At 60.1% G+C, this 461,373-nt stretch carries 396 protein-coding genes, 6 tRNA genes and 11 pseudogenes (2 of these 413 running past the window's edge); 209 read left to right on the forward strand and 204 right to left on the reverse strand.

The features are described from left to right. Positions 1 to 115 carry the beginning of a class I SAM-dependent methyltransferase gene (locus HZ99_RS04220; RefSeq protein WP_038441538.1) on the reverse strand. Its footprint begins 644 nt before the window's first position, so 115 of the gene's 759 nt are visible here — the first part of the coding sequence; the start codon lies at positions 113 to 115; the stop codon falls past the left edge of the window. A gap of 65 nt (positions 116 to 180) precedes the next feature. On the opposite strand from HZ99_RS04220, the gene gloB reads away from it, so the two are divergent. The 8 genes from gloB to HZ99_RS04260 all read left to right on the forward strand — a co-directional run bounded on the left by gloB (position 181) and on the right by HZ99_RS04260 (position 11,004). Next, positions 181 to 948: a hydroxyacylglutathione hydrolase gene (gloB, locus tag HZ99_RS04225; protein ID WP_038441539.1), complete on the forward strand. Its 768-nt coding sequence runs from the start codon at positions 181 to 183 to the stop codon at positions 946 to 948. Between the two features lie 98 nt (positions 949 to 1,046). After that, entirely contained in the window at positions 1,047 to 2,459 is a 1,413-nt protein-coding gene (locus HZ99_RS04230; RefSeq protein ID WP_038441540.1) for a lytic transglycosylase domain-containing protein, read from the forward strand. A 176-nt stretch (positions 2,460 to 2,635) separates the two neighbouring features. After that, positions 2,636 to 4,465, forward strand: a complete 1,830-nt coding sequence (locus HZ99_RS04235; protein WP_038441541.1) for an extracellular solute-binding protein — start codon at positions 2,636 to 2,638, stop codon at positions 4,463 to 4,465. Next, on the forward strand, positions 4,462 to 6,300 hold the full coding sequence (locus HZ99_RS04240) for an extracellular solute-binding protein (RefSeq protein ID WP_038441542.1): 1,839 nt from the start codon (positions 4,462 to 4,464) through the stop codon (positions 6,298 to 6,300). Before HZ99_RS04235 ends, HZ99_RS04240 begins: the two co-directional genes overlap by 4 nt. Position 6,301: 1 nt before the next feature. Beyond that, positions 6,302 to 7,375, forward strand: a complete 1,074-nt coding sequence (locus tag HZ99_RS04245; RefSeq protein ID WP_038441543.1) for a microcin C ABC transporter permease YejB — start codon at positions 6,302 to 6,304, stop codon at positions 7,373 to 7,375. Between the two features lies 1 nt (position 7,376). Further along, entirely contained in the window at positions 7,377 to 8,396 is a 1,020-nt protein-coding gene (locus tag HZ99_RS04250) for an ABC transporter permease (RefSeq protein WP_038441544.1), read from the forward strand. 1 nt (position 8,397) lies between these two features. After that, positions 8,398 to 10,008: an ABC transporter ATP-binding protein gene (locus HZ99_RS04255; RefSeq protein ID WP_038441545.1), complete on the forward strand. Its 1,611-nt coding sequence runs from the start codon at positions 8,398 to 8,400 to the stop codon at positions 10,006 to 10,008. A gap of 174 nt (positions 10,009 to 10,182) precedes the next feature. Continuing rightward, positions 10,183 to 11,004 carry an AraC family transcriptional regulator gene (locus HZ99_RS04260; protein ID WP_038441546.1) on the forward strand — a complete coding sequence of 274 codons (822 nt, stop codon included), beginning with the start codon at positions 10,183 to 10,185 and terminating at the stop codon, positions 11,002 to 11,004. Position 11,005: 1 nt separating this feature from the next. Here HZ99_RS04260 and HZ99_RS04265 read toward each other — a convergent pair whose 3' ends face one another. Both HZ99_RS04265 and HZ99_RS04270 read right to left on the reverse strand, forming a co-directional pair. Then, positions 11,006 to 11,593 carry a LysE family translocator gene (locus tag HZ99_RS04265; protein WP_038441547.1) on the reverse strand — a complete coding sequence of 196 codons (588 nt, stop codon included), beginning with the start codon at positions 11,591 to 11,593 and terminating at the stop codon, positions 11,006 to 11,008. Between the two features lie 81 nt (positions 11,594 to 11,674). Next, entirely contained in the window at positions 11,675 to 12,271 is a 597-nt protein-coding gene (locus HZ99_RS04270; RefSeq protein ID WP_038441548.1) for an NUDIX domain-containing protein, read from the reverse strand. A gap of 182 nt (positions 12,272 to 12,453) precedes the next feature. Between HZ99_RS04270 and HZ99_RS04275 the strand changes: the two genes are divergently transcribed. Then, positions 12,454 to 13,638 (forward strand): GGDEF domain-containing protein, encoded by a 1,185-nt coding sequence (locus tag HZ99_RS04275; RefSeq protein ID WP_038441549.1) that lies wholly within the window; start codon positions 12,454 to 12,456, stop codon positions 13,636 to 13,638. Between the two features lie 59 nt (positions 13,639 to 13,697). Next, positions 13,698 to 14,576 carry an alpha/beta hydrolase gene (locus HZ99_RS04280; RefSeq protein ID WP_038447862.1) on the forward strand — a complete coding sequence of 293 codons (879 nt, stop codon included), beginning with the start codon at positions 13,698 to 13,700 and terminating at the stop codon, positions 14,574 to 14,576. A gap of 317 nt (positions 14,577 to 14,893) precedes the next feature. On the opposite strand, the gene HZ99_RS04285 is transcribed toward HZ99_RS04280, so the two are convergent. The 12 genes from HZ99_RS04285 to HZ99_RS04340 all read right to left on the reverse strand — a co-directional run bounded on the left by HZ99_RS04285 (position 14,894) and on the right by HZ99_RS04340 (position 31,135). Continuing rightward, on the reverse strand, positions 14,894 to 16,513 hold the full coding sequence (locus HZ99_RS04285; RefSeq protein WP_038441550.1) for a methyl-accepting chemotaxis protein: 1,620 nt from the start codon (positions 16,511 to 16,513) through the stop codon (positions 14,894 to 14,896). A 98-nt stretch (positions 16,514 to 16,611) separates the two neighbouring features. After that, positions 16,612 to 17,307, reverse strand: a complete 696-nt coding sequence (locus HZ99_RS04290; protein WP_038441551.1) for an anaerobic ribonucleoside-triphosphate reductase activating protein — start codon at positions 17,305 to 17,307, stop codon at positions 16,612 to 16,614. Further along, complete coding sequence (nrdD, locus tag HZ99_RS04295; RefSeq protein WP_038441552.1) at positions 17,304 to 17,459, reverse strand: anaerobic ribonucleoside-triphosphate reductase; 156 nt, start codon at positions 17,457 to 17,459, stop codon at positions 17,304 to 17,306. Before nrdD ends, HZ99_RS04290 begins: the two co-directional genes overlap by 4 nt. Before the next feature lie 116 nt (positions 17,460 to 17,575). Continuing rightward, entirely contained in the window at positions 17,576 to 19,576 is a 2,001-nt protein-coding gene (locus tag HZ99_RS04300) for a ribonucleoside triphosphate reductase (protein WP_038441553.1), read from the reverse strand. A gap of 188 nt (positions 19,577 to 19,764) precedes the next feature. Then, complete coding sequence (moaA, locus tag HZ99_RS04305; protein WP_038441554.1) at positions 19,765 to 20,751, reverse strand: GTP 3',8-cyclase MoaA; 987 nt, start codon at positions 20,749 to 20,751, stop codon at positions 19,765 to 19,767. Between the two features lies 1 nt (position 20,752). Further along, on the reverse strand, positions 20,753 to 21,649 hold the full coding sequence (locus HZ99_RS04310; protein WP_038441555.1) for a peptidylprolyl isomerase: 897 nt from the start codon (positions 21,647 to 21,649) through the stop codon (positions 20,753 to 20,755). Positions 21,650 to 21,659: 10 nt separating this feature from the next. After that, positions 21,660 to 22,337, reverse strand: coding sequence for a respiratory nitrate reductase subunit gamma (narI, locus tag HZ99_RS04315; protein WP_038441556.1), 678 nt, complete (start codon positions 22,335 to 22,337; stop codon positions 21,660 to 21,662). Next, the gene (gene narJ / locus HZ99_RS04320; protein WP_038441557.1) at positions 22,330 to 23,085 is read right to left on the reverse strand and encodes a nitrate reductase molybdenum cofactor assembly chaperone; all 756 of its coding nucleotides are present in this window, start codon (positions 23,083 to 23,085) and stop codon (positions 22,330 to 22,332) included. Before narJ ends, narI begins: the two co-directional genes overlap by 8 nt. Positions 23,086 to 23,088: 3 nt before the next feature. After that, entirely contained in the window at positions 23,089 to 24,627 is a 1,539-nt protein-coding gene (gene narH, locus HZ99_RS04325) for a nitrate reductase subunit beta (RefSeq protein WP_038441558.1), read from the reverse strand. Position 24,628: 1 nt separating this feature from the next. Further along, positions 24,629 to 28,402: a nitrate reductase subunit alpha gene (locus HZ99_RS04330; RefSeq protein WP_038441559.1), complete on the reverse strand. Its 3,774-nt coding sequence runs from the start codon at positions 28,400 to 28,402 to the stop codon at positions 24,629 to 24,631. 70 nt (positions 28,403 to 28,472) lie between these two features. Next, positions 28,473 to 29,870, reverse strand: a complete 1,398-nt coding sequence (locus HZ99_RS04335) for a NarK family nitrate/nitrite MFS transporter (protein ID WP_038441560.1) — start codon at positions 29,868 to 29,870, stop codon at positions 28,473 to 28,475. Then, on the reverse strand, positions 29,867 to 31,135 hold the full coding sequence (locus HZ99_RS04340) for an MFS transporter (RefSeq protein ID WP_080727659.1): 1,269 nt from the start codon (positions 31,133 to 31,135) through the stop codon (positions 29,867 to 29,869). Before HZ99_RS04340 ends, HZ99_RS04335 begins: the two co-directional genes overlap by 4 nt. A 311-nt stretch (positions 31,136 to 31,446) precedes the next feature. On the opposite strand from HZ99_RS04340, the gene HZ99_RS04345 reads away from it, so the two are divergent. The 3 genes from HZ99_RS04345 to HZ99_RS04355 all read left to right on the forward strand — a co-directional run bounded on the left by HZ99_RS04345 (position 31,447) and on the right by HZ99_RS04355 (position 35,174). After that, positions 31,447 to 33,252: a HAMP domain-containing protein gene (locus HZ99_RS04345; RefSeq protein WP_038441562.1), complete on the forward strand. Its 1,806-nt coding sequence runs from the start codon at positions 31,447 to 31,449 to the stop codon at positions 33,250 to 33,252. After that, entirely contained in the window at positions 33,249 to 33,896 is a 648-nt protein-coding gene (narL, locus tag HZ99_RS04350; RefSeq protein WP_038441563.1) for a two-component system response regulator NarL, read from the forward strand. Before HZ99_RS04345 ends, narL begins: the two co-directional genes overlap by 4 nt. Positions 33,897 to 34,025: 129 nt before the next feature. Further along, on the forward strand, positions 34,026 to 35,174 hold the full coding sequence (locus HZ99_RS04355; RefSeq protein ID WP_038441564.1) for a MalY/PatB family protein: 1,149 nt from the start codon (positions 34,026 to 34,028) through the stop codon (positions 35,172 to 35,174). A gap of 91 nt (positions 35,175 to 35,265) precedes the next feature. On the opposite strand, the gene HZ99_RS04360 is transcribed toward HZ99_RS04355, so the two are convergent. Next, positions 35,266 to 35,481 (reverse strand): TOBE domain-containing protein, encoded by a 216-nt coding sequence (locus tag HZ99_RS04360; protein ID WP_003173733.1) that lies wholly within the window; start codon positions 35,479 to 35,481, stop codon positions 35,266 to 35,268. A 267-nt stretch (positions 35,482 to 35,748) separates the two neighbouring features. Continuing rightward, complete coding sequence (locus HZ99_RS04365; protein WP_038441565.1) at positions 35,749 to 36,693, reverse strand: LysR family transcriptional regulator; 945 nt, start codon at positions 36,691 to 36,693, stop codon at positions 35,749 to 35,751. Positions 36,694 to 36,815: 122 nt separating this feature from the next. Between HZ99_RS04365 and HZ99_RS04370 the strand changes: the two genes are divergently transcribed. From HZ99_RS04370 to HZ99_RS04405, 8 genes are all read left to right on the forward strand, one after another. Next, positions 36,816 to 38,111 (forward strand): MFS transporter, encoded by a 1,296-nt coding sequence (locus tag HZ99_RS04370; RefSeq protein ID WP_038441566.1) that lies wholly within the window; start codon positions 36,816 to 36,818, stop codon positions 38,109 to 38,111. A 16-nt stretch (positions 38,112 to 38,127) separates the two neighbouring features. After that, the gene (gene rhmD, locus HZ99_RS04375) at positions 38,128 to 39,312 is read left to right on the forward strand and encodes an L-rhamnonate dehydratase (protein ID WP_038441567.1); all 1,185 of its coding nucleotides are present in this window, start codon (positions 38,128 to 38,130) and stop codon (positions 39,310 to 39,312) included. Between the two features lie 11 nt (positions 39,313 to 39,323). Next, positions 39,324 to 40,124, forward strand: coding sequence for an aldolase/citrate lyase family protein (locus tag HZ99_RS04380; RefSeq protein ID WP_038441568.1), 801 nt, complete (start codon positions 39,324 to 39,326; stop codon positions 40,122 to 40,124). 10 nt (positions 40,125 to 40,134) lie between these two features. After that, on the forward strand, positions 40,135 to 41,568 hold the full coding sequence (aldA, locus tag HZ99_RS04385) for an aldehyde dehydrogenase (protein WP_038441569.1): 1,434 nt from the start codon (positions 40,135 to 40,137) through the stop codon (positions 41,566 to 41,568). Between the two features lie 68 nt (positions 41,569 to 41,636). Next, a complete protein-coding gene (locus HZ99_RS04390; RefSeq protein ID WP_038441570.1) occupies positions 41,637 to 42,521 on the forward strand; it encodes an amidohydrolase family protein in 885 nt (294 codons plus the stop codon). After that, positions 42,521 to 42,835, forward strand: coding sequence for an L-rhamnose mutarotase (locus tag HZ99_RS04395; RefSeq protein WP_181883212.1), 315 nt, complete (start codon positions 42,521 to 42,523; stop codon positions 42,833 to 42,835). The genes HZ99_RS04390 and HZ99_RS04395 overlap by 1 nt, the downstream gene beginning before the upstream one ends. A 41-nt stretch (positions 42,836 to 42,876) precedes the next feature. Next, complete coding sequence (rhaT, locus tag HZ99_RS04400) at positions 42,877 to 43,935, forward strand: L-rhamnose/proton symporter RhaT (protein WP_038441571.1); 1,059 nt, start codon at positions 42,877 to 42,879, stop codon at positions 43,933 to 43,935. Between the two features lie 29 nt (positions 43,936 to 43,964). Beyond that, positions 43,965 to 44,735 carry an SDR family NAD(P)-dependent oxidoreductase gene (locus tag HZ99_RS04405; protein WP_038441572.1) on the forward strand — a complete coding sequence of 257 codons (771 nt, stop codon included), beginning with the start codon at positions 43,965 to 43,967 and terminating at the stop codon, positions 44,733 to 44,735. 146 nt (positions 44,736 to 44,881) lie between these two features. Here HZ99_RS04405 and HZ99_RS04410 read toward each other — a convergent pair whose 3' ends face one another. After that, complete coding sequence (locus HZ99_RS04410) at positions 44,882 to 45,901, reverse strand: sigma-54 interaction domain-containing protein (protein ID WP_235205562.1); 1,020 nt, start codon at positions 45,899 to 45,901, stop codon at positions 44,882 to 44,884. 341 nt (positions 45,902 to 46,242) lie between these two features. Here HZ99_RS04410 and HZ99_RS04415 point away from each other — a divergent pair, with 341 nt between their 5' ends. Together HZ99_RS04415 and HZ99_RS04420 are read left to right on the forward strand one after the other, a co-directional pair. Continuing rightward, positions 46,243 to 46,455, forward strand: a complete 213-nt coding sequence (locus HZ99_RS04415; RefSeq protein WP_235205563.1) for a hypothetical protein — start codon at positions 46,243 to 46,245, stop codon at positions 46,453 to 46,455. Positions 46,456 to 46,487: 32 nt separating this feature from the next. Continuing rightward, positions 46,488 to 46,826 carry a DUF6388 family protein gene (locus tag HZ99_RS04420; RefSeq protein WP_038441574.1) on the forward strand — a complete coding sequence of 113 codons (339 nt, stop codon included), beginning with the start codon at positions 46,488 to 46,490 and terminating at the stop codon, positions 46,824 to 46,826. A 19-nt stretch (positions 46,827 to 46,845) separates the two neighbouring features. Here the strand turns inward: HZ99_RS04420 and HZ99_RS04425 are convergent. Both HZ99_RS04425 and HZ99_RS04430 read right to left on the reverse strand, forming a co-directional pair. Beyond that, positions 46,846 to 47,418, reverse strand: a pseudogene (locus HZ99_RS04425) (helix-turn-helix domain-containing protein); the annotation flags it as partial. Positions 47,419 to 47,633: 215 nt separating this feature from the next. Beyond that, entirely contained in the window at positions 47,634 to 48,467 is an 834-nt protein-coding gene (locus HZ99_RS04430; protein ID WP_038441575.1) for an arylamine N-acetyltransferase family protein, read from the reverse strand. Between the two features lie 160 nt (positions 48,468 to 48,627). Here HZ99_RS04430 and HZ99_RS04435 point away from each other — a divergent pair, with 160 nt between their 5' ends. Then, entirely contained in the window at positions 48,628 to 48,870 is a 243-nt protein-coding gene (locus tag HZ99_RS04435; protein WP_038441576.1) for a DUF6555 family protein, read from the forward strand. 262 nt (positions 48,871 to 49,132) lie between these two features. Next, positions 49,133 to 49,654 carry a DUF3087 domain-containing protein gene (locus HZ99_RS04440; protein ID WP_038441577.1) on the forward strand — a complete coding sequence of 174 codons (522 nt, stop codon included), beginning with the start codon at positions 49,133 to 49,135 and terminating at the stop codon, positions 49,652 to 49,654. 73 nt (positions 49,655 to 49,727) lie between these two features. On the opposite strand, the gene HZ99_RS04445 is transcribed toward HZ99_RS04440, so the two are convergent. After that, complete coding sequence (locus tag HZ99_RS04445; protein ID WP_038441578.1) at positions 49,728 to 50,594, reverse strand: Dyp-type peroxidase; 867 nt, start codon at positions 50,592 to 50,594, stop codon at positions 49,728 to 49,730. A 140-nt stretch (positions 50,595 to 50,734) separates the two neighbouring features. On the opposite strand from HZ99_RS04445, the gene HZ99_RS04450 reads away from it, so the two are divergent. After that, on the forward strand, positions 50,735 to 52,360 hold the full coding sequence (locus HZ99_RS04450; RefSeq protein ID WP_038441579.1) for an NADP-dependent glyceraldehyde-3-phosphate dehydrogenase: 1,626 nt from the start codon (positions 50,735 to 50,737) through the stop codon (positions 52,358 to 52,360). Between the two features lie 122 nt (positions 52,361 to 52,482). Then, positions 52,483 to 53,535, forward strand: a complete 1,053-nt coding sequence (locus HZ99_RS04455) for an FUSC family protein (RefSeq protein WP_038447874.1) — start codon at positions 52,483 to 52,485, stop codon at positions 53,533 to 53,535. 71 nt (positions 53,536 to 53,606) lie between these two features. Here HZ99_RS04455 and HZ99_RS04460 read toward each other — a convergent pair whose 3' ends face one another. Further along, entirely contained in the window at positions 53,607 to 57,452 is a 3,846-nt protein-coding gene (locus HZ99_RS04460) for an Ig-like domain-containing protein (RefSeq protein WP_235205564.1), read from the reverse strand. Between the two features lie 382 nt (positions 57,453 to 57,834). Then, positions 57,835 to 58,590: a TetR/AcrR family transcriptional regulator gene (locus tag HZ99_RS04465; RefSeq protein WP_038441580.1), complete on the reverse strand. Its 756-nt coding sequence runs from the start codon at positions 58,588 to 58,590 to the stop codon at positions 57,835 to 57,837. A 354-nt stretch (positions 58,591 to 58,944) separates the two neighbouring features. Between HZ99_RS04465 and HZ99_RS04470 the strand changes: the two genes are divergently transcribed. From HZ99_RS04470 to HZ99_RS04510, 9 genes are all read left to right on the forward strand, one after another. Further along, positions 58,945 to 59,652: an ABC transporter ATP-binding protein gene (locus HZ99_RS04470; RefSeq protein WP_038441581.1), complete on the forward strand. Its 708-nt coding sequence runs from the start codon at positions 58,945 to 58,947 to the stop codon at positions 59,650 to 59,652. Continuing rightward, complete coding sequence (locus HZ99_RS04475) at positions 59,649 to 60,848, forward strand: ABC transporter permease (RefSeq protein WP_038441582.1); 1,200 nt, start codon at positions 59,649 to 59,651, stop codon at positions 60,846 to 60,848. Before HZ99_RS04470 ends, HZ99_RS04475 begins: the two co-directional genes overlap by 4 nt. After that, entirely contained in the window at positions 60,841 to 62,322 is a 1,482-nt protein-coding gene (locus tag HZ99_RS04480) for a TolC family protein (RefSeq protein ID WP_038441583.1), read from the forward strand. The genes HZ99_RS04475 and HZ99_RS04480 overlap by 8 nt, the downstream gene beginning before the upstream one ends. After that, on the forward strand, positions 62,312 to 63,571 hold the full coding sequence (locus HZ99_RS04485) for an efflux RND transporter periplasmic adaptor subunit (protein WP_038441584.1): 1,260 nt from the start codon (positions 62,312 to 62,314) through the stop codon (positions 63,569 to 63,571). The genes HZ99_RS04480 and HZ99_RS04485 overlap by 11 nt, the downstream gene beginning before the upstream one ends. A gap of 143 nt (positions 63,572 to 63,714) precedes the next feature. Continuing rightward, positions 63,715 to 64,899: an aminotransferase class I/II-fold pyridoxal phosphate-dependent enzyme gene (locus HZ99_RS04490; RefSeq protein ID WP_038441585.1), complete on the forward strand. Its 1,185-nt coding sequence runs from the start codon at positions 63,715 to 63,717 to the stop codon at positions 64,897 to 64,899. Positions 64,900 to 64,943: 44 nt separating this feature from the next. Next, positions 64,944 to 66,110: an MFS transporter gene (locus tag HZ99_RS04495; RefSeq protein WP_038441586.1), complete on the forward strand. Its 1,167-nt coding sequence runs from the start codon at positions 64,944 to 64,946 to the stop codon at positions 66,108 to 66,110. A gap of 1 nt (position 66,111) precedes the next feature. Continuing rightward, positions 66,112 to 66,975, forward strand: a complete 864-nt coding sequence (locus HZ99_RS04500) for an HpcH/HpaI aldolase/citrate lyase family protein (protein WP_051903039.1) — start codon at positions 66,112 to 66,114, stop codon at positions 66,973 to 66,975. After that, complete coding sequence (locus HZ99_RS04505; protein ID WP_038441587.1) at positions 66,972 to 67,508, forward strand: MaoC family dehydratase; 537 nt, start codon at positions 66,972 to 66,974, stop codon at positions 67,506 to 67,508. The genes HZ99_RS04500 and HZ99_RS04505 overlap by 4 nt, the downstream gene beginning before the upstream one ends. Before the next feature lie 7 nt (positions 67,509 to 67,515). Beyond that, positions 67,516 to 68,445, forward strand: a complete 930-nt coding sequence (locus HZ99_RS04510; RefSeq protein ID WP_038441588.1) for an ornithine cyclodeaminase family protein — start codon at positions 67,516 to 67,518, stop codon at positions 68,443 to 68,445. 5 nt (positions 68,446 to 68,450) lie between these two features. On the opposite strand, the gene HZ99_RS04515 is transcribed toward HZ99_RS04510, so the two are convergent. Continuing rightward, complete coding sequence (locus HZ99_RS04515) at positions 68,451 to 69,872, reverse strand: FAD/NAD(P)-binding protein (protein WP_038441589.1); 1,422 nt, start codon at positions 69,870 to 69,872, stop codon at positions 68,451 to 68,453. A gap of 92 nt (positions 69,873 to 69,964) precedes the next feature. Beyond that, positions 69,965 to 70,918 (reverse strand): AMP-binding protein, encoded by a 954-nt coding sequence (locus HZ99_RS04520; protein WP_038441590.1) that lies wholly within the window; start codon positions 70,916 to 70,918, stop codon positions 69,965 to 69,967. A 294-nt stretch (positions 70,919 to 71,212) separates the two neighbouring features. On the opposite strand from HZ99_RS04520, the gene HZ99_RS04525 reads away from it, so the two are divergent. Further along, a complete protein-coding gene (locus tag HZ99_RS04525; protein WP_080727660.1) occupies positions 71,213 to 72,085 on the forward strand; it encodes a glycine betaine ABC transporter substrate-binding protein in 873 nt (290 codons plus the stop codon). 108 nt (positions 72,086 to 72,193) lie between these two features. Here HZ99_RS04525 and HZ99_RS04530 read toward each other — a convergent pair whose 3' ends face one another. From HZ99_RS04530 to HZ99_RS04540, 3 genes are all read right to left on the reverse strand, one after another. Continuing rightward, the gene (locus tag HZ99_RS04530) at positions 72,194 to 73,138 is read right to left on the reverse strand and encodes a p-hydroxyphenylacetate 3-hydroxylase reductase component (protein ID WP_038441591.1); all 945 of its coding nucleotides are present in this window, start codon (positions 73,136 to 73,138) and stop codon (positions 72,194 to 72,196) included. A gap of 63 nt (positions 73,139 to 73,201) precedes the next feature. Next, on the reverse strand, positions 73,202 to 74,371 hold the full coding sequence (locus HZ99_RS04535; RefSeq protein WP_038441592.1) for a p-hydroxyphenylacetate 3-hydroxylase oxygenase component: 1,170 nt from the start codon (positions 74,369 to 74,371) through the stop codon (positions 73,202 to 73,204). Between the two features lie 301 nt (positions 74,372 to 74,672). Continuing rightward, the gene (locus HZ99_RS04540) at positions 74,673 to 75,764 is read right to left on the reverse strand and encodes an NADH:flavin oxidoreductase/NADH oxidase (RefSeq protein ID WP_038441593.1); all 1,092 of its coding nucleotides are present in this window, start codon (positions 75,762 to 75,764) and stop codon (positions 74,673 to 74,675) included. 94 nt (positions 75,765 to 75,858) lie between these two features. Here HZ99_RS04540 and HZ99_RS04545 point away from each other — a divergent pair, with 94 nt between their 5' ends. Then, on the forward strand, positions 75,859 to 76,158 hold the full coding sequence (locus HZ99_RS04545) for an ArsR/SmtB family transcription factor (RefSeq protein WP_038441594.1): 300 nt from the start codon (positions 75,859 to 75,861) through the stop codon (positions 76,156 to 76,158). A 27-nt stretch (positions 76,159 to 76,185) separates the two neighbouring features. Here HZ99_RS04545 and HZ99_RS04550 read toward each other — a convergent pair whose 3' ends face one another. From HZ99_RS04550 to HZ99_RS04595, 10 genes are all read right to left on the reverse strand, one after another. Then, on the reverse strand, positions 76,186 to 77,031 hold the full coding sequence (locus tag HZ99_RS04550) for a transporter (protein WP_038441595.1): 846 nt from the start codon (positions 77,029 to 77,031) through the stop codon (positions 76,186 to 76,188). A gap of 84 nt (positions 77,032 to 77,115) precedes the next feature. Then, positions 77,116 to 79,215 carry a PQQ-dependent dehydrogenase, methanol/ethanol family gene (locus tag HZ99_RS04555; RefSeq protein WP_038441596.1) on the reverse strand — a complete coding sequence of 700 codons (2,100 nt, stop codon included), beginning with the start codon at positions 79,213 to 79,215 and terminating at the stop codon, positions 77,116 to 77,118. Between the two features lie 113 nt (positions 79,216 to 79,328). Continuing rightward, entirely contained in the window at positions 79,329 to 80,270 is a 942-nt protein-coding gene (feaR, locus tag HZ99_RS04560) for a transcriptional regulator FeaR (RefSeq protein ID WP_038441597.1), read from the reverse strand. A 68-nt stretch (positions 80,271 to 80,338) separates the two neighbouring features. Then, on the reverse strand, positions 80,339 to 82,903 hold the full coding sequence (locus HZ99_RS04565) for an EAL domain-containing protein (protein ID WP_038441598.1): 2,565 nt from the start codon (positions 82,901 to 82,903) through the stop codon (positions 80,339 to 80,341). A gap of 125 nt (positions 82,904 to 83,028) precedes the next feature. Continuing rightward, positions 83,029 to 84,930: an acyl-CoA synthetase gene (locus HZ99_RS04570; protein ID WP_038441599.1), complete on the reverse strand. Its 1,902-nt coding sequence runs from the start codon at positions 84,928 to 84,930 to the stop codon at positions 83,029 to 83,031. Positions 84,931 to 84,948: 18 nt separating this feature from the next. After that, the gene (locus HZ99_RS04575; RefSeq protein WP_038441600.1) at positions 84,949 to 86,367 is read right to left on the reverse strand and encodes an amidase; all 1,419 of its coding nucleotides are present in this window, start codon (positions 86,365 to 86,367) and stop codon (positions 84,949 to 84,951) included. 43 nt (positions 86,368 to 86,410) lie between these two features. After that, the gene (locus tag HZ99_RS04580) at positions 86,411 to 87,589 is read right to left on the reverse strand and encodes an amidohydrolase (protein WP_038441601.1); all 1,179 of its coding nucleotides are present in this window, start codon (positions 87,587 to 87,589) and stop codon (positions 86,411 to 86,413) included. Between the two features lie 36 nt (positions 87,590 to 87,625). After that, positions 87,626 to 88,930 carry an MFS transporter gene (locus HZ99_RS04585; protein ID WP_038441602.1) on the reverse strand — a complete coding sequence of 435 codons (1,305 nt, stop codon included), beginning with the start codon at positions 88,928 to 88,930 and terminating at the stop codon, positions 87,626 to 87,628. Positions 88,931 to 88,933: 3 nt separating this feature from the next. Further along, positions 88,934 to 90,295, reverse strand: a complete 1,362-nt coding sequence (locus tag HZ99_RS04590) for a DUF1329 domain-containing protein (protein WP_038441603.1) — start codon at positions 90,293 to 90,295, stop codon at positions 88,934 to 88,936. A 35-nt stretch (positions 90,296 to 90,330) separates the two neighbouring features. Beyond that, a complete protein-coding gene (locus tag HZ99_RS04595) occupies positions 90,331 to 92,055 on the reverse strand; it encodes a DUF1302 domain-containing protein (protein ID WP_235205592.1) in 1,725 nt (574 codons plus the stop codon). A gap of 153 nt (positions 92,056 to 92,208) precedes the next feature. Here HZ99_RS04595 and HZ99_RS04600 point away from each other — a divergent pair, with 153 nt between their 5' ends. After that, the gene (locus HZ99_RS04600) at positions 92,209 to 93,135 is read left to right on the forward strand and encodes a LysR family transcriptional regulator (protein ID WP_038447882.1); all 927 of its coding nucleotides are present in this window, start codon (positions 92,209 to 92,211) and stop codon (positions 93,133 to 93,135) included. Between the two features lie 31 nt (positions 93,136 to 93,166). Here HZ99_RS04600 and gspN read toward each other — a convergent pair whose 3' ends face one another. Genes gspN through HZ99_RS04660 form a run of 12 tightly spaced genes read right to left on the reverse strand, consistent with a single transcriptional unit; the run spans position 93,167 to position 103,954 of the window. Continuing rightward, positions 93,167 to 93,826 carry a type II secretion system protein N gene (gene gspN, locus HZ99_RS04605; protein WP_038441605.1) on the reverse strand — a complete coding sequence of 220 codons (660 nt, stop codon included), beginning with the start codon at positions 93,824 to 93,826 and terminating at the stop codon, positions 93,167 to 93,169. Continuing rightward, entirely contained in the window at positions 93,823 to 94,254 is a 432-nt protein-coding gene (gene gspM, locus HZ99_RS04610) for a type II secretion system protein GspM (RefSeq protein WP_080727661.1), read from the reverse strand. The genes gspN and gspM overlap by 4 nt, the downstream gene beginning before the upstream one ends. Continuing rightward, the gene (locus HZ99_RS04615) at positions 94,251 to 95,360 is read right to left on the reverse strand and encodes a GspL/Epsl periplasmic domain-containing protein (protein ID WP_051903045.1); all 1,110 of its coding nucleotides are present in this window, start codon (positions 95,358 to 95,360) and stop codon (positions 94,251 to 94,253) included. Before HZ99_RS04615 ends, gspM begins: the two co-directional genes overlap by 4 nt. 14 nt (positions 95,361 to 95,374) lie before the next feature. Continuing rightward, positions 95,375 to 95,965: a PulJ/GspJ family protein gene (locus HZ99_RS04620; RefSeq protein ID WP_038441606.1), complete on the reverse strand. Its 591-nt coding sequence runs from the start codon at positions 95,963 to 95,965 to the stop codon at positions 95,375 to 95,377. Further along, a complete protein-coding gene (locus HZ99_RS04625) occupies positions 95,962 to 96,327 on the reverse strand; it encodes a type II secretion system protein (RefSeq protein ID WP_038441607.1) in 366 nt (121 codons plus the stop codon). Before HZ99_RS04625 ends, HZ99_RS04620 begins: the two co-directional genes overlap by 4 nt. Further along, positions 96,324 to 96,773, reverse strand: a complete 450-nt coding sequence (gene gspH, locus HZ99_RS04630) for a type II secretion system minor pseudopilin GspH (protein WP_038441608.1) — start codon at positions 96,771 to 96,773, stop codon at positions 96,324 to 96,326. Before gspH ends, HZ99_RS04625 begins: the two co-directional genes overlap by 4 nt. A gap of 2 nt (positions 96,774 to 96,775) precedes the next feature. After that, positions 96,776 to 97,234 carry a type II secretion system major pseudopilin GspG gene (gspG, locus tag HZ99_RS04635; protein WP_404942426.1) on the reverse strand — a complete coding sequence of 153 codons (459 nt, stop codon included), beginning with the start codon at positions 97,232 to 97,234 and terminating at the stop codon, positions 96,776 to 96,778. 29 nt (positions 97,235 to 97,263) lie between these two features. Then, the gene (gene gspF, locus HZ99_RS04640; RefSeq protein WP_038441609.1) at positions 97,264 to 98,466 is read right to left on the reverse strand and encodes a type II secretion system inner membrane protein GspF; all 1,203 of its coding nucleotides are present in this window, start codon (positions 98,464 to 98,466) and stop codon (positions 97,264 to 97,266) included. Next, on the reverse strand, positions 98,466 to 99,914 hold the full coding sequence (locus HZ99_RS04645; protein WP_080727769.1) for a GspE/PulE family protein: 1,449 nt from the start codon (positions 99,912 to 99,914) through the stop codon (positions 98,466 to 98,468). The genes gspF and HZ99_RS04645 overlap by 1 nt, the downstream gene beginning before the upstream one ends. 5 nt (positions 99,915 to 99,919) lie before the next feature. Further along, entirely contained in the window at positions 99,920 to 101,869 is a 1,950-nt protein-coding gene (gene gspD / locus HZ99_RS04650; RefSeq protein ID WP_115284177.1) for a type II secretion system secretin GspD, read from the reverse strand. A gap of 7 nt (positions 101,870 to 101,876) precedes the next feature. Further along, a complete protein-coding gene (locus HZ99_RS04655) occupies positions 101,877 to 102,305 on the reverse strand; it encodes a pilus assembly protein PilZ (RefSeq protein ID WP_038441610.1) in 429 nt (142 codons plus the stop codon). After that, positions 102,302 to 103,954: a lipoprotein UxpA gene (locus HZ99_RS04660; protein WP_038441611.1), complete on the reverse strand. Its 1,653-nt coding sequence runs from the start codon at positions 103,952 to 103,954 to the stop codon at positions 102,302 to 102,304. Before HZ99_RS04660 ends, HZ99_RS04655 begins: the two co-directional genes overlap by 4 nt. A 232-nt stretch (positions 103,955 to 104,186) precedes the next feature. Between HZ99_RS04660 and HZ99_RS04665 the strand changes: the two genes are divergently transcribed. Next, positions 104,187 to 106,217: a PhoX family protein gene (locus tag HZ99_RS04665; protein ID WP_038441612.1), complete on the forward strand. Its 2,031-nt coding sequence runs from the start codon at positions 104,187 to 104,189 to the stop codon at positions 106,215 to 106,217. A 193-nt stretch (positions 106,218 to 106,410) separates the two neighbouring features. Here the strand turns inward: HZ99_RS04665 and gspK are convergent, their stop codons facing one another. Then, the gene (gspK, locus tag HZ99_RS04670; RefSeq protein WP_038441613.1) at positions 106,411 to 107,376 is read right to left on the reverse strand and encodes a type II secretion system minor pseudopilin GspK; all 966 of its coding nucleotides are present in this window, start codon (positions 107,374 to 107,376) and stop codon (positions 106,411 to 106,413) included. A 160-nt stretch (positions 107,377 to 107,536) separates the two neighbouring features. Here gspK and tatA point away from each other — a divergent pair, with 160 nt between their 5' ends. The 12 genes from tatA to HZ99_RS04730 all read left to right on the forward strand — a co-directional run bounded on the left by tatA (position 107,537) and on the right by HZ99_RS04730 (position 119,029). Further along, the gene (gene tatA, locus HZ99_RS04675) at positions 107,537 to 107,752 is read left to right on the forward strand and encodes a twin-arginine translocase TatA/TatE family subunit (protein WP_038441614.1); all 216 of its coding nucleotides are present in this window, start codon (positions 107,537 to 107,539) and stop codon (positions 107,750 to 107,752) included. Further along, on the forward strand, positions 107,752 to 108,048 hold the full coding sequence (tatB, locus tag HZ99_RS04680) for a Sec-independent protein translocase protein TatB (RefSeq protein WP_038441615.1): 297 nt from the start codon (positions 107,752 to 107,754) through the stop codon (positions 108,046 to 108,048). The genes tatA and tatB overlap by 1 nt, the downstream gene beginning before the upstream one ends. After that, entirely contained in the window at positions 108,045 to 108,815 is a 771-nt protein-coding gene (gene tatC / locus HZ99_RS04685; RefSeq protein WP_038441616.1) for a twin-arginine translocase subunit TatC, read from the forward strand. Before tatB ends, tatC begins: the two co-directional genes overlap by 4 nt. 185 nt (positions 108,816 to 109,000) lie before the next feature. Continuing rightward, a complete protein-coding gene (locus tag HZ99_RS04690) occupies positions 109,001 to 109,513 on the forward strand; it encodes a MarR family winged helix-turn-helix transcriptional regulator (RefSeq protein ID WP_038441617.1) in 513 nt (170 codons plus the stop codon). 50 nt (positions 109,514 to 109,563) lie between these two features. Then, on the forward strand, positions 109,564 to 110,493 hold the full coding sequence (locus HZ99_RS04695; RefSeq protein WP_038441618.1) for a GNAT family N-acetyltransferase: 930 nt from the start codon (positions 109,564 to 109,566) through the stop codon (positions 110,491 to 110,493). A 34-nt stretch (positions 110,494 to 110,527) separates the two neighbouring features. Then, complete coding sequence (locus HZ99_RS04700) at positions 110,528 to 111,394, forward strand: class I SAM-dependent methyltransferase (protein WP_038441619.1); 867 nt, start codon at positions 110,528 to 110,530, stop codon at positions 111,392 to 111,394. Next, positions 111,384 to 113,021: an FAD-binding oxidoreductase gene (locus HZ99_RS04705; protein WP_051903050.1), complete on the forward strand. Its 1,638-nt coding sequence runs from the start codon at positions 111,384 to 111,386 to the stop codon at positions 113,019 to 113,021. The genes HZ99_RS04700 and HZ99_RS04705 overlap by 11 nt, the downstream gene beginning before the upstream one ends. Next, on the forward strand, positions 113,018 to 113,782 hold the full coding sequence (locus HZ99_RS04710; protein WP_038441620.1) for a hypothetical protein: 765 nt from the start codon (positions 113,018 to 113,020) through the stop codon (positions 113,780 to 113,782). The genes HZ99_RS04705 and HZ99_RS04710 overlap by 4 nt, the downstream gene beginning before the upstream one ends. Before the next feature lie 19 nt (positions 113,783 to 113,801). Beyond that, positions 113,802 to 114,443: a peroxiredoxin-like family protein gene (locus HZ99_RS04715; protein WP_038441621.1), complete on the forward strand. Its 642-nt coding sequence runs from the start codon at positions 113,802 to 113,804 to the stop codon at positions 114,441 to 114,443. Between the two features lie 64 nt (positions 114,444 to 114,507). Continuing rightward, positions 114,508 to 116,178 carry an NAD(P)/FAD-dependent oxidoreductase gene (locus HZ99_RS04720; RefSeq protein ID WP_038441622.1) on the forward strand — a complete coding sequence of 557 codons (1,671 nt, stop codon included), beginning with the start codon at positions 114,508 to 114,510 and terminating at the stop codon, positions 116,176 to 116,178. Between the two features lie 5 nt (positions 116,179 to 116,183). Continuing rightward, the gene (locus HZ99_RS04725) at positions 116,184 to 117,668 is read left to right on the forward strand and encodes an amidase (RefSeq protein ID WP_038447903.1); all 1,485 of its coding nucleotides are present in this window, start codon (positions 116,184 to 116,186) and stop codon (positions 117,666 to 117,668) included. Between the two features lie 23 nt (positions 117,669 to 117,691). Continuing rightward, complete coding sequence (locus HZ99_RS04730; RefSeq protein WP_051903052.1) at positions 117,692 to 119,029, forward strand: cation:proton antiporter; 1,338 nt, start codon at positions 117,692 to 117,694, stop codon at positions 119,027 to 119,029. 60 nt (positions 119,030 to 119,089) lie between these two features. On the opposite strand, the gene HZ99_RS04735 is transcribed toward HZ99_RS04730, so the two are convergent. The 6 genes from HZ99_RS04735 to HZ99_RS04760 form a co-directional block, all read right to left on the reverse strand. Further along, positions 119,090 to 120,511 (reverse strand): OprD family outer membrane porin, encoded by a 1,422-nt coding sequence (locus tag HZ99_RS04735; RefSeq protein ID WP_038441623.1) that lies wholly within the window; start codon positions 120,509 to 120,511, stop codon positions 119,090 to 119,092. Further along, positions 120,511 to 121,473 (reverse strand): HlyD family secretion protein, encoded by a 963-nt coding sequence (locus HZ99_RS04740; protein ID WP_404942427.1) that lies wholly within the window; start codon positions 121,471 to 121,473, stop codon positions 120,511 to 120,513. Before HZ99_RS04740 ends, HZ99_RS04735 begins: the two co-directional genes overlap by 1 nt. Further along, entirely contained in the window at positions 121,470 to 121,673 is a 204-nt protein-coding gene (locus HZ99_RS04745; RefSeq protein ID WP_038441624.1) for a DUF1656 domain-containing protein, read from the reverse strand. The genes HZ99_RS04740 and HZ99_RS04745 overlap by 4 nt, the downstream gene beginning before the upstream one ends. Continuing rightward, positions 121,663 to 123,810 (reverse strand): FUSC family protein, encoded by a 2,148-nt coding sequence (locus tag HZ99_RS04750; RefSeq protein ID WP_038441625.1) that lies wholly within the window; start codon positions 123,808 to 123,810, stop codon positions 121,663 to 121,665. Before HZ99_RS04750 ends, HZ99_RS04745 begins: the two co-directional genes overlap by 11 nt. Before the next feature lie 62 nt (positions 123,811 to 123,872). After that, positions 123,873 to 124,499, reverse strand: a complete 627-nt coding sequence (ycaC, locus tag HZ99_RS04755) for an isochorismate family cysteine hydrolase YcaC (protein WP_038441626.1) — start codon at positions 124,497 to 124,499, stop codon at positions 123,873 to 123,875. Positions 124,500 to 124,562: 63 nt separating this feature from the next. Next, a complete protein-coding gene (locus HZ99_RS04760) occupies positions 124,563 to 125,252 on the reverse strand; it encodes an isochorismatase family protein (RefSeq protein ID WP_038447913.1) in 690 nt (229 codons plus the stop codon). A 340-nt stretch (positions 125,253 to 125,592) separates the two neighbouring features. On the opposite strand from HZ99_RS04760, the gene HZ99_RS04765 reads away from it, so the two are divergent. Beyond that, a complete protein-coding gene (locus HZ99_RS04765) occupies positions 125,593 to 126,528 on the forward strand; it encodes a LysR substrate-binding domain-containing protein (RefSeq protein WP_051903054.1) in 936 nt (311 codons plus the stop codon). 236 nt (positions 126,529 to 126,764) lie between these two features. Next, positions 126,765 to 127,997, forward strand: a complete 1,233-nt coding sequence (locus HZ99_RS04770; protein ID WP_038441627.1) for an MFS transporter — start codon at positions 126,765 to 126,767, stop codon at positions 127,995 to 127,997. A gap of 37 nt (positions 127,998 to 128,034) precedes the next feature. On the opposite strand, the gene HZ99_RS04775 is transcribed toward HZ99_RS04770, so the two are convergent. From HZ99_RS04775 to HZ99_RS04810, 8 genes are all read right to left on the reverse strand, one after another. After that, positions 128,035 to 129,072, reverse strand: a complete 1,038-nt coding sequence (locus HZ99_RS04775; protein WP_158484049.1) for a DUF2931 family protein — start codon at positions 129,070 to 129,072, stop codon at positions 128,035 to 128,037. Between the two features lie 14 nt (positions 129,073 to 129,086). Further along, positions 129,087 to 131,501 (reverse strand): DUF3772 domain-containing protein, encoded by a 2,415-nt coding sequence (locus HZ99_RS04780; RefSeq protein ID WP_051903056.1) that lies wholly within the window; start codon positions 131,499 to 131,501, stop codon positions 129,087 to 129,089. A 138-nt stretch (positions 131,502 to 131,639) separates the two neighbouring features. Then, entirely contained in the window at positions 131,640 to 133,358 is a 1,719-nt protein-coding gene (locus tag HZ99_RS04785) for a hydrogenase maturation protein (protein ID WP_038441629.1), read from the reverse strand. A 200-nt stretch (positions 133,359 to 133,558) separates the two neighbouring features. Continuing rightward, entirely contained in the window at positions 133,559 to 133,930 is a 372-nt protein-coding gene (locus tag HZ99_RS04790; protein WP_038441630.1) for a copper-binding protein, read from the reverse strand. Beyond that, on the reverse strand, positions 133,927 to 137,082 hold the full coding sequence (locus tag HZ99_RS04795; protein ID WP_038441631.1) for an efflux RND transporter permease subunit: 3,156 nt from the start codon (positions 137,080 to 137,082) through the stop codon (positions 133,927 to 133,929). Before HZ99_RS04795 ends, HZ99_RS04790 begins: the two co-directional genes overlap by 4 nt. Continuing rightward, positions 137,079 to 138,560, reverse strand: a complete 1,482-nt coding sequence (locus tag HZ99_RS04800) for an efflux RND transporter periplasmic adaptor subunit (RefSeq protein WP_038441632.1) — start codon at positions 138,558 to 138,560, stop codon at positions 137,079 to 137,081. Before HZ99_RS04800 ends, HZ99_RS04795 begins: the two co-directional genes overlap by 4 nt. Further along, the gene (locus HZ99_RS04805) at positions 138,557 to 139,813 is read right to left on the reverse strand and encodes a TolC family protein (RefSeq protein ID WP_038441633.1); all 1,257 of its coding nucleotides are present in this window, start codon (positions 139,811 to 139,813) and stop codon (positions 138,557 to 138,559) included. The genes HZ99_RS04800 and HZ99_RS04805 overlap by 4 nt, the downstream gene beginning before the upstream one ends. Positions 139,814 to 139,911: 98 nt before the next feature. Then, a complete protein-coding gene (locus HZ99_RS04810) occupies positions 139,912 to 140,253 on the reverse strand; it encodes a hypothetical protein (RefSeq protein WP_038441634.1) in 342 nt (113 codons plus the stop codon). A 380-nt stretch (positions 140,254 to 140,633) separates the two neighbouring features. On the opposite strand from HZ99_RS04810, the gene HZ99_RS04815 reads away from it, so the two are divergent. After that, a complete protein-coding gene (locus HZ99_RS04815; protein WP_235205593.1) occupies positions 140,634 to 140,879 on the forward strand; it encodes a DUF2790 domain-containing protein in 246 nt (81 codons plus the stop codon). 146 nt (positions 140,880 to 141,025) lie between these two features. On the opposite strand, the gene HZ99_RS04820 is transcribed toward HZ99_RS04815, so the two are convergent. Continuing rightward, a complete protein-coding gene (locus HZ99_RS04820) occupies positions 141,026 to 141,949 on the reverse strand; it encodes an NADP-dependent oxidoreductase (RefSeq protein WP_038441636.1) in 924 nt (307 codons plus the stop codon). Positions 141,950 to 142,180: 231 nt separating this feature from the next. Between HZ99_RS04820 and HZ99_RS04825 the strand changes: the two genes are divergently transcribed. Next, positions 142,181 to 142,600 carry a winged helix-turn-helix transcriptional regulator gene (locus tag HZ99_RS04825; protein ID WP_051903058.1) on the forward strand — a complete coding sequence of 140 codons (420 nt, stop codon included), beginning with the start codon at positions 142,181 to 142,183 and terminating at the stop codon, positions 142,598 to 142,600. 335 nt (positions 142,601 to 142,935) lie between these two features. Beyond that, positions 142,936 to 143,853, forward strand: coding sequence for a DMT family transporter (locus HZ99_RS04830; protein ID WP_038441637.1), 918 nt, complete (start codon positions 142,936 to 142,938; stop codon positions 143,851 to 143,853). 284 nt (positions 143,854 to 144,137) lie between these two features. Here HZ99_RS04830 and tssM read toward each other — a convergent pair whose 3' ends face one another. The 7 genes from tssM to vasI all read right to left on the reverse strand — a co-directional run bounded on the left by tssM (position 144,138) and on the right by vasI (position 156,736). Then, a complete protein-coding gene (gene tssM / locus HZ99_RS04835; protein WP_038441638.1) occupies positions 144,138 to 147,776 on the reverse strand; it encodes a type VI secretion system membrane subunit TssM in 3,639 nt (1,212 codons plus the stop codon). Between the two features lie 88 nt (positions 147,777 to 147,864). Continuing rightward, positions 147,865 to 149,097, reverse strand: coding sequence for a T6SS immunity protein Tli4 family protein (locus HZ99_RS04840; RefSeq protein ID WP_038441639.1), 1,233 nt, complete (start codon positions 149,095 to 149,097; stop codon positions 147,865 to 147,867). Positions 149,098 to 149,114: 17 nt separating this feature from the next. After that, positions 149,115 to 150,350 carry a T6SS immunity protein Tli4 family protein gene (locus tag HZ99_RS04845; RefSeq protein WP_080727663.1) on the reverse strand — a complete coding sequence of 412 codons (1,236 nt, stop codon included), beginning with the start codon at positions 150,348 to 150,350 and terminating at the stop codon, positions 149,115 to 149,117. Continuing rightward, positions 150,338 to 152,134, reverse strand: a complete 1,797-nt coding sequence (locus HZ99_RS04850) for an esterase/lipase family protein (RefSeq protein WP_038441640.1) — start codon at positions 152,132 to 152,134, stop codon at positions 150,338 to 150,340. The genes HZ99_RS04845 and HZ99_RS04850 overlap by 13 nt, the downstream gene beginning before the upstream one ends. Beyond that, positions 152,134 to 154,653: a type VI secretion system Vgr family protein gene (locus tag HZ99_RS04855; protein WP_038441641.1), complete on the reverse strand. Its 2,520-nt coding sequence runs from the start codon at positions 154,651 to 154,653 to the stop codon at positions 152,134 to 152,136. The genes HZ99_RS04850 and HZ99_RS04855 overlap by 1 nt, the downstream gene beginning before the upstream one ends. 5 nt (positions 154,654 to 154,658) lie before the next feature. After that, the gene (gene tssA, locus HZ99_RS04860; RefSeq protein ID WP_038441642.1) at positions 154,659 to 156,077 is read right to left on the reverse strand and encodes a type VI secretion system protein TssA; all 1,419 of its coding nucleotides are present in this window, start codon (positions 156,075 to 156,077) and stop codon (positions 154,659 to 154,661) included. After that, positions 156,065 to 156,736, reverse strand: coding sequence for a type VI secretion system-associated protein VasI (gene vasI, locus HZ99_RS04865; protein WP_235205565.1), 672 nt, complete (start codon positions 156,734 to 156,736; stop codon positions 156,065 to 156,067). Before vasI ends, tssA begins: the two co-directional genes overlap by 13 nt. A gap of 320 nt (positions 156,737 to 157,056) precedes the next feature. Here vasI and tssB point away from each other — a divergent pair, with 320 nt between their 5' ends. The 10 genes from tssB (at position 157,057) to HZ99_RS04915 (ending at position 167,889) form a co-directional block, all read left to right on the forward strand. Next, on the forward strand, positions 157,057 to 157,560 hold the full coding sequence (gene tssB / locus HZ99_RS04870) for a type VI secretion system contractile sheath small subunit (RefSeq protein WP_038441643.1): 504 nt from the start codon (positions 157,057 to 157,059) through the stop codon (positions 157,558 to 157,560). A gap of 37 nt (positions 157,561 to 157,597) precedes the next feature. Then, positions 157,598 to 159,070 (forward strand): type VI secretion system contractile sheath large subunit, encoded by a 1,473-nt coding sequence (gene tssC, locus HZ99_RS04875; protein ID WP_038441644.1) that lies wholly within the window; start codon positions 157,598 to 157,600, stop codon positions 159,068 to 159,070. Beyond that, positions 159,071 to 159,481, forward strand: a complete 411-nt coding sequence (gene tssE / locus HZ99_RS04880) for a type VI secretion system baseplate subunit TssE (protein ID WP_038441645.1) — start codon at positions 159,071 to 159,073, stop codon at positions 159,479 to 159,481. 7 nt (positions 159,482 to 159,488) lie between these two features. After that, a complete protein-coding gene (gene tssF / locus HZ99_RS04885) occupies positions 159,489 to 161,255 on the forward strand; it encodes a type VI secretion system baseplate subunit TssF (protein ID WP_038441646.1) in 1,767 nt (588 codons plus the stop codon). After that, positions 161,219 to 162,241 (forward strand): type VI secretion system baseplate subunit TssG, encoded by a 1,023-nt coding sequence (gene tssG / locus HZ99_RS04890; protein ID WP_038441647.1) that lies wholly within the window; start codon positions 161,219 to 161,221, stop codon positions 162,239 to 162,241. The genes tssF and tssG overlap by 37 nt, the downstream gene beginning before the upstream one ends. Then, positions 162,238 to 163,593: a type VI secretion system lipoprotein TssJ gene (gene tssJ, locus HZ99_RS27365; RefSeq protein ID WP_051903059.1), complete on the forward strand. Its 1,356-nt coding sequence runs from the start codon at positions 162,238 to 162,240 to the stop codon at positions 163,591 to 163,593. The genes tssG and tssJ overlap by 4 nt, the downstream gene beginning before the upstream one ends. A 37-nt stretch (positions 163,594 to 163,630) precedes the next feature. Continuing rightward, on the forward strand, positions 163,631 to 164,977 hold the full coding sequence (gene tssK, locus HZ99_RS04900; RefSeq protein ID WP_038441648.1) for a type VI secretion system baseplate subunit TssK: 1,347 nt from the start codon (positions 163,631 to 163,633) through the stop codon (positions 164,975 to 164,977). Beyond that, positions 164,970 to 165,767 (forward strand): type IVB secretion system protein IcmH/DotU, encoded by a 798-nt coding sequence (gene icmH / locus HZ99_RS04905; protein ID WP_404942428.1) that lies wholly within the window; start codon positions 164,970 to 164,972, stop codon positions 165,765 to 165,767. Before tssK ends, icmH begins: the two co-directional genes overlap by 8 nt. 105 nt (positions 165,768 to 165,872) lie before the next feature. After that, positions 165,873 to 166,385 carry an Hcp family type VI secretion system effector gene (locus HZ99_RS04910; RefSeq protein WP_038441649.1) on the forward strand — a complete coding sequence of 171 codons (513 nt, stop codon included), beginning with the start codon at positions 165,873 to 165,875 and terminating at the stop codon, positions 166,383 to 166,385. 595 nt (positions 166,386 to 166,980) lie between these two features. Further along, complete coding sequence (locus HZ99_RS04915; RefSeq protein WP_038441650.1) at positions 166,981 to 167,889, forward strand: LysR family transcriptional regulator; 909 nt, start codon at positions 166,981 to 166,983, stop codon at positions 167,887 to 167,889. A gap of 21 nt (positions 167,890 to 167,910) precedes the next feature. Here the strand turns inward: HZ99_RS04915 and HZ99_RS04920 are convergent, their stop codons facing one another. The 14 genes and pseudogenes from HZ99_RS04920 to HZ99_RS04985 form a co-directional block, all read right to left on the reverse strand. Then, on the reverse strand, positions 167,911 to 168,951 hold the full coding sequence (locus HZ99_RS04920; RefSeq protein WP_038441651.1) for an ABC transporter substrate-binding protein: 1,041 nt from the start codon (positions 168,949 to 168,951) through the stop codon (positions 167,911 to 167,913). Between the two features lie 53 nt (positions 168,952 to 169,004). Next, positions 169,005 to 170,387 carry an aspartate aminotransferase family protein gene (locus HZ99_RS04925; RefSeq protein ID WP_038441652.1) on the reverse strand — a complete coding sequence of 461 codons (1,383 nt, stop codon included), beginning with the start codon at positions 170,385 to 170,387 and terminating at the stop codon, positions 169,005 to 169,007. 11 nt (positions 170,388 to 170,398) lie between these two features. After that, the gene (locus HZ99_RS04930; RefSeq protein ID WP_038441653.1) at positions 170,399 to 171,823 is read right to left on the reverse strand and encodes an APC family permease; all 1,425 of its coding nucleotides are present in this window, start codon (positions 171,821 to 171,823) and stop codon (positions 170,399 to 170,401) included. Positions 171,824 to 171,952: 129 nt separating this feature from the next. After that, complete coding sequence (locus tag HZ99_RS04935; protein ID WP_051903062.1) at positions 171,953 to 173,446, reverse strand: aldehyde dehydrogenase; 1,494 nt, start codon at positions 173,444 to 173,446, stop codon at positions 171,953 to 171,955. Between the two features lie 19 nt (positions 173,447 to 173,465). Then, entirely contained in the window at positions 173,466 to 174,626 is a 1,161-nt protein-coding gene (gene argE, locus HZ99_RS04940) for an acetylornithine deacetylase (protein WP_038441654.1), read from the reverse strand. Continuing rightward, positions 174,619 to 175,293: a DUF1028 domain-containing protein gene (locus HZ99_RS04945; RefSeq protein ID WP_038441655.1), complete on the reverse strand. Its 675-nt coding sequence runs from the start codon at positions 175,291 to 175,293 to the stop codon at positions 174,619 to 174,621. Before HZ99_RS04945 ends, argE begins: the two co-directional genes overlap by 8 nt. A 10-nt stretch (positions 175,294 to 175,303) precedes the next feature. Continuing rightward, positions 175,304 to 175,714, reverse strand: coding sequence for a RidA family protein (locus tag HZ99_RS04950; protein ID WP_038441656.1), 411 nt, complete (start codon positions 175,712 to 175,714; stop codon positions 175,304 to 175,306). Next, entirely contained in the window at positions 175,714 to 177,033 is a 1,320-nt protein-coding gene (locus HZ99_RS04955; RefSeq protein WP_038441657.1) for a flavin-containing monooxygenase, read from the reverse strand. The genes HZ99_RS04950 and HZ99_RS04955 overlap by 1 nt, the downstream gene beginning before the upstream one ends. Before the next feature lie 208 nt (positions 177,034 to 177,241). After that, positions 177,242 to 177,845: pseudogene (locus HZ99_RS27580) on the reverse strand (tyrosine-type recombinase/integrase); the annotation flags it as partial. Between the two features lie 223 nt (positions 177,846 to 178,068). Next, positions 178,069 to 178,144, reverse strand: a tRNA-Gly gene (locus HZ99_RS04965). Between the two features lie 63 nt (positions 178,145 to 178,207). After that, positions 178,208 to 178,768: a CDP-diacylglycerol--glycerol-3-phosphate 3-phosphatidyltransferase gene (pgsA, locus tag HZ99_RS04970; RefSeq protein ID WP_029293776.1), complete on the reverse strand. Its 561-nt coding sequence runs from the start codon at positions 178,766 to 178,768 to the stop codon at positions 178,208 to 178,210. 32 nt (positions 178,769 to 178,800) lie between these two features. Next, entirely contained in the window at positions 178,801 to 180,624 is a 1,824-nt protein-coding gene (gene uvrC / locus HZ99_RS04975; RefSeq protein ID WP_038447929.1) for an excinuclease ABC subunit UvrC, read from the reverse strand. Positions 180,625 to 180,640: 16 nt separating this feature from the next. After that, positions 180,641 to 181,282: a UvrY/SirA/GacA family response regulator transcription factor gene (uvrY, locus tag HZ99_RS04980; protein ID WP_029293774.1), complete on the reverse strand. Its 642-nt coding sequence runs from the start codon at positions 181,280 to 181,282 to the stop codon at positions 180,641 to 180,643. Between the two features lie 151 nt (positions 181,283 to 181,433). After that, the gene (locus HZ99_RS04985) at positions 181,434 to 181,799 is read right to left on the reverse strand and encodes a helix-turn-helix domain-containing protein (protein WP_038441658.1); all 366 of its coding nucleotides are present in this window, start codon (positions 181,797 to 181,799) and stop codon (positions 181,434 to 181,436) included. 81 nt (positions 181,800 to 181,880) lie between these two features. Between HZ99_RS04985 and HZ99_RS04990 the strand changes: the two genes are divergently transcribed. After that, positions 181,881 to 182,120 carry a DNA-binding protein gene (locus tag HZ99_RS04990; RefSeq protein ID WP_038441659.1) on the forward strand — a complete coding sequence of 80 codons (240 nt, stop codon included), beginning with the start codon at positions 181,881 to 181,883 and terminating at the stop codon, positions 182,118 to 182,120. A gap of 34 nt (positions 182,121 to 182,154) precedes the next feature. Here the strand turns inward: HZ99_RS04990 and HZ99_RS04995 are convergent, their stop codons facing one another. Continuing rightward, on the reverse strand, positions 182,155 to 182,604 hold the full coding sequence (locus tag HZ99_RS04995) for a GNAT family N-acetyltransferase (RefSeq protein ID WP_038441660.1): 450 nt from the start codon (positions 182,602 to 182,604) through the stop codon (positions 182,155 to 182,157). A 218-nt stretch (positions 182,605 to 182,822) separates the two neighbouring features. Here HZ99_RS04995 and HZ99_RS29370 point away from each other — a divergent pair, with 218 nt between their 5' ends. The 13 genes from HZ99_RS29370 (at position 182,823) to HZ99_RS05055 (ending at position 199,604) form a co-directional block, all read left to right on the forward strand. Continuing rightward, positions 182,823 to 182,957, forward strand: a complete 135-nt coding sequence (locus HZ99_RS29370; RefSeq protein WP_268745965.1) for a hypothetical protein — start codon at positions 182,823 to 182,825, stop codon at positions 182,955 to 182,957. 339 nt (positions 182,958 to 183,296) lie between these two features. After that, positions 183,297 to 184,367 (forward strand): 3-deoxy-7-phosphoheptulonate synthase, encoded by a 1,071-nt coding sequence (locus HZ99_RS05000; protein ID WP_038441661.1) that lies wholly within the window; start codon positions 183,297 to 183,299, stop codon positions 184,365 to 184,367. 184 nt (positions 184,368 to 184,551) lie between these two features. Next, the gene (locus HZ99_RS05005; RefSeq protein WP_032861429.1) at positions 184,552 to 184,833 is read left to right on the forward strand and encodes a peptidylprolyl isomerase; all 282 of its coding nucleotides are present in this window, start codon (positions 184,552 to 184,554) and stop codon (positions 184,831 to 184,833) included. Positions 184,834 to 184,968: 135 nt separating this feature from the next. Then, complete coding sequence (locus HZ99_RS05010) at positions 184,969 to 186,828, forward strand: extracellular solute-binding protein (protein WP_038441662.1); 1,860 nt, start codon at positions 184,969 to 184,971, stop codon at positions 186,826 to 186,828. Further along, the gene (locus HZ99_RS05015; protein WP_038441663.1) at positions 186,828 to 187,889 is read left to right on the forward strand and encodes a microcin C ABC transporter permease YejB; all 1,062 of its coding nucleotides are present in this window, start codon (positions 186,828 to 186,830) and stop codon (positions 187,887 to 187,889) included. The genes HZ99_RS05010 and HZ99_RS05015 overlap by 1 nt, the downstream gene beginning before the upstream one ends. Then, positions 187,889 to 188,911 (forward strand): ABC transporter permease, encoded by a 1,023-nt coding sequence (locus HZ99_RS05020; RefSeq protein ID WP_038441664.1) that lies wholly within the window; start codon positions 187,889 to 187,891, stop codon positions 188,909 to 188,911. The genes HZ99_RS05015 and HZ99_RS05020 overlap by 1 nt, the downstream gene beginning before the upstream one ends. A gap of 14 nt (positions 188,912 to 188,925) precedes the next feature. Continuing rightward, on the forward strand, positions 188,926 to 190,503 hold the full coding sequence (locus tag HZ99_RS05025; RefSeq protein ID WP_038441665.1) for an ABC transporter ATP-binding protein: 1,578 nt from the start codon (positions 188,926 to 188,928) through the stop codon (positions 190,501 to 190,503). Between the two features lie 101 nt (positions 190,504 to 190,604). Then, on the forward strand, positions 190,605 to 192,011 hold the full coding sequence (locus HZ99_RS05030; RefSeq protein WP_038441666.1) for a sigma-54 interaction domain-containing protein: 1,407 nt from the start codon (positions 190,605 to 190,607) through the stop codon (positions 192,009 to 192,011). 287 nt (positions 192,012 to 192,298) lie between these two features. After that, positions 192,299 to 193,690 carry a GntP family permease gene (locus tag HZ99_RS05035; protein WP_038441667.1) on the forward strand — a complete coding sequence of 464 codons (1,392 nt, stop codon included), beginning with the start codon at positions 192,299 to 192,301 and terminating at the stop codon, positions 193,688 to 193,690. 7 nt (positions 193,691 to 193,697) lie between these two features. Beyond that, positions 193,698 to 194,471 (forward strand): 3-hydroxybutyrate dehydrogenase, encoded by a 774-nt coding sequence (locus HZ99_RS05040; protein WP_038441668.1) that lies wholly within the window; start codon positions 193,698 to 193,700, stop codon positions 194,469 to 194,471. A 169-nt stretch (positions 194,472 to 194,640) separates the two neighbouring features. After that, positions 194,641 to 196,593 carry an acetoacetate--CoA ligase gene (locus HZ99_RS05045; protein ID WP_038441669.1) on the forward strand — a complete coding sequence of 651 codons (1,953 nt, stop codon included), beginning with the start codon at positions 194,641 to 194,643 and terminating at the stop codon, positions 196,591 to 196,593. 144 nt (positions 196,594 to 196,737) lie between these two features. After that, the gene (locus HZ99_RS05050; protein WP_038441670.1) at positions 196,738 to 199,287 is read left to right on the forward strand and encodes a hybrid sensor histidine kinase/response regulator; all 2,550 of its coding nucleotides are present in this window, start codon (positions 196,738 to 196,740) and stop codon (positions 199,285 to 199,287) included. A 41-nt stretch (positions 199,288 to 199,328) separates the two neighbouring features. Beyond that, the gene (locus HZ99_RS05055) at positions 199,329 to 199,604 is read left to right on the forward strand and encodes a peptidylprolyl isomerase (RefSeq protein ID WP_029293742.1); all 276 of its coding nucleotides are present in this window, start codon (positions 199,329 to 199,331) and stop codon (positions 199,602 to 199,604) included. An 83-nt stretch (positions 199,605 to 199,687) separates the two neighbouring features. Here HZ99_RS05055 and HZ99_RS05060 read toward each other — a convergent pair whose 3' ends face one another. From HZ99_RS05060 to HZ99_RS05075, 4 genes are all read right to left on the reverse strand, one after another. Continuing rightward, a complete protein-coding gene (locus HZ99_RS05060; RefSeq protein WP_038441671.1) occupies positions 199,688 to 200,596 on the reverse strand; it encodes a sugar kinase in 909 nt (302 codons plus the stop codon). A 47-nt stretch (positions 200,597 to 200,643) separates the two neighbouring features. After that, complete coding sequence (locus HZ99_RS05065; protein ID WP_038441672.1) at positions 200,644 to 201,852, reverse strand: amino acid deaminase; 1,209 nt, start codon at positions 201,850 to 201,852, stop codon at positions 200,644 to 200,646. Positions 201,853 to 201,869: 17 nt separating this feature from the next. Then, positions 201,870 to 202,634, reverse strand: coding sequence for an IclR family transcriptional regulator (locus HZ99_RS05070; protein WP_038447931.1), 765 nt, complete (start codon positions 202,632 to 202,634; stop codon positions 201,870 to 201,872). A gap of 181 nt (positions 202,635 to 202,815) precedes the next feature. After that, positions 202,816 to 203,205: a RidA family protein gene (locus HZ99_RS05075; RefSeq protein WP_038441673.1), complete on the reverse strand. Its 390-nt coding sequence runs from the start codon at positions 203,203 to 203,205 to the stop codon at positions 202,816 to 202,818. A 323-nt stretch (positions 203,206 to 203,528) separates the two neighbouring features. Here HZ99_RS05075 and HZ99_RS05080 point away from each other — a divergent pair, with 323 nt between their 5' ends. Continuing rightward, positions 203,529 to 203,891, forward strand: coding sequence for a thioredoxin family protein (locus tag HZ99_RS05080; protein ID WP_038441674.1), 363 nt, complete (start codon positions 203,529 to 203,531; stop codon positions 203,889 to 203,891). Here HZ99_RS05080 and HZ99_RS05085 read toward each other — a convergent pair. From HZ99_RS05085 to rpiB, 3 genes are all read right to left on the reverse strand, one after another. Continuing rightward, positions 203,888 to 205,450 (reverse strand): TerC family protein, encoded by a 1,563-nt coding sequence (locus HZ99_RS05085; RefSeq protein WP_038441675.1) that lies wholly within the window; start codon positions 205,448 to 205,450, stop codon positions 203,888 to 203,890. The two genes, HZ99_RS05080 and HZ99_RS05085, sit on opposite strands and share 4 nt — an antisense overlap. A 378-nt stretch (positions 205,451 to 205,828) precedes the next feature. Then, a complete protein-coding gene (locus tag HZ99_RS05090; RefSeq protein ID WP_038441676.1) occupies positions 205,829 to 206,809 on the reverse strand; it encodes a sugar-binding transcriptional regulator in 981 nt (326 codons plus the stop codon). 63 nt (positions 206,810 to 206,872) lie between these two features. After that, on the reverse strand, positions 206,873 to 207,334 hold the full coding sequence (gene rpiB, locus HZ99_RS05095; RefSeq protein ID WP_038441677.1) for a ribose 5-phosphate isomerase B: 462 nt from the start codon (positions 207,332 to 207,334) through the stop codon (positions 206,873 to 206,875). A 283-nt stretch (positions 207,335 to 207,617) separates the two neighbouring features. Here rpiB and HZ99_RS05100 point away from each other — a divergent pair, with 283 nt between their 5' ends. The 7 genes from HZ99_RS05100 to dhaL all read left to right on the forward strand — a co-directional run bounded on the left by HZ99_RS05100 (position 207,618) and on the right by dhaL (position 215,001). After that, positions 207,618 to 209,105: a sugar ABC transporter ATP-binding protein gene (locus HZ99_RS05100; protein ID WP_038441678.1), complete on the forward strand. Its 1,488-nt coding sequence runs from the start codon at positions 207,618 to 207,620 to the stop codon at positions 209,103 to 209,105. Continuing rightward, positions 209,102 to 210,079, forward strand: coding sequence for an ABC transporter permease (locus tag HZ99_RS05105; protein WP_038441679.1), 978 nt, complete (start codon positions 209,102 to 209,104; stop codon positions 210,077 to 210,079). Before HZ99_RS05100 ends, HZ99_RS05105 begins: the two co-directional genes overlap by 4 nt. Positions 210,080 to 210,133: 54 nt before the next feature. Next, the gene (locus HZ99_RS05110; RefSeq protein WP_038441680.1) at positions 210,134 to 211,141 is read left to right on the forward strand and encodes a substrate-binding domain-containing protein; all 1,008 of its coding nucleotides are present in this window, start codon (positions 210,134 to 210,136) and stop codon (positions 211,139 to 211,141) included. Between the two features lie 156 nt (positions 211,142 to 211,297). Then, a complete protein-coding gene (locus HZ99_RS05115; RefSeq protein WP_038441681.1) occupies positions 211,298 to 212,053 on the forward strand; it encodes an SDR family oxidoreductase in 756 nt (251 codons plus the stop codon). Between the two features lie 26 nt (positions 212,054 to 212,079). Further along, a complete protein-coding gene (locus HZ99_RS05120) occupies positions 212,080 to 213,195 on the forward strand; it encodes an MDR/zinc-dependent alcohol dehydrogenase-like family protein (RefSeq protein ID WP_029293713.1) in 1,116 nt (371 codons plus the stop codon). Between the two features lie 153 nt (positions 213,196 to 213,348). Continuing rightward, the gene (locus HZ99_RS05125) at positions 213,349 to 214,350 is read left to right on the forward strand and encodes a dihydroxyacetone kinase subunit DhaK (protein WP_038441682.1); all 1,002 of its coding nucleotides are present in this window, start codon (positions 213,349 to 213,351) and stop codon (positions 214,348 to 214,350) included. A gap of 3 nt (positions 214,351 to 214,353) precedes the next feature. Next, the gene (gene dhaL / locus HZ99_RS05130) at positions 214,354 to 215,001 is read left to right on the forward strand and encodes a dihydroxyacetone kinase subunit DhaL (RefSeq protein WP_038441683.1); all 648 of its coding nucleotides are present in this window, start codon (positions 214,354 to 214,356) and stop codon (positions 214,999 to 215,001) included. Positions 215,002 to 215,091: 90 nt separating this feature from the next. Here the strand turns inward: dhaL and sohB are convergent, their stop codons facing one another. Beyond that, positions 215,092 to 216,114, reverse strand: coding sequence for a protease SohB (sohB, locus tag HZ99_RS05135; RefSeq protein ID WP_038441684.1), 1,023 nt, complete (start codon positions 216,112 to 216,114; stop codon positions 215,092 to 215,094). 193 nt (positions 216,115 to 216,307) lie between these two features. Here sohB and HZ99_RS05140 point away from each other — a divergent pair, with 193 nt between their 5' ends. From HZ99_RS05140 to HZ99_RS05150, 3 genes are all read left to right on the forward strand, one after another. Next, positions 216,308 to 217,018, forward strand: a complete 711-nt coding sequence (locus HZ99_RS05140) for a histidine phosphatase family protein (RefSeq protein ID WP_038441685.1) — start codon at positions 216,308 to 216,310, stop codon at positions 217,016 to 217,018. Positions 217,019 to 217,074: 56 nt separating this feature from the next. Further along, complete coding sequence (locus HZ99_RS05145; protein WP_029293699.1) at positions 217,075 to 217,389, forward strand: SCP2 sterol-binding domain-containing protein; 315 nt, start codon at positions 217,075 to 217,077, stop codon at positions 217,387 to 217,389. Positions 217,390 to 217,600: 211 nt separating this feature from the next. Then, positions 217,601 to 218,971 carry a VOC family protein gene (locus tag HZ99_RS05150; RefSeq protein WP_038441686.1) on the forward strand — a complete coding sequence of 457 codons (1,371 nt, stop codon included), beginning with the start codon at positions 217,601 to 217,603 and terminating at the stop codon, positions 218,969 to 218,971. Positions 218,972 to 219,115: 144 nt separating this feature from the next. On the opposite strand, the gene HZ99_RS05155 is transcribed toward HZ99_RS05150, so the two are convergent. From HZ99_RS05155 to HZ99_RS05185, 8 genes and pseudogenes are all read right to left on the reverse strand, one after another. Further along, positions 219,116 to 219,355, reverse strand: a complete 240-nt coding sequence (locus HZ99_RS05155; protein WP_038441687.1) for a DUF465 domain-containing protein — start codon at positions 219,353 to 219,355, stop codon at positions 219,116 to 219,118. A 152-nt stretch (positions 219,356 to 219,507) separates the two neighbouring features. Beyond that, a complete protein-coding gene (locus HZ99_RS05160) occupies positions 219,508 to 221,634 on the reverse strand; it encodes a hybrid sensor histidine kinase/response regulator (RefSeq protein WP_038441688.1) in 2,127 nt (708 codons plus the stop codon). A gap of 191 nt (positions 221,635 to 221,825) precedes the next feature. Further along, the gene (locus tag HZ99_RS05165; protein ID WP_200876630.1) at positions 221,826 to 224,924 is read right to left on the reverse strand and encodes an error-prone DNA polymerase; all 3,099 of its coding nucleotides are present in this window, start codon (positions 224,922 to 224,924) and stop codon (positions 221,826 to 221,828) included. Next, the gene (locus HZ99_RS05170; RefSeq protein WP_038441690.1) at positions 224,900 to 226,315 is read right to left on the reverse strand and encodes a Y-family DNA polymerase; all 1,416 of its coding nucleotides are present in this window, start codon (positions 226,313 to 226,315) and stop codon (positions 224,900 to 224,902) included. Before HZ99_RS05170 ends, HZ99_RS05165 begins: the two co-directional genes overlap by 25 nt. 7 nt (positions 226,316 to 226,322) lie before the next feature. Next, positions 226,323 to 226,934, reverse strand: coding sequence for a translesion DNA synthesis-associated protein ImuA (gene imuA / locus HZ99_RS05175; RefSeq protein WP_038441691.1), 612 nt, complete (start codon positions 226,932 to 226,934; stop codon positions 226,323 to 226,325). Beyond that, on the reverse strand, positions 226,934 to 227,551 hold the full coding sequence (gene lexA, locus HZ99_RS05180) for a transcriptional repressor LexA (protein WP_038441692.1): 618 nt from the start codon (positions 227,549 to 227,551) through the stop codon (positions 226,934 to 226,936). The genes imuA and lexA overlap by 1 nt, the downstream gene beginning before the upstream one ends. A gap of 135 nt (positions 227,552 to 227,686) precedes the next feature. After that, positions 227,687 to 227,874 (reverse strand): annotated as a pseudogene (locus HZ99_RS29140) (ribonuclease); the annotation flags it as partial. A gap of 107 nt (positions 227,875 to 227,981) precedes the next feature. Beyond that, complete coding sequence (locus HZ99_RS05185; protein WP_038441693.1) at positions 227,982 to 228,950, reverse strand: Gfo/Idh/MocA family protein; 969 nt, start codon at positions 228,948 to 228,950, stop codon at positions 227,982 to 227,984. A gap of 141 nt (positions 228,951 to 229,091) precedes the next feature. Between HZ99_RS05185 and HZ99_RS05190 the strand changes: the two genes are divergently transcribed. Continuing rightward, complete coding sequence (locus HZ99_RS05190; RefSeq protein WP_038441694.1) at positions 229,092 to 229,454, forward strand: NUDIX hydrolase; 363 nt, start codon at positions 229,092 to 229,094, stop codon at positions 229,452 to 229,454. 3 nt (positions 229,455 to 229,457) lie between these two features. Here HZ99_RS05190 and HZ99_RS05195 read toward each other — a convergent pair whose 3' ends face one another. Both HZ99_RS05195 and HZ99_RS05200 read right to left on the reverse strand, forming a co-directional pair. After that, on the reverse strand, positions 229,458 to 229,706 hold the full coding sequence (locus HZ99_RS05195) for a DUF1652 domain-containing protein (RefSeq protein ID WP_038441695.1): 249 nt from the start codon (positions 229,704 to 229,706) through the stop codon (positions 229,458 to 229,460). Positions 229,707 to 230,283: 577 nt separating this feature from the next. Continuing rightward, on the reverse strand, positions 230,284 to 230,613 hold the full coding sequence (locus HZ99_RS05200; protein ID WP_038447932.1) for a hypothetical protein: 330 nt from the start codon (positions 230,611 to 230,613) through the stop codon (positions 230,284 to 230,286). Positions 230,614 to 230,782: 169 nt separating this feature from the next. Between HZ99_RS05200 and HZ99_RS05205 the strand changes: the two genes are divergently transcribed. Further along, the gene (locus HZ99_RS05205; protein WP_038441696.1) at positions 230,783 to 231,328 is read left to right on the forward strand and encodes a hypothetical protein; all 546 of its coding nucleotides are present in this window, start codon (positions 230,783 to 230,785) and stop codon (positions 231,326 to 231,328) included. A gap of 57 nt (positions 231,329 to 231,385) precedes the next feature. Here HZ99_RS05205 and HZ99_RS05210 read toward each other — a convergent pair whose 3' ends face one another. Together HZ99_RS05210 and HZ99_RS05215 are read right to left on the reverse strand one after the other, a co-directional pair. Then, complete coding sequence (locus HZ99_RS05210; RefSeq protein WP_038441697.1) at positions 231,386 to 232,024, reverse strand: hypothetical protein; 639 nt, start codon at positions 232,022 to 232,024, stop codon at positions 231,386 to 231,388. A gap of 214 nt (positions 232,025 to 232,238) precedes the next feature. Beyond that, positions 232,239 to 234,386 (reverse strand): TonB-dependent receptor family protein, encoded by a 2,148-nt coding sequence (locus HZ99_RS05215; protein ID WP_038441698.1) that lies wholly within the window; start codon positions 234,384 to 234,386, stop codon positions 232,239 to 232,241. Between the two features lie 127 nt (positions 234,387 to 234,513). Between HZ99_RS05215 and HZ99_RS05220 the strand changes: the two genes are divergently transcribed. Further along, a complete protein-coding gene (locus HZ99_RS05220; protein ID WP_038441699.1) occupies positions 234,514 to 235,350 on the forward strand; it encodes a 5'-nucleotidase, lipoprotein e(P4) family in 837 nt (278 codons plus the stop codon). 72 nt (positions 235,351 to 235,422) lie between these two features. On the opposite strand, the gene HZ99_RS05225 is transcribed toward HZ99_RS05220, so the two are convergent. Beyond that, the gene (locus HZ99_RS05225; protein WP_181883220.1) at positions 235,423 to 236,187 is read right to left on the reverse strand and encodes an AraC family transcriptional regulator; all 765 of its coding nucleotides are present in this window, start codon (positions 236,185 to 236,187) and stop codon (positions 235,423 to 235,425) included. Between the two features lie 200 nt (positions 236,188 to 236,387). Here HZ99_RS05225 and HZ99_RS05230 point away from each other — a divergent pair, with 200 nt between their 5' ends. From HZ99_RS05230 to HZ99_RS05260, 7 genes are all read left to right on the forward strand, one after another. Then, a complete protein-coding gene (locus HZ99_RS05230; RefSeq protein ID WP_038441700.1) occupies positions 236,388 to 238,004 on the forward strand; it encodes an APC family permease in 1,617 nt (538 codons plus the stop codon). Between the two features lie 26 nt (positions 238,005 to 238,030). Continuing rightward, positions 238,031 to 238,957, forward strand: coding sequence for a 4-hydroxyproline epimerase (locus HZ99_RS05235; RefSeq protein WP_038441701.1), 927 nt, complete (start codon positions 238,031 to 238,033; stop codon positions 238,955 to 238,957). A 44-nt stretch (positions 238,958 to 239,001) separates the two neighbouring features. After that, complete coding sequence (locus HZ99_RS05240; RefSeq protein ID WP_038441702.1) at positions 239,002 to 239,949, forward strand: dihydrodipicolinate synthase family protein; 948 nt, start codon at positions 239,002 to 239,004, stop codon at positions 239,947 to 239,949. A gap of 55 nt (positions 239,950 to 240,004) precedes the next feature. Further along, positions 240,005 to 241,576, forward strand: coding sequence for an aldehyde dehydrogenase (NADP(+)) (locus HZ99_RS05245; RefSeq protein WP_038441703.1), 1,572 nt, complete (start codon positions 240,005 to 240,007; stop codon positions 241,574 to 241,576). A gap of 2 nt (positions 241,577 to 241,578) precedes the next feature. Further along, positions 241,579 to 242,853: an NAD(P)/FAD-dependent oxidoreductase gene (locus HZ99_RS05250; protein ID WP_038441704.1), complete on the forward strand. Its 1,275-nt coding sequence runs from the start codon at positions 241,579 to 241,581 to the stop codon at positions 242,851 to 242,853. Between the two features lie 140 nt (positions 242,854 to 242,993). After that, complete coding sequence (locus tag HZ99_RS05255) at positions 242,994 to 243,425, forward strand: HIT family protein (protein WP_038441705.1); 432 nt, start codon at positions 242,994 to 242,996, stop codon at positions 243,423 to 243,425. 94 nt (positions 243,426 to 243,519) lie between these two features. After that, positions 243,520 to 243,846 carry a DUF2388 domain-containing protein gene (locus HZ99_RS05260; protein WP_038441706.1) on the forward strand — a complete coding sequence of 109 codons (327 nt, stop codon included), beginning with the start codon at positions 243,520 to 243,522 and terminating at the stop codon, positions 243,844 to 243,846. Positions 243,847 to 243,911: 65 nt separating this feature from the next. On the opposite strand, the gene HZ99_RS05265 is transcribed toward HZ99_RS05260, so the two are convergent. From HZ99_RS05265 to HZ99_RS05295, 7 genes are all read right to left on the reverse strand, one after another. Further along, positions 243,912 to 245,183, reverse strand: coding sequence for an OprO/OprP family phosphate-selective porin (locus HZ99_RS05265; protein WP_080727664.1), 1,272 nt, complete (start codon positions 245,181 to 245,183; stop codon positions 243,912 to 243,914). Positions 245,184 to 245,461: 278 nt separating this feature from the next. After that, the gene (locus HZ99_RS05270; protein ID WP_038441708.1) at positions 245,462 to 246,385 is read right to left on the reverse strand and encodes a LysR family transcriptional regulator; all 924 of its coding nucleotides are present in this window, start codon (positions 246,383 to 246,385) and stop codon (positions 245,462 to 245,464) included. Positions 246,386 to 246,396: 11 nt separating this feature from the next. Then, on the reverse strand, positions 246,397 to 246,729 hold the full coding sequence (locus tag HZ99_RS05275; RefSeq protein WP_038447934.1) for a DUF2790 domain-containing protein: 333 nt from the start codon (positions 246,727 to 246,729) through the stop codon (positions 246,397 to 246,399). Between the two features lie 133 nt (positions 246,730 to 246,862). Further along, positions 246,863 to 247,654 carry an aminoglycoside phosphotransferase family protein gene (locus HZ99_RS05280; protein WP_080727665.1) on the reverse strand — a complete coding sequence of 264 codons (792 nt, stop codon included), beginning with the start codon at positions 247,652 to 247,654 and terminating at the stop codon, positions 246,863 to 246,865. A 298-nt stretch (positions 247,655 to 247,952) separates the two neighbouring features. Next, positions 247,953 to 248,846 carry a LysR family transcriptional regulator gene (locus HZ99_RS05285; RefSeq protein WP_038441709.1) on the reverse strand — a complete coding sequence of 298 codons (894 nt, stop codon included), beginning with the start codon at positions 248,844 to 248,846 and terminating at the stop codon, positions 247,953 to 247,955. A 134-nt stretch (positions 248,847 to 248,980) separates the two neighbouring features. Next, positions 248,981 to 250,213, reverse strand: coding sequence for an NADH:flavin oxidoreductase/NADH oxidase family protein (locus HZ99_RS05290; protein ID WP_038441710.1), 1,233 nt, complete (start codon positions 250,211 to 250,213; stop codon positions 248,981 to 248,983). A gap of 128 nt (positions 250,214 to 250,341) precedes the next feature. Beyond that, on the reverse strand, positions 250,342 to 250,827 hold the full coding sequence (locus HZ99_RS05295; protein WP_038441711.1) for a MerR family transcriptional regulator: 486 nt from the start codon (positions 250,825 to 250,827) through the stop codon (positions 250,342 to 250,344). A 224-nt stretch (positions 250,828 to 251,051) separates the two neighbouring features. On the opposite strand from HZ99_RS05295, the gene HZ99_RS05300 reads away from it, so the two are divergent. Beyond that, positions 251,052 to 251,882 carry an alpha/beta fold hydrolase gene (locus HZ99_RS05300; RefSeq protein ID WP_038441712.1) on the forward strand — a complete coding sequence of 277 codons (831 nt, stop codon included), beginning with the start codon at positions 251,052 to 251,054 and terminating at the stop codon, positions 251,880 to 251,882. Between the two features lie 137 nt (positions 251,883 to 252,019). Here the strand turns inward: HZ99_RS05300 and HZ99_RS05305 are convergent, their stop codons facing one another. After that, positions 252,020 to 252,718 carry an alpha/beta hydrolase gene (locus tag HZ99_RS05305; protein ID WP_038441713.1) on the reverse strand — a complete coding sequence of 233 codons (699 nt, stop codon included), beginning with the start codon at positions 252,716 to 252,718 and terminating at the stop codon, positions 252,020 to 252,022. Positions 252,719 to 252,900: 182 nt separating this feature from the next. Here HZ99_RS05305 and HZ99_RS05310 point away from each other — a divergent pair, with 182 nt between their 5' ends. Further along, entirely contained in the window at positions 252,901 to 253,869 is a 969-nt protein-coding gene (locus HZ99_RS05310; RefSeq protein WP_038447938.1) for an AraC family transcriptional regulator, read from the forward strand. 348 nt (positions 253,870 to 254,217) lie between these two features. On the opposite strand, the gene hchA is transcribed toward HZ99_RS05310, so the two are convergent. Together hchA and HZ99_RS05320 are read right to left on the reverse strand one after the other, a co-directional pair. Further along, positions 254,218 to 255,099 (reverse strand): glyoxalase III HchA, encoded by an 882-nt coding sequence (gene hchA, locus HZ99_RS05315; protein ID WP_038441714.1) that lies wholly within the window; start codon positions 255,097 to 255,099, stop codon positions 254,218 to 254,220. Positions 255,100 to 255,329: 230 nt separating this feature from the next. Further along, entirely contained in the window at positions 255,330 to 255,785 is a 456-nt protein-coding gene (locus tag HZ99_RS05320; protein ID WP_051903068.1) for an ester cyclase, read from the reverse strand. 368 nt (positions 255,786 to 256,153) lie between these two features. On the opposite strand from HZ99_RS05320, the gene HZ99_RS29145 reads away from it, so the two are divergent. From HZ99_RS29145 to tnpC, 9 genes are all read left to right on the forward strand, one after another. Further along, complete coding sequence (locus HZ99_RS29145; RefSeq protein WP_051903070.1) at positions 256,154 to 256,372, forward strand: hypothetical protein; 219 nt, start codon at positions 256,154 to 256,156, stop codon at positions 256,370 to 256,372. Positions 256,373 to 256,734: 362 nt separating this feature from the next. Then, the gene (locus HZ99_RS05330; RefSeq protein ID WP_038447943.1) at positions 256,735 to 257,454 is read left to right on the forward strand and encodes a response regulator; all 720 of its coding nucleotides are present in this window, start codon (positions 256,735 to 256,737) and stop codon (positions 257,452 to 257,454) included. Further along, positions 257,454 to 258,854 (forward strand): ATP-binding protein, encoded by a 1,401-nt coding sequence (locus tag HZ99_RS05335; RefSeq protein ID WP_051903073.1) that lies wholly within the window; start codon positions 257,454 to 257,456, stop codon positions 258,852 to 258,854. The genes HZ99_RS05330 and HZ99_RS05335 overlap by 1 nt, the downstream gene beginning before the upstream one ends. A gap of 164 nt (positions 258,855 to 259,018) precedes the next feature. Continuing rightward, entirely contained in the window at positions 259,019 to 259,279 is a 261-nt protein-coding gene (locus HZ99_RS29490; protein WP_038441716.1) for a DUF2790 domain-containing protein, read from the forward strand. Between the two features lie 161 nt (positions 259,280 to 259,440). Further along, positions 259,441 to 260,616 carry an efflux RND transporter periplasmic adaptor subunit gene (locus HZ99_RS05345; protein ID WP_235205566.1) on the forward strand — a complete coding sequence of 392 codons (1,176 nt, stop codon included), beginning with the start codon at positions 259,441 to 259,443 and terminating at the stop codon, positions 260,614 to 260,616. Continuing rightward, on the forward strand, positions 260,616 to 263,711 hold the full coding sequence (locus HZ99_RS05350) for an efflux RND transporter permease subunit (protein WP_200876637.1): 3,096 nt from the start codon (positions 260,616 to 260,618) through the stop codon (positions 263,709 to 263,711). Before HZ99_RS05345 ends, HZ99_RS05350 begins: the two co-directional genes overlap by 1 nt. A gap of 544 nt (positions 263,712 to 264,255) precedes the next feature. Continuing rightward, a complete protein-coding gene (gene tnpA / locus HZ99_RS28370; protein WP_038441717.1) occupies positions 264,256 to 264,588 on the forward strand; it encodes an IS66-like element accessory protein TnpA in 333 nt (110 codons plus the stop codon). After that, positions 264,585 to 264,920: an IS66 family insertion sequence element accessory protein TnpB gene (gene tnpB, locus HZ99_RS28375; RefSeq protein ID WP_038441718.1), complete on the forward strand. Its 336-nt coding sequence runs from the start codon at positions 264,585 to 264,587 to the stop codon at positions 264,918 to 264,920. The genes tnpA and tnpB overlap by 4 nt, the downstream gene beginning before the upstream one ends. An 81-nt stretch (positions 264,921 to 265,001) precedes the next feature. Then, positions 265,002 to 266,570: an IS66 family transposase gene (tnpC, locus tag HZ99_RS29150; protein ID WP_038441719.1), complete on the forward strand. Its 1,569-nt coding sequence runs from the start codon at positions 265,002 to 265,004 to the stop codon at positions 266,568 to 266,570. 15 nt (positions 266,571 to 266,585) lie between these two features. On the opposite strand, the pseudogene HZ99_RS29495 reads toward tnpC, so the two are convergent. Then, positions 266,586 to 267,374: pseudogene (locus HZ99_RS29495) on the reverse strand (LysR family transcriptional regulator); the annotation flags it as partial. A gap of 73 nt (positions 267,375 to 267,447) precedes the next feature. On the opposite strand from HZ99_RS29495, the gene choX reads away from it, so the two are divergent. Further along, complete coding sequence (gene choX / locus HZ99_RS05370; protein WP_051903077.1) at positions 267,448 to 268,392, forward strand: choline ABC transporter substrate-binding protein; 945 nt, start codon at positions 267,448 to 267,450, stop codon at positions 268,390 to 268,392. 214 nt (positions 268,393 to 268,606) lie between these two features. On the opposite strand, the gene HZ99_RS05375 is transcribed toward choX, so the two are convergent. Continuing rightward, on the reverse strand, positions 268,607 to 269,584 hold the full coding sequence (locus tag HZ99_RS05375; protein WP_033902000.1) for an IS5 family transposase: 978 nt from the start codon (positions 269,582 to 269,584) through the stop codon (positions 268,607 to 268,609). Positions 269,585 to 269,695: 111 nt separating this feature from the next. On the opposite strand from HZ99_RS05375, the gene HZ99_RS05380 reads away from it, so the two are divergent. Next, on the forward strand, positions 269,696 to 270,823 hold the full coding sequence (locus tag HZ99_RS05380) for a TauD/TfdA family dioxygenase (protein WP_038441720.1): 1,128 nt from the start codon (positions 269,696 to 269,698) through the stop codon (positions 270,821 to 270,823). A 1-nt stretch (position 270,824) separates the two neighbouring features. After that, the gene (locus HZ99_RS05385; RefSeq protein WP_038441721.1) at positions 270,825 to 271,409 is read left to right on the forward strand and encodes an HD domain-containing protein; all 585 of its coding nucleotides are present in this window, start codon (positions 270,825 to 270,827) and stop codon (positions 271,407 to 271,409) included. 193 nt (positions 271,410 to 271,602) lie between these two features. On the opposite strand, the pseudogene HZ99_RS27605 reads toward HZ99_RS05385, so the two are convergent. From HZ99_RS27605 to HZ99_RS27610, 3 genes and pseudogenes are all read right to left on the reverse strand, one after another. Next, positions 271,603 to 271,773 (reverse strand): annotated as a pseudogene (locus tag HZ99_RS27605) (transposase domain-containing protein); the annotation flags it as partial. Positions 271,774 to 272,041: 268 nt separating this feature from the next. Beyond that, a complete protein-coding gene (locus HZ99_RS05390) occupies positions 272,042 to 273,751 on the reverse strand; it encodes a polyurethanase (protein WP_038441722.1) in 1,710 nt (569 codons plus the stop codon). A gap of 484 nt (positions 273,752 to 274,235) precedes the next feature. After that, the gene (locus tag HZ99_RS27610) at positions 274,236 to 275,036 is read right to left on the reverse strand and encodes an alpha/beta fold hydrolase (protein ID WP_158484051.1); all 801 of its coding nucleotides are present in this window, start codon (positions 275,034 to 275,036) and stop codon (positions 274,236 to 274,238) included. A gap of 205 nt (positions 275,037 to 275,241) precedes the next feature. On the opposite strand from HZ99_RS27610, the pseudogene HZ99_RS28380 reads away from it, so the two are divergent. The 3 genes and pseudogenes from HZ99_RS28380 to HZ99_RS05405 form a co-directional block, all read left to right on the forward strand. Further along, positions 275,242 to 275,470 (forward strand): annotated as a pseudogene (locus HZ99_RS28380) (IS3 family transposase); the annotation flags it as partial. 823 nt (positions 275,471 to 276,293) lie between these two features. Then, entirely contained in the window at positions 276,294 to 277,544 is a 1,251-nt protein-coding gene (locus HZ99_RS27615; RefSeq protein ID WP_080727668.1) for a DUF4765 family protein, read from the forward strand. A 665-nt stretch (positions 277,545 to 278,209) separates the two neighbouring features. Further along, positions 278,210 to 278,500, forward strand: a pseudogene (locus HZ99_RS05405) (DNA cytosine methyltransferase); the annotation flags it as partial. Between the two features lie 136 nt (positions 278,501 to 278,636). Here HZ99_RS05405 and HZ99_RS29375 read toward each other — a convergent pair. Further along, entirely contained in the window at positions 278,637 to 279,110 is a 474-nt protein-coding gene (locus HZ99_RS29375) for a TonB family protein (RefSeq protein WP_327157065.1), read from the reverse strand. Between the two features lie 152 nt (positions 279,111 to 279,262). Between HZ99_RS29375 and HZ99_RS05415 the strand changes: the two genes are divergently transcribed. Together HZ99_RS05415 and HZ99_RS29160 are read left to right on the forward strand one after the other, a co-directional pair. Beyond that, entirely contained in the window at positions 279,263 to 279,454 is a 192-nt protein-coding gene (locus HZ99_RS05415) for a hypothetical protein (protein WP_038441724.1), read from the forward strand. A 26-nt stretch (positions 279,455 to 279,480) separates the two neighbouring features. Next, complete coding sequence (locus HZ99_RS29160) at positions 279,481 to 279,708, forward strand: hypothetical protein (protein ID WP_080727670.1); 228 nt, start codon at positions 279,481 to 279,483, stop codon at positions 279,706 to 279,708. 230 nt (positions 279,709 to 279,938) lie between these two features. Here the strand turns inward: HZ99_RS29160 and HZ99_RS05420 are convergent. Further along, positions 279,939 to 280,029, reverse strand: a tRNA-Ser gene (locus HZ99_RS05420). 152 nt (positions 280,030 to 280,181) lie between these two features. Between HZ99_RS05420 and HZ99_RS05425 the strand changes: the two genes are divergently transcribed. The 7 genes from HZ99_RS05425 (at position 280,182) to HZ99_RS05455 (ending at position 284,392) form a co-directional block, all read left to right on the forward strand. Beyond that, entirely contained in the window at positions 280,182 to 280,853 is a 672-nt protein-coding gene (locus tag HZ99_RS05425; protein ID WP_038441725.1) for a Bax inhibitor-1/YccA family protein, read from the forward strand. 87 nt (positions 280,854 to 280,940) lie between these two features. Beyond that, the gene (gene tusD / locus HZ99_RS05430; RefSeq protein ID WP_038441726.1) at positions 280,941 to 281,333 is read left to right on the forward strand and encodes a sulfurtransferase complex subunit TusD; all 393 of its coding nucleotides are present in this window, start codon (positions 280,941 to 280,943) and stop codon (positions 281,331 to 281,333) included. Between the two features lies 1 nt (position 281,334). After that, on the forward strand, positions 281,335 to 281,685 hold the full coding sequence (tusC, locus tag HZ99_RS05435; RefSeq protein ID WP_038441727.1) for a sulfurtransferase complex subunit TusC: 351 nt from the start codon (positions 281,335 to 281,337) through the stop codon (positions 281,683 to 281,685). Further along, positions 281,685 to 281,978, forward strand: coding sequence for a sulfurtransferase complex subunit TusB (gene tusB / locus HZ99_RS05440; protein ID WP_038441728.1), 294 nt, complete (start codon positions 281,685 to 281,687; stop codon positions 281,976 to 281,978). Before tusC ends, tusB begins: the two co-directional genes overlap by 1 nt. Further along, positions 281,975 to 282,310: a TusE/DsrC/DsvC family sulfur relay protein gene (locus tag HZ99_RS05445; RefSeq protein ID WP_038441729.1), complete on the forward strand. Its 336-nt coding sequence runs from the start codon at positions 281,975 to 281,977 to the stop codon at positions 282,308 to 282,310. The genes tusB and HZ99_RS05445 overlap by 4 nt, the downstream gene beginning before the upstream one ends. Then, positions 282,307 to 283,308, forward strand: a complete 1,002-nt coding sequence (locus HZ99_RS05450) for a glycosyl transferase family protein (protein ID WP_038441730.1) — start codon at positions 282,307 to 282,309, stop codon at positions 283,306 to 283,308. The genes HZ99_RS05445 and HZ99_RS05450 overlap by 4 nt, the downstream gene beginning before the upstream one ends. An 88-nt stretch (positions 283,309 to 283,396) precedes the next feature. Further along, positions 283,397 to 284,392, forward strand: a complete 996-nt coding sequence (locus tag HZ99_RS05455; RefSeq protein ID WP_038441731.1) for a glutathione S-transferase family protein — start codon at positions 283,397 to 283,399, stop codon at positions 284,390 to 284,392. Positions 284,393 to 284,476: 84 nt separating this feature from the next. Here the strand turns inward: HZ99_RS05455 and cysG are convergent, their stop codons facing one another. Genes cysG through HZ99_RS05485 form a run of 6 tightly spaced genes read right to left on the reverse strand, consistent with a single transcriptional unit; the run spans position 284,477 to position 291,965 of the window. Next, positions 284,477 to 285,871 carry a siroheme synthase CysG gene (gene cysG / locus HZ99_RS05460; protein WP_029293572.1) on the reverse strand — a complete coding sequence of 465 codons (1,395 nt, stop codon included), beginning with the start codon at positions 285,869 to 285,871 and terminating at the stop codon, positions 284,477 to 284,479. Continuing rightward, positions 285,872 to 287,152, reverse strand: a complete 1,281-nt coding sequence (serS, locus tag HZ99_RS05465; protein ID WP_038441732.1) for a serine--tRNA ligase — start codon at positions 287,150 to 287,152, stop codon at positions 285,872 to 285,874. Positions 287,153 to 287,168: 16 nt separating this feature from the next. After that, entirely contained in the window at positions 287,169 to 287,543 is a 375-nt protein-coding gene (gene crcB / locus HZ99_RS05470) for a fluoride efflux transporter CrcB (protein ID WP_038441733.1), read from the reverse strand. Further along, positions 287,540 to 288,865: a replication-associated recombination protein A gene (locus tag HZ99_RS05475; RefSeq protein WP_038441734.1), complete on the reverse strand. Its 1,326-nt coding sequence runs from the start codon at positions 288,863 to 288,865 to the stop codon at positions 287,540 to 287,542. Before HZ99_RS05475 ends, crcB begins: the two co-directional genes overlap by 4 nt. Before the next feature lie 10 nt (positions 288,866 to 288,875). Further along, entirely contained in the window at positions 288,876 to 289,499 is a 624-nt protein-coding gene (gene lolA, locus HZ99_RS05480) for an outer membrane lipoprotein chaperone LolA (RefSeq protein WP_038441735.1), read from the reverse strand. A 57-nt stretch (positions 289,500 to 289,556) separates the two neighbouring features. Beyond that, a complete protein-coding gene (locus HZ99_RS05485; RefSeq protein ID WP_038441736.1) occupies positions 289,557 to 291,965 on the reverse strand; it encodes a DNA translocase FtsK in 2,409 nt (802 codons plus the stop codon). 522 nt (positions 291,966 to 292,487) lie between these two features. On the opposite strand from HZ99_RS05485, the gene aat reads away from it, so the two are divergent. From aat to infA, 3 genes are all read left to right on the forward strand, one after another. Further along, positions 292,488 to 293,168 (forward strand): leucyl/phenylalanyl-tRNA--protein transferase, encoded by a 681-nt coding sequence (gene aat / locus HZ99_RS05490; protein WP_038441737.1) that lies wholly within the window; start codon positions 292,488 to 292,490, stop codon positions 293,166 to 293,168. Positions 293,169 to 293,223: 55 nt separating this feature from the next. Further along, the gene (locus HZ99_RS05495; protein ID WP_038441738.1) at positions 293,224 to 293,931 is read left to right on the forward strand and encodes an arginyltransferase; all 708 of its coding nucleotides are present in this window, start codon (positions 293,224 to 293,226) and stop codon (positions 293,929 to 293,931) included. Positions 293,932 to 294,031: 100 nt separating this feature from the next. After that, positions 294,032 to 294,250 carry a translation initiation factor IF-1 gene (gene infA, locus HZ99_RS05500; RefSeq protein WP_002553999.1) on the forward strand — a complete coding sequence of 73 codons (219 nt, stop codon included), beginning with the start codon at positions 294,032 to 294,034 and terminating at the stop codon, positions 294,248 to 294,250. 228 nt (positions 294,251 to 294,478) lie between these two features. Here infA and clpA read toward each other — a convergent pair whose 3' ends face one another. Both clpA and clpS read right to left on the reverse strand, forming a co-directional pair. After that, positions 294,479 to 296,749, reverse strand: coding sequence for an ATP-dependent Clp protease ATP-binding subunit ClpA (clpA, locus tag HZ99_RS05505; protein ID WP_038441739.1), 2,271 nt, complete (start codon positions 296,747 to 296,749; stop codon positions 294,479 to 294,481). Between the two features lie 29 nt (positions 296,750 to 296,778). Beyond that, positions 296,779 to 297,147: an ATP-dependent Clp protease adapter ClpS gene (clpS, locus tag HZ99_RS05510; RefSeq protein ID WP_029293391.1), complete on the reverse strand. Its 369-nt coding sequence runs from the start codon at positions 297,145 to 297,147 to the stop codon at positions 296,779 to 296,781. 224 nt (positions 297,148 to 297,371) lie between these two features. Between clpS and cspD the strand changes: the two genes are divergently transcribed. After that, entirely contained in the window at positions 297,372 to 297,671 is a 300-nt protein-coding gene (gene cspD, locus HZ99_RS05515; protein WP_038447950.1) for a cold shock domain-containing protein CspD, read from the forward strand. A gap of 80 nt (positions 297,672 to 297,751) precedes the next feature. On the opposite strand, the gene icd is transcribed toward cspD, so the two are convergent. Next, complete coding sequence (gene icd, locus HZ99_RS05520) at positions 297,752 to 299,008, reverse strand: NADP-dependent isocitrate dehydrogenase (RefSeq protein WP_038447951.1); 1,257 nt, start codon at positions 299,006 to 299,008, stop codon at positions 297,752 to 297,754. Positions 299,009 to 299,503: 495 nt separating this feature from the next. Between icd and HZ99_RS05525 the strand changes: the two genes are divergently transcribed. Further along, positions 299,504 to 301,729, forward strand: coding sequence for an NADP-dependent isocitrate dehydrogenase (locus tag HZ99_RS05525; protein WP_038441740.1), 2,226 nt, complete (start codon positions 299,504 to 299,506; stop codon positions 301,727 to 301,729). Positions 301,730 to 301,796: 67 nt separating this feature from the next. Here HZ99_RS05525 and HZ99_RS05530 read toward each other — a convergent pair whose 3' ends face one another. Together HZ99_RS05530 and HZ99_RS05535 are read right to left on the reverse strand one after the other, a co-directional pair. Beyond that, complete coding sequence (locus tag HZ99_RS05530; protein WP_038441741.1) at positions 301,797 to 302,675, reverse strand: LysR family transcriptional regulator; 879 nt, start codon at positions 302,673 to 302,675, stop codon at positions 301,797 to 301,799. A 138-nt stretch (positions 302,676 to 302,813) separates the two neighbouring features. Continuing rightward, complete coding sequence (locus tag HZ99_RS05535) at positions 302,814 to 303,566, reverse strand: hypothetical protein (RefSeq protein WP_144243153.1); 753 nt, start codon at positions 303,564 to 303,566, stop codon at positions 302,814 to 302,816. A gap of 99 nt (positions 303,567 to 303,665) precedes the next feature. Between HZ99_RS05535 and HZ99_RS05540 the strand changes: the two genes are divergently transcribed. After that, positions 303,666 to 304,643, forward strand: coding sequence for an IS5 family transposase (locus HZ99_RS05540; protein ID WP_033902000.1), 978 nt, complete (start codon positions 303,666 to 303,668; stop codon positions 304,641 to 304,643). A gap of 128 nt (positions 304,644 to 304,771) precedes the next feature. Here HZ99_RS05540 and HZ99_RS27630 read toward each other — a convergent pair whose 3' ends face one another. The 4 genes from HZ99_RS27630 to HZ99_RS05550 all read right to left on the reverse strand — a co-directional run bounded on the left by HZ99_RS27630 (position 304,772) and on the right by HZ99_RS05550 (position 308,517). Next, positions 304,772 to 305,566, reverse strand: coding sequence for an FAD/NAD(P)-binding protein (locus HZ99_RS27630; RefSeq protein WP_080727671.1), 795 nt, complete (start codon positions 305,564 to 305,566; stop codon positions 304,772 to 304,774). A gap of 70 nt (positions 305,567 to 305,636) precedes the next feature. After that, entirely contained in the window at positions 305,637 to 307,160 is a 1,524-nt protein-coding gene (locus tag HZ99_RS05545; protein ID WP_038441743.1) for an acyl CoA:acetate/3-ketoacid CoA transferase, read from the reverse strand. Continuing rightward, on the reverse strand, positions 307,157 to 307,582 hold the full coding sequence (locus tag HZ99_RS27635; RefSeq protein ID WP_080727673.1) for a cupin domain-containing protein: 426 nt from the start codon (positions 307,580 to 307,582) through the stop codon (positions 307,157 to 307,159). The genes HZ99_RS05545 and HZ99_RS27635 overlap by 4 nt, the downstream gene beginning before the upstream one ends. A gap of 38 nt (positions 307,583 to 307,620) precedes the next feature. Beyond that, entirely contained in the window at positions 307,621 to 308,517 is an 897-nt protein-coding gene (locus HZ99_RS05550; RefSeq protein ID WP_051903083.1) for a DMT family transporter, read from the reverse strand. A gap of 251 nt (positions 308,518 to 308,768) precedes the next feature. Between HZ99_RS05550 and HZ99_RS05555 the strand changes: the two genes are divergently transcribed. The 22 genes from HZ99_RS05555 (at position 308,769) to nuoN (ending at position 332,550) form a co-directional block, all read left to right on the forward strand. Continuing rightward, positions 308,769 to 309,215, forward strand: a complete 447-nt coding sequence (locus HZ99_RS05555) for an NUDIX hydrolase (RefSeq protein WP_038441744.1) — start codon at positions 308,769 to 308,771, stop codon at positions 309,213 to 309,215. Positions 309,216 to 309,274: 59 nt separating this feature from the next. Further along, positions 309,275 to 310,399, forward strand: a complete 1,125-nt coding sequence (mnmA, locus tag HZ99_RS05560) for a tRNA 2-thiouridine(34) synthase MnmA (protein ID WP_038441745.1) — start codon at positions 309,275 to 309,277, stop codon at positions 310,397 to 310,399. Then, entirely contained in the window at positions 310,396 to 311,019 is a 624-nt protein-coding gene (gene hflD / locus HZ99_RS05565; protein ID WP_005789104.1) for a high frequency lysogenization protein HflD, read from the forward strand. Before mnmA ends, hflD begins: the two co-directional genes overlap by 4 nt. Before the next feature lie 125 nt (positions 311,020 to 311,144). Beyond that, positions 311,145 to 312,515: an adenylosuccinate lyase gene (purB, locus tag HZ99_RS05570; protein WP_038441746.1), complete on the forward strand. Its 1,371-nt coding sequence runs from the start codon at positions 311,145 to 311,147 to the stop codon at positions 312,513 to 312,515. An 84-nt stretch (positions 312,516 to 312,599) separates the two neighbouring features. Then, a complete protein-coding gene (locus HZ99_RS05575; RefSeq protein ID WP_038441747.1) occupies positions 312,600 to 313,769 on the forward strand; it encodes a cupin domain-containing protein in 1,170 nt (389 codons plus the stop codon). Continuing rightward, the gene (locus HZ99_RS05580) at positions 313,762 to 314,184 is read left to right on the forward strand and encodes a GNAT family N-acetyltransferase (RefSeq protein WP_029293368.1); all 423 of its coding nucleotides are present in this window, start codon (positions 313,762 to 313,764) and stop codon (positions 314,182 to 314,184) included. The genes HZ99_RS05575 and HZ99_RS05580 overlap by 8 nt, the downstream gene beginning before the upstream one ends. Positions 314,185 to 314,406: 222 nt before the next feature. Next, the gene (locus tag HZ99_RS05585; RefSeq protein WP_038441748.1) at positions 314,407 to 315,132 is read left to right on the forward strand and encodes a secretin N-terminal domain-containing protein; all 726 of its coding nucleotides are present in this window, start codon (positions 314,407 to 314,409) and stop codon (positions 315,130 to 315,132) included. 496 nt (positions 315,133 to 315,628) lie between these two features. Next, positions 315,629 to 316,954 carry an isocitrate lyase gene (aceA, locus tag HZ99_RS05590; protein ID WP_038441749.1) on the forward strand — a complete coding sequence of 442 codons (1,326 nt, stop codon included), beginning with the start codon at positions 315,629 to 315,631 and terminating at the stop codon, positions 316,952 to 316,954. Positions 316,955 to 317,001: 47 nt separating this feature from the next. Next, positions 317,002 to 317,250 carry a hypothetical protein gene (locus HZ99_RS28390; protein WP_144243155.1) on the forward strand — a complete coding sequence of 83 codons (249 nt, stop codon included), beginning with the start codon at positions 317,002 to 317,004 and terminating at the stop codon, positions 317,248 to 317,250. Positions 317,251 to 317,611: 361 nt separating this feature from the next. After that, positions 317,612 to 318,025, forward strand: coding sequence for an NADH-quinone oxidoreductase subunit A (locus tag HZ99_RS05595; protein ID WP_003219575.1), 414 nt, complete (start codon positions 317,612 to 317,614; stop codon positions 318,023 to 318,025). A gap of 10 nt (positions 318,026 to 318,035) precedes the next feature. Beyond that, positions 318,036 to 318,710 (forward strand): NuoB/complex I 20 kDa subunit family protein, encoded by a 675-nt coding sequence (locus HZ99_RS05600; RefSeq protein ID WP_038441750.1) that lies wholly within the window; start codon positions 318,036 to 318,038, stop codon positions 318,708 to 318,710. A gap of 72 nt (positions 318,711 to 318,782) precedes the next feature. After that, positions 318,783 to 320,567: an NADH-quinone oxidoreductase subunit C/D gene (nuoC, locus tag HZ99_RS05605; protein ID WP_038441751.1), complete on the forward strand. Its 1,785-nt coding sequence runs from the start codon at positions 318,783 to 318,785 to the stop codon at positions 320,565 to 320,567. Between the two features lie 2 nt (positions 320,568 to 320,569). Beyond that, positions 320,570 to 321,067: an NADH-quinone oxidoreductase subunit NuoE gene (gene nuoE / locus HZ99_RS05610; protein ID WP_038441752.1), complete on the forward strand. Its 498-nt coding sequence runs from the start codon at positions 320,570 to 320,572 to the stop codon at positions 321,065 to 321,067. Beyond that, entirely contained in the window at positions 321,064 to 322,419 is a 1,356-nt protein-coding gene (gene nuoF, locus HZ99_RS05615) for an NADH-quinone oxidoreductase subunit NuoF (protein WP_038441753.1), read from the forward strand. Before nuoE ends, nuoF begins: the two co-directional genes overlap by 4 nt. Before the next feature lie 135 nt (positions 322,420 to 322,554). After that, positions 322,555 to 325,269 carry an NADH-quinone oxidoreductase subunit NuoG gene (gene nuoG / locus HZ99_RS05620; protein ID WP_038441754.1) on the forward strand — a complete coding sequence of 905 codons (2,715 nt, stop codon included), beginning with the start codon at positions 322,555 to 322,557 and terminating at the stop codon, positions 325,267 to 325,269. Next, positions 325,266 to 326,273: an NADH-quinone oxidoreductase subunit NuoH gene (gene nuoH / locus HZ99_RS05625; protein WP_038441755.1), complete on the forward strand. Its 1,008-nt coding sequence runs from the start codon at positions 325,266 to 325,268 to the stop codon at positions 326,271 to 326,273. Before nuoG ends, nuoH begins: the two co-directional genes overlap by 4 nt. Positions 326,274 to 326,284: 11 nt before the next feature. Further along, positions 326,285 to 326,833: an NADH-quinone oxidoreductase subunit NuoI gene (nuoI, locus tag HZ99_RS05630; protein WP_003174725.1), complete on the forward strand. Its 549-nt coding sequence runs from the start codon at positions 326,285 to 326,287 to the stop codon at positions 326,831 to 326,833. Positions 326,834 to 326,842: 9 nt separating this feature from the next. After that, entirely contained in the window at positions 326,843 to 327,346 is a 504-nt protein-coding gene (gene nuoJ, locus HZ99_RS05635; protein ID WP_038441756.1) for an NADH-quinone oxidoreductase subunit J, read from the forward strand. A gap of 2 nt (positions 327,347 to 327,348) precedes the next feature. Further along, positions 327,349 to 327,657 carry an NADH-quinone oxidoreductase subunit NuoK gene (nuoK, locus tag HZ99_RS05640; protein WP_003174727.1) on the forward strand — a complete coding sequence of 103 codons (309 nt, stop codon included), beginning with the start codon at positions 327,349 to 327,351 and terminating at the stop codon, positions 327,655 to 327,657. Continuing rightward, entirely contained in the window at positions 327,654 to 329,507 is a 1,854-nt protein-coding gene (gene nuoL / locus HZ99_RS05645) for an NADH-quinone oxidoreductase subunit L (protein WP_038441757.1), read from the forward strand. Before nuoK ends, nuoL begins: the two co-directional genes overlap by 4 nt. A gap of 39 nt (positions 329,508 to 329,546) precedes the next feature. Then, the gene (gene nuoM, locus HZ99_RS05650; protein ID WP_029293337.1) at positions 329,547 to 331,079 is read left to right on the forward strand and encodes an NADH-quinone oxidoreductase subunit M; all 1,533 of its coding nucleotides are present in this window, start codon (positions 329,547 to 329,549) and stop codon (positions 331,077 to 331,079) included. A 7-nt stretch (positions 331,080 to 331,086) separates the two neighbouring features. Then, positions 331,087 to 332,550: an NADH-quinone oxidoreductase subunit NuoN gene (nuoN, locus tag HZ99_RS05655; RefSeq protein ID WP_038441758.1), complete on the forward strand. Its 1,464-nt coding sequence runs from the start codon at positions 331,087 to 331,089 to the stop codon at positions 332,548 to 332,550. A gap of 235 nt (positions 332,551 to 332,785) precedes the next feature. Here nuoN and HZ99_RS05660 read toward each other — a convergent pair whose 3' ends face one another. From HZ99_RS05660 to HZ99_RS05685, 6 genes are all read right to left on the reverse strand, one after another. Beyond that, a complete protein-coding gene (locus tag HZ99_RS05660) occupies positions 332,786 to 334,528 on the reverse strand; it encodes an extracellular solute-binding protein (protein ID WP_038441759.1) in 1,743 nt (580 codons plus the stop codon). Positions 334,529 to 334,598: 70 nt separating this feature from the next. Then, complete coding sequence (locus tag HZ99_RS05665) at positions 334,599 to 334,871, reverse strand: DUF2160 domain-containing protein (RefSeq protein ID WP_038441760.1); 273 nt, start codon at positions 334,869 to 334,871, stop codon at positions 334,599 to 334,601. 10 nt (positions 334,872 to 334,881) lie between these two features. Beyond that, entirely contained in the window at positions 334,882 to 335,682 is an 801-nt protein-coding gene (locus tag HZ99_RS05670) for a carbohydrate ABC transporter permease (protein WP_017735079.1), read from the reverse strand. A 10-nt stretch (positions 335,683 to 335,692) separates the two neighbouring features. Continuing rightward, positions 335,693 to 336,559, reverse strand: a complete 867-nt coding sequence (locus HZ99_RS05675) for a carbohydrate ABC transporter permease (RefSeq protein ID WP_038441761.1) — start codon at positions 336,557 to 336,559, stop codon at positions 335,693 to 335,695. Then, a complete protein-coding gene (locus HZ99_RS05680; protein WP_038441762.1) occupies positions 336,556 to 337,653 on the reverse strand; it encodes an ABC transporter ATP-binding protein in 1,098 nt (365 codons plus the stop codon). The genes HZ99_RS05675 and HZ99_RS05680 overlap by 4 nt, the downstream gene beginning before the upstream one ends. After that, a complete protein-coding gene (locus HZ99_RS05685) occupies positions 337,653 to 338,747 on the reverse strand; it encodes an ABC transporter ATP-binding protein (protein ID WP_038441764.1) in 1,095 nt (364 codons plus the stop codon). The genes HZ99_RS05680 and HZ99_RS05685 overlap by 1 nt, the downstream gene beginning before the upstream one ends. A gap of 309 nt (positions 338,748 to 339,056) precedes the next feature. Here HZ99_RS05685 and HZ99_RS05690 point away from each other — a divergent pair, with 309 nt between their 5' ends. The 3 genes and pseudogenes from HZ99_RS05690 to HZ99_RS05700 all read left to right on the forward strand — a co-directional run bounded on the left by HZ99_RS05690 (position 339,057) and on the right by HZ99_RS05700 (position 342,346). Continuing rightward, positions 339,057 to 340,877, forward strand: coding sequence for a sigma-54-dependent Fis family transcriptional regulator (locus tag HZ99_RS05690; RefSeq protein WP_038441765.1), 1,821 nt, complete (start codon positions 339,057 to 339,059; stop codon positions 340,875 to 340,877). Positions 340,878 to 341,143: 266 nt separating this feature from the next. Continuing rightward, positions 341,144 to 341,629: an Hcp family type VI secretion system effector gene (locus HZ99_RS05695; protein ID WP_038441766.1), complete on the forward strand. Its 486-nt coding sequence runs from the start codon at positions 341,144 to 341,146 to the stop codon at positions 341,627 to 341,629. Continuing rightward, positions 341,626 to 342,346, forward strand: a pseudogene (locus HZ99_RS05700) (DUF4225 domain-containing protein). The gene HZ99_RS05695 and the pseudogene HZ99_RS05700 overlap by 4 nt, the downstream one beginning before the upstream one ends. Before the next feature lie 429 nt (positions 342,347 to 342,775). Here the strand turns inward: HZ99_RS05700 and cysS are convergent. Together cysS and HZ99_RS05715 are read right to left on the reverse strand one after the other, a co-directional pair. After that, positions 342,776 to 344,164: a cysteine--tRNA ligase gene (gene cysS, locus HZ99_RS05710; protein ID WP_038441769.1), complete on the reverse strand. Its 1,389-nt coding sequence runs from the start codon at positions 344,162 to 344,164 to the stop codon at positions 342,776 to 342,778. A gap of 19 nt (positions 344,165 to 344,183) precedes the next feature. Next, positions 344,184 to 345,884 (reverse strand): glutamine--tRNA ligase/YqeY domain fusion protein, encoded by a 1,701-nt coding sequence (locus HZ99_RS05715; RefSeq protein WP_038441770.1) that lies wholly within the window; start codon positions 345,882 to 345,884, stop codon positions 344,184 to 344,186. Between the two features lie 247 nt (positions 345,885 to 346,131). On the opposite strand from HZ99_RS05715, the gene HZ99_RS05720 reads away from it, so the two are divergent. Beyond that, positions 346,132 to 346,635 carry a peptidylprolyl isomerase gene (locus HZ99_RS05720; RefSeq protein ID WP_038441771.1) on the forward strand — a complete coding sequence of 168 codons (504 nt, stop codon included), beginning with the start codon at positions 346,132 to 346,134 and terminating at the stop codon, positions 346,633 to 346,635. Beyond that, on the forward strand, positions 346,632 to 347,381 hold the full coding sequence (lpxH, locus tag HZ99_RS05725) for a UDP-2,3-diacylglucosamine diphosphatase (protein ID WP_038441773.1): 750 nt from the start codon (positions 346,632 to 346,634) through the stop codon (positions 347,379 to 347,381). Before HZ99_RS05720 ends, lpxH begins: the two co-directional genes overlap by 4 nt. Positions 347,382 to 347,517: 136 nt before the next feature. Here the strand turns inward: lpxH and HZ99_RS05730 are convergent, their stop codons facing one another. The 6 genes from HZ99_RS05730 to HZ99_RS05755 all read right to left on the reverse strand — a co-directional run bounded on the left by HZ99_RS05730 (position 347,518) and on the right by HZ99_RS05755 (position 357,113). Next, on the reverse strand, positions 347,518 to 349,047 hold the full coding sequence (locus tag HZ99_RS05730) for a DHA2 family efflux MFS transporter permease subunit (protein ID WP_038441774.1): 1,530 nt from the start codon (positions 349,045 to 349,047) through the stop codon (positions 347,518 to 347,520). After that, positions 349,047 to 350,249: an efflux RND transporter periplasmic adaptor subunit gene (locus HZ99_RS05735; protein ID WP_038441776.1), complete on the reverse strand. Its 1,203-nt coding sequence runs from the start codon at positions 350,247 to 350,249 to the stop codon at positions 349,047 to 349,049. Before HZ99_RS05735 ends, HZ99_RS05730 begins: the two co-directional genes overlap by 1 nt. A gap of 15 nt (positions 350,250 to 350,264) precedes the next feature. Beyond that, complete coding sequence (locus HZ99_RS05740) at positions 350,265 to 350,741, reverse strand: MarR family winged helix-turn-helix transcriptional regulator (RefSeq protein ID WP_038441777.1); 477 nt, start codon at positions 350,739 to 350,741, stop codon at positions 350,265 to 350,267. A gap of 258 nt (positions 350,742 to 350,999) precedes the next feature. Further along, complete coding sequence (locus HZ99_RS05745) at positions 351,000 to 354,674, reverse strand: translocation/assembly module TamB domain-containing protein (RefSeq protein ID WP_038441779.1); 3,675 nt, start codon at positions 354,672 to 354,674, stop codon at positions 351,000 to 351,002. Beyond that, positions 354,671 to 356,398, reverse strand: a complete 1,728-nt coding sequence (locus HZ99_RS05750; RefSeq protein WP_038441780.1) for an autotransporter assembly complex protein TamA — start codon at positions 356,396 to 356,398, stop codon at positions 354,671 to 354,673. The genes HZ99_RS05745 and HZ99_RS05750 overlap by 4 nt, the downstream gene beginning before the upstream one ends. Before the next feature lie 64 nt (positions 356,399 to 356,462). After that, positions 356,463 to 357,113 carry a GNAT family N-acetyltransferase gene (locus tag HZ99_RS05755; RefSeq protein WP_038441781.1) on the reverse strand — a complete coding sequence of 217 codons (651 nt, stop codon included), beginning with the start codon at positions 357,111 to 357,113 and terminating at the stop codon, positions 356,463 to 356,465. Positions 357,114 to 357,301: 188 nt separating this feature from the next. Between HZ99_RS05755 and xthA the strand changes: the two genes are divergently transcribed. Both xthA and HZ99_RS05765 read left to right on the forward strand, forming a co-directional pair. Beyond that, positions 357,302 to 358,114, forward strand: coding sequence for an exodeoxyribonuclease III (xthA, locus tag HZ99_RS05760; protein ID WP_038441783.1), 813 nt, complete (start codon positions 357,302 to 357,304; stop codon positions 358,112 to 358,114). A 143-nt stretch (positions 358,115 to 358,257) separates the two neighbouring features. After that, positions 358,258 to 359,598 (forward strand): substrate-binding domain-containing protein, encoded by a 1,341-nt coding sequence (locus HZ99_RS05765; protein ID WP_038441784.1) that lies wholly within the window; start codon positions 358,258 to 358,260, stop codon positions 359,596 to 359,598. 80 nt (positions 359,599 to 359,678) lie between these two features. On the opposite strand, the gene HZ99_RS05770 is transcribed toward HZ99_RS05765, so the two are convergent. Beyond that, complete coding sequence (locus HZ99_RS05770; RefSeq protein ID WP_038441785.1) at positions 359,679 to 360,908, reverse strand: acyl-CoA dehydrogenase; 1,230 nt, start codon at positions 360,906 to 360,908, stop codon at positions 359,679 to 359,681. A gap of 151 nt (positions 360,909 to 361,059) precedes the next feature. Here HZ99_RS05770 and HZ99_RS05775 point away from each other — a divergent pair, with 151 nt between their 5' ends. The 3 genes from HZ99_RS05775 to HZ99_RS05785 all read left to right on the forward strand — a co-directional run bounded on the left by HZ99_RS05775 (position 361,060) and on the right by HZ99_RS05785 (position 363,452). Next, positions 361,060 to 361,995 carry a LysR family transcriptional regulator gene (locus HZ99_RS05775; protein WP_038441786.1) on the forward strand — a complete coding sequence of 312 codons (936 nt, stop codon included), beginning with the start codon at positions 361,060 to 361,062 and terminating at the stop codon, positions 361,993 to 361,995. Between the two features lie 143 nt (positions 361,996 to 362,138). Further along, positions 362,139 to 362,540 (forward strand): MerR family transcriptional regulator, encoded by a 402-nt coding sequence (locus HZ99_RS05780; RefSeq protein WP_038441787.1) that lies wholly within the window; start codon positions 362,139 to 362,141, stop codon positions 362,538 to 362,540. Positions 362,541 to 362,552: 12 nt separating this feature from the next. Next, the gene (locus HZ99_RS05785) at positions 362,553 to 363,452 is read left to right on the forward strand and encodes a hydroxymethylglutaryl-CoA lyase (RefSeq protein WP_038441788.1); all 900 of its coding nucleotides are present in this window, start codon (positions 362,553 to 362,555) and stop codon (positions 363,450 to 363,452) included. Between the two features lie 699 nt (positions 363,453 to 364,151). Here the strand turns inward: HZ99_RS05785 and HZ99_RS05790 are convergent. Continuing rightward, positions 364,152 to 365,834 carry an AMP-binding protein gene (locus HZ99_RS05790; RefSeq protein WP_038441789.1) on the reverse strand — a complete coding sequence of 561 codons (1,683 nt, stop codon included), beginning with the start codon at positions 365,832 to 365,834 and terminating at the stop codon, positions 364,152 to 364,154. Between the two features lie 171 nt (positions 365,835 to 366,005). Here HZ99_RS05790 and HZ99_RS05795 point away from each other — a divergent pair, with 171 nt between their 5' ends. The 4 genes from HZ99_RS05795 to HZ99_RS05810 are packed head-to-tail and all read left to right on the forward strand — an operon-like array spanning position 366,006 to position 371,558. Next, positions 366,006 to 367,169, forward strand: coding sequence for an isovaleryl-CoA dehydrogenase (locus tag HZ99_RS05795; protein ID WP_038441790.1), 1,164 nt, complete (start codon positions 366,006 to 366,008; stop codon positions 367,167 to 367,169). Between the two features lie 11 nt (positions 367,170 to 367,180). Further along, positions 367,181 to 368,788, forward strand: coding sequence for a carboxyl transferase domain-containing protein (locus HZ99_RS05800; RefSeq protein WP_038441792.1), 1,608 nt, complete (start codon positions 367,181 to 367,183; stop codon positions 368,786 to 368,788). Between the two features lie 14 nt (positions 368,789 to 368,802). Further along, the gene (locus HZ99_RS05805; protein WP_038441793.1) at positions 368,803 to 369,609 is read left to right on the forward strand and encodes a gamma-carboxygeranoyl-CoA hydratase; all 807 of its coding nucleotides are present in this window, start codon (positions 368,803 to 368,805) and stop codon (positions 369,607 to 369,609) included. Further along, complete coding sequence (locus HZ99_RS05810; RefSeq protein WP_038441794.1) at positions 369,606 to 371,558, forward strand: acetyl/propionyl/methylcrotonyl-CoA carboxylase subunit alpha; 1,953 nt, start codon at positions 369,606 to 369,608, stop codon at positions 371,556 to 371,558. Before HZ99_RS05805 ends, HZ99_RS05810 begins: the two co-directional genes overlap by 4 nt. Here HZ99_RS05810 and HZ99_RS05815 read toward each other — a convergent pair. Continuing rightward, positions 371,555 to 372,202, reverse strand: coding sequence for a LexA family protein (locus HZ99_RS05815; RefSeq protein ID WP_038441795.1), 648 nt, complete (start codon positions 372,200 to 372,202; stop codon positions 371,555 to 371,557). The two genes, HZ99_RS05810 and HZ99_RS05815, sit on opposite strands and share 4 nt — an antisense overlap. A 129-nt stretch (positions 372,203 to 372,331) precedes the next feature. Between HZ99_RS05815 and HZ99_RS05820 the strand changes: the two genes are divergently transcribed. Beyond that, the gene (locus HZ99_RS05820) at positions 372,332 to 372,679 is read left to right on the forward strand and encodes a DUF6124 family protein (protein WP_038441797.1); all 348 of its coding nucleotides are present in this window, start codon (positions 372,332 to 372,334) and stop codon (positions 372,677 to 372,679) included. A 166-nt stretch (positions 372,680 to 372,845) separates the two neighbouring features. On the opposite strand, the gene HZ99_RS27640 is transcribed toward HZ99_RS05820, so the two are convergent. Beyond that, a complete protein-coding gene (locus tag HZ99_RS27640) occupies positions 372,846 to 373,058 on the reverse strand; it encodes a hypothetical protein (protein WP_144243156.1) in 213 nt (70 codons plus the stop codon). A 100-nt stretch (positions 373,059 to 373,158) separates the two neighbouring features. Here HZ99_RS27640 and HZ99_RS05825 point away from each other — a divergent pair, with 100 nt between their 5' ends. Continuing rightward, a complete protein-coding gene (locus HZ99_RS05825) occupies positions 373,159 to 374,310 on the forward strand; it encodes a M14 family metallopeptidase (protein WP_038441798.1) in 1,152 nt (383 codons plus the stop codon). A 118-nt stretch (positions 374,311 to 374,428) separates the two neighbouring features. Here the strand turns inward: HZ99_RS05825 and HZ99_RS05830 are convergent. Then, positions 374,429 to 374,599, reverse strand: a pseudogene (locus HZ99_RS05830) (cytochrome b/b6 domain-containing protein); the annotation flags it as partial. On the opposite strand from HZ99_RS05830, the pseudogene HZ99_RS05835 reads away from it, so the two are divergent. The 3 genes and pseudogenes from HZ99_RS05835 to HZ99_RS05845 all read left to right on the forward strand — a co-directional run. Next, positions 374,580 to 374,843 (forward strand): annotated as a pseudogene (locus HZ99_RS05835) (anti-sigma factor family protein); the annotation flags it as partial. The pseudogenes HZ99_RS05830 and HZ99_RS05835 sit on opposite strands and share 20 nt — an antisense overlap. A 12-nt stretch (positions 374,844 to 374,855) precedes the next feature. Beyond that, entirely contained in the window at positions 374,856 to 375,959 is a 1,104-nt protein-coding gene (zapE, locus tag HZ99_RS05840) for a cell division protein ZapE (RefSeq protein WP_038441801.1), read from the forward strand. 35 nt (positions 375,960 to 375,994) lie between these two features. Then, positions 375,995 to 377,299, forward strand: coding sequence for a leucine-rich repeat-containing protein kinase family protein (locus HZ99_RS05845; RefSeq protein ID WP_038441802.1), 1,305 nt, complete (start codon positions 375,995 to 375,997; stop codon positions 377,297 to 377,299). A gap of 114 nt (positions 377,300 to 377,413) precedes the next feature. Here HZ99_RS05845 and HZ99_RS05850 read toward each other — a convergent pair whose 3' ends face one another. Both HZ99_RS05850 and HZ99_RS05855 read right to left on the reverse strand, forming a co-directional pair. Then, complete coding sequence (locus tag HZ99_RS05850) at positions 377,414 to 378,121, reverse strand: YebC/PmpR family DNA-binding transcriptional regulator (RefSeq protein WP_038441803.1); 708 nt, start codon at positions 378,119 to 378,121, stop codon at positions 377,414 to 377,416. Between the two features lie 118 nt (positions 378,122 to 378,239). After that, positions 378,240 to 379,565, reverse strand: coding sequence for an MFS transporter (locus HZ99_RS05855; RefSeq protein WP_038441804.1), 1,326 nt, complete (start codon positions 379,563 to 379,565; stop codon positions 378,240 to 378,242). 258 nt (positions 379,566 to 379,823) lie between these two features. On the opposite strand from HZ99_RS05855, the gene HZ99_RS05860 reads away from it, so the two are divergent. Continuing rightward, entirely contained in the window at positions 379,824 to 380,729 is a 906-nt protein-coding gene (locus HZ99_RS05860) for a LysR substrate-binding domain-containing protein (RefSeq protein WP_038441805.1), read from the forward strand. Here the strand turns inward: HZ99_RS05860 and HZ99_RS05865 are convergent. Next, a complete protein-coding gene (locus tag HZ99_RS05865; protein ID WP_038441806.1) occupies positions 380,699 to 381,559 on the reverse strand; it encodes a LysR substrate-binding domain-containing protein in 861 nt (286 codons plus the stop codon). The genes HZ99_RS05860 and HZ99_RS05865 overlap by 31 nt on opposite strands. Before the next feature lie 112 nt (positions 381,560 to 381,671). Here HZ99_RS05865 and HZ99_RS05870 point away from each other — a divergent pair, with 112 nt between their 5' ends. The 3 genes from HZ99_RS05870 to HZ99_RS05880 all read left to right on the forward strand — a co-directional run bounded on the left by HZ99_RS05870 (position 381,672) and on the right by HZ99_RS05880 (position 384,346). After that, the gene (locus HZ99_RS05870; RefSeq protein WP_038441807.1) at positions 381,672 to 382,781 is read left to right on the forward strand and encodes a 2-aminoethylphosphonate--pyruvate transaminase; all 1,110 of its coding nucleotides are present in this window, start codon (positions 381,672 to 381,674) and stop codon (positions 382,779 to 382,781) included. Positions 382,782 to 382,858: 77 nt separating this feature from the next. Further along, positions 382,859 to 383,686 (forward strand): phosphonoacetaldehyde hydrolase, encoded by an 828-nt coding sequence (gene phnX, locus HZ99_RS05875; RefSeq protein ID WP_038441808.1) that lies wholly within the window; start codon positions 382,859 to 382,861, stop codon positions 383,684 to 383,686. Between the two features lie 114 nt (positions 383,687 to 383,800). Further along, positions 383,801 to 384,346, forward strand: coding sequence for a cytochrome b (locus HZ99_RS05880; protein WP_038441809.1), 546 nt, complete (start codon positions 383,801 to 383,803; stop codon positions 384,344 to 384,346). On the opposite strand, the gene HZ99_RS05885 is transcribed toward HZ99_RS05880, so the two are convergent. Together HZ99_RS05885 and HZ99_RS05890 are read right to left on the reverse strand one after the other, a co-directional pair. Next, complete coding sequence (locus tag HZ99_RS05885) at positions 384,343 to 385,233, reverse strand: 1-aminocyclopropane-1-carboxylate deaminase/D-cysteine desulfhydrase (protein WP_038441810.1); 891 nt, start codon at positions 385,231 to 385,233, stop codon at positions 384,343 to 384,345. The two genes, HZ99_RS05880 and HZ99_RS05885, sit on opposite strands and share 4 nt — an antisense overlap. 57 nt (positions 385,234 to 385,290) lie before the next feature. Next, positions 385,291 to 387,330 carry an NADPH-dependent 2,4-dienoyl-CoA reductase gene (locus tag HZ99_RS05890; protein ID WP_038441811.1) on the reverse strand — a complete coding sequence of 680 codons (2,040 nt, stop codon included), beginning with the start codon at positions 387,328 to 387,330 and terminating at the stop codon, positions 385,291 to 385,293. Positions 387,331 to 387,541: 211 nt separating this feature from the next. Between HZ99_RS05890 and HZ99_RS05895 the strand changes: the two genes are divergently transcribed. The 3 genes from HZ99_RS05895 (at position 387,542) to HZ99_RS05905 (ending at position 391,069) form a co-directional block, all read left to right on the forward strand. Next, positions 387,542 to 388,672, forward strand: coding sequence for a carbon-nitrogen hydrolase family protein (locus HZ99_RS05895; protein WP_038441812.1), 1,131 nt, complete (start codon positions 387,542 to 387,544; stop codon positions 388,670 to 388,672). 4 nt (positions 388,673 to 388,676) lie between these two features. After that, entirely contained in the window at positions 388,677 to 389,717 is a 1,041-nt protein-coding gene (locus HZ99_RS05900; RefSeq protein WP_038441813.1) for an AraC family transcriptional regulator, read from the forward strand. Between the two features lie 299 nt (positions 389,718 to 390,016). Beyond that, positions 390,017 to 391,069, forward strand: a complete 1,053-nt coding sequence (locus HZ99_RS05905) for a transketolase-like TK C-terminal-containing protein (protein ID WP_038441814.1) — start codon at positions 390,017 to 390,019, stop codon at positions 391,067 to 391,069. A gap of 18 nt (positions 391,070 to 391,087) precedes the next feature. Here HZ99_RS05905 and HZ99_RS05910 read toward each other — a convergent pair whose 3' ends face one another. Continuing rightward, positions 391,088 to 391,567 carry a MarR family winged helix-turn-helix transcriptional regulator gene (locus HZ99_RS05910; RefSeq protein ID WP_038441815.1) on the reverse strand — a complete coding sequence of 160 codons (480 nt, stop codon included), beginning with the start codon at positions 391,565 to 391,567 and terminating at the stop codon, positions 391,088 to 391,090. 156 nt (positions 391,568 to 391,723) lie between these two features. On the opposite strand from HZ99_RS05910, the gene aceE reads away from it, so the two are divergent. Then, a complete protein-coding gene (gene aceE, locus HZ99_RS05915; RefSeq protein ID WP_038441816.1) occupies positions 391,724 to 394,384 on the forward strand; it encodes a pyruvate dehydrogenase (acetyl-transferring), homodimeric type in 2,661 nt (886 codons plus the stop codon). Here the strand turns inward: aceE and HZ99_RS05920 are convergent, their stop codons facing one another. From HZ99_RS05920 to HZ99_RS05980, 13 genes and pseudogenes are all read right to left on the reverse strand, one after another. Further along, positions 394,385 to 395,176 carry a DUF2242 domain-containing protein gene (locus HZ99_RS05920; RefSeq protein WP_038441817.1) on the reverse strand — a complete coding sequence of 264 codons (792 nt, stop codon included), beginning with the start codon at positions 395,174 to 395,176 and terminating at the stop codon, positions 394,385 to 394,387. A 272-nt stretch (positions 395,177 to 395,448) separates the two neighbouring features. Then, positions 395,449 to 395,544: pseudogene (locus tag HZ99_RS29500) on the reverse strand (LysR family transcriptional regulator); the annotation flags it as partial. 102 nt (positions 395,545 to 395,646) lie between these two features. After that, positions 395,647 to 397,518, reverse strand: a complete 1,872-nt coding sequence (locus HZ99_RS05930; RefSeq protein ID WP_038441819.1) for a SurA N-terminal domain-containing protein — start codon at positions 397,516 to 397,518, stop codon at positions 395,647 to 395,649. 229 nt (positions 397,519 to 397,747) lie between these two features. Then, a complete protein-coding gene (locus tag HZ99_RS05935) occupies positions 397,748 to 398,020 on the reverse strand; it encodes an HU family DNA-binding protein (RefSeq protein ID WP_003174819.1) in 273 nt (90 codons plus the stop codon). A 146-nt stretch (positions 398,021 to 398,166) separates the two neighbouring features. Further along, positions 398,167 to 400,563, reverse strand: coding sequence for an endopeptidase La (gene lon, locus HZ99_RS05940; protein ID WP_038441820.1), 2,397 nt, complete (start codon positions 400,561 to 400,563; stop codon positions 398,167 to 398,169). Between the two features lie 160 nt (positions 400,564 to 400,723). Then, the gene (gene clpX / locus HZ99_RS05945; protein WP_038441821.1) at positions 400,724 to 402,007 is read right to left on the reverse strand and encodes an ATP-dependent Clp protease ATP-binding subunit ClpX; all 1,284 of its coding nucleotides are present in this window, start codon (positions 402,005 to 402,007) and stop codon (positions 400,724 to 400,726) included. Between the two features lie 112 nt (positions 402,008 to 402,119). After that, positions 402,120 to 402,755: an ATP-dependent Clp endopeptidase proteolytic subunit ClpP gene (gene clpP / locus HZ99_RS05950; protein ID WP_016974096.1), complete on the reverse strand. Its 636-nt coding sequence runs from the start codon at positions 402,753 to 402,755 to the stop codon at positions 402,120 to 402,122. Positions 402,756 to 402,847: 92 nt separating this feature from the next. Next, on the reverse strand, positions 402,848 to 404,158 hold the full coding sequence (gene tig, locus HZ99_RS05955) for a trigger factor (RefSeq protein ID WP_029298423.1): 1,311 nt from the start codon (positions 404,156 to 404,158) through the stop codon (positions 402,848 to 402,850). Between the two features lie 129 nt (positions 404,159 to 404,287). Further along, positions 404,288 to 405,991 carry a group II intron reverse transcriptase/maturase gene (gene ltrA, locus HZ99_RS05960; protein ID WP_023093520.1) on the reverse strand — a complete coding sequence of 568 codons (1,704 nt, stop codon included), beginning with the start codon at positions 405,989 to 405,991 and terminating at the stop codon, positions 404,288 to 404,290. A 1,424-nt stretch (positions 405,992 to 407,415) separates the two neighbouring features. Further along, positions 407,416 to 407,491 (reverse strand) — tRNA-His (locus HZ99_RS05965). 76 nt (positions 407,492 to 407,567) lie between these two features. Further along, positions 407,568 to 407,652, reverse strand: a tRNA-Leu gene (locus HZ99_RS05970). A 60-nt stretch (positions 407,653 to 407,712) separates the two neighbouring features. Continuing rightward, positions 407,713 to 407,788, reverse strand: a tRNA-His gene (locus tag HZ99_RS05975). Positions 407,789 to 407,820: 32 nt separating this feature from the next. Beyond that, positions 407,821 to 407,897 (reverse strand) — tRNA-Arg (locus HZ99_RS05980). 280 nt (positions 407,898 to 408,177) lie between these two features. Here HZ99_RS05980 and folD point away from each other — a divergent pair. Continuing rightward, positions 408,178 to 409,032 carry a bifunctional methylenetetrahydrofolate dehydrogenase/methenyltetrahydrofolate cyclohydrolase FolD gene (gene folD, locus HZ99_RS05985; protein WP_038441822.1) on the forward strand — a complete coding sequence of 285 codons (855 nt, stop codon included), beginning with the start codon at positions 408,178 to 408,180 and terminating at the stop codon, positions 409,030 to 409,032. Positions 409,033 to 409,282: 250 nt separating this feature from the next. Here folD and HZ99_RS05990 read toward each other — a convergent pair whose 3' ends face one another. Beyond that, on the reverse strand, positions 409,283 to 410,497 hold the full coding sequence (locus tag HZ99_RS05990) for an HD-GYP domain-containing protein (RefSeq protein WP_038441823.1): 1,215 nt from the start codon (positions 410,495 to 410,497) through the stop codon (positions 409,283 to 409,285). 95 nt (positions 410,498 to 410,592) lie between these two features. Then, positions 410,593 to 412,215 (reverse strand): methyl-accepting chemotaxis protein, encoded by a 1,623-nt coding sequence (locus tag HZ99_RS05995; protein ID WP_038441824.1) that lies wholly within the window; start codon positions 412,213 to 412,215, stop codon positions 410,593 to 410,595. Positions 412,216 to 412,675: 460 nt separating this feature from the next. Here HZ99_RS05995 and wrbA point away from each other — a divergent pair, with 460 nt between their 5' ends. After that, a complete protein-coding gene (wrbA, locus tag HZ99_RS06000; protein WP_038441825.1) occupies positions 412,676 to 413,275 on the forward strand; it encodes an NAD(P)H:quinone oxidoreductase in 600 nt (199 codons plus the stop codon). Positions 413,276 to 413,309: 34 nt separating this feature from the next. On the opposite strand, the gene HZ99_RS27645 is transcribed toward wrbA, so the two are convergent. Together HZ99_RS27645 and HZ99_RS27650 are read right to left on the reverse strand one after the other, a co-directional pair. Then, positions 413,310 to 413,576 carry a hypothetical protein gene (locus HZ99_RS27645; protein ID WP_080727676.1) on the reverse strand — a complete coding sequence of 89 codons (267 nt, stop codon included), beginning with the start codon at positions 413,574 to 413,576 and terminating at the stop codon, positions 413,310 to 413,312. Continuing rightward, the gene (locus tag HZ99_RS27650; RefSeq protein ID WP_080727677.1) at positions 413,569 to 413,829 is read right to left on the reverse strand and encodes a double zinc ribbon domain-containing protein; all 261 of its coding nucleotides are present in this window, start codon (positions 413,827 to 413,829) and stop codon (positions 413,569 to 413,571) included. The genes HZ99_RS27645 and HZ99_RS27650 overlap by 8 nt, the downstream gene beginning before the upstream one ends. Positions 413,830 to 414,205: 376 nt before the next feature. Between HZ99_RS27650 and pbpG the strand changes: the two genes are divergently transcribed. Beyond that, positions 414,206 to 415,129 (forward strand): D-alanyl-D-alanine endopeptidase, encoded by a 924-nt coding sequence (gene pbpG, locus HZ99_RS06010; RefSeq protein ID WP_038441827.1) that lies wholly within the window; start codon positions 414,206 to 414,208, stop codon positions 415,127 to 415,129. 48 nt (positions 415,130 to 415,177) lie between these two features. Here pbpG and HZ99_RS06015 read toward each other — a convergent pair whose 3' ends face one another. Next, the gene (locus HZ99_RS06015) at positions 415,178 to 415,864 is read right to left on the reverse strand and encodes a peptidase C39 family protein (RefSeq protein ID WP_038447953.1); all 687 of its coding nucleotides are present in this window, start codon (positions 415,862 to 415,864) and stop codon (positions 415,178 to 415,180) included. Positions 415,865 to 416,076: 212 nt separating this feature from the next. Between HZ99_RS06015 and HZ99_RS28970 the strand changes: the two genes are divergently transcribed. Then, positions 416,077 to 416,238 carry a hypothetical protein gene (locus HZ99_RS28970; RefSeq protein WP_181883221.1) on the forward strand — a complete coding sequence of 54 codons (162 nt, stop codon included), beginning with the start codon at positions 416,077 to 416,079 and terminating at the stop codon, positions 416,236 to 416,238. Positions 416,239 to 416,331: 93 nt separating this feature from the next. Here HZ99_RS28970 and HZ99_RS06020 read toward each other — a convergent pair whose 3' ends face one another. Both HZ99_RS06020 and HZ99_RS06025 read right to left on the reverse strand, forming a co-directional pair. Further along, on the reverse strand, positions 416,332 to 417,591 hold the full coding sequence (locus HZ99_RS06020; protein ID WP_038441828.1) for a Zn-dependent hydrolase: 1,260 nt from the start codon (positions 417,589 to 417,591) through the stop codon (positions 416,332 to 416,334). Positions 417,592 to 417,736: 145 nt separating this feature from the next. Continuing rightward, positions 417,737 to 419,224 (reverse strand): NCS1 family nucleobase:cation symporter-1, encoded by a 1,488-nt coding sequence (locus HZ99_RS06025; protein ID WP_038447955.1) that lies wholly within the window; start codon positions 419,222 to 419,224, stop codon positions 417,737 to 417,739. A gap of 599 nt (positions 419,225 to 419,823) precedes the next feature. Between HZ99_RS06025 and hydA the strand changes: the two genes are divergently transcribed. The 3 genes from hydA (at position 419,824) to preA (ending at position 424,050) form a co-directional block, all read left to right on the forward strand. Next, positions 419,824 to 421,263 carry a dihydropyrimidinase gene (hydA, locus tag HZ99_RS06030; protein ID WP_038441829.1) on the forward strand — a complete coding sequence of 480 codons (1,440 nt, stop codon included), beginning with the start codon at positions 419,824 to 419,826 and terminating at the stop codon, positions 421,261 to 421,263. Between the two features lie 144 nt (positions 421,264 to 421,407). Then, positions 421,408 to 422,775: an NAD(P)-dependent oxidoreductase gene (locus HZ99_RS06035; protein ID WP_038441830.1), complete on the forward strand. Its 1,368-nt coding sequence runs from the start codon at positions 421,408 to 421,410 to the stop codon at positions 422,773 to 422,775. Continuing rightward, positions 422,776 to 424,050, forward strand: coding sequence for an NAD-dependent dihydropyrimidine dehydrogenase subunit PreA (preA, locus tag HZ99_RS06040; protein ID WP_038441831.1), 1,275 nt, complete (start codon positions 422,776 to 422,778; stop codon positions 424,048 to 424,050). A 111-nt stretch (positions 424,051 to 424,161) separates the two neighbouring features. Here preA and HZ99_RS06045 read toward each other — a convergent pair whose 3' ends face one another. Next, the gene (locus tag HZ99_RS06045) at positions 424,162 to 424,782 is read right to left on the reverse strand and encodes a TetR/AcrR family transcriptional regulator (protein ID WP_038441832.1); all 621 of its coding nucleotides are present in this window, start codon (positions 424,780 to 424,782) and stop codon (positions 424,162 to 424,164) included. 115 nt (positions 424,783 to 424,897) lie between these two features. Here HZ99_RS06045 and copC point away from each other — a divergent pair, with 115 nt between their 5' ends. Further along, the gene (copC, locus tag HZ99_RS06050; RefSeq protein WP_038441833.1) at positions 424,898 to 425,263 is read left to right on the forward strand and encodes a copper homeostasis periplasmic binding protein CopC; all 366 of its coding nucleotides are present in this window, start codon (positions 424,898 to 424,900) and stop codon (positions 425,261 to 425,263) included. A 3-nt stretch (positions 425,264 to 425,266) separates the two neighbouring features. After that, entirely contained in the window at positions 425,267 to 426,124 is an 858-nt protein-coding gene (gene copD / locus HZ99_RS06055; RefSeq protein ID WP_038441834.1) for a copper homeostasis membrane protein CopD, read from the forward strand. A 71-nt stretch (positions 426,125 to 426,195) separates the two neighbouring features. Here the strand turns inward: copD and HZ99_RS06060 are convergent, their stop codons facing one another. From HZ99_RS06060 to HZ99_RS06100, 9 genes are all read right to left on the reverse strand, one after another. Beyond that, on the reverse strand, positions 426,196 to 427,347 hold the full coding sequence (locus HZ99_RS06060) for an HlyD family secretion protein (RefSeq protein ID WP_038441835.1): 1,152 nt from the start codon (positions 427,345 to 427,347) through the stop codon (positions 426,196 to 426,198). Further along, positions 427,344 to 429,005 (reverse strand): MFS transporter, encoded by a 1,662-nt coding sequence (locus HZ99_RS06065; protein ID WP_038441836.1) that lies wholly within the window; start codon positions 429,003 to 429,005, stop codon positions 427,344 to 427,346. The genes HZ99_RS06060 and HZ99_RS06065 overlap by 4 nt, the downstream gene beginning before the upstream one ends. A gap of 181 nt (positions 429,006 to 429,186) precedes the next feature. Continuing rightward, positions 429,187 to 430,665 carry a DASS family sodium-coupled anion symporter gene (locus tag HZ99_RS06070; RefSeq protein ID WP_038441837.1) on the reverse strand — a complete coding sequence of 493 codons (1,479 nt, stop codon included), beginning with the start codon at positions 430,663 to 430,665 and terminating at the stop codon, positions 429,187 to 429,189. Between the two features lie 73 nt (positions 430,666 to 430,738). After that, entirely contained in the window at positions 430,739 to 431,917 is a 1,179-nt protein-coding gene (locus HZ99_RS06075) for a T6SS immunity protein Tli4 family protein (RefSeq protein WP_051903085.1), read from the reverse strand. Then, positions 431,905 to 433,572, reverse strand: a complete 1,668-nt coding sequence (locus tag HZ99_RS06080) for an esterase/lipase family protein (RefSeq protein WP_235205567.1) — start codon at positions 433,570 to 433,572, stop codon at positions 431,905 to 431,907. The genes HZ99_RS06075 and HZ99_RS06080 overlap by 13 nt, the downstream gene beginning before the upstream one ends. 133 nt (positions 433,573 to 433,705) lie before the next feature. Next, complete coding sequence (locus tag HZ99_RS28890) at positions 433,706 to 433,861, reverse strand: hypothetical protein (RefSeq protein ID WP_158484053.1); 156 nt, start codon at positions 433,859 to 433,861, stop codon at positions 433,706 to 433,708. Positions 433,862 to 434,135: 274 nt separating this feature from the next. After that, positions 434,136 to 434,948, reverse strand: coding sequence for a sulfite exporter TauE/SafE family protein (locus tag HZ99_RS06090; protein WP_038441840.1), 813 nt, complete (start codon positions 434,946 to 434,948; stop codon positions 434,136 to 434,138). 9 nt (positions 434,949 to 434,957) lie between these two features. Next, entirely contained in the window at positions 434,958 to 436,202 is a 1,245-nt protein-coding gene (locus HZ99_RS06095) for an NAD(P)/FAD-dependent oxidoreductase (protein ID WP_038441841.1), read from the reverse strand. 54 nt (positions 436,203 to 436,256) lie between these two features. Beyond that, complete coding sequence (locus tag HZ99_RS06100) at positions 436,257 to 436,592, reverse strand: ArsR/SmtB family transcription factor (RefSeq protein WP_038441842.1); 336 nt, start codon at positions 436,590 to 436,592, stop codon at positions 436,257 to 436,259. Between the two features lie 94 nt (positions 436,593 to 436,686). Here HZ99_RS06100 and HZ99_RS06105 point away from each other — a divergent pair, with 94 nt between their 5' ends. Next, complete coding sequence (locus HZ99_RS06105) at positions 436,687 to 437,550, forward strand: MBL fold metallo-hydrolase (protein WP_038441843.1); 864 nt, start codon at positions 436,687 to 436,689, stop codon at positions 437,548 to 437,550. Between the two features lie 23 nt (positions 437,551 to 437,573). Here HZ99_RS06105 and bkdR read toward each other — a convergent pair whose 3' ends face one another. Further along, positions 437,574 to 438,059: a Bkd operon transcriptional regulator BkdR gene (bkdR, locus tag HZ99_RS06110; RefSeq protein WP_032860173.1), complete on the reverse strand. Its 486-nt coding sequence runs from the start codon at positions 438,057 to 438,059 to the stop codon at positions 437,574 to 437,576. Between the two features lie 196 nt (positions 438,060 to 438,255). Here bkdR and HZ99_RS06115 point away from each other — a divergent pair, with 196 nt between their 5' ends. The 5 genes from HZ99_RS06115 to HZ99_RS06135 all read left to right on the forward strand — a co-directional run bounded on the left by HZ99_RS06115 (position 438,256) and on the right by HZ99_RS06135 (position 444,414). Then, positions 438,256 to 439,491 (forward strand): 3-methyl-2-oxobutanoate dehydrogenase (2-methylpropanoyl-transferring) subunit alpha, encoded by a 1,236-nt coding sequence (locus HZ99_RS06115; protein WP_038441844.1) that lies wholly within the window; start codon positions 438,256 to 438,258, stop codon positions 439,489 to 439,491. A 1-nt stretch (position 439,492) separates the two neighbouring features. After that, positions 439,493 to 440,551, forward strand: a complete 1,059-nt coding sequence (locus HZ99_RS06120) for an alpha-ketoacid dehydrogenase subunit beta (protein WP_038441845.1) — start codon at positions 439,493 to 439,495, stop codon at positions 440,549 to 440,551. Next, on the forward strand, positions 440,552 to 441,814 hold the full coding sequence (locus HZ99_RS06125; protein WP_038441846.1) for a dihydrolipoamide acetyltransferase family protein: 1,263 nt from the start codon (positions 440,552 to 440,554) through the stop codon (positions 441,812 to 441,814). It abuts the gene before it with no gap. 4 nt (positions 441,815 to 441,818) lie between these two features. Then, positions 441,819 to 443,198 (forward strand): dihydrolipoyl dehydrogenase, encoded by a 1,380-nt coding sequence (gene lpdA, locus HZ99_RS06130; RefSeq protein ID WP_038441847.1) that lies wholly within the window; start codon positions 441,819 to 441,821, stop codon positions 443,196 to 443,198. Positions 443,199 to 443,394: 196 nt separating this feature from the next. Continuing rightward, positions 443,395 to 444,414: a branched-chain amino acid aminotransferase gene (locus tag HZ99_RS06135; RefSeq protein ID WP_038441848.1), complete on the forward strand. Its 1,020-nt coding sequence runs from the start codon at positions 443,395 to 443,397 to the stop codon at positions 444,412 to 444,414. 134 nt (positions 444,415 to 444,548) lie between these two features. Here HZ99_RS06135 and HZ99_RS27655 read toward each other — a convergent pair whose 3' ends face one another. After that, positions 444,549 to 445,439, reverse strand: a complete 891-nt coding sequence (locus tag HZ99_RS27655; RefSeq protein ID WP_080727678.1) for a GNAT family acetyltransferase — start codon at positions 445,437 to 445,439, stop codon at positions 444,549 to 444,551. A gap of 312 nt (positions 445,440 to 445,751) precedes the next feature. On the opposite strand from HZ99_RS27655, the gene ctlX reads away from it, so the two are divergent. From ctlX to HZ99_RS06180, 7 genes are all read left to right on the forward strand, one after another. After that, entirely contained in the window at positions 445,752 to 446,678 is a 927-nt protein-coding gene (gene ctlX, locus HZ99_RS06150) for a citrulline utilization hydrolase CtlX (protein WP_038441849.1), read from the forward strand. A gap of 11 nt (positions 446,679 to 446,689) precedes the next feature. Then, positions 446,690 to 447,736 carry an ornithine cyclodeaminase gene (locus HZ99_RS06155; RefSeq protein WP_038441850.1) on the forward strand — a complete coding sequence of 349 codons (1,047 nt, stop codon included), beginning with the start codon at positions 446,690 to 446,692 and terminating at the stop codon, positions 447,734 to 447,736. A gap of 257 nt (positions 447,737 to 447,993) precedes the next feature. After that, positions 447,994 to 448,773 carry an ABC transporter substrate-binding protein gene (locus HZ99_RS06160; protein ID WP_038441851.1) on the forward strand — a complete coding sequence of 260 codons (780 nt, stop codon included), beginning with the start codon at positions 447,994 to 447,996 and terminating at the stop codon, positions 448,771 to 448,773. Positions 448,774 to 448,875: 102 nt separating this feature from the next. After that, on the forward strand, positions 448,876 to 449,577 hold the full coding sequence (locus HZ99_RS06165) for an ABC transporter permease (protein ID WP_038441852.1): 702 nt from the start codon (positions 448,876 to 448,878) through the stop codon (positions 449,575 to 449,577). Then, on the forward strand, positions 449,574 to 450,287 hold the full coding sequence (locus HZ99_RS06170; protein ID WP_038441853.1) for an ABC transporter permease: 714 nt from the start codon (positions 449,574 to 449,576) through the stop codon (positions 450,285 to 450,287). The genes HZ99_RS06165 and HZ99_RS06170 overlap by 4 nt, the downstream gene beginning before the upstream one ends. Before the next feature lie 3 nt (positions 450,288 to 450,290). Next, entirely contained in the window at positions 450,291 to 451,133 is an 843-nt protein-coding gene (locus HZ99_RS06175) for an ABC transporter ATP-binding protein (RefSeq protein ID WP_038441854.1), read from the forward strand. 14 nt (positions 451,134 to 451,147) lie between these two features. After that, positions 451,148 to 451,645, forward strand: coding sequence for an Lrp/AsnC family transcriptional regulator (locus HZ99_RS06180; protein ID WP_038441855.1), 498 nt, complete (start codon positions 451,148 to 451,150; stop codon positions 451,643 to 451,645). Between the two features lie 120 nt (positions 451,646 to 451,765). Here HZ99_RS06180 and HZ99_RS06185 read toward each other — a convergent pair whose 3' ends face one another. The 5 genes from HZ99_RS06185 to HZ99_RS06205 all read right to left on the reverse strand — a co-directional run bounded on the left by HZ99_RS06185 (position 451,766) and on the right by HZ99_RS06205 (position 456,102). After that, on the reverse strand, positions 451,766 to 452,599 hold the full coding sequence (locus HZ99_RS06185; RefSeq protein ID WP_038441856.1) for a TIGR03915 family putative DNA repair protein: 834 nt from the start codon (positions 452,597 to 452,599) through the stop codon (positions 451,766 to 451,768). Beyond that, positions 452,596 to 453,816, reverse strand: a complete 1,221-nt coding sequence (locus tag HZ99_RS06190) for a putative DNA modification/repair radical SAM protein (protein ID WP_038441857.1) — start codon at positions 453,814 to 453,816, stop codon at positions 452,596 to 452,598. Before HZ99_RS06190 ends, HZ99_RS06185 begins: the two co-directional genes overlap by 4 nt. Before the next feature lie 186 nt (positions 453,817 to 454,002). Further along, positions 454,003 to 454,347 (reverse strand): FKBP-type peptidyl-prolyl cis-trans isomerase, encoded by a 345-nt coding sequence (locus tag HZ99_RS06195; RefSeq protein WP_038441858.1) that lies wholly within the window; start codon positions 454,345 to 454,347, stop codon positions 454,003 to 454,005. A 79-nt stretch (positions 454,348 to 454,426) separates the two neighbouring features. Then, a complete protein-coding gene (locus tag HZ99_RS06200) occupies positions 454,427 to 455,047 on the reverse strand; it encodes a lipoprotein (RefSeq protein ID WP_038441859.1) in 621 nt (206 codons plus the stop codon). An 86-nt stretch (positions 455,048 to 455,133) separates the two neighbouring features. Then, positions 455,134 to 456,102, reverse strand: a complete 969-nt coding sequence (locus HZ99_RS06205; protein ID WP_038441860.1) for a hypothetical protein — start codon at positions 456,100 to 456,102, stop codon at positions 455,134 to 455,136. Positions 456,103 to 456,295: 193 nt separating this feature from the next. Between HZ99_RS06205 and HZ99_RS06210 the strand changes: the two genes are divergently transcribed. The 3 genes from HZ99_RS06210 (at position 456,296) to HZ99_RS06220 (ending at position 458,437) form a co-directional block, all read left to right on the forward strand. Beyond that, positions 456,296 to 457,789 carry a PAS domain S-box protein gene (locus HZ99_RS06210; RefSeq protein WP_038441861.1) on the forward strand — a complete coding sequence of 498 codons (1,494 nt, stop codon included), beginning with the start codon at positions 456,296 to 456,298 and terminating at the stop codon, positions 457,787 to 457,789. 136 nt (positions 457,790 to 457,925) lie between these two features. Beyond that, positions 457,926 to 458,177 (forward strand): CsbD family protein, encoded by a 252-nt coding sequence (locus HZ99_RS06215; protein WP_038441862.1) that lies wholly within the window; start codon positions 457,926 to 457,928, stop codon positions 458,175 to 458,177. 11 nt (positions 458,178 to 458,188) lie between these two features. Continuing rightward, positions 458,189 to 458,437, forward strand: a complete 249-nt coding sequence (locus HZ99_RS06220) for a DUF1652 domain-containing protein (protein ID WP_038441863.1) — start codon at positions 458,189 to 458,191, stop codon at positions 458,435 to 458,437. A gap of 69 nt (positions 458,438 to 458,506) precedes the next feature. Here the strand turns inward: HZ99_RS06220 and HZ99_RS06225 are convergent, their stop codons facing one another. Then, a complete protein-coding gene (locus HZ99_RS06225; RefSeq protein WP_038441864.1) occupies positions 458,507 to 459,712 on the reverse strand; it encodes an MFS transporter in 1,206 nt (401 codons plus the stop codon). 244 nt (positions 459,713 to 459,956) lie between these two features. Here HZ99_RS06225 and HZ99_RS06230 point away from each other — a divergent pair, with 244 nt between their 5' ends. Continuing rightward, positions 459,957 to 461,373 carry the 5' portion of a WG repeat-containing protein gene (locus tag HZ99_RS06230; protein ID WP_038441865.1) on the forward strand. Its footprint extends 746 nt past the window's final position, so only the first 1,417 of its 2,163 coding nucleotides appear in the window; the start codon lies at positions 459,957 to 459,959; the stop codon falls past the right edge of the window.

Here is a 461,373-nt window from a genome sequence, read left to right on the forward strand (position 1 = left end):
TAAGTCGCTCCTGTTCCAGCAGGAATTGCCCGATCGGCCCGGACAGCCATTCACGGGCCGCGCTGATCAAGGCCAGCCACTCGGGATCGGCCTGGGCGAACGCTTTATCAGTCATTGCATTCTCCAACTCGCCAAGACGTTCTAAGATGCACCAATGTGTTCAGCTTGGCGAATAGAAGAATGATACAGATCAGTGCCCTGCCCGCCTTCACCGATAACTACATCTGGTTGTTACAGGACCATCGCGAGCATCGTTGCGCCGTGGTCGACCCCGGTGATGCCGCGCCGGTTCTGGCCTGGCTCGATCATCATCCGGGCTGGATCCTCAGTGACATCCTGGTGACCCACCATCACCCCGACCACGTGGGCGGCGTAGAGCAGCTCAAGCAGGTATCGGGCGCTACGGTCTATGGCCCGGCCAACGAAAAAATCCCGGCTCGTGACGTCGCGCTCAAGGATAACGACCGTATTGAGGTACTGGGCTGGGAGTTCGAGGTGCTGGCCGTGCCGGGGCATACCCTGGGGCATATGGCCTTTTACCACCACGGCTTGCTGTTCTGCGGCGATACCCTGTTCGCTGCCGGTTGCGGACGTTTGTTCGAAGGCACGCCCGAACAGATGTACCACTCACTGGAGCGCCTGGCTGCCCTGCCGGTCGACACCCTGGTCTACTGCACCCACGAATACACACAAAGTAACCTGCGCTTTGCCCAGGCCGTGGAACCGGATAACGCCGATATCGCCGAGCGGGTGGCAAAAGTCAGCGAACTCAGGGCAGGCGGCAAGATGACATTACCGTCGACCCTGGCCCTGGAAAAACTCACCAACCCTTTTCTGCGTACCGCTGAAACATCCGTTAAACAAAAAGCGGACGAGCGGAATGGCCGTGATAACCGCTCTGGGAGCGAGGTGTTTGCTAGCTTGCGTGCTTGGAAAGATACGTTCTAAGCAGAAGGGTTCTGATACGCAATTTCTGAATGGTTGACCGGAACCAAAGCGCTTTCTAGAATCGCCCGACATTTTTGCCCGGAACTAACTTCCAGCCAATGTCGTCATCTATTCGTAAATCCAACCATTCAGACGCATTGACCCGCCTGGCTCAAGCCATTGCGGTGGCCGTTTCCGCAACTCTGGCGGGCTGCCAAACCACCCATTACCCTGCACAATCCACCGTGCAACCCAAACCTGTATTTACTGCCAAGATCAAGCAAAAACCCCTTTGGCTCTCAGAGACGCCAAGCCCACAGGTGCCCCAGGATGTCTGGGAACGCATGCGCCAGGGGTTCCAATTGCAGGACGGGGCCGGCGTCAACCCACGTATCGAACAGCAACGCCTGTGGTTCGCCAGCAACCCCTCATTCCTGGAGAACGCCGGCGAACGCGGCAGTCTCTATATTCACTACATCGTCGAACGCCTTGAAGAACGCAACATGCCCCTGGAGCTGGCCCTGCTGCCAGTCATTGAAAGTGCCTACAACCCAATGGCCTATTCGCGCAGCGATGCCGTCGGCCTGTGGCAGTTCATTCCCTCCACCGGGCGCTACTTCAACCTGCGCCAGACCCGCGCCTACGATGGCCGCCGCGACATCACCGCCTCCACCACCGCGGCCCTGGACTACTTGACACGTCTGCATGACATGTTCAATGGCGACTGGCTGCTCGCCCTGGCGGCCTATAACGCCGGCGAAGGTACGGTCAGCCGGGCCATCGAGCGCAACGAAAAGCTCGGCCTGCCAACCGACTACTGGAACCTGCCGCTACCCCAGGAAACCAAGGACTACGTGCCCAAGTTCCTGGCGCTGTCCCAAGTGGTGCTGGCCCCCGAGGCCTATGGCGTCAACCTGAACCCGATTGCCAACACGCCCTACTTCGAAGTGGTTGAAGTCAAGCAAAGCATGGACCTGTCCCGGGTCGCAGCGCTGGCCGAGATCGACGAAGACGAACTGTTCCAGCTCAACCCAGCCTTCAAGCAACGCACTACCCTGGACGGCCCCCAGCACCTGCTGGTGCCCACCTCCAAGGCGCAATTGCTGGCCAGCAGCCTGTCCTCGATGAATCCCGAGGAGTTGTTGAGCCTGCGCCCGAAAAAGCCGGTGTTTGACGAAGTCGAACACAAGGCCGTGGCCGGGCGCTCACGTAGCTACAAGGTCAAGAGTGGCGACAACCTGACGCTGATTGCCAAGGCCAACAAGGTCGATGTGCATGACCTGCAGCGCTGGAACAAGCTCAATGGGCAAGCCTTGAAAGTCGGCCAGACTCTGGTGATGCAGGACACCCGCAAAGTCGTGGCCAAGGCGGGTGGCAAGAAGCCGGTGCAGTACAAGGTCAAGAAAGGTGACTCGCTGTACATGGTTGCCAAGCGCTTCAACGTCGAGATGCAACATCTCAAGCGTTGGAACCCGCGCACGGGCCAAGCGCTGAAACCAGGCCAGATGCTGGTCGTTTCCGGGCCAAGATAAACCGAGTGCAATCAGGCTTGTTTGGGAGCTGGCTTGCCAGCTCCCACATTTGATTCGGGCACCACTCAAGATCCCACTGGGCCTGAAAGTGGCCTTTTCAACAGTCTTTTTCCAAATGGAACAAGCTGTTACTGTACCGATCATAAAGCCCAAGCCGCCTGGATCGGATCTCTGACTTGAAGCGTCCCCTCCTTCTACTAATAAGTCTGGCCTTGAGCTTTTCCACGAACGCGAGCATTACCGAGAGCCACGGTTATGCGCAGTTCGGTACGCTCAAATACCCGGCCAAATTCACCCACTTCGATTGGGTAAACCCCGCAGCGCCCAAGGGCGGCACCTTGCGGGTCATGGCCTTTGGCACGTTTGACACCCTCAACCCCTATACCTTCAAGGGCTCCAGCCCCGTCTCCACCGCCAACTTCCTGCAATACGGGGTCAATGAGCTCAACGAGCCGCTGATGGTCGGTACCGGCCAATACGCACCTTCCGGCGATGAACCCACCTCCAGCTATGGCCTGATTGCCCAATCGGTGGAGTACAGCGAAGACCGCAGCTGGGTGGTATTCAACCTGCGCCCGCAAGCGCGGTTCCATGATGGCAAGCCCATCACCGCCGACGATGTGGCGTTTTCCTATCGCACGCTGCTGACCGAAGGCCACCCGCAATACCGCACCAACCTGCAGGAAGTGGCCCGGGTGGATGTGCTCACCCCCCAGCGCATCCGCTTTGTATTCAAACGCGCTGGCAACCCGCTGCTGATCTTGCGCCTGGGTGAGTTACCGGTGTTACCCCAACATTACTGGAAGAACCGCGACTTCAAGGCCACCACCTTCGAGCCACCCCTGGGCAGTGGGCCCTATCGGATCAGCCAGGTCCAGCCGGGCCGGCAATTGGTGTTCGAGCGGGTCAAGGACTATTGGGGCAAGAACCTGCCGGTTAATCGCGGGTTCTACAACTACGACAAGGTCGAGGTAGAGTTCTACCGAGACAGCGACGTGGCCTTTGAAGCGTTCAAGGCCGGCGAGTTTGACATCTATATCGAACACCAGGCCAAGAACTGGGCCAATGGCTACAACTTCCCGGCAGTCAATCGTGGCGAGGTGATCAAGGCGCAGATCGCCCATCAGATCCCGACCCAGAGCCAGGGCCTGTTCATGAACAGCCGCCGTGCCACCTTCAGCCAGGCCAAGGTCCGTGAAGCGCTGGGGCTGATGTTCGATTTTGAATGGACCAACCGCACCCTGTTCAGTGGCGCCTATAAACGCACCCTGAGCTACTACCCCAACAGCGAATTCTCCGCCAGCGGCCTGCCGGTGGGGCATGAATGGCTGATGCTCTCGCCCTATCGCGAGCAACTGCCCGCCAATCTGTTTACCCAGGCCTTCAGCCTGCCGCAGACCGACGGACGCGGCATCCCCCGGGAAACCCTGCGTCGCGCCCTTGGCCTGCTGGCCGAAGGTGGCTGGAAACTCTCCGGCCAGCGCCTACTCAATAGTGATGGGCAGCCGCTGCGTTTTGAAATCCTGCTGGTCAATCCGAACCTGGAGCGGATCCTGCAACCCTATGTGGAAAACCTGCGCAGTATCGGCATCGATGCACGCTTGCGCACCGTGGACCGCGCGCAGTACAAGCAGCGCCTCGACCAATTCGACTTCGACATGATCCTGATGACCCTCAACCAGACCCTCAGCCCCGGCCTTGAGCAGTGGCAGTACTTTCACTCCAGCCAGGCCGCGGTCAAGGGCAGCAAGAACTACGCGGGCATCGCCAACCCGGTGGTCGACCACCTGCTGGAACAGTTGCTCGCCGCGCAAACCCGCGACCAGCAAATCGCCGCCGGCCGGGCCCTGGACCGGGTCCTGCTATGGCAGCACTACAGTATTCCCAATTGGTATCTCAACTATCATCGCCTGGCGTACCGCAATCGGTTCGCCTTCGTGACCACGCCGCCCTATAGCCTGGGCCTGAGCGCGTGGTGGCTGAAAGCTTCGGAGAAACCCCAATGATGGCTTTGCGTACTGCGATTTTTAGTGGCCTGTTGTTGTGCACCCAAGCCATGGCCGGCCCCCAACATGCCTTGACCCTGTATGACGAGCCGCCCAAGTACCCGGCCAATTTCAAGCACGTCGACTACGTCAATCCGGACGCGCCCAAGGGCGGTACCTTCCGTGAGGCGGCCATGGGCAGCTTCGACAGCCTCAACCCGTTTATCAGCAAGGGCGTGCCCGCCGACAATATCGGCCTGGTCTATGACACCCTGGCCCAGCAAGGCCTGGACGAACCCATCACCGAGTACGGCCTGGTCGCCGGCAAGATCGAAAAAGCCCCGGACAACAGTTGGGTACGCTTTTACCTGCGCCCGGAAGCGCGCTTCCATGATGGCCATCCGGTACACGCCGAAGACGTGGTGTTCAGCTTTGAGACCCTGATCAAACAGGGCAGCCCTATCTACCGCACCTACTATGCCGACGTCGCCGAGGTAGTGGCCGAGGATCCGCTGCGGGTCTTGTTCAAGTTCAAACACACCAGCAACCGCGAACTGCCGCTGATCCTCGGCCAGTTGCCGGTGCTGCCCAAACATTGGTGGGCCGGGCGCGACTTTGCCAAGAGCAGCCTGGAAATCCCCCTGGGCAGCGGCCCTTACAAGGTGGCCGAGGTCAAGCCGGGGCGTTCGATCCGCTACGAGCGGGTCAAGGATTACTGGGCCAAGGACCTGCCGCTCAACAAGGGCCTGTACAACTTCGATTACCGCATCAGCGATTACTACCGTGACAGCACGGTGGCCCTGGAAGCGCTCAAGGCCGGGCAGTTCGACTATTGGCAGGAAACCACGGCAAAGAACTGGGCCAATGCCTACAACGTGCCGGCCGTGGCCGAGGGGCGCTTGATCAAGGAAGAGCTGCCCAACGGCAATCCCACCGGGATGCAGGGCTTTGTGTTCAATATCCGCAAGCCGATGTTCCAGGACGTGCGGGTGCGCAAGGCCATCAGCCTGCTGCTGGACTTTGAATGGAGCAACAAGCAACTGTTCAACGGTGCCTATACCCGTACCCGCAGTTATTTCGAAAACTCGGACATGGCCGCCACCGGCCTGCCCGGCCCCGCCGAGCTGGCGATTCTTGAACCATTGCGCGGCCGAATCCCACCGCAAGCGTTCACCGAAGCCTTCGCCCCGCCGAAAACCGACGCCAGCGGCATGATCCGCACCCAGCAGCGCGAAGCCTACCAGCTGTTGCAGGAAGCCGGCTGGCGCATCGTTGACGACAAGATGGTCGACACCACAGGCAAGCCGGTAAGCATCGAGTTCATGCTGTTCCAGACCGATTTCGAGCGCATCCTGCTGCCCTTCAAGCGCAACCTGGCAGACCTGGGCATCGAGCTGGTGATCCGTCGGGTCGATGTCTCGCAGTACGTCAATCGCGTGCGCTCGCGGGATTTCGACATGATGGTCGGCAGCTTCCCGCAATCCTCCTCACCGGGTAACGAGCAGCGTGAATTCTGGCAATCGAGCAGTGCCGACAACCCCGGCAGCCGCAACTACATCGGCCTCAAGGACCCGGCCATCGACGAATTGGTGGAACAGTTGATCAACGCCGACTCACGCAGCAGCCTGGTGGCCCACGCCAAGGCCCTGGACCGGGTCCTGCAGTTTGGCTACTACGTGATCCCCAACTGGCACATCAAGACCTACCGCGTGGCCTATTGGAATCACCTCGGCCATCCCAACGTCCCGCCGCGCTATGACGTGGGCATCAACACCTGGTGGATCAAACCCGACACACCGCCGGCAATGAAGCCGCCCACAGACACCAGCGCCGGCCCGGCAAGCGGAGGCGACTGACATGCTGGCTTATATTGTTCGCAGGCTGCTGCTGATCATCCCGACGCTGTTCGGCATTTTGCTGATCAACTTTGTCATCATCCAGGCCGCACCCGGTGGCCCGGTGGAGCAAATGATCGCCAAGCTCGAAGGCTTTGAAGGCGCCACCAGCCGCATCGCCGGCGGCGGCGCCGAAGTCTCGGTGGCAGGTTCCAGCTACCGCGGTGCCCAAGGCCTGGACCCGGCGCTGATCAAGGAAATCGAGAAGATGTACGGCTTCGACAAGTCGGCGCCGGAACGCTTGTGGATCATGGTCAAGAACTACGCCCAACTGGATTTTGGCGACAGTTTCTTCCGCGATGCCAAGGTCATCGACCTGATCAAGGAGAAAATGCCGGTGTCCATCTCCCTCGGGTTATGGAGCACCCTGATCATGTACCTGGTCTCGATCCCCCTGGGGATCGCCAAGGCTACCCGCCACGGCAGCCACTTTGACGTGTGGACCAGCTCGGCCATCATCGTCGGCTATGCGATCCCGGCGTTCCTGTTTGCCATCCTGTTGATCGTGGTGTTCGCCGGCGGCAGTTATTTCGACTGGTTTCCGCTGCGCGGGCTGACCTCCAACAACTTCGACGAGTTGAGTTGGGGCGGCAAGCTCCTTGACTACTTCTGGCACCTGGCGTTGCCGGTCACGGCCCTGGTGATCGGTAACTTCGCCACCATGACCCTGCTGACCAAGAACAGCTTTCTCGACGAGATCAACAAACAATACGTCGTCACCGCCAAAGCCAAGGGCCTGACCAATCACCGCGTGCTCTACGACCATGTGTTTCGCAACGCCATGCTCCTGGTGATCGCCGGGTTCCCGTCGGCCTTTATCGGCATTTTCTTTACCGGCTCGTTGCTGGTGGAAGTGATCTTCTCCCTCGACGGCCTGGGCCTGATGAGCTTTGAAGCGGCAATCAACCGCGATTACCCGGTGGTGTTCGGCACCCTGTTTATCTTCACGCTGCTGGGCCTGGTGGTGAAACTGATTGGTGATTTGACCTACACCCTGGTCGACCCCCGTATCGACTTCGAAAGCCGGGAGCATTGAGATGAACCTATCCCCCCTCAATCGCCGCCGCTTTGAACGTTTCAAGGCCAACAAGCGCGGCTGGTGGTCGCTGTGGCTGTTCCTGATCCTGTTTGGCCTGAGCCTGGGCGCCGAGTTGATCGCTAACGACAAGCCGCTGGCCGTGCATTACGACGGCGACTGGTACTTCCCGGCACTCAAGCGCTACCCGGAAACCACCTTCGGCGGCGAATTCCCCCTGGAAGCCAACTACAAAAGCCCCTATATCCGCGAGCTGCTCAAGGCCAAGGATGCCTGGACACTCTGGGCGCCGATCCCCTTCAGCTACCAGAGCATCAACTATGACCTGAAAGTCCCGGCCCCGGCGCCGCCGTCGGCCGATAACCTGCTGGGCACCGACGACCAGGGCCGCGACGTGCTGGCGCGGGTGATCTACGGCTTTCGGGTGTCGGTGCTGTTTGCCCTGACCCTCACCGTATTGAGCTCGATCATCGGCGTCGCAGCCGGCGCACTGCAGGGTTTCTATGGTGGCTGGGTCGACCTGGCCGGTCAGCGCTTCCTGGAGATCTGGTCGGGGTTGCCGGTGCTGTACTTGTTGATCATTCTCGCCAGCTTCGTGCAGCCCAACTTCTGGTGGCTGCTGGGGATCATGCTGTTGTTTTCCTGGATGAGCCTGGTGGACGTCGTGCGCGCCGAGTTCCTGCGCGGGCGCAACCTGGAATACGTGCGCGCCGCGCGGGCCCTGGGGATGCAGAACGGCGCGATCATGTTCCGCCATATCCTGCCCAACGCCATGGTTTCGACCATGACCTTCATGCCGTTCATTTTGACCGGTGCGATCGGCACCCTGACCGCCCTGGACTTCCTGGGCTTCGGCCTGCCCGCCGGCTCGCCGTCCCTGGGCGAACTGGTGGCCCAGGGCAAATCCAACCTGCAGGCGCCGTGGCTGGGCATCAGTGCCTTTGCGGTGCTGGCGATCATGTTGAGTTTGCTGGTGTTTATCGGCGAGTCCGCTCGCGATGCCTTCGACCCGAGGAAATGAGATGAATCAGGACAATCTGATCGAAGTCCGCGACCTCAGTGTCGAGTTCGTCACCGGCGCCCAGCAGCAGCGCGTGGTGGAAAACATCAGTTTCGATATCCGTCGCGGCGAAACCCTGGCCCTGGTCGGTGAAAGCGGTTCCGGCAAATCGGTGACCGCCCACTCGATCCTGCGCCTTTTGCCTTACCCCCTGGCGCGGCATCCATCCGGCACTATCCAGTATGCTGGCCAGGACTTGCTGACCCTGGCCGAAAAACCCTTGCGCCAGATCCGCGGCAACCGTATTGCGATGATCTTCCAGGAGCCGATGACCTCGCTGAACCCGCTGCACTCCATCGAAAAGCAGATCAACGAGGTGCTGGGCCTGCACAAGGGCCTGACCGGGAAGGCCGCGACCCTGCGCACCCTGGAGTTGCTGGACCTGGTGGGCATCCCCGAGCCGCACAAGCGCCTCAAGGCCCTGCCCCACGAATTGTCCGGCGGCCAGCGCCAGCGGGTGATGATCGCCATGGCCCTGGCCAACGAGCCAGAGCTGCTGATCGCCGATGAGCCAACCACGGCCCTGGACGTGACCGTGCAGTTGAAGATCCTCGAACTGCTCAAGGAGTTGCAGGCCCGCCTGGGCATGGCGTTGCTGCTGATCAGCCATGACTTGAACCTGGTGCGGCGCATTGCCCACCGCGTGTGTGTGATGCAGCGCGGTTGCATTGTCGAACAGGCGTCCTGCGAGGATCTGTTCCGCGCGCCCCAGCACCCGTATACCCAGGAGCTGTTGGCGGCCGAGCCCAGCGGCGGGCCGGCCACCAACGCGATTGGCCCGCCGCTGCTGGAAGTCGACGACCTGAAAGTCTGGTTCCCGATCAAGAAAGGCTTTTTGCGTAACACCGTCGATTATGTCAAGGCTGTGGACGGCATCCACTTCAGCCTGCCCCAGGGCCAGACCCTGGGCATCGTCGGCGAAAGCGGCTCCGGCAAATCCACCCTCGGCCTGGCGATCCTGCGGTTGATCGCCAGCAAGGGCGGGATCCGTTTTGAAGGCCAGCAACTGGACCAACTGACCCAGCAACAGGTACGGCCGTTACGCAGGGAAATGCAGGTGGTGTTCCAGGACCCGTTCGGCAGCCTGAGCCCGCGCATGTGCGTCAGCGAGATCGTTGGCGAAGGTTTGCGCATCCACAAGATCGGCACAGCACCCGAGCAGGAAGCGGCGATTATCGCTGCACTCAAGGAGGTAGGGCTGGACCCACAGGCCCGCCACCGCTACCCCCATGAGTTCTCCGGTGGCCAGCGCCAACGCATCGCCATCGCCCGTGCCCTGGTGCTCAAGCCACGCCTGATCCTGCTGGATGAACCGACCTCGGCCCTGGACCGCACAGTACAGCGCCAGGTGGTGGAACTGCTGCGCAACCTGCAAGCCAAGTACAACCTGACCTACCTGTTCATCAGCCACGACCTGGCGGTGGTCAAGGCCTTGAGCCACCAGTTGATGGTGGTCAAGCAGGGCCAGGTGGTGGAACAGGGCGATGCCAAGACCATTTTCGCCGCTCCCCAGCATGCCTATACCCAGCAATTGCTGGAGGCTGCGTTCCTGGTGCCGACTGCCCGTATCTGATCTATAGCCCCTGTAGGAGCCGGCTTGCCGGCGAAAAACCCAAAAGCAACCCGGGGCTCCAGTCCGTCTGCGTTATCGTTGACGATTTTCGCCGGCAAGCTGGCGCCTACAGAGGTCGGCGGCGTGTTTATGTGCAATCATCGGGATCCTACAAGGCCCGCTGGAGATTGCATCATGTCGCTGCCCGACCTGGCCGCCCCGCGCTTCTGGCGTGATGCCAGCCTGCCGTTTATCGAGGCGCGCACCATCGATGACGGGCGCAAGGTCTGCTACACGCGGCATGCCCACGACCATTTCTCGATTGGCGCGATCACTGCCGGGCAGAGCCTGTATATCCATGGCCCGGACACCTTCCATATCCATACCGGTACCGTGGTGCTGATGAATCCCGGCGACGTGCACGCTTGCAACCCCATCGACGACCAGCCCTGGTCGTATCACATGCTCTACATCGACACCCCCTGGCTGACCGACCTGCAACACCAGTTGGGATTTGCCGACGAGCTGGATTTTCGCCGTTTCAACACCCCCCATACCGATGATCCGCACCTGTTTGCCGGCCTGCTTGAACTGTACGCCGTGCTGATCGACGAACAGGCCGAACACCTGCACAAGCACAGCGCCGTGGTGAGTTTTTTCACTGAAGTGCAAATGCGCCTGAACCCTGCGACAACGGTAGTACGGGAGGTCAATCACAAGCTCGAACGCGCCGCCGAATACATCCGCGAACATTGCACCGACGCGCTGAAACTGGAAGATATCTGCCTGGCTGCACAGCTGTCGCCGTCCTACCTGATCCGTGCGTTCAAACAGTATTACGGGATGACGCCCCACGCATTCCTGGTCAACCAGCGGATCCAGTTTGCCCGCAAGCAACTGCGCAGCGGCCAATTGATTGCCGACGTAGCACTGGCTGCAGGCTTTGCCGACCAGGCGCACTTCCAGCGCACGTTCAAGCAACACCTGGCCGCGACGCCAGGGCAATATCGCGGTTGAATCAGGCCAGTAACAGGTACGCCACACTGATCACCAGCAACAGCGCCATGGCCCGGTTGAACAGGCGCATGCCCCGCGCGTTGCTCAAAAAACGCCGGAAGAATGTGCCCACATACGACCAACACGCCACCGACAGATAGCAAATCACCAGGTACACCGCCGCCAGTTGCCAGACACGCGCGGCCTCACCGTCGGCGGCAAACAGGCCCATACCGGCGACACACGCCAGCCAGGCCTTGGGGTTGAGCCATTGCATGACGGCGCCATACAGCATCGACGGCGCAACAGCCGCCTCTTGTGCATCCAGCCGACCGTCATCGATCGCCAGCTTGTAGGCCATGTACAACAGAAATACCACCCCGCCCCATTGGATGGCCTGGGTCAGGATCGGCCAGCGCACCAGCACTTCATGCAGGCCCAGGCCGATCAACACCAGCAACAGCGTGAACCCCAGCGCCGCGCCAGCCACATGTTTCTGGCTGGCGACAAAACCAAAGCGCGCGCCCGAGCCGAGGGCGACGACATTGACTGGGCCGGGTGTGATGGAGGTCGCCAGGGCGAAGGCGGCCATGGACATGATCAAACTCATTGCACTTCCTTTTGGTAATGACAGGTGGACAAGGCCTGTACGCTACGTTCCTGTAGCCCATGGGTATTGAAGAAAATGCGCCTACACAAGCGCCAGGGCCGCCTTGAGTAATCGCAGCTCCAGGTATTGCAGGAGCATGATGGTCTTGCCATCGACAATTTCACCGCGTGCAACCATGGCAATCGCCTCGTCGAACCCCAACTCCAGCACGTCGATATCCTCGCCCTCCTCCGCAAGCCCCCCGCCCTCGCTCACGCGGTCGCCGGGTTGGTACTCACCGATAAAGAAATGAATGCGCTCGGTCACCGAACCCGGGCTCATGAACGCCGAGTAGATTTTTTCGACATGGCCGATGCGGTAGCCGGTCTCTTCCTCGGCTTCCAGGCGGATGCGCTCCTCGGGGCTGGCGTTGTCCAGCAGACCGGCGGCGGTCTCGATCAAGTAACCGTCATGGCCATTGACGAAGGTCGGCATACGGAACTGGCGAATCAGCAACACCGTGCGCTGCAAGGTGTTGTACAGCAGGATGGTCGCGCCGTTGCCACGGTCGTACACCTCCCGGGTCTGGGCTTGCCAACTGCCGTCGCGGCGGCGCAGGTCGAAGCTGTATTTTTTCAACAGGTACCAGTTGTCCGAGAGCAACTCTTCGCAGGTGATACGTACGGGGCTGTTGTCCATGGCAGGTCCTTTGGGTCGCAGGAGGCGCAGCATGTCGGTGGCGCCCTGCTAGCGTCAAGCTGTCCATAGGCCAGCATTCCTGCGCGTTATCCGGCTACAATTGCGCCCTTTCTGCACCGGATGACCGCATTGGCGTGTGTCTGCCGGATCATCTCGACAGTGCATCTTGCGGGGTCAAGGACATGATGCTGCACATACCGACGCTCTTGATGGTCGCGGTCTTCGTTTTTTGCCTGATGGGCCTGCTCACCGTCCATGCCTGGCACCGTGTGCGTGAGCCGACCCTGGGCTACCTGGGAGTGATGTTGCTGCTGGCCTCCCTCGGCACGGCATTGATCGTGGTGCGCGGCGTGGGCGTGGATTTTGTCGCGCTGGTCCTGGGCAATGTGGTGCTGCTGTTGAGCGCGGCAATGAACTGGACCGCCATGCGCCTGTTCGTCCACGGCAAGCCACACCTGCCGGGCATTCTCGCCGGCCCGCTGATATGGCTGCTGATGTGCCTGATACCACAGTTCTACGGCTCGATGTCCAGCCGGGTTTCGCTGTATTCCCTGCTGGCTGCCAGCTACGGAGTGCTATCGGCGCTGGAGTTGTGGCGCCATCGCCAGCACCTGGAAGTGGCCTATCTGCCAGCAATGGGGCTGATGCTGTTTCATACGACATTTTACTGCGTTCGCGCGGTGATCGATCCCGGCTTGCCGCTCAAAAATGCAAATGTGCTGATGGGTGAAGGCGTGCCGTTTTTCTCGTTCATGCTGTTTGAGTCCATGCTGTACGCCATTGGCATTGCCTACGTCACCTTGGCGATGGTCAAGGAGCGCGCCGAACTCAACTTCAAGGCCGCCGCTTTCAGCGATGTACTGACGGGCATTGGCAATCGCCGGGCCTTCATGCTCCATGGCGAGCAACTGCTGGCCGACAGCAAGCAACGCGGGCGCTCGGTGGCGCTGCTGTTGTGTGACCTCGATTACTTCAAGCGCCTTAACGACAGCTTCGGCCACCCAATGGGCGACCAGGCGCTGATTGCCTTCAGCCAAGTGACCTCCTCGGTGTTGCGCAAGCACGACCTGTTTGCGCGTATCGGTGGTGAAGAGTTCGCCTGCCTGCTGGCCGATACCGATGAACAAGGCGCCGTGCAGGTGGCCGAACGTATTCGCCAACGGTTCGCCGAGCTGGACCTGCTGGAACCGGGCTTCCTCAGTGTGAGCATTGGCGTCGTGACCACCACACCAGCCTGTCACGATCTGTCACGCCTGTTGTCCCAGGCAGACCAGGCGCTTTATCGCGCCAAGGAACAGGGGCGCAACCGCGTGCAGACAGCCTGCAACACTTTGCAAGCAATCGCCCCCTTACGGTGGTCTGAATAATCCCTTCGCTGGCAAGGCATCTGGTAAAAAACCTGCTTCGCTCCTGTCCTGGAACCTCCATGTCCTCACGTTTTCTCTCGCGCCTGCGCTGGTTTCCCCTGCTGTGCATGGCGTTGCTGGTCCTCGGCCTGCCGGTGGGCTGCAATGTGCTGCAACACAAGGAACGGGAACTGGTGTTTCGTATCGAGCCCGGGACTGCCAGTTGGTATCGCGGCCTGCCAAACGATGTGCAAGAGTTCGAGCTCAAGCCGGCCAGCTTCAAGTCCGGGCAGAGCCTGCACGGTTGGTGGTGGCCGGCGCAGAAAAAGGATGCCCCGGCGATCCTGTACCTGCACGGCGTGCGCTGGAACCTCACCGGCCAACTGTTTCGCATCGAACAGCTGCATGCCCAGGGTTACTCGGTGCTGGCCATCGACTATCGGGGATTTGGCCAGAGCCAGGGCGACCTGCCATCAGAAACCAGTGTCTACGAAGACGCGCGAATCGCCTGGGAGCGCTTCCAGGTGCTGCAACCCGACCCGGGCAAACGCCTGATCTACGGCCACTCCCTGGGCGGTGCCGTCGCCATCGACCTGGCGGCCGAACTGGGTCAGCAGGCAGCCGCTAAAGAGCTGCCGCCCCCGGTGCGTGGGCTGGTGATCGAATCCACCTTTACCTCCCTGGCCGATGTCGCGGCGGCAGTGGCCAACACCTCACTGCCGGTACGCTGGTTGCTGTCGCAGAAGTTCGACTCCATCGACAAGATCGCCAATATCCACATGCCTTTGCTGGTGGTGCATGGCCTCGATGACCGCTACGTGCCGCCGCGTTTCAGCCAGCAATTGTTTGATGCCGCGCAAGAACCCAAGCACTTGCTGCTGATACCGGGGGCCAGTCACAACAACAGCCTGAGCCTGGGTGGCCGCAACTATCGCCAGGCACTGCAGGGTTTGCTGTAAACAACGAATCCGGCCCCGACTTCAGCTGCGCGTGTCAAGCGCAAGCCTTGCGCCAAAAGGCTTGCAAACGTTCCTGATCAAATATTGACCGCAGGTCGAATCGCCAGTGCTGCCGGGGCCACGCAGGGTTATCCACAGAGATACCCACGGTTTTCGTGGACAACTCTTTTTGCATTTAAACGATTTTTATCCGCCATCACCGGTGTACCCGGCAGCCCAGCCAAACATCGCCCCCCGTAGGAGCCGGCTTGCCGGCGATGGCGGTCTGTCTGACCCACCACTATCGCCGGCAAGCCGGCTCCTATACAGATAATGCGTCAGGTGCGGAACCTGGCGACCGTCAGGTGCAACTCTCCAGCCATCTGCGCCAGTTCGTGCCCTGCCGTATCGGTATGTTGCGCGCCCAGCAAGACTTGCTCGGACAGGTTGCGAATCCCCACCAGATTGCGATCCACCTCCCTCGCCACCAAGGCCTGTTCTTCAGTGGCGCTGGCGATCATCAGGTTGCGTTCGTTGATCTGCGAGATCGACTGGGTAATTGCCTCCAGCGCCTGGCCCGAACGCTGGGCCACGCTCAAGGTGGTGCGCACCAGGTCGCTGCTGCCCTGCATCGCGGTGACGGCCTGTTCGGTGTCCAGGCGGATATTGCCGATCATCTCCTCGATTTCCTGGGTCGAGGCCTGGGTGCGATGGGCCAGGGCCCGCACTTCATCAGCCACCACCGCAAACCCGCGTCCGGCATCCCCGGCCCGCGCCGCTTCAATGGCCGCGTTGAGCGCCAGCAGGTTGGTCTGGTCGGCGATGCTGCGGATCACTTCCAGTACGCCGCTGATGTCCTGTACGCGCCCGGCCAGTTGCTGGATCCGCACCGAAGTGCCACTGACGCCGTCTGCCAGGGTGTTGATCGAGGCAACCGTTTCCTGCACCTGATCACGCCCCTGTTGGGCCGTCAGCGCCGACAACCGCGAGGCTTCACTGGTGCTCACGGCATTACGCGCCACTTCGTCCACGGCTGCCGTCATCTCGTTGACCGCCGTGGCGGCCTGTTCGATCTCCATGCCTTGCAACTGCAAACTGCTGCTGGTCTGGCTGCTGACCGCGCTCAACTCCTCGGAAGAGCTGGCCACGCGATCCACCGAGGTGGCGATCTGGCGCACCATTTCGTTGAGGTTGTGTTGCATCTGCTGCATGTTTTTCATCACGCTGCCATCGGCGCTGCCCGCCGTCGGCACCACGGTGGTCAAGTCGCCCTGGGCGATCTGGCTCAGCACCCGTGCCGCCTCGTCGGGCTCACCGCCCAGGGGCCGGGTCACGCTGCGGGTGACAATCACCGCTGCCGTCACCACCAGGGCCACGCACAGCAGGGACAACCCCAGCATATTGCGCCGCGCGTCGCTGTACAGGGCCTGCGCCACCTGTTCGCGCTCGGCAAAGATCTGCCCCTGCAGCGCCATGATCGCCTCCAGGCTCCTGAACATAGCCTGCTCGGCGGGCTGCACCTGCTGCTTGAGCTGAGCCACGCCCTGGGCCTGGTCGCCCTGGCCGATCAGCGCCTGTACTTGGGTGAAGGCGCTTACATAGGCTTCGCGGTGTGTCTTCAGTTCAGCAAAGGCCGCTTGGCCGGCGGGCGTATCGAACAGCGGCTCCAGTTGGGTGAAGGCCTCGGTGATACGTTGTCGGGTACTGCCAATGGCCTGTTGCGCGGCCTGGTTGTCCTGATCGATCAGCAAGTCACGGGTGTTGCGACCGTTGTCGCGCACACCCGTGGCGATCACCATGATCGGGGCGATTTTCGGCCAGTCCTGCTGCACGATCAGTTCCGACTGTTGCTTGAGGGTGCCCAGGTCGTGCAAGGCGTAGAGCGCCATGCCGGCCAGCGCCAGGGGTGCGATGGCAAAGCCGATCGCGATGCGGCGGGCGGTGGTTAATCGAGTCATGTCATAAGCTCCCTGATGAATACCTGCCCACAGGGGCAGCATCTTTGATAATCCGGTGGGAGTTCAATCGCCACGCTTGAAAGGGGTCCGCAAAGGGATCAACCCCGTAAAACAAATGCCGGGAACAGTGCCCGCATTTTTTCCCACAACTCAGGCAGCAAGGCTTGTGCCGAAACGCTCGGCAGTTGCTCATCGAGCATGCGTGCGGTGCGTACCAACTGCACGGCGAAACGCTTGACCCCTCGCTCTCGCAAACGCTGGGCCAGCAGCAACAGGCGCTGCGGGTCGATCAGGTGCCAATGCACCGTGGTGCGGCACTCATAGTCCACACCGCTGCGCAGCAACAGGTCGAGGCTGCGCCAATTGGCGGCGCCGCTGCCCTTGACCTGGGTGATCAACTGGCAGTCCTCGGCCAGGGCCTTGACGTCGAAGCCGACCCAATCGGCATGGCCCAGGGCATGGGCAAACGCCGCGGGCTTGATCCCGGCGCTGTGCAGGCCGATGCGAAAGCCCATCTCGCGCACCTCGTCCATGGCGGCGGGCAGGCCATCCTGCAAGGTTGGTTCGCCGCCGCTGAACACTACGGCGTCCAACAGGTCCTGGCGGCGTTGCAGAAACAGCAAAACCCGGCGCCAATCCACCTCATCGCAACCACGAGGAGGAATCAGGTCCGGGTTATGGCAATACCGACAACGCCAGGCACAGCCCTGGCAAAACAGCACGCAGGCGAGCATGCCGGGGTAGTCGAGGGTGGTCAGGGGCACAAGGCCCCCGACCCGTAGCGCTCGACTCATTGGCGCCCGGCCGCGGCGGCACTTTCGGTAAAGTGTGCGCGCTCACGGTGCTCCGATTGCTTGCCGGGATTGAACGCCGAAACCGGTCGGTGGTAGCCCATGACACGGGTCCAGACTTCACAGCGTTGGCGTTGGGGCTGGGAGGTTTGCATGGTGAATCTCCTTGGGGTTGGAAAACGGTTGGCTCTGCGTAGAAGCCGGTTTGCCGTCGATGGCAGCCTCTGGATCATTGCAGGGCTCAAGGGCCCCATCGCCGGCAAGCCGGCTCCTACAGGGTTGTGTCGAGGGCCAGGGCTTCGTCGCACTTGGGGCAGAATTCATGTTCGCCCGCCAGGTAGCCGTGCACCGGGCAGATGGAGAATGTCGGCGTCACCGTCAGGTACGGCAGGCGGAAGCGCCCCAGGGCCTTGCGCACCAATTGCTTGCAGGCCTGGGCCGAGGAAATCTGCTCGGCCATATACAGGTGCAGCACGGTGCCGCCGGTGTATTTGCATTGCAGCGCGTCCTGCAGTTCCAGCGCTTCGAACGGGTCTTCGGTGTAGCCCACCGGCAATTGCGAAGAGTTGGTGTAATACGGCGCGTCACGGCTGCCGGACTGGAGGATCGTGGGGAAGCGCTTGAGGTCTTCCTTGGCAAATCGGTAGGTGGTGCCTTCGGCCGGCGTGGCTTCCAGGTTGTACAAATGGCCGGTGTCTTCCTGAAAACGCAACAAGGTGGCACGCACATGGTCCAGCACCTGCAACGCAAACTCGCGCCCATGGGCAGTGTGCGTGCCCTCTTCGTCTCCCGTGAAGTTGCGCAGCATCTCGTGCATGCCATTGAGGCCGATGGTGGAGAAGTGATTGCGCAAGGTGCCCAGGTAGCGCTTGGTGTAAGGGTACAAACCGGCGTCCATGTGGTGCTGGATCACCTTGCGCTTGACCTCCAGGCTTTCCATCGCCAGTTCCATCAAGTGGTCCAGGCGTTGCAACAGGCCGCAGGTGTCACCCTTGAACAGGTAACCCAGGCGTGCGCAGTTGATCGTCACCACGCCCAATGAACCGGTCTGCTCTGCCGAGCCGAACAATCCGCCGCCGCGCTTGAGCAACTCGCGCACATCCAACTGCAAGCGGCAGCACATCGAGCGCACCTGGTTGGGCTGCATATCGGAATTGAGGAAATTCTGGAAGTACGGCAGGCCGTAGCGGGCGGTCATCTCGAACAGGCGGTCGGCGTTTTCGCTGTCCCACGGGAAGTCATGGGTGATGTTGTAGGTGGGGATCGGGAAGGTAAACACCCGGCCCTTGGCGTCGCCGGCCTGCATCACTTCGATATAGGCGCGGTTGATCAGCTCCATTTCCGCTTGCAAGTCACCGTAGGCAAACGGCATTTCTTCGCCGCCGATAATCGGGATCTGCTCACGCAGGTCTTCGGGGCAGACCCAGTCGAACGTCAGGTTGGTAAAGGGCGTCTGGGTGCCCCAGCGCGACGGCACGTTGAGGTTGTAGATGAACTCCTGCACCGCCTGGCGGATCTCGGGGAATGTCAGCCGGTCCTTGCGCACAAAGGGCGCCAGGTAGGTATCGAACGAACTGAAGGCCTGGGCGCCGGCCCATTCGTTCTGCAAGGTGCCCAGGAAATTGACCATCTGCCCCAGGGCACTCCCCAGGTGCTTGGGCGGCCCGGCCTCGACACGGCCAGGCACGCCATTGAGCCCTTCGTGCAGCAATGTACGCAAGGACCAGCCAGCGCAATAGCCGGCGAGCATGTCCAGGTCATGGATATGCAAGTCCGCCTCGCGATGGGCCTGGCCGATCTCCTGGCTGTAGACCTCGTCCAGCCAGTAGTTGGCAGTGACCTTGCCCGCCACATTCAGCACCAGCCCGCCCAGGGAATAGCCCTGGTTGGCATTGGCTTGCACGCGCCAGTCCTCACGGTCGAGGTACTCGTTCATCGAAGTGGCGACCTCCACCAGGGTCTTGCGGTCCCGGCGCAGGCGCCCGTGCTGCTCGCGGTAGACGATATAGGCGCGCATCGCCATAAAGTACCCGGCGTCCATCAGCACCCGCTCGACACTGTCCTGGATCTGCTCCACATCCAGGCGAACGATCCCACGCAACCGGGCGAGCACTGCGCCCAGCAACAGATCGACCTCGGCGTCCTGATACTCGCCGGTGGCGTCACCCGCGGCGATCATCGCCTGGCGGATTTTCTCGGCGTCAAAGGCTGCGAGCGTGCCATCGCGCTTGTGTAGGCGGGTACTGACCAGCGGGCTTGAGGTGATCTGCATGGGGGCTCCAAAACACTACATATAGTTTCAATAAATTGAATCAGCACAAGATGCAGTGATGGTACGCAGTGAAAGATGGGTTGCAATTGACCAGGGTCAAGTTTGCGCAGAGGTATCGCCACAGGCCAGCGGAATGCCCTTGATACAAAACAACGGGAACTATTGTTCTACAGGGTTGCATCACCTCTTCAGCCCCCACTCATATTCATAAACCGCACCACCTGCACCTCGCTCTCCCCGGTAAAGTCATGGCGCAGCGGTTTACCCCGCAACGCCTTGCGCAGCGCCTCCACCAACGGCCGGTCATCCAACGGATAGCGGCGCAGCAACGCACGGAAATCCAGCGCATTGTCCTGGCCCAGGCACAGCAGCAACTGCCCTTCCACCGTCATCCGTACCCGGTTGCAGCTGGCACAGAAGTTGTGAGAGTTGGGCGAGATAAAGCCGATGCGTGTCTGCGCGTGCCTGGCCATGCGCACGTAACGCGCCGGGCCGCCGCTGTTTTCGGGGCTGTCGAGCAAAGCGTGGTGCTCGCTGATCAATGCACGCACCTGCTCGCTGGAACAGAAGGATTCGCCCCGCGAGCGCCCCACATCCCCCAGGGGCATCTCTTCGATAAAGCTGATATCGAGGCCCTGGTCGATGGCGTACTGCACCAGCGCCGGGACTTCATCGAAGTTACGGCCCTTCATCACCACACAGTTGAGTTTGACCCGTTCGAACCCGGCATCCCGCGCCGCTTCGATGCCGCCCAGCACCTGGCGCAGGTCCCCGTTGCGGGTGATCGCGCGAAAGCGTTCGGGGTCGAGGCTGTCGAGGCTGATGTTCATGCGCCTGACCCCGGCCTCCACCAGTGGCCGCGCCAGGCGGCCCAGTTGCGAACCGTTGCTGGTCATCACCAGTTCACGCAGGCCAGGCAACGCGGCGATATGCCGGCACAGCTCGACAATGCCCGGGCGGATCAGCGGCTCGCCTCCGGTCAGGCGGATCTTGCGTACACCCTGGCTGACAAAGACCGTCGCCAGCCGTTGCAACTCCTCCAGGGTCAGCACCTGCTGGCGCGGCAGGAAGGTCATGTTTTTCGCCATGCAGTACACACAGCGAAAATCACAACGGTCCGTCACCGACAGCCGCAGGTAGTCAATGGAGCGGCCCACACCATCCACCAGGCTCATGTCACTGCACCAACGGCGAGTCGGCACCCGGCAACACAATGCCGCGCACATCAGCCGTGCCGATCAGGGTTTGCAGGTAGTGCACCAGTGCCTTCTGCCACACCCCTTGCTGCAACTGGGTGCAGATCGCCGTGGCCACGGCCTCGTAGGGCAACGGCTGGCCTTCGATACGCTGATCGACGCAGATCACATGCCAGCCGTAACGGCTTTCCAGGGGTCTGTCGGCCAGGCCTGGGGCCAGGGTAAACAATTGGCGCTCCAGCTCCGGCACGGTCTGGCCCTTGCTCACCTGCCCGAGGGAGCCGCCCTGGGCCTTGGAGGGGCACGCCGAATACTTCATTGCCAACTCGGCAAAGGCTGCAGGCGACTCTTCCAGGGTCAGCAACAGCACCTCCGCCTGGGACAGCGCTTGATGGCGCGCCTGGGCATCGTCCGGCGCGCACTCCAGCAAGATGTGCCGCACCGCCAGCAACGGCGCGCTGTGAAAGCGCCCGCGATTGCTGTCGAAATAGCGCACACAGGTAGCCTCGTCACACTCCGGCACCTTGACCTCGCGCTCCAGCAACAGCCGGGTCGCCGCCTCTTCTTCGTTCTCGCCGGCGCCGACGTCCAACAACACGCCCAACTCACGAATCCGCTGCTGCAACAACTCACGGATCACCAAGGCGCGAGCGGCGAGGAACACCGCCTCCTCACGGCTTTGCGCCGGGTGATATTGCAGCTCCTGGGCCATCGCCTCGGGGGCGATCGGCACCCCGTTGACGCTGACTATCGGCCATTGCTGTTCGCTGCTGGCGATCAGTTGCGGCTCGACCGCCACCGCCAGTTCCGGCTCTTTGACCGCAGAACTGCAACCGCCAGCGCCGCTGCCACCACCACATCCGCATCCTGTCGTCATGACGCTCTCCTCACTTTTGCCGCACGATTTGATAACGACGGCCCAGGTACCAGATCGGCGCGCTGACCATATGCACCAGCCGGGTAAACGGGAACAACACAAACAGGGTCAGGCCCAGCGCCACGTGCAACTTGTAGATCAGGCTCACCGGAGCAATCGCCGCAGCGGCTTGCGTCGGTCGCAGCAACACCACGTTCTGCGCCCAGTCTGCAAGCATCACCATCACCGAACCGTCCATATGCCCGGTCGATGCGACGATAGTCAGCAAGCCCAGTACCAACTGCGCCAGCAACACCAGCAGGATCAGGATGTCCGACGGGCTCGACGTGGCCCGTACCCGTGGGTCGGTGAGGCGGCGCTTGACCAGCATCAGCAGGCCCACCAGGCACAACAGGCCGAAGAACCCACCGGAGACCATCGCCAGCAGTTGCTTGTGCTCGGTGCTGATCACAAGGTGATAGACCGACGCCGGGGTCAGCAGGCCGACAAAATGCCCGGCCAGCACGAACAGCACGCCGATATGGAAAAAGTTGCTTGCCACGCGCATGCCACGGTTGTTGAGCATCTGGCTGGAGCCGGCCTTCCAGGTGTACTGGGACAGGTCAAACCGCGCCCAGCTCCCCAACAGGCAAATAGCCAGGGCGACATACGGATACACGCCAAACACCAGCAAATTCCACTTAGACATTACCCACCTCCTTGGCTGGCGCAGCGGCCAGCCCTTCGTGCTGAAAATCCACCCAGTGCAAGGGCACCGCGCTTTCTTCGCGGGCCTTGCCCGGTGCGCTGGGCATGGCACTGCAACGGTCCTGCTGCTCGGCCTGCATAAAGTCCACGGCCTCCTCTTCCCAGACCTTGTCCAGGGCTTCGAGGGAGTCGTCCCGCACTTCGGCGGCGACCTGGGCACGCAACTCGGCAATCGCCTGGTGCGGCTCGGCGCCGCTGATCTGCAACAGCGCACGCAAGCAACTGGCGTAGGCGCTTTCACGCTCGTCCAGGCGCGCCGCCAACAGGGCCAGCAGGTGCGCCACATCCGCCAGGCCCTCGCGGGCCTCGATGTCTTCGCGGGTGGACAGAAACTCCAGGTACAGCGGGATGTAATCCGGCAACTCCTTGACGCCGATGGCGAACCCCGCCGCCTGGTACTGGGCCATCATGTCGACCATGGCCTGGCCGCGATCCCGCGACTCGCCATGCACGTGTTCAAACAACAGCAGCGACAGCGATCGACCGCGGCCAAACAGCGCGCCGTAATGCTCCTGGCCATCCATCAGGTCATTGCTGCAGATAAGCTCCAGTAACTCGAACAACGCGCCACGCTGCCTGGGGCTGATTTCCCGCGACTCGATAATCGCCTGCTCCAATTCGTCGCGGCCGTTCACCAGGGATTCGGTGGGATAGTCCAGCAGCAACGAGATCACTTTAAGAATGCGCATGGCTCAGTCCTCCCAGATCTGTACGGTTTTCAGCACGTCGCGGCGGTTGGCCTTTTTCGCCCCGAACATATTGGTGTCAGAACTGCCACTGCAGCCGCTGCCGAAGCTGAAACCACAGCCGGAGCGCTCGGCGAACGCATCGCTCATCGCATCTTCACGGTGGGCGCTGGGCACCACGAACCGGTCTTCGTAGTTGGCAATCGCCAGGTAGCGGTACATTTCTTCAACCTGGGTTACGCTCAGGTCCACGTCGGCCAGCACTTGCAGGTCTTCGATACCGTCCACTTGCTGCGAGCGTTTGAAGGCGCGCATGGCCAACAGGCGTTTAAGGGCGCGCTTGACCGGTTTTTCATCACCGGCAGTCAACATATTGGCCAGGTAACGCAATGGAATACGCAGGCTGTCGACATCCGGGATCACCCCGTTCATGCCCACGGTGCCCGCAGCGGCGGCGTTCTGGATCGGCGAGAGGGGCGGCACGTACCAGACCATCGGCAAGGTGCGGTACTCCGGGTGCAGTGGCAGTGCGAGTTTCCAGTCGACGGCCATTTTGTACACCGGCGAACGCTGGGCCGAATCGATCACCGACTGCGGTACACCGTCGGCCAGGGCCTGGCGGATCACCGCCGGGTCATTCGGGTCGAGGAAGATGTCCAACTGCTGCTCGTACAGGTCGTGTTCATTGGCCGTGCCGGCCACTTCGCTGATACGGTCGGCGTCATACAGCAGCACGCCGAGATAGCGGATCCGGCCTACGCAGGTTTCCGCGCAGACGGTCGGCATGCCGGCCTCGATCCGTGGGTAGCAGAAGATGCACTTCTCGGACTTGCCGCTTTTCCAGTTGAAGTAGATTTTCTTGTACGGGCAGCCGCTGATGCACATGCGCCAGCCGCGGCATTTTTCCTGGTCGATCAGGACGATGCCGTCCTCTTCACGCTTGTAGATCGCACCGCTGGGGCACGATGCCGCGCACGCCGGGTTCAGGCAGTGCTCGCACAGGCGCGGCAGGTACATCATGAAGGTGTTTTCGTACTCGCCATAAATGTCGGCCTGGATCTGGTCGAAGTTCTTGTCCTTGCGGCGCTTGGCGAACTCGGTGCCGAGGATTTCCTCCCAGTTGGGGCCCCACTCGATCTTTTCCATGCGCTTGCCGGACACCACCGAACGCGGGCGTGCAGTGGGCTGGTGCTCGCCCAGGGGCGCGGTGTGCAGGTGCTGGTAGTCGAAGTCGAACGGCTCGTAGTAGTCATCCAGGCTCGGCAGATCGGGGTTGGCGAAGATGTTCGCCAACACGCGGAACTTGCCGCCGATGCGTGGGTTGATCGAGCCATTGGCATTGCGGATCCAGCCGCCCTTCCACTTGTCCTGGTTTTCCCACTCCTTGGGGTAGCCGATGCCAGGCTTGGATTCCACGTTATTGAACCAGGCGTATTCCATGCCTTCACGGCTGGTCCACACGTTTTTGCAGGTGATGGAACAGGTGTGGCAGCCGATGCACTTGTCCAGGTTCAGGACCATGCCGATTTGTGAGCGAATTTTCATCTCAGTTCTCCTCGATATCGGTCGGCAGTGGACGCGGCAGATCATCACCGCTGGAACCCTCGAGCCAATCGACCTTGGCCATCTTGCGCACCACTACGAACTCATCGCGGTTGCAGCCGACCGTCCCGTAGTAGTTGAAACCGTAGGCCTGCTGGGCATAGCCGCCGATCATATGGGTCGGCTTGAGCACCACGCGGGTCACCGAGTTGTGGTGGCCGCCACGGGTCTTGGTGGTCTCGGAACCCGGCACGTTCACGATGCGTTCCTGGGCGTGGTACATCATCACCATGCCTTCCTTGACCCGTTGGCTAACCACCGCACGGGCCGTCAGGGCACCGTTGACGTTGAAGCATTCGATCCAGTCGTTGTCCTCGATCCCGGCGCGCTTGGCGTCGATTTCCGAGAGCCACACAATCGGGCCGCCTCGGCTTAAGGTGAGCATCAGCAGGTTGTCGCTGTAGGTGCTGTGAATCCCCCACTTCTGGTGCGGGGTGATCCAGTTCAGGACGATTTCGGTCTCGCCGTTGCTGCGTTTGTCCTTCACGCCTTCGATGGTGCGGGTGTTGACCGGAGGCCGGTAGCTCATCAACTGCTCGCCGAACGCCTGCATCCACGGATGGTCCTGGTAGAACTGCTGGCGGCCGGTGATGGTGCGCCATGGGATGTTTTCATGGACGTTGGTGTAGCCGGCGTTGTAGCTCACGTGCTCGTCTTCGAGGCCCGACCAGGTGGGGCTGGAGATAATCTTGCGCGGCTGTGCCTGGATATCGCGGAAGCGGATCGCTTCGTGGGCCTTGGAAATCGCCAGGTGACTGTGGTCGATACCGGTGAACTCCGACAGCGCGGCCCAGGCTTTCAAGGCGACCTTGCCGTTGGTTTCCGGGGCCAGGGACAGGATCACCTCGGCGGCGTCGATAGCTGTGTCGATCTTTGGCCGGCCATGGCTGATACCCGCATCACCTTCATGGTGGTTGAGTTCACCGAGGAACTCGACCTCTTCATCGGTGTTCCAGTTGATGCCCTTGCCGCCGTTGCCGAGTTTTTCCAGCAGCGGGCCGAGGGACGAGAACTTTTTGTAGATGTTCGGGTAGTCCCGTTCCACCACCGCCATGTTTGGCGCGTTCTTGCCCGGCACCGGCGCCACGCCGGCGCTTTTCCAGTCGGTGCCGCCAAACGGCTGGGCCAGTTCGCCGACGCTGTCATGCATCAACGGTACGGTGACCAGGTCTTGCTCCACGCCCAGGTGGCCGACCGACATGGCCGAGAATGCCTTGGCGATGCCTTTGTAGATTTCCCAGTCCGAACGCGACTCCCACGCCGGATCAATCGCCGCCGACAGCGGGTGAATGAAGGGGTGCATGTCCGAGGTGTTCATGTCGTCTTTTTCGTACCAGGTGGCGGTCGGCAAGACGATGTCGGAATACACGCAGGTCGAGGACATACGAAAGTCCAGGGTGGTCACCAGGTCGAGCTTGCCGATGGCGCCGTCTTCGACCCATTCGGCCTCGGTCGGCTTGCATTCGGTGCTGTGGCCGATGTCTTCGTTCATCACTCCGTTCTTGGTACCGAGCAGGTACTTGAGCATGTACTCATGGCCCTTGCCCGATGAGCCGAGCAGGTTGGAGCGCCAGATAAACAGGTTGCGCGGGAAGTTCACCGGGCTGTCCGGCTGCTCACAGGCAAAGCGCAAAGTGCCGTCCTGCCAGGACTTGACCACGTAGTCTTGCGGGGCCATGCCGGCAGCCGCCGCGTCGCGGCAGATATGCAACGGGTTGGTATTGAGCTGGGGCGCACTGGGCAACCAGCCGGCGCGTTCGGCGCGGATGTTGTAGTCCAGCGCGTGTTCGGGGAACTGCGACTTGTCGGCCAGCGGCGAGAGGATGTCGTGCATGCTCATCTTCTCGTGGCGCCATTGCGAGCTGTGGCCGTAGAAGAAGCTGGTGCCGTTCATCTGCCGCGGTGGGCGGTTCCAGTCCAGGCCGAACGCCAGGGGTAGCCAGCCGCATTGCGGGCGCAGTTTTTCCTGGCCCACGTAGTGCGCCCAACCGCCGCCGGTCTGGCCGACGCAACCGCAAAGCATGAGCATATTGATCAGCCCGCGGTAGTTCATATCCATGTGGTACCAGTGGTTCATCGCCGCACCGACGATGATCATCGAACGGCCACGGGTCTTGTCGGCGTTGTCGGCAAACTCGCGGGCAATCTGGATCGCCTTCTCGCGGCTGACCCCGGTGATCGCCTCCTGCCAGGCCGGCGTACCCGGTACGCTGGCATCGTTGTAGTCCTTGGCCACGTTGCTGCCGCCCAGGCCACGGTCGATCGCCAGGTTGGCCGCGGACAGGTCAAACACCGTCGCCACTTTGGCCACCGTGCCATCGGCCAGGGTCACGCTGTGCACCGGCACCCGCCGGAACTGCACGGCATCCCCGGCCACGTGCTGGAAGTAATCGTGGGCTTCGCCGGCAAAGTACGGGAACGCCACTTCGGCAACGCCATCGCCGATCAGGCTCAGCTTCAGGTCGATCTCGCGGCCTTCACCGCCTTCTTTGGCCAGGATGTTCCACTTGCCCTTCTCACCCCAGCGGTAGCCGATGGCGCCTTGTGGCGACACCAGTTCGCCGCTCTCGTCGAGGGCGATGGTTTTCCATTGCGGGTTGTTGTCCTGGCCCAGGTTGTCGACCAGGTCCGAAGCGCGCAGGAAACGGTCTGGCTGGAATCCGGCGCCGGGGGCAAAACCGGTCATGGGCTTGAGCATCACCAGCACCGGCAAGTCGGTGTAGCGCTTGGCGTATTCAGTGAAGTACGCGCTGGGCTTGTCCAAGTGAAATTCTTTGAAGATCACATGGTTGAAGGCCTGGGCCAACGCCGCGTCGGTGCCCTGCTTGGGGTTGAGCCACAGGTCGGTGAGCTTGGCCACTTCCGAATAGTCGGGAGTGATGGCCACGGTCTTGGTGCCCTTGTAGCGCACCTCGGTAAAGAAGTGCGCGTCCGGGGTGCGGGTCTGCGGGACGTTGGAGCCCCAGGCAATGATGTAATTGGAGTTGTACCAGTCGGCCGACTCCGGCACATCGGTCTGCTCGCCCCAGACCATCGGCGAGGCCGGCGGCAGGTCGCAGTACCAGTCATAGAAGCTCAGGCACACACCACCGATCAGCGACAGGTAACGGGAACCTGCGGCATAACTGACCATGGACATGGCCGGGATCGGCGAGAAGCCGACGATGCGGTCCGGGCCATATTGCTTGATGGTGTAGACGTTGGACGCGGCGATGATTTCGTTGACTTCATCCCAGTTGGAACGGATGAAACCGCCCATGCCGCGTTTGCTTTTGTACGAATCAGCCTTGGCCTTGTCTTCCACGATGCTGGCCCAGGCCTCCACCGGCGACAGGGTCAGGCGCGCTTCGCGCCACAGCTTGAGCAGTGGCTTGCGGATCTTCGGGTACTTCAGGCGGTTGGCGCTGTAGATGTACCAGCTGTAGCTGGCGCCCCGCGGGCAGCCGCGCGGCTCGTGGTTGGGCAGGTCGTTGCGGGTGCGCGGGTAGTCGGTCTGCTGGGTTTCCCAGGTGATCAGGCCGTTCTTCACGTAGATCTTCCACGAGCACGAGCCGGTGCAGTTCACCCCGTGGGTGGAGCGCACGATCTTGTCGTACTGCCAGCGCGAACGGTAGACGTTCTCCCAATCGCGGGACTCCTTGCGGGTCTCGCCGTGACCTTCGGAAAATTCATCTTGCTTGCGATTGAAGAACCGCAGTTGATCGAGTAAATGGCTCATGGTGCTTTCCTCAGAGGCTTGCTGCGGGGTTCTGCGCCCCGCCCACGCAAGGTTTGAATTCGGGGTCGACTCAGCAGGGGGTCTCGGCGCCTTTGCGCGCATACCACCACCAGGTCACGACGATGCAGCTCAGGTAGAAACCGACGAACATGTAGAAGGCCAGCGCCGGGCTGGCGGTGTAGGCCATGGACGAGCCAAAGGTCTTGGGAATGAAGAACGCACCGAAGGCGCCCATGGCCGAGCTGAAGCCCAGTACGGCTGCCGATTCCTTGCTGGCATCCTTGAGGGCCTGCTCACGCACGGCGGCAGGTTGGCCGGCACTGGCTTTTTCGTGCTGGGTGCGGAAGATCACCGGGATCATGCGAAAGGTGGAGCCATTGCCGATGCCAGTGGTGATAAACAGCAGCATGAACAGGCCGAGGAAGCCGTAGAAGCTGCCGCCCTCGCCGTTCAATGGCAAAAAGTGCAGGACGCCAAACACCATCACGATCATCAGCACGAAGTTCCACAAGGTCACGCGCGCACCGCCCAGCTTGTCTGCCAGCCAACCGCCCAATGGGCGCACCAGGGCACCTACCAGCGGGCCGAGAAAGGCGAATTTCAAGGCGTTGACGTCAGGGAACGAGGTCTTGATCAGCATCGGGAAGGCGGCCGAGAAGCCAATGAACGAACCGAAGGTGGCCAGGTACAACCAGCACATCAGCCAGTTGTGCTTGCGCTTGAAAATCACCGCCTGTTCGCTGAACGAAGCACGGGCGCTGGACAAATCGTTCATGCCGAACCAGGCAAACACGGTTACCGTGATGATGAACGGCACCCAGATGAACCCGGCGTTCTGCAGCCACAACTGGCTGCCGTCTTCCAGGGTCTGCGGCTGGCCACCGAGCAGGCCGAACACACCGAAGGTAATCACCAGCGGCACGCAGAACTGCATCACCGACACCCCGAGGTTACCCAGGCCGGCGTTCAGGCCCAGGGCCGTGCCTTGCTGGGACTTGGGGTAGAAGAAACTGATATTGGACATGCTGGAGGCAAAATTGCCGCCGCCCAAACCGCAGAGCAGCGCGATCAGCACAAACACGCTGTAGGAGGTGCCCGGGTCTTGCACCGCAAAGCCCATCCACAGTGAGGGGATCAACAGCGACGCGGTGCTCAGGGCCGTCCAGCGGCGGCCGCCGAAGATCGGCACCATGAACGAATAGAACACGCGCAAGGTGGCGCCGGACAGGCCCGGCAAGGCGGCCAGCCAGAACAACTGGTCAGTGGTGAAACTGAAGCCGATGGCGTTCAGGCGCACGATCACCGTGCTCCACACCATCCAGACGGCGAAGGCCAACAGCAGCGCCGGGATGGAGATCCACAGGTTGCGGGTGGCGGTCTGTTTGCCGCTGGCGCCCCAGAACACGGGGTCTTCGGGGCGCCAGTCGTGGATCACCGGGCCCGAGTCGGGCTTTTGCGCGATAGTCATACTGATTCTCCCTGGAGCGGCTGGGCCGCCGGGGCTTTGCCCAGCAGCGGCTGTTTGCGGATTTCGCTGAAGTACATCCAGGTCAAGGACACCCAGACCACGCCGTACATCAACATGAAGCAGGAGGAGCGCACGCCGGTGAGGTCCACCAGGGCGCCGAACATGATCGGCAGTACGAAGCCACCCAGGCCCCCGGCCAGGCCGACGATGCCGGACACCGCGCCCATGTTCTGCGGGTAGTCATTGGCGATGTACTTGAACACCGAGGCCTTGCCGAAGGCGAAGGCGATGCCCATCACAAACAACAGGATGGTGAATACAGTGGCGTTAAGGCCGATGTGCAAATCCAGCGGGCCGTTGACGGTTTGCACCTGCAACTGGGTCTGCGGATAGCTGAGCAGGAACAGGCAGATCCAGCTGACCCACAGCACCCACCAGGTCACGCTCTGCGCACCCCAGCGGTCAGACATCCAACCGCCCACGGCACGCAGCACCCCGCCCGGCAGGGAAAAACACGCGGCCAGCAGCGCCGCGCTTTGCAGGCTGAAGCCATATTCCTGCACGTAGTACTTGGTCGCCCACAGCGCCAGCGCCACGTAGCCACCGAACACAATCGAGTAGTACTGGCAGTAGCGCCACACGGCCGGGTCCTTCAGGCACCGCAATTGCTCGCGCAAGGTGGCGCCCCCGGCACTGCGGTGGGCCTTGTTTTCGCGGGTGAGGAACCAGAACAGCAGCGCGGTGATAAACAGGATCGCGCTGAACACCTTCGGCACCAGGTGCCAGGTGCCCAGGGCGATCAGGGCCGGTGCGAGGAACTTGGTCACTGCCGCCCCGGCATTGCCGGCGCCGAACACGCCCATGGCAAAGCCCTGGTTGTCCTGGTCGAACCACTTGGCGACATAGGCGATGCCCACCGAGAACGAGCCCCCGGCCAGGCCGACAAACAGCCCCAGCACCAGGAACTGCCAGAAGGCGGTGGCGTAGGTGATCAGGTACAGCGGCAGCACGCAGGTGAGCATCAATACAAAGAACACGATGCGCCCGCCGAAGCGGTCCGTCAGCAGGCCCAGGGGCAGGCGCACCAGAGAGCCGGTCAGAACCGGGGTGGCGGCCAGCAGGCCGAACTGGGTTTCGTTGAGTTGCAGCAGCTCTTTGATCGGCACGCCAAGGACGGCGAACATCATCCAGACCATAAAGCACACGGTGAAGGCCAGCGTACTCATGCCCAGCACCAGGCCCTGTGTTACACGGGGTTGAGTCACGGTTTGCGCTCCCAGAAGTGATTCCATGGGCGCATGGTTAGGGGCGACGTCCTCCCGGAACTTGACCCAGATCAACGTCCATCTGGGGGGTATTGGCCTATGCTGGCGCCATCTACCTCTAAGGAGGTAGGTCAAATAACAAGATAAAGTCTTTATTTATCAATGGATTGATCTCTTTTGCCGGCTTTTTCCCATGGGAGGGTGCGCCGGCAACTCTTTAGAGGTAGTGCGCCAGGGAATGCAGAATTCAATACTGTTTCCTATGCCAGGTGCCGCCATGCTGTTGTCCTTCCCCCTTCGATTACGCCGCGATGTTTAACTGGCTGCGCAGCTCCCTGCCCGCGCGGGCCGGGGTCGCGGTGATCCTGATTGCGATCCTCGCCCTGGCCAGTTCCCTGAGTGCCGGGCTGATCGCCTGGTTCAGCCAGGGCGACGGAGCGGCCATCAACACCGCAGGCTCGGTGCGCATGGAGACTTATCACCTGAGCTGGAAACTTGCCGACCATGCCCCCGCCGACGAGATCCAGACCATCACCCAAAGCCTGCAACGGCGCCTCGATAGCCAGTCCCTCAAGGCTGTGCTGGAAGACGGCCCCCACAGTGCGTTGCAGCAGAGTTACCGGCAGATCCAGCAACACTGGAACCTGGCACTGCGCCCGGCCATCGAGCGCGGCGACGGCGCCTTTTTCCGCGAGCACGCACCGGCCTTTGTCGAGCAACTGAACCAGTTCGTGAGCCTGCTGGCGCAGCAGAGCGAGCACAAACAGGGCTGGCAGCAACTGATCCAGGGCCTGGCGCTGTTCAGTACGCTGATCATCCTGTTGCTGGGGCTCTATGAGTTGCAGTACGGCGTGGTCACGCCGTTGAAAGAACTGGTGGACGCCACCCGGCGTTTTCGCGAGGGCGACTACACCGTGCGCGTCAATCACCGTTCCCAGGACGAACTGGGGCAGTTGGCCCTGAGCTTCAACACCCTGGCCGACACCCTCGAGCAATCCCATCGCACCCTGGAAAGCCAGGTGCAACACAAAACCCACAACCTGCAACAGGCCAATGCCGCCCTGGAGCTGCTCTACGAGAGCAGCCGGAGCCTGGCCACGCGCCTGGCCAATGCCGAAGGCCTCGACGAGTTGATCCGGCGCTTCCAGAACCGCCTGCCGGGCCTGCGCCTGTCGCTGTGCCTGCAAGGGCACTTCCTCGCCCCGGCGCAGCAGATGCTCGCGCTGCACGGTGAAAACAGCCGCAACGTCTGCGCCGTCGGTGATTGCGCCACGTGCGAGCGGCATCACGTGGCGCCGCCCCAGGTCTTCAGCATCAGCAACCAGGGCGCGGAACTGGGCGAACTCAAGGCGCATTTCGTCGACGGGCATGCGCCCCAGGACTGGGAGAAACAACTGATCCAGGCCCTGGCCAACCTGATTGGCACTTCGTTGTCCCTCAAGCGCCAACGCGAGCAGGACCACCGCCTGTTGTTGCTGGACGAACGCACCATCATCGCCCGTGAACTGCACGACTCCCTGGCCCAGGCCCTGTCTTATATGAAGCTGCAAGTCAGCCGCATGCAGACCCTGTTGCGCCGCGACGAACCCAAGGCCACCCTGGAAACCGTCACCGGCGAACTGCGCGAGGGCCTGAATAATGCCTACCGGCAACTGCGTGAGCTGCTCACCACCTTTCGCCTGCAAATCCACGATGCCGGGCTGGTCCAGGAGCTCAAAGACACCGCCGGGGAATTCTCGCGCCGTGGCGAATTCCAGGTACACCTGCATGTCGATGCACTGGCCTTCCAGCTGTCGGCCAGTGAGCAGATCCACCTGCTGCAGGTGACCCGCGAAGCCCTGTCCAACTGCCTGCGCCACGCCCATGCCGAAAATGCCTGGCTGCAACTGCGCCAGAACGGCGAAACCGTGAGCCTGAGCATTGAAGACGATGGGCGCGGCTTCTGTGAACCGGTGGACCAGCGCGAACACCACGGCCTGACCATCATGGACGAACGCGCCCGCAGCCTGCACGGCCAACTGGACATCTCTTCCCGCGCGCCCCAGGGCACCCGGGTGCATTTGCTGTTTCGCCCGGAATTCCTCCGGCGTTCTTCACCTGAAGGTAGCTTGTCATGAACACCTCACTGCGCCACGGCATCCTGCTCGTCGATGACCACCCGATGATGCGCCACGGCATGCGCCAGATGCTCGAACTGGAAGATGACCTGCACGTGGTGGGCGAAGCCGGCAATGGCGAGGAAGCCCTGGGCCTGATCGAGTCGCTGCAACCGGACCTGGTGCTGCTGGACAACAACATGCCGCAGATGAACGGCCTGGAGACCCTGCGCCGCCTGCGGGCGATGGCCTATGGCGGCAAGGTCTTGCTGTTTACCGTGTCCGATGCCGAAGACGACATCCGCGACGCCCTGCGCCTGGATGCCAACGGTTATCTGCTCAAGGACATGGAGCCGGAGCTGCTGATCCAGTACATCCGCGATGCCCTGCACGGCGCCCTGGTGATCAGCCCCGGCCTGACCCGCGTACTGGCCCAGGCCTTGCGCTCGCCCCAGCCCCATGCGGCGGTTGAACTGACCGAGCGCGAGCGGCAGGTGCTCAAGACCATCGCCGGGGGCTACAGCAACAAGGTGATCGGGCACAAGCTGGGGATTACCGAAGGCACGGTGAAAGTGCATGTAAAGAACCTGCTGCACAAGCTGGGGCTGCGCTCGCGGGTGGAAGCCGCGGTGTGGGCAATGGAACATTTACGCCAGGCTGGCTAGTACACCGCGGGCAAGCCCCCGAACAGGCGGCTACCTCCAACGAGGCAGAGGAGCAATTGATGACCTATCAGGCCGGCTGACTTAGAATCGAGGCCATTCTTCGCCCGCCTTCCTGACACGAGCGCCCCCATGAGCTTTGATTTCGACACGATCCACCCTCGCCTCGGCACCGGCAGCACCAAGTGGAGCCGCTACCCCGCAGACGTCTTGCCCATGTGGATTGCCGACATGGACATCGCCGCCCCACCGGCGATTCTCAAGGCCCTGCATGCGCGCCTGGACCAGCAGATGCTCGGCTACAGCGTCGCCCGCCCGCAAGTGCGCGAGGCGATCGTCAGCGACCTGTGGGACAAGTACGCCTGGCGCGTGCAGCCTGATGAATTGCTGTTCCTGCCGGGTGTCGAGCCAGGTTTCAACATGGCCCTGCACGCCTTTGTCCAACCCGGCCAGTCGGTGGTCTTGCAGACCCCCAACTACGCGCCGCTGCGCCATGCGGCGGGCAACTGGAACCTGCCGAAGATCGAAGTGCCGTTTGAATTGAGCGACCAGGGCGAATACCTCACCCCCCTGCCCGCTTTGCGCCAGGCCTTGAAAGGCGCCGGCGCATTGCTGTTGAGCAACCCCCACAACCCGCTGGGCAAGGTGTTTGCCCGTGAAGAGTTGCTGACCGTGGCCAACGCCTGCCTGGAACAGGGCACGCTGATCATCTCCGATGAAATCCATGCCGAGCTGTGCTTTGACGGGCGCCGGCATATCCCCACCGCGTCCTTGAGCGCAGAAATCGCCCGACGCACCATTACCCTGATGTCGGCCAGCAAGGCCTACAACGTCGCCGGCCTGAAGACCTGCTTTGCCATCGTCCAGGACCCGGTGATCCGCGAGCGCTTCAACAAGGCACGCTGCGGCATGGTCGATAGCGTCAGCCCGCTGGGCCTGGAAGCCACCTGGGCGGCCTACAGCCAATGCGCGCAATGGTTGAAGGCGCTGGTGACGTACCTGCAAGGCAACCGCGACTACCTGATGGATGCGCTGCAAAAACGCCTGCCGGGCGTGGTCATGCATGCCCCGCAAGGCACCTACCTGGCCTGGCTCGATTGCAGCGCCCTGGGCCTTGAGGATCCACAGCGGTTTTTCCTGGAACACGCCAAGGTCGGCTTGAGTGCCGGTATCGAATTTGGCGATGACAGCCAGCAGTTCGTGCGCCTGAACTTCGGCTGCCCACGGGCGTTGCTCGAAGAAGGTATTGCCCGCCTGGAGCGCAGCCTGCAAAACCTGTAGGAGCCGGCTTGCCGGCGAAAACCGTCAACGGTGACGCGGGTTATCTGATACCCCGCAAAGTCCACGCGTTTTTCGCCGGCAAGGGATGGGGTCAGAGTTTGGCGATGGACACTTCGGTGGATTTGACGAAGGCAATCACTTCGCTGCCCACCTTCAGTTCCAGGTCCCGCACCGAACGGGTGGTGATCACCGAGGTGACGATCCCCGAGGCGGTTTGCACGTCGATCTCGGACACCACTTCGCCGAGCAGGATTTCCTTGATCACGCCTTTGAACTGGTTGCGCACGTTGATCGCTTTGATGGTCATGTCGGTTTTCCTTTCACTGTTGGGTCAATCCGCACGAATGCGCAGGCCCTCAAAATGCGCCATTCGTTACAACAACAAAAGGAATAAATAACTATTTATTTATTCCATAAAGAAATATAAAGCCCTATAGGAGCCGGCTTGCCGGCGATAAGCCCCTTGAGTCATGCGCCGCGTTCAAGGACGCCATCGCCGGCAAGCCGGCTCCTACAATGGGGCGGTCAAGAACCTACTGTCACCGATACCAGCCAGCCCTTTAGCCACCCGCCGTTAATCAAGCGCCCTTGCCTTTTGCCGCAGCAAATCAATAAACAGCCCCAACTCCCGGCTCACCGGCTCCCCCTTGCGCAGCAAGATGCCAAACGGCGCCAGCGTCACCTCCAGCTCCACTGGCAATTCCACCACCAGGCCCATCTTCAAGTAATCGCGCAGCGCGCTTTCTGAAAGCACCATGATCGCGTCGGTCAGTTGAATCAGTTGCTGCATGGAATACACGGAGCTGCACTCAATGATGTCCGCCGGCAGTGGCAACGCCAGGCGCTGCAATGCCTCGTCAAAACCGATGCGTGCCGGGCTGCTTTGCGGTTGCAGGATCCACGGCCAGTCGCTGACCAACTCGGCCAAGGGCAGGCTCGCACGCTGCGCCAGCGGGTGCCCGGCATGTACCACCACCAGCAAGCGCTCGTTGCCCAGCGGCTCGAAGCCGTAGTGCTCGCTGTCGGTGGCGGCGTTGCGTCGGGCAATGGCCAGGTCGATGCGCCCTTGCTCCAGCAACTGGATCACCTGGTCGCTGGTGTCGCCCATGATGCGGATGCGCAGTTGCGGGTTGAGGGATTTGATTTGCGCAATCGAGTCCATCACCAGGTCCGGCGCGGCGCCCATGATGGTGCCGATTGCCAGGTAGCCATAACCGCCCTGCTGGCGCGCCATCAGGTCTTCGGCGCAGCGGTCCAGGCCGCTGAGGGCCGACTCGGCAAAACGGATCAGCTCCTTGCCCAGCGCCGTGGGGCGCATGCCACGGGGCAAGCGTTCGAACAGATCACAGGCAAACATATCCTCGATCTCGCGCAGCATGCGAGTGGCCGCCGGTTGCGACATGTTCAGGGCCTGGGAGGCGCGGTGCAGGTTCTGGCTGGAACTCAAGGCCACCAGCATATGCAAATGCTTATAGCGCAGGCGGTTGAACAAGCTGCGGGAGATCAACGGACTACTCATTTTTATCCTTGTTATCGATACCCTGAGGTTATCGCTTGTAAGCGAGATTCGATTTGTAGCGCATTGCTTGGCCGCCGTACAGTTCGGCCCATAAGAACAAAGCCTGACAAAAGGATTTCGAAATGATCACCCTGCCCGCGCCCCTGCTTGCAAAGATTTCCTGGCGGCTGCTGCCCTTCCTCCTGCTGATGTACATCATGGCTTTTCTCGACCGCGCCAATGTCGGGTTCGCCAAACAAGCCTTCCAGGCGGACACCGGTCTGAGCGACGCGGCCTTCGCCTTGGGTGCCGGGGTGTTTTTTGTCGGCTACGCCTTGCTCGAAGTGCCGAGCAACCTGATCCTGCATCGCGTCGGCGCCCGCCTGTGGATGTGTCGGATTATGGTCAGTTGGGGGCTGGTCTCGGCTGCCATGGTGTTTGCCCATAACGAAACCAGCTTCTACATCCTGCGTTTTCTGCTGGGCGTGGCCGAAGCCGGGTTTTTCCCCGGCGTGATCCTCTACCTCACCTATTGGTTTCCCCAAGCCGCACGTGGCAAGGCCATGGGCTTTTTCTACTTTGGCGCGCCATTGGCCTTCATCTTTGGCAGCCCCCTGTCGGGCCTGCTCCTGGAAATGGACGGCTTCGCCGGCCTGCACGGCTGGCAATGGCTGTTTGCTGTGGAAGGCCTGATGGCATCGGCGGTGGGCATCTGGGCCTATGGGTACCTGGACAATCGCCCCGCCGACGCCAAGTGGCTGAGCCTGGAAGAGCGCCGCCAGATCCAGGACCTGCTGGATGCAGAAGACCGGCACAAAGGCTCCCATGGCCGCAGCCTGCTTGGTGTGCTGTGCCAGCCGTCAGTGCTGTACCTGTGCGTGGTCTACCTGCTGATCCAGGCCAGTGTCTACGGCGTGGTGTTTTACTTGCCGACCCAGGTCGGCGGCCTGCTCGGCACCAAGGTCGGCCTGATGGTCGGGCTGGTCTCGGCGATTCCCTGGGTCTGCGCGCTGTTCGCCGCGTGGTGGATTCCCGGTTACGCCGAGCGCAACGGCCAGCGCCGGCGTACCGCGTCCCTGACTCTGTTGATGGCTGCCGCCGGCATCGCCTGCTCCGTCACCTTCGCCAACCCCTTGCTGGGCATGCTCGCCCTGTGCTTTGCCGCCTCCGGATTTATCGCGGTGCAGCCGGTGTTCTGGACCTTCCCCTCCAGCTACCTGGCGGGTAGCGCGGCGGCGGCGGGCATTGCCTTGATCAACTCCTTTGGCGCACTGGGCGGGTTTATCGCACCGGTCCTGAAAAACTGGGCCGAAAGCGCCTTTCACTCCCCGGCCGCCGGCCTCTACCTGCTGTCCGCCACCACGGTACTGGCTGCATTGCTGGTGCCGGGTATCTATTCCCCCGGCCGAAAAGCGTCGAACACGCCGGCCACCGTATAACTCCAGGAGTCACACCATGGGCAACATCACCATCAAACACGTGCGCGCTTTTGTCTTGCGAGGCGGCGGCGCGGATTATCACGACCAGGCCGACGGCCACTGGATCGACGACCACATTTGCACACCCATGAGCAAATACCCCGAATACCGCCAGAGCCGTCGCAGCTTCGGAATCAATGTACTGGGCACCCTGGTGGTCGAGATTGAAGCCAGCGACGGCACCGTCGGGTTTGCCGTGACCACCGGTGGCGAGCCCGCGGCCTATATCGTCGAGAAACACCTGGCGCGCTTCCTTGAAGGTGCCCGCGTGACCGATATCGAAAAAATCTGGGACCAGATGTACCAGTCCACCCTGTATTACGGGCGCAAGGGTCTGGTGATCAACACCATCTCCGGGGTCGACCTGGCGCTGTGGGACCTGCTCGGCAAGATCCGCCAGGAACCGGTGCATCAATTGCTCGGCGGTGCGGTACGCGATGAATTGCAGTTCTACGCCACCGGCGCGCGCCCGGACCTGGCGCAGAAGATGGGTTTTATCGGCGGCAAGATGCCCCTGCACCATGGCCCGGCCGAAGGTGAGGAAGGCCTGCGCAAAAACCTCGAAGCGTTGGCGACCATGCGTGAACGGGTCGGCCCGGACTTCTGGCTGATGCTCGATTGCTGGATGAGCCTGGACCTCAACTACGCCACCAGACTGGCGATTGGCGCCCATGAACACGGCTTGAAATGGATTGAAGAAGCGCTGTCCCCCGACGATTACTGGGGCTACGCGGCCCTGCGCAATAACGTGCCCAAGGGCATGCTGGTCACCACCGGCGAACACGAAGCCACCCGCTGGGGCTTTCGCATGCTCCTGGAAATGGGCTGCTGCGACATTATCCAGCCGGATGTGGGCTGGTGCGGCGGCCTGACCGAACTGGTGAAAATCTCCGCCCTGGCCGACGCGCACAACGCCATGGTGGTGCCACATGGTTCGTCGGTCTACAGCTACCACTTCGTCGCCACCCGCCAGAACAGCCCGTTCGCCGAGTTCCTGATGATGGCACCCAACGCCGATGACGTCGTGCCGATGTTCCACCCGCAACTGCTGGGTGAACCGGTACCGGTCAATGGCCGCATGCGTTTATCGGTGCTCGACAAGCCGGGCTTCGGCGTGGACCTGAACCCCGATTGCCAGCTGCATCGTCCGTACAACCGCTAAGGAACCTCGCCATGAAAATGCCTCATAACGCGTTCAAGGCCGGCCTGCACCAGGACGCCTGTCAATATGGGATCTGGGCCGGATTTGCCACTGGCTACGGCGCGGAAATCGTCGCCAGCACCGGTTACGACTGGATGCTGATCGACGGCGAGCATGCGCCCAATAGCGTGCCCAGTGTGCTCAACCAATTGCAGGCGGTGGCGCCCTATAACACCGCGCCCGTGGTGCGCGCAGTCAGCGGCGATGCCAACCTGATCAAGCAACTGCTGGATATCGGCGCACAGACCCTGATGATTCCCATGGTCGAAACCGCCGAGCAGGCCCAGGCCCTGGTGCGCGCCATGCGCTATCCGCCCCACGGTATCCGTGGCGTGGGTGGCGGCCTGACCCGCGCCACGCGCTGGGATGGCGTGGACAACTACCTCACCACCGCCCACCAGCAACTGTGCCTGATCGTGCAGGTGGAATCGCGCCTGGGCGTGGAAAACGTCGAGGCCATTGCCGCCGTCGAAGGGGTGGATGCCGTGTTTATCGGCCCCGCCGACCTGTCCATCGGCCTCGGCCATGCGGGCAACCCCGGCCACCCCGACGTGCAGGCGCGCATCCAGCACGCGGTCAACGCCACCCTGGCGGCGGGCAAGGCCTGCGGCATCCTCGCGCCCAATGAGCAAGACGCACGCCGTTACCAGGCCTGGGGCTGCCACTTCATTGCAGTGGCGATCGATATCAGCCTGCTGCGCCAGAGCGCCCTGAGCACCCTCGCCCGCTACCGCCCTGCCGCCGACGCAAAAGCGCCGTCGCACACCTACTGAGGTACCTGCCATGCCGTCCGTTCCCGTCTACCAGAACTTTATCAACGGTCGCTTTACCGCCAGCAGCGCCCACCTCGACGTATTCAACCCGGCCACCGGCGCGCTGCTGTCCAAGGTACCGGCCGCCACCGCCGAGGATGTCGATCAGGCCCTGGCCGCCGCCCGTACCGCGCAACCGGGCTGGGCACGCAAACCGGCGATCGAACGCGCCGGGCACTTGCGCCGGATTGCCGCCAAGCTGCGGGAAAACGTCGCCCACCTGGCCCGCACCATCACCCTGGAACAGGGCAAGATCAGTAGCCTGGCCGAGGTCGAAGTCAACTTCACCGCCGACTACCTCGACTACATGGCCGAATGGGCACGCCGTATCGAAGGCGAGATCATCACCAGCGACCGGCCCGACGAAAACATCTTCCTGTTCCGCAAGCCCCTGGGCGTGGTGGCGGGGATCCTGCCGTGGAACTTCCCGTTCTTCCTCATCGCTCGCAAAATGGCCCCTGCGCTGTTGACCGGCAATACCCTCGTGATCAAGCCCAGCGAAGAAACCCCGAACAACTGCTTTGAATTCGCGCGGCTGGTGGCCGAGACGGACCTGCCGGCGGGGGTGTTCAACGTGGTTTGTGGCGACGGCCAGGTCGGCGGCGCCCTCACGGCCCACAAGGGCGTGGACATGATCAGCTTCACCGGCAGCGTCGCCACCGGTGCGCGGATCATGACGGCGGCGGCACCGAACATCACCAAGCTCAACCTGGAGCTGGGCGGCAAGGCGCCGGCAATTGTCCTGGCCGATGCCGACCTGGATCTGGCGGTCAAGGCCATCCGTGATTCGCGGATCATCAACAGCGGCCAAGTGTGCAACTGCGTCGAACGGGTGTATGTGCAACGCAGCATTGCCGACCCGTTTATCGAGCGCATCAGCGCGGCGATGGCTGCCACCCGTTACGGCGACCCGCTGGCGCAGGCCGATGTGGAAATGGGCCCGCTGATCAACCGCCAGGGTCTGGACAGCGTCAACCGCAAGGTCCGCACCGCCCTCGCCCAAGGTGCAACCCTGGTCACTGGCGGGCAGATCGCTGACCTCGGCGCCGGTTTTCACTTCCAGCCCACGGTACTGGCTGGTGGCCGCGCCGACATGGCTATCATGCGCGAGGAAATCTTCGGCCCGGTCCTCCCGATCCAGATAGTCGACGACCTCGACGAAGCCATCGCCCTGGCCAATGACTGCGACTATGGCCTGACCTCATCGATCTACACCCGCGACCTGGGCAAGGCCATGCAGGCGGTACGCGCGCTCGACTTTGGCGAGACCTACGTCAACCGCGAGAACTTCGAGGCGATGCAGGGCTTCCATGCCGGCGTGCGCAAGTCCGGGATCGGCGGCGCCGATGGCAAGCACGGCCTGTACGAGTACACCCATACCCATGTGGTGTATCTGCAAAGTTGAGGTGATCCAACGGGCGCCGGCACACCAGTACCGGCCCGCACAACAACCCTTCCAACAAGGATTGCGCAATGAGCCTTGCCAACCTCTACAACGGCCCGATCATCGACAGCCACTTGCACCTGTTCGACCCACGTCGCCCCCAGGGCATCCCGTGGCCCGAGCCAGGCAACCGCCTATATGCCGCGCACTTGCCCGAGGATTACTGGGCGCTGGCGACCGAGCACCAAGTGATCGGTGCAATTGCCGTGGAAGCCAGCCCGTGGCGCGACGACAACCGTTGGTTGCTGCAGACCCTGGGCAGCGATCCACGGATGCTTGGCTTTGTCGGCAATCTCGACCCGCTGCACCCGCAGTTTGCCCTCGACCTTGCAGCACTCGCCTACGAACCGCTGTTCCTTGGCTTGCGCTACGGCAACCTGTGGGAGCGTGATTTGCTGGTGGACCAAACGCGTCCCGGGTTTATCGACAGCCTGCGCCAACTCCTCGATTGCGGCCGTTGCCTGGACAGCGCCAATCCCGACCCGCGGCTGGTCAAGGGCCTTCTGCACCTGAGCGATGCCCTGCCGGAGCTGCGCATCATCGTCGATCACCTGCCCAACGCCCACGTCCCTGCGGGCCAGGAAGCGGCCTATCACGCCGACCTGTTGCGCTTGGCTGAACGGCCCAACGTGTTTGCCAAACTAGCGGAGATCCCACAGCACGGCCCCAACGGCCTGATCATCGACACAGCGTTCTACAACGATCGCCTGGCGGTGCTGTGGGAGGCCTTTGGTGAAGACCGCTGCTTCTTTGGCAGCGACTGGCCCAACAGCGATCACCTCGCCGATTTCGCCGGCACCCTGGGCCTGGTCAAACGCTGCCTGGCGGATCGGCCACAGGCCGTCCAGGAAAAATTCTTCCTGCACAACGCCGTGCGCATCTACAGCCCGACCCTGCCCCCCGGAGGCCTGTGATGCAGACCCGTGCCTTTCGTATGAACCTCAACCCTGGCATGGCCGCCGAATACCGCCTGCGCCATGAGCAGATCTGGCCGGAACTGGCCCTTCGCGATGCTGGCGTGGTGGACTACCGGATTTTCCTCGACGAGCCCACCCACGCGCTGTTCGCCGTACTGACCCATCACGACGAGCACGGCCTGGATGCCCTGCCCGGTACCCCATTGATGCAACGCTGGTGGCACTACATGCACGACATCATGCCCAGCCATGCGGACCATTCGCCGGTCAGCGTGAACCTTGAGCCGATGTTCTGCCTCGCGCCTGGCTGAGCCATTGCCCCTCATCACAACAATAAAAAGGATTCGGACACGTGGAAATCATTCTCCTCGGTGTGATTCTGCATTTCATCGGCGGCTTCGCCTCCGGCAGTTTTTACATCCCCTACAAAAAAGTCAGTGGCTGGGCCTGGGAAAGCTACTGGATCGTCGGCGGCCTGGTGTCGTGGCTGATCGTGCCGCTGATTGCCGCGCAATTGACCGTGCCCGGCTGGGTCGAGATCCTGCGCAACGCCGACACCGGCACCCTGCTGTGGACCTACCTGTTCGGCGTGCTGTGGGGCATTGGCGGTCTGACGTTCGGCCTGACCATGCGTTACCTGGGGCTGTCTTTGGGCATGTCGCTGATCATGGGCCTGACCTCGGCCCTGGGCGCCTTGATGCCAGCCGTGTACCGCGACCTGTTCACCCACGAGACAGAGGGCACCCTGACCTCGATGCTGGCATCACAGGGCGGGCATTGGGTGCTGTGGGGCGTCGCGGTGTCGCTGATCGGCATCGCGGTGTGCGGCAAGGCCGGGTTGATCAAGGAGCGGGAAGTCTCCCAGGCGGTGAAGTTCGCCAGCGTGAGCGAGTTCGCCTTGGGCAAGGGCATGTTGGTGGCGCTGATTTCCGGAGTATTGAGCGCCTGCTTCAGCTACGGCATTTCCGCTGGGCGCCCACTGGCCGCCGCCGCGGTGGAACATGGCGCCAACAGTCTGTTCCAGAACAACGTGACGTTCATGGTGATCATGTGGGGTGGCCTGACCACCAATGGCATCTGGTGCCTGTGGCTGAACTGGCGCAACCGCACGTTCCACAACTACACCGACCGCAGCACCCCGCTCTTGCGCAACTACCTACTGGTGGCGTGCGCCGGGACGCTGTGGTTCCTGCAATTCTTTTTCTACGGCATGGGCGAAAGCCGCCTGCAGAACGACGCCAGTTCGTGGGTGTTGCATATGTCCTTCATCATTATTGTGTCCAATTGCTGGGGCCTGTATTTGCGCGAATGGCACGGTACCAGCGTGGCGAACAAGGGCGTGCTGGTGGCCGGGATCGCGGTGATCCTCAGCGCCATTGCCATGGTTGGCTACGGTAATTACCTCGGCTGAGGCCGGTTATTTTCTCCAGGAGATTCCCCATGTTGCTAGCAGACAAAACCGTGATCATCACCGGCGCCTCCCGTGGTATCGGCCGCGCCGCCGCCCGCGAATGCGCGCGCCAGGGTGCCCGTGTGGTGATCGGCCATAGTGGCAGCGCACAAGGCACACAGGCTGCGCTGTCGTTGATCGAGGACATCAAGGCATTCGGCGGCCAGGCCGTTGAAGTGGGCGGCGATGCCGCCGACCCGGATACCGGCGACAAGCTGGTGGCCGGCGCAGTCGAGGCTTTCGGCAGTGTTGATGTATTCGTCAACAACGCCGGCATCTGCCCTTTCCATTCGTTCCTCGACATGCCGCGCGAGGTGTACCTGAAGACAGTCAATACCAACCTCAACGGCGCCTACTTCGCCGTACAGGCAGCGGCCAACCAGATGAAGAACCAGGGCCGCGGCGGCGCGATCATTGCCGTCAGTTCCATCAGCGCCCTGGTGGGCGGCGGCATGCAGACCCACTACACCCCGACCAAGGCCGGTCTGCATTCGTTGATGCAATCCTGCGCCATCGCCCTGGGGCCGTATGGCATCCGCTGCAACTCGGTACTGCCGGGCACCATCGCCACCGACATCAACAAGGAAGACCTGGCTGACGAGGAAAAACTCGCCTACATGACCTCGCGCACACCCCTGGGCCGCCTGGGCGAACCGGACGACGTCGCCGGGCCGATCGTATTTCTTGCCTCAGACATGGCGCGCTATGTGACCGGCGCGTCGTTGCTGGTGGATGGCGGGTTGTTCGTCAACTTGCAGTAGCCCTCCCCCCGACACCACATACCCAATGCAGGAGCCGCAACGCGAAGCGGCATGCCCCTGTAGGAGCTGGCTTGCCAGCGATGACGCCAGCAAGCACGCCTCTGAGTGTTGTCATCGCTAACGACCATCGCCTGCAAGGGCTTGCCTCACTGCCCCTCAAGCAACACCGGCTTGCCCAGCTCTCCGATTTTCTCCAGCCGCGCCCGGACAATGTTGCGGCTGATGTTGAGCAGGCGCCCAGTCTGTAACTGGTTGCCGTGGCAATAGCGGTACGCCGCGCGGAACACGGTTTCTTCAATGTGTTCATAAAGGTCCGGGATGTTCTGCTCGAACAACGCATTGAGCGCCGCTTCCAGGCCCACCGGACCGCTGGGGGCTGGCAGGGCATGGTTGGTCTCGTCCTGGCGGATACCCGAGGAACGCATATCCACCAGGTGCAGGTCGGCCGGTTGTACCCGCTGGTGCCGGCACACCAGCAAGGCATGGTGGATGGCGTTTTCCAGTTCGCGGATATTGCCTGGCCAGCTGTGCTCAAGCATTTTGCGCTCGGCCTCCGGGCTCAGGCTCGCGCGGTTGTAGCCCAGGCGCTGGCAATGCTCTTCAAGGAAAAACTCCGCCAGGGGCAATATATCCCCGGGGCGTTCGCGCAATGGCGGCAGGCGGATGGTCGCGACGTGCAGGCGGTAGAACAAATCCTCGCGAAAATGCCCGGCGACCACCGCGTCAGCCAGGTTGACGTTGGTGGCCGCCACCAGGCGCACATTGATCGGGATTGGCGTGCGCGATCCCAGGCGCACCACTTCGCGCTCCTGCAAGACCCGCAATAACTTGACCTGCATGTTCAGCGGCAAATCACCGATTTCGTCGAGGAACAACGTGCCGCCGTTGGCCGCTTCGAACCAGCCGGCCTTGTGGGTGGTGGCGCCGGTGAACGCGCCTTTTTCATGGCCGAACAGTTCGCTCTCCACCAGGGTTTCGGCAAAGGCCCCGCAGTTCACCGCCACAAACGGTTCACGGCCGCGCCGGCTCAGGTTATGGATATGCCGCGCCACCAGCTCCTTGCCAGTGCCGGTTTCGCCAATGATCAAGGTATTGGCCTCGCTGGGGGCCAGGCGCTCGATCCGCGCCAACAGTTCCTGGGAGCGTGGGTCCTTGAATACCAGCACTTTGCCATCACTTTGCCCCACCTGGCCTTGATAAATCGTCCCTGGGTACCCACAGGAACGCTGGCGAGGGTGTAATTTCCTACGCTTTTTGAAACAATAGCGCCCTTGAGGGCAGCATTGCCCATTAGCGTGTCAGGTGTTTTCGGAACCACTGGCGGCCCATGAAGGTCATGAGCTGAACGGGTCTGGCGACCCACAGGGCGGTATCGAATGACTCGATCCGCGGACCACATTTACACCCGCGGATGCCGGTATGCCGGCTGCCCCAGGTTTCTCAGGGAGATAAATTCAACATGCAAGGCAGGCTTTCAAATCGCGCACGACCTCTGGTGCTCACAGTCATGTTCTGGTTGTGTGGAGTCGCCGTACTGTTTTTGATCAAGGCCGCCGTCGAAGCCGTGGAAGGGCCTATCAGCAAGACCTGGATCGATTTGACCCTGGTGCTCGCTGCCTACCTGTTTTTTTTCCTGCTTGATCCACTGCAACAGTGGACGGCCAATCGGCTGCGTAAACGCGCCCGGCGCAAAAGCCGTTATCAACAAACCTCATCCTGAGGCCGCGCCACCTGTCCTCCTGGAGTAGCCCCTTGTCTGAACCTGGCGAAAACTATCGGCTGGCCCTGGATATCTTCTTGAACCAGCATCCCGAGGTGCGCGCCGAACTGGACACGCTGAACCCTCTGGCCGCCCAGGCCAGGCGCGAAACCATGGCGCAATACCGCGCAGAGCGCCTGCACGAAGCCTTCGAGGCGCAAGCACAGGCCCAGAACCTGTTTGCCTGGGAGCTGACACTGCAACTGATCAGCCAGTCGCCGCAGGCGTTCGAGGCCAAGCGCCTGGACGTGCACAAGGAAGTGGCGCAGATGGCCGGCCTGGAATGGGATGAGTACTGTCAGCTCCATGGCCTGGCTGACAGCGCCCCTTAACGGGCACGGGCAGCGGGGTTCAATGCAAATCCGTGGCCATGCCCCGAAACGCGCTGGGACTGAGCCCCGTCCAGCGTTTGAACGCCCGGCGAAAGCTGCGTACGTCACTGTAGCCCACCTCTTGGGTAATACGTTCAATGGACAGGCCAGGGTTGCCCAGCAAGCCCATGCAGCGGGCGCGACGTACCTGTTCCAGCAAGGCCTCGAACGTCAGCCCATGGTCCGTCAGGCGCCGGCGCAGTGTGCGCCCACTCACGTTCAGGTCACTGGCGACTTTTCCCAGTTGGCTGCCCTGCAAGTCGCGGGAAATGGCGCGTTCCACCGCCTGGATCAGGTCCATTTTGCGGTGCAGTCGGGCACTTTCCATCTCCAGCAGGCCCAAGGCCAGGGCATGGTGGTTAGGCAACGGCACGTCCAGCCACCGCGTCTCCAGGACCATACGGTTGTGCAGGCGGCCAAAGCGTACATCGTCACCGAACAAGCGCGGGTACTCGGCGGCAAACACCTGGACCTCGGCATAGGGCAACCGGCATTCGACATCAACCATGACCTCCTGCGCGCTTTCATGGGCGCGTGAGTTCGCGATGCCGCCGCAGGCCCAGCAGGACCAGTAGCAAACCGATGTGACGGGGGGGTCGTAGACCACATAGCCACCTTCTTTTTTTATGTATGAACAGCTGGGCTCACACTAAGTCAGTGGCGGTGCGGTGTTGAGGCTATTGGGGGACACAAAGGGGGGCTTGGGCGGACAGGGTCGGGCAACCGGCGCTGCAAAGGTTCTGGATCAAGCCTCCTGGAACGGGCCCTTCAGGTATCGGTCAATAACTGCGAAAGTCTCGGGCGTAGCTGCGGGTGCTCGGGCAGACGCAGACCGAATACCTCTTGCAACAGTGCCAACAGTTCATCGACATCGCAGATCTTGCGTTTCTCACTGTCCCGGCCCAGGTGATGGACGGCGTAGTTCGCATTGTGCAAGGTGCGGCGCAGTCCTGGTCCGATCAGTGCCACTTTCAATTGCCCCAGAAACGGCGAAGCGGGATGAGTCGAGACATACCAGTTGCCCATTTCGTAGTCGAAGTGCGACTGCAGCTGCAGGTCAAACACATACAGCCCGCGCCATTCCCCGCCCACCTGGGCCCACAAGGTGTAGCTGCCCTCGTTCAAGGTCAGGCGATAGGGTTCATGGGTCGTGGCCTGGGGCGCGTGGTCATCCAGGCGCAAAGGGCTGGTCGGCACCATGCCACCAAAGCCGACGTCGGTGATGTAGCGCTCACCTTGCAGGGTTACCAGGCTCAGGCGATGAGCGCGAGCGGTCAGCGCATCGGGTGGCCCACCCATGACTACGCGGCCAGTGATGCCCCGTGCGGTGAAGCCCAGTTCTTGCAACAGCGCCAGGAACAGTTGGTTGAGTTCGTAGCAATAGCCACCTCGCCCGTCCAGCAGGACTTTTTGCTCGACGCTGGCCAGATCGATGGGGACCGGCACCTGCAGCAGGGTCGACAGGCTTTCGAAGGCAAAGGTACTGACATGACGCAATTGCAACTGCATCAAGGTCTCCAATGTTGGGGCTGGCGGTGTGTCGTACCCCAGGCGTTGCAGGTACAGACGGCTGTGAGTCAGGCTCGGTGAATCCTGGGACATGGGGCGATCCTTGGACAGGGGGCGAAGGTTTTACTAATACCTGCAACCGATGCCGCTGCCAATACTGATCGGGAGCTACAGGTCAGCCGGTTGCAGCACAAACTTTCTGAACCTTTCTAAACCTGATTGCATCAACTCCATATCAAAACAGGGAGGCAATATGGGTACGGCAACGATCTACACCATCCATTACAGGCTGCACGGCGAACCCAAGTCCTTTGTGGTGCGGGCGGAGGCGATGAACAACGCCGAGGCATGGCATTGGGCCAGCTGTGATGCAGGGGTGGCCCACGTCGGGCGCATTGGTCGTCCTGGCCATGAGCGCACCAAGAAGACCACCCGCCCCTGGGCGGAAAAATACGGCATCACCGAAGTGACCTGGGTTGCACCCAAGCGTTTGTAGAAGGGCTTGCCGGCGATGAGCCTTTGGGCTGATGCGTCGGACTCGAAGCCCTATCGCTGGCAAGCCAGCTCCTACGGGCGGTTCCAGGGCTATTGGGGGTTGAGATTGCCTGATGGATCATAAGCCGGCTGCTTGCCGGCTTTGTGCTTCTTGTCCATTACAGAAAGCGCCAGCGTACAACTTTCTCACACTGCCCCATAAACCATGAGAAGATGCCGCGCCGCGCAATACCCCTACTTAGCTCATGGAGACTGCATCCCGCATGTTTGAGATCAAACCTGTCGATCCGCAAACCTATCGCCAGCAAACCCGTCGCAGCACGTTGATTGTCGCGGTGATTTTCGTCGCCCTGGCCATGCTGCTGTCGAGCCTGGCCGTGATGCTGTTTGGCGAGCCCGGCGGCGACAACTTTCGCTTCAACATCGGTGGTGTGGTGGCTGGCGTCGTGCTGACCATTGCCTTGGTACGCGGCCCGCTCTGGTCACAGCCTTGGCTGGCACCGGCGGTCTATGGCTGGCAGCTCAAGCGCAACCTGATGCGTGTGACCAACGTGATGCACAAGGTGACCGAGCGGGTACAGGCCAACGATCCGGCGGCGCTGAAACTGCTGCGGTTCTATCACCTGGGGCTGACCCAGATGCACGAACTGGACGCCAATTCCAGTGCACAAGCGCAACTGGTCGGGGAGATCGAACAACACAAGGCGCAGATGAAGGCCCTGGGGCTCAAGGCTGAGCAAACACGCCTGGACCCGGCCTGGTTGAAGGCGATGAAGGACAACTGACGGTGTAGGAACCCACTTGCGGGCGATGGCGATACTCAAACCGCTATCGCCCGCAAGCGGGTTCCTACAAGGGTCAGGCAGGGAAGATCGTGCTTAGGTCCAGATGCCCGTCCTTGAGCGGCGGGCACCAGTAGTAGCCACCGGTCAACGGCGTGCTGATGCGGTACAGGCCATCGACAATCCCGTCCTCCAGACCACTCATGCGACGCAGCTGGGCCTCAAAGGCCTCGAAGGAATGGCCGAACGCGAGGAACATCAACCCCGCCTGGCCATTTTCGGCCCAGGGCATGGAGCGGCGCACGACGAAGGCTTCGGGGGTGAAACTCTCCTGGGCAGTGCGCTTGACATGGGCGGACTCGGGGGCATCGTCCAGTTCTTCGTTATCGCCATGGCGACGACCGATGATGTGGTCGCGCTCCTGGGCCGGCAGGGCCGCGAAGCCGTCCAGGTCGTGTTGCCATTGCTGGATCGCGGCAAAGCTCGCGCCACTGCCGGCGATTGCGGCCTGGACGGCGGCATCGTCATGGGGGTTTTCGGTGCCGTCTTCGTAGTCGGTCAGGTCAAAGCCGGTCTTGTAGCGGAACCCTTCCGTCATCTGTACCAGGCGAAACGCCGGTGCCAGGTTTTTTTCAAAGGCTCGGCTGCGCAGCAGCAATTCACCACGGTCTTCGCCATGCAGCCAACACCATAAGGCCTGTTGGGTGGACGGGTTGTTGGCGCCAGGCCCCGCCATGTGCGGGAAGCTGCGCAGCCCTTCGATGTGGGCACCGAGTGCATTGACCAGCGGCTCACCCAACCCCACCACCACTGCCGAGTCGGCCAACTGCACCAGCGCATCGAGCGCAGCCGGCACGGCGTCAATGGACTCGATGGCAAAAAACAGATGGCGTGCCTGCAACGGCACCGGTGCGGCAAGAATGCCCGGCTGGTACTGACTCATATGAACTCCTTCAAGAAAGCCGCGTAGTTTACCCGGCACAGCCCCACAGTGCGTAGGGAAATACGCGTAAGCCTTGCAACAGAGCCCTCGGATGGGGGAATCTCTGGGTCAAGTTCTGCAACCACTCCAGGGGTAGCGACATGACCACCGATCACCTGCTTGCCAATCTGTTTCCCAGCGCCCATGACATTCCCGAGCAATTTCGCCTCGCCGCCCCCATCGAACAGCGCGACTACCTGGTAGACGGCCAATTGCGCACGTGGGACGGTCCCCTGGCCCAAGTCCGCAGCCCGGTCCAATTGGCGGGCGCTGACGGCGACACGCCAGTGATCATTGGCAGTACGCCCCTACTGGACGCCGAGACCGCCCTGCTCGCCCTCGATGCCGCAGTGCGTGCCTATGATCGTGGCCAGGGCCAATGGCCCACCCTGCGCGTGGTCGAGCGTATCCAGCACGTCGAGGCGTTTTTTCGGCGCATGCGCGAACAGCGCGATGCCGTGGTGAAACTGCTGATGTGGGAAATCGGCAAGAACCTCAAGGACTCCCAGAAAGAATTCGACCGCACCTGCGACTACATCACCGACACCATCAATGCCCTCAAGGAACTGGACCGCCGCTCCAGCCGCTTCGAGCTGGAACAGGACACCCTGGGGCAGATCCGTCGCGTGCCCATGGGCGTGGCATTGTGCATGGGCCCCTACAACTACCCGCTCAATGAGACCTTCACCACGCTGATCCCGGCGCTGATCATGGGCAACACCGTGGTGTTCAAGCCAGCCAAGCTCGGCGTGCTGCTGATCCGTCCCTTGCTGGAAGCCTTCCGCGACAGCTTCCCGGCCGGGGTCATCAATGTGATCTATGGCAGCGGCCGTGAAACGGTCAGTGCGCTGATGGCCAGCGGCAAGGTGGATATCTTTGCGTTTATCGGCACCAACAAGGCGGCCAGTGATTTGAAGAAACTGCACCCGCGCCCCCATCGCCTGCGCGCGGCCCTGGGGTTGGATGCGAAAAACCCCGGTATCGTGCTGCCCGAGGTCGATCTGGATAATGCGGTCAACGAAGCCGTCACCGGCGCGCTGTCCTTCAACGGCCAGCGCTGCACCGCGTTGAAAATCCTGTTTGTGCATGAAGCCGTGGTCGAGCGGTTCATCGAGAAGTTCAACCAGAAACTCGCCACCCTCAAACCGGGCATGCCCTGGGAGGACGGTGTGGCGCTGACACCGCTGCCGGAAGTGGGCAAGGTGGACTACCTCAACGGCCTGGTGGCCGATGCCGCGCAACACGGGGCCAAAGTGGTGAACGCCAATGGCGGTGCCAGCCGTGGCTCGTTCTTCTATCCTGCGGTGCTGTACCCGGTGAACCCGCAGATGCGTGTGTATCACGAGGAGCAGTTCGGCCCGGTGGTGCCCATCGTGCCCTACCGCGACCTGGACACGGTGATCGACTACGTCCTGGAGTCGGATTTCGGTCAACAGCTGAGTATCTTCGGCACCGATCCGGCACAAGTCGGGCGCCTGGTGGACACCTTCGCCAACCAGGTGGGCCGGATCAATATCAACGCCCAATGCCAGCGCGGCCCCGATACGTTCCCGTTCAATGGTCGCAAGAACTCGGCCGAGGGCACGCTGTCGGTGCATGACGCGCTGCGGGTGTTCTCGATCCGCACTCTGGTGGCAACCAAGTTCCAGGACAGCAACAAGGCCCTGATCAGCGATATCATTCGTGACCGGGCGTCGAGCTTCCTGACCACCGACTACATTTTCTGACCCACACACACTTGTAGGAGCCCGCTTGCGGGCGATGGCGACTTCAAGATCGCTATCGCCCGCAAGCGGGCTCCTACAAGGGATTTGAGGCGCCTTTGTAAGCCATGAAGTTCTTTTCGACCCTGCACCTGCCGCCCCTCGCCCGCCGCCTGTTGCGGCCCCTGCTCGATCCCTATCGCCGTTATCGCCACGCCAAGTTGATCCATGCCGTACGCGTGTCCATCGGTCTGCTGGCCACCATCCTGCTCACTACCGGTCTCAACCTGCCCCATGGCGAATGGGCCTCAGTGACCATGCTGGTGGTGATTGGCGGTTTGCAACACCACGGCAACATCGGCAAGAAAGCGGTGGAGCGGGCCTATGGCACGCTGATCGGTGCCAGCGTCGGCCTGTTGCTGGTGGTGCAAGAAGCGTATGTAGGCCAGCCGCTGCTCACCTATCTGCTGATGTCGGTGGTGTGTGGGTTCTTTTCCTATCACGCCATCGGCAAGGGTGGATACACCGCGCTGCTATCAGCGATTACCGTGTTTATCGTTGCTGGCCATGGGGCTAACCCGTTGTCCGATGGTTTGTGGCGCACCGTCGACATCCTGATCGGCATCGCCCTGGCCCTGGCGTTTTCCTTCGCCCTGCCGCTGTATGCGGTGTATTCCTGGCGCTACAACCTGGCCAGCGCCCTGCGTGATTGCGCCACCCTCTACAGCCGGATCATCAGTGGCCAGTCGGTCACCGATGATGAGCATCTCAAGCTGCTCAACCGCTTGAATGCGGCCATGCTGCAACTGCGCTCGCTGATGCCGTCGGTGTCCAAGGAAGTGCGGATTTCCATGACCGAACTGGATGCGATCCAGCGGCATCTACGCATGTGCATCAGCACCCTGGAAATTCTCGGTAACACTCGACCTGATCCACGGGATAAACAGGCGCTGGCGCGTATGCAACTGACGCTCAAGGCTGAGCATCGGCAGATTCGCGTGCAGTTGGTCGGGATGGCGCGGGCGTTGAAATCCGGGGCGACAGAACGCCTGGAGCGAGAAAGCCACATTGCTGACGGCGAACCTACGCCGGTGTACAGCGCACTGGATGGATATCGGCTATTGACGCTGCAATTGATGGCGAATGTAAAAGCGATGCGCGAGCGGTTGGCCAAGAGCGCGGGACGCTGGGGGATTTGAGGAAACCCCCATCGGGAGATGGAGAAGTGGGACGGACTTATTCTATGAATAAATCCGTCCCGATGATTGCACTACCTGACCCCAACACCCAGGTATCGACTACGAACCCATTGCTTGATTATTGCTTCGCCTCCGGTGTTTATGTTCCTCCCGTAGTAGTAGCTGAAGAAGAAGAAGCTATGTGAGAAGGTACTTGACCAGTACAAGGCGTTCCCCATCGGCCAGCGATTGCCATACGCATTGCTCAGGTCGCGCAGTTCATGGATATTGGCCAGACGTACCCCCCGCCGGCTGGCCGCATTGAGGATGTCGGTGTAAGTTCCGGCCCCCAGGCCGTAGCACTGGACAACGCCCCCAACCGATACCGTGTAACTCCTGGTTTGTGGCGGCACCGAGTTATCGCGGACACTGATCGTTGTCGAGCCATTGCCCCGCACACTCACGAACCCTGCCTGTGTCACGACGGCAACCCCGGTGTTGCTCGACGAATAGACGTATCCGGGCGTACCCCCCGAGGCGGTGCGGGTGATTGAGTTACCCGCGTTAAACGCCGGCAATACATCGGGATTTCCGGGAATCAGATAGGTACGTCCCGTCAAACTGACCGGTGTTTCCGGGAAGACAAGCGGCGCGGTATGTACGATGGTGTACTGAGTTGTGGGGAATACAACGGCTGCGGATTTATCAGAACTGCCGTCAAAGGTCACAAACACCGACACCACGACCGCTGCATTGTTCTGCAGACTCAGCAGCCAACTGCGCAACACGGGTTTGTTCACAAGCCCGTTGGCCATTTCAATGGAGGTGATCGGGTAGGCCACCAAGACCTGCAGTGGAGCAACACCCGAACTGCTCAGGGTTACCCAGACACGCTGCCCGGTACGACTCAAGCGCCATTTAGCCAAGCCCAGCGAGGCATTACCGCTCATGCTGGAAGGTCTCAGTGCTCCTCCGTGGGCAACACCATTGATCAACGCGCGTGGTAATTGACCGGGCTGGATAGTGGCGACCGTGACCTTTTGTTCATCGGACTCACCCGTGCCGCCGCGCCCAAGCTCTGTTGTGTATTGCAGAGAGAAAACGCTCTTTACGCTTTGGGCAAGCACATCATTGGAGATGTTAAAGGTAACAGTCCCGCCAGCCAGGCCGTCCTGTGTCCCGATTTCAATAACGACGCCACTGGCCAGGATCCAGTACAGGGTAATGCGGTCCGTTCCGCCAACGTTCATGTTGTCGTAACTCACCAGCACCTGGCACTTGTTTTCGACGACCACCGGATCAATCGTCACCTCTGGCCCATCAGCCGGTACAGAGTCTTTGATTCGAGGATGGGGAAACGTGTTGGCCACAAGCTGGACCATGTGATGTCGGACTTCGAACAACACGGCATTGGCCAAGTCTCCACTATGGTCGAAGGTGACCCAGAAACGGATCGTCAACTCTGACCAATCCTGCAAGTTACGCAAAGCCAGTACCGGGGTTTCGCTGGTGATGCCATTGATGACCTCCGTCCCATCGACATCTCGCCCCCGATAAACTTCGTTGACATAGGTATTCCCGTTATTGCGAATACCGTCATAGCGCAACCACATGCGCTGCCCCTGGTTTGCATAGATCCAGGGCGCGACACGGGTTTCGTCAAAGTCCTGGAGCAATGGCACTTCCAGCACGGCGTTGTGGCCAATGCTGTCGATCAATGGCCCCGCCGGGTGAACCAGCGGCAAGAGGTGCAACATCAGAACGGGTGAAGACGTTTCGAAGCCGTTGCGCAGGACCTTGAAAAATACCTGGATGGTGCGGCCACTGGGGTGGATGTTGAAACCGATAGGGGCGGTCGGAATCCTGAAATCAATAAAGGTGCCACTCTGGTTTTCCACCAGCTCAAAGTGACTCCCAAGCCCAGGAAGACCTTGCCAGCACACCTGAACCTTGTCGGTGGTTTTGATGAACTCATAACGCACCCGCACCGTTGCGCCATCTGGCCAGACCAACGCCGGGTCTAGTTCGTCAGATCCGGTTGTTGCTTGCAGCACCTCAGGCAGGAACAACTCTCCAAGGGCGGTGCCTATCGTGACCACCACCTCCTCAGAGTATTGAATGACGTCGAATCGCTGCCGCAAGTAGCTGACGGTAAGCGTGCCGTCGAGATTATCGATAAACAACCGCCGGGCGATATCAGCAATAAATGGGTTGCTTGCCACGCCCACGATGTACTCAACGGTTTCCCTGCCCGTCAGCGAGCCGATGAATTCAACAATGACGACGTCCCCGGATCTGAACTCATCCTGCAATTCAAGGGTGCCGACACTGCCAAGATGCGCAGGGTCGATGTTGCCATTGATAGCCTCCTGAATGATTGGGGCGCGCAAGTCTCTTGGAGGGCGGCCAATCTGCACCCATAAGCGATCCGATTCACGGCTTCCCGCAGCATCAGAGACAACATAGTGAATATTGGTATCACGCAGCCCTTCGAAAATGGAGTACACCGGATTAAGGAAATCCCGCAGCCGTGGATGAGCACCTGCTACACGTGAGCTTGACCGACGCTCGACACTGCCGTCCGGATGATGGGCAGAGATCTCAACTTTCAGTTCGTCCCCGGCGTTGCCTGGAGGTTGGTAATCAGGCATCCGCGTGGTGATAAAGGATAAATCCGCCGGGATTGACGGGCCGTGTGCCTGGTCAACCGAAGGCTTGGGCAACTCAAAACGAACCCCGGCCACCGTATAAGTTGATGTTCTGGAGGATAAGTCTTCCACCCCTGCTCTTTCCCGAACATACGACACGGATAGGGTGCTCTGGATCAACGATCTGACAAATTCGTTATGTATCGGGAACTCAAGGAATACATTCAGGCGAAGGACTTCCTGTCGCATTGTCAGGTTGACGTACTCGCCGTCAACCGTCGTGCCCTGGACCATCAGCACAATAAAGTCACCCACAATGAAAGGCCCATTGCGCAAAACCGCGACTTCGGCGGTCGCCGGTGCTCTGCCAAGCGCGTCGGCATCCAGTACCATCGTTGACTCATCGGCTTCGATGATGATGGGCTCGTCCAGCAATGTAAGGTCCAGGTCCACTACCACTGGCACCGGTTTGCACCATGGCTGTAACTCGCCAGAGCGGTTCAGCACCTCATCGTACAAATAGAACTGCACGACAAAATGCCCTGAGTCGGCAAAGTGCAAAAAGTCTCGATCAATATGAAAAACCAGATCCTGTCCAACCTGGCCCTCCGTGATCGGCGGAACATCAAACCTGTGTGCCCCCCAGTAGAACATGACCAGGTCATTGACCCGCATGTTCTCCCAATGCTTGATCGTGGCGGTAACGCCGCGGGCTGCCACAACGGAGTCAATAAGGGTATCCGACAGCGTCAGCAGCAATTTGGAGTGCCAACTCTCATGGGGCCGTTCATCGGCACCACCTGGCCGGGTCTCCTTGGTAAACACGCGCTGGGGCGCTGATGTGCTGATCCGTCCGCTACCAACTCTTTCGACTTCTCCAAATACATCCGATACAAAGCCCAGCGGCACATGTTCCCTGAGGACGGTCAAGAAAAACCGGCGGTCGCTGAAGCTCTCTGACGTCACCTCTTCCTGCTTAAGGAGTATTCCTTCCATATAGATTCGATAGACGTCCCCCACATTGATTTGGTCCCAACGCTCGAAGGCATAGGTCAAGCCTTCCTCCAGGTGACGGATTCCCACACCATAGGCGGCCCCTTCAACGGGGACGACCGCTGCGGGCGAGGTGTAGGGCGGCTCAAGATCCTCCACCACTCGAGGCAGTTCATCTGAAGAGGGTGACGGATCATTGTCAGAGCCTTCGGATATTGGAAGGGATATCTCTTGGGCTAGCTCAGGAATTTCCTGTGTTTCCAAGCTCTGATGGGGAGCGGCTCGTTTTTTAGGCATGATTTCTCTCCAGGTGTAGGGCGTGTAACGAACACGTCACTGGAGAAATCAAACGCTCGCGGTCCTCTAACGTCTAGCTGTCAAAGTTGACAGTAACGACGAGTGGTCAGAGCCTAATTGCAGAAAAATCTTACCTGGATTTTTTCTTACATTTTTTTCACGTTTTATTCACACTCACAAACGTAATGTGAAGCCTCATCCGTTACAAATGTTGCATATCAAGCCCGCCGCCCCAGCGGGCTTTTTTTGTGCGCAGTTTGATCTGAACGACACCGCCAACCCTGCGCGAGTAACTCCCGAACACCGGAGGGCTGCGCCAGGATCGACAGTCACCTGCCTCGCCAAAGCTCGACAACCTCCACATTTGATCAGTGTGACGGAGTCAGTGAACAACTTTGCTGACAGCCGGCAACGCGGACTGTTCGCGAATCGCGCGCTGGGTATCGAGTACCCGCGCCAGTGCCGTTTCGGCTTGCGGGCTTTGCTGCGGCACGCGGATGGCCGCCGAGACCAGCGTGATCAACTTGGCCATGACTTCAGCATCCGTTGCCGGGCGCCCCAAACTCATTGAGTTCATCAGCAGGCGCAGTTCGGTACCCGCCATCACCCCGGAAATCGCCTTCAGGGCAAATTGCAGGCGCACCCCCAGCTCATTGCGCGGCAGGTCGGGCAGCGCCAGGGCGAACGCCTCGAAGAAACGCTGGAACACCGGCTGGTAATGGACCTTGAGGTATTCCTGGATAAACGGCGAGGTATCGCTGTAGACCCGGCCCAGGAAGCGGATGAACGAACGCCCTTCGCCGCTGGCCGGGTCACTGCGCTCCAGGCCCATGGCCGGGGCAAACAACACGCCGAGCAAGGTATCGCAATCGAGCGGGCCGTCAGACTCTGCCTCGCAGCGGGCGAGCAATTCCAGGCGTTGCTCGTTGAGCGGTTCCAGGCGTTGCATGAGCAAGGTTTTCATCAGGGAGTCCTTGTCCCCGAAGTGATAGTTGACAGCGGCGAGGTTGACCTGAGCCTTCTCGGTGATTTGCCGCAATAACACGGCGTCGTAGCCGTACTTGATGAAAAGAGCCTCTGTCGCATCCAGCAGTCGAGTCTTGGTTACATTTGGAGCGCTGAGTTTCTTCGCGACCATATAAGTTCCACGGGGGAAATATGTTTTAAAAAAAAATTTGATTTTTTATACCGGGGCAGGTGCGCGAAAGCAAGTAGTGACACTGCGCCATACTATCCAAACGCCGTGCCGATCGCCCTGTAAACGGTTTTCCAGGGGCTGGCGCCGGTGCTTTTTAACCCCAGGCATCCGCTCTGCCACACCAAAAACCGCTCTATCTCTGTAGCTGGCGAAGCCGCTGGATCACAGTTACTATTCAAACAATGTTTTTAAAACAAGAATAAAAACCAGCTGTTGGCTGCCGCGCCACAGACCCTGAACATGTTACAAATATTTTCAGGATCAAACCGGGTTGCCACAGCGCAAGGCGTAGTCATGATGACAGACACCCCAACGCTCCCAGGCTTTATTTCTCTGCAAGGCATCGGCAAAAGCTATCAACTGGCCGGGCAGCACCTGAGCATTCTCAACGATGTCAGCCTGTCCATCGCCCGCGGAGAAAGCTGCGGCATCCTTGGCGCTTCCGGCTCCGGCAAAAGCACCCTGCTCAACATCCTCGGCCTGCTGGACCTGCCCGACTGCGGCGCCTATCACTTCGCCGGCCACGACATATTCGACGCCACAGCGGATCAACTGGCCGCGATTCGCAACCAGCAGATCGGCTTTGTGTTCCAGAGCTTCAACCTGCTGCCGCGCCTCAGCGCCTTGGACAACGTAGCCCTGCCCCTGGCTTATCGCGGGGTGTCGCGCCAGGAATCGGTGGCGCGGGCCCTGCATATGTTGGAGCAGGTCGGCCTGGCCGAACGGGCCCACCACCGCCCCGCCGACCTCTCCGGCGGCCAGCGCCAGCGGGTGGCCATTGCCCGGGCGCTGGTGGGCGCGCCAGGGGTGATCCTGGCTGACGAGCCCACCGGCAACCTCGACAGCCACACCGCCCGCGACATCATGGATCTGCTGCTGGCCCTGAACCACGAGCAGGGCGTCACGTTGATCATCGTCACCCACGACGCGCATATCGCCGAACGCCTGAACCGTCAGGTATTGGTACGCAACGGCGTGGTCCATGAGGCTGAGTGCGTATGAGCCTGGGGGTCGCACAGAGCCTGAGCCAATTGCTCCACGAAGCGTTTGTCAGCCTGCGAACCCTGGGCAAGCGCTCCATCCTGGCCTTGCTGGGAATCGTCATCGGCAGTTCGTCGGTGGTCGCGCTGATCAATATCGGGCATAACGCCGCCGAAGATGCGGCCATGATTTTCAAGGACATGGGCACCGACACCCTGGTGGCGCAGTTCCCGCCCAAGGCCGGCAGTGTGGCGCGCATGCCCAACAGCCTCAATCTGCAAGCCGTACACCAGGCGGTGCCCGGCATTGCCCATATCGGCGCGATTTCCTCGTTCAGCGGCCCCGTCATCTTTCATGGCCGCACCACCAACGCCGGCTTGATTGGCAGCACCCCTGGCCTCAAGGACGCCATGCGCCTGGTACTGCGCGAAGGTCGCTTCCTGTCCGAGTTCGACAGCGGCGAAACCTTCGCGGTGATCGGCGACCAGATCGCCCAGGCGTTAAGCGCGCCCGGCGACCCATTGCGCCTGGGCGATCGGGTGCGGGTCAACGACTATCTGTTCCTGATCATCGGCATCCTGCAGAACCAGCCGCGGTCGATGCTGATCCCGGTGCAAATCAACGAATCACTGTTCATCCCTGCCGCCGGCATGCGCCGCATCTATTCCTCACCCCAGGTCGGCAGCGTAGTCCTGCGCGCAGCGGCCGGCCAGGACATGGAGCGCATCGCCGCCGACGCCACCAAGGCCTTGAGCGCGCAACTCCCTGAGCACACCGTCGAGATCCAGATCCCCCAGCAAATGATCGACGGCATGACCCGGCAAAGTCGCACATTCGCCTATCTGCTGCTGGCCCTGGGTGCCATCTCCCTGGTCGGCGGCGGGGTCGGCGTGATGAATGTGATGCTGATGAACGTTTCGCAGCGCCGCCGGGAAATCGGCATCCGCATGGCCCTGGGCGCCCGCCAGCGGGATATCCGCAACCTGTTCCTGCTCGAAGCCGTCACCCTCACGGCGGTCGGCGCGCTGTGCGGCGCGGTACTGGGCATGAGCGCCGCCTATCTCTACGCATGGCTGTCGGGCTGGCAGTTTTCCCTCGCCGTGTCGGCCCTGCCCCTGGGGGTGGGCAGTACGTTGTTGGTGGGATTGTTTTTCGGTATCTACCCGGCCGTCTCGGCGTCACACTTGCAGCCAGTGGAGGCCCTGCGCGATGAATAAATCCCTGCTGTTGCTGATCACCCTGGCAAGCCTGCCCTGTGTGGCCGCCGATATCGTGATCCGGCCCTCGGCGCCGACCACCACGCGCAGTGGCTATGAACGCAGTGTCTCGCTCAATGCCCAGCTCACCACCCTGACCCTGGGCGATGCAGTGTACCTGGGCTTGCGCAACAACCCGGCGATTCGCAGCGCGTACCTGCAACGGGTGGCACAGAAGTTCGACCTGCGGGTGGCCGAAGATACCTTCACCCCCAAGCTGGTACTCAACAGTGCCTACCGCACCACCCAAGGCAGCGACGACCGTACCCGAAATGCCAACCTGGCCCCCACCACCAGCTTGCTTGGCGAATACGGTACCCGGTTGAGCATGGGCTGGACCCAACAACTGAACAACGCTAACCGCGCCGGGCGTTACCGCAGCGACGGCCTGGACCTGGCCGTCATCCAGCCATTGATGCGCGGTGCGGGCTGGGACGCCACCACCGCCCCCCTGCGGTTGTCGCGTCTTTCCGAGCAGGCCAACCGCTTGAACCTCAAGGCCAACGTCGCGCAGACCATCAGCCAGATCATCTCCACCTACCGCGAATTGTTGCGTGCCCAGGAACAACTGAATATCGCCCAGGACGCGCTCAAGCGCTCCAATACCCTGTTGGATGTGAACAAGGCGCTGATCAGTGCCGGGCGCATGGCCGAATTCGAGATCGTCCAGACCGAAGCCGACATCGCCTCCCAGCAATTGAGCGTCGAGGAATCCCAGAATCAGCTGGATATGAGTCGCCTGTCGTTGCTGCGCCTGTTGGCCCTGGACCTGGCGACCCCGATCCGCGCCACCGAAGCCCTGGAAGCGTCGCGCATGGACATCGACAAACGCGAGGCCTTCAACCTGGCGCAGAACCAGCAGCCCGAGTACCTGGCGGCCCTGCTGGGCAGCCAACAGGCCGACCTCAACCTGGTATTGGCCAAGGACTCCGGGCGCTGGCAGGTCGATCTGGTAGGCGGCGCCAACCAGATCCGTGCCAATACCGATAACGACGCGGGCAGCACCAGCAATCGGCGCTGGGACAGCTATGCCGGCGTGCAGGTGCGCATTCCCATCGGCGATATCAGTACCCGCCAGGCCGAAGTCCGCGCCCGGGTGGATGTGGAGAACCAGGCGATCCTGATCACCGACGCGCGCCAGGAACTGGAGCGCAGCGTCAATAACGTGGTACGCGACCTTGGCACCCGCTGGCGCCAGTATGAAATTGCCCAGCGGGCCGTGGAACTGTCCCGGCGCAAGATCGATATCGAACGGGACAAACTCGCCGCCGGGCGCTCCACCAACTTCCAGGTACTGAGTTTCGAGGCTGATTTGCGCAACGCCGAAAATGCTCGCCTGAACGCACTGATTGCTTATCTGAATGCCCAGACCCAGCTCGATCTGACGCTGGGCATGACCCTGGAAAGCTGGGAAATCGCCCTCAATGACTACTAAAAAAGCCCTCCTGGGCGCTGGATTGCTGATATTGCTGGGCGCTGCCGGATTTGCGCTGCTCAGTCGCCCAACGCCTGCCGCCGACCAGAGCGCCGCAGCCGAGCAATGGCTGGAGGTAAAGAATGACTCCCTGGTACACCAGATCGGCCTGGTAGGCAGGATCGAACCAGACACCACGATGACCCTCACCGCACCCTTCGACGGCAACGTGCAAGCCAACCTGGTGGAACAGGGCCAACGGGTCGAAGCCGGCCAGGTCCTGTTGCGCATGGACCCTGCCACCCTTGAAGTACAACTGCGCGAAGCGCTCTCCACACAGCTCAAGGCCCGGCGTACCGTGCAGGAAATGCAGGACTGGGACGCCGGCCCAACCGTCAGCCGTGCCCGACGCAGCCTGCGTATCTCGCAAATGAGCGCCGACAACACCCAGCGCAAACTGGTGGAAAGCGAGAACCTGTTCAAGCGCGGCATCATCCCGCGCAACGAACTGGACGACCTCAAGCAACAGGCCCAGCAGCAACAGCTGGACCTGGCCGCCGCCCACAGTGAACTGCAGCAGGCCCTGGGCCAGGGCAGAGGCGAATACCGGCAGATTGCAGACATGGAACTGACCAACGCCACCGTCAAGTACGAGGCCCTGCGCAAGTTGCTCGATGGCCAGGAGGTCAAGGCACCGTTTTCCGGTATTGTCGTGCCCCCACCGGGCAGCAGCAGCCCCCAGGGCGGCAGCAACAACACTGCACCGGTGCAGGCGGGCAGCAAGGTCGGCCAAGGGCAGGTGCTATTCGGGCTGGCCAATATCGAACGCCTGAAAATCGTTGCCAAAGTCTCGGAACTGGACATCAACCAGCTGCATCAGGGCCAGTCGGTGGAGGTAATGGGCGACGGTTTTGATGGCGAGCGCCTGAGTGGCTCGGTCAGCGTGGTCAGCAGCCTGGCGATCGCCAATGACAGCCAGGGCAGCGCGCAATTCCCAGTGACGTTGTCCATACCCAAATTGACTGAGCAACAACTACAAAGGGTCCGCCTGGGCATGAGCGCGCGCCTGACCATCGTCACCTACAACAACGACCAGGCGATCATCGTACCGGCCCAGGCGATCAGCCATGGGGAAGATGGGCTTTCGGTGGAATATCGCGCAGCCATGAACAAGCCGATGGAGCGGGTGAAAATCACCACGGGACAATCGACTGCCCAAGGGGTGGAAGTGTTTGGTCTCAAGCCTGGGTTTATCAAAACGGGCTTGTGAAGCCCTTTGCATCGTGCCTGAAAAAAATTTGAGGAATTTACCTACAGGAATGCAGGAAACTTACCACCTCATAACATATTGTAAAAAAACACCCTTTAGAAAAATATTGTCATCCGATTTGCCTAGGGCAACAGGTGCGCAATATGAATCGTTATTCAAACATCAAAAAAATGGTGGCCGGCGGAGATTTATTTTGGAGCCGAACACAAGATGCCCGAATGAGCGGAATTGTCGCCGACAATCTCGGTGACGGCTTCATGCAAGTCGGTGACGAAAAATTCATAAACATGTGCTCTTACTCCTACCTTGGCCTGGACTCCAATATCGAAATTTTGAAGGGCGCAATAACTGCACTGGACTCGTCGCGAACCTTAAATTCATCCACATCCCGTGTTCGAATTTGTTTACCGCTATTGGAAGAAGCAGAACTTGCATTGTCAGATCTGTTTTCCGTCGACGTGCTGACTACGGTTTCATGCGCTTCAGCCGCCGCCGCAATGCTTCCATTACTCGCCGCCGGTGTCTTGACGCAAAATGCCCCGCCGCTAATGGTTTTTGACCAGTCCGCGCACTTTTGCTTGAGTTTGATGAAAGCCGTTTGCGCAGACGAATCCGAAGTGATGACAGCACCGCATAATGACTTAAACTTTCTGGAAGACTGCTGCAAGCAAAGACAACGGGTCGCTTACATCGCGGACGGCGTCTATAGCACGGGAGGATGCGCCAATATACCAGAACTGATGACTCTACAGGACAAGTACGGTTTATTTGTCCTATATGACGAGGCTCATGGCCTGTCGGCACAGGGTGTAAATGGCTGCGGATTAGTTCTCAGCACAATGGGCACACTAAATAACAACACCCTGATAATCACATCATTGAACAAAGGTTTTGGTGCATCCGGCGGGGCGATCCTCTTTGATTCGTCGATTAGCAAACCAGATTTATTGAGATTTGGCGGCCCTCTCTCTTGGTCCCAGCGAATTAACACAGCAGGTTTGGGCGCAATTATCGCGTCTGCAAAAATACATAAATCCACAGAGCTGCAACACCTGCAAAATAAATTGACGACCAACATCCAACTATTCGATACGCACATCAAGACCACCTTGGCAGGAGATGGATTACCTATCAGGTTGATTCCCATGAGTGATGAACAACATGCAATCACCACTGCAACACAACTCATGAAGCTTGGATTTTATACATCGCCGTTATTTTACCCTGTCGTCCCCAAATCAACTCCAGGCCTACGCGTCATGCTCAGAGCAAATCTGGCCTCAGCCGACTTAAAACAGTTTTGCACAGCGGCAAACTCAATGCTTTAGATGCAAACCACAAACCTTAGGACGTCGTGACAAAAGGAACTTATATGTCATCATCCCTCCAGCGGGTACTCCTTCTCGCGTGTTGCACGACCATAATCGCCCAGCTTGGTATTACACTGTACATACCTGCAACAACCCAAATTTCCTTAAAGCTAAACATAGGAGAGGCAGAGGGCTCTAAGGTTCTACTATTTTACTTGGGCGGCGCTGTACTACCGATAGTATTTATGTCACGTCTTATTCGCAGTTCCGGGCGTTACACCGCAATTCTCGTTTGCTATGCAACTTTATTCGTAGGCAGCATACTGTCTTTATTCAGTTTAGGCCCCGAGGCGTTCTTTTTCTCCCGGCTCATGCAAGGCATAGGTGCTGGCGGAGGGGCTCTGATCGGCAGAGCGCTGTTAACGGATATTTCATCAGGGGCGGTCCTTGCGAAAAACCTGTCTGTATTATCCTATTCATTTATTCTTGCACTTATCGTCGGGCAAGTAGCAGGCGGCCTTCTGGTATCAAGTCTTAACTGGATCGCTCTGCCATATCTAATGTTCATCGGATCGGTACTTACCTGCGCACTAGCTTTTAAAATACGCTCCCGCCTTTACAAACTAGACACAACAGAAAAAGAGTCCACATTGGCGCCAAACTACTACTCCACTGCAACCAAGCCCAGCTTTTATCTGCCGGTCATTTTAGGAGGATGCGGCTATGGTATTTTTATTGTCTATCAAGGTATCGGAGCGTACGTATTTCACTCCAATTTCCGTTGGAATAGCGCTGATTACGGCACATTCGGCTTGTGGCTGGGCCTGGCTTATTACTTAGGTGCATTTACTGTAAGGCGAGCCTTGACTGTTGTCAGTGTTTGCCAATTATCAATTTTTGGCGCATGCCTATTATTCGCCTCGAGCAGTGTGTTGTTTCTGACTGCCTGGCAAAACATGTCAATCCACTTAGTTATTGGGACCTATTTGGTTATTTGGTACGCCCAAGCAACACTTTACCCATGTACAGCAGCCATGGCAGTAAACAGAATACCCGGCGCGAACCCAATGATGCTATTTAGTTTCCTGCAACAGTTGGTAGCGTTAATATTTGGTGCTCTTGCGACTCTTTTTATCCCTCACGGCATTCAAACTGTGGCATTGCTCACGGTGTGCCTGGGTGGACTTGCTGTAGTCACCGCACTTCTCATTCTGAAAAGAGAGGCTTGATATGGAAGTATTGACTAGAAGTTGGCTATGCATGCCCGCCAGCCAAAAGCATATAGAACGGAAAATTATTGAGTCAAGCGCCGACATTGTATTGTTGGACTTGGAAGACTCAGTCCCAATGTGCAAAAAACAATTTGCACGCGAACAACTGATGGCATTGGAGCAATCCATCCACAACCGGCTCAATCTAGCGATAAGAATTAACACACTCACCAAATCAGAAGGTATCAGAGACTTGGTTTTCCTGTTGGATAACAACATAATCCCCAAATATTTAATCATCCCCAAAGTAGAGTCAGCCGGTGAACTGAGAGTCCTTGATGAACTTACATGCGCTACTGGCCAACGAGTAAAAACCTTTGCAATCATCGAAACTTTAAAAGGATTGCGTCGCATCGACTCCATCATCAATGAAAGAACAAGCCTGCGCGGCTTGATTTTAGGTAGCGCTGACCTCTCCTCAGAGATCAACTTCAAAATCGCAGAGCGCGCACTTACCCATATAAAATTCGATATAGCCATCGCCGCCCTCAGCATGGGACTAATGGTTATTGATTCGCCCTGTTTCAAACTAAACAACGAAAAAGTTCTTAGAACAGAAATTGAAACGGCGAAAGAATTTGGTTATTCCGGAAAAATTGCCATTCATCCAGCTCAAGTAGAACTTATAAACAAATTATTTACCCCGACAGCAATCGAACTGAACAAAGCACGAGCAATTATCAAATGCCTCGAAGCAGCCGAACCAACAACAGCAATATCCACCTTAGATGGGGAAATGCTAGGTCCTCCTTTCGAAATCATGGCCCGCAGGCTTTTGAAAATTAACGAATCGCTCTCAAGAACCAATAGGAAGCCAGCATGAGCATCAATCAATCGCTCCCCGGCAGCAAGGCATTAAGCAAACTAACCAAAGTGGAGCCCGGACGCTATCGTGAGGATCATGGGCTTGGTTTCGACGACTTTATTATTGGTGACATATTTGAACATCGTCCAGGCCGTACGGTGACAGAGGCGGATAACGTCTGGATGTCGTTAATCTGCATGAATAACCATCCTGCCCACATCAATGCGGAATATGCAAAGCAAACCGAATTTGGACAAGTACTGGTATCAAGCCTGGTGACCTTTTCGATAGTCGGTGGGATGAGCCTGGCGAGCACGAGCGCAAAAGCAATTGCTAATTTAGGCTGGGATAATGTTCGTCTGGTAGCCCCTGTATTTGTCGGCGATACATTGTATGCAGAAAGCGAAGTCATCCACAAACGTCCCTCTGCCAGCCGTCCCGGACAAGGCGTAGTAACGGTGCGAACAAAAGGGCTCAAGGCAAATGGGCAAATATGTTTATCCTACGAGCGCAGCTTTCTGATCACTCTCGACCAAGTACCCTTGGCGTGAGTAGCCTATGAAAATCTTAGATGAGGCTTTGATAAAAAACGTTATCAACATGGAAGAGGCGATTGACGTACTTCGTGAAAACTATCATCAATACAACAGCTCAAACGGCAATAACCCTGCACGAACTATCGTGAGAGTCCATGAAAAAAATGCAACGTTTGGGGTAATGCCCTACTACTCTCACTTTCACAATCTATTTATGGTCAAGATTGTTTCTCATCACTTGCTCAACAAAGTCTATGGAAGAACATCTATAAGTGGAGTGATTGTTATACAGGATGGCGCGACAGGGCAGATAAAAGCCCAAATGGATGCAGCAGCCATTACCGCTCTACGCACAGGCGCCACAGCAGGATTGGCGACTGATTTGCTGGCAATGGCTCGCTCCAAAAAAGTTGCTGTCATCGGCGCAGGTGCTCAGGCAATAGCCGTACTTGAGGCTGTGTTAAGTGTCAGAAAGATAAACCAAGTGGCCGTATGTTCTACAAACAGGGCAAGCACAGAGCATTTTATAGCTGACGCAAAAAACCGGTTCGCCCGTGAGATTGAATACGTCAGCCATCATAGTGCCCGCCAGGCGGTCTCAGGCGCCGACATCATCTGCACCGCGACCACCTGCGCCTCCCCCTTGTTCTCTGCCTGCGACGTAGTAAAGGGTGCCCATATAAACGCGGTAGGCAAGCACACTCTGGTGTCGCGTGAGTTCCCGCTGGAGCTTCTGCATCGGGCTATCTTAATGGTGGAGGATAGAAAAGCTGCAATTGAGGAGGCTGGGGATTATCACCAAAATTCAATATCTATTGCTGACATGCTGAACAGCCACTATGCAGTTCACCAAGACGAAACCACGATTTTTTCTTCAGTAGGGACGGCTTTTCAGGATGCGTGCATCTGCATCGCAATCCTGAAGAAGCTAAAGGTGATAAGCGAAATTTGAAGATATTACGAAGCTCCTAATCGGCATGCCAATGCCTTGGCCTGGATTGCCACATCCGTCACCGCCGTGCTCTCCCACCACATCCCGCGCAGCGGTGGGCCCATGGCGAAGAGTCGCTCACTGGCCACCCCCTGCTCGTCCAGCACCGCCCCCGAGGCATCCGCCGCTATCCCCAACGCCAATGGCCCGGGCTTGATCAAGCCGCGTGCCAGCAGTTGCCGGGGCAGAGGCCGGGCCACGCGGCGCCAGTCATATTCGATCCCGCTGGAGTTGATCAATGCCGCGCCACTGGCGTAAGTGGTGTGCTGTTCGCCACGACGACGCAAACGCAGGGTCACTTCGCCGTTTACCGTGGGCTCCAGGCCCTGGAACGATGCCGCCTGGATCCGCAGGCGCCCTTCCTTGTGCAACCGCGCTACCAACTCGGCGCTCAGCGGTGGCGAGCGATGGTGATGGCTCTCCCACCAGGGCCGTACATGGCGCACGAACTGACGCTTCTGGCGTTCGCTGGCCTGGCTCCACAAACGGCCGATATGGGCACGCACGGTATCTAATGGCGCTTGCCAGTCGATACCCTGGGCCAAGGCACTCTGGCATTGGCGGCGCACTGCCCGCAGTAGCTGCAACGGGCTGCGCAGGCTGTGATCTTCAGCGAGGAAGTCCGCCCAGGCCGGTGGTTGCCGGCGCACATGGGGCAGCAGGCCATGGCGCGAAAAAATCTCGATCGGCCCACGATGGCCGGCCTGCTCCAGTGACACCACCGCATCGACCATGGTCAAGCCTGAGCCGATGATCAGCACCGTGGAGTGGGGGTCCAGTTGCGTCATGGCACGCACATCCCACGGGTCAACCGCCGCCGCATTCAAACCACTGGACCGGGTTTGTGGCGTGCGTGCCGCCGGGAACATACCAGTGGCCAGTACCGCCTGGGCACCGTGCAGGTGTTGGCCGTCATCCAGGGTCAGGCGCACAGTGCCCGGTGCTATCTGCACGTCAACGACCTCGGCGCGAATATGCTCCACCGTCGACGCCGATCCCACCCGGGCCTGCGCCAGACGCTGTTGCGCGTACAGGCCAAAGATTCCCCGGGGTGGAAACAGCTCGCTGACAGGCACATGCTGCTGGTCCGACTCAGGCCAACCGCCGGAAGCGATGTACTCGGTCAACCAGTGGGTCAAGTCATCGGCATTGTCCGGATCCACACTCATGCGCGCTGCATTGCCATTGAGGGTATGCCCCAGCTCCACCGCACTATAGGCTTCCCCCCGCCCAAGCTCTGGGCGGGGCTCGATCACCAGAATCCGCCGCATGCCAGGCAAACGCAGCAACTGTACAGCTAGCAAGGTGCCGCTCAGGCCCCCACCGATGATCAGCACATCGGCGTTGCGGATGGCCTTTGTCACCTGCCCGCGTTCGGTTTCACTCATGAAAATGCGCCCTTACTGTTTGCCCGGATAAAGATCATGTCCACCGCGTTGCGCCCAGTCCCCGCCACAGGGCGGTGTGACGCATTGCCCGATCATGCACTATCGCGTTTGAGTTCATCCAGCCACTGGACGCCTTGGCGCACACTGGAGGCCTGCCAGATAAACTGCAACCGCTGCAAGCCCAGGCGCCGCCGCAGCTGATTTTTGATCATCTGGTGCAGGCCGCTCTGCGGATGGGCAAGGGCCCAGTCATGCAGGCGCCGGCGCCACGTGCTATGGGGGGCAAGGCCACTTTGAATCTCGTCAGCCAGGTGCTGCAACCTGGCCGGCGACAATAACAAACCGGTGGGAGCCACCTCGCTGCGGTCACGCCGGGCCGAGCCAGGACTTTGCGCAAAGGCCAGGCCCTGGCCGCTGTTAAGCCAGTGCTCCAGCAACACCGCCAGGCCACCTTGCCAGTGCGTACCCTCCTCGCTCCACAACACGGTTTCGCCGCTGGGCTGCCACCAACGATTCAGGCGTTGCAGCGGCTCCACCAGGCCGAGCAACCGAGCGAAGGCAACTACCTCGCTGCCGGGCACTGGCTGATCGCTGATCAACACCTGCGGGGCTGCGCTGCTGCCAACGACCGTGAGCCAATGGTGCAACTGCTGGCGGTCCTGGACATAGACATGGGTCGGGCGCACCCGCCAGATTTGCCCGTGCAGCGCACTCGGTTCGAGGGTATCAGCCAGCGTCAGTACTTGCCCGCCAATGGCCTGGGCCGCCAGGGCCAGCAGCAACAGGTTGGGTTCAAAGATCCCGCTGAGCACCAATCGCGAGTATTCGCCAAACCCTTGTTGACGCAAGCCGTCGGCCAGGCGTTCGACATCACGCAAGGCATCGATCCAGCGCCAGGCATACCACTGGCCATGGCGCTTGTGGCGCAACGCGCAGTGCAATGGGCGGACCTGGGCCCAGTGGTGCAATTGCTCCATGGCCCTGGGCAAGCCCGTGACCCACTCGGCGGGCCAATGCACATCCTGCTTGAGTTGATGCACGCTCATAAGGAGCTGTTCCTATCGTTGGAATGGGCGTGCGGTACTCCGTTGCAGGAGTTACGCCAAGATTGAAAAGCCCAGCGGATCCTTGCGCTGAGGTGCCCCTGTGCACCTTGCGCATCTCCCTAAACCAGCAAACTGTTGGTTGACTGTTGGCTGGCGAACAGCGGCGAATCAAGGCGCACACGCCCTGCACTTTCTCGATTGCGATGAAACTGTTAGCGCCATTAGTGGGTTTTTCCATGTGCCAGGGACGCACACCATGGGCCGTAACCAGCCGCATCTCTTGAAGGAAGCACCATGCGTAGAACCCCACCCCGGCGCCCGGCGAAAACGCTGGCCGTGACCCACCAGGACTTTTCCCAGACCAATATCGCCAACGGCTCGCATGTGGTGCGGCTGGGCGTGACCGACCTGTCCTTCCATCGCGCCACCGCCGCAGTGGTGGCGCTGGTCTTGCAGCGCATGGGCCTGACGGTGGAGCGGCAATATGCCCTGCACGAAGTGAATTTCGAGCGTCTGCGCGAAGGTTCGATCGACATGTTGGCCTCGGCCTGGCTGCCGTGCAGCCATGGGGTGTACCGGCAGGCCGTGACGGCCCGTGAACTTGGCCTGCATTACCAGCCCTACGCCATGTGGGGCGTACCCGACTATGTGAGCGAGGACGACGTGGCATCCATCGCCGACCTGCTCAAGCCCGAGGTTCGCGCGCGCATGCACCCGCTGATCCAGGGGATCGGGCTGGGCGCAGGGATTACCCGGTTTTCCTTGAGAATCATGGACGAGTACGGGTTGAACGACGCCGGCTATCAGTTTCGCACCGGCAGCCAGGACGATTGCGTTGAAGCCTTTGAAGCCCTCTATCGCCAAGGGCACTGGGGCATCGTGCCGTTGTGGCATCCGCAGTTCCTGCACCACCGTTATCGCATCCGCGAACTGAAGGACCCCAAGGGCCTGCTCGGCAGTGTGGATCGGGCAGTGCTGCTGGCACGGGAGGATCGCCTGGCGTTGCTGACCGGCGCGCAGGTTCAGGTGCTGGATAACATCCGCCTGTCGAACCTGATCGTGGCCGAGCTGGATGATGCCTTCAATCGCGGTGAGCAGTCGGCGGATGAGGCGGCCAGGGAGTGGCTGGCGCGGCATCCGCACCTCTTGCGAACCTGGGGCTTGTAAGCCGGACAAGGCCCACTGTAGGAGCCGGCAAGCCGGCGCCTACAGCGCTTCGGCGCGTTGAGGATCGGTGCGAATCACAAGCGATTGGCAGCGCATTGACGGTCATGCTCAGTGCTGGATTACCGCTTTCAACACCGTCTTGAAGATCTCCAACTGTTCATCGCTGAATTGGCTGAAGACCTTGTCCTGTTGTTCACGGGCGATGGTCCACAGCGACTCCGTCTCATCGATACCCTTGGTGGTGAGTTTCACCCGGTCCTGATCATCGCGTACCAACGCCTTGCGCTTGAGGTTGTTCACCGCCTCGTCAATCTCGCGCGCCGGCATTGCCACTTCGCGCTGCAACTCGGCCAGGCTCAGGCCGGCGTCGTTTTCCAGCACCATCAGCATCCGCGCTTCACTGGTGCGCAGGCCGGTGCACAGTTGGCGCGGTTGGTAACTGGCCTGATAGGCCCGCAGCGCCTGCGTCATCAGGTAGTAGAGGTTATGGCTCAGGCGCCCCTGGAAATGGCTGCTGGGGGGTTGGCCTTCCTCGCGCCGGGTCATGCGAGTGTGCGGCAATACCATGGAGTAAGCGCCCTGGTGATACAGCAAAGGCGAACGGCCGCAGTCCTCGAAAGCAACCACTTTGCCAATCATGATCCAGTGATCCCCCCCATCCAGTTGCTGGTACTTCTCACACTCAAAGCGGGCCGAACAGTCAGCCAGCACCGGAGCCCCGCCCTCGCCGGCCTGGTACTCGACATCGGCAAACCGGTCCTCCCTGGGCCGGGCAAAGTTGTTGGACAGGTCGATCTGGTCAGCGGCCAGCACGTTCACCGCAAAGTGGCTGGCCGCCTCGAAGACTTCGTGGCTGGTCGAGCGCTTGTCGAGGCTCCACAGGATCAGCGGCGGATCCAGGGACACCGAGTTGAAGCTGTTGGCGGTCACGCCGACCTTGCGCCCCGCGGCATCAGCCGCCGTAACCACAGTGACCCCGGTGGCGAAATTGCCCAGGGCGCGGCGAAACGCGCGGGTATCGATTCCAGCAGCAGTTGTGTTTTCAGTAGACATGCAAGGCTCCCGGGCAGGCCAAGGGCCCTGCCCTGATTGTTCTTATAGGTACACAGTGGTGGGTCAGACCATCGCCGGGTCCGGCTCCAGGCCCATCAGTTCACGCCCCAGGATCTGTGCGCAAACGTCGTAGTCGGTATAGGCATGCGCCCCGGTGAGATGGGCGTCGCGGAACAGCCGTTGCAGCTCGTTGGTTTCAAACCAGGCGCCACCGCCCGCCGCCTCCATCAACCGATCCACCGCCTGGATACACATTTTGGTGGCGTAGCCCTGGTTGGTGCGCCAGAACGCCAGGGTGCCGCGGCTGGGGTATTCATGGCGCTCGCTGTGCTCGGCGATCTCGTCCCAGCTCTTTTCCAGCAAAGCCCGTGCTGCGGCCACCTGGTGGGTAGACTCGGCCAGGCGCATCAGCGCCGGCGTCGCCGCACCGACTGCCGCCCCGGTATAGGCCCGCACGCGGTTTTGGGTTTTTTCGCGGAACACATCCAGCATGCGCTCGGCGATCCCCAGGCTGACGGTGGAGAAGCCGCTGGCAAAATACGGACGGTACGGGGCGAAGAAAATCCTGCTGTCGGGGTACAGGCCAAAGCCTGCCGACTTGCCTTCCATCATGTCCTTGGCCTTCTGGATGCGGTGCTCGGGCACGAAAGCCTGGTCGACGATCAAGGTCTTGCTGCCACTGCCGCGCATGCCCACGGCAAACCAGTCGTCACGGATCGCATAGTCGCTGCGCGGCAGCACGGCGAAGCAATAATCCTGGGTGCCTTGGGCGTTGTTGCGGCGAAAGCCCATGATCGCCCACTCGGCATGATCACAGCCCGAACTCCAGCCCATCTCGCCGCTGAAGGTCACGCCACCCGGCACTTCTTGGATGCGCCCGAATGGCGCGATGCTGCTGCTGGCGGTTGCATCGGGGTCCGTTCCCCAGACCTCGTCCTGCAGTTTTGCCGGGAACATAGCCATTTGATGGCTATGGGTGCACAGCAGGCTCATGGCCCATGCAGTGCTGGCACAGGAGCCGGCCAACAACGCGATGCACTGGGCAAACTGCGGCAGGGAAATTTCCATGCCGCCGTATTTTTTTGGCAAAAACGCGCGGTGCATGCCGATACCCTTGAGCAACGCGATGTTCTCGGCAGGCACACTACGATCTTGCTCGGCAGCGAAGGCATTGGCAGCAATGACGGGCAAGACAGACTTGAGGTCTTCCAGCAGCGGATTTGGCTTTTTCATGGGTAGTCTCTTTATTATTGGATATCCCCATTCCTGGCCTGCCTGCGCCCTGCTCACTCGACAGCAGGCTTAAAACAACCGGGAACGTTCGTAACGACGCGACCAGTATGTGGCGCTTGGTCGCAGCGCAAAATGCACGTTCCAGATGGAAGATTGTACTTTTCATGGCCTGTAAAAAAGCCGCCGCAGAAACTGCGACGGCTCAGTAGAGACACAGCCCTGTGTAGGAGCTGGCTTGCCAGCGAAAAACCCTCAGGCACCGTATTCATCCAGGTACCCAGCGTTATCGTTTCCTACAGGGTTAGCGATAGCGCTCAAGCCAATGCGCGTAAGGCGCCGGCAAGGTCCAGGAGGCTTTGTCCACCCCCAGTTCCTTGGCCGCAAAATACGCCCAGTGTGGGTCGGCCAGGTGTGCACGGCCCACCGACACCAGGTCCAGATGACCCGCCTGCAATGCCTCTTCGGCCAATTGCGGCGTGCCGAAACCCCAGGCCGAAGTGACCGGCAGACCCGCCTCGCGACGTACACGCTCGGCAATCGGCCCCATGAACGCCGGGCCCCACGGAATGTTGGTATCAGGAATAGTGAAGCCGACACTGACGCTCAACAAATCCAGGCCACCCTCCTTGAAGCGGCGAGCCAGTTCGATGGACTCTTGCAGGGTCTGTTCGTCGCGCCCGTCATATTCGATAACGCCAAAACGCGCGGTCAACGGCAGGTTTTGCGGCCAGACCTCACGCACGGCAGCGAGGGTTTCCAGCATGAAACGGCTGCGGTTGTCGAAACTACCGCCGTAGGCATCAGTGCGCTGGTTGGCGTGCTCGGAGAAAAAGCTCTGGCCCAGATAACCGTGGGCAAAATGCAGCTCGATCCACTCAAAGCCAGCGTCGCGGGCACGGCGCGCGGCATCGACGAAGTCCTGCTGAACCCGGGCGATATCTTCCAGGGTCATGGCCTGGGGCACTTTCGGCAGGTTCGCGCCAAACGCGATCGCCGAGGGTGCGAGGGTTTGCCAGCCACGGGCGTCGCCCGCGGGGATATGGTCGTCACCTTCCCAAGGACGGTTGGCGCTGGCCTTGCGCCCGGCGTGGGCGATCTGGATGCCGGGCACCGAGCCTGCTGCCTTGATCGCTTGCACCATGGGCACGAAGGCTTGCGCATGGGCATCGCTCCAGATGCCGGTGCAACCTGGGGTGATGCGGCCTTCAGGGGCCACGGCGGTCGCCTCGACCACCACCAGGCCGGCGCCACCGCGGGCCAGGCCGGCAAGGTGAACGTGATGCCAGTCGTTGACCATGCCGTCTTCGGCCATGTATTGGCACATCGGCGGAACGGCGATGCGATTGCGCAACGTAACGTCTTTGAGTGTGAAGGGTTCGAACAATGCAGCCATGGGAATGCTCCTGAAACGAGGGGAACGTATGATTCGATAGTTCGATCTTAATCGAACTATGGTAATAAAAGCCAGCCCTGTTATCATTCGACTCATGCGAGCCTTTAAACACCCCTCCTCTGAAGAATTGACCCTCGAACGTTTGCTCTATGCATTGAGCGACCCTGTGCGCCTGGACATCGTGCGCTGCCTGGCCGAGGTGGAAGAAGCCAGTTGTGGCGAGCTCGATGGCGGACGCCCCAAGTCCAGCATGTCCCACCACTTCCGGGTTTTGCGTGATGCCGGGCTGGTGCATACGCGCAGCGTTGGCACCACCCATATGAACTCGTTGCGGGCCGATGTGTTGGAGTCACGGTTCCCTGGGTTGCTTGCGAGCATTCTTGCCCAACAATGAGCCCCTACATTTGACTGAAGGGTCGCGTCAGTAGAAATACGCCAGGCGAAACTGCAGCGAGTTATCGATCTTCACCCCTTCGCGCACCGACGTATCACGCATCAGCTGCCCCAGCACCTGCACCTGCTTGCCCAGCATCGTGGCCACGGTAAAGCCCAGGGTGCCATTGCTGCGGCGGGTGGCCAGGGTTTCATGGTCCAGCGTCTCGCGTGCGCCCCAGTTGTGGCGATAGGAGAGCGCCGCATACGTCTGGGGGGTGAAGTTGTAGCGCAGGTGGTTGTGCAATTGCAGCAGCGGGTCTTTTTTGGCGTCGGTGGCGCGCTGTTGGCCGTAGAACTCAGTCTCGGCAATCACATCCCAGGTGATTTTGTCGGTCAACCCCTTGATGTAGCCCACCTGGAAATCCAGGGCCCAGCGATTGTTGCTCAGGGCAAACCCCTGGTTCTTGTCATGGCCGGTGGGCGCGGTGACAAACATTGACCAGCCCAGATGCTCGTTGTTGGCCAGATCCGCGAGGGTCCACACAGTGCCACCAAACGTAATGTCACCCAGCCCCGAGTGTTTGCTGTCGCTGGCGCCGGTCTTCTGGTAGCCGAAGGGTATGACGATCTGCGGGTCCCAAGTCAGGCCGGTATTGAGGAACTCGGTGAAGTGGATCAGGCGCAACACCCCAACGCTCATGTCCAGGTCCAGGTTGTCGGCGACTTTCTTGCCGCCGGAGTAAACCTTGTCGCCCCGCGGATTCTGCTGGTACAGCACCACTACATCGGTGCCCTGGGGCAAGGCCGTGTAGTCGCCGGGGTCCGGCTTGACGTCGGCCCGGGCCAACGCAATCAAGCTGAGCAAAAGGGCCAGGATGCTAAGTGTCTTCATGGCAGGTACCGTTATTGTTATGGGAGGCAACACTTGGCCATGACGGCGCTGAAAAGCGTCGCCCGGCACAGTGACAAGGTGGGATCAGTGAACGGCGTTGAGATCGGCGTGCAGATCCTGGGTACGCTTGACCAGGTATTGGCGCAGCAACTCCATGTCTTCGCGCGGCAGAATGTCGGAGAAGTTCGGCATGCCCTTATTGATCAGCGCCCCGCTGACAAAGGCGGGAAAGGCCGCGTGTTTGTTGTCATCCAGATAGCGCAGGTCCGGCACTACCCCGCCGCTGATGGCGTTCAGGCCATGGCAGCCGGCGCACAGGCCATTGAACATGTCACGCGCCTGGAGCAGTTGCTTGGGCGTCGCCGTGAGTACCTGGCGGGTCGTCGGCAGTACCGGCGCGGCCTTGGGCGGTGGCAACTCGCCTGTGGCACCGAGCTTGAAGGCAATCACTCGCGATTCGGCCCGCACTTTGCCCTTGTTGGTCAGAGGTCCGGTCAACAGCGGCAGGATCCCGCCCCAACCCACCGAAAACGCCACGTACTGCTCGCCATTGACCGTATAAGTGACCGGCCCCGCCATTACCCCGGAATTGGCCCGGTGCGCCCACAGTGGCTTGCCGGTGTCGGCACGATAGGCCACCACTCGCCCGTCGGCAGTGCCCTGGAACACCAGGTTGCCGGCCGTGGCGAGGGTGCCGCCGTTGCCCGCGCTGACGTAGGGTTGTTTCCAGGCGGCTTGCTGCTTGACCGGGTCCCAGGCGATCAACTCACCGCTCCAGGCATCACGGATCTGCTTGAGGGCTTTCGGGTCTTCCGGCAGGTCCGGCACATCCAGGCCGAAGTTGACCACCGATTTGTTTCCCGGGAACTGCGGGGCCTTGGCCGCCTTCAACTCGGCCAGGGTGTATTGCGCCGGGATGTACACGTAGCCGGTCTTCGGGCTGTAGGACATGGGGTGCCAGTTATGCCCGCCAAGAAAGCTGGGCTGGACCACCTTCGGTGCTTTGGAATAATCCGCCGCGCCGGTGAGGATCGGTCGCCCGGTCTGCAGGTCGATGCCACTGGCCCAGTTCACCGGGACGAAGTTGTTCGCCGACAACAATTTGCCGTTGCTGCGATCCAGCACATAGAAAAAGCCGTTTTTCGGCGCCTGCATGAGCACCTTGCGCACACTGCCGTCAATCTTGATATCGGCGAGGATCATCGGTTGGGTTGCGGTGAAGTCCCACTGGTCCTGCGGCGTGACCTGGTAGTGCCAGACGTACTCACCAGTGTCCGGGCGTAGCGCCAGGATCGATGACACATACAGGTTGTCGCCCTTGCCGTTGCTGCGCAACCGATAGTTCCACGGCGAACCATTACCGGTGCCCACGTAGAGCAGGTCCAGTTGTGGGTCATAAGCCATGGAGTCCCACACGGTGCCACCGCCGCCCCACTTGACCCAGCCATCGCCATCCCAGGTTTTCATGGCGTTGGCCATCGCGGCATTCTCCACAGGCAGCTTGGGATCGCCCGGCACGGTGTAGAAGCGCCATACTTGCTTGCCACTATCGGCGTCATAGGCCGTGACGTAGCCACGCACGCCGAATTCGGCACCGCCGTTGCCGATCAGGACCTTGCCCTTGACGATGCGCGGCGCGCCGGTGATGGAGTAGCTTTTACTGCGATCAATGATGGTGTCGACGCTCCACACCGGCTGGCCACTGCCCGCATCCAGCGCAATCAAGCGCCCATCGAAACTGCCCACATAGACTTTGCCCTGCCACACGGCCACGCCGCGGTTGACCGGGCCGCAGCAGCCCTGGCTGAGGTTTTCGGCGGGCACTTTCGGATCGTATTTCCACAGCAACTCGCCGGTGGCCGCATTGATCGCATAGACGAGGCTGAAGGCACCTGTGGTGTACATCACCCCATCGACCACCAGCGGCGTGGCTTCGGTGCCGCTGTCGATATCCAGCTTGGTGGTCCAGGCCATGCCCAACTGCCCGACGTTGTCGGCATTCACCCTGTCCAGTGGGCTATAGCGCTGCTCATCGTAGGTGCGGCCGTGGCTCATCCAGTTACCAGGCTCACGGTCGGCGGCGATGATACGCGCCCCATCGACCTGGGCCGGCCCGGCCAAGGCGAGCGAAGTGCACGCGGCCATCAGCAAAGGCGTGCCCAACAGCAGGCTCCGTGTATTCATTGTTATTGTTCTCCAACATTAATCGGCTCTGGCCACTCTATTAGAGGGCCTGCCATGCCTGGCCACTTGACTGAGGCTGCCAAAGCGCTTGGCATTCCCTGCCAGGCTGCTGCCTATAGCGGCTGCTGGCGAAAGTCCCGGGGCGCATGTTGGAAATGCCGCTTGAACGCCCGGCTGAAATGCGCGGCGTCGACAACCCCCCACTTGAAGGCGATCTGGGTGATCGACTCATGCCGCAAATCGCGCGCACGCAGGTCTTGCGCCACCCGCTCCAGGCGGCGTTGCTGGATGTAGCGCGCAATACTTTCATGGCGCTGCTCGAACAGACGGTAAAGCTGGCGCACCGAAACATTCAGGTGCCGTGCCAGGTACTCGGGGCCAAGGTCGGTCTCTTGCAGGGAGGCTTCCACCAGGCGCGTGGCCAGGCCGTAGATATCGTCGTGCCCCACGCAGGCAAACCCGGGCTGGCCCTCGGCACGCTCGTCCAGGCCGGCAATGGCCAGCCCGATCAGCGCCTGCTCCAACGCCGGGCCATCGTTCTTGCCGCCATGACCCTCACTCAACTGGGCCTCGCCCAGCGAACGCACCAGGGCACGTATCATATGGGTAGGCACACTGTTGCGCGCCAGCTTGCCAAACAGGCGCTGCTGGCCGAACTGCCGGCTGACGGCTTCGCGCGACAGATGCACCGAGATATTCTGCACCAGGCCCTGCGGCTCGATCTCAAAGGCCCGGGCCGAATCCACCAGGGCAATATCATCCGGCCCCAGTTCGATCAGCCGGTCTTTTTGCCGAATAAACTGATGACCACTGCTCTGCAGGATCAAAAAACAGTGGCGGTCGTCATCCCCATCGCCACGGGTGTGCTGGCGGCTGATCAGCCCTGCGTTAGTGCGGATATGCGCCAGTTCCAGGCCACACACGTCCTGGCCATGAACATTGCCGATAAACAGGCGGTGGCGGTCAGAAAGCGCAGTACTGAAGTTACCGCACACCGCCCGCAAGTCGCGGTTCCAGTCGGCAAACTCGGTGCGGGTATGCAACAAGGCAGGCATAGCCCCTCCCACAGATAATTTATAGTTATATCGTTAACATATTATCTATGTAGGTACACCTGCAAGCCCTAATCCATGCGCTGCGTAATCAGCGCGCTGATCGCCTGGGCATTCATGGGCAGGCTGAGGTAAAAACCTTGCGCTTCATCACACTGTACGGTTTTCAATGCCTTGAGCTGTTCAACCGTCTCCACGCCTTCCGCCGTCACGGTCAGTGACAACGCCCGGCCCAGGCCGACAATGGCCTGGATGATCGACTGGTCGCCGCCGCTGGACGTCAGCCCGCCGACGAAACTGCGGTCGATCTTCAGCCCATCGAAAGGAAATGAGCGCAGATAACTGAGGGACGAATAACCCGTGCCAAAGTCATCCATCAGCAAACGCACACCCAGGGCCTTGAGCCCCTGCATGATGCTCAGGGCGACCTTCTCGTCATTGAGCATCACGCTTTCGGTCAGTTCCAGCTCCAGTCGTGCCGGGTTCAAGCCCGTCTCGGCCAGCACCGATTTGACCCGCGCCACCAAATGCCCGCGCTGGAACTCGGTGGAGGACAGATTGACCGAAATCATGACGTCCTCAGGCCAGCCAGCGGCCACCTGGCAGGCCGCGTGCAACACCCAATTGCTCAGCGGCAGGATCAGCCCGGTTTCCTCGGCAATCGGAATAAACACGTCCGGCCCCAGCAGCCCGCGCAGAGGGTGCTCCCAGCGCACCAATGCCTCGGCACCGGCCAGGCGTTTGCCTTCAATGCGGTAGCGCGGCTGGAAATCCAGGCGCAGTTCGCCGTGCTTGATGGCATGGCGCAAATCGCTTTCGAGTTGGCGTCGTTCGATGATGCGGGCATTCATGTCACCGGCATAAAAACGCCAGGTATTGCGGCCACCCTCCTTGGCCTCATACAAGGCAATGTCGGCGTAACGTAAAAGCTCATCGGCCAGGGTCGCGTCCGCCGGCGCCATGGCAATCCCGATGCTGGCGCTGATAAACACTTCATGCTCGGTGATGTAGAACGGCTGCTCAATGCAGTCGATCAAGCGCCGGCACAGGCCCTCCACCTCCAGCGGCGAACTCACACCCGCCACCACCAACACAAACTCATCGCCGCCAATGCGCGCCACCAGGTCATCACCCCGCAGGCAGCCCTGCAGGCGACGGGAGACCTGGTTGAGCACTTCATCACCCGCGGCATGGCCCAGCAGGTCGTTCACCGGCTTGAACCGATCCAGATCGACGCTGAGCATCACCAGCGGCTTGTCCAGGGTCGGCGAAGCCTTGAGCTTGCCCTCCAGAAACTCCTGCATGCGCGTGCGGTTGGCCAACCCGGTCAAGGCGTCGTGTTGCGACAGGTACTCAATACGCCGCCGGGCAGCCACCTCGTCGGTGATATCGCTGGACGTGCCGCGATACCCCTGCCCTGGGATCTCGCGCACCGACAAGCGGCAGATACGCACCTCACCCGTTCCAGACAGGTAGTTGCACTGCACGATGGCATTGGCGCGCCGCGCATGTTCCTGGAACCAGATCGACAGCGCGCCCTGATCGGATGTCAGCAGATCATCGAGCCCACGCCCCAGGCATTCGCTGCGCACAAGCCCGGTGATCGCCTCGAAACGGTCCGACAGGTAGGTAAACCGCAAGTGAACGTCCACCTCCCAGATCCAGTCGGATGCCGCTTCCGCTACATCACGAAAGCGCTCCTCGCTGACCACCAGGGCCGCACGGCTGGCTTGCAGGGTGGCGTAGTTGCTATCCATGATCCGTGCCGCGGCGGTAGTCCGGCGCAGGATGAACCAGACCATCAGGCCGAAAATCAGGCCGGCAACAGCGACCAGCGGCACGATCAGCACGAGCAACTGGTGGCCGGGGTCATCCAAGGTCCATTGCACGACGCCTCCATTGTCCCTGAGGCTCAGGCTCGGCCCATCCGCCGTCGCTCTGCCAGCTGGGGCGACCCGCAGCCCCTGCACACCAAAGTCCTGGCCCAATGCGGCCAGCCGTTGCGGCTCAAGCTTGGCAATGAAGATCAATACAGAAGCGGGGCCGCCATCGGCCTTCACGCCCGGATCAGTGCCTGGCGTCAGCGCCGCAGCGGCCAATACCGCCGGCGTCCCGTCTGCCTGTACCAGCCGGGTCACCGATTGGCTGTTGGCCGCGGCCTCCCGGGCCTGGGCCAGCAGTGGTTCGATCGGTATGTGCAACCAGTCCTGGACGGCAACGGTCTGCAACTGGCCATCAATCACCGAATACACCGTGCGGCCTGTGGGATCGACAACAAAAACCCCCTGGAAACCCAGGTCGGCAAATAGCGTGGAGCCGAGGTTCTGCCGGACAAATGCCCAGTCCACATCCACCTGCTGATGCAGGTGTACGTAGGCGTCCCCCCAAAACGCATAGTCCTTGACCGTAGAGCCGGCGACCCGCTCAACAGATAGCAAGGCGTTTTCGATATCGATCCGGCTGTGCTCGCCGGCATCGTGATTCAGATGCTCGGCAATGGAGACCAGCAACACCCCGACCAACAGAAACATGGCCAGCAACAGCAACGAACAGGCAAGCAGATAAGCCCTGGCGGTAGAAAGGTTGGAGGCGGTGCCTTCCAGCGACGACTTGGGGCCAACGTTGAGTTTTTCCATAGCGCTCCAGGCGCCAGGGCGCCTAACAACCCGCAGCGAAAATCACACGACGCACACGCAGGTGCGCGACTGCCTGCCCATAGACGATAGACAATTTTTGCGCTTCGAACAGCCCGAAACCCGACTTATGCGCAATGCAGCACATAACGTACCGCAAAGCCGCTCAGGCGCTGCTCCAATTGCTCTCGCTGGACAGCACTGAGCTGTGGCACATGAATGTCCACCCGCTGCCCATGACGCTCGTCACTCAGCGCCTGGACCTGGCTGCCGGCAACCACCTGCCCCACTTCGTACTCGAACACTCGACGCACGGCATCCAGGCGCAAGGCGGGCTTGAAGGTCTTGCCCACCGCAGTCAGCGGGATCTGCTCCACCAGCCAGATATCCTTGGGTACCGCAGCACGCTCGTGAATGTGCTGCATGGCGTGCTCCATCAACTGGGCTTGGCTGGCCTCTTCGCCGGCCTTGAGCTGGATATACACCACCGGCAGCTCTCCAGCCTTGACATCAGGCTTGCCCACCGCTGCGGCGAGGGCCACGGCTGGATGGCGATGCAGCGCCTCTTCGATCATCTGCGGGTCAATATTGTGGCCGCCGCGAATAATCAGGTCCTTGCTGCGACCGGTCAGCCAGATGTAGCCATCGCCATCAACCCGCCCCAAGTCGCCGGTGTTGAACCAATCGCCATCCAGCCAGATGCCTGTGTTCTTGTCCGGCTGCAAATACCCCTTGAACACCGTCGGGCCGCGCAGGCAGAGGGTGCCCGGCTCGTCCGTGGCCGCATCACGCAAATAATTGCCGTCGCTGTCGAGCACCGCGACCTTGACCTCGCAGTACGGCAGGCGCAAGCCAATGGAGCCGGGCCGACGTTCCCCCTCGTAGGGGTTGCAGGCGGTGGCGCAGGTGCCTTCAGTCAGGCCGTAGCCTTCAATGATGCGCAGCCCGGTGCGGGCTTCGAACTGGCGGATCAACTCCACCGGCATGGGGGCCGCACCGCAGAGTGCAAAGCGCAGGGTGGAGACATCAATACCCTCGTTGGGAATCTGCAGCAGTGCCGCATAGATGGTGGGCACACCGCTGAAACTGCTGACCCGGTAGCGCTCCACCAACCGCCAGAAGTCCTTGATCAACGTCGGGTTGCGGTATCCCTGGGGGCCGGGGAGCAAGACCTGGGCCCCGTGATGAAAGGCCGCAAGCCCAGAGACCATCACGCCATTGACATGAAACAGCGGCAACCCGCAGAGCAAGACATCGTCCGGCCCATACCGGCCATGCAAGCCAATGATCTCGGCCATCGCCACCTCGTTGAAGTGGGTGTGGGGCGCCAGCTTTGGCGTACCGGTGGTGCCGCCGGTATGAAAGTAGGATGCGATGTCATCCGGCTGGATGACCCGCCCGCTCTCCAGATAACCAGCCGGGGCGGCGGCGAGCAGCTCATCGAAATCCAGTACGCCTGCGGGCATCGGTGCTCGTTGAGCCTTCAAGGTACTGCGTTGCGGTTCTGGCAACAGGTTGGCGAGATCGACCGTCACCACCGTCGGCATCTGCGCCAGCAGGTCGGTCAATGCAACCACCTTCTGCCACAGGTCCGTGCCCGGGAACGGCGCCAGCGTGACCAGCACCGAGGTATTGGATGCGCGAATCAACTCGGCAATGTGCTCAGGCTCCAGCAACGGGTTGATGGCGTTGACGATCCCCGCCGCCTCACCGCCCCAAATCACAAAGTGGGTCTGCACCAGGTTGGGGAGCAGGAAAGACACCGCCTGCCCCGGACGCACCCCCAAGCGATGCAAGGCATTGGCGGTTTGCGTGACCTTGGCGAAAAGCTCGGCGTAACTGATGCGCCAGGGCTGGTCCTCGATGCTGCCCGTCGCCAGGAAACACAAGGCCGGCCGGTCGGCAAAGCGTTCGGCGGCACGTTGCAGCAACGCGTAGGTACTGCTCGGCAGGTCACGTTGAGCCAAGGGACATTGTTGCTCCATGGCTTGGATATCACTCAACCGGGCGAGGGAAACAGGGGTGGCCATCGTCTTCTTGCTCCTCCATCAATCTTGTTTTTTTACCACGGGTACCGCGGGGTGCGCACTGGGATATGCCAATTCATAGGCCCGACACACTCGCAACACCTGATCGTCGGCAAACCGTGCCCCCACCACCTGCAAGCCAATCGGCAGCCCCTCACTCGAAAACCCGCAAGGCACCGAGGCTGCCGGCTGCTGGGTAAGGTTGAACGGATAGCTGAACGGCGACCACTTCATCCAATCCTCCAGCCCCGAGCCCGGCGGTACATCGTGCCCCGCCTCGAACGCGGTGATGGGCATCATCGGGCAAACCAGCAGGTCATAGCGGCTGTGGAAGCTATTCATCCGGGCGACCAGCGCAGCCCGTGCTTCCTGGGCTGCCGTGAAATGCACCAGGGTTGTGTGCTGGCACTGCTCGGTAAAACGCCGCAGCCCCGGGTCCAGTAAATCCTTCTGTTCACTGTCCAGTTGCGCGGCCAAGTCCACGGCCCCAGCGTAAGCCACGGTTTTGAACAATTCCAGCGGGTCGCCGAAACCCGGATCCACGGCCTCTACCTGTGCGCCCATCTGCGCCAGTCGTTCAACCGCCTGGGCCACGACACGGGCCACTTGCGGATCAACCTGCACATAGCCCAGGTTCGCGCTGTAGGCGATGCGCAGCCCGCGCAAGTCGGTGTTTTCAGGCAACCAGGGCGTATGCCGTGGCGCCCCCAGCAAACCATCCCTGGGATCAGGCCGGGCCACGGTCTGTAGAAACAACACGGCATCGTCCACGGTACGCGTCATGGGCCCCAGATGGGAAATCAGGGTGGTTGCGCTGGCCGGCCATTGGGGGATGTAGCCAAAGGTCGGCTTGAAGCCAAAGGTCCCGGTGAAGCTGCTGGGGATGCGAATCGAGCCCCCGGCATCGCTGCCCTGGTGCAACACCCCTAGATTGAGCGAAGCCGCTACTGCCGCGCCACCGGACGACCCGCCAGAGGTCATGCGCGTATCCCAGGGGTTGCGGGTAATACCGTAGAGCGGGCTGTCTGTCACACCTTTCCAGCCGAACTCCGGACTGGTGGTCTTACCCAAAATGACGGCACCCGCATCGCGCAAAAACGTGGTGATCGGCGCATCGACCTCCCACGGCCCATCGCCCGGAATCACCAGCGAGGCCTTGCGGGTGGGCATGCCCCGAGTTGCCGTGAGTTCCTTGATTGAAGTGGGCAAGCCGTCCAGCGCACCCGTGGGCTGGCCTTTGGACCAACGCTTTTCCGACGCTCGCGCCGTGTCCAGTGCGCCTTGCGGGTCGGTATAGCAGTACGCATTGACCTGCGGGTTGAACCGCTCGATGCGGGCCAATGCATCCTGGGTGACTTCCACCGGCGACAGCCGTTTGGCGCGAAAGTGTTCAAGCAACTCGACGGCGCTCATCTGCGCAATAGCGGTCTGTTGGGTCATGAATAAATCCTGATGATGGCGTATTCCCTGTAGGGGCGTGATTTCAGCGCAGGTAGTCTTCCACCAACGCGACCCAACAGGCGGCCCCAAGGGGAATCAACTCGTCATTGAAGTCATAGTGATCGTTATGCACCGAACAGCCGTTGAACTCGCCAATGCCATTGCCCAGGCCGAAGTAGCAGCCAGGCACTTCATGCAACATCCAGGCAAAGTCTTCGCTGCCCATGGCTTTGAATGACACCTGCTCCATGACATTGGCAGCGCCCAGGGCCCGCTTGGCCGCGTCCAGCATGTGCTGGGTCTCGGCGGGCGTATTGACCAGCACCGGCGCCAGCAGCTGGTAGTCGATCTGGGCTGTCACGCCAAATGAGGCAGCCTGGCCTTCGACAATCCCGCGGATTCGTTGCTCGACGAACTCGCGCACCTGCGGGTCAAGTGTGCGCACGCTCAACTCCAGCATCGCCGTCTCCGGGATGATGTTGACGGCTGTGCCGGCCTGCACTTTGCCGATGCTGATCACCGCCGAGTCATTGACCCCAATATTGCGCGACACCACCGTTTGCAAGGCACTGATGATGCCCGCCAGCGCCGGGATCGGATCAATGCTGCGTTCCGGCATCGCGCCATGCCCGCCACGACCGGTGAGCGTGATACGCACACACTCCGACGACGCCATGACCCCGCCGCTCTTGATGATGGCATGGCCCACGGGGAACCCCGGCATATTGTGGAAGGCATACACCGCATCGCAGGGGAAACGTCGGAACAGGCCATCGTCCATCATGGCCTTGGCGCCGGTCAGGCCTTCCTCATCCGGCTGGAAAATCACGTTCACCGTGCCGTCGAACGTGGCATGCAGCGCCAGTTGTTCAGCGGCCGCCAGCAAGGTTGCCGTGTGCCCGTCATGACCACAGGCATGCATCGATCCTTCGCGACGGCTGGCCCAGGGCAAACCGTTTCGCTCAACGATTGGCAACGCATCCATGTCGGCCCGCAGCCCCAGGGTTTTTGATCCACTGCCGCGCCGCAGCACGCCAACCACGCCGCAACCGCCGACGCCGGTGTGTACTTCATAACCCCAGCTTTCGAGCAAGCCAATGACCAGGGCCGCCGTTTCCCGGGTGTTTTGCCCAAGCTCGGGTTCGGCGTGGATATTGCGGCGGATCGTGACAAAACGCTCGCTACTGTCTTGCAGGCGTGTGTGTAGAGGACTATGGCTCACGGTAAATTCCTTATTTTTGGGTTCAGGTCAGCAACATCAGGGACGCCCTGGGTGCTCAGGGTAAAAACGCAAGGCAATGCCACTTACAACAATGGCGCCACACAAGTACCAGGCCGGCACCAACGGGCTGCCGGTCAGGGCAATCAACCACGTCACGATCAGCGGTGAAAAACCGCCGAACAGCGTGACGCCAAAGCTGTAGATGATCGACAGACCCGTCACCCGGTCATCGCGGGAAAACGCTTCCATCAACAAGGCCAGCCCCGCTCCACCGCTGATGGCCATGGGCAGGATCAGCAACGACACCGCCACCAGGCACAGCAGCGTGCTGTGCTGGTCGAGCATCACAAACGCGGGATAGGTCAGCACCGCCTGCAGGCCACACAGCCAATACAGCAAGGGCTTGCGCCGGGGCATGCGATCGGCAAAGCGCGAGGCGAATGGCGGCACCACCGCCAGCAACACACAGGCAAAGGCCACCAGGCCAAAGGCGAAGCTGCTGGGGTAATGCAAGGTGCGGGTCAGGTAGGTGGGCATATAGAACACCACCATGTATGAACTGACCGTGGAGCTGGCCATCAACAAGATGCCCAACCCCAGGGTACGTGCGTGATTGCGCACGAAGTCGCGAAACGGCGTCGGCTTGTCGATGTTTTCGTGGGTTTCATCCAGGTGCTGGCGGATGTACCAGCCCACCGGACCGATCAACAAGCCAATCACGAAAGGCACACGCCAGCCCCAACTGTGCAACGCCTCCTCCGACAGCAGCGTGGTCAGCGCCCAACCCGACAATGCGCCCAGCAGCGCAGCGGCGCCTTGGCTTGCACCCTGCCAGCAGACCATGAAACAACGATTGTCGGTGCGCCCGGACTCCATCAAGAACGCCGAAGCCGCACCCACCTCGCCGCCGGCCGAAAACCCCTGGAGCAGGCGACCAAAGACCAACAGCCCGGTGGCAACGATGCCGATGCTCGAATAAGTCGGGGTGAACGCGATAATGCCGGTGCCCACGGTCATCAGGGCGATGGTCAGGGTCAATGCCTGCTTGCGCCCATAACGGTCGGCGAACCGACCGATCAATACCGCGCCCAGGGGCCTGATCAGAAAGCCCAGGGCAAAAGTCACCAAAGACATCATCAACGACGCCAGCGCAGAATCCGCCGGGAAAAACAGCTTGCCGATAATCACCGCAAAAAAGCTGTAGACCGTGAAGTCGTAGATCTCCAGGCCATTGCCCAGGGACGAGGCCAGTACCACGCGGCGCGTCCGGGCACGGGACGGCACGGCCGGCACGGGGGACACATAGTCAAACGAGGATGGGGGTGCCGAGGTCGTTTTCATGGCTTAGCGCACCCCGGACTGACGCAGGGCATTGGGCGTGAACTCACCTTCCACGGCGTTCACATCAAACTGATAGCTGCGCTTTTCCTCGTTCTTCAGGCCCAGCACCAGATACCGCCCGCTGACCATGTCGTTGAGGGTTTCGGCGGTGTAGAACGGCACCTGATGGTTGTAGTAGGACTGTTGATGGGCTTCGGCCACACGCCACAAGACATTGCGACCGTCATAGTGATCAATCACCGCCGCTTGCCAAGAGTCCTCGTCGATATAGAAATCACGCTTGGCATACACATGCCGCTGGCCGGGCTTCAACGTCGCGACCACATGCCAGACCCGATGCAGCTCATAGCGCGCCAGGCTTTGGTCGATATGGCCGGCCTTGGTGATATCAGCGTACTTGAGCGTGGGCGAGTCGAGCTTGTAGCTGTTGTAGGGAATGAACAGCTCCTGTTTGCCAACCAATTGCCAGTCGTAGCGATCCGGCGCGCCATTGAACATGTCGTAGTTATCGACCACCCGCTGCCCATCGGTACTGCCGGCAGGGCCGTCGTATGCCACCTGTGGCGCCCGCCGTACACGGCGTTGGCCAGCGTTGTAGAGCCAGGCCTGGCGCGGCTCCTTGACCTGGTCGAGGGTCTCGTGGACCAGCTCGACATTCCCCGCTAGACGGGCTGGCGCGGTGATGGTCTGCTTGTTGTAGAACAGCACATTACTCGGCTTGGCCGGATCGTAGTCGGCCAGGCTTTCGCGCAGCACATACTGATGGTCGAACGTCACCGGCGTGCCCACGCCTCGTACATCCGGAACGATCTGCACCATCTGGCGCTTCATGCTGTCGCCCCGGTAACGGGCAATGTGGTTCCAGATCACTTCCAGGCCGTCCTTGGGAATCGGGAACGGGAATGCCTTGGTAAAGTGCTCCAGGCCGTTACCGCCTGCGACCAACCGGGTGTTCAGCGCGTTTTTGCGTGCGGCCTCGACAATCTCTGGCGGCACATTGGCGCTGCGGTGGGTGGGATAGACATTCATCGTGTAGTCGGGGTAACGCTTGAACATGGCGACCTGGCCTGGAGACAGGCGGCCCTTGTACTGCTCGACGTTCTGCGCGGTGATGGTGAACAACGCTCGTTCGTTGGCGAAGGGATCGGCCAGGAACCCGGCACTGTCGACCGCTCCCGCATCCCGGGGCAGGCCACCGGTCCAGGCCGGGATCGAGCCGTCAGCGTTGCCGGCCTTCTCGCCGCCCAGTGGCGTCAACGTGGTGCCCAGCCGGGCGGCTTCTTCAGGAGTAACCGCGGCCATCGCCGAGGTACAGAACAGCAGCGCCAGCGTACTGGCGTATATAACCGGTGTCGGAACATTCATCAGGCTCAATCCTTTTCTTGTTATCGGATGCAGGTTCAGAAACTCACGCCCACACTCAGGGCAACGAAGTCGCGATCAGTTGCCGTGTTGTAGTCCCCACCAAAGAAATCGGTGTAGGACAGGCTCGCCGTGTAGGTATTTTTCAGGTCCGCATCCAGGCCAAGGCTGATGGCCTTGCTGCCTTCGTTGAAGTTGGGTCCATAACCTTGCACATCGTGGGACCAGGACAGGCTGGGCTTGAGGTTCACCCCGGCCAGCACGTTCTGATAGTCGAGGATGGCGCGCGCCCGGTATCCCCAGGAGTTGGCGGTGTAAAAGCCTTTGCCATCGCAGTTTTGCGGGTTGACCGGGTTGGCCATGGTCGGGCAATTGCGGTTGTCCGGCAGCTCGCCGTTGCCGAAGATGCTGTCACGCCCGAAGCGCAGCGCGCTGCTGTTGAGATCACTGAGGTGGTTGTAGCCGACCTCGGAAATCAGGGTCAGGCGCTCGGCAGCCCACACCTGGTCGATAAAGTGAGTGAACGTGACCTGTGCCTGGCTCACGAGCTTGCGCACATAGCCATGGAAATCTTCACCGGGCACCGGCCGCGCGAAACCACTGGCAAAAATCGGACTGCCCAGGTCTGCCGCCATCGAGCCGGCCAGGGCGGAAATCGTCACATCGCTGCTGTTGAGGGACAACGGCATGTTGGGTCGATAACTCAGCTCACCGGAGACGGCGGTGCCGCCAAGCGTGGTGGAAAAGCTCAGGCCATAGAGGCGGATGTCTTCGGGGTACTCGATGAAATATTCAGCGCTCGAGGCGTGGGTACCGGGCTTGACCGCAAACGGGCTGTCCCCGACCCGGCCGCCGACAAAGGGTGCGCGGCTGTGATAGTTCATGGCGTACAGCCCAAACTCGGTATTGTTCAGCGCCTCGGCCTGCCAACGCAGCGCCACGCCGAACTGACCGCTGTCACGCGCATCACGATCAGCCCCGCGCGTGAAGTGATACTGGCCGTTGGGATCCCAGGGCGGCGAAAACCCCATGCGTGTGCTGCACCCATCGGCCATCACATCCGAGCCGAAAAACGTACCGCAGTTGTCGAGCACCGTCTGGTCCCACTCCAACTGGTAAAAAACCTCGGCGGACACGCTGTCACTCAAGCCCTGGGATAAAAACAGCATGTTGACCGGGATCAGCCCTTCCTTGATCTCGGCCCCCGGACGCCGGAAAGCGGCGACATCGGTGGGGTTGATCACATTGATCCCGTTGCCGATAAACGTGCTCTCCCCCCAACTGACCACCTGCTTGCCCACCCGCGCATTGCCGGGTTGGCCGTCGATGAAATAGTTGTGATAGATAAACGCATCAAGGATTTGCGCCCCCGATGACTTGGCCGCTTCCTTGCGATGGCTGTCGCTGATGGGCAGGTAACGGCGACTTTCGTCCTTGAGCTCGAAGTCATACCAGTACTTGCCGCGCACAAAGATGCCGCTATCGCCGTAGTTCATTTGCAGGTCGTGCACGCCCTTGAAGATCTTCGAAAAGGTCTCGCCCCGGCGAAAATTCATGCGCCCATCATCGGCACTCTGGCTCGACGCATGCCCGCCGTTCCAGGTACCTACATAGGTCGGGTCAGCATTGCGTAGCGCCCAACTGCTGCCGATGGACAAAGAAGAGTCGAACTGCCCCTCGATTTCGCCGACGTTGAAGCTGATGGCCTGGGCCTGGACGCTGGTACCGAGTGCGAAGACGGCGACCCATGCACAGGGCCGCACTCGCTCAAACTGAAAGTGGTTTGCCACAGAACTTCCCCATCGTTTTTATTATTGAAGGCAGTCCACCTGGCCTGCCGGGCGATGTTGGCGCTGGAGAATCTTCTGGGAGCGTGTTAAAGCTGTCCAATGCAAATATGAAGGATGATTGATGCAGTGGACGACTCAATTGATTTGAAGCGGGTTCGCCACCTGGTGTACCTGAGCGAGGAGTTGCATTTTTCCCGTGCAGCGGCTCGGGCACACCTGTCACAGACCGCGTTCAGTCGCAGTATTCAATCGCTGGAGAGCGACCTGGGGGTGCGCTTGTTTGACCGCGATACCCGCTCCGTGACACTGACCGAAGCCGGCAAACAACTGATCGGGCGTGCCCATGAATTGCTCAGTTGTGCAAAGAAAATGCAGGCCCAGGCCAATGATCTTGCAGGGACCGAGGGCGGTGAATTGCGCTTTGGCGTCACGCCGATGGCGGCTAACCTCAACACCACTGACGTATTGGTCAAGCTGCGTAAAAGCATTCCCCGGCTGGTGCTCAATGTTCAGGTGAATTTCTGGGAGCACCTGTCCCATCAACTGGAAACCGACCAGCTGGAATTTGTCGTCGCCACACTGCGAGCCGACCAGATGTTCGATCCCCGCTTTTCCATCACCCACCTGCCACCGCAACCGGCATCGATTTTTTGCCGCCGCGATCACCCCCTGGCGCAGCAGGACCGCCCGATTTCGCGGCAACAGATTCTGCAATACCCATGGAGCGGCGTCGTACCGTCAAGCGAGGCCTCGCTGTATGCCCTGTTTGACCTCAAACCCGGAACGCTGCTGCCGTGGACCTTGAGCTCCAACGACCTGAACCTGCTGCGTGAAACCACCTTGACCAGCGACTCGCTGCTCTTGACCTGGTGCTCCTGGCTTGAACAGGACCTGCGCGATGGGGTGTTGGTAGACCTGATGCCCTCTATCCAGCCAGGCTGGCCGGCGGACCTGCTGACCATCACCAATGCAGTGGTGTGCCAGGCCGGGCGCACACTGTCACCGATTGCCCAGCAGGCGGTGGATTCAATCATTGCCAATGCTGAGCGGTAGGTCGCGGCCGCCATCGCCGGCAAGCCGGCGCCTACAAGGGCTGGACTTTGCTGAAGCTATGCGCAGCCGGTTGCAGCCAGCGAGCCTGCACCAGGAGCGGCGTCACCGCAGCGCCCGGCTCGACCTGCCCGTCCACCTGCAAACGCTGCGGGTCAGCCTGGACCTTGAAATGATGCTCGCCCGCCAGTTGCAAATCCGCCAACAGCCGCAACCCCTCCCGGCATTGCAGTTCGATCCGGGTAGTTCCCAACTTGACCCGCCACGGGCTCAGCATCGCGAGGTCATGTCCCAGCAACTCACCGTCGGCATGACGGCAACCAGTTCCCGCGCCATTGACTTGCAATCGACCTTCCCAGCGGCCGTCCAGTACGAACATCGGTACCGGCAAGGCGCTGACCGCCTGCGGCGCCAATTGCGCCTGCCAGTTCCAGGGCCAGCCGCGAATCTGCAACGCCCAAATGCGCTGTTGAAAACCCAGGTTCACCTGCACCGCCCATGGCCGCAAGGTCCAGTCCACTGGCCCCAGGGCACCCACGCGTGCCGCACGCCCAGTCCATAGGCTGCCCGTGACGCCGCCGGGCTGCCAGCCGCTCGGCCACGGCAGTTGGCGGGCCACAAAGGTGGCCGGCAGCTCCAACAGCAGGGTCAGGCAGAACACCCCAATACCCCAGAGGACGATGGCGCGACTCATGGCCGAACCGCCACTTGCAGGCTAAAGGCATACCCCTGGCCGCCACCGTGCTCAAGGCTCCACTGCAACGGTCGGCCGCCCTGTTCCTGTACCGTGCGCAGCAGTTGCTGCAAGGCCTGGGGGCCGGGCAGTTCGCCGCGCAACTGCCAGCGATCGCCCTGCTGTTCGACATGGGTCAACACCCATTGGCGCGACTCGGCCAACGCCTGCCACTGCTCATTGGAAAATACCGCGGGCGCTAGCAGCGTGCTGGCCTGCTGCGCCAGTGCCTGCCACTGACGCCCATCCTGCCAGGCCGCCAGCAGCGGCCGTGTCAACAGCACCAGCAGCAACAGCACGACGGTTGACCAGCCGATCAGCAGGCCATAACGGCGCTTGGGCGGCAGTTGGTTGAAGTGGGCCAGGTACGCCTGCATCCGCGCCTTCATGGTTGCTCTCCCAAGTCAAAACTCAGTTGCAGGCGGTCGGCTGCACCGGGGGCCTCGTCTATCCATTGTGCGCCCGCAGCCTGGGCAATGGCCTGCCACTCGGCCGGCGGCGGCCGCGGGCCAGTGCCGCGCAAGGCCAGGCGCCAATGGCTGCCGTCAAAAGCGATGTGCGACACCGACCAGCCCGGTTGCTGTTGCAACCACGTCGCGAGTGCCTGCTCCAACGCCACGATTTTCTGTTGACGCACGTGCCAGTCGGTTGCCTCACCCTGCATACGCGCCAACGCCATACGGGCCTGTTGCGGGTTATTGACTGGCCCCGTCACCGCCCTGACCTGGGCTTTCCAACTGTCGACCTGGTGCAGGCTCTGCACCAGGTACACCGCACTCCAGCACACCGCCAGTACCACGCACCCCAACAGCAAGCGGCGCTGTACACCACTTATCAACGCAGATCGCTGCGCCCGCGTGCGTGTCGCTCGCGTGCCCTCCAGCACACTGGGCACCTGTTCCAGACGCGCCAGCCGCGACGGCCAGACGCCCTCCAGCGTCTCGCCAGGCTGTTCGCGCCAGGCCTGGGGCAAGCGCTCCCCCAAGACCTGGGGCCACACCAGCCATTGCCGGGAGTGGGCCTTGAGGCACAGCAGCTGTTCGCGCTGCCAGCGCAACACCTGCCCGGGTTCGGGTTGCGGCAACAATTGCAGCTCCGCCCAGCCGTGGGTGATCTGTACGCCAAGGGCCGCGCACTCGGCCAGCCATTGCTGCACCTGCTGGCGCTGCATCACCAACAACTCAAGCTGCCCGGCCTCGCGGGACAGGCAACTGACCAGCAACGCTTCGGCGGGCTGCTGCGCGTATTCTTCAAACAGTTGCGGCCATTCATGGCGCTTGAGCCCCGGCGGCGCCGGCAGGCAGAAATGGCTGCAATCTTGCGCCGGCACAATCAAGGCGCCCGGCAGTTGCAACAGTGCGGACGGTGGCGGCCAGGCGCCGCTCGAGCACGCCTGTTGCGCGCGGTAGTGCAGCCACTGCCAACGCCCCTCGCTGCTGGCCGGCGGACGCACCAGCAACCATTCCAGCGGTTTGCCCCGCAGACGCTCAAACATGCCTGCGCTCCGGCTCATGGCTGGGTATCGGGCAAAGCGAAGGTACACACATAAGGGGCTCCATGATGCTCGAACTCGATCCGCACGCCGCGATTGGGCTGGGCGGCGACGGTAGAAGGAAAGGCCAGCCAGCGCGTGCCCTGGTAAAAACTGAACGTGGCACGCTCGACCGGCATCAATGACGCCTTGAGCGCCCAGCGGGGCTTATCGGCAGCGTACAGATCGGCCGAGCCCCACAACTCCAGGCGCTGCTGGCGCGCATCGAACGACAGCCGCTGGCGTTGCACACGCGACGCGCCGTCTGCCGGCGGCCACGCCGCCAGGGCCACCCACTGCAATTGCCCAAGGGCCGGCTGCCACTCCAGCCAAGCCAGGTCCAGGGGCAAACGCTGCTCGTACAGCTGGCGCAACACCAGGGCATCGAAGCGGCGCTCCAGGGCCATGCAGAACTCCAAGACCTGGGGCTCGCCGCCAGGCTCATCCAGTCGTTCACGCACCTTGGCCCAGCCATTGACCAGGGCTGCCAGCAACACCCCGACCACCGCCGTGAGGGCCATCGCCACCAACAGCTCGACCAGGGTCAAACCGCGCTGCGCGGCCTTCATGGGCGCACCAGAAACAGGCTGAACTGGCCCAGGGGGTGGCGCTGCTCAGGGTCGGCAAACAACTTCAACTCGCCACGGCGCAAGCGATTGACTCCGGTATTGCCCAGGGTCAGGTACCAGTGACAGGTGGCGTGCCCCTGGCGCAGCTCACCGCTCAGCGCATTGATCTGCGGCCAGTACTGCTCCACGCCAAAGCGCGTCTCCAGCTCCCGCGCGCACAAACTGCCCAGGCGATGTTGCGCCACGGCCTGGTGGGTCGCGATGCGCTGGCGCAACAACTGGCTGACCATCACCGCCATCAAGGCGGCAATCCCCAGGGCGACCATGACTTCGAGCAGGGTAAAGCCTTGTTGGCGCTTCATGGCAGGGTCGCGATCTGCAGGGTATTGTCCGCTTGCCATTGCCAGCGCTGCCGGCCCTCGGCCCAGCGCCAGGTGAGTGACACGGGGTGCGCCAGCCCCGAGGGGGTGAACATCACTTGGGGTTCGCGGCTCACCGGCCAATCAGGTTGCAAGCCGACCGGCCAGGGTGCGCCACGCGATGGCTCGACCTGCCACGCCGGCGCGCCCTGCCCGGCCTGCCAACGCACGAACTCAGGGTTGCGACCGTTCCAGCGCAAGCCCAGCAACTGTCCGGCATGCCGGGCCTGGGCGGCCTGGCTGCGCGCCTCGTTGGCCAGTTGGGCCAGGGCCTGGCGCATTGGCGCCTGACCGGTATCAAGAAAGGCCACCCCCAAGGCACTGAACAAACCGACGATCAGTAAGACCACCAGCATTTCCAGGAGCGAGAACCCGCGACTGCGTTGCATGCCTAGAGGTCCCAGTTACCGATATCGGCGTCGGTGCCTTCGCCGCCTTCCTGGCCGTCGGCGCCCAGGGAAAACAGATCCACCCGACCGTGCTGGCCCGGGGTGCGGTAGCCATAAGCATTGCCCCACGGGTCCTGGGGCAGGCGACGGATGTAGCCGTCAGCCCGCCAGCTGCGCGGCAAGGGTTCCAGGCCCGGCTTGCTGACCAGCGCCTGCAGACCCTGCTCGGAGGTGGGGAACCGCAGGTTGTCGAGGCGGTACATATCCAGCGCCTGCTCCAGGGTCGCCAGGTCAGCCAGGGCTTTCTGGCGCATGGCCTTGTCCTGGCTGCCGAGCACGCTGGGGGCAACCACCGCGATCAACAGGCCGATGATAAAAATCACCACCATGATTTCCATCAAGGTAAAACCGCGCTCGCGACGTTTGACTGCACGATTGCCTGGCATGGCGTGCTTTTCCATTTCAAATTCTCCAGCTTCAGGTTGTCTGTTCAAAGGCTAAGGCCCTGGTTGAGCTGCATGATCGGCAGCAACACCGCCAGCACGATGAACAGCACCACCGCGCCCATCAGCAGAATCATCAGGGGTTCGAATAACGCCAGCAGCAGGTCGACCTGGCGCGCAAACCCACGCTCCTGGTTGTCGGCGACGCGCAAGAGCATGTCGGGCAAGGTGCCGCTGGCCTCGCCGCTGGCGACCATGTTCAACAGCATCGGCGGGAAGTGCCCGCTGGCACTGAGGGCGCGGTACAGGGTCACGCCGCCTTCGACCTGTTCACGCACCGCCTCCAGGGACTGGTGGATCTGCCGGTTGCCGACTGTCGCGGTGGCAACCTCCAGGGATTCGAGCAATGGCACACCACTGCCGAGCAAAATCGCCAGGCTGCGCGAGACCCGTGCGCTTTCCAATACCGACAGCAACACGCCGATGCGTGGCAGGCGCAAGGCCAGGTTGTCGCGGCGCAAGCGCCATACCGCCTGGCGCAATAACAGCCGCGCGCCCACTGCCGACAGCAAGCCCAGCCCCAGCAACCACGGGCCGAGCATGACCAGGCCCTCGCTGGCGCCGATTAATATTCGGGTAATCAGCGGCAGGCTTTGCCCGGTATGGCTGAACTGTTCAGTGAGCTTGGGCACCACAAACGTCATCAGGCCGATCACCACCGCCAGCGACACCAGAATCAGCACCGCCGGGTAGATCAACGCGGTGCGCGCCTTGTGCCGTTGTTTCTGTACCTGCTCCAGGTGTTCGGCCAGGCGCTCCAGTACCGGCGCCAATTTGCCCGAGCGTTCGCCCGCCTCCACCAGCGCGCAATACAGGGTGTTGAACTGCCCGCCCTGGCGCCGCAGGCTCTGGGCCAGGCTCAAGCCTTCACCCAGGGCACCGCGCACCGCCACCAGCAGATTGCGGATCGCCGGCTCTGCCAGTTGGCGCTCCAGGGTGCCCAGGGCATCCACCAAGGGGATGCCGGCGCTCAACAGCGTGGCCAACTGGCGGGTCAATTCGCACAGTTGCCCATGGTTCAAACGTTGCCCGCGCGGGCTCGACAGGCTCGCGCCCTGCACCTGCAACTCACGGGCAAACAGGCCCTGCTCGCGCAGCAGTTGGCGGGCATGGCGCTCGCTTTCCGCCTGGATGCTGGCTTTGCGACGATTGCCGCGCAGGTCCAGCGCCTGGTAACGATAGGTCGGCATCAGTCGCGCACCGCACGCAGGACCTGCTCCAGGCTGGTGTCGCCACGGCGCAGGCATTCAGTGGCCATGGCAGTCAGGCTCTGGCGCTTGTCGGCGAGGTATTCGTGCATCGTCGCTTCACTGGCGCCGTCGTACAGCAGGCCGATCAAGCCGGCATCCAGGGTGATGAATTCATAGAGACCGATCCGCCCGTGGTAGCCACTGCCCTGGCAGTCGTCACAGCCCTGGGGGTGAAAGCTCTGCGCGAGCGTTGCCAGTTCCGGCCACAGTTGGCGCTCGGCGGCCTGCAACGGTGCGGGCGTTGCGCAATGGCACAGGCGGCGCACCAGGCGCTGGGCCATCACGCCCTTGAGGCTGGAGGCAATCAGGAAGGGTTCGATGCCCATGTCACGTAGGCGGGTGACTGCGCCCACCGCGCTGTTGGTGTGCAGCGTCGACAGCACCAGGTGCCCGGTGAGGCTGGCTTGCACGGCGATCTGTGCGGTTTCCTGGTCGCGGATTTCACCCAGCATGATCACGTCCGGATCCTGGCGCAGGATCGCCCGCAGGCCGCTGGCGAACGTCATGCCGGCGCGGGGGTTGATCGCCGTCTGGCCGATGCCGGTAATCGCGTATTCCACCGGGTCTTCGACGGTCAGGATATTGCATGAGCCATCGTTCAGCGCATTGAGGCTGGCGTACAGCGTGGTGGTCTTGCCCGAGCCCGTGGGCCCTGTGCTCAGTAAAATGCCGTTGGGCCGCGACAGGCAGGCGCGCAGGGCCTGCTCCACCTCGGCGGGCATGCCCAGGTTATTGAGGTCCAGCAAATTGGCCTGTTTATCCAGCACCCGCATCACCACGCGCTCGCCGTGGATGCCCGGCAAGGTCGAGACTCGGATATCCACTTCACGCCCCCCGGAGCGCAGGGTAATGCGCCCGTCCTGGGGCTGGCGTTTTTCGGCGATATCCAGGCGCGCCATGACCTTGATCCGCGACACCAACATGGCCGACAAGGCCCGTGGCGGGCGCAGGATCTCCCGCAGATGGCCATCGACCCGCAGGCGCACCACCAGGCTCTGCTCGAAGGTTTCGATATGGATATCCGAGGCGCGCAGGCGCAGGCCTTCGGCGAACAGGCCATTGATCAGGCGAATCACCGGCGCCTCGTTATCGCTCTCCAGCAAGTCTTCGATACGTGGCAGTTCGTTGATCAGGCTGTCGAGATCGACCTGCTCGCCGATGCCCTCAATCAAGGCCGCCGTGGCCGATTCGCCGGCCTGGTACAAGGCCCCCAGGCGCAGTTCGTATTGGGCCGGGTCAAGGTGCTCGACCAGCGTCGGCAGGCCGTGTACGCGCAACACTTCCTGCAAAGCGTCGGTATCCACATCGTCGCGCAGGTACAAGGTCCAGCCCTGCGGGCCCGGCGCCCGCGCCAGGCCCGCCTGGCGCGCCATTCGGTAAGGCAGCAACGGACTCACCACACGCCCTCGTCCAGGCGTTCGCGGCTGGCCGGGAACAGGCGCAGCAAGGCGTTGTTATCGGAGATCGCGGGCAATGCCAGGTTCGAGCTGGCCTTGAGGTTGCGGTACTTCTCGCTGCTCAGTTGGGCCAGGGTCTCGCCGTCGCGCATGATCCGCGGACGGATAAATACCATCAGGTTCTGCTTGGTGCGCTGGCTGGCGTTGGAGCGGAACAGCCGCCCTACCCCCGGGATATCGCCCAGCCATGGCACCCGCTGGTCACTGTTCTTGGCCTCGTCGCCGATCAGCCCGCCGAGCACCACCAGGCCGTTGTCTTCGACCATGACCTTGGTCTTGATCTCACGCTTGTTGGTGATCACATCGCTGGCACCGGTGCTGTCGGCAATCGAGGAGACCTCTTGCACAATGTCCAGGCGCACGGTGTTGTCGATATTGATCTGCGGCTTGATCCGCAGCTTGATCCCCACTTCCTTGCGCTCGATGGTCTGGTAGGGGTTGGTGTTGTTCTGCGTCACCGAACCCGTCACAAAGGGCACTTCCTGGCCCACCAGAATCGACGCTTCGGCGTTGTCCAGGGTCAGCAAGGTGGGGGTCGAGAGCAGGTTGAAGCCGCTTTCGCTCTTGAGCGCATTGAGCAGCGCAATGAAGTTCAGCCCGCCGCCATTGAGCTTGCCAAAGCCTGCGGTGGCCCCAGGCACATTGGCCAACAGCTTGCCCAGGCCGGCGGTGTCGCCGCTGGCCGCGGCCCCCGCCAGGCCGGCGATGCTCGTACCACCGTTGGTAAAGTTCACCGCACCGCCGCCAAACGAGTCGCCCAGGAACAGCCATTGCACCCCCAGTTGCTGGGCGCGGGTATCGGAGACCTCGGCGATGATGGCCTCGACCACCACCTGGGCACGGCGGATATCCAGTTGTTCGACGATGGTGCGGTAGGCGGCGATTTCACTGTCCGGGCCGACCATCACCACGGCGTTGGTGCCCTCCTCCGACTCCATGCGAATCCCCGAGGCGCTGACCGCCACCGGTTTGGGCGCACCGTCCGTGGCGACGCCTTCAGCGCCGGCGCCGGGGGCGTCCTGGCTCAAGCCGCGCAGCACCTTGACCACTTCGGCCGCGTTGGCATGGCGCAGGTACATCACCACCGTGTTCGAGGGACGCAAGGCATTTTGCGGCTGATCCAATTGTTTGAGCAGCGCGCGTACCCGTTGGCGACTGTCGGCACTGCCGCGCACCAGCAAGGCGTTGCTGCGGGGGTCGGCAACCACCTGCGCACCATCGGCGCCCTGCTCGCGGGCCAGCAGGCGGGTCATCAATTGCGCGGTGTCATTAGCGCTGGCATTGACCAGGGGCAGTACTTCCAGGGGCTCCTGGCTGACCTGGTCGAGCTGCTGCAACAAACTGTCGATACGGTCGAGGTTACTGCGCCAGTCGGTGATCACCAGCAGGTTGGCTGCAGGGTATGGGCTGATCACCCCCACACGCGGGTCAATCAGCGGCTTGATGATATTGAGCATCTGTTCGCTGCCGGCGTTGCGCACACTGAACACCCGGGTGGCCATGCCATCGTTGCCCTGCCCGGCCTGGCGCGTGGACTCCACCGGCACCGGCTCCAGGCGCGCCGCCTGATCCGGCACGATCTTCACGCTGCCATTGGGCAGGTTGACCGCGGCAAAACCCTGGGCGCGCAACTGGGCGAGGAAGATGTCGTAGATCGCCTCGCTGCCGAGCATATCCAGGCTGCGTACCGTGACCTTGCCCTTGACCCGGGGATCGATGATGAACGTGGTGTTGGTGATGCGCGACACACTGTCGATGAAGTCAGTGAGTTCGGTGTCGATGAAATTCACTTCATATAAGGCCGGCGCTTCGACGGCGCGGACCGGGGTCACGCTCAAGGCCAGACACAATGCGCTCAGGCCTAGGCATTTATTGATCATGTGCATCGTCAGTTCATTCCTTGCGCTTGAGGCCGATCACCGGTCGCTCAGTCGGCCATGGCAAGCGCTCGCGCTGCCCTTGATTGTCAAAAATCAGCCCGCGTTCATCGATATCCTGCAAGACGATGCCCGGGGCCAGGCGCTGACCCAGGGTCAGCGTGCGTTCTTGTTGCCCGAAACGCAGGACCAGCACGGTGGCGCGCAACGGCGTGGCCTTGAGGCTGCCCAGGTAATCGACCTGGAGCGTGGTCAACGGCAGGTCACCGCTGGGCGCCAGACGTGGTGCCCAGTGGTTGCTCAACAGGTCGGCGACCGGCGCCGGCGCCGGGTATGGCGCGACCGGTTGCGCGATCCCGTGCCACAGTTGCAGCACACATTGCGCCGCCAGCCAGGCCAGCAGCGTAACCAGCAACAGGTTGAACAGGCCGGTTGCCCGGCTCAACTGACCAGGCTCCGTGGATGCCATCCCGGGTGCCCCTGTACGTAGCGCACCTCGGGCAATTGCAGGGGCGCCAGTTGCCAATCCGCCGGCTGCTCGCGCAACCAGCCTTCAAGGTGTTGCCACAGGGGTTGCCCGGCATCGGCGGCAAAGCCCAGGCCAAAGGTGCGACAGGTGCCGACCGGCTCGGCAAACTCGCTGACCCGCTTGCCGCCAGGACTGTAGGTGACCTGCCAGGGCTGGCCGAGCCAGCGCGGCAGGTCCTGGCTGTTGTCCAGCAACAGGGGTTCGCCAAACAGTTGCTCGGCGCCGTTCTCCAATACCTGGCGCACTTGCTGTGCCGGTACATCGACCACCGGCGCCGGGTAGCTGGCGCTCAGGCTGATCAAGTGTTCACGGGTAATCATCTGGCCACGGGCCAAGGGACTGTCGTAGCGCAGGCCCGGCAGCAACACCGCACTCTTGGGCTCACGGGCCAGGGCCTGGTGCAACAGGCGGTCCCAACTGCCACCACGCACATCGCGGCGCCAGAGGTTTTCCGGGGCCTTGGCCAGGGGCTGATCGAGCCAGGCGGCATGGGCTGCGCGCTGCTGTTGCAAGCGGGGTTGCAGGCGCTGGGCGTGGGCCTGGGCGGTAGCGTCCAACGCGCTGGCCTGGGCCGCAAAAAAACGTGCCTCAAAGCGCCATTGCCCCGCCTGCGCCTGGCAGCGGATGCGGAAGGCGCCGCTGGCCCGGGTCCCGCCCAGCACCACCGGTACGCGCTTGCCGGAGCGTTGCAGGATCTCCACCGGCTGCGGCCACAGATCCTGGCCACGGGCGCACAACATCAAATCCACCTGACTCAGGCGCTCGGCCAGCCAGAATCCCGGTCCGGTGCCGACATCGGCCAGGGCCACCACCAGGTCGGCTTCTTCGCGGGCCTGGGCGAGCACCGGTTGCAGGCTGTGCAGCCATTGCTTCAAGGAGGCTTGCTGGTCCCGTGCATAAGGGTCGGTAATGCCGACGACAGCAATACGCACGCCACCCCGGCGGAACACCTGCATACCTGGGGTAGCCAGGCGTTGCGCGCTGGCGCTGGCCAGCCCGGCACCGAGCACCGGCTGGCCGAATTGCTGGTACAGGCCCTGGCATTGTTCGGGCCACAGCACGCGCTCATCACTGCTGACCCGTACTTCGCTGCCGAGCAACTGGCTGCCCTGGACCCCGGACAGGCCCCGGGTCAGGTAGGCCAGGCCGCTGCCGTTCCAGCACTGGCCGTTTTCCAGGGTCAGGCTATTCTCCTGCCCTGCTTCATCGCGCAGGCGCTGCAACACCGCGCCGAGTACCGCATAACCGCCGGTTTGCACGCTGTCACTCAGGGAGGCATCCAGCAGGCCATCCAGGCGGCTGCCGTCGGCCTGGCGAAAACGCGCATTGGCCCCGGTGATCCAGGGTGCCTGGCCGATCCGTGTCGCCGGCCCCAGGCGCGTGGCGGGCACCACCGGGCGACCCGGCAGGCGTGCATCGAGGGTGTCGGCGATATACAGCAGGTCGACGGGCTGGCTGTCCGCAGGCCCCGCCGCAGCGCCCAGGCTAGAGCAGCCGGCCAGCCACGGCGCACAGGCGCCCAGCGTCATCCATCCCAATACATCGCGCCGCACCATTGAAGCCATTGTTCTCTCACCCTGAGGCTAACTCTGCTTTAAGGGCGGCATAGTGGGGGTCAATTAATGACGGTTTAATGTCAGTTTTTTAACAGGAGTGAAATATGCAGCCTTGTAACAAAAAGAAATAAAAGAAATACACATACATACATTTTTAACAAAACCGACCGCGAATCATCACATTCGGCTCTTAGAGTTCGGGCTCCTTTCAAAAATCGTGATCTACAAAGGACCTGATGAAATGAGTCGAGAGACTGGCGACAACCAGAATCGCAACCTGAGCCTCAATGAACCGATGGAATCGGTACTCACTGCCTACCTGAGCCGCCGCAGCGTGGTACGGGGCGGACTCGGCGCCGCGATTGCCATGATTGCCGGCACCGGCCTGACAGGTTGCTTTGACAGCGGCGGTGGCTCTGACCACAACACCCCGACCGAGCCCGCCAAACCGGCCCTGAAACTGGGCTTCAATTCGATCCCGGGCTCACGCACCGACGGCTGCACCGTGGCGGCCGGCTACACCGCGCACATCCTCGCGCCGTGGGGCACGCCGCTCAACAGCAACGCCGCACCGTGGAAAAGCGATGGCACCAATACCTCGACCGACCAGGCCAACTCGGTCGGTATGAACCACGATGGCATGCGCTTCTTCCCGATCAATGGCAGCTCCACTGACGGCCTGATCGCCATCAACCACGAATACATCGAGCAGTCCGAGTTGCACCCCAACGGCGCGACCCTGATCGGTGGCGTGCGTCCGGTGGAAGAAGTGCGCAAGGAAATCAATGCCCACGGTGCGGGCGTGATGCGGGTGACCAAGGTCAACGGTCGCTGGCAGGTGATGGAAAACGATCCACTGAACCGTCGTTTCACCTCGGCTACGCTGATGGACCTGTCGGGGCCGCTCAAAGGCACCGAGCACGTCAAGACCAAGTTCTCGCCAACCGGCACCCAGACCCGTGGCACCAACAACAACTGCGGCAATGGCTACACGCCATGGGGCACCTACCTGACCTGCGAAGAAAACTGGCCAGGGATTTTCGTCAACCGCAGCGGCAACCGCCCGGCCGACCAGGTGCGCATCGGCGTAGGTACCAGCAACGGCAACTATCGTTGGGAAAGTGTCGCGGGTGACCCGAGCGAAGTGAACGGCGAGTTCAGCCGTTTCAACGTCACCCCAAGCGGCGCCACGGCCACCGACGACTACCGCAACGAAGCCAGCACCTATGGCTACATCGTCGAGATCGACCCGTACAACGCCTCGACCCGTGCCGTGAAACGCACGGCACTCGGGCGCTTCCGCCACGAAGGTTGCTGGCCGGGCCTGACCACCGCCGGCAAGCCAGTGGTGTTCTACAGCGGCGACGACTCGCAGAACGAGTACCTGTACAAGTTCGTCTCCACCGCATTGTGGGACCCGGCAGACGCCAACCCCCGCGATCGCCTGGCCACCGGCGCCAAGTACATGGACAGCGGCAAACTCTACGTGGCGCGCTTCAATGCCGACGGCAGCGGCAACTGGCTGCTGCTCGACGTGGCCAGCCCGACCGTCGATGGCAGCACCCTGGGTGCGAAGTTCACCGACCTGCCGGGGATCATCCTCAACACCCGTGGCGCGGCCGATGCCCTGGGCGCGACACCGATGGACCGCCCGGAATGGACCTCAGTCAACCCGCTCAATGGCGACGTGTACCTGACACTCACCAACAACACCAGCCGCACCGTGGCCAACGCCGCCAACCCGCGTGTAAACAACAAACACGGGCACATCATTCGCTGGCATGACGCCGATAACCAGGTGTCCTTCACCTGGGACATCTTTGTATTTGGCGCCAACGCCGCAGGCACCCCGGACCTCAACCGCTCCGGCCTGACAGTACTGAACCAGTTCGCCAGCCCGGACGGCATGACCTTCGACAGCCGTGGCGTGATGTGGATCCAGACCGACAACGGCGAAAAAACCCTGACCGACTACACCAACGACCAGATGCTGGTGGTAATCCCCACCAATATGGTCGATGCCCAGGGCAAACAGGTACCGGTCAATGCCCAGAACCAGGCGGACCTGCGGCGCTTCTTCGTGGGGCCCAATGGTTCGGAAGTGACTGGGGTGACGTTTACGCCGGACAACAAGACAGTCTTCATCAACATCCAGCATCCAAGCAACTGGCCGTCCACTAACGTGGCTACCGACGTCACCGTGGGCAAGGTACGGGCACGGGCATCCACGGTGGTGATCCAGCGTACAGACGGTGGGGAATTGGCGATCTGACCAGGCTCGCGTAGCACCGCCCTTGCAGGAGCTGGCCGGTAGGTCAGCCACCAGATGGAGTGGCTGATAAGCCGCCATCGCTGGCAAGCCAGCGCCTACAGGGGATCTCACAGCACGCAGAACCTTGGATCAGCCACAGATCGAATGTGGGAGCCGACTTGCCGGCGCCTACTTCTGAATGCGGTGTGCGCTTTTAGAGCGGCAAAGGCTCCCGCGAGCGCAACAGCATGCCCTGCGCCGGCACTCGCGCGTGCCACTTCACCACGCCCTGGGCTTCGACACGGTACTGGCTGCGAAAGCGCTGGCCATCCAGGTCAATGTCCAGTTGCAGCAGGAAGTGGTCACCGTTGAGCTGCAGGCCTTCACTCAAACGCTCGAACATTGCGTCATCCATCGCCCCCAGGGCCTGGCGCAATTCGCCCGCATCGCGATAGCCCCCCGCCGGGCGTGCGCTGATCAGCCGGGTCAGGACCGAACGCGAGACCTCACCCTCATACAACGCATCCAACAGCGGCAGCATCTCCAGGTTCAGCGCATTGGCATTCAGGCGCCAGCCAGCGGTCTCGTCCAGGCTGCACAGCTGTGGATAGCGCAAAGCCCGCAGCGCGTCGGGAACGGCCAGCAGGTTCAATTCGCTGATATCGCGCATCCGTTGATTGGCCGCCAGACGCGGCGGTGATTGACGCAGGTATTCATTGCTTTCTGCACCTTGCAGGCGGGTCTGCTGGTCGGTGTCTAGCCAGTCGGCCAGGGTCTGGGCCAGGCGTTCGGCCGCCATGTCGGCCCCCAGCAGATGCACCAACTGGCGCTGGGCACGTTCGGCTTCGGGGCCGATCAAGGCGTTGACGTTAAAGCAGGTGTGCAGGTCGCGAATCTGGATGCTCGCCTTGCCACCCTTGAAGTCATAAGCCAACGGCTGCCCACGCATGGCCTGCCAGAACAACGGGCTGGCGCGCCACAGCGGGTCCTGCAGGGCCTGCTCGGTAAAGGCCAGGGCCGCCCGCTCGATCGCCCGCGCCTGTACCCGTTGCTGCACCAGACGCACGCTGTCGACCTGCTGGCGCCCTTGCTCGACCATCCAGGCCATGCCGCCCGCGAGCATGGCCAGGGCCACCAGCACCATCAATAACGCCGCCCCCTGCTGCCGCTTTTTGTCCATTGCCACGCCACCTTTGTGTAGATCCTGGCGACAGTCAACACAGTGGATGTTTCAACCAGGTGGCAGACTCACACAATTTCCGCAAAAACGTCACCGCGCCGTCATAAAGCCCCGGCAAACTGCGCCTTCATATTTCAAATCAATGGCTTGGAGTGGCGTTATGGGCGGTATAGGGATTTGGCAACTGGTCATCGTGCTGCTGATCGTGGTCATGCTATTCGGCACCCGGCGCCTCAAGGGCCTGGGCAGCGATGTGGGCGAGGCAATCAAGGGTTTTCGCTCCTCCATGGGCAACGAACCCGGCGCACAGGCGGCGCAAAAGACCAGCCTTGAGGCTCAAGCCGAGCCTGGGCGATCTGCAGACAGCAAACACTGATGTTCGATATCGGTTTCAGCGAACTGCTGCTGGTGGGCCTGGTGGCGCTGCTGGTACTGGGCCCCGAACGCCTGCCGGTTGCCGCACGCAATGCCGGGTTGTGGCTGGGCCGGGCCAAGCGGGCGATGAATACGCTCAAGGCCCAGGTCACTCAGGAACTGGACCACGAGCACCTGCTGCAAGGCATCGATCAGCAGCCATTGCGGCAACTGGAGCAGCAACTGCGCGACGGCATCCGCCTGGACGCCCCGCCGCCGCCAGAAACCACCCTTTCCCCAGGACAACCTGCCCCATGAGCGACCTGCCCTTGCCTGCCCCACGCCTGTCGGTGACCGGCCACCTGACCCGGTTGCGCTCGCGCCTGGTGCGCTGCGTCCTGGCGATCCTCCTGGTGTTCTGTGCTCTGTTCCCCTTTGCCCAGCAGCTCTACAGCTTCGTCTCGCAGCCGCTGCGCGATTTCTTGCCCAGCGGCGCCACGATGATCGCCACCGGGGTGACTTCACCCTTTCTGGCTCCGCTGAAGCTGACCCTGATGATCGCCCTGTTCATCAGCATGCCGCTGCTGCTGCACCAGGCCTGGGGCATGATTGCACCTGCGGTGTACCGCCAGGAACGCCGCACCGCCGCCTGGTTGCTGGCCGCCAGTGTGGTGCTGTTTTACGCGGGCATGGCGTTTGCGTTTTTCCTGGTGTTCCCGATGATGTTCGGCTTCTTTACCAGCGTGACCCCGGACGGCGTGGCGATGATGACCGATATCGCCCTGTACCTGGATTTCATCCTCGCGCTGTTGCTGGCGTTCGGCCTGGCGTTTGAAATCCCGGTGGCCACCTTCCTGGTGATCTGGGCCGGGATCACCGATGTGCAGACCCTGCAGAAAAGCCGGCCCTATGTGATCGTCGGTTGCTTTGTGGTGGGCATGCTGTTGACACCGCCCGATGTGTTTTCCCAGACCATGCTGGCGGTGCCGATGTGGATTCTGTTCGAGCTGGGGCTGCTGGCCAGCCGGTCTGTCAGCCAGCCCCTGCCTGACGCCTCGGAAATCGACGCTGGCCGACAGCTGTAGCTGTGCGCGGGTATGCCGCAAACCACTACTCGCGGTCGAACAGGTCCTGCGCCTCAATGCAAAAAGGGTTGGCGACGGTGGATTTCTAACGCCCGTAGCATTGCGACCTGCCCGGAGCAAGGCCGTCCCGCCGACAGATTAAACAAAATGTTGACTTAGTAAGGCACCAAGATAAACTGCGCCTTATGAATATTTTAGAGAACAAACACCACATCATGCTGCGTGAGCTTGACGGGGTGCCCGCCGAAGTCCGGGACAGCGTCAAGCTGTGCTTCGAGCTGCTGTCGGCGGCGGCCGCGATCAATCGCGTGTGTGCCATCCGGCTGGCCCGCTACAACCTGTCAGAGGGCCGCTTCGTCATCATGCTGACCCTCAAGAGCGCCGGCGGGAAGCTGTCGCCGCTGGAGTTGGCGACACGCCTGTCGATTACCACCGGCACCGTGACTGGCTTGCTCGATGGCCTGCAGGGCGATGGGTTTATCAAGCGCAAGACCGACCCGACCGACCGCCGCAAGCTGATCATCAGCCTGACCGCCGACGGTAAGCGCGTGGTCGATGAGGTGTTTGCCGAACACACCGACTGGATCAGCGGCATCATCCAGGGCCTGAGCCTTGAGCAGCGCCAGGCCTTGTCCGAGTCGATCTACTGCATATCGGCCAGTCACGCCCTGTCCCAGCAACTGCCGGATGGGCATTAGGCCCGGGTTTCAATTGCGTCAATCGCGGTAGTCACACAAGGAGGTGTCTGATGCTGCACAGTCAACGAGTGATGACCAATTTCGGCAGGAAGCCACGCATTCACAGTGGCGTCGATGTCATCCGCCACAGCATGGTCTCCCTGGAGCGCTACATCCCGCCGGCGCTGTACCGGCGTCTGTTTATCCAGCGCATCGCCCGTCACTCCCTGGCCATCGAAGGCTTCGAGTTTCGCCCGGTGCAAAGCCTGTTCGAACTGGAAGAGGCCTTGCGCCTAGTCAACGACAGCTATGCGCGGCGCGGCATCTCGACGGTGTGTCGGGCCGGCATGCGCTTTTCCGCGTTTCATCTGCTGCCGGGCACCACCACCTTCGTGGCGGTCAAGGACCGGCAGATCGTCGGCACCGTGTCGTTGATCGAGGACTCCATGCTCGGCCTGCCCCTGGAAGAGGTGCATGGCAACGAGGTAGTCCTGCAACGCCTGGCCGGCGCCCGCCTGGCCGAGGTCGGCACCCTGGCCGTGGCCGCCGGGTATCGCGGCAAGGGTGTGCCGTTGATGCTCTACAACGCGATGTTTCGCTGGGCCATGCATTTTCGCGGGGTGCAGCGGCTGCTGATCGCCGTGCACCCACGGGCGGGGGCGTTCTATCGCAATGTGTTGTTCTTCTCCCCCATGGGCCGGGTGCAGCCCTATGCCAAGCTCAACAATGCCTTGTCGCTGCCACTGTCTCTGGACCTGGGCAATGCGCCGGCGGTTTTCCAGCAGGCCTATCAGCGCCCTGCCCTGGGGTTTGCGGTCGAAGGGCAGCGCACGCACTTCTACGACTTTTTCTGTCGCAGTGACTACGCCCATATCCGCCTGCCCGCCACCGGCAGAGTGCGCCCCTGGGACGCGCACGAAGTGCTGACCCATATGGCCCGCTGTGGCGTGCATGGCCACAACCTGGCGCCACGGATCCAGCGGGCGCTGGCCCTGGCGTAAGCAAGTTCAAACGTCATTTCATGGAGGAAGCAGTATGGACAGCGGATTGCTGCGCGCGATATTCAGGGAAATAACGATCAAGCAACCGTTCGAGCGCATCCCCGAACCGGCCTTGGTCATGGAAGAACAGCAGAGTGTGGCGTCCTACGCCGACAGTGCCGCCCAGGGCCAGGCCTTGTCCGGCACCCACCTTTATCACTGCGCGCAGATGTGCGCGCTGATCAAGCCCGGCGATGTGGTACTGGACATCGGTTGCGGCCCGGCGGCCCTGTTGCTGCAAGTCGCACGGCTCAACCCACGGGCCGAATTCATTGGCATGGACCTGTCGCAGAGCATGCTGGAGGTGGCGCGTGAAGCGTGTCACCAGCAAGGCATCGACAACGTGCAGCTGATTGAAGATGACATGACCCGGCTCGGCATGATCGCTGACCGCAGCGTGGATGTGGTGATCTCGTCGATGGCCCTGCATCACTTGGAAAACCTCGGCCAGCTGGAAGGGACTTTTCGCAATATCTCCCGGGTGCTGCGCAATGACCGGGCGATCTACCTCAATGACTTCGGGCGCCTGAAAACCATCGAGTCGGTCGACTACTTTGTCGAGCGCGCCAGTGACGGCGCAGATGCCGAAACCCTGCTGGACTACCGCAACTCGCTGCTCGCGGCGTTTTCGCTGGAAGAGTTCCAAACCCTCGCCGCCAGCTACCTGGGGCCCTGTGCCAAGGTCTACAGCACAGCGTTCAGCCCGTTGATGATGGTGATTCGCACGCCCAAGCGGCGCTGCGTGAACGTGATGAAACCCGAGTTCCGGCGCCGCTACAGTGCCCTGCCCGCCAGCCGCCAGGCGGATGTGAACCAATTGCGCCTGTTCCTGCGCCTGGGAGGCCTGGCCAGTGCCTTTTGAACCCGCCCACCTGGCACTTGCCCAGCAGCAGTGGCGCGAGGTACTCGGTGACGCCGGTGTGCGCGTCGATCCGGCCAGCCTTGAGCGCTTCCAGCGAGACACCTTGTGCTCCCCCGCGTATGCCAGGGTAGTGATTGCGCCACGCTCCCCCGAGCATGTGTCGGCATGCATGGTAATCGCACGGCGCTATGGGGTTGCCGTGCATCCGATCAGTACCGGGCACAACTGGGGCTACGGCACCGCCGCGACCACCGACGAGCGTTGTGTGTTGATGGACTTGTCCGGGATGGACCGGATTCTGGCGTTCGATGAGGAGCTGTCGGTGGTGACCCTGGAGCCCGGGGTGACCCAGGGTGACCTCGCCCGCTATCTGCAGGAACACAACCTGCCTTGGATGACCCCCGTCACGGGGGCCGGCCCGACCTGCAGCGTACTGGGCAACGCACTGGAGCGCGGCTTTGGCATCACGCCCCACACCGACCATTTCCAGGCAGTGCTCGGCCTCGAAGCGGTGCTGGCCGACGGCACGCTGTACCGCTCGCCGATGTCCCTCGGGTTCACCGCGCCCTGTTTCAAATGGGGCGTGGGGCCGTACCTGGATGGCCTGTTCAGCCAGAGCGGGCTGGGCGTGGTGACGCAGATGTCGATTGCCCTGGTGCGCAAGCCCGAGGTTATCCAGCCGTTTTACTTCTGGGTCGATGAAGAACACGGTCTGGAAGCGGCCCTGGCGGGCATCAAGCGCATACTCGACCTGGCTCCCGGGCAGATCGGTGGCATCAACCTGATGAACCGCACGCGGCTGCTGACCATGGCCAGTGAAGCCCCCCAGGTGGTGGGCATGAGCGAGGCACAGCAACGGGCCGCTGCCGATGCCCTGGGCTTACCCGCCTGGATGGGCGTGGGTTCGATCTATTGCCAGAAGGCGCAGCACGCCTCGCTCAAGCGCATGATCAGCCTTGAGCTGGAGTCTTTCGCCAGCAAACTGCTGTTCAAGACCCGTGGGCAGTTGAGCGCAGCACGGCGCTTGCTCGGCCATCTGCCCGGCGGCTGGTCCCGGCGCTGGCAGCGAACCCTGGACAAGATGCTGCAAGGCATCGACCTGATGGAAGGCCAACCCAGCGAAGTGGCCTTGCCGCTGGCCTACACTGCGGGCGCCAAAACGCTGCCCGGCGCGCCCCTGGACCCGGCGCGGGATAACTGCGGGCTGATCTGGTACGCACCGATCCTGCCGCTGAAGACTCAACCCGTGGCCGACTTTGTGCGCGCCATGGAGCGTCGTTGCCATCAGCAGCAAATGCCTTGCCCGGTGACGCTGACCAGCCTGTCGAGTCGCGCCATCGACTGTACCGTGCCGCTGCTGTTCGATCGCGCGGATGCCCAGGCATCGGACCGGGCCCATGAGTGTTATCGCCAGCTGTTTGCCCAAGGCAAGGCCCAGGGCGTATTGCCGTATCGCGTGCCCGTCAGCTTCATGCACCTGCTGACCGACTCCGCAGGGCCCGCCTGGCAGCTCGGGGCGCGGCTCAAGGCGGCACTGGATCCCGACAACCTGCTTTCACCGGGGCGCTACTGCGCCACCAACCCAACGCCTGCCCAGCCCATGACCGCGTCGGTGGTATCGATATGAATGAAGAACGCAAAGACCTGATTGACCAGGGCCTCCTGGCAACCCGCAATCTGGGCGAGTGCCTGGCCGTTGACCAGGTAGCGCTGGCAGCGGCCCTTGCCGCGCAGTTGGAACCGTCACTGGCCCGGACACTGTTGAGCGCAGCCCAGGCCAGCCAGACACTGGGCATCTCCAAGAAAGTCGCCGCCCTGGGCCTTGCGCTGGGGCAATGGCTGGAAGCCGCCGCCCTGCCCTTGCGCGAGCAAACCTGGCGCCTGTTGCTGGAGCATCCTTCAGACACCGTGCGCAGCTGGGCGGCCTTCGCCAACGTCTATTGCCAACGCAACAGCACGCTGGAGCAGGCCTTGCTGAGCCAGTTCCGGTTTGCCACCGATCCACACTTTGGCGTGCGCGAATGGGCCTGGATCGCCCTGCGCCCCCTGCTGGCCCGGGACCTGGGCGCCTCGCTGGAACTGCTACGCAGCCATACCCGTAGCGACGACCCGCTGATCCGCCGCTTCTGCGTTGAAATCCTGCGCCCGCGCGGGGTCTGGTGCGAACACATCGCCCCGCTCAAGGCCGAGCCACACATGGCCGAACCCCTGCTGATCGGCATGCTCGATGAAACCGACAAATACGCCCAGGACTCGGTGGCCAACTGGATCAACGACGCCAGCAAGACCCGCCCGGACTGGGTACAGCAGTTGTTCCAGCGCCACCCGCCCAGCGGCAAGGCCGCCACCAGGATTTTCACCCGGGCTACCCGCAGCCTTTCTCAATAGACGTGAACAGGAGTCACCCATGTCGCTCAAGGACAAGCTACAAACCGTCAAGGATCAGATGGCCCAGTTGCCTGCCGAGGTCCTGCACAAATTCCAGGCATCGCTACAGAAGCTGCTCGACAGCCATCTGGGCGACAAGGCCCTGAAGGCCAACGACAAGGCGCCCCTGGCGGTACTCAAGGATGCTGACGAACAGGATGTGGACCTGCGTCAGTTACTGGATAAAGGCCCGCTGGTGCTGGTGTTCTACCGAGGCCTGTGGTGCCCCTTCTGCGGCCAGGCGTTGAGCGCCTACCAACAGATGGTCACCGACCTGGCGGCCTCGGGCGCCACCCTGGTGGCGGTGTCGGCGCAGACGCCCGAGTTCTCGCGCAAGACCCGCGAGGCCCTCGGCATCAACTACCTGCTGCTCAGCGATGCCGACAACCAGTTGGCGCGCCAGTACGGCCTCGTGTTCAAGCTCGAAGACGAGCTGGACGAGGTCTACCGCTCCCTAGGCGCCGACCTCAAGCTGTTCAACGGCTCCGAGGCCCTGACCTTGCCAATGGCAAGCGCCTTTGTCATCGGCCAGGACGGGGTGATCCGCGCCGCCTTCGTCAACGTGGACTACTCGCAACGGGTAGAACCCCAGGAATTGATCACGGCCGCCAGCGCCGCCTAAAACGGCCATTCTCGCCGAAGGCACCCTTGCCTTCGGCGAATCCACTTGTTCAGGGACTGACGACATGAAACGAATCGCAATCATGGGGGCCGGCGTAGCCGGTCACCTGGCCGCGCTGTACTTCAAAAAAAGGCTACCGGGTGTCGACGTCATCCTGATCGGGCGCCCGGACCGCAAGCGCCCGATCGTCGGCGAGTCCACAGTCGAGTTGACCACCCACTTCTTCAAAGGCCTGGGGCTGGGGCGCCTGTTGGAAGAAAAGCACTACCACAAGTACGGCCTGACTTATTACCTGAAGCTGCGCAACAACCCCGAGTGCCGCAACTACGTGGTGCACGAGGCCCCCGGCGTGATCCGCATGCCGGCCTACAACCTCAACCGCTTCAGTTTCGACAAGGACCTGCGCCAGATTGTCGGCGATCACCAGGTACACATGATCGAGGCTGACGTCACCGCCGTTGACCTCAATGCCGGCGAGCACGCCACCCATCTGCTGACCCTGCGCAGCGCCGCCGACGAGCAACAGCAACTGACCGCCGACTGGGTGGTGGACGCCACCGGGCGCAATCGCTTCATGGCGAAAAAGCTCAAGCTGCACAAAGAGGCGACTTACCAGCGCAGTACCTTCTGGCTGCGGCTCAAGGACTTCGACCGCAGCATCTTGTCCAGCATCACCGCGCACAAGGACAAACATCACTGCTACGACCCGTACTACGTGACCCACCATTTCTACGGCAAGGGCTACTGGATCTGGATGATCCCGATGCGCAGCGACGATGGCAACGAGATGATCAGCATCGGCATCACCTACCGCCCAGACATGATCGAGCAGAAAATCAGCACCCTGGAGGCGTTCAAGGACAAGGTCATGGCCGACCACCCGGTGATTACCGAGTTGATCGAGTCGGGCCAATTGGTCGATACCCAGGCCATGCACAACTACATGTACGAGGCGCGGCAATACTACTCGACCGAAGGCTGGTTCCTGCTGGGCGACGCAGCCTTTACCTTCGACCCGGCCAACAGCGCCGGGCTGGCCTATGTGGCGCAGCAGATCCCGCAGGTCGCGGCGATGATCGAGAAGGACATCCATGGCAGCCTGACGCCCGCCTACGTCAATTGCCTGGAGTCGCACATCCAGGCGCAACTGGCCCTGCAGGACACCTGGAGCAAGTGGTACGAGGTGATGGACGACCCGTTCATGATGGGCTGGACCCTGCTGTTCGCCAACATGGCGTACTTCCATGTGGTGCTGCCGATGTACATGACCGGGGACTTTCTCGATGGTCATCAGGCCCAGCAATTTGCCGATCTGCTGCCGCGCTACACCCGCGAGATGCAACCCTCGCCGCTGCCGTTTGCCTGCCTGCTGCAAGAGATCCGCCGCTCCAACCCGGGCTTGAGCCCGACGATGATGCCCAACCTCTACTCGCGCACCATCAACTTCGACCTGTACAAGGCCGAAAACCGCGCACGGCCGATCTACGCGTCCAACTATTACCTGCGCTCGGCCCTGCTGCGGGTGCGGCTGATGAAAATGGTCAAATGGTCGCTGTCCACGCACCACCTCAGGTTGCTGCTGCGCCATGGCTGCGGCGCGGTGCAGGACCTGGCGCGGGCTGCGGTCCTGCGTCTCAAGCCTTCGTTGTTCTACAAATATGGTGAGTCGCCGGAGCTGCTCAAATCTCCGTTCGGCAAGGAAGGTGGCTTCCTCGACCTGGTACGTCGCGGGTGAACGGCATGACCCAGGTCCGACCTGACTCGACAGCCGATTTGCTGGAGCGAAGTGCCGTGCAACTGGCGGGGTTGATCCGCAGCAAGCAGATTTCGCCGGTGGAGTTGATCGAGCAGTGCATTACCCGCCTGGAGCAGGTCCAACCGCTCTGCAATGCGATGGCCGTCGACCTGTTCGAGGGGGCCCGCGACGCGGCACGCCGTGCCGAACAGGATGTACTCAAGGGCCGGCCACTGGGACACTTGCACGGTGTGCCCTTTTCCATGAAGGAAGGCCTGGGCCTGGCGGGGCAGCCCAAGACCTGTGGTTCGCGCTTGCGCAGCCACACCCGGGCGTTGAGTACCGCCACGGTCGCCGCGCGGCTGATGGCCGCCGGCGCCATCCCCCTGGCCCTGGGCAATCAGGCAGAAATGGCGCTGTGGCCCGAGACGGACAACCTGGTGTATGGCCGCACACTCAACCCCTACGACACCACACGCACCGCCGGTGGCAGCAGCGGCGGCGACTCGGTGCTGGTTGCCAGCCAATGCGTGCCCTTTGCCCTGGGCACCGACGGTGGCGGTTCGATCCGTATCCCGGCGGCGTTCAATGGGATCTTTGGCTTGAAACCGTCACGGGGCCTGGTACCGCTGAGCGGGCACCTGCCGCTGGACGAGCACCGCGTGTCGCTGCCGGTGTCTCAGGCCGTCGCCAGCCACTTTGCGGCAGGCCCCCTGTGCCGCTATGCCGAAGACCTCGGCGCAGTGCTACAGATCATCGCCGGCAGCGACGGGATCGACCGCAATATCCACTCGGGCTATCGGCAGCCAGCCCAGGCGACAACGCTCAAGCGCGTATTCGTCTGCCTGCCCGGCCCACTCAAGTGGGGCACCCCCCTCTCGCCCGCCGTGGCCGCGGCCGTGACCGAGACCGGCCAGCGTTATGCTGACCAGGGTGTGGACGTGCACGCCTGGAATGAAGGCTGTTTTGCCAACGCCTTTTTTATCTGGCTGGCCGTGCTCAAGTGCGAGACGAACATTCACCTGGCCGACTACCTCGGGGATGGGCAGCCATTGAGTTATCCACGGGCGCTGTATGCCGCCCTGGCCGGCAAGCCGCTGTTCTCCCGCGGGCCACTGCTCGCCAGCCTGATGGACAGCGGCGGCGATCGGCTCGGTAACCCGGGGCTCGCGCGGTTCCTGAAGCAGCGCGATCACGTGCAGCAGGTCCTGGCCGGGCTGTTCGACGGCCAGAGCATTTTGGTGTTGCCGGTCACGCCGACCGTTGCACCCGCCCATGGCAGCGCCCTGAAGCGTCCGTTCGATATCGGCTATTGCGCGCTGTTCAATGTGCTCGGCTTTCCGGCTCTTTGCGTGCCCATGGGACGCCTCGACCAGGGCTGCCCGGTGGCTGTGCAGCTGGTGGCCGGGCTGGGGCAGGACGCGTTGTTACTGGAAGCCGCGCGCTTTCTGGAAATGGAATTCGGCGGCTGGCGCAAGCCCCCGCTCTAACACTTAAAGCACTAGGACACCCCATGCAAACCACTACCAGCGCTATCACGCTACAACCCACTGTGCCAGCAGGCGGGCAATCGGCCGTGGGCTCCCAGGCCGAGCACTTGACCTTGTTGTTCCTGATCCAGCTGATCGTGATCTTCAGCGCCAGCCGCCTGATCTCCTGGCTCAGCACCCGCTGCCTGGGGCAAACCCCGGTGGCCGGGGAGATTCTCGCCGGGCTGGTCCTGGGCCCGAGCCTTCTGGGCTATTTTTTCCCGGAACTGCTCAGCAGCATCTTTGTGCCGCAAACCTCCACCGCCTTTGTCGCCACGGCCCAGGTCGGCCTGATTCTGTTGATGTTCCAGGTGGGCCTGGAATTTGAATTCGGCGCCCACCTCAAGGGGCGCAAACGCTCGATCATGGCGATCAGCCTGGGCGGCCTGCTGGTGCCGTTTGCCAGTGGTTTCCTGGTGGCCGAGTACTTCTGGCAGCAGATCGTCGGCGACAAGCCACCGTTGCTGGCGTTCCAGCTGTTTTTTGCCACGGCGTTGTCGATCACCGCCCTGCCGATCCTTGGGCGGATCTTCATGGAACTGGGGTTGTCCCGCTCCCGCGTGGCCACCCTGACGATTGGTGCGGCGGCCATCGATGATGTGTGCGGCTGGCTGATTCTCGGTGGGGTGACGTCGATCATCGCGTCCAACTTCAGTGTGTGGGCCTCCCTCGGCAGGATCCTCGCGCTGGCGGTGTTTATCGTGCTGGTGCTGTGGGTGGTGCGGCCCTTGGTGCTGCGCTGGATCATCGGCGACCTGGAGCGCAAACCGCTGTCGGCCCAGGGCATTTCCCTGATGCTGATCGTGCTGTTTGGCAGTGCGGTGATCACCAACCTGATCGGCGTATTTTCGATTATTGGCGGTTTTATCATCGGCGTCGCCCTGCACACCCATCGGCCCTTTGTCACGCAGTGGAATGCCAAGGTCAGTGGCCTGGTCAATGCGTTTTTCCTGCCGGTGTTCTTTGCCTACACCGGATTGCGCACCGACATCGGCTCGCTCAACGGCGACACGGCGCTGCTCAATTGCTTTTTGGTCTGCCTGGTGGCGTTCGCCAGCAAATTCCTCGGTGCCTATGGCGCCAGCCGCTGGCTGGGCGAAACACCGCGCAACAGTGCATTGATCGGCGTGTGCATGAACACCCGGGCGCTGATGGAACTGGTGGTGCTTAACGTGGGCTATGACTTGGGGGTATTGCCCAAGGAATACTTCACCATGTTGGTGATCATGGCCATCATCAGCACCTTTATCGCCTCGCCTCTGATTCGCTTGCTGACCAGCGAAGAGCGGCGCGTACCGCTGGGCCAGCCTGCGGTGAAATAGGCGCGGGCAGGCCTGCCCCCATAGCATCAGGTTGCGCCAGCCGGGCGCCATGGAGGGCGACTAAAAAACGCTGAACGGGTAATCGACAATCACACGGTACTCATCGGCATTTGAATTGCCCCGGGTATTGCCTGGCGCGGTGTATCCCTGCGCTGAGCGGTGCGTGGCCCAGCGCAGGGTCAGGTTCAAGCCTTTGGCCTTGCCGTCCGGTACGGCATACCGCAGGGCGACGTCCCGTTCCCAATGGTGGGCATCTTTACCGGCAGCGTTGTAGATGTAGCCGTAACCGGCGCTGTTGGGATCGACCCGGGTCAAGTCTGCTTCACCCCGGGTGTATGAGGTGCTGAGTTGCAGATCCGGCGCGTTGATAAACGCCAGGTTCGTCTGGTATTGGATCTTCCAGGACTTTTCTCCCGGCGCGTTGAAGTCTGCGTATTGCTGGGAGTTGCCCAGGTAGAGGAAGGTCCGGTCGTCCTGGATCATGTAGTCGAACGGCGTGTCCCCATCCACTTTCTGCACCCCCAGGGTCAGGCTTTGACCGGCTCCGGACAGGGTCAGGCCACCGCTGTAGGTGTTGTTGTCGATACTGCCCAACCGGCTCTGGCCCTGATCGCGGGTATTGAAATAGCGCAGGTACGGCGTCAGCGTCAGCGTTGGCGCCAGCTTGAAGGGGTAGCTGGCGGCGGCGTAGTACTGGTTCCAGATATCGCTCAGTTGGCCGCCATACAGGGTCAGTGTCATTGCCCCCGGCACTGCATAGACACCGCCCAGCCAACTCATGGACGAGCTCTCGCGATCGGCGGCCACTCCAGCCTTGTTGCCGCTGCCGTAACTGGTGGTCAAATGACTTTGGCCGCTCTGGTTGCGCTGGCGCGTGGAGTCGACCCAACCGGCGTCCAGGGTCAGGTGGTCCAGGCTGTAGTGCTTGAGCGTGACGCCGCGAAATGTCTGCGGAAAAACGCGGCTGACACCACTGGCGATCAGCGGGTTTTCAAGGTACTGGTCACCCGCCTGCATCAGGCTGTCAAACCCACGCAACTTGAGGGCGGCGCCCGCAGAGGAGAAGTCCGACTGCGGAGCACCTTCTGAGTCCAGCGGCAGCAACCCGGCCCCGCCACTGCCCCCGCCGCCATCCAGCTTGAGCCCATAAAAGCCATGCACATCCAGCCCCACGCCAATGGGGGTGTCGGTGTATCCCGAACGAAAGGACAGGTACACGCCCTGCACCCATTCGCGCTGGTCACGCCGTGACGGGGTGTTGTGGTTATCGCGGCCCAGGTAGTAATTGCGCAGCAAGCCATTGAGGGACGAACCACTGACAAACCCCGGCGCGACCGCCAGCTCAGCCTTCTGCCGTTCATTGATACCGGTGCTGAGGTTGTCCCGCTGGCCAAGGGAGTTGTCGGCGTACGCGGCCCCTGCCGACAGTGACACCGTCAGCGACATCGACACCCGTGCCAGCCGTCTCAGGGCACATTCCATCAACGCGGCTCCTGTTGTTCCAGCACGGTCACGGTCGCCGTGGTGCCCGCCCGCAAACGGCCCTGGCTGGCGTACCCAGGATCAATGCCGATCCGGACCGGCACCCGCTGTGCCAGCTTGACCCAGGTGTAGCTGGGGTTGATGTTGGCCAACAAGCGACTGCCCGGGGAATTCTCCCGGTCGGTGATGGCGAACGCGATGCTCTGTACAGTGCCACCAAAGGTTTCGCCGCTCATCAGCTGAATCCGGACACGGTCGCCCTCGGCAATCCGTGGCAGCTTGGTTTCCTCGAAATAGCCACTGACATAGAAGGACTCGCTGTCCACCAACGCCAGCAAGGCACCGCCGGCGGTGGCGTAGTCGCCCTGGCGCGTCAACAGGTTAGTCACGTAGCCACTGACCGGCGCGATGACCCGGGTGCGTTGCAAATCGAGCTCTGCCTGGGTCAATGCCGCCTTGGCCAACTGCACATTGGCCTCGGCCAGTGCGAGATTGGCCTGGTTGCTCAACAGTTGCGCCTGGGCAACCGCCACGTCGGTACTGGACTTCTCCCATTCCTCGCCGGAGATGGCAAACCCCTGCTTGAGGCTGCGTCGCCGCCGCTCCTCGCTCTGGCGCTGCTTGAGCTGCGCCTCGCTGGCGATGATCGCCGCCTGGGACTGGCCCAGGGTGGCCTTGGCCACGTCCACCGAACGCCGTGCATGCTCGACCGCCAGGGCGTAGCGCGCCGGATCGATTTCCAGCAGCACATCGCCCTTGGTCACATGCTGGTTATCCTGCACCCGCAGGCTGACGATCAACCCGGAGACATCCGCCGGCAGTGTCACCACATCGGCACGCACACGCGCGTCGCGGGTCCAGGGCGAGCGGGTGTAATGCTCCCAAGCGAACCAACCCAGTACCAGCGCCAGCAAGACCACCACCAGGGTAATCAGTTGGGGGATGATTTTTTTCAAGTTCATGGGGTTCCCATCACTAAAATGACCACAGCACAGACGCAGGCATAAAGCGCCCCTTCAAACAGCGCCTCGTGCCAGACCCGCCGTAACACGCCCAGGCGGCGCAACCCCCAGTCCAGCAGCATGAACACCGGCAACGCCAACAGCAGGGCCTGGGCAATCGGCGGCAGGTACACGCCGCCCACCTCGAAATCAATCGGCAAGGGCCGGCACTCCTTCTTCCACGGGTTCAAGAAATTCGCGGTAGCGCTCCAGGAACGAAGCCACGATCAGCACGGCCACCCGAATGCGAAACACCGACCACAGCTGCTCATGCCCTGAGGGCAACGCGCTCGCGTGCAGTTGGTCCAGCTCGTCACCCAGTTGACGCAAGCCGGTGGCCAGGGCCTGCACGTCAACACCCGACCGGCCCGCCACATAACGTCCGGACTGATCCAGGACGGACTGCAAACGGGCCTTGGTTGCCGTTGTGAGCAATGTATTTTCCTGGCCTTGCTGCTTGAGCTGGTTCAGGGCGATCCCCAGGGCCATGCAGGCGAGGCTGACCTCAAACAGCGCGTTGGAGCGCTGATCGTTGGCGGCCGGCAACAACCCCAGCATCATGGTCAGGCGGTCCACCATCCGGCTTTCAAAGGCGAACTGGCGCGAGTCCGCCGTAGAAGTCTGGAGCAGCGCGTAGACCTGGCCACGGCTCTCGTCATACAGGCGCTGGATCCGCCGCGCCGGGTTGAACGGAAACACCCAGGCGTACACCAGCAACGACAGGGCACAGGCGCCAATGTAGGCACCGGCAAACTCGAACCACTGGCTCGCGGTGTTCTGCCAGGCCCCGATATTCTGTGGGCCTACCATCAGGAAGGTCGACAGGCCCAGGCCCATGCCGATCCCCGCCGTCATCGGGCTGGCCAGGCCCACCGCAATCACATACAGCAGCGGTGCCAGGATCAGAAACAGCATTTCTACATCGCCAATGGCCGGCACCAGCATGAACTGATAGACCGCCGAGACCACCAGAGACAGGCCAAACCCGCGTGCGTAATTCTGGCTCGCGGCCAGAGGCCGGGGAAAAGTTGCCATCAACGAACAGAGGATGCCCACCAGGATCATCCCGGCCCGGGCGCCGTCCCACGCGGTCTCGATCCAGATCAGGCCGCTGGCGAGCAACGCCGTAAAGGCCCGCGCTGCGTTCATCCCGGCCAGGCGCCAGTCCAGGTACAGCGGGTTGCTCTGGCCCTGGCGATGCGCACAGCTGGCCCGGCGGCCGTCCTGGATGGCGTCGCTCAGTTCGAGGATTTCCTCCAGTTGATGCAACAGGCGCGCCTGTTCCCAACGCAAGGCCCAGGCCAGTGCGCGCAAGGTCCCGGTCATGGGCCCGGCGTGCTGCTCGGCATTTTTTGCCTGTTGATCAAAGCGCTTTTGCAGCGCGGTGAAACGCTTGCGCGCTTCGGTCGACAATGAACGCCCGGCCACTGCCAGTTCGTCCAGAAACGCCAATTCATCAGCGCGCAACTGTTGGATATCCTCGGGCAGAGCGCCTTCCCAGCGCTCACCGATCAGCATGCGCTGGCGGCGCAGCACGGTCAGCCGCGAGGTCAGCAGCACCAATTGGTTGCCGAGCAATTGCACCAGCCCATTGGCACTGCGCAGCCGTGGGGCGTCGAAGTACAAGTGCCGGCGCAGGCCTTCCAGGGCGCTGATTTCGCCCAACAACTGCATCTGGCGCTGGTGGAAGTCGGCCTCGCTTTCTTCGGTACGAATCACCGCCGCTGCGTGGGCGGCCATCAGTTTCAGTACCTCGTCGACCTTGGCAAAATAGCCCCGCGCCACCGCTTCCGGGCGCGCCGTGAGCAGACTGACCAGGCAGACACAGGCCACCGCCAGCAGCGTCTCAGTCAGCCGGGTAATCGCCAGCATCAGGGTGTTGTCCTGCTCAGGCACTGCCAGCAGCCCCACCACCACGGCGGTAAAACCGCTGAGCACGAAGGCATGGGACCGGGTATAGCGCAACAGCGTGCCGCCGGCGGTGCAGAACGCCAGCCACAACGACAAGGTGATCACGAAGGGTAACGGTGCCTGGGGGAAAATCCCCATGATCAACACCGCCACTGCGGCACCGACCAGGGTGCCGATAATCTGCGAAAAACTGCGCTGCAACGCCATGCCGCCCAGGGGCTGGCTGACGATAATCACAGCCATCACCGACCATTTGGGTTGATCCAGGTCGAAGATAAAGGCCAGGTACAGCGTCAACAGCCCCGCCGCGACGGTGCGCAAGGCAAACAGCAACACCCCGAGGCCGGGGTTGAACACTATCTTGAAATAGTTGATCAGCGGCTGCATGGGAGCCCTTCGTCCTGGACTGAAGCGGGGCTGCACAAGCAGCGCAGCCCCCAGACCTGGGCTTACTTGCCCTCAGTCAACGCGTTGTAGCTGGTGAACAGGTTGCGATAGTCCGGGATGTGGTTGGAAAACAAGGTGCCCAGGCCTTCGATATCGTTGCGCCAGTCGCGATGCAGCTCACACGCCAGGCCAAACCAGGTCATCAACTGCGCGCCGTTGGCCGACATGCGGTTCCAGGCCGATTGCTGGGTCAATTCGTTGAAAGTGCCGGAGGCATCGGTCACCACAAACACTTCATAGCCTTCGGCCAGGGCTGACAGCGCCGGGAACGCCACGCACACCTCGGTCACGACGCCTGCGATGATCAGTTGTTTCTTGCCGGTCGCCTTGATGGCCTTGACGAAGTCTTCGTTGTCCCAGGCGTTGATCTGGCCGGGGCGGGCAATGTAGGGCGCGTCCGGGAACAATGCCTTGAGCTCCGGCACCAGCGGGCCGTTGGGGCCGGTTTCGAAACTGGTGGTCAGGATGGTCGGCAGCTTGAAGTATTTGGCCAGGTCAGCCAGGGCCAGTACGTTGTTCTTGAATTTGTCGGGCTCGATATCGCGGACCAGTGACAGCAACCCAGCCTGATGGTCAACCAGCAGGACGGCTGCGTTTTCTTTGTCCAAGCGAACGTAAGGTTTAGACATCATGATGCTCCTGGGAAAAGGGTGCCTCCCGAAATGGGCAGCACCTGGAAAGACCAACCGCGTTTACTTGCGCTGAGAGTCTAGTTCTTCGTGGTTGTTTGCCACTTCCTGCGCCTTGATGTAGCTCTCGATCAGCAATTGGTAGTGCGGCATGGCCTGGGTGTAGACGTTCGCCCACTCCTGGGCATCCGGACGGTTCCACGAGCCTTGCAGTTCCGACAGGGTGCCCATGATGTCGATCGGCACCACGCCGGCCTGGGCCAGGCGCGCCACGGTCAGGTCGGTGGCCAGCTTCGAGTGGTTGCCCGACGCGTCGACCACGGCAAATACCTTGTAGCCTTCATGCACGGCTGCGATGGACGGAAACGCCAGGCACACGCTGGTCAGGGTGCCGGCAATCACCAGGGTCTTCTTGCCCGTGGCTTTGACGGCGGCACGGAACTCGGGGTTATCCCAGGCGTTGATCTCGCCACGACGGGCAACGTATTGGGCGTGGGGCGCCGATTCGTGAATTTCCGGAATCAACGGACCGTTCGGCCCCTGGGGGACTGAAGCGGTGGTGATGACCGGGATTTTCAACAGGGTTGCCGCCTTGGCCAAGGCAATGGCGTTGGCGCGCAATTGAGGAACGTCAATGTCCTTGACGATCTGGAACAGACCACTCTGGTGGTCGATCAGCAACATGGCGGTGTCGGTGGGGTCAATTGTCGGCTTCTGACCATTGAAGTTTGCAGCATTACCTGAAGCGCTCATTTGCATTTCCTCTTGCATGGATGAACCTCCCTGGTGTTATTGCCTGCCAAATGCCCGGCAGGCTCTGCACATCCTTATGCAGATACGAATGGGTTGCAACTGGATAGATCAGCTGGCCATCGGGCCTGTGCCTCGACGCTTCTGGCGCCAACAGACAATTCCAACAATGGAACACCTGTGCCCGGCGATCCCTGGGAGCGCGAAGCGATCATTTTTTGCATTTCAGCAGCCCAGCTTCAGCTGTGGCCTGGAAGAAACAGCGGCTCTACCTTAGTCATCGCACTGGGTGTCCGGTAGTGGTTGAAGTAGACTTCACCATCTCAAAAATGGAACGATGGCCATGTTCGACCTGAATGAACTTTTCCTCTACGCCAAGGTGGTTGAGCATGGAGGCTTCGCGGCGGCGGGCCGGGCGCTGAACATGCCCAAGTCGACCTTGAGCCGCCGGGTCAGCCAGCTGGAAGCCCGGCTGGGCGCGCGGCTGATACAGCGCTCCACCCGTCAATTCCAGGTCACCGATATTGGCCTGGCGTACTACCGCCACTGTGTGGCGATGACCGCCGAGGCAGAATCTGCCGAAGACCTGATCGCTTTCAACAAAGCGGAGCCGCGCGGAGTGATTCGCCTGAGCTGCACCACCGCACTGCTCAATTACTGGGTGGCGCCGATGCTGGGCCAGTTCATGGCCCAGTGCCCCAGCGTCGAGCTCAACGTGAAGAGTTTCAACCGCAAGGTGGACGTCATCAGCGAAGGCTATGACATCGCCTTGAACCTGTGCTTCCCGCCCCTGGAAAGCAGTGACCTGGTGATGAAGCTGCTCGCCAGAAGCCCCCAGGTCCTGGTGGCGAGCCCGGCGTTTTTGCAGCAGCACCCCTTGCCGCTGCTCCCCAGCGACTTGTCGGGATTACCCACCATCAGTTGGGGCAACCCAATGTTGCAGTACGTGTGGGGGCTGACCGGGCCAGAAGGCGTGACGGCTGAGATCTGCCACACGCCACGGCTGATCAGCGACGACATGCCCACCCTGAGAAGCGCTGCACTCCAGGGGGTGGGCATCGCCAATCTGCCATTGGCCGTGGTCAGGGATGAGATAGAAAACGGCCGCCTGGTCAGCCTGCTCCCGCAATGGCGGCCGACCGAAGGCGTCATCAGCGCGGTTTTCCCTTCAAGGCGCGGGCTATTGCCTTCCGTGCGGACCTTGATCGACTTCCTGGCCCAGGCGTTTGGCGATCAACAGCCCTGCCACACAGCAGAAAAGCCGGGTTTCGATGGCTGATACCGTGACGAGTGGGCGCATCGAGCACCTCGACGAACACGCCCCTGAACAGAGGTATACCCATTGCAGGCGCCGGGCGGCAATGTGCCGAGCCAGAGCGCCGCATTGATTGTATTGATGATGACTATCAAACCGACCGGCCTGTTTAATTGCCAGCGCTGATTCCTATAATCGCCCCCACATTTTCCCCCCGGCCTGTCTTCAGGCTGCATTTCCTCCCCCCGGATCTCAACACCATGCCAAGCGTCAGCCAGGCCCCTCGCAGCCTTCCCGAACATAATCAACAGAGTGTCAAACAGCAGTGGCTGGCGATTCTCTCGGTCGCCGTGGGCGCCTTCGCTCTGGTGACCAGTGAGTTTCTGCCCGTGGGTGTGCTCAACGACGTCGCCAGTGACCTGGGTATCAGTGCCGGCCATGCCGGACTGATGGTTACCCTGCCCGGCATCATGGCCGCCCTCGCCGCGCCTTTGCTGTCGGTCAGCATCGGTACCATGGACCGCCGCTATCTGCTGATCGGCCTGACGCTGATCATGATCATCGCCAACTCGGTGGTGGCGTTGGCCAGCGACTTCGGCCTGTTGCTGTTTGGCCGTGTGCTGCTGGGCATCAGTATCGGCGGTTTCTGGGCGACGGCCATCGCCCTCAGCGGACGACTGGCCCCCAAGGGCGTCGGCGTGGCCCAGGCCACCTCGATCATCATGGTCGGCGTGACCCTGGCCACCGTGCTCGGGGTGCCTGTAGGGACCTGGCTCAGTGGCCTGATGGGCTGGCGCATGACCTTCCTGATCACCGCGCTGATGGGCATACCGGTACTGCTGGCGCAGATCTTCCTGCTGCCGCGACTCAACCCAGAGAAAGCCATCCGTATCAGTGACTTGCCAGCCTTGTTCATCAACCCGCAGGCTCGGGTCGGGTTGATCGCAGTATTGCTGATCGGCCTGGCGCACTTTGCTGCATACACCTACGTTGCGCCCTTCTTCAAACACAGTGCCGGCTTCGATGGGCCGACGATTGGCTCACTGCTGTTGCTGTTCGGCGTGGCTGGGGTCATGGGTAATATTTTTGCCGGTTTCGCCGCCAACCGCAGCGTACGTCACACCTTGTTGCTGGTGGCACTGATGATCGGCACCAGCACCGCCCTGTTCCCCCACTTCGCCACCGGCCTGACCGGCGCAGCGATGCTGATTGCACTCTGGGGGTTCGCCTTCGGCGCCTTCCCGGCCTGCGCCAGTATCTGGATGTTCGTCGTAGCGCCCAAGGATGTCGAACGCGGCATGCCGCTCTTCGTCGCCTTGTTCCAGGTGATCATTGCCTTGGGCTCGTTCTTTGGTGGGCGGATCGTCGACCAGTTGGGCAGCTCGGTGCTGTTGAGTCTGGCCACGGTGCTGGTGGGGTTCGGTTTTGTGACGGTGTTGGTGCTGGGGCGCAATGTCAGTAACAGTCTCGCGGCCCAGCCGGCGATTGGTTGACCCCTAAACGTATGGCTTCCCCATGAGTCGGGGGAGCCTACTCGATTTTACGAGAGAGCCTGACTGTTGCTTTACCGAGGGGAAACTCTTGCGCTCCCGACCTTAACGACAAGGAAACCCTGGTGTTTTGCGCGTCAACTCTCACCACCAGGTCTATATCTTTTTGTTTGCCCAGTTTCTGGAAAAGATCAAAGATCTCTTTTTCATCAAAAGCGTCAACCCATACGCCATAGCGGCCATCGCCCACTCGCCAATAGAAACCACAGAACGCTGGAATGGCCCTTGTTTCATAAGCATTATCCAGGAGCTTTTTGCCGAATATGTTTTCCTGCTCACCGTTGTAAGCGCGGAATCCGAAATCTATCCATTCGCCTTCTTGCAGAACAACGACAGGCCTCCAGCGGTATTTTTCCCGGTAGGTGCTGTAGATCCCTGGCGCAGGATAGCCCTGGGCTTGTATTTTTTGCCGGGTATGCGCAGTGAATGTCTTATAGGACGGGTCGTTGAGCATCCGGTCTGCATAGCCGTCTTTAAACATGTATTGGGCATTGCTGTAGGCGCTTTCCTTGGTAATGGCGGTAGCCTGCGCCTCAAAGGCGCCCACTTCCTTCTGGTTGCCCGCACCACTCATCCACAGCACCACCCTGCCCCCTGGCGCCAGCCCTACTATAAAAGTGTCATAGGTGTCTTTTTTATGGGTGTCTTGATCGATAAAGCCCTCATCCAGGAGGCGCTTTATCTTCTGTTTATCCAAGTTCCATTGACCGGTATAGAACGTTCTCTCCACCAGCGAGTACCACGTAAATTCCAACGTATGGGGCACTCCCTTTTTTTCGAGCGCCGTGGTCATCGTTCCGCCCTGACTACCCCAGCCGGTATTCTGCGTGCCCCAGATCGCATCAAAACCGTAGGTAAAACCCTCTGCGATTATGGCGCCACGGTAAACCTCCACAGGATATTCCTGGGGTGCGGACACCGTTCCCGACCAGCTATAAGTCTGCGGCACGCCTTGGCTCTTGCAGGCCATCAAGGAAAAACACAACAAAACAACAGCCATCAGGCTTTTTGATTTCACGCACCGCTCCCTCGTCATTGCCCAGCAGGAGTATCGCCACTCACCGCGCCCCCCTCTCCCGGAATCAATACCATGCTTTGGGGCGAAGACAATGTAATACCCATTTCCTGAAGGCGGGCGAGCAGGATGAACAGCAGGTCGCTGCGGGTACCGGACACCGAGCGCGGGCTGTTGACGTAGCCGCTGACACCAATGATCAGGCCGTCCCGGGCCAGGTCCTTGAAGGTGACCGAAGGTGCGGGGGTGTCGAGAATCGCTTCGTGCTCGGTGAACGATTGCATCAGCAGTTCGCGAACTTTCAGTACATCAGTGTCCAGCGGCAATGTAAGGGTGATCCCCACCACGCCCAGCGCGTTGCCCATGGTGACGTTGCGCACATTCTGCGAGATGAACTGTGAGTTCGGCACGATCACCGTCGAGCGATCGGACATCTGGATCTCGGTCGCCCTGACGTTGATCCGCCGAATATCGCCCTCGACACCCCCCAGGCTGACCCAATCGCCGACCTTCACCGGCCGTTCCGTCAGCAGGATCAATCCGGAAATGAAGTTCTGCACGATGGCCTGCAAGCCAAACCCGATCCCCACCGACAGGGCACTGACGACCCAGGTCAGACTGGTCAGGTTGATCCGCAGGGTCGACATCACCAACAGGCTCAACAGCACGAAGCCGAGGTAGCCCACCAGGGTGACCAGGGAAGCGCGCATACCGGCGTCCATGTTGGTTTCCGGCAACAGCCGCTCGCTCAGCCAACGCTTCAAGGTGCGCACGGCGAACAACCCAACGACAAACATCAGCAGCGCAACGAGGATATCCTGGGGAATGATATGCAGGTTGCCCAGGGTCTTGCTGGACTCTCCCAGTTGAGTGAAGCCCTGGAGCAGCTCGCTGGGGCTCGAACCTGCGGGAAGGAAGGCCACCATCACAGCGGTGAGCAGCAGCAATGTGCGGCCGACGCCAGCCAGCACCGTACAAGCCTGGGCCTGGTGCCGTGGCGACAGCCCCAGCGCGTTGGCCAGGGCCAGGCCGCTGGGCTGCTTGGGTGAGAGCAGGGTTTCGCAGACGTCGCCGTAAAAGGCGATAAGCAGATAGGCCGTCGCTGCCACGACGCTGACCCACAGCAACTTGACGGTCAGGAAGTAGGCCAGGGACAGATACCCGGTGAACAGCGTGAGGACAATCACCGCCACCCAGATCGACGCAATAAAGGGCAGCATACCGGCGATCCCGCTCGGGCGGTCCAGCTCAAGTTTTTTACGCACGTGGCGCACGCGCAGCAACGCGGCGATGAAGATCAGCGCCGTGGTCAGTGCCGTCAGGCCATTGAGCGCCACCGTCAACGCCAGGCTGGCGCCGGTGACATTGTTGATGCGCTCCTCGGTGGCCACCAGCATCAGCGCCACTGCCAGAATCGCCGGGAAAGGTCCAAGGGCACTGGCGATTTCATCGGCAATGGCCGGCAACCGCCAGGATGGCCGCGGCAGCATCAGCAAGGCACGTCCAAGGCCTGCAATAAACGCACAGAACATGGCCAGGGTGACCAGATGATCAGACAGCCGCGCCAGGTTTTCACTCAAGACGGCGTTGCTTTCCAACCCCCAGCGCATCAACGAGACAGCGCCCATGATCGTCAGGATCGACGAGAACCCCACCGCCACTGCCAGCGTACTGCGCCGCAGGCGACCCTCCGGCAGCCAGCGAATCATCGCCCAGGTAAGCAGGCGCTCAAGCAGTCGCCGGCCAAAACTCCAGATCAACACCGCCGCCAGCAGCGTGCTGAAGAATGCCCACCGACGCTCGGGGCTGACCGCGCTCTTGAGGGCGACGATGCCTTCGGCCTTGAGGTTGTCCAGGCGCTGCAGGTCTTCTGCGGTGGGGCGGATCAGGGTCGACCAGAACGAGGGGCTAAAGGGCGTATCGGTACGGGAAGTAACCTGGGAATTAAACAGATTGCGCCGCAGGTTGACGATCTGCGCGGCAAGGTCGCGACTCGTCTGACTCAATTGTTTGGCCTGCTGCTCATCTTCAAGCAGGTCGTTCTTTTTGCGGGTCAGGGCATCGCGCTGCTCGGTGAGGCTCTGCGCTTCTCCAGGCTGGGCTGGGCCCAATACCTTCAGTTGATCGTCAAGACGCTCCATCTCCACGGCGCGTACCGTGAGCAATGCCTCAGTGCGCTGCTGCACCTGCAATGCGCCCTGTCGAAACTCAGCCAGCTTTTCGTCACTGGTGCTGACAGGGACACTCTGGCGAATCAACTCAAGCTGCTGGCTGAGCTGCTTGAGGTCGGCGTCGTCCGTCAACAGCGGCAAACTGTCGACAACCTCGCCGGCCACCGGCGTTGCTGCCGCATCTGCCCATCCCGCAAGACCAACAGACAAAACCATGGCCAGCAAGACCTGGCAGATGACGCCTCTGTAGATTCGCTGCATCCACTCACCCTTTCATTCTTTGTGCCATCGCCAGTATGGACCGCCACAGCAGAAAGGAAATTCCACCCTGAAGGCAAAAGAGTAGATGCAGAACGCGCACATGGGGTGAAGCCACTCAAGGAGCAGATAGCATTCCTGTCAATCAACCAACGTGGTCGTGAGCGCCAATGCCCACGGTGCCATCAGGCGCTGCGGGGTCTGGCAGGCTTTGCGCTTGAACACAAAGTTGCGGCACTTGTGCGCAAACTGTTGGCGGTTTTCCACCATGTCCAACTGCATCTGTGCCAGCTCGTTTGCGCGGCAGCGTTCAATCTGTTCAAGGCTCAAGTTGGTTTTACGCGCACGTTGCCGGGCGTACTTTTCATCCGTCAGCGCGCTGCTCGCCTGTTGCAACAGCCATGAGCCGAATGCGTGTGGGCAACGTGGGCCAATGTCCTGGACCATCCCCCATTGGCGAGCCTGAAAGACGCTGATCGGCAGGCATTCTTCGATGAGCTTGTGTGCGATTGCGCTGCCGACTGCGCGGGGCAGGCTGTAGGTCCAGTATTCGGAACCATACAAGCCCATGGTCTTGTAATGGGGGTTGAGCACCACACCCGCCCGGGCGAACACCAGGTCCGCCGCCAGCGCCAACATCACACCGCCGGCTCCGGCGCTGCCGGTCACGCCACTGATCACCAGTTGCCGGGCCGTCAGCAGCTCCTGACAGACATCGTCGATAGCCTGGATGTTGGCCCAGGCTTCCAGCCCCGGCACCGGGGCTGCCTGAATCACATTGAGGTGCACGCCATTGGAAAAGCTCCCGCGCCCGCCCCTGATCAGCAACACTTGAGTGTCCCGAGCCTTGGCCCAGCGCAGCGCTGCGACCAGCCGCTGGCACTGCTCAGTGCTCATGGCTCCGTTGTAGAACTCGAAAGTCAGCTCGCCAACGTGACCGGACTCTCGATAGCGAACCGGCTGATAGTCCGTCACATCAACCCCTTGGTTGGCAATCGAACCCTCCAGCACGGGCACATCAGCCAGTTGTTCAGCCAGTACATGACGGGCCGGCAACTTGAAGGTTTCATCCCCCGGCTGGGCCTTGCGCTTGAGCGAACCGACCCACACGCTGTGATCGCCGGCCGCGACCAATACCGCGTCATCCTGTACCGCGAGAATGTCCCCCGGTGTACCGCGACGCGAATCCAGGTGCGCGTCGTACAGGTAGTACTGCCCGCCGGCGAGACTTGCCAGTACACCAGGCTGGCCGTCGGCGGCATCGATACTGCGCTTGATGAAGCGGGCGCAATCGTGCCAGCTGAAGGCACGGTCGACCTGCTTCATGTTCGGTTGCAAACGCCCGATGATGTCAGGCTGCGTGTAGTCGAGTGGCGTCGGCACGAAGCCGCTGGCGAATTTTTCCACCACATCGCGAATGCAATAGATCGCCGCATCACTCACCGGGCCGTTGTACAGTTCGGACTTGCGCACATCGGCGGGCATGTCGAACTCACAGGTCGACCAGATCGGGCCGGCGTCCATTTCCTCCACCGCCTGCAAGGCCGTGACGCCCCAGCGCCGGACCTGCTGGGTGATGGCCCAGTCCAGTGCACTGGCGCCACGGTCACCGACGATCCCCGGATGAATGATCACCACCGGGCGCTGCGGATTGTTCCACAGTTGCTGCGGCACACGGTCCTTGAGAAACGGGCAGATCACCAGATCTGCCGCCGACGCTTCGATCTGCCGGCAAACCGTAGCTTCATCGGTGAACAACACCACACTGGGCTCGTGCCCCGACTGGCGCAGGTCCAGCCAGGCGCGCTGGGTCAAACCGTTGAACGCCGATGACAACAACATGATCTTCAATGAACGCATGACTGACTCTTCCTTGAGAATGCACGGCCACTGGCTCCTTGAGCCATCCTTGGCCTTTTATGGAAGCGCAAGGATAGAGAGCCTGCCGGCACAGCAGATGATCGAGATCAATCTTGTGTCATACGGCGAGACCCCCTCCTCATCTCGGGGACGTGGAATCGGCACCCGCCCGGGTGCCGATGCGTGTCAGCCTCGCGACTTCATTTGCCGATGGACACGACCGTCGCCGCCCCTCCCTCCAGCCGGAACACAAAGGTCACCCGATCGCCCACCGCCAGCCCTTTGAGCTGCTCTGCGGTCGCGCCAAAGGCCATGGTCATCGGCGGCCATTGCACGGCGGGGACGGCGCCGTGGGCGATGGTCACCTGCTGCTTGGCGGTATTGATGGCCTTGATCGTGCCTTCGGCGGTGGCCTGTTGGCCCTGCGGGGTTTGCGGCTTCATCTGCATGCCGTTCATGGGCATGCTGTTCATGGGCATGTCGTCCATTTTCATGCCGGGCATGTCCTGCGCGTGGGCGGCAAGGGTCAGCGCAGCCAGGGTGCCAGCTATAACAATGCGGATCGGTTTCATGGTTTTTTTCCTTGAAGGGTGGAAACAACGGGAAGGTGCCGGCGGCGCATCAGGCGATACGCCGCCGGTATGACGAACAGGGACAGCAAGGGGGCGGTGAGCATGCCGCCGACCATGGGCGCGGCGATGCGGCTCATCACTTCGCTGCCGGTGCCGCTGTCCAGCAGGATCGGCAGCAGGCCGGCGACAATCACGGCCACGGTCATGGCCTTGGGGCGCACACGTTGCACCGCGCCTTCACGAATCGCCGCGAGCAACCCGTGCTCACTGCCCTCGCCGCAATCCTGGCGTTCGGCCCAGGCGTTCCTCAGGTACAGCAGCATGATCACACCGAACTCGGCAGACACCCCGGCCAGTGCGATAAAACCGACGCCGGTGGCCACCGACAGGTTGAACCCCAGCCAGTAGAGGAACCACACCCCGCCCGTCAGGGCGAACGGCAGCGTGGCCATGATCAGCAAGGCCTCGTCAACGCGAGTAAAGGTCAGGTACAGCAGCACGAAGATGATCAGCAAGGTGGCCGGCACCAGCCACGTGAGCCGAGCGTTGGCCCGCTCGAGAAACTCGAACTGCCCGGAGTAGCTCAAGCTCATGCCCGGCTGCAAGCGCACCTGCTCGTTCACCGCCCGGCGCAGGTCGGCGACCACGGAGGCGATATCCCGCCCCCGCACATCGACATACACCCAACCCGAGGGCCGAGCGTTTTCGCTCTTGAGCATGGGTGGGCCCTCGCTGACCTTGACCCTGGCCACCGTGCCGAGGGTGATCTGGCTGCCCAGCGGGGTGTAGATCGGCAACTGCTCCAGAGCCCCCAACGAATCCCGCCAGTCACGGGGGTAACGCAGGCTGATCGGGAAGCGGGCCAGCCCCTCAACGGTCTCGCCGATGTCTTCACCGCCGATGGCGCCGCTGACGATCGACTGCACATCGGCGATATTCAGGCCATAACGTGCAGCCGCCTGGCGGTCGATATCCACATCGATGTAACGCCCACCAGTCAGGCGTTCGGCCAGCGCCGAGCTGACCCCGGGCACCTCCCTGGCCACCCGTTCGACCGCTTGGGTCACCGCATCGATCTGCTTCAGATCGCTGCCGGCCACCTTGACCCCAATCGGGCTCTTGATGCCGGTGGCGAGCATGTCGACGCGGTTGCGAATCGGCGGTATCCAGATATTGGTCAGCCCCGGAACCTGCACCACGCGGTCCAGTTCGGCCACCAGTTTTTCCGCCGTCATGCCCGGGCGCCACTGGTCGTGGGGCTTGAACTGGATGGTGGTCTCGAACATCTCCAGGGGCGCCGGATCGGTGGCGGTTTCCGCACGGCCGGCCTTGCCGAACACATGCTCGACTTCAGGTACGCTCTTGATCATGCGGTCGGTCTGTTGCAGCAACTGCGCCGCCTTCTGCACCGACAACCCTGGCAGCGCCGAAGGCATGTACAGCAGGTCGCCTTCATCCAGCGGCGGCAGGAACTCGCCGCCCAGGCGCGAGATCGGCCATAAGGCACTGAGGCAAACCAGCAAGGCCACCAGCAAGGTCGTCCTGGGCCGGCGCAATACTGCATCCAACGCCGGTTCATAGAGGCGGATCAACCCACGGTTCAGCGGGTTCTGTTGCTCAGAGGGAATCCGCCCGCGAATCCAATACCCCATCAACACCGGTACCAGGGTCACCGACAGCCCCGCCGCTGCGGCCATGGCATAGGTCTTGGTGAACGCCAGCGGGCCGAACAGCCGACCCTCCTGGGCCTCCAGGGTGAACACCGGGATGAACGACAGGGTGATGATCAACAGGCTGAAGAACAGCGCCGGCCCGACCTCGGTCGCCGCCTGGGTGATCACCTGCCAGCGTTGCTCGCCCTGCAGGGTTTGCCCGGGATGGGCCCGGTGCCAGGCTTCGAGCTTTTTGTGGGCGTTCTCGATCATCACCACCGCTGCGTCAACCATGGCCCCCACCGCAATGGCGATGCCGCCCAGGGACATGATGTTGGCGTTGAGCCCCTGTTGCCGCATCACCACAAAGGCGATCAACACCCCGACCGGCAACGAGATGATCGCCACCAGGGAGGAGCGCAGGTGCCAGAGGAAGATCCCGCAGACCAGGGCAACCACCAGGAACTCCTCCAGCAGCTTGTAGCCGAGGTTGCTCACCGCCCGGTCGATCAGTTGACTACGGTCGTAGGTGGTGACGATTTCCACTCCCGCCGGCAGGCTGTGTTTCAGCTCCTGAAGCCGGGTCTTCACCGCCGCGATGGTTTCCCGGGCGTTCTTGCCGCTACGCAGAATCACCACGCCGCCAACGGCCTCGCCTTCGCCGTCGAGTTCACCAATGCCACGGCGCATTTGCGGGCCAAGCTGCACAGTCGCGACATCGCCCAGGGTCACGGGCACTGCGCCCGCCCCTAGTTTGAGTGGGATCGCGCGAAAGTCATCGAGGGTCTGCAGGTAGCCGGAAGCCCGCACCATGAACTCCGTCTCCGCCATCTCCAGCACTGCGCCACCGGTTTCCTGGTTGGCCCTGCCGATCGCCGCACCGACCTCGGCCTGGGTGATGCCCAGGCTGGCCAACTTCAGCGGATCGAGTTGCACCTGGTACTGCTTGACCATGCCGCCCACGGTGGCGACTTCCGCAACGTTCGGCAGGGTCTTGAGCTCGAACTTGAGGAACCAGTCCTGCAGGGCGCGTAATTGCGCCAGGTCATGCCCGCCGCTGCGGTCCACCAGGGCGTACTGGAAAATCCAGCCAACCCCCGTGGCATCCGGCCCCAAGGCCGGCTTGGCGCTGGCCGGCAAGCGGCTCTGGACCTGGCTCAGGTATTCCAGCACCCGCGAGCGGGCCCAATACAGGTCGGTGCCGTCCTCGAACAGCACGTAGACAAAGCTGTCACCAAAGAACGAATACCCGCGCACGGTCTTGGCCCCTGGCACCGACAGCATGGTGGTGGCCAGCGGATAGGTGACCTGGTTCTCGACAATCTGCGGTGCCTGTCCCGCATAGGGCGTGCGGATGATCACCTGCACATCCGACAGGTCCGGCAGTGCATCGACCGGTGTGCTCTGCACCGACCACACACCCCAGGCGCTGACAAACAGGGTCGCCAGCACGACCAGAAAACGGTTGGCCACCGACCAACGAATCACGGCCGCGATCATGGCTGGGCCTCCGTTTTTTCCAGGCGTTGGACCTGCAACTCATTGTCACGCGGGCTCAGCGCCACCCGCACCTTGTCGCCGACCTTGAGGCCCTGCGCCAGGCCAGGGCTGGCCAGGGGGAACGTCATGGTCATGGCCGGCATGCCCAGGCTCTTGAAGGGACCATGGGCCAGTGTGACCTCCCGGCTGTCGATGGCCAGGACTTGACCCCAGGCTTCATGCAGGACGGGCGCAGGCGCCGCCAACGAGGCGGCGACGATGCCCTTGAGACTGGCTTCCGAATCCAGCAGGAACTGCCCGGACGCCACCACCCGCTGCCCCTCCTCCAGGCCTTTGAAGATGGCTGTCTGGCCAGCGCTGTCCGGCCCCGGCTGCACCTCCACCGGGCGGTATCGCCCACCGTCTTCGGCCAGCATCACCAAGGCTCGCTGACCGGTGCGAATCACCGCCTCGCTAGGCACCCACAGCAGCGCTTGCTGGGTCGAACGCTTGAGGCTGACCTGAGCGCTCATGCCAGGCCGTAACCGACCTTGCGGGTTAGGCAGCTCGACCCGTACCTCAAGTGTGCGGCTATCGGTATTGGCCTGTGGAAGGATCGCGTCGACCTTGCCGACAAACACCTCCCCCGCAAACGCCGGCAAACGAGCCTCGGCCACCTGCCCCGCAACGAGCGAACCCGCCTGCGACTCCGGGACCGCCACCGCCAGCCAGACGCTGTCAAAGCCGTTGACCCGGGCCAGGGTCTCACCGGCCGCCAGGGTCATGCCCTGGCGGACATTCAGCTCTTGCAACACGCCACCGATGGGGCTGGTCAGCGTCAAGCTCGGCTGGACCTTGCCGCTGCGCTCGACCTGGGCGATCAAGGCCGTCGGCATCCCAGTGAGGCGCAATCGCTGGCGAGCAGCCGCCAGCAGGCCGGCATCGCCACTGGCCTTGAGCGCCAGAAACTCCTCCTGGGCGCCCGCCCATTCCGGCACAAGGATATCCGCCAGGGCCGCGTTGGCCTTGAGCAGATCCCCCGGCGCACGGGCATACACCCGCTCGACAAACCCCGCAGTGCGCGGCTGAATGACCGCCACCTCACGCTCGTTGAAGGTCAGCACACCGACGGCCTCGACGCGGCTGGCCAACACCCCACGGGTGACGGTGGCCAGGCGCAGGCCGAGGTTCTGGGTCAGGCTCGGGTCGATGCGCACCGCCGCCTGCTCTCCCTGGCCATCCCCCTCGGCGTAGCGTGGCACCAGTTGCATGTCCATAAAGGGCGACTTACCCGGTTTGTCGAACTTCTGTTGCGGGTACATCGGGTCGTACCAGTACAGTGCCTTGGGCTCGGCCCCGGTCGCGGCCCTGGCGCCCTGTTCCGGCACGGCTCCCGGCACCGCGCCGGCTGACGTCTGCGCCAGCCAGTAACCGCCCGCTCCTCCCAGGGCCAGCGAGACGCCGGCCACCCCTACGACTTTCCAGATCAGCGAATTCATTGCGCGGTCTCCCCGTAGGCGAAGTACAGCCGAGCGCTGGTCAGGGCACGCTGCTCTTCGATATCGATCTGCTTGAGGCGTGCTTCGATCAGTTCGCGGCGGGCAGCGACCAGCGCCGCCAGTTCGCCCTTGCCGGCGCGGTAGCTGGCCAGGCTCAGCTCGACCTTTTCCCGGGCCAGCGGCACCAGGCTTTGCTGGTTGCGGCTCACCGCGCGATCCAGGCGCTGGTAGTCGGCCATCTGTGCTTCCAGTTGCTCGGCATGCTCCCGGGACAGGGCTTCACGCTCGGCTTCCAGCTGGCTCAGCTCGGCCTGTCGGGCGGCAATCCTGGGGTTCTGCCGGGAGCCGGGAAACAACGGCAGGTCCCAGGAAAACTGCACGCTGACCATGTCGCCAAACTCACGGCCACGGCGCTGATAGTCCAGCTCCCAGCTCCAGTCCGACTGTTTGTCAGCCTCGGCCTCCTGCACCCGGGCTTGCGCTTCGCGGGTCATGGGCACAAACGCTGCCAGCGCGGGATGGTGTTGCAGCTTATGGGCATAGCCTGCGCCGTCCACCGGCCATTTTGGCAGGCGCCCTTCAGGCCGATCGTTGGCGGCACTGCCGATCCAGCGCCTGAGAGCGGCTCGGGCCTGGATCCTCTGGCTGACCAACTCATCCTCGCGCTCCGCCAGTTGTGCGGCTTCCTGGCGGGGCGTCACCGCATCGGCCGGCAACCCGCGGCCACCGGCAGTCTGTGCGCGGACGGTGTCGGCCAGCAGTCGGTTTTCCTTGTACAAGTCCTGGAGCAGCGCCTCCTTGCGCTCCACCGAATAACTGCCGATCCAGGCCAGGGCCGTGGCCTGGCGCACATTCAGCAGCTCTACCCGACGCTCGGCAGCGGCCCGCTCGATCGCCCCGGCGGCCACCTCGATGCGTGCCTTGCGTTTGTCGCTGTTGGGCATTTCCTGGCGGATCCCGACCATTTGCGCAGTCATGGGGTCCTGGTCGACGCGCCAGCGATCCGCACCGCCAATGGGGTAGTTCTGCATCCCCAGCAACAACTGCGGGTCAGGCAGTTCTCCGGCGGGGATGGCCGCGCTGCTGGCGGCCTGGATTTTTGCGTCTTGGGCATTCAGCGATGGCGCGTTGTGCTCGGCCAGCCGCAACGCCTCATCAAGGGTCAAGGCGCCAGCGAGGCTCGGCCAGACCAGCACGCCTGCCGTCAGGCCGGCCACGAGGGACCAGCCTGTGCAATAGCACTTGGGGTTCATGTTGACGATTCCTGTGATGATCCACCACGCACCCGGCAAACAGGCGCGCAGCCACGTCATCCCGTTGAAACGGAATGAAATTCAGGGGGATACAGGAATCAGGCCCGGGGCGGTCGCCACACCCCGGAAGGTGTTTGCGCCGGTAGGAAATCGCTGGAGAAGGACAGCACGATGGGGTGGCTCAAGGTCACGGCAGGCTTGACGATCGAGACTTGCAGCATGCCGCCGGTCTTGCATTCCTGGCCTGGCTTGCAGGGTTTGCCGTGCTCGACCGGGCTTTTCGTATCGTCGCAGCAGTCCATACCCATGTCGTTCATCATCGCCATGCCCATGGTTTTCATCGGGCAGGGTTCGGTCGGCGCCTGAACGCCCGCCATCCCGCTGAGGGGAAGCGCCAGGCTGATCAGGAAGACAAGACAAAACCGCAGGTAGCGTTGCATGGGCTGGAGTCTAGTGGTGGGAAACGAATCTTACAATTGGGCTGATCGTATAAACACGGCTGCCCGCAATAATCGCCGGCCCCGCATTAAACCAGGATTAACTTGCAAAAAAAACTGCAACGGCGATTCGAAATCAATCGCCCCTTTCAGCACATCACATCAGCAATGGCGGGCATACCGTTGTCTTGTCGCCCCCGACGTCGAAGGAGGACATGATTAAGGCAGATTTTTTTGAGCGTTTGGAAATTTTTAATATTGAGCTAATCGGCCCCAAGCATCCTCTCTACGAAATGAAAGAACTGAGAGAAAGTTACTTCTCGCCCTATAGAAAATAGTTGAGGACCGAAATGAAATATTTATTTTTCACTGGTTTTATCATGATGAGCAGCGTTGCTGCTGCGCAAGATTTGACCGCGAGAGCGCCGAGCGAGTCCATTGTAATAGATGGAGAAACGCTCCCTTTAAAGCGCCCAGACTCATGGTTTGTCAAGGATATAGATCGGATCATCAGTATCTCCCCTGTATCAGAGCGTTGTGAGGTAGCCCCCGTGCGAATGGTATACATGGACTCTGAACAAAAAAAATATGTTCTTGAATATAGGGTTATGGGCAATGGCTGCAATTAGCAAAAGGGGACTGAAACTTTTTATTTACGAAAGCACTTCTGAAAAAAAGCCTGGTTAATACAAGGCACGAGCCAAAAACAAGGTGAATTAAAATGTACGTCAAGCCTATTGGAGCGAATGCAGGCTCAACGCACATGCCCTAAACATTACACCAGGGTTACGACAATTTTCCCCCTGGCATGCCCAGACGATTGACGGCTCCACGCTTTTTCAAAATCCATGAAAGGTGAAACCTGATCGAGGACAACTTTTACGGCTTGATCAGCAACGGCCTGCACTACTTCGTTTAGACGATTTCTGTACGAGACGATGAACAGCATACTGGCTGTTACGCCCCGCTCAGCGGCAAGATGTTCGTTGGGTGGCATGACTGCCGATACAAGGCGCCCTCCTGAACGCAGCACATCATAAGACCTGGCCTGGGTTTCCCCGCCTATCAGATCAAGCACTACATCAACGTTGGAAACGACCGCGGTAAAGTCTTCCACTTTGTAGTCGATCACTTGATCCGCCCCCAATTGCTTGGCCAGCGCCAGACCATCACCTGTAGCAGTTGTAATGACCCGTGCTCCAGCCTTGTGCGCAAACTGGATGGCAAAACTACCGACACCGCCTGCTCCACCATGGATCAGAATAGTTTCCCCCTCCAATAGGTGAGCAACCGAAAACAAGGCATGCCATGCAGTGCTGCCGGCAGTAGGAATTGCGGCCCCTTCCGTTGGCGAGAAATCAGGCGGCAACGCGACACACGCGTCAGCGGGTAACACTACAAATTCGGCCAGCGCTCCCCCCAGAGACAGATCGGCACAAGCCACGATTTCATCGCCAACTTCCCATTGCGTCACAGACTCACCAACACGCGCAACGACTCCGGCAAGATCAACACCAAGCGTATGCGGGAAAGTGACTGGAAAAACCTCCGAGCCTTGACCCGAAGCGATAAAGACGTCGAATGGATTCAGTGCGGCAGCCTGGACACGTACTAGAACTTGATCAGACTTAATTGATGGTATCGACATTTCATGGACAGTCGGAACTTCTCTGTAGCCATTGATACGGATAGCTTTCATACTTGAGCCTCTATCATGAAATCATAACGATTTTTTTAATATTCTGAGTTAAGAAAAACCTCACCTCTTTTACTCTAAAAAAACCAAAAATTTTATTAATCAGCGCACCACTTACGGCCTCTAACCTAAAGCCCTTGATGCCGATACAATGTTTTCGCTACGATAATCTCATCATCGGTAAACAACAAGAACGCACACATATGTTCGTACTCAAATTATTAGGAGATGGTGATGCAAAAAGAAGAAACGCAACCACCCAGAGACGATGCCAGACAAGGATGCAAATTGATTGGAATCGTCCTGGATCGAATTGGTGACAAATGGACGGTGATGACAGTGGCGGCGCTGTCTAACGGGCCCCTGCGCTTTAATGCATTGATGCGCAGCGTTTCCTCCGTATCACATCGAATGTTGACCCTAACGTTACGCGGGCTCGAACGTGACGGCATGGTGAAACGTACGATCTATCCCACCACATCCCCTAAAGTGGAGTACGAATTAACCGAAATGGGGTGTTCGCTGATCGAACCGCTACAAGCACTAGGGAAATGGGCAGCGGTACATGGCCCTCTGATCGAAAAAGCACAGGATCAATACGATAGAAAAGCGTTGGCCTTGAAAGCAGACCGTGAATCATCTCGAGCGTGCTGAACATTGCGCGAGTGCCACACTATGTACAAAAAGCAGTGCGCCATGGACTCCTTGACGCGCCTGCCGAATCGATCAGTTGCCGCCGCCTGGGTGGCAACCGCCCTAATCGCACAAGTCGTGATGCCCGAACGTCTACCAGATTTCGACCGCAAGAATCGGGGTGCACGCGCATTGCGAATACTTTTACTGTGAGGCTCCAAACATAGAGGGGGCCACCTTGGTTTCCGTATATTCAGCCCCTGCTTGGCCGCGCCAGTCAGTTTCTGGATTGCCCGGCATCAGCGGTGCAATTGCTGAGTCACTTTTTAGTTAACGAACGGCGGCGAAGGTCATCCATGAAATTATCCGATTATGTTCGGCTACTGGCTCTGGCGGCGATCTGGGGCGCCAGTTTTCTTTTCATGCGCCTCTCGGCGCCTGTTTTGGGGGCATTGCCGACGGCATTTTTTCGCGTGTCGTTGGGCGCCATCGGCTTGGCCGTCATACTCGTTTTTTTAAGAACCCACATTGACTTCAAAGGCAAGTTGAAGCCAATCATGATGCTGGGCCTTATCAATTCTGGCGTCCCATTCTTGATGTATAGCGTGGCTGCACTGTTGTTACCTGCCGGTTATTCAGCCATTTTCAATGCAACCACACCGTTGATGGGGGTGCTGATCGGTTGGTTGTTTTTCAGCGACTCGTTGACCCTGAAAAAGAGCGTCGGCGTGTTGATCGGTTTAATGGGCATCGCATTGCTGACCAGTACCGGCCCCGTCACACTTTCAATGAGTGTGGTCATGGGAGCGTTGTTGTGTTTAGTCGCCACCAGTTGCTACGGCGCAGCAGGGTTTCTGACTAAACAATGGGTGGCTGACAAAGGCGGGCTGGACGCGAAACTCGTCGCGTTTGGCAGCCAGATTGGCGCGACGCTGTTTCTCGCGCCGTTCTTCGCAATCTCAGCCGCTGTAAACCCACCGATAAGCTGGGGTAACCCGCAGGTTTGGATGGCCATGGCGGCACTGGGTTTTGTCTGTACCGCCTGCGCGTACATTCTGTATTTTCGCTTGATCGCCGATATCGGTCCGGTGCGTTCGCTGAGCGTGACCTTCCTCGTCCCCCCCTTCGGCGTATTGTGGGGCGTGATGTTCCTGGGCGAACATTTTTCGGTCGCACATTTGTACGGTGGTGGGCTTATTTGTTTAGCGGTGTGGTGCGTGCTCAGCAAGAGCACGCCGAAGGTAGCCTCCAAGGAAAATCCGGCTCCAGACTGATCCAACACGATCTCTCATCTAGCGGGGTGGAGATGTCGGCGATGGGGCGCGACTCAAACGCATTGCAATGTTGCCGTGTGAAGCAGGCAAGCGTAACGCCCTGAGCCATTTCGATAATGCTCTGGAGCACTCACTTTTTCGAGGTATTGCCCTGGCTCATCGACTGCCTAATAACACTCAACCAACTCAATTTCTTTGGTGTCTTCAGTCAACATCTGTCGCTTGATTGCCATGTAAACAGTCCTGTTTCAATTGTGGTTGCTTCGTCTCCAGCACTCGTTGACTTATTCGCGTTCATTGCTCAAAACGGCTGCGGCGACACCCTCAACCTTGTTCATGATTTTCTTTGATCGACGCTCCTCCAACAATGTCCTGGGCAACACAAACCCTTCAAAACTGCGCTGGGTAATCGGGTTGTTGGCCTTCTCCGCACCTATCCGATAACGCATCAGCCCATCGGCAATGGCAAAGGTCAGGTCCACGCTGGTGGCGGTTCTTGCGTTGAGGTGTCCACGGCTAAGCAGCCGAAACAACGACCAGGGCCCCCGATAGCTCAGGCTGGCGGTATTGCCGGTGCTGTGCATCAGGGTCAGCTGGCTGCCATGGGTATTGCCCAGGCTGTTGGGCCACACCAGCCCCGTGCGTTGCGGCGCACCGTGCTGGTACGGGATCAATTGGCCGTCAACGCTGAGCATGCTGCTGAGGCGGGAGGCGCTCAGCGCCAGGGGTTCGATGGTGAGTTGCACTGCCAGGTGACCGCGGTGGTTGAAGAAGGTGTCGCGGATGCGTTCGATCTTTTTCAGCTGTTCCAGCACGTCGCTGCGCACCAGGTAGCCGCCAAGGCTATCGGAGTACAGGGCATCGAGGTTGTCCTTGAGGAACACGTTCAGGTATTGATCATGGAACTGCTGCAGGCGCCCCTGCGGGCCGAAGAAGGCTTCGAAGTCTTCCAGCGAAGCGTCCTCGCCGCTGGCCTTGAATGGGTAGCGACCCGCCAGGCGGTCCTGGTAGAAGCTGTAGATCTCACTGTCCCAGCGTTTTTCCAGTTCGCGCAGGGCAGCAATCACCAGTACTTGCGAGGTCTGGTCGGCGAGCTTTTTGACGTGCTGGTTCAGGGGGTCGGGCAGGCCCACAGCGACACGTTGTAGGTTGGCGATGGGGTCGGCACCGCCCAGGGAAAAGCGGTTGAGTACGGTTTTCAGCGCCGCTTTGCCGGGGTCTGGGTTGTCGTGCACGGCTTTGGCGTAGTCGTAGACGGCATTGACGGAACGCAGGGTTTCTTCGTAATAAGACGGCTGCCCGCCTCGCACAGTGATCAGTTCCGCCAGGCTGGAGAACGCGCGCCGGATAGCCGCGGCTTGTTGCTGGCCGTCCGACACTTTGTCCAGCGCAAGCGGTTCTTGCCCTTCGGCCAAGGGCACCGACGGGTAGATCACACTGTTGTCGCGCAGGGTCTCCAGCAAGCGCCGCAGGGGGGCTGCCGGGCCGGTGACTTGTTCCAGTACCGCCACGCCATGGCTGAGATCGTCGAAGTCGGTGACCGCAAACTGATTCAGCGCACGTCGCCAGCTGTCGACGTAATCGGCGCTGTACAAGGCGCGGACACGTTGGGTCAGCATGTTGCGGTCTTCGTTGGAGTAGTCCAGGCGTTGCCGTTCGCCGAGTACCCACTGGTCGATCATGGCCAGTTCGACGATGCCCTCGGTGCCGGGCTCGAAATAGTCCTTGAAGCCTTTGGCGGTGAGCAGGGGCGCCATTAGCAGGCCACTGCCCTCCTGGTCAGCGTTCAGCGGACGGTAGACGATATCGAACGCTGGCCCCACCTCATTGCGCAGGTCCAACGGGCGATGCAGGCGCTCAAGAGCACCCTGCTTCAGGCTCATATAGACCCGTTCAGCCATGGGCAACTGGCGCAATTGTTGTTGCACCTGGGCAATGCGCTCACGGTAGTGAGGGAGATCGGCGTCGGCGTATTTGAGCGCGTAGCCCAAGTGCCCCATCAAATCAGCCTGCAACTGGCCCTGACCCGGATAGGCGCGCTGCCACTGTTTGGCTACCCATTCCTGGACGATGGCCGGGCGGCGGTTTTGGCGTTCTTCGAGCATGCGGTAGACGCGCAAGGCCGACAGTTGCTGATTGCTGCCGGCGGGCGCGCTGTTGATGGCGTCCAGCACACCGCTGGCAATCGCCGGCAGGAAGCGTTTGGACAACAGATTCAAATAGGCCTCATCCACCGTAGGACCAATCGCCCGGCCCTGATACAGGCCCATATCCGACAACAGCGGCCAGGCTTCACGATAATCGCCATACACCAGCACCGCATCGCGGATCTGGTCGAGCGGCGCCAGCAGATTACGGCCCGTGGTGTCGACCTTGAGGTCAATGTCTCGCCCACTGAACTCCTGGCTCTTGGCCAATACGCTGGCGGCTTTTTCACGGTTGATACCGAAGTAAAACTGCCAGGTCCCAATGGCCACCAAACAACCTAGCGACGCGACACTGAAACCGGCGATCAGCAACCGCCGCTTGGTACGAGCCACCTTGATGTTGTCACCCGCCAGGCCCGCTTCGGGGTAGATCACCCGCTGGAACAATTGCTGGGCGAAGTAGATGACCGTGCCACCGGCCGGTTTGACCTCGGGCGGCGGAGGCGACAGTTGATACGCCTGCCCGGCCTCTTTGATAAAGGCGTTGCTGAGGGTGCCCTGTTGCAACACCGATGAAAAATACAGCCCACGCACCAGCGCCGGGGTGGTGAACCGATCACTGCCAAGCATTTCGCTCAGGAAGCCGAACAATGCCGGACGCACGCCGGCCATTTGACGCACTAACGCCTGCAAGCGATCACGCTCGATCACGGTGTGCGACTCACCCACACCGTCAAAAATCTGCTCGCTCAGGCAGGTGACAAACGCCTGGTATTGACGCGTCAGTTCCGCCAGCCATGCGTCGAAATCGTCCACCGCTTCCAGGCTGAAGGTGAAGCCCAGCAGGTCTTCGCGCCCGCTGCGTGACAATCGGGCAAAAAACTCTTCGAAGCCTTCCAGCAAATCGAACTTGCTCAGCGTCACGTACACCGGCAAGCGCGTGCCCAATTGCCGTGTCAGCTCATACAAGCGAGTGCGCAACAGGTTCGCATGCGCCTTGCGCTGTTCGGGACCTTGAGCCAGCAAGGCTTGCACATCCATCACCAGAACCACGCCGTTGAGCGCCCGACGGCTGCGGTTACGCGCCAACCAATCGAGCAGGTGCAGCCAGAGGCGCGGGTGAGTGCCAGGCGGCAACACCGGCTTGATCTTGCCCCGTTCGACGTTGCCGTCAGATGACTCGGGCTGGCTGAGAAACTCCCCCGGCGGGTCGATTAACACGGCTTGATCACCGATCCACCAATCCACCGGGTAGGCGAGTTGCTCCTCCTGGTGTGCCCTGACCCCAGCCTTGGTCACATGGGACAAGGCAAAGCTCTGGTTGGAGCGGGTGATCAGGCTGGTCTTGCCCGCATTTTCCTCGCCCAGCACCAGGTACCACGGCAATTGATAGAGCGAACGGCGGCGCTCCATGTTGTTCAACAGGTTGCCCAGGCTGCGATCCAGTGCCCGCTCCTGCGCTTCTATATACGGCAGGCACGGGTCGGCTTGCAGCGCGGCCTCATGCTGGCGTTCGATCTGCTGGCGCTGGTAACGATCACGGACTCGCCATGCCCAGACCAGCAACGGCACCACGATCACCACGACACTGGCCGAGACCCGCATTGCCAACTCGACCAACGGCTGATGCTCGCGCCAAGTCCATTGTGGGCCCAGCCACCAGATGGCGATCAACAGGAACACCGTACCCAGTAGCACCAGTATCGGTATTGCCTGGTTGAATTGATGCAACACCGGCAGGCCCCAGCGTTTGAGGTAACTCCATACCCTTTTCATGAATCGCTCCTAGCGTCTTTACAGCGTTCGTTCCCCATCGACAGGATGAACATGAGCTCCTTCGTTCTCACTGATGCCCCTACTACCGTCATGGCTTGCGCGCCTCAAAACTGGCGATGAATTCATCAAGGATGCGTTTGCTTTCGGCAGCCTCTTCGGGAGTAGGCCCGCGGGGGTTGAACCAGGGATCCGGTTTGGGTGCGACCGCACCGTAGCGGATGCGCACGGACTTGAGGATCGCATCCCACACGGCCATGGCTTCGTAGTCGGTTAGAGAGGGGTTGACGGGCTCTGTCGGCTCAGGAAGTTGCCAGAGCGGTCGTTCGTAGCCTCTGCTTGCGAAGCTGGGTAGGGTCCAGCGCACCAGGTCTTTGGGTTTACTCGGGTCAATGGCGGAGCGTTTTTTTCCGCCTGCCGACAACCGAAACCCCATGGCTGGGCGATTCAACGAAGGATTGTCGCGATAGTTCTCGCTCACAAAGAGTATTTGACGGTGAGTGTCATCACTGAAACCGATCAGGGACTCTTCGGCTTGCATGTCGGCCAGGGTGATTGGCCCAGCCCGCAGATTTTCATAGTCGCCAGCGAGAAATATTTGCGTGTCCTTTTGAGTTCGGACATGCAAGCGCTCTTTTTCATCCGGGGATAAGGCGTTGATGTAGACGTTCAGCGCCACATCCGAAGCTGGGGGACGAAAGTAGAAGCTAGCGATCTCCTGATCGTGATGACTCCTGATGACGATGGGCCCCAAGGCGAAACCTGCACCGGCGTTCTGCGGGGCGGTCACCTTGAAGATTTCTGTGGAGAGTTCTAAAAGGCGCGCCTCAACTGGGGCGATGTTGCCCTTGAAGGAGTCGGCGCGGAGCATGACGTAGACGTCTTCGACCAGCAGATGGAGTTCGTGGACGAAGGTTTGGCGCTGAGTCATGCGCATGTAGTATTGCAACATGACACTCTGAGGTGTCTCCCTCCTAGCCGAAACCAGCATGGGTATATCATTCATTTCATCGTTCTTGACCGCCGCAATTCGATGCGCCCGTTCATTCAACGCAGCATCAAACCGCTCCTGTGTCACGCCTTCCCCCAAAACACGCACAGCAACAGACGAATGATCGGCGCCCAAACCGTAATAGAGCTTCACATCACCTCCACCACTCCAATTGGCGGGTAGATCGATCAGGCCTCGTCCCAGCGCCCAGGTGCGCATATGGGTAGTCAGTTCACTCACGTTTTTTTTCTCCAGTTCGCTGGGCTGGTTGAAGGCGGCACATCCGGTGAGGGCCACCACCGCCAGGCAGGCAAAAAGCTGACGCACGCTCATTACGTCGCCTCCTAGGGTCATGGCTTGCGCTCCGCAAAGCTGGCGATGAATTCATCAAGGATGCGTTTGCTTTCGGCAGCCTCTTCGGGAGTAGGCCCGCGGGGGTTGAACCAGGGATCCGCTTTGGGTGCCACCGCGCCGTAGCGGATGCGTACGGACTTGAGGATCGCGTCCCACACGGCCATGGCTTCGTAGTCGGTTAGAGAGGGGTTGACGGGTTCTGTCGGCTCAGGAAGTTGCCAGAGCGGTCGTTCGTAGCTTCTGCTTGCGAAGCTGGGTAGGGTCCAGCGCACCAGGTCTTCTGGTTCATCGGGGTCAATTGGACCTGCCTTCATCCCCCCTGCCGAAAGACGGATACTCATGGCTGGGCGATTCAGCGAAGGATTGTCGCGATAGTTCTCGCTCACAAAGAGTATTTGACGGTGAGTGTCGTCACTGAAACCGATCAGGGACTCTTCGGCTTGCATGTCGGCCAGAGTGATTGGCCCAGCCCGCAGATTTTCATAGTCGCCAGCGAGAAATATTTGCGTGTCCTTTTGAGTTCGGACATGCAAGCGCTCTTTTTCATCCAGGGATAAGGCGTTGATGTAGACGTTCAGCGCCACATCCGAAGCTGGGGGACGAAAGTAGAAGCTAGCGATCTCCTGATCGTGATGACTCCTGATGACGATGGGCCCCAAGGCGAAACCTGCACCGGCGTTCTGCGGGGCGGTCACCTTGAAGATTTCTGTGGAGAGTTTTAAAAGGCGCGCCTCAACTGGGGCGATGTTGCCATTGAAGGAGTCGGCGCGGAGCATGACGTAGACATCATCGATCAGCAGATGAGACTCGTGAATGAACCAGTCCGGAATCTCAGTGCTCTCGTAGTACTGTAGTAATTTATGTTGCGCATCTACCTTTTTTACTGACACCAACATCGGGACATTGTCCATTTCATCGTTCTTGACCGCTGCAATTCGATGCGCCCGCTCATTCAACGCAGCATCAAACCGCTCTTGCGTCACGCCTTCCCCCAAAACACGCACTGCAACAGACGAATGATCGGCGCCCAAACCGTAATAGAGCTTCACATCACCGCCGCCACGCCAGTTGGCAGGAAGGTCGATCAGGCCACGGCCCAGCGCCCAGGTGCGCATATGGGTAGTCAGTTCACTCACGTTTTTTTTCTCCTGTTCGCTGGGCTGTTTGAAAGCGGCGCATCCGGTGAAAGAACCCAGCACCAGGCATGCGAAAAAAACTGTCAGCTGACGCATAGGGGCCTCCTGGCTTTCGCCGCAATTTTGATAAGGGAATAGAGGGTGAACTGCTGCGCCAACGGGTTGGCGTAAGAGGCTTCATGATCGAAACCGGGAGCCTTGATTTGCTGGCGAACCTCCCCATTGCGCGCATGCTTTATCGGCGCGCTGCCCGAACTCACCGGGACGGTGCCGTCGCCGGAACCGTCCTGCATTTGGCAATGCAATTCCCAGTAACTGGTCTGTACGGTTTTGACGGGCGCGTCGGGGTCGCCCCGCATGGGGGGAATAGCTTGTTCTTGCCCTCCGACATACACAGGGCTGCGGCCATCATCCCTGACCTGATGCATCTCGAGATTGGACACTGTGAAGCTATCGGGGCGTGAGCCGTGGGGACCATTGAGGCGAGACCCGTGCTGCATTTGCCAGGTGACGGATTCGAAGCTGGGGTGCTTGTCTTCGTTGCCGTAGTAGACGTAGGTTTGGGGATGGTAGGAGCCACTGATACGTTGATGAAAGGCTTTTGCTTTTTTTATGTTGATCGCAAATGTCTCCCACGTAATGGGATCCCCGTCCTTCGGCGCCAACCACTCTTCACGCAGCAATCCCCACCAACGATCACGGCGTAGATAGATCTCTTCGTAAGGGTCTTTTACGGGCTGGCGCGGCATCGCCGAAACACCATGGTTGTCGATCAGTCTCAGCCAGCCAGGGGCATAATCTTGTGTGGGCAGCAACTGCAAGGCACCAGGCGCCTGCGCAAAAACGGCAGTGACTTCCTGGCCGGTCGGGCCAATCACTGCACCCGCAATGCAATCTTCATCACTCATGCCGACCTTGCAACGGCGATAAGCCACCGGCGCCCCAGTGGCAGGCATTACCCCATGCACGACACCGGCAATTTTGGCGGCCATACCTGGCAACTGCGCACATCGACGCGCCACCAGCCCGCCCATGGAATGGGTGACGAGTATCACCTGCTGACAGTTGCGGCCGTATTGGAGCATCAGCTCGTCGATGCGCTCGGCCAGACGCTGTGCGGCTACTTTGTTGGAGTCCAACCAGTTATACCCACACGCATGCACCGGCATTCGAAAGCCGCCTCGCGCCACCAACTCATCCGAAACAATCGACGGCAACTGGCTGGCCAAGGTGGCGCCCAAGCCTGGCATGGCGATGGGTATTTCAGGTTTTAACCGGGTGATGTGCGTCGGCCCTGGCTCGACGGCGACGCTATGCAGGTGCTCTGGCCGGATGTCGAATTGTGGCCATCGATGGGGCAGGAACTCGCTATTGAGCGTGTCTTCCAACCAGAGCAGGAACGCGTGATAGCTGGTTTCGCTGACCTCGCCCCAGCCGCGCTCTTGATAGCGTTTGCTCAGGGCGAAGATGGTCTTTTTCCTGTCCAGCCCTGGCTGCGCCAATACCGTACCGGCAGCACGCTTGGGCACCGCGCCTTGGTTGTCGACTTCCACCCTGTCCGGGTGCAACAGCTTTTGTCGGATACCGGCCTTTTTGTTGATCCAATTCAAGGCAAGCCACATGTTCTTGCCCATGAACCCTGCGTCCAGGCGCCAGACAGGGACGGCCTTTTCCTTTTTATTGCGTTTATCCGGCTTACTCTTCAAATTCGACCCCATAATCCCCGGCACAAAAATCACCGGCAATATCCCGTCCGGCGGCAATATGCAGTGCACCGGGTCGGTGATATGGCTAGGCGTCAGGGTCCAGGTATGCACAGGGTTGCCCCGGGCGTTATAGGTCATCGGGGCGATGCGCGGTGCCGATGGGTTATCAGTCATCACAGGTCTCCTTGCTCGAGCCATTCCAATGCAAGCCCCTCCAGCGTCATGCCCTGTTGCAGGGTGATGAAGCCATCACCATCGGTACGGCCTTCGAAACGTGCGCCGTCTTTGCGCACCAGGGCGTAGGCACGGTTGCGGATGGGTTTTCCATCGTTGAAAAAGGTCTGAAAACGTTCGTTGAACGAGGTACTGGGCCAGCTATTGAGCTGCGCTGAGGCATGGCTTGGATCAACGAAGTATTTGTTCGCGGCTTTCACCGTAAAGTCACCCGGCATGCCCAGTTCGATATTGCCGCCCTGCATCTTGATGTACGCCCCAGCGCATAACAGGGTGATGTGCTTGTCCGCCGCCACCAGCACATGTTGCTGGCTGGCGCTGATCTCCACGCTTTGGTCCGCCTGCACCTGGATGCTGTTGTGCTGGGCCTGCAACAGCAGTTGGCCGTTATGGGCGATATGGCGCATGTCACCGCCCTGGGCGAACAGGCCGATTTCGTCGCCCGCATTGATCACCACTTTTTTGCCGGCGGTGAGTTGCTGGTTGTGGTGTGCCACGCTGTCAATATGTTCGCCTGCGCCCATGGCGATGCTGCGGGAGGTCGCGGCAGCGATGCCGTCTGGCCCGCTTAGCGCGATGATGGGATGCGCGCCATGATCGGTACCATTGGGTTGATCATTAGCACCGTGGCCCAGTGCCTCCACGGCCTGAGTCAGGGCCTGTTGCGGTAGTGAATCCTGGGCAACTCCCTGGGCATTTTCGGCAGAGGCTCCCAGTTGCCGGGCCAACGCCAGGGCGGCTTGCAACACATCGATCACCTGCTGGCGCTCCAGTTGTCCCGCACCGGCCTTGAGTTGAGCTTCAGCGCTCAGCAATAAACCTTTTGCTGCGCGCAACGCGCCATGACCATCCGTACGCAACTCAAACCCTTCCCCCCTGGGCTTGCCGCCACCATAGTGGCGTGGGTGGGTGAGATAGCCGAGGTGCAGCGCGCTATGCTCGTGATCACTCATTAAGGCCGCGCTGATCTGCGCGGTGGTGTCGTCGATACGCAACTCGTTGGCCCGAGTTCCTCCGAACTCGCGGCTTTTGGTGGTTGCTATAGTTTTCAGCTTGGGTAGCTCATAGGGCGGCAAATTGGTTTGCCGGTACGCTCGCCCGATGGCGATCGGCTGGTCTGGATCACCGTCTAAATAGCTGATCACTAGCTCCTGGCCCACACGCGGGATGGCCATGGAGCCCCAGGTTGCTCCGGCCCAGCCCTGGGTGACGCGGATCCAGCACGAACTGTGGTCGTTGCTTTTGTCTGAGCGATCCCATGGAAACTGCACCTTGACCCGGCCCCATTCATCGCAATAGATCTCTTCGCCCGGTGGGCCGACCACCGTGGCAACCTGAGGGCCGTCGATACGCGGCTTGGCACGCAAAGCCGCTTTCCAGTCCGAGGCCCAGCGGATGGCGCTGGCTTTCATTTCATAAGACGTGCCGTGGCCGCTGCCGAACGACTCTTCCTGCAAGCTGGTGTGCTGCTTGCCCTCGTGCCTGATGGCGATGGTGCGCCAGCGATCATTGAAGTCTTCGCGTGGATGCTCGTTGAGATCGAACGCCAACCCCGGTTGCAGGCGTGCATCGTCGCCTTCCAGATGGGCCAGCTTGGCGTCGTTGCGCAACGCGGCCAGGCGGGTTTGGGTGAAGGGTTTGCCGGCGATGTCGCGCTTGTAGCGGCCGGGATAGTCGTAGCGTTCGTAATCCTTGTGCTGGTTGTTCAAATCCTGGTCGCCGGTGGCGGTGTGTTGTTGGTTGTAGCGCGGGTGGGTAAAGGTGTAGTCGCGCTGCACCTGCACAGCGGTGCGCACTTGTTCGGTGTAGTGGAAGCGGTTCAACGCCGGCTCCGGGGAGTCGCCGCCGGCCATGGGCTGGTAGATCACTGGGCAGTCTTTGTGGGTGCCGATAGTGCCCAGGCCACCGACGCGGTCGGTGAGGACCAGGGTGTGGCCGTCGGCGCGGTGCTCGAAGGTGTAGAGCAGGCCTTCTTCGGCACCGAGGCGGGCGATGAAGTCGAGGTCGGTTTCGCCCGCCTGTACGCAGTATTCGCGGGGTTGGTGGTCGAAGCAGAGCTCGGTTTTGATATCAGTCAGGTGCTGGTCTTTGAGCACTTCAAGGATGATGTCGGGCGCACTTTGTCCCTGGAAGATGCGCCAGTTTGAGCGCAGTTCGCAGCGCGCCAAGGTAGGTTCGAGCACGGCGCTGTAGCGGGTGCGGCGGAAACCGGTGTCGCCTTGCCTGAACAAACTAACCAGGCCATGAACGTAACGCACCGCAGTTTCACCGCGCCAAATGGTGAACAATCCCGCCAGATCGAGCACTCGATTGAAGTCGATAGCCCCATTGTGGCTGGCCAGTTCGAGTTCGAGCTTGAAGGGCTCAGACAACCCTTCGACAAGCGTGAACGAGACCACCTCGAAAGGCTCGCCTTTCAATGGCTCGAAGGTGAAGCGCAAGTTACTTTGACGAGGCATCGTGGCTACTCCTTCCGTTCACTGACAACTCTCGCCACCTTCTGGTACAACTCCGGCTCCCACTCTTGCGCCGAGGTGTCGCGCATCAACCGCGCAACGTTGGCGTGCAGATCGTCCGCCAGCCATTGCAGCCCACGGGACGCCAGCAAATCCGCAGCAATCACCGTGGCATAGCTGCGCTGGCGCGGGGCGTCATGGGTGGCGTGCAGCTCCTGCAGGCGCAGTAGCACCACTTCGACGCCTTCGGTGGCGAGTTGGGTGGCCAGTTCGTCGCGCAGGCCGGCGTATTCCTGCACCGGGCGGCCTGGCGTTTCGGCTTGATCAGCGCCGGTGATCCATGCCTGGGTTTGCGCATCCACAAACGCAGTGCCGTCGCTGAAACACAACTCCAGCAGGGCCGGCAGGCGGCAAACGAAGCGTTCGCAGGTCTGGCGGATGGCGGCGGCCACCTCCTCCATCGCCAGGCGCGAGGCAATGTGGGCGGCCAGATAACTGCCGCGCAACCAATACGGCGAAGCGGTAACGCTTTTTTCGATGCGCAACAGCAGGTTCGGATCCAGCGTGTTGTGGTTCAGGGCATCTTGATAGACCTCAACGATGTCCTTGGGTACGGCAGTCAATTCAGTGCGACGGTCGCGGGTGATCGAAGGCGCGGTGCGCAGATGCGACCACAGGCCAAAACGCCGCAACTGGTAGCCGGTCGGATCATAGGGGTCCAGCTGATTGATCTGCTCGGCCATGCTCAACACGGCTCGGCGCTGTTCACGCTCATTGCCCGGGGCCTGAGGCTTGGGGCGGGCAAAAAACGTTGAGTCCAGGACACCGCCGGAATCGCTCGCACGGGTGGTTTCAATCGCAACGACCGGCTCGCTGTACTTGCTCAGCTGCCGTTGCAGCGCATCCAGGGGCGCCGGGTCTAGCTTGGCGCTTTCGGCACAACGTTGCAGCTTGGCCAGTGCCTGTTCCGCCGCTGCTTGATACGCCGGGGCGAAACTGCTGCGATCCAGGCTCGGCAGCACTTGCCCAAGCTCACCCAACAGGCGCTGCACCTGTTTGCGCTTGTTCAAGTAGCCGGTCGGTCCCGGCTTGGGATAGGCGCTGTCCCAGTAGTGTTCAACCATGCCAGCCATCAAGCCAAGGGCATCGGCCCAACGTACCCACCGGCGGGTACGCAGCCACACCACCAGCAAATGCCCAAGGATGCGCCAGTGTTTGCACTGGGTGGCCAGGTAGTCGCGGGAGGCTTCATCAATGTAAGGCCAGTCAATGTCGCTCTCACGCAGGCCACCGAGCTTGACCATTTCCTGGTCGATGGCTTGGTAGGTTTCGTCTTCCACATCGAAATGACCAGCCGGTTGGTTGGGGTCGATAGGCGTCAGCAGCCGTTGAAGCGTGTCCGCCGGCACATCAATCACCAGCGACATACTTGGCGCTCCTGCTCGATCAACGCACCCAAGCCTTCGGCGTCGAATACCAACCCGTGCAAGCGGGGATAGTCGCTCTCTAGCCGCAGGCGCTGACCGCCCCCCATGTTGCGCAACAACGAAATGGCCTGCAGCCCGCGCCCCGCATCGACCACCAAGCCGGCGTCGTCCAATACCTGCCACGGGTAAGGCACAGAGACCGGGCGCTCATCCTTAAATAGCTGGATGCGAATTTTGTTGGGCTTGGCTGGCTCGTCCAACACCAGTTGCAGGCGGGATATTTTTGATTCGCAACTGATCGCCAGGTAGGGCCGAGGCGGCAGCGCACCCAAGGCCGGGGCCGAGATGACCAGCCGCTGCTGTTGGTCGTTGTCCGGTTCAGGAAAAGACGACAACACAAAGCGCTGGTCCTCAGGCGAGCGCTTGGCTTCATTGCGCTGCACCAGATCAATAATCGGCAGCACCCGGCCAAGCACGCGAGGCGGCGCAGGCGGCTGATGGATGGGTGTGCCGGCAGCCAGGTCGAAGCACTCCAGACGCTTCAACGGCGACACGATTGCCGGGCAATCTTGCGTCGCGGGCACTGCCTGCACGTGCAACGCACCCAAGGCCGTACATACGCCGCCAATCCAACGCCAACGTTGCCATCCATTGCGCATCAACGCCTCCCACACTTGTACAAGACAATTTCTGATATTCAACTAAGGTGCAACCCAACATACGAAGCAACTTAGCGTGACTCTACGAATAACTAACGCACAAGCCCTCCGAAACACATTTCAAGCCAAACACTCAAATATCAGAACTCCCCCTCAGACTTATGAACAAATAACGAATGAAATTTCCCACCAAAAATTAAACACATCAAATATGAACATTTCCTACATCCATAGACCACAAAACGAATCAGCCCCGTCCGACATGACAAGCTCTGAAACATAGACTTTTAATAGCGCCACTTCTTAAAAGGACTTTTCCCATGTCAAAAAATCAAAGTTCAGTTGCACCTAAAGAACGCATCAACATCAAGTACATTCCTGCGACGGGTGACCAGCAGGCCGAAGTAGAACTGCCCCTAAAGCTATTGGTCACCGGAGACTTCAAAGGTCACGGTGAACTTACTGCGCTTGAAGAAAGACTATCCATTCGGATAGATAAAGACACCTTCAACGAAGTACTGACCAAAGCCGAAGTTGCTCTAGACATGGAAGTTCCGTCCACTTTAAACATTGGCCACGACACCGACTTGAATGTGCAACTTCAATTCAAAAGCATCAATGACTTCGCCCCCGACGCCGTCGCCCGCCAAGTGCCGGAATTGAACAAACTGCTGGGATTGCGCGAAGCCTTGGTCGCGCTAAAAGGCCCGATGGGCAATGTTCCAGCCTTTCGTAAACACCTGCAAAACCTGTTGACCGATGAAACCGCCCGCCAACGCTTGGCCAGCGAACTCAACCTAGTGCTCGACGCACCGGGCAACTGATTGAACACCCTTCTCAACGGAGTACTCCCCCATGCCTATGGAAAGCGCCGCCACTCAAGTGCTGGTGACTGACGAACAACCGTCGTTGCTGGATCAACTGCTGGCCAACACCACCATCCGTCCCTCTCAGGAAGGCTATGCCATTGCTCGCCAAGGTGTAGCCGCGTTCATCAGCGAAATCCTGCAAAGCGGCGACCACCAACAGCCGGTCAACAAGCACCGGGTCGACCAGATGATTGCCGAAATCGACCACGCCTTGAGCAAGCAGGTGGACGTAATCCTGCATCAGCCGCAGTTCCAGCAATTAGAGTCGGCGTGGCGTGGGCTGAAGCTGCTGGTGGATCGCACGGATTTTCGCGAGAACATCAAGCTGGAAATCTTGCATGTCACCAAGGAAGAACTGCTGGATGACTTCGACAACGCCGGCGACATTACCCGCAGCGGCTTGTACAAGCACGTCTACACCGCAGGCTACGGCCAGTTCGGTGGCGAGCCGGTGGGTGCGATCGTCGGTAACTACACCTTTGGCCCCAGCTCGCCGGATATCAAGTTGCTCAGCTACGTCGCCTCCATCGGCGCCATGGCCCATGCACCGTTTGTTTCTGCAGCAGGGCCTGAGTTGTTCAACCTGGAAGGTTTCCAGGGGCTGCCGGATCTCAAGGAAATCAGCGATATTTTCGACGGCCCACGCCACACCAAGTGGCGCGGCCTGCGCGAGTCCGAAGATGCCCGCCACCTGGCCCTGACGCTGCCGCGCTTCCTGTTGCGCACGCCGTACAACACCGAAGACAACTCGACCCGCAGCTTCGGCTATGACGAAACTGTCGACGGTAACCACGACAATTATTTGTGGGGCAATACTGCGTTCCTGATGGCCTCGCGCATTACCGATAGCTTCGCCCGTTACCGCTGGTGCCCGAATATCATCGGCCCGCAGTCCGGTGGGGCCGTGGATGACTTGCCGGTGCACCTGTACGAATCCTTCGGTCAGTTGCAGGCCAAGATCCCCACCGAAGTGCTGATCTCCGACCGCAAGGAATTCGAGTTGGCCGAAGCCGGGTTCATCCCACTGACCATGCGCAAGGACAGCGACAACGCAGCGTTCTTCTCGGCCAACTCGGTACAGAAACCCAAGAACTTCCCCAAGACCCGCGAAGGCCAGGAAGCCCAGACCAACTACAAGCTCGGCACCCAATTGCCGTACCTGTTCATCGTCAATCGCCTGGCTCACTACATCAAAGTGCTGCAACGCGAGCAAATCGGCAGTTGGAAGGAACGCCAGGACCTGGAGCGTGAGCTGAACACGTGGCTCAAGCAGTACATCGCCGACCAGGAAAACCCGTCGACCGACGTACGCAGCCGGCGCCCACTGCGTGCCGCGCAGATCGAAGTCCAGGATGTGGCAGGCAACCCAGGCTGGTACCAGGTGTCGCTGTCGGTGCGGCCTCACTTCAAGTACATGGGCGCCAACTTCGAGATCTCCCTGGTGGGCCGGCTGGATACCCAATAGGTGGGCAGCCTGTTCGAACGCCTGGAAGCGGGGGCACCGCGTTACCGCCCAGGCAGCGAGGAGGAGCAAGCACACCAGCGCGTCGAGGCGATCAAACGTCATTTGGAACAGGTACTCAACTCACGCCAGGGCTGCTCGCAAAGCAGCCCTGAACTGGGCCTGCGCGACTTCAACGGGGTCACCCAGGCCAGCAGTGATTTGGTGGTTGCCATCAGTGCCGATATCCGTCGCTCGGTGGAGGCGTTTGAGCCACGGATCGAGGTCATGGTCGTGCGCTATCAGCCCGACCCGGACTTGCCGCTGGAGCTGAACTTTCGCCTGGATTGCCAGGTGCGGGTCAATCACAAGGAAGAACAGGTGCAGATCGAAGTGGCCATGCATGGCCGTGACGGTTACACCCGCGTGAAATGAGGATGCGATGGACTTGAAACAACGCTTTGCCGAGGAGTTGCGCTACCTGCGCGAACTCGGCCGCGAATTCGCCGAGGACAATCCGCAACTGGCGCAGTTTCTCGGCGATCAGACCGGCGACCCGGACGTGGAACGGCTGCTTGAGGGCTTTGCCTTCCTCACCGCCAAGCTGGGTCTGAAGATCGACGACGACTTGCCGGAGCTGACCCACCCGCTGTTGCAGATGCTTTGGCCCAACTACCTGCGCCCCCTGCCCAGTGCGACCATCATCCGCTTTACCCCGCTGCCCAATGCGATCAGCCAACACCAGGTGATTCCCAAGGGTACGCCGTTGTTTGCCAAGCCGGTGAATGGTATTTCCTGCCAGTTTCGCACCTGTACCGACGTCCATCTGTACCCGTTGGCCTTGCAGCAAGTCAGTGACGCTCACAGCCGTGAAGCCTCGGTGATGCGCATCGACCTCAAGGTGCTGACGGATCAGCCACTGACCAGCATGGCCTGCGACAAGCTGGGCTTTCATCTGGCCGGCGATAACGCCACCGCGCTGACCTTGTACTTGTGGATCGCCCATTACCTGGACAGTGTCACGCTACACATCAATGCCCAGGTGTATCGACTGTCGACCAAAGACATCGGCTTTCCTGGCTTTACCGCTGAAGAGGCACTGCTGCCCTACCCGCGCAATGTGTTCGATGGCTACCGGATCTTGCAGGAGTACTTTGTGTTCCCGCAGCGGTTCCACTTTTTCAGCCTGACTCACCTGGCTCACGTCTGGCCGGACGTCAGCGCCACCACTCTGCGTTTCGAGTTTCATTTCAACCGGCCCATGCCACCAGACATTCGTCTGCGCACCAGCGATCTGCATCTGTACTGCGCGCCAGCGGTCAACCTGTTCCGCCACGATGCCAACCCAATTGCGTTGGATGGTCGCAGCCAGGAGCGACGCATCAGCCCCAGCGGCAACCACCCCGAAGCCTACGAGATTTTCAGTGTCGATCAGGTGGCCGGCTGGGACGCCGCCGACAAGGAACGCAAGGGTGATCCGTTGCGGCGCTTTACCCCGTTCGAATCCTTCCAGCATGAGATCGAGCACGCATGGGGCCGCACGGCATTGTATTTCCGTACGCATATCGAGCAATCCCATGGGCGTGAAGGCTTGCGTCATCGCATCGCCTTCGTGCGTGGCGATGAAAGCCTGTACATCGGCGAGCGTGAGGCGGCATCCATCGAGTTGACGTGCAGCAATCGCGACCTGCCACAGTTGCTGGGCGTAGGCGATGTGTCACTGTCCACCGAAGTCACGCCGTCGTTCGCCACCTACATCAACCTGACTGCACCGACCCGCAGCTACCGGCCGGTGCTGGACAGCAGCCTGCACTGGACGCTGATTTCCAACCTGTCACTGAACTACCTGTCGCTGTTGTCAGCGGAGCCGCTCAAGGCAGTGATCCGTGCCTACGACTTCGCTGCCTTGCACGACCTGCAACAGGCCCGCGCCACCCGCAAACGCCTGAATGGCATTTACAGCGCCGTAACCACCCCCATCGATTGGCTGATGAAAGGCCTGCCGGTGCGTGGCCTGCACACCCGCCTGCAACTGGACCAGAACGCCTTCCTCTGCGAGGGCGAACTGTACCTGTTCGCCAGTGTGCTTTCGCACTTCTTCGCCCTGTACGCGAGCATCAATTCCTTCCACCGCCTGGAAGTGATCAATACCACTAACAACGAGTGCTACGAATGGCCACTGTTGACCGGCAGACAACCCGTGATCTAGCCGACGTGCTGCTGGCCGACGCGCGAAACTATTCGTTTCACCGCCTGCTGGAGCACCTGCACGCCTTGCATGGCGATGATCTGGAAGCGCGCCCCTTGAGTGCTGCGGCGCGGCGACGCGTACGCCTGCAAAGCCATGCAGGATTGGGCTTTCCGGCCTCCGACGTAGTTGAGGCTGCGCGCCTGGAGGAGGATCGCGAAAACGTACGCTATCGCTTGCAGACCAGTTTCTTTGGCCTGCACGGCACCGACTCGCCGCTGCCCGGCTATTACCTGGATCGCCTGGCTTACGAACAGGCCCAAGAGCGCGGAATTCGTCCAGCGTTCATGGATTTTTTCAACCATCGCCTGCTGACCTTGCTGCATCACAGCTGGCGCAAATACCGCTATTACATTCGCTTCCAGGCCGAGGCCAGCGACCGGTTTTCACGCTATGTGTTTTCCATGATCGGGTTGAACGACAACGACCTGCGTGGCGCCACCCCCCTGCCATGGGGGCGACTGTTGAGCTTTGCCGGGTTGATCGCCAGCCGTAGCCGCTCGCCCTCGGTAGTGTCCGGTATCGTCGAACATTGCTTCGATCTGCACGGCGTGCATATCCGCGAATTTGAAGCACGCTCGGTGAGGTTGCCGCAGCGCCAACGCCTGTCGCTAGGCAAGGCCAACGGCACCTTGGGCAACGACTTTGTGGTGGGCGAGCGCAGCAAGACCCGCGCCAGCCAGTTCACCCTGGTGATTCCCAATCTGACCCAGGCACGCTTTCGCCAGTTCCTGCCCAGCGGTGAGCAGTTCGGGTTGCTGCGCCAATTGATGGATTTCCTGCTGCGCGACGTCACTGCCTACGACTTGGAGCTGGGGCTGCGCGAACAGGATGTACCCCCCTTCAACCTGCTGCGCGACAGCGGTACCCATCTGGGCTGGACCAGTTTTATCGAAGACCAGGAACAACGTCATCCCGCCGTGGTGCGGATTCGGGGGCGTGCATGAAGCTGACCTTGGTTATCAACAACCCTGCGCAGTTGCTGCATGGGTATCTGCCCAGTCATCGGTTCGGTGCACAAGGCGGCTGTATTGGCAGTGCCGCGGCGGACTGGCACCTGGTGGATCGTCAAAACAGCGTACAACCCCACCATTGCGAAATCAGGGTTATTGAAGGACGCTTCTGCGTGATAGACCGCAGCGGCAGGACCTACGTGAACGGTCACGATTTGCCGTTGGGCCGCCATGTTGCCATAAGCCTCAACGAGGGCGACCTGTTGCAGATTGGGATGTATCAGGTTGTCGCGCAGTTTGGTGAACACGCCTCAGGCCAGTGGTCGATTGATGAGCTGTTCAGCGGCCATTCGGAGGGTGCGCAAGCCTGGTACCTTGAGGATCTGCCGAATCTGTCCCTGTCCAATCCGCAAACGGCTGCCTGCCCGGAATTCGAACGCCTTTGCCAACCGGTGGACTTGACGGAGCAAGGCGACCCGATACGTGCGATGAAAGCGGCAACGCCACCCAATTCGCTGGCTGAGATTGGTATGACTGCACCCAAGAGGACCGTGAGCCTGCTCAGGAATTTGCGGCTGGGTACTTTATTACTGGCCTGCCTCACCCTCGGCGGCTGCACCATGCTCGGCAAAATCGGCCAGGTGATCTGGACTCCATCGATCCCGGTCGGCGGCCCCAACGACCAACCCAGCCGTTACTCCCTGAGCCTGCATGCCAGCGACGATGTCAATCAGCGCCTGATCAGTACCGGCACCGCCCCCACTGCCGACGAAGAGCCGGGCCGCTTGCCCTACAACCTGAACGTTCAGGCCGCCAGCCCGCAGGCACTGACAGACAAAGTGCAAACCCTGCTCAATCACCTCCATGAAACCGTGCCGGCCCAATCTTTGCTGGGTTTTGAGCCTGCGCCCATGATGGCCATGTCGCCTGTTGAAGGCGTGCTGCTGGGCGACTACGACGACCAGGGGATCAGCCTCACCACGCCACTGGGCAACCCGGCCTTGCAGCAGATCGCCACGCCGATTGCCTTCAAGGTCCTGCAACTGACCGACGACTCGCTGCTGGTCAACGCTAGCCCTCAAGCCCTGGCCGAGGACCTGGAAAAGACCTTGGGCAGCACCTACATCCGCGCCGACGACTACCTGCTCAACCCAGGCCAATTCAAGTTCATCGACCTGCGCGAGCTGGATGAGGACGCCCGCTTTATCGCCGTGATTGCCAACTACCACAACGACGAAGTCGGCCAGTGGAAACAACGCCTTCGGGTCGAGCCAAAAGGTCGCCAGTACGCCGTGCTGGTGCAGTTGGATGCTGCCCAGGTCAGCCTCAAAGGGGAAACCCGATGACACCCTTTTCAGCCGCTTTTGCGCAGAGAAATTACCGATGAGTTCACGCAACCCCGTCATCTGGCATGAAGGTTTGTTCGTCAAACCCCAGCACTTCCAGCAACAGGCCCGCGCCGCCGAAGCCGCCGAGCATCAGCGTATGCACAGCCTGAACGACGCCCTTTACGGCTTCAGCGAGCTGGAGCTGAACAGCGAATATTTGAGCTTTGGCAAGGTCGCCATCACTAAGGCGTGCGGGATCATGCCCGATGGCAGTGTGTTCGATATTCCCCGCGACCTGGCGCCACCGGCTCCGCTCGAGATCGCCGACAGCAGCGCGGTCAACCAGATCGTCTACCTGGCCCTGCCGCTACGCTCCAACGGCGCCCTCGAAGTGCGCTGGCCCGATCAATACGGCAACAGCCGATACATCGCCCGCCGCGAAGAAATCCGCGACACCCACAGCAATGACGGCGACCAGGTGGGCATGGATCTGGCCGTGCCCAACCTGCAATTGATGCTTGAACGCAGCGACCGCAGCGCCTTTACCGGCATCGCCATCGGCAGGATCAAAGACAAGCGCCCGGATGGCAGCCTGGTGATGGACGAACACTTCTACCCCACCAGCCTGTCCGTGCAAGCCGTGCCGGTGCTGCACCGCTACCTGGGCGAAGTGGCCGGGCTGATGCGCGCGCGGGCCCAGAACCTGGCTCAGCGTATTGGTTCGCCAGGACAGTCGGGTGTGGCCGATGTCACTGACTTCAACCTGCTGCAAACCCTCAACCGCTTGTTCCCGTTGTTCCAGCACCTGGCTCGCCAACGTCAGGTCCACCCGGAACGGCTGTACATCGCACTGGCCCAGGCCTGCGGCGAACTGGTGACCTTCACCGATGAAGGCCACCTGCCCCAGGAATACCCGGCCTACCAGCACGACAACCTACGCGAGTCCTTCCAGCTCTTGGAACACACCCTGCGCCGCGCCCTGGGTACCGTGCTGCAACCGCGTGCGGTGTCACTGCCGATCGTCGTGCAGCAATACGGCGTACGCACCGCTGCCTTGAATGACAAACGCCTGCTGGGCAACGCCGAGTTCATCCTCGCCGTGCGGGCCGAACTGCCCGCTGAGACCCTGCGCCAGCAACTGCCCAAGCAGATCAAGATCAGCTCCACCGAAGGTTTGGAACAACTGGTCAGCCTGCAACTGCCAGGCATCCCGCTGCTGCCGCTGCCGGTGGCGCCACGGCATCTGCCGTTCCATGCCGGGTTCAGCTACTTCGAACTCGACCGCCATCACCCTGCCTGGGAGAGCCTGAGCAGCGGCAGCGGGTTCGGCTTCCACATTGCCGGCGAGTTCCCGCAGCTGGAATTGCAGTTCTGGGCGATCAGGAGTGAGAAAGATGACTAAAGACACATGGGCCCACGAGGAGATCTCCGGCGCCATCGACTTTGACGGAGAAACGATCACTGTCAGCAGCCAAACACACTTGGCTGACCCGGAGTTCGACATGCGCGGCCTGGCCTGGAACCCACTGTGCGATGCCGCCACCCCCCTTATTGGCCTGGTGATTCGCCTGCGCCGCCTGGACCAGCACGACGACGTGCCCGCGCTGTATCGAAGCGTTAGCAACCAGATCACCACGATCATGGAAGAAGTCAGCCAGCTCGACTACGACGCCGGCATGCTCAAGGCCTACTCCTACAGCCTGTGCCTGTTGCTGGACGAGGTGGTCATGGCCACCTCCTGGGGCAGGCTCTCCAGTTGGAGTGAACGCTCATTGCTCAGCCAGTTCCATGGGGAAACCCGAGGCGGTGAGCGATTCTTCACCGTCATGAGCAACATGACCCCCGAAGCGGCCCGGTACCAACATGTGCTGGAGTTCATGTACCAGTGCCTGGTCTCGGGCCTCAAAGGCAAATATGGCGCCCATGCCAAAGGTGATGACGAAATACAGAAGATCATCAACCAGCTGCATGGACTGTTGCGCCCACTGCGTGGCGAAACGCCCAAACGCCTGACTGATCCACTAAAAAACGTCGCACCGCGCAACTACCGGATCAAACGTGCCTGGCCGTTGTGGACGCCGTGGGCATTGGCCGCTGTCGTGCTGACCTGCGCCTACACGATCTATTCCATGCGCCTGAACAGCATCACCCAGGAAGTGCTCGCCTCCCTGGAACGGATCCTCAACCTGTAACCGATTTTCAGCGCGCTCATCCCGAGCGCCTGCAAAGCCATGGCCGTATCGGCCATAACCCGCGACCTTACGGGTCGTTCAATTGATCGCGACAAGGAGCTTGTCATGCCAACACCCGCGTACATCAGTATCCACGGCAAAAACCAGGGCCACATCACCAAGGGCGCGTTCACCGCTGACTCGGTGGGCAACGTTTATGTGGAAGGCCACGAAGACGAAATCCTCGCCCAGGAAATCGATCACCAGATCGCTGCACCCACCGACCCGCAAAGCGGCCAGCCTGCCGGCCAGCGCGTGCACAAGCCACTGATCTTCACCAGCGCCCTGAGCAAAGCCTCGCCCATGCTCTACCAGGCTTTGGCCACCGGCGAAATGCTGCCGACCGTCGAGGTCAAGTGGTTCCGCACCTCGGGTGACGGCAAGCAGGAACACTTCTTCACCACCAAATTGGAAGACGCCACCGTCGTCGAGATCCACACCGTGCTGCCCCACGCCCAGGACAGCAATAACGCCAACTACACCCAGTTGATCAAGACCAGCCTGGCCTATCGCAAGGTCAGCTGGAGCCATGTGGTGGCCGGCACCGAAGCGTCGGATGACTGGCGCAAACCGGCGTAACAAAGCGCCCCACTCTTCCGCCGCTGGGATTTGCCCCGCGGTGGAATGCTGCGCAACGACGCCAAACTCGCTCACCTCACAGGCGACGATGCGCGGCTACAACCAGAGTTGGCATTCGACCTCAGTGATCACCCACATAACCCTCCCAGCAGGTCCAGGCGCACCGGCTCCATTGCCGGCCACAGATGGCGCCATTCGCTGCTCAAGGCTCCCAGCAACACTATGCCTTGGGTGAGACCCTCCGCCCGTGGCGTTGACCACGTGCCAGGGTGTAAAAGCACGCGGTGTGCAGCTCTGCACCATTTTCCTCGAACAACGCCAGGCACAATTGCTCCACCCTGGCCCAGCGGGTTCAGGAGGACGATCAGAGTGCTGAGCTAAAGCGGGAGACGTTGTTGGCTCATGACAGATACCTCTCAAGAGCGGCCCGGAGAAAAACCGGGTCGTACAGTTTCGAGCCTGTCTCAGGGGGCGCGTGCCTTCGAAGCGATCAACGGTTGCCCAGCGAAAATATCCTCAGTGCCCAGCAAAATCCGCTGCAGGGCCCAACGTGCGAAGGGGTACCCTGTAAAAAATAACCAGTCAGAGGTGCACTGTGGCGTCCTATACCTTGCGTCAGTTGAAGTATTTCGTCACCACCGTAGAGTGCGGCAGCGTCGCCGAAGCGTCGCGCAAGCTGTACATCGCGCAACCGTCGATTTCAACGGCAATTAAAGGCCTGGAAGACAGCTTCGGCGTACAACTGTTTATCCGTCATCACGCTCAGGGTGTATCGCTGACACCCGGTGGCGCGCGTTTCTATCGCAAGGCTCAGGAGCTGTTGCGCATGGCCCGGGAATTCGAACAGAACGCCCTGGCCGACAATGATGTGGTCTGCGGCCAGATCGATATTGGCTGTTTCGAGACTGTCGCCCCGCTCTACCTGCCGCGCTTGATCAAAGGTTTTCGCGAGCGCTTCCCGGGGGTCGAGATCCGCCTGCAGGACGGCGAGCAACAGGAGCTAGTGCAAGGCTTGACTGGCGGGCGTTTCGACCTGGCGATCTTCTACGATCATGACCTCGACAGCACCATCGAGACCGAAGCGCTGATGGCACCGCAACGGCCTTATGCGTTGTTGCCGACCGGGCATCGTTTTGCCGAGCAGGCGCAGGTATCGTTGCGGGATCTGGCGCTGGAGCCGATGATTCTTCTGGACGTGCAGCCCAGCCGGACCTATTTCGTGAGCATTTTCGAAGAGCTGGGGCTGAGCCCGAATATTGTCTTCAGTTCGCCCTCGATCGAGATGGTGCGGGGCATGGTCGGGCAAGGTTTCGGGTTTGCCGTGCTGGTGACCCGGCCGCTCACCACCAGCACCTATGACGGTCAGGAGCTGGTCTGTGTGGCACTGGCTGAGGATGTCACCGGTTCCGGGTTGGTGGCCGGCTGGTTGAAACGTGCGCAGCTGACCAAGCCTGCGCAGTTGTTTGTCGATTACTGTAAAGAGCAGTTCAAGGCCTGGCTGTAAGAGCGGATGCATCCGCTCCTGCTAGCGTGCAGCCCAGGCGTTGAAGCGTTGCTCCAACTCTTCCCCGTGATCCACCCAGAACGCAGCATTCATCGCCTGCGCTTGAGCGAGGTTGGCCTGAGCCGTCGGCAGTTGCTGCTGCACCGCCTCAGGCAACAGTTTCAGTGCATCACGATGCACCGGCCCGTAAGGAATCTCCTCGGAGAACACCTTCTGCGCCTGCGGCTGGCTGGCAAAGGCAATGAAGTCCTCGGCCAGTGCCTTGTTCGGCGTGCCCTTCACCACTGCCCAGTACTCCGGGTCGTACAGGCTTTGCGGCCAGACGATACCCAGTTTCATCCCTTCCTTCTGCGCCGAGGCAATACGCCCGTTATAGGCCGCACTCATCACCACGTCACCGGCGATCAACCACTGCGCCGGTTGCGCCCCGGCTTCCCACCACTGGATATTGCCCTTGATCTGGTCAAGCTTGGCAAACGCCCGGCTCACCCCTTCAGGGGTCGCCAGTACCTCGTACAGCTGTTCTCGTTTGACCCCGTCAGCAAGCAAGGCGATTTCCAGAGTGTACTTGGCACCCTTGCGTAAACCACGCTTGCCGGGAAACTCGCTGACGTTCCAGAAGTCGGCCCAGGAGGTCGGCGCCTTGGCCAGTTTGTCATGGTCATAGGCCATGACCATCGACCAGACGTAAGTCGCTACCCCGCACTCGCTGAAGGTGCCCGGCACCAACTGCGCGGCATCACCGAAACGCGCCGGGTCCAGGCGCTCGAACAGGCCTTCGTCACAACCGCGCAGCAACTCCGGGCTTTCGACTTCGACCACGTCCCAGCTGGTGTGGCCGACGTCGACCATGGCTTTGATCTTCGACAGTTCACCGTTGTATTCGCCGGCGACGACGCGTCCTGCACCGCTGGCGTTGAAAGGTTGGAAATAGGCCTTGTCCTGGGCCTGTTTGGTGGCACCGCCAAAGGAGATGACGGTGAGGTTCTGCGGCGCGGCCTGAACGGCACCGCACAGTAAGGCCAAGGCAAAGGGAACACTGCAACGCAAGGATCTGGACATGGATCTGTTCCTCAGGAAAGCCGGCTCGTCCGTACGAGCCGGCGTACGGGGGCTTACAGCAGACCGTATTCGCGCGCAGTGCGGTCTACGGCGATACGGGTCTTGTCGACCAGCTCATCGATCTCGGCTTTGCCGGCAACCAGCGCCGGGGCCATGATCATCCGGCCCAGGGTCGAGCGGATGATCAGGCCTTCTTCGAAGCCGATGGTGCGGCAACGCCAGGCGATGTCGTTTTCATTGGCGAAGCGTTTGCGGCTGGCCTTGTCCTCGGCAAACTGCAGTGCCGCGACCAGGCCGGTGCCTTGGATTTCACCAATCAGCGGGTGATTGCCGAACACCTCGCGCAAGCAGCGCTGCAGGTAGGGGCCGGTGTCCTGCTTGACCTGGGTGACAATGCCTTCATCGCGCAGGGCCTTGAGGTTGGCAATCGCCACGGCCGCAGCCACCGGGTGGCCGGAATAGGTCAGGCCGTGGGCGAACACCCCGCCCTGCTCCACCAGCACCTGAGCCATGCGTTTGGACAGGATCAGGCCGCCCATGGGGATGTAGCCGCTGGTCAGGCCCTTGGCGATCGACAGGGTGTCGGGCTCGAAACCGAAGTGCTGGTGGGCGAACCACTCACCGGTGCGGCCAAAACCACCAATCACTTCATCGGCGCACAGCAGCACATCGTATTGGCGGCAGATACGCTGAATTTCCGGCCAGTAGCTTTCTGGCGGGAAGATCATCCCGCCCGCGCCCTGGAAGGGTTCGGCAACAAAGGCGGCAACGTTCTCGGCACCCAGTTCGAGAATCTTCTCTTCCAGCTGGCGCGCTGCGCGCAGACCGAATTCAGCCGGGGTCAGGTTGCCTTCATGGGCGAACCAATATGGCTCGTCGATGTGCGCGACATCGGGAATCACCCCGCCCATGTCGTGCATGAACTTCATCCCGCCCAGCGCCGTCGCGCCCAGGGTCGAACCGTGGTAGCCGTTCCAGCGGCCGATCATGATTTTTTTCTGCGGCTTGCCGAGGATCTGCCAGTAGCGGCGCACGGTACGGATCAGCACCTCGTTGGCTTCGGAGCCGGAGTTGGTGTAGATCGCGTGGCTGTAGTGGCTGGGCAGCAGGCTGAACAGCAGCTCCGACAGCTCGACCACCGCCGGGTGGGTGGTGTGGAAGAACATGTTGTAGTACGGCAGCTGTTCCAGCTGGCGGCTGGCGGCAGCAGCAAGGTCCTTGCGGCCATAGCCGAGGTTGGTGCACCACAGGCCCGACATGCCGTCCAGATAGCGTTTGCCGTCGTTGTCCCAGAGCGCCAGGCCTTCGCCACGGACGATCACCCGCGGGCCTTCCTCGTTCAGGGCTTTCTGGTCGAGAAACGCATGGATGTGGTGCGCCGCATCCAGGGCCTGGTAATCGCCGGTGCTACGGTCGGTGTTCACTTGAGCGGTCATTGCGAGTCTCCTTATTGGTTTTTATCGTTGCCAGCCACGCTTGCGGTTTGCAGCGGCTCGGGCTTGAACAGGGGTTTGCCCATCACGCACTTGATCCACAGCACGGCGATGATCGAGACGATCAGCAGTACCAGGCCGGCGTAGGCAAAAATCGAGAAGGTCATCTCCGGGCTTGGCGACACGTTCCAGATGGCAAAGAGCATGCCGGCGATGCCGAAAATCTGTGGCAGCGGGTAGAACGGTGTGCGGAACGGCCGATGCACCTGCGGATAACGGCGGCGCAGGGCAATCACGTTGATGTGGGTGATGATGTAGGCCAGCAGCCAGGCCAGTGCGGCGGCCAGCAGCAGCTGGTTGATCGCGTCCGGATGGTCGTGCATCAACAGCAGTGGCAGGCCAGTGATCGCAGCGACGAACAGCACGGCTACCCAAGGTGCGCCAGTACGTTTGCCCTGACGCTTGAGAATGCCGAACGCCTGGCCGTTGCAGGCCATGCCGAAGAGCATGCGCGGGATGGCGGCCAACGAGCTGTTGAGGGTGCTGCAGGTGGCAGTGATTGCCGCGGTGACCAGGAACACCTTGCCGGTTTCACCGAACACGGTGGTAGCGAACAGATAATGCGGCAGGCCGTTGCTGGCCAGCTCCGCCTGGGGCACGGTGAGCAAGGCACCGAAGGCGTACAGGGCGATGATGACAAAGATGATGGTCAGGCCGAGCATCATCGAACCGGGGATGTTGCGTTCCGGGCGCCGGGTTTCTTCCACCAGCGGGCAGACAAATTCGGCGCCGACAAAGCCCCACACCGCCATCGCTGTCAGCGCAATCACCCCCAGCCCCAAAGGATTCCAGCCCGCGCTTTCAAACAGGCCCGGGTTGGGCGAGACGATATCGCTGTTCATCGCGCTCAGGCCCATCACCAGCAGCACCACCACCATGACCACCGCCAGCACAGTCTGCAAGCGGGCGAAGATGTCGATGTTGAACAGGTTGAGCACGGTGAACAGGGCCAGCACCGCAAGGGCCACGGTCAGCGGCGGCATCGAGTGCGGGTAGACCTTGTCGATGATGAACTCCATCAACAGCAGCTCTGCCGACAAGGCGAACATTGCCACTACCACGTAACCGGAAAAGGTCGCGAGGATGGCCGGGAATTGGCCGATGGCCACCTCGGTGTAGCTGCTCAGACTGCCGGCGCGGGGGATCATCAAGGCCAGCTCGGAGAACGAGCAGGCGTAGCTCAAGGCCAACAACCAGGCCAGCGCCAGCGGCACGATGAAACCGGCCCCGGCAATACCGACGCCTTGCAGCATCAGCACCATCACCCCTTGTGACACGACCAGACCGATGGCCACGGCCAACAAAGCGGTCAGGCCCAGTTTCTTGCTACTCACAGGCGGCGCCAGGGCGCCTGTGGACACGCTTGCATTACTGTTCATCGGTTGCTCCGTTTTGTTGTTGTCTTTTTTGAGAACAGATCGGTGTTGCTATTGGGGCTGCTACGCAGCCCATCGCCGGCAAGGCCAGCTCCTACACTGGTTCAGCCGGCCTTGCCGGCGATGAGCCCCTCAACCGCGCAACTGAATCCAGATAGTCTTGAGCTGCGTGTACTTGTCGAACGAATGCAGGGAAAGATCCCGGCCAAACCCCGATTGCTTGCCACCACCAAAAGGCACGGTGACATCCAGGGCATCGACGGTATTCACCGACACCGTCCCGGCATTCAGCCGCCGTGCCACGCGATGCGCGCGATTGAGGTCATCGGTCCACACCGAGGCGGCCAGGCCATAGATGTGATCGTTGGCCAGGGCTACTGCCTGGTCTTCGTCGTCAAACACGCTGACCGCCAGCACCGGGCCGAACACTTCTTCGCGAGCCAGGGTCATGTCGGCGGTGACGCCAGTGAAAATCGTCGGTTCGATGAAGTTGTCCGAGCCGTCGAAGCTCAGTTGCCGTCCACCGCACACCAGTTGCGCGCCTTCGCCCCGGGCCTGCTCGATGTACTGCAGGATCCGCTGGGTCTGCCGCGCATCGACAATGGCGCCGGCGCTGCTGGCTGGGTTCAGCGGGTTGCCGGGTTGCCACTGGCGGGCTTTTTCGGTCAGGCGCTGGACGAACTCATCGGCAATCGAACGCTGCACCAGCAGCCGCGAGTTGGCCGAACAGACTTCGCCCTGGTTGAAGAAGATCCCGAACGCGGCTTTTTCCGCCGCCAGGTCGAGGTTCTGGCAATCGGCAAACACCAGGTTCGGGCTCTTGCCGCCGCACTCCAGCCACACTTGCTTGAGGTTCGATTGCGCCGCGTACTGCATGAAGTACTTGCCGACTTCGGTGGAACCGGTGAACACCAGCGCATCGACGTCCATGTGCAGGCCCAGCGCCCGTCCAGCCTCCTCACCCAGCCCCGGCACCACGTTGAGCACACCTGCCGGGATACCGGCCTCCAACGCCAGTTCAGCCAGACGCAGGGCCGAGAACGGCGACTGCTCGGCGGGCTTGAGCACCACGCTGTTGCCGGCGGCCAGGGCCGGAGCGAGTTTCCACGCGGCCATGTCCAGCGGGAAGTTCCACGGCACCACGGCCGCGACCACACCCAGCGGCACGCGGGTGATGGTCGCCAGGACGTTGCTGGCCGTCGGCGCTACCTGGTCATAGAGCTTGTCGAGGCTTTCGCCGTACCAGGCAAACACATGGGCGGCGCCCGGTACGTCGATATTCCAGGCGTCCATCACCGGCTTGCCCATGCTCAGCGAGTCAAGCAAGGCCAGCTCATCGCGGTGTTCAAGCATCAGCTGCGACAGGCGCAGCAATACTTTCTTGCGCTCGGTCGGTGCCATCTTCGCCCAGGGCCCCTGTTCGAAGGCACGGCGGGCACTGCTCACCGCCTGGTCGACTTCGGCCTGGCCGCAGGCAGCGACGCGGGCCAGCACGCGATTGCTGGCCGGGTTGATCACCTCAAAACGCGCGCCACTTTGCGCTTGATGCGGCTCACCGTCGATCAACGCGGTATCGATCAGCCGTTGTTGCGCTGCCAGGGTCGTCCAGTCTTTGAAATCGTTCACTGCAGACTCCTTGTTGTTATCAATTGTTGGAGAGGTACACAGCCAGCCGGTCCATCAGGCGGTCGCAGGCCGCCATCTGCTCGACACTGACAAATTCGTCGGGCTTGTGCCCTTGCTCCATGCTGCCGGGGCCACAGACCACGGCGGGTATTCCAGCCTGGTCAAACAAGCCACCTTCGGTGCCAAAGGCCACGGTGCTGAAGTCGTCGCTGCCGCACAGCTGCGCAATCAGTTGCGCGGCGGCGCTTTCGGGGGCGGTAGCCAGGCCCGGGTAGGCCGAAATCGGTTCGAAGCGGATGGCGGTGTCGGCCTTGACTGCCTGCATGGCTGGCAACAGCGTTTGCTCGGCGTAGGCTTGCAGTTCCTCGAGTACCGTTTCAGGCTCGAACGCCGGCAAGGCACGGACCTCGAAGTCGAAACGGCAATCGGCCGGGACAATGTTCAACGCCGTCCCACCCTGAATCACCCCGACTTGCACCGTGGAATAGGCCGGATCGAAGCGCTCGTCGTGATACTCCGGCGCAGCCAGACGCTGGCCGATCTCGCCGAGGCGGCCAATCAGTCGCGCCGCCTGTTCGATGGCATTCACGCCATAAGGCGCGTAGGCCGAGTGGCACGGCGCGCCTTTTACATGACAACGCATGGCCAGCTTGCCCTTGTGGCCGAGCACCGGTTTCAGTTCGGTCGGCTCGCCAATCAGGCACAGCGCCGGCTGCTTGATGCGTTGTGGCAACACTTCAAGCAGACTGCGCACGCCCAGGCAACCGACCTCCTCGTCATACGAGAACGCCAGGTGCACAGGCCGGCGCAGTGGGCTTGCCAGGAACACCGGGACGGCAGCCAGCACCGAGGCCAGGTAGCCCTTCATGTCCGCCGCGCCGCGCCCATAGAGTTTGTCGTCGCGCTCACTCAGGGCGAATGGCTCAACCGTCCACGCCTGACCGTCCACCGGCACCACATCGGTATGCCCCGACAGCACCACCCCGCCCGCCACTGCCGGCCCGATGCTGGCCAGCAGGTTGGCCTTGCTGCGCTCGGCGTTGTAGATCAGCTCGCAGCTCACCCCCAGACCGTGCAGGTAGTCACGCACGAACTCGATCAAGGCGAGGTTCGAGTCGCGGCTGACCGTGGCAAAGCCGATCAGCTTTGCCAGCAAGGCGCGGCTGCGCAGCTCACTCATCGCCCGGCACTCCATAGCTCGGCGCCAGGGTCGGGTTCAGTGCACGGGTCAGGTAGTCCTGCAGCTGTGGCTCGTAGGCGTCCCAGAGTTTGTGCAGCTCACCGATGGGATTCTCATCAGCCCAGTCGACGCGCAGATCGACAATCGGCCAGACCAGCTCGCCGACCACCGAAACAGCCGCCGAATGCACCGCACCGGCTTCTCCACCGGCGTCCTGCCCGGCTTGCAGTGCCGTCAGCAACCGCGCCGCCAGGCAGCCTTCGCTGGATTCGAAGGCTGCGACCATGCGCTCGATCACCGCCGTGTTGGCCAGCAGGTTGCCGGCAGCGACACATTGCTCACCGGCCAGGGCATTATGCGTACCCAGGGTGTGGTTACCGCTGAACACGGCGGTACGCCCCTGCGCATCGACGACCGCAACCTGGCGATACTGGTTGTAGCCGTTGCGGGTCAGCGCATGGTCCAGCGCCTGGTGCGGCGCCAATCCTTCACCGAGGGCATCCAGTACCTGCGGCCCGAGGGCTGGCAAGGTGATGTTCTGGCTCGATACCGCCCCCACACCCGAGCGCAGCCAGGGGCAACGCGCGCCCACGGCAATGCTCGATGAACTGATGGCAATTCCCAGCTGACCGGTTTCGGCGCAGCGGCCGACGATGGAAAAGGTCATGACACGCTCCTTATTCGGGGATGACCGCGATCACGTCGATTTCCATCAGCCACTGCGGCTGGCCCAGCGCACTGACCACCAGTCCGGTCGAAATCGGGAATATGCCCTTGAGCCACTTGCCGACTTCCTGGTACACCGGCTCGCGGTAGCGCGGGTCGATCAGGTAGGTGGTGGTCTTGACGATGTGGCTCAGGTCGCTGCCGGCCTCTTCCAGCAATTGCTTGACGTTGCGCATGGCCTGCTCGGCCTGCGCCCGTGGATCACCGAGGCCTATCAGCTGACCGTTGAAATCGGTGCCGACCTGGCCACGGACATACACGGTGTTACCGGCACGCACCGCCTGGCAGAGGTCGTTGTCCAGGGTCTGGTTCGGGTAGGTGTCTTGGGTGTTGAACATGCGGATGCGAGTATGGGTAGGCATCAACGGACTTCCATAAGGGCGGCTGATTGGGTGGTGGTCTCAGGGGTTTCGGCCTGGCGTTGCGAAGCATCCCGATAGTCGAAATAGGCGCGCTGCTTGATGATGTGCTCGGCAATATGCCGGGCGTCGTGCCACACGCCCCAGATAAAGGCCGAGCCGCGACGGGCCAGCCATGGCAGGCCGACAAAGTAGATACCCGGTTCGCGCGAAACCCCGCGCTGGTGCTGCGGCTTGCCGTCGGCCTTGAAGGCATCGACCTGCAACCAGGCGTAATCGACCGAATAGCCGGTAGCCCATATGATCGTGGTGATACCGACCTTGGCCAGGTCCAGTTCGAGGATCGGGTTGCTCAGGCACTCAGGGTCCGCAAGCATGATGCGTGCTTCAGGCTCTGGCGGCAGGTCCAGGCCATTGCTGGCGATGTAGGCGTCGGCGGCGTCGAGCAGCGCCAGGTAGTTTTCGTCGCCGAGGGCAATGTTCTCGGCCAGGTTCGACGCGAAGCTGACCACACCGCCTTTGAATGCCTGGGTCAGACCCACGAGGGTGATGCCCTGCTGCGCCAGACGGCGGAAGTCCACGGTATGGCCTCCGCGGGCGCCGCTCACTGCGATGGTGACGTGCTCTTTGCCCGGCTGCACACCCTCGGCATCCCACAGGCCGAGCACCCCCAGCCACCAGCAGAAATCGCGGTTGCGATAGGCACGCGGCGGACGATCATGAGCGCCCACCGACAGGTACACCTGCTTGCCGGCACGCTGCAGCTCATCAGCAATCTGCACGCCCGAAGAACCGGCACCCACCACCAGCACAGCGCCTTGGGCCAGTTGCTCGGGATTGCGGTAGTCGGCGGAATGGATCTGCGCGACCTTGCTGTCTACCGGAGCGATGCCAGGAATGACCGGACGCTGGAACGGGCCAGTGGCAACCACCACATTGTTGGCCTCGATCACACCGTCCGAGGTTTCAACGGTGAAGCCAGGGCGACCAGCATTGCGTTGCACCTTGGTGACGTCGATACCGGTACGCACCGGCACGTTGAATTTCTGTGCATAGGCTTCGAAGTAGTTGGCTACCTGGTCTTTAGGCGCAAAGGCGTCAGGATCCAGACCCGCAAACTCCAGGCCCGGAAAGCGGTCATGCCAGGCCGGGCCATTGGCAACCAGCGAATCCCAGCGCCCGGTACGCCAGGCTTCGGCGATTCGGTTGCGCTCCAGCACCAGGTGCGGCACGCCAAGTCGGCTCAGGTGTTCGCTCATGGCCACACCGGCTTGCCCGGCGCCCACTACAAGCGTGTCTATTACGGTCTTATTGTTTGTCATCGCTGCGCCCTACTGAGGTTTCCCACGGGGATCGCCGTGGGTGGGTGTAGGCCGCATTCTGTGCAAAGGCTTGGAAAGGCGAAATTATGATTTATGTAGTTGCTAGAGAGTAAAAAACTGGGGAGGCGCGCCAGAGCCTCCCAGGTCAGGAAAGCGTTGGCTTTTTAGTACAATCGCGCCTTGATCAACGGCCGGATCAGGTAGTTACCTGAACCGACAGCGGCACGATATAGGCGGTACATTTTGGGACTGCTTACCTGGCTTGCGCATCGCTAGCTGGAGTTGCTTTACCACCTCCGCCGGTATGATCTACAACCGCTGCTCCAGATCGAACTGATCAGGTGTCGCCAACCGCAACTCGCCCGTACGGACACCGGTCAGCAACAACAACCGAAGGCCAAGCCGAGTTTGATTGGCGCCACCGTAATTTCGAAGAGCAACCATCAATCCCGGGAGCTCGTCCATTCGGAGAAACGGATTGTGCGTCACGGGAAGTTTGGGAAGTGCGACCACATCGAGGTCTGAAGCCGGGTTATGTTCCAGCCCCGCTGTTGCTTATGGTGCTCATAGGGATTGATGCCTTGGGCGACCAAGGCGCGCGCCTCATCACGTCGAGCACGGGCTTCTTTGAGGCTGATTTGCCGATAACTACCAAGAGACATGCGTTTCTGCACGCCCGCCCAGTAGTACCTGAAACGCCAGTTTTTTCCGCCGCGAGCTGTCACGTTGAGCGCAAGCCCATCCGTGTCGCCCACCGTGTAGTCATTGCCGGTGATTCGGACTTGCCGAACGGTCGTATCCGAGAGTGCCATAGCGAGCTCCTGAACAGAGTCAGGGCCAGATGCTCGTCTCGCTATCCAAGTTGCTCCAGCAAAAAACCGATTCAGCGCGCATCCAAATCCAAGATCTTAAATCGGGACTTAAAAGCACTGGATAGAGCTGGATTTCAGCGGTACCCGCTGGAACGAAAAAAGGGCCTAAAGGCCCTTATTTCAATCACTTACAGAATTCAGTGGAACTCTGTAGCGCAATATTTGGAGCGGGAAACGAGACTCGAACTCGCGACCCCGACCTTGGCAAGGTCGTGCTCTACCAACTGAGCTATTCCCGCGTCTTGGTGGTGTGCATTCTATAGATTCCAGAACACACGTCAACCCCTTGATTCAAAAAAGTTTTATTTTTTTTCCACCGTCGTGCGCAGGTGAGGCCAGGCGGCGCGCAGGTATTGCAGCATGGACCACAAGGTCAGGCCAGCGGCTATCAGCAGCAAGGCGTAGCCCAGCAGCACCCAGAAGGTGAAGTTCGACGGGTTGGCCAGCAGGATGACCAGCGCCAGCATTTGCGCGGCGGTTTTCCATTTACCCATGTTGGACACCGCCACGTGGGCCCGGGCGCCGATTTCAGCCATCCACTCACGCAAGGCAGAGACGACGATCTCGCGACCGATGATCACGGCCGCAGGCAGGGTCAACCACAGGTTGCCGTGCTCCTGGACAAGCAGCACCAGCGCCACGGCGACCATCAGCTTGTCGGCCACAGGGTCGAGAAACGCGCCAAACGGCGTGCTCTGCTCCAGGCGTCGTGCCAGGTAGCCATCCAGCCAATCGGTCGCCGCCGCGAAGGCAAAGACCGAACTGGAGGCCATATAGCTCCATTCATAGGGCAGGTAAAACAGCAAAATGAAAATCGGAATGAGCAGGACGCGTAGAACGGTGATCAGATTAGGGATATTCATCGGCACAACTGGCTACGAGGTGAGAAGGCATTCTACTCGCTGTGTAGGTTTGCATAAATCAACTCAGCGAGCTTTTTACTGATACCGGGGGCTTTGGCTATTTCTTCAATGCTGGCACGGGACAATTCCTGCAATCCACCAAAATGTTTCAACAATTCACGCCGCCGCTTTGGGCCTACGCCTGCGACCCCTTCCAGGGTTGAGGTACGCCGGGTTTTGCCACGTCGGGCACGGTGGCCGGTGATGGCGAAACGGTGGGCTTCGTCGCGAATCTGCTGAATCAGGTGCAGCGCCGGTGAGTCGCCCTTCAAGGTGAACTCATGGGCCGCATCATTCAAGTACAACGTTTCGAAACCCGCCTTGCGGGTCGCGCCCTTGGCCACGCCAAGCAGGATCAGGTCGGGCACCGCCAGCTCATTGAGCACGTCGCGGGCCATGGAGAGCTGGCCCTTGCCACCGTCCACCAGGAGGATATCCGGCAGCTTGCCCTCGCCGTCCTTGAGTTTGCTGAAGCGCCGGGTCAAGGCCTGGTGCATGGCGGCATAGTCATCGCCGGGGGTGACACCTTCGATGTTATAGCGGCGATAGTCCGATTTGATCGGCCCTTCCGGGCCGAAGACCACGCAGGACGCCACAGTCGCCTCGCCGCTGGAGTGGCTGATGTCGTAGCACTCCAGGCGCTGCGGTGGTTCGTCGAGCTTGAGCACGTCGGCCAGCGCTTCAAAACGCGCGGCCACATGCTGGCGGTTGGCCAGGCGTGCACTCAGGGCCTGTTCGGCGTTGGTTACCGCCAACTGCTGCCAGCGCGCACGGGTACCGCGCACCCGGTGGCTGATGTCCAGCTCACGGCCGCGCAGTGCGTGGATTGCATCGATCAGCGCTGGAAAGTCTTCGTGCACCACATTGACGATCAGTTCGCCCGGCAAATCGCGCTCGGGGCTACTGACGTAGTACTGGCCAAGGAACGCAGCCATGACCTCGGCGACCTCTTCCTCAATACCCGTCTGCGGAAAAAAGTTCTTGCTGCCCAGCACCCGGCCACCACGCACGCTGATCAGGTGCACACAGGCCCCGCCGGGATTGACAAAGGCTGCTATCACATCAACATCACCTGTACCGCCTTCCATGCTCTGCTGGTCCTGCACGCGCCGCAGCAAGGACACCTGGTCACGCAACTCGGCGGCACGCTCAAAGTCAAGAACACTGGCCGCCTGTTCCATGGCGCCAGATAACTCGTCGGCCAGGGCATTGCTGCGTCCTTCGAGGAACATCACCGAGTGCCGCACGTCCTCGGCATACTCCTGCGGTTCCACCAGCCCGACGCAGGGCGCCTTGCAGCGCTTGATCTGGTATTGCAGGCACGGGCGGGTGCGGTTCTTGTAGAAGCTGTCTTCGCACTGGCGTACGAAGAAGGTTTTTTGCAGCAGGCTCAGGCTCTCGCGGATCGCGCCGGCGCTGGGATAAGGGCCAAAATACTTGCCCTTGTGCTTCTTCGCCCCGCGATGAATGCTCAGGCGCGGAAAGTCGCCGTCCGACAGGAACACGTACGGGTAGGACTTATCGTCACGCAACAAAATATTGTAGGGCGGCCGCCACTCCTTGATCAGCGTCTGCTCAAGCAGTAATGCCTCGGTTTCATTGGCAGTGATGGTCGTTTCGACCTGGGCTATACGCCCCACCAGCGCGGCGGTCTTCGGTGCCAGGCCGGTCTTGCGAAAGTAGCTGGCCAGGCGCTTCTTGAGGTTCTTGGCCTTGCCGACGTACAGCAGGCGCGCCTCGCTGTCGAACATGCGATACACGCCTGGCCGGCCACTGCAGGTGGCAAGAAATGCACTCGGATCAAACGCGGCGGTTATTTCAGTGGCTTGCATTTCAGGCGCTGGCGTCCACCATGCCGTGGCGAACCGCCAGCAAGGTCAGTTCAACATCACTGCTGATGGAAAGTTTCTCGAAAATTCGATAACGGTAGGTGTTCACAGTCTTCGGCGACAGGCAGAGCTTATCGGAAATCGACTGGACTTTCTGGCAACCCACGATCATCAAGGCGATCTGAATCTCGCGCTCGGACAAAGCATCAAACGGCGAGTCACTGACCGGCTGAAAAGACTTGATCGCCAATTGCTGGGCAATCTGCGGACTGATGTAGCGCTGGCCGGCGAATACCAGGCGAATGGCCTGGACCATTTCCGCGAGCCCCGCGCCTTTTGTCAGATAACCTGCCGCGCCGGCTTGTAAGAGCCTGGTAGGAAAAGGGTCTTCTTCGCAGACCGTGACGACCACTACCTTGATGTCCGGATGACTGCGCAACAGCTTGCAGGTTGCGCCCAGACCACCGATCCCCGGCATCTTGACGTCCATCAAGACCACATCAGGCTTCAATTCACGCGCTTTGATCAGGGATTCCTCCCCCGACTCGGCCTGACCGACTACTTGCAGGCCATCGATGTCAGCCAGCATTCGTGTAATACCTGTACGAACGAGATCATGGTCATCGACTACTAGCACCCTAATCAAGCAGACACCTCGCGAAATGGTCTTATAGGTTGCTGAACACCTTAGCAAAAAACCAAGGCACAGACCTAGCTGAACGCGTCATATATATAGAGTTTCAATACGCTACGAACGCCTGCCGAACGGCAGGCGGGGTTGTTTCCTGGATAAAAGGTCAGGATTCCTTGAGGGGCGGCCGGGATTTTCCATTCACAACAGAGGAATGCTCCGCCAAGGTGCTGGTCAGCCTGCGGATTGCATCCTGGTCCTCTTTGAACATCGCCCGATAGTTACCCAAGACCTTTTCTTCTATCTGGCTCAGGTTTTCCAACTGGATGGGAGTCGGGCTACCTGTCAAAACAAACAGGATATCGACGCCTTTCTCTGCGACGCGGGATAAATAATCGGCCTTTGGCGCGCGACCACCACTTTCGTATTTACCTTGCGCGTTCGCCTCCACGCCTCCTATTTCACCAAAAACTTTTTGCGACAGTCCAAGTCGCTCTCTTTCTTGCCGTAACCGCGAACCAATTCCACTCATTTGGATGTATTATCCTATCTGGCACACCCCAAGAGGTGACGCTCTCATCTCGTTTTACACAAACTTGAACGGTTTTGAACTATGCCCGGAATCCGTACTGCTGCACAAGCCAAGGCCTGGCTGGAACATCAAGGCAAATCGGTCCAGGCATTCGCCCGTGAACATGGCGTGGACCCTGCGACCACCTATCAAGTGCTCGCTGGGCGCAAAAAGGGACGGCGTGGAGAAGCCCATAAGGTGGCGGTCCTTTTGGGCATGAAGGAAGGGATCATCCTCAACGAGGCGCAAAGCCTGGGCAATGAGCCGAAAGTCGATTCCTGAAGCAGTATGCGCCGATTCACGTCAAGCGTGAGGTTTACTCGGACGAGTGCACTGGCTGACAGTCCGACTCCATTCGCCAGAAGCAGCCTTCCTCACCGACAATCTTCAGGCCCTGGCGCTGATACAACCTTTTAGCCGGATTGCTCTTGAATACGGTCAACCGCAAATAATGCCGGCTTTCCGCTCGCGCTTTGCTGATCATTTGTTCCAGGACCCAACGACCCGCGCCCTGGCAGCGAAAGGCATCAAGAATGTGCAACTCGCGAATGTAGAGCGCCTTGTCATCCCGGCTCAGGCTCACAAATCCCACCAGCTTGCCGTCCTGGCAAATTAACCAGTTCTCCCGCCCAGACCAGGCCGTATCGAAGCCTTTGTCGGACCACGTCAGATGGTACTGCCGATAGTAGTGGTCCATCGCCTGATGGGTCAGGCTGCGCGCAAAAGCCAGGTGCTGATCCGATGCAGCCTTGAGCACAAACCCCATAGCGGTATGCTCCATCACGCTCATGCTCGCGTCCACATAACCCCCCTAAATCAGCCCCTCATCAACCCGATAAGACCTTGTGTTGGTTGATCCTAAGTATCTATCCAGCATATCGGTACTTGCGCCATAGCGATAACTACCCAGGCACGATAGAAATTACTGATTGAATCCGCCTGCATGCCTCAGTTAAGCTCCGCTCCATCATTTGGAGAAACACCATGTTGCAACTAACCCTCACCCAGGTTTGCCCTACTGCCAACGCACAGCGTTCGGTCGTGGCTACCCGCGTGAACGGTTTGAGCGCACTGGTCAGCTTTTATTTTGGGTATTGGTTTAGCCACTGGCGCGCCTGATACCTGAAATCGGCGCCCACTACTCAAGGGGTCGCCTGCCAGAGAAATCTAACCCCCGGTCGGCTCCCCGACCGGGGGTTTTGTTTTTTCAGCCCTTAACAATTTTTGCGACACACCGAACTTAAAGGACATCACACCATGAACTTCACCGCCTATTACCGTTACGACACCTGCACCGCCTGGCGATTTAGCAAGCTCCGTTCGGGACAGCCTGCCGCCTCCGATCGGTCACCTATTGGTGGCAAGCCAACACACGCAGCCAATACGGCCAATTGTCGAACACCCCAGTAGGGCAGAGCGTGCGGGAACAGCCCGCCGCTTGCCCAGGAAGCAGAAAATATGAACGCCTCTATCGCCGCACTGCCCGTCACCACCCTGTCCAGCGCCAATGAAACGCTGACCCAGCGCTTGCCCAGCGCCCTTGAGCTCAAGCACCAGTTGCCCCTGAGCCCGTTCCTGACCGAGCAAGTCAACGCTCATCGCCAGGCCATCCGCGCGATTCTCAAGGGTGAAGACTCCCGTCTGCTGGTCATCGTCGGCCCCTGCTCGATCCATGATCCGCAATCGGCCATGGAATACGCACGCAATCTGAAGAAACTGGCCAATGACGTCAGTGACCAGATGCTGCTGGTAATCCGCGCCTACGTCGAAAAACCACGCACCACCATCGGCTGGAAAGGCCTGGCCTACGACCCGCACCTGGATGGCAGCGATGACATGGCCACTGGCCTGAATCTGTCCCGGGAACTGATGCGCGAAATGCTGCGCCTGGGCTTGCCCGTCGCCACTGAGCTGTTGCAACCGATGGCCGCCGGCTACTTCGACGACGTGCTCAGTTGGGTCGCCATCGGCGCCCGGACCACCGAATCACAGATTCACCGGGAAATGGCCAGCGGTCTCGGCATGCCCGTCGGCTTCAAGAACGGCACCGACGGCGGCGTGGCCATCGCATGCGATGCCATGCGTTCGGCCGCCCACCCGCACCGCCACTTCGGCGTCGACAGCCAGGGGCATCCGGCGATCATCCAGACCCCAGGCAACGCTGATACTCACCTGGTGCTGCGCGGCGGCCACCGTGGCCCGAACTACGACCGCCAGAGCGTGGCCCAGGTCAAGACCGACCTGGCCAAAAGCAAAGTGGCGACGCGGATCATGGTCGATTGCAGCCACGCCAACAGCGGCAAGGACCCGATGCGCCAACCTGCGGTATTCAATGACGTGCTGGAGCAACGCTTGCAAGGCGATACCTCATTGATCGGCATGATGCTCGAAAGCCATCTGTTCGAAGGCTGCCAGCCGCTCAGCCCGTCGATGCGCTACGGCGTTTCGGTGACAGACGGCTGCCTGGGTTGGGACGGCACCGACCAGTTGCTGCGTGAAGCGGCAGCACGCCTGCGCGATCGCGCCTGATCGAACGCTATCGCCGGCAAGCCGGCTCCTACACTGATCGTTGGTGCACCGCCAAACCTTTGTAGGAGCCGGCTTGCCGGCGATAGCTGCCCATCAGGTATCGATGCAAAGCCGTGGAACTTTGCCAGGAAATAACCGCCTGAATCCGGTAGTCTCACCTTTTTTATTCAAGGAGTTACCCATCATGGCCAAAGCTACCGCCCGTCACATCCTGGTTGCCACTGAAGACAAGTGCAACGAACTCAAAGCCCAGATCGAAGGCGGCGCTGATTTCGCAGAAATCGCCAAAGCCAATTCCAGCTGCCCATCGAGCCGTGATGGCGGCAACCTGGGTTCGTTCGGCCCTGGCCAGATGGTCAAGGAATTCGACACTGTCGTGTTCAGCGCCCCGGTCAACACCGTGCAAGGCCCAGTGAAAACCCAGTTTGGTTATCACCTGCTGGAAGTGACCAGCCGCCAGGACTGATCCACGTCCTTGCAGAACACAACGGCCCGCCTTTTGGTGGGCCGTTGTGCTTGTGTGGCCGTTGGGTGACTGGCGACCCACGTGCGGTTAGGGTACAAGTCCCCTTCCTTCTTCACCCGGTGCTCAAGGCTGATAATGCGATTGGACTTCCTCACGTTAGTTGGCTCCACCCTGGCCCTGCTGCTGGCGAGCGCTACCTCGTTCGCAGCCCCTCAACATGCACTGACTGTCTACGGCGAACCCGCCAAGTACCCTGCCGGTTTCAGTCACTTCGACTATGTGAACCCCGATGCGCCCAAGGGCGGCAGCCTGAAGCGCTCGGCCCTCGAAGTCGGGCGCTTCGACCATGTACTGCCCTATATCGACAAAGGCATCGGCGTCAGCCAGTTGGACGGTTGGGTGTATTCGCCCCTGGCCTACCGCTCGCTGGATGAGCCCTATACCGTCTACGGCCTGGTGGCACAAAAGATGGAGCGCGCCGAGGACGGCCTGTACCTGCGCTTTTTCCTCAACCCCAAGGCGCGGTTTGCCGACGGTAAGCCGATCACCGCACAAGATGTACGCTACAGCTTCAACCTGCTGATGACCCAGGGCAGCCTGCGCTTTCGCACGCTGTTTGCCGACGTCAAGCACGTCGAGGTCGAAGGCCCCCTGCAAGTGCGCTTTGACTTCTCCAGCAATGAAAACCGCACCCTGCCCCTGGATGTCGCGACCCTGCCAGTGTTCCCCGAACATTGGTGGAAGAGCCGCGATTTTGCCAGCGGCGGCGGCTATGAAGCACCCCTGGGCAGCGGCCCGTACAAGGTCAGCAAGATCAATGCCGGCAGCACCATCACCTTCCAGCGCGATCCCGACTGGTGGGGCAAGGAGCTGCCCGTCAGCCGCGGCCTGTACAACTTCGACCGCCTGGGCCTGGAGTATTTCGGCGATACCGAAGTCGCACGCCAGGTCCTGCGTGGCGGTGCCTACGACTTCAACCGCGAGTTCTCCGCCACCGGCTATTCCATCGGCTACAACGGCCCTGCCCTGGACGATGGCCGCCTGCAACGCGCGCACCTGGCCAGGCAAGCCCCGCAGCCGGCCCAGGGCTACGTGTTCAACGTGCAAAAGCCCATGTTCCAGGACCGCCGCGTGCGCCAGGCCCTGGCCATGCTCTGGGATTTCGAGTGGGCCAACCGGCAGATGATGCGCAACCTGTATATCCGCCAGCAAAGCTACTTTTCCAACAGCCCGCTGGCCGCCACACAGCTGCCGGACGCCCAGGAGCTGGCGATTCTCGAACCCTTGCGCGGGCAGATCCCTGACGAAGTCTTCACCCAAGTCTTCAAGGCGCCAACCACCGACGGCAGCGGCATGATCCGCGACAAGCAGCTGCAAGCCCTGGCCCTGCTGGAAGAGGCCGGCTGGACGCCCAAGGGCGACAAACTGGTGAACGCGGCCGGCGAGCCGCTGGCGTTCACCTTCCTCAATGTGCAAAACGGCCTCGAACGCCTGCTGCTGCCCTATAAGCGCAACCTGGCGCAGATCGGCATCACGCTCAACATCCGGCGCATCGACTCGTCCCAGTACGTCAACCGCCTGATGAGCCGGGACTACGACATGATCGTCACCGGCTTCCCGGTGACCACCTCGCCGGGCATGGAGTTGTACAACTACTTCGGTTCCTCCTCCGCCTTCGACCCCGGCGCCAACAACTACATCGTCCTGCAAAACCCCGCCGTCGACACCCTGATCACCGGCCTGGTGCGCGCCACCACCCAGGCCCAGATGCTCAGCTACGCCCACGCCCTGGACCGGGTGTTGCAATGGAATTATTACTGGATCCCCAATTACTACCCGCCCGGCACCTCGGCCGCCTGGTGGAACCGCTTCGGCCGCCCGGCCATCGAGGCCAGCAACGACGAGGCATTGGAGTCGTGGTGGGAAGTCAGCCCCACACCCCTGACCAATGAGCAGATGAAAACCGAACTGAGCAAGCCGCGAGGTGCCCACTGATGTTTGCCTATATCGTGCGGCGCCTGCTGCTGATCATCCCGACCCTGGTGATCATCCTGCTGGTGAACTTTGTGATCGTCCAGGCCGCACCCGGCGGGCCGGTGGAGCAAGCCATCGCCCACTTGCAGGGAATTGGCGGCGGGGCCGTCGGCGGCTCGGCCGGCGACGGCGTCAGCAGTGGGTCCCGGGCCAGTCGCGGCCTGGACCCGAAACTGATCAAGGACATCGAAAAGCAATACGGCTTCGATAAGTCCGCGCCAGAACGCCTGTGGCTGATGCTCAAGAACTATGCCCAGCTGGATTTCGGCAACAGCTTCTTCCGCGGCGCCACGGTGATCGACCTGATCCTGGAAAAGATGCCGGTGACCATTTCCCTCGGCCTGTGGGCAACGCTGATCACTTACCTGGTGTCGATCCCCCTGGGCATTCGCAAGGCGGTGCGCCACGGCAGCAGTTTCGATGTCTGGAGCAGCACCGCCATCGTCATTGGCTACGCAATGCCGGCCTTCCTGTTTGCGATGTTTTTGATCGTAGTCTTCGCCGGCGGCACCACCTTGAACTGGTTTCCGGTGCGCGGCCTGGTGTCGGAAAACTTCGAACAACTGAGCACCCTCGGCAAGATCGCCGATTACTTCTGGCACCTGGTGCTGCCGGTCAGCGCCCTGGTGATCGGTGGTTTTGCCACCTTGACCATTCTCACCAAAAATTCGTTCCTCAATGAAATCACACGCCAATACGTGGTCACGGCACGCGCCAAGGGCCTGAGCGAACGGCGCGTGCTCTACGGCCATGTGTTTCGCAACGCCATGCTGCTGGTGATCTCCGGGATCCCCCAGGCCTTTATCAGTGTGTTCTTCGCCGGTTCCCTGCTGATCGAGGTGATCTTCTCCCTCGACGGCCTGGGCCGCATGAGCTACGAAGCCGCGGTGTCGCGGGACTATCCGGTGGTCTTTGGCTCGCTGTTTATCTTCACCTTGTTTGGCCTCCTGATAAAACTGATCGGCGACCTCTGCTACACCCTGGTGGACCCGCGTATCGACTTCGCCGCGAGGAACGCCTGATGCTCAATCTGTCTCCCGTCGCTCGCCGGCGCTTCGAACGTTTCAAGCAGAACCGCCGTGGCTGGTGGTCGCTGTGGCTGTTTATCGGCCTGTTCATCCTGACCCTGGGCGGCGAGCTGATCGCCAACGACAAGCCATTGGTGCTCAGCTACCAGGACGAGTTGTACTTCCCGGTGTTCAAGCGCTACACCGAGCAGCAGTTCGGCGGGCAACTGCCGTTCCAGGCCGACTACCGCAGCGACTACGTGCAGCAATTGATCAAGAAAGACGGCGGCTGGATGCTGTTCCCGCCAATCCCCTTCAGCGATGACACGCCCAACTACGAACTGACCCGTCCCGCCCCCAGCCCACCTTCCACGGTGAACTGGCTGGGCACCGATGACCAGTCCCGGGATGTGCTGGCACGGGTGATCTTCGGCGCGCGGGTGTCGATCCTGTTCGCCCTTGGCCTGACCGTGATCAGCGCCGCCATCGGCATTGCCGCCGGCGCCTTGCAGGGCTATTACGGCGGCTGGGTCGACCTGCTCGGCCAGCGCATCCTCGAAGTGTGGTCGGGGTTGCCGGTCCTGTACCTGCTGATCATCCTATCGGGGTTTGTCGAACCCAACTTCTGGTGGCTGCTGGGGATCATGGCGTTGTTTTCCTGGCTGGCCCTGGTGGACGTGGTGCGCGCCGAATTCCTGCGCGGACGTAACCTGGAATACGTGAAGGCCGCGCGCGCCCTGGGGCTGGGGGACGGCAAAATCATCCGCCGGCATATCCTGCCGAACGCCATGACCGCCACCCTGAGCTACCTGCCGTTTATCCTGACTGGGGCAATTTCCACCCTCAGCGCCCTGGACTTCCTCGGTTTCGGCATGCCGGCGGGCAGCGCGTCCCTGGGGGAACTGATCGCCCAGGGCAAACAAAACCTGCAGGCGCCGTGGCTCGGGCTCACGGCCTTTTTCACCCTGGCGCTGATTTTGTCGCTGCTGGTATTTATCGGCGAGGCGCTGCGTGACGCCTTCGACCCACGATCATGAAGAGCGATGCATCCATGACTGACAACCTGATCGAGATCCGCGACCTGTGCGTCGCCTTCAGCGGCCAGACCGTGGTGCGCAACCTGTGCCTGGATGTCCGCGCCGGCGAGTGCCTGGCGCTGGTGGGCGAGTCGGGCTCGGGCAAGTCAGTGACCGCCCATTCGATCCTGCAACTGCTGCCCCAGGCCGGCACCACTACCACAGGCTCCGTACGCTATCGTGGCCAGGAACTGATCGGCGCCGAGGCCAGGACCCTGCAAACACTGCGGGGCAACCGCATTGCAATGATCTTCCAGGAGCCGATGACCTCCCTCAACCCCTTGCACAGCATCGAAAAGCAGATCGGTGAAACCCTGTTTCTGCACAAGGGCCTCGGCGGCAAGGCGGCCCAGGCCCGCATCCTCGAACTGCTGGACCTGGTGGGCATCCGTAACCCCCGGGAGCGCCTCAAGTCCTACCCCCATCAGTTGTCGGGCGGCCAGCGCCAACGGGTGATGATTGCCATGGCCCTGGCCTGCGAGCCGGAACTGCTGATCGCCGACGAGCCGACCACCGCCCTGGATGTGACGGTGCAGCGCAAGATCCTGCGGCTGCTCAAATCCTTGCAGCAACGCCTGGGCATGTCGCTGCTGCTGATCAGCCATGATCTCAACCTGGTGCGCAGCATCGCCCAACGCGTGTGCGTGATGCAGGCCGGGGAAATTGTCGAGCAGGCCGACTGCCAAACCCTGTTCAATGCCCCGCAACATCCCTACAGCCGCCTGCTGCTGGATGCCGAGCCGGTCGGCACGGCGCTGTGCCAGGATGAACGCGAGACTGTCCTGCAGGTCGCCGATCTGAGTGTGCGCTTCCCCATCGGTGGCGGACTGTTCCGGCACAAGCAGTACCTGCAGGCGGTGGACGGCATCAGCCTGGACCTGCAACGGGGCAAGACCCTGGGGATCGTCGGCGAATCCGGCTCCGGTAAGTCCACCCTGGGCCAGGCGATCCTGCGCCTGCTCGACTCCAGCGGCAGTATCCGCTTCCAGGGCCAGGCCCTCGACAGCCTGAACCAGACCCAGATGCGCCCGTGGCGCAAGCAGATGCAGGTGGTGTTCCAGGACCCGTTCGGCAGCCTCAGCCCGCGCATGTCGGTACAGCAGATCATCAGCGAAGGCCTGGAAGTGCACGCGCCATGCAGCGTCCAGGAGCGTGATGCGCAGGTGATCAAGGTACTGCAGGATGTAGGCCTCGACCCGGCCAGCCGCCATCGCTACCCCCACGAGTTTTCCGGTGGCCAGCGCCAACGCATCGCCATCGCCCGTGCGCTGGTGCTGCGCCCGGCGCTGATGCTGCTGGACGAACCGACCTCGGCCCTGGACCGCACCGTGCAGAAACAAGTGGTCGCGCTGCTGCGTGAACTCCAGGAAAAATACGGTCTGACCTACCTGTTCATCAGCCATGACCTGGCGGTGGTACGGGCCATGGCCCACGACATGATCGTGATCAAGGATGGCAAGGTGGTCGAGCGCGGCCCGAGCGTTGAGGTGTTCGACTCACCACAGCATCCCTACACCCAGGAACTGCTGGCCGCTACACAACTCCCTCTGTAGGCGCCGGCTGGCCGGCGATGGCGCCAGTGAAATCGTCATCGCGGCAAGCCGGCTCCTACAGGGGATCAGGTCGTTCATTTATTTTTTTTGGCGCCTCGACCATGAATACCAGCGAAAGCCTCAAGGACTACCAACACGTTCGCGGCCTGGCGATCCAGTCCCTGTTCGAGATCATCGAGCAATCCAGCGAAGGCACGGTGATTGTCGACCGCGACGCCAATATCGTGTGGATGAACGAGCGCTACGCCAAGCGCTTCGGCCTGAAAAGCGCTGACCAGGCCATCGGCCAGCCATGTGAGCAAGTGATCTCCAACAGCCTGCTGCGCCAGGTGGTGCGCAGTGACCAGCCGATCCTCCTGGATATCCAGGACACCCCCAAAGGCCCACTGGTGGTGATGCGCCTGCCGATCCATGACGATGCTGGCAAGGTGATCGGCGCCATCGGCTTTGCCCTGTTTGATGAGTTGCGCAACCTCTCGCCGATGATCGAGCGCTACCTGAGCATGCAACAGGAACTGGCCTCGACCCGTTCGCTGTTGCGCTCGCGCCAGAGCAAATACAACTTCGCGCATTTTATCGGCACCAGCGCCGCCAGCCTGGAAGTCAAGCGCCGTGCCCGACGCAGCGCGAGTGCCGATTCGCCGGTGTTACTGCTGGGCGAGACCGGCACCGGCAAGGAGTTGCTGGCCCAGGCCATCCATGGTGCCTCGCCGCGCGCCCATAAAGCCTTTGTCAGCATCAACAGTGCGGCCATTCCCCATGACCTGCTGGAAGCCGAATTTTTCGGGACCGCGCCCGGTGCGTTCACCGGCGCCGACCGCAAGGGTCGCCCCGGCAAATTGCAGATCGCCCAGGGCGGCACGTTGTTTCTCGATGAAATCGGCGACATGCCGTTGCCCCTGCAAAGCAAACTGCTGCGGGTGCTGCAAGAAAAGGAGTTTGAGCCGGTGGGTTCCAACGAGATGATCCATAGCGACGTACGCGTGATCGCCGCGACCTCCACCGACCTGGAAGCGGCGATCCGGCGCGGGGCGTTTCGCGCCGACTTGTATTACCGCCTCAACGTATTGCCGATCCATGTCCCGCCCCTGCGCGAGCGCCTGGATGATATTCCGGCGTTGAGCGAAGCCATCCTCGAAGAACTGCGCAGCCAGCATGAACTGGACCGCGAAGCCCTCGCGTTGCTGGCCCAGCATGCCTGGCCGGGGAACATCCGCGAATTGCGCAATGTGCTGGAGCGGGCAGCCTTGCTCAGTGATGATCTGGTGCTGGATGCGCGGGAGATTCGCGCAGCAATCGGTACGTTCAGCCCGGTGGAACGCGATGCCGTGGCACCGGTTGAAGTCGAGACCTTCAACATGGCGCGGGAGCGCTTTGACCGGCAGTTGATCGCTGCAGCATTGCGCCAGTGCGAGGGCAATGTGGTGGAGGCGGCCAAGCGGTTGGGGCTGGGGCGCTCGACGCTGTACAAGAAAATGGTGGCGTTGGGCATCGCCCAATCTCAATAAAGAGACAAACATCTCAAACCAAAGACAATCCCATTGTGGGAGCGGGCTTGCTCGCGAAAGCGGCCTATCAGCAACAAAATCATTGGCTGACACACCGCTTTCGCGAGCAAGCCCGCTCCCACATTGGAACTTCGTTTGTCTTGATATAGAGACAAGACTCGAAAACCAATCACCAAAATCTTTAAATATTCATAAATATCAATAAGTTATGAGCATGGCACAATTCCCGCTATAGCCTCTTCCTACAGTTTTACCCCACAACAATAACAATCCGATGGAGACACACCATGAGTGTGATCATTGCCCTGGCGGCGCTCGCGCTGCTGATGCTGGCTGCCTACCGTGGCTACAGCGTCATCCTGTTTGCCCCCATTGCCGCCCTTGGCGCCGTACTGCTCACCGACCCTTCCGCCGTCGCCCCAGCGTTTACCGGGGTGTTCATGGAAAAAATGGTCGGCTTCATCAAACTCTACTTCCCGGTGTTCCTGCTCGGCGCCGTGTTCGGCAAGTTGATCGAGCTGTCGGGCTTTTCGCGCTCGATCGTCGCGGCGGCCATTCGCTTGCTCGGCACCCGCCAGGCAATGTTGGTGATCGTGCTGGTATGCGCCCTGTTGACCTACGGCGGTGTGTCACTGTTTGTGGTGGTGTTCGCGGTGTACCCATTCGCCGCCGAGATGTTCCGCCAGAGCAATATCCCCAAGCGCCTGATCCCGGCGACCATCGCCCTGGGCGCATTCTCGTTCACCATGGACGCCCTGCCCGGCACACCGCAGATCCAGAACATCATCCCCAGCACTTTCTTCAACACCACCGCCTGGGCCGCGCCCTGGCTGGGCCTGATCGGCACGATCTTTGTGTTCTGCGCCGGCATGCTGTACCTGGCGCGCCAGCGCAACAAGGCCCAACGCGCCGGTGAAGGCTATGGCACCGATTTGCGCAACGAGCCGGAAACCGCCGAGGACCTGAGCCTGCCCAACCCGTGGATCGCCCTGTCGCCACTGATTCTGGTGGGGGTGATGAACCTGCTGTTCACCCACTGGATCCCGCAGTGGTACGGCAAGACCCACAGCCTTGCCCTGCCAGGCATGAGCGCGCCGGTCACCACCGAAATCGCCAAGCTCACCGCCATCTGGGCCGTGCAGGCCGCGTTGCTGGTGGGGATCATCATGGTCCTGGTGTTTGGCTTCAAGGCCATCAAGAGCAAGTTGGCCGAAGGCAGTAAAAGCGCGGTCAGCGGCGCGCTGCTGGCGGCAATGAACACGGCTTCGGAATACGGCTTTGGTGCAGTGATCGCCTCATTGCCAGGCTTTTTGGTGCTGGCGGACTGGCTCAAGGGCATCCCCAACCCATTGGTCAACGAAGCGATTACCGTGACCCTGCTGGCCGGCATCACCGGTTCAGCCTCGGGCGGCATGAGCATCGCCCTGGCGGCCATGTCCGAAAGCTTTATTTCGGCAGCCCATGCCGCCAATATCCCCCTGGAAGTGCTGCACCGGGTCGCGGCCATGGCCAGCGGCGGCATGGACACCCTGCCCCACAATGGCGCGGTGATCACGTTGCTGGCCGTCACCGGGCTGACCCACCGCGAAGCCTACAAGGACATTTTCGGCATCACGATCATCAAGACCCTCGCGGTGTTCGTGGTCATCGGTACTTTCTACGCCACCGGCATTGTGTGAGGTTTTCATGACGACATTGAACGGCAAGACCGCCCTGGTCACCGGCTCCACCAGCGGTATCGGCCTGGGGATTGCCCTGAGCCTGGCCAAGGCCGGTGCCAACCTGATTCTCAACGGCTTTGGCGATGCCAGCGCGGTGATCGCCCAGGTGCAGGCCTTTGGCGGCAAGGTCGGCCATCACCCGGCCGACGTCAGTGACCCGGCGCAGATCGCCGAAATGGTCACCTACGCCGAGCGCGAGTTCGGCGGCATCGACATCCTGGTCAACAACGCGGGCATCCAGCATGTGGCGGCGGTAGAAGACTTTCCAGCGGAGCGCTGGGACTCGATCATCGCCATCAACCTTTCATCGGTGTTCCATAGCACGCGCCTGAGCCTGCCGGGCATGAAGGCCAAGGGCTGGGGGCGGATCGTCAATATCGCCTCGGTCCACGGCCAGGTCGGCTCGGTGGGCAAGGCGGCGTATGTCGCAGCCAAGCACGGGGTGATCGGCCTGACCAAGGTCGTGGGCCTGGAAACCGCCACCAGCAATGTGACCTGCAACGCCATCTGCCCCGGCTGGGTGCTGACGCCACTGGTGCAAAAACAGATCGATGATCGCATCGCCGCAGGCGTTGACCCGCAGCAGGCCCAGCATGACCTGCTGGCCGAGAAGCAGCCATCATTGGAATTCGTGACCCCACCGCAACTGGGCGAGCTGGTCCTGTTCCTGTGCAGCGAGGCCGGCAGCCAAGTGCGTGGCGCGGCGTGGAATATCGATGGAGGTTGGCTGGCCCAATAAACCCACCCTGCGAAAAACGCCTATCCAAATGTGGGAGCGGGCTTGCTCGCGAAAGCGGTGTTTCAGCAATGAATAGGTTGACTGACACACTGCTTTCGCGAGCAAGCCCGCTCCCACCTTGGGGTCTTTGCAGTGTCAAACATCTGCGACAAGAACAAGAGACGAGCCTATGTCCGATATCCTCTGGCAACCCAGCCCCGAACGCATCCACAACACCCGGATCGACCAGTTCCGGCGCTTTATCAATGATCGCCACGCCTTGCAGATCAACGATTACCCTACCCTGCACCAATGGAGCATCGACCAGCGCCCGGACTTCTGGGCGGCGATTGTCGAGTTCTTCGACGTGCAGTGGCGTACGCCGCCCAGCGCCGTGCTGGTGGAAGGCGTACAGATGCCCAGCGCCCAATGGTTTCCCGACGCCACCCTGAATTTTGCCGAGCATCTGCTGCGCCGCCGCGACGACCACCCGGCCGTCGTCGCCATCAGCGAAGACGGCCAGCGCGAACAACTGACCTATGCCGACCTGGCCCGACACGTCGCCGGCCTGCAGCGCAGCCTGCAAGCGGCGGGCGTGGGCCTGGGAGATCGGGTTGCAGCGTGTATGCCCAATACCTGGCAAACCCTGGTGGGCATGCTCGCCACCACCAGCCTCGGGGCGATCTGGTCCTGCTCTTCGCCAGACTTCGGCACCCAAGGCGTGATCGATCGTTTCGGCCAGATCGAACCCAAGGTGCTGATCACCTGCGCCGGTTATCGCTACGCCGGCAAGCTGATCGACCAGAGCGCCAAGCTCAATGAAATCCTCGAACGCCTGCCCTCCCTGCAGCAACTGATCATCGTGCCCTATGCCCGGCCCGAGGCACGTATCGAGGATTACCAGACCCAGGCCAACGTGGCGCTGTGGAATGACTTCTACCACCCGAGGGGCGAGCCGCATTTTGTCGCCGTGCCCTTCAACCACCCGCTGTATATCCTTTATTCCAGCGGCACCACCGGCGTGCCCAAGTGCATCATCCACGGCACGGGCGGCGTGCTGCTGACCCACCTCAAGGAACACGGCCTGCATGCCGACCTGTCGCGCAACGACTGCCTGTTCTACTACACCACCTGCGGCTGGATGATGTGGAACTGGCTGGTGTCGGTGTTGGCCGTCGGCGCCACGGTGGTGCTGTATGACGGCTCACCCTTTCATCCCGGCCCCGAACGGCTGATCGACTTGATCGACGAGGAGCGCATCAGCGTCTTCGGCACCAGCCCGAAATTCCTCGCAACCCTGGAAAAAGCCGGCCTGCAACCACGCCGCAGCCATGACCTGGGCAGCCTCAAGGGCCTGATCTCCACCGGCTCGCCGCTCTCACCCCAGAGCTACGACTACGTGTACCGCGAGATCAAACAAGAGCTGTGCCTGTCGTCAATGTCGGGGGGGACCGATATCGTCTCCTGCTTTGTGATCGGCAACCCGGCGCTGGCGGTACGACGCGGCGAAATGCAATGCAAGAGCCTGGGGATGGCGATCGAAGTGTGGGACGACCAGGGCCGGCCCCTGATCGGCGAAAAAGGCGAGTTGGTCTGCACCCGGCACTTCCCGGCGATCCCCATCGGCCTATGGAATGACCCACAGGGGGAAAAGCTGCGCGCCTCGTATTTCAGCCAGTTCCCCGGCGTGTGGGCCCAGGGCGACTATGCCGAGCAACGGCCCAATGGCAGCCTGCTGATCCATGGGCGCTCGGATGCGGTGCTCAACCCTGGCGGCGTACGTATCGGCACGGCGGAGATCTACCGTCAGGTGGAAAAAATCCCCCAGGTCCTGGAAAGCCTGGCCATCGGCCAACGCTGGCAGGACGATGTGCGTGTGGTGCTGTTTGTGCGCCTCAATCCCGGCGAACAACTGGACGCCGCCCTTGAACAGCAGATCCGCGAGGTGATCCGCGCCAACACCACACCACGCCATGTGCCGGCGAAGATCCTCGGCGTCAGTGATATTCCCCGCACCATCAGCGGCAAGATCGTCGAGCTGGCAGTCAGGAACGTCGTGCACGGGGAACCGGTGAAGAACACCGATGCCCTGGCCAACCCCGAAGCCCTGGAGCAGTTTCGCAACCGTCCTGAGCTGGCATAGAAAGATGAAAGGTTTCAGCACTAACGCACTCATTTGAAGAAAAACCCCTCAAGCATGCTATTTTTCGAGGGCTAGCCAGCCGTTTCCGCAGCGCGGGATAATCGGCCTTTGTCATTCTTCGAGCGTTACGCGCGGGACTCTTACATGAACGGATCACCCACCGGCAGCGAGGCTGCGGCCCTGATCGCACGGCTGGACTGGGCCACAAGCCCCCTCGGTGATGCCAGCCACTGGCCGCAAAGCCTGCGCACGGCCATTGATATCGTGATCCACTCACCGATGCCGATGCTGTTGCTCTGGGGCGACGAACTCACGCAGATCTACAACGATGGCTTCGCCCTGCTGGCCGGCAACAAACACCCCCGCGCCTTCGGCCAACCGGCCCATCAAGTCTGGCCGGAACTGCAACACTTCACCGACCCGATCTACAGCGCCGTCCTCACCGGCCAGGTGCGCACCTTCAGCGAGCAGCGGTTTGTCCTGCAACGCAACCACCGCGATACGGAAATCTGGCTGGACCTGACCTACAGCCCGATTCGCGACGAACGCGGCCGGGTGGCCGGGATCCTGGTGACGGCCATTGAAACCAACGAGCGCCGGCAACTCGCCCAGGAGTTGCAACAACGCTCCGAAGCGAGCCTGCGGGCCCAGCACAACACCGAGCAACGCTTGCAACTGGCCCTGGCCGCCACCGACGCGGTGGGCACCTGGGACTGGGATATCAGCGAAGACCGCTTTCTGGCCGACAGCCACTTCGCCCTGCTGCACGGGGTTGATCCAATCGACGCTCACCAGTTGCCCATCAGCGATTACCTGCAAGGCGTGCATCCACAAGACCGCGCCATGGTCGCCCGCAGCATCAAGCATTGCATTACCCATGGCACCGAGTACGCCGAGGAGTATCGCCTGCTCCAGGCCAACGGCCAGGTGCGCTGGGTGTTTGCCCGTGGCCGCTGCTACAAGGATCACCACGGCCGACCGGCGCGCTTTCTCGGCGCGGCCCTGGACCTGACCGAACGCAAGCACACCGAGCAAGCCCTGCGCCAGAGCCAGACCGAACTGCAACTGATCATCAACGCCATGCCGGTGCTGATCGGCTATGTGGACCACGAAGAACGCTTTCGCCTGAACAACAGCGCCTACCTCGACTGGTACGGCCTGACCCCGCAAGAGCTGTATGGCAAGACCATCCTCGAAGTGATCGGTGCCAAGGTGTACGCCGGGCGCGCCGACAAAATCGCCGCCGCACTCAAGGGCAAGGCCTGCAGCTTCACCACCATCTCGCCCCACCGCGATGGCCGCCCCCGGCATGCGCTGATGAAATACCTGCCGCGCTTCAGCGGCGATGGTTCGGTCAATGGTTTCTACATCTTTGTGATCGATGAGACCGAACGCAAGCTCACCGAAGAGGCCTTGCGCCATCTCAACGACAACCTGGAAGAACGTGTAGCCCAGCGTACCCAGGCCCTGGCCGAAGCCAACCAGCGCCTGCAAAACGAAATGGTCGAGCGTGAGCGCGCCGAGGACGCGTTGCGTCATGCGCAAAAGATGGAAGCGGTCGGCCAACTCACGGGCGGTATCGCCCATGACTTCAACAACATGCTCACCGGCATCATCGGCAGCCTGGACCTGATGCAGCGCTATATCGCCGCCGGGCGCAGTGATGAGATCGGGCGCTTCACCGATGCCGCCGTGGCCTCGGCTCACCGTGCGGCCGCCCTGACCCACCGCCTGCTGGCCTTCTCCCGGCGCCAGTCTCTGGACCGCCGGCCCCTGGACCCCAACCAACTGGTCACGTCACTGGAAGAACTGTTCCTGCGCACCAAAGGCGCCCATATCGACCTCAAGGTGCAACTGGGCAACGATATCTGGCCGGTGAACACCGACGCCAGCCAACTGGAAAACGCCCTGCTCAACCTGGTGATCAATGCCCGCGACGCCATGCCCGATGGTGGGCAACTGAGCATCGAGACAGCCAACAGCTACCTCGACGGCACTGATATCACCACCCTGGAACCGGTCAAGGCTGGCGACTACGTGATGCTCGGCGTGTGCGACAACGGCGCCGGCATGACCCCGAAGATCCTGGCCAAGGCCTTCGACCCGTTCTTCACCACCAAGCCCATCGGCCAGGGCACCGGCCTTGGGTTGTCGATGATTTATGGCTTTGCCCAGCAGTCCGGCGGCCACATCACGATCCACAGCCAGCCGGGCCGGGGTACCTGCGTGCGCCTGTACCTGCCACGCCTGCACGGCACTGCACTGGAAAAAACCCAGCCCCACAGCCCCATGGAAGCACCCGTGGCGCTGGATGGCGAAGCCGTGGTGGTGGTCGAGGATGATGCAGCGGTGCGCATGCTGGTGGTCAACCTGCTCCATGAATTGGGCTACACCGCCCACCAGGCGGCAGATGCACGCGCGGCCCTGCCGTTGCTCGAATCGGACCTGCGGGTGGACTTGCTGGTGACCGATGTCGGCCTGCCCGGCATGAACGGCCGGCAACTGGCGGAAATCGCCCGTCAGCATCGCCCGCAGTTGAAGGTCTTGTTCATGACCGGGTATGCCGAAACCGCCGCCGAGCGCCAGGGTTTCCTGGACGAAGGCATGGACATGGTAGGCAAGCCATTTTCCATTGACCTGCTGGCCACGAAAATCCGCAGCATGATCGGCGCCACAGGCCAAGTTGATGCATAATCCCGCGCTTTCAAGCCCGACCGTTGCAAGGTAACCGCCCGATGAAAGCCCAAGCCCGCCATATCCTGGTCAAGACCAGCGAGGAAGCCGAACAGCTCAAGCAGCGTATCGCCAAGGGCGAAGCCTTTGATGTGCTGGCCAAGAAGTTCTCCACCTGCCCGTCTGGCAAGCGCGGCGGCGACCTGGGTGAAGTGCGGCCGGGGCAGATGGTCGGGGTGATCGATGCGGTGATTTTCAAGAAACCGCTGCGCGTGGTACACGGACCGATCAAGAGCAAGTTTGGTTATCACCTGGTGCAGGTGTTCTACCGCGACTGACAGCCCCTTGCAGGAGCCGGCTTGCCGGGGATGAGGCCCTTGAGGACGCCATCGCCGGCAAGCCGGCTCCTACAGGGAGTGGGTCAGGCCAGGGGGATCAGTGCACCTGGAACCTGTATCACTCGACTGGCCAACCCGTGACCGGCCAGGGCTGCTGCTTGCGGCGTGCCGCCCTTTAGCCGGCTGGCCAGGTACGCCGCACTGAACGAATCCCCCGCCGCCGTGGTGTCCACCACGGTCTCGACCACCACCGCCGGCACTGCAAAACGCTCGCCGCCCTGGCGAATCAGGCAATCATCCGCCCCGCGCTTGAGCACCACTTCATCGATCCCCGGACAGGCGGCGAACACCTGTTCGCTATCGGCGTAGCCAAACAGGGCACGTTCGTCATCCTCGGTGAGCAAGGCCATATCCACATGCGCCAGCACCTGCTGGTAGGCCTCGCGAGCCGCCTCGACACTGGCCCAAAGACGTGGGCGGTAATTATTGTCGAACACCACCCTGGCGCCACGCTGGCGGGCTTGCACCAACACGGCCAGCAGGCGTGCGCGCCCCACTTCGCCCAGTACGGCGAGGGTGATGCCACTCAAATACAACACATCGTAGCCCGGCAAGGCGGCCAGGACTGGCTCGGCCCCAGCAGCGGTGAAGCAATCGCGCACCGCCGCCTCATTGCGCCAATAGAGGAATCTGCGCTCGCCATGGGCATCGGTCTGAATGCAATACAAGCCCGGCAGACGGCCCGGTAAACGCTGGACCAGGCCCAGGCCGAGGCCTTCCCTGGCCCATTGCGCGCACATGGCATCGCTGAAACTATCGTCGCCCAGGGCGGTGACGTAATCCACCGTGCTGTGGGCGCCCAGCTCGCGGCGCAGGTAGACGGCGGTGTTCAGGGTATCGCCGCCAAAGCTCTGCTGCAGGCTGCCGTCGGCGCGGTGTTGCAGTTCGATCATGCATTCGCCGATCAGGGCGATGCGCGGATGTGGGTTCATGTTCGGGTTCTCGGGTGGGTTTTAGGGCCTCATCGCCGCGACGCGCTCTAGAAACAGGTCTGCAATGTCTCAACCACCTGCAACTGCTCATCCACCAAGCATCCCACCTGCCACTTGTCGAACGTCAGGCAGGGGTGCGAGGTGCCAAAGGAGATGATGTCACCAATGCGCAGCTCAACCCCCGTCGCCACGCTCATGAACGCATGCTGGTCCATCACCGCCGTGACCTTGCAGCCACTCACCTCATCACCCATCGCCGGCAGTACGCCGGCCCTGTAGCGCTTGAGCGGCACCGGTAAACCGGCATCGTAGGCCACATCACGCTTGCCCAGGGCGATCACCGCAAACCCTGGCTGCGGCAACGATTGCACATGGGCCCAGACTTCCAGGGCCGGGCGCAGGCCTTCGCTGAGGTCGCCGCGCCGCTCCAGCACGCAGCATTGCGCTTCCTTATAGATGCCATGGTCATGGGCCACATAACTGCCGGGCCGCAGCACACTGAGGAAGCGCCCCTCGGCGTTTTGCGCGGCGAAGGACTCGGCGATCAGGTCATACCAGGCCGAGCCCGACGCGGTGATGATCGGCTTGCCCAGATCAAAGGCACCGCTGTTCTGCATATCCACCGCCAGGCGCACCAGGGACGCGGCAAACTCACGGATGCCACTGATGGCATGCTCGCCGTGGATCACCCCTTCGTAGCCTTCGATGCCGGTGAGCGCCAGGGCCGGTTGGGCCTTGATCGCCCGCGCCAGGTCCAGCACCTCCTGCTCGCTGCGGCAACCGCAACGGCCGCCGACCACGCCATATTCGATCATCACGTTCAGGCGCAGGCCACGGGCGGCAAAGAACGCGCCCAGATCAGCCACGTTATCCGGGTGGTCGACCATGCAATGGAAATCAAAGCCCGGGTCAGCCAGCAACTCGGCGATCAACGCCATGTTCGGCGCGCCCACCAATTGGTTGGCCATCAATACCCGACGCACACCACCGGCGTAGGCGGCACGGGTCTGCACGGCGGTGGCCAGGGTGATGCCCCAGGCGCCTTGCGCCAACTGACGCTGGAACAGCGCCGGCATCATGCTGGTCTTGCCATGGGGCGCCAGTTGCGCGCCGCTGCGGCTGACAAAGTCCTGCATCCAGCGAATGTTGTGCTCCAGTGCAGCCCGATGCAGTACCAGGGCGGGCAGGCTGACGTCGCGTACCAGATGGGCACCGCTGGCGGCGGCGCCTTTTTCAACAGCATTGAAGACAGGCATGGAATGACTCCGTTTTGCTATTCATTGATGCGACGGGCCAGGGTGTTGGCGCTTTCGATCAGCACCCGGCGGTAGTCGTTGTAATTGTTCTTGGCATCGGCCCGCGGGGCGACGATGCACAGGGTCGCAATGGCAATGCCCTGGGCGTCGCGCACCGGGGCGGCAAAGCAGTGGGTGAAGGTGTCGGCAACACTGTCGAAGGAAAAGAAGCCATCGAGGGTGGCCTGGCGGATCTGCCCGAGAAAGGTCTCCAGGGGCAGGCGCTGACCGTCCGGCAGGATGAAGTCGTCGTGGTCGATCAGCTCGATGATCTGCTGATCGCTCAAATGCCCCAGCAGCAGGCGCCCGGAGGCCGTCCAGGGGATCGGCGCGTTTTCACCGATATCCGAAGAAATCCGGAAATGCCGCTCGCCCTCGCGCATCAGCGCCACCGTGTACTTGCGCCCGTTGAGCAGGCACATCTGCGCAGTCTCGTGGGTTTGGCTGACGATCGCCTGCAAGGCGTGATCGGCCTCGCGGGTCAGGTCGAAATGGCGCAGGTGAGCCTGGCCGAGGAAGTACAGCTGGCGGCCCAGATAGACATGACCGTCCTTGCCCACGGGTTCGAGAATCCGCCGCTCCAGGAGCGACGCGACCAACTCATAGACCGTGGACTTGGGGCTGCCAATGCCACTGGCAATATCGTTGGGGCGCAGGGGCTGGCCGATTTCCTTGAGAAAATCGAGGATCTCGAACGCCCGGTCCAGGCCTTTGGCGCGGCGCTTGGTGGTGTCTTCGCTCATGGCAGTCTTCGTCGGCATAAAAGGTCCATGTGAGAGCGGCGCTTGTGTGGGAGCGGGCTTGCCCGCGAAAGCGGTGTATCAGTGCCACATTTGTTGGCTGACACAGCGCTTTCGCGAGCAAGCCCGCTCCCACCCGAACTCACTCTCACATTGAATTTGTGGTGGTCTGCAAACCAGGCATTCAGCCTTTTTTCTTGTAGGCCACACAATCGATCTCGACCTTGCAATCGACCATCATGTTCGCCTGCACACAGGCCCGTGCCGGGGCGTGTTCGGGGGTGAAGTATTCGCCAAAGACTTTGTTGAAACTCCAGAAATCCCGTGGGTCTTGCAACCAGACACCGACCCGGACCACGTCCTTGAGCGCATAGCCGGCCTCTTCAAGGATCGCGACGACATTCTTCAGGGTCTGGTGAGTCTGCTCGACAATCCCGCCATGGATGATTTCGCCATCCACCGCCGGCACCTGGCCCGACACATACAACCAGCCATCCGCCTCCACCGCACGGGCGAATGGGCGGGGTTGGCCACCACCGGCGGTGCTGCCGGCGCCGTAACGAGTCACGCTCATAAAGTTGCTCCTTGATTGAAAACGACTATTTTCCAAACGGTCCACCGCCTCGCCCCTGCAAGCACTCCAGGGCTTGAAAATTCCGCTATAGCGGAACGAGATATGTAATAGCGGAATAGACGACAGAAAGTGTGCCACAGCCAGCAGCAGAAAAATATTGAAGCGTTAACGTTGTTTTAAATCGGACGAAATCGCCCTCGACGACGGGCACGCAGCTACCGTGCGCCCCAATCCGTTACGTGTGCTACCTGTGAACTCTGACAGTAGACCGCCTGACCCACCCGGTTTAGGGTTTGGCCACGGACCTGAAGAAGGAGACTGTCATGGGGATGATCAACACGGTGATAGATAGCGCGGACGCGTATAACCGGGCTCTACAGACGCAGCGCACAGTGTTTATGCTCTTTGTATCGCCCCAATGCCCGGCGTGCAGCGAGGCCAAGCCACTGTTCAGCAAAGTGGCAGGCCACTATCGTCGCCAGGCAGCCCTTTATGTGCTCGATACCAGCCAGACCCCACGGCATCCCGAGGTTACCGGCACGCCGACGTTGCTGATATTGAAAAACGGCAGGCTAGTGGAAAAACTCAAGGGGTTCGGCCCCTGGGAGACCCAGGAGCAGACCCTGAAGAAAACCTTTGACCGGCACACCCGTGGCGTGCCGACCAAAAGGGCCAAGCCCCGTTAACCCACCGCAACCGGGGTCAACAGCACCTGCGTCACCCGCCGCTCCTCCACCGCTGCGACGGTCAGTTGCCAACCTGCATGCTCCAGGCTGTCGCCCACCATCGGCAAGCGGTCCAGCAGGCTCATGACCAGGCCGGCAAGGGTCTGGTAATCCTCGGTGGCTACTGCCTTGAACCCGGTGCGCTGACGAATCAGGTTCAGGTTCAACGCACCATTGGCGCGGTAACCGCCCTGCTCTTCGACGATATCCGGGCCCTCCACCTCACTGGCGTCCGGCAACTCACCGGCGATGGACTCAAGGATGTCGGTCATGCTCAACACCCCCATGAAGTCGCCGAATTCGTTGATCACGAAGGCAATGTGCGTCGACTCCTGGCGCATCTGTTCCAGGGCGTTGAGGATCGAGAAGCTGTCGAGCAGGTTGATTGCCCGTCGTGCCAGGTGCTCCAGGTTCGGTTCATTGCCGGCCAGGTACTCCTTGAGCAACTCCTTCTTGTGCACAAAGCCCAGGGGCTCATCCACCGCGCCATTCCGGATCAGCGGCAAACGCGAGTAGGAAGAGTGCATCAGCTTCAGGCGAATCGTCTCCGGGTCGTCGGCCAAGTCGATGTAGTCGACATTCGCCCGCGGGGTCATCAAGGTGCGGATCGGCCGCTCGGCCAGTTGCAACACGCCGCTGATCATGACGCGCTCACGGCGGTCGAACAGCGGGCCTTGAGGGTCCTGCGGGTCACCCAGCAGGTCGGCAACGTCGTCACCTACTTCCTCGGCCGCCAGGCTACGCCCCCCCAACAGGCGCATGACCGCATGGGCGGTGCGCTCGCGGATCGGTCGCAGGCCTTGCGCCGATTTCTTGCGGCGGGCCCGGGCGATCTGGTTGAACACTTCGATCAGGATCGAGAAACCAATGGCCGCGTACAGGTAGCCTTTCGGAATATGGAAGCCCAGGCCTTCGGCGGTCAGGGCGAAACCGATCATCATCAAGAAGCCCAGGCACAGCATGATCACTGTCGGGTGCGCATTGACAAAGCGGGTCAGTGGCTTGCTGGCCACGATCATCACGCCGATAGACACGATCACCGCGATCATCATCACCGCCAGCTCATCCACCATGCCGACCGCAGTAATCACCGCATCGAGGGAGAACACCGCGTCCAGCACCACGATCTGCGCCACGATCGGCCAGAACATCGCGTAGGCCGCATTGCCGGTGCGCTCGGTGACATGCCCTTCGAGGCGCTCATGCAACTCCATGGTGGCCTTGAACAACAGGAACACACCACCAAACAGCATGATCAGGTCGCGCCCGGAGAAGCTCTTGTCGAACACCTCGAACAGCGGCTGGGTCAAGGTCACCAACCAGGAAATACTCGCCAGCAGGCCCAGGCGCATGATCAGTGCCAGGGACAGGCCAATCAACCGCGCACGGTCACGCTGCTCCGGCGGCAACTTGTCTGCCAGGATCGCGATAAACACCAGGTTGTCGATACCCAGCACCAGTTCCAACACAATCAAGGTCAACAGGCCGAGCCAGGCCGTTGGATCCGCTAACCATTCCATATAGAAGTCTCTGTCTCTTTATTGATGTTCAGGATGCCAGGCACAACAAAACGCGGTCCGATGACCGGGAGAAGGTTAGCAGTCTGAATAGGGGATGTTTCAGCGGGAACGGCGGCAATAGAGGTCTTGGGGAAAGACGACTGGGAGGCTCCGAGAGGGTGTTCATGCAAGTCCTGCAGTGAGAAAAGTACTTCAATCCTACAGCGAAAATACAAATTTCCTACAATTTAAAACTATTACAAAATCTGTAACCCAGCGTCACACATTCCCATGTGGGAGCGGGCTTGCTCGCGAAGGCGGTGTATCAGCCACAAGATAAATTGACTGATACACCGCCTTCGCGAGCAAGCCCGCTCCCACATTTTGACCCATGGTGTGTCAGGTTTTGCGGGTTGCGTCGTCCAGCGCGAGGATGGTGTGGGCATTCGTTACTGTGGTTGCCAGGGTATTGATCACCCCCGAGCGCAACGCCCCCAGCGTTGCCGCCGCCTTGGTGTTTTCACTGGCAATCGCCACCACATCGGGAATGCGCACCAGCTCCTGCACGGTCAGCCCTATCACACGCCCCTGGATGGCGTTGACCGCCGGCTGGCCATGGATGTCGATAAAGTCGTAGCCCATCATGTCGCCCACGGTGCCGGACAAGCGCGCCTGGGCGATTTCCTGGGGTGAAAACCAGCCCATGCGCACCATATTGCTGTTTTCGCTCATGTCACCAATGCCGATCAGCGCCATATCGGCACGCCGCGCGCGGTCGAGGGTGGAGCGTACGGTGTCGTTGCTGATCAACACACTGCGCAGTTCCGGGTTGGCCACCAGGGCCGGGGCGTACAGGCTTTCGCTCTCGCCACCAAAGCGCAGGGCCAGGCGTCGGCAGATGTGGTCGGGGTTCATGTATTCACCGGCCTTGAGCGAACCGCCAATGGCACAGACAAACGTGCAATTGCGCGTCACCGGCAAAAACACGTTATCGGCCACCGCGCCCACATTGCGTCCCATGCCCACAGCGACAATCATGCCGTCGCCCAGGGTCTTGTTCAGGTAGTTGGCCACCAGGCTGGCCACGGCGGAGCGCTGGGTATCGGCGTCGCTGTGATCCACCGCGATCAACGCGCGGTCCAACCGGAAACGCTCCACCAGCGCCTGCTCCAGCTCGTTGTTCATCGCCGGGTGCTGCAACACCCGCACCTCGACAATCCCTTCATCGCGTGCACGTTTGAGCAGCCGGCTGACTTTGGCCCGGGACAGGTCAAACCGTTTGGCGATGGCTTCCTGAGTGACGTTCTCAAGGTAGTAGAGCATCGCCACTTCGGTCATCAGATCGATATCACTGGCGGTGCGCAGGGTACTGTCACTCATGGGGACGGGCTTCCGTTTCGGCGTCAAAGGCGCATTCTCCCGACTCTTGCCCCGCCACGTCCACTACTGATGCCCATCACGCTCAATGGCACTGATGCGCTCCACCTTGGCCCCGGACCGCGCCGCCTCGAACTCCGAAGCCAGAAACGCAGTGACGATGCTCTTGGCCAGCTCCGCCCCCACCACCCGCGCACCGATGGACAGGATCTGCGCATCGTTGCTCTTGCGCGCCCGCTCCGCCGAATAGGTGTCGTGGGCCTGGGCCGCACGAATTCCCAAGACTTTATTGGCCGAGATGGCCATGCCGATACCCGTGCCACACACCAGCACCCCCAGGCGCTGTTGCCCGGCGTTGATGGCCGTCGCCACCGCCAGCGCGATATCCGGATAGAGCACCGGTGCCGTGGAATGGGTGCCAAAGTCAGTCACCGGATACCCCAGCGCCTCGATATGGCGCTTCAACAGCTCCTTGAGCTCAAAACCCGCTTCGTCACATCCGATAGCCACCGGGAAAGGTGTGTTCATGGCATTAGGCTCCGCTGCCGTGGTGAGGCTTAAGACTGATCATATGATCACTCAATGAAATTTAGATCAGCCATTTCTCGGATATTCCCTCGCAACTGTCAAGCATGTTTTAACTGACTCGCTAGACAACCCCCCTCTAAAACGCCACGCACCAGGAAAATCTCGGCACTTACAAGTTTTCAGTGAAAGAGATTGACTGATCAGAATTTCATTTGATACACATATGATCACGCAGCAACACAACTGTGTGCCTAATAAGAATTCACAGCACGAGGACACGCCGATGGCCACGCCATTACTGCTCCAGGCTGAACATGTCGCCAAGGCCTATGCCGGTATCCCTGCCCTGCGTGATGGCCATCTCTCGCTGCGGGCCGGCAGCGTGCACGCCCTGTGCGGCGGCAACGGTGCCGGCAAATCCACGTTCCTCAGTATCTTGATGGGCATCACCCAGCGTGATGCCGGCAGCATCCTGCTCAATGGTGCCCCCGTGCATTTCAATCGCCCCAGTGAAGCACTGGCGGCGGGGGTCGCGATGATCACCCAGGAGCTGGAGCCGATCCCCTACATGACCGTCGCCGAGAACATCTGGCTGGGCCGCGAACCGCGGCGCGCCGGCTGCATCGTCGACAGCAAGGCACTGAACCGGCGCACCCGCGAGCTGCTGGAAAACCTGGAGTTCGACGTCGAGGCCACCTTGCCCATGCATCGCCTGAGCGTGGCGCAGATTCAGTTGGTGGAGATCGCCAAAGCGTTCAGCCATGACTGCCAGGTGATGATCATGGACGAACCCACCTCCGCCATCGGCGAACGCGAAGCTGAAACCCTGTTCAAGGCTATCCGCCGCCTCACCGCCCGCGGCGCCGGGATCATCTATGTGTCCCATCGCCTCAGCGAGCTGGGACAGATTGCCGACGACTACAGCATCTTTCGCGATGGCGCCTTCGTCGAAAGCGGGCGCATGGCCGATATCGACCGTGCCCACCTGGTGCGCGGCATCGTCGGCCAGGAGCTGACACGCATCGACCACAAGGTCGGCCGGCAAAGCGCCGCCGAGTGCTGCCTGGACGTTCAGGGCCTGAGTCGCAAGGGCGAATTCCAGGACATCAGCCTGCAATTGCGCCAGGGCGAAATCCTCGGCATTTATGGCCTGATGGGCTCGGGACGCAGCGAGTTCCTCAACTGCATCTACGGCCTGACCACCCCGGATACCGGCAGTGTCACCCTGCAAGGCAAACCGATGCCCATCGGCCTGCCCAAGGCGACCATCCGCGCAGGCATGTCCCTGGTCACCGAAGACCGCAAGGAAAGCGGCCTGGTGCTCAGTTCCAGCATCCTGTCGAACATTGCGTTGTCGGCGTACAAGCAACTGTCGAGCTGGTCGCTGATCAACGCGCGCAAGGAAAACCAGTTGGCCGAGGACATGGTCAAGCGCCTGCAGATCAAGACCACCTCCCTGGACCTGCCGGTGGCCTCCATGAGCGGCGGCAACCAACAGAAGGTGGTGCTCGCCAAGTGCCTGTCGACCCAGCCAGTGTGCCTTTTGTGCGATGAACCGACCCGGGGCATCGATGAGGGGGCCAAGCAGGAGATCTATCACTTGCTGGACCAGTTCGTGCGCGCCGGTGGCGCGGCCATCGTGGTGTCGTCGGAGGCTCCGGAACTGCTGCACCTGAGTGACCGTATCGCCGTGTTCAAGGGTGGCCGGCTGGTGACCATCAGCAGCGACACCGCCCTTTCCCAGGAAGCCTTGTTGAGTCTTGCCTCATGAATGCCAAAACCCTTGCCACTCCGCTTGCCACCCCCACGCGCAGCCGCCTGCGGCTTTCCCTCGACCGTTTCGGCCTGCCACTGGTGTTTATCCTGCTGTGCGTGGTCATGGCGTTTTCCAGCGAATACTTCATGACCTGGCGTAACTGGATGGACATCCTGCGCCAGACCTCGATCAACGGCATCCTTGCGGTGGGCATGACCTACGTGATCCTGACCAAGGGCATCGACCTCTCGGTAGGCTCCATCCTCGCCTTCGCCGGCCTGTGCAGCGCCCTGGTCGCAACCCAGGGCTACGGCTTGCTGGCCGCGGTCAGTGCCGGAATGTTTGCCGGTGCGATGCTGGGGATGGTCAACGGCTTCATGGTGGCCAACCTGTCGATCCCGCCCTTTGTCGCGACCCTGGGCATGCTCAGTATCGCCAGGGGCATGACCTTTATCCTCAACGATGGCAGCCCGGTCACTGACCTGCCGGACGCCTACCTGGCCCTGGGCATCGGCAAGCTCGGGCCGATTGGCGTACCGGTCATCATCTTTGCGGTGGTCGCGCTGATTTTCTGGATGGTGCTGCGCTACACCACCTACGGGCGTTACGTGTACGCGGTGGGCGGCAATGAAAAAAGCGCGCGCACGTCGGGGATTGGCGTGCGCAAGGTGACGTTCTCGGTGTACGTGGTTTCCGGTTTGCTCGCCGGCCTGGCAGGTGTGGTGCTGTCTGCGCGCACCACCTCTGCCCTGCCCCAGGCGGGCATGTCCTATGAACTGGATGCGATTGCCGCCGTGGTGATCGGCGGCACCAGCCTCTCCGGTGGCACCGGCACCATCGTCGGCACGCTGTTCGGCGCCCTGTTGATCGGAGTGATCAACAACGGCCTGAACCTGCTCGGCGTGTCTTCCTATTACCAACAGGTCGCCAAGGGCCTGATCATTGTGCTCGCGGTGTTGATTGACGTGTGGCGCAAGAAAAAACGCTAGTCGCTTTTCCTCTGAACGAACTGAACGACCACAACAATAAACGGGGTTCTCATCATGAAATTCGCTACATCGTTTGCCGCCGTGGCGGCCCTCACCCTGCTGGCCAGCAGCATCACCCTGGCCGCCGATGGCAAGACCTACAAAGTCGGCGCCGCCGTGTATGGCCTCAAGGGCCAGTTCATGCAGAACTGGGTGCGCGAGCTGAAGGAGCATCCGGCGGTCAAGGACGGGACCGTGCAGTTGACCGTCTTCGACGGCAACTATGACGCGCTGACCCAGAACAACCAGATCGAAAACATGGTCACCCAGCGCTACGACGCGATCCTCTTCGTGCCCATCGACACCAAGGCCGGTGTCGGTACGGTGAAGCAGGCGATGTCCAACGATGTGGTGGTCATCGCCTCCAACACCAAGGTCGCCGATGCCAGCGTGCCGTACGTCGGCAACGATGATGTCGAGGGCGGTCGCCTGCAGGCCCAGGCCATGGTCGACAAGCTCCAGGGCAAAGGCAATGTGGTGATCATCCAGGGGCCGATTGGCCAGTCGGCGCAGATCGACCGGGAAAAGGGCGAGCTGGAAGTGCTGGGCAAACACCCAGGCATCAAGATCATCGAGAAAAAGACCGCTAACTGGGACCGCGCCCAAGCCCTGGCCCTGACTGAAGACTGGCTCAACGCCCACCCCAAGGGCATCAACGGTGTGATCGCACAGAACGACGACATGGCCCTCGGCGCCGTGCAGGCCCTCAAATCCCACGGCCTGACGTCCAAGGACGTACCTGTCACCTCCATCGACGGCATGCCCGATGCCATCCAGGCGGCCAAGCGAGACGAAGTCACCACCTTCCTGCAAGACGCCCAGGCCCAGTCCCAAGGGGCACTGGACGTCGCCCTGCGCCAACTGGCGGGCAAGGACTACACGCCCAAGTCGGTGATCTGGGAGCGCTATGCCAAGGACGTGACCTGGGGCGATGGCACCGCCAAGAACTACATCCTGCCCTGGGTGCCGGTAACCAATGCCAATGCGGATGCGCTGTACCAGCAAGTCAGCGGTACTAAATAGCGGTTTCGACCTGTAAATACTATCCACATGTGGGAGCGGGCTTGCTCGCGAAGGTGGTGTGTCAGAAGACACATCAGTTGGCTGACCCTACGCCTTCGCGAGCGAGCCCGCTCCCACACTTGAATCTCCAACGACTGAGAGAATGGAGTTAAACCAATGTCTGGATTCTGGAACCAAGCCTTCGATCTCAGTGGCCGCTGCGCCGTGATCACCGGCGGGGCCGCGGGGATTGGCCTGGCGTGTGCCAGCCTGCTGGCGGAGCGTGGCGCGCGCGTGGCCTTGCTCGACCGCGATCCGGCCGTGGCCGAAGTGGCCGCCAGCCTCGGCGCCAGGCATATCGGCATTGCCATCGACCTGCGCCAGCTCGACCAGGTGCAGAGCAGCATCGACTACGTGTTCGCCCACTTCAAGCGCCTGGACTACCTGGTCAACAGCGCTGGCGTGGTGATGCTGGACAAGGCCATCGACGTCAGCGAAAACGCCTGGGACGTCACCCTGGATATCAACCTCAAGGCCAGCTTTTTCGTGGCCCAGGCCTGCGCCCGGCACATGCTCGCCCAGGGCAGCGGGCGTATCGTCAACCTCGCGTCCCAGGCAGCGGTGATCGGCCTGGATCGGCATGTGGCCTATTGCGCGAGCAAGGCTGCAATTGTCGGCATGACCAAGGTGCTGGCCATGGAATGGGCACCGCACATCAATGTAAATGCCATCTCCCCCACCATCGTCGAAACCGCACTGGGCAAGAAAGCCTGGGCGGGCGAAGTGGGTGAACGGGCCAAATTGCAGATCCCGGCGGGTCGTTTTGCCCAGCCCGATGAGATCGCCGGGCTGGCGTTGTACCTGCTCAGCGATGCCGCCCAGATGATCACCGGCGCCAATATGGTGATCGACGGCGGCTACAGCATTCAGTAATCCATCTATTCGTCGTGAGGTTTGTCATGTCCACCGCTACCGAACGTACCGCCGAACAACTCCACCCGGTGATCCCCAAGACCATGCAGGCCGTGGTCTGCCATGGCCCGGAAGACTATCGCCTGGAAACCGTCGACGTGCCGACACCCGGCCCCGACGAGATCCTGACCAAGGTCGAGCTGTGCGGTATCTGCATGGGCGATATCAAGACCTATCGCGGCGCGCCGTCGTTCTGGGGCGATGCCGAGCAACCGCGCTACGTCAAGCCGCCAATGATTCCCGGGCATGAGTTTGTCTGTCGTGTGGTCGCCCTGGGCCCTGGCGCCGAAAAACGCGGCGTGAAGGTTGGCGACCGGGTGATTTCCGAGCAGATCGTGCCGTGCTGGGGTTGCCGCTTCTGCAACCACGGCCAGTACTGGATGTGCCAGAAACACGACCTCTACGGTTTCCAGAACAACGTCCAGGGCGCCATGGCCCAGTACATGATTTTCACCAAGGAAGGCATCATCCACCAGGTGCCGGACTCCATCGCGCCGGACGAGGCGATCCTGATCGAACCCCTGGCCTGCTCGCTGCACGCGGCGGAACGGGCCAATGTGGATTTCGACGACGTGGTGGTGGTGGCCGGCGCCGGCACCCTGGGCCTGGGGATCATTGGCGCAGTGCGCATGCGCAACCCCAAGCGCCTGATCGTGCTCGACATGAAGCCCGAACGCGCCGAACTGGCCCTGCGCATGGGTGCCGATGAGGTCTGGAACCCGGCCGAGGTCGATGTGCTGGCGAAAATCCGCGAAATCACCGACGGTTATGGCTGTGATATCTACATCGAAGCCACCGGGCACCACAAGGCGGTGAACCAGGGCCTGGCGATGCTGCGCAAGCTGGGGCGCTTCGTCGAATTCAGCGTATTCAACGACGAGGCCACGGTAGATTGGTCGATCATTGGCGACCGCAAGGAACTGGACGTACTTGGCTCACACCTGGGCCCGTACATGTACCCGCGGGCCATCGACTTTATCGGCAAGCGCAAGATCGACATGCGCGATGTGGTGACCCACAAGTTTGCGCTCGCGGATTTCAAGGAAGCGTTTGCGGTGATGGAGCGTGGGGACAAGTCCCTGAAGGTCGTACTCGAACCCTGACCCCAACACACATCCCAAATGTGGGAGCGGGCTTGCTCGCGAAGGCGGTGTGTCAGAAGACACATCAGTTGGCTGACCCACCGCTTTCGCGAGCAAGCCCGCTCCCACATTTAACCGACTGCGCCCAAGACAACACGAACAGGAACCCGCGTTATGAATCGAGTCATCAACGATCCGGACCAAGTGGTCGAGGACATGCTGCGCGGCATTCTGGTCGCTCATCCCCAACTGCGCCAACACGACACCAACCCCCGCGTCATCAGCAAGGCCAAGCCCTCCAGTCGAGGCTGCGTAGGCATTGTCACCGGCGGCGGCTCCGGCCATGAACCGGCGTTTCTCGGTTATGTCGGCCCCGGCCTGGTGGACGCCGTAGCTGTCGGCGAAATCTTCTCCTCCCCCACTGCCAAGAGCTTCTTCGATGCGTTCCGTGTGGCCGATCACGGCGCCGGCGTGGCCTGCCTGTACGGCAACTATGCCGGCGACAACATGAACGTGAAACTGGCAATGAAAATGGCCGCCAGCAAGGACATGCAGATCCGCACCGTGGTCGCCAACGATGACGTGGCCTCTGCGCCCAAGGCTGATATCGCCAAGCGTCGCGGGGTGGCCGGAGAAATTTTCATGTGGAAGATCGGCGGTGCCGCCGCCGCCCAGCACTATGACCTGGATGGGGTGATTCGCGTTGCGCAGAAGGCTGTCGATCACTGTCGCTCCATCGGCATCGGCCTGACGCCCTGCACCATTGCGGCAGTGGGCAAGCCGAACTTCCAGATCCCGGACGGCCAGATGGAACTGGGCATCGGCCACCACGGCGAACCCGGGATCGAAGTGATTCCGATCGAGTCCGCCGCCGCCATGGCCGCACGCATGCTGGCACCGATCCTCGCCGACCGGGACTTCAGCCAGGATGACAGCGTGGTGGTACTGGTCTCGGGCCTGGGCGCGACGCCGGTGATGGAGCTGTACATTTTCTACGCCGAAGTCGAAAGCCAGCTCAAGGCCAAGGGCCTGAAGATCCATCGCTGCTACGTCGGCAACTACTTCACCTCCCTGGAAATGATGGGCGTGACCCTGACCCTGCTGGGCCTGGATGCCGAGCTGAAAACCCTGATCGACCAACCTTGCCGCTCCATCGGCATGACCCAGGCGGAGTAAACCATGAGCCAGCATTTCTCTACCCACGACGGCAGCGCGATTGTCACTGACCTGGTGAGCGTGATCGTCGCCAACCGTGAATACCTCAGCGCGGTCGACGGCGCGATTGGCGATGGTGACCACGGTATCAATATGGCCAAGGGCTTCGCCCATTGCGGCCGCACCCTTGAGGGCCGGCAACTGACCCTGGCCGAAGCCCTGGATGAACTGACCCTGAGCCTGATGGAAGGCATCGGCGGCTCCATGGGCCCGTTGTATGGCAGCCTGTTTATCGGCATGGCCGACGAAGTACGCGGCTGCGAAGACATCGAGGCTGCCACCTTCGCCCGTTTGCTGCGCGGTGGCCTGACATCGTTGCAGGACATCACCGAAGCCGGCGTGGGCGACAAGTGCCTGATGGACACCCTGATCCCGGCAGTGGAGGCATTTGAGCAGGCGCAGGCCGATGGTGCTTCCTTCGGTACTGCACTGGACGCCATGAAAGGCGCGGCCTCCCAGGGCCGCGACTCGACCAGGGACCTGGTGGCCAAGATCGGCCGGGCCAGCCGCCTGGGCGAACGCTCGCTGGGGGTGCTGGATGCGGGGGCGGTCTCATGCTGCCTGATCCTCACGCAACTGGCAGACTCGATCCAGCCCCGCCTGACCCCATAGAAGCCGGCTTGCCGGCGGTGGCGATCTTGAGTTGCCGTCCTTCTCCCGGGCCTCATCACCGGCAAGCCGGCTCCTACAAGGGCATGTGCGTCACCAGAAGCGCTGCTGGGTCAGGCGGCTCCACCAGGTCAGCAGCACCCGGTCTACCGAGCCGCTGGCCGCCAGGCCCACCCGCTCCTGCAGGCTTTTACGCTCGGCATAATGCAGGTGGAACAGCTCGGCAGTCTTGGCCTTGGTGGCCAGGTACTCGTCACTGGTCTGCAGTGCGTCCACCAATTGCTTGTCCAGCGCCGCGACGCCCAGCCAGACTTCGCCGGTGGCCACTTCATCAATCGCCAGTTGCGGGCGATAGCGCGACACGAAGTTCTTGAACAGTTGATGGGTGATATCCAGGTCTTCCTGGAACTTTTCCCGGCCCTTCTCGGTGTTTTCGCCAAACACCGTCAGGGTGCGCTTGTACTCGCCAGCGGTCAGCACTTCAAAGTCGATATCGTGCTTTTTCAGCAGGCGGTTGACGTTGGGCAACTGGGCCACCACGCCAATGGAACCGAGGATGGCAAACGGCGCGCTGATGATCTTCTCGCCGATGCACGCCATCATGTAGCCGCCGCTGGCCGCGACCTTGTCGATGCATACCGTCAAGGGCACGCCCGCTTCGCGGATCCGCGCCAATTGCGATGAAGCCAGGCCATAGCTGTGGACCATGCCACCGCCGCTTTCCAGGCGCAGTACTACTTCGTCCTTGGGCGTAGCCAGGCTCAGCAGCGCGGTGATTTCATGGCGCAGGCTCTCAGTGGCCGAAGCCTTGATGTCACCGTCGAAATCCAGGACAAACACCCGTGGCTTGACCTCTGGAGTTTTCTTCTGTTTTTTCTCGGCCTTGCCCTGGGACTTGCGCAGGGCCTTGAGCTGGTCCTTGTCAAGCAAGGTCTGCTCCAGGCGCTCGCGCAGCCCCTTGTAGAAATCATTGAGCTTGCTGACCTGCAACTGCCCGGCATGCTTGCGCCGGCCCTTGCTGCGCAACGCTGCAAAACTGATCAGCACCACCAGAATGGCAACTACCAACGTAACGGTTTTAGCCAGAAAACTTGCATACTCAGCCAAAAACTCCATGGGACTCCTTACAGATACGGTGCGCCAGGCGCGGATTGCCCCAGCATACCGATGGGACTGCCGGTGAGCCAGAGCTGAAGCCCCTTGAAACGGGCCTCTAACGAGCTTTTAAAACAAGCGTATGTTTTTTCATTGACAGCTTCCCGGCATCCTCATAACCTCGCCAGACTTTCAACGTGCCGGGTGAACGGACGTGGGCAGCATCTATTTGATTCGACATGGCCAAGCCTCCTTCGGTGCAGACGACTATGACGTTCTGTCACCCGTCGGTGTGCAGCAGGCACAGATCCTGGGCAACCACCTGGCAGACCTGGGCCTGACGTTCGACCGCTGCGTGTCGGGCGACCTGCGCCGCCAGCAGCATACGGCCAGCGCCGCGTTCGAGTCGATCGGCGCCCAGGGCTTGCCGGTGCCGCCCCTGGAAATCGACAGCGCCTTCAACGAGTTCGATGCCGACGCGATCATCCGTGCCCTGCTCCCGGGCCTGCTCGACAGCGAACCCGAAGCCTTGGAAATCCTGCGCAACGCCCCACACAACCGTGGTGAGTTCCAGCGTATTTTCTCGCTGATTATCGAGCGCTGGCTGAGCGGGACGTACGACACGCCCGGCCTGGAAAGCTGGCTGGGGTTTGTCGAGCGCGTCCAGGGTGGCCTGCAGCGCCTGCTGGAGTCTGCCGACAACGCCCACAAGATTGCCGTGTTCACCTCTGGCGGCACCATCACCGCCCTGCTCCACCTGATTACCCGCATACCTGCCGCCCAGGCTTTCGAGCTGAACTGGCAGATTGTCAACACCTCGCTCAACCACTTGAAGTTCCGTGGTCGCGAGGTGGCACTGGCTTCCTTCAACAGCCACACCCACTTGCAACTGTTGAAGGCGCCGCAGCTCATCACTTTCCGATGAAATGCGGCCAACCGTGACCCCAAGGTCACTGGCACCACCCATAAAAGGATCGAACCATGACTGACGTAGCTAAAGCCGTAGAAGCAATGAAAGCCAAATTCAACCCAGGCGCCGCCGACGGCCTGGACCTGGTGTTCGGTTTCCGTATCGACGACACCCAGAACTTCTCGCTGGTGGTTAAGAACAACACCTGCGAACTGCTGGAAGGCGAAAACCCTGACGCCCAAGTGACCCTGGTCATGGACGGCGACACCATGAAAGGCATCGTAGATGGCTCCACCGACGGCATGCAGGCCTTCATGGGCGGCAAGCTGCGCACCGAAGGCGACATGATGCTGGCGATGAAGCTGAGCGAACTGTTCCCGGCCTGATCCAGGGCAACCTGGGTTGACCAATCCCGCCTGCCCAGGCGGGATTTTTGTTTGTTTTGCTTATGCAAAAGCCGACTTGCCGGCACCTGCAGTGGAACTCATTCGTTTGCAGAATGAAGTCCAGAAGAATCTTCGTTTGCGCCCACGGGCAACGCCCAACAGAATCTGGCTCACGGCCCATACCACCGTTATCGCAGCCAGGAATTTTTCTATGCCTACCCCGCGCCATATCAGCCCCGATGACATTCGCAAAGACTTCTCCAGGGCCATGTCCGACATGTACCGCGAGGAAGTCCCGCTATATGGCGCGTTGCTACAACTGGTGGCCGACACCAATACCCGGGTGCTGGCGAGCGATACCGACCTGGCGCGACAACTGCAGCGCACCGGTGAAATCCAGCGCCTGGACATGGAGCGCCACGGCGCCATCCGCCTGGGCAGCGCTTTCGAGCTGGCAACCATCAGCCGCCTGTTTGCGGTGATGGGTATGCACCCGGTGGGTTACTACGACCTCACCCCGGCCGGCGTACCGGTGCACTCCACGGCCTTTCGCGCAGTGCATGAAAACGCCTTGCAGGCCAGCCCTTTCCGGGTGTTTACCTCGCTGCTGCGCCTGGAACTGATCGACAACCCAGAACTGCGGGCCTTTGCCGAAGCCGCCCTGGCCAAGCGTTCGATCTTCACTCCCCAGGCCCTGGCCCTGATCGAACAGGCCGAAGCCGACGGCGGCCTCACGGCCAGCGATGCCCAGGTCTTTATCCAACAAGTCCTGGAAACCTTTCGCTGGCACCACACCGCTACGGTCAGCGCGGCCCAGTACCAGCAGCTCAGCGACCAGCACCGGCTGATTGCCGACGTGGTGGCGTTCAAGGGCCCCCACATCAATCACCTGACCCCGCGCACCCTGGACATTGACCGCGTACAAGCCGACATGCCCGGCAAAGGCATCACCCCCAAGGCCGTGATCGAAGGCCCGCCCCGCCGCCAATGCCCGATCCTGCTACGCCAGACCAGCTTCAAGGCCCTCGACGAAGCCATTGCCTTTACCGATGCCCAGGGCAGCCACAGCGCAAGGTTTGGTGAAATCGAACAGCGTGGCGTGGCCCTGACGCCAAAAGGCCGGGCACTCTATGACCAGTTGCTCAACGCGACCCGGGACGAATTGGGCGCCTTCCCCAATGAGACCAATGCCCAGCGCTATAGCGAACTGCTGGAACAGCACTTCCAGGCCTTTGCGGATAATCACTGGGCCATGCGCGAGCAAGGGTTGGCGTTCTTTCGCTACTTCTTGACCGACAAGGGCCGAGCAGCCGACAAGAGCCCTCGCCCCAATCTGGACGCACTGCTTGAGGCCGGCTGCGTGGCAATCGAACCCTTGGTGTATGAGGATTTTCTGCCGGTCAGCGCGGCGGGGATTTTCCAGTCGAACCTGGGCGATGCGGCGCAGAGTCAGTACGCGGCCGACGCCAACCAGGCCGAATTTGAACGGGCCCTGGGTCGCCGGACCCTTGATGAGTTGCAGCTGTATGCAGACACCCAGCAGCGCTCGATCGACGCCTGCCTGCAGGCACTGCGTGCCTAGAAAAAGAGTTCGCCCGACACCACAACGCATTCCATGCGCAGTCAACGTGCCCCAGGGTCGGGCGAACGGTTGGGATAATAGGCAGTGGCGTGATAGCTGTCCTTTGGTCAATTCTGAACAAATATGGACGCCAGCCAGCGTTGGCTAATGCCCCCTGGTCTGCTCCAGTTGTTCGACGATTTTATCTTTGATCAACAGGCGTTTCTTCTTCAGGTTCTCCACATCATCGTCATGGGCACTTGCGGATTCAGCTTCCAGCACCTCCTTGTCGGCGACGTCATACTGGGTGAGCAATACATCCAAGCGATGGTGGCCTGCCCGACGTTGCTGAACGTCTTCCTTGCTCAACCCTAAATCCTGATAAAGATCATGTTTCACTGGCATGAAGTACCTCCGCAAGTTGTTCAATGACTGGTACACCGTGAAGCTAGCCCATCCATGGGCCTCTTGTCATGCCCAAGGTCAATTCCCCTGGGCGAGGAACGGTGCGGCTGCCGGCACGCCCACCTGATCGACCAAGCGCCGGGCATAGGGCACTACCGACTCGAAGTAGCGCCAGTCAGTACCGAGCGCACCTGCTGCGTCAAATCCTCGGGGCTGTAGGGTTTGCTCAGCAAATGAATGTCGCTGCCCAATAGATGGTCGCTGGAAAGAATGTCGCGGGTATGCCCGGAGGTGAACAGTACCGCAACCGGCGGCTGTTGCGCCTTGGCCCACTCGGCCAAGTCGGTGCTTTTGATCCGCCCAGGCATGACCACATCGGTGAAGATCAGGTCAGGCCGCAAGCCGGTGCGCAGCATCAGCATGGCGTCATCGCCGTCTTCGGCGGTGAGCACTGTGTAGCCAGACTGCTCCAGCAACTCCACCGCTGCGCCGCGCACACCTTCGTTGTCTTCCACCACCAGGATGGTTTCCCTGCCGCCTTCCTGCAGTTCCACGAGGGCCGGTGCTTCCTGGCTTTCCGGCTCAAGGCTATGGGGAAAGTACATCTGCACCACGGTGCCCTGGCCTGGCTCGCTGCTGATCTGTACATGCCCGCCACTTTGCTTGACGAAACCAAACACCATGCTCAAGCCCAGGCCGGTGCCATGACCGTCAGGCTTGGTGGTAAAGAACGGCTCGAAGACCCGCCGCAGCACCGCCGGTGGCATGCCGGCCCCGGTGTCGCTGACCGACAGGCGCACATATTCACCGGGACCAATCCCGTTGCGGCAGCCCTCCTCGGGCGACAGGCTGATGTTTTCACCGGTGATACGGATCACCCCCTCGCCCTTCATGGCATCCCGGGCATTGATCGCCAGGTTGAGCACGGCGTTTTCCAGTTGATTGCGATCGACATGAATGCACCACGGGTCTTTCGGCAATTGCACATCGATCTGGATGGTTTCCCCCAGGGCCCGCTGCAGCAACTCACCCAACCCTTCATAAATGCGCCGGGGGTTGAACACCGCCGGTGACAGTGGCTGGCGCCGGGCAAAGGCCAGCAGTTGCGAAGACAGCTTGGCACCGCGCTCGACGGCAGCCAGGGCGGCACCGACGCGCCGTTGTACCTGGAGGTTGTCCCGTTCGTGGCGGGCCAGCAGGTGCAGGTTGCCGGCAATCACTTGCAGCAGGTTATTGAAGTCATGGGCCACGCCCCCCGTCAGCCCGCCAATGGCCTCGAGCTTTTGCGACTGGCGCAACTGCTCCTCGGCAGCCGAGCGCGCCTGGACTTCGGCGGCGACGCGTTGCTCAAGGTTATGGGTGAGCTTGAGCAAGGACTCTTCTGCGATCTTGCGCACATGGATATCAATGATCACCCCAGGGAAGCGCAGCGGCTGCCCGTGCGCATCCAGCTCGCAACGCCCACTGGCCAGTACCCACAGATAGCTGGCGTCAGGGCGCCGCACGCGAAACTCGACGCTATAGGGCCCACCGGCTTCCAGTGTACGGGCAATCAGGCGGTTGACCCGCGCCAGGTCATCGGGGTGGATGACCTGGGTGGCGACGGCAATGGGGAGCCCCTGCTCCACGTCTGCCAGGGACAGGCCCAGGGTGCGGGCGAAACGCTCGTCGCCCGACAGACGATCCGGCAGCACATCCCAGACAAACGATCCCATTAGCGCCCCGGCGTTGAGGGCCAGTTGCAAGCGCTCGTCCGCCACGCGGTAAGCGCCCTCGGCTTCCTGGCGCAAACGCTCGGACAGGACATGCTCGGTGGTCTCCACCACAATCGCCAGCACCCCAGCCGGCTGCCGGTCGTCACCGGCCACCGGGCTGTAATAGAGGTCCAGCCACAAGTCTTCGGGGCAGCCATTGCGCAGCAGCATCAAGGCCTTGTTGCGATAGGACAAGGTGCCGCCAGCCAGGCAGGTGTCCATGACGTGCCGGTTGAAGTCGGCCACCTCCGGCCAGCCCTGCTCCACCGGCACACCCAACAGGAACGGGTGGCGTCCGCCGGCAAATACCGAGTAGCTGTCGTTGTAGATCATGTAGCCGGCGCGTCCCCAGAGCATCACCATCGGTACAGGCGAAGCCAGGAGCATCTGCACCGCACAGGTCAGGCTGGTGGACCAGCTGTCAATCGGGCCCAGGTCAGTGACCGACCAGTCAAAGGCGCGAATCCTTTGGGCCATTTCACCGCCCCAGCCGTCGCAGCCGTAGGTATTGGATAAAAATTGCATGGGTCAGCTCAGAGCGAAGGGAGAACAGTCGCCAATGTTGGAGCATAGCCGGACGGGATGGTTTCACTGTTATATCAACCATTGCAGGAACCGGCTTGGCGGCGATGACGCCAGCCAGAACGCCGCAGGGTGTCAGGTACCCAACGTCATCGTTAACGACCATCGCCGGCAAGCCAGCGCCTATAGGGCCCTCAGTGAAAATCCCGACTGCGCACGCTGATCCCTGCCAACAACGGTGTCAGGTCGCTCAAGCGGCCGGCGATCAGGTGGCGGACTTCGCCCACCGCCTCCCAGCGGCCATCCACCTTGAGCAAGCGTGAGCCCACCAGCACCTGGCGCTGACGCTCGGCCAGGTCGCGCCAGACCACCACGTTGAGGTTGCCAAACTCGTCTTCCAGAGTGACGAAGGTCACGCCACTGGCGGTGCCCGGGCGCTGGCGCCCGGTGACCAGGCCGGCAACGCTGACAGTGCGTCCATGCTCCACCGCCTGCAGTTCCTGTGAGCTGCGACAGCGCCGCGCACGCAGTTGATCACGCAACAACGCCAAGGGATGGGGCCCCAGGGTAGTGCCCACGCTGGCATAGTCGGCATACAGGTCCTCACCGACGCTGGGGACCGGCAGTTGCACTGTTTCTTCCTGCGGGCTCGACACCCCGGCAAACAACCCCAGTTGTTTCTCCACCCCTGCCACCTCCCAACGCGCCCGATGCCGGTGCCCGGCCAGCTGACGCAAGGCTCCGGCATCTGCCAGCAGCTCCTGGGCCCGGCAATCCAGTTGGGCACGCTCGCCCAGGTCGGCGATAGCGCAAAACTCGGCGGCCTGGCGGGCTTTTTCAATCCGTCGGGCATCTTCTTCGCGAAAGCCGCTGATCATACGCAAGCCCATGCGAATCGCCGGTTGCTGGCCATCGATGGGCTCCAGGCTGCAATCCCAGTCACTGGCAGTCACGTCCACCGGGCGAATGTGCAGGTGATGGCGGCGCGCATCCTGCAGGATCTGGTCCGGGCTATAGAAACCCATGGGCCAGCTGTTGATCAGGGCACAGGCGAACGCCGCCGGCTCATGGCATTTGAGCCAGCAGCTGGCATAGGTCAGCAAGGCAAAACTGGCCGCGTGGGACTCAGGAAAACCGTAGCTGCCAAAACCCTTGATCTGCTCGAACACCTGGGCGGCGAAGGCCTCGCTGTAGCCGTTTTTGAGCATGCCGGCACGCAGTCGCTGACGATGGGGTTCCAGGCCGCCATGGCGCTTCCAGGCTGCCATCGAGCGGCGCAACTGATCAGCTTCGCCGGGGGTGTAGTCCGCCGCGACAATGGCGATCTGCATCACTTGCTCTTGGAACAGCGGGATACCCAGGGTGCGCTTGAGTACCGCCTCCAGCCTGGGCGATGGATACGTCTCGGGTTCTTCCTTGTTTCGCCGGCGCAGGTATGGATGCACCATGCCCCCCTGGATCGGCCCGGGGCGCACGATGGCCACCTCGATCACCAGGTCATAGAACGTCTTGGGCTTGAGTCGGGGCAGCATGGACATCTGCGCCCGGGACTCGATCTGGAAGACGCCGATGGTGTCGGCACGGCTGATCATTGCGTAGGTTGCCCCATCATCGGGGGGCACCGTCGCCAGCGTCAGGTCAAGCTGACGGTGGCGACGCAGTAAATCGAAACAGCGGCGGATCGCACTGAGCATGCCGAGGGCGAGGATATCGACCTTGAGCAGGCCCACGGCGTCCAGGTCATCCTTGTCCCACTGGATGATGGTGCGCTCAGCCATGGCGGCGTTTTCCACCGGCACCAGCGTGTCCAGCGGCTGCTCGGAGATCACGAAACCACCGGGGTGCTGGGACAGGTGACGCGGGAAGCCGATCAGTTGCTGGGTCAAGCCCAGCACCCGTCGCAACACCGGGCTGTCCGGGTCGAAACCAGCCTCGCGCAAGCGCTCCAGGGGCGGCGCCTCATCGCTCCAGCGCCCGCAGCAATCGGCCAGGGCGTTGACCTGGTCCGGCGGCAGGCCCATGGCCTTGGCCACATCACGCACCGCGCCGGCACCGTGATAGCTGCTGACCACCGCAGTCAAGGCCGCGCGGCGCCGGCCATAGCGCTGGAACACGTATTGCAGCACTTCTTCGCGGCGTTCGTGCTCGAAGTCCACGTCGATGTCCGGCGGCTCGTTGCGTTCGCGGGACAGGAAGCGCTCGAACAGCATATTCATCCGGCCAGGGTCGATTTCGGTGATGCCCAGGGCAAAGCACACCGCCGAGTTGGCCGCCGAGCCACGGCCCTGGCAGAGGATCGAACGGCTGCGGGCGAAGCGCACGATGTCCTGCACTGTCAGGAAATAGCTTTCGTAGCCCAGCTCGCTGATCAACGCCAGTTCACTTTCGATCTGTTCCAGGGTCTTGGCTGACACCCCTTCGGGCCAGCGCCGGGCGATGCCCTCTTCGGTCAACGCGCGCAGCCAGGATTTTGGGCTCTGCCCTTCTGGCACCAATTCCCTGGGGTATTGATAGCGCAACTGGCTCAGGTCGAAGCTGCAGCGACGGGCAATATGCAACGACGCCTCAAGCAAGTGTGCCGGGTACAACGCATGCAGGGCCTCCAGGCTGCGCAGGTGCCGCTCGCCATTGGGGTGCAGGCGCTGGCCGGCTTGCGCCACCGGCAGGTGGTGACGGATGGCGGTCATGGTGTCCTGCAAGGCGCGCCTGCTGCGCACATGCATATGCACATCGCCACAGGCCACGGTCGGCAGACGCAGGTTGGCGGCCAGTTGCAGACGCTGCGCCAGGCGGTGGGCATCGTCCTGGGCGCAATGCAACTCTACCGCCAGCCACAGCTGTTGATTGAAGGTTTGGCACAGCCACTGGCCGTCGGCAGGTGTGTCGCCGTCCTCGGCCAGCCACAACACCAGCAATCCCGGCACCGGCTCGGCAAAGTCTTCGCGCAACAGGCGGTACTGGCCTTTTTCGGCACGACGCCGGGCCAGGGTGATCAGCCGGCACAGGTGCTGGTAGCCCTGCAGGTTCTCCACCAGCAATACCAGTTTCGGGCCGTCTTCCAGGCGCATCTCACTGCCGACAATCAACTCCAGCCCGACCTCCTTGGCCGCCTGCCAGGCCCGCACGATGCCGGCCAGGGTGCATTCGTCGGTGATTGCCAGGGCTTGATAGCCCTGCTGCCTGGCGCGCTCGAACAGCTCGCGGGCACTGGACGCGCCGCGCTGGAAGCTGAAGTTGGACAGGCAATGCAGTTCAGCGTAGCCCTCCCTCATGCAAACCAGCCCTGCAGCCACAACCCGGCGCGCTCATCCACCGTGCGATAAGCCCAGCCTTGCTGCCCGGCGCGGGTACGCACCAGGTAGTAATCACGACGGATATCCGCGCCATCCCACCAACCGGATTCGATGCGCTCCGGGCCGAGCAGGATCTGGATGCCCTGCTCGGCGAGCAAGGTCGGCTCCTTGAGCAGCCAGCCAGGACGTAGCACCGGGCTCAAGGTCGGGCAGACGCGGCTGTCGGTGCCTGGCAGCCAGGCGCACTCGGGGCGATGGTCGGCATTAAAACGCAAGCCCTGCACCGCCTCATCCCCCAGGCGCGCCCGCAGACGCTCGCGCAGTTGCAGCCAGGGCAGGGTTTGCTGCGGGCGCTCATCGAACAGGTCCTGGCGCTGGGGTACAAACACCGGCAGATCCTCGGCCAACAGGCGCAGGCCACGCACTGGGGCAGCCACTTGCACCTGCTCCAGGCGGCCACGGGCCAGTTCAAACAGCATCGAAGGTTCTCGCTCGGCACTGAGCAGGCCAACCTTGATCACGCTGTCCGGCGCCCCGGCATGCTCCAGGTGCAGGGCAAAACGCTGCACGCCACTGTCGCGGCCACAGAGGAAGGCGGCCAGATCGCCGGTCAGGCGCCGCAAGGGGAACAGCAGCGCCTGGTGGGACTGCACATCGAAATTCAATTCGATGCGCAGATCAAAACGATCCGGCGGCTGATAAAAACCCAGGGCCAGCGACCGTTGCCCGGTCAAGGCATCCAAGTGCTTGAGCAACCCCGCCTCAAACCGCCTGGCCAAGGTATGCCGGGGCAACGCCTGGACCTCGGCCAGGGTTCGCAGGCCCATGCGCGACAAGGCCATGGCGGCTTGCGGGTCGAGGCCAATGCGATCAATCGGCATCGGCCCAAGGGCTTGTTGCAGACCGTCGGCATCGGCCACGGCCAGGCCATCGTAGGCATTGACCAACACCCGTGCGGCCGCCGGGTTAGGGGCGGCAACGATACGGTGGCGAAAGCCCAGGCCAGTCAGCTCCTCGCGCAAGCGTGCTTCCAGCAGCGGCCACGGCCCGAACAGGCCCAGGCTCGATTCGATTTCAAACAGCAAGGCCCGCGGGTAGAACACACTGACCTGGGAACTGAAACCATAGGCCCAGGCCGCCAGTAGTTGCTGGCAGCGCTCGATAGCCACCGGGTCGTATTCGACGCAGGCAAAGGCCTTGGTCAGGGCCTGGGCCGCTGACAGGGATTGGCCGGGGCACAGGCCCAAGGCACGCGCGGCGGCATTGACGGCTTGCAGCACCCGCCGCTGCGGCGGGCCGGCCAACAGCGCCAACGGCTGCTCGGGCTCGGGGCGCTGACGCAGGGCCCCGTCCAACGCCAACTGCGGGAAGACAATACACACCCAGCGCATACCAACCTCAGTGCCCGCAGGCCAGGGTAATAGCCACGGGATGGGCCAGGCCACCCCGGCACTTGAGCACCCGTACCTGGCCCGGCTCGACGGCCAGGCGCAGGGCGGCTGGTGACGGATTGATCGCCTCGCCCATGGCCCGCCAGGCAAACGCCAGGGTCTGACCGGTCTCGGCGGCCACCTGCAAGCGGCGCAAGGCCCGGTCGTCCGCCTTGCGCGGCCAGCACAGCACCGCGCCGCAACTGCCGGAACGCAGGCATTGCTCCGCCGCCCACAAGGCATCGCGTTCATCGGCCTGGATCACCGAGAGCTGGCGCAGGTCCACCCCGGCGTTCTGCCAGGCGTGGGGGTATGGGATATGCGGTGGCGCCACCAGCACAATTCGCTCGCCGGCCGCCGACAGCCGCGCCAGGGTCGGCCAGACCAGTTGCAACTCGCCCACGCCCTGCTGGGCCACGAGGATTTCACTCAAGGCCGCCTCCGGCCAACCACCGCTGGGCAACACCGCATCCAGGGCCGACAGCCCGGTGGGGTGCACACTGGTCGGCGGCGCAGTCGGTCGTCCCTTCCAGACCCGCCCGCCATTGAACAGCGAGTCCAGTGCAACCACGGCGCCCATCAGCCTTGCCTCACCAGGCCACAAAACACGCCTTCGATGGCCAGGTCCTGGTCGGGACGGACCACGATAGGTTGGTAAGCAGGGTTGCGCGGCAACAAGCGGACACTGTCGCCCGCCCGCTCGAAACGCTTGATGGTGACTTCACCATCCAGGCGTGCCACCACAATCTGCCCGTTCAGCGCCTCGGCATTGCGTCGCACACCCACCAGGTCGCCGTCGAGAATGCCGTCTTCGATCATCGAGTCACCCTGCACCCGCAGCAGATAGTCCGGCACCCGGGCAAACGTCGCAGGGTCGAGCAGCAGCCGTGCATGCACGTCGGCGTCGGCGCCAATGGGCAGGCCGGCAGCCACACGACCCAGCACCGGGATTTCCAGCCATTCAGGCCGCGCCGGTTGATTGAGCAGGCGAATACCCCGGGCCTGGTTTGGGTTGACCTCGATAAACCCAGCCTCGGTCAGCGCCAGCACATGTTTGCGCGCCACACTGCGCGAGGCAAAACCGAAGGCCTCGGCGATCTCGGCGAGGCTGGGGGGCTGACCTTGCTGCGCGATACGTTCGCGGATGAAGTTCAGGATGGCGGAACGGCGGGGAGTGAGAGTCGTCATGGAGTACATTTGTACTCCTGTAGGAAATTTCTGACAATAGCCGCCAGTCAGAATCCGGCCTACCTATCGCTGGGCTGGAATCCGGATTTCGCCACCACCGCATTGCGTCTTGATGCTCTTCGGGCACCCGGTCAAGCGCAGTGTCAGCACAAAGCCGTAGCCCTTGCCCGTACACTGCTGGTCCTGCGGGTGGGTCAGGCAAAAAGTCGGCGACCAGGACAGTGACAGCACATAAAAATCAAAGTCGCCTGCCTGCCCCTGGTTGCGGGGGCGGCATCAGCCAGAGCGGTCAATACCAAGCACAGGGCGGCCCAGGCGGTTTTCCATTTCATCAAGCCAATCCTTCATTAACGTGAGCAGCCATTGTTCTAAGCGATCACCCCGACGTGCAGTCAGGTAACACGCCGCCGCATCGCAGAAAGCTCAACAGTTGCTGGCATCAAGGCTTGCGCTGCAACACCCGATCCATGATCCAGTCGGTCTTCAGGGCTTCGATCGCCAGTGCCGGATGCACACTCTCGCCGCGGATATGCGCGTTCATGCCCAGCACGTGGTGCCACTGGATATGGGCATGATGGGCAATATGCAGGGTCTGGCTGACTTCGGCCTCCAGTTGCAACGGCTGCTCGTCGAACACTGAAAACGTGATACGCCCTTGGCTGCCGATCAACTCGACCCGATCCTCGCGCCGGTCAGCCACAAAGTTCCAGCAGCCCATGCCCAGCGCGCCCGAGCTGAAGCTCCAGCACGCGGTGACGGCGTCTTCCGCCACATAGCGCCCGGCCTGGCGCGCGGTATAACCCGTGACCTCGACGATATCCCCCGCCAGGTACTGGAACAGGTCGAAACCATGGCTGGCCAGGTCGGCAAAATAGCCGCCTCCGGCAATCGCCGGATCGGTGCGCCAGTTGCTGGCCTGGGTATCCGTCGATGAGGGCGGCTTGCACAACGTCCAACTGAGGTGACGCAACTCACCGATACGCCCCTCTTGCAGCCAGGCACGCACCTGCTGGAAGCGCGGCAGGGAACGGCGGTAATACGAAACAAACAGATGCAACCCGGCCCGCTCGAAGGTGCGCTGCATCAGTGCACTCTGCTCGGCATTCAGCGACATCGGTTTTTCGACGCAGCAATGCTTGCCCGCCGCCGCCACCAGCAGGCTGTATTCCAGGTGGCTGGCCGGTGGCGTGGCGATGTACACCGCATCCACTTGCGGATCATCAATCAGCGCCTGGGCATCCGTGTAAAACCGGGCGATCCCGTGGCGTGCTGCATAATCGCGCACCGCTTCCTCGCGACGCCCCATCACGGCCACCAGGGCCGAACCCGGTGCCTTATAGAAAGCGGGTCCACTCTTGACTTCAGTAACACTGCCACAACCGATCATGCCCCAGCGGACGCTGCTCATCGGACTTTCCTTCACGGGTATTTTTTCAGCTGGGCAGTATCGGCGTTTTCCTGATCGGTCTCCAGCCTCTCCCCGTAAAGACCCAGCATGACAATTGCATTACACTTTTATGACAATCATCCAGTTGCGGGGGCACAGACGATGAAAATACGCGCAACGGTGATTTGCGAACATGAGGGGCACATTCTATTTGTGCGCAAGGCCAGATCGAAATGGGCATTGCCCGGGGGCCGGGTCGAGCGTGATGAGCGTCCGGTCGGCGCGGCCGAGCGTGAACTGCAAGAGGAAACCGGGCTGAACGTGGATGGTTTGCTGTATCTGCAAGAATTGAAGGACAGTGACACGCTGCATCACGTGTTTGAAGCCTCGGTGGTGAACATCGACCAGGCCCGGCCCTGCAATGAAATCATCGATTGCCAGTGGCATGCCTACAGTGCGTTGGAGCAGTTGGACGCCACCGACGCCACCAAGCGGATTGTCCGCTCGTTTCTGCGCAGGCTCTGACGCCTAGCCGAATGCGGCAAACCCTCGGCGCCCGGCCTTGAGTTCGGTGCGCAATTCGCCGATCAGGTTGGAGATGGCACGGACGCTGTCCAGGCCCTGGGGCGACACGCCGGTCAACAGCAGGTCCACACGCCCGGATTCGGGCTCGAAGACACGGATGGTCAAGAACCCCTGGGGGTTGACGCTACAGTCGCACGCCAGCGGAACGAAACCGGACGCCATGATGCGGCTCAACTCAACGATCGGGATCATCCTGGGCACCCTTGCTCGCACATGACGCGATGGACGTGATCCATGCAGGGTAGATCAGGTTGTGCAACGCGTGTAGCCCATCCTGCGAAAGTGTTAGCTACCCCACACTTTTGCGCAAAAGCGCTGGGACAATGGCGCCAGAAAAACCACGGCTGCCATCCAGCACTCTGGTGTAAAGGCCAAATCACAGGCAAAAAAAATCCCAAGTAGCTGATGGAAACTTGGGATTTAAAAATGCATAAACCGTGGGAGGTGAACGCCCGGTCATAATAACCACCGAGACAACTTGTAACAAGTTGATCAGCAACCTTTCGTCGGATTAAAAAAGCGCTAAGTCATTCAATAACCACATATTTTTTATGGTCCACAGTCTCTTCAGTGCCACTTTTTGGTGCAATTTTCAAACTTCTCGGATTAAGACCTCAATAACTATCAGGTTAATAAACCTCTATGAACACAGCTGATATTTTTTGTAGGGGCCGGCTTGCCGGCGAAGAACCTGAGGACAACCTGGGATACCAGACAACCCGCATTAGCGTTGACGCTTTCCGCAGGCAAGCCCCGCGCCTGCAAAAATCTATCTGCGCGCCAGTTTGTAGCGCACACACTCTTCATAAAAACTCGAACGAACCGCCGCCGGCTTGAGCCGCGACGGGCTGTCATAGGTCTGCTCGGTGATGCCCATGGCCATCATGCGCATCCAGGACTTGTCGAACGTGTAGCGCTGGATCTTCTGCCGCGCGGCATACAATGAAACGCCGGCCAACTTCAGTTCCTGGGCCCTGGCCGCCGTGCCCGCACCCCAACTGCACATGTACCGATCCCCTTCACGCAACGCCTTGCCCTGGGCCCCCGCCGCCCCGCTCGCCAGGGCCAAGGTTATCAGCGTGATTTTTACGTTGCGCATTGGCATCCCACTTAACCACCTGAAAATAAAAGTGATTTTGGCGAAACATGCGGTACATGGGGGCCAGCAAAATGCCTTCTTGGCGATCTAGTCTCCCCGCGATGGTTGCCGCCTTACCAGCGGCTGACCATAATCGCGCGCGCCTATCCCCCTCACGCAAGGAAATGCCGTGAAGAAGTTTCTTTTGTTGGCCCCGTTGGTATTACTGCTGCTGCAAGGTTGCGGCGTGACCATGACGCAATACGAACCCAATTTCGACAACGTCCAGCGCCTCAAGCAGACGCCAGCGCTGCAACCCATCAGCCAGGCCAAGGTCACTGCCGCCTCAGGCCAGGGTTCGTTGATGGTCCGGGCCAATCCGATCAGTTCGCCCACCGGCAGTATCCCGGCCCACGTGCAGGCTGCAATCACCCAGGAACTGTCCCTGGCCGGCCTGCTGAATCAAAGCGCGTCCCGGCGCCTTGACGTGCTGCTGGTGAAGAATGAGCTGACAGCTGGCGTGAGTTCCGGCCACGGCACACTGGCCGCGCGCTTTACCCTGCTCAAGGACGATGCAGTGGTGTACGACGCCACCAAGGAAGTGACCAGCGTGTGGTCCAGTTCCTTCTTCGGCCCCATTGCGATTCCGAATGCAGCGAATGCCTATAATCCGCTGGTGCGTGACTTGCTCAAGGCCTTGTACAGCGACCCACTGTTCATTCAGGCACTCAAGTAAAAACCCAGGTAAAAAAAAGGGAGCCGGTCAGCCGGCTCCCTTTTTTTGCAGCCTGAATCAGGCCCGCGGCACGCCGGCATCCAGTGCCGAGTACTTCAGGTGATTGCTCTCGACCATCTGCTTGAGCAATGCATTGACTTGGCGCGTGAAGGTATCGGCCACCGCTTCTTTTGGTGTGTAGGCCATCATCGGGATAAACCAGATACCCAACCAGGTGTTGATCGCATCATGGTTGCTGCCTTTGCTCAGCGCCTGGCCCTGTGGATCCAGCGCTTCCAGGCTCATGGTGTACTGGTCGGTACCCAGCGCCGGGATAATGGTGAAGGTGAAACCGCTGATAAAGGCCAGTGCCATCTGACCACCACCTGGTGGATGGTTGTAGACCTTCAGGCGCAGGCTGTAGTCGCCCGGCTGCTTCTGGAACTCATCCAGGGTCACCCGGCCGAACAGACCAGAATCGGTGAGGATTTTTTGCAGTTGCGGACGCAGCATGTCCCGCGCCTGGGGGACTTCGGCAGCGGCAGCGTTGGTCGGTTCGCCTTGATAGAAATCAAAGTCGACATAGACGTTCGGCTTGTTGGCGAAGCTCGCCTTCGATGGCAAGGTGACTGGCGCGACTTCGTCCTTGGTGAAGCTGGCGCAGCCACTCACTGCCAACATCATCAGGGCCAACCCCAGCATTTTTCCAATGTGCATTACGACTTCCTTAGTTGATGGAGCGTCTCCATGGCCGGAGGTGCTGGGGGCGGATAATAGAGAATCAACCGCCTCGGTAAAAGTCCGCAGTAGGAAAAACCCTCACTCGTTATCGGCGTTTACCACTGATACGTCGCACTGGCCTGCATCGCACGTAACGAGCCATGCCAGCACCATGAGCACCATGAGCACGAGTAGCATGATGCATGGGGGCTTAACGCAGGCTCCAGGAGACCCCGGCATACACGCCCATGCCATCGCCCGGGGTCGAACGCGCCATGTCAGTGCCATGGTCGTCATAGCCCGGCGTCACGGTATTGGCATAGCGCTGGTGGGTCAGGTTGCGCAGGTCGACCCAGGCTTGCCAGTCCTGTTTCGGTGCGTCATAGCCAACCGTGGCGCCCAACAAGCCATAGGCTGACGCGTAGTAGGAGTTGGCATAGTCCACCGCCACCCGCGAGGAATACTCGCCATTGAGGCTGCTGAAAAAGCCGCTGGGATGGCTGTAGCGCAACTGCGCCTGGTAATAGTGCTTGGGGATGCCGGGCAGCGTGTTGTCGCCAAACCTTGGGTCATCGCGGTAGTGGAAATTGCTGAACGTGTAGGCCTGGCGCAGGGCCAGGCGGCCGGCATTGCCACCGTCCCACAGCGGGCTGATGAGGCTCAGTTCCAGGCCTTGGTGGATGGTCGGGCTGGCGTTGGATTCGGCGACCACCTGCGAGGTCGTGGGACTCGCCGCCTGAGTCTCGACGCTAAGCAGTTCATGGCGCACCCGCGAGTGGTACAACGCCAGGTCCCATTGACCGAACCAGGCTTCGCCGCGCCCGCCCACTTCCAGGGTGGTGGCGGTCTGGTTTTGCAGCGCTACGCCCTCACGCGCCAAACCTGATGCCGGATTATTGGCCTCTTTGGGAAAAAACTTGTTGGAGCCCCAGATCATCGACCAGGCATGGGGTGGCTCCACCGAGCGGCTCAAGTTGCCATACACCTGCAACTGCGGGTTGAAGTCATAGCGCAGGCCCACGCGCGGGGCATAGTCCCAGTCGTGAGTGCTGACGGGGGCACGGGTTTCGGGATAAGTGACTTCGGTTTCACGGCGGGTGTAGATCGCCGCCAGCCCGGTGGTCAGCCACAGGTCAGGCAGCAACTCCAAGTCGTTGCTCACCTGCAACACCGTATCCGACCCCAGGTAACTGTAGTCACGGGTCTTGGTGCCGGGGGCGAAGTTGGCGGTGCTGCCGGCAGGTACCCGCACATATTCGGACGCGCCGTTATTGGGCAGGCCCTGGGTCGTGCGCAGGCCGAGCGTGGTCTTGCTGTCATGCCCCAGCAGCGTGTCCTGGCGAATATAGTTCAAGGTGCCGCTGATATCGGTGTACGCCACCTTCAACCGGTTGGTGCCCTCGCGCAGGTCCATGGGGTAGTCGTGATACACCAGGCCCGCCTCGATGCGGGCGTTATCGTCCAGTTGCAGGGTGGTCTTGTTGGCGATCCAGGTAGAACCTGGCTGCAAGCGCTTGGAATCGCGTGTCAGGTTAAGGGCATTGGCCGCGCGCGGGCTGTGCTCGATCTGCTGGCGCGTGAGTTTGCCAGGGCTGTCGTTGGCGGTCTCACGGTAGCGAAAGTAGAAACGGGTTTCCAGGTCCGGGTTGAACCGGTAGCCAAAGTTGGCCGCCATGCCCTTGCCACTGCCGGCGCTTTGTTGCTGGAAACCATCGTAGTCAGAATCAGTCAGGCTGATGTAATAGTCGGCATCGCCCAGCACTTGCCCAGAGCTGATTTCCCGCTGGGCATAACCATGGCTGCCGGCCTCATAGCGCACCCGCAACCGGGGTGCATCGTAGCCTGTGTGGGTCACATAGTTGACCGCCCCGCCCAGGGCCAGTGCGCCCCGGTCAAACCCGTTGGCGCCGCGCAACACTTCAACCCGACTGAGCCACAACGGATCCTTGAGTTCGTAGGGGGTGCCGCCAGGGCCGGTGAGTGGCAGGCCGTCGATGGTTTCATACAGGCCGGACGCATGGCTGCCAGGGCCACGGTTGAGGCCCGAGCCGCGAATGGAGATTTTCACCCCTTCATTGTTCGCTGCCTTGGCGTAGATGCCAGCCTGGTACTTGAGCACATCTTCGTTGCTGCTGACCCGCCCCTGCTCGACGCTAGCCATATCAATGAAGTTGGTCGCACCAGGCACCTGCTTGAGTTGCGCCTGGGCCACTTCGCCTTCGCTCAGTTCAGTGCTGGTGACTTGCAGCGGCGCCAACTGCAGCGCCTCCTGGGCCTGGGACAGGTGGCTGAAGGTCAGGACGGCCCCCAAGCCGAGCCAGCGCGGGGAAAGCACAAACGGAGGTTGTCGCAGGCACATGGGCCGAATCCTTGAAGAGGTCTGCGCTTGGAAGCCGCGGATGATACGCAGGTCACGTACAAACCTCGCCGATTAGGCTAATGTGCCTGACCCTGAGCGCCCCTTCACTCTTGAGGCCAAGCTTTTCATGCGTAATTTCGCCTTCGCCAGCATCTGCCTGTTCTCCTCACTCTTGCTCGGTTGCCAACAGCACCCACCCGCCAACGACCAGTTGGATGCGGTGCTCTGGACCCAGACCTCCATCGAGCACGAGTTGATCTATCGCCAGGTGTTCGCTGACGCCACCCGCCAGCTCGACGTGGCCCTGGCCGCCAAGGACTGGGACGCCCTGCCCTTTGCCCCGCGCAACCTGAACGGCCTGCCGCCGGCAGTGATCGTCGATATCGATGAAACCCTGCTGGACAACGTGCCGCTCAATGCCCGGGACATCATCAGCAACCAGGTCTACTCCTACGATCGCTGGAACACCTGGGTCAACCAGGCCAAGGCCCAGGCCCTGCCCGGCGCCGTGGCATTCTTGCAGGCTGCGCAACAACGCGGGATCACGGTGTATTACCTGACCAACCGCGAACACAGTCAGGTCCAGGCCACCGTCGACAACCTGCGCCTGCGCGGCTTCCCAGTGCAGAACAACGAACAAGTGCTCGCGGCCGCCACCCCGACCGGCCACTGCGAGCAGGCCGGCTACGGCAAGAACTGCCGACGCCAGTGGGTCGCCAGCCAGGCGCGGGTACTGTTGATGGTCGGTGACTCCCTGGGGGATTTCGTCCAGGCCGGGCAGAACACCCTGGCCGCTCAACGCCGGGCGGTCGAGCCCTATGTGGGCTGGTTCGGCCAACGCTGGTTCCTGCTACCCAATCCGACCTACGGCAACTGGTACAGCGCACCCTATGGCGACCGCGAAGACATTCCATTTGAGCAGAAGCGCTTTTTCAAGCGTGAGGCCCTTCAATTACAGCAATAACCCGCTGTATGTAGGAGCCGGCTTGTAACGGCGATGGCGGCCCTGAGCACGCCATCGCCGGCAAGCCGGCTCCTACATGGCCTGGCGATACTGACGCGGCGTAAAGCCGGTCAGCGCCTTGAACTGCCGGGTGAATGCGCTGTGGTCGGTGTAGCCGCATTGCAGGGCCACTTCGGTGATGGGCAGTTCGGTGTGCAGCAGCCGATGGGCATGCTCCAGGCGTACTTTCTGGATCATCTGCCGAGGTGTCAGGTGGAACACGCGCTTGCAGTAGCGCTCCAGTTGCGCCACTGAAATACCGGCGATGCGCGTCAGCTCACCGAGGGTCACGCGCTGGTTGAAGTGGGCGCGGATGTGTTCGTCCACCGCCGCCAAGCGCTGATACGCCGGGTGGGTCTGGCTGGCAGATTGCAGATCGACCGAGATGCCTGCCAGGCCGATGATCGCACCTTCGCGGTTATACAACGGCCACTTGTGGGTCAGGCACCAGCCGGGTTCGCGGCTGCCGTACAGGTGCAACTCCAGTTGGTCCTCCAGCACCAGGCCCTGTTCCAGCACACGCCGATCCTGTTCGGTATAGCCGGGCCCCAACTGCGCGGGAAACACCTCGGCGCTGGTCTTGCCCAGTAAGGGCCGCAGGTCTTTCAAGGCGCAACGCTGCACCAGGGTGCGGTTGGCCATGACGTAGCGCGCCTGCACATCCTTGATAAACATCGTCGCATTGGGAATCACATCGAGCATCGGCAACAACATGGCCACGCCCGCCAGCAGGTGTTCGAGGCTGTGTGGCCGCTGCTCGCTGCCTTGGCAAAGGGTCGCAAACGCGTTGTGCATCATGCCGCTCACCGCCTCGTTTATAGCGTTGCCGGGCCAGCAGATTGCCCGATGGCCATGGCCCTGTCGAGCGCTGCTGTGCACCGGGCAATTGTGCTGAATTCGTCATCGATAGCGGCGCAAAACATCAATCGCCAACGGGCCGATGGGTTCACTGTAGCGCCACTGCATGCCTATCCAATAACCCACAAGAAGGCGCCGCTATGTCAGCCCAAGGCAAGTTCAAGAAACAGCTGTCTCTGATCGACCTCACCTTTATCGGACTGGGAGCCATCTTCGGTTCCGGTTGGTTGTTTGCCGCCAGCCACGTGTCGTCCATCGCAGGTCCTGCCGGGATTTTTTCCTGGTTGCTCGGCGGTTTTGCCGTGCTGCTGTTGGGCATTGTGTATTGCGAATTGGGTGCGGCCCTGCCCCGTGCCGGCGGCGTGGTGCGCTACCCGGTGTATTCCCACGGCCCGTTGCTCGGCTACCTGATGGGCTTTATCACGCTGATCGCGTTTTCCAGCCTGGTAGCGATTGAAGTGGTCGCCTCAAGGCAATACGCCGCCGCCTGGTTTCCCGAGTTGACCAAGGTTGGCTCCAGCGACCCCACCCCCCTCGGTTGGTTGGTGCAGTTCGGCCTGCTCTGCCTGTTTTTCGTGCTCAACTACCGCAGCGTCAAGACCTTCGCCATCGCCAATAACCTGGTCAGCATCTTCAAGTTCATCGTGCCACTGCTGGTGATCGGCGTGCTGTTCACCTTCTTCAAACCGGCCAACTTTCACTCCCAGGGATTCGCACCGTTCGGCCTGTCGGGGATTGAAATGGCGGTGTCCGCCGGTGGGGTGATTTTTGCCTATCTGGGGCTGACCCCGATCATCTCGGTGGCCAGCGAAGTGAAGAACCCGCAACGCACCATTCCCATTGCCCTGATCCTTTCGGTACTGCTGTCCACGGCGATTTACGTGCTGCTGCAGGTGGCATTCCTAGGCGGCGTGCCCACCGAAATGCTCGCCAACGGCTGGGCAGGCATCAGCCAGGAACTGGCCCTGCCCTACCGTGATATCGCCCTGGCTCTGGGGGTGGGTTGGCTGGCCTATCTGGTGGTGGCTGACGCGGTGATCTCCCCCAGCGGCTGCGGCAATATCTATATGAACGCCACGCCGCGGGTGATCTATGGCTGGGCGCAGACTGGCACCTTCTTCAAGATTTTTACGCGTATCGATGAGAAGTCCGGCATCCCGCGCCCGGCACTGTGGCTGACCTTTGGCTTGTCGGTGTTCTGGACGCTGCCGTTCCCGTCCTGGGAGGCGCTGATCAATGTGGTGTCTGCCGCCCTGGTCTTGAGCTACGCCGTGGCCCCGGTGTGCGTTGCCGCACTGCGGCGCAATGCGCCGGACATGCCGCGCCCGTTCCGGGTCAAGGGGATGAATGTGCTGGGCCCACTGTCGTTCATCATCGCCGCGCTGATCGTTTACTGGTCGGGCTGGAACACCGTGTCCTGGCTGCTTGGCCTGCAAATCGTGATGTTTGTGGTGTACCTGCTGTGCCGTCGCCTGGTGCCGACCCAACGCCTGAGCATCGCCCGGCAAGTGCGCTCCAGCGCATGGCTGATCGGCTTCTACGCGCTAACCATGGTGCTGTCCAAACTCGGCAGCTTTGGTGGGCTGGGCGTGCTTAGCCATCCCTTCGACACCCTGGTCGTCGCCGCCTGCGCGCTGGGCATCTACTACTGGGGCGCGGCCACCGGCGTGCCGGCGCACCTGGTGCAACTGGAACATGAAGACGACGAAAGCGAAGCCGTGCTGCCCACTGCCGGCATGCAGCCGGCCAACGCATGACTGGCCAATCACCAAGGAATAGCTGGATGAAACGACTGCACGTGATTGATTCCCACACCGGCGGCGAACCCACGCGCCTGATCATGAATGGCTTCCCCACCCTTACCGGCCAGACCATCGCCGAGCAACTCGACAGCCTGCGCACCGAACATGATCAATGGCGCCGCGCTTGTCTGCTGGAGCCCCGTGGCAACGATGTACTGGTCGGTGCGCTGTACTGCGAGCCGGTCTCGCCGGGCGCCACTTGTGGCGTGATTTTCTTCAACAATGCCGGCTACCTCGGCATGTGTGGCCACGGCACCATCGGCCTGGTCGCCTCGTTGCACTACCTGGGGCACATCGCACCCGGGGAGCACCGCATCGACACACCGGTGGGCCCGGTCAGCGCCACCTTGCATGCGGACGGCGCAGTGACCCTGCGCAATGTGCCTGCCTATCGCTATCGCCAGCAGGTGCCGGTGGAAGTACCGGGCCATGGCCGCGTGTATGGCGATATCGCCTGGGGTGGCAATTGGTTTTTCCTGGTGTCCGAGCACGGCCAGGGCTTGCACATGGCCAATGTCGATGCCCTCACCGACTTCACCTGGGCGATGCTCAAGGCCCTCCAAGCCCAAGGCATCCATGGCGAAGACGGCGCGTTGATCGACCATATCGAACTGTTCGCCGATGACGACCAGGCCGACAGCCGCAATTTCGTCATGTGCCCTGGCAAGGCCTACGACCGATCGCCCTGCGGCACCGGCACCAGCGCCAAGCTGGCGTGCCTGGCCGCCGATGGAAAACTCAAGGCCGGGGAGCCGTGGAGACAAGCCAGCATCACCGCCAGCCAATTCGAAGGCCGCTTTGAGTGGGAGGGCGAACGCATCCGCCCCTTCATCACCGGCCGCGCCTACATGACCGCCGACAGCACCTTGTTGATCGACGAACAGGACCCTTTCGCCTGGGGCATTTAAGCACCCGGTCGCTTTAAAACAGACCCTTCCAAGGAGATAAAACAATGAGCGATAACATCTTCACCGGCTGCATCCCGGCCCTGATGACCCCGTGCACTGCCGAGCGCCAGCCGGACTTCGACGCCCTGGTTGCCAAGGGCCGCGAGCTGATCGAGATCGGCATGAGCGCCGTGGTGTATTGCGGCTCCATGGGCGACTGGCCGCTGCTCACCGAAGCCCAGCGCCAGGAAGGCGTGGCCCGCCTGGTAGCGGCGGGTATCCCGACCATCGTCGGCACCGGCGCGGTCAACAGCCGTGAAGCCGTTTCCCATGCGGCGCATGCGGCCAAGGTCGGCGTCCATGGCTTGATGGTCATCCCGCGGGTGCTGTCCCGTGGTGCCTCGGCCACCGCACAAAAGGCCCACTTCGCGGCAATCCTCAGCGCTGCGCCAAACCTGCCGGCGGTGATCTACAACAGCCCCTACTACGGCTTTGCCACCCGCGCCGACCTGTTCTTTGAACTGCGCCGCGAGTACCCGAACCTGATCGGCTTCAAGGAATTCGGCGGTGGCGCCGACCTGCGCTACGCGGCCGAACACATCACCTCCAAGGACGATGACGTGACCCTGATGGTGGGTGTGGATACCCAAGTGGTGCACGGTTTTGTCAACTGCAGCGCCACCGGTGCCATCACCGGCATCGGCAACGCCCTGCCACGGGAAGTCCTGCAACTGGTGGCCTTGAGCAAGAAAGCCGCCAAGGGCGATGCCAAAGCCCGGCGCCAGGCCCGCGAGCTGGAAGCGGCGCTGGCGGTGCTGTCGTCCTTCGATGAAGGCTGCGACCTGGTGCTCTATTACAAGCACTTGATGGTGCTCAATGGCGACCTGGAGTACCGCCTGCACTTCAACCAAAGCGATGTACTCAGCGATGCCCAGCGCCGGTATGCCGAGAACCAGTACGCGCTGTTCCGCCAGTGGTACGCCAACTGGTCGGCAGAACAGAACATCGACTGACTGCCCGTACGCCGCTGTTGCACAGCGGCGTTTCTTCTTTTTTCAGGAACAGGCCATGACTCTGACAGGCAATATGCTGATCGGTCAGCACTCCATTCCCGGCACCCGCGCCGCCCTCCACGCCATCAACCCGGCAACCCAGGCTGCGCTGGAGCCGGCCTATCACGGCGGTTCCACCGAACAGGTGGCCCAGGCCTGCGCGCTGGCGTGGTCAGCCTTCGATCGCTACCGCGAAACGTCCCTGGCGGCGCGTGCTGAATGTCTCGACACCATCGCCGATGAAATAGAAGCCCTGGGCGATGAACTGATCGAACGGGCGGTGGCTGAAACCGGCTTGCCCCAGGCGCGAATCCAGGGCGAACGGGGCCGTACCTGCCAGCAACTGCGCGCGTTCGCCCGGACCGTGCGCGCCGGCGAGTGGCTGGATGTGCGGGTCGACACCGCACAACCCGAACGCCAGCCCCTGCCCCGTGCCGACCTGCGCCAACGCCAGGTGCCGCTGGGGCCGGTGGCGGTATTCGGCGCCAGCAACTTCCCGCTGGCCTTTTCGGTGGCAGGCGGTGATACCGCTTCGGCACTCGCCGCCGGTTGCCCGGTGATCGTCAAAGCCCACGGCGCCCACCCCGGCACCAGCGAACTGGTGGGCCGTGCGCTGGCCCGTGCAGTCAAGCAATGTGGCCTGCCCGAAGGCGTGTTCTCCCTGCTGTACGGCGCTGACCATGAAGTGGGGATGGCCCTGGTCAGCGACCCACGGATCAAGGCCGTGGGGTTTACCGGCTCGCGAAGTGGCGGCATCGCCTTGTGCCAGGCGGCCCAGGCACGCCCGGTGCCCATCCCGGTGTATGCAGAAATGAGTTCGATCAATCCGGTGTACCTGTTCCCTGCCGCCCTCAAGGCGCGCAGCGAGGCGTTGGCGCAAGGCTTTGTCGCCTCACTGACCCAGGGCGCCGGGCAGTTCTGCACCAACCCCGGCCTGGTGATTGCGGTGCAAGGCGCGCCGCTTGCGCAGTTTGTCAGCATCGCCAGCAACCTCCTGCAACGCAGCCCGGCGCAGACCATGCTCACCCCGGGCATCTTCCAGGCCTATCAGGCGGGCATCGGCGCTCTGGCCGAGCATGCCCATTGCCTAGCCAGCGGGTTGGCGGCGCAAGGCCCGAACCAATGCCAGGCCCAGCTGTTTGCTACCCACGCGCAAGACTTCCTCGCCAACCCACATCTACAGGCCGAAGTCTTCGGCGCCGCCTCGTTGCTGGTGCAATGCGCCGACAACGAGCAAGTGCGCCAAGTGACCGAACACCTCGAAGGCCAACTGACCGCAACCCTGCACCTGGATGAGGGCGACCTGGGGCACGCACAGGCATTGCTGCCGGCCCTTGAACGCAAGGCTGGCCGGCTGCTGGTCAATGGCTGGCCGACTGGGGTGGAGGTGTGTGACGCCATGGTGCATGGCGGGCCGTTCCCGGCCACCTCGGACTCACGCTCGACCTCAGTCGGTACCGCTGCGATCCTGCGCTTCCTGCGCCCGGTGTGTTACCAGGACTTCCCCGACAGCCTGCTGCCCGCGGCCTTGAAACAGGCTAATCCCTTGCAGTTGCGGCGTTTGCTCGACGGCCAGAGAGAAGCCTGACCATGCCCGACAACCGTCAACCCGACATCGACATTGCCGTGGTCGGCGCCGGCATCATCGGCGTCGCCTGCGCCCTGCAACTCGCCCGCCAGGGCCGCCGCGTGGTGGTCATCGACCAGCAGGAACCGGGCATGGGCGCCTCGTTCGGCAACGCCGGGCATTTGGCGACCGAGCAAGTGTTCCCTATCGCCGACCTGTCGATCCTGACGCGCCTGCCCGCCATGCTGCTGGACCCGATGGGGCCGCTGCGCCTGGACTGGAAATACTTGCCCCGTGCCCTGCCCTGGTTTACCCGCCTGTTGCTGAACCTGCGACCGACCGCCTACCAGCGCACGGTCGCCGGTATCCGCGCACTCAATGAAAGCAGCCTGGACGCCTGGCAGCGTTTGCTGGCGAGCATCTCCCGGCCACAACTGATGCGCGAAGACGGTTCGTTGCTGGTGTTTGAACGCACCGAATCGCGCCAGGCAATTGAAGGGTTGAAAGCACGCATGGCCCAGCAACAGGTACCGGTGGACTTATGGTCGGCGGACGCCGTACAGCAGGCTGCACCACAATTAAGCGAACGGATCCAGGGTGGCCTGTTCTTTCCCCGGACCGGGCACTTCCTCGATCCCTATCGCGTGGTCTGCGAATTGGTCGAAGCCGCCAAGGCCTGCGGCGTGACATTCCTCAAGCAGCAGGTTCGAAATGGCCAGCTTCAGGCCCAGGGTGTTGCACTGCGCACCGACCAGGGCCACGTGAGCGCCCGCCAGGTCTTGATCGCCTGCGGCGCGCACTCGGCAACACTCACCCAGGCGCTGACCGGTAAAAAGGTGCCACTGGACACCGAGCGCGGCTATCACCTGATGCTGCCCCACGAGCAAGGCCGCTTGCCCTTCGCCGTCACCTCACTGGAGCGCAAGTTCATCATGACGCCCATGGCCGATGGGCTGCGGCTGGCCGGCACCGTGGAGTTCGCCGGCCTCGACCGGCCACCGGACATGGAGCGCGCCTGGCAGTTGCACCGCCTGAGCCAAGGCTTGCTGCGGCACGAACTGAGCGTTGCCGATGCCACACCGTGGATGGGCTTTCGGCCATCGTTGCCGGATTCGTTGCCGATCATCGACCGAGTGTGTGACGGTAAGGTGTTGCTGGCTTTCGGTCATCAACACCTGGGCCTGACCCAGGCAGCTGTCACCGCCGAACTTATCGCGCAGCAGGTATCGCCGGTCGACAGGCCCCACCCCAAAGGCTTGCCGGCATTGGAGGCCTATCGGCTGGATCGTTTCTGGTAGGCGCTGGCTTGCCAGCGATCGCGGTGGAACAGTGGCCTGCGATCTCACCGCCTCGCCGAAGCTCGAATGCACTTGGTCAACCTGCGCTGTGGTTCAATACGGTTTTGGCGCGTCCCTTCACAACCCTTTGAGGACTACGGATGTCTCTGATTTCGGAACGTGTGGCACTGGCGCGCAGAGGCGCCAACGATAAGGTTATTTGCAAGATGCCCTCTGGTTGGGCGGTGATGGGCGATGTGCAGTTCCTGCCCGGCTACTGTCTGCTGCTGCCTGATCCGGTGGTGCCGAGCCTCAACGACCTGGATCTCCAGGCCAGGACCACCTACCTGCTGGACATGGCCCGCCTCGGCGATGCCGTGTTGCAGGCCACCGATGCCCTGCGGATGAATTACGAAATCCTTGGCAATTCAGAGCCGCAGTTGCACTGCCACATCTTCCCGCGCTACGCCTCGGAAGCCGAGCAATACCGCAAGATGCCGGTGTGGTTCTACGACTGGAAAAACGCCACACCCTACACCGAGGATGCCCATGGCGCGTTACGGCTGGAAATTGCGCGGCGGCTGAACGCGTAAGGGGACACTTGGGCCGTGCTCCTGTTCAGGCCACGATTCCTCATGGGTGACTCTGCTATGGTGTCGCCCATCCCAGCGCATCGGAAGCCAAGCAATGGATTTATGGAAAGTTTTCGCGCTCTGCCTACTGACGTCGATCAGCCCCCATACACTGGCCGGGGAACCCGAGAAACCGGGCGACCGCGCCATGTACTGGACCACGGTCGGGCCTACGCTTTTCAGCACCATCGCCACTGAACTCACGACCCACCCCGGCAACTTCTTTGCTCCGGCCAAGTCGGATGCCCTGGCCTTTATTGGCTCGGAGGGGCAGATACGGGGCGCGCAATTTGAACAGGCGGTGCGTTACTACCATGGGGCGTACCGCCCGCCGTTTATGTCCGACGGGCAGTTGGCCCTGGCGATTGCGACGGCTTACTGATCATCGCCCGGCCGGTACCGATGGGCTTGAGCGCTCCCCCATCGGCACCCGGTTTTTTGCGTTTTTTAGAAGACGTATTGCAAGCGCATCACGATCCCATCGCCCGTGTCATCGCCCTGGATGTTGCTGACGTTATCTGTGCGGGCCTTGACGTAGTTGGCACTGACCTTGACCGCTTCATTAGCGTACCAATTGACCCCCAGGGTATGGGCTTTGCCCTCGCTGTCGCCGACCTGGCGCACATTGGTGCTGACAACGACATTGTCGTCCTCGACGGTGAACGCGTCGTAGCGGTAGAACACCTCCCAGGCACCGATCTGTTTGTTTTGCGGCTTGATGGAGTCGAATTTGGCGCCATCGAGTTTATAGATGCGTGGCTCGCCGGTCAGGGTGTAGGCCATCTGTGCGTAATAGCCGCTGGCCTTGACGTCATTTTGTGCCGCATCGGCCTTGAGGGTCCGTCGCAGGTACTCGCCCTGCACCGAGAAAGCGTCCAGTGCCCAGGCACCTTCCAGGCCCCACACCGAGTCGTCTTTCCACAGGCCTTGCTGGGCAGCGCTGCCGCCAAATACCGAACGGGTGCCATTGGTGCCGGCACTGTTACCGCCATTGGTCTCGACGCCGCGCATGCCCATGCGTGAGCGGATACGCGTGTCGATGGCTGCGTCCTTGAGGTCGCGGTAGGCGTACTGCACCCCGACGTGCAGCACATTGCCAGACTCATGCAACGGTGCGAACACGCCGCGCAGGTTGTAGCGCTTGACGCTGTCGCCGTCGGTGTCGTTGTTGTTTTCGCTGAACACGCTGCCGGATAGATAGGCCATCTCACCCACGACACCGTTGGCCTGTACGCCCATGCCGACGTTATCGTTGATCCACTCGGCAACATCGTAGGAAAGATTACGCTCCAGGGCCGTGACCCACTTGGAGCTGGTGGCTTTCTCCAGGCCAAAGTCCGTGTAGAAACGACCGACTTTCAGGTTCAGCGGGTTGAACCCGGTGTAAGTCACACTGCCTTCGTCGAAGTAACCGGCGCTGTCATTGCCCACGTTCCGGGAAAGGTCGTAGTTGATCTGATATTTCCAGTCTTTGTAGACCGTACCGCCAAACTCCAGATAAGCGCGACGAAAATACGCAGCGTCCGCCGAGTTACCGTTACGGGTGTAGTAATCATTAAACCTTGCGTAATCGGCCTGGATGCGCCCGCCCAGCTTGAAGCTGAACTCTTTGTCGGTGGTGGCCACTTCCAGGCCGCCCTTGGTCTTGATCACAAGGTCGGCGCCATCGGTGGTTACCGTGCCCGCCTGGACCGACATAGCCAATAGGCTGCCCGCCATGGCCAGGCTCAACTGAGTTACCCCAACGCATTTCGAATAACTAATCGACATCAATTTCCCCTCGTTATCGTTAAGTACTACTTGGCGACGGGGAGCTTCCAAACACCAGATGACGATTTAGGTTTATTTACAAGACACTTTTGTGACAGTCGATATTTTTCTTTATTCAGTTACAGCACGGGCCTTATAAACACAGGCTTAAGCCTCTTTCCAAGGGTTTAAGCCTAATATTTCAGAATGATTAAAATTGCTGCTGACTTAGATGACATCCCGGCCTCTCAAGCGTCTTGCTCGGTAACTTTTTCAAACCAATCACGCCGATCCTCGAAAGCTTTGCGAACCAACGCCACCAGCGCTTGCACATGGGGTTGCCCAGCGGTCAAAGGCGCCGTGGACAGCCACGCCAGCCGCTGCATAGGCTCGCTAAACAATGGCGTCAGGGCCAGCAGGTTTGTATCCAGATGGCTGATGTAGTCCGGTAATAAGCCGACACAGGCACTGTGCCTGACCCACTCGCGCACCCACGCCTGGGAATGCACCTGGGTTACTGCCCGCTGGCGCTGTTTGACCAGGCGGTTCCAGGGTTCAAAAGCGGCAACCGGCGCATTCGTGCGGCCTTGTACCAGCATGAAGTCAGACAGGTCTGCAAGGCGCCTGGGCAAGCGGTTGCCACGACAGTAACGCTTGGCCATGTGCGGGCTGAAGTCGATGCGCGCCAGACGTTGCGGCGTGGTCATGGCAAACCCTGGGGAGGGACGCGGACGGTCAGCATCCGCCAGCCACACCATGACGTCGGCCTGGCGCGTCGGCTCGCCTGTCAGAGGGATGACCTCCAACTGCATCGCCGGGTGTTTGCGCATAAAATCCAGCAGATCGCGCGCCAGCAGATCGTGCATCAGGGAGTCTTCCACGGCCAGGCGCAACAACGGCTGAGGCAACGTACCCACATGTGGCTGAACATCGCCAAAACGCGCCAGCAGCAACGCTTGCAGGCGCTGCCCCTTGAGGGTCAGGCGCAGGGCATTTTCCCGGTACACAAACAGGGGGCTGCCCAGGCGCCCTTCCAGCTGGGCCAGTTGCTTGCGCAATTCTGCAGTGGGGATGTTCAGGCTGCGCGCAGCCTGGCGAAAGCTGGCACAACGTGCGCATGTCAGAAAACGCTGCGCCAGCGCGAGGTCAATCAAGGGTTCCTGCGCGGTCATAAGGCCACCTTTCAGCGGCCATTGTTACGGCACTGCCCCATGATCTGGTATTCGATGGTATTGAGCTTGCCGCTCGTGTCTTCGTAGGTCATGCGCGACGGCACGATGTCACAGGAGCGGATCTGCGGGGTTACGTTGACTACCTTGGCGATATCCAACTTCATACCGTAGCGATAGTTCTGGACCTGAGGCTGCTCCTTGCCGTTTTTCAGCGCATAAGCGGCCATGGCTTTCTGGTTATCGCTCATCAACTTCTCAAACACACGATCACCGCCTCCCGTGGCGAATGCGGCCGTGGATAATGACAACGCCAATGCAGCAATACTTAGTTTCAACAGGTTCATAAGGTTCATCTCTCAAGTCATTACAGTAATATTTCCAGACTTAAGATTAACTAACCGACCCTTTCACCAAGGTAGCTTGAAGATTACCTTTCTGTTATCCGCAACTAAGCAGTGCCTGAAACAGCAGCACTCATTACCAAGCAAGCGCCGCTGCCGCCAGTTGCGCCACCCCAAGGGTAATGTCCGGTTCATCACCGTCCTCCAGCCTCCAGGTCAGGGACAACCCTGCCCATGCGAGCACCCATTGCAGGAGCCTGCGTCGCTCGAGACCAGAGGCGCTGGCAACGGCCTCGATCCGCCGCGCAAAGCAAGCGGGCCCCAGGGCAGACTCATCGGGGTTGCAGAAGATGTTTGCATAATCAAAGCCCCGCTCGCCGTAGAGGCCTTTGGGATCAATCGCGAGCCAGCCGGACACGCCAAAATCCAGCACATTGCCATGGTGCATATCGCCATGCAGCACCGCGACATCCTGGGGCGCCGCCAGCAGTTCCCGTGCGGTGCTTGCACAATGCTCAAGAATGCCACCGTGCCGCTCGGCCCCGGGCCATAACGCCTCAAACCACTGTGTCAGGGGAACCACTGCGGGAGTCGGCCTGGCCCGTGGTGCATGCAGGCGCGCGGCTACGTCACAGAGGATGCGAGTAGCCTCTTCATCCCGGCCACCCTTGACCATCTGGATAAGCGACGCCGCCCCCTGCGCACGTGCCATCAACAAGGCCTCGCCCTCCTGGGCCAGCACGGGGGCTGCCCCCTCGCCGTCCCACCAGGCCATCAGCAAGCTGCCGGCTTGCTCCTCGGCCACTTGGGAGATCTTGAGCATGGCGGGCATTCCGTGCCGGCGGACCGGCAGCAGATAGCCGTTGCGCGAGGCGAATGCCTCACCGTCGATGGCCAGGTCCCATCGCTTCAAATATTGATCAAACATACACATCATGGCTGAGGCGCAGGGCATGCGCGCCAGGAACCTTTGTCAAAATCGGGAATCAGTGTTGCATGTTTGCATCCCCATGACTCAGCGAATTCCCGATGACTTTCAGAAGATCCCTACTATGCATCACGTTGCTGGCCATCGGCTTTCTTGCCGGCTACGCCGCAAAACCCAATGATGGGCTGCAAGTAACGGCCGGCCAACTCATAGAATGTGGCCAAGTGACCATCCCGACGCTGGGCATGTGAGCCCGAAATCCCGCCGCTTTTGGCAAAAATGACTTTCTAGCGAGAAGCTAGAGGGCGAGCGGAGCATCTGATACTGACGACGTACTCGCCAGATACCCTACGTACCCTTGGGCAAAATCCAGATACGCCCGCACGATAGCCGACGGATGACGGTGTGACGGGTAGATCAGGTTGATTTGCTGCTCTGGCAATGGATGCTCAGGTAGCAGCGCCAGCAACCTCCCTTCGCGGATGGCAGGCACCGCTAGAAAAGGCGGAAGCTCTGTCACCAGATCACCGGCCAACGCCCGGCTGCGCAAATGCGCATAGTCATTGGTTGCCAACATCGCTTCTGGCTGGAGCACCACATCGCCCAGCTGCCATATTCCCTGACTCCAGACGCCGCAGGGATAACCGTGTAAAGCCTCGATGCTGATGGGCATACCCAATCTCTCAATCAGCGTCGGGCTGGCGACCAGCAGATGGCGATAGCTCAGCAGGCGGCGGGCAACCATGGTCTCGTGGGTAATCATGCCGACCCGCAACGCCACATCGACGCCGTCCTCGATCAAGTCGATGCGCCGCTCGGTGGTATGAACACTGACCTGGACGTGGGGGTAGCGGCGCTGGAACGCCGACAAGACATCCCACCAAGGCTCAAACGAAGGAGGCAGTGACAAGCGAAGGCGACCTTTGAGCAGAGCCTGATCACTGATCACCGCCTGTTCGCCCTCGGCCAACGCTTCGATGCCGCGACTGGCATGCTCGTACAGCCGCATCCCCGAATCGGTGAGCCTGGTGCCCCGCACAGAGCGCTCGAGCAACTGTACTTTCAGTTGCTGTTCAAGCTCGCGAATGCGCCGGCTCAAGGTCGGCAATGGAATGTCCAGGCGCTCGGCGGCCGCAGACAGGCTACCGATCTGCGCCACGCTGACGAACATACGGACGGCATTCAAGTCCATGGACTACCCTCTCATTAATGAGAGAGATCCTAGCTTTTTTGTGAGTTATTTTCCAGTTTCGGTCGGTAGATACCACAGTCGCCCGCCTAATCCAATGACTGCCCCTTTAAACATAGATATCGGCGAGCACCGACTCACATCAAACGCTTTTCGATCCAGCGCCGATATTGTCGAGTGCGAAATGCCAGGGAGACTTGCTGCTGAATCAGCGCACATATCGGTGAAACGTTTGGATCGGTTTTTTTGGCCCGACTCAGTCTGCGCAATTGAAACTTCACGACAGCCATGTTCGCCAAGGCGACGATGGCTTTGTTTTTCCAGGTGATCGGCGGCAATTGCGGGACGCTGTCCTTACCCATCAACCAGCCACGAGGCAAGTGCGGATCAATGGCCAATGCCGTTGCGATACCCACCATGTCCACACCACTTTGCACGACGCTTTCGGCAACCGGGCGGCGACGGATACCGCCGGTGACCATCACCGGCATTTTGGCGACCGTCTGGATGTCCCGGGCGAACTCGACGAAATAGGCTTCGCGAGCCAGGGTGCGGCCATCGCGTGCCTCGCCCTGCATGGCGGGGGCTTCGTAACTGCCGCCAGATAACTCCACCAGGTCCACCCCCAGGGGGTTGAGCAGTTCTACGACCTTTTTCGCGTCATCGGCCGTGAACCCTCCGCGCTGGAAATCGGCGGAATTAAGTTTGACCGCTACGGCAAATTGAGCCGAAACCACAGCCCTGACTGCCTTGACGATTTCGAGCAACAGGCGCGCTCGGTTTTCCAGTGAGCCGCCCCACTCATCCGTTCTTTGATTGGTCAACGGCGAAAGGAACTGACTTAACAGGTAACCATGGGCAGCATGGATTTCCACACCGGTGAATCCAGCTTGTTCGCCCAGGCGGGCGGTGTTCGCAAAGCGCTGAATAACCTCTTCAATCACGCTGGAGGTCATGGCGTAAGGCGTGGCGAAATGTTTGGACATTTTACCCAGTTCCAGCGGCACGGCTGACGGCGCCCAGGTTTTTTGCCCAAGGTTGGCCTGCATCTGCCGACCTGGGTGATTAATCTGCAACCAGAACTGCGCACCGCCGGATCGACCAATACGCGCCCAGCGCTTGAACCGCTCCAGTTGCTGATCATCTTGCAACACCACGCCACCCGGCCCGGTCATGGCACGGCCATCGACCATCACGTTGCCGGTGATGAGCAGGCCGGCACCTCCGTCGCCCCACGCTTGATAAAGGCGCAACAGTGCTTCGGAGGGTGCCTGATCGGCGTCCGCCATGTTCTCTTCCATCGCCGCTTTGGCGATGCGGTTCTTGATGGTCGAACCATTGGGTAGCATCAGGGTGTCGAACACATTCATGGAGCGGTCCTCAATTGGAGATGAGGCCACCTTAAGATTGAAGTCAACTTTAAGGTCAATACCTTTTTCAAGGTCAGCCGAAGGCCATCGCGCCAGCCCCTGGCAAGGGCATCACCAGATGCCTAGTGTTAAAGCCTGGCTGGGGAGCGCTGGCGGGCGTTTTTTCTCCGGGAAGATGTGGCCGCACGCTTGCCCGAAGTGTGACCAACACCGTCCTCACGCAGACGATTTATCAGCATTTGCGCATTATCCGCACACGCCATGCCCTCGGGCTTACCCTCAATGCCCTGGATAACGAGCAAAAGTTGCGCTTTGTTCTGAGCCATGCGTTCCTGCAGGACACTTATTTCCTCAACCTTTTGCTTGAGCCCACTGAGCAGCTCGTCGTGCTGCCAACCGTCGGCATTCATCGGCATCAAATGCCGGATTTCCTCCAGTGAGAATCCTGCCGCCTGTGCGCCGGTGATGAGTTCCAGAACCCACTCAGTATCGGGTGCGTAGTCCCTGTAGCCATTGGCTTTGCGTTCGACCGATCTGATCAGGCCGCTAGCCTCGTAAAAACGAATACGTGAAGGCGCCAACCCGCTGATTTTCGCCAGTTCGCCTATTCTCATCACTCCACCTGAAATACCTGTGACCTTAAAGTTGACTTTAAACCTAAAGTTATCAGGCGACCAAATGACTCAGGTGCACTTGCTGCTCAGCCGTCATGGCGTTCATGGGGTAGGCAGCATCCCTCCCTTGAACCACTCATCGGATGAGCTGAACGTTGCTCATTCATGGCCATCATCCGCATACGATTCGATGAAGGCTTTCACGTCATTCAGGAGATACGAGCATGGGGTATGTCACTACGCGCGATGGTGCCGACATTTTTTATAAAGACTGGGGCCCACGCGATGCCCAGGTCATCTTTTTCCACCATGGATGGCCACTGAGCGCGGATGATTGGGACGCGCAAATGCTCTTTTTCCTGGGCAACGGCTACCGGGTTGTCGCACACGACAGGCGAGGACACGGGCGGTCCAGTCAGGTTTGGGATGGACACGACATGGATCACTACGCCGACGACGTCGCGGCCGTAGTTGATCACCTGGGTGTGCAAGGTGCCGTCCATGTCGGGCATTCAACCGGCGGCGGCGAAGTCGTTCATTACATCGCTCGCCATGGCGAAGACCGAGTCTCGAAAGCAGCCATCATCAGCGCGGTGCCGCCGTTGATGGTCCAGACCCCGACCCATCCTGGCGGCCTGCCGAAGTCGGTGTTCGACGACTTGCAGGCGCAATTAAAAGCCAACCGCGCACAGTTCTACTACGACGTTCCAGCAGGACCTTTTTACGGCTACAACCGTCCGGGAGCCAATGCTTCAGAGGGCATCATCTGGAACTGGTGGCGACAAGGCATGATGGGTTGTGCAAAGGCACACTATGACGGGATCGTGGCGTTTTCCCAGACTGACTTCACCGAAGACTTGAAGAACATCAAGATTCCTGTACTGGTGATGCATGGTGATGATGACCAGATCGTCCCGCATGAGAATGCCGGAGTCCTGTCGGCCAATCTGCTGCAAAACAGTATTCTGAAAATCTACCCGGGCTTCCCGCACGGGATGCCTACAACCCACGCCGATACAATTAACGCTGACTTGCTCGCGTTCGTGCGAGGCTAAGCCATTGGCTGATTGTTTGGCCGAAACCTGCCACTAGCGCCGCTATCAAAGTCCACCTGTCGTTCCTTGAATGGCGCAATAAAGGCCAGCTACAAAAAGCCCAGCTCAAGGCTGGGCTTTTCAGCACTACACCGAATTTAGACGTTCGATGCGGCTACTGCGGCTTCATCAATGAACAACGCAACCTCGAAGGGTTTTGTCGCCAGCGAAGCATGGCTGGTCGCTAGAGTAATAACATTCTTTGGATTAAGCCTTGCCGACATCAGTCTCTGATTCTCAGGGTGAATCATCCTGTCTTCGCTGGAAATCTGATACCAAGACGGTTTTTTCTTCCATGCAGGGGCAGTGACTTTATCGCCGAAGGTGCTAGCCAGCGGTGCTTTTTGGGTCACCGCCATTATCAAGGCCTCACTGTCGGATAGGTCTTGGCAAAAGCTCTCATGGAACTTATCCGGTTTTACCCACAGATAACCATCACTGTCTGGCTCAAGGTTGGCAGCCGCTTGGGGCAGATTGCGCTGTGTAATTTCACCAGGGCTTTCACCCGCGTCAGGAGCGAATGCTGCGATGTAAACAAGCCCGATGACGTTAGGCTGATCACCAGCCTCAGTAATTACAGCACCGCCGTACGAGTGTCCCACAAGCAAGACAGGCCCCTTTTGTTGGGCAATCATCTTGCGAGTACGCTCAGCATCCTCAGCGAGGGATGCCAGAGGCATTTCAACTGCATGTATGGACGAATAGCCTTTGCGAGCCAGTTCAACAATGACCTTGCTCCAATGTGCTGCACCGCCCCAAAAGCCATGTACCAGTATAATCGTGGGTTTATCACTCATTGCTCGATCCCTCTACCTGTCAGTGAAAACATCCGCATATGACGCACGCGCCCAGAATGGCGCAATACACCATTAACCCATTTCCAAAGGAACTCTGGATCTGCTTGGCAGCCAAATCAGCCGCAGACCTTCGGTGCACTCTCTGGTCGAAGGATTATCACGGGGAGAGGAATCTATTTACCATGACTGAAACGCCAAAGAACGTGCTAAAACGCCATGGCGCTATCCCTTTCAAAAATGACATCCGACACCCTGCCGCAGATGTCTTTTTTGACATATTCAGTAAAGCTGAAATGTGTAGCGAGCTGCTTCCGGCAATAAAGTATGAACCCTTTGAAAAACAGATATTTAATGGCGAAATTGCTTATTTCCACATCGTTCATTACGGCGCTTTTCTGCTTTGCCCCCATGATGCCAAGGAGCCAATCTACCTTTCCCCAGGGGACATAATATTTGCACCAAGTGGCGTCAGTCACTGGATCGAGTTTCAAGGCACTTCATCGCAGAGAGCTGAAAAAAACTTTCCAGGACCCGATAACAAAATCACCAGTGGATTTTTCAAGTTCGATAGCGTTGGCGGCCAAGCGTTGATGTTGGGCCTGCCGAAGTTTTTGCATGTATCCAGCCGACCCAGTATTGAGCCTGACACGCTTGGATCAAAAGAATGGTTGGCGCTGACGGTCGCAGCGATGCAAAAAGAGATGGCACGCCCTTCAATAGGGAGTGCGATTATGTTGTCCAGGATCATTGACCTGATGTTTATATGGGCAATCCGAAATTGGCTTTTCACAGCCCCTACTGAGATCACGGGCTGGATTGCGGCATTACGCGACTCAATGGTCGGCCACGCTCTTGCATTGCTGCACTCAGAGCCAGGAGCAGATTGGACGGTGGAGAAACTCGCTTTAGAGGTTGGCCAATCGCGATCAAATTTTGCGAATAAATTTGGCCAGATGGTTGGAGACTCACCGATGCGATACTTGACTCGCTGGAGAATGCAGCTCGCAGGAAAACGTCTCAGGTCGTCAAACCAACGCGTCTCAAAAATAGCGGAAGATCTGGGCTATGATTCAGATGCGGCTTTTAGTCGAGCCTTTCGCCGGGAACTAGGATTGACGCCAACCGAATATCGCCTGAAATACACCGAGTAGACATCGGTAGGGGCACTTTAATCGACAGCCCAAAAGTCACTTACAGAAGACTTTCCACAACTGATTCGCAGGCTCCGTCTGTCCGGATATTTCATCATCAAGACCGCGCGACCAGCAGTGGGCGGCGGGAGATAGTTATGGAAGCAGACATCCTGTCGGCCCTGGCTACAGGCCCAACTATCAAGCCGTGGCGGCCGCCCCTGGTGGGTGGCATGTTCGTCCGAATGAAGCTTGGTCGCAGACCTTACCGTGATGAAAAGGATCTACAGGACCACCTCTTGGATTGTGCCTAAATCGCGCACCGCTTCAATCTCGAGAGCGGCGCGCAAGGTTGCCTCGACAGGCTTGTTACTCCCCCACATCAAGCTCTTTCAGGAGAGCGTCCGCTGCTAATTTACCCAAGTTGTTCCCCGCCAGAGGGCTATCACCGGTTAACAATTTGCGGTCTCTGAAAGTAGCACCGGAAATACCCTCGTTGATTATCTCAACCCCCAACGCCTCTAACTGCTCGCCAAACTTCCAGGTTAAATGCCCAGGCATGTAGCCGATGTCAGGTGTCTTCGCATCCAGAGCATCGGGAAAAGCACAAATTTTGTAGCCGTTGAAAACATAGGAAGTCTTTGACTCTTCAAGACCCGCCGCAAGCAGCGCGGCAGGGCCATGACACAAGGAAATCACGAATTTGTCTTTAGCTACTGCCCATTGCAATACGTGTTTCACATCAAAACTTTCAGGTAACCCGATCAGTGCGCCGTGGCCTCCAGGTATAAAGACACCGATGTAGTCCGAATCATCACCCAACGCCTTCTCAATTACGTCGGACAACTTAAGAGGTTTCTTGAACTGCTCACGGTACTTGGCGTAAAACTCCTTTACCTCGCTGTCTTCGGAGGGCATGGCCCAGAATTCAAACTTCACCGGGTTTCCAGACAGTGTCGCGACATCGAAAGCAAAGCCCGCTTTGTCTAGGTGATACATTGGCAGTAAAGTTTCAACAGGATGATTGCCAGTGGAGAACATCGTACCGTTGTCTGTCAGCAGATAACGCTCGTCAGCGCCAATCAGCAGAATCTTCCATCGCCCGCCTTTGTAAGGGTTGGGATAGTCAGCATCACTGAGATCAGATTTGGGGGAAGTGAACTGGCTGAGCGAATATGGCGATGGGAAAAAGGCATTATCCTCCGCACGATCCGGCGCTGGGCGTTTGTCGTCACTCTGCAATGTAGCCATGATTTTTCCTCCGATTGGGCCAAATATCGAGTCCAATCCTAGTAGCGCGACGTCCAGCTCGCAATGAGGGAACTCCTCTAAAGGTATGAACGCCACAGGCTTGTGGGATATGCAGATGAGGTGAGAGCGGGAAGGATTGTCCGAGGGAAGGCTGGCTAAGCAGCCAGTTAATTAATCTGCCTTGGTCTGGCCGCTCGACTTAGGCCCAATATGTGCAAGTATTTTCATTTCTACTCGCCGAGAAACATACCGTTAGCGTTAGCAGCCTTTTCAGGAACCGTTTGAATAGTATCCCAATGTTCAACAATTTTCCCATTCTCCATCCGGAAGATATCGATGATTGCCCGCGTCACGCCCTCGTCACGGCCGGTATTTTTGACGTGTAAAACAACAATATCTCCATCGACAAAAACCTGTTTGACCTCGCTTTTTGAGTCAGGAAATCGCTGTTTGAGAAAAGAAACAAATTTCCGGAAGCCTTCGACGCCATCTTCAGCATTAGGGTTGTGCTGTATGTAACGCTCGCCAAGATAGGGCGCTGCTTTATCGAAATTTTTTTGATTCAGCCCCTGCTCATAGAACTCCAGCACGTTACGTTTGTTCTGCTCCTCCTGCTCCGTGTACGCCGCCTGAACATGACTAGAAAGCAGAAACGTCAGAACTACAAACCCAATGCATTTTTTCATAAAACATACTCCGTCTAGGCGAGTTCGCTTTCATACACTATCGACATTGTAGTCCCCAGTGGATTTTCATTTCAGCGGATTTCCATCGTTTGGATTGATTGGTAGCTTCGCAGGAGCCGTTCGGGGAACACCATGGCTGCGCGGATAACCAACGCGCCTCGCCGGGCAGCTTCGGGAGCCTGCTTGACCTTCGTCGCCATACTCCCAATTTCGATGGTGCGATATTAATGGGCTCGATGGCGCCGTATCGCTTTCATCGAGGTTTTGCTTGCCGCGAAACACCATAGAAGCCAGGCCCCGCTCTTCTGAACATCTCAGAAAACATCTGGCTGTGCGAGCAGCAGAAAATCCCTCAGGAATACATTCAGGTGCTGATGGGCCATGCGGACGAGAAAATGACGAAGTACTATCAGGAAGGGCACAACGAAAAGAAGATTGAGTACGTGGAGGTGGGCGCCGAACTGGCGTTTCGAGATGGGTTTTGTACAAATCGAAGACAACAAAAAAACGCCCGCCTTTCGGCACGCCCTTCTCCGAAGGACAAGCTTGCAAACGCTACCGCTATCGACAAAGACATTTACTCATAGCTAATCCTATTAGATAGCTCTTGTTTATGAGTGCCTGTTTGTTTTCTTGGATAAGTCATTGTTTTTTTAAAAAAACTGCGAGCAGAAAAACAGCCGTTACTTTTAGGTTAGACAGCGATATCAAGTCTTCCCGTCGCATAAGAGCACTCCCCGAGTGCTCATCACGCAATCTTGGCTGGAACAGCTCCAACAAGGCCAAATCGGAGGAAATTATCTAAAAGTGTCACAGTTTTAGGTATGGGTACAATTTGATAAAAAATAATTGAATTATTGAACGGCAGGCCCTTTCCCTCAAGAGAAAAATGCCCAAAAATCTGACCATCGTGACGAGCATATCGATATATTTCCATTGGAGTATTTTTATGGAGTCGTCCCCACACATCATCATTGTCGACGATCACCGTGATATTCGTGATCTCGTAGGAAAGTACCTAAGCCAGAATGGTTACCGGATCAGTGTGGCAGACGGCGCAGTGGCATTACGCCATTTGATGGAGCGTAATGCACCTGATCTCATAATCCTTGATGTGATGATGCCGGGTGAGGATGGCCTGAGTATATGCCGCCGGCTGAGCGCCACTGCTCAGGTTCCGATTATCTTCCTGACAGCCATGACCGAAGAGTTGGACCGAATAATCGGACTCGAATTAGGCGCTGATGACTACCTTTCCAAACCCTTCAACCCACGAGAACTCCTCGCCAGGGTCAAGGCCGTGCTGCGACGAGTCAATAGCCTACCGCCACAGCGAGGCATTTCAAAAGCAACCATGCTTCGCTTCGACCAGTGGCTCCTGGATGTAGGGCGTCGAGAGTTGCTCAGTGGTGACGGAATCGCTATTGCGTTGAGTACTGCGGAGTTTCGGCTATTGAACGTTTTCCTAGACTACGCAGGTGTCGTACTCAATCGTGACCAACTGCTTGATCTGACCGTGGGTCGGGCCTCAGATAACTTCGACCGCAGCATCGATAATCAGGTCAGTCGTCTGAGGAAAAAAATCGAAGTTGACTCCCGCACACCGGTCTTGATCAAGACCCACTGGGGTGGGGGCTACAGCTTCACCGCCCAAGTTGGACGGGAATGATGCGGATATGGCAACGCAGCCTCGCGGCACGCTTCATTCTCCTGTTGCTCCTGGCGCTTGCGGCTTCTCAAGGTGTCGGATTCTTGATCTCTTGGGATGAGCGTGATCAGGCGTTACGTGCAGCAGCCAAAAATGAGTTTTTCAGCAGAACAGTATCGTTGGGCCTTCTGCTGGAGCGCACACCGACCACACTTCAACACGATATTCTTGTTACAAGCGGAACTAACTTCAGCCGCTTCTGGATTTCGCCCGACGTCTCGAACGCCCCCTCTTCATGGTGGCACGACGCCCGGGCTCATCTGGTAATGCCATTACCCAATGAACACACCGTGCCCGATCAACACAAATGCATAATCGATATTAAAACCCCGCCCTCGGAGGCTCTGGACGGACAGGTAATGTGGAGCGAGCCGCCAGACACCTGGCCTCTTTCTCCGTCTACCAGATTCCTTTCTCTAGAGAGCGCGAATGGATGGGGGATCGCAGTCCCGCTTGCAAACGGCTCATGGCTAAATGCGGTTTACTCAAAGTCCGTTCATAACTTTTCTTTAACCGCACAATCGCTACTGACACTTACAATCACTGCACTAGCCCTATCTTTGATTGCCATCTGGGTGGCTCGCGGAATTACCCAACCAATGCGACATCTCGCCGCTGCTGCCGAACTTCTGGGACGAGGCGAAACGGTTCCACCTCTAGCAGAATCGGGGCCGGACGATATTCGCCAGACAGCCGAAGCATTCAATCGTATGCAGGCACGTATCCAACGGTTTGTCGATGATCGCATCCGAATTTTGGCTGCCATTGGCCATGATCTGCGCACACCGATCACGTCATTACGCTTACGTGCCGAATTTGTCACCGATTCCGAAGTCCAGGAAAAACTGCTGGCAACTATCGAAGAAATCAGAAGCCTGACGGAGACCGCTATCACCTACGCGCGTGAAGAGGCGACGATTGAACCAACTCGCGCAGTGGAAATCGGTGCGCTGGTCGAAAGCTTGTGTGATGACTTGGCAGAACTGGGGCTGCAGGTGAGCTATTCCGGCGGCCCCAAAATAATCTACCGTTGTCGCCCCGATGCTTTACGAAGAGCACTGCGCAATCTTATTGAGAATGCCGTTCGCTATGGTGAGCAAGCACGGGTAAGCATCTGTTACACACCTGCAGGTCTGGACATAGCGGTTGAAGATGACGGCCCGGGCATCCCTACAGACTCTCAGGAGCAAGTGTTCGCGCCGTTCTTCAGGCTTGAGAGCTCACGCAGCCTTGTAACAGGGGGCGTTGGGTTGGGACTATCCATCGCACGGGCTATCGCACGTCATCATGGTGGCGATATAAGCCTGAATAATCTGAGAGTCGGAATGCGGGCTGTGATAACTCTTCCGATTACCCACTGACCCCCCCTCCTCTACCTGTCTGGCTTGCGCAGCAATTTAGTACACCTCACTGATACTCTAGCAGCCATACTCTGACACTTTGCGACAAACCTTCCCTTTCCTGACAAACACTCTATACAAACGGGTGGTAAATTTTAAGCGTTCACATAAATGAGCCACTTAAAATGAATAGTCACTTAGCGATAGTGGTTTTTGCATTTCTCCTGGTTCCCTCTGCATCTTTCGCGCGGGAGGCAGATAAAATACCCATATCAAATTACACCTACGGCATGAAACTGGATATCGCGCGGGTTGTGTCAATGGAGGAGCCAGACACCCGTACTTGTGAGGTCGTGAAGGCAAAAATGACTTACGTGGATACCCAGGGCATCGTTAAAGCTATTACCTACAAAAAACACGCGGAAATTTGCATAAGCAGCAACTAAATCTGCACTAATTGGTTGTTTTATGGCTAGCTTAGCGAGCTACGCGAGAGCCTACCTCACATAAAAACCGCAGGCTCAAAACATTCATCGCACGGCATTCTGAAATAGTCGACTGGCAACTTCATACCTGTAAGTTTAAAGCTTTCGGAGATATTGTCACCATGCCAAAGTTAAAACTATCATCACGCACCCTCAGGGCCTACTTGAGTTTGGGCGGCCTGATTACTATCGTCATGATAGCCTATTATTGGTATCTGCAAAAACCGCTGGCCGATGTGATATCTCCACCTCCTGTACCAGTCCATGTGACCGAAGTACAACAACGCGATGTGCCGATCATGATCCCGGCGATCGGTAATGTCCGCTCACTGCATAGCGTCGAGATTCGATCTCAGGTAGATGGAATATTGCTCGAAATACTGGTCAACGAAGGGCAACTCGTCAAGGAAGGCGACCTGTTGGCGCGTATCGACGATCGCGCAATTGTTGCCGCACTTGAGCAAGCTAAAGCGCAGCAAACCGTCGCGCAGGCCCAACTGACGGCCGCTAACGTAGATCTACAACGCTATCGGGCGCTAGGTGAGATACAAGCCATCTCAGGCCAGACCCTTGATCAGCAAATTGCTCTGGTTGCCCAATTACGCGCAACTGTTCAAAGCCAACAATCGAGCGTACTCGCCAATCAAGTACAACTTTCTTACACCCGAATTTATTCACCCGTTACGGGACGCGTCGGTATTCGCAACGTTCATCAAGGCAGCTACGTACAAGCAAATAATGCGCAAGCCTTGTTCTCAGTGATTCAACTGGACCCGATCAGCATTGAGGCCTATCTCCCTCAAGCCAGATTGGCACAGCTGCAGTCATTGGCAAGCCAATTGGAACAACTTCGTACCCCCATACTGGCGTACTCAAACCACGAAGGTGCACTTTTGAGCGAGGGTTATCTCACCCTTATTGACAATCGAATTACAGATACAACCGGAACCTTGAGGATCAAAGGCAACTTTGCTAATTCACAGGGACGCTTATGGCCAGACCAGTCCGTAGTTGTCAAAGTGCAGGCTGAAACATTGCTCAACGCCTTGGTGGTTCCACAACGTGCATTACGCCAGGGGGTAAAAGGCAGTTTTGTCTGGCTGATCAAAGAGGGCAAGGCGCTTCCCTATCCCGTGCAAGTGACTTACTCCGATGCGGAGATCGCCGTCGTCGAAGGCATTCAGGCCGGTGATACAGTCATTTCTGATGGTTACTCACGTTTACGTCCGCAAATCCAAATTCGTATTGTCGAGACCAGCGACAGCGGGCTGCCTCCCGTTGCGAAAGGAGGCGCTTGATTATGACAAAGTCCAGTGTTTACTCATGGTGTCTCAATCACCCCATAGGCACCATACTGCTGACCTTGGCCGTTGCAATGCTGGGCGTGATCGCCTACCCGCGCCTGTCGATCGCTCCACTACCTGAAGCTGACTTTCCGACCATTCAGATTACCGCCAATTTGCCCGGCGCCAGTGCTCAAACCATGGCCTCTTCAGTGGCCACCCCTCTTGAAGTAGAGCTCAGCTCAATCTCCGGCATCAGTGAAATGACATCATCCAGCTCTCTGGGCGCAGTGGTGTTGACGTTGCAATTTAATCTTGAAAAAAATATCGACACGGCTGCCCAAGAGGTTCAGGCCTCAATCAACAACGCATCAGCACGCCTTCCCGACGACATGCCCAGTTTGCCTGTATGGCGCAAGGTTAATCCCGCTGACGGCCCAGTTCTGATTCTCAGCGCACATTCAACCAACATGTCGTTGATTGAAGTCAGTGATCTTGCAGAAACTGTATTGTCGCGCCAGCTTAGCCAGGTAGAAGGTGTGGGCCAGATCAGCATCGTAGGCCAGCGTCGCCCGGCGATCCGGATCCAGGCGCGTCCTGAGGTGCTTGCAGCAGCTAGTGTGTCGCTTTCCGACATCCGCGAAGCTGTACAACGAGCGAGCGTCAACTTACCCAAGGGTGCGCTGTTCGGAGCAAACCGGGTATCCACACTAGAGGTTAACGACCAACTGTTTGAACCTGAGGAATATGGCGACGTAATCGTCGCCTACCGCAACGGCTCGGCGGTTCATGTACGCGACCTTGCAACCGTCACCCTAGGGTCACAGGAAGACTACACCGAAGCTTGGCCAAACGGCCTGCCGGGGGTGGCCTTAGTGATTCGACGTCAACCACAAGCCAATATCGTCGCCACCGTTGACCGTATTCAAAACGCCCTGCCCAAACTCCAAGCTGCATTACCCGCAGACATGGTGGTAGAAGTCTTGAATGACCGTACCCGTACCATCCGCTCTTCCTTGCATGAGGTGCAATTGACCTTGGCTGTCGCCATCGTTCTGGTGCTGGGGGTGATGGCCCTGTTCTTACGCCAGTGGTCAGCCACGCTGATCGTCACCACCGTACTGGGCGTATCACTGGTATCGACATTCGGGGTGATGTACCTCGCGGGATTTACCTTGAACAACCTGACGCTAGTCGCCATCGTCATTTCGGTTGGCTTCATCGTCGACGATGCCATCGTGGTCATTGAAAACATCCATCGCCACCTGGAGCTGGGCGAAGACAAAAGAACGGCAGCATTGAAGGGCATCCAGGAGATTGGCTTCACTGTCGTCTCGATCAGCGTGTCATTGATCGCTGCCTTTACGCCTTTACTGTTTATGGGCGGCGTGATCGGGAGGCTGTTCCGTGAGTTTGCCCTGACGGCCGTTGCCGCGGTCACCATTTCGGTCATCGTCTGCCTGACACTTGCGCCTACGCTGGCGTCTCTGTTCATGAAGGCGCCAGTCCATCATCAAACCTCCAAAAAAGGACCGTTCGCCAGACTGATGGGCGCCTATGACCGAACGCTGACTTGGGCATTGGGGCATCAGCGCATTGTATTAGGTGTATTTCTGGGCAGCGTGCTGCTGAGCGGGGCCAGTTTCGTGATGATCCCAAAGGGGTTCTTTCCACTACAAGACACCGCTTTCATCATGGGGTTTTCCCAAGCCTCTCCAGATATTTCCTATGACGAAATGGTGGCCAAACACAAACAATTGGAAGCGATCTTCAGCAAAGATCCGGCAATCATCAGCTACAACCATGCAGTTGGCGGCAGCATGACGGATTCGATCAGCAACGGCCGCATGTGGCTGGTGTTGAGTGATCCAGGGAGGCGCGATGCGACAGTCAGCCAAGTCATCGATCGACTCCGTCCGCAATTGGCACAAATACCAGGTATCCAGGTTTTCTTGCGTGCTGTCCAAGACATCAACCTCAGCGCTGGTCAGCCCAGGGCCCAATACCAATACGTGCTTCGGGCTCAAAGCAGCGATGAGTTGGCGACTTGGACCACCGCCCTGACCGACCGACTTCGGGACAGCCCGTTATTCCTGGACGTCTCCCACGACTTGCAACTGGACGCCAACGTTACCCGCATCACCCTGGATCGCAACGAGGCCGCCCGCTACGGCTTTACCGCTCAAGATCTTGATAATGCGCTGTACGATGCCTTTGGCCAACGACAAATTTCCGAATATCAGACAGAGGTGAATCAATACCAAGTAGTGCTTGAACTCGATGGCGCGCAACGCGGTAACATCGACAGCCTGAGCTATTTTCATCTGCGCGCTCCGCAGACCGGCGAGATGGTGCCGCTACTGGCATTTGCCCGGGTGGAACCACCCCAAAATGGGCCTCTCGTGATCAATCACAATGGCATGCTGCCGGCTTCCAACCTGTCGTTCAACCTGACTCCCGGTGTGGCCTTGGGCGAGGCGGTCAAAGCCCTGCAGAGCATCGAGGCAGATCTCGGTGTGCCTGCGTCAGTGAGCGGCACCTTCCAGGGCTCGGCACAGGCATTTCAATCGTCCTTGGCTAACCAACCCTTCTTGATCGTAGCGGCACTGTTGGCCGTCTACATCATTCTGGGTGTGCTGTATGAAAGCCTGGTACATCCGTTGACGATCCTTTCCACCCTGCCCTCCGCCGGTATCGGCGCCATTTTATTGCTATGGGCCTGGCAGTTGGACTTCTCGATCATGGCGTTGATTGGTTTGATCATGCTGATCGGGATCGTCAAGAAAAACGGCATCCTGCTGATCGACTTCGCCATCCAGGCTCAACGTGAACAAAACCTGTCGGCGCAAGAAGCCATCCACCAAGCATGCCTGGTACGGGTTCGGCCGATTTTGATGACAACCCTGGCGGCCCTGCTTGGGGCCGTACCATTGATGATGGCGTTCGGTACTGGGGCTGAACTGCGTGAGCCGCTGGGTGTCGCTATTGTCGGCGGCTTGTTACTCAGCCAGGTGCTGACGATGTTGACGACCCCTGTGGTCTTTCTGGCCTTTGATCGGCTATCTCAGCGGCGCAAACAACATCAGGAGGTGCTGGAGCCTTTGAAGTAAATGACTCAACCAGCCCCGTCAATATGTGCTGGCTCTGCCGGTGAGTCGGATTCGACACCCCGACTCACCTCACTTCATCCGCACGCCTCACTCCGGTGAGTATTTGCGCCTCCTCACTTTGAGTCTGGAAAATGTCTACGGGGGCGGGCCAGTCCAATCTTTGAGCGACGCCCCATCAAAATCAGGAGTTCGCATGGGCCATAGACGACCTAAACCACTCAATTACAGGGGTGATTAGCGAGTTGTTACGATGCCGAGTGCGCAGTAGGTAACCGTGGTCATCGCGAATTACTGTCGGCCCTAACCGCACCAATAGACCATCCTGGATCGCCTGATCTACAAGCGCACCCCAACCGAGCGTGAGGCCTTTTCCTTGAATGGCAGCGTTCAAAAGCAATGGATAATTGTTAAAAGTGAAACTGGTTTTTTCATCAATTGAACGTATGCGTCCGGCCAACACACCTTCCTGACCCCGACGCCAAAGGCGATGGTGTCCACCTAATTTAAGTGGACACCATTTCTAGCCTTTTAAGCGGGTCTTTCCATGCAGCCACAACGCCGTTCCTACTCCAAATCCTTCAAGGCCCAGCTCATTCAAGAGTGTGCCCAGCCCGGCGCTTCGATTGCCAGCGTCGCACTCAGCCACAGCCTTAACGCGAACCTCGTCCACAAATGGATTCGAGTGCAAACGCAGAAAGCCATGGCGCTGCAACCTGCTTTCGTTCCGCTACCCTTGCAGCTAGCCGGAGGAAATTCGCAAGCTGCATCATCGAACATCTGCGTTGAAATCCAGCACCCGCGTGGCACCGTCAAAGTGAACTGGCCGACCGAAAGTGCTGCCGCCTGCGCCACCTTTCTGCGAGACCTGTTGCGATGATCCGCATCGACACCATCTGGCTCGCCACCGAGCCCATGGACATGCGCGCCGGCACCGACACTGCGATGGCTCGGGTGGTAGCAGTGTTCGGTGCGGCGCAGCCGCACTGTGCTTATCTGTTTGCCAACCGCCGTGCCAATCGCATGAAAGTGCTGGTGCACGACGGGCTGGGCATCTGGCTGGCGGCGCGCAGGCTGCATCAGGGCAAGTTCTTCTGGCCGGGTTCCCGGCACGGTTCGCAGATAGAATTGGGCTCCGAGCAACTGCATGCTCTGGTGCTAGGTTTGCCTTGGCAAAGGGTCGGGCCAGGCAACGCGATTTCCATCGTATAACTTCTGCCATGCCCCATCTGGCTGTGCAATTGTCCGATCAGCCTATCGTTGGTTTTGACCTGTTCTGGCAAAATCGGCGGCATGACTTCGCTCCCTGATCTCAATCACCTGACCCCTGAACAACTGCGCGCTCTGGCAGCGCAGTTGATGCAGCGTGTCGAGACGCTGGACCAACAAGTCGAAACAATGGGCAAGACCGTCGAGACCATGGGTAAGAGGATCCATCATGGTCAAACGGTGATCGAAAAGTTGAGCCACGAGATCGCGCAGCTCAAGCGCTTCAAATTTGCCAAGCGTAGCGAGCAGTTGAGTCCGGAGCAGGCCAGCTTGCTCGATGACTTGATCGATACCGATATCGCGGCGATTGAGGCTGAGCTTCAGGCCTTGCAAACAGCTCCAACTCCAACCGAGGCAAAGCAAAAGCCCAAGCGCGCTGCGTTGCCGCCGGAGTTTCCACGCACCCTGATCCATCACGAACCGGACAACACTCACTGCCCATGCGGCTGCGCCCTCAAGCGTATCGGTGAAGACGTCAGCGAGAAACTGGACTACACGCCCGGCGTGTTTACCGTGGAGCGTCACATTCGCGGCAAGTGGGTTTGTGATGACTGCGAAACGCTGATCCAGGCGCCGGTTCCGGCGCAGGTCATCGACAAGGGCATCCCCACCGCCGGGCTGCTAGCCCATGTGATGATCGCCAAGTTCGCCGACCATTTGCCGCTCTATCGCCAGGAGTCGATTTTTGGTCGAGCCGGTTTGGCCATCCCACGCTCAACCTTGGCCCAATGGGTTGGCGTTACTGGCGTGCAGTTACAGCCTCTGGTGGATGCGCTGCGCGATGTAGTGCTCGGGCAGCAGGTCATTCACGCCGATGAAACACCCGTGCAGATGCTAATGCCGGGCTCGAAAAAAACTCATCGTTCCTATGTCTGGGCCTACGCCACCAGCCAACTCTGCGAAACAGCGGCTGTCGTCTACGACTTCAGCCCCAGCCGCGCCGGTGAGCATGCTCGTAACTTTCTGCAAGACTGGAAGGGCAAGCTGGTCTGTGATGATTTCGGTGGCTACAAGGCCAGCTTTGAACTCGGCGTAACCGAAATCGGTTGCATGGCCCATGCAAGACGCAAGTTCTTCGAGCTACACGCCACCAACAAGAGCCAGCTCGCCGAGCAGGCCTTGCGCTACATCCAGTTACTTTACGAAATCGAAAGTGAGATCCGCGACCTTGAACCGGATTTTCGCCACCGAATACGGCAGGAAAAAGCTGTGCCGGTGATGGGTGCACTGCATGCCTGGATGATCGCCCAGCGCCTACTTGTGCACGATGGCTCGGCTATCAGCAAAGCACTGGATTACAGCCTGAAACGCTGGACGGCGCTGTCGCGCTATCTCGATGACGGGGCCGTACCCATCGACAATAACTGGTGCGAGAACCAGATCCGGCCATGGGCGTTGGGTCGCAAGAACTGGCTCTTTGCAGGTTCACTGCGCAGCGGCAAACGGGCTGCGGCGATCATGAGCTTGATCCAGTCGGCGCGGCTCAATGGGCATGATCCGTATGCTTATTTGAAGGACGTCCTCACGCGCCTGCCGACGCAGCGGGCGAGTGAGATTGCGGAGCTGCTGCCGCATAGATGGCAACCGGTTTAGTTGCGCAAGGCGGGATGCCCGGACGCATACAATTGAACCAAATCCTGCAAGGGCAGACCATCTCGCCCAATCCAGCCATCTTGGATTGCGCTCATCCATGTGAAGCAACACCAGCGACCTCAAGTCGCTCAGTGTTACGTCACTCCACAAACCGTGCTGCTGCGCAAAATCCGGGCTGCATACTGGAAAAACCTTCTCCGGCGCGATCATGATTTCGCTTTCCATTTTGGAGTCGCGTAGATCGAAGCTGATGGCCAAATCTACGTCATGCAAATTGGATATGTCATGCGAGTCCATGGGAAGAATTTGAAATCGTAAACCAGAAAATTCGAGTTGTAGAAGATGCAGCCTGGGTAATAGCCAAAGATGGGAAAAGCCAAAATTCGCAGAAATGGTAATCAATGGGACATGGTTAGAAAGGCCGGCTCGGACTCTTTCCAACGCAGAGTCTAAGTTGGAAAGCAAGGGCGATAGGTCTTCGTAGAAGCGCTTTCCACTGGCCGTTGGCCGCAGGTGATTGCCCGAGCGATCAAGCAAGGCTCCTCCCACCGTTTCCTCAAGGCTTCTGATTTGCTGTGAGATCGCAGGCTGAGTGGTGCCTATTTCCCTGGCCGCTGCGGTCATAGACCCGAGTCTAACTGCGGCCTCAAACGCCACCAGCGCCTTCATGGCAGGGAAAGTTTTTCTCTGTCCGCCCATAAGATTTATGCATGCCTCGTATAAGGTTTGAGCGTGTATCTCGGCCGCTAGCGACTCAGTAATCTTGGGCTTGAACCGAAATCTAAAACAAGAAAGCTCGGTCATCCTCACACACAAATTTGCTCTCTGCCAAGACCTACTGACCCAAGTTTACCTAGCTAGCACGCGGAGACGAATCATGCGCAAGGCCTTGTTTTATTTAGCTTTTTATGGATTTACCTTCACCTCTTTAAACGCGTTCGCGGCAGGCGATCCCGATCAGTGCAAGTCTATTCGATTGGCCGATCTTGGCTGGGCGGACAATGCTGCCAACAATGGAGTGACGATGGCCTTGGCTGAGTCCTTAGGCTACGCCCCAAGCAAAACGCTGGTCGCAGTGCCTATTGCTCTCGGGTCGATCCAAGCGGGAAAACTGGACGCGCTTCTCGACTATTGGTCGCCTTCCCTCGACCCCACCGTCATGCCATTGGTCAACGAAGGCAAGCTGCTCAAGCAACAGCCACCGAACATGACAGGTGCCAAGTACACTCTGGCAGTACCCACTTATCTTGCGGATCAGGGCCTTCATTCTTTCCAAGATCTCGCAAAATTTAAAGATCAGTTGGGTGGGAAAATTTATGGCATTGAGCCTGGAAGCGGTGGTAATTCATCCCTGAAGAAGATGATCGAAAAAAATCTCTATGGTTTGGGTAGCTTCACCCTGGTCGAGTCCAGCGAAACCGCAATGCGGATGGAGGTCTCACGCGCCATAGCACGCAAAAGGCCAATCGTATTTCTTGGCTGGGCGCCTCACCCGATGAACCTAGAATTCAAAATGACCTACCTTTCAGGCGGAGACGAAGTATTTGGCCCCGATTATGGTGCAGCCACTGTCTATACCGTTACGGCGCCCGATTACGCAACGCGTTGCCCGAATGCCGCGAAGCTTATCAGCAATATGCGCTTCGACACCGACATGGAAAGCGAAATCATGGTAGGCGTCCTGAACAAAAAAGACCCCGTCATGCTCGCGAAAGAATGGATCAAGAAGAATCCCGCCTGGCTGGAAAAATGGCTCGGCGGCGTTACGACGTTTGATGGGAAAGATGCTATGAGCGCGTCCCGCGCCTACTTTGGCATCTGACGTTAATCATTAGAAAAATGCATGGCTGGGATGCTGATTTCCCGCGTTTTCATCAAGCACACTTCTCTAAGGAAGGTCTGAAGTAAGCAGCCGTTTTTAACGGCCTCGCTGTCTGAGGTTCAAAAAACACCGACTTAATCGAAAATCAGACCTTTCCTCCTGTCAGTTCACTGTTTTTTGCGGAATAGCACCTTTTCAGGGCTCATTGTCCACATCACAGGCGCACCTCGCCTGCATTCAACAGTCGTTTTCGCATCATCCACAGGTTCGATAAGGCAAACAGTGTGGTCTGCTGCGCGGTGTTTTTCACCAAGCCTCGGAAGCGGACTTTCGTATAACCAAACTGGCGCTTGATCACCCTGAATGGATGCTCAACCTTGGCCCGGACTTGAGCTTTCGCGTATTCGATTTTGCGGCGCATGCGACCGATCAGGCTCTTTTTTGCATGCTTCTTATAGCTGCTGGGGCGCGCTGCGATCGACCAGATCATCTGGCGATGTTGATGCTCCGCACGCTTCTCCACGCCGGTGTAACCGGCATCGCCAGAGACGTAAGTTTCCTCGCCATGCAGCAACTGATCGACCTGAGTCACGTCCGCCACATTCGCCGCCGTGCCCACCACGCTATGTACCAGACCGGATTCAACATCGACACCGATGTGCGATTTCATCCCGAAATAGTACTGATTTCCTTTCTTTGTCTGGTGCATTTCGGGGTCGCGTTTACCGTCCTTGTTCTTGGTCGAACTGGGCGCATGAATGATCGTCGCATCGACCACAGTTCCCTGACGCAGCAGCAAACCTCGGTCGCCCAAATAGCCGTTGATGACCTGCAAAATCCCACCGGCCAGCTCATGTTTTTCCAACAGCCGGCGGAAGTTGAGGATCGTGGTTTCATCCGGAATCCGATCCAAATGCAGCCCGGCAAACTGGCGCAGAATCGTGGTTTCGTAGAGGGACTCTTCCATCGCCGGATCGCTGTAGCCGAACCAGTTTTGCATCAGATGAACCCGCAGCATGGCCATCAACGGATACGCCGGACGACCGCCTTCACCCTTCGGATAATGCGGCTCGATCAACGCAATCAGGCCTTTCCAGGGCACGACCTGATCCATCTCAATCAGGAAACGCTCACGGCGGGTCTGCTTACGTTTGCCTGCGTACTCGGCATCAGCGAAAGACATTTGCTTCATCGGGGCTCAACCGTTCAGTTCGTGGGACAGCCGTATCTCACCAGATTTGGAAGTCTTTTTCAGAGTTTCCCTAAAGAATGGGTTCACCTCCACTCTCAGGATCTGCAAAAAATGCAAGTCACCGAATTGAAAGTTCAACAGACTCCTCCTGCGCTCAAATTTTCCACCGGCCAGGATGAGTACGAGATTCCTGCGTTGTGGCTCCGTGAAAAAACCCAGGATCCAGAGTCGACAGACGCTAATACCCAGCAGCGCCTGTTCGATTCCCATCTCATTGATCCAGACGTTCAATTGACAGAAGTAGAGCCCCTTTCACAAGGGCGGGTTCGCATCGCTTTCAGCGACGGTCATAGTGCCCACTACACAACAGAGTATCTGCTGGCCGAAATTGTTGACGCCGACCACAGCCCGGCGCCCATTGCCTGGGATAGCAGTTTAGACCAGAGGTTGATTCGTCATGACTGGCGAGCACTGAGTGATAGCAAAGCATTTGAAGCAGCACTTATGGCCTATCTGCAATATGGCTACATCGTCCTTGCGAACGTCCCAAATACCCCTGAGCAGGTGCTCGAAGTAGGTCAAAAGTTCGGGTACATCAAGGAAACCAATTTTGGCACCTATTTCGAAGTTCGTTCAAAACCGAAGGCGAACGACTTAGCTTACAGCACAGTGAGCTTGGGCCCACATACCGATAATCCCTACCGTGACCCTGTGCCGGGCATCCAGCTCTTGCACTGCCTGGTCAACGAGACCTCCGGTGGGCTCTCGACAATGGTGGATAGCGTCAAGGTTGTGGATGCGCTTATGCAAGAAGACCCTGCAGGCTACATGCTCCTCAAAAACACTCCGGTTCGCTTTCGGTTCGTAGATAAAGGTGTAGAGCTCACCACCCGACGTCCGATGATCAAGACCGATGAGGCTGGGCGTACTCTTGGCGTGCACTACAGCCCACGGTTGGACAGTTTGCCGCTGCTGAGTGCCGACGAAGTACGGGCATTCCATAAAGCACGTAAGCGCTTGGCCGAGTTGTTCAATCATCCACATTATGAGGTGAGGTTCCGGCTAGCCGCAGGAGAGCTGATGTTTTTCGACAACAGCCGAGTCCTTCATGGCCGCACAAGCTTCAACCCGTCCGAAGGGGCAAGGCATCTGCAAGGATGCTACATAGACTTAGACGGGCCGCGTGAGCGTTTGAGCGAAATCATCAAACGATCCAAACAAACCGAAGAGGCCGCATGATATGGAGCAGGTCGAGTTCATTCGCATGAAAGATGGAACGTCCGAGGAATACCATTTCCTTGAGCATCTGGAGAGTGAGTTCAACAAAGGACTGGCTGATCGAATTTTGAATGCACTACAAGGGTTGGCCACTACGCTAAGCGGTTACAAAATCAACCGTCTTGAGCATTCTTTGCAAACGGCTGCCCGCGCTGAGGCAGACGGTGCAGATGAAGAGATGATCGTAGGCGCCTTGATCCACGACATCGGTGACGATCTCGCGCCGTATAACCACTCCCAGTACGCGGCATCAATCATACGACCTTACGTACGTGGCGAGGTTGCCTGGGTGCTGCATCATCATGGACTGTTCCAGAACTTCTACTATGCCCATTACTTTGGCGGGGATCGTAACGAGAGAGATCGCTACATAGACCATCCATGCTTCCAACTCTGCGCAGACTTTTGCGAGCGTTGGGATCAGGCCTCTTTTGATCCAGCGTTCCCAACCCCAAATCTGGAGCACTTTGCACCAATGGTCAGGAAAGTATTCTCTCGCAAACCGTTTGATCCCGAAGTGATAGGTGCTGAGTACCCGCTTGGCTGACCGACTGGTTATTGTCTATCCCGAGTCCGAAGGTACCTTAACCTTTGGGCTCGGGAACTATGGATTTAGTAATCATTCGGGATACGTTTTGCCCTTTTCCGACAAACGTGAAAGCGGGCTTGGATGGCTCCGTCGCTCCAACTGTATCCAATGATCGAGAAAGTTCAAGCTTCGGCAAACACGCCTTGCATAGTTAAACGGGCACCCACTTGTGCGGGAGCAACTCCGTAATCCCACTCGCCCGCTGCGTCGGTAAACGAGTCAGCACATCCTTCAACGCATACGGATCATGCCCGTTCACACGCACTAACTGAATCAAACTCATGATCGCCGACACCCGCTTGCCACTGCGCAGCGATCCATAAGCGAACGGAGCACGCCTACCGATCCCCCAAACTAAGGGCGATGGTGTCCGCCTATTTGGGCACCATCGCCCTTAGTTTGGGATCGGGTAGGTGGCTTCGCCGGACGGTTACGATCCAAACTCTCAAGGACTGAAATGTCGTGCAAGGCAAGGTGAAACTGAATCCAGGCGAAGAGCTGAAGTCCGAAAACTCCCGCACGAAGGGACTTATGGACTAGGAGTGGAGCAGATCACCAACTGTCAGTTACGGTGTTCTGCCCCATTTTCCTTAGGAAATAAAAATCCCGCCCCCATTCAGTTGAGTCATATCGACACCCACCAACATCACAGAGTTGTCGCCAAAAGACAGCACCGTGCTGTCTTCGACTGTCGAGACATAAGAGCGGTAATCGTAATCTTGGCTCAAGTCAGGCATGCCCATGAACACAAGTTTATCGCTAGCCTGGTAACCCTCGATTCTGTCGTTGCCGAAGAAACCATTGAACAGAAAGGTGTTGTTGCCACCTCCCGAAACCATCAGGTCATTGCCAGTACCGCCGACGAATACATCATTACCCTGACCACCGATCAAGTGATCGTCGCCGCCCAAACCGAACAACCAATCACCAGCAGCACGAGCGATGAGGGCATTGTCGTCCGCATCGCCTTTGGCGGACGAAGCGTACTGCGTCAATTCGGTACCGGCCAGAAGGCCATTATCGACTACCTGATAAGTGATCTCATAGGAACCCCAGGGGATTGAAGTCCACGGTATATAAGACGCTTCCTTGCTCACCAGCGCACCGATATCCCGGGTCATACTAATGCTGCCATACGCGTCGCTGATGTACAGCGTGCCATCGCCATCGTTGGCAAAGGCGAAGGAGTTCAGTGGCTTTTGCAACTCCAGGACGTTATCGCCTTGGCCACCTAGTATGATGTTGTAGCCGCCGTCATCGCGAAAACGATCATTGCCAGAACCACCTTCTAGGAAATCATTTCCAACTCCGCCCTTGAGCAGGTCGTTTCCTTCAGTACCAATAATGAAGGTATTGCCGATGTGTTTTTCAGCGTAGCGGTTCAGGTCTTGCACCCAAGTAGTTTCACGAGTGGCCTCTGTAAGGCTGGAGACGACGATGGTCGAATCCTTGCTGGTCAGGTCGTAGAAATCCGAGGAAGCGATACGCTCTAAGCCTTTGATGTAGCCGTCCAGGGAGTGAGCCTTGGCTACTCCCCAGTTAAGGCTATTGGGTAAGTTTGCCGGGAATGAGGCGTAATTATCAGTAAAGCTGACCAGGTTGTTGGTGGCCGAATCCCAAACCTTATCGTTACCCCAGAAGAGTGCCGAGGTGTTGATGCCTTTACCATCAATAGCCTTGAACACAGGGTCATTCTCATAGCCGATATTCAAGATCTGAGTATCACTCGAGCGTTGAGTAGGTGAGGCGAAGGTCACATAGTTTGCATCCTGATAGAAACCGCCCCAATTATCACGGCTCAAGGTTGCCAAGCTATTGGCCCCTAGTGCACCGAGGCTATGGCCAGTGACCAGAATATTTTTGCCAGTCAAGCCCTGGCTCGTGGCATAGCTGGCGACGTTCTCCAGCAACGCACTGAAGGCGAACTTGGCATAATTGGCGGCATACCCGGGAAGTGCGGCGGCAGCCAGGTCGCTGGCCACGTCGCCCAATCCATCCAGGGTCAAGGCAAAAGAAGTCCCACGAAAAGCAATCCCCATGGCAATCAACTTACCAACGCCATCGTATTGCCCCAAGATCTCGACGTTGGCGGAAGGCGCCAATGCTGTCTCGCCCCAAAAGGTACCTTGCTTGTCCACTTTCTGCGTCACGCCCAGGGCTTGTGCACCAATAGGCGCCCAGCCACCGATTGCCAGAGGTTGCCCGGTGGAATCATAAGCGTATTCGGATAAAGCCAAGGCGTCGTTCAGCAACGCCTTGGCGTCCTCGCCCGTCATGCTCTTGTAGTTAAAAACGCCCATACCCTTTGCCCTTTTCAGATGACTGTCTATGTGGCTTCAGCTCGGTTGGCCGGAATAAATTGAGGGTGGGATGGGAAAGGTTGTCAATTGTTACCTAAAAATCGAATAGCTGGCGGGATGATAAATCACTGACTCCAAGTAATACCCTACCCTGGGCTCTTAATCTACGAGGGCTCAAAGAGTGGGGCCGAGGCCGGAATTGAACCGGCGTAGGTAGATTTGCAATCCGGCAGGCAAACGTCAGCAGGCTGTGGCCTGTAGAGATATTTACTTCCGAAACCAACACCTACCCGATGAAGACCGCGCAGAATGCGGCCCAACTCCTTTATTTGGGAACTGATTTCCCCCGCTCCCGGCGCCCTGCCGACCGAACACAATCCTCCACCATACAGCCCAACTGCTACGCTGTTTACTCCAAGAAGGAACACAAATTCCAAACTCTGGCCGGCTCCCTTCCTTAATCTCAAAGTTTTACGAAAACCAACTAGCCTTTGAAATTTTCATCATGAAGCTCACTGACCGGGTTGAACAACAAATTTGAAATCGCCATAGCCAGGCCATCTGGATTATCATGCATAATCATATGAGTGCTGTTGCTTACGCACTCAACAGCACATTCTAATTGAGTAAAAAAAGAAAAATCCCCACCTGCCGTCTTGTCCGAAATAATAACCCCCTTCTGCTTGGTCTTCAACAATTTAAACTTCGGAGCCCAGGCCAGGCGATCTTCTATAACTACCGATTGCGCCCACTGATATATAGCATAAGGAGAGTATATGGAAAAACTTCCGAGCCATGAATCATTTGCATCATCACTTAGCTGCCCCACTGTTTTTTTAAAGCCGGTGGCGACAAACTCATCCATAGTCATAGATACGATCCCAGATAAAAACTCCGCCCCGTATTTATTGATTCCCGGCTCGCACAAAATCAACGAATCCACTCGATCCGCCATACGCTCAGCAAGCTCCAGTGCAACTAAAGCGCCAGCACTATGTGCGAATATACTAAAGTTCAAATCACCCCAACTATTTACAAACTCAGTTAAAATCTCAACCAGACCACTGCCACTATAATCAATATCAGTCGGTTTATCACTGAACCCAGCCCCCATCAGGTCAACCAAAATAGTTTTGAGTCGAGGATAGGCGCTTGACATAACCACTGCTGGATAATCACTACTGCAAGAACATCCCAACCCATGAATAAATAATACTGGCGACTCTCCCTTATATATTTCGTGGTAGCGCAACCTATCTCCCCTGCCAGTGACAAAAACTTTCATACCCGCCCCCACCATTCTCGAAATCAAAAAACTATTAAATCTTTAATCAATCATATATTTGACTAAATAAAATCCATGCCTCTTACCCCCTCAAAAATCACGAGCGACGTAAAAATATGTTCGCCAAGCATTAAGCTGTCAAGCCACACTTTTGAGTAAGAGACGACTAACTGCGCCCAAGAATGGCGTCGAGGGAGTGGTGTGCCGCCGCGTACTTTGCCAAGGAGTGCGACTGAAGTACGCCTTTATCAAGCAACGCGCGGGGACTATTCGATTCGACGGCTTTGCCTGACGCTGAAAGTCCACCCCAGTGGGATTACGCCTGATTGTCTGAGCCGCAATCTGCACGCGCCAAAGACAACCAACGACTGCTGGGTTTGATCAAGCACTCATGGCTGGAAAGTGGCGACGTGATGTTCAAGCGCCACTTGCACGCCCAGCAAGGCGTCACGACCCACCCGTTCGTACAGGCTGTTGATGAGTACGCCAACGACCTTCTTGCCGACCGCGACGTCGACACCCCAACCCTGGGCTACTTATTGATCGCAGGGATGGCGGGTTCAAGGGTGAAATCGGAAGATTGGAGCTACCCGGCCGGAGCAATCATCCACTTGGAAAGCTCGGCGAGATTGCCGAACGCCTACTCAAACCCTTGACTGATGACACCCTGATCGCTCAAACCGAGGACAACAAACTGTGAGCCCCTACGTTGAGATCGATAAAGCGCTATTTGCGCTTGAGGATCCTGATAAACCTGCCCTAGACGACGGCGAGGAATAACCCACCCTACTCGTGGCACACGGTAACCGGGGGGCGGCGCTTGACTGTGGTAACAGCAAACGAGTCAACGCCTTCTCTAATGAGTGGCAACACGTATATCAGTATGCCTGCTCAGGTGCGTCAGTCAGAGATAGATATTCAAGCAGTTCCATCAAGTGTTGCAGCCATACAAAACTTAATCATTCGCGCGAGCTAAAAAGTTCCCTCACCAAAAATAAAAAAAACAATTCACACCCAAGCCTTACTTACTTCGACTTAAAGCCTCCACTAAACCATTGAAATAAAAAATCAATAAAAATTAATAATTATTTTCTATCACCTTAATAGATCCCAACTATTTTTCGCACGCTTGACACAATGTGTCCTTAATGAAATTTTGTGTCGCGAATATTTATAAAAGGAACTACCTGATGGAAAAATGATTATCTAAAAATCTAAATAAAATTTTCCACGGAGGCCTTCGAGTTCCCCGCGGCTATGCACAAATCAATATATGTTAGTATAAATATGAAAAACATCAAACTACTTTCTTTGCTAGCGCTGGCTATTTCAGGAGCTGCACTCGCCGCGCCCCCGCCTCGCGATGAGGCTAAAGAAAAACCACCGACCACTCAGCCTACGACAATAGATCGTGATAAAGCTCTTGAAGATGCAAAAAACAACCCAGGAAAAGTCGTTGACCTAGGAGACGGAGTTACCGTCACAACCGCCCCTCATGACCCGCGCATTAGAACTGATTATACTTTCAACGAATTTCTGAAAATTGTAAATAAAGCATTTACCCAACCTGTTACCTCATTCTTTGAGTCTGCTGACGATCTCCACGCTGCATTAAATAATAAAACTCCGACCTTTGACCCATCGGATCGGGAAGTTTTGAGCAAGGTAGGTCAAGTGATTGCAATGGTGGTCGGAGCCTCGGGAAGCGTGGGAACCATTATGGTCACCACTGGTCAGGTTGCAGGTATCGCCAGTGACGATGTCCAGACAAAAATGAACTCTTTCCCCCTTGGTTTTAGGCTTCAGGGAAAGGAGGTTATTACCATTGAACCTCTTGGTGGCCCTCGAAAGGTGAGTTCCTCGGGTGACGTTGTAAGCCCAGACGGCAAACCAATCACAAGTATCCTTAAAAGGGTAAACGGCCGGATAGGAATTCCACTGAGCCCCGTAACCCCACCAAAACTTCCATCTAATTTGGAGCTTGAACGTCTACCCTCATTCGGTGACTTACCACCAGAACACGAAGAATTTATTCCTAACGAAAGTGATGACGGACCTTTGCCTAGTGAACTGACAGACAACGAGAGCAGCCTTCATCCGACTCCACTTGAAGAAGCATTGAAGATGGTGATCATCCCTCAGCGCGGAGAGGAACTTGTTACTTTAGTTCGGGGAACCTCAAAGTTACCAGTAGAAATGATGGCTGCAAATGGAAGTGCTGGAGGGGAGCCAGCCAATGCACTTGTAGGTCGGCCCACTGTAGATCAAGTTAAAACTCAAGTTGGAAAGGGGAGCTTTCTTCCAGAATTCTCCACAGACATAAAAATTGGAGATGCTTTCTCCAGAAACCGCTATCTAGTTGTAGTCCGCATAAAGGCTAAATATCTTACTCGCGGTAGCAAGGTGGAGGAAGGATTCGTTGCAAATAAAAGCGCTCCCATTGAGATTTTAAAAGTTTATGACCGGACTTTTGGAAAACCTGAGGTTACGAGGCCAAACGCATCATAAATTTTAATCAATAGTAAATGACGGGGCTACCATGCCCCGTCATCTTTATGTCTGGATGGTGCTCTACCAAGCCTGAAACATGAGTAGTCCGGCTTACTCAAGCGAGCTCCAAAACTCCAGCGTTCCAGCTCTTATACTTCAACCCACTTTCACCTATTCGGCTCCGTACGATAGGTAAGCTCATACCATCGAACAAGATCAGCAATCAGCTTGAGTCCCAGACGTAGCTCAACCTCAAGCCTTTCCTCGGGGAAGTTGAGTAGCCGCACAACCTTATCGCCTATCAGGCGTATCGCTTCCACATCGGTATTCGTACTTATCGCAGCCACCGTCAGGTTTTTGCCGAGTCGAAATCAATCGCCAAAATTAACGAATCACGCCAGTCACCCGTGACCTATCGTTTTCTGTTCGTATCGGGAATAAAGCAGCCCACTAAAAAGACGCTCGCTGGCCCTACAAGCCAAGTGACGCTCGTTCCTGGAAAGACAATTGGCACTACGAAAACAATTGCAAAAAGGCCTATTGCTGTCCATAGCTTCCTACGCGGCGTGAACCACTCGCGGAAGGCTTCAAGTTTTTTACCGGCCATTGCCGCTCTCCCTGACAACCAATTCGAAAAGATCATCACTTCTACAAATAAATCAAGCCAGCCGGCGAGGCCCCCTATGTCCACACAACAGAAGAAACACCTCTTCGATTTCAAAACCCAATACGGACTCGGCTTCAACCCTCAGGACGATGAGATTGTTGTCGACTTCTTCTGCGGTAGTGGCGGCGGCGGTACCGGGCTTGAGATCGGGCCGGGCTGTGCGGTGAATGTGGCGAAGAACCACAGCCCGCAGGCGATCAGCATGCACACCGTCAACCACCCAGGCGCCCGGCACTTCACCACTGACGTGTTCGAGGGTGATCCGGACGCCGAGTGTGGCAGCGCTGGGTACCACCACGTCGACCCGTTTGGGGCGACTCGCTGCGCAATCGTCAAGGCTGCCGCTGAAGTCGGGAGGGGGTCATGATCCCAGTATCCTCATGCCTGAAATGTCTGCACTTTAGCTAATGAACTGCGCTGTGATAGCTAGAGCTGCCGCAACGCTACTCCGTGCTGCTTGCATGCCCGCCCTCAGATACGGGACATATGCCAGGCTCCAAGCAATATATAAAGGGAGCGACTATTTGGATTTCGCCGTCCTTAAGCATTGAAGGTGGCGGCGCAGGTGCGGGTGATGCTGCCGTGATCAATACCTGTACAGCAGGAACGAAGAGTTCCGACCCTGAATAGCTGATTATTTTCTGACGTGACAAGTTTCCTCGGGCGTCGACGAAGAATTCAGCTCTTACCATGCCCGTCGCCCCTAGAAGTCGAGCTTGTTCGGGGTAGTATTTGTACAAGGACAAATGGGTGAGCAACTGTTGCTCCCATAAGCGCTGATCTGCCAGTTGTTGAGGGCTTGGGCCACTAACGCAAGCACAAAGCAGTAAAACAAGCACTATCCAGCTGTACTTCATGAGTGCATTTCCTTTGACGTTTTCGTTCGCGAAGTGAGTCTTGAGAAAGACGCATCGCATGCCCTATCTCATATCTCATGATTGAGCTTGCTCGAAAATGTCCGAGATAACGGGGTAGCCCCGCAGACGCCTTAACCATCTCGCATTTCCTTTAAGAATCTTTCTCATTAAACCATAAATTCCTGCCGGTGAGCGCCGGGCGAGGTATTCCTGTGCTCAAAAAAATTGGAAAACTCATCAGTGAGCCGCTGCGCAAGGACGACAAGAGCCGGCCGCCGCGTTGGCGTCTTGGAATGCGGCTGAACCACATCCACAACGATCTGCACTCCAATCACCCAAAACCCTGCAACGCCATTGTTATGGCGGGCCGGCCATTGATCTACAAGCCGTTCGGCTATCGTTGAAGCAGGTTCGAGGCCGTGAAGTACGAATGCAAAGCGAAACGCTCACTGAGGAAGAGCTGACGGCAATCACTGGCTACATGATCCCCTCATGCAACGGCCGGCTAGACAAAAACAGTTGGGAGTACGTACTGACCAGAGCAAGACGGCCAGTTGTCGGCCGGATCTATGCCCGAATGAAACTGGCAGGTGTAAAGCCATCAGCAGAAAATGTCGCGGCCGAAACATGGGCGCTAGATTTGTCAAAGGCAGGATAAAAAGATGCGAGCAAAGAAAGCGGCAAACAGGGGCCTGCCGCCGCGGATGATGTAGAGCGATAATCTCCTGAGCCTGAAGCAACTGCGCAAGCCACCCCGTTGATAAAGGATCTGGCAGTAGTTGCGGAAAGCGACTTGAACGATGCGGAAACTAATGGTTTAAACTACATCCAACTATTGACCCCTAGAAACACAAAAGCCCCGCAATCGCGGGGCTTTTGTCTGAATCTTGGCGGGAAACCAGGGATTCGAACCCTGGGAACGCTATTAACGTTCGCCGGTTTTCAAGACCGGTGCATTCAACCACTCTGCCAATTTCCCTTGTGCAACACAGGATTATACTAGCCCATCCTGTCTCAGCGGGCGCCATAATACCCGAATGAAACACACTGTCAAACTCTCTGCATAGCTTGTTACAGAGCGTCTGTTATGATCTTTGCGACTGAACGTTTCAAAACTGGAGGAGTGTCGCCATGCGCGAACAGGATTACGCAGTTAATAGCAACGTGCAGGCTGAGCAGCTAGAGGTTAGCCGCGTCCTGCGCAATACATACGGCCTGCTCGCCCTCACCCTCGCATTTAGCGGCGTGATGGCGTATGTGGCACAGCAGATGCGTGTCGGCTACCCGAATATCTTCGTGGTATTGATCGGCTTCTACGGCCTGTTTTTCCTTACCAACAAGCTGCGCGACTCGGCCTGGGGCCTGGTGTCGGCGTTTGCCCTGACCGGTTTCATGGGGTTCCTGCTGGGCCCGATCCTTAACCGTTACCTGGGCATGCAGGGCGGCGCGGAAGTGGTCAGCTCGGCATTTGCCATGACGGCATTGGTGTTTGGTGGCCTGTCGGCCTATGTCCTGATCACCCGTAAGGACATGAGCTTCCTCGGCGGCTTTATCACTGCTGGCTTCTTCGTATTGCTGGCGGCCGTGCTGGCGAGCATGTTCTTCCAGATCAGTGGCCTGCAATTGGCGATCAGCGCCGGTTTCGTGCTGTTTTCCTCGGTGTGCATTCTGTTCCAGACCAGCGCCATCATCCATGGCGGCGAGCGTAACTACATCATGGCAACCGTCAGCCTGTATGTATCGATCTACAACCTGTTTGTCAGCCTGTTGCAGATCTTCGGCATCATGAGCCGCGACGACTGATCCCAGCGTTATCAAAAAGCCCGCTTCGGCGGGCTTTTTGTTGCCTGCGGCTTTATCATTGGCAAAGGTTTGCCCACAGAGTGTTCCATGAAGTTCGCGATTGCGCTTTTTTCTGCCGCCCACGCGCCCTCCTCGCGCCGCGCCCTGCAATTTGCCCAGGCTGCGCTGGCCGGTGGGCATGAGATTGTGCGGCTGTTTTTCTATCAGGATGGCGTCTACAGTGCCGCCAATTCGATAGTCACGCCTCAGGATGAACAGGATATCGCCCAACAATGGCACGCCTTCGTCAGCGAGCATCAGCTTGATGGCGTGGTCTGCATCGCTGCGGCGCTGCGACGTGGGGTGCTGAATACCGAAGAAGCCACGCGCTACCAGCGCAGTGCGGTGAATCTGGATGCTCCGTGGGTGCTGTCGGGCCTTGGCCAGTTGCACGATGCTATCCAGGACGCCGACCGTCTGATCTGCTTTGGAGGGCCATGAAATGTCCAGATCCTTGTTGGTAATCAGCCGTCAGGCACCATGGTCCGGGCCCAGCGCGCGAGAAGCGCTGGATGTGGTATTGGCCGGCGGCGCATTCGATTTGCCGATTGGGCTGCTGTTTCTCGATGACGGGGTGTTTCAACTGGCAACCGCCCAGGATGCCAGGGCCGTGCAGCAAAAAGACGTGACTGCCAACCTGCAGGCTCTCTCGCTGTTTGGCATTGATGATGTATTCGCCTGCAGCCACAGCCTGGCTGAGCGCGGGTTGACCGCCCCCGAAAGCGCGCAGCCACTGAGCGACGAGCAGATTTCCCAGATGATTGACCGTTACGATCAGGTGATGACCCTCTGATGTCGACCTTGCATGTGTTGTCCCACTCCCCTTTTTCCGACAGCCGCCTGGACAGCTGCCTACGCCTGTGTGGCGCACCGGATGCGATCCTGTTGTGCGGCGATGCGACCTATGCCCTGCAAGCCGGCAGCGCACCTTTCCAGGCCCTGCAAGCCAAGGCCCTGGGCATCTTCGTACTTGCCGAAGATGCCCAGGCCCGCGGCCTGTCGTTACCGGAGTGGGCCAAAAGTGTCGATTATGCGGGCTTTGTGCAGTTGTCGATCGAGCATGACAAGGTCAACACCTGGCTATGAACACCCTGACCGTAGGCACGCAAACCCTTGCGCTGGACAAGGACGGTTACCTGGTTGACCTGAATGCCTGGTCGAACGAGGTGGCCAATGCCCTGGCAAGCGCCGAAGAACTGGAATTGAGCGACGAACACTGGGAAATCCTTGAACTGCTCAGGGGCTTCTACCAAGAGTTCCAACTGTCACCGGCCACCCGCCCCCTGATCAAGTACACAGCCTTGAAGCTGGGCCCGGAAAAGGGCAACAGCCTGCACCTCAACCGACTGTTCAAAGGCACTCCCGCCAAACTTGCCGCCAAGCTGGCGGGCCTGCCCAGGCCGACGAACTGCTTATGACCGATTTTGCCCCGTTGATCACCGAAACACCTGCCGAGCATCCCTTTGCGCCGTTCGTGCGCATCCTCGGCAAAGGCAAGCGCGGAGCTCGCAGCCTGACGCGCGAAGAAGCCCGGGAAGCCATGGGCATGCTGCTCGACGAGAAGGTCGAGGACTCCCAGCTTGGCGCGTTCCTGATGCTGCTGCGCCACAAGGAGGAAAGCCCAGAGGAGCTCGCCGGCTTCACCGAGGCCCTGCGCGAACGCCTCAACCCGCCATCACTGGAGGTGGATGTGGATTGGCCCACCTATGCCGGGAAAAAGCGCCACCTGCCGTGGTACCTGCTGGCCGCCAAATGCCTGGCGCAGAGCGGCGTGCGGATTTTCATGCACGGCGGCGGCGCCCACACCGCCGGTCGGCTGTACACCGAGCAGTTGCTGGGCGAGCTGCAGATTCCACTGTGCCGCAACTGGCAACAGGTCGAGGCAGCTCTCACGCAAGGCAACCTGGCGTTTATGCCGCTGGGCGACTGGGCCCCACAACTGCAACGCATGATTGACCTGCGTAACATCCTCGGCCTGCGCTCGCCCATCCACTCCCTGGCCCGCATCCTCAATCCGCTGCGCGCTCGCTGCGGCCTGCAAAGTATCTTCCACCCCGGTTACCAGGGTGTACACCGCGATGCCAGTGGCCTGCTGGGTGACAACAGTATTGTGATCAAGGGTGATGGCGGCGAGATCGAGATCAATCCCGATACCACCAGCCACTTGTACGGCACCAGCGGCGGCGCGAGCTGGGATGAGGAGTGGCCGGCCCTCTCCGCACAACGTCACGTCAAGCCAGCCAGCCTCGACCCCGAGCATTTGAAGGCCTTGTGGCGCGGTGACGTGCAGGACAGCTATCCACAATTGGCACTGATCGCCACCATGGCCCTGGCCCTGCGCGGCCTTGGGCACCCACGGGAACAGGCGTTCGAGCTGGCCAAGCAGTATTGGGACGCGCGGGATAGATCGATTTAATCGATCATTAACCTGAACCCTTTGCGCTATTTCTTCGAACCCAGACGATTAGACTGCACTCCAACGCTTAACAGCCAAGGAGTCAGTCATGGGTTTGCTGATTGAAGGACGCTGGCATGACCAGTGGTACGAAAGTAGTGCAGATGGCGCCTTCCAACGAGAACAGGCGCAACGCCGCAACTGGGTCACCGCCGATGGCCAACCTGGCCCGAGCGGGGATGGCGGCTTCCAGGCCGAAGCCAGCCGCTACCACCTGTATGTCTCCCTGGCCTGCCCGTGGGCGCACCGCACCCTGATCCTGCGTAAGCTCAAAGGCCTGGAAAGCCTGATTGACGTTTCGGTAGTCAGTTGGCTGATGCTGGAAAATGGCTGGACCTTCGACAAGGCTCATGGCTCTACCGGCGACAAGCTCGACGACTTTGCCTTTATGCACCAGCGCTATACCGCCGACACCGGCGACTACACCGGGCGCGTCACGGTCCCAGTGCTGTGGGACAAGAAGCTCAATCGTATTGTCAGCAATGAATCGGCGGAGATCATCCGCATGTTCAACAGTGCATTCAACGAGCTGACCGGCAATACCCTGGACCTCTACCCCGAGCCGCTGCGCCCGACCATTGACGCGTTGAACGAGAGGATCTATCCCGCTGTGAACAATGGCGTGTATCGCGCAGGCTTTGCCACTTCGCAGCAGGCGTACGAAAGTGCATTTGCTGAGGTGTTTGCCGAACTGGACCATCTGGAGCAGCACTTGGGCGATCATCGCTACCTGGCCGGTGAATACCTGACCGAGGCCGATGTACGGTTGTTTACCACGCTGATTCGTTTTGATGCTGTGTACTACAGCCACTTCAAATGCAACCTACAGCGGATTGCGGATTATCCGAATCTGTCGAATGGGTTGCGAGAGCTGTATCAATGGCCGGGAGTGGCCGAGACGGTGGATTTTGCTCATATCAAAGGGCATTACTACGCCAGCCACCGGACGATCAATCCTACAGCGATTGTGCCGAAGGGGCCGTTACAGGCTTTTGATAGCCCACATGATCGAGAAAGATTGAACGGCAAAGGGATATGGCGCTGATTCAAGCCTTGCGTTGAATGCATTGGCCTCATCGCCGACAAGCCCGGCTGCCACAGTTGATCTGTGTGCGGCCGGGCAACAGGGTTATACCTGGGATTGGGCGCCCTCGAACCACTTCAGCTTCTCACGCAACACCACCACTTCTCCTACGATCACCAGCGTCGGAGCATGTACTTCATGCTCCGCCACCAGGCGCGGCAGGTCGGCCAGGGTGCCGGTAAATACTCGCTGGTTGGACGTTGTGCCTTGCTGAATCAATGCCGCCGGGGTATCCGCCGAGCGACCATGGCGAATCAGTTGCTCACAGATGATCGGCAAGCCAATCAAGCCCATGTAGAACACCAGGGTCTGTGACGGTCCCACCAGGTCATTCCAAGGCAAATCCGAGGTCCCGTCCTTCAGGTGCCCGGTGATGAAACGTACCGATTGCGCATAATCGCGATGGGTCAGGGGAATGCCGGCGTAGGCCGCACAGCCACTGGCTGCGGTAATTCCCGGCACCACCTGGAACGGGATGCCATTAGCTGCCAGTTCTTCGATCTCTTCACCGCCACGACCAAAAATAAACGGATCGCCGCCCTTGAGGCGCAGTACGCGCTTGCCCTGCTTGGCCAGTTTCACCAGTTGCTGGTTGATCTGGTCTTGCGGTACGGCGTGATCCGCACGGCGCTTGCCGACATACACCCGCTCGGCATCGCGCCGGCACAGCTCAAGAATCGCCGGTGCCACCAGGCGGTCATACAGCACCACATCGGCTTGCTGCATCAAGCGCAGGGCGCGAAAGGTCAGGAGGTCCGGGTCACCGGGGCCCGCGCCCACCAGGTACACCTCGCCCGGCGCATGGGGCGGTTTGCCATTGACCTTCTCCACCAGCAAACGCTCGGCTTCATCGCCTTGCCCAGCCAATTGCCGATCGGCAATCGGGCCCTGGAAAACCTCTTCCCAGAAAGCCCGACGCTGCTGCACGTCGGGATATAAACCTTTGACCTGGGCCCGAAAACGCGCAGCCAGCCCGGCCAGTTGACCGTAGGTGGATGGAATCCAGGTTTCCAGTTTGGCGCGAATCAAGCGCGCCAGCACCGGCGCATCGCCGCCACTGGACACCGCAATCACCAAGGGTGAGCGGTCGACAATCGCCGGGAAGATCACGCTGCACAGCGCCGGCGCGTCCACTACGTTGACTGGCACACACCGGCGCCGGGCATCGCTGGACACTTGCGCGTTCAGTGGCTCGTCGTCGGTTGCCGCGATGATCAGGGTGCAGCCATCCAGGTCCGCCTCCTGGTAACCACGCACAATCAGCTCACCGCCACTGCCCTGCACCAGTTCACGCAACTGGTCTTCAATCAGGGGAGCAACCACCCGCAACAACGCGCCGGCATCGGCCAGCAGCCGGGATTTGCGCAAGGCAATCTCCCCGCCACCGACGACCAACACACGACTGCCGCGCAGGTTATGAAACAGCGGCAGAAATTCCATTTAGCCGATGACCTCAACGCCCGCCATGTAAGGCTTGAGCACTTCAGGTACGCGGATCGAACCATCAGCCTGCTGGTAGTTTTCCAGCACTGCAACCAGGGTCCGGCCAACGGCCAGGCCCGAGCCGTTGAGGGTGTGGACCAACTCCGGCTTGCCGGTTTCCGGATTACGGAAACGCGCCTGCATGCGTCGGGCCTGGAAATCGCCGCAGTTGGAGCACGAGGAAATCTCACGATATTTGCCCTGGCTCGGCACCCATACTTCAAGGTCGTAAGTCTTCACTGCGCTGAAACCCATGTCACCGGTGCACAGCGCCAATACGCGGTACGGCAACTCCAGCAGTTGCAGGACCCGCTCGGCGTTGGCAGTCAGGCCTTCCAGAGCCTCCATGGAGGTCGACGGCTCGACCACCTGCACCATCTCGACCTTGTCGAACTGGTGCTGGCGGATCATGCCGCGGGTGTCACGGCCCGACGCACCGGCTTCACTGCGGAAACATGGGCTATGGGCGACAAATTTGATCGGCAGTTGCTTGGCGTCGAGAATCTCGCCGGCCACGATATTGGTCAGCGACACTTCGGCGGTCGGGATCAGGTACAGATCGGCTTCGCCATCACGGGTGATCTTGAACAGGTCTTCCTCGAACTTCGGCAATTGGCTGGTGCCCATCAACGCCGGGGCCTGAACCAGGTACGGGGTGTAAGCCTCTTCGTAACCGTGTTCGCCGGTGTGCAGGTTGAGCATGAACTGCGCCAGGGCACGGTGCATGCGCGCGATCGGGCCGCGCAGCAAGGCAAAGCGTGCGCCGGACATTTTGGCGGCGGTTTCAAAATCCAGGCCACCGGTCAATTCGCCCAGGGCGACGTGGTCCTTGATCTCGAAATCAAAGGCCTTTGGCGTGCCCCAGCGACGTACTTCGACGTTACCGTCTTCATCTTCGCCAACCGGCACCGACTCATGCGGCAGGTTAGGAATGCCCAGCAGGATCGAATCCAACTCGGACTGAATTTTGTCCAGCTCGACTTTGCCGTCGGACAGCTCGCTGCCCATGCGCTCGACGTCCGCCATCAGTGGCGCGATGTCTTCACCGCGCTGCTTGGCCTGACCGATGGATTTGGAACGTGCATTGCGCTCAGCCTGCAGTGCTTCGGTGCGGGTCTGGACGGTCTTGCGCTGTTCTTCCAGCGCTTCGATGCGCGCAACATCCAGGGCAAAGCCACGGGATGCAAGGCGGTCCGCTACGTCCTGAAGGTTGCTACGTAACAGTTTGGAATCGAGCATGTCGGTCTCTCGTTTATCAAAGTTTGGTCAAGGACAGGCCAGCCCAGGTGGCAAGCAGCCCGCCGAATACACTGATGGCCGCATAGCCTATTGCCAGCGGCACTTGCCCGCTTTCCAGCAGGCGCACGGTATCCAGTGAAAAGGATGAAAAGGTGGTCAGGCCGCCGAGGAAGCCCACCATCAACCCGGCGCGCACTTCAACAGGCACCTCCGGGCGTAACAGAAACAGGCCATACAACACGCCGATCAGCAGGCAGCCAACGATATTAACGGCCAGCGTCGCGGTATAGAAGTGCTTCGGCCAATTGGCGTTGATCCAATTGCCGGTGGCAAAGCGCAACAAGGTACCGGCCACACCGCCGACGGAAACTGCAATCACCAAGGGAATCATGGTTTTCTCCGTTGCTTGGGGCTCAGGCGGTCAAGTTGCGCCAGATGATTGAGCTTTTCCCCGATCTTCAGCTCCAGGCCTCGGGGCACTGGCTGGTAGAACGGCTGCGGCTCAAGTTCGTCGGGAAAGTAGTCCTCACCGGCGGCATAGGCATCCGGCTCATCGTGGGCGTAGCGGTATTCGTCGCCATAACCCAACTGTTTCATCAGCTTGGTCGGCGCGTTGCGCAGGTGCAGCGGGACTTCCAACGAGCCGTGCTCCGCCGCCGCGCGCAGCGCCGATTTGAAGCCCATGTACACCGCATTGCTTTTCGGCGCGCAGGCCAGGTAGGTGATGGCCTGCGCCACCGCCAACTCGCCTTCCGGGCTGCCCAGCCGCTCCTGGACCTCCCATGCCGCCAGGCACAGGCTCAATGCCCGTGGGTCGGCGTTGCCGATGTCCTCGCTGGCCATGCGCACCACACGCCGGGCCAGGTACAGCGGATCGCAGCCGCCGTCGATCATGCGCGCAAACCAATACAGCGCGCCGTCCGGGTTGGAGCCACGCACGGATTTGTGCAATGCCGAAATCTGGTCGTAGAAAGCCTCGCCGCCCTTGTCGAAGCGCCGCCGGGTGTCGCCCAGCAGGCTTTGCAGCAGGTCGACACCCATCTCACTGTTGTCTTCGGCCAGGTCCGAGGCGTTTTCCAGCAGGTTGAGGAAACGTCGACCGTCACCGTCAGCCGCCGCCAACAGGATCTTGAAAGCCTCTTCCCCAAGGCTCAGATGGCGCTTGCCCAGCCCCTTGTCCTCGCTCAGCGCCCGCTGCAACAGCTTCTGCATCGCTGCTTCGTCGAGGCTTTTGAGCACATACACCCGCGCCCGCGAGAGCAGCGCGTTGTTCAGTTCAAACGAGGGGTTTTCCGTGGTGGCGCCAATAAAAATCAGCGTGCCATCTTCCACATAAGGCAGGAATGCATCCTGCTGCGACTTGTTGAAACGGTGTACTTCGTCGACAAACAGGATGGTGCGCCGGCCATACTGCCCGGCCTGCTGCTTGGCGACTTCCACCGCCTGGCGGATCTCCTTGACCCCGGCCAATACCGCAGAGACCGTTTCAAAGTGTGCATCCGAGACTTTCGCCAGCAGCCGCGCCAGGGTGGTCTTGCCCACGCCCGGCGGCCCCCAGAAAATCATCGAGTGCAGGGCACCCTGCTCCAGGGCTTCGCGCAGGGGCTTGCCGCGGGCCAGCAGGTGCTCTTGCCCGACATACTCATCCAGGTTGGTCGAGCGCAGGCGCGCGGCCAAAGGCTGGGCGATCGGGTCACTGCGAAACAGGTCCATGGGCTGCGACTTACTCCTGGATCACATCGGCACCCTTGGGGATGTCGAACTTGAATGTGGAGGCTGGAACCGGCTCATTGGCCTTGACCCCGGTGAACAGGATATTGGTGCGCTGGCCGACACTGTCAACCAGTTGCATATCGTTGATCACACCGTTGCGAAACGACAGGCGCAGACTGTCGAACAACGTGTCCTTGGACTTGGGCTTGAGCGTGAAGTCGATCACGTTGCTTTGTTGCTTGGAGGTAATCTCGAAACTCTCGCTGATCTGCGACACATCGCCGGACAACAGTAAGGCCGGGGTCTGGCTCAGACGTGGGTCGAGGGTCTTGATGGTCGCCTGTTCCAGGTCCGGGTCCCACAACGTGACTTTCTTGCCATCGGAAACAATGGTCTGCTCGTTGGGCGCGTCGGTTTTCCAGAAGAACAGGCCCGGGCGCTGCACGGCCATTTCACCGGCAGTTTCCTGCAACTGGGTGCCGCCGCCATCCAAGGTCAATTGGGAGAAGCGCGCGGTCAGGGTCTTGGATTTGTCCAGCAGGTTGGTCAGGCTCGCGACGGATGCCTGGTCTGCGTGGACCGAAAACGCGGTCAGGGCCAATGCCGGCAACAACAGCATGCGGATAAGACGCATGGGAGTCCTCATAGAATGATGTGAAAGGCGCGCCGCGTGCTGCCACGCGGCACGAGGTCAGTCGCGCATCGGCCCTGGCGCGATCACTTCGCGCGAGCCGTTGGTGTTCATTGCCGTAACGACGCCGGCCATTTCCATGGATTCGATCATGCGTGCGGCGCGGTTGTAGCCGATCTTCAGTTTGCGTTGCACCGCAGAGATCGAGGCGCGACGGCTTTCCAGCACGAACGCCACTGCTTCGTCGTACAGTGCGTCGGTCTCGGCATCATCGTCACCGCCACCGCTGCCACCGTCGAAGCCGCTACCGGCCTCCTCGACCCCCGCCAGGATATCGTCGTTGTATTCCGGAGCGCCGCGCAGTTTCCACGCCTCGACCACACGATGCACCTCGTCATCGGAAACGAAGGCACCGTGAACCCGGATCGGCAGGCTGGTACCAGGCGGCATGTAGAGCATGTCACCATGCCCCAGCAATTGCTCGGCGCCGCCCTGGTCTATGATGGTCCGTGAGTCGATCTTGCTCGACACCTGGAACGCCATGCGGGTCGGGATGTTGGCCTTGATCAAGCCGGTGATCACGTCCACCGACGGCCGCTGGGTCGCGAGGATCAAGTGAATCCCTGCCGCACGGGCCTTCTGGGCGATACGTGCGATCAACTCTTCGACCTTCTTGCCGACAATCATCATCATGTCGGCAAATTCGTCGACCACCACCACGATGGTCGGCAGCTTGGTCAGTTTCGGCGCTTCGTCGTGAATGCTTTCGCGCCTGTACAACGGGTCATCAATGGTCTCGCCGCGCTCGTGGGCTTCCTTGATCTTGGCATTGAAGCCCGACAAGTTACGCACGCCCATCTTCGCCATCAGCTTGTAGCGCCGCTCCATCTCGGCAACGCTCCAGCGCAGGGCATTGGCGGCGTCCTTCATGTCGGTCACCACCGGGCACAGCAGGTGCGGGATGCCTTCGTAGATCGACAATTCCAGCATCTTCGGGTCGATCATGATCAGCTTGGCATCTTCCGGGCCGGACTTGAACAGGATCGACAGGATCATCGCGTTGACCCCCACCGACTTACCGGAACCGGTGGTACCGGCAACCAGCAGGTGAGGCATTTTCGCCAGGTCAGTGATCACCGGCTTGCCGCCAATGTCGTGGCCCAGGGCCAGGGTGACCGGCGATTTGAAGTTGTCATACTCCGGGGTCGACAGCACTTCAGAGAAACGCACAATCTGCCGGTCTTCGTTGGGGATCTCGATGCCCACGGTGGTTTTGCCGGGGATCACTTCCACCACACGCACGCTGGTCACGGCCAGGGAACGCGCAAGGTCTTTGGCCAGGTTGGCAATACGGCTGACCTTGACACCGGCGGCCGGCTGGATTTCGTAACGGGTAATCACCGGGCCAGGGTGGATCGAATCCACCGACACTTCGACGCCAAACTCCTTGAGTTTGATTTCCAACAGATGGCCCACGGCCGCCAGGGACTCCGGGGAATAGTTGAGTTGTTTCTTTTCGGCCGGGTCCAGGATCGAGATCGGCGGCAAGGTGCCTTCGACGGCACTGTCGATAAACAGCGGTGCCTGCTTCTCTTTCTGCACTCGATGGCTCGGCTCGGGCGCCTTGACGGGCGCCGGGGCGATAACCGGTGGTACTTGTTTCTCGCGGTCGGACATGTGCTTGGTCAGAGCCTGCTCGCGCTCGATCAGGCGTTCCTTGACCTTGGCCTGCTCTCTGCGGTCGGGTGTGCTCGGGGCTACGACCTCATTGACCCGGGTATCGACTTCACGCAATTGCGCAACCATGCGCTTGCGATCCACGCGGGCTACCCACCAACGGTTGGCAGCCCCTTGAAACAGCTCGAACAGATCGAGAGTGATCTTGCCCGTCACATCCATGACCTTGAACCAGGACAAGTCGGTAAATACCGTCAGGCCAAACAGGAACAGGGCGATGAACATCAGCGTGCTGCCCTGGATGTTCAGGGTCTTGCGGGCCAGGTCACCCAGGCTTTCGCCCAGGGCGCCGCCCGCACCCGCCGGCAGGCCGGTCGGCGCGTGGAAATGGATATGTGCCAACGCTGCGCCCGACAACACCAGGAACACCAGGCCGATCAGGCGCCAGGAAAACAACCAGCCGCTCCACTGCCACGGCTCATGGCGCTGGCGGAAGATCTGCCAGGTCTTGATCGCCAATAGCAGCGGGAAGATATAGGCGAAATAGCCGAGGATCATGAACAGGATATCAGCGCTGTAGGAGCCCACTGGCCCGCCGAAGTTCTGCACATCATCGATCTTGCTGTTATGGCTCCAGCCCGGATCGTCCTTGCCATAGGTCAGCAAGGCCATCATCAGGAACAGGCACAAAGCACCGATGGCAATCAGCGCGCCTTCCTTGAGCCGATAGTGCAGGTGCTGGCGCCAGGCCGGTACCACTGCTGTTTTGGGTGCTGCGGCGGATTTCTTCAAAACGGGTCTTTTCCTGCGCCTTGAGCGCGTCCAACTGTTGAATGACTATAAAAATACTGCCCAATCCGGGCAGGTGAAAAGTGAACGAGCGTCGTCAAACGTCCTTTAACACTGCGAGACTGAATCATGCACCGGCGCCCACGCCAGCCAACAAGGACATAGTGTCGCCATTGTACGGGTTTGTGTGCCCGTTGCCACGCTGCCTGCCTCACTCATGGAGCCTATACAGACGCATGACACATACACTTCAATTTGAGCATGCATTGTCTTTGCTGACAAAGGCTTATGAGCTGTTTTTATCAGACTGGACAAGCTTTACCCCGCATTCCCGCCCAACGGATGACCCCGTGACGCGATTACGACCGCATCACCGCTATAGAGTTGCAGAAACACCCGCTCATGCATCATGGGTACTGATTACGTGATCGGGCTGGCCGAGTGGCCCCGAGTCGACAATAATCACTGTCTACGCGGCGGGCCCCAGCCTGTCACCGCCCTCCCTTTCCGTAAGCCTGACTGCCCATGCTCACCTGGTTGCAACGCAACACCCTGACATTTCCACCGCTGGCAAAAGCCATGCGCGAACCCAACGGCCTGCTGGCTGCCGGTGGCGACCTGTCTGCTGACCGCCTGGTCCAAGCCTATCGCCACGGCTGCTTCCCCTGGTTCTCGGAAGGCCAGCCGATCCTGTGGTGGTCACCCGACCCGCGCACAGTGCTGCTCCCCGCAGAGCTGCACGTGTCCCGCAGCCTCGCCAAGCTGCTGCGCCAGCAACGCTACGAGGTAACCTTCGACCAGGACTTCGCCGCTGTCATTCAAGCCTGTGCAGCACCTCGCAGCTATGCAGACGGCACCTGGATCACCGAAGCCATGCAGAGTGCCTACCGGCAATTGCACCAGCGCGGTTATGCCCATTCCGTCGAGGTATGGGACCAGGGCGAACTGGTAGGCGGCCTATACGGCCTGGCCATGGGCCAGCTGTTTTTTGGCGAGTCGATGTTCAGTCGCGCAGACAATGCCTCAAAGTTCGGTTTTGCCACCCTCGTCAGGCAATTACAGGCCTGGGGCTTTGTGCTGATCGACTGCCAGATGCCCACCGATCACCTGCACAGCCTCGGCGCCCGCGCCATTCCCCGCAGCGACTTCGCCGGATACCTGCGCGACCATCTTGATCAAGCCAACAGTGGGCCGTGGGTTTCTTAGGCGACTTGCGCGCACCTGACTTACACTTATTTCAAAGCTTATCCGAGGGTTGATCATGACCGAATTGGCGCGCTTGAAGTTTTATGCCACTCAACCCCACTCTTGCAGCTACCTGCCCGAGGAACAGGCCACTACGCTGTTCCTCGACCCCAGCCAGCCGATGGACGTGCATGTATACGCCGATCTGTCAGAGATGGGCTTTCGGCGCAGTGGCGACCACCTGTATCGGCCGCACTGCCAGAACTGCAACGCCTGCGTCCCGGCGCGCATCCCTGTGGCGCAGTTTTTGGCGGACCGTAATCAAAAACGCATCCTCAAGCGCAATGCCGACCTGACCGTAGTCCCAGCCAAGCCCGGTTTCAGCGAAGAGTACTTCGATCTTTACCAGCGCTATATCGAACAACGTCACGCCGACGGCGACATGTTCCCACCCAGCCGTGACCAGTTTTCCACGTTCCTGGTGCGTGATCTGCCGTTCTCGCGTTTCTACGAGTTCCGGCTTGAAGGACGGCTGCTGGCGGTAGCGGTCACCGACCTGCTGCCCAATGGCTTGTCGGCGGTCTACACCTTTTACGAACCCACCGAAGAACGTCGCAGCCTCGGGCGCTTTGCCATCCTGTGGCAAATCGGTGAAGCATCCAGGCAAAAGCTGGAGGCGGTGTACCTCGGGTACTGGATCAAAAACTGCAAAAAGATGAACTACAAGACCCAATATCGGCCCATTGAGCTGCTGATTAATCAAAGATGGGTCACGCTTAACTAGAACCCCTTGGCTTGAACACCCTTTTTCGGGCACAATGCACGCCGCTTTTGCCTGGCGCAGTTGCACCGGGCCATTCACTGGATACCGAGGGCTTTACTGCATGTCGAAAGAAGACAGCTTCGAAATGGAAGGCACTGTCGTCGACACCCTGCCCAACACCATGTTTCGCGTGGAGTTGGAAAATGGGCACGTCGTAACCGCGCATATCTCCGGCAAGATGCGCAAGAACTACATTCGTATTCTTACCGGTGACAAAGTGCGCGTCGAGCTGACGCCCTATGACTTGAGCAAAGGGCGCATCACTTACCGCGCTCGCTAAACAAGTCAATACAAGACGCCCGGTTATGCCGGGCGTTTTTGTGTGCGTGCTATTTCTCAAACACCATAAAACTAATGTGGGAGCGGACTTGCTCGCGATAGCAGTGCGTCAGGCGATACATCTGGCACCGATACGCCGCTATCGCGAGCAAGCCCGCTCCCACATTTTGATCGCGGTGCTTGAGAAATAACAAAAAAGGCGCCGAAGCGCCTTTTTGTGGAGTTGCGATCAGGCCATTTCGGCCGTGGTTTCGAATTCGAAGGTCAGCTCACCATTCTTCAAGTCGATATGCACCACGCCACCATGATCGGAAAGCTCGCCGAACAGAATCTCTTCGGCCAGCGGCCGCTTGATCTTGTCCTGGATCAGGCGCGCCATTGGGCGGGCGCCCATTGCCGCATCATAGCCACCTTCGGCAATCCAACTGCGCGCCGCGTCCGTCACTTCCAACTGCACACGCTTGTCTTCCAATTGCGCCTGAAGCTCGGTAAGGAACTTGTCCACCACGCTTTTGATCACCTCATGACTGAGACGACCAAACTGGATAATGGTGTCCAGGCGGTTACGGAATTCCGGCGTGAAGCTCTTCTTGATCACTTCCATGGCGTCGGAAGAGTGATCTTGATGAGTGAAGCCAATGGAAGCCCGCGCGGCCGTCTCGGCGCCGGCGTTGGTGGTCATGATCACGATCACGTTGCGAAAGTCCGCCTTGCGCCCGTTGTTATCGGTCAGGGTCCCGTGATCCATGACCTGCAACAGCAGGTTGAAGACTTCCGGGTGGGCCTTTTCAATTTCATCGAGCAGCAGCACGCAATGCGGCTGCTTGGTGATCGCCTCGGTCAACAGGCCACCCTGATCAAAGCCAACATAGCCCGGAGGCGCACCGATCAGGCGCGACACAGTGTGCCGCTCCATGTATTCGGACATGTCGAACCGCACCAGCTCAATGCCCATGGCCTTGGCCAACTGCCGCGCCGCCTCGGTCTTACCAACGCCGGTAGGGCCGGCGAACAGGAACGAACCTACCGGCTTGTCCGGCGACTTGAGCCCGGCCCGGGACAGCTTGATCGCCGTCGACAGCGAATCAATCGCCGCATCCTGGCCAAACACCGTCAGCTTGAGATCGCGCTCCAGGTTACGCAGTAGCTCCTTGTCGGAACTGGTAACGTGTTTTGGCGGAATACGCGCGATTTTCGCCACGATATCCTCGACCTGAGCCACTTCGATACGCTTCACACGCTTCTCTACCGGCTGCAGGCGCTGGTAGGCCCCCGCTTCGTCGATCACATCGATGGCTTTGTCCGGCATATGCCGGTCATTGATGTAGCGCGAAGCCAGTTCAGCGGCCGCACGCAGCGCCTCATCACTGTATTCGATGCTGTGATGCGCCTCGAAACGACCTTTCAGCCCACGCAGGATGCCAATGGTGTCTTCGACCGAAGGCTCGGACACGTCGACTTTCTGGAAGCGACGCGCCAGGGCACGGTCTTTTTCGAAGATCCCACGAAACTCCTGGAAGGTGGTCGAGCCGATGCAACGGATATCGCCCGAGGACAACAGCGGCTTGAGCAGATTGGATGCATCCATCACCCCACCAGAAGCCGCGCCGGCACCAATGATGGTGTGGATCTCATCGATGAACAGGATCGCCTGCGGACGCTTTTTCAGCTCGCCAAGCAACGCCTTGAACCGTTTTTCAAAGTCGCCACGGTACTTGGTCCCGGCGAGCAGCGCCCCCAGGTCAAGGGAGTAGACGACGCTGTTGGCCAGCAGATCAGGCACCTGGTTATCTACAATGCGCTTGGCCAAGCCTTCGGCAATTGCAGTCTTGCCCACGCCCGCCTCGCCCACCAACAGCGGGTTGTTCTTACGACGACGAGCCAGGATCTGCGCAACACGTTCAACTTCCATTTCGCGCCCAACCAGCGGATCGATCCGCCCCTGGCGCGCAAGCTCGTTGAGGTTGCTGGCATAGGCATCCAGCGGGTTGCTTGAAGAAGAAGACTCACCGCCCTCGTCGTCCTGCATATCCTGCTCACCTTCGGAGTGATCGCCATGCCCTGGCACTTTCGAGATGCCATGGGCAATGTAGTTGACGACATCGATACGCGCCACGCTCTGCTGCTTGAGCAGGAACACTGCCTGGCTTTCCTGCTCACTGAAGATGGCAACCAGTACATTGGCGCCCGTCACTTCACGCTTGCCGGAGCTCTGCACGTGGAAGACAGCACGCTGCAACACCCGTTGGAAGCCCAGGGTTGGCTGGGTTTCACGGTCCTCGTCATGCACGGGGATCAGTGGCGTGGTGGAGTCAATAAACTCTTGCAGGTCATGCTTGAGCTTGTCGAGGTTGGCGCCGCACGCACGCAGAACGGTGGCGGCAGCTTCGTTATCCAAAAGTGCCAGCAGCAGGTGTTCGACGGTCATGAATTCATGACGCTTCGAACGGGCCTCCTTGAAGGCAAGATTGAGGGTGACTTCGAGCTCGCGGTTTAACATAGCTTCACCTCATACCCAAGTGGTCGGAGTTAACCGTCCTTCTCGATTTCACAGAGTAGCGGATGCTGGCTTTCCCTGGCGTACTGGTTGACCTGCATGGCCTTGGTCTCGGCGATGTCGCGGGTAAACACTCCACATACTGCCCGTCCTTCTGTGTGAACGGCCAGCATTACCTTGGTCGCCAACTCGCGGTTCAGATTAAAAAACACCTCGAGTACTTCGACGACGAAATCCATCGGCGTGTAGTCATCATTGAACAAAACCACCTTGTACATCGGCGGCGCCTGTAAAGCAGGCTTGGCCTCCTGAACAGCGATGCCTGCAGAACCGTCATCGTCTTCTAGATGATCCGGGCGATCCTGATTGAATGTTAGTCGAATCTGGCTGAATGCATGCATGGAAAGAAAGGTTCGTCAGTTGTTCATTTACAGTGATGGGGGCGACCTGTCAGAAATTCAACTCCGAGCGACTGGTCACCTTGACTATCGGCAAAACGGTGTTACAACCAATAGAACCCACAGTGGGTAAAAAAGGTCCGCGCAGTCAACCTTATTTATTCGGGTTAGGACGGATAAACTGGATGATACTCCAGTGATGGAGTCTGGTGCAGAGGGATATGGGTATGTCTGGCGTCAAGATCAGTGGCAAGGTCAAATGGTTCAATAATGCCAAGGGCTACGGCTTCATTAATGAAGACGGCAAGAGTGAAGACCTTTTTGCGCATTATTCGGCGATCACCATGGAGGGTTACAAAACGCTGAAAGCGGGCCAATTAGTGACTTTTGAGATCATCCAGGGGCCCAAGGGCCTGCACGCTGTAGAAATCTGTGCAGCATCCGCGACCTCACCTGGAACCCCCTACGAAGACAAGCATGGCAAGGCAGAAACATCCGTTCATTCCAAAAAGAAACAAACGGCCTGATCGGCCAATGAGTAGATACTCTGCATAAAAAACGGCCATCCTGACTCAGTCAGAATGGCCGTTTATTTATAGCCTTCGACTTACATATGCGAAATCAACGCATCGCCAAAGCCCGATGACGACACCAGCTTGGCGCCCTCCATCAAACGCTCGAAGTCATAGGTCACCGTCTTGGCCGAAATCGCCCCGTTGGTACCCTTGATGATCAGGTCCGCCGCCTCGGTCCACCCCATATGGCGCAGCATCATTTCCGCCGACAGAATCAACGAGCCCGGGTTGACCTGATCCTTGCCAGCATACTTAGGCGCAGTGCCATGGGTGGCTTCGAACATCGCCACGGTGTCGGACAGGTTGGCACCCGGCGCAATACCAATACCACCCACTTCTGCCGCCAAGGCGTCCGAGAGGTAGTCACCGTTGAGGTTGAGGGTCGCGATCACATCGTATTCGGCCGGGCGCAGCAGGATCTGCTGGAGCATGGCGTCGGCAATCGCGTCCTTGACCACGACATTCCTGCCGGTGCGCGGGTTCTTGAACTGCATCCACGGCCCACCGTCGAGCAGGGTTGCGCCGAAGTCTTCGGCCGCCACTTCGTAGGCCCATTCCTTGAAGGCACCTTCGGTGAACTTCATGATGTTGCCTTTGTGGACAATGGTCAGCGACTCACGGTCGTTATCCACTACATACTGCAGGGCCTTGCGCGCCAGGCGCTTGGTGCCCTCCTTGGAAACCGGCTTGACGCCAATCCCACAATCCTGGTCAAAACGGATCTTGGTGACGCCCATTTCCTCCTTGAGGAACTTGATGACCTTGATGGCCTCTGGCGAACCGGCCTTCCACTCGATACCGGCGTAAATATCCTCGGAGTTCTCACGAAAGATAGTCATGTCCACATCGCCAGGCTTTTTGACCGGGCTTGGCACACCTTCGAACCAGCGCACCGGGCGCAGGCATACATACAGGTCCAGTTGCTGGCGCAGTGCGACGTTCAGCGAGCGGATACCGCCACCGACCGGCGTGGTCAGCGGGCCCTTGATGGAAACCACATAGTCCTTGACCGCGTCCAGGGTTTCCTGGGGCAGCCAGGTGTCCTGGTCGTAAACCTGAGTGGCCTTCTCGCCGGCATACACCTCCATCCAGGAGATTTTGCGCTTGCCGCCGTAAGCCTTGTTAACAGCTGCATCGACCACCTTGATCATCACCGGACTGATGTCGACGCCAATACCGTCACCTTCGATAAAAGGAATGATCGGGTTGTCAGGAACATTGAGAGAATGGTCTGCATTGACGGTGATTTTGTCGCCGACTGCCGGAACCTGAATCTTCTTGTATCCCATGCTGAACTCCGTTTGTGGATTGAACATCTGGCTGTGTCCGAGCCTACTCCAGTTGAATGTGGACTGGAACCTTGCGCCCGGCACATTTGCTGCGAAAACCGCAGATTCAGTCGCCTACAACCTTGAAACAAAAGGGAAAAACGCCAAACTTGAGCACTACGTGCGACTTTAGGCGCAATCAGGCCCCCGCGACCTTTAGACCAATGGACGACCCACCTTTTGTATGAAGGCTCGGCGTAAGCATAGCGACCTATGTATAATGCCGCCGCTGACCAAAGAGTCACGACGGCCGACCGCTCTATATCGAGCACCTGCGCCTGAAAAAGCCGGGCCGCCACAGCAGCCCACCCGCTTGACGCTCGACTGATGCAACCCAACATCACCGCGAAGAAACATCGACATTCGGCTCATGGATGACTTTGAACGAACGCGCTCTACCCGGCGCATCTCGAGTTTCCGCGCACGCTTTTAGCAAAGAAGAGAGTTAATCCGAATATGCCCACCCGCTCGAAGATCATCTATACCTTCACCGACGAAGCCCCAGCCCTCGCCACCTATTCACTGCTGCCTATCGTAGAGGCTTTCACCGCTTCCGCTGATATTGAAGTGGAAACCCGCGATATTTCCCTCGCAGGGCGCATCCTCGCAAGCTTCCCCGAGCAACTGGGCACCAAGGCTGTTGCGGACCACCTCGCCGAACTGGGCGCCCTGGCCGTTACCCCTGAAGCCAATATCATCAAGCTGCCGAACATCAGCGCCTCGACCCCGCAGCTGCAAGCCGCGATCAAGGAGCTGCAGGCCCAGGGCTATGCCCTGCCGGACTACCCGGAAACCGTAACCACCGACGCGGAAAAAGAAACCCGTGCACGTTACGACAAGGTCAAGGGCAGCGCCGTGAACCCGGTGCTGCGCGAAGGCAACTCCGACCGCCGCGCCCCACTGTCGGTCAAGAACTACGCGCGCAAGCACCCGCACAAAATGGGCGCCTGGGCTGCTGACTCCAAGTCCCACGTGGCTCACATGAGCAATGGCGACTTCTACGGCAGCGAAAAAGCCGTACAGATCGAAGCAGCCGATGCTGTCAAAATCGAGCTGGTCGGCAAGGATGGCACCACCACCGTCCTGAAGGAAAAGACCACCGCACTGGCCGGCGAGATCCTCGACAGCGCCGTGCTGAGCAAGAACGCCCTGCGCGCCTTCATTGCCGCTGAAATCGAAGACGCCAAGAAACAGGGTGTGCTGCTGTCGGTTCACCTGAAAGCCACCATGATGAAGGTCTCCGACCCGATCATGTTCGGCCAGATCGTTGCCGAGTTCTACAAGGACGCCCTGGCCAAGCACGCTACTGTGCTGGAACAGATCGGCTTCAACCTGAACAACGGCATCGGCGACCTGTACGCTCGCATCAAGGCCCTGCCGGCCGACCAGCAAGCGCAGATCGAAGCGGACATCCAGGCGGTCTACGCCGTTCGCCCTTCCCTGGCGATGGTCAACTCCGACAAAGGCATCACTAACCTGCACGTACCGAGCGACGTGATCGTCGACGCCTCGATGCCGGCCATGATCCGTGACTCCGGCAAGATGTGGGGCACCGACGGCCAGTTGCACGACACCAAGGCCGTGATCCCGGATCGCTGCTACGCCACCATCTACCAGGCGGTCATCGAAGACTGCAAGGCCAACGGCGCCTTCGACCCGACCACCATGGGTAGCGTGCCAAACGTTGGCCTGATGGCGAAGAAAGCCGAAGAGTACGGCTCCCACGACAAGACCTTCCAGATCAAGGCTGACGGCGTAGTCCGCGTCACCGACAGCAAGGGCAACCTGCTGATGGAACAGTCGGTTGAGGCCGGCGACATCTTCCGTATGTGCCAGACCAAAGACGCGCCGATCCAGGACTGGGTCAAACTGGCCGTCAACCGCGCCCGTGCCAGCAACACCCCGGCCATTTTCTGGCTGGACCCGCTGCGCGCCCACGACGGCGTAGTGGTCGAAAAAGTGCAGGCCTACCTGAAAGACCACAACACCGAAGGCCTGGACATCCGCATCATGTCGCCGGTCGACGCGATGAAGTTCACCCTGGAACGCACCCGCAAGGGCCTGGACACCATCTCGGTGACTGGCAACGTACTGCGCGACTACCTGACGGACCTGTTCCCGATCATGGAACTGGGCACCAGCGCCAAGATGCTGTCGATCGTACCGCTGATGAATGGTGGCGGCCTGTTCGAAACCGGCGCCGGCGGCTCGGCGCCAAAGCACGTGCAGCAACTGCTGGAAGAAAACTTCCTGCGCTGGGACTCCCTGGGCGAGTTCCTGGCCCTGGCAGCCTCCCTTGAGCATTTGGGTGTGAACTACAACAACCCGAAAGCCCTGGTACTGTCCAAGACCCTGGACCAGGCCACCGGCCAGTTCCTCGACAACAACAAGTCGCCATCGCGCAAAGTCGGCAACATCGACAACCGCGGCAGCCACTTCTACCTGGCGCTGTACTGGGCACAAGCCCTGGCCGCCCAGACTGAAGATACCGCGCTGCAGGCGCAGTTCGCTGAACTGGCAAAAACCCTGGCCGAGAACGAAGCAACCATCGTTGCCGAACTCAACGCCGTTCAGGGCAAGCCAGTGGACATCGGCGGCTACTACGCGCCGAACCCTGAGCTGACCAGCAAGGCTATGCGTCCGAGCAACACGCTGAATGCGGCGATTGCCAAGTTGCAGTGAACCTGTAGAGAAGCAAAGAAGCCCCGGCTATGTGCCGGGGTTTTTGTTTTCAACGAAAGTGAGTTAGTCACAAGGAAGCATTGGCATACTCTGAAATCCATACAGAGCGAATCAATTCAAGCACCTCACGCCTGTAAACAGGATTCCAACCCGCTCGCTCTTTAGGCACCACAGCAAACCGAGGTAACACCGGCAAACTGGAAATGCCTTCGAGACTCTTTAAACCCGACACTTGTGCGACAAAAGGCAGCAATGTAATACCTACTCCCGCCTGCACCGCAGACCGCAGAGACATCAAGTCTTCCGACTCATAAACGCAATGCCATTTGATACCGCACTCCTCCAGACTCCGAATCGCCAGACTGCGAAACCCACACGGCGGCTTGAACAAAGCGAGCGGAACATCATATGACTTATCAATCACGTCAGCGCGATCGCCAGCAAACCACCTGACCGATAATGTATGCCAAGGCCGCTCATGCATTTTTTTTAGCTCATCCATCACTAGGCATAGGTCGATCTTGCCCTCACTTACCGCATCCAATAGCAAACCAGACCTAGCGACCTTCACCACCATCTGTATTGCTGGAAAGTGAGTAGCCATGCTGGAAATAATCTTTGGGAGCACCCTCTCACAAAAATGTTCTGGCATACCCACTATGATCGTTTCTCTCTTTTCAACCTTTTCAAACAAGCAACCGACCTTATCGTTACAAACAACAATATCCTTGGCATGACTGAAAAGCTTTTCCCCCTCCAGCGTTAACAATACCTTTCGCTTTTCCCTTGCAAACAACTCCACTCCCAATAAATCTTCTAGCCGTTTGATCTGCTGACTAATAGCAGGCTGAGTCAGACTTAAAGCTTCGGCCGCGCGCGTAAAACTTTTAGTTTCGCCTACTTTGATAAAGCTTCGCAACGACTGAATATCAAGATTGACTCTCATGACACGCCACCCACCGAAATAAGTATTCCGATTGTGGCAAATCAACGCCTCACTCGCCACTAGCCATTCGGATAGGTACGAGTTAAACCCATGTGCAAAGATATAAAAAAATGTTTAACCAGAGATTTTTTTGGCATCCTACGCCAACAATCGAGCTTTAAGGCCATTAGAATACGCGTCGGAAGTTAGTGCCAATCTCGCCAAAACGTACTCTGCACGTATCGTCGAATGGCGAGCGTTTATTTCCAAAGCACTAGTAAAAAAGAACGCACCACTTGTCAGCTCTCCCAAAACAGTGATCCTGTCATCCACATGCCCTAAATGATTTATCAATCCACCTGACTCAGTAGAAACCTTCACTCCGCCGAAGGGGTCTACACATCCAATTCCCTGCTGAAGAATATTTTGTACCAAAGGGTTATCAAACTTACTCACATCACGGGGCGTACCTGTAGCCACCACAACGGAATCGTAATCGCGGTAACTTCTATCCGACTGATTAACCACCTCCAGGATAAATCTTCCATTGCACTCAATCACCTCAAGCTCACCTTTGATGATTGATAGCTGCCCAGATTCGAGCAATGATTTAATTTTCAATGCATTCTCAATCGGAATTGAAACGCGGTAGGCCATCCACCAACTTGAGTACCCCAGAAATATCTTTTTGTCCTCGTCTGGCATTGCAGGCCAAATCAAATCAAGTACGGCATTTGTGGAGTAGAGAACGGATTGCCAAAACCGCGGGTGATGGGCAGCATCTATTTCCGCCTCAAGAAACTCCACTGCCGGCCTTTGGGAGCACATTGTCGGCCAATCAGCCATACCAACCGGCTTACCCTCCAAAGCTAGTTCCTGCGTCGTCCAACGAAGCACATCTTCAAGTCGCACTACGCCAGCTCGAGAAATACAAGACCTAAGGAAACTCTGAAAAAGACTTCCAAATCTGGTGAGATACGGCTGTCCCACGAACTGAACGGTTGAGCCCCGATGAAGCAAATGTCTTTCGCTGATGCCGAGTACGCAGGCAAACGTAAGCAGACCCGCCGTGAGCGTTTCCTGATTGAGATGGATCAGGTCGTGCCCTGGAAAGGCCTGATTGCGTTGATCGAGCCGCATTATCCGAAGGGTGAAGGCGGTCGTCCGGCGTATCCGTTGATGGCCATGCTGCGGGTTCATCTGATGCAAAACTGGTTCGGCTACAGCGATCCGGCGATGGAAGAGTCCCTCTACGAAACCACGATTCTGCGCCAGTTTGCCGGGCTGCATTTGGATCGGATTCCGGATGAAACCACGATCCTCAACTTCCGCCGGCTGTTGGAAAAACATGAGCTGGCCGGTGGGATTTTGCAGGTCATCAACGGCTATTTGGGCGACCGAGGTTTGCTGCTGCGTCAGGGAACTGTGGTCGATGCGACGATCATTCATGCGCCCAGTTCGACCAAGAACAAGGACGGTAAACGCGACCCCGAAATGCACCAGACAAAGAAAGGAAATCAGTACTATTTCGGGATGAAATCGCACATCGGTGTCGATGTTGAATCCGGTCTGGTACATAGCGTGGTGGGCACGGCGGCGAATGTGGCGGACGTGACTCAGGTCGATCAGTTGCTGCATGGCGAGGAAACTTACGTCTCTGGCGATGCCGGTTACACCGGCGTGGAGAAGCGTGCGGAGCATCAACATCGCCAGATGATCTGGTCGATCGCAGCGCGCCCCAGCAGCTATAAGAAGCATGCAAAAAAGAGCCTGATCGGTCGCATGCGCCGCAAAATCGAATACGCGAAAGCTCAAGTCCGGGCCAAGGTTGAGCATCCATTCAGGGTGATCAAGCGCCAGTTTGGTTATACGAAAGTCCGCTTCCGAGGCTTGGTGAAAAACACCGCGCAGCAGACCACACTGTTTGCCTTATCGAACCTGTGGATGATGCGAAAACGACTGTTGAATGCAGGCGAGGTGCGCCTGTGATGTGGACAATGAGCCCTGAAAAGGTGCTATTCCGCAAAAAACAGTGAACTGACAGGAGGAAAGGTCTGATTTTCGATTAAGTCGGTGTTTTTTGAACCTCAGACAGCGAGGCCGTTAAAAACGGCTGCTTACTTCAGACCTTCCCTAACGGTTTCCGGCGTCAGTATCGTCGGTTTATAGCGCCCTTGAGTCCCTCTGACGCTAGGCAGGGCTCCCGTGCGTGAGTGCAGCGTAATCGATCCCTCATGGCCATTAGCAGTAAGCCCGATCACCGCATCGATAGCACTCAATCTTGAACCGACAATTGCAACACTCGCCTGCTTTTGAATCAGCCGGCATGTACGCTTGATAGGATAAGGGCTGGAGAAGAAACCTTCAGCACCAGCTAGGTGTCGGTACTCCAGACTTCGCGCGTTACCACAACTCAACACTACATGATCGCTGGGGAACGATAGATTACCCTTTGTTAAAACCACGACTCTCCCGTCATGCGAGAAACTCATGCTTACAACCTCGTCATGGACTGGAATCAATTGGCAACCGAGCCCCACAGCTTTTTTTACTAGAAACTGAATCATGTGCGCAAGATATAACCCAAACAAGGGCCGCGGCAGAAATGCCTGCGGGCATAGCTCAATATCAGGAAAATCATCCTCCCAAACCTCACGGTTAGCCAATAACCAGTTATAGAAATGTCCGGACTGATCAGGGAAAGGCGAAATGATTTCCGCTCGCGTATTTAAAATATTTGTGCTGCAATCTTCAGAATAGGCAAGACCTCGACCACATTGAGATTGCTTATCCACCAAAAATATCGATACATTCGAATGGCAGCCATATCTCCCTAGGCCATTTAAAATCGCGTAGATAAAAGAGACACTTGAAGCGCCACCACCAATCACCGTAATTACGCTAGCAGACATAAGAACCTCCCACCGAACTTATTTTTCAGTATGAAATATTTTCTCCCACAAGAACTTCGAATCCTCACACTTAAAATGAAAATATGTCCTCCGACATAGACCTGCAGCTGCTAGACACTACAAACCCACCCTCTATGAACGGCATAATATCCTGCTCGATACTTATACCTGGAGCAATCTCCTCCAGATAGACCACCCCATCTTTCAATGCAAAAACCGCACGCTCCGTGACAAATACAACTCTTTGACCCAACGATTGAGAATAGCCACCGTTAAAAGTCAAATGCGAGACCTGACGTACAAATTTATTTATACGGCCTTCCCTGATTATACGGACTTCCCCTTCACTTACGCTCACGACCAACCCTACCGCTGTAAAAGTTCCACAAAAAATAATACATCGAGCCGACTGGGAGATATTTATAAATCCACCAGCACCTTGCAACTTACTACCGAACCGCGAGACATTGACATTGCCGAAGCTGTCCATTTCGGCAAAGCCCAAGCACGCCACATCAATCCCGCCACCCTCGTAAAAATCAAACAAAGCTGCCTGTTCAATAATACTGACTGGACGATAGCTGGCCCCAAATGACAATCCAGTTGCTGGCCTACCACCTATAACGCCGGACTCAATAGTAAAGCTCATCGACTCCGCACACCCCAACTCTTCAGCCACCTGAGCAACGACTACCGGTATACCAATACCAAGATTAATTACCCGGGCATCTTCGCGTCGGATCTCCTGCAGAGCCCTTTTAGCAATAATTCTCTCCGCGCATGAAATAGAACTGTCACTAGAACCGACCATTCCCGGACGTGTGAACGCTGAATTATAGGCAACACCGTAAGTTTGAGGATGCTCATCAGGGCGCGACACTGTCACATAGTCCACCAATAGCCCGGGCACCTTCACATCCTGTGGTTCAATCTCATGCAACCCCACTAAACTCTCAACCTGCACAATCACTATTCCACCACAATTTTTGACTGCCATTGCCTGCGCAAGTGCGTCACTATGAGACACTTCCCGCTCCATCGAAATATTCCCCAAAGGGTCACAAAATGTCCCTCTTAATAACGCACAATCAACCTTAATCCCCGGGTAAAAAAGCGTCAGCTCTCCATTAATGGCTATCTTCTGAACGAGCGTACGCGCGCCCCGCAGGTTTAAGCATGCCCCCTCATAATCAGGATCAACGAAAGTATTGAGGCCAACATTTGAGATCACGCCAGGCTTCTTCGCCGCGATCGCACGGAATAACTGACTGATCACCCCCTGCGGCCAGTTATGAGCCTCTATCTCTCCTAGGCGCGCCATAATTCCCAGTCGCGGGATAAGTCCCCAGAACCCTCCAATTACTTTGGCCACCAGCCCACTCTGGGCCAGAACATCCACCCCCCTTTCGTCGAGATCTCCAGAAGCAGAAGCGAAGAGCAGACCAAGTTTACGAGGCCGCCCCTCCCGCTTGAAACGTTCACTGATTGCTCGAGTAAGTCCATCAGGATGCCCGCAACTACCAAACCCTCCTGGAATAATTGTCCATCCATCTTCAATCAACTCTGCCGCTTGCTGTTCGTTGATAACTTTCATGCTGTGGCCTCTGAATCCTGACATGAGGCGGGCTGAACTGGCTGCTCCCAAACAACTAGAAACGTACAACCCCTAACAGAAGAAAGTTGGTGAGTAGAGCCAGGCGGATAAATTTGCAGCGTCCCTACCGTATGTCGCCCTCTATCATCAAGTAGTTCACCATCGACCACCAACACTAACTCCCATCCCAGATGCTTATGCCTTGGTGTTAGAGCTCCGCCGTCATAACGAACCAATGCGGCAACTGACCCTTGCACATTATCCCGCGCATCATAAAGATAAAATATTGAAACACCCTTGCGCCCATCCACTTCATAAGGTTCAAAATTCAGACAATCAATATCATCAACGTGTAGCCCACCTCCAGACCGGCAAATTTCATCGATATATGATTTTTTATCAGCAATTTCGTTCTTAAACATTAGTATTCTCCTGATAAGCAGCCTTCAACATTAGAGGCTTACTTTGCTCTCGAATGATTCATCAAATAAACCCCCACCCCCGACACAATAAATCCCACAATCGCAACCACACTCGGCACTTCACCCAACACCAATGACGCCATGATCTGCGTGACAGCCGGAATAACATGAAATAAGTTCGTCGCCTTACTCGCCTCACCCCGCCGAATCATCAGGTACAGCAGCGTCAGCGCACCGACTGAGTTCATCACAGTGATCCACGCCACCGAAACAGCGAAGGGCACCCACTGCGTCACCTGCATGGTCTCGGTGGTATAGGCCAGCAGCAACATGACCAGCGATGCGGTGACCATCTGAATGAAACAGCCTACCCACAGGTTGACGCCGCTGAGGAAACGTTTCTGATAAAGCGTGCCAAGGGTTATGCCTATCAGCGCCAGCCCCACCGCGCCATAACCGCCGATTGATGCTTCTGAACCAAAAAAACTGCTGCCGACCACAATGACCACTCCGCCCACGCCCAGGATCGAGCCTGGCAAGTCGCGCCAGCTCAATTGCTCGCCTAAACAGAAGTAAGCGCCGATCACAACGAATACGGGCATCAACCCGACAATCAGCGCAGCTTGCCCAGCCGGAACGCCCTGACTTATCCCGGTGTATAGGCCGCCAAATTGCAGAGCCTGCAAGAGCAAACCCACCGCTGCCGCATGAAGGTAAGGTGTAAGTCGCCTGGGCCACTCAGCCTTGATGGCGAATGCCACTCCCAGGAACACCAGGGCAGCCAAGGCAAACCGATAGAACGTCATGGTGAAGGGCTCGCCATAACGCACACCGAACGCACCACCGATGTAGCCGGAACTCCACAATAGGATGAAGGCAATGGGCAGCGGCGATGTAAGGCGTACTTCGTAGCTTTTATGGGCAATTGGGTTCATGACACGCTCCAGACTAATGGCTCTGGAGAGATAAACTGCGCCACGGGCTGAAATCGGTAAAATCATAAAATGTCAGGCGCATCATGCAGATTGCTTATGCAGCCTCACCGAAGAAACCCAATCAAAATGTGGGAGCGGGCTTGCTCGCGAAAGCGGTAGCTCAGTCAATGTATTCGGCGGCCGAAACACCGCCATCGCGAGCAAACCCGCTCCCACACTGACCGCGTCACACCCTGAATCGAGGCGTTCAAATGACCTGGCAACCCCACATCACCGTCGCCACCATCGTCGAAGACAACGGCCGCTTCCTGATGGTCGAAGAGCTCAAGGACGGTCGCGCCGTGCTCAACCAGCCCGCTGGCCACCTCGACCCCCACGAAACCCTGGCCGAAGCCGCTGTACGCGAAACCCTCGAAGAAACCGGCTGGGACGTGGAGGCCACCGGCGTCGTCGGCATCTACCTGTACACGGCTGCCAGCAATGGCGTGACCTATCAGCGGGTCTGCTTCATCGCCAAGGCCCTGAAACACCGCCCGGACTATCAACTCGACGAAGGCATCATCCGTGCCCGCTGGCTGACCCGTGACGAGCTGATGGCCGTGCGCGACGACTGGCGCAGCGAGCTGATCATCCGCTGTATCGATGACTATTTGGCCGGCCAGCACCACAGTCTCGAGTTGATCCGCCCTTCTCTTTAGCCTTGCGGGCGCGAGCCTGCTAGAATCGCGTCCTTTTTCAAGACACCCGTTGAAATCCTATGCGTGATCCAGCCCCTTCTGACACACAAAAGAAGCGCGTCATCGTCGGCATGTCCGGCGGCGTGGATTCTTCCGTTTCCGCCGTTCTGCTCATGGAGCAGGGTTATGAGGTGGAAGGCCTGTTCATGAAGAACTGGGAAGAAGACGATGGAACGCAATACTGCACCGCCATGGACGACCTGGCCGACGCCCAGGCCGTGTGCGACAAAATCGGCATCAAACTGCATACCGCCAACTTCGCCGCCGAGTACTGGGACAATGTGTTCGAGCACTTCCTGGCCGAATACAAGGCCGGTCGCACGCCGAACCCGGATATCCTGTGCAACCGGGAAATCAAGTTCAAGGCGTTCCTCGACTACGCCATGATCCTCGGCGCTGACTTGATTGCTACTGGCCACTACGTGCGCCGCCGCGATATCGAGGGTCACACCGAATTGCTCAAGGGCCTGGACCCGAACAAGGACCAGAGCTACTTCCTGCACGCCGTTGGCGGTGAACAGATCGCAAAGACCCTGTTCCCGGTGGGCGAACTGGAAAAGCCCGAAGTGCGTAAGATTGCCGAGAAACACGGCCTGGCCACCGCCAAGAAGAAGGACTCCACCGGGATCTGCTTTATCGGCGAGCGCCGTTTCAGCGATTTCCTCAAGCAGTACTTGCCGGCGCAACCGGGCGAGATCAAGACCACCGAAGGCGAAGTCATCGGCCGTCACCACGGCCTGATGTACCACACCATCGGCCAGCGCCAGGGCCTGGGCATCGGCGGCTTGAAAGACGCAGGTGAAGAGCCGTGGTACGTGCTGGTCAAGGACCTGGAAAATAACGTGCTGATCGTCGGCCAGGGCAACGAGCATCCGTTGTTGTTCTCCGGCGCGCTATTGGCCTCGGAGATCTACTGGGTCAACCCGATCGACCTGAGCACCCCGCGCCGCCTGACCGCCAAGGTACGTTATCGCCAGAGCGACCAGCCCTGCACCCTGGAAAAGACCGCCACCGGTTACCGCGCCACATTCGATGACCCGCAACGCGCGGTCACGCCCGGCCAGTCCGTGGTGTTCTACGACGGTGAAATTTGCCTGGGGGGCGGCGTGATTGAAGTCGCCGAACCCTGGAGCAGCCCGGCATGAGCCCGACCCAGGAGCAATTGACGGCACTGGGCGGGGTCTTCCTTGCCGCAGTGCTGGTAGACAAGATCGCCAAGACCGGCCAGGTGACCGAGGCCGGCCTGACTTGCATGCTCGGCAGCCTGCTGGTGGTCGATCCGAAGGACACCCTGGACGTGTACGGTGGCGACGACCTGAGTCTGCGCGAAGGCTATCGCGCCCTGATCGGCGCCCTCGAACGCGACCCGAGCACCTTGCAACGCGAGCCGTTGCGCTACGCCTTGTCGATGCTCGGCCTTGAGCGGCAACTGGCCAAGCGCGACGACCTTCTGGAAACCATCGGCAAACGCCTGCCGCAGATCCAATCCCAGGTCGAACACTTCGGCCCGGCCCACGAGAACGTGATCGCCGCTTGCGGTGCCTTGTACCAGGACACCTTGAGCACCTTGCGCCAGCGGATACAGGTCCACGGCGACATGCGCAACCTGCAACAACCCAACAACGCCTCGAAAATCCGCGCCCTGCTCCTGGCGGGTATTCGTTCGGCACGGTTGTGGCGGCAACTGGGCGGTCATCGTTGGCAGTTGGTCATCAGCCGTCGCAAATTGCTCAAAGAGCTTTACCCGTTGATGCGCAACGAATAAGTCGCAACCACGGGCTATTTTCAAGCCGTTACGCGTAATACGCCGGTCAGTTGGCGACGGACCGGCGGATTTTTTCATGTATGATACGCGCCCCATTTCGTTGCCCGACTGTCCGAGAACACCCCATGCAGCTCTCTTCGCTCACTGCGGTTTCCCCTGTTGACGGCCGCTACGCCGGCAAAACCCAGGCCCTGCGCCCTATTTTCAGCGAATACGGCCTGATCCGTGCTCGTGTACTGGTTGAAGTGCGCTGGCTCCAGCGCCTGGCCGCTCACCCTGCCATCAGCGAAGTGCCGGCGTTTTCCGCGCAAGCCAACGCCGTGCTCAACACCCTGGCGGAAAACTTCTCCCTGGAGCACGCCGAGCGCGTGAAAGAGATCGAGCGCACCACCAACCACGACGTCAAAGCCATCGAGTACCTGCTCAAAGAGCAAGCGGCCAAGCTGCCGGAACTGGCCCAGGTCAGCGAGTTCATCCACTTTGCCTGCACCAGCGAGGACATCAACAACCTGTCCCACGCCCTGATGCTGCGCGAAGGCCGTGATGACGTGATGCTGCCGCTGATGCGCCAGACCGCCAACGCCATCCGCGAACTGGCCATCCGCTTCGCCGACGTGCCAATGCTGTCGCGCACCCACGGCCAGCCGGCTTCGCCGACCACCCTGGGTAAAGAACTGGCCAACGTGGTGTATCGCCTGGAGCGCCAGATCGCTCAAGTGGCCGCCGTGCCATTGCTGGGCAAGATCAACGGCGCCGTAGGCAACTACAACGCCCACCTGTCGGCCTACCCTGAGATCGACTGGGAAGCCAACGCCCGCGCCTTCATCGAAGACGAACTGGGCCTGGGTTTCAACCCGTACACCACGCAGATCGAACCCCACGACTATATCGCCGAGCTGTTCGACGCGATTGCGCGCTTCAACACCATCCTGATCGACTTCGACCGTGATATCTGGGGCTACATTTCCCTGGGTTACTTCAAGCAGCGCACCATTGCCGGCGAAATCGGTTCGTCGACCATGCCGCACAAGGTCAACCCGATCGATTTCGAAAACTCCGAAGGCAACCTGGGCATCGCCAACGCCCTGTTCCAGCACCTGGCCAGCAAACTGCCGATCTCCCGCTGGCAGCGCGACCTGACCGACTCCACCGTACTGCGCAACCTCGGTGTGGGCTTTGCCCATAGCGTGATCGCGTACGAAGCCAGCCTCAAAGGCATCAGCAAACTGGAACTCAACGCGCAGAAAATCGCCGCTGACCTGGACGCTTGCTGGGAAGTCCTGGCCGAGCCGATCCAGACCGTGATGCGCCGCTACAACATCGAAAACCCGTACGAGAAGCTGAAAGAATTGACACGTGGCAAGGGCATCAGCCCTGAGGCGCTGCAAACTTTCATCGACGGCCTGGACATGCCAGCCGCGGCCAAGGCAGAGCTGAAGCTGCTGACTCCGGCCAACTACATCGGCAACGCTGTAGACCAAGCCAAACGCATCTGAATGCGGCTTGAGCCCTTTAGACGCCCGGCAGCGCCGGGCGTTTTTATTCCCGTCTGAAAAATGATTTTTTTCAATAGGTTACACATGAATCCTGATATTCCTCTTCAACTTCTGGGCGGCATCACGGCACGGGAATTCCTGCGCGACTACTGGCAGAAAAAACCGCTGCTGATCCGCCAGGCCATCCCTGATTTCGAAAGCCCGATCGACGCCGACGAACTGGCCGGCCTGGCGCTGGAAGAAGAAGTCGAGTCGCGCCTGGTAATCGAGCACGGCGAGCGCCCATGGGAACTGCGCCGCGGCCCGTTTGCCGAAGATGCCTTCAGCACCCTGCCCGAGCGCGAGTGGACCCTGCTGGTGCAGGCGGTCGACCAGTTCGTGCCGGAAGTGGCCGAATTGCTGGAGCAGTTCCGATTCCTGCCAAGCTGGCGCATCGACGACGTGATGATCAGCTTTGCCGCCCCCGGTGGCAGCGTAGGCCCACACTTCGACAACTATGACGTGTTCCTGCTGCAAGCCCAGGGCAAGCGCAACTGGAAGATCGGCCAGATGTGCAACTCGCAAAGCCCGTTGCTGCAACACGCGGACCTGCGCATCCTCGCCGAATTCGAAGAAAGTGCCGAATGGGTGCTGGAGCCGGGCGATATGCTCTACCTGCCGCCACGCCTGGCGCACTTCGGTATCGCTGAAGACGACTGCATGACCTATTCGGTAGGCTTTCGCGCACCGAGCGCCGCGGAAGTGCTGACCCACTTCACCGACTTCCTCAGCCAGTACCTGACGGATGAAGAGCGCTACACCGACGCCGACGCCCAGCCCGTCAGCGACCCGCACCAGATCCAGAGCGACGCCCTCGACCGCCTGAAAAGCCTGCTGGCCGAGCACATGAGCGATGAGCGCATGCTGCTGACCTGGTTCGGCCAGTTCATGACCGAGCCGCGCTACCCGGAACTGGTCGCAGGCCCCGAAGAGCTGGCGCAGGATGAAGTGATCAGCAGCCTGGAAGACGGCGCAGTACTGATTCGCAACCCGAGCGCGCGCCTGGCCTGGTCGGAAGTGGACGACGACGTACTGCTGTTCGCCAGCGGCCAGAGCCGCTACCTGCCGGGCAAGCTGCGCGAGCTGCTGAAGCTGATCTGCGCTGCCGACGCCTTGCACGTCGACAACCTGGGGCCGTGGCTGGCCGATGAAGACGGCCGCGACCTGCTGTGCGAACTGGTCAAGCAAGGAAGCCTGGGGTTTGCCGATGAATAAAATTCACGTAAGTGTCGCAGACTGGCAAAAGGACATCGCCGAGATCCGGCGCATTCGTGAAGCGGTATTTATCGCTGAGCAATCGGTTCCACCCGAACTGGAATGGGACGCAGACGACGCCGGGGCCATGCACTTCCTCGCGTTCGAAGGCGACTTTCCCATTGGCACGGCTCGCCTGCTACCCAGTGGCGAAATCGGTCGCGTGTCTGTCCTCAAGGACTGGCGCGGGCTGAAGGTCGGCGACAAGTTGATGGAAGCGGTCATTGGCGAGGCCGAGAAGCGCGGCCAGACCCGCCAGTTCCTCAGCGCGCAGGTGTATGCCGCACCGTTTTATGAGCGGCTAGGGTTCAAGATCGTCAGCGGGGAATTCCTGGAAGTCGGGATTCCTCATGTTGATATGGAGCGCGAGGGCTGATCCAAGACCGAGTCGCTCCCATCGCAGGCAAGCCAGCTCCCACACTTGGAATGTATTCTCCTGTGGCAGCTGGCTTGCCTGCGATAGCGGTATCAGCAACACCCCAAAAGGCCCTGTCATCCACCGATGCCAGGGCCTTTTGCCGTCTAGGATTCAACTTGCGCCCCGCCAGGCCGATAAACTGGCACTATCAAGCCCAAATGACTTGCAGAGATAACGGACATGTCCCTACGCACCCTAGTCGCCAGCCTGTTCATGGCCATCAGTTTTTCGGCAATGGCGGCCACCGAAGTCCTGCCCCTGAACAACCGCACCAGCTCAGACCTGTTGCCCGTAGCACAGAATTTCATTGGCAAGGACGGCACCGTCAGCGCCTACGGTAATCAATTGATCGTCAATGCCGAGCCTGACAAAATCCAGGGTCTGCGCGCCCTGCTCGCACAACTGGACACTCCGTCCAAACGCTTGCTGATCACCGTTGACACTAACGAAAACAATCAGCAAACCAACCGCCAGGTCATCACCTACAGCACCGAAAGCCGCGAAGGCGGAGTCCAGCAGATCCAGGCCAGCGAAGGCGTGCCCGCACTGATCCAGGTCGGCCAGAGCGTGCCACTGACCACCACCCAGCCCGACGCCTATGGCCGTCCGCAAAACCAGACCCAGTACCGCAACGTCACCCAGGGCTTCTACGTCACCGCCAGCGTCACCGGCGAGACCGTACACCTGAGCATCAGCACCAATCGTGACCGAATGAGCCAGGAACGTCCCGATGTAGTGAATGTGCAAAGCACCGACACAACTGTCAGCGGACGCCTGGGCGAGTGGATCACCCTGGCCGGTATCAACCGCCAGACCCAGGCCGACAAACAGGGCGCAACCCGCACCTACTCGACCCAGGGCCGGGATGACCTGACACTGCGGGTCAAAGTCGACACCTTGAACTGAAGCACCAAAAACTGACTGATTAGTCGTATTAGACCAAAGATGTAGTGCCATAAAAAAAGCACTACAAAACATTTGACGATCCAAAAAAGCATGGGCATGATGGCCTCGCTCCCGCTAATCAGGGGCCCTGGCAAGGGCCTTCGGATCGCCGCTCCAAGCTACCCACCCGAGCCGATTCGTGTCTGTACCGCCCACAAGGTGTGTTTGACTTTGGTTGCGACTGGAACGAAGTTGTCCCGAGGGACGGAAGCTAACCAGGTAACCCGGCAACACACTGATGGATCGTACCAGGGCCCACGACGCCCGAAGACTGTTCTCGGCTCGCCTCTACCTGCTCACTTTCTCCCTTGAGCCTATCGTTCATCCCGTCGCCTTCCCCGCCAAGCACAACTTGACCGCCTAAGCTTCTGGTCAGCGAGCAGCCATTCCCACGCACTGAATACGTGGCTGGCAAACGGAATTTTCCACCCAGACCTATGCGACGAGGTTTTTCCCCATGGCACTGACACGCGAACAGCAAATTGCAGCCCTTGAAAAAGACTGGGCTGAAAACCCACGCTGGAAAGGCGTGACTCGCGCCTACTCCGCTGCTGACGTCGTCCGCCTGCGCGGCTCGGTTCAACCTGAGCACACCTTTGCAAAACTGGGCGCCGAGAAGCTGTGGAAGCTGGTTACCCAGGGCGCCAAGCCGTCCTTCCGTCCCGAGAAAGATTTCGTCAACTGCATGGGCGCCCTGACCGGCGGCCAGGCTGTGCAACAAGTCAAGGCCGGCATCCAGGCGATCTACCTGTCCGGCTGGCAAGTGGCTGCGGACAACAACTCCGCCGAGTCCATGTACCCTGACCAATCGCTGTACCCGGTGGATTCCGTACCCACCGTGGTCAAGCGCATCAACAACTCGTTCCGCCGCGCCGACCAGATCCAGTGGAAAGCCGGCAAAGGTCCGGGCGACGAAGGCTACATCGACTACTTCGCGCCAATCGTGGCCGACGCCGAAGCCGGTTTCGGTGGCGTACTGAACGCCTACGAACTGATGAAGAGCATGATCGAGGCAGGCGCTGCCGGCGTTCACTTCGAAGACCAACTGGCCTCCGTGAAAAAATGCGGCCACATGGGCGGCAAGGTACTGGTTCCGACCCAGGAAGCCGTACAAAAGCTGACCGCTGCGCGCCTGGCCGCTGACGTCGCCGGTACGCCAACCATTATCCTGGCCCGTACCGACGCCAACGCTGCTGACCTGCTGACATCGGACTGCGACCCGTACGACCAGCCGTTCGTGACTGGCGAGCGCACCCAGGAAGGCTTCTACAAGGTTCGTGCAGGCCTGGATCAAGCAATTGCCCGTGGCCTGGCCTACGCACCTTACGCCGACCTGATCTGGTGCGAAACCGCCAAGCCAGACCTGGACGAAGCCCGTCGCTTCGCCGAGGCGATCAAGAAGGAATATCCGGACCAACTGCTGTCCTACAACTGCTCGCCTTCCTTCAACTGGAAGAAGAACCTGGACGACGCAACCATCGCCAAGTTCCAGCGCGAACTGTCCGCCATGGGCTACAAGCACCAGTTCATCACCCTGGCCGGCATTCACAACATGTGGCACAGCATGTTCAACCTGGCGCACGACTACGCCCGCAATGACATGACCGCCTACGTGAAGCTGCAGGAGCAGGAATTCGCTGACGCCGCCAAAGGCTACACCTTCGTGGCGCACCAGCAGGAAGTGGGCACTGGCTACTTCGACGACATGACCACCGTGATCCAGGGCGGCTCCTCGTCCGTGACCGCGCTGACCGGTTCGACCGAAGAAGAACAGTTTCACTAAGTAGCCGAGTACACGGCCATTGCGGGCCCGATAGAAAGCTAACCGCAATGCCGCACGATCTGACGCCCCGACTGGTTCGGGGCGTTTTTTTTGCTCTGAGAAAACCCGCCCACCGCTGCGAAGATCAAAATGTGGGAGCGGGCTTGCTCGCGAAAGCGGTGTGTCAGTCAAAAAACTGCTGGCTGATGCGCCGCTTTCGCGAGCAAGCCCGCACCCACAATGAAAATGCGGTTAGCCTGATGTTTTTGCACAAAACCTTGATCCAGAGCGGTATTCGCTCAGGAAAAATCAGTTAAAAGTTGCGCGCTGGCAACTTGCGCCAAACGGGCAAGTAACAACAACTTTCCCCGCGATGCACTCAACATCCGCTTAAAACTCTTGCAAACAATATTCATTATCATTTAGAGCAACAAAACATCGTTACACGCCAAACAAAACATATTTGATGAAAATCAGGCTAATGCCCGCAGCGTCTGGGCTACAGCCCCATAAAGGTGCACTATGTCCTTATTTCAACGAATAATTTCGCTACAGGAATTTTACTTGCTAGGTGTTTAGCCATAAAATCACCGCGATTGATTGCGCTGCGACATATCGTCACTGCGCCATTACTTTTTCGAGCTCAGAGACCTTTGCTCTCTGTTAAGGATTTCCAGCATGACCGAAGCGACAGGACTCATGGCCCACAACTGGGGCTTTGCCATTTTCCTCCTCGGTGTTGTCGGCCTTTGCGCCTTCATGCTCGGTGTCTCCAGCCTTCTCGGGTCAAAAGCCTGGGGCCGCAGCAAAAACGAACCGTTCGAGTCCGGCATGCTACCTACAGGTGGTGCCCGCTTGCGGCTCTCAGCCAAATTCTATCTGGTCGCGATGCTGTTCGTGATCTTCGATATCGAAGCCCTCTTTCTCTTTGCCTGGTCTGTGTCCGTCCGCGAAAGCGGCTGGACCGGATTCGTCGAAGCTCTCGTTTTCATAGCAATTCTGTTGGCAGGCCTTGTCTACCTATTTCGAGTGGGCGCCCTTGACTGGGCTCCGGAAGCTCGTCGCAAGCGGCAAGCGAAGCTGAAACAATGAGGCTTTGGCGATGCAATACAATCTCACCAGGATCGACCCGGATGCTCCTAACGATCAGTACCCCATTGGCGAACGGGAAACCGTTTCCGATCCGTTAGAAGACCAAGTCCACAAAAACATCTACATGGGCAAGCTGGAAGACGTGCTGAGTGGCGCGGTCAACTGGGGGCGCAAGAATTCCCTGTGGCCGTACAACTTCGGCCTTTCGTGCTGCTACGTGGAAATGACCACCGCCTTCACGGCGCCCCACGACATCGCGCGCTTTGGCGCCGAGGTTATCCGGGCCTCGCCGCGCCAGGCGGATTTCATGGTTATCGCCGGCACCTGCTTTATCAAGATGGCGCCGATCATCCAGCGTCTCTACGAGCAAATGCTCGAGCCGAAGTGGGTTATTTCCATGGGTTCGTGCGCAAACTCCGGTGGCATGTACGACATCTACTCCGTGGTTCAGGGTGTGGACAAGTTCCTGCCCGTGGACGTCTACGTGCCTGGCTGCCCGCCCCGTCCTGAAGCATTCCTGCAAGGCTTGATGCTGCTGCAGGAATCGATTGGCAAGGAGCGTCGCCCACTTTCCTGGGTTGTCGGAGATCAAGGCGTATACCGCGCCGAGATGCCGTCACAAAAAGAACAGCGCCGCGAACAGCGTATTCAGGTCACCAACCTGCGCAGCCCCGACGAAGTCTGATCCAGAACCGCTTCTTTTATAGAACGAAAACCTGGCTTCATTCTTTACGTTGACCGAAAGCGATAAAAAACCATGACTACAGGCAGTGCTCGACGCATCCCGCCTTATAAGGCAGACGACCAGGATGTGGTCGTCGAACTCAATAACCGTTTTGGCCCTGACGCCTTTACCGCCCAGGCCACACGCACCGGTATGCCGGTGCTGTGGGTGGCGCGTGCCAAGCTCGTCGAAGTCCTGACCTTCCTGCGCAACCTGCCCAAGCCGTACGTCATGCTCTATGACCTGCATGGCGTGGACGAGCGTCTGCGTACCAAGCGCCAGGGGCTGCCGAGCGGCGCCGATTTCACCGTGTTCTATCACCTGATGTCGCTGGAACGTAACAGCGACGTGATGATCAAGGTCGCCCTCTCGGAAAGCGACCTGAGCATCCCGACCGTGACCGGCATCTGGCCAAACGCTAGTTGGTACGAGCGTGAAGTCTGGGACATGTTCGGCATCGACTTCCCGGGCCACCCGCATCTGACGCGCATCATGATGCCACCGACCTGGGAAGGTCACCCGCTGCGCAAGGACTTCCCTGCCCGCGCCACCGAATTCGATCCGTTCAGCCTCAACCTGGCCAAGCAGCAGCTTGAAGAAGAAGCGGCGCGCTTCCGTCCGGAAGACTGGGGCATGAAACGCTCCGGTACCAACGAGGACTACATGTTCCTCAACCTGGGCCCGAACCACCCTTCGGCCCACGGTGCCTTCCGCATCATCCTGCAACTGGACGGCGAAGAGATCGTCGACTGCGTGCCGGACATCGGCTACCACCACCGTGGTGCGGAGAAGATGGCCGAGCGCCAGTCCTGGCACAGCTTCATCCCGTACACCGACCGTATCGACTACCTCGGCGGCGTGATGAACAACCTGCCGTACGTGCTCTCGGTCGAGAAGCTGGCCGGCATCAAGGTCCCCGACCGCGTCGACACCATCCGCATCATGATGGCCGAGTTCTTCCGGATCACCAGCCACCTGCTGTTCCTGGGTACCTATATCCAGGACGTCGGCGCCATGACCCCGGTGTTCTTCACCTTCACCGACCGTCAGCGTGCGTACAAGGTCATCGAAGCCATCACCGGCTTTCGCCTGCACCCGGCCTGGTACCGCATCGGCGGTGTGGCCCACGACCTGCCGAACGGCTGGGAGCGCCTGGTCAAGGAATTCATCGACTGGATGCCCAAGCGTCTGGACGAGTACCAGAAAGCTGCCCTGGACAACAGCATCCTCAAGGGCCGGACCATCGGCGTTGCCCAGTACAACACCAAGGAAGCGCTGGAATGGGGCGTCACCGGTGCTGGCCTGCGTTCCACTGGCTGCGATTTCGACCTGCGCAAGGCGCGCCCGTACTCCGGCTACGAGAATTTCGAGTTCGAAGTGCCACTGGCGGCCAATGGCGATGCCTACGACCGCTGCATCGTGCGCGTCGAAGAAATGCGCCAGAGCCTGAAGATCATCGAGCAGTGCATGCGCAACATGCCGGCAGGCCCGTACAAGGCGGATCACCCGCTGACCACGCCGCCGCCTAAAGAGCGCACCCTGCAACACATCGAAACCCTGATCACCCACTTCCTGCAAGTCTCGTGGGGCCCGGTGATGCCGGCCAACGAGTCCTTCCAGATGATCGAAGCGACCAAGGGTATCAACAGTTATTACCTGACGAGCGATGGCGGCACCATGAGCTACCGCACCCGGATTCGCACCCCAAGCTTTGCCCACTTGCAGCAGATCCCTTCGGTGATCAAAGGCGAGATGGTCGCGGACTTGATTGCGTACCTGGGTAGTATCGATTTCGTTATGGCCGACGTGGACCGCTAAGCATGAACAGCACGCTTATCCAGACAGACCGTTTCACCTTGAGTGAAACCGAGCGCTCGGCCATCGAGCACGAGCTGCATCACTACGAAGACCCGCGCGCGGCGTCGATCGAAGCCTTGAAGATCGTCCAGAAGGAGCGTGGCTGGGTACCGGACGGCGCCCTCTACGCCATCGGCGAGATCCTCGGCATCCCCGCCAGCGACGTTGAAGGCGTGGCCACGTTCTACAGCCAGATCTTCCGCCAGCCGGTCGGCCGCCACATCATTCGCGTGTGCGACAGCATGGTCTGCTACATCGGTGGCCACGAATCGGTGGTCGACGCGATCCAGAGCAAGCTGGGCATCGGCCTGGGCCAAACCACCCCGGACGGCCGCTTCACGCTGTTGCCGGTGTGCTGCCTGGGCAACTGCGACAAGGCGCCGGCGTTGATGATCGACGACGACACATTCGGTGACGTGCAGCCTGCTGGCGTGACCCAATTGCTCGAGGGCTACCCATGACCCTGACTTCCTTCGGCCCGGCGAACCTGATCAAGCGTTCGCCCGAAACCCATCCCCTGACCTGGCGCCTGCGTGACGACGGCGAACCGGTATGGCTTGACGAATACCAGGCCAAGAACGGTTACGCCGCCGCGCGCAAAGCCTTTGCCGACATGGCTCAGGATGACATCGTCCAGACCGTGAAAGACGCAGGCCTCAAAGGCCGCGGCGGTGCAGGCTTCCCCACTGGTGTGAAGTGGGGCCTGATGCCCAAGGACGAATCCATCAACATCCGCTACCTGCTGTGCAACGCGGATGAAATGGAGCCCAACACCTGGAAAGACCGCATGCTGATGGAGCAACTGCCCCATCTGCTGATCGAAGGCATGCTGATCAGTGCCCGCGCGCTGAAAACCTACCGTGGCTACATCTTCCTGCGTGGCGAGTACACCACCGCCGCCAAGCACCTGAACCGTGCCGTGGAAGAAGCCAAGGCCGCAGGCCTGCTGGGCAAGAACATCCTGGGTTCGGGTTTCGACTTCGAGCTGTTCGTGCACACCGGCGCCGGGCGTTATATCTGCGGTGAAGAAACCGCACTGATCAACTCCCTCGAAGGCCGCCGCGCCAACCCGCGCTCCAAGCCGCCCTTCCCTGCCGCCGTGGGCGTGTGGGGCAAGCCTACGTGCGTTAACAACGTCGAGACCCTGTGCAACGTGCCGGCGATCATCGCCGACGGCGTGGACTGGTACAAATCCTTGGCCCGCGAAGGCAGCGAAGACATGGGCACCAAGCTCATGGGCTTCTCCGGCAAGGTCAAGAATCCTGGGCTGTGGGAACTACCGTTCGGCGTGACCGCCCGCGAGCTGTTTGAGGACTATACCGGTGGCATGCGTGACGGTTACACCCTCAAGGCCTGGCAGCCAGGCGGTGCCGGCACCGGTTTCCTGTTGCCCGAGCACCTGGACGCACAAATGTATGCCGGCGGCATCGGCAAGGTGGGCACCCGGATGGGTACCGGCCTGGCGATGGCGGTGGACAACACCGTGAACATGGTCTCGCTGCTGCGCAACATGGAGCAATTCTTCGCTCGCGAGTCCTGTGGTTTCTGCACACCGTGCCGCGATGGCCTGCCATGGAGCGTCAAGCTGCTGATGGCCATCGAGAAAGGCGAAGGCCAGCCGGGGGATATCGAGACCCTGCTGGGCCTGGTCGGCTTCCTCGGCCCTGGCAAGACCTTCTGTGCTCACGCACCGGGCGCCGTGGAGCCACTGGGCAGTGCAATCAAGTACTTCCGCTCGGAGTTCGAAGCCGGCATCGCGCCCAAAAGCGCCGCCGTCCCGCCTCTGGCGAAGCCGATCGTAGTCGGCGCGTAACGCTTCAAGAAGCGAAGGGTCCGTGCCCTTCGCTTTGTCATGTGCTGACGCCTTGAAGGCTGTGTTGATGCACATGAATAACAAGATTCCATTAGCCACGCCCGCTGACAACGGGCCAACGAAGAACTTTGAACCATGGCCACTATCCACGTAGACGGCAAAGCGCTCGAAGTCGATGGGGCAGACAACCTGTTACAGGCGTGTCTGTCACTAGGCCTCGACATCCCGTATTTCTGCTGGCACCCCGCGCTTGGTAGCGTCGGCGCCTGTCGCCAGTGCGCGGTCAAGCAATACACCGACGAGAATGACACCCGTGGTCGTATCGTCATGTCCTGCATGACCCCAGCCACCGACAACACCTGGATCTCCATCGACGATGAAGAATCCAAGGCGTTCCGCGCCAGTGTCGTTGAATGGCTGATGACCAACCACCCCCACGACTGCCCGGTCTGTGAGGAAGGCGGTCACTGCCACCTGCAAGACATGACGGTGATGACCGGCCACAACGAGCGCCGTTATCGCTTCACCAAGCGTACCCACCAGAACCAGCAACTGGGCCCGTTCATTTCCCACGAAATGAACCGCTGCATCGCCTGCTATCGCTGTGTACGCTTCTATAAAGACTACGCTGGTGGCACCGACCTCGGCGTATTCGGCGCCCACGACAACGTGTACTTCGGTCGCGTTGAAGACGGCGTGCTCGAAAGCGAGTTCTCCGGCAACCTCACCGAGGTCTGCCCGACCGGTGTGTTCACCGACAAGACCCACTCCGAGCGCTACAACCGCAAGTGGGACATGCAGTTCGCGCCGAGCATCTGCCATGGCTGCTCCAGCGGTTGCAACATTTCCCCGGGCGAACGCTACGGTGAACTGCGTCGCATCGAAAACCGCTTCAACGGTTCGGTCAACCAGTACTTCCTGTGCGACCGTGGTCGCTTCGGCTATGGCTACGTCAACCGCGAAGACCGCCCTCGCCAGCCGTTGCTGGCCGATGGCGCCAAGCTGAGCCTGGATGATGCGCTAGACAAAGCTGCCGACCTGCTGCGCGGGCGCAACATTGTCGGTATCGGCTCGCCGCGTGCCAGCCTCGAAAGCAACTACGCGTTGCGCGAGCTGGTGGGTGCCGAGCACTTCTATTCCGGTATCGAAGCCGGCGAGCTGGAGCGCATCCGCCTGGTCCTGCAGGTGCTCAATGACAGCCCGCTGCCAGTTCCGAACATGCGCGACATCGAAGACCACGACGCCATCTTCGTGCTCGGTGAAGACCTGACCCAGACCGCCGCGCGCATTGCCCTGTCTCTGCGCCAGTCGGTCAAAGGCAAGGCTGAAGAAATGGCCGACGCCATGCGCGTCCAGCCTTGGCTCGACGCCGCCGTGAAAAACATCGGCCAGCACGCGCTGAACCCACTGTTTATCGCAAGCGTCGCTGAAACCAAGCTTGATGACATCGCCGAAGAGTGCGTCCATGCGGCGCCAGACGATCTGGCGCGCATCGGTTTCGCCGTGGCCCACGCCCTCGACGCCAGCGCGCCTGCCGTCGAAGGCCTGGACACTGAAGCTGGCGCACTGGCCCAGCGCATCGCTGATGCACTGCTGGCAGCCAAGCGTCCACTGATCATTGCCGGTACCTCCCTGGGTTCCAAGGCGCTGATCGAAGCCGCCGCCAACATCGCCAAGGCCTTGAAGCTGCGCGAGAAGAACGGTTCCATCAGCCTGGTCGTGCCGGAAGCCAACAGCCTTGGCCTGGCCATGCTTGGTGGCGAATCCGTGGACGCAGCCCTGCAAGCGGTGACCGACGGCAAAGCCGACGCCATCGTGGTGCTGGAAAACGACCTGTACACCCGCACCGATGCCGCCAAGGTTGACGCCGCGCTCGACGCCGCCAAGGTGCTGATCGTTGCCGACCACCAGAAGACCGCCACCAGCGGCCGTGCCCACCTGGTCCTGCCAGCCGCCACCTTCGCCGAAGGCGACGGTACCCTGGTCAGCCAGGAAGGTCGCGCCCAGCGCTTCTTCCAGGTGTTCGACCCGAAGTACATGGACGCCAGTATCCTGGTTCACGAAGGCTGGCGCTGGTTGCATGCCCTGCGCGCGACCTTGCTGAACCAGCCGATCGACTGGACCCAGCTCGACCACGTCACCGCAGCCGCCGCCGCGAGCGCACCGCAACTGGCACGTATCGTCGACGCCGCACCATCTGCCGCCTTCCGTATCAAGGGCATGAAGCTGGCCCGTGAACCGCTGCGTTACTCCGGTCGCACTGCCATGCGTGCCAACATCAGCGTGCACGAACCGCGTACCCCGCAAGACACCGATACCGCCTTTGCCTTCTCCATGGAAGGTTACTCCGGGTCGGCCGAGCCGCGTCAGCAGGTGCCATTTGCCTGGTCGCCGGGCTGGAACTCACCGCAAGCCTGGAACAAATTCCAGGACGAAGTCGGTGGCCATATCCGCGCTGGCGACCCGGGCACCCGCCTGATCGAAAGCAAAGGTGACTCGCTGAACTGGTTTGCTGCCGTACCGCGTCCGTTCAACCCGGCCCAGGGTACCTGGCAGGTTGTGCCGTTCTTCCACCTGTTCGGCAGCGAAGAAAACTCTTCCAAGGCCGCACCGGTACAAGAGCGCATCCCGGCCGCCTACGTTTCCCTAGCCAAGTCCGAAGCCGACCGCCTGGGCGTCAACGACGGTGCCCTGCTCAGCCTGAACGTGGCCGGCCAGACCCTGCGTCTGCCGCTGCGCATCAACGAAGAGTTGGGCGCCGGCCTGGTTGCACTGCCCAAAGGCATCGCCGGCATTCCACCGGCAATCTTTGGCAAAACCGTTGACGGTCTGCAGGAGGCAGCGCAATGACCTGGTTCACCCCTGAAGTGATCGACGTGATCATTGCGGTCCTCAAGGCCATCGTGATCCTGTTGGCCGTGGTCGTCGCGGGCGCCCTGCTCAGCTTCGTCGAGCGTCGCCTGCTGGGCTGGTGGCAGGACCGTTACGGTCCGAACCGCGTTGGCCCGTTCGGTATGTTCCAGATCGCTGCCGACATGCTGAAAATGTTCTTCAAGGAAGACTGGACCCCGCCGTTTGCCGACAAGGTGATCTTCACCCTGGCACCGGTCGTGGCCATGAGCGCCTTGCTGATCGCCTTCGCGATCATCCCGATCACCCCGACCTGGGGCGTGGCGGACCTGAACATCGGCTTGCTGTTCTTCTTCGCCATGGCCGGTCTGTCGGTCTACGCGGTGCTGTTCGCCGGCTGGGCCAGTAACAACAAGTTCGCCCTGCTGGGCAGCTTGCGGGCATCGGCCCAGACCGTGTCCTACGAAGTGTTCATGGGCCTGGCGCTGATGGGCATCGTGGCGCAGGTCGGCTCGTTCAACATGCGCGACATCGTCGAGTACCAGGCGCAGAACCTGTGGTTCATCATTCCGCAGTTCTTCGGTTTCTGTACCTTCTTCATCGCGGGCGTGGCCGTGACTCACCGTCACCCCTTCGACCAGCCGGAAGCGGAACAGGAACTGGCCGACGGCTACCACATTGAATACGCCGGCATGAAATGGGGCATGTTCTTCGTCGGTGAGTACATCGGCATCATCTTGATCTCGGCCCTGCTGGTCACGCTGTTCTTCGGCGGCTGGCACGGCCCGTTCGGCATCCTGCCGCAGTTGGCGTTCTTCTGGTTCTTCCTGAAGACCGCATTCTTCATCATGTTGTTTATCCTGCTGCGCGCGTCCATTCCGCGCCCACGATACGACCAGGTGATGGATTTCAGCTGGCGCTTCTGCCTGCCGCTGACCCTGATCAATTTGCTGGTGACGGCTGCCGTTGTGTTGTTGAACACGCCAGCGGGCGCGGTTCAGTGAGGATTTGACCCATGTTCAAATATATTGGCGACATCGTTAAGGGTACCGGTACCCAGTTGCGAAGCCTGGTGATGGTTTTCGGCCATGGCTTTCGCAAACGCGACACCCTGCAATACCCGGAAGAAGCGGTGTACCTGCCGCCGCGCTATCGCGGCCGCATCGTGCTGACCCGCGACCCCGATGGCGAAGAACGTTGCGTAGCCTGCAACCTGTGTGCCGTGGCGTGCCCGGTTGGCTGTATCTCCCTGCAGAAAGCTGAAACCGAAGACGGTCGCTGGTACCCGGACTTCTTCCGCATCAACTTCTCGCGCTGCATTTTCTGCGGCCTCTGCGAGGAAGCTTGCCCGACCACCGCAATCCAGCTGACACCGGATTTCGAGATGGCCGAGTTCAAACGTCAGGACCTGGTGTACGAGAAAGAAGATCTGCTGATCTCTGGTCCCGGTAAAAACCCTGATTACAACTTCTATCGTGTTGCAGGTATGGCCGTTGCCGGTAAGCCGAAAGGCGCCGCACAAAACGAAGCCGAGCCGATCAACGTGAAGAGCTTGCTGCCTTAAGGAAGAAAGATGGAATTCGCTTTCTATTTCGCATCGGGTATTGCAGTGGTGTCCACACTTCGCGTGATCACCAACAACAACCCCGTGCACGCCCTGCTCTACCTGATCATTTCGCTGATCGCCGTGGCCATGACTTTTTTCAGCCTCGGCGCACCGTTTGCCGGTGTCCTGGAAGTGATCGCCTACGCTGGCGCCATCATGGTGCTGTTCGTGTTTGTGGTGATGATGCTCAACCTCGGGCCGGCCTCGGTCGCCCAGGAGCGCGTCTGGCTCAAGCCCGGCATCTGGCTCGGCCCGGTGATCCTGGCGGCCCTGCTGCTGGGTGAACTGCTGTATGTACTGTTCGCTCACCAGAGCGGCCAGGCCATCGGCCACACCACCGTAGACGCGAAGGCCGTGGGCATCAGCCTGTTCGGCCCGTACCTGCTGGTGGTCGAACTGGCGTCGATGCTGCTGCTCGCTGCAGCCGTCACCGCCTTCCACTTGGGCCGCAACGAAGCCAAGGAGCAATGACGATGCCTGCTATCCCCTTGGAGCATGGTCTGGCGGTCGCCGGCATCCTGTTCTGCCTTGGCCTGGTCGGCCTGATGGTTCGCCGTAACATTCTGTTCGTGTTGATGAGCCTGGAAATCATGATGAACGCCGCAGCACTGGCCTTCATCGTCGCAGGTGCACGTTGGGGCCAGCCGGATGGACAAGTCATGTTCATCCTGGTGATCAGCCTGGCAGCCGCCGAGGCCAGTATCGGCCTGGCGATCCTGCTGCAACTGTATCGTCGCTTCCACACGCTTGATATCGACGCTGCCAGTGAGATGCGCGGATGAACATGATCTTTCTGACTTTCGTATTCCCCCTGATCGGTTTTCTGCTGCTGTCGTTCTCCCGTGGACGCTGGTCGGAAAACCTCTCGGCCCTGGTCGGCGTGGGTTCCATTGGCCTGTCGGCGATTGTCGCCGCCTACGTCATCTGGCAATTCAACGTCGCGCCGCCGCAAGCCGGTCACTACACCCTGGTGCTGTGGCAGTGGATGGCCGTCGAGGGCTTCAAGCCTGACTTCGCCCTCTACGTCGACGGCCTGTCGATCACCATGCTTGGCGTGGTGGTAGGCGTGGGTTTCCTGATCCACCTGTTCGCGTCCTGGTACATGCGCGGTGAGGCCGGTTATTCGCGCTTCTTCGCCTACACCAACCTGTTTATCGCCAGCATGCTGTTCCTGGTGCTGGGCGATAACCTGTTGTTCCTGTACTTCGGCTGGGAAGGCGTGGGCCTGTGCTCGTACCTGTTGATCGGTTTCTACTACAGCAACCGCAACAACGGTAATGCGGCGCTCAAGGCGTTTGTCGTGACCCGGATCGGCGATGTGTTCATGGCCATCGGCCTGTTCATCCTGTTCCAACAGGTGGGCACGCTGAATATCCAGGAACTGCTGGTGCTGGCACCGCAGAAATTCCAGGTCGGCGACTTCTGGATCACCCTGGCGACCCTGATGCTGCTGGGTGGCGCTGTCGGTAAATCGGCACAACTGCCACTGCAAACCTGGCTGGCAGACGCCATGGCCGGTCCTACCCCGGTGTCGGCACTGATCCACGCCGCCACCATGGTGACCGCCGGTGTCTACCTGATCGCCCGTACCCACGGCCTGTTCACCCTGGCGCCGGAAATCCTGCACCTGGTGGGCCTGGTAGGCGGCGTGACCCTGGTGCTGGCCGGCTTCGCCGCGCTGGTGCAGACCGACATCAAGCGCATCCTCGCCTACTCGACCATGAGCCAGATCGGCTACATGTTCCTGGCCCTGGGCGTCGGCGCCTGGGACGGCGCGATCTTCCACCTGATGACCCACGCCTTCTTCAAGGCCCTGCTGTTCCTGGCCTCCGGTGCGGTGATCGTTGCCTGCCACCACGAGCAGAACATCTTCAAGATGGGCGGCCTGTGGAAGAAATTGCCGCTGGCCTACGCCAGCTTCATCGTCGGTGGTGCCGCGCTCGCAGCCCTGCCACTGGTGACCGCAGGTTTCTACTCCAAAGACGAAATCCTCTGGGAAGCCTTTGCCAGCGGTAACCAAGGCCTGCTGTACGCCGGCTTGGTAGGTGCGTTCATGACCTCGCTGTACACCTTCCGCCTGATCTTCATCACGTTCCACGGTGAAGCCAAGACCGAAGCCCACGCAGGCCACGGCATCTCCCACTGGCTGCCCCTGTCGGTGCTGATCATCCTGTCGACCTTCGTCGGCGCCATGATCACCCCGCCGCTGGCTGGCGTACTGCCACAAAGCGTCGGGCATGCCGGCGGTGACGCCAAGCACAGCCTGGAAATCGCCTCGGGCGCCATCGCCATCGCCGGTATCCTGCTGGCGGCCATGCTGTTCCTCGGCAAGCGTCGCTTCGTCACTGCCGTGGCCAACAGTGGCATTGGTCGCTTCCTTTCGGCCTGGTGGTTCGCTGCCTGGGGCTTCGACTGGATCTACGACAAACTGTTCGTCAAGCCTTACCTTGCGATCAGCCATGTACTGCGCAAAGACCCGCTCGACCAGACCATCGGTTTGATCCCGCGTGCCGCCAAGGCCGGTCACACCGCCCTGAGCCGCACCGAGACCGGCCAATTGCGTTGGTATGCAGCTTCCATGGCGGCCGGTGCCGTGCTGGTGATCGGCGCCATCGTAGTGGTAGCGGTCTGATATGAACTTTGCGAACTTGCGAAAGGAAACGAGCCCGTCATGATTCTGCCCTGGCTAATCCTGATCCCCTTTATCGGCGGCCTGCTCTGCTGGATGGGTGAACGCTTCGGCGCCACCCTGCCCCGCTGGATTGCGTTGCTGACCATGTCCCTGGAACTCGCACTCGGCCTCTGGCTGTGGGCCCATGGCGACTATTCATTTGCTCCGGCACCGGGTGTCGATCCAACCTTCGCGCTTGAATTCAAGCACGTCTGGATCGAACGCTTCGGCATCAACGTGCACCTGGCCCTCGATGGGCTGTCGCTGTTGATGATCCTGCTGACCGGCCTGCTGGGTATCCTCTCGGTACTCTGCTCCTGGAAAGAAATCGAGCGTCACGTGGGCTTCTTCCACCTGAACCTGATGTGGATCCTGGGCGGCGTTGTCGGCGTGTTCCTCGCCCTCGACCTGTTCATGTTCTTCTTCTTCTGGGAAATGATGCTGGTGCCGATGTACTTCCTCATCGCGCTCTGGGGTCACAGTTCTTCGGACGGCAAGAAAACCCGGATCTACGCGGCGACCAAGTTCTTCATCTTCACCCAGGCTTCCGGCCTGATCATGTTGGTGGCGATCCTGGGCCTGGTACTGGTCAACTTCAACAACACCGGCGTGATTACCTTCAACTACGCCGACCTGTTGAAAACCAAGATGTCGATGACCACCGAGTACATCCTCATGCTCGGTTTCTTCATCGCCTTCGCGGTGAAGCTGCCAGTGGTGCCGTTCCACTCCTGGCTGCCTGACGCTCACGCCCAGGCACCCACGGCGGGTTCCGTGGACCTGGCCGGTATCCTGTTGAAGACAGCGGCCTACGGCCTGCTGCGTTTCGCCCTGCCGCTGTTCCCGAATGCTTCGGCCGAGTTCGCGCCGATTGCCATGACCCTGGGTCTGATCGGGATCTTCTACGGTGCGTTCCTCGCTTTCGCCCAAACCGACATCAAGCGTCTGATTGCCTTCTCGTCCGTTTCCCACATGGGTTTCGTACTGATCGGCATCTACTCCGGCAGCCAGCTGGCGTTGCAAGGCGCGGTGATCCAGATGTTGGCCCACGGTGTATCGGCAGCTGCGCTGTTTATCCTCAGTGGCCAACTCTACGAGCGCCTGCACACCCGTGACATGCGTGAAATGGGCGGCATCTGGTCGCGTATCGCTTACCTGCCGGCGATCAGCCTGTTCTTTGCCGCAGCGTCCCTGGGCTTGCCAGGCACCGGTAACTTCGTCGGTGAGTTCCTGATCCTGATGGGTAGCTTCGTCAGTGCACCCTGGATCACTGCGATTGCCACCTCCGGCCTGGTGTTCGGTTCGGTCTACTCGCTGATCATGATTCACCGCGCCTACTTCGGCCCGACCAAGTCGGACGCCGTCCTCAAAGGGATGGATGCTCGCGAACTGATCATGGTGCTCGGCCTTGCGGTACTGCTGGTGTATATCGGCGTGTATCCGCAACCGTTCCTCGACACCTCTGCCGCCACGATGCATGGCGTGCAGCAGTGGTTGAGCACCGCCTTCACTCAACTCGCTTCGGCCCGGTAAGAGCGCTATGGAATTCACGATCCAACACTTTATCGCGCTTGCGCCGCTGCTGATTACCAGCCTCACCGTTGTGGTGGTGATGCTGGCAATCGCCTGGCGCCGCAATCACTCACAGACGTTCCTGCTGTCGACTGCAGGCCTGAACCTGGCCTTGCTGTCGATTATCCCGGCACTCAAGGTCGCCCCGCTGGCGGTGACCCCGCTGGTCATGATCGATGACTTCGCACTGCTGTACACCGCGTTGATCCTCGTTGCGACACTGGCCTGCGTCACCCTCGCCCATGCCTACCTCGGCGAAGGCGGCACCGGCTACCCGGGCAACCGCGAAGAGCTGTACTTGCTGATCCTGCTGGCTGCGGCCGGCGGTATCGTGCTGGTCAGCGCGCAACACCTGGCCGGTTTGTTCATCGGCCTGGAACTGCTGTCGATCCCGACCTACGGCCTGGTGGCCTACGCCTTCTTCAACAAGCGCTCCCTGGAAGCCGGCATCAAGTACATGGTGCTGTCGGCCGCCGGTTCCGCGTTCCTGTTGTTCGGTATGGCCCTGCTCTACGCCGAAGCCGGCAGCCTGAGCTTCAGCGGAATCGGCCACGCCCTGGCCGCCACCAGCATGCCTGCGCCGATTGCCCAACTGGGCCTGGCCATGATGCTGATCGGCCTGGCATTCAAGCTGTCGCTGGTACCGTTCCACCTGTGGACCCCGGACGTGTACGAAGGCGCCCCGGCGCCAGTGGCCGCGTTCCTGGCTACCGCGTCGAAGGTGGCCGTGTTTGCGGTGATGGTGCGTCTGTTCCAGATCTCCCCTGCCGCCAACACCGGCGTGCTGAGCGACGTGCTGACCGTGATCGCCATTGCGTCGATCCTGTTCGGCAACCTGCTGGCCCTGACCCAGAACAACCTCAAGCGTCTGCTGGGCTATTCATCCATCGCGCACTTCGGCTACCTGTTGATTGCCCTGGTGGCAAGCAAGGGCCTGGCGGTGGAAGCCATCGGTGTGTATCTGGTCACCTACGTGATCACCAGCCTCGGTGCGTTCGGGGTGATCACCCTGATGTCCTCGCCTTACAAAGGCCGTGACGCCGACGCCCTGTACGAATACCGCGGCCTGTTCTGGCGCCGTCCGTACCTGACCGCCGTACTGACCGTGATGATGCTGTCCCTGGCGGGTATCCCGCTGACCGCAGGTTTTATCGGCAAGTTCTACATCGTCGCTACCGGTGTGCAAGCCCACGAATGGTGGCTGGTGGCATCCCTGGTACTGGGCAGCGCCATCGGCGTGTTCTATTACCTGCGGGTGATGGTCACCCTGTACCTGATCGAGCCAAACCTGCGCCGTGTGGACGCCGAACTGCACTGGGAACAGAAAGCCGGCGGCGTGATGCTGCTGGCCATTGCCCTGCTGGCGTTCTTCCTGGGTGTCTACCCACAGCCGTTGCTCACCCTGGTGCAGCATGCGGTGATGGCGGGTTGATTACTTAGGTTCAAGCAGTAAACAGAACGGCACCTTTGGGTGCCGTTTTGCGTTTCTGGGGGGGAGATATGCGGTGCCACCACTGCCGCCATCGCGGGCAAGCCAGCTCCCACACTTGATCGCGTTCATTCTTTGGAATACGGCCCAATGTGGGAGCGGGCTTGCCCGCGATGGCGATCGAACAGACACCACAAAAAACGGCACCTCAAGGTGCCGTTTTGCTATCCCTCCTCCCTCACTTACGCGCCGCCTCCCACGACTTGAGCAAGTCCGCATAGTTCACGGTTTCACCCTTGGGCTTTTCGTTCGCCAACTTCGGCTTCGGCGCACCCGGCTGGTCGAACCAGTATTGGGCATCGCGCTCGGGGTTCATCTTCGGCCCGCAGATCGGCTGCACTTTGGAGCGCTCCAGGCGCGCCATGATGGCGTCCTGGTCCTTAGCCAGGCCATCCAGCGCCTGTTGCGGGGTCTTTTCGCCGCTGGCGGCTTCCGAGATATGGCTCCACCACAGCTGGGCCAGGCGAGGATAATCCGGCACGTTGGTGCCGGTCGGTGTCCATTGCACCCGCGCCGGGCTGCGATAGAACTCCACCAAGCCACCGAGTTTCGGCGCCAGGTCGGTCATGGCCTGGGAGTTGATGTCGGACTCGCGAATTGGCGTCAAGCCGACGATGGTTTTCTTCAACGACACGGTTTTCGACGTGACGAACTGCGCATACAGCCAAGCCGCCAGTTTCTGCTTCTCAGGCGTGGACTTGAGGAATGTCCAGGAGCCCACGTCCTGATACCCCAGTTTCATCCCCTCCTCCCAATACGGGCCACGTGGCGATGGCGCCATACGCCATTTCGGTGTGCCATCGGCGTTCATCACCGGCAGGCCGGGTTTGGTCATGTCGGCGGTAAAAGCGGTATACCAGAAAATCTGCTGCGCGATGTTGCCTTGGGACGGCACCGGCCCGGACTCGGAGAAGGTCATACCCGCTGCTTCCGGTGGTGCATAAGCGCGCATCCAGTCGACATACTTCTGCGTGGCAAACACGGCAGCCGGGCCATTCGTGTCGCCGCCTCGGGTCACGCTGGACCCAACCGGGTGGCAATTCTCGACCCGAATCCCCCATTCGTCCACGGGCAAACCATTGGGCAGGCCCTTGTCGCCACCACCGGCCATGGAGAACCAGGCATCAGTAAAACGCCAGCCAAGGGATGGGTCTTTCTTGCCGTAGTCCATATGCCCGTACACGCGCTTGCCGTCGATTTCCTTGACGTCTTCGCTGAAGAACTTGGCGATATCCTCATAGGCCGACCAGTTCACCGGTACGCCCAGTTCATAGCCGTATTTCTCCTTGAACTTTGCCTTGAGGTCGGCGCGCTCGAACCAATCGGCACGGAACCAGTACAGGTTGGCGAATTGCTGGTCGGGCAACTGATAGATCTTGCCGTCCGGCGCAGTGGTAAACGAGATACCAATGAAGTCCTTGAGGTCCAGAGTCGGCGAGGTGAAGTCCTTGCCTTCATTGGCCATCAGGTCGGTGATGGATTCGGTCTTGCCATAGCGAAAGTGCGTACCAATCAGGTCGGAATCGTTGACCCAACCGTCATAGATATTCTTGTCCGACTGCATTTGGGTCTGTAGTTTTTCCACCACGTCGCCTTCCTGCAGCAGGTCGTGGGTCAGCTTGATCCCGGTGATTTCACTGAAAGCCTTGGCCAGCACCTTGGATTCGTACTCGTGGGTGGTGAGGGTTTCCGACACCACATTGATCTTCATCCCACGAAACGGCTCAGCCGCCTTGATAAACCACTTCAACTCTTCAAGTTGCTGGGCTTCGCTGAGGGTGGACGGTTTGAACTCGCTGCCGATCCATTTTTTCGCGGCATCCTCATAGGCATCGGCCCAGGCCGCAGCACTCAGGCCACTGAGTGCCAAGACGGCGGCCAATGAAATGCTATGTCGCAGCTTATTGTTTTTATCGAACATAGAGACCTCCTGGTTGGTTTAAAACGGGGCACGTCAACGCCACCTCTCCTACAGGGGGCAGGCGATCACATCAGCCCCAACGCATCACAGACAACAGCCACACCACAGACAGCGCGGACGCCACCCAGATGCTCCAGCCGGTAACGCCGATCACCAGCAGATGCAGGTAGGCGCTCCCGAGAAGACCGATAAACAAGCGATCACCACGGGTGGTGCTGATCGGTAACAAACCGCGCCGGGGGATGCTCGGCGAGCGTAGTTCCCAGGTGGTCATGCCCGCCAGTAATAGGGCAATCGACGCAAAGAACAGCGCAGTCGGGGTGGTCCAGGCCATCCATTCCATCATCGTTTCCTCAGACCCGGCCCAGGGCAAAGCCCTTGGCCACATGGTTGCGAACAAACCAGATCACCAGCATGCCCGGCAGGATCGTCAGCACCCCGGCGGCGGCCAGCACGCCCCAGTCAATTCCGGAGGCTGACACGGTGCGGGTCATCACGGCAGCAATCGGCTTGGCATTGACGGACGTCAGCGTGCGCGCCAGCAGCAGTTCGACCCAGGAAAACATAAAGCAGAAAAACGCCGTGACACCGATCCCCGAACCAATCAGCGGGATAAAGATCTTCACAAAAAACTTCGGAAAGCTATAACCATCAATGTAGGCCGTTTCGTCGATCTCCTTGGGCACCCCGGACATAAAGCCTTCCAGGATCCACACCGCCAGCGGCACGTTAAACAGGCAATGGGCCAGGGCCACAGCGATATGGGTATCGAACAGGCCAATGGACGAATACAACTGGAAAAATGGCAACAGGAACACCGCCGGCGGTGCCATACGGTTGGTCAGCAACCAGAAGAACAGGTGCTTGTCGCCCAGGAAGCGATAGCGCGAAAACGCGTAGGCAGCCGGCAGCGCCACCGTCAGGGAAATCACTGTGTTCAGGCTCACGTAATACAGCGAGTTGAGATACCCGGTGTACCAACTGGGGTCGGTGAAGATCACCTTGTAATTGGCCAGGGTGAAATCCTGCGGAAACAGCGTCAGGCCGCCGAGGATTTCGGTGTTGCTCTTGAAGGACATGTTCAGCAGCCAGTAGATCGGCACCAGCAGGAACAGGATGTAGATCAGCAGCGGAATAACCTTGCGCTTACTCATGTTGGCGGCCTCAGCGATTGGCGTCGGAGTGGGTCATAGCGGTGTAGAACAGCCAGGACACCAACAGGATGATCAGGAAATACACCAGGGAAAACGCGGCAGCCGGGCCCAGGTCGAATTGACCGACAGCCATCTGGGTCAGGGTCTGGCTGAGGAAAGTCGTTGCATTACCAGGTCCCCCCCCCGTCAATACAAACGGCTCGGTGTAGATCATGAAACTGTCCATGAAGCGCAGCATCACCGCGATCAGCAGCACGCTCTTCATCTTGGGCAACTGGATATGTCGGAATACCGCCCAGGCCGACGCCCGGTCAATCCGCGCTGCCTGGTAGTACACATCCGGTATCGCCCGCAGCCCCGAGTAGCACAGCAGCGCCACCAGGGACGTCCAGTGCCACACATCCATTACCAGCACCGTGACCCAGGCGTCCATGGTGTTGGCAGCATAGTTGTAGTTGATGCCCATGGCATTGAGGCTCGACCCCAGCAGGCCAATATCGGCACGGCCGAAGATCTGCCAGATGGTGCCGACCACGTTCCACGGGATCAGCAGCGGGATGGCCATCACAATCAGCACCAGGGATGACCAGCGGCCTCTGGTGGGCATGGTCAGGGCGATGGCAATGCCCAGGGGGATCTCGATCAACAGCACACATGCCGAATAAATGAACTGGCGCAATAACGAGTCATGCAGGCGTGGGTCCAGCAGCACTTGCTTATACCAATCGGCCCCGACGAAATAGCGGCTGGACTGATCGAAAATGTCCTGCACCGAGTAGTTGACCACGGTCATCATCGGGATCACCGCGCTGAACGCCACCAGCAGGAACACCGGCAATACCAGCCACCAGGCCTTGTTGTTCTGCACCTTATTCATAGCCGCGCCTCCAGCAGGTAATCGTCGGCATACACCATCAGCCATTGCGCCGGAAAACTGATGGATGCGCGCCCCTCGGGCACTGGCTTGTCTTCGGCCAGGCGCACTTTCAACGGCGTGCCATCGAGGTTGAGGGTCAGGATCTTATAGGTGCCCAAGTCTTCGACATGTATGACGTCGGCCTGCAACGCGTCGGGATTGGGCTCATCCCATACATGGATAAACTCTGGACGAATGCCGACCTGGAGTTTCTTGTAGTCCGTCTGCGAAAGCTGCCGTTGCTGCATCTCGGACAACGCCAGATGTGTCCCGGCAAACCGCACCCCACCGGCATCGACCTGCACTTCAATCAGGTTCATCCCAGGGCTGCCGATGAAATAGCCGACAAAGGTATGGCTGGGACGCTCGAATAGCTCCCGTGGCGTGCCGAACTGCACAATCTGCCCGCCGTACATCACCGCGATCTTGTCGGCAAAGGTCGAAGCCTCCAACTGATCGTGGGTGACATAGACCATGGTGATATTGAACTGTTCGTGGATCTGCTTGAGCTTGCGCCGCAGCTTCCACTTCAGATGCGGGTCGATCACCGTCAGCGGCTCATCGAACAGGATCGCCGAGACGTCATCGCGCACCAGCCCACGGCCCATCGAGACTTTTTGCTTTTCATCGGCGCTGAGGTTGCGGGCTTTTTTGCCCAGCAGGTTCTGCAGGTCGAGCACTTCGGCAATTTCCTGCACCTTGCTGTGCACTTTCGCCTCGGCCATGCCCTGGTTACGCAGGGGGAATGCCAGGTTGTCGAACACCGTCATGGTGTCGTAGACCACCGGGAACTGGAACACCTGGGCGATGTTGCGTTTTTCCGGGGTCAGCTCATTCACGACCTTGCTGTCGAACAGCACCTGGCCTTCCGAAGGGCTGAGCAGGCCGGAGATGATGTTGAGCAGGGTTGACTTGCCACAACCGGAGGGACCGAGCAATGCGTAGGCGCCGCCCTGCTCCCAGACGTGGTTCATTTCGCGAATGGCGTAGTCTTCAGGCCCTGCGGGTGTAGGACTGTAGCTATGCGCCAGGTTCTGCAAATGGATCTCGGCCATCAGGCAACCCTCGCGACACGACGTCCGGGGGCCTGGACCAAACGGCCCTGGCCATCGAACACAAACAGTTTATGGGTCGGAATGTAGATCCGGATCGGCGCGTCCACGTCGTACTCGTGTACCCCCGGCAGGTGCAAAACCAGCAGGAAATGCTCGCTGCGCACATGCAGGAAGGTTTCCGAGCCGCTGATCTCCGCCACTTCCACGGTCACCGCCAACTCCAGGTCATCGTCGTTACTGGGCACCAGGCTGATATGGCTGGGGCGCACGCCAAAACGGAACTGGCCCTCGCCAATCGGCCGCAGGTCCACATTCAACGGGAAGTGCACATCGTTGGCGAAACTCACTTCATTACCGCTGATACGCCCCGGCATCAGGTTGATCGGCGGTTCGGAAAACAGCTCGGCCGCCAGCACCGTCTGCGGTTGGTGGTAGACCTCGGCGGCCTTGCCGCTCTGGATCACCCGGCCCTCATGGAGGATGGTCGTGGTGCCGCCCAGCGCCAGGGCTTCATTGGGCTCGGTGGTGGCATAGATGGCAATGGTATTGCGAGCCTTGAACAGCTCGCGCATTTCCTGACGCAGCTCTTCGCGCAGTTTGTAGTCCAGGTTCACCAGGGGCTCGTCAAACAGAATCAGCTCGGCATCCTTGACCAGCGCCCGGGCCATGGCCGTGCGTTGCTGCTGACCACCGGACAGCTCCAGTGGATGGCGTTGCAGGAACTTCTCGATGCGCAGCATCTTCGCGGTTTCCAGCACTTTGCTCTGGATCAGTTCGTTGGCTACCCCGGCCTGGCGCAGGGGCGAGGCGATGTTCTCGAACACCGTCATGGTGGGGTAGTTGATGAACTGCTGGTACACCATCGACACATTGCGCAAACGCACCGGCTTGTGGGTGACGTCCACACCGTTCATCAGGATGCGACCATTGTCTGGCTTGTCCAGGCCGGCCATCAGCCGCATCAGGCTGGTCTTGCCGGACAGCGTACGGCCCAGCAACACATTGAAGGAACCGGCTTCGAAACGCAGGTTGGCATCATCGATCCAGGTCTGGCCTTCGACGACACGGGTCACATGTTCCAGGGTCAATGACATGACACGCCCTTTTTTATTGGAATTGTTCTCCCTGGGGCAGAGCGAGTTTCGTGCCAATGATAAAAAGTGGCTGTCTAGCAATGACTTAAGCAAAACCTGTGCGCAATGCTGAACAGAAATGAACATTCACAACTGAACAATTGAACAACCGCCGGGTTGACAATGAACAGTTCTGAACAACACTGAGTAAGCTCAGCAACACCGCTCCTCTTGTAGGAGCCGGCTTGCCGGCGATGGCGTCCGTGAAACCGCCATCGCCGGCAAGAGGCGGGCAAGGCTCATAACAACAATAAAAAGAAGGTCACCACCATGGCCACACCTACCCCGCTGTTGCCCCACGACACCATCATCCAGGACTCCTGGCGCCGCTGTCGCGCCTTCGGCCTGGATCACCAGAGCGCTCCCAGCTTCGATCAGCTGCCAGCGGAGGGCATCAGCCAATTGCTGGAGAGCCAGCACTCGCTGATAAACACCACCCACCAGGAAGTGTTGCCCTACTACGAGAACATCCTCAGCAACTCCAACTGCCTGATCATGCTTGCCGACAACCAGGGCCAGGTCCTGAGTTCCTGGGGCACCCAGCGCTTCATCGAACCCAAGCTGGCCCGTGGTTTCAGTGCCGGGGCCGGTTGGATGGAACGCTCCACCGGCACCAACGCCATCGGCACCGCGCTGGCCTGCGCCCAGGCGGTACATATCGAGCATGACGAACACTTCCTCAAGGCCAACCGCTTCATGACCGGCTCGGCCGCACCGATCTTTGATGCCCACCGCGAAATCATTGCGGTGCTGGATGTATCCAGCGACAGCTACCTGCCGCCCTCCCACACCCTGGGCATGGTCAAGATGATGAGCCAGACCGTGGAAAACCGGTTGATCCTCAATCGGTTTGGCGGCGAACACTTCCAATTGACCTTCAATACCGGCCTGAACAACCTCGACAGCCAGTGGGCCGGCCTGCTGATCTTTGATGAAAGCGGCCACGTGCTTTCAGCCAATCGCCGCGCCGACAATCTGTTGGGCATCAGCCTTTCGCGGGTCATGATCGACAGCCTGTTCAAGGTCTCGCTGCTGGAGCTGCTCAACCAGCCCGAGGGCCTGCCTTTTGCCCTGCAGGCCGCCGGGCGCAACCGTTTCCAGTGCCTGCTCAAACGCCCCAAGCAGACGCCGGTCCAGGCCCGGGTCTTCAGCCAGCCAGCCCCCGCGGCCATTGGCCTCAAGACCCTGCACTTTGGCGATAGCCGCGTCGAAAAAGCCGTGCGCCAGGCCGAACGCCTGCTGGAAAAAGACATCCCGTTACTGATCCACGGCGAAACCGGGGTGGGCAAGGAAGTCTTCGTCAAAGCCCTGCACCAGACCAGCTCCCGCAGCCAGCAAGCATTTATCGCGGTCAACTGTGCGGCAATTCCTGCGGAACTGGTGGAATCGGAGTTGTTCGGCTACGAAAAAGGTGCATTCACCGGCGCCAATCAAAAAGGCAGCATCGGCCTGATCCGCAAGGCGGACAAAGGCACGCTGTTTCTCGATGAGATCGGTGACATGCCCTTGCCCACCCAGGCCCGCCTGCTACGAGTATTGCAGGAACGCTGTGTACAGCCCGTGGGCAGCAGCGAACTGTTCCCAGTGGACCTGCGCATTATCTCGGCCACCAATCGCTCGCTGCGTGACCAGGTGCAGATCGGACGGTTTCGTGAGGATTTGTACTACCGCATCGGCGGCCTGACGCTGCAACTGCCACCCCTGCGCGAGCGCAGCGACAAACAGGCGCTGTTCAAGCAACTGTGGCGACAGCACCGCGAACCCACGCAGTGGGCCGGGCTCAGCACCGAGGTGCTGGCGTTGTTCGAGCAACATCCCTGGCCAGGCAACTTGCGCCAGGCCAGCAGCGTGATACAGGTGGCACTGGCCATGGCCGCAGATCAACCGATCCGCCCGGAGCATCTGCCGGATGATTTTTTTATCGACCTGGGCCAAGCCTCGCCCAGCGCACCGGTGGTTATGGGCGATCGGGAGGAAAGCCAAAACCTTCAGCAACGACTGGCAGCGGTCGGCGGCAATATCTCCCACTTGGCGCGGGAGTTGGGGGTCAGCCGCAATACCTTGTACAAGCGATTACGCGACGCTACGTAGCAGTAACTGCCCCCACCCGCAGATTTATCCGACAGCGTCTAGGATTGCTACTCGGAAGATCTTGCCTCCGCTCAAGCGGCGGCTCAAAAACAGGACTTACGAAGGGACAAATCAATGTAACTATTAATAGGCCCGTCCCTTCGTACCTCCAGATACAAACCTCGAATAATCCTACATCCAGCTCGCACTATAAAAGGTGAAGCCTCTGATATTTTCTATATGTTTTCTTTCGTATCTTTAAGCCAAATAACTCAGAGTGCTGACCCATGGCTTACCACGGTTACATGTCTATCAAAGGAAAATCTCAAGGCCTGATATCGGCAGGCTGCTCAACCCAGGACTCTATCGGCAACAAATGTCAGGAGGGGCATATGGATGAAATCATGGTGATTTCTTATAACCACAACATGCTCAATACGGGCAACGTCATGGCTTCCACCCACGGCCCGGTGGTGATCACAAAGAATCTTGATAAATCCTCCCCCTTATTGGCCGTGGCGCTATCGAACAGAGAAGAACTGAACTGCGTGATCAACTTTTATCGTACCTCGCAGTCTGGTCAGCGCGAAAAATACTATTCCGTCGATATTAGGGGCTGCATTATTGCCAACCTGACGGTTGAAGTGCCGCACGCTGTTCTGTTGACCGATGTAGAGGCGCAGGAACATCTGGCCATTCGTTATCGAGAGATCATCTGGACCCATCATATCGCGGGCACCAGTGGTTATGGCTCATGGGAAACCGGGCGATGAGCTCGAAAAGCAAGAGCCGGGCCACTACGTTTCATGACTTATGGGAAGTCAGCCACGCGGCGGGAAGGCTGACCAGCCAGGCGTGCACCATCAGCGCACGCCATCTGCAGGATGGTATTACACGGTCAATATTCAATCGTGAGGTTGCGTATTACGCTCGTAGCATCGTTAGAGATGTAGAGCAGGGTAAAAAGACGGCTAATCAGGGCCTGATAGAGATAAAAACCGAACAACAAAGCCTGCTAAACCAGTCAATGGAGATTGGGCGTAAAGGTATTGGAGTTGTAGCAGGCGCGCTGCAAATAGCCACAGGCGCTGGAATTTGCTACGCCTCCGTTGGCACGCTCTGCCTTATTGCCGGGGTGCCGCTGATGGCGCATGGCGCATGGCGCAAATAACGTATATGAAAGTGGACGTAACCTGATGACAGGGCAATCGGATACGGTGGGGCCGGTACGTGGCGCGTATCAATCGGCAGCATCCGCTATGGGTTATGACGAGCGCGGGGCCAATATTGCTTATGGTTCAGTTGATATTGGACTGTCTGCCTATAGCGTTGTGAGGCACGTATTAAAACCAGATGCTTGGCGCTTATTCAGATACCTCGACAGCGATCGCGTACGAGCATACAAAACCATGAAACCTATTTCATTGGCTACTGAGACTGTTATAGACGGAATTACACTCGACCAACTTTACCGAGAGACAATAAAATGATCATTTGGTTGTTTCCAATACTGGCCTTATCAGGAGTCTTTTCCGCTTACGCTCTTAGAGTTTTAATTTCCAGTAAAAACCTAGGATACATCAGGCTATTTCTGGGCTTAATCCCGAACATGCTCTTAATGGCAATCCACTATAAAATCGCAAAATTCAATATTTTTCCAACACTTGGATACAGGCCTGAAGTAATCGACGAATACCCTTTTATAGGATGGCTGGCACTTATTTGTTTCCTACTGCATGCTGGCGCTATACCAGCCAAGCGAGATTTGACTTGGTTCTGGAAACGCTAAGTGCGCACATAACAAAAAACCCGCTATTTACAGAGAAGACAGAAGATTTAAAATCCAAGCAATGCTACAGCTATTCGTCCAAAAAAACGCCCCGAACCAGTCGGGGCGTTTTTCATTCAGCGTTTACCAATCAGGCCTGATCAGCCAACCGCCACGTCGTCCCACCCTTCCCGTCTTCCAACACCACGCCCATGGCGGTGAGTTGGTCGCGGATGCGGTCGGATTCTGCCCAGTCCTTGTTGGCACGGGCATTGAGGCGGGCCTGGATCAGTGCGTCGACTTCGGCAGCATCCACACGCCCTTCGGCGCCGGCTTGCAGAAAGTCGTCGGCTTCCATCTGCAGCACACCCAGCACGCTCGCCAGTTCTTTCAAGCGCGCCGCCAGACCCGCCGCCGCGTCGAGATCGCTCTCACGCAGACGGTTGATCTCGCGCACCATCTCGAACAGCACCGCGCAGGCTTCCGGGGTGCCGAAGTCGTCGTTCATGACTTCGGTAAACCTTGAGACGAAGGCTTCGCCGCCGGCAGGCGCTACAGAAGGCAAGCCTTTCAACGCATGGTAGAAACGCTCCAGGGCGCCCTTGGCATCCTTGAGGTTGTCTTCCGAGTAGTTGATGGCGCTGCGGTAGTGGCTCGACACCAGCAAGTAACGCACAACCTCTGGGTGGTACTTTTCCAGCACGTCGCGGATGGTGAAGAAGTTGTTCAAGGACTTGGACATCTTCTCGCCATTGATGCGAATCATGCCGCAATGCATCCACGCGTTGGCGTAGGTCTTGCCGGTGGCTGCTTCGCTCTGGGCGATTTCGTTCTCGTGGTGCGGGAACTCCAGGTCGCTGCCGCCGCCATGAATGTCGAAGGTCTCGCCCAGGCAGCAGGTGGACATCACCGAGCATTCGATGTGCCAGCCCGGACGTCCCGCGCCCCATGGTGACTCCCAGCTCGGCTCGCCGGGCTTGGTGCCTTTCCACAGCACGAAGTCCAGCGGATCTTGCTTGGCTTCGTCGACTTCGATGCGGGCGCCGATGCGCAGGTCTTCGATTTTCTTGCGCGACAACTTGCCGTAGCCCATGAACTTGGCGACGCGGTAGTACACGTCGCCATTGCCCGGGGCGTAGGCGTAGCCCTTGTCGATCAAGGTCTGGATCATCGCGTGCATGCCAGGGATGTGGTCGGTGGCGCGCGGCTCCATGTCCGGCTTGAGAATGTTGAGGCGGGCCTCGTCCTCATGCATTGCGGCGATCATGCGCTCGGTCAGCGCGTCGAACGACTCGCCGTTTTCATTGGCGCGATTGATGATCTTGTCGTCGATGTCGGTGATGTTGCGCACGTAAGTCAGGTCATAACCGCTGAAGCGCAACCAGCGGGTCACCAGGTCAAAGGCAACCATGCTGCGGCCATGGCCGATGTGGCAATAGTCGTACACGGTCATGCCGCACACGTACATGCGCACCTTGTTGCCATCCAGCGGCTTGAAGACTTCTTTGGTCTTGCTGAGTGTGTTGTAGATCGTTAGCACGATGAATCCTTAAGACTGATCACTGGCCCCACGAATCACGCAAGGTCACGGTACGGTTGAATACCGGATGACCAGGTTTCGAGTCCTTGATATCTGCGCAGAAGTAGCCTTCGCGCTCGAACTGGAAACGGTCTTCCGGCTGTGCGTCGCCAAGCGATGGCTCGGCACGACAACCAGTAAGTACTTGCAGGGAGTCAGGGTTGATGTTGTCGAGGAAACTGGCGCTGTCTTCGGCCTTCTCTGGGTTGGCCGAGCGGAACAGGCGATCGTACAGGCGCACTTCGCACTCGACGCTGGCAGCAGCCGGCACCCAGTGCACGACACCTTTGACCTTGCGGCCTTCCGGGTTCTTGCCCAGGGTATCCGGATCGTACGAGCAACGCAGTTCGACGATGTTGCCATCGGCGTCCTTGATGGCTTCGTCGGCACGGATCACGTAGCTGCCACGCAGGCGTACTTCGCCGTTCGGCTCCAGGCGCTTGTAGCCTTTTGGCGGCTCTTCCATGAAGTCATCGCGGTCGATGTAGATTTCACGGGCGAACGGCAGCTTGCGCACGCCGAGCTCTTCCTTCTGTGGATGACGCGGCAGTTCGAGGTTCTCGACCTGGTCTTGCGGGTAATTGGTGATCACGACTTTCAACGGACGCAGCACGCACATGGCGCGTGGTGCGTTCGCATCGAGGTCCTGGCGGATGCTGAATTCAAGCATGCCGAAGTCGACCACGCCGTCGGAGCGGTTGGTACCGACCATGTCGCAGAAGTGGCGGATCGAAGCCGGGGTGTAGCCACGACGGCGGAAACCCGACAGGGTCGACATGCGCGGGTCATCCCAGCCATGGACGTGCTTTTCATCGACCAGTTGCTTGAGCTTGCGCTTGCTGGTGATGGTGTAGTTCAGGTTCAGGCGGCTGAATTCATACTGGCGCGGGTGTGCCGGCACCGGCAGGCTGTCCAGGAACCATTCGTACAACGGGCGATGGCTTTCGAACTCCAGGGTGCAGATGGAGTGGGTGATGCCTTCGATGGCGTCCGACTGACCGTGGGTGAAGTCGTAGTTGGGGTAGATGCACCACTTGTCACCGGTCTGGTGGTGATGGGCATGACGGATGCGGTACATGATCGGGTCGCGCAGGTTCATGTTCGGCGAGGCCATGTCGATCTTGGCCCGCAGTACACGGGCGCCGTCCGGGAACTCACCGTCGCGCATGCGGGTGAACCAGTCCAGGTTCTCTTCTACCGAACGGTCGCGGAACGGGCTGTTCTTGCCCGGCTCGGTCAGGGTGCCACGGTACTCCTTGGCCTGCTCGGGGCTCAGGTCGTCGACGTAGGCCTTGCCGGCCTTGATCAGCTCCACGGCCCAGTCGAACAACTGGTCGAAATACTTGGAGGCATAGCGCACTTCACCGGACCATTCAAAGCCCAGCCACTTGATGTCGCTTTCGATGGCGTCGATGTATTCCTGGTCTTCCTTGGCCGGGTTGGTGTCGTCGAAACGCAGGTGCGTGACGCCACCGAACTCCTGGGCCAGGCCGAAGTTCACACAGATCGACTTGGCGTGGCCGATATGCAGGTAACCGTTGGGCTCAGGCGGGAAACGGGTGACGATCTGCGTGTGCTTGCCCGAATCCAGGTCCGCCTGGATGATCGGGCGCAGGAAATTGACCGGGACGGCAGGTCCGGCCTTGGAATTCGAGGTAGGGTCGACAGTGGGCTTGCTCATAGGATCCTTGAACAGACAGGTACGTGGCCGGGTCAGGCCAGACAAACAAAGGGCTTATCATAGCCGATGCTGTCAAGCACCTGACAGGGCAGGCTCAAAAACTGCTGCATTTATTGCATGGGTGGTGAAAAACCACCTCGAAATTCCTGCAGGGCACGCTAAACTGCGCGCCTTGGCAGCACGTTGCCAAACAGGTGCAGGCGTGTGACGCGCCAGACCCCACGAATTCCTTGAAAGAGTAGTGAACATGACTCAAGTCAAACTCAGCACCAATCACGGTGACATCGTCATCGAGCTGAACACCGAGAAAGCGCCGACCACCGTCGCCAACTTCATCGAATACGTTAACGCCGGCCACTACGAAAACACTGTTTTCCACCGTGTCATCGGCAACTTCATGATCCAGGGCGGCGGTTTCGAGCCTGGCATGAAAGAAAAGAAAGACAAGCGTCCAAGCATCCAGAACGAAGCGGACAACGGCCTTTCCAACGACAAGTACACCGTCGCCATGGCCCGTACCATGGAGCCGCATTCGGCCTCCGCGCAGTTCTTCATCAACGTGGCCGACAACGCCTTCCTGAACCATAGCGCCAAGACCGTGCAGGGTTGGGGCTACGCGGTGTTCGGCAAAGTGACCGAAGGCCAGGACATCGTCGACAAGATCAAAGGCGTGCAGACCACCGGTAAAGCCGGGCACCAGGACGTTCCGGTAGAAGACGTGATCATCGAGAAAGCCGAGATCATTGCGTGATATTGCTGATTTCAGACTTGCATCTGGAAGAGGAGCGCCCGGATATTACCCGGGCGTTTCTGGATTTACTGCACGGTCGCGCCCGTGGTGCGCAAGCGTTGTACATCCTGGGAGACTTTTTCGAAGCCTGGATTGGCGACGATGGCATGACCCCGTTCCAGCGTTCGATTTGCGAAGCACTGCGTGAGCTGAGCGAGAGTGGCACCCAACTATTCCTGATGCACGGCAACCGGGATTTCCTGATCGGCAAGGCCTTCTGCAAAGCTGCAGGGGCGACCTTGCTCAAGGACCCCACCGTCGTGCAGTTGTATGGCGAGCCCGTGCTGTTGATGCACGGCGACAGCCTGTGTACCCGCGACCTCGGCTATATGAAGCTGCGGCGCATCCTGCGTAACCCCATCGTGCTGTTTATCCTGCGTCACCTGCCCTTGCGCACCCGCCATAAACTGGCGCGCAAGCTGCGCAGTGAAAGCCGGGCGCAGGTGCGCATGAAGGCCAACGATATTGTCGATGTGACGCCCGAGGAAGTACCACGGGTGATGCAGGCCTTCGGCGTGCGCACCCTGGTCCATGGCCACACCCACCGCCCGGCCATTCACAAGTTGCAGATTGGCGAACAGGCGGCCAAGCGCATTGTGCTGGGCGATTGGGACAAGCAAGGCTGGGCGCTGCAAGTGGATGAGCAAGGTTTCCAGCTGGCGGCGTTTGACTTCGTCAACCCGCAGTTGGCGTTGCCTGGCGCCTGACTTACAAACAACACGAATCAAATGTGGGAGCGGGCTTGCTCGCGAATGCGCTGCGTCAGTCACCTAAGGTGTCGACTGACACAGCGCATTCGCGAGCAAGCCCGCTCCCACATTTTTGACCGCGTGCGCTGCAAGATCAGTGACCCGACGCTGCCGGCCCCGCCTTCGCCGTAAACGGTGGCTTGGCCAGCCACACCAGCAGGATCAAGCCCATGAACATCCACCCCAGCAACGTGAAGTAGTCCACGGTAGACATCATGTACGCCTGGCTGGTGAGAACCTGGTCCAGTTGCGCATAAGCCTTGTGGCCGGCGCCACCCAGGGCGTTCAGTGCATCACGGGTGGCCGAGTCGTACACACTCATGCTCTCGCTCATGTAGGCATGGTGCTGGTCAGCCCGGCGAATCCAGATCCAAGTGGTCAGCGATGCCGCAAAGCTGCCGCCCAGGGTCCGCAGGAAGGTTGCCAGGCCCGCACCGTCGGCAATCTGGTGTGGCGGCAGGTCGGACATCAGGATGCTCAAGGTCGGCATAAAGAACAGCGCTACGCCGATACCCATGAACAGTTGCACCATGGCGATATGCTGGAAGTCCACTTGATTGGTAAAGCCGGCACGCATAAAGCAGCTCAGGCCAATCGCCAGGAACGCCAGGCCGGCCAGCAGCCTCAAGTCGAACCTGTGTGCGTACTTGCCGACAAAGGGCGACATCAGCACCGGCAGGATGCCGATCGGCGCCACGGCCAACCCGGCCCAGGTGGCGGTGTAGCCCATCTGTGTCTGTAGCCATTGCGGCAGGATCAGGTTGATACCGAAGAACCCGGCGTAGCCCAGCACCAGCACAAGGGTGCCGATGCGGAAATTGCGGTGGGCAAACAGGCGCAGGTTGACCACCGGATGTTTGTCGGTCATTTCCCAGATCACGAACACCGCCAGGGCGACCACTGAGATGGCCGCACCGATGATGATGAAATTGGACTCGAACCAGTCCAGGTCATTGCCCTTATCGAGAATGACCTGCAAGGCACCGACCCCGACGATCAGGCTCAACAGGCCGACATAATCCATCGGCTGATGGCTGGTCACCACCGGTCGCTTCTTGAGCTGCGAACGCACCACCATCACCGCAAAGATCCCGATGGGCACGTTGATAAAGAAGATCCACGGCCAGCTGTAACTGTCGGTAATCCAGCCGCCAAGAATCGGACCCGCAATCGGCGCGACCACCGTCACCATCGCCAGCAATGCCAGGGCCATGCCGCGCCGGGCAGGCGGATAGACGGCGATCAGCAGCGTCTGGGTCATCGGGTACAAGGGCCCTGCTACCAAGCCTTGCAGCACCCGAAAACCGATCAGCTCGGGCATCGAGGTAGACACGCCACACAGGAACGAGGCCAGCACAAACAGCAGGGTGGCCCATAAAAACAGCTTCACTTCGCCAAAGCGCCGGCTCAACCAACCGGTCAGCGGCAGCGCGATGGCATTGCTTACGGCAAATGAGGTGATGACCCAGGTCCCCTGCTCCGAACTCACCCCCAGGTTGCCGGAGATGGTCGGCAGCGCCACATTGGCGATGGTGGTGTCGAGCACCTGCATAAAAGTCGCCAGGGACAGGCCAATGGTGGCCATCAGCAAGCTCGGCGGCGTGAAGGAGGCGTTATTGCTCATCAGCGTTGTGCTGCCTTGGGCGTGGCCACGCTGTTGTCATGGATCAACTGGGTGATCATCGCGTCGGCCTCGGCCAACTGGCGGTCATACACATTGGTGCTGAACGAAGCTTTTTGCGGCGGTTGTTGCGCCAGCACCGGGCCGCTCTGGTCGTGCAGGTTGACGTCCACCTGGGTCGACAAGCCCACCCGCAACGGGTGCTGGGCCAACTCCTGGGCATTGATATGGATGCGTACCGGCACCCGTTGCACGATCTTGATCCAGTTGCCCGTGGCGTTCTGCGCCGGCAGCAAGGCAAATGCGCTACCGGTGCCAGCACCGAGGCTGTCGACGGTGCCGCTGTACTTCACGTCGCTGCCGTAGATATCAGCCTCGATATCCACCGGCTGGCCAATGCGCATCTGGCGCAGTTGGGTTTCCTTGAAGTTGGCGTCGATCCACAGTTGGTCCAGGGGAATCACCGCCATCAACGCGGTACCCGGTTCGACCCGCTGGCCCAGTTGCACGGTGCGCTTGGCCACATAGCCGGTGACGGGGGCGATCAGGGTGCTGCGCGCATTGGTCAGGTAGGCCTGGCGCAGTTGCGCAGCCGCTGCCTGCACATCGGGGTGAGACGAAATCACCGTGTCATCCACCAACGCGGTGGAGGTATTGAGCTGCTGTTGCAGGTTGGCCAGTGAATTGCTCGCCGCGCTCAGGGCGTCGCGGGCATGGGACAGCTCTTCGAGGGAAATCGCGCCACCCTGTGCGAGGATCCGGCGGCGGTTGAAGTTGTCCTGGGCGGTTTGCACCTGGGCTTTTTGCGCCTGCACCTGGGCTTTCATGCCATCTACATTGCTGTACAAGCCGCGCACCTGGCGCACCGTGCGTGCCAGGTTGGCCTGGGCACTTTGCAGGCCGACAGCTGCGTCGTTGGGGTCAAAATTGATCAGCACCTGGCCTTCGTGAACCAGGTCGCCATCGTCGGCACCAATGCTGACCACGGTGCCGGTGACCAACGGGGTGATTTCCACGACATTGCCGTTGACGTAGGCATCATCGGTGCTTTCGCTCCAGCGGCCATACAACTGGTACCAGCCCCAGACGCCCACGATGCAGAGCACGACGATCAGCGTCAGGCCCAACAACATGACTTTGCGTTTGCGCGGGTTACTGTCGCTGGGTTCGGATTGAGCGGTGTTGTTTGCTTGGGCAGTCGCCATGACAAATACCTTGGGTTAATCAGTGCGCCCTACTCGCTGGAGCGTGATGGGATCACCCGCAGCAATCAGGATTTTTTTCAGGATGTTTTCCAGTGCCTGCAACTCCCCCGGTTCCAGTACGCCCGCCAGTTGGTTCAGGGCCTGGGCGCCGATCTGCGGCAACATGTCCGCCAGGCGCTGGCCCTCGTCGGTCAGCACCAACTGCACCTGGCGCCGATCCTGTTCGGAGCGCTTGCGCGCCAGCAGGTCTTTTTGCTCCAGGCGGTCGAGCATGCGGGTCATCGAACCGCTGTCCAGGGACAGGTTGCGGCATAGCTCTGCCGGGGTATCGACGCCGAACTGGGCCATGATGATCAACACCTTGAACTGCGCGGCAGTGATGCCGTGGGGTTCCATATGGGTGTCGATGATGCGGTCCTTGAGAATCGCGGCGCGCCCGAGCAACAACCCGAGATGGCAGGTGTGGAAGTTTTCCGGGGTGAAGTGTTCCATCGAAAGTCACCTTATTACTGCCTAGGCAGTGAATATGTGACTAAATATTACTGCCTAGGCAGCGAATGTCAAACAAATAGTTAGGTTGCTTGGTAATTCACCGAGGGCTGGAGGCCGGTTGAACGTTTGGGATACCCCACAACACAACTGTAGGCGCTGGCTTGCCAGCGATAGCGGTGTGTCAGGCACTGGAAATAGTGACTGAACTACCGTGATCGCTGGCAAGCCAGCGCCTACAGTTTGGTGTGCGTTTAGCCGTCAGAAATCCCGCTTGTAGAAGATATCCAGGGAACTGGCCACGCCGCTGGCCACTTCCAGGTACACCCGCTTGCTCAGCAGGTAACGCAAGGCAATGGTGCTGGCCGGCTCGAACACCCCGACCCCATACCGCAGGCTGAGTTTTTCGGTGATCTTGCCGCTGGCCACCACCGCTGTATTGGTGCCACTGCCCTGGGTGTCCAGTTCAAAGTCCTGGATCCCCAGGTTCTTGGCAATATCGGACGTCACGCCGGCACTGCCCATCAAACCCAGGCCCAGCGCCGCTTGCGCCAGCATGTTGTTGTCTTCGCCGGTGGTGCTCAACGGACGCCCCAGCACCAGGTAGGACAGCGCCTGCTCCTGGCTCATGGCCGGTTCCGAGAAGATTTGCGTGGTCGGCTGTTCGGCGCTGCCGCTCAGGCGGATACCGGCGATCACGTCGTCGGTCTTGCGGATGGCTTCAATATCCAGATACGGCTGGTCGAGTGGCCCGGCGAACAGCAGGCGCGCACGGCGCACGTCGAGTTTCTGGCCGTAGGCACGGTAGCGGCCATCGTTGAGCCAGAGCTCGCCACGGGTGTCCAGGTTGTCGCCGATATGCACCCGGCCCTGGACCTTGGCCGTCAGGCCGAAGCCGGCAAAGTTGAGCTGGTCCTCGCCCACAACCACGTTGATATCCATGGCCATGGCCATCGGCGGCTTGCCCTCTTCGGTCTGGCTGCCGACGATCACCGTGTCATCCGAGACTTTGACCGTCGACGGCGGCAGCTCGCGCACGGTGATATCGCCGCGCGGGATGTGGACGTTGCCGGCAATCGCCAACTTGTCGTCCTTGAGGGTGATCTTCAGGTCAGGCGCCACTTCCAGCTTGGCGTAGGGTTCGACCGTCACCGGTAACTGTGAACCCTGCAGGCTGAGGTCAACGACCAGGGCACGCCCCCAGTCGATCTGCCCCTTGAGGCTGCCCTGGCCGGCCTTGCCACTGCGCCAGCCGCCATTGAGCTGTACGCTTTCACCGGCAATCAGTGCCTGCACGTTCAGGCCTTCAAGGCTGATGGGCAGCTCAGGCCCGGAAACCTCGCCGGCGATCAGGTTGACGTTGCCGTTGACCTGGGGCGCCAGCAACCCGCCGGAGATCCGCCCGCTGCCATTGAGCTTGCCACTGAGTTTTTCCACCATCGGCACAAACGGCCGCGCGACCGCCAGGTCCAGGCCGGTGAGGCTGAAGTTGCCGGAGATCGGCTTGTTTTTCGCCAAGGGGTTGATCTGTGTCTGTAGCAGCAACTCACCGAGCTTGCCGCCGCGAAAATTCAGCTGGGTATCGATGCGCGTGGGGTTGAGTGTGGTTTCCAGCTTGAGGGTGTCGTAGGGGAAATCCAGCCACTGGTCCTTATCCTTGACCCGCAGCAGGCCGCCACTGGCATCCACCGCGACCAGGCCCTTGGGGCCGCTAGCCGGCAGGTCGAGCTGGATATCGGCATTGAGCTTGCCCTGCCAGGCAAAATCCTTGGGCAGCCATTGCGCCAGGCTGTCGATAGGGAACTGCTTGAGGTGGTAACGCAGCTTGGGATCGGGCATCAGCCGCTGGTCTTCGCCACACAGGCTGGCGGGGCCGGAAACCCAGCAATGGGCGGCGAAAGTCAGCCTGCCGTCGGCCAGGCGCTCGATTTTCGCCGGAGCCTGCAGTTTCCAGTCCTGGCCACCGGCCTGTACGTCGCCACTGGCCAGGCGCCCACGCCAGTTGCCTTTGTCGAGGGTGCCGTCCAGGGCCAGGGCCAGTTTGACCAGGGGGCCCATCAGGTCCAGTTGGACTTTCTGGTTTTTGATATCGCCCTGGGCGCTGGCGGTCAGGGTGCCGACCTGGGTGTCGCCGGCCTGGATGCCGCTGCCCTTGAGGTCGATCTTCGCCCGTTGTGCGCTATCAAGCGCCGCGTCCAGGCTGAGGGCTTGCAGGCGGTTATCTTCAAACGCCAGTTGCTGCCCCTTGAGGTCGAGCTTGCCTTGGGGCGCCTGCAACGTACCGGCCACATCGAGCCGGCCATTGATCTGCCCACGCAACTGCGGCCACAGCTGTGCCAGGTGTGCGAGCTTGATGTCGATCTGCCCGGCCAGGCGTTGCTGCAGGCTGCCACTGCCGTTGATGCGGTTGTCACCCAGGCGGATATCCAGATTGGCCAGGGTCCACTGCTCGCCCGCGCCTTCGGCCTTGGCGGCCAGCACCGCGGGCTGGCCGCGCAGGCGGCCCTTGAGGTCGAGGTCCGCATTGAGCTTGAGTTGCTGGTTTTTCATTTCACCCTGGCTGCGCAGCGGCCCGGCGAGCGTGCCCGGCAGTTCCGCGACCCAGTACGCCGGGTTGATCGCCGACAAGTCCAGCGCCGTATCCCAGGCGATGCCATCGGCAAATTGCAGGTTCAGGTGGCCTTCGGCCTTACCCTGGCCGGCGACCAGCTTCAGTTCCGGCAGGAACACCTGGGTCAGGTCGCCGCTCAATGGCGTGACCAGGCTGAACTGGCCGGCCGGGCCATCGAGGTCGGCCTTGAGATTGCCCAGGTAGTTGCCGTCCTTGTAGGAGACTTCGCCGTTGAAGGTGCGCAACACCACTTGCGGCTCGTCAATCACCGGATAGAGGCGATGCCAGGGAAAGTCCAGCCAGTCGATCTTTGCGTCCGCGCTGAAACCCTGTTGCCAATCCAGCTGGGCACTGAGCTTGAGGCTTTGCTTGTCCCCGGCGGTCAGCTCCAGGCCGGCGACCTGCGCCCCCTTGGCGTCGACCCGGCCTTGCAGCAACAGGTCAACCGGGCCTTTTTCCGCTGGCAAAACGGCTTTGCCCAGCAACTGATAACCCTTGCCCAGGTCGCCGCTGGCCGTCAGGTCCAGTTGGTTGAGCTGCAAAGTATCCGGCAGGTCGGCGGCGGGTTTGAAGCCATCGGCGGTGATATGCAGTTGTGCTGGCAGGTTCTCGACCAAAGGTTGCAGTTCGCCGCTGAGTTTGGCGGGCAGGTAGCCGGTGCTGTCGGCGTCGAGCTTGAGCGTCTTGAGCAAGTCACCCGTAACATTCAGCGCCACGGCCCATGGCGCACCACCCGGGGCGTAGGGCAGGCTCAGGTTGCCGGTCGCCGTCAACGGCCAGTCGCCGGTAGGTTGCAGCAAGCCGCTGAGGTCCAGCACCAGGCCATCGCGTTGCAGGTGCACCGTATCGATCTTCATTCCTTCGCCGGTCCAGCGTGCCGCCAGTTGCAGGCCCTGGAGTTCTTCGCTGCCGTTGAACAGCAAGCTGCCGACGCGCACGTCGCCCAGCTCGATGGCCACGGGCAGGTCCAGCTCAGGCAAGGTAATCGGCCCGCTGCTTTCTTCGGTGCTGGGTGGGAACTGCAGGCTGACCTGCTCCACGTCCAGTCGCTGGATGCACAGGGTCATGCGCAGCAGACACGCTGGCGACCAGTCGAATTTCGGTGCACTCAGCGCCACACGGCTGCTGTCTTGTTGCCACAGCAGATGATCGGCGCTCCATTGCCCGCCCAGGCGGCCCTGGAAGTTGTCCACGGTCAAACCCGCAACCTGGCCGAGGGCCCAGCGACTGCCGGTTTGCGTACCCAGTACGCTCCATACGGCCAGTGGCACTAAGGCGGCGACCGCTACCACGCTCAAGCCCGCTATTTTCAAACCACGTTTCACAGCTCAGGCCCCATGGAAAAATGCAAACGAATACCGCCCGGATCTTCCAGGGCATGGGCCAGGTCAAGACGAATCGGGCCAACCGGCGACACCCAGCGCACGCCCACGCCGACCCCGGTTTTCAGGCTCGGCAATTCCAGGCTGTCAAAGGAGTTGCCCTGGTCGACAAAGGTCGCGATCCGCCATTTTTCGGCAATGGAATATTGATATTCGGCGCTCAAGGCCACCATGTAGCGGCCACCGATGCGATCGCCCTCGTTGTTTTCCGGGGACAGCGTCTGATACTCGTAGCCGCGCACGCTCTGGTCGCCACCGGCAAAAAAGCGCAGGGACGGGGGCACGGACCTGTAGCCGTTGGTGGCACTGCCGCCAAACTGCGCGCGGCCGAGCAAGCGATGCTTGTCCCACACGGTGGTCAAGCCCTTGATCATGGCGGTGCCGTAAAGCAGGTTGGTGTCCGAGCCCAGCCCTTCCTTGGCCACCTTGGTATCGAATTGCAGGCGGTAGCCGTTATGGGGGTCGATGCGGTTGTCGCTGCGCAGGTAGGAATAGCTGATTCCCGGCATCAGCAGATTGCTCAAGCCGGAATCATCCCCCAGACGATATTCTTCGCGCTGCCATTTGAGCGAGATCACCCGCGTCCAGCCGCTGGGCAATTTGCTGTGCCATTCGGGGCCGAGGGTGAGCAGTTTGCTGAGGGTGTCGGTATTGGCCAGTTCTTCGTTCTGGTAGCCACCGGCAAAGCGCAGCTTGTCGGTCAGTGGCGGATCGAGAGGGATGTCGTACCACAGGCCGACGTTCTGCCGGGGCGCCGACAGTTCCGCCTCCCAGCCATAGCTGTGCCCCTGGGGGTTGACCCAGTGGCGCGTCCAGTTGGCCTTGCCGCGCGGGCCGACGTCGGTGGAAAAACCCAGGCCCAGCCCCATCGTCCGGGGTTTGCGGGTTTCCAGCTGGACCGCCACCGGGATCACATCATTGGCCGCTGCGGCCGGGGCCGCGTCCACCCGCACGCCCTCGAAATAACCGCTCGATTGCAGGGCCTGGTTCAGCTCGGCAATCAGCTCGGAATCGTAAGGAGTGCCACTCTGGAACGGCACCATGCGTTGCAACAGTTCTTCATCAAAAGGGGTATCGCCGGCAAAGTTGACCTTGCCGAGGGTGTAGCGCGGGCCGCTGTCGTAGACCAGCTCGATATCGGCCACGCCCGCCTGTGGGTCGACGGACAGTTTCTGTTGGGTAAAACGGCCACTGAAATAGCCGAACCGCGAGGCCTGGTTCTGGATCAGGCGCTTGGCGTCTTCGTAATGGCCGTGGTTGAGTACGGCGCCGGGCTTGAGGTCTTTGCTGTCGGGCACACGAAAGGATTTGAGCTCGGCCGCCGGGCCGTCCACCCGAATCGTGACATTACGCAGGTGCACGGGCTCCCCGGGGTCGATGCTGAGGATCAGGCGCGGGTTCTTGCCGGCCTTGACCTCACTGGCAATCTGCGGCTGATAAAAGCCCAGTGCCTGGGCGGCCTTGCGCGCCTGCTCCTCGGCGCCACGGCTGAAGCGCAGCAAGGCCTCTTCATCACGCTCGCCAACCCCGCCGATATAGCCTTCGATATTGGCTTTCAGCGCATCGTTTGAAGGTTTGACCCGTACGTCCAGTTCGCTTTGCGCCAAGGCACCGCAGCTTGTGAACAGCAGAATCAAGCCGCTGGTAACTCTATTCGGAAACGTCATAGGCGCGGATGCTACACGACCGGAGGAGCATCTTAGAACCGTGAATCGTCTGAATAATTCTCCGTTAAGACGTTGCAGGTCGTAACACCTGGGGATTGGGATGGAAAAACACATGCTCCAGGATAGGTCCTACAGCCACCTCTCCCACTTCCTCATAGCCCTGGCGCTTGTAGAACTCCAGGTACAACGGGTTGCCGGTGTCCAGCACCACACCTTGTGAATGGGGGTCTTCGGCGCACCAATCATGCACCGCTTCCAATAGTTGCTCCCCGTAATGCTTGCCCTGGAACTGCGGGTGGATCCCCAGCAGCGGCAATACATGCACCGACTCGGACGGCAGGCACGCCAATACAGCCTGATGGTATTCGAGGTAGCGCCGGGTGCACCGCAAGCCCGTGCTCAGCCACATGCGCAATTGCCAGGCCCAGCTTTCCGTGATGCCCAGGCGCCGTTGCGGAGGGGCGATCAGGGCGATGCCGATCAGGCGGTCATTGACCAACAGGCCAATCGCCGGCAGTTCCTGGAGAAAGTGCTGCTTGACCAACTCGCGCACGGTGGCACGCACCCGCTGCTCATAGCCCGAGCGTTCGGCCTCGAACAGATAGGCGAAGGTCGGCTCATGGCGATAAGCGTGGTACAGCAGCGAGCGAGCTTCGCGGGAATAGCCGCTGTCGAGCAGGTGCACTTGGGCAACGGCGGTCGAGGTGTCGGGCATCTGTCGTCTCTCCCCTGGACGCCACTCAAAGAGGTCGCGCTCTTATTGTTACGAGCCCGGGGCAACTGAGTCGTTCCGTGCCATTGGCTCCTTGAGAGACATTAGCAGTGCATCTGTCCTACCGCCACGCTGGCCCCCGTCCGACTTGTCGGCTAGCATCGCCCTTTTGCCAGACTGGACTGCCGACCATGAAAATCGTCTCCTTCAATATCAACGGGCTGCGCGCCCGGCCTCATCAGTTGGCGGCCCTGATCGACAAACATCAACCGGATGTGATCGGTCTGCAGGAAACCAAGGTCCACGACGACCAGTTCCCTCTAGCCGAAGTCCAGGCCCTGGGCTATCACGTGTACTACCACGGGCAGAAAGGCCATTACGGTGTCGCCCTGCTCTCGCGCCAGGAACCGCTGGCCCTGCACAAGGGGTTTGCCAGCGACGAAGAGGATGCCCAGCGCCGCTTTATCTGGGGCACCTTCGCCGATGAACACGGTCACCCGATCACCATCATGAATGGCTATTTCCCACAGGGCGAAAGCCGCGATCACCCCACCAAGTTCCCAGCCAAGCAGCGCTTCTACGAAGACCTGCAACAGTTGCTGGAAACCCAGTTCAGCAATGATCAGGCGTTGGTGGTGATGGGCGACGTGAACATTTCGCCCGAAGATTGCGATATCGGCATCGGTGCCGACAACGCCAAGCGCTGGCTGAAGACCGGCAAGTGCAGCTTCCTGCCGGAAGAGCGCGAATGGATGGCGCGCCTGAAGAACTGGGGCCTGACCGACAGCTTCCGGCACCTGAACCCGGACGTGGCGGACCGCTTCAGTTGGTTCGATTACCGCAGCCGGGGTTTTGAAGACGAGCCCAAGCGCGGCCTGCGTATCGACCTGATCATGGCCTCCAATGGCCTGTTGCCACGGATCAAGGATGCTGGCGTGGACTACGAGTTGCGTGGCCTGGAGAAACCGTCGGACCATGCGCCGATCTGGCTGGAATTGAGCTAAGCCCCACCCTGTGTAGGAACCGGCTTGCCGGCGATGAGGCCCTTGAGGACACCATCGCCGGCAAGCCGGCTCCTACCGTCATATTTATGCAACCTTACTGACTTAATCTGCCCGCACTTCCTTTGGCTTGAGAAGGTGGCGGCATGATGCTGCGTGCTCTGTACCTGCTGGCACTCTGTAGCGTATTTCCTGTTGTGGCCGTTGCAACCCCCCTGCCCTTTCCCGAACGCGGCCCGGCCTTGCGCATCCAGGGCTCCAACACCATTGGTGCCGCGCTGGGCCCGGCGCTGGTCAGGGGCTTGATGGAGCAACAGGGCCTGAAGGCCGTGTACAGTGAACCGGCGCACCGCCCCAACGAGCAGCGCCTCATCGGCACGAGCCCCCAAGGCAAACGGGTGCAGATAGAAATCGCCGCCCATGGCTCCAGCACCGGTTTTATCGCGCTGAAAAATGCCGAGGCTGACCTGGCTGCGTCTTCGCGCCCGATCAAAGACCGTGAACTGGTGGACCTCGAACCTTTGGGCGACCTGAAAAGCCCTGGCGCCGAACAGGTAATCGCCATCGATGGCCTGGCGATTATCCTGCATCCACACAACCCACTGCAGACGCTGACCATCGAACAACTGGCGGGGATTTTCAGCGGCGAAATCAGCACCTGGGAAGCCTTGGGCGGCAGCGGCGGGAAGATCCGGCTGTATGCCCGCGATGATCGATCGGGCACCTACGACACCTTCAAGGAACTGGTGCTCAGCCGTCGCGGTAAAACCCTCGACAGCACGGCCAAACGCTTTGAGTCCAGCGAGCAACTGTCCGACGCCGTCAGCCACGACTCCCAGGGTATCGGCCTTATCGGCCTGCCCTACGTGCGCCAGGCCAAGGCCGCGGCCATCAGTGACGGTGACTCCCAGGCCATGTTGCCGCTCAATAGCCTGATCGCCACCGAGGACTATCCGCTGTCGCGCCGCCTGTTTTTCTACCTGCCGCCCAATAACACCAACCCCTGGGCCGAGGCGTTGGTGGACTTTGCCCAGAGCGCCCAAGGCCAGGCCATCGTTGCCGCCAATGGGTTTATCGCCCAACAGGTCAAGGCCATCACCGTATTGCCACGGGCGCCGATGCCCGATGCCTACCAGGCCATCGCCCGCGAGGCGCAACGCCTGACCGTGAATTTTCGCTTCGAAGAAGGCAGTGCCAGCCTGGACAACAAGGCGCGCCAGGACCTGGCGCGGGTGGTGGCTTATATAGGCAACCACGACAAACGGGACAAACGGGTCACGCTGGTGGGGTTTGGTGATGCCAAGGATGACCCGCAGCGCGCCGACCTGCTGTCAAAGCTGCGGGCGATGGCGGTGCGTCGGGAATTGGTCAAGAGCGGCGTGGTGTTACGCGATATTCGCGGCTTTGGCGCCGAGATGCCGGTGGCGGCGAACACCGTGGATGAAGGGCGGATCAAGAATCGCCGGGTGGAGGTCTGGGTTTACTGAACACTCCCTGCAGGAGCCGGCTTGCCGGCGATGGCGTCCTCAAGGGCCCCATCGCCGGCAAGCCGGCTCCTGCAGGGTTGTTACTGACCGCTGCGCATCAGCTCTTTAGGCACATATTTGCCAATCTCGAACTTGCCAATCGCCGCCCGGTGCACTTCATCCGGGCCGTCGGCCAGGCGCAGGGTACGCTGCATGGCGTACATATAGGCCAGCGGGAAGTCATTGGACACCCCGGCACCGCCGTGGATCTGGATCGCCCGGTCAATCACCTTCAGGGCCACATTCGGCGCCACGACCTTGATCTGGGCGATTTCACTTTTCGCCACTTTGTTGCCGACCGTATCCATCATGTACGCCGCCTTCAACGTCAGCAGGCGTGCCATGTCGATTTCCATCCGTGAGTCGGCGATCTTGTCGATGTTGCCACCCAGGCGCGCCAGCGGCTTGCCAAAGGCTGTACGGCTGACCGAGCGTTTGCACATCAGTTCCAGGGCGCGTTCAGCCATGCCAATGGAGCGCATGCAGTGGTGGATACGGCCCGGGCCAAGGCGCCCCTGGGCAATTTCGAAGCCGCGGCCTTCACCCAGCAAGACGTTTTCGTACGGCACACGCACGTTGTCGAACAGCACTTCGGCATGCCCATGGGGTGCGTCGTCATACCCGAACACCGGCAGCGGCCGGACGATTTTCACGCCGGGCGCGTCCACCGGTACCAGGATCATCGAGTGTTGCTGGTGGCGCGGCGCATCCGGGTTGCTCAGGCCCATGAAGATCAGGATCTTGCAGCGTGGGTCGCACGCGCCCGAGGTCCACCACTTCTTGCCGTTGATCACCCATTCGTCACCCTGGCGCTCGGCGCGGGCGGCCATATTGGTGGCATCGGAAGAAGCCACATCCGGTTCGGTCATGGCGAACGCCGAACGGATCTCGCCGCGCAGCAGCGGCGCCAGCCAGCGTTGTTTCTGCTCTTCGTTGGCATAGCGCACCAGCACTTCCATATTGCCGGTGTCGGGCGCCGAGCAGTTGAACGGCTCGGGGCCGAGCAAGGATCGGCCCATGATTTCTGCCAGCGGCGCGTATTCCAGGTTGGTCAGGCCAGCGCCCAGTCCGGACTCCGGCAGGAACAGGTTCCACAGGCCTTCGGCCTTAGCGCGGGCCTTGAGTTCTTCCATGATGGCGGTGGGCTGCCAACGATCACCTTCGCTGACCTGGCGCTCGAACACCGGCTCGGCTGGGTAAACGTAAGCCTCCATAAACGCGGTGACGCGTTCACGCAGTTCCTGAACCTTGGGCGAATAGGCAAAATCCATGAGCAGCTCCCTTCTTTGAGAGGTTGTTTAGGTCATGCAATCGATGCTAGAACAGCGCTGATAATTTACCTAGCCTATTCTCGGCGTGTATTAACATTCATCACCGATATATGATCGACGTATGAAAACCTAACAAGAAGAGCGCAACGAAATGAATCTGAGCAAGGTCGACCTCAATCTTTTCATCGTCTTTGACGCGATCTACACCGAAGCCAACCTGACCCGCGCCGGGCAGATCGTCGGCATTACCCAGCCGGCGGTATCCAACGCCCTGGCGCGCCTGCGCGAGACCTTCAACGACCCGCTGTTCGTGCGGACCGCCCAGGGCATGGTGCCAACCCCCATGGCCCAGAACATCATTGGCCCGGTGCGCAACGCCCTGTCGCTGCTGCGGGTGTCGGTGCAGGAAAGCCGGATTTTCAACCCGTTGCAGGCGGCCAAGACCTACCGCATCAGCATGACCGACCTGACTGAAGCCGTGATCCTGCCGCCGCTGTTCCAGCGCCTGCGCCGCCTGGCGCCCACGGTGATCATCGAAAGCTTCCTGTCCAAACGTCGGGAAACCACCAAGGAACTGGCCGCCGGGCGCCTGGATTTTGCGGTGGACGCCCCCCTCAACACCGACCCGCAGGTGCGCCACGTCAAGCTTATGGAAGACCGCTACGTGTGTGCCATGCGAAAGGGGCACCCGATGGCGGGCAAGGAAAAATTCAGCCTGGATGACTACCTGTCGCTGACCCATATCCATATTTCCAGCCGGCGCAATGGCCTGGGCCACGTCGACCTGGCCCTGGGCAAGATGGGCATCCAGCGCAAGATCGCCCTGCGTTCGCAGCATTATTTGATGGCCTCCCAGGTGTTGCAGCAGACCGACATGGTGATGACCGTGCCGGAGCGCTTTGCAAAGCGCAACGATCTGCACTCGTTCAACCTGCCCGTCAATGACGTGCCGCCGGTGGAAACGCACCTGTACTGGCATGAAAGCACCGACCAGGACCCGGCCAACCGCTGGATGCGCGAGCAGATGATCGAGTTGTGCCAGCAGGTCACGGCGCGCGAGAAGAAGCTGGACCAGCAAACACTATGACGCTGTAGGAGCCGGCTTGCCGGCGATGGCGGTTTACCTGATGGCCCATCGCCGGCTAGCCGGCTCCTACAGGGAGGGGATTTGCTTGACGTTTACGTCAAGCAGCCATTAGCGTAGCGCCAAGACCCTCCTTGAGCGCCACCATGAGCACGACCTACAGCATCTCCGACCTGGCCCGCGAGTTGGACATCACCACCCGGGCCATTCGCTTCTATGAAGAACAAGGCCTGCTGAGCCCCGAACGCCGCGGCCAGGAACGTATCTATTCGCCCCGGGACAAAGTCAGCCTGAAGCTGATCCTGCGCGGCAAGCGCATCGGTTTTTCCCTGGCCGAATGCCGCGAATTGATCGAGCTCTACGACCCCACCAGCGGCAATCAAAAACAATTGCACAGCATGCTGGCGAAGATCAGTGAACGCCGTGAGCAACTGGAACAACAGTTGCTGGACATCGAACAGATGAAGCTGGAACTGGACACCGCCGAAGAACGTTGCACCCAGGCCCTGGAACAGACGATCCAGAGCCAGGTCGGCCAACCCCTATAAAAGGTAGATCCCATGTCTCTCCCCTCTTATGTACGCCTGGTCGAAGTCGGCCCGCGCGACGGCCTGCAAAACGAAGCACAGCCCATCAGCGTGGCCGACAAGGTGCAACTGGTGGATACCCTCAGTGCAGCGGGCCTGGGTTACATCGAGGTCGGCAGTTTTGTCTCACCCAAGTGGGTGCCGCAGATGGCAGGCTCGGCCGAGGTGTTTGCGCAGATCCAGCGCAAGCCGGGCGTGGTCTACGGCGCGCTGGCGCCGAACCTGCGCGGGTTCGAGGACGCGCTGGCGGCCGGGGTCAAGGAAGTCGCGGTGTTTGCCGCAGCGTCCGAGGCGTTTTCCCAGCGCAATATCAACTGCTCCATCAGCGAAAGCCTGGCGCGCTTTGCGCCGATCATGGCGGCGGCGCAGCAACATGGCGTGAGTGTGCGCGGCTATGTGTCCTGTGTGCTGGGCTGCCCTTATGAAGGCCAGGTCGCGCCGGAACAAGTGGCCGCAGTAGCCCGAGAGCTGTATGCCATGGGCTGTTACGAAGTGTCTTTGGGCGACACCATCGGCACCGGCACCGCCGGCGCCACACGCCGCATGTTTGAGGTAGTCGGCAAGGACGTGCCACGGGCAAAGCTCGCCGGGCACTTCCATGATACCTACGGGCAGGCCATCGCTAACCTGTATGCCAGCCTGCTGGAAGGTATCGCGGTGTTCGACAGCTCTATCGCCGGCCTCGGCGGCTGCCCTTATGCCAAGGGCGCCAGCGGTAACGTGGCCACTGAGGATGTGCTGTACCTGCTCAATGGCCTGGGCATCGAGACCGGTATCGATATGGACACGCTGCTGGTGGCGGGCCAGCAGATCTGTACGGTCCTCGGCCGCCCCACCGGCTCGCGCGTGGCCAGGGCCCGTAACGCCCGTTGAGTAGCCTGCCCGTGACGATGTGTTACCTCGCGGCTACACATCGGGTAACACGGGAACATATTTTGTCGCATTTTCTGAAGTAAATTTCTCACCAAAAAATCAAGCCATTGATTTTAAACGACTTTATAAAGTTGGCACGGCTCCTGCTATCTCTATGGCATAACAAGAATAAAAAGCACCAAACCTAATAAAAATAAGACGTACCGACTCTGACATAACAAAAACAACACGGCAGAGACGCAGCTAACAGATTTTTTTGGAGAAGATGTGCTTCGCAGGGTACGGCGCAAGCCGCCACTCGCAACCGGGCAGAGAACAATAAAACTACCTCAAGGTAGCTACCCACTGGTTGGATCGCGTGCGAAGAAGCAGATCAGCGCTCAAAAAAATACGTTTGCTCTTGACCCCGGATGGGGGTCGCCAAAAACAGCGGTAAAGGGCCACGGTTGCCAAAAACAACAATAGACCGCCCCTCAATAATAAAAAAAGAGCACGTAACAACAAATTAAAGGGGAGCTTCGGCTCCCCTTTGTGCTGTCTGGGTGAAATGAATGTTGTGAGTCACCCTCTATCCCCTGCGGGAGCGGGCTTGCTCGCGAAAGCGGTGGGCCAGTTGATAAATACTTGACTGATACTCCGCTATCGCGAGCAAGCCCGCGCCCACACAAGCCAAGCCCCACATCAGGTTTGGGCCAGGCCTCAGGTTTCGCTACGCAGTTGCTCGATCGTGATCTCGCGCATGCGAAACTTCTGGATCTTGCCGGTCACCGTCATCGGGAACTCTTCGACAAACCGGAAATACTTCGGCGTCTTGAAGTGCGCAATGCGCCCTTTGCACCAAGTTTGCAGTTCCAGTTCATTGGCTACATGCCCTGGGTGGAATTTGATCCAGGCCACAATCTCTTCGCCATAACGCTCATCGGGAATGCCGATGATCTGCACATCGGCCACCGCTGGATGGGTGAAGAAGAACTCTTCCAGTTCCCGTGGGTACACGTTCTCGCCACCACGAATGATCATGTCCTTGTTGCGCCCGGCGATGCACACATACCCCTGCCCATCCATGCTCGCCAGGTCGCCGGTATGCATCCAGCCGGCATCGTCGATGGCTTCGCGAGTGCCCTCGGGGTTGTTCCAGTAGCCGAGCATCACGCTGTAGCCACGGGTGCACAGCTCGCCGATCTGCCCGCGCGGCACGGTGTTGCCGGCTTCGTCGATGATCTTGCTTTCCAACTGGGGTTGGGTGCGCCCGACCGTGGTCACGCGCCGCTCCAGGTCGTCGTCCGCGCCGGTCTGCAGCGACACCGGGCTGGTCTCGGTCATGCCGTAGGCGATCTGCACTTCACTCATATGCAGGTCGCTGATCACCCGGCGCATGACTTCTATGGGGCAGGTGGAGCCGGCCATGATCCCGGTGCGCAGGGTCGACAGGTCGAACGTGCTGCGTTGCGGATGATCAAGCACGGCAATAAACATCGTGGGTACGCCGTACAGCCCGGTGGCGCGCTCATCGGCCACAGCGGCCAGGGTCAGCAGCGGGTCGAAGCCGTCATTGGGATAGATCATGGTGGTGCCATGGGTGATACAGCCCAGGTTGCCCATGACCATGCCGAAGCAGTGATAGAGCGGCACCGGGATCACCAGGCGGTCCTGCGCGGTCAGGCCCAGGCTTTCGCCGACCATGTAGCCGTTATTGAGGATGTTGTGGTGGCTGAGGGTGGCGCCCTTGGGGAAGCCCGTGGTGCCAGAGGTGTACTGGATATTGACGGCTTGATCGAAGTGCAGGCTGGCGTGGCGGCGGTGCAACTGTTCCGGGGGGATGCCCGCGCCGAGAGTCGACAGTTGCGACCAGGGCAGGAACCCCGAGGGCGGTCGCGCATCCAGGCTGATGACCCCGCGCAATTGCGGCAACAGCCCGCATTGCAACTGGCCGATGCCCTGCTCCGCCAGCTCCGGCACCAGCGTCTGCAGCATGGTGTGATAGTCAGAGGATTTGAACGCACCGGCACAGATCAACCACTGGCAACCCGATTGCTTGAGCACGTACTCCAGTTCGCTGCTGCGGTAGGCCGGGTTGATGTTGACCAGGATCACCCCGAGCTTGGCGCTGGCCACCTGGCTGATACACCACTCGGCGCAGTTCGGCGCCCAGATGCCGAGGCGATCCCCGGCCTGCAGGCCCAGGGCCAGCAGGCCGCGGGCATGCAGGTCCACGGCGTCGGCCAATTGCCGCCAGGTGTAGCGCAAGTGCTGATGGCGCACCACCAGGGCCTCGCCATCCGGGTGCTGCGCCACTGTGCGGTCAAATGCCTGGCCAATAGTCATGGCCAGCAGGGCCTTGTTCTGTGGGCCACGGCTGTAGCTCTGATTCGGTTGATCCATGACGACCCCTATTGTCTTTTTTGTAGGTGGACGGTGCGCCTGCCAGGCGCGAGCTTGACGTTAACGTAAGCTACGATTGACAGTCATGCAACGCAAGTTTACGTTAACGTAAAGGTGATCGCCCAATGGTGTCGCCAGCCCCACAACAATAATGTTTATAGGTGCCCTTCCATGAGTTACCCGACCCTGAACTTCGCCCTCGGTGAAACCATCGACATGCTGCGCGACCAGGTGCAGGCCTTCGTGGCCAAGGAGCTGGCACCACGGGCAGCACAGATCGATATCGACAACCTGTTCCCCGTGGATATGTGGCGCAAGTTCGGTGACATGGGCCTGCTGGGCATCACAGTGCCGGAAGAATACGGCGGTGCCGGCCTGGGTTACCTGGCCCATGTGGTGGCCATGGAAGAAATCAGCCGCGGCTCGGCCTCGGTGGCGTTGTCCTACGGCGCGCACTCCAACCTGTGTGTCAACCAGATCAACCGCAATGGCAACCACGAGCAAAAGCTCAAGTACCTGCCCAAGCTGATCAGCGGCGAGCATATTGGCGCCCTGGCCATGAGCGAGCCGAATGCCGGTTCCGATGTGGTGTCGATGAAGCTGCGCGCCGACAAGCGCGGCAGCGTGTATGTGCTCAACGGAAGCAAGACCTGGATCACCAACGGCCCCGATGCCCACACGTATGTGATCTACGCCAAGACCGACCTGGAAAAGGGCGCCCACGGCATCACCGCATTTATCGTCGAGCGCGACGCCAAGGGTTTCAGCCGCAGCAACAAATTCGACAAGCTGGGCATGCGTGGCTCCAACACCTGCGAGCTGTTTTTCGATGACGTCGAAGTGCCCGAAGAAAATATCCTCGGCGCGCTCAATGGCGGGGTCAAAGTCCTGATGAGCGGCCTGGACTACGAGCGCGTGGTGCTCTCCGGTGGCCCCACCGGGATCATGCAGGCGTGCATGGACCTGATCGTGCCCTATATCCACGACCGCAAGCAGTTTGGCCAGAGTATCGGCGAGTTCCAACTGATCCAGGGCAAGGTCGCCGACATGTACACCCAGCTCAACGCCAGCCGTGCCTACCTCTATGCAGTGGCCCAGGCCTGCGAGCGCGGCGAAACCACGCGCAAGGACGCTGCCGGGGTGATTCTGTACAGCGCCGAACGCGCCACCCAGATGGCCCTCGACGCGATCCAGATTCTCGGCGGCAATGGCTATATCAATGAATTCCCGGCAGGTCGCCTGCTGCGCGATGCCAAGCTGTATGAAATCGGCGCAGGCACCAGTGAGATCCGGCGCATGCTGATCGGTCGCGAACTGTTCAACGAAACCCGCTGAGGGAGTGCACCATGGCCACCCTGCACACCCAACTCAACCCGCGCTCGGCTGAATTCGCCACCAACAGCGCGACCATGCTCAAACAGGTCGACGCCCTGCACACTCTGCTCGCCCAGGTCCAGCAAGGCGGCGGCAGCAAGGCCCAGGAGCGTCATACCTCCCGTGGCAAGCTGCTGCCGCGCGAGCGCATCAACCGCCTGCTCGACCTGGGCTCGGCGTTCCTGGAACTCAGCCAACTGGCGGCGTATCAGGTCTACGGTGAAGACGTCCCGGCTGCGGGCGTAATCGCCGGGATCGGCCGCGTCGAAGGCGTCGAGTGCATGATCGTCGCCAACGATGCCACGGTAAAAGGCGGCTCCTACTACCCGCTGACCGTGAAAAAACATCTGCGCGCGCAAACCATCGCCGAACAGAACCGCCTGCCCTGTATCTACCTGGTGGATTCCGGCGGCGCCAACCTGCCGCGCCAGGATGAAGTGTTTCCCGACCGCGAGCATTTTGGGCGGATCTTCTTCAACCAGGCCAACATGAGCGCCCAGGGCATCCCACAGATTGCAGTGGTGATGGGCTCCTGCACCGCCGGCGGCGCCTATGTGCCGGCGATGGCGGACGAGGCGATCATGGTGCGCCAACAGGCGACCATCTTCCTCGCCGGCCCGCCGCTGGTGAAGGCCGCCACCGGCGAAGTGGTCAGCGCTGAAGACCTTGGCGGGGCCGATGTGCACTGCAAGATCTCCGGGGTGGCCGACCATTACGCCGACAGTGACGAACACGCCCTGGCCCTGGCCCGCCGCAGCGTCGCCAACCTCAACTGGCGCAAGCAGGGACAGTTACAACAGCGCACGCCGGTCGCGCCGTTGTATGCCAGCGAGGAGTTGTATGGGGTGATTCCGGCCGACGCCAAACAACCTTTCGATGTGCGCGAAGTGATTGCACGACTGGTGGACGGCTCGGTCTTCGATGAGTTCAAGGCGCTGTTCGGTACCACATTGGTCTGCGGCTTTGCCCATTTGCATGGCTATCCCATCGCGATCCTCGCCAACAACGGCATCCTCTTTGCCGAAGCGGCGCAAAAAGGCGCGCACTTTATCGAACTGGCCTGCCAGCGCGGGATTCCCCTGCTGTTCTTGCAGAACATCACCGGCTTTATGGTGGGGCAGAAGTATGAGGCCGGCGGTATCGCCAAGCACGGTGCCAAGCTGGTCACAGCGGTGGCCTGCGCCAGGGTGCCGAAATTCACGGTGATCATCGGTGGCAGCTTTGGGGCCGGTAACTACGGGATGTGCGGGCGCGCCTATGACCCGCGTTTTTTGTGGATGTGGCCCAACGCACGCATTGGCGTGATGGGCGCCGAACAGGCGGCCGGCGTGCTGGTGCAGGTCAAGCGCGAGCAGGCCGAACGCAGTGGCCAGGCCTTCAGCGCCGAGGAAGAAGCGCAGATCAAGCAGCCGATCCTCGACCAGTACGAGACCCAGGGCCACCCCTATTACTCCAGCGCCCGCCTGTGGGATGACGGCGTCATCGACCCCTTGCAGACCCGTGACGTGCTGGCCCTGGCCTTGTCTGCCGCACTGAATGCCCCCATCGAGCCGAGCCGCTTCGGCGTGTTCCGCATGTAATTGGAGCTGCACCCATGAGCGATTTCAACACCGTGGAACTGGTGCACGACCCCCGTGGCTTTGCCACGCTGTGGTTGAGCCGGGAAGAGAAAAACAACGCGTTCAACGCCGAAATGATCCGTGAGCTGATCATTGCCCTGGACCAGGTGCAGGCCGACGCCTCCCTGCGCTTTTTGCTGGTGCGCGGGCGCGGCAAGCACTTCAGCGCCGGCGCGGACCTGGCCTGGATGCAACAGTCGGCCGAGCTGGACTACCACACCAACCTCGACGACGCCCGCGAGCTGGCAGAGTTGATGTACAACCTGGCCAAACTGAAGATCCCGACCCTGGCAGTGGTCCAGGGCGCGGCCTATGGCGGCGCGCTGGGCCTGATCAGTTGTTGCGACATGGCCATTGGCGCCGATGATGCGCAGTTCTGCCTGTCGGAGGTGCGCATCGGCCTCGCGCCGGCAGTCATCAGCCCGTTTGTGGTGCAGGCGATTGGCGAGCGCGCGGCACGGCGCTACGCCTTGACCGCAGAACGCTTCGATGGCCGGCAGGCACAGGCCATCGGGCTATTGGCGCAAAGCTATCCCGCTGACGAACTGAACCAGCAGGTCGAGCAATGGACCGCCAATCTGTTGCTCAACAGCCCCGCCGCCATGCGCGCCAGCAAGGATTTGCTGCGCGAAGTGGGTAATGGCGCGCTCACCCCGGCGTTGCGCCGCTACTGCGAAAACGCCATTTCGCGCATCCGCGTCAGTGCCGAAGGCCAGGAAGGCCTGCGTGCGTTTTTGCAAAAGCGTGCACCCAGCTGGCAATCCCAGGAGCCTCGTTCATGACTTCACCGTTGATTACCTGTGTGCTGGTGGCCAACCGCGGCGAAATCGCCTGCCGGGTCATGCGCACGGCCAAGGCGCTGGGCATGACCACCGTTGCCGTGCATAGCGCCACTGACCGCGATGCTCGCCACAGCCGCGAAGCCGATATCCGTGTGGACCTGGGCGGCAGCAAGGCCGTCGACAGCTACCTGCAGATCGACAAGTTGATTGCCGCCGCCAAGGCCAGCGGCGCCCAGGCGATTCATCCAGGCTATGGCTTTCTTTCCGAAAACCCGGGGTTTGCGCGGGCGATTGAAGACGCCGGGCTGATTTTTCTCGGCCCGCCCGCCTCGGCCATCGATGCCATGGGCAGCAAGTCTGCGGCCAAGGCCTTGATGGAAACAGCTGGCGTGCCGTTGGTGCCGGGGTATCACGGCACCGGCCAGGACCTGGAAACTTTCCGCCAGGCGGCCGAGCGCATTGGCTACCCGGTGCTGCTCAAAGCGACTGCGGGTGGCGGCGGCAAAGGCATGAAAGTGGTCGAGGACGAAAGCCAACTGGCCGAAGCCCTGGCCTCGGCCCAGCGCGAAGCACTGTCCTCGTTTGGCAATGCGCAGATGTTGGTGGAGAAGTACCTGATCAAACCGCGTCACGTGGAGATCCAGGTGTTTGCCGACCAGCATGGCCATTGCCTGTACCTCAATGAGCGCGACTGCTCGATCCAGCGTCGCCACCAGAAAGTCGTCGAGGAAGCACCGGCGCCCGGCCTCAGCCCTGCCCTGCGCCAGGCCATGGGCGAGGCCGCGGTGCGTGCGGCCCAGGCGATTGGCTATGTAGGCGCCGGCACCGTGGAGTTCCTGCTGGATGCACGCGGTGAGTTCTTCTTCATGGAGATGAACACCCGTTTGCAGGTGGAACACCCGGTCACCGAGGCCATCACCGGCCTGGACCTGGTGGCCTGGCAGATTCGCGTGGCCCAAGGCGAGCCGCTGCCAATGACCCAGGAGCAGGTGCCGCTGCGCGGCCACGCCATCGAAGTGCGGCTGTATGCCGAAGACCCGGCCAATGATTTTTTGCCGGCCACCGGGCATCTGGCGCTGTACCGTGAATCGGCGCCAGGCCCGGGACGCCGGGTGGACAGTGGTGTCGAGCAGGGCGACGACGTCTCGCCCTTCTACGACCCGATGCTCGGCAAACTGATTGCCTGGGGCGAAGACCGCGAACAGGCGCGCCTGCGCCTTTTGAGCATGCTGGATGAATTTGCGGTCGGCGGCTTGAAGACCAACCTGGGCTTTCTGCGGCGCATCATCGGCCACCCTGCGTTCGCCGCAGCGCAGTTGGATACCGGGTTTATTCCCCGGTACCAGGAGCAACTGCTGCCCGCCCCCAGCGCGTTGAGCGATGAGTTCTGGCAGGCGGCGGGCCATGCATTTATGCAAAGCCAACGGCCTCGGCTGCGGGACGACGACCCCGCCTCGCCCTGGGCTGCCACGCTGGGTTTTCGGGCGGGGCTGCCCGCCGAGACCTCACTGCATGTGAGCTGCGACGGCCAGGACCGCCTGGTAACGCTGCAAACCGCCACCGCGCCGCAACTGCGCGACGAGCACTTGCTGATCGAGGACGCTGGCATACGCCGCTCGCACCTGGCAGTGCGCCATGGGCAGACGCTGTTCCTGCGCTGGCAAGGTGAGATGCGCCGTGTGACGCTGTTTGATCCGATCGCCGCCGCCGATGCCGGGTACGCCCATCAGGGTGGGCTCGCTGCACCGATGAACGGCAGCATCGTACGGGTGCTGGTGGACGTCGGGCAGGCGGTCGAGGCCGGTGCGCAACTGGTGGTGCTCGAAGCCATGAAGATGGAACACAGCATCCGCGCGCCCCACGGGGGGGTGGTCAAGGCGCTGTATTGCCAGGAAGGCGAAATGGTCTGCGAAGGCAGCGCCTTGGTGGAATTGGAGGCCCAGGCCTAGAACTTCACCGTGGCCTGCACTACGACACCGATGATCTGGCAGGCATCGGTCAACAGCGCCTTTGGATAGGTCGGGTTGAGCGGCACCAGGTAACGCTGGCCGCTTTCCTCGATCAACCTGCGAAAGGTCGCCTGACTGCTGCCGGCCCATTGGGCCACCACCAGTTTGCCGGGCTCGGCGTCGAGGGCCGGGTCCACCAGGATCATCATCCCATCGGCGATGCTCGGCCCACTGGGCGCGGTCATCGCATCGCCGGTCACCGGGAGCCAGAACGCTTCGCCGCTGGCGTCGTAGTCGCTGGCCTCAAACTGCACGGCCCCATAGGGCGACCGCGGCTCCTGCACCTGGCAGGGCTGTTTCCAGTCTTTCACGGGGTAGCGAAAATACGGGTTGTATTGGACGACCGGCACGGCTTCATCGCCTGCCGGGGCTTCGGCTTTCTCGCGGATCACCAGCGCGGCTTCCAGATAACCCAGGCCCAGCTCTTCGAGCACCCGGTTCATGTCGGCGAGGCTGGGTACCCGGCGCTTGCCCAACCAGTGGCCAATGCCGCCCTGGGACATGCCCATGCGTGCAGCCAGTTGGTTCTGCGTGACCTTGCGGGCCTTCATGTTGGCTTTGACCAACGCTATCCATTTATCCATGGGGGCAGACAATACCGGGTGTATTCGCGGCGACAATAAACAGTTTGTAGTAATCAATCAAATGACATGAATACAGATCGTATTATTATCAGTCCCACCTGTTCACCTCCCACCCAGAGCACCGACCTTATGACCACAACCCCGGATCACCTGCCTGGCACACCTGACAACGACGAAATAAAGTGCTTGCAGGGCAGCGAAGCCGCCCGACGGGCACTGGATTACTACCTGAAAGAAGATACGGCCCCAGCATCGGGCGATGTAGCCTGGTTCGAGGCCAACCCCACTGTCAGCAGCGAAGAAGCCCTGATCCACGCCTCAGACCTGCTGCGCAGCGCCGCCGCCATCGCGTATGAACTGGCGAACAACAAGCTGGGAGGCCCCAGGGACCTGGCGTTTTCGGTGGTGTACCTGATCGATATGGCCAAGGCCATGCTGGAACGTCCACTGCAACTGCCAGGCGGGAAAACCCCTTGAGCCGATAAGCGTGCAGGAACAGAAGGAAAAATATTTCTATCAGGCAGATAAAAACATTTGACTTGCAAATGATAATGATTATTATTGCAAGCAGCTGGTCGCGAGATCAGTCGATAGACCAAGGGACCTTAGGTCGGACTCTTGGAATATCTCCTCATCAGGCTAATCACGGTTTTTGACCCGGCTCTTTGGCCGGGTCTTTTTTTTGCCAGTTATTCTGGCGTGGCTTCAGGCTAATGAAGACTGTGTGTTGCTTGATGGCGCGCATGGTAGCAAAAGACCATCGCCGAAAGAAAGCCGATAAAGCGCTCTGGCCCGGTTCTTTCCAAATTAGCACTTGAGAATCAATCTCATAGACTCTAAGCTGCTGCTGCGTCACGGATGACGCCCCCTTCCCTCTCGCGTTAATTTGCCCCCAGACTTTCCCCCGTGCCTGTGTAAACTGCCCGCCACAACTCTCATATTCAGGCAATCAGACTATGACCGTGGCCTTGACCTCCATCAAAATCAGCACCGATTTCGACAGCGGTAATATCCAGGTGCTCGACACCAGCGATGCCCACCAGTTGCTGCTGGCAATCAAACCCGATACCCGTAGCCAGCACTTCCAATGGTTCCACTTCAAGGCCGAAGGGATGCACATTGGTCATACCCATACCTTTCGCCTGAGCAACGCCGGCCAATCCTCCTACAAACATGCCTGGAGTGGCTACAACGCCGTGGCGTCCTACGACCATATCAATTGGTTCCGGGTGCCGACGCGCTTTGATGGCGAAACCTTGCACATCGACTTCAAGACCGAGCAAAAACATGCCTGGCTCGCCTACTTCGAGCCCTATAGCCGCGAGCGTCACAATTGGCTGATCGGCCAGGCGCTGAACCGCGCCGGCACGCAATTGCTGGCCACTGGCAAGAGCGTCGAAGGCCGTGATATTCCCCTGCTCCGCCGTGGCAACGGTGACGCGGGGCAGCGCAAAGTGTGGATCATCGCCCAGCAACACCCCGGTGAGCACATGGCCGAGTGGTTTATGGAGGGCATCATCGAGCGCCTGCAACAGGACGGTGATGATGAGTTGAAGAAGCTCCTGGCCGCCGCCGATCTCTACCTGGTGCCAAACATGAACCCGGACGGCGCGTTCCACGGCCATCTGCGCACCAATGCCATGGGCCAGGACCTTAATCGTGCCTGGCAAAGCGCAAGCCAGGAGCAAAGCCCGGAAGTGCTGTTCGTCCAGCAGCAAATGGAGAAATACGGCGTCGACCTGTTCCTGGATATCCATGGCGATGAGGAAATCCCCTACGTGTTTACCGCAGGTTGTGAAGGCAACCCCGGCTACACGCCGCGTATCGAGAGCCTGGAAAAACACTTCCGCAGCCACTTGAGCGCTCTGACACGCGACTTCCAGACGACCCATGGCTACACCCGCGACTTACCGGGCCAGGCCAATATGACCCTGGCATGCAACAGCGTGGGCGAGAAGTTCGACTGCCTGTCCCTGACCCTGGAAATGCCGTTCAAGGACAACAACGACGCGCCCAACCCGCTTACCGGCTGGTCCGGCAAACGCTCCGGACAACTGGGCAAGGACGTGCTGAGCACCGTGGCGGATATGGTTGGCGTGCTGCGTTGACCCTGCCCAGTCCGGGGGCTGGGTTCAGCCCCCCGCCACCTGCCGTACGTACCTCCAAGGTCTGCAAGCCGCCTGTATTGCCGGCCAAAGCCTGACGACAGCGTACCCACCTGGAAGCTCAGTCCTTGCCCAGCATGCTTTGCAGCACGCCATCCCGGCGAACCCAGCCATGGAACAACGCCGCCGCCAGATGCAACAACACCGTGAGAAACAACAAATAGGCGAGATACCCATGGGCCTTGCGCAGCACCGCAAACAACTGGGCATTGGCTGGCTTCACCCCGGTCAGCGCGCGCCTGCTCAGCGCCGACCAGGGCGCGGCGGCGATGGCGCTCTACGAGAACCCACAAGGCCGGCGCATCAGTTTCTATGTTCGTCCACCGGGCCCACAGAACACCTTGTTGCCACGGGGCAGCCGCGGTGCCGATGGGCTCCAGGCCCAATACTGGTCCAGCCCCGGCTACAACTATGCGCTGGTCAGTCCAGAGGACGAGCCAAACACCCAACTGCTCAAGCAAACCCTGAGGTTCTAGGACGCCAACGCCATGTCTTTTCGAGATAATCGCCTGCCCTTGCTCAAACGGCTGCTGGGCAAAAAAACCACCAGCGAGCACGCGCCGGCCATTCACCGGTTCTTCGCGGACAAGGCCCGGCAACAGGGCTATACCCTCAGCCCCAGCCAGTTGCTGGTGATCGACGCCATGGCCCGGCAGGCTGCGCACCTGCTGGCCCAGCGCCCGACCCGCAGCCTGTACCTGCACGGTGCCGTCGGCCGGGGCAAAAGCTGGCTGCTGGACGGTTTTTTCCAGGCCCTGCCGTTGCCGGACAAGCAGCGAGTGCATTTCCACGACTTTTTCGCCCGCCTGCACCGCGGCATGTTTGCCCATCGCCAGCAGGCCGATGCCCTGGCCGCCACCCTGGATCAATTGCTCGACGGCTGCCGGGTGCTGTGTTTCGACGAATTCCATGTGCATGACATCGGCGACGCGATGTTGATCAGCCGGTTGTTCAAGGCGCTGTTCGAGCGGGGCATCCTGGTTCTGCTCACGTCCAACTATCCGCCACAGGGCTTGCTGCCCAACCCGCTGTACCACCAGCGCTTCAAACCCGTGATCGACTTGATCGGCGCACGCATGGACGTCATGCAAATCAGCGCGCCCCAGGACTACCGGGGCTTGCCCCAGAATCACCGGCAGCAGCGCTTCAGCCATGGCCAGTACGTATGGCCCGGCACCCCGACCCAACGCCGCGAACTGCGGGTGCCCGCCACCGATGGCCCGCCCCTGGCCCTGGCGGTCGGCGCGCGGCAACTGCACGTGCGCTGGCAACAGGCGCGCAGCCTGGCCTTGACCTTCAACGACCTGTGTGAACAACCCACTGCCGTGATGGATTACCTGCTGCTGTGCGAGGACTTCGACCACTGGATCATCGACGACCTGCCACGGCTGGACCACTGCCCGATTGCCGTGCAGCAGCGGTTTATCAACCTGATCGACGTGCTGTACGACCAGGACAAGCACCTGACCTTGCTGGGCCAACTGCCGCTGGCCGATGCCCTCGAAGGCCAGGCGATTGACCTGGCGCGCACCCGCAGCCGCCTGGGCCAGTTGCAACAAGTCAGCCCGTTGGCGCTCAAGCCGTTATCATGAGCGCCTTTGCCCTTGTGAAGTGATCGAAGCTGTTCATGGATACCCTTGCCCAACTCAAGGCTGGCCAACTGGCTGGCATCAAGCGCCTGGACCTGTCCTGCGGCCTGACGCAGTTCCCCCGGGAAATCTTCGACCTGGCCGACTCCCTGGAAATCCTCAACCTGAGCGGCAATGCCCTGCGCAGCCTGCCGGAGGACCTGCACCGCCTGCCCCTCCTGCGCGTGCTGTTTTGCTCGGACAACGCCTTTACCGAACTGCCGGCCTGCCTGGACCAATGCCCGCAGTTGAGCATGGTCGGCTTCAAGGCCAACCAGATCGAGCACGTACCGGCTGCCGCGCTGGCGCCGCAGTTGCGCTGGCTGATCCTCACCGACAACCGCATCCGCCACTTGCCGGATGAACTCGGTGAGCGGCCGCTGCTGCAAAAACTCATGCTGGCCGGCAACCGCCTGGAGCAACTGCCAGCAAGCCTGGCCCAGTGCCATAACCTCGAACTGCTGCGCATCGCCTCCAACCGCCTGACGCACTTGCCGCAATGGCTGCTGACACTGCCGCGCCTGACCTGGCTGGCCTATGCCGGCAACCCGGTGGAAAGCGCGGTGGAGACAGCCAGTGATGACGCGACACCGAATATTCCCTGGGCTGAGCTGGAACTGGCCGAGGTCTTGGGCGAAGGCGCTTCAGGGGTGATTCGCAAAGCGCTCTGGAAACCGTCGAACGCGCCTGTCGCGGTCAAACTCTATAAGGGCACCATCACCAGCGACGGTTCGCCGCTGCACGAAATGCAGGCCTGCATCGCCGCAGGGCGACACCCCAACCTGATCAAGGTGCAAGGCCGCGTGGTCGGCCACCCCGATGACCAGGCCGCCCTGGTGATGGACCTGATCGACCCGAGCTACCGCAACCTCGCCGGCCTGCCAAGCCTGGCGTCCTGCACCCGGGATATCTATGACCCCACCACCCGTTTCAGCGCGGCGGTGGCATTGCGTATGGCACAGGGCATCGCCTCGGTGGCCGCACACCTGCACCGGCACGGCATCACCCATGGCGACCTGTATGGGCACAATATTCTGTGGAATGCCGAGGGTGATTGCTTGCTGGGGGACTTTGGCGCGGCATCGTTCCACGCCAACACCGACACCTTGGAGACCAGGGCGTTGCAACGCATTGAAGTGCGGGCGTTCGGGGTGTTGCTGGGGGAATTGCTGGAGCGGATTGACGAAGGCTTGAGCGATGAACAGCGCCTGGCGCTGGAGGTACTGCGTGACCACTGCTGCCAGCCGCAGGTGCTGGCACGACCGGCGCTCCAAGAGATCGAGACACTGCTGTCCTCACTCTGAAACGCCATGTGAATGTGGGAGCGGGCTTGCCCGCGATAGCGGTGTGACTGACCGACCGCTATCGCGGGCAAGCCCGCTCCCACACAAGCCCGCGTCCATGATTACAGGCCGGTATCAGCCCGCCAGGCCAACGAACATATCCTGCACGTCGTCATGGTTGTCCAAGCCTTCCAGGAAGGCTTCGACTTCAGCCATCTGCTCATCACTCAAGCCGCTGACCGGATTTTTCGAGATATAGCCCAACTTGGCCGACAACACCGTAAAACCCTGTTCCGGCAAAGACTTCTGCACCGCGTCCAGGTCGGTGGTCTCGGTGATGAACAAGGTCGTGCCCTCTTCTTCGCCTTCTTCAAAATCCTGGGCGCCGGCTTCGATGGCGGCCATTTCCGGGTCGGCATCCGGGGTATCCGGCGAGGCCTCGATCAGCCCCACGTGGTTGAAGTCCCAGGCCACGGAGCCCGAAGCGCCCAGTTGGCCCTTGCGGAACGCCACGCGGATTTCCGCTACGGTGCGGTTGATGTTGTCGGTCACGCATTCAACGATCAACGGCACCTGGTGCGGAGCAAACCCTTCGTAAGTCACGCGATGGTACTGCACGGTCTCGCCCAGCAGGCCTGCGCCTTTCTTGATCGCACGCTCCAGGGTTTCCTTGGGCATCGAGGCCTTCTTGGCCTGCTCGACCACCAGACGCAGGTGGGCGTTGGTCGCGGTGTCCGCACCGTTGCGGGCGGCAATGGTGATTTCTTTCACCAGCTTGCCGAAGATCTTGCCCTTGGCATTGGATGCCGCTTCTTTATGTTTAACCTTCCACTGTGCGCCCATGACTCACTCTCTTGATATCCGTGGCGCCGAAACGTCTACTGGCCGGCGCTTTGGCCGCAGAGTTTATAGGGCGAGAACCTATCGTTCCACCAAAAAACCGGCCAGCGTTGCAGGGGCCTCAGGTGCGCAGGGGGTTGATCGCGACCGAGCGATCCGGCACAAAGTCGCCCACTTGCGCCAAAACCGCAGGCCGCGCGTTCCAATAGGGCATCAGCACCAGCGCGGAAAACAACGCGGCGCCGGCGAACACGATAAACACCGTGACCGTGTCGAAGTAGCCCGGCAGCAGGCCACCGAGAATCGCGCCCACCGAACCGCAGCCGTTGACGAAGCCCGCCGCGGTGGCGCCCGCCCTGGCCGTGCCGAAATCGATCGCCGCTGTGCTGCTGATCATCGAGTCTGGCCCGTACAGGGTCAGGCCCATCACAAACAGCAAGGCCATCACCAACAGCACGCTACCGGTATGCAATGCCCCCATAAACAACGCCAGGGACACCGTCAGCGCCAACAGGCTAAGGACACAGGCCGGCATGCGCCGGGCGCCGAACAGTTTGTCGGACGCCAGGCCAATCATGATCGGCCCCAGCAACCCCGCCAGCTCGAACGCCGTGGGCACAATGGCCGCGCCGACCTTGCCCACCGACGGCATCTGTTCGTAGACAATCACCGGGCCCCACAACAGGATCGCGTAACGCGCCGGTTTCAGCAGGAAGTACGCCAGGCCCAGGGTCAGTACGGTGCGGTTACGCAAGATCTCGCGCAACGGCTCCAGGATGCTGATCTTCCTGGCTGCTGCCGCCTCTTCTGCGCTCAAGGCCGGCTCCGCTTCCACGGCGGGCAACCCGACATCCTGTGGCGTGTTGCGCTGGAACACAAAGAACAGTACCGCCACCACCGCTACCACCGCCGCGCTGGAAACAAACGCGGCGTGCCAGCTGCCAATCAAGGTATAGGCCCACCAACCGGCAAACGGTGATGCCACCAGGCCGCCAAACGCATAGCAGGAACTCCATAGCCCCAACACCCGCCCGCGCTGTTGCGCCGGGAAGAAACTGCCGAGGTTCTTGCACAGGCCTGACCAGCCGGTGGACTGCGCCAGGCCCTGGATCAACATGCAACTGACAAAGACCGGCAACGTCGCAAAGGTGCCCATGACCAACGCAGCCAGCGCGGAAATCACCAGGCCGCCGAGTACCACCACCCGTGGCCCGAAGCGGTCGGCCAGCATGCCCCAGGTGAACTGGCCGACGGCATACGCTGCCAGATACAGGCCGTCGAGGTTGGCCATCATCATTTTGTCCAGCGGGAAGCTCGGGTCGTCGACGATCCCCAACTTGGCCACGGAAAACGCTTTGCGGGTGAAATAAAAGGCGGCATAGGCCAGCCAGGTGATGGCGAAAATCTGCACGCGCCAACGCTTGATGCTACCCATAGGGATATTCATGTGGTTCTGACCTCAGGTGTGAGTGTGCCGGCAGAGTCGGGAAGCAATTGCCTGTGTTTTTATTGTTTTGCACTGCAGTACCGGGTCGCAGGGTACTGGTCAGATGAGTCCTGCAAGGTTGCACGCCAGGGCCCATGATCGCCGAAGCTGTAAGACTCAACCCGCGGCGACTGGGGGCTATCAAAGCAATGGCTGACTAATAGGTAAAATCGATTTATCGTATTTCAAATATAAGTTCAGCTTGTAAGAGGCCATGCCATGTCGGTTTCCCATGCCCAACTCAAAGCCTTCCATGCCGTGGCGATCCACAGCAGCTTTACGCTGGCGGCAGAACGACTGTTCCTCACCCAGCCAGCCATTTCCGACCAAGTGCGCAAACTCGAAGAGCGTTTCGGCGTGCTGTTGTTCCATCGCAACAAGCGCTCGGTGCGCCTGACTGACCTGGGAGAGCGCCTGCTGAGCATCACCCAGCGCCTGTTCGTGATTGCCGCCGAAGCCGAAGAACTGCTGCAAGACTCCAAGGCCCTGCAAACCGGCAGCCTGACCCTGGCCGTGGACGCGCCGGTGCATGTACTGCCGCAGATCGCCCGGTTCTGCGAACGCTATCCGGGGATTACTGTAAAGGTCGAGACCGGCAACACCGATGACGCGCTGTACCGCCTGTACAACTATCAGGCCGACCTGGCGCTGGTGGGGCGTGATGTCGACGATGAGCGCCTGCTCTCGATCCCCCTGCGCGATGACCCGATGCTGGCTTTTGTGGCACGTAACCACCCGTGGGCCGGGCGCGAGTCCATCGACCTGGAGGACCTGGACGACACGCCCCTGGTGTTGCGGGAAACCGGCTCGGTGACTCGTCAGACCCTGGAGCGCGAGATGCATCAGGCCGGGCTGCGGATCCGCCCGGCGATCCAGGTGGAAGGCCGCGAAGCCGCACGGGAAGCGGTGGTGGTGGGAATTGGCGTGGGGGTGGTCTCGGCGTCGGAGTTCGGCGCAGACTCGCGGGTGTATGCCATGCCGATCCGCGACTGTACCCAGCGCATGAAGGAGACGCTGGTATGCCTGAAGGAGCAGAGCTCGCGGCGGGTGGTGGCGACCTTTCTGGAGATTGTCCGGGAGAGACTGCGCGAAGATCAGCTTGAAGCCAGCTCGAAAAACGCCTGAATCAAGCGCAACTCCCGGCGCCGCTCCATGCAGCCGAGCATGTGCTGGTTCAGCAATCCGTCACCACGCAGAGGAATCGCGTGGACCCGGGGATCACGACTGACCTCCACCGAGGACACCACGCCCACCCCCAACTGCGCAGCCACCGCTTCTGTCACCGCTTCACGGCTGTCCAGTTCCAGCAATACCCTGGGTTGCACGCCGGCCTTGGTACAGGCGTCGTCGAAGGTGCGACGGGTGATGGAACTGGGCTCGCGCAACACCATGATCACCTGGTCCAACTGCTCCAGGCCGATACCCGCCGGCTGCGCCAGCCACGGATGGCCAGCCGGTACCAGGGCGCAGATGCGCGACTCGTTCAAGGCCTGCAAATGCACGCCCTTGCGGGGCTCCACTTCGGTCAACACCGCCACATCCGCATGCTCGGACAGCAGCGCGGCCAAGGTTTCCTGGGCGTTGCCCAGGCGCAGGTTGACGGTAATCCCGGGGTAACGCGCACGCAGCTTTGCCAGCATCGGCATGACCATATGGGGCCCATCTGCCGCCACTTCCAGGCGCCCGGTGAGCAATTGGCGGTTAGCTTCCAGCAGGGTCTGTGCTTCATCCACCAGGCCGAAAATGCTACGGGTGATGGCCGCCAGCTTGATGCCCTCCTCCGTCAACTCGACGCGCCGCGCGGTACGCCGCAGCAGGGTGATCTGGTAATGCTCCTCCAGCGCCTTGATATGCCCGGTCACGGCCGGCTGGCTGATAAACAGGCGCGCAGCGGCACGGGTGAAACTGCCATCCCGGGCCACGGCGTCAAATGCACGCAGTTGAAAAAGATTCATAGCTATCGGCCTCACTGATGGCTGGCATAACAACAAACAATTTGATTGATAACAAGCCAAACTGCAATTTATGTCCCGTAGCTTCATCCCACCGCTCTGCGAGGACATGAGAATGAGTACTGCCGCACCGATCCTGCTCACACCCGGGCCCCTGACCACGTCCGCCCGCACCCGCCAGGCGATGATGGTTGACTGGGGTTCGTGGGATGAGCGCTTCAACCAACTGACCGCCAGCCTCTGTGAGCAACTGCTGGCGATCATCAACGGCAGCGACAGCCACCACTGTGTCCCCTTGCAGGGCAGCGGCACATTCGCCGTCGAAGCCGCCATCGGCACCCTGGTACCCCGCAATGGCAAGGTGCTGGTGCTGATCAACGGTGCCTACGGCAAGCGCCTGGCGAAGATCTGCGAAGTGCTGGGCCGCCCGTTCAGCACCTTCGAAACCGCCGAAGACCAACCCACCGCCGCCGCCGATGTCGACCGGCTGTTGCAGGCTGACAGCAGCATCACCCATATCGCGCTGATCCACTGCGAAACCAGCACCGGCATCCTCAACCCGCTGCCGGAGATCGCCCAGGTCATCCAGCGCCACGGCAAGCGCCTGATCATCGATGCCATGAGTTCCTTCGGCGCGCTGCCGGTCGACGCTGCCCAAGTGCCGTTTGACGCACTGATCGCCGCCTCCGGCAAATGCCTGGAAGGAGTGCCGGGCATGGGTTTTGTCTTTGCCAAAAAAGAAGCACTGGCCGCCGCCCAGGGCAACAGCCATTCCCTGGCCATGGATCTGTTCGACCAGCACGCCTACATGGCCAAGACCGGCCAATGGCGTTTTACCCCGCCAACCCATGTGGTGGCCGCCCTGCATGAAGCGCTGCTGCAATACAACGAAGAAGGCGGCTTGCCGGCCCGCCAGCAGCGCTATACCGCCAACTGCCAGACACTGCTGGACGGCATGGCCGACCTGGGCCTGCGCAGCTTCCTGCCCACGGCGATCCAGGCGCCGATCATCATCACCTTCCACGCGCCGAACGATCCGCGCTACCAGTTCAAGGACTTCTACGAGCGGGTCAAGGCCAAGGGTTTCATCCTGTATCCGGGCAAATTGACCCAGGTCGAAACCTTCCGCGTCGGCTGCATCGGTCACGTCAACCAGGCAGACATGCAAGCGGCGGTGGCGGCGATTGCCCAGGCGCTGCAAGAGATGGAAGTGCTCGACATCTAATCCTCCTCGACGATAGGCCTTCATGGCCGCTATCGCCGGCAAGCCGGCGCCTACACATTATTTACAGGACTTGAACCATGAATTATCAGCACCCCAACACCCTGCAGGCCGCCATCCTCGACTGGGCCGGCACTGTGGTCGACTTCGGCTCCTTCGCCCCCACGCAGATTTTTGTCGAGGCTTTCGCCGAGTTCGACGTGCAGGTGTCCATCGAAGAAGCCCGTGGCCCGATGGGCATGGGCAAGTGGGACCACATCCGCACCCTGTGTGATCAGCCACAGGTTGCCGAGCGCTACCGCAAGGCCTTTGGCCGCACGCCGACCGACGATGACGTGACCGCCATCTACGAGCGCTTCATGCCCTTGCAGATCGAAAAGATCGCCGAGCACTCGGCGCTGATTCCCGGCGCCCTGGAAACCATCGCCGCGCTGCGTGCGCAAGGGATCAAGATCGGCTCCTGCTCCGGCTACCCCAAGCAAGTGATGGACAAAGTGGTCGAACTGGCGGCTACCAATGGCTACATCGCCGACCATGTCGTCGCCACCGACGAAGTGCCCAATGGGCGCCCATGGCCGGCCCAGGCCCTGGCCAACGTGATCGCCCTGGGCATCGATGACGTGGCGGCCTGTGTGAAGATCGACGACACCGTACCGGGCATCCTCGAAGGCCGCCGCGCCGGGATGTGGACCGTGGCGCTGACCTGCTCGGGCAACGCCCTGGGCCTGACCTACGAGCAGTTCCGCGCCCTGGCTCCGGCGACGCTGGCCAGCGAGCGCAAGCGCATCGAAGCGATGTTCGCCGGCTCGCGCCCCCACTACCTGATCGACACCATCACCGACCTGCCCGGCGTGATCGCCGACATCAATCAGCGCCTGGCCCGTGGTGAAATGCCGCAAAGCGCCTGATCGAGATCAATACATCGCCCCTCACTCGGGCAAACCTTGCCTAACAGGTTTAGGCTGAAGGGACTCCGTCGCCAAAGAACGGAGGTTTGCCCCTGATGAGTGAGGAAAGACGCGATGCCGTGGAAAAACAGTGAATCCCGTTACAGTACGATGTCCATCGCCCTGCACTGGCTGATGCTGGTGCTGCTGGTGGTGGTCTACGCCACCATTGAATTTCGCGGGATTTTCCCCAAAGGCAGCGGCGGGCGCACGTTAATCAAAGAACTGCACTTCATGTTCGGCCTGACCGTGTTCGTGCTGGTCTGGCTGCGCCTGTTTGCAAGAAGCTTCGGTGTAGCGCCGAAAATCCTGCCCGCCCCGCCGCCATGGCAAACGCTGCTGGCAACGCTGATGCACGTGGCGCTGTATGTGTTCATGATCGGCATGCCGATCTTTGGCTGGCTGATTGTCAGTGCCGAAGGGCATTCGGTGTGGTTCTACGGGATCGAGTTGCCACCGCTGATCGGTGAAGACAAGGACCTGGCCAAGCAGATCGAAGGTTGGCATGTGCTGGGCGGCACCATCGGCTACTGGCTGATCGGCCTGCATGCGGCGGCGGGTCTGTACCACCACTATTTCATGCGCGATAACACCGTATTGCGCATGTTGCCCAAGCGTTAACCCACAAAACCGCGGCGGCCTTGCAGGCCGCCGGTGTGCACAAAGACCAGCCGAGTGCCGGGGGCAAAGCGCCCGGCCTCGATCCGTTGCTTGAGCGCCAGCAGCGCCTTACCGGTGTAGAGCGGTTCCAACGGTAGGCCGCAGGCCAGCTCAGTGGCCTGGATAAATTCAAGCAATAACGGATCGGCCTTCGCAAAACCGCCACGGCTGGCATCCACCAGTTCGTATCCGCCCTGCACAATGGCCTGCACATTCTGCTCGACGCCATGACCCTGCGGCACCGCCATTGCCCCATACACAGGATGGGCGCCCGCCTCCGCCAGCACCAAGCCTGCGAGCGTGGTGCCGGTGCCGGTTGCCAGCCACCAGGCGTCATAGTCGCCCCACCCCAGGGCATGCAACTGCATGCGCGCCTGCTCGACCAGCACCCCGCAACCCTGCGCTCCCGCCATTGCGCCACCGCCTTCGGGCACGGGATGCAGGTGTGGGTATTGCTCGCCCCACGGCAACCAGAAGTCCGGTGCATGACGCGCGCGGTAACCGCCATAGCCCAGCCAGTGCAACTGCATGCCGAAGGCTTGCAGATCGAGAATAGTCGGGGTGCCTTGAGGGTGCCCGCGCAATAGGCCGACGGTGGCAAAACCGAAGCGTTTGCCGGCCGCCGCCAGGGCATGCAGATGGTTGGAGTGGGCGCCGCCCAGGCTGATGATGCCGCTGGCACCCGCCTGGTGCGCGTGGGCCAGATGCCCGGTGAGCTTGAACCACTTGTTGCCGCTGATCAGCGGGTCGATGCAGTCCAGGCGCAGCACGGCCACCTCGACCCCGTTCAACCACTCCAGTTGCAAGGGCTCAAGGGGCGCGTGGGGAAGCCAATCAAAAGGACCCATCAGGGCATGTCTGCAAGAAAAAAGGGGCGGTAGTCTAACACCGCCCCTCTTCAGTGCTTACAGCTCGGCGGCGAGGCGCGAGCCTTGGTTGATCGCGCGTTTGGCGTCCAGCTCGGCGGCCACATCGGCCCCGCCGATCAGGTGCACATTCTGGCCGGCAGCGACCAGGCCGTCCTGCAGTTCGCGCAGCGGGTCCTGGCCGGCGCAGATGACGATGTTGTCCACCGCCAGCACCTGGGGCTCGCCCTCGGCACCGATACGGATATGCAGGCCCTCATCGTCGATTTTCAGGTACTCGACACTGTTGAGCATCTGCACCTGCTTGTTTTTCAGGCCGGTGCGATGGATCCAGCCAGTGGTCTTGCCCAGGCCATCGCCAACCTTGGAAGCCTTGCGCTGCAACAGGTACACCTCACGTGCCGGGGCATGGAGCTGGGGCTTGATCCCGGCCACGCCGCCGCGGGCCTGCAGTTGGGTATCAATGCCCCACTCCTTCCAGAACGCTTCGCGGTCCAGGCTGGTGGAGGCGCCCTGGTGCACAAGGAACTCCGACACATCGAAACCGATACCGCCGGCGCCGATCACAGCCACGCGCTTGCCCACCGGCTTGCGCTGCAGGAGCACGTCCAGGTAGCTGAGCACCTTGGCGTTCTCCACCCCAGGAATGGCCGGGGTACGTGGCGCGATACCGGTGGCGAGGATGATTTCGTCATAACCGCCAGCCACCAGTTGCGCCGCGTCGACCCGGGTGTTGAGGCACAGGTCGACATGGGTGGTCTGCAGTTTGCGCTTGAAGTAACGCAGGGTTTCAAAGAACTCCTCCTTGCCCGGCACACGCTTGGCCACGTTGAACTGGCCGCCGATTTCGCTGGCCGAATCGAACAGGGTCACCTGATGGCCGCGCTCCGCCGCCACGGTAGCGGCAGCCAGGCCTGCAGGGCCAGCGCCGACCACGGCAATTTTCTTGATCTGCTGGGCCGGCAGGTAGTTGAGTTCGGTTTCATGGCAGGCCCGCGGGTTGACCAGGCAAGTGGTCAACTTGCCGCCGAACGTGTGGTCAAGGCAGGCCTGGTTGCAGCCGATGCAGGTATTGATCTCATCGGCACGGCCAGCGGCGGCCTTGTTGACGAACTCCGGGTCGGCCAGAAATGGCCGGGCCATGGACACCATGTCGGCATCGCCCTCGGCGAGGATCTGCTCGGCCACCTCCGGGGTGTTGATACGGTTGGTGGTGATCAACGGAATCTGCACCGCGCCGCGCAGCTTGGCCGTGACTTTACTGAACGCGCCCCGTGGCACTTTGGTGGCGATGGTCGGGATGCGCGCTTCGTGCCAGCCGATGCCGGTGTTGATGATCGTCGCCCCCGCCTGCTCGATGGCCTTGGCCAACTGGACGATTTCTTCCCAGGTGCTGCCACCTTCCACCAAGTCGAGCATCGACAGGCGGAAGATAATGATGAAGTTCGGCCCTACGGCTTCGCGCACCCGGCGCACGATTTCCACCGGCAGGCGCATGCGGTTTTCGTAGGCGCCGCCCCAACGGTCGGTGCGGTGGTTGGTGTGGGCGGCGAGGAACTGGTTAATGAAATAACCTTCCGAACCCATGATTTCCACGCCGTCGTACTCAGCGACCTGAGCCAATACGGAGCAGGTGACGAAGTCGCTGATCTGCTTTTCGATACCTTCCTCGTCCAGCTCCTTTGGCTTGAACGGGTTGATCGGCGCCTGGATCGCGCTGGGCGCCACTTGCTTGGGGCTGTAGGCATAACGCCCGGCATGGAGGATCTGCATGCAGATCTTGCCGCCCGCCTCGTGCACCGCCTGGGTGACAATCTTGTGCTTGAGCGCTTCGGCCTCGGTGGTCAGCTTGGCCGCCCCGGAATACACCCCGCCTTCATCATTGGGGCCAATGCCCCCCGTAACCATCAGGCCCACGCCGCCACGGGCACGCTCGGCAAAATAAGCCGCCATGCGCTCAAAGCCGCCGGGTTTCTCTTCAAGGCCGGTGTGCATCGAGCCCATCAGGGTGCGATTGCGCAACGTGGTAAAACCCAGGTCCAACGGGGCCAGCAGGTGCGGGTAGGCAGCAGCGGTCATGGTACAGCTCCACAACGGATCATCACGGGACGTGGCAGGCTCGAATGGCCGACCATCGGTTTATGTCCCACAGACTAAGAGCCACGTCCTTAGCGCTCAATGACTGAAACTGACAAGTTAATGATCAAAATGCGCAGCGCCCCTTGGCAAGCGTGGCGACGCGCCCTACCCTAGGGGCGAACCCTGCACATGGCCTGTTGTCTGTTTCCTCATGCGTAAATTACTTGCCTTGACCCTCACCATGGCCCTGGTCGCCGCCGTTTCCGCCTATCTGGTCTGGACCCAGGAACGCCCCGTGGGGCATTACCTGTCGGACCTGCGGATCAACCTGGCTGTGAACGAGGGCATTCCCGCCGATCACGGCAACCTGCTGGGCATCCAGCCGGAGTTGTTTCCCGCTGACTACCAGAGCCTGGAGCGCTTGCACCTCAAGCTCTCGGCCTATTTGCGCAATGCCCGGGACATGGGGCTGATCAATGACAAAACCATCGTGGTCCTGCCGGAACATGTCGGCACCTGGCTGATGGTCAGCGGCGAAAAAAACGAGCTGTACCAGGCGACCAATCTCAAAGAGGCAATGAACTGGCTGTCGGCAAGCAACCCCTTACTGTTCCTGCGCGCACTGATCAGTGCCCAGGGCGACAGCCGCCTGGACGATGCGTACCTGCGCATGAAGGCGCCGGCCATGGCCCGTGATTACCAGGTGCTGTTTGGCGGCCTGGCCAAGGAATTCGGGGTGACCCTGGTGGCCGGCTCCATTGCCCTGCCCAACCCCAGCATCAACCAGGGCCAATTGCAGGTCGGCCACGGCGCGCTGTACAACACCAGCCTGGTGTTCGACCGCGACGGCCTGCCGTTGGGCCAACCCCAGCGCCAGCTTTACCCCATCTTTGAAGAGCGCGGCTTTATCGCCCCAGGCGACGAAAGCGCGATCAGCGTCATCGACACCCCGGCCGGACGCCTGGGCATCCTGATCGGCAGCGACAGCTGGTACCCGGACAACTACCGCAAGCTCAACGAACAAGGCGCGCAATTGGTGGCGGTGCCGGCCCTGGTGATTGGTCGTGATACTTGGGACAAGCCATGGCGCGGCTTCAAAAGCGTGTCCACGCCACCGGAAGTCAGCCTCAAACCCGAAGAGCTCAGCGAAGGTGAAGCCTGGCATCGCCTGAGCCTGATCAGCCAGGCGCCTATCAGCCTGGCCGGCGCAGGCATGAGCGTATTCATGCGCGGGCAATTCTGGGACCAGGGCACCAGTGGTCAGAGTTTTCTCAGCGCCAACGGTCAAGTCTTCGCCGACGGCAACGCGCGTGGTGCGCGCTTGCTGAACGTGTGGCTGTAACGCCATGAAGCCGGCACCGGTGCGCCTCGGGGACTTATCGGTGGGCATCGTGCATACCCTGGCCGACGCCATCCTCAGCCACGGCCTGGACCCGCAACCGCTGCTGTTGCAATACGGCCTGGACCCGGCGCGCTTGAGCGAACTCGGCGCACGCCTGTCGATCCCCCGCTACATGCGCCTGGGCCACGCGGCCATCCAGTTGACCGGCGACCCCGGACTGGGCCTGCGCATGGGCCAACTGAGCCGCATGAACCAACTGGGCCTGGCGGGCGTCACCGCCGCCCAGGCGCCCAACGTGCGCGAAGCCGTGCGCGCCCTGACGCGCTTCGAGGCCCTGTACGGCGCCAACTACCGCGGCCAGTCGAGCTTTCATGAAGACCCCCGGGGCGCCTGGCTGCGTTTCTATTCCATCAGCCCGTACAACGCCTATAACCGCTTCGTGGTGGACTCGATTCTGGCCGGCTGGCTGCATCAGATGGCGAGTTTGTGCCAGCAGCCGGTGGTGGCCGAACGGATCGAAATCGAATTCGCCACACCGGACTACAGCGCAAGCTACAACGTGCTGGGCGATTGCCCGATCCAGTTCGGCGCCGAACTCAATCAACTGCGCCTGAGCCAGCACAGCCTGGGCCTGCGCAACCCGCAGCACTGCCCAAGTACCTGGAACCTGCTGTTGCAACTGTGTGAAAGGGAACTGGAGCAACTGACCCGCACCCGCAGCCTGCGCGAGCGCATCACGCGCTTGCTGGGGCCGATGCTCAATGGCGGCCGGGAACCCGACCTGGAAGAAGTGGCGGCACGCCTGAAGCTGCCAACCTGGACCTTGCGGCGCAAACTGGCCGAGGAAGGCACTCAGTTTCGCGCCATTCTCAACGACACCCGTCGTGACCTGGCCATGACCTACATTCGCGATACAGAACTGGCGTTTGGAGAAATTGCCTATTTGCTCGGTTTTGCCTCAGCGGAAGCCTTTCAACGGGCCTTCAAGCGCTGGAACAACCAGACTCCAGGGGAGTTTCGCCGCAGTCAGCGACAGTCTGCCTGACGCCCGTCTACAACTCGGTGGCATCGTCAGCCGGGTCCAAAGGGTCCAGCTCAAAGGCCTGGTATTCCAGCAGCTCTTCTTGATAATCGTCCATCGTCGACTCCTTGTGTAATCAAAGCAGGTTGCTCAAGTGACCTGCATCACCAGCCTAAAGTGCCGTCGTGACGTAAAAAAGACAGGGTCATGACGTTCCTGCGCTTGAAGATCAAACGTAGCAGCCAGGCGCGGATTTAATCGCATCAAATAAATGCAACTGCAACCATTGCAATTGCAATCAAATACCGACTTCCATTAGGGTGATGCTCTCCACCACCAATGGGAGGCGACTCGTGACTGCCAGCACTGCGCAATCCGCACAAATCTGCATCGACATCCTGAACGATCAGCCACCGCCCCGTAGCTCACCGCTGTATACGGTGATGGCCATGGCCAACACCCTGGAGTTCAGCCCGGCGACACGCCGGCAAGCCTGGGTCATTCGCGGCCAGTCCTCTTCCAGGCGCATTGCCGCCTGGCCCACCTGGTTTGCTCGTAACAGCGGGGAAAAACCGCTGTTGTACCTGCACAGCGCCACCTCATCGGCACAGCTGTGTGCCCTCTCCCGTGGCACCGAACAACGGGGGATTCTGTGTAACGATATCCAGACCCGCCCCACCACTTGGCCCAGAGGCGCGCACCCGTCACTCCCGCTCTGGCTGGCCAGCAACCCGCAGTGCACCCCCTATGACCCGGCCTCCGGCGAGGAAACCCGGGCAATTGTCCTGGCAGGCCTGCATGCGTTGTATATCGACGGCAGGCCCGGCTTCTATTACCTGGCCCTGCATGACCAGGACGACGGGCCGGGATTGGCGCCCCAAGACCGCGAGGATGCAATCAAGGGAATGTACCGGATCGGCCGCGAGCCAGCGGCCCGATTGCAGGTGCGCTTGCTGGGCGCAGGCTACGCGTTTGCAGAAGTGCTGCATGCCGCAAGGTTGCTGGAGACGGACTGGAACGTGTCGGCGCAGCTATGGAGCTGCCCCAGCTACACCCGGCTGGCGCGGGAGGCACGTGCCGCCGAGCGCTGGAATCGCCTGCATCCACTGGCTGAAAAACGCAGCAGTCACTTGCGCGATTGCCTGGCGGGCAACGACAGCCCGGTGATCGCGGTCACCGGCTATCCGCAATCCGTCGTCGACCCACTGGCGGCCCATGTGGATGCACGCTTTGTCGCCCTGGGCGCCGGCTCAGTCCAGCCGGCGCCACCTGACCGCTACTGGATTGCCGCGCTGGCCTTGAAAGCACTGGCAGAGGATGGGCGGATCGAACCGCAGCAAGTGGAGCGTGCACTACGGCGCTACCCCCTCGGATGAGCGCGAATGCGCCCTTGCCTATGGTGTTTCGGGCCTGCGCCGTCCCCGGGTTTGCACACCGGCCTGCATCGCCAGCCCGGCCGTACGTTCCAACGCATCGGCGAAGCCCTGGCGTTGCTGTGCATCGAGTTGCGAGAGGAACAGTTCATCCACGGTACTTTCGTAGATGCCCCACATCTTTTTGCGCAACACCCGGCCCTCATCGGTGATCGAGGCAAACGCGGCGCGCCCATCGCCCTCGCAGCGCGAACGCACCACCAGGCCGTCCTTTTCCAGGCGGTCCACCAGGCGCGTCAGGTTGTAGCGCTCGATGGCCAGCACATCGGCCAATTCATGCATGCGCCGGGTGCCATCAGGACCGCTTTCCAAGCCCCACAGCGCGTCGTACCAGGCGTATGGCGGCAGGCCGGCCAGGGCCAGGCGCCGTTCTATTTCACGGATGACCGTCCTATGGGCCCTGACAAAACGGAACCAGACATCAGGCTCTTTCGACGACATGCAACACCATCCGGGGAATTCGAGAAGGTTGCAATGGTAGCGCATCCCGCGCTAGATTCAGGCATGTAGTTGCAATTGCAATTACTTTCGCCGCGTGCCGAATCACCCTCCCACAAGGAGTCCGCACGTTGATATCCGTACCCCCTGGAGCCTCACATGAACGCGAACAACGCAGTAAGACTCGACGACGATCCACAGGAAACCCGCGAATGGCTGGAGTCCATCGAGTCGGTGCTCTCCACCGAAGGCCGCCCGCGAGCCCATTACCTGATCGATCAGTTGCTGGATTTCGACGTAGCGCGACATGGCGACTTCCATGGGCGGGTCACCACGCCCTACGTCAACACCATCGCGGTGGAGCGGCAACTGCCCTACCCCGGCAACCAGACCATCGAACGCCGACTCAATGCGTTTATCCGTTGGAATGCCATGGCCATGGTCTTGCGCGCCGGAAAGCATTCGGGCGTAGGTGGGCATATCGCCACCTATGCGTCGGCCGCGGTGCTGTATGACGTAGGCTTTGACCATTTCTTCCGTGGCCGAACCGAGACCTTCGCCGGTGACCTGGTGTACATCCAGGGCCACTCTTCGCCAGGTGTTTACGGGCGTGCCTACCTCGAAGGGCGCATCAATGAAGCACAACTCGACAACTTCCGTCGCGAGACCGGCGGCAAGGGCCTGTCGTCCTACCCCCACCCCCGGCTGATGTCGGACTTCTGGCAGTTTCCTACCGTGTCTATGGGCCTGGGGCCGATCACTGCGGCCTACCAGGCGCGATTCATGCGTTACCTGGACCTGCGCACCCTCAAGCCTGAGGAGGGACGCAAGGTCTGGGCATTCCTGGGGGATGGCGAGATGGACCAGCCGGAATCCCTCGCTGCCATCTCCCTGGCGGGGCGCGAGAAATTGGATAACCTGATTTTCGTGGTCAACTGCAACCTGCAACGCCTCGACGGCCCGGTGCGTGGCAATGCCAAAGTGATCCAGGAGTTCGAAAGCCTGTACCGCGCGGCCGGCTGGAACGTGATCAAAGTCATCTGGGGCGGTGGCTGGGATGCCCTGCTGGAAAAGGACCGCAGCGGCCTGTTGCGCCAGCGCATGATGGAATGCGTGGACGGCGACTATCAGAACTACAAGTCGCAAAACGGCGCCTATGTGCGTGAGCACTTCTTCGGCAAATATCCAGAGTTGCGGGCACTGGTGGCACATCTTTCCGATGATGAGATCTGGAAACTCTCACGGGGTGGCCATGATCCCGACAAGGTCTACAACGCCTATGCCGCGGCCATTCGCCATACGGGGCAGCCGACTGTGATCCTGGCGAAAACCGTCAAGGGCTTTGGCATGGGCGAGGCTGGCGAGGGCCAGAACATCAATCACCAACTCAAGAAAATGGGCGCCGAGGCCGTCAAGGCGTTTCGCGACCGGTTCGGCCTGGAGGTGGCTGACGACCAACTGGCAGAAATCCCCTATCTCAAGCCCGCTGCAAACAGCGAAGAAGCACGCTATTTTGCCGCACGGCGCCAGGCCCAGGGCGGCTATATTCCTGCCCGGCACAGTACGGTGCCAGCGCTGAAAATCCCTGCGCTCGAGACGTTTGCCACCCAACTCAAGGACACGGGCGAGCGCGCCATCTCCACCACCATGGCCTTCGTGCGTATCCTCGGCACCCTGCTCAAGGACCCAAACCTGGGCAAGCTGATCGTGCCGATCGTGCCCGACGAGTCCCGAACCTTCGGCATGGAAAGCCTGTTCCGCCAGATTGGCATTCACTCTGCCGTGGGCCAACTCTATACCCCGCAAGACGCCGGGCAATTGAGCTACTACAAAGAGAGCAAAGACGGGCAGATCCTACAGGAAGGCCTGAATGAGTCCGGCGCGTTTTCTTCATGGATCGCCGCCAGCACGTCCTACGCCAACCACGGCCTGATGACGCTGCCCTTCTATATTTTCTATTCGATGTTCGGCTTCCAGCGTGTCGGCGACCTGGCCTGGGCCGCAGGTGATGCGCGGGCCCGTGGCTTCCTGCTGGGGGCTACCGCCGGGCGTACCACCTTGATGGGCGAAGGCTTGCAGCACGATGACGGGCATAGCCAGGTGTTGGCCTCGGTGATCCCTTGCTGCATATCCTACGATCCAACCTTTGCCTACGAGCTTGCGGTAATCATTCGTGAAGGCATGCGGCGCATGTACGTCGAACAGGAGGATATTTACTACTACATCACCCTGCTCAACGAAAACTACCCGCACCCGGCCATGCCCGAAGGTATCGAGGATGGAATTCTCAAGGGCATGTATCGACTGAAGGCGGGGCAGCAGGCCCAGGTGCAACTGATGGGCAGCGGCGCGATCCTGCGCGAAGTGATCGCGGCTGCGGATTTGCTGCGCGAGGATTTTGCCGTGGGCAGTGACGTCTGGAGTGTCACCAGCCTCACCGAACTGCGCCGCGAGGGCCATGCGGTGGAGCGCTGGAACCTCTTGCATCCGCAGGACGTGCCACGTACCAGCTACGTGGAACAATGCCTGGCGAACCACGCGGGGCCTGTGGTGATTGCCACCGACTACATGAAGATCTTCGCCGACCAGATTCGCCCGTTCGTGACGGGCAGGCGTTTTGTCGCACTGGGCACCGATGGTTTTGGCCAGTCCGATACCCGCCAAGCGTTGCGTGAGTTCTTCGAGGTGGACCGCCATTTCATTGTATTGGCGGCATTGAAGGCCCTGGCTGACGACGGCCTGATCAGCCGCACCACGGTTAGCGAGGCGATCAGCCGCTACGGGATCGACGTCGACAAAGCCGACCCAGCCAGCGCGTAGCTACTGGCCGGTGGCCGGCAGCGGCGGAATTGCCTCTGTCGGTGCCGGCAACACAGGCATAGCCGGCGCTTCTGCCGGCGCTTGCTGCGGAGCAATCGGCGTGGCCTCAACCGGCGGCGCAAGCGGCTCCGAGACCACCGGAGCGACAGGTACAGGCGGCATTTCTTTCGGCGCTTCTACCTTGTCCACCACCGGCGCGGGCTTGGGTTCTGGTACGCCAAGGTCAGCCTTTGGCACTTGTGGGATATGCTCGGCGGCTTTCACTTCCTGGGGCAGGAACACATCCACCAAGGCAAAGTAGCGGTCATAGAATTTGGCCGAGGTGACCGTCTCGCTGGCCACTTTGACCATCGAGTCATCGGTGGAGCCGATCGGCATCGATACCGAACCGAGCACACCCACTCCCAGGCTGGCGGAGTTGTTGACCTTCTTCAGCGCGTAGCGATCCTGCAGGGCGTTGGCAAACATGGTCGCATGATGCTCACCGCTGCCATCTTCGGCACAAACCACGTTGAAACTGATCTGCAGGTGGGTCTCACCAGTCTGCTGGAAACTTTTGTTACCGCTCACCAGCTTCGGGTCGCTGCTGGTGATGATGTAGCCCTGGCTGAGCAACGCCCGGCGTGCCGCTTCGCAGGCCGCGACATCGCTGACCGGGTAATTGCGCGAAAACGTACCGGAATCGTCGAAACTCTCATGTTCGTAGATAGCGGTCTTGGGCGACGAGCAGCCCGTGGCGCCTGCCAGCACCAGCGCAAGCGCGAGGCCACGCAAGTGAAATGAAGTCGACATTGATCATCCTGAGGAAAACGTTCAGGGCGCTATTGTGCAACAGATCACGGGGTGCGCGCGCGGATTCCTGTTGGTAAAACGCCTCCGGCCGACTCGACGCGCGGCGCAGGAAAAAGCCTGGCGCTCAGATGGTCGATAAACACTCGCCGTTTGGGCGGGGCATGCCGGTTCGACGCACTCGTGTCCGGCAGGCAGGCGATTCCCAGGCCCTCGTGCACCATATGGTTCAGGGACTCGATGGTGCTGCTGATCAGCGGCGCGCGCAGCACCGGCTCGGCTGTGAGCGTGATACGGCGGGTGCTGCGATGAAACAGCCGCACACCCAGGCGTTGTTCCATGCGCGCAATAGTCTTGCCCACGACCGAGGACGGCCCCCTACTCTGCTCGATGCCCTGATGCCTTGAATAAGGACCCACACAAAAAACCCCGGCATTCAGGCCGGGGTCTTTTTTTGCTGCTGTATCACACCATCAGAACCGCTTGATATCAGCCTTGGCTTCGAGTTCCTTGCGGAACGCAGCGAAGTCCTGCTGGCCGACCCGTGAAGCGAGGAAGCGACGATATTGCTCCTTCTCTTCATCGGTTGGCGCAGCGCCTTCGTTGACGTTGTTCAAGCGCACGATCACCAAGCTGCCATCCGGCAGGGTCACGTCGGTAAAGGTCGGTTTGTCCTTCGCCGCCGGCTTGGCCATGCGGAACAGCGCTTGCAGCACAGCAGGCTCGACACCTTCCTGGCCACGGGTGGCGGCTTCGGTGACTTTCCAGGCCTGGCCATCAACCGGCTTGTCCAACGCCAGCTTGCCATCGCGCAGGTTGGCAATCAGCTCGTCAGCGTGGGTCTTCGCCGCAGCGCTTGCGCGCTCCTTGGTCAACTGGGCACGAATGGCAGTCGCTACGCTTTCCAGGGGCAGTTGCGCAGGCTTGCGGTGCTCCTTGGCACGCAGGACCACGATGGTTTCCGGATCCAGTTCGATGGCGGTGCTGTTGGCACCCTCATCCAGCACTTCAGGACTGAAAGCAGCCTGGATCACGGCGCGGTTAGCCGCGATGCCTTCGCCACCTTCACGGCCAAACGGCGCCGAGGTGTGTACGGTCAGCTTCAGATCCGAAGCGGGCTGGGCTAGGTCGGAGGCCTCGAATGCCGCATCTTCCAGTTGCTTGGTCGCCTCGACGAAGCGCTGCTCCACTTGCTGGGTCTTCAGCTCGCGGGTCAGCTTGTCTTTCAGGCTGGCGAACGATGGCACTTCTGGCGCTTCAACACCCAGCAGCTTGATCAGGTGCCAGCCGAAGCTGGAGCGTACCGGGGCCGAGACCTGATCCTTATTCAAGGCATACAGGGCACTTTCGAACTCAGGATCATAGACACCAGGACCGGCAAAACCCAGGTCGCCGCCATTGTTGGCCGAACCCGGATCCTGGGAGAACTCCTTGGCCAGGGCCTCGAAGCTTTCGCCCTTGGCCAGGCGCGCCTGGACTTCTTCGATCTTGGCCTTGGCCTGGGCCTCGGTCACCTTGTCGTTGACCTCGATCAGAATGTGCGCGGCACGACGCTGTTCAGCGAGGTTGGCGGTTTCTTTCTCGTACAGGGCCTGCAGTTCATCGTCCTTGACCGTTACCTGATCGAAGAACGAAGCCTTCTTCAGCTCCAGGTAATCAATGACGACCTGGTCCGGGGTCATGAACTCCTTGGCGTGCTGGTCGTAGTAAGCCTTGACCTCGTCGTCGGTGAGTGTCACGGCTGCTGGGTCGGCCTTGACGCTGACGGTGGCGAAATCACGGGTCTGTTTTTCCAGGCGCGCGAAGTTCTGTACTTCCTGATCAGTGACAAAACCGCTGCCGGCAATGCCTGCGCGCAGTTGGCCGATAAGCATTTCCTGGGTCAACATCTGACGGAACTGCATACGGCTGTAGCCCAGTTGACGGATCACCTGGTCGAAGCGTTCAGCGCTGAACTTGCCGTCTTCCTGGAACTCCGGCGTCTGCAGGATCACTTGGTCCAATGCAGCTTCCGAGAAGGAGAACTTCGAATCGGCCGCGCCTTGCAGCAGCAGCTTGCGGTCGATCAGGCCCTTGAGGGCCGCTTCGCGCAGCATTTTTTCATCCAGCAAGGACGCATCGAAGTCCTTGCCCAGTTGTTGCATCAGCTGCCGACGTTGCATGTCGACGGCCTGGCTCAGCTCGTTTTGACTGATCTCTTCACCATTGACCTTGGCCGCGTCCTGGCTATTGGTCGTGGCCTGGAAAATGGCTTCGATACCGGTGAAAGCCATCAATACAACGATGAGCCCGATAATAGTCTTGGCAATCCAGCCTTGTGAATTGTCCCTGATATTCTGCAGCATGCGTCCCCCAGAAACGGTTGAACTTCAAAATTAGGCAACCGTGGAGCGTGGGTAGAATCCGGATAGAAGAAAGGCGCATCCGAGGATGCGCCTTCTCGTAACTGGCGGAACGGACGGGTATTGAACCCGCCCCCCGGCGTAGCGACCCGATGGATACTCAGGTCAGTTGCCGCTCCGCTGCCAGGCCAGACCTGCGTCCGGCCCGGACAGGCAAAGGCTTGAACGAAGCTTAGTTAACGGCTTCTTTCAGGGCTTTACCGGCTTTGAAACCTGGTTTCTTGGCAGCAGCGATTTGCAGTGCTTTGCCAGTCTGTGGGTTACGGCCAGTGCGAGCTGGACGATCGGTCACAGAGAAAGTACCGAAGCCTACCAGTACCACGGAGTCGCCGGCCTTGAGAGCGCCAGTGACGGATTCGATTACTGCGTCCAGCGCACGGCCAGCAGCGGCTTTCGGGATATCAGCAGATGCGGCGATAGCATCAATCAGTTCCGACTTGTTCACTCTAAGTCCCCTTATATCTATTGAGTATGATTCTAAGTTTTTTGGTGAAAGCAAAAACCAGTGCTGAATGGCCTACAGACACTTAAGAGCCGCTTTATAACAAGGGCTCTAAAAAGCTGTCAAGAAAGCCCCCAGGCTTAAACGTATTAATGCGTGCTAATTCTTTCCTTAGAGTCAGTCTCGCGCTTTTCGTCCTTCGCGACTATCTCGGGAGCCACATCCGGCAAGGGCTCCGGCGCGTATTGCAGCGCAATTTGCAGGACCTCGTCAATCCATTTAACCGGTTTAATCTGCAGATCCTGCTTAATGTTGTCAGGAATTTCCTTCAAGTCGCGAACATTCTCTTCGGGAATGATCACCGTCTTGATACCACCACGGTGTGCAGCCAGCAGTTTTTCCTTCAGACCGCCAATGGCCAATACCTGACCACGCAGGGTGATTTCCCCGGTCATGGCGACATCGGCACGCACCGGAATGCCAGTCAAGGCCGATACCAGAGCCGTGCACATGCCTACGCCAGCGCTAGGGCCATCTTTAGGGGTAGCCCCTTCCGGCATATGGATATGGGTGTCGTGCTTCTCATGGAAGTCCAGGGGAATCCCCAAGCTCCGAGCCCGGCTGCGCACCACTGTCTGCGCGGCCGTGATGGATTCGACCATCACGTCACCAAGGGATCCGGTCTTGATCAATTGCCCCTTGCCCGGGATCACGGCGGCTTCGATGGTCAGCAATTCGCCACCCACCTGGGTCCACGCCAGGCCAGTCACCTGCCCTACCTGATCCTGTTGCTCGGCCAGGCCGTAGCGGAATTTACGCACGCCCAGGAAGTGCTCCAGGGCATCGGCCGTGACCTTCACAGAGAAGCGTTTTTCCAGGGCATGTTCCTTGACGGCCTTGCGGCAGATCTTCGCCAACTGGCGCTCGAGGCCCCGTACACCAGCCTCACGGGTGTAATACCGAATGATGTCGCGAATCGACTCGACATCGAATTCGATCTCGCCCTTCTTCAGACCATTGGCCGAAATCTGCTTAGGCGCGAGGTACTTGACGGCGATATTGATCTTTTCGTCTTCGGTGTAGCCCGGCAGACGAATCACTTCCATCCGGTCCAGCAGGGCTGGTGGGATATTCATGGAGTTGGAGGTGCACAGGAACATTACGTCGGACAGGTCGTAGTCGACTTCCAGGTAATGGTCGTTGAAATTGTGGTTCTGTTCGGGGTCGAGCACCTCCAGCAAGGCCGATGCTGGATCACCACGCATATCGCTGCCCATTTTGTCGATTTCATCGAGCAGGAACAACGGGTTGCGCACCCCAACCTTTGTCATCTTTTGAATCAATCTTCCGGGCATCGAGCCGATGTAAGTCCGACGATGGCCACGAATTTCCGCTTCATCACGCACGCCACCGAGGGCCATTCGTACGAATTTACGATTGGTGGCGCTGGCAATCGACTCAGCCAACGAGGTTTTACCCACACCAGGAGGACCGACCAGGCACAACACCGGGCCGCGAATCTTCTTCACGCGCTTCTGCACGGCGAGGTATTCGAGGATGCGTTCCTTGACCTCTTCTAACCCATAGTGATCGGCGTCGAGGATATCTTCGGCACGCGCCAGGTCCAGCCGCACCTTGGTCTGGGCTTTCCACGGCACCTGCACCAGCCAGTCGATGTAGGAACGAACCACAGTGGCCTCGGCCGACATTGGCGACATTTGCTTGAGTTTGTTCAACTCGGCAGTGGCTTTGGTCAACGCGTCTTTTGGCAGGCCTGCGGCATCGATGCGCTTCTTCAGCTCTTCGATTTCATTGTGGCCTTCTTCACTGTCACCGAGCTCTTTCTGAATGGCCTTCATCTGCTCATTCAGGTAGTACTCGCGCTGGCTGCGCTCCATCTGCTTCTTGACGCGGCCGCGGATGCGCTTCTCGACCTGCAACAGGTCAATCTCGGCATCCAGCAACGCCAGGACGTGCTCGACCCGGGTCGACAGGTCGATGATTTCGAGAATGTCCTGCTTCTGCTCGATCTTCAGCGCCATGTGCGCGGCCATGGTGTCGACCAGGCGGCTTGGCTCATCAATGCTGTTGAGGGAGGACAGGACTTCAGCCGGGACTTTCTTGCCCAGTTGCACGTATTGCTCGAACTGGGACAGCAGACTACGTACAAAGACTTCGGATTCGCGCTCAGGCGCATCGACTTCGTCGATCAACGCCACTTCTGCACGCAAGTGACCATCCACCTCCATGAAGCGCTCGACCGCACCGCGCTGCTCACCTTCGACCAGCACCTTGACGGTGCCATCCGGCAGCTTGAGCAATTGCAGAACGGTGGCAATAGTACCGACGCGATACAGGGCGTCTTCGCCTGGATCGTCGTCAGCCGGATTTCTCTGGGCCAACAGCAGGATCTGCTTGTCGCCCGTCATCGCGGCCTCGAGGGCTTCGATAGACTTCTCGCGCCCCACGAACAGCGGGATAACCATGTGCGGATACACAACCACATCACGCAATGGCAGGAGAGGCAATTCAATGGTTGTCTTCATGATTTCGCCTCTATGACAGATGAAAGTAAGCTTGAAACCAAGATGGGGGCTACGTGTAAAAAAAACAAGCTCAATGCTGGCACTTGCACACAGTAAAAACCTCCATGAAAAACAAAGGGGCCTCTAGAGGCCCCTTGTTTGTACCGAAACTGCGAAACGCTTACGCGTCTGGCGCAGCCTTGGCAGTCGGCTCACTGTTTTCGTAGATGTACAGTGGCTTGGACTTACCTTCTATAACGCTTTCGTCGATCACCACTTTACTCACCTCGGACTGCGAGGGAATTTCGTACATGGTGTCGAGCAATACACCTTCGAGAATCGAGCGCAAGCCGCGTGCGCCGGTCTTACGCTCCAGTGCCCGCTTGGCCACCGACTTGAGCGCGTCAGCGCGGAACTCGAGGTCTACACCTTCCATTTCGAACAACTTGGCGTATTGCTTGGTCAGGGCGTTCTTCGGCTCGGTGAGGATCTGAATCAAAGCAGCCTCATCCAGCTCGTCCAACGTGGCCAAGACCGGCAGACGGCCAACGAATTCCGGGATCAGACCGAACTTGACCAAATCGTCAGGCTCGACTTCACGCAGGGACTCGCCCACCTTCTTGCCTTCTTCCTTGCTGCGCACTTCTGCACTGAAACCAATGCCGCCACGGGTGGAACGGTTTTGAATAACCTTTTCCAGGCCGGAGAACGCACCGCCACAGATAAACAGGATGTTACGCGTATCAACCTGCAGGAATTCCTGCTGCGGATGCTTGCGACCGCCCTGAGGCGGTACAGAAGCGACCGTGCCTTCAATCAGCTTCAGCAGGGCTTGCTGTACGCCCTCACCGGAAACGTCCCGGGTGATCGACGGGTTGTCGGACTTGCGCGAAATCTTGTCGATTTCATCGATATAGACAATACCCATCTGGGCTTTCTCTACGTCGTAGTCGCACTTCTGCAGCAGTTTCTGAATGATGTTCTCGACATCTTCACCCACGTAGCCAGCCTCGGTGAGGGTGGTGGCGTCGGCGATGGTGAACGGAACGTTCAGCAGGCGAGCGAGGGTTTCTGCAAGCAAGGTTTTACCCGAGCCTGTAGGACCGATCAGCAGGATGTTGCTCTTGCCGAGTTCGACCTCATCACCTTTCTTGTCACGCTGGTTCAAGCGCTTGTAGTGGTTATACACCGCTACGGCCAGAACCTTCTTTGCACGCTCTTGACCAATCACGTACTGATCAAGGATGCCGCTGATTTCTTTAGGCGAAGGCAATTTATGCGTGCTGCTTTCGGCCTGTGCCTCCTGCACCTCCTCACGGATGATGTCATTGCACAGGTCGACGCACTCGTCGCAGATAAAGACCGAGGGGCCGGCAATCAATTTGCGCACTTCATGCTGGCTTTTGCCACAGAAGGAGCAATAGAGCAGCTTGCCGTTGTCCTCGCCGTTGCGGGTGTCAGTCATTCGTTCGATCCAAATCCGATAGGCTTGCAACACAAGATGAAGGCTTATGCGGGCTTTTTCAAGCCCGCCAGTGGTCGGACACGCCGACCAGCCCTATTTTGAGCGGCTTATATTAAGCGGGGCGCTTGTCGATCACGGCGTCGATCAGCCCGTATTCACGCGCGGCTTCAGCACTCATGAAGTTGTCGCGGTTGGTATCGCGCTCGATTTCTTCCAGGGTACGCCCGCTGTGCTTGGCCATCAGCGTATTGAGACGCTCACGGATAAACAGGATTTCCTTGGCATGGATTTCGATATCCGATGCCTGGCCCTGGAAACCACCCAGTGGCTGGTGAATCATCACCCGCGAGTTAGGCAGGCAGAAACGCTTGCCTTCAGCACCCGCCGTCAGCAGGAATGCTCCCATGCTGCAGGCCTGGCCAATGCAAGTGGTGGATACGTTCGGCTTGATGAACTGCATGGTGTCGTAGATCGACATGCCCGCTGTCACCGAACCGCCTGGGGAGTTGATGTAGAGATGGATGTCCTTGTCCGGGTTTTCTGCTTCAAGGAACAGCAACTGCGCACAGATCAGGTTGGCCATGTAGTCCTCTACCGGACCAACCAGAAAAATCACTCGCTCCTTGAGCAGGCGCGAGTAGATGTCATAGGCACGTTCGCCACGAGCAGATTGCTCGACAACCATCGGGACCAAGCCGCCTGCGGCCTGGATATCAGAGTTCTGCTGAATATACGAATTACGGAACATGCTCTGCAGTTACTCCCAAATAGTCATGTCTTGAATACGCATAAGCCAGCGCGAGGCTGGCTTATGGGTGTATTTTCAAACGAGTTGGACAATCAGTCGGCTTGTGCTGCTTCTGCCGGCTTGACTGCTTCTTCGTAAGAGACCGCTTTATCGGTCACCTTAGCCTTCTGCAGAACAGTATCCACAACTTGTTCTTCCAGCACAACCGAACGGACTTCGTTCAGTTGCTGGTCATTCTTGTAGTACCAAGCCACGACCTGCTCAGGCTCCTGGTAGGCCGAAGCCATTTCCTGGATCATTTCGCGAACGCGGTCTTCGTCAGGCTTGAGGTCAAACTGCTTGACCACTTCAGCCACAATCAGGCCCAGCACGACGCGACGCTTGGCTTGCTCTTCGAACAGTTCGGCCGGCAGTTGGTCAGGCTTGATGTTGCCACCAAACTGCTGAACAGCTTGTACACGCAGGCGATCCACTTCGTTAGACAGCAGGGCCTTAGGTACTTCGATCGGGTTGGCGGCCAGCAGACCGTCCATGACCTGGTTCTTGACCTTGGACTTGATGGCCTGACGCAGTTCACGCTCCATGTTCTTGCGAACTTCGGCACGGAAACCTTCGATACCGGTTTCCTTGATACCGAACTGGGCGAAAAACTCTTCGTTCAGCTCTGGCAGCTTAGGCTCGGAAACGCTATTGACCGTCACGGTGAACTCGGCAGCCTTGCCAGCCAGGTCCAGGTTCTGGTAGTCAGCAGGGAAGGTCAGGTTCAGAACGCGCTCTTCACCCGCCTTGGCGCCAACCAGGCCGTCTTCGAAACCAGGGATCATGCGGTTGGAACCCAGCACCAGCTGAGTACCCTTGGCGGAGCCGCCAGCGAATACTTCACCGTCAACCTTGCCAACGAAGTCAATGTTCAGTTGGTCTTCGTTCTGGGCAGCGCGATCGGCTACTTCGAAACGAGTGTTCTGCTTGCGCAGGATTTCCAGCATGTTGTCCAGGTCGGCATCAGCCACTTCGGCGCTCAGGCGCTCGATTTCGATACCTTCAAAACCCGCGACTGTGAACTCCGGGAACACTTCGAATACAGCAACGTATTCCAGGTCCTTGCCAGCTTCCAGGGACTTAGGCTCGATGGAAGGCGAACCCGCCGGGTTGAGCTTTTGCTCGACAACAGCTTCGTAGAAGGAAGCCTGGATCACGTCGCCTACAGCATCTTGGCGCGCGTCAGCACCAAAACGGCGCTTGATTTCGCTCATCGGCACTTTGCCTGGACGGAAACCAGCGATCTTGGCCTTCTGGGCAGTCTGCTGCAGACGCTTGTTGACCGCAGTCTCGATGCGCTCTGCCGGCACGGTGATGCTCATGCGGCGCTCGATAGCAGTAGTATTTTCAACAGAAACTTGCATGGATATTCCTCGTTGCACAGACGTTAGCCGGCCGTTTCCGACCCAAGAATGTCGGGTAGAGATGGGCCATTACTGGCCCATCTCCCCCTAAGAACCGTACGTGCGAGTTTCCCCGCATACGGCTCGGGCCTAATCAAAACCCCCGGTAAGGGGAGCCGGTTTGTTCACTGTCAATCCGCGAGCGTGTAGCCGCTGGTGACAAAGGGGGTGCAATAGTACCCGGTTATTTAGGGAGTCTCCACCGCCTTTTGTGCGGTACAGAATGTGGTGATCATGCCACCCCGTCTCCTTCGTAATCGGTAACTTACATATTGGACACAATCCTTTCTGACTCTGGAAAAGGCTCAAGATTTGCTTACGGTACGCCAGCCTTTTGAGCATCTGTTCCATACGCCTTTTCTCACCCATTTCCTCCATAGAAGGATCGAAGGGGTTGTACTCCCCACTCACCTTCTTGTGTCGTTCGATCGGAGTGCTCGCTAGCGAGTACAACTCGATCGTTCGCATCTCTCCCTTGTCATTCATCGTCGCGGTAGCAAACACCCCTTTCCGCCCCTTCATGGGTTTAAAGTATTTCGCTCCGATCCACTGGAGTGTTTTCTTAGGGTGTCGCCGTTTTGCCCAACGCCATAGAGCCAGAAAGATCATGTAATCCATGCGGCTATACGCTTTCTTGGCTACCACAGGCTGGTGATAGAACGCCCAGCCACGCAGTATCGGATTCAGCTGTCGGATCAGATCCTCCTGCCTTACCGTTTTGCTGGTACTGATGACCTCCCTTACCTTGCTATAGAACGCTTTCACGTTTTTCTTGCTTGGCTTGATCAGAAGCTTCCCATCGTACTTGCGGAAATTCCAACCTAGAAAGTCAAAGCCTTCCTTTATATGGACGACACGCGTCTTCTCGAGTGACAACTGCAGCCCCCGCACTGCTAGGAACTGCTCTACCCAAGGTCTGACTTCAGTTTCCAGCACCTCTCGCGAGGTTCCGGTTATCACAAAGTCATCCGCGTAACGCACCACATTGATTTTCAGCTTCTTGGCCTTGGTCACACCCAGATGTTGCTTAAGTTGTGACTCCAGCCCATCCAGCACCAGATTCGCCAAGCTGGGCGAGACAATCCCGCCCTGTGGCGTACCGGCATCCGTTGCCTGTAGCTGGCCTTTATGAATCACGCCAGCTTTCAACCATTTTCGGAGAACCACCTTATCCGTTGGGACGTTGGTGATAAGCCAGTCATGATTGATATGGTCAAAGCAGCCTTTGATGTCCGCCTCCAAAACCCATTGGGCCGAAACCTTCTTGGATAGGCATACGAACAACTGCCCCATTGCATCCGCCGTAGATCGCTCGATCCTAAAGCCGTAGCTGTTTGGATCGCCGGTGGTTTCTGCAATGGGTGCCAGAGCAAGCAAATACAACGCCTGCATTGCCCTGTCCGTCATGGTCGGAATGCCCAGAGGGCGCTCCTTTCCATTTGACTTCGGAATAAACACACGCCGTAAAGGCCGTGGCTTATAACCGTGGCGCCTCAACCCATTTGCCGCCTTCCATTTGGCATCGGGTGTATCCCAGAGCACGCGGTCGACTCCCGCCGTGCGCTTACCCTGGTTTTCAGTGACTCGCCGTACGGCCAAGTATCTGGCCGAGCGTGAGCGGGTCAGCATCCGCTGCAAGGCTTTCACCCTGCGCCAGTTGCCTTCCCGACAAGCCTTCGCAATCCGTATCTGCATCGCCCGGACATTCCGCTGAACACGCCACCAATCGATGTCATGCCATTGTTGCGGAGCGCCGGAAGGCGCAGACACGGCCAATTGGCTATGTTCTAACATGCTGCCTTCCTCTCAAGTTGCCCCAAGCGAAAGACGCACACATCCCCTGACGGGAATGGACGCTCCCGCCAGGGCTGGATTAATAGAAGATCCGTTACAGCTGGATCTCTAGGTTTATTGAGACAGGTTCACTCAGAGTTCATGCGACGAAAGACCACGCAGAAGTCTGCCCGGTTTCCCGTGGAGCAATGTTCCAGCCCCTATCCAGGCCATTACAGCCCGGCTTTCGCTTTCTCTGCGATCCCATACCCGCACAGCCAACGGATCACCTTGCGGTTCACCTGCCCGAAGGCAGCTATACGGGCTTACCACGTTCCCTGCCTGTCACACGACTGGGTTAGAGTCTGCCTATTCGCCGGCGACCTTATGTGACGACGTGTTCCGACCCTTGACCAGAACAACCGGTCGCATCACCTTTTTGGTTAATGCCTATCAGCAGATTAGGCACCGTAATGCTGACGACGTTTATTAGCAGTTCACTTGTGTTACCCATACCAGCCAGCCTAGCGCCTCAACCCGGTACTGCTCCGAGCATCTGCGCTCCGCCTCACGGCGAAGACGCACCCATACGGGGGCTACATTGTTGGAAGAGCTTCACACCCCACCGTTACCAGTGACGCATGTCTTCCTAGGCTATCGTTGGTCGCACAACGAGTCCGCTGCCACTCCAAACAGGCAATGGTTGGACAATGACAGACAGAGCTTTCGCTCATGTCTCCGGTTTGATGTGAACAGGGACTGCCGAGGCAGCATGCTCAAAGAATTGTTACCTCCTGTTTCAAAAGCAGGAGGGAACCCCAGCGGGGATTCTCTCCCGCATGGGTTTAGCCCTGAATAGGGCTGATGTGTAGTAGGCACTCCAATACCGGAAATCCAGTACTGCGGTCGAGCCACCGAGCGCTAATCGACCTTGAGTTTGCCACCGCCGCTGCGGCAAGTCCTTGAAGGCATTGGACTTCTGGGAGGGTTTTGTTTCTTGGGGTTGGGTACCCAAGCTCTCGGCTCTCTTTCGAAAACCCTTCAAGATGACTCTACACCTCGAAGTTTAGGAGACACGCCACGCGTGTCGCACCAAGGGCATGCATTCTAGTGGGTCAAACTCAAGAAGTCACCCTACTGAAAACGGGTTAAAAAACAGCAGGCATTTTACAGGTGCGAATGCACGAATGCTCCTCGCCCCAATGACAAATACAGCCAATCAAGCCAGGGCTCTGCGCCAACCCTTCTATATATAGAAGAAACAGCCAACCATCCCCCTAGCTGCCGACCTTGCACACAAGGCCGGTGGGTAGTACGGCATCATCGAGAAACAAAAATACGACGAAACGCCCCACCCTTGCGACCCAGAACCTGCAGTCGCCGAAGACGCAAACCGCTAAAACAAAAAAGGCGCCAGACTGTTAAATCTGGCGCCTTTCGGAATATGGGGTGGACGAAGGGGATCGAACCCTCGACAACGGGAGTCACAATCCCGTGCTCTACCAACTGAGCTACGCCCACCATATTGCGTGACAAAGAAGCCAATTGCCTTCTTTGTTAAGCACCAACCCAGCCTGTGGCAGGGTGACGCTGTATTTGGTGCGGATGAAGAGACTCGAACTCTTACGCCTCGCGGCGCTGGAACCTAAATCCAGTGTGTCTACCAATTCCACCACATCCGCGGCTTGAAGCTTTTAAAACAAAGGCGCCAGACTGTTAAAAATCTGGCGCCTTTTCAAATATGGGGTGGACGAAGGGGATCGAACCCTCGACAACGGGAGTCACAATCCCGTGCTCTACCAACTGAGCTACGCCCACCATATTGCGCTACTTGTGCCAAAGCTGCCTAATGGCGCACCCGGCAGGACTCGAACCTGCGACCATCCGCTTAGAAGGCGGATGCTCTATCCAGCTGAGCTACGGGCGCCTGATTAATCTGTACTCTTGGAGGACTACAAACTAAATGCTTCCAGCCTCACACAATAAAACCACTATTGCGCTCGACCTTCTTAACCAGTGCTAGGCTGTGCCCGACAAGTGCGACGAATAGTATAGACGCCCCCAGGGGCCGTCAAATCTTTTTTGAAAAAAATTCATTTTATTTAAGGGGTTAGGGGAATTTGCAGACCAAGCGCCTTTGCCCTCACGTCCTGGCGTGCGAGAATGCGCGCACTTTTCCTCCCCCTCTCGATGGTTAATCACGCGTAATGACTGCACAACTTATCGACGGCAAATCAATCGCCGCCAGCCTGCGCCAGCAGATCGCCAAACGTGTCGCCGAGCGTCGCCAGCAAGGCCTGCGCACGCCGGGGCTCGCGGTGATTCTGGTCGGCAGCGATCCCGCCTCCCAGGTTTATGTCTCGCACAAGCGTAAAGACTGTGAGGAGGTCGGCTTTATTTCCAAGGCCTACGACTTGCCTTCCGATACCACCCAACAGGCCCTCACCGACCTGATCGACGGCCTCAACGACGATCCGAACATTGATGGCATCCTGCTGCAATTGCCGCTGCCAGAGCATCTGGATGCCTCCTTGTTGCTGGAGCGCATCCGCCCCGACAAGGACGTCGATGGTTTCCATCCTTATAACGTCGGCCGCCTGGCCCAGCGCATCCCCCTGCTACGCCCCTGCACGCCGAAGGGCATCATGACCCTGCTGGAAAGCACTGGCGTCGACCTTTATGGCCTGGATGCGGTGGTAGTGGGCGCTTCCAACATTGTCGGTCGCCCGATGGCCATGGAGTTGCTGCTGGCCGGCTGCACCGTCACCGTCACCCACCGTTTCACCAAGGACCTGGCCGGCCACGTCGGTCGTGCCGATCTGGTGGTGGTCGCTGCCGGCAAGCCGGGCCTGGTCAAGGGTGAGTGGATCAAGCAAGGCGCCATCGTGATCGACGTCGGCATCAACCGCCAGGACGATGGCAAGCTGGTGGGCGACGTGGTGTATGAAACCGCCCTGCCCCGTGCCGGCTGGATCACCCCGGTGCCAGGCGGTGTAGGCCCGATGACCCGTGCATGCCTGCTGGAAAATACGTTGTACGCAGCCGAAACCTTGCACGGCTGATCACCCGCAGCCCCCAAAGAGCCCCGCCTTGACGCAATGCTGTCCACTCAAGCGCTTGAGGCCACGCCGGGCTATCCGAGAAATCCGCTGCCCGATACCTGGCAGCGGATTTTTTATTCTGGCTCGACAGACTTGGCTTACGCCTTAGGAACAATACGTCGCGCTTTTTGCGGATTCGCAGCCTAAGTTGACTCCAGCGCCAGATTGTTCGGGCTGCGGGCTGACCTCGGGAAACTCGACCTGGTCGACTTCAGGAAGTGCCGTTCCACAGTTGTTCAAGCTTGCGGAAGTTCCAGTTCTCCGGTGACTCACGAGCAACAATGCGCTCTTCGTCTGATCGGGCCAGATCGACGATGCTCTGGGGTAGATGCTGTTTTGACCGGGCGGAAAAAAACACTTTCACCTTCGGCCTGAGCAGCGATTCAGGGTGTTGCTCAATGACCACCGCCAAGCGTCCACTGCTCAAACGCACCAAGGAGCCCACCGGATAAATGCCGATGCTTTTTACCAGCGCCTGGAGTACGGACTGAGATAGGTGGCCAGTCCAACTGGACATGCGCTGCAGCGCTTCGGCCGGGTCCCATCCCTGGTTGTAGGGGCGATTCGACGTCACTGCGTCATAAACATCGCAGACAGCCCCCATTTGAGCGTAAAGGCTGATCTGCGCGCCAGCCAGGCCGTGCGGGTAACCACTCCCATCAATCTTCTCATGATGGTGCAAGCACACATCAAGCACCAGCGCACTTAGCTGCGGATTCTGCCGGAGTATGGCACCACCGGCCACGGGGTGGCGCTTGACCTGTTCGTACTCGTTAGCTGAAAGCTTTGCCGGTTTGTTGAGGATGTTCTCAGGTATTGCAAGCTTGCCTATGTCATGCAACAAGCCCGCAATCCCGGCCTGGTGCACTTGCTCCTGCGTGAGCCCCAATTGCCGCGCCACTGAAACCATCAGCGCACAAACCGCCACCGAATGCATGTAGGTGTAGTCGTCTGACGTTTTAAGACGCGCCAGGCTGATCAGCGCATCAGGATGACGCACCAGCGAGGTAGAAATATCCTTCACCAGGCCATCCACCTGCTCCATTTCAATGGCCTGGCCCAAACGGACCTCCTGAAACATCGCCATTACCGCTGCTTTCGAGTGAGCACAGAGCTTGAGCGCTCGCTGTAGCTCCTCCTCTCGTGGCACCTGCTGCGGTGGCGCATCGAAAGCAGGCGCAACCACAGTGTTCATTGATGCGACTCTGATTGATGGATCCTCTTGCGCCACTTCCTGCAAAACATCCAATCCCCTGGACAAATCGATCCACAGACCACTGAGAGCAGAACAGCGCAAGCGCTGGTAGTCACGCTGACTATTCAGCAGAAAGCCGGCCTTGAGGAATGAGTGGTCCAACCAAGATCCGCAGAATCGGTGGATGTACATCCCCATCCGTAACTGCGTAATGGATATACGCTTTAGCACGGTAATACCTCCGAACCTGACTCAGCGCTCCCCTTGAGGTAAGCCGCGCTGAGCAATGACGCTCCTTGCTACGATGGATCCTTGCCTCTGCGTACTTACAAAGAGAAGCGCGTGACCAGCTTGTTGAGGCTCACAGCCAGGCTCGACAACTCCCCGCTGGCAATAGAGGTCTGGCTGGCGGCCGATGAACTTTGCAGCGAGAGGTCTCGGATGCTCATTAGGTTCTGATCCACCGAGCGCGCCACCTGAGCTTGCTCCTCCGAAGCGGTAGCAATCATCAGGTTACGTTCGTTGATATCGCTGATGGCCTGAGCAATCTGCCCAATGGCAATTCCCGCGTCATGAGCAATTGCCAGAGTCTCACCAGCGTCCACGCTGCTTTGCTGCATGGACAACATGGCGTTGTTCGAGCCGGACTGGATGCCCTGGATCATCAGCTCAATTTCCTGGGTCGACAGCTGGGTGCGGTGCGCAAGGGCACGGACTTCATCAGCAACCACCGCGAAACCGCGGCCCTGCTCTCCAGCTCGCGCGGCCTCGATAGCGGCGTTGAGAGCCAACAAATTGGTCTGCTCGGCAATCGATCGGATCACGTCCAACACCCTGGTGATGTCCTGAGCCTGCTGGGCCAAACCCGCCATCTCGATCCGGGTGTTTTCCACCGTGCCCGTGAGCTTTTCAATCGATTCGATAGTCTGTTCTACTCGCTCGCGGCCCATACCGGCCGAACGCTCAGAAGCCTGGGTTGACTGCGAAGCAGACACGGCGTTACGCGCGACCTCTTCCACTGCAGCTGTCATTTCATTGACCGCCGTAGCGGCCATCTCTGTCTCCATGCTCTGCTGTTGAATGCCAGCGTTGGATTCACGGGTTATCGCACTCATTTCCTCGGCGGCCGAGGCCAACTGGGTCGATGAGTCGGCAATATGGCGGATGGTCGACTTGAGGCTGTCGAGCATAGCCTGGGTCGATCGTTGCAACTCAGTCAGCTCATCCTGGCCGCTGACATCAACCTGCGTACGCAGATCGCCTTCGGCAATTTTTTGCGTGGCAGCCAGCAGTGATTGCACAGGACGAATAATGCTGCGAGTGAACAGGATCGCAATCAGCAACGTCAGGATAATTGCCATGACAATGATCGTTGCCGTAAGCAGCAATCCGTTGTCGAACTGCTGGTTGGCGAGGATCGCGGACTGCTCAGCGCCGCTTTCATTAATACGGATCAACTCGTCGATGGAAGCCTGCAGGTTGTTAGCCAACGGCACGGTCACTTGGTTAATGTACTTTTGACTCTGCTCATCAGTATTGGTCTTGCTGTTGTCAATCAATACCACCAGTTTTTCCAGATAATCCCGAGCACCGCGCTGGACTTGCTCATAAACGGATCTTTCTTCGTTGCCGGAAATCAGTGGCTCATAATCACTGATGGCCTGAGCCAGGGTGTTCTTAAGGGCATATAAACGAGTTAGAGAGGCATCTTTCTGGCTGTCACTTTCGGTAGCGTAATGCAGTGCATCCAAACGAACGCGCAATGTTACCGCTTCTATTTTCCCGGCCTGCCTGACGCTGGGTAGCCAGTTGGTTTGAAGCGCTACCGTCGCTTCGTGAATCTGTTGCATTTTCCACAATGCCAGCCCCCCCAGACTGACCAACAACAAGCAGATGGCGCCAAAACTCAAGAGCGCCCGAGAAGCCAGCTTCAAATTTCTTATCACCATAAACAGCACCTGCAATGAGAGTGATACTGCGGATTAAGTTCGACTCCCTGTCGGCTTGATATCAGTCTGACTACTGGCCAAATAAAAAAGTTGGTTACAAAATAAAATATTTTTTCAGGCATCTACATGCTCAAACTTTGAGCCGTTTGACCATGATAAGACCCTTTCTCAAACACAAAGGTGGTGCTTACCACAAACCCAAAGAACAATTTGGCCCGTCATTGGGTTGCTGGTTAAACGCTGCGGGTATTGTCTGCTGGGACGACGGTGGCCTTCTGGAAAAACATCGAATTTATCGAACAAAACCTTCCATATTTTCCCCTATAACTTTAACGATAATCAGATAGAACATACGGGCAATTCACATTAGACGCAGGATGGGATGGTGGGACGGATAACTAACCTGATCAATCTCTTCATGGGCAAACCAGTTCAAAACACACCTCAAGAGGACACACGCATGGCGAAGGTATTGGTTCTTTATCATTCGATGTACGGCCATATCGAAACGATGGCTCAAAGTGTGGCTGAGGGCGCCCGAAGCGTTGCGGGGGTCGAGGTCACGGTGAAACGCGTACCGGAGACAATGGACCCGCAAGCTTTCAAGGCAGCCTACGGCAAAGAAAACCAGAGCGCTGCCGTTGCCACGCCAGATGAATTGGGCAACTACGACGCAATCATCATTGGCACCCCGACTCGCTTCGGCAATATGTCAGGCCAGATGCGCAGCTTTCTGGATCAGACCGGCGGCCTTTGGGCCAAGGGCGGGCTGGTTGGCAAACTGGCCAGCGTATTCACTTCGACCGGTACCGGCGGCGGTGAGGAGATGACCATTACGTCCACATGGACCACTCTGGCTCACCACGGCATGATCATCGTGCCAATCGGCTACAGCACGCCGGCCTTGTTCGATATCTCCACCGTCAGCGGCGGAACACCTTATGGCGCCTCGACCCTTGCCGGCGGCGACGGCTCACGCCAACCTGACGCACGCGAGCTAAGCATTGCTCAACACCAAGGTCAGTATGTAGCGCAACTGGCGGTCAAGCTGTTCAAGTAAGCAAGCCCAAAAGGTCGATGGAAGGGCTTCAATTTCATTTGGCTATTGACCTTTTTTGGCTTTTTTCGGCATGGCGGTCCTGCAATTGGCGCTCACTGAGTTCAATTGCCAGCGTGCCGCCAGGCCTTTTCCTGCCGACGGTGGCAATAGAAGCCCGCTGGGACAGCAGCATTGCCACCTGAGCGGCAGGCCCGAGCCATCGGGCAACTCCGAAATCATTGGGGTAATCACTGGCGGCGAACTCATCGCCTTGACGTTTAATCGACTGCCAGTGTGGATCGAACAAACCGTTCTCACCCACGTTCGCTACCACATTGAGAGCAAAACTTTGCCCCGGCTGCCATCACTGCATTGCACTGCCCGCAACTGGCTGGCCCCAATGAAGCGCCACATTGCCGGCAAAAACGTGCACCGCCCACATTAATGGTTCGGCAACCGAGGCAAGGTGTACCGGAGACCGGTTGGCTTTCACCTTGTTCGTTGTAGCGTCCACCGTGTGAGCCACCATGCCCGCGATTGTGGTGACCGCCTAACATCTGCTTAAAAAAGCTCATGGGTGCATCTCCGATTTAGTGTGTTTCAAGATTAAAAACCCTGAAGTAACTTTAGAGTCAATACACCGTTCACCGTTATTTTTGCAGCGCTCTCCATTTGCTGTGCGAACCGCGATCACCAAAGCCAGATTGCGTTGAGCATCGCAAAGCGCTCGTGTGTGCCCCGCAAGGTCTCAGTACAACAGCCACCACATATATGCCAAACACCTGTCGCCAACTACCGACTGCTGGTACAGGCTCAACCAATCATCGGCTTACAGCCTTTATTTAAAGGCTCTCTATCAGTTTCTGATCCATACTAATAATATGTAACGCGATTTTTCATAAAGCCGGCGACGCTCCCGGTGCTTTTCTACCTTTTAGCGAGTTCATCCGCGTGAATATTCGTCTCTCTCTTGTCAGCCTGTTCTTCGCATTCGCAGGTACTGTCGCCAACGCCAGCGAAACCACCCTAGCCCCCCGGGACATTTCGCAACTGCACATCGCCTCGGGCAGCGCGATGCTGGTGGACCTGCAAACCAACAAGGTGATCTACGCCAGCAACCCCGACGTCGTCGTACCGATTGCTTCTGTCACCAAATTGATGACCGGTATGGTGGTGCTGGACGCCAAACAGAATATGGATGAGTACATCTCCATCAACATCAGCGACACCCCGGAAATGAAAGGGGTGTTCTCACGGGTCAAGCTCAACAGCGAGATGCCGCGCAAGGAGATGCTACTGATCACCCTGATGTCCTCGGAAAACCGTGCCGCCGCCAGCCTGGCCCACCACTATCCGGGCGGCTATGCAGCGTTTATTGCCGCGATGAACGCCAAGGCCAAGGCCCTGGGCATGACCAGCACCCATTATGTCGAGCCCACCGGCCTGTCGATCCATAACGTGTCCACTGCCCGCGACTTGAGCAAGCTGGTGCAGGCCGCGCACAAATATCCGCTGCTTACCCAATTGAGCACCACCAAGGAAAAAACCGTGTCGTTCCGCAAGCCCAGCTACACCCTGGGTTTTTCCAATACCGACCACCTGGTCAACCGCCCCAACTGGGACATCAAGCTGACCAAGACCGGCTTTACCAATCAGGCCGGCCACTGCCTGGTGTTGGTCACAAGCATGGGTAACCGCCTCGTGTCGCTGGTGATCCTCGATGCCTTCGGCAAGTTCACCCACTTTGCCGATGCCAGCCGCATTCGCAAGTGGATCGAAACCGGCAAGAGCGGCTCGGTGCCGGACGTTGCCCTGCAATACAAGGCAGACAAGAACCTCAAGGCCCGGCAGACCGGAGTCGTCCAGTCACGCTGATACGCGGCTTGCAGGCACAAAAAACGGCGCCCTCGGGCGCCGTTTGCGTTAGGGCTGCTTCGACCTTTGCGCCATCACCTTGAGGGCCTGGGCTGCCGCCTGTTCCTGGCCAGCCTGGGCGGTTGCGTTGGCTGCCTGCTGCCACCTCCCCGCATCCAGGTTGGCCGGTAACTGGCTTGGACGCTGTACCAGCACCGCCCACTGCCCGGCGCTTTTCCAGGCAGCCTCGAAGTCGCTGAACGCCACCGGGCGCCGCCGGTCCCTTGCGACTCGCAACAACACCGTGCTGTTTTGCTGGTTGAAGCCCACCAGCACCGCATAACGCGACTCGGTCCATAGTGTCGAGCCTTCAGTGATCCGCACCATCACCGGGTATCCAGCCGCCACCTGCGCCAACAGCGCTGTCAGCCGGGTATCCAGCGGATACACCAGCATTCCGTACTCACGGGCCAGTACCTGCATGTTGCGCTCAAGGTCGGCTTCCCCACCCGGCAGGTGCAATGGTTTATCCAGCAGGCCCGGTGTAATCACAATGCCTTGTTGCGACAGCATGCTGGCCAGGGCTGCCGGCCCTCCCTGGTAGGTATCGCCACGAAACGCCGGCACGCCGTTGAGCTCTACGCGCTCGGGCAGGCCCTGGATTTTCGAGGGCGTGGGATGCCCGGCACAGGCGGCCAGTCCGAGGACGCAGGCAGCCACCAGCGAGGTTTTTTTGAGACTCGACCGTAAACGCAACTTCTTCACTCTCTTGATCATCTGCGGGCTGGGGCGTTGATCATAGGGTGCTCTTGGGCGCTGGTATAGCCTTGGACAGCAGTAAAAAGCCCGGGATAGAGCAAACAAGTTGGACGTACTCGACCATTGGTCAATAGCACGCAACCGGGAGGCAGCTAGACTGTCCACTGCAAAGACAGTGTGTGCCCTGCACAGGGCAAAAGGAGGCACTTATGAGCCTGACAACCACGATTTTCCTGCTGGTGCTTGGCTGGCTGGCCGTCGCCGGCGCCATGTTGTGGGGGGTGTTGCGAGTGACCCGCCGTCATCATCATCCACAGCCCAAACCCGCTGCACGCGCCAAGGCCCACAAGCCAGTCGCACATCACGCCTGACCCGTAGGAGCCGGCTGGCCGGCGATAGCAACCTGTCAGCCGACGCAGGCTACCCGATAGATCGCCGTCACCGGCCAGCCGGCGTCTACCGGTTCACATGGCTGCCGACGCCACCATCGCCCGCAGCAACACCGCACAGCCTGCCGCCAGATCATCCGGTGCAGCGTTTTCGATTTCGTTATGACTGATCCCGCCCTCACACGGCACGAATATCATCCCCGCCGGCCCCAACTCGGCGACAAAAATTGCGTCGTGCCCGGCGCCACTGACAATCTCCATGTTCGACAGGCCCAGGCCGTTGGCCGCCTCACGCACAGCATCGACACACCGCTTGTCGAAATACAACGGCGGGAAATCGGCGGTAGGCACCATCTCGAAGGTCAGCCCGTGCTTGGCGCACGTGTCCTCGATCACCTTGCGTACCTGGGCAATCATCGAATCCAGGCGGGCCGGCTCCAGATGACGGAAGTCCAGGGTCATGCGCACTTCGCCAGGAATAACGTTACGCGAGCCAGGATAGGCTTGCAGGCAACCCACCGTGCCACAGGCATGGGGTTGATGGCCAAGGGCAGCAGCGTTGACCGCAGCAACCACGGCCGACGCACCGACCAGGGCGTCCTTGCGCAGGTGCATCGGCGTCGGCCCGGCATGGGCTTCGACACCACGCAACGTGAGGTCGAACCATTTCTGGCCGAGGGCCCCCAACACCACACCGATGGTTTTGCGTTCATCTTCAAGGATCGGGCCCTGTTCGATATGGGCTTCAAAGTAAGCCCCCACCTTGTGCCCACTGACCGGCCGCGTGCCCGCGTAGCCGATGGCATGCAGCGCATCCCCCACGGTGACGCCGTCGGCGTCGGTCTTGGCCAGGGTGTCTGCCAGGGTGAACTTCTCGGCGAAGACCCCGGAACCCATCATGCATGGAGGAAAGCGCGAGCCTTCTTCGTTGGTCCACACCACGACCTCCAGCGGCGCTTCGGTCTGCACATTCAGATCGTTAAGGGTGCGCAGCACTTCCACCCCCGCCAGCACACCAAAGCAACCATCGAACTTGCCCCCCGTAGGCTGAGTATCGATATGGCTGCCGGTCATTACCGGTGCCAGTGCCGGGTTGCGTCCTGGGCGACGGGCAAAGATATTGCCCACGCCATCGACGGTCACGGTACAACCTGCGTCCTCGCACCACTGCACAAACAGATCGCGGGCCTGGCGATCGAGGTCGGTCAGGGCCAGGCGGCATACACCGCCCTTAGGGGTAGCTCCCAGCTTGGCGAGCTCCATCAACGACTGCCACAAGCGGTCGCGGTTGATGTGCAGATGGGTGGATTGCAGAACGTCGACGGCTGCGTTCATGGTGATCTCCTCAGGCAACATTGTTATTTGAATGAGCGCGGTATCGGTAGGAGCTGGCTTGCCTGCGATAACGGTGGCTCAGCCACTGGATGGGCTGGATTTACCGCCGCCATCGCAGGCAGGCCAGCGCCTACATTGCCCGTGTCTACAACGGGGACTTGACGGTAATCGGACTGGCCCGGCGTTTGGCACACAGCCCGTAATACAACAACCCGCCCAACGCCGACCCGGTGAACCAGCCATAGCTGTAGAACCAGTTGAACGCATCGCTGCCCAACGACAGCAAGGTCAGCACCACCGGCACCCCAAAGGCGATAAACCCCGCCACATTCCACGCCGGGTACACGTCATCGCGGTACAACCCCGCCAGGTCCAGTTGCTGGCGGCGAATCAGGAAGTAGTCCACCACCATGATTCCGGCAATCGGCCCCAACAGGCTCGAATAACCGAGCAACCAGTTCGAATACACCGTTTCCAGGCTGACCTCGGAAACGATCAAGCCGAGCTTTTTCAGCAGCTCATGGGCCATCAGCGCCAGCCCCACCAGGCCAGTCAGGATCACCGCCGTGGTGCGGTTGATCAGCTTCGGCGCGATGTTCTGGAAGTCATTGGTGGGCGAGACAATATTCGCCGCGGTGTTGGTCGACAGCGTGGCAATGATGATCAACGCCATCGCCACGGCCACCCACACCGGGCTCTGGATGTGCCCGATCAGGGTCACCGGGTCGGAGACGCTGACACCCACCAGCTTTACCGAAGCGGCGGTCATGATCACCCCCAGCGCAGCGAACAGGAACATGGTCAGCGGCAGACCGAAAATCTGCCCCAGAATCTGGTCCTTCTGGCTTTTGGCATAGCGGCTGAAGTCGGGAATATTCAAGGACAAGGTGGCCCAGAAGCCGACCATCGCCGTCAACCCGGCCATAAAGTAGCCCGTCAGGCTCGCGCCTTCAGGACGCTTGGGCGGGATCGCCATCAATTCACTGAGCGACACATTGGGCAACGCCCACACCAGCAGACCGATGCCCACCGCCACCAGCAGCGGCGCCGATAGGGTTTCCAGCCATTTGATCGACTCGGCACCGCGCAGCACCACCCACAGGTTCAACACCCAGAAGATCATGAAGCCGATCACCTCACCCGTGCCGCCCAGGCTCTTCCAGCCCTCGAAAATCGAGCCGAGGAACAAGTGGATCGCCAACCCGCCGAACATCGTCTGGATGCCGAACCAGCCACACGCCACCAGGGCGCGGATCAGGCAGGGCACATTGGAGCCGAGAATGCCGAAGGATGAACGCAGCAGCACCGGGAACGGAATACCGTACTTGGTACCAGGAAAAGCGTTAAGCGTCAGGGGGATGAGGACCACGATATTGGCCAGCAGGATCGCCACCAGCGCTTCGCCCACCGACAAGCCGAAGTACGCGGTGAGCACCCCGCCCAGGGTGTAGGTCGGCACGCAGATCGACATGCCGACCCACAGCGCCGTGATGTGCCACTTGTTCCAGGTGCGCTCGTGCACCTTGGTCGGTGCCATGTCGTGGTTGTAACGGGGGCTGTCGAGGACGTCGCTGCCGGCGTCGAGTTCATACAGGCCGTCGCGTTCTATGACTTGCGATCTGTTCTGTTGCATGGCCGCTCCACGGTTTTTCGAATTATTGTTGCTCATCCGGCGTTCAACGCTGGATGGCCGCAGTACCGCATGGACAACATGACATCACGGACCCGGCCAGCCGGCAGCGCACTCAATTATCGTGCCGCAAGCCGTCGCTTCATCCGTACCGCTTATATAACTGGCTGATGTTTATCAGCTTTATTTTCTCTACCGAAGAGCCCTACGGTACTTTCAACGTTACTCAGGCCAAATAACGCAGAAGTTGCCCGAACAATCAGGACTCAATCTGGTGCAATACAATTATTTTTATTACTGCCCGCCGTCAAGAGGCAACTCTCAAGCGTCTGATTTGCAATAGAAAATGTTGTTCATATTGGGAACCTGTCAAGTGCGTCAAAATGGTGATAGCGCGCTACATTTTGGTGAAATCAAGTTTTTATTATTAAAAATCAATTACTTGAAATAGAAATAGGCTTATAAAAAATAATCTTGATCATTCTAAAAACTCGGGCTAGTTTCTATTCCTGTCACCCATGACAAGAATAAATCTTGCACGGTGAGCAGCACTACAACACTTAGAACTGGCATAAGCCGGTCAAGCCTCTGAGGAACTCGGCATGTCTCTGTTGATCCGTGGCGCTACCGTTGTTACCCATGATGAAAGTTATAAAGCCGATGTCTTGTGCGCAGATGCTCTAATCCGCGCCATTGGCACTAACCTGAATGTTCCCGCCGGCACCGAGATACTCGATGGCAGCGGCCAATACCTGATGCCTGGCGGTATCGACCCCCATACCCATATGCAACTGCCCTTCATGGGCACGGTGGCCAGCGAGGACTTCTTCAGCGGCACGGCAGCAGGCCTGGCAGGCGGGACCACCTCGATCATCGACTTCGTGATTCCCAACCCGCAGCAGTCGTTGATGGAGGCCTTTCACCAGTGGCGCGGCTGGGCCGAGAAGTCGGCAGCCGACTACGGGTTTCATGTGGCGATTACCTGGTGGAGCGAGCAGGTGCGCGAGGAAATGGCGGAGCTAGTGACCCATCACGGCATCAACAGCTTCAAGCACTTCATGGCCTACAAGCACGCGATCATGGCCGCCGACGACACCCTGGTCGCCAGCTTCGAACGCTGCCTGGAACTGGGCGCGGTGCCCACCGTGCATGCCGAGAACGGCGAGTTGGTCTACCACCTGCAACGCAAGTTGCTGGCCCAGGGCATCACCGGGCCCGAGGCCCATCCGCTGTCCCGCCCCTCGCAAGTGGAAGGCGAAGCCGCCAGCCGCGCGATCCGCATTGCCGAAACCATCGGCACGCCGCTGTACCTGGTACATGTGTCCACCCAGGAAGCCCTTGACGAAATCACCTACGCCCGCGCCAAGGGCCAGGCGGTCTATGGCGAAGTCCTGGCCGGGCACCTGCTGCTGGACGACAGCGTGTACCAGCACCCCGACTGGCAGACTGCAGCGGGCTACGTGATGAGTCCGCCCTTCCGCCCCCGCGGGCATCAAGAGGCGCTGTGGCGTGGCCTGCAGTCGGGCAACCTGCACACCACCGCCACCGACCACTGTTGTTTCTGCGCCGAGCAAAAGGCCGCCGGGCGTGACGATTTCAGCAAGATCCCCAATGGCACCGCGGGTATCGAAGACCGCATGGCACTGCTATGGGACGAAGGGGTCAACACTGGGCGCCTGTCGATGCAGGAATTTGTCGCACTGACCTCCACCAACACCGCGAAAATCTTCAACCTCTACCCACGCAAAGGCGCGATCCGGGTCGGTGCCGATGCCGACCTGGTGCTGTGGGACCCCCAGGGCACGCGGACCCTCTCGGCCAAGACCCACCATCAGCAGGTGGACTTCAACATCTTCGAAGGCAAAACCGTACGCGGCGTGCCCAGCCACACCATCAGCCGGGGCAAGCTGGTCTGGGTCGATGGCGATCTGCGGGCCGAACGTGGTGCGGGGCGTTATGTCGAGCGGCCGGCGTACCCGGCTGTGTTCGAGCAGTTGCGCAAGCGCGCGGAGCATTCCAGGCCCGCCGCTGTGAACCGCTGAGGCCCCTATCGCCGGCAAGCCGGCTCCTACAGTTTGACCGCATTCAACTGTAGGAGCTGGCTTGCCGGCGATAAGGCCAACCCAGGCAACACAAAAACCAATGCCCATCAGAGGCAGCACCTCAATCACCGTGAGGCCACGACCGTGATCCAGACCCTGAACCACCTTCCCCACCCCCATGAAGACGGAGCAACCCTCGCCAGCCACTTCACCGACCTGGCCCCGCCGCTCAATGCCCGCCAGGCCCACCTGGAAGCCTCGCGTTGCCTGTATTGCTACGACGCCCCCTGCGTCAACGCGTGCCCCAGCGAGATCGATATCCCGTCATTCATCCGCAATATCCACACCGACAACGTCCAGGGCGCGGCGCAAAAGATTCTCTCGGCCAACATTCTCGGCGGCAGTTGCGCACGGGTCTGCCCGACTGAAATCCTCTGCCAGCAAGCCTGTGTGCGCAACCACAGCGAAGAATGCGCACCGGTCCTGATCGGCCTGCTGCAACGCTACGCCATCGACAACGCGCACTTTGACCAACACCCCTTCCAGCGCGCCGCGTCTACCGGCAAGCGCATCGCCGTGGTCGGTGCCGGGCCGGCAGGTTTGTCCTGCGCCCATCGCAGTGCCTTGCATGGGCATGACGTGGTGATTTTCGAAGCCCGGGAAAAGGCCGGTGGCCTCAATGAATACGGGATCGCCAAATACAAACTGGTGGATGACTTCGCTCAACAGGAACTGGATTTCCTCCTGCAGATCGGCGGCATCGAAATCCGCCACGGCCAGCGCCTGGGTGACAACCTGAGCCTGAACGACCTGCACCAGCAATTCGATGCGGTCTTCCTCGGCCTGGGCCTGGCCGCCAGCAAACAGCTGGGCCTGCCCCACGAGGACGCCCCCGGCCTGCTCGCCGCTACCGACTACATCCGCGAACTGCGCCAGGCCGATGATCTCAGCCAACTGCCCCTGGCCGACCGCTGCATCGTGCTCGGTGCCGGTAACACCGCCATCGACATGGCCGTGCAAATGGCCCGCCTGGGCGCACGCGACGTCAACCTGGTGTACCGCCGCGGCCTTGCCGACATGGGCGCCACCGACCATGAGCAGGCTATCGCCAAGGCCAACCAGGTACGCCTGCTGACCTGGGCCCAACCCGAAGCCGTGTTGCTGGATGACCAAGGCCAGGTGCGCGGCATGCGCTTTGCCCGCACACGCCTGGAAAACGCTCGCCTGCAAACCACCGGCGAAACCTTCGAGCTGGCAGCGGATGCAATCTTCAAGGCCATCGGCCAAGGCTTCGATGGCCAGGCTTTGCACGACCCACTGGCCCAGCAACTGCAGCGCCAGGGCGAGCGGATCTTTGTCGATGCGCAGCTGCAAACCAGCATCCCGGGCGTGTATGCCGGAGGCGATTGCATCAGCCTCGGGCAGGACCTCACCGTCCAGGCCGTACAACACGGCAAGCTGGCCGCCGAGGCCATGCACGCTCAACTCATGCTCAATGTGGAAGCTGCGTAAATGGCCGATCTATCGATTGTGTTCGCCGGTATCAAAGCCCCCAACCCGTTCTGGCTGGCCTCTGCGCCGCCCACCGACAAAGCCTACAACGTGGTGCGCGCCTTCGAGGCCGGCTGGGGTGGCGTGGTCTGGAAAACCCTGGGCGAGGACCCGGCGGCGGTCAACGTCTCGTCCCGTTACTCAGCGCACTTTGGCGCCAACCGTGAAGTGCTGGGCATCAACAACATCGAGCTGATTACCGACCGCTCCCTGGAAATCAACCTGCGGGAAATCACCCAGGTGAAAAAGGACTGGCCGGATCGTGCCCTGATCGTGTCGCTGATGGTGCCGTGCGTCGAAGAATCGTGGAAGAACATCCTGCCGCAGGTAGAAGCCACCGGTTGCGACGGCATCGAGCTGAACTTCGGCTGCCCCCACGGTATGCCCGAACGGGGCATGGGCGCGGCGGTAGGCCAGGTGCCGGAGTATGTAGAACAGGTGACCCGCTGGTGCAAGACCTATTGCTCGCTGCCGGTGATCGTCAAGCTCACACCCAACATCACCGATATTCGCGTGGCCGCTCGAGCCGCCTATCGCGGGGGCGCCGATGCGGTGTCGCTGATCAACACCATCAACTCCATCACCAGTGTGGATCTGGAACGCATGGTCGCCCTGCCGATGGTCGGCACCCAGAGCACCCACGGCGGCTACTGCGGCTCGGCGGTCAAGCCAATTGCCTTGAACATGGTCGCCGAAATCGCCCGTGATCCCCAGACCCAGGGCCTGCCGATCTGTGGGATTGGCGGCATCGGCAGTTGGCGCGATGCCGCAGAGTTCGTGGCCCTGGGCTGCGGCGCAGTGCAGGTGTGTACGGCGGCGATGCTGCACGGCTTTCGGATTGTCGACGAGATGAAGGATGGCCTGTCGCGGTGGATGGACAGCCAGGGCTACAGCAACCTGCAGGATTTTTCTGGGCGCGCCGTAGGCAACACCACAGACTGGAAATACCTGGACATCAACTACCAAGTGATCGCCAAGATTGACCAGGCCGCCTGTATTGGTTGCGGGCGCTGCCACATTGCCTGCGAGGACACCTCGCACCAGGCCATTGCCAGCCTCAAGCAGGCCGACGGCACCCACCTGTACCAAGTGATCGACGACGAATGCGTGGGCTGCAACCTGTGCCAGATCACCTGCCCGGTGGCGGATTGCATCGAGATGGTGCCGATGGACACGGGCAAGCCGTTTTTGAATTGGACTCAGGATCCGCGCAACCCTTACCGCGAGGCGGTGTAGCCTTTTAAATCGCTATCGCAGGCAAGCCAGCTCCCACATTCGATCGGGTTCACACAATCAAAATGTGGGAGCTGGCTTGCCTGCGATGAGGCCCTCAGCCTCACCACAAACTCAGGGCTCCAAGCCAATCCCCCGCAGAATCACACGGGTCACCGTCTGCACCGCTCGCTCGAACTGCATATCCGACAACGGCTGATGGTCATTGAGGATCATCACCTGGTGATCAAAGTCGGCATAGTGCTGGGTCGACGCCCAGATCATATACAGCAGGCTCGAGGGCTCTACCGCAAGGATGCGTTTGTCTTCCACCCACTGGCGGATTTTCGCTTCCTTCATCTTGGCCCAGTCGTACAGGCTCGCGTCCAGCGCTTCACCGAGGGTCGGCGCGCCGTGGATGATTTCGTTGGCCCAGACTTTCGAGCCATAGGGACGGCTGCGCGAATGCTGCATCTTTGCGCGGATGTAGCTGCTGAGGACTACGCGCGGGTCATCAAACATCTCGAAGCACAATGCATCCTGCTTCCACACTTCCAGCAGGTCGAACAGCACCGCACTGTACAACTCGCTTTTGGTGCTGAAGTAGTAATGCAGGTTGGAGCGTGGCAGTTGCGCCTGTTCGGCAATGTCGGCCATGGCGGTGCTGCCATAGCCCTTTTCGGCGAAAACCTTTTCCGCCGCCAGCAGAATCTTCTCGACGTTGACCCGACGGATACCGATCTTGTGATTGCCCATAGGGGCTCCCTGACCACGACATGCCTGGAAGACTACCATCCGCTCTAGATCGGGGCGACAGCCTGAGGCGAAACTTCGTACACTGCCCGCTCCTCCCATTGATAGGTAGTGCACGATGTTGATCAAGAAAACCCTGACGACGGTGACCTTGCTGGCCTCGCTGCTGGGGGCTTCGGCAGCCTTTGCCCACGCCCACCTGAAAACCACCATGCCGGCAGTCGACAGCACCGTCGCCGCGCCCGCTGACCTGCGCCTGGTGTTCTCTGAAGGTATCGAAGCCACGTTCACCAAGGTTTCCCTGAGCAAGGACGGCACCGAAGTAGCGGTCAAGGGCCTGGAAACCCCGGACGCGGACAAGAAAACCCTGGTCGTGACCCCAGCCGCACCGCTGGGCGCCGGGACCTATAAGGTCGAGTGGCAGGCCGTCTCGGTCGATACCCACAAAAGCGCAGGCAGCTACAGCTTCAAGGTCGGCCAATAACCCATGGCAACCCTGCTGGTGCTGTGCCGTTTCCTGCATTTTATGGTTGTGCTGCTGATGTTCGGGGCCTGTGTGTTCAGGCCCGTGTTATTGGGCACACGCCCGCAGCCGGTCCTGGACCGCCAGCTGTCGCGCTTCACCCGGCTGCTGGCCTGGCTGGCCCTGGGCTCTGGCGTGAGCTGGCTGTTGTTGATCAGTGCCAGTATGGCCGGCAGTGAACTGGCGGCGCTGGATCTGCCAACGGTACGGTTGGTGTTGGCCAAGACCTTGTTCGGCCAGGTCTGGAGCCTGCACCTGTTGCTCAATGGCTTGCTGATCCTGAGCCTGTTGACGCCTTGGCATCACTTGCGCCTGCTGCTCAGTGCGCTGTTGCTGGCAACCCTGGCTCCCGTAGGGCACGGCGCGATGCTCAGTGGCCTGAGCGGGCAATTGCTGATGTTCAACCAGATGGTGCACCTGCTCTGCGTCGGCGCCTGGCTCGGCGGGTTGCTGCTGTTGGTGTTGATCCTGCGGCAAGCGGCCCTCTACCCACTGGAGACGATTCTTCGGCGCTTCAGCGGGGTCGGTTACCTGTTGGTGGCCGGGTTGCTGGTCACCGGGCTGATCAATATCCGTGTGCTGACCGGGCAGTTCTGGCCCACCCCGCTGTTCAGCGGTTTTGCCTTGATCCTGTTGATCAAGGTGCTGCTGGTCGCAGGAATGCTGGGCCTGGCCTTGCTCAATCGGCTGCGGATCAAGGATTGCCCGCAGCGCGTGGGCCAATTGCAGGCCAGCGTGAAGCTTGAATGGTTGCTGGGGCTGGCCGCCGTGGCTGCAGTGTCGCTATTGGGCACCCTGCCACCGATGCTCACGCCCCCCTAAACTAGGAGCCGGCTTGCCGGCGATGAGGCCATCAAGACTTGCGCTGACCTCAAACTGGCGCCTACAAGGGGTCAGGGCGGGCTGTTTTTCAAGCGGCCCGCCGTGTCGATGCTGACCACCACCGACAACCCCGGTCGCAGGCGTTCGCTCTGCTCCTGATCCGGGTCCACCGTAATGCGCACCGGCACCCGCTGCGCGATCTTGACGAAGTTGCCGGTGGCGTTGTCCGCCTGCAACAGGCTGAACTCGGCGCCCGTGGCCGGCGAGATGCGTTGCACCGTGCCGTGGAACTTGCGGTGGTTCAGGGCATCGACGGTAAACGTCACCGGCTGGCCCACCTGCACGTTGTCCATCTGGGTCTCTTTCATATTGGCGATCACCCACAGTTGGTTCGGCACCAGTGCCATCAACTGCGCCCCGGAGTTGACGTAGGCCCCCAGGCGCACGCCAATCTGCCCCAGTTGGCCATCCCGCGGCGCCAGCACGCGGGTGTTGGACAGGTCGATCCGCGCCAGTTCCACCGCCGCCTCGGCGCTGGCGACGGCAGCTTCCAGTGAGCCGCGGTTGACGATCACGGTCTGCAAATCCTGGCGCGCGATTTCCAGGCTGGCCTGGGCCTGGGCGACCGCGGCAACCGTCTGCGCGTTGGCGGCGCGGGTCACGTCCAGCTCGCGGCGGGACACCGAGCCATCGCTGATCAGCTCTTCGTTGCGACGCAGGTCGGCGGTGCTTTTACGCGCCTGGGCCTGGCTGTCGACCAGGGCGGCCTGGCGCAACTTAATGGTCGCCTCGGCGCTGTTGCGCTGTTGCACCACGTTGGCCAGGGATGCCCGCTGCACCGCCAATTGTGCCTGGGCCTGGTCCAGGCGCTGCTTGTAGATGCGGTCGTCGAGACGCACCAGCAAATCCCCGGCCTTGACGTACTGGAAGTCCTGCACCGGCACCTCGAACACATAACCGCTCAGCTGCGGGCCGATGATCGTCACCTGGCCGCGCACCAGCGCGTTTTCGGTGGTTTCCACAGCACTGCTAAATGGCGGCAATTGCCAGGCATACAACACGATCAACACGCCGACGATCGCAATCGCGGCAAAGCCCAGGGACGAAATGATGCGCACGCCCAGCGAGCGTTGTGCGGTGACCGTGGCTCCGGGGGGCGTGGTGCCTTCCGGGGTGGCAGCAATGGCATTGGTGGTCGTGGTGGTAGCCGTAGGTTCGGTCATGAAGGAAGTGCGCCGCTAGGTTGAACGGAAGGTGCTGCACTGGCGGCAGCTTTCAGGGTGGTACATCTGAGCCACAGGCTGCGGCTGAAAATCCACAACATGGTCAGCATCGCGATGATCGCGATCAGCATGAACACATCGTTGTAGGCCATCACGTTTGCTTCACGGGTGGCAGCCGTGGCCAGGCTGCGAATCCCCATCAAGTGTTGCAGTTGCGGGTCGGCAATCACCGAGCCGTAGGCCGAGCCGCCGCTCTGCACCCTGGCCGCCACGCGCGGGTCCAGCAGCGTCAGGTGTTCGACAATCCTGCTGGAGTGGAACTTCTCACGCACGCTCTGGAATGTACCGAGCAAGGCCGCGCCCATCAGCCCGCCAAGGTTCTGGCAGATACCGAACAGCACCGAAAAACTCACGAGGTTGCGCGGGTTGGTCAGCACATTGCGCATGCCCAGGACCATGGTCGGCCCGAGGAAGAACGTACCGCCAAAGCCCAGCAAAAACTGGCTCAGGTACATGTTCTGCGGCCGGGTCAGGTTGCTGGAGAAGCTGTCTATCACGGAGCCGGTGGCCATCAGGGCCAGGGAAATCACCAGCGGCATCAGCAAGTGCGCCGGGTTGATGGTCAGGGCGCTGACCACCAGGCCACTGATCGCCCCCAGCAGCATCACCAGGTACAAGGTGCGCATCTGCTCGCTGCTCATGTTCAACGCCTGCAAAAAGCCCACTGCGCCGGTGGACTGCTCGGACAGCACCATGCGGATCAGGATCACCGCCAGGGCCAGGCGGATCATCACTCCGCCGCCCAGCCAGCGGGTCATCAGCAACGGGTTGGTGCGGTTATGCTCGATGGCCAGCCCAGCCATGATCAACACCAGCGAACAGGCTGACGCAATGCCAATCCACGGTGCTTCCAGCCACCAATCGATACGCCCCAGGGACAGCACCGCGCAAAGCAACGCCACACCCGAGGCGAGCAAGGCGAAGGTCAGGAAGTCGAGTTTTTCAAAGGTCTTGAAGCGGTCGCCCGGCGGCAACTTGAGCAGGAACACACAGCCCAGGCAGGTCAGTGCCATGCCCAGCTCAAACAGATACAGGCCGCGCCACTCGGCAATTTGCAGCAGGTCCTCGGAGAACAGTCGTGCCAGGGGCAAGGCCAATTGCGCAGTACCCAAGCCCAGCACCAGCGCCTTGAGGCGCCACTTCGCGGGGAACGCCTGCACCATATAGTACAAACCCAGGGAACTGAGGGCCGCGCCCACCATACCGTGGGCCGCCCGCACGGCAATCGCGGAACTCAGATCATTGACGAACAAGTGGCCGAAGGTCACCAGCGCGTACAGCATCAGGAACACTTCGGTAAACGCGCGCAGGCCGAACTGTTGGCGGAACTTCACCAGCAGCAGGTTCATCGAGACGTTGGTCATCACATAGGCTGCGGGCAGCCAGGCCATTTCGGCAGTGGTCGCGCCCAATGCCCCTTGCAGATAAGGCAGGTTGGCGATCACCAGCGCATTGCCCAGGCCACCGGTGAGGGCCACCAGTACGCCGACCAGAGCAAAGGCCCAGCGTTTGAGCGGGGGATGATCGGGAGTGGACGGCGACCCCGGCAAATTCGGGCGTTCGTGGGGTTGCCAGGCGTGAGGGGCGTATTTATCCATTCGTGACCTTGATGACCGACGCACAAGGCCGGTAAAACCATGACTCAGAGAGTAGTAGACCTGAGCTAAGTTCATCTTGTCACTTTTGTAGGCGCTGGCTTGCCCGCAATGGCATCACCTCGATCAATCAGTTACACCGAGGTGATGCCATCGCCGGCAAGCCGGCTCCTACGAAGAAGCGTCAGATCCAGCCGAGCCAGCTCCAATAGGTAGCGGCGAAGACCAGCATCAACAGGTAGCCGATCAAGGTCACCAGCAGGCCCACCTTGGCAAACTGCCGTGCGGTAAAGGTGCCAGTGCCCAGGCACACCATGTTCTGCGGCGCGTTGATCGGCAGGATAAAGCCGTAACTGACCACAAACCCCAACAGCATGGTCATGCCCAACCGGCTGAAATCTCCCGGCAGGGTTTGCAGCACGGCAATCAGGATCGGCAGCAAGGCCGAGGTCAACGCGGTGGCGCTGGCAAAGCCCAGGTGGATCACAATCAGGAATGCGCCAAGGATCGCAAACACGCCCAGCGGCCCCAGTTGATCCAGGCCGGTATGCCCCACCACCTGCGCGCCCAGCCATTGCCCGGCCTGGGTGGTCAGCAATGCCGTGCCCAGGCTGATGCCCACGCCGAACACAATCACCGTGCCCCACGGAATGCGCGACTGCACGTCCTTCCAGGTCATGACCCCAATCCCCGGCAGCAGCAGCAAGACCAGGCCGGCGTAAGTGGTAGAGGTGGTGTCGAAGCTGTGCAGGCGCCCTTCCGTGGCCCAGGCCAGCAGCAGCAATACCGAGACCGTCAGCAAGCGTTTCTGCGGCCCGGTCATGGGGCCGATATCGGCCAGGGATTGCGCCACCGCTTCCTTGCCGCCGGGAATGCTGTTGCTTTCCGGTGGCAGCAACTTGAGCACGAGGAACAGCAGCACCGCCGACATGATCAGCGCCCACGGCGCCCCGGCGATCAGCCAGTCGATCCACGACACACGCAGGCCAAGCATCTTGTCCATAAAACCCACGGTCAGAAGGTTCTGCGCCGCAGCGGTCTGGATCCCGACGTTCCAGATACTGGTGCCCTGGGCCACGACTATCATGATCCCGGCAGCGATATTCGAGCGCTTGTCCACGCCAAACGCGGCAATCACCCCCATCATGATCGGCACCACGCAAGCACTGCGGGCCGTGGCGCTGGGCACTACCAGGCTGAGCAGGAGGGTGACCGCAATCGCTCCCACCAGAATCCCGCGGGTGCTGGTGCCAACCCGGGTCAGGGTGACCAGGGCGATGCGCCGGTCCAGGCCGGTGTGGGTCATGGCCGCAGCAATGAACAACGCACCGGCCACCAGGGCCAGGGCCGGGTTGGCAAAGCCGGTGAGCGCCATGCTGATGGCCGGGCTGGAACCGATCAGGTGCGTCGGGTCCTGCAGGGACGGTGCGGTCCCCAGCAGAAAGGCCATCAACGAGGTAATCATGATCGCACTGGCCTCGTAGGACACCGCTTCGGTGATCCACACCACCACGGCAAAGGCCAGGATCGCCAGCATCTGCTGGCCGGCGACCGGCAAGTCGGCGGGCAGTGGCAACAGCAGTACGCCGACCATCACCAGCACGGCGATCACCAGGCCCATGGGCAGTTTGAAGGAAACAGCAGGTGTTGCGGGGGCACTCATGGAAATCTCCGGCGGCCATGACAATCAAGGCCAGCAGCATGAGGCAAAGCGTCGCGGCGGGTCTTGACAGGTATCAAGGCACAGGCAGTTTTGACCTGCCGGGGTCTCCAGCCCAGGGATCGGGCTTAGGCGCGACGGCGTTGTAGCGGATGCGCACGGACTTTAGGATCGCGTCCCACACGGCCATGGCTTCGTAGTCGGTGAGCGAAGGGTTGACCGGGGCGGGTGTGGCAGGTCTCTGCCAAAGCGGTAGGTCGTAGCCTTTACGGGCAAATTCGGGAAGGGCCCAGCGCACCAGGTCCTCGGGTTCGTCGGGGTCAACCGGCTCCGCTTTCATGCCGCCTGCCGACAGCCGAAAGTTCATGCTTGGACGGGCCAGGGAGGGATTGTCGCGATAGTTCTCGGCCCCGAACAGTATTTGACGGTGGGTATCGTCACTGAAACCAATCAAGGATTCTTCCGCCGACATTCCGGCAAGCGTGATTTTGTTCGATCGCAGGTTTTCATAATCCCCGGCAAGGAAAACCCGCGCCCCTTCCTCGCCCCGGGTCTTTATGCTTTGGGTCTGACTAGGTGACAGCGCGTTGACATACACCTCCAACGACACATCAGAGGCAGGTGGACTGAACTCGAAGCTGGCAATTTCTTGATCGTGATGGCTTCGGATTACGATAGGTCCAAGCGCAAACCCCGCGCCTGCGTTTTCGGGGGACACTTTGAAGATTTCACTCGCCAGCTTGAGTAGGCGGGCTTCCACGGGGCGGGTATTGCCTTTAAATGAGTCGGCACGAAGCATGACGTAGACATCATCAATCAGAAGGTGGAGTTCGTGAACAAAGGTCTGGCGCCGGGTTTTACGCATGTAGTACTGCAACATGACACTTTGCTGTGTCTCAGCTGTGGCTGAAACCAGCATGGGAACACCGTTCATCTCATCATTCTTGACTGCCGCGATACGACCGGCGCGTTCGCGCAAGGCCGCATCAAAACGTTGCTGCGTCACACCCTCGCCCCACACACGCACCTCAACGGATGAATGATCAGCCCCCAGCCCGTAGTAGAGCTTCACATCCCCGCCTCCACTCCAGCTTGCAGGCAAGTCGATCAGGCCACGGCCCAGCGCCCAGGTGCGCATGTTGCTGGTCAGTTCGTACACGGTGTGTTTCTCCTGTTCACTGGGTTGTTTGAAAGCGGCGCAACCGCTGAGAAGCCCGAACGCCAGGCTCATTGCAAACGCGATCAGTTCACGCATAGGGGCCTCTTGGCGGTCGCCGCAATCTTGATCAGGGAGTAGAGGGTGAATTGCTGTGTTAACGGATTGGCGTAGGACGCCTCATGATCGAAGCCGGGTGCCTTGATTTGCTGGCGGATCGAGTCGTAACGCGCCCGCTTGACCGGCGCGCTGCCGGAACTTACCGGAACGGTGCCGTCACCCGATCCATCTTGCATTTGGCAATGCAGTTCCCAATAGCTGGTCTGCACGGTCTTGACCACCCCATCGGGATCTCCCCGTGGAGGTGGCACGGCTTCGGCTCGCCCCCCCACATACAACGGGCTGCGCCCATCGTCGCGCACCTCATGCATCTGCAAGCTGGACACGGTGAAGGCATCAGGGCTGGAGGCGTAGGGACCATTGAGGCGCGACCCGCGCAGCATTTTCCAGGTGATGGATTCGAAGCTGGGGTGTTTTTCGTCGCTACCGTAGTAGACATAGGTTTGGGGGTGGTATGCACCAGCAATGCACAAGTGGAAGCTTTTTGCTTTTTTTATATTTTTCGCAAATGTCTCCCACGTAATCGGATCCCCACCCTTCGGCGCCAACCACTCCTCACGCAGCAACCCCCACCAACGGTCACGCTGTAGGTAAATCTCATCGTAAGGATCTTTGACCGGCTGGCGTGGCATGGCTGAAACACCCCGCTCATCGACCAGCCTCAACCAACCCGGCGCATACTCTTGGGTGGGCAGTAATTGCAGGGCGCCGGGCGCCTGTGCAAACACGGCAGTCACTTCCTGGCCGCTCGGACCAATGACCGCACCGGCAATAGGGTCCTCGTCGCTCATGCCCACTTTGCAACGACGATAAGCGACCGGTGCGCCCGTGGCTGGCATCACGCCGTGGACCACACCGGCAATTTTGTCCGCCATGCCCGGCAGTTGCGCACATCGCCTTGCCACCAGCCCGCCCATGGAATGCGTCACCAGAATGACCTGCTGACAATTGCGACCGTACTGCCGCATCAGCTCATCAATGCGCTCGGCCAGCCTTGACGCAGCAAGTTCGTTGGAGTCCAGCCAGTTGTAGCCGCAGGCGTGCACCGGCATGCGGTAACCGGATCGCGCCAGTAACTCATCGGAAACCAGCGGCGGCAACTGACGGCCCAGGTCGGCGCCCAGCCCAGGCATGGCGATGGGTATTTCGGGTTTCAACTTGGTGATATGAATCGGCTCAGGCCCGACGGCCAGGGTATGCAGGTGCTCGGGCTTGATATCGAATTGTGGCCATTTGTGAGGCAGGAACTCACTATTGAGGGTTTCCTCCAGCCAAAGCAGAAACCCGTGATAACTGGTTTCGCTGACCTCGCCCCAACCGCGCTCTTTGTAGCGTTTGGCCAAGGCCAAGGCTGCACTCTTCTTGTCCTGCTCAGGCTTGACGAGGACCGTGCCTACGGCACGCTTGGGTACCGCACCGTCTTCATCAACCTGCGCACGCAGCGGATGCAGGATTTTTTGACGCTCGCCTGCCGTTTTGAATACCCAGTTTTTCGCCAACCACATATTCTTGCCCAGGAACCCCGCATCCAATCGCCAGACGGGAACCGCTTTTTTGTTTTTGTTTTTCTTTTCCTTCTCCTCCTCCGGCTTACTCTTCAAATTCGACCCCATGATCCCCGGCACAAAAATCACCGGCAGTATCCCGTCCGGCGGCAACATGCAAATCACCGGGTCAGTGATATGGCTGGGGGTCAGGGTCCAGGTATGCACCGGGTTGCCCCTGGCGTTATAGGACAAAGGCGCCACACGACGCTTCAAGGGGTTATCAACCATGGAGACTCTCCGCTATAGAGCCATTCCAGTGGGGTACCCACTCAGGTTGTTCGCCCAGGATGATCTGGCCGCGCAGGCGGGTGGTATTGGGCACGATGGATCGATAAGTCTCGACAGGAAGATAGGCACAAGGCCGGGAGACGCTCATAGGGGGTCCTTTTATTCTGCGACTGAGGATTGCTTTCCCCTCGACAAACGCAACGAAGGAAAAGAATCCGGGGCACAGAAATAAAACGGCGGCACACTATTGCGCCGCAACCCTTGCAAGGGGGAATCAGGAACGAAAAGGAAGCATCATCCAGCCAATCAACCAGCGTCTTACAGCGACATCCTATTCTTCAGGGAGGCACACCCAGCGAGCGCTGGGGTGCCCAAAAAGGCGACTGCTACGCAGCCCAATGCGTTGGTTACCCGGTGAGCGCCTACAGGGGTTGGAAGGCGTTGAATAGCATCCCGGCTGCCACCACGACACACAGGCTGGCAAAGCCGATTTGCAAGGCCCGCGCCGGCACCCGCGCACTCAGGCGCCGACCGGCAAGCATGCCGACGATGCTGGCACCAATAAACATCCAGCCCAGGGTGTCGATCACCACCCCGGCATGGAACGCACCGACCACGCCAATCAGGGAGATAAGGCTGATCACCATCAGCGAAGTGGCGACAATCCCACGCATCTGTACATCGGTCAGTTGCTTGAACGCCGGCACGATCAGAAAGCCGCCGCCCACGCCCAGCAAGCCGGACACCGCGCCGGTTACCGCGCCCAGGGCGGCCAGGGTCGCGGTGCATTTGGCGGTCCAGGAAAAACGCCCGGTCTGCTGGTCGAGCATGCAGTTCTTTTGCCCCCAGGACGCGGCGCCATGGTCGCTGGGGCCGGCCTCGACCTTCTCGCGCCGCAGCATGCGCCAGGCCACCAGCACCATCAGCGCGCTGAACAGGCCCATCAGGATCTTGTCCGGCAGTTGATGGGCGAAGAACACCCCCAACGGTGAGAACAGCGCGCCGAGCAACGCGATCAGCAACGCCGCGCGGTAACGCACCAGGCCATGGCGAAACCCATCCAGCGCCCCCACAGCCGCCGCCGCGCCTACCGCAAACAACGACACCGGCGCCGCTTCAGTCATGGTCAAGCCCAGCCCCAGCACCAACGCCGGGACCCCGAGAATCCCGCCCCCGGCACCGGTCAAGCCCATGACCAGGCCCATCATCACGCCAAAAAAACTTGCCAGCAGCATAGGCTTATCTCACTCCACCCTGGCCAGGCGGGTCAGCCATTCGCGCCCCTTGAGCATGCCGTTCCAGTAGAACCACGGCAGCAGCGTCGCCTTCAAGAACCACGCCGAGCGCCGTGCCACGGTTGGGTCCAGGGGAAAGGTCGGCAACAGCCGGCCGCCATAACCGAACTCGGCCAGCACCACCTTGCCCTTCTCTACCGTCAGCGGGCAGGAGCCATAGCCGTCGTACTTGAGCGGCAACGGCGCCTGTTTGCGCAGGGCCAGCAGATTCTCGGCCACCACCACGATTTGCTTACGCACTGCCGCAGCCGTCTTGGCGTTGCTGGTAGAACACACATCGCCGAGGGCGAAGATGTGCGGGTAACGCACCTGTTGCAGGCTGTGGGGGTCGACCTCACACCAGCCGGCGGCGTCGGCCAGCAGGCTGTGGCGGATAAAGTCCGGGGCCACTTGCGGCGGCACGACGTGCAGCATGTCGAAGGTTTTTTCCTCGACGCGCACAGTGCCCTCGGCATCCTTGACCTCGAACCAGGCCTTGCGCGCCGGGCCATCGACCTTGATCAGGTTGGCATTGAAGGCCAATCGCGCGCCGTATTTCTCGACGTAGTTCATCAACGGCGGGACGAAGGTCGCCACGCCAAACAACGCGGCGCCGGCCAGGTTGAATTCGACGTCGATGTTGTCCAGGTCACCTTGCTTGAGCCAATGATCGCAAGACAGGTACATGGCCTTTTGCGGCGCCCCCGCACATTTGATCGGCATGGCCGGCTGGGTGAAGATCGCCTTGCCGCCCTTGAGCTGCTGCACCAATTGCCAGGTGTAGGCCGCGTGCTGGTAGCTGTAGTTGGAGGTGACGCCGTTATGGCCCAGGGTCTGCTCCAGGCCTTCGATTTTCTCCCAGGCCAGGCGCAGGCCGGGGCAGACGATGAGGTTGTTCCACGTCACGCGCTGGCCGCTGTCGAGCAGCAGGGCCTGCTCGTCGGGCAGCAACTGGCTGACTGCCGCCTGGACCCAGGTCACGCCGTCGGGCAGTACCCGGGCCATGGGCCGCATGGTCTTGCGGATGTCATGGGCGCCGCCGCCCACCAGGGTCCAGGCGGGCTGATAGTAATGCTCGGCGCTGGGTTCGATCAGGATGATATTGAGCTGCGGGTCGCGCTTGAGCAGGCTGGCCAGCAGGCCGATGCCTGCCGAGCCGCCGCCGATGACCACGATGTCGCCACTGATGGTCGGTCCCCAGTGTTGGTCGTTCATAGTCCTGGCCTTTCTTATTGAAACAATGCACACAAGGGTCGCTGCCGTATGGCGTCACGCCCAGCTTTTTATCACCGCCCCACAGTACAGCCCGGAGAGGGTTTTCATCACTTGAATCACTTCGTGGCTGGCCAACCCGTAAAAGATGTACTTGCTTTCACGACGGGTCGCCACCAACCCCTCGTCACGCAGGATCCCCAGTTGCTGGGACAACGTCGGCTGGCGCACGCCGGTCATGGTTTCCAGCTCCCCGACATTGCGCTCGCCCTGGGTCAGCTGGCAGAGGATCAACAACCGGTCCTCATTGGCCAGGGCCTTGAGCAAGGTGCAAGCCTTGGACGCAGACGCTCGCAACCGGGCGACTTCACCTTCACTCAAACAGGATTCCATTTGCCTCGGTCCTTTGTCTCACTTAAGCTCAAAACATTATGTTTAAACGTAAAGTGAATATCACGCCTTTTTTTAACCATCAGGGACCGCCGTCATGCCTGCGCTGATTCAACCCTTCCTGGACGAGGCCTCGTCGACCTGGACCTACATCGTCTATGAAGCAGACGGCGGCCCGTGTGCCATTGTTGACTCGGTACTCAATTACGACCCGGCGTCCGGGCGCACCGACACGCGCCAGGCTGAGCAGTTGGTCGCGTTTGTCCAAGCCCATCGCCTGCAGGTGCAATGGCTGCTGGAAACCCACGCCCACGCCGATCACCTGTCCGCCGCGCCCTACCTGCGCCGTACCCTGGGTGGCAAGATTGCCATCGGCCAGTCCATCAGCCAGGTGCAGGGCGTATTCAAGAATCTGTTCAACCTGGAGCCGGCGTTTCGTGCCGACGGTTCGCAGTTCGACCACCTGTTCGCCCCCGACGAGGTGTTCCACATCGGCAACCTCAAGGCCCAGGCCCTGCATGTGCCCGGCCATACCCCGGCGGACATGGCCTACCTGATCGACGACCGCTTGATCCTGGTCGGCGACACCCTGTTCATGCCCGACGTCGGCACCGCCCGCTGCGACTTCCCTGGCGGCGATGCGCACCAGTTGTATGGCTCGATGCGCAAGTTGCTGGCTTTTCCCGGCGACACGCAGCTGTATGTATGCCACGACTACCCGCCGCAAGGCCGTGAGGCCAAGTGCCTGACCACCGTGGCCGAGCAACGCGCGGGCAACATTCATGTGCATGACGGGGTGGATGAGGCGGCGTTTGTGCAGATGCGCACCAAGCGGGATGCCGGGCTTGGGATGCCGACCCTGTTGTTGCCGGCGATCCAGGTGAACGTGCGGGCGGGGAATATGCCACCGGCGGAAGACAATGGCGTGACCTACCTGAAGATCCCCCTCAACCAACTGTGAAACACAGACCTTTGTAGGAGCTGTCAGCCCAGGTTGATGCCATTGGCCGGCAGCGGTAGTGCCGTCTTGTAGCGCACCTGCTTGAGCGCAAAGCTCGACCGGATGTTCGCCACCCCCGGTACCTTGGTCAGGAAATCCATCATAAAGCGCTCCAGCGACTGGATGGTCGGCACCAGCACCCGGATCAGGTAGTCGGGATCGCCGGCCATCAGGTAGCACTCCATCACCTCCGGCCGGTCGGAAATCGCCCCCTCGAACTGTTGCAACGCCAGTTCGTTCTGTTTTTCCAGGCTGACATGGATAAACACATTGACGTGCAGCCCCAGCAAATCAGCGTCCAACAAGGTGACCTGGTCACGGATCAGGCCCAGTTCCTCCATGGCCTTGACCCGGTTGAAACACGGCGTGGGCGACAGGTTGACCGAACGTGCGAGGTCGGCATTGGTGATGCGGGCGTTCTCCTGAAGGCTGTTGAGAATCCCGATATCGATACGGTCCAGCTTGCGCATGAGACAAAACCACCTGTTTATTATGTTTATGCAGATTTTTTATCCGCAAATGATCTCAGGCGCAACCAAACAGAGATAAATATTCTCCTCAGCCCGGCCTATGATTGTTGTAGGACAAGATTTCCCTTACCCGGGGACTGACTGTCAGCTAAGCGCGCCCACTATAAGAAATCCACAAGATCGAGCGTAGAAAGCCATGACCCAGCAATATGAACCGCTGCGCCTGCACGTTCCCGAGCCTTCCGGCCGCCCAGGTTGCAAAACCGACTTTACCTACCTGCGTCTGACGGACGCCGGTACGGTGCGCAAACCCGCCATTGACGTAGAACCCGCCGACACCGCCGACCTGGCCAAGGGCCTGATCCGTGTGCTCGACGACCAGGGCCAGGCCCTGGGCCCATGGGCTGAAGGCGTGCCCGTAGAAATTTTACGCCGCGGCATGCGCGCCATGCTCAAGACACGGATCTTCGACAACCGCATGGTGGTCGCCCAGCGGCAGAAAAAAATGTCGTTCTACATGCAGAGCCTTGGCGAGGAAGCCATCGGCAGCGCCCAGGCCCTGGCCTTGAACATCGACGACATGTGCTTCCCCACCTACCGCCAGCAAAGCATCCTGATGGCCCGCGAAGTGCCTCTGGTTGACCTGATCTGCCAACTGTTGTCCAACGAGCGCGACCCGCTCAAGGGCCGCCAGTTGCCGATCATGTATTCGGTAAAAGACTTTGGTTTCTTCACCATTTCCGGCAACCTCGCCACCCAATTCGTACAGGGTGTGGGCTGGGGCATGGCCTCCGCGATCAAGGGCGATACCAAGATCGCCTCGGCGTGGATCGGCGATGGTGCCACCGCCGAATCGGACTTTCACACCGCCCTGACCTTCGCCCACGTGTACCGGGCGCCGGTGATCCTCAACGTGGTCAACAACCAGTGGGCGATCTCCACCTTCCAGGCCATCGCCGGCGGTGAAGCCACGACCTTTGCCGGACGCGGCGTGGGTTGCGGCATCGCGTCCCTGCGGGTGGACGGCAACGACTTTATCGCCGTCTACGCCGCCTCTGCCTGGGCCGCCGAACGCGCGCGCCGCAACCTCGGCCCGACCCTGATCGAATGGGTCACCTACCGCGCCGGCCCCCACTCCACCTCTGATGACCCGTCCAAATACCGGCCTGCCGATGACTGGAGCCACTTCCCCCTGGGCGACCCGATTGCCCGCCTCAAGCAACACCTGATCAAGATTGGCCAGTGGTCCGAAGAGGAACACGCCGCGGTCAGTGCAGAGCTTGAAGCCCAAGTGCTCAGCGCGCAGAAAGAAGCCGAACAGTACGGCACCCTGGCCGGTGGCCAGATTCCAAGCGCCGCGAGCATGTTCGAAGACGTCTACAAAGAGATGCCGGAGCACTTGAAGCGCCAGCGTCAAGCGTTGGGGATCTGACATGAACGATCACAACCATAAAATCGAGTTGGAAACCGCCATGACCACCACCACCATGACCATGATCCAGGCCCTGCGCTCGGCCATGGATGTGATGCTTGAGCGCGACGACAATGTGGTGGTATTCGGCCAGGACGTCGGGTACTTCGGCGGCGTGTTCCGTTGCACCGAAGGCTTGCAGACCAAGTACGGCACCTCGCGGGTGTTTGACGCACCGATCTCCGAAAGCGGCATCGTCGGTGTGGCCGTGGGCATGGGGGCCTATGGCCTGCGCCCGGTGGCCGAAATTCAATTCGCCGACTACGTATACCCGGCCACCGACCAGATCATCTCGGAAGCGGCGCGCCTGCGTTATCGCTCGGCCGGCCAGTTCACCGCGCCGTTGACCATGCGCATGCCCTGCGGCGGCGGCATCTACGGCGGCCAGACCCACAGCCAGAGTATCGAAGCGGTATTCACCCAGGTCTGCGGCCTGCGCACGGTGATGCCGTCCAACCCCTATGACGCCAAGGGCCTGCTGATCGCCTCCATCGAAAACGATGACCCGGTGATCTTCCTCGAACCCAAGCGCCTGTACAACGGCCCGTTCGACGGCCACCACGACCGCCCGGTAACGCCGTGGTCCAAGCACCCGCAAGCGCAGGTGCCCGACGGCTACTACACCGTACCGCTGGACGTGGCCGCCATCGTGCGCCCGGGATCGGCCGTCACCGTGCTGACCTATGGCACCACGGTCTATGTGTCGCAAGTGGCCGCCGAAGAAACCGGGATCGACGCCGAAGTCATCGACCTGCGCAGCCTGTGGCCACTGGACCTGGAAACCATCGTCAAATCGGTGAAAAAGACCGGCCGTTGCGTGGTGGTACACGAAGCCACACGCACCTGCGGCTTTGGTGCCGAACTGGTGTCGTTGGTGCAGGAACACTGCTTCCATTACCTGGAAGCGCCTATCGAGCGTGTGACCGGTTGGGACACCCCCTACCCCCACGCACAAGAGTGGGCGTATTTCCCTGGCCCGACCCGTGTGGGCGCGGCTTTGCAACGGGTCATGGAGGTCTGAATGGGCACGCACGTTATCAAGATGCCGGACATTGGCGAAGGCATCGCAGAGGTTGAGTTGTCGGTATGGCATGTCAAGGTCGGCGACATGGTCGTGGAAGACCAGGTGCTGGCGGATGTCATGACCGACAAGGCCATGGTGGATATCCCCTCGCCGGTCCATGGCAAGGTGATTGCCCTCGGCGGCGAGCCGGGGGAGGTCATGGCGGTGGGCAGTATCCTGATCAGCATTGAAGTCGAAGGCGCAGGCAATACCAAGGAGTCGGCGGTGGTTGAGCACGCCGCGCCTGCACCGAAGGCCGAAGTCAAGGCGCCCGTGATTGAGAGCAAACCGCCAGCCAAGCCGGTGGCGGTGGCGGCAGCCCCGGCCCCTGTGGCCCGCGACGCCAATGAGCGCCCGCTGGCCTCCCCCGCCGTGCGCAAGCATGCGCTGGATGCCGGGATCCAGTTGCGTCTGGTACAGGGCTCGGGCCCGGCCGGGCGCATTCTGCATGAAGACCTTGAGGCGTATCTGCAACAGGGCACCACGCGGGCCTCGGCGGGCGCCAACCCGTATGCCGAACGCAACGACGAAGAGCAGATCCCGGTGATCGGCATGCGCCGCAAGATCGCCCAGCGCATGCAGGATGCGACCCGCCGCGCGGCGCATTTCAGCTACGTCGAAGAGATCGACGTGACCGCTCTCGACGACTTGCGCGTACACCTCAATGAAAAACACGGCGCCAGCCGCGGCAAGCTGACATTGCTGCCGTTCCTGGTGCGCGCGATGGTCGTGGCCTTGCGTGATTTCCCGCAGATCAATGCGCGTTATGACGATGAAGCCCAGGTCATCACCCGCCTCGGTGCGGTGCATGTGGGGGTTGCCACCCAGAGCGATGTCGGCCTGATGGTGCCGGTGGTGCGTCACGCCGAGGCACGCAGCCTGTGGAGCACCGCTGAAGAAATCACCCGCCTGGCCACTGCCGCGCGCAATGGCAAGGCCAGCCGCGACGAGTTGTCGGGCTCGACCATCACCCTGACCAGCCTCGGCGCGTTGGGCGGGATTGTCAGCACCCCGGTGCTGAACCTGCCGGAAGTGGCGATTGTCGGCGTCAACCGTATCGTTGAGCGGCCGATGGTGATCAAGGGGCAGATCGTGATCCGCAAGATGATGAACCTTTCCAGCTCCTTCGATCACCGGGTGGTCGACGGCATGGACGCGGCGCAATTCATCCAGGCCATCCGTGGCCTGCTCGAACAACCCGCCAGCCTGTTCCTGGAGTAAGGGCATGACTCAGACATTACAGACCACGCTGCTGATTATCGGCGGCGGCCCTGGTGGTTATGTGGCGGCGATTCGCGCCGGCCAACTGGGCATCCCCACCATCCTGGTAGAAGGCCAGGCATTGGGCGGCACTTGCCTGAACATCGGCTGCATTCCGTCCAAGGCGCTGATACACGTTGCCGAACAGTTCCAGCAAACCGTCCACCTGAGCCAGGGTTCGGCCCTGGGCATCGACGTGGATGTGCCGACCCTGGATATCCGCAAGAGCGTCGAATGGAAGGACGGTATCGTCGATCGCCTGACCACCGGGGTTGCCGCGCTGCTGAAAAAGCACAAGGTCCAGGTGATCCACGGCTGGGCCAGGGTCATCGACGGCAAGACCGTGGAGGTGGGCGACCAACGCATCCAGTGCGAGCACTTGCTGCTGGCCACCGGCTCGACAAGCGTCAACCTGCCGATGCTGCCGATTGGCGGGCCGATCATCTCGTCCACCGAAGCCCTGGCGCCGACCCGTGTGCCCAAGCGTTTGATCGTGGTCGGTGGCGGCTATATCGGCCTGGAACTGGGGATTGCCTATCGCAAGCTCGGTGCCGAGGTCAGCGTGGTCGAAACCCAGGACCGCATCCTGCCGGCCTACGACGCCGAGCTGACACAACCGGTGGCCGAATCCCTCAAGCAATTGGGGGTCAAGCTGTACCTCAAGCACAGCGTCACGGGTTTTGAAGGCTCCAGCCTGCAAGTACGCGATCCGGACGGCGACACCCTGGCCCTGGAAACCGATCAGGTGCTGGTGGCCGTCGGTCGTAGACCCAACACCCAGGGCTGGAACCTGGAAGCCTTGAACCTGGCGATGAACGGCGCAGCGATCAAGATCGACAACCGTTGCCAGACCAGCATGCGCAACGTGTGGGCCATCGGCGACCTGAGCGGCGAGCCGATGCTGGCGCACCGGGCCATGGCCCAGGGCGAGATGGTGGCCGAGCTGATCAGCGGCAAATCCCGGGAGTTCAACCCGGCGGCGATCCCGGCAGTGTGCTTTACCGACCCGGAACTGGTGGTGATCGGCAAGACCCCGGACGAAGCCAGGGCGGCGGGCCTGGATTGCATCGTTTCGAGCTTCCCGTTCACCGCCAATGGCCGGGCCATGACCCTGGAGTCCAAGACCGGCTTCGTGCGGGTGGTGGCGCGTCGTGACAATCACCTGATTGTCGGCTGGCAGGCGGTGGGGGTTGGGGTGTCCGAGCTGTCCACGGCGTTTGGCCTGAGCCTGGAGATGGGCGCACGCCTGGAGGATGTGGCCGGTACCATTCATGCCCATCCGACCTTGGGTGAAGCGGTGCAGGAAGCAGCCTTGCGGGCCTTGGGGCATGCGTTGCACCTGTAACGTCAATGCGATCCAAATGTGGGAGCGGGCTTGCTCGCGAATGCGGTGTATCAGTCAACATATCCACCACTGACCCACCGTATTCGCGAGCAAGCCCGCTCCCACACAAGCCAAGAATGAAGTATTGTTGCGCCCATCCAGAAATAAACCGAAAGCCTGCCTTCGACCAGGCGGTTGCGAAGAGATAGAGGGTGTCATGAGTAACGAAAGCATCAATTGGGACAAATTGGGTTTTGACTACATCAAGACCGACAAGCGCTTCCTCCAGATCTGGAAAGACGGCGCCTGGCAAGAAGGCACCCTGACCGACGACAACGTGCTGCACATCAGCGAGGGCTCCACCGCCCTGCACTATGGCCAGCAATGCTTTGAAGGCCTCAAGGCCTATCGCTGCAAGGACGGCTCGATCAACCTGTTCCGCCCGGACCAGAACGCCGCCCGCATGCAACGCAGCTGCGCCCGCCTGCTGATGCCGCAAGTGCCGACCGAAGCCTTCATCGACGCCTGCAAGGAAGTGGTCCGCGCCAACGAGCGTTTCATCCCGCCGTACGGCACCGGCGGCGCGCTGTACCTGCGCCCGTTCGTGATCGGTACCGGTGACAACATCGGCGTGCGTACCGCGCCCGAGTTCACCTTCTCGATCTTCTGCATCCCGGTCGGCGCCTACTTCAAGGGCGGCCTGACCCCGCACAACTTCCTGATCTCCGGCTACGACCGCGCTGCGCCGAACGGCACCGGCGCCGCCAAGGTCGGTGGCAACTACGCGGCCAGCCTGATGCCCGGCTCCCTGGCGAAAAAAGCCAACTTTGCCGACTGCATCTACCTGGACCCGGCCACCCACTCGAAAATCGAAGAAGTCGGTTCGGCCAACTTCTTCGGCATCACCCACGACAACAAGTTCGTTACCCCGAACTCGCCGTCGGTGCTGCCCGGCATCACTCGCCTGTCGCTGATCGAACTGGCCAAGACCCGCCTGGGCCTGGAAGTGGTCGAAGGCGACGTGCTGATCGACAAGCTGGCAGACTTCAAGGAAGCCGGTGCCTGCGGTACCGCAGCCGTGATCACGCCGATCGGCGGGATCGAGTACAAAGACAAGTTGCATGTGTTCTACAGCGAAAAAGAAGTCGGCCCGGTCACCCAGAAGCTCTACAAAGAGCTGACGGGCGTGCAGTCCGGCGACGTTGAAGCGCCGGCGGGCTGGATCGTCAAGGTCTAAGCCAACACTGATTGTAGGAGCAGGCTTGTGTGGGAGCGGGCTTGCTCGCGAATGCGGTGGATCAGTCACAAAGCTGTTGGCTGACCCACCGCATTCGCGAGCAAGCCCCCTCCCACATGTGTCTGGCGATGGTTTCAGGATTTGGGCAGGTTCTGCTTAATCTTCTTGCCCATGCTGATCCTCGGTTCCACGCCATACCCCAGCGCCTCGTAGAACCCCACCACCGCCTCATTGCCCGAAGTGATCTGCAAGTTGATCTTCAGACAACCCAAGGCAATCAATGCCTGTTCCCCATGCCGCACCAACGACGCGCCCAGGCCTTGCCGGCGGTAGTCGGGATGCACGGCCAGCGAATACAACCAGCCACGATGTCCGTCGTAACCTGCCATCAAGGTGCCGATCACGGCCTTGCCGTGGGTGGCAACAAAGAACAGCCCATCATCCACCACGCGCTTTTTATCAATCGCCAACTCCGACCGGTTATGCGGGGTGTCGTAGCCAAACGCCGTCTGCCATAACACCGCGACCTGGGCACGATGCAGGCGGTCGCAGTAAGGCCCGATGGGGTGGCGGGACGACAATGCCTTCTCCATCACCAGGGTGCGCTCGTTGCCGTGGTACACATCGCGCACGGTATGGAACCCCAGCTTGGTATAGAACGGCTCGGCGGTGAGGGACGACGGTACGCTCAATACCGTGACCCCAGCCTCACGGGCCAGTCGTTCGATTTCGAGCATCAGCGCGCGGCCGATGCCCTGCCTTTGCAGCGCCGGGTTGACGAACACCGAACGCACGACATTGGCGTCCAGGGCGGCGGTCGCGACGATTTGCTGATCCTGGAGTGCAACCAGCACGGTACGCCGCGTCAGCAATTGCAGGACCGCCTGCGGTGTGAAGTTGCTCGCCACGCGGGCAATCACGTCCGCCGGGTAGTCGCCGGCGTTGCTGCTGTGCAGGGCCGCCAGGATGACTTGGCTGATGCCTTCGGCATCGGTGGGGTGGGCGAGGCGGACGGCGGTAGGCATGACTCCTCCTGACGGACAGCGTTATGACAGCCACCACAATACCTATGTGTGGGCTTGTGTGGGAGCCGGGCTTGCCCGCGATGCAGGCACCTCGGTGTGTCAGGTACACCGCGGTGATGCTATCGCTGGCAAGCCAGCTCCCACACAAGCCCGCTCCCACATTTTGAGCGGCGCTCGACACTACAGCCGATTCGGCTGCCATACCCCTGTTTTCAGCTTTCCCGGCTGGGCCACTCCCCTGTTTCAGCCGGGATTCTGCGACCAGAGCGCACAAAATAGCCCCAATGCCCAACCCCATGGACCCGTGCCCCCATGCAAACCACCAATACCGTGCTGATGATCCGCCCGGCGCACTTTGCCTTTAACCCGGACACCGCGACCAACAACCGCTTCCAACGCGCCCCCGCCGATCCCCAGGCCGCACAGCACAAAGCGCTGGAAGAGTTCGACGGTTACGTCGACACCCTGCGCCAGCATGGCGTGGACGTCTTGGTGGTACAGGACACGCCTGCGCCCCATACCCCGGACTCGATCTTCCCCAACAACTGGTGGAGCAGCCATGCCGACGGCAGCCTGGTGCTGTACCCGATGGAAGGCCAGAACCGGCGACTGGAGCGCAACAAAGGGGTGTTGCAAGTGCTGGAGCAACGCTTCGCGATCAAAGACACCATCGACTTCAGCCACCTGGAACAACAGAACATGTTCCTCGAAGGCACCGGCAGCATGGTCCTCGACCGTCAGCATCGGATCAGCTACGCCTGCCACTCCGCACGCACCCACCGCGATGCCCTGCGCCAGTTCGCCGAGCGCCTGGACTATCAGGTCTGTGCCTTCCACGCCGTCGACCGCCATCACGCTCCGATCTACCACAGCAACGTGATGATGAGCGTTGGCCGCGACCTGTCGGTGGTGTGCCTGCAAGCGCTGCCCGAAGACCACGAGCGCCAGGGCCTGGAACGCTCCCTGCGCGACACCGGCAAAGACATCCTGGCCCTGGACTTCGACCAGTTGGAGGCCTTCGCCGGCAACATGCTGGAGGTCCACGACCGCGACGGCCGGCCGTTGCTGGTGATGTCTGCCAGCGCCTGGCGCTCGCTCAAACCGGCGCAGCGCCAGCATGTGGAGCGCCACACCCACCCGGTGGTGGTGAATATCGACAACATCGAACGCATCGGCGGCGGCAGTGCCCGCTGCATGCTGGCCGAAGTGCATCTTCCAGCCCGCGCCTCATTCCAATAAGGAGTTTGCCCATGACCCGTTACATCGACGTCAACGACCTCAGCTACCTGGTATCGCAAAAAGGCCTGCAAACCTGCATCTCGGAGATGGCCGAGTACATCCGCGCCGACTACCTGCGCTGGAATGATTTCGAGAAGTGCGCACGCCTGGCCAACCACTCGCCCGAGGGCGTGATCGAGCTGATGCCGGTCTCGGATGCCTCGTTGTATGCCTTCAAATACGTCAACGGCCACCCGAAAAACACCCAGAGCGGCATGCTCACCGTCATGGCATTCGGCGCCCTGGGGGATGTGGATACCGGCAAACCGGTGTTGCTCAGCGAGATGACCCTGACCACCGCGATCCGCACCGCCGCCACGTCGGCCCTGGTCGCCCGCTACCTGGCCCGGGACAACAGCCGCAGCATGGCGTTGATCGGCAACGGCTCGCAAAGTGAATTCCAGGCCCTGGCCTTCCATGCGTTGCTGGGCATCAATGACATCCGCCTGTTCGATATCGATACCCAGGCCATGCACAAGCTGGCGAACAACCTCAAGGCCTTCCCGGCCATCAAAGTGACCCTGGCCGGCAGCGTTGCCGAAGCGGTGAAAGGCGCCGATATCGTCACCACTGTCACCGCCGACAAGGCCTACGCCACTATCCTCACCGACGACATGATCGAGCCCGGCATGCACCTCAACGCGGTCGGCGGCGACTGCCCCGGCAAGACCGAACTGGACCGCCGCATCGTCGAGCGTGCCCGGGTGATCGTCGAGTACGAACCGCAAAGCCGTATCGAAGGCGAAATCCAGCATATGCCCGAGGATTCGCCGGTCACCGAGCTGTGGCAAGTGATCAACGGCCAGAAACCGGGCCGGGAAAATGCACGCCAGGTCACCTTGTTCGACTCGGTGGGTTTTGCCCTCGAAGACTACTCGGCCCTGCGTTATGTGCTGGATGTGGCCAAGGCCCTGGACGTGGGCAGCGAGCTGGAACTGGTACCGGACCTGGCCGACCCCAAGGACCTGTTCGCCCGCCTGGCCCGGCAACCGCTCGCACAGCATAAAAAGCGTGCCTGAAACCGCTCTGGCCTGCCGCTTTGCACGAGCGGCGGGCCGCAAACAACGGTTTGAAAAGCCGATATGCAGGGTGGTTCAGCCGATTCCGCTGGCACCTGCGTTTTAACAGCGCATTCCGCGTGCCAAGGCCTAGGTAAACGACACAAAAAACGCACCACCATGCAGCATTCTGAGCGCGACCAAAGAGTCAGCAAATGAATGCATGCCGCACCCTTTCTACCGCCCTGACATTAATTACAAAATATAGGGAAACCACCATGACTCCGCTTCGATCACTCGTCGCCGCGCTGCTCCTGCCTTTGTGCGCCACCGCCGCCCAGGCCCAGGAATGGAAAGAAATCCGTTTCGGCGTGTTCCCCGAGTACCCACCCTTCGAGTCCGTGGCCGCCGATGGCAGCCTGCAGGGTTTCGACATTGAGCTGGGCAACGCCATCTGCGCCAAGCTTGAAGTCAAGTGCACCTGGGTCCATAACGAATTCGACGGCATGATCCCGGCGCTGCGTGCGCGCAAGTTCGACGCCATTATGTCCTCCATGGCCGTGACCCCGGCCCGGCAAAAACAGATCGACTTCAGTGACCGCCTGTTCCTGAGCCCCACCTCAGTCATCACCCGTAAAGGCGCCGGCTTCGGCGACACCCCGCAATCCCTCAAGGGCAAACAGGTCGGCGTGCTCCAGGGCTCGCTGCAGGAAGCCTATGCCCGTGCCCACCTGGCCAAGCTCGGTGCCCAGGTCAAGGCGTATCAGTCCCAGGACCAGAATTACGCCGACCTGCAAAACGGCCGCCTCGATGCGACGCTGACCGACAAGCTCGAAGCCCAGCTCAACTTCCTGTCCAAGCCTGAAGGCGCCGACTACCAGTCCGGCCCGGCCTTCAAAGACCCGACCCTGCCGCTGGACATTGCCATGGGCCTGCGCAAGAACGACCAGGAGTTGCTGGCGCTGATCAACAAGGGCATCGCGGCCATCCAGGCGGATGGCACTTACGCGCTGATCCAGAAGAAGTACTTCGGTGACGAAGATATCTATCACGAGTAATCCCCCGCCCTATCTCCCGTAGGAGCCGGCTTGCCAACGATGACGATGCGATAAGCACCGCCATTTGCAGCAGGTTCCTACCGGTTCTATCGAGACTTTCCCGTGAATGAACTCCTCAACCTGCAAGGCTTCGGCCCGCTGTTGGCCCAGGGTGCCTGGATGACCATCAAGCTGGCGTTCCTCGCGCTGGTCCTGAGCCTGACCCTGGGCCTGATCGCCGCCGGTGCCAAGCTGTCCAGCCACAAGCTGTTGCGCATCCCGGCCACGCTCTACACCACCCTGATCCGCAGCGTGCCGGACCTGGTGCTGATCCTGCTGATCTTCTACAGCCTGCAACTGTGGCTCAATGACCTGACCGAGAGGCTCGGCTGGAGTTACTTTGAAATCGATCCATTCACCGCTGGTGTGATCACCCTGGGCTTTATCTACGGTGCGTATTTCACCGAGAACTTTCGCGGCGCCATGCTCAGTGTGCCCGTGGGCCAGCTGGAAGCAGCAACGGCCTACGGCTTGAGCCGCTGGCAACGGTTTGTGCTGGTGATGTTCCCGCAATTGATGCGGTTTGCGTTGCCGGGGCTGGGCAATAACTGGCTGGTGCTGCTCAAGTCCACGGCGCTGGTGTCGATCATCGGCCTGGCAGACCTGGTCAAGGCCGCGCAGAACGCCGGCAAGAGCACCCATGACCCGTTGTACTTCCTGATCCTCGCAGGCCTGGTGTACCTGGTGATCACCACCCTCTCCAACCGCATCTTCAAACGCCTGGAACGGCGCTACAACGTTGGCATCAAGGGGGTCGCGCAATGATTGAACTGATCCAGCAATACGGCCTGGCGTACCTGTGGACCGATGGCTCGGGTTTCTCCGGGGTGGCCATGACCTTGTGGCTGTTTATCGTGTCGGTGGTCATCGGGTTTTTCCTGTCGATCCCGTTGGCCATTGCCCGCGTCAGCGAGCACTTCTGGCTACGTTGGCCGGTGGAGGTGTACACCTATCTGTTTCGCGGCACGCCCCTGTATATCCAGTTGCTGATTTGCTACACCGGCCTGTACAGCCTGGAAGTGGTGCAGGACAACGCCCTGCTCAATCAGTTTTTCCGCAATGCATTGAACTGCACCCTGCTGGCGTTTGTACTCAACACCTGTGCCTACACCGTGGAAATCTTCGCCGGGGCCATTCGCAATATTCCCCACGGTGAAATTGAAGCCGCACGGGCGTATGGCTTGCACGGCTGGCGGATGAACCTGTTCGTGGTGATCCCCGCTGCGCTGCGCCGCGCGTTGCCGGCCTACAGCAACGAAATGATCCTGATGCTGCACGCCACGTCCCTGGCGTTTACCGCAACCATCGCCGACATCCTCAAGGTGGCCCGCGATGCCAATGCCGAAACGTTCCTCACGTTCCAGGCCTTCGGCATTGCCGCGCTGCTGTACATGCTGCTGTCCTTTGCATTGGTAGGCCTGTTCCGACTGGCCGAACAACGCTGGATGCGCTTTCTTGTCCCGACCCGAGGCTAACTTATGAATCAGTCCGCACAGGCCCTGGCCGTTCATCCCACGCACATTGCCGCGCCACGCCCGAGCGTGGTGGCGGCCGGCGCCAACGTCAAGCTCAAGGTCGAAGACCTGCACAAAAGCTACGGCGAGCATGAAGTGCTCAAGGGGGTTTCACTCAACGCCAGCAAAGGCGATGTGATCAGCCTGATCGGCGCCAGCGGCTCCGGCAAGAGCACCCTGCTGCGCTGCATCAATTTCCTCGAACAGCCCGACGCCGGGGTGATCACCCTGGACGGCACCAGCATTGAAATGCGCCAGGGTCGCACAGGCGTCCAGGCCCCACACCAGGCGCAGCTGCAGAACCTGCGCACGCGCCTGGCCATGGTGTTCCAGCACTTCAACCTGTGGAGCCACATGAGCGTGCTGGAAAACATCTGCATGGCGCCGCGCCGGGTGTTGGGCGTGAGTGCCGCCGAGGCGGAAAAACGTGCGCGGATGTACCTGGACAAAGTCGGCCTGCCGGGCCGGGTCGCCGATCAATACCCGGCGTTTCTTTCCGGTGGCCAGCAACAGCGCGTGGCCATCGCCCGGGCCCTGGCCATGGAGCCGGAGATTATCCTGTTCGACGAACCGACCTCGGCACTGGATCCAGAGCTTGTAGGGGAAGTCCTAAAAGTCATACAGACGTTGGCCGAGGAAGGTCGTACCATGCTCATGGTCACCCACGAAATGGGCTTTGCCCGGCAAGTGTCCAGCCAGGTGCTGTTTCTGCACCAGGGCCGCGTCGAAGAACAAGGCAGTGCCGAGATCCTCGACCATCCCAACAGCGAACGCTTGCAACAATTTCTCTCCAACCGCTTGAAGTGAACACAGAATCGACCATGGATACCAAGGCCAACGGACCCCATTCCTCCCCTGCGCTGGATCGCATTGATGAAGCCATCATCGATGTACTGCGCCATCAGGGGCGCATCACCTACGAGAAGCTGTCTTCGCTGGTGCACCTGACGCCCAGGCCCTGCCTGGAACGGGTGCGCAAGCTGGAACGGCGCGGGGTGATCCGCGGCTACGGCGCGATCATCGATGTGCAGATGGTCTCGCCGGGGTTGTCGCTGCTGGTATTGGTGGCGTTGTCCAACCAGAGCGGGCGCTCGGCGCAAAAGGCCTTTGAAGCCTGCGTCAAGACCTGCCCGCAGGTGTTCGAGTGCCAATTGATCAGCGGCCCCTTCGACTACAGCCTGCGCATGCGCTGCCGGGACATGGAGCACTACCGCGTGCTGACGGAAACCTGGTTGAACAACGATGAGCTGCACATCGACAAACTGGTGGCCCACCCGGAGCTGGCGGTGGTGAAAAACACGGCGACTGAGTTGGCCTGAAACGCTCGGCCCAATACACAGAAGATCAAATGTGGGAGCGGGCTTGCTCGCGAATGTGGTGGGTCAGTGATGGATAGGTTGACTGATACGCCGCATTCGCGAGCAAGCCCGCTCCCACATTTAACCGTGCCCGCTTGATATTCTCTTACCTCGTCGAGCCGCCACGAGGCTCGCCTGCCCGTCCCGCTGCTTGCCCGTGCGTGCCTCACTGATCAACCCCGGTATCAACTTACCCTCCGGCAAGTTCTTCCAGAACCGGCTCGGCAGGTGCCCTTTCATGACCTTGGGATTGAGCCGCGCCGGGTTGAAGATATGGCTGTAATAGGTCAGCCACATGGCACTGTGCGGATCCTCGACATTCTGCGCCAACTGCTGCCATTGCTCCGGGCACTGGCGCTGATGGATCAACTGCTCACCGTCGTAATACACCCCATCCAGGGGCGTGGCGATCATCCAGCGATGCCGGCCCATGCGCCCGATAAAGTGCTGGCTGGCACTGTGCAGGATGTCATGGGCCGGCTCGTGCCACGCCACATACTCCGGCAGTTGCGGGCCTGCCGCCGCCGGCAGCGCGATAAAGCGTACAAACGCATGCAGGTGATGAGCTTCGCGCCGTACCTGCTTGATCCGCCGCTGCAACTCGCTGCCCAACTGGTCGCCTGCCATCATCGCCGTGCGGTCGCCATGGCTGACACGCCACAGCACTTCATACAGCAGGCTCCAGCGTTGCTCGCCGTGGTAGCAGGCAGCACTTTCCAGCAGCGCCAGCAGGGACTTGGGAATGCGCGCCTGGAACGGACCGTTGGACGCCGGGTAGTGCTCATCGGTGGCGAACAGATCCGCCACTTCCACTTCGCCCCAACTGACATGGCTGGGGTCGATCTGATGGCTGAGCAGCCAGCGCGCCTGCTCGCGCCAGGTACTGAACAGGTTGTCGCATTCCAGGCTGATCATCCCCACAACCCCATCTGTTGCGGTTGCGGGCGATCACGCAGTTGTTCGCGCAGCAGCACGCTGGTGCTTTCCGCCTGCTGGGGGTGGTAGTCGCTGGTGATGAAAAACGGCTTGGCCTTGGCCAACACGCAACGCATGCGCGCCAGGTCTTCAAAACGGATCTTGCGCTGCCGGCGCAGTTCCACCAGGCGCTCGGTGGTGCGCAGGCCAATCCCCGGGATCCGTGCGATCAACGTCGCCTCGGCGCGGTTCAGGTCCAGCGGGAACACCTCGCGATGTTCCAGGGCCCAGGCCAGCTTGGGATCGATATCCAGCGCCAGATCCCCCGGCCCCGCGAACAATTCATTGGCGCGGAACCCATAGCTGCGCAGCAGGAAATCAGCCTGGTACAACCGGTGCTCGCGCATCAGCGGCGGTGCCGCCAGGGGCACGCTTTTCGGGCTGTTGGGAATCGGGCTGAACGCCGAGTAATACACCCGGCGCAACTTGAAGTTGCCATACAACGCTTCGGCACCGTGGAGGATGGTGCTGTCATCCGTGTCATCGGCACCGACGATCATCTGCGTGCTTTGTCCCGCCGGCGCAAAACGCGGTGAACGGGGCTCGTTGAGCACGGTTTGCTCGCCGGTGAAGATCGTCTGCATCGCCTGCTTGATCGAACCGATCTGCTTCTGTGGCGCGAGGGTCTGCAGGCTCTTGTCGGTGGGCAGTTCAATGTTCACGCTCAAGCGATCGGCATAACGCCCGGCCTCGGCAATCAACGCGGGGTCGGCTTCGGGAATGGTCTTGAGGTGGATGTAACCGCGAAAGTCATGCTCCTCGCGCAACAACTTGGCGACCCGCACCAGTTGCTCCATGGTGTAGTCCGCCGAACGGATGATCCCCGAACTGAGAAACAGCCCGCTGACGCAATTACGCCGGTAGAAGTCCAGGGTCAGGCTCACCACCTCCTCCGGGCTGAACCGTGCACGGGGCACATCGCTGGAGCGGCGGTTGACGCAGTATTGGCAGTCGTAGAGGCAGAAATTGGTCAGCAACACCTTGAGCAACGACACACAGCGCCCATCGGGTGTGTAGCTGTGGCAGATGCCCATGCCATCGCTCGACCCCAGCCCGGCCTTGCCCTCGGAACTGCGCTTGGGCGCCCCGCTGCTGGCGCAGGAGGCGTCGTACTTGGCCGCGTCGGCGAGGATGCTGAGTTTTTCTATCAACTGCATGGCGGGCTACCGAATACTGTATTTTTACACAGTACCAGTAGCTTCGCGTGCTATTCAAGGAGATACGGGCCAACGGTCAAACAAATCTTTGTAGGAGCCGGCTTGCCGGCGACCAGGCCCCCAAGACTTGCAGCGAACGTGGGGGCGTCATCGCCGGCAAGCCGGCGCCTACAGTTGCTCAGGCCTTCAATCGTCGCGCGTCAGCACTTCCAGCAACTCAATCTCGAAATGCAGATTGCTATGGGGCTGGATATGCGCGCCCATTGCCCGCTCGCCATAGGCCAGATGGGCCGGCACATACAGCTTGCGCACCCCACCGACCTGCATCCCCATCAAGCCCTGGTCCCACCCCTTGATCACCCGCCCGGTGCCAATCACACACTGGAATGGCTTGCCCCGTTCCCAGGACGAATCAAACACCGTGCCGTCTTCCAGGGTGCCGGTGTACTGGGTGGTGATCAGCGCCCCCTTGACCACGGTTTTGCCGTCGCCTTGGCGGATGTCGGTGATTTGCAGTTCGTCATTGCGCATGGGGGATCTCGTAAGGGTCAACAGGCTCGGGTTTTCCCAGAATCATTGCGCTTTGGCAAGCGTAGCCATAGCCCAACCCTCACAACCACCGCCAGAACCGTCCCCAGAGCCCCCGCTCCAGGTCCGCCTTGCACCCCGCATACTGGCGCGCATACAGATCGGAACGGGCCTTGACCTTGCCGGCAACCGGCAACAGCCACGCTTTGCTGGCATAGGTGCGGTTACGGTAGCCGCCCCAACCTTCGTGGTAGTTCAGGTACTGGCCGTAGGCATCGTATTTGTACACGCCGTTGATGGTGGCGGTCTTGTCCATGTACCAGCCGACAAAGTCGATGGCATCGTCGAAGTCCTGGCGGCTGGCCCAGTTGCGGCCGGTGCTTTTCTGGTAGTCGCCCCACACTTCATCCTTGGCCTGGGCGTAGCCGGCAGCGGTGCTGACGCGGCCCCAGGGGATGATCCACAACAGGTATTTGCGTGGGGTCTTGGCGTTCTGCCGGAAGCCCGATTCCTGATACATGATGGCGAACGGCACCTGGATCGGCACACCCCAGCGCTTCTGGGTGACTTTGGCCGCGTCGTACCAGTCGTCCTTTTCGCGGAAGATACCGCAGATGTCGTCAGGGGTACGTGGCGGTGAGGTACCGCACGCCGCCAGCAGGGTGGTGAGGAGCAGGAGGGCTGTGGTTTTTACCGGAGTCAAAAGCGTACCTTTGCGTGAGCGCGTAAAAAACCGACAGTTTACGCGCTCACGCCAGGTAGTGCGGTCAAGACATCAATGGGCGTTGATCAAGCCAAAGGTACTTTGCGAGTCGAAATGGCCAACCGACCGATGCCAAAACTCAATGCTGCACCCAATATCAACATCAACAAGGTGCTCCACGCCGCGCGGGACAGTTGCTTGGCCGCCACTTCGCCAGCCTCACGGGCCTTTTGTTCGGCCTGGGCCTTCAGTTCTTCGACCTTCTGCACGGCCTGCTGATAAGCCTGGGCATAGTTCTCGACGATCTGGCTGGCCTCGGCCTGGCTCTTGCCGGTGCGGGCTGCAACGATGTTGACCAGTGCTTCTTTGTCTGCCGCATTCAGCGCAGGCTCACCGGAAGCCTTGACGCGCTCGAACCATTGCTTGAGTTCGGTCGCGGCCTGGGCCGGGTTGGTGGCGGCATCAGTGGCCGCTTGCTGACCGTCTGCCGCGGCCTGGTCAGCTTTTTGCTCGACCTTGGCCGGATCCAGCTCAGCCTTGCCGCTTTGCTTGAGCAGGGTGTCGAGTTCGCCCTGCAGGCTGTTCCAGTCCAGGCTGACGCCCTTCTCGTTCAACTGCTGCTTGACACTGTCGCTGATGCCAGGGGCCACGGTGGCAATTGCGCTACCGGCCGCCGACAGGCCTTTGCCCACCACATTGCCTGCGGCGCCGACCACACTGGTGGCCAATGCCGCCAGCAGCCAGGTGGTGAGCAAGGTGGTGATGGTCCAGCTCAGGACCCCATGCAGGCCGCCGCGATCCGGGGCGGTGCGCCCGGCAACAAAAGCGCCCACGCCGATTGCCAGCAGTGTGGACACAAACAGCCAGATCCCAGCACCGGTGCCAAAACCATTCAGCGGGTTGCCAGCCGTCATGGGGTCGACTGCACTGGCGCCGATGGCGGTGCCCAATACGCTCAGCACCAGGTAGGTCACCAGGGCAATTGCACTACCGGCCAGCACCGAGCCCCAGGACACACGAAAGGGCGAGCGGTTGGTTTCATAGAGGGTGGTCATGATCGTTCCTTGGACAAATGAGTAGGCCATCAGTGTGTCCAGACCGACAGCCGCGGTCTCGGCACAATTGCACTAGACCCACTGGTGCATTCGCACCCGGACAGGGTAATTGGCACTGCACTATGCTGAGACCGGGTTGTCGTACCCCTGTAGGAGCCGGCTCCTACAGGGGTAAACACATTTTGGAGAAACCATGAGCCAGGCCGTCCTCGCCCAAGAAACCAATCGTCGCCAATTGCAGCAGATCATTTCCGGGCTGTCCGATGGGGTGATTCTCGCCGAGATCGACCAGCGCATTCTCTGGGCCAACGAAGCCGCGCTGGCCATGCATGGCCTGGACGATATTGCCGGGCTGGGGGCCAACACGGCCGAATACGTCGAGCGTTTTGCCCTGCGCTATCGCAACAATCATCCGCTGGCCCTGGAGGCTTACCCGCTGAGCCGGGTGGCCAGCGGCGAAGAATTCAGTGATGTGGTGGTCGAAGTCACGCCCACCGCCGACCCCGACCGCACCTGGGTCCATCGCCTGCGCAGCCTGGCGCTCACCGATAGCACCGGCAAGCCGGAGCTGTTGGTGCTGATCCTGAGCGACGCCACCGAATGGGCCAGCGCCGAACAGCGTTTTGAAAAGACCTTCAACGCCAACCCGGCACCGGCGGTGATCTGCCGCTTGAGTGATCTGCGCTATATCAAAGTCAACCAGGGCTTCCTGGAGATGACTGGCTACAACCGCGACCAGGTGATCGGCCGTTCGGTGTACGAGCTGGATGTACTGGAACAGGCCGAGCGCAAGGAACTGGCGGTCCAGCGCCTGGGCGAAGGTTCGACCATCCCACAGATGCAAGCCGAGCTGAAACTGCCAGAAGGCGGTAGCAAACTCGTGATCGTCGCCGGCCAGCCGCTGGATATGAACGATGAGGAGTGCATGCTGTTTTCCTTCACCGACCTGGAACCCCGGCGCAAGGCCGAAACCGCCCTGCGCCAGAGCGAGGAACGGTTTGCCAAGTCCTTCCGCCTGACACCCGTGCCAACCCTGGTGTGCGATGCGGGCAACCAGCAGGTGGTGGACGTCAATGATGCATTCATGACCATCACCGGCTACACCAGCGAAGAGTTGATCGGCAAGTCCATCAACGAGATCAACTTTATCGACAGCAGCGAGGCCTGCGCACAGTTGTTCGCCACCCTGGAAAAAGCCGGCAACCTTGACGGCCAGGACCTGAAGATCCGCAAAAAAGGCAATGAGGTGATTGACTGCGTAGTGTCGGCGGACACCGTGAGCATCCAGGACACGCCCTGTTACCTGATGGTGATGATGAACATCACCGAGCGCAAACGCTCGGAGCTGGAGTTGGTGTCGGCCATCGAGGAAGTGATGAAGGACGCGTCCTGGTTCAGCCAGACCCTGATCGAAAAACTGGCCAATGCCAAGAGTGTCAACAGCCCCAACCTGCCGAACATTGCTTTCACCGACTTGACCGCCCGTGAACGGGATGTGCTGGGGCTGATCTGTGAAGGCCTGGCCGACAAGGAAATCGCCTCACGCCTGAAACTGGCGCCCAACACCGTGCGCAATCACGTGGCTACGGTGTATTCCAAGCTCAACGTGCACAGCCGCAGCGCCGCGATCGTCTGGGCGCGGGAGCGCGGGCTGTTTGCCGGGGAGCGGCGAGTCAAAAAGCCATGATTCAGGTGCAAATGCACTAGGTCCATCAGTGCAAATTCGCCTTATTGCATGCCGACGAGTTGCTTAACCTTGAAGGGTCGGCACAGGGTTTGACGCCCTGTGCCATGGCGAGTCTTTTGCCCTTGAAGGAGGCAGCATGAAAAGTGAACAAGTCAAAGGTCGCGTGGAAAAGGCCGTGGGCAAGGCTCAGGATTTTCTCGGCGAAATGACCGATGACGAACAACTCCAGGCCCAGGGCGTAGCGCGCCAGGCGGCCGGCCAACTGCATCAGACCTATGGCGAGGTGCTGGACAATGTCGGTGGCTTTGCCCAACGCAAGCCCCTGGCCACCGTGGCAATCGTCGCTGGCGTAGGCCTGGTCCTGGGTCTGTTGCTGCGCCGCCGTTAAGGGAGGCAGGGATGTTTACCTTGGCCCAACTGCGCAATTGCATCGAAGAAGCCTTGTTGCCACTGACCTGCGAATTCACCTTGTGCCGTGACTCGTCACTGACCTTGAAGGTGTTTGATGCCCAGAGCGGCCGCGTGGACCTGGTGGTCACCGGCATCAGCGTCAACAAGCTCAAGACCCCGCAGGACGTCGCGACGATGGTCGAGGAACTGCGCTACGAATTGCACAGCAACACCGTAGGCGGTGCGCTCTCCATCTGACCCTACCCCTGTATTGGTGCTTATCCCCTGTGGGAACGGGCTTGCCCGCTCCCACAGGGGCGCAGACGCCTACAAAGGTTGTGGGATGTCAGGGCGCGGCTTCAACGATGCGCCGATAAAGTAGAACAGCCCCCCGGCCACGATAAACCCGGCCAGCATGTAGAACATGTAGTGCGCCGGCAGGCTGGCCAGCACCAGCCCGCACAACACCGGCCCCAGCGCGGCCCCGAGGTTGGAGAGGTTTTGCGCACCGTAGTACATGCCGCGCAGGTGGTCCGGGGCGATGCGGTCGATAAACATGTACTCGGCGGGAAACACAATGATCTCCCCCACGGTAAAGATCGCCATCGACACCACCCACCACCACACGCTGGTGGACAACGCAAAACCCATCACCCCCAGCATGAACATGCCCAACCCGAGGAGCAGCCAGCGGCTCAGGTGACGGTGGCTGATCTGCCGGCCGATCGCGTATTGCAGCGCGATCACTAACAAGGCGTTGGTGGTCAGGATGGCGCTGATAACCGTGTAGGTGTATTCGGCGTCGGAGGTGGTCACCAGGTACTGCGACAGGTAGGCGGTGAACTGCCCGAACACCACGGCGCTGAGCAAGCCGCCGAGGGTGAAGCACACCAGGCGATGGTCACGCAGTAACACCCGGCCTACTGCAAGAAAGGGCACCGGTTTTTGCGCAGTGTCGACCGTGGCCAGGCTGCGGTCGCCCCAGCGCCAGTAGAGCAGGAAAAAGCCGACTCCCAACAGCACCGACAGGACAAATGGCAGGCTCATATCGACCTTGGCCACCATCGCCCCCAAAAACGGCCCCACCGCGTAGCCGATGTTGGTCAGGGTGTACTTGATGGAAAACACTTCGCTGCGCGCGTCGATGGGCAACAGGCTGGCAAAACCGGCCTTGACCGCCACGTCGATCACCGCATAGGCCAGGTTGATCAGGATCAGGCAGCTGTAGAAAAGCCACAGTTCGCGGGCCAGCAGAGTGCCGACAAACCCCAGGACAAACAGCAGGCTCAGGCCCAGCAGCAGCCGGTAGCTGTTGACCCGGTCCACCAGGAAACCGCCATACACACTCAGCAGGGAACCGACGATCAGCGAACTGCCGATCACCAACCCCACCTCACTGATGCCCAGGGCAAAGTGGCTGGACAGGTAAATCACCATATACGGAAAGGTGATTGCCTTGGCCAAGGTCAGTACCAGCGTGGCCGACAGCAACAGGTTCACGCTACGGGGGTAGTTTCTTATTGTGTTCAGCATCCTGCTCTCGTTTCCTGGAAGGAGTTGTTACACACGCCCGCTTGGCGCAATGCGCAGCTACCTTAACTCAGGATGAGCAAGAAAAAAGGCTGTTTTATGCATTCATGCATGCATTTTTCAAATGCACGGATCAAAGGGGAAGAACAGCACCGGACCGCGTCTCCGAACCCTATTCACCGGCAATGCAGCCAGGGGTATCGGCGCCTGCTAACCTTGCGCCAGCCTTCCATCGAGTCCAAGCACAATGAAAACAGCCCTGACCCGAACCAAACTGCTGGCCAGCGCCTTGATCGTGATCGCCGTGATTGGCGGCGCCACCTACCACTTGCTGGAGCGCCGTGACACCAACGGCCTGCTCGACGGCCCCGAATTCAGTGAAGCGCAACTCAATGAAGGCGGCGCGGATGACATCAAGGACCTGCCTCTGCCGGAAGCGAAAAAACGCCTCAACTACCTGATCCTCGATATGCGCGACAGCATCAACCGCCTCGCCATGCTCGAAAGCATGCGCCTGGAAATCGGCCCGGCCGCCACACCCGAAGAGCCCCAGGCACAGAAAGAACTGAACTATGAAAAACCGTTCGTGCCCTTCACCGATCAGGACCTGAAGGCTGCGCTCACCGCCCTCGCGCAAACGCCGATGCAGTTTCAACAGGTGTTCTTCGACAATGGATCCGGGCTCAACCTGGATGTCGAAACGATCCGCGACACCCTCAAGCGCGGCGCGCTGCCTGACCAGCCCATGAAAGGCAGCTACCAGATCCAGACCGTGCATTTTCGCGATGGCACACAACAGCCGTTTGCCGAAGTAGCGCTTGAGCAGGCCGGCAGCGAGGAAGAATCAGACAACACCCGCACCGAACTTACGGTCAACAAGCCGATTGAACGTATCAGTGTTGCGCTGAACTATCAGGCCTATCCCGGTTTCAGGAAAATCCAGCTGGATCAGGCCAACCCGAAAGCCACCGGTGACAACGGCGAGGTCTACCAGTTGACAGCCCTCGGCGACTCACGGGCTTCCCTGCAACTGGCCACGCCCAAGCGCAAAGCCTATGTGATCCAGGGCCTGACCGCCGATGGCAAGACCTTGTACAGCGGCGGCAGCAGCTCGAACACCGCGCCCACTGCCGAGCAAACCGCCAACCTGCGGGCGTATTACAACGAACTGCTGCGCATGGAAGACGCCTTCACCGACTTCAAAACTGCCGCCGCCGTGCAGGAGCACCTGGAAAACTTCGCCAACAACCTGCCCAGTACAGAGAGCGACCTGAGCAATGTCCAGGCGACCTACCAGTTCGAAGATACGCCTGCCAGCATCGTCATCTACTTGTTGGAGCCGGCACAGCCCCAGACCATTGCCCTGCAAATGACCAACAACCTTGCCCCCCGCGAGCGCTACATTGCCTTCGACAGTGCCAGCGAAAAAAAGGGCTTTATCGATAGCAAAGGGCAATGGGTGGTCAAGCCCCGATTCGAGCGTATCGAATACACCGAGATGCCCGATGTCTACCAGATGATGGTCGGCGAAAAGTCGTCGGGCGAAGGCTGGAGCCAGTTGCTGTTCAAGTACTTTGCCTTTGTACCGGGTACGCAAACGCTCAAAGAACTGCCCTTCGATAGCATCGACAAGCCAATCAACGACCGGTTGATGGTGGTGCAGC

It is taken from the genome of Pseudomonas fluorescens, from assembly GCF_000730425.1.
Classification (GTDB): Bacteria; Pseudomonadota; Gammaproteobacteria; order Pseudomonadales; family Pseudomonadaceae; genus Aquipseudomonas; species Aquipseudomonas fluorescens_X.

What these genes read in the sequence shown, in the direction of transcription:
- gloB (WP_038441539.1), top strand. Translation starts at nt 181, where the DNA reads ATGATACAGATCAGTGCCCTGCCCGCCTTCACCGATAACTACATCTGG.
- HZ99_RS04230 (WP_038441540.1), top strand. Translation starts at nt 1,047, where the DNA reads ATGTCGTCATCTATTCGTAAATCCAACCATTCAGACGCATTGACCCGC.
- HZ99_RS04240 (WP_038441542.1), top strand. Translation starts at nt 4,462, where the DNA reads ATGATGGCTTTGCGTACTGCGATTTTTAGTGGCCTGTTGTTGTGCACC.
- HZ99_RS04245 (WP_038441543.1), top strand. Translation starts at nt 6,302, where the DNA reads ATGCTGGCTTATATTGTTCGCAGGCTGCTGCTGATCATCCCGACGCTG.
- HZ99_RS04250 (WP_038441544.1), top strand. Translation starts at nt 7,377, where the DNA reads ATGAACCTATCCCCCCTCAATCGCCGCCGCTTTGAACGTTTCAAGGCC.
- HZ99_RS04255 (WP_038441545.1), top strand. Translation starts at nt 8,398, where the DNA reads ATGAATCAGGACAATCTGATCGAAGTCCGCGACCTCAGTGTCGAGTTC.
- HZ99_RS04260 (WP_038441546.1), top strand. Translation starts at nt 10,183, where the DNA reads ATGTCGCTGCCCGACCTGGCCGCCCCGCGCTTCTGGCGTGATGCCAGC.
- HZ99_RS04265 (WP_038441547.1), bottom strand. Translation starts at nt 11,593, where the DNA reads ATGAGTTTGATCATGTCCATGGCCGCCTTCGCCCTGGCGACCTCCATC.
- HZ99_RS04270 (WP_038441548.1), bottom strand. Translation starts at nt 12,271, where the DNA reads ATGGACAACAGCCCCGTACGTATCACCTGCGAAGAGTTGCTCTCGGAC.
- HZ99_RS04275 (WP_038441549.1), top strand. Translation starts at nt 12,454, where the DNA reads ATGATGCTGCACATACCGACGCTCTTGATGGTCGCGGTCTTCGTTTTT.
- HZ99_RS04280 (WP_038447862.1), top strand. Translation starts at nt 13,698, where the DNA reads ATGTCCTCACGTTTTCTCTCGCGCCTGCGCTGGTTTCCCCTGCTGTGC.
- HZ99_RS04285 (WP_038441550.1), bottom strand. Translation starts at nt 16,513, where the DNA reads ATGACTCGATTAACCACCGCCCGCCGCATCGCGATCGGCTTTGCCATC.
- HZ99_RS04290 (WP_038441551.1), bottom strand. Translation starts at nt 17,307, where the DNA reads ATGAGTCGAGCGCTACGGGTCGGGGGCCTTGTGCCCCTGACCACCCTC.
- nrdD (WP_038441552.1), bottom strand. Translation starts at nt 17,459, where the DNA reads ATGCAAACCTCCCAGCCCCAACGCCAACGCTGTGAAGTCTGGACCCGT.
- HZ99_RS04300 (WP_038441553.1), bottom strand. Translation starts at nt 19,576, where the DNA reads ATGCAGATCACCTCAAGCCCGCTGGTCAGTACCCGCCTACACAAGCGC.
- moaA (WP_038441554.1), bottom strand. Translation starts at nt 20,751, where the DNA reads ATGAGCCTGGTGGATGGTGTGGGCCGCTCCATTGACTACCTGCGGCTG.
- HZ99_RS04310 (WP_038441555.1), bottom strand. Translation starts at nt 21,649, where the DNA reads ATGACGACAGGATGCGGATGTGGTGGTGGCAGCGGCGCTGGCGGTTGC.
- narI (WP_038441556.1), bottom strand. Translation starts at nt 22,337, where the DNA reads ATGTCTAAGTGGAATTTGCTGGTGTTTGGCGTGTATCCGTATGTCGCC.
- narJ (WP_038441557.1), bottom strand. Translation starts at nt 23,085, where the DNA reads ATGCGCATTCTTAAAGTGATCTCGTTGCTGCTGGACTATCCCACCGAA.
- narH (WP_038441558.1), bottom strand. Translation starts at nt 24,627, where the DNA reads ATGAAAATTCGCTCACAAATCGGCATGGTCCTGAACCTGGACAAGTGC.
- HZ99_RS04330 (WP_038441559.1), bottom strand. Translation starts at nt 28,402, where the DNA reads ATGAGCCATTTACTCGATCAACTGCGGTTCTTCAATCGCAAGCAAGAT.
- HZ99_RS04335 (WP_038441560.1), bottom strand. Translation starts at nt 29,870, where the DNA reads ATGACTATCGCGCAAAAGCCCGACTCGGGCCCGGTGATCCACGACTGG.
- HZ99_RS04345 (WP_038441562.1), top strand. Translation starts at nt 31,447, where the DNA reads ATGTTTAACTGGCTGCGCAGCTCCCTGCCCGCGCGGGCCGGGGTCGCG.
- narL (WP_038441563.1), top strand. Translation starts at nt 33,249, where the DNA reads ATGAACACCTCACTGCGCCACGGCATCCTGCTCGTCGATGACCACCCG.
- HZ99_RS04355 (WP_038441564.1), top strand. Translation starts at nt 34,026, where the DNA reads ATGAGCTTTGATTTCGACACGATCCACCCTCGCCTCGGCACCGGCAGC.
- HZ99_RS04360 (WP_003173733.1), bottom strand. Translation starts at nt 35,481, where the DNA reads ATGACCATCAAAGCGATCAACGTGCGCAACCAGTTCAAAGGCGTGATC.
- HZ99_RS04365 (WP_038441565.1), bottom strand. Translation starts at nt 36,693, where the DNA reads ATGAGTAGTCCGTTGATCTCCCGCAGCTTGTTCAACCGCCTGCGCTAT.
- HZ99_RS04370 (WP_038441566.1), top strand. Translation starts at nt 36,816, where the DNA reads ATGATCACCCTGCCCGCGCCCCTGCTTGCAAAGATTTCCTGGCGGCTG.
- rhmD (WP_038441567.1), top strand. Translation starts at nt 38,128, where the DNA reads ATGGGCAACATCACCATCAAACACGTGCGCGCTTTTGTCTTGCGAGGC.
- HZ99_RS04380 (WP_038441568.1), top strand. Translation starts at nt 39,324, where the DNA reads ATGAAAATGCCTCATAACGCGTTCAAGGCCGGCCTGCACCAGGACGCC.
- aldA (WP_038441569.1), top strand. Translation starts at nt 40,135, where the DNA reads ATGCCGTCCGTTCCCGTCTACCAGAACTTTATCAACGGTCGCTTTACC.
- HZ99_RS04390 (WP_038441570.1), top strand. Translation starts at nt 41,637, where the DNA reads ATGAGCCTTGCCAACCTCTACAACGGCCCGATCATCGACAGCCACTTG.
- HZ99_RS04395 (WP_181883212.1), top strand. Translation starts at nt 42,521, where the DNA reads ATGCAGACCCGTGCCTTTCGTATGAACCTCAACCCTGGCATGGCCGCC.
- HZ99_RS04405 (WP_038441572.1), top strand. Translation starts at nt 43,965, where the DNA reads ATGTTGCTAGCAGACAAAACCGTGATCATCACCGGCGCCTCCCGTGGT.
- HZ99_RS04415 (WP_235205563.1), top strand. Translation starts at nt 46,243, where the DNA reads ATGTTCTGGTTGTGTGGAGTCGCCGTACTGTTTTTGATCAAGGCCGCC.
- HZ99_RS04430 (WP_038441575.1), bottom strand. Translation starts at nt 48,467, where the DNA reads ATGTCCCAGGATTCACCGAGCCTGACTCACAGCCGTCTGTACCTGCAA.
- HZ99_RS04435 (WP_038441576.1), top strand. Translation starts at nt 48,628, where the DNA reads ATGGGTACGGCAACGATCTACACCATCCATTACAGGCTGCACGGCGAA.
- HZ99_RS04440 (WP_038441577.1), top strand. Translation starts at nt 49,133, where the DNA reads ATGTTTGAGATCAAACCTGTCGATCCGCAAACCTATCGCCAGCAAACC.
- HZ99_RS04445 (WP_038441578.1), bottom strand. Translation starts at nt 50,594, where the DNA reads ATGAGTCAGTACCAGCCGGGCATTCTTGCCGCACCGGTGCCGTTGCAG.
- HZ99_RS04450 (WP_038441579.1), top strand. Translation starts at nt 50,735, where the DNA reads ATGACCACCGATCACCTGCTTGCCAATCTGTTTCCCAGCGCCCATGAC.
- HZ99_RS04460 (WP_235205564.1), bottom strand. Translation starts at nt 57,452, where the DNA reads ATGCCTAAAAAACGAGCCGCTCCCCATCAGAGCTTGGAAACACAGGAA.
- HZ99_RS04465 (WP_038441580.1), bottom strand. Translation starts at nt 58,590, where the DNA reads ATGGTCGCGAAGAAACTCAGCGCTCCAAATGTAACCAAGACTCGACTG.
- HZ99_RS04470 (WP_038441581.1), top strand. Translation starts at nt 58,945, where the DNA reads ATGATGACAGACACCCCAACGCTCCCAGGCTTTATTTCTCTGCAAGGC.
- HZ99_RS04475 (WP_038441582.1), top strand. Translation starts at nt 59,649, where the DNA reads ATGAGCCTGGGGGTCGCACAGAGCCTGAGCCAATTGCTCCACGAAGCG.
- HZ99_RS04480 (WP_038441583.1), top strand. Translation starts at nt 60,841, where the DNA reads ATGAATAAATCCCTGCTGTTGCTGATCACCCTGGCAAGCCTGCCCTGT.
- HZ99_RS04485 (WP_038441584.1), top strand. Translation starts at nt 62,312, where the DNA reads ATGACTACTAAAAAAGCCCTCCTGGGCGCTGGATTGCTGATATTGCTG.
- HZ99_RS04490 (WP_038441585.1), top strand. Translation starts at nt 63,715, where the DNA reads ATGAATCGTTATTCAAACATCAAAAAAATGGTGGCCGGCGGAGATTTA.
- HZ99_RS04495 (WP_038441586.1), top strand. Translation starts at nt 64,944, where the DNA reads ATGTCATCATCCCTCCAGCGGGTACTCCTTCTCGCGTGTTGCACGACC.
- HZ99_RS04500 (WP_051903039.1), top strand. Translation starts at nt 66,112, where the DNA reads ATGGAAGTATTGACTAGAAGTTGGCTATGCATGCCCGCCAGCCAAAAG.
- HZ99_RS04505 (WP_038441587.1), top strand. Translation starts at nt 66,972, where the DNA reads ATGAGCATCAATCAATCGCTCCCCGGCAGCAAGGCATTAAGCAAACTA.
- HZ99_RS04510 (WP_038441588.1), top strand. Translation starts at nt 67,516, where the DNA reads ATGAAAATCTTAGATGAGGCTTTGATAAAAAACGTTATCAACATGGAA.
- HZ99_RS04515 (WP_038441589.1), bottom strand. Translation starts at nt 69,872, where the DNA reads ATGAGTGAAACCGAACGCGGGCAGGTGACAAAGGCCATCCGCAACGCC.
- HZ99_RS04520 (WP_038441590.1), bottom strand. Translation starts at nt 70,918, where the DNA reads ATGAGCGTGCATCAACTCAAGCAGGATGTGCATTGGCCCGCCGAGTGG.
- HZ99_RS04525 (WP_080727660.1), top strand. Translation starts at nt 71,213, where the DNA reads ATGCGTAGAACCCCACCCCGGCGCCCGGCGAAAACGCTGGCCGTGACC.
- HZ99_RS04530 (WP_038441591.1), bottom strand. Translation starts at nt 73,138, where the DNA reads ATGTCTACTGAAAACACAACTGCTGCTGGAATCGATACCCGCGCGTTT.
- HZ99_RS04535 (WP_038441592.1), bottom strand. Translation starts at nt 74,371, where the DNA reads ATGAAAAAGCCAAATCCGCTGCTGGAAGACCTCAAGTCTGTCTTGCCC.
- HZ99_RS04540 (WP_038441593.1), bottom strand. Translation starts at nt 75,764, where the DNA reads ATGGCTGCATTGTTCGAACCCTTCACACTCAAAGACGTTACGTTGCGC.
- HZ99_RS04545 (WP_038441594.1), top strand. Translation starts at nt 75,859, where the DNA reads ATGCGAGCCTTTAAACACCCCTCCTCTGAAGAATTGACCCTCGAACGT.
- HZ99_RS04550 (WP_038441595.1), bottom strand. Translation starts at nt 77,031, where the DNA reads ATGAAGACACTTAGCATCCTGGCCCTTTTGCTCAGCTTGATTGCGTTG.
- HZ99_RS04555 (WP_038441596.1), bottom strand. Translation starts at nt 79,215, where the DNA reads ATGAATACACGGAGCCTGCTGTTGGGCACGCCTTTGCTGATGGCCGCG.
- feaR (WP_038441597.1), bottom strand. Translation starts at nt 80,270, where the DNA reads ATGCCTGCCTTGTTGCATACCCGCACCGAGTTTGCCGACTGGAACCGC.
- HZ99_RS04565 (WP_038441598.1), bottom strand. Translation starts at nt 82,903, where the DNA reads ATGGAAAAACTCAACGTTGGCCCCAAGTCGTCGCTGGAAGGCACCGCC.
- HZ99_RS04570 (WP_038441599.1), bottom strand. Translation starts at nt 84,930, where the DNA reads ATGGCCACCCCTGTTTCCCTCGCCCGGTTGAGTGATATCCAAGCCATG.
- HZ99_RS04575 (WP_038441600.1), bottom strand. Translation starts at nt 86,367, where the DNA reads ATGACCCAACAGACCGCTATTGCGCAGATGAGCGCCGTCGAGTTGCTT.
- HZ99_RS04585 (WP_038441602.1), bottom strand. Translation starts at nt 88,930, where the DNA reads ATGAAAACGACCTCGGCACCCCCATCCTCGTTTGACTATGTGTCCCCC.
- HZ99_RS04590 (WP_038441603.1), bottom strand. Translation starts at nt 90,295, where the DNA reads ATGAATGTTCCGACACCGGTTATATACGCCAGTACGCTGGCGCTGCTG.
- gspN (WP_038441605.1), bottom strand. Translation starts at nt 93,826, where the DNA reads ATGAGTCGCGCCATCGTCCTCTGGGGTATTGGGGTGTTCTGCCTGACC.
- gspM (WP_080727661.1), bottom strand. Translation starts at nt 94,254, where the DNA reads ATGAAGGCGCGGATGCAGGCGTACCTGGCCCACTTCAACCAACTGCCG.
- HZ99_RS04615 (WP_051903045.1), bottom strand. Translation starts at nt 95,360, where the DNA reads ATGTTTGAGCGTCTGCGGGGCAAACCGCTGGAATGGTTGCTGGTGCGT.
- HZ99_RS04620 (WP_038441606.1), bottom strand. Translation starts at nt 95,965, where the DNA reads ATGAAGGCCGCGCAGCGCGGTTTGACCCTGGTCGAGCTGTTGGTGGCG.
- HZ99_RS04625 (WP_038441607.1), bottom strand. Translation starts at nt 96,327, where the DNA reads ATGAAGCGCCAACAAGGCTTTACCCTGCTCGAAGTCATGGTCGCCCTG.
- gspH (WP_038441608.1), bottom strand. Translation starts at nt 96,773, where the DNA reads ATGCAACGCAGTCGCGGGTTCTCGCTCCTGGAAATGCTGGTGGTCTTA.
- gspG (WP_404942426.1), bottom strand. Translation starts at nt 97,234, where the DNA reads ATGGAAAAGCACGCCATGCCAGGCAATCGTGCAGTCAAACGTCGCGAG.
- gspF (WP_038441609.1), bottom strand. Translation starts at nt 98,466, where the DNA reads ATGCCGACCTATCGTTACCAGGCGCTGGACCTGCGCGGCAATCGTCGC.
- gspD (WP_115284177.1), bottom strand. Translation starts at nt 101,869, where the DNA reads ATGCACATGATCAATAAATGCCTAGGCCTGAGCGCATTGTGTCTGGCC.
- HZ99_RS04660 (WP_038441611.1), bottom strand. Translation starts at nt 103,954, where the DNA reads ATGGCTTCAATGGTGCGGCGCGATGTATTGGGATGGATGACGCTGGGC.
- HZ99_RS04665 (WP_038441612.1), top strand. Translation starts at nt 104,187, where the DNA reads ATGAGTCGAGAGACTGGCGACAACCAGAATCGCAACCTGAGCCTCAAT.
- gspK (WP_038441613.1), bottom strand. Translation starts at nt 107,376, where the DNA reads ATGGACAAAAAGCGGCAGCAGGGGGCGGCGTTATTGATGGTGCTGGTG.
- tatA (WP_038441614.1), top strand. Translation starts at nt 107,537, where the DNA reads ATGGGCGGTATAGGGATTTGGCAACTGGTCATCGTGCTGCTGATCGTG.
- tatB (WP_038441615.1), top strand. Translation starts at nt 107,752, where the DNA reads ATGTTCGATATCGGTTTCAGCGAACTGCTGCTGGTGGGCCTGGTGGCG.
- tatC (WP_038441616.1), top strand. Translation starts at nt 108,045, where the DNA reads ATGAGCGACCTGCCCTTGCCTGCCCCACGCCTGTCGGTGACCGGCCAC.
- HZ99_RS04690 (WP_038441617.1), top strand. Translation starts at nt 109,001, where the DNA reads ATGAATATTTTAGAGAACAAACACCACATCATGCTGCGTGAGCTTGAC.
- HZ99_RS04695 (WP_038441618.1), top strand. Translation starts at nt 109,564, where the DNA reads ATGCTGCACAGTCAACGAGTGATGACCAATTTCGGCAGGAAGCCACGC.
- HZ99_RS04700 (WP_038441619.1), top strand. Translation starts at nt 110,528, where the DNA reads ATGGACAGCGGATTGCTGCGCGCGATATTCAGGGAAATAACGATCAAG.
- HZ99_RS04710 (WP_038441620.1), top strand. Translation starts at nt 113,018, where the DNA reads ATGAATGAAGAACGCAAAGACCTGATTGACCAGGGCCTCCTGGCAACC.
- HZ99_RS04715 (WP_038441621.1), top strand. Translation starts at nt 113,802, where the DNA reads ATGTCGCTCAAGGACAAGCTACAAACCGTCAAGGATCAGATGGCCCAG.
- HZ99_RS04720 (WP_038441622.1), top strand. Translation starts at nt 114,508, where the DNA reads ATGAAACGAATCGCAATCATGGGGGCCGGCGTAGCCGGTCACCTGGCC.
- HZ99_RS04725 (WP_038447903.1), top strand. Translation starts at nt 116,184, where the DNA reads ATGACCCAGGTCCGACCTGACTCGACAGCCGATTTGCTGGAGCGAAGT.
- HZ99_RS04730 (WP_051903052.1), top strand. Translation starts at nt 117,692, where the DNA reads ATGCAAACCACTACCAGCGCTATCACGCTACAACCCACTGTGCCAGCA.
- HZ99_RS04735 (WP_038441623.1), bottom strand. Translation starts at nt 120,511, where the DNA reads ATGGAATGTGCCCTGAGACGGCTGGCACGGGTGTCGATGTCGCTGACG.
- HZ99_RS04740 (WP_404942427.1), bottom strand. Translation starts at nt 121,473, where the DNA reads ATGAACTTGAAAAAAATCATCCCCCAACTGATTACCCTGGTGGTGGTC.
- HZ99_RS04750 (WP_038441625.1), bottom strand. Translation starts at nt 123,810, where the DNA reads ATGCAGCCGCTGATCAACTATTTCAAGATAGTGTTCAACCCCGGCCTC.
- ycaC (WP_038441626.1), bottom strand. Translation starts at nt 124,499, where the DNA reads ATGTCTAAACCTTACGTTCGCTTGGACAAAGAAAACGCAGCCGTCCTG.
- HZ99_RS04760 (WP_038447913.1), bottom strand. Translation starts at nt 125,252, where the DNA reads ATGAGCGCTTCAGGTAATGCTGCAAACTTCAATGGTCAGAAGCCGACA.
- HZ99_RS04765 (WP_051903054.1), top strand. Translation starts at nt 125,593, where the DNA reads ATGTTCGACCTGAATGAACTTTTCCTCTACGCCAAGGTGGTTGAGCAT.
- HZ99_RS04770 (WP_038441627.1), top strand. Translation starts at nt 126,765, where the DNA reads ATGCCAAGCGTCAGCCAGGCCCCTCGCAGCCTTCCCGAACATAATCAA.
- HZ99_RS04780 (WP_051903056.1), bottom strand. Translation starts at nt 131,501, where the DNA reads ATGCAGCGAATCTACAGAGGCGTCATCTGCCAGGTCTTGCTGGCCATG.
- HZ99_RS04785 (WP_038441629.1), bottom strand. Translation starts at nt 133,358, where the DNA reads ATGCGTTCATTGAAGATCATGTTGTTGTCATCGGCGTTCAACGGTTTG.
- HZ99_RS04790 (WP_038441630.1), bottom strand. Translation starts at nt 133,930, where the DNA reads ATGAAACCGATCCGCATTGTTATAGCTGGCACCCTGGCTGCGCTGACC.
- HZ99_RS04795 (WP_038441631.1), bottom strand. Translation starts at nt 137,082, where the DNA reads ATGATCGCGGCCGTGATTCGTTGGTCGGTGGCCAACCGTTTTCTGGTC.
- HZ99_RS04800 (WP_038441632.1), bottom strand. Translation starts at nt 138,560, where the DNA reads ATGAATTCGCTGATCTGGAAAGTCGTAGGGGTGGCCGGCGTCTCGCTG.
- HZ99_RS04805 (WP_038441633.1), bottom strand. Translation starts at nt 139,813, where the DNA reads ATGAACCCCAAGTGCTATTGCACAGGCTGGTCCCTCGTGGCCGGCCTG.
- HZ99_RS04810 (WP_038441634.1), bottom strand. Translation starts at nt 140,253, where the DNA reads ATGCAACGCTACCTGCGGTTTTGTCTTGTCTTCCTGATCAGCCTGGCG.
- HZ99_RS04815 (WP_235205593.1), top strand. Translation starts at nt 140,634, where the DNA reads ATGAGCAGCGTTGCTGCTGCGCAAGATTTGACCGCGAGAGCGCCGAGC.
- HZ99_RS04820 (WP_038441636.1), bottom strand. Translation starts at nt 141,949, where the DNA reads ATGAAAGCTATCCGTATCAATGGCTACAGAGAAGTTCCGACTGTCCAT.
- HZ99_RS04825 (WP_051903058.1), top strand. Translation starts at nt 142,181, where the DNA reads ATGCAAAAAGAAGAAACGCAACCACCCAGAGACGATGCCAGACAAGGA.
- HZ99_RS04830 (WP_038441637.1), top strand. Translation starts at nt 142,936, where the DNA reads ATGAAATTATCCGATTATGTTCGGCTACTGGCTCTGGCGGCGATCTGG.
- tssM (WP_038441638.1), bottom strand. Translation starts at nt 147,776, where the DNA reads ATGAAAAGGGTATGGAGTTACCTCAAACGCTGGGGCCTGCCGGTGTTG.
- HZ99_RS04840 (WP_038441639.1), bottom strand. Translation starts at nt 149,097, where the DNA reads ATGAGCGTGCGTCAGCTTTTTGCCTGCCTGGCGGTGGTGGCCCTCACC.
- HZ99_RS04845 (WP_080727663.1), bottom strand. Translation starts at nt 150,350, where the DNA reads ATGCGTCAGCTGACAGTTTTTTTCGCATGCCTGGTGCTGGGTTCTTTC.
- HZ99_RS04850 (WP_038441640.1), bottom strand. Translation starts at nt 152,134, where the DNA reads ATGACTGATAACCCATCGGCACCGCGCATCGCCCCGATGACCTATAAC.
- HZ99_RS04855 (WP_038441641.1), bottom strand. Translation starts at nt 154,653, where the DNA reads ATGCCTCGTCAAAGTAACTTGCGCTTCACCTTCGAGCCATTGAAAGGC.
- tssA (WP_038441642.1), bottom strand. Translation starts at nt 156,077, where the DNA reads ATGTCGCTGGTGATTGATGTGCCGGCGGACACGCTTCAACGGCTGCTG.
- vasI (WP_235205565.1), bottom strand. Translation starts at nt 156,736, where the DNA reads ATGCGCAATGGATGGCAACGTTGGCGTTGGATTGGCGGCGTATGTACG.
- tssB (WP_038441643.1), top strand. Translation starts at nt 157,057, where the DNA reads ATGTCAAAAAATCAAAGTTCAGTTGCACCTAAAGAACGCATCAACATC.
- tssC (WP_038441644.1), top strand. Translation starts at nt 157,598, where the DNA reads ATGGAAAGCGCCGCCACTCAAGTGCTGGTGACTGACGAACAACCGTCG.
- tssF (WP_038441646.1), top strand. Translation starts at nt 159,489, where the DNA reads ATGGACTTGAAACAACGCTTTGCCGAGGAGTTGCGCTACCTGCGCGAA.
- tssG (WP_038441647.1), top strand. Translation starts at nt 161,219, where the DNA reads ATGGCCACTGTTGACCGGCAGACAACCCGTGATCTAGCCGACGTGCTG.
- tssJ (WP_051903059.1), top strand. Translation starts at nt 162,238, where the DNA reads ATGAAGCTGACCTTGGTTATCAACAACCCTGCGCAGTTGCTGCATGGG.
- tssK (WP_038441648.1), top strand. Translation starts at nt 163,631, where the DNA reads ATGAGTTCACGCAACCCCGTCATCTGGCATGAAGGTTTGTTCGTCAAA.
- icmH (WP_404942428.1), top strand. Translation starts at nt 164,970, where the DNA reads ATGACTAAAGACACATGGGCCCACGAGGAGATCTCCGGCGCCATCGAC.
- HZ99_RS04910 (WP_038441649.1), top strand. Translation starts at nt 165,873, where the DNA reads ATGCCAACACCCGCGTACATCAGTATCCACGGCAAAAACCAGGGCCAC.
- HZ99_RS04920 (WP_038441651.1), bottom strand. Translation starts at nt 168,951, where the DNA reads ATGTCCAGATCCTTGCGTTGCAGTGTTCCCTTTGCCTTGGCCTTACTG.
- HZ99_RS04925 (WP_038441652.1), bottom strand. Translation starts at nt 170,387, where the DNA reads ATGACCGCTCAAGTGAACACCGACCGTAGCACCGGCGATTACCAGGCC.
- HZ99_RS04930 (WP_038441653.1), bottom strand. Translation starts at nt 171,823, where the DNA reads ATGAACAGTAATGCAAGCGTGTCCACAGGCGCCCTGGCGCCGCCTGTG.
- argE (WP_038441654.1), bottom strand. Translation starts at nt 174,626, where the DNA reads ATGAGTGAGCTGCGCAGCCGCGCCTTGCTGGCAAAGCTGATCGGCTTT.
- HZ99_RS04945 (WP_038441655.1), bottom strand. Translation starts at nt 175,293, where the DNA reads ATGACCTTTTCCATCGTCGGCCGCTGCGCCGAAACCGGTCAGCTGGGA.
- HZ99_RS04950 (WP_038441656.1), bottom strand. Translation starts at nt 175,714, where the DNA reads ATGCCTACCCATACTCGCATCCGCATGTTCAACACCCAAGACACCTAC.
- HZ99_RS04955 (WP_038441657.1), bottom strand. Translation starts at nt 177,033, where the DNA reads ATGACAAACAATAAGACCGTAATAGACACGCTTGTAGTGGGCGCCGGG.
- pgsA (WP_029293776.1), bottom strand. Translation starts at nt 178,768, where the DNA reads ATGAATATCCCTAATCTGATCACCGTTCTACGCGTCCTGCTCATTCCG.
- HZ99_RS04985 (WP_038441658.1), bottom strand. Translation starts at nt 181,799, where the DNA reads ATGAGTGGAATTGGTTCGCGGTTACGGCAAGAAAGAGAGCGACTTGGA.
- HZ99_RS04990 (WP_038441659.1), top strand. Translation starts at nt 181,881, where the DNA reads ATGCCCGGAATCCGTACTGCTGCACAAGCCAAGGCCTGGCTGGAACAT.
- HZ99_RS04995 (WP_038441660.1), bottom strand. Translation starts at nt 182,604, where the DNA reads ATGGGGTTTGTGCTCAAGGCTGCATCGGATCAGCACCTGGCTTTTGCG.
- HZ99_RS29370 (WP_268745965.1), top strand. Translation starts at nt 182,823, where the DNA reads ATGTTGCAACTAACCCTCACCCAGGTTTGCCCTACTGCCAACGCACAG.
- HZ99_RS05000 (WP_038441661.1), top strand. Translation starts at nt 183,297, where the DNA reads ATGAACGCCTCTATCGCCGCACTGCCCGTCACCACCCTGTCCAGCGCC.
- HZ99_RS05005 (WP_032861429.1), top strand. Translation starts at nt 184,552, where the DNA reads ATGGCCAAAGCTACCGCCCGTCACATCCTGGTTGCCACTGAAGACAAG.
- HZ99_RS05010 (WP_038441662.1), top strand. Translation starts at nt 184,969, where the DNA reads ATGCGATTGGACTTCCTCACGTTAGTTGGCTCCACCCTGGCCCTGCTG.
- HZ99_RS05015 (WP_038441663.1), top strand. Translation starts at nt 186,828, where the DNA reads ATGTTTGCCTATATCGTGCGGCGCCTGCTGCTGATCATCCCGACCCTG.
- HZ99_RS05020 (WP_038441664.1), top strand. Translation starts at nt 187,889, where the DNA reads ATGCTCAATCTGTCTCCCGTCGCTCGCCGGCGCTTCGAACGTTTCAAG.
- HZ99_RS05025 (WP_038441665.1), top strand. Translation starts at nt 188,926, where the DNA reads ATGACTGACAACCTGATCGAGATCCGCGACCTGTGCGTCGCCTTCAGC.
- HZ99_RS05030 (WP_038441666.1), top strand. Translation starts at nt 190,605, where the DNA reads ATGAATACCAGCGAAAGCCTCAAGGACTACCAACACGTTCGCGGCCTG.
- HZ99_RS05035 (WP_038441667.1), top strand. Translation starts at nt 192,299, where the DNA reads ATGAGTGTGATCATTGCCCTGGCGGCGCTCGCGCTGCTGATGCTGGCT.
- HZ99_RS05040 (WP_038441668.1), top strand. Translation starts at nt 193,698, where the DNA reads ATGACGACATTGAACGGCAAGACCGCCCTGGTCACCGGCTCCACCAGC.
- HZ99_RS05045 (WP_038441669.1), top strand. Translation starts at nt 194,641, where the DNA reads ATGTCCGATATCCTCTGGCAACCCAGCCCCGAACGCATCCACAACACC.
- HZ99_RS05050 (WP_038441670.1), top strand. Translation starts at nt 196,738, where the DNA reads ATGAACGGATCACCCACCGGCAGCGAGGCTGCGGCCCTGATCGCACGG.
- HZ99_RS05055 (WP_029293742.1), top strand. Translation starts at nt 199,329, where the DNA reads ATGAAAGCCCAAGCCCGCCATATCCTGGTCAAGACCAGCGAGGAAGCC.
- HZ99_RS05060 (WP_038441671.1), bottom strand. Translation starts at nt 200,596, where the DNA reads ATGAACCCACATCCGCGCATCGCCCTGATCGGCGAATGCATGATCGAA.
- HZ99_RS05065 (WP_038441672.1), bottom strand. Translation starts at nt 201,852, where the DNA reads ATGCCTGTCTTCAATGCTGTTGAAAAAGGCGCCGCCGCCAGCGGTGCC.
- HZ99_RS05070 (WP_038447931.1), bottom strand. Translation starts at nt 202,634, where the DNA reads ATGAGCGAAGACACCACCAAGCGCCGCGCCAAAGGCCTGGACCGGGCG.
- HZ99_RS05075 (WP_038441673.1), bottom strand. Translation starts at nt 203,205, where the DNA reads ATGAGCGTGACTCGTTACGGCGCCGGCAGCACCGCCGGTGGTGGCCAA.
- HZ99_RS05080 (WP_038441674.1), top strand. Translation starts at nt 203,529, where the DNA reads ATGGGGATGATCAACACGGTGATAGATAGCGCGGACGCGTATAACCGG.
- HZ99_RS05085 (WP_038441675.1), bottom strand. Translation starts at nt 205,450, where the DNA reads ATGGAATGGTTAGCGGATCCAACGGCCTGGCTCGGCCTGTTGACCTTG.
- HZ99_RS05090 (WP_038441676.1), bottom strand. Translation starts at nt 206,809, where the DNA reads ATGAGTGACAGTACCCTGCGCACCGCCAGTGATATCGATCTGATGACC.
- rpiB (WP_038441677.1), bottom strand. Translation starts at nt 207,334, where the DNA reads ATGAACACACCTTTCCCGGTGGCTATCGGATGTGACGAAGCGGGTTTT.
- HZ99_RS05100 (WP_038441678.1), top strand. Translation starts at nt 207,618, where the DNA reads ATGGCCACGCCATTACTGCTCCAGGCTGAACATGTCGCCAAGGCCTAT.
- HZ99_RS05105 (WP_038441679.1), top strand. Translation starts at nt 209,102, where the DNA reads ATGAATGCCAAAACCCTTGCCACTCCGCTTGCCACCCCCACGCGCAGC.
- HZ99_RS05110 (WP_038441680.1), top strand. Translation starts at nt 210,134, where the DNA reads ATGAAATTCGCTACATCGTTTGCCGCCGTGGCGGCCCTCACCCTGCTG.
- HZ99_RS05115 (WP_038441681.1), top strand. Translation starts at nt 211,298, where the DNA reads ATGTCTGGATTCTGGAACCAAGCCTTCGATCTCAGTGGCCGCTGCGCC.
- HZ99_RS05120 (WP_029293713.1), top strand. Translation starts at nt 212,080, where the DNA reads ATGTCCACCGCTACCGAACGTACCGCCGAACAACTCCACCCGGTGATC.
- HZ99_RS05125 (WP_038441682.1), top strand. Translation starts at nt 213,349, where the DNA reads ATGAATCGAGTCATCAACGATCCGGACCAAGTGGTCGAGGACATGCTG.
- dhaL (WP_038441683.1), top strand. Translation starts at nt 214,354, where the DNA reads ATGAGCCAGCATTTCTCTACCCACGACGGCAGCGCGATTGTCACTGAC.
- sohB (WP_038441684.1), bottom strand. Translation starts at nt 216,114, where the DNA reads ATGGAGTTTTTGGCTGAGTATGCAAGTTTTCTGGCTAAAACCGTTACG.
- HZ99_RS05145 (WP_029293699.1), top strand. Translation starts at nt 217,075, where the DNA reads ATGACTGACGTAGCTAAAGCCGTAGAAGCAATGAAAGCCAAATTCAAC.
- HZ99_RS05150 (WP_038441686.1), top strand. Translation starts at nt 217,601, where the DNA reads ATGCCTACCCCGCGCCATATCAGCCCCGATGACATTCGCAAAGACTTC.
- HZ99_RS05155 (WP_038441687.1), bottom strand. Translation starts at nt 219,355, where the DNA reads ATGCCAGTGAAACATGATCTTTATCAGGATTTAGGGTTGAGCAAGGAA.
- HZ99_RS05160 (WP_038441688.1), bottom strand. Translation starts at nt 221,634, where the DNA reads ATGCAATTTTTATCCAATACCTACGGCTGCGACGGCTGGGGCGGTGAA.
- HZ99_RS05170 (WP_038441690.1), bottom strand. Translation starts at nt 226,315, where the DNA reads ATGCGCTGGGTGTGTATTGTCTTCCCGCAGTTGGCGTTGGACGGGGCC.
- imuA (WP_038441691.1), bottom strand. Translation starts at nt 226,934, where the DNA reads ATGGGCGCCGTGGTTGCACTGGACTCGCTGTTCAATGGCGGGCGGGTC.
- lexA (WP_038441692.1), bottom strand. Translation starts at nt 227,551, where the DNA reads ATGTACTCCATGACGACTCTCACTCCCCGCCGTTCCGCCATCCTGAAC.
- HZ99_RS05185 (WP_038441693.1), bottom strand. Translation starts at nt 228,950, where the DNA reads ATGAGCAGCGTCCGCTGGGGCATGATCGGTTGTGGCAGTGTTACTGAA.
- HZ99_RS05190 (WP_038441694.1), top strand. Translation starts at nt 229,092, where the DNA reads ATGAAAATACGCGCAACGGTGATTTGCGAACATGAGGGGCACATTCTA.
- HZ99_RS05195 (WP_038441695.1), bottom strand. Translation starts at nt 229,706, where the DNA reads ATGATCCCGATCGTTGAGTTGAGCCGCATCATGGCGTCCGGTTTCGTT.
- HZ99_RS05200 (WP_038447932.1), bottom strand. Translation starts at nt 230,613, where the DNA reads ATGCGCAACGTAAAAATCACGCTGATAACCTTGGCCCTGGCGAGCGGG.
- HZ99_RS05210 (WP_038441697.1), bottom strand. Translation starts at nt 232,024, where the DNA reads ATGCACATTGGAAAAATGCTGGGGTTGGCCCTGATGATGTTGGCAGTG.
- HZ99_RS05215 (WP_038441698.1), bottom strand. Translation starts at nt 234,386, where the DNA reads ATGTGCCTGCGACAACCTCCGTTTGTGCTTTCCCCGCGCTGGCTCGGC.
- HZ99_RS05220 (WP_038441699.1), top strand. Translation starts at nt 234,514, where the DNA reads ATGCGTAATTTCGCCTTCGCCAGCATCTGCCTGTTCTCCTCACTCTTG.
- HZ99_RS05225 (WP_181883220.1), bottom strand. Translation starts at nt 236,187, where the DNA reads ATGATGCACAACGCGTTTGCGACCCTTTGCCAAGGCAGCGAGCAGCGG.
- HZ99_RS05230 (WP_038441700.1), top strand. Translation starts at nt 236,388, where the DNA reads ATGTCAGCCCAAGGCAAGTTCAAGAAACAGCTGTCTCTGATCGACCTC.
- HZ99_RS05235 (WP_038441701.1), top strand. Translation starts at nt 238,031, where the DNA reads ATGAAACGACTGCACGTGATTGATTCCCACACCGGCGGCGAACCCACG.
- HZ99_RS05240 (WP_038441702.1), top strand. Translation starts at nt 239,002, where the DNA reads ATGAGCGATAACATCTTCACCGGCTGCATCCCGGCCCTGATGACCCCG.
- HZ99_RS05245 (WP_038441703.1), top strand. Translation starts at nt 240,005, where the DNA reads ATGACTCTGACAGGCAATATGCTGATCGGTCAGCACTCCATTCCCGGC.
- HZ99_RS05250 (WP_038441704.1), top strand. Translation starts at nt 241,579, where the DNA reads ATGCCCGACAACCGTCAACCCGACATCGACATTGCCGTGGTCGGCGCC.
- HZ99_RS05255 (WP_038441705.1), top strand. Translation starts at nt 242,994, where the DNA reads ATGTCTCTGATTTCGGAACGTGTGGCACTGGCGCGCAGAGGCGCCAAC.
- HZ99_RS05260 (WP_038441706.1), top strand. Translation starts at nt 243,520, where the DNA reads ATGGATTTATGGAAAGTTTTCGCGCTCTGCCTACTGACGTCGATCAGC.
- HZ99_RS05265 (WP_080727664.1), bottom strand. Translation starts at nt 245,183, where the DNA reads ATGGCGGGCAGCCTATTGGCTATGTCGGTCCAGGCGGGCACGGTAACC.
- HZ99_RS05270 (WP_038441708.1), bottom strand. Translation starts at nt 246,385, where the DNA reads ATGACCGCGCAGGAACCCTTGATTGACCTCGCGCTGGCGCAGCGTTTT.
- HZ99_RS05275 (WP_038447934.1), bottom strand. Translation starts at nt 246,729, where the DNA reads ATGAACCTGTTGAAACTAAGTATTGCTGCATTGGCGTTGTCATTATCC.
- HZ99_RS05280 (WP_080727665.1), bottom strand. Translation starts at nt 247,654, where the DNA reads ATGTTTGATCAATATTTGAAGCGATGGGACCTGGCCATCGACGGTGAG.
- HZ99_RS05285 (WP_038441709.1), bottom strand. Translation starts at nt 248,846, where the DNA reads ATGGACTTGAATGCCGTCCGTATGTTCGTCAGCGTGGCGCAGATCGGT.
- HZ99_RS05290 (WP_038441710.1), bottom strand. Translation starts at nt 250,213, where the DNA reads ATGAATGTGTTCGACACCCTGATGCTACCCAATGGTTCGACCATCAAG.
- HZ99_RS05295 (WP_038441711.1), bottom strand. Translation starts at nt 250,827, where the DNA reads ATGAGAATAGGCGAACTGGCGAAAATCAGCGGGTTGGCGCCTTCACGT.
- HZ99_RS05300 (WP_038441712.1), top strand. Translation starts at nt 251,052, where the DNA reads ATGGGGTATGTCACTACGCGCGATGGTGCCGACATTTTTTATAAAGAC.
- HZ99_RS05305 (WP_038441713.1), bottom strand. Translation starts at nt 252,718, where the DNA reads ATGAGTGATAAACCCACGATTATACTGGTACATGGCTTTTGGGGCGGT.
- HZ99_RS05310 (WP_038447938.1), top strand. Translation starts at nt 252,901, where the DNA reads ATGACTGAAACGCCAAAGAACGTGCTAAAACGCCATGGCGCTATCCCT.
- hchA (WP_038441714.1), bottom strand. Translation starts at nt 255,099, where the DNA reads ATGGCTACATTGCAGAGTGACGACAAACGCCCAGCGCCGGATCGTGCG.
- HZ99_RS05320 (WP_051903068.1), bottom strand. Translation starts at nt 255,785, where the DNA reads ATGAAAAAATGCATTGGGTTTGTAGTTCTGACGTTTCTGCTTTCTAGT.
- HZ99_RS05330 (WP_038447943.1), top strand. Translation starts at nt 256,735, where the DNA reads ATGGAGTCGTCCCCACACATCATCATTGTCGACGATCACCGTGATATT.
- HZ99_RS05335 (WP_051903073.1), top strand. Translation starts at nt 257,454, where the DNA reads ATGCGGATATGGCAACGCAGCCTCGCGGCACGCTTCATTCTCCTGTTG.
- HZ99_RS29490 (WP_038441716.1), top strand. Translation starts at nt 259,019, where the DNA reads ATGAATAGTCACTTAGCGATAGTGGTTTTTGCATTTCTCCTGGTTCCC.
- HZ99_RS05345 (WP_235205566.1), top strand. Translation starts at nt 259,441, where the DNA reads ATGCCAAAGTTAAAACTATCATCACGCACCCTCAGGGCCTACTTGAGT.
- tnpA (WP_038441717.1), top strand. Translation starts at nt 264,256, where the DNA reads ATGCAGCCACAACGCCGTTCCTACTCCAAATCCTTCAAGGCCCAGCTC.
- tnpB (WP_038441718.1), top strand. Translation starts at nt 264,585, where the DNA reads ATGATCCGCATCGACACCATCTGGCTCGCCACCGAGCCCATGGACATG.
- tnpC (WP_038441719.1), top strand. Translation starts at nt 265,002, where the DNA reads ATGACTTCGCTCCCTGATCTCAATCACCTGACCCCTGAACAACTGCGC.
- choX (WP_051903077.1), top strand. Translation starts at nt 267,448, where the DNA reads ATGCGCAAGGCCTTGTTTTATTTAGCTTTTTATGGATTTACCTTCACC.
- HZ99_RS05375 (WP_033902000.1), bottom strand. Translation starts at nt 269,584, where the DNA reads ATGAAGCAAATGTCTTTCGCTGATGCCGAGTACGCAGGCAAACGTAAG.
- HZ99_RS05380 (WP_038441720.1), top strand. Translation starts at nt 269,696, where the DNA reads ATGCAAGTCACCGAATTGAAAGTTCAACAGACTCCTCCTGCGCTCAAA.
- HZ99_RS05385 (WP_038441721.1), top strand. Translation starts at nt 270,825, where the DNA reads ATGGAGCAGGTCGAGTTCATTCGCATGAAAGATGGAACGTCCGAGGAA.
- HZ99_RS05390 (WP_038441722.1), bottom strand. Translation starts at nt 273,751, where the DNA reads ATGGGCGTTTTTAACTACAAGAGCATGACGGGCGAGGACGCCAAGGCG.
- HZ99_RS27610 (WP_158484051.1), bottom strand. Translation starts at nt 275,036, where the DNA reads ATGAAAGTTTTTGTCACTGGCAGGGGAGATAGGTTGCGCTACCACGAA.
- HZ99_RS27615 (WP_080727668.1), top strand. Translation starts at nt 276,294, where the DNA reads ATGCACAAATCAATATATGTTAGTATAAATATGAAAAACATCAAACTA.
- HZ99_RS29375 (WP_327157065.1), bottom strand. Translation starts at nt 279,110, where the DNA reads ATGCGATGCGTCTTTCTCAAGACTCACTTCGCGAACGAAAACGTCAAA.
- HZ99_RS29160 (WP_080727670.1), top strand. Translation starts at nt 279,481, where the DNA reads ATGCAAAGCGAAACGCTCACTGAGGAAGAGCTGACGGCAATCACTGGC.
- HZ99_RS05425 (WP_038441725.1), top strand. Translation starts at nt 280,182, where the DNA reads ATGCGCGAACAGGATTACGCAGTTAATAGCAACGTGCAGGCTGAGCAG.
- tusD (WP_038441726.1), top strand. Translation starts at nt 280,941, where the DNA reads ATGAAGTTCGCGATTGCGCTTTTTTCTGCCGCCCACGCGCCCTCCTCG.
- tusC (WP_038441727.1), top strand. Translation starts at nt 281,335, where the DNA reads ATGTCCAGATCCTTGTTGGTAATCAGCCGTCAGGCACCATGGTCCGGG.
- tusB (WP_038441728.1), top strand. Translation starts at nt 281,685, where the DNA reads ATGTCGACCTTGCATGTGTTGTCCCACTCCCCTTTTTCCGACAGCCGC.
- HZ99_RS05445 (WP_038441729.1), top strand. Translation starts at nt 281,975, where the DNA reads ATGAACACCCTGACCGTAGGCACGCAAACCCTTGCGCTGGACAAGGAC.
- HZ99_RS05450 (WP_038441730.1), top strand. Translation starts at nt 282,307, where the DNA reads ATGACCGATTTTGCCCCGTTGATCACCGAAACACCTGCCGAGCATCCC.
- HZ99_RS05455 (WP_038441731.1), top strand. Translation starts at nt 283,397, where the DNA reads ATGGGTTTGCTGATTGAAGGACGCTGGCATGACCAGTGGTACGAAAGT.
- cysG (WP_029293572.1), bottom strand. Translation starts at nt 285,871, where the DNA reads ATGGAATTTCTGCCGCTGTTTCATAACCTGCGCGGCAGTCGTGTGTTG.
- serS (WP_038441732.1), bottom strand. Translation starts at nt 287,152, where the DNA reads ATGCTCGATTCCAAACTGTTACGTAGCAACCTTCAGGACGTAGCGGAC.
- crcB (WP_038441733.1), bottom strand. Translation starts at nt 287,543, where the DNA reads ATGATTCCCTTGGTGATTGCAGTTTCCGTCGGCGGTGTGGCCGGTACC.
- HZ99_RS05475 (WP_038441734.1), bottom strand. Translation starts at nt 288,865, where the DNA reads ATGGACCTGTTTCGCAGTGACCCGATCGCCCAGCCTTTGGCCGCGCGC.
- lolA (WP_038441735.1), bottom strand. Translation starts at nt 289,499, where the DNA reads ATGCGTCTTATCCGCATGCTGTTGTTGCCGGCATTGGCCCTGACCGCG.
- aat (WP_038441737.1), top strand. Translation starts at nt 292,488, where the DNA reads ATGCTCACCTGGTTGCAACGCAACACCCTGACATTTCCACCGCTGGCA.
- HZ99_RS05495 (WP_038441738.1), top strand. Translation starts at nt 293,224, where the DNA reads ATGACCGAATTGGCGCGCTTGAAGTTTTATGCCACTCAACCCCACTCT.
- infA (WP_002553999.1), top strand. Translation starts at nt 294,032, where the DNA reads ATGTCGAAAGAAGACAGCTTCGAAATGGAAGGCACTGTCGTCGACACC.
- clpA (WP_038441739.1), bottom strand. Translation starts at nt 296,749, where the DNA reads ATGTTAAACCGCGAGCTCGAAGTCACCCTCAATCTTGCCTTCAAGGAG.
- clpS (WP_029293391.1), bottom strand. Translation starts at nt 297,147, where the DNA reads ATGCATGCATTCAGCCAGATTCGACTAACATTCAATCAGGATCGCCCG.
- cspD (WP_038447950.1), top strand. Translation starts at nt 297,372, where the DNA reads ATGTCTGGCGTCAAGATCAGTGGCAAGGTCAAATGGTTCAATAATGCC.
- icd (WP_038447951.1), bottom strand. Translation starts at nt 299,008, where the DNA reads ATGGGATACAAGAAGATTCAGGTTCCGGCAGTCGGCGACAAAATCACC.
- HZ99_RS05525 (WP_038441740.1), top strand. Translation starts at nt 299,504, where the DNA reads ATGCCCACCCGCTCGAAGATCATCTATACCTTCACCGACGAAGCCCCA.
- HZ99_RS05530 (WP_038441741.1), bottom strand. Translation starts at nt 302,675, where the DNA reads ATGAGAGTCAATCTTGATATTCAGTCGTTGCGAAGCTTTATCAAAGTA.
- HZ99_RS05540 (WP_033902000.1), top strand. Translation starts at nt 303,666, where the DNA reads ATGAAGCAAATGTCTTTCGCTGATGCCGAGTACGCAGGCAAACGTAAG.
- HZ99_RS27630 (WP_080727671.1), bottom strand. Translation starts at nt 305,566, where the DNA reads ATGTCTGCTAGCGTAATTACGGTGATTGGTGGTGGCGCTTCAAGTGTC.
- HZ99_RS05545 (WP_038441743.1), bottom strand. Translation starts at nt 307,160, where the DNA reads ATGAAAGTTATCAACGAACAGCAAGCGGCAGAGTTGATTGAAGATGGA.
- HZ99_RS27635 (WP_080727673.1), bottom strand. Translation starts at nt 307,582, where the DNA reads ATGTTTAAGAACGAAATTGCTGATAAAAAATCATATATCGATGAAATT.
- HZ99_RS05550 (WP_051903083.1), bottom strand. Translation starts at nt 308,517, where the DNA reads ATGAACCCAATTGCCCATAAAAGCTACGAAGTACGCCTTACATCGCCG.
- HZ99_RS05555 (WP_038441744.1), top strand. Translation starts at nt 308,769, where the DNA reads ATGACCTGGCAACCCCACATCACCGTCGCCACCATCGTCGAAGACAAC.
- mnmA (WP_038441745.1), top strand. Translation starts at nt 309,275, where the DNA reads ATGCGTGATCCAGCCCCTTCTGACACACAAAAGAAGCGCGTCATCGTC.
- hflD (WP_005789104.1), top strand. Translation starts at nt 310,396, where the DNA reads ATGAGCCCGACCCAGGAGCAATTGACGGCACTGGGCGGGGTCTTCCTT.
- purB (WP_038441746.1), top strand. Translation starts at nt 311,145, where the DNA reads ATGCAGCTCTCTTCGCTCACTGCGGTTTCCCCTGTTGACGGCCGCTAC.
- HZ99_RS05575 (WP_038441747.1), top strand. Translation starts at nt 312,600, where the DNA reads ATGAATCCTGATATTCCTCTTCAACTTCTGGGCGGCATCACGGCACGG.
- HZ99_RS05580 (WP_029293368.1), top strand. Translation starts at nt 313,762, where the DNA reads ATGAATAAAATTCACGTAAGTGTCGCAGACTGGCAAAAGGACATCGCC.
- HZ99_RS05585 (WP_038441748.1), top strand. Translation starts at nt 314,407, where the DNA reads ATGTCCCTACGCACCCTAGTCGCCAGCCTGTTCATGGCCATCAGTTTT.
- aceA (WP_038441749.1), top strand. Translation starts at nt 315,629, where the DNA reads ATGGCACTGACACGCGAACAGCAAATTGCAGCCCTTGAAAAAGACTGG.
- HZ99_RS28390 (WP_144243155.1), top strand. Translation starts at nt 317,002, where the DNA reads ATGCCGCACGATCTGACGCCCCGACTGGTTCGGGGCGTTTTTTTTGCT.
- HZ99_RS05595 (WP_003219575.1), top strand. Translation starts at nt 317,612, where the DNA reads ATGACCGAAGCGACAGGACTCATGGCCCACAACTGGGGCTTTGCCATT.
- HZ99_RS05600 (WP_038441750.1), top strand. Translation starts at nt 318,036, where the DNA reads ATGCAATACAATCTCACCAGGATCGACCCGGATGCTCCTAACGATCAG.
- nuoC (WP_038441751.1), top strand. Translation starts at nt 318,783, where the DNA reads ATGACTACAGGCAGTGCTCGACGCATCCCGCCTTATAAGGCAGACGAC.
- nuoE (WP_038441752.1), top strand. Translation starts at nt 320,570, where the DNA reads ATGAACAGCACGCTTATCCAGACAGACCGTTTCACCTTGAGTGAAACC.
- nuoF (WP_038441753.1), top strand. Translation starts at nt 321,064, where the DNA reads ATGACCCTGACTTCCTTCGGCCCGGCGAACCTGATCAAGCGTTCGCCC.
- nuoG (WP_038441754.1), top strand. Translation starts at nt 322,555, where the DNA reads ATGGCCACTATCCACGTAGACGGCAAAGCGCTCGAAGTCGATGGGGCA.
- nuoH (WP_038441755.1), top strand. Translation starts at nt 325,266, where the DNA reads ATGACCTGGTTCACCCCTGAAGTGATCGACGTGATCATTGCGGTCCTC.
- nuoI (WP_003174725.1), top strand. Translation starts at nt 326,285, where the DNA reads ATGTTCAAATATATTGGCGACATCGTTAAGGGTACCGGTACCCAGTTG.
- nuoJ (WP_038441756.1), top strand. Translation starts at nt 326,843, where the DNA reads ATGGAATTCGCTTTCTATTTCGCATCGGGTATTGCAGTGGTGTCCACA.
- nuoK (WP_003174727.1), top strand. Translation starts at nt 327,349, where the DNA reads ATGCCTGCTATCCCCTTGGAGCATGGTCTGGCGGTCGCCGGCATCCTG.
- nuoL (WP_038441757.1), top strand. Translation starts at nt 327,654, where the DNA reads ATGAACATGATCTTTCTGACTTTCGTATTCCCCCTGATCGGTTTTCTG.
- nuoM (WP_029293337.1), top strand. Translation starts at nt 329,547, where the DNA reads ATGATTCTGCCCTGGCTAATCCTGATCCCCTTTATCGGCGGCCTGCTC.
- nuoN (WP_038441758.1), top strand. Translation starts at nt 331,087, where the DNA reads ATGGAATTCACGATCCAACACTTTATCGCGCTTGCGCCGCTGCTGATT.
- HZ99_RS05660 (WP_038441759.1), bottom strand. Translation starts at nt 334,528, where the DNA reads ATGTTCGATAAAAACAATAAGCTGCGACATAGCATTTCATTGGCCGCC.
- HZ99_RS05665 (WP_038441760.1), bottom strand. Translation starts at nt 334,871, where the DNA reads ATGGAATGGATGGCCTGGACCACCCCGACTGCGCTGTTCTTTGCGTCG.
- HZ99_RS05670 (WP_017735079.1), bottom strand. Translation starts at nt 335,682, where the DNA reads ATGAGTAAGCGCAAGGTTATTCCGCTGCTGATCTACATCCTGTTCCTG.
- HZ99_RS05675 (WP_038441761.1), bottom strand. Translation starts at nt 336,559, where the DNA reads ATGAATAAGGTGCAGAACAACAAGGCCTGGTGGCTGGTATTGCCGGTG.
- HZ99_RS05680 (WP_038441762.1), bottom strand. Translation starts at nt 337,653, where the DNA reads ATGGCCGAGATCCATTTGCAGAACCTGGCGCATAGCTACAGTCCTACA.
- HZ99_RS05685 (WP_038441764.1), bottom strand. Translation starts at nt 338,747, where the DNA reads ATGTCATTGACCCTGGAACATGTGACCCGTGTCGTCGAAGGCCAGACC.
- HZ99_RS05690 (WP_038441765.1), top strand. Translation starts at nt 339,057, where the DNA reads ATGGCCACACCTACCCCGCTGTTGCCCCACGACACCATCATCCAGGAC.
- HZ99_RS05695 (WP_038441766.1), top strand. Translation starts at nt 341,144, where the DNA reads ATGGCTTACCACGGTTACATGTCTATCAAAGGAAAATCTCAAGGCCTG.
- HZ99_RS05715 (WP_038441770.1), bottom strand. Translation starts at nt 345,884, where the DNA reads ATGAGCAAGCCCACTGTCGACCCTACCTCGAATTCCAAGGCCGGACCT.
- HZ99_RS05720 (WP_038441771.1), top strand. Translation starts at nt 346,132, where the DNA reads ATGACTCAAGTCAAACTCAGCACCAATCACGGTGACATCGTCATCGAG.
- HZ99_RS05730 (WP_038441774.1), bottom strand. Translation starts at nt 349,047, where the DNA reads ATGAGCAATAACGCCTCCTTCACGCCGCCGAGCTTGCTGATGGCCACC.
- HZ99_RS05735 (WP_038441776.1), bottom strand. Translation starts at nt 350,249, where the DNA reads ATGGCGACTGCCCAAGCAAACAACACCGCTCAATCCGAACCCAGCGAC.
- HZ99_RS05740 (WP_038441777.1), bottom strand. Translation starts at nt 350,741, where the DNA reads ATGGAACACTTCACCCCGGAAAACTTCCACACCTGCCATCTCGGGTTG.
- HZ99_RS05750 (WP_038441780.1), bottom strand. Translation starts at nt 356,398, where the DNA reads ATGACGTTTCCGAATAGAGTTACCAGCGGCTTGATTCTGCTGTTCACA.
- HZ99_RS05755 (WP_038441781.1), bottom strand. Translation starts at nt 357,113, where the DNA reads ATGCCCGACACCTCGACCGCCGTTGCCCAAGTGCACCTGCTCGACAGC.
- xthA (WP_038441783.1), top strand. Translation starts at nt 357,302, where the DNA reads ATGAAAATCGTCTCCTTCAATATCAACGGGCTGCGCGCCCGGCCTCAT.
- HZ99_RS05765 (WP_038441784.1), top strand. Translation starts at nt 358,258, where the DNA reads ATGATGCTGCGTGCTCTGTACCTGCTGGCACTCTGTAGCGTATTTCCT.
- HZ99_RS05770 (WP_038441785.1), bottom strand. Translation starts at nt 360,908, where the DNA reads ATGGATTTTGCCTATTCGCCCAAGGTTCAGGAACTGCGTGAACGCGTC.
- HZ99_RS05775 (WP_038441786.1), top strand. Translation starts at nt 361,060, where the DNA reads ATGAATCTGAGCAAGGTCGACCTCAATCTTTTCATCGTCTTTGACGCG.
- HZ99_RS05780 (WP_038441787.1), top strand. Translation starts at nt 362,139, where the DNA reads ATGAGCACGACCTACAGCATCTCCGACCTGGCCCGCGAGTTGGACATC.
- HZ99_RS05785 (WP_038441788.1), top strand. Translation starts at nt 362,553, where the DNA reads ATGTCTCTCCCCTCTTATGTACGCCTGGTCGAAGTCGGCCCGCGCGAC.
- HZ99_RS05790 (WP_038441789.1), bottom strand. Translation starts at nt 365,834, where the DNA reads ATGGATCAACCGAATCAGAGCTACAGCCGTGGCCCACAGAACAAGGCC.
- HZ99_RS05795 (WP_038441790.1), top strand. Translation starts at nt 366,006, where the DNA reads ATGAGTTACCCGACCCTGAACTTCGCCCTCGGTGAAACCATCGACATG.
- HZ99_RS05800 (WP_038441792.1), top strand. Translation starts at nt 367,181, where the DNA reads ATGGCCACCCTGCACACCCAACTCAACCCGCGCTCGGCTGAATTCGCC.
- HZ99_RS05805 (WP_038441793.1), top strand. Translation starts at nt 368,803, where the DNA reads ATGAGCGATTTCAACACCGTGGAACTGGTGCACGACCCCCGTGGCTTT.
- HZ99_RS05810 (WP_038441794.1), top strand. Translation starts at nt 369,606, where the DNA reads ATGACTTCACCGTTGATTACCTGTGTGCTGGTGGCCAACCGCGGCGAA.
- HZ99_RS05815 (WP_038441795.1), bottom strand. Translation starts at nt 372,202, where the DNA reads ATGGATAAATGGATAGCGTTGGTCAAAGCCAACATGAAGGCCCGCAAG.
- HZ99_RS05820 (WP_038441797.1), top strand. Translation starts at nt 372,332, where the DNA reads ATGACCACAACCCCGGATCACCTGCCTGGCACACCTGACAACGACGAA.
- HZ99_RS05825 (WP_038441798.1), top strand. Translation starts at nt 373,159, where the DNA reads ATGACCGTGGCCTTGACCTCCATCAAAATCAGCACCGATTTCGACAGC.
- zapE (WP_038441801.1), top strand. Translation starts at nt 374,856, where the DNA reads ATGTCTTTTCGAGATAATCGCCTGCCCTTGCTCAAACGGCTGCTGGGC.
- HZ99_RS05845 (WP_038441802.1), top strand. Translation starts at nt 375,995, where the DNA reads ATGGATACCCTTGCCCAACTCAAGGCTGGCCAACTGGCTGGCATCAAG.
- HZ99_RS05850 (WP_038441803.1), bottom strand. Translation starts at nt 378,121, where the DNA reads ATGGGCGCACAGTGGAAGGTTAAACATAAAGAAGCGGCATCCAATGCC.
- HZ99_RS05855 (WP_038441804.1), bottom strand. Translation starts at nt 379,565, where the DNA reads ATGAATATCCCTATGGGTAGCATCAAGCGTTGGCGCGTGCAGATTTTC.
- HZ99_RS05860 (WP_038441805.1), top strand. Translation starts at nt 379,824, where the DNA reads ATGTCGGTTTCCCATGCCCAACTCAAAGCCTTCCATGCCGTGGCGATC.
- HZ99_RS05865 (WP_038441806.1), bottom strand. Translation starts at nt 381,559, where the DNA reads ATGAATCTTTTTCAACTGCGTGCATTTGACGCCGTGGCCCGGGATGGC.
- HZ99_RS05870 (WP_038441807.1), top strand. Translation starts at nt 381,672, where the DNA reads ATGAGTACTGCCGCACCGATCCTGCTCACACCCGGGCCCCTGACCACG.
- phnX (WP_038441808.1), top strand. Translation starts at nt 382,859, where the DNA reads ATGAATTATCAGCACCCCAACACCCTGCAGGCCGCCATCCTCGACTGG.
- HZ99_RS05880 (WP_038441809.1), top strand. Translation starts at nt 383,801, where the DNA reads ATGCCGTGGAAAAACAGTGAATCCCGTTACAGTACGATGTCCATCGCC.
- HZ99_RS05885 (WP_038441810.1), bottom strand. Translation starts at nt 385,233, where the DNA reads ATGGGTCCTTTTGATTGGCTTCCCCACGCGCCCCTTGAGCCCTTGCAA.
- HZ99_RS05890 (WP_038441811.1), bottom strand. Translation starts at nt 387,330, where the DNA reads ATGACCGCTGCTGCCTACCCGCACCTGCTGGCCCCGTTGGACCTGGGT.
- HZ99_RS05895 (WP_038441812.1), top strand. Translation starts at nt 387,542, where the DNA reads ATGCGTAAATTACTTGCCTTGACCCTCACCATGGCCCTGGTCGCCGCC.
- HZ99_RS05900 (WP_038441813.1), top strand. Translation starts at nt 388,677, where the DNA reads ATGAAGCCGGCACCGGTGCGCCTCGGGGACTTATCGGTGGGCATCGTG.
- HZ99_RS05905 (WP_038441814.1), top strand. Translation starts at nt 390,017, where the DNA reads ATGCTCTCCACCACCAATGGGAGGCGACTCGTGACTGCCAGCACTGCG.
- HZ99_RS05910 (WP_038441815.1), bottom strand. Translation starts at nt 391,567, where the DNA reads ATGTCGTCGAAAGAGCCTGATGTCTGGTTCCGTTTTGTCAGGGCCCAT.
- aceE (WP_038441816.1), top strand. Translation starts at nt 391,724, where the DNA reads ATGAACGCGAACAACGCAGTAAGACTCGACGACGATCCACAGGAAACC.
- HZ99_RS05920 (WP_038441817.1), bottom strand. Translation starts at nt 395,176, where the DNA reads ATGTCGACTTCATTTCACTTGCGTGGCCTCGCGCTTGCGCTGGTGCTG.
- HZ99_RS05930 (WP_038441819.1), bottom strand. Translation starts at nt 397,518, where the DNA reads ATGCTGCAGAATATCAGGGACAATTCACAAGGCTGGATTGCCAAGACT.
- lon (WP_038441820.1), bottom strand. Translation starts at nt 400,563, where the DNA reads ATGAAGACAACCATTGAATTGCCTCTCCTGCCATTGCGTGATGTGGTT.
- clpX (WP_038441821.1), bottom strand. Translation starts at nt 402,007, where the DNA reads ATGACTGACACCCGCAACGGCGAGGACAACGGCAAGCTGCTCTATTGC.
- clpP (WP_016974096.1), bottom strand. Translation starts at nt 402,755, where the DNA reads ATGTTCCGTAATTCGTATATTCAGCAGAACTCTGATATCCAGGCCGCA.
- tig (WP_029298423.1), bottom strand. Translation starts at nt 404,158, where the DNA reads ATGCAAGTTTCTGTTGAAAATACTACTGCTATCGAGCGCCGCATGAGC.
- ltrA (WP_023093520.1), bottom strand. Translation starts at nt 405,991, where the DNA reads ATGTTAGAACATAGCCAATTGGCCGTGTCTGCGCCTTCCGGCGCTCCG.
- folD (WP_038441822.1), top strand. Translation starts at nt 408,178, where the DNA reads ATGACTGCACAACTTATCGACGGCAAATCAATCGCCGCCAGCCTGCGC.
- HZ99_RS05995 (WP_038441824.1), bottom strand. Translation starts at nt 412,215, where the DNA reads ATGGTGATAAGAAATTTGAAGCTGGCTTCTCGGGCGCTCTTGAGTTTT.
- wrbA (WP_038441825.1), top strand. Translation starts at nt 412,676, where the DNA reads ATGGCGAAGGTATTGGTTCTTTATCATTCGATGTACGGCCATATCGAA.
- HZ99_RS27650 (WP_080727677.1), bottom strand. Translation starts at nt 413,829, where the DNA reads ATGAGCTTTTTTAAGCAGATGTTAGGCGGTCACCACAATCGCGGGCAT.
- HZ99_RS28970 (WP_181883221.1), top strand. Translation starts at nt 416,077, where the DNA reads ATGAGCCTGACAACCACGATTTTCCTGCTGGTGCTTGGCTGGCTGGCC.
- HZ99_RS06020 (WP_038441828.1), bottom strand. Translation starts at nt 417,591, where the DNA reads ATGAACGCAGCCGTCGACGTTCTGCAATCCACCCATCTGCACATCAAC.
- HZ99_RS06025 (WP_038447955.1), bottom strand. Translation starts at nt 419,224, where the DNA reads ATGCAACAGAACAGATCGCAAGTCATAGAACGCGACGGCCTGTATGAA.
- hydA (WP_038441829.1), top strand. Translation starts at nt 419,824, where the DNA reads ATGTCTCTGTTGATCCGTGGCGCTACCGTTGTTACCCATGATGAAAGT.
- preA (WP_038441831.1), top strand. Translation starts at nt 422,776, where the DNA reads ATGGCCGATCTATCGATTGTGTTCGCCGGTATCAAAGCCCCCAACCCG.
- HZ99_RS06045 (WP_038441832.1), bottom strand. Translation starts at nt 424,782, where the DNA reads ATGGGCAATCACAAGATCGGTATCCGTCGGGTCAACGTCGAGAAGATT.
- copC (WP_038441833.1), top strand. Translation starts at nt 424,898, where the DNA reads ATGTTGATCAAGAAAACCCTGACGACGGTGACCTTGCTGGCCTCGCTG.
- copD (WP_038441834.1), top strand. Translation starts at nt 425,267, where the DNA reads ATGGCAACCCTGCTGGTGCTGTGCCGTTTCCTGCATTTTATGGTTGTG.
- HZ99_RS06060 (WP_038441835.1), bottom strand. Translation starts at nt 427,347, where the DNA reads ATGACCGAACCTACGGCTACCACCACGACCACCAATGCCATTGCTGCC.
- HZ99_RS06065 (WP_038441836.1), bottom strand. Translation starts at nt 429,005, where the DNA reads ATGGATAAATACGCCCCTCACGCCTGGCAACCCCACGAACGCCCGAAT.
- HZ99_RS06070 (WP_038441837.1), bottom strand. Translation starts at nt 430,665, where the DNA reads ATGAGTGCCCCCGCAACACCTGCTGTTTCCTTCAAACTGCCCATGGGC.
- HZ99_RS06075 (WP_051903085.1), bottom strand. Translation starts at nt 431,917, where the DNA reads ATGCGTGAACTGATCGCGTTTGCAATGAGCCTGGCGTTCGGGCTTCTC.
- HZ99_RS28890 (WP_158484053.1), bottom strand. Translation starts at nt 433,861, where the DNA reads ATGAGCGTCTCCCGGCCTTGTGCCTATCTTCCTGTCGAGACTTATCGA.
- HZ99_RS06090 (WP_038441840.1), bottom strand. Translation starts at nt 434,948, where the DNA reads ATGCTGCTGGCAAGTTTTTTTGGCGTGATGATGGGCCTGGTCATGGGC.
- HZ99_RS06095 (WP_038441841.1), bottom strand. Translation starts at nt 436,202, where the DNA reads ATGAACGACCAACACTGGGGACCGACCATCAGTGGCGACATCGTGGTC.
- HZ99_RS06100 (WP_038441842.1), bottom strand. Translation starts at nt 436,592, where the DNA reads ATGGAATCCTGTTTGAGTGAAGGTGAAGTCGCCCGGTTGCGAGCGTCT.
- HZ99_RS06105 (WP_038441843.1), top strand. Translation starts at nt 436,687, where the DNA reads ATGCCTGCGCTGATTCAACCCTTCCTGGACGAGGCCTCGTCGACCTGG.
- bkdR (WP_032860173.1), bottom strand. Translation starts at nt 438,059, where the DNA reads ATGCGCAAGCTGGACCGTATCGATATCGGGATTCTCAACAGCCTTCAG.
- HZ99_RS06115 (WP_038441844.1), top strand. Translation starts at nt 438,256, where the DNA reads ATGACCCAGCAATATGAACCGCTGCGCCTGCACGTTCCCGAGCCTTCC.
- HZ99_RS06120 (WP_038441845.1), top strand. Translation starts at nt 439,493, where the DNA reads ATGAACGATCACAACCATAAAATCGAGTTGGAAACCGCCATGACCACC.
- HZ99_RS06125 (WP_038441846.1), top strand. Translation starts at nt 440,552, where the DNA reads ATGGGCACGCACGTTATCAAGATGCCGGACATTGGCGAAGGCATCGCA.
- lpdA (WP_038441847.1), top strand. Translation starts at nt 441,819, where the DNA reads ATGACTCAGACATTACAGACCACGCTGCTGATTATCGGCGGCGGCCCT.
- HZ99_RS06135 (WP_038441848.1), top strand. Translation starts at nt 443,395, where the DNA reads ATGAGTAACGAAAGCATCAATTGGGACAAATTGGGTTTTGACTACATC.
- HZ99_RS27655 (WP_080727678.1), bottom strand. Translation starts at nt 445,439, where the DNA reads ATGCCTACCGCCGTCCGCCTCGCCCACCCCACCGATGCCGAAGGCATC.
- ctlX (WP_038441849.1), top strand. Translation starts at nt 445,752, where the DNA reads ATGCAAACCACCAATACCGTGCTGATGATCCGCCCGGCGCACTTTGCC.
- HZ99_RS06155 (WP_038441850.1), top strand. Translation starts at nt 446,690, where the DNA reads ATGACCCGTTACATCGACGTCAACGACCTCAGCTACCTGGTATCGCAA.
- HZ99_RS06160 (WP_038441851.1), top strand. Translation starts at nt 447,994, where the DNA reads ATGACTCCGCTTCGATCACTCGTCGCCGCGCTGCTCCTGCCTTTGTGC.
- HZ99_RS06170 (WP_038441853.1), top strand. Translation starts at nt 449,574, where the DNA reads ATGATTGAACTGATCCAGCAATACGGCCTGGCGTACCTGTGGACCGAT.
- HZ99_RS06175 (WP_038441854.1), top strand. Translation starts at nt 450,291, where the DNA reads ATGAATCAGTCCGCACAGGCCCTGGCCGTTCATCCCACGCACATTGCC.
- HZ99_RS06180 (WP_038441855.1), top strand. Translation starts at nt 451,148, where the DNA reads ATGGATACCAAGGCCAACGGACCCCATTCCTCCCCTGCGCTGGATCGC.
- HZ99_RS06185 (WP_038441856.1), bottom strand. Translation starts at nt 452,599, where the DNA reads ATGATCAGCCTGGAATGCGACAACCTGTTCAGTACCTGGCGCGAGCAG.
- HZ99_RS06190 (WP_038441857.1), bottom strand. Translation starts at nt 453,816, where the DNA reads ATGCAGTTGATAGAAAAACTCAGCATCCTCGCCGACGCGGCCAAGTAC.
- HZ99_RS06195 (WP_038441858.1), bottom strand. Translation starts at nt 454,347, where the DNA reads ATGCGCAATGACGAACTGCAAATCACCGACATCCGCCAAGGCGACGGC.
- HZ99_RS06205 (WP_038441860.1), bottom strand. Translation starts at nt 456,102, where the DNA reads ATGACCACCCTCTATGAAACCAACCGCTCGCCCTTTCGTGTGTCCTGG.
- HZ99_RS06210 (WP_038441861.1), top strand. Translation starts at nt 456,296, where the DNA reads ATGAGCCAGGCCGTCCTCGCCCAAGAAACCAATCGTCGCCAATTGCAG.
- HZ99_RS06215 (WP_038441862.1), top strand. Translation starts at nt 457,926, where the DNA reads ATGAAAAGTGAACAAGTCAAAGGTCGCGTGGAAAAGGCCGTGGGCAAG.
- HZ99_RS06220 (WP_038441863.1), top strand. Translation starts at nt 458,189, where the DNA reads ATGTTTACCTTGGCCCAACTGCGCAATTGCATCGAAGAAGCCTTGTTG.
- HZ99_RS06225 (WP_038441864.1), bottom strand. Translation starts at nt 459,712, where the DNA reads ATGCTGAACACAATAAGAAACTACCCCCGTAGCGTGAACCTGTTGCTG.